Origin of the sequence: Pseudonocardia sp. HH130630-07 (genome assembly GCF_001698125.1) — a bacterium.
Taxonomy (GTDB): domain Bacteria; phylum Actinomycetota; class Actinomycetes; order Mycobacteriales; family Pseudonocardiaceae; genus Pseudonocardia.
Genome location: NZ_CP013854.1, coordinates 3,752,922 through 4,214,294, shown reverse-complemented (window position 1 = coordinate 4,214,294; position 461,373 = coordinate 3,752,922). Strand labels below are relative to the sequence as shown.

General features: G+C 73.9%; 400 protein-coding genes, 7 tRNA genes, 3 rRNA genes and 8 pseudogenes (2 of these 418 running past the window's edge). 205 read left to right on the top strand and 213 right to left on the bottom strand.

Going from position 1 to position 461,373, the window contains the following annotated elements; translation table 11 throughout:
* Positions 1 to 382, top strand: partial view of an IS5 family transposase gene (locus AFB00_RS36340; RefSeq protein ID WP_414706231.1) — the 3' portion only. 140 nt of this gene lie to the left of the window's left edge; 382 of the gene's 522 nt are visible here — the last part of the coding sequence; the start codon falls outside the window, past its left edge; the stop codon is at positions 380 to 382.
* Here the strand turns inward: AFB00_RS36340 and AFB00_RS19905 are convergent.
* The 4 genes from AFB00_RS19905 to AFB00_RS19890 form a co-directional block, all read right to left on the bottom strand.
* Positions 379 to 1,128 carry a DivIVA domain-containing protein gene (locus AFB00_RS19905; protein WP_068798474.1) on the bottom strand — a complete coding sequence of 250 codons (750 nt, stop codon included), beginning with the start codon at positions 1,126 to 1,128 and terminating at the stop codon, positions 379 to 381. The genes AFB00_RS36340 and AFB00_RS19905 overlap by 4 nt on opposite strands.
* A 211-nt stretch (positions 1,129 to 1,339) precedes the next feature.
* Positions 1,340 to 1,825 (bottom strand): pantetheine-phosphate adenylyltransferase, encoded by a 486-nt coding sequence (coaD, locus tag AFB00_RS19900; RefSeq protein WP_083275681.1) that lies wholly within the window; start codon positions 1,823 to 1,825, stop codon positions 1,340 to 1,342.
* A gap of 32 nt (positions 1,826 to 1,857) precedes the next feature.
* A complete protein-coding gene (gene rsmD / locus AFB00_RS19895) occupies positions 1,858 to 2,412 on the bottom strand; it encodes a 16S rRNA (guanine(966)-N(2))-methyltransferase RsmD (RefSeq protein WP_156819650.1) in 555 nt (184 codons plus the stop codon).
* A 41-nt stretch (positions 2,413 to 2,453) separates the two neighbouring features.
* Entirely contained in the window at positions 2,454 to 5,834 is a 3,381-nt protein-coding gene (locus AFB00_RS19890; RefSeq protein ID WP_068798473.1) for a pyruvate carboxylase, read from the bottom strand.
* Positions 5,835 to 6,013: 179 nt separating this feature from the next.
* Here AFB00_RS19890 and AFB00_RS19885 point away from each other — a divergent pair, with 179 nt between their 5' ends.
* Positions 6,014 to 6,742 (top strand): hypothetical protein, encoded by a 729-nt coding sequence (locus AFB00_RS19885; RefSeq protein ID WP_068798472.1) that lies wholly within the window; start codon positions 6,014 to 6,016, stop codon positions 6,740 to 6,742.
* A 7-nt stretch (positions 6,743 to 6,749) separates the two neighbouring features.
* Here the strand turns inward: AFB00_RS19885 and AFB00_RS19880 are convergent, their stop codons facing one another.
* Positions 6,750 to 8,915 (bottom strand): ATP-dependent DNA helicase RecG, encoded by a 2,166-nt coding sequence (locus AFB00_RS19880; RefSeq protein WP_068798471.1) that lies wholly within the window; start codon positions 8,913 to 8,915, stop codon positions 6,750 to 6,752.
* A complete protein-coding gene (locus tag AFB00_RS19875; protein WP_068798470.1) occupies positions 8,916 to 10,508 on the bottom strand; it encodes a DAK2 domain-containing protein in 1,593 nt (530 codons plus the stop codon).
* A 125-nt stretch (positions 10,509 to 10,633) separates the two neighbouring features.
* Between AFB00_RS19875 and rpmB the strand changes: the two genes are divergently transcribed.
* Entirely contained in the window at positions 10,634 to 10,825 is a 192-nt protein-coding gene (gene rpmB, locus AFB00_RS19870) for a 50S ribosomal protein L28 (protein WP_068800482.1), read from the top strand.
* A 79-nt stretch (positions 10,826 to 10,904) separates the two neighbouring features.
* Here the strand turns inward: rpmB and AFB00_RS19865 are convergent, their stop codons facing one another.
* The 17 genes and pseudogenes from AFB00_RS19865 to AFB00_RS32130 form a co-directional block, all read right to left on the bottom strand.
* A complete protein-coding gene (locus AFB00_RS19865) occupies positions 10,905 to 11,492 on the bottom strand; it encodes a DUF1707 SHOCT-like domain-containing protein (protein ID WP_231973994.1) in 588 nt (195 codons plus the stop codon).
* 45 nt (positions 11,493 to 11,537) lie between these two features.
* Positions 11,538 to 12,218 (bottom strand): uracil-DNA glycosylase, encoded by a 681-nt coding sequence (locus AFB00_RS19860; RefSeq protein ID WP_068798469.1) that lies wholly within the window; start codon positions 12,216 to 12,218, stop codon positions 11,538 to 11,540.
* Entirely contained in the window at positions 12,218 to 12,742 is a 525-nt protein-coding gene (locus AFB00_RS19855) for a gamma carbonic anhydrase family protein (protein ID WP_068798468.1), read from the bottom strand. Before AFB00_RS19855 ends, AFB00_RS19860 begins: the two co-directional genes overlap by 1 nt.
* A 30-nt stretch (positions 12,743 to 12,772) precedes the next feature.
* Positions 12,773 to 13,171, bottom strand: a complete 399-nt coding sequence (gene mnhG, locus AFB00_RS19850; protein WP_068800480.1) for a monovalent cation/H(+) antiporter subunit G — start codon at positions 13,169 to 13,171, stop codon at positions 12,773 to 12,775.
* Positions 13,171 to 13,437, bottom strand: a complete 267-nt coding sequence (locus tag AFB00_RS19845; RefSeq protein WP_068798467.1) for a monovalent cation/H+ antiporter complex subunit F — start codon at positions 13,435 to 13,437, stop codon at positions 13,171 to 13,173. Before AFB00_RS19845 ends, mnhG begins: the two co-directional genes overlap by 1 nt.
* Positions 13,434 to 14,255, bottom strand: coding sequence for a Na+/H+ antiporter subunit E (locus AFB00_RS19840; protein ID WP_068798466.1), 822 nt, complete (start codon positions 14,253 to 14,255; stop codon positions 13,434 to 13,436). Before AFB00_RS19840 ends, AFB00_RS19845 begins: the two co-directional genes overlap by 4 nt.
* 1 nt (position 14,256) lies before the next feature.
* Complete coding sequence (locus AFB00_RS19835; protein ID WP_231974462.1) at positions 14,257 to 15,816, bottom strand: Na+/H+ antiporter subunit D; 1,560 nt, start codon at positions 15,814 to 15,816, stop codon at positions 14,257 to 14,259.
* Between the two features lie 41 nt (positions 15,817 to 15,857).
* Positions 15,858 to 16,307: a Na(+)/H(+) antiporter subunit C gene (locus tag AFB00_RS19830; protein ID WP_068800479.1), complete on the bottom strand. Its 450-nt coding sequence runs from the start codon at positions 16,305 to 16,307 to the stop codon at positions 15,858 to 15,860.
* A gap of 11 nt (positions 16,308 to 16,318) precedes the next feature.
* Entirely contained in the window at positions 16,319 to 16,921 is a 603-nt protein-coding gene (locus AFB00_RS19825; protein ID WP_083275679.1) for an MnhB domain-containing protein, read from the bottom strand.
* Complete coding sequence (gene mbhE, locus AFB00_RS19820; RefSeq protein ID WP_156819649.1) at positions 16,918 to 19,296, bottom strand: hydrogen gas-evolving membrane-bound hydrogenase subunit E; 2,379 nt, start codon at positions 19,294 to 19,296, stop codon at positions 16,918 to 16,920. Before mbhE ends, AFB00_RS19825 begins: the two co-directional genes overlap by 4 nt.
* Positions 19,297 to 19,505: 209 nt before the next feature.
* Positions 19,506 to 19,991 (bottom strand): GNAT family N-acetyltransferase, encoded by a 486-nt coding sequence (locus AFB00_RS19815; protein WP_068798464.1) that lies wholly within the window; start codon positions 19,989 to 19,991, stop codon positions 19,506 to 19,508.
* Between the two features lie 4 nt (positions 19,992 to 19,995).
* Positions 19,996 to 21,207, bottom strand: coding sequence for a cytochrome P450 (locus tag AFB00_RS19810; protein ID WP_068798463.1), 1,212 nt, complete (start codon positions 21,205 to 21,207; stop codon positions 19,996 to 19,998).
* A gap of 31 nt (positions 21,208 to 21,238) precedes the next feature.
* Positions 21,239 to 21,592 (bottom strand): hypothetical protein, encoded by a 354-nt coding sequence (locus AFB00_RS33425; RefSeq protein ID WP_156819648.1) that lies wholly within the window; start codon positions 21,590 to 21,592, stop codon positions 21,239 to 21,241.
* A gap of 62 nt (positions 21,593 to 21,654) precedes the next feature.
* The gene (locus AFB00_RS19805; RefSeq protein WP_156819647.1) at positions 21,655 to 22,266 is read right to left on the bottom strand and encodes a hypothetical protein; all 612 of its coding nucleotides are present in this window, start codon (positions 22,264 to 22,266) and stop codon (positions 21,655 to 21,657) included.
* 232 nt (positions 22,267 to 22,498) lie between these two features.
* A complete protein-coding gene (locus tag AFB00_RS19800; RefSeq protein WP_197519596.1) occupies positions 22,499 to 23,674 on the bottom strand; it encodes a transposase in 1,176 nt (391 codons plus the stop codon).
* Between the two features lie 238 nt (positions 23,675 to 23,912).
* Complete coding sequence (locus AFB00_RS34165) at positions 23,913 to 24,350, bottom strand: hypothetical protein (RefSeq protein ID WP_068798460.1); 438 nt, start codon at positions 24,348 to 24,350, stop codon at positions 23,913 to 23,915.
* A gap of 5 nt (positions 24,351 to 24,355) precedes the next feature.
* Positions 24,356 to 25,253 (bottom strand): annotated as a pseudogene (locus AFB00_RS32130) (IS5 family transposase).
* A gap of 139 nt (positions 25,254 to 25,392) precedes the next feature.
* Between AFB00_RS32130 and AFB00_RS19780 the strand changes: the two are divergent.
* Positions 25,393 to 26,502, top strand: coding sequence for an IS630 family transposase (locus tag AFB00_RS19780; RefSeq protein WP_083276088.1), 1,110 nt, complete (start codon positions 25,393 to 25,395; stop codon positions 26,500 to 26,502).
* Here AFB00_RS19780 and AFB00_RS19775 read toward each other — a convergent pair.
* Together AFB00_RS19775 and AFB00_RS19770 are read right to left on the bottom strand one after the other, a co-directional pair.
* On the bottom strand, positions 26,481 to 28,073 hold the full coding sequence (locus tag AFB00_RS19775; protein WP_068798458.1) for an ATP-binding protein: 1,593 nt from the start codon (positions 28,071 to 28,073) through the stop codon (positions 26,481 to 26,483). The genes AFB00_RS19780 and AFB00_RS19775 overlap by 22 nt on opposite strands.
* 675 nt (positions 28,074 to 28,748) lie before the next feature.
* Positions 28,749 to 30,887: a malate synthase G gene (locus AFB00_RS19770; protein ID WP_068798457.1), complete on the bottom strand. Its 2,139-nt coding sequence runs from the start codon at positions 30,885 to 30,887 to the stop codon at positions 28,749 to 28,751.
* A 183-nt stretch (positions 30,888 to 31,070) separates the two neighbouring features.
* Between AFB00_RS19770 and AFB00_RS19765 the strand changes: the two genes are divergently transcribed.
* The 4 genes from AFB00_RS19765 (at position 31,071) to AFB00_RS19750 (ending at position 35,558) form a co-directional block, all read left to right on the top strand.
* Complete coding sequence (locus AFB00_RS19765) at positions 31,071 to 32,525, top strand: FAD-linked oxidase C-terminal domain-containing protein (protein ID WP_068798456.1); 1,455 nt, start codon at positions 31,071 to 31,073, stop codon at positions 32,523 to 32,525.
* A 22-nt stretch (positions 32,526 to 32,547) separates the two neighbouring features.
* Entirely contained in the window at positions 32,548 to 33,666 is a 1,119-nt protein-coding gene (locus AFB00_RS19760; protein ID WP_068798455.1) for an FAD-binding oxidoreductase, read from the top strand.
* A 61-nt stretch (positions 33,667 to 33,727) separates the two neighbouring features.
* Positions 33,728 to 35,068 carry a (Fe-S)-binding protein gene (locus tag AFB00_RS19755; protein ID WP_068800475.1) on the top strand — a complete coding sequence of 447 codons (1,341 nt, stop codon included), beginning with the start codon at positions 33,728 to 33,730 and terminating at the stop codon, positions 35,066 to 35,068.
* A 247-nt stretch (positions 35,069 to 35,315) separates the two neighbouring features.
* Positions 35,316 to 35,558 (top strand): hypothetical protein, encoded by a 243-nt coding sequence (locus AFB00_RS19750; RefSeq protein WP_068798454.1) that lies wholly within the window; start codon positions 35,316 to 35,318, stop codon positions 35,556 to 35,558.
* 27 nt (positions 35,559 to 35,585) lie between these two features.
* Here AFB00_RS19750 and AFB00_RS19745 read toward each other — a convergent pair whose 3' ends face one another.
* Complete coding sequence (locus AFB00_RS19745; protein ID WP_068798453.1) at positions 35,586 to 36,017, bottom strand: hypothetical protein; 432 nt, start codon at positions 36,015 to 36,017, stop codon at positions 35,586 to 35,588.
* A 383-nt stretch (positions 36,018 to 36,400) separates the two neighbouring features.
* Between AFB00_RS19745 and AFB00_RS33420 the strand changes: the two genes are divergently transcribed.
* Positions 36,401 to 36,544 carry a hypothetical protein gene (locus tag AFB00_RS33420; RefSeq protein WP_156819645.1) on the top strand — a complete coding sequence of 48 codons (144 nt, stop codon included), beginning with the start codon at positions 36,401 to 36,403 and terminating at the stop codon, positions 36,542 to 36,544.
* A gap of 38 nt (positions 36,545 to 36,582) precedes the next feature.
* On the opposite strand, the gene AFB00_RS19735 is transcribed toward AFB00_RS33420, so the two are convergent.
* Positions 36,583 to 37,506, bottom strand: a complete 924-nt coding sequence (locus AFB00_RS19735; protein WP_068800474.1) for a thiamine-phosphate kinase — start codon at positions 37,504 to 37,506, stop codon at positions 36,583 to 36,585.
* A 161-nt stretch (positions 37,507 to 37,667) separates the two neighbouring features.
* On the opposite strand from AFB00_RS19735, the gene AFB00_RS19730 reads away from it, so the two are divergent.
* Both AFB00_RS19730 and AFB00_RS19725 read left to right on the top strand, forming a co-directional pair.
* Entirely contained in the window at positions 37,668 to 37,904 is a 237-nt protein-coding gene (locus AFB00_RS19730) for an Lrp/AsnC family transcriptional regulator (RefSeq protein ID WP_068798451.1), read from the top strand.
* 31 nt (positions 37,905 to 37,935) lie between these two features.
* Positions 37,936 to 38,445 (top strand): DUF3515 domain-containing protein, encoded by a 510-nt coding sequence (locus AFB00_RS19725; protein ID WP_068798450.1) that lies wholly within the window; start codon positions 37,936 to 37,938, stop codon positions 38,443 to 38,445.
* A gap of 6 nt (positions 38,446 to 38,451) precedes the next feature.
* Here AFB00_RS19725 and AFB00_RS19720 read toward each other — a convergent pair whose 3' ends face one another.
* The gene (locus AFB00_RS19720; protein WP_068798449.1) at positions 38,452 to 39,531 is read right to left on the bottom strand and encodes a D-alanine--D-alanine ligase family protein; all 1,080 of its coding nucleotides are present in this window, start codon (positions 39,529 to 39,531) and stop codon (positions 38,452 to 38,454) included.
* Between the two features lie 28 nt (positions 39,532 to 39,559).
* Complete coding sequence (locus tag AFB00_RS19715; RefSeq protein ID WP_068798448.1) at positions 39,560 to 40,897, bottom strand: aminotransferase-like domain-containing protein; 1,338 nt, start codon at positions 40,895 to 40,897, stop codon at positions 39,560 to 39,562.
* A gap of 65 nt (positions 40,898 to 40,962) precedes the next feature.
* Between AFB00_RS19715 and AFB00_RS19710 the strand changes: the two genes are divergently transcribed.
* From AFB00_RS19710 to AFB00_RS19690, 5 genes are all read left to right on the top strand, one after another.
* A complete protein-coding gene (locus AFB00_RS19710) occupies positions 40,963 to 41,616 on the top strand; it encodes a pyridoxamine 5'-phosphate oxidase family protein (RefSeq protein ID WP_068798447.1) in 654 nt (217 codons plus the stop codon).
* A 15-nt stretch (positions 41,617 to 41,631) separates the two neighbouring features.
* Positions 41,632 to 42,651, top strand: coding sequence for a mechanosensitive ion channel family protein (locus AFB00_RS19705; RefSeq protein WP_156819644.1), 1,020 nt, complete (start codon positions 41,632 to 41,634; stop codon positions 42,649 to 42,651).
* Positions 42,652 to 42,664: 13 nt separating this feature from the next.
* On the top strand, positions 42,665 to 43,048 hold the full coding sequence (locus AFB00_RS19700) for a globin (RefSeq protein ID WP_068800472.1): 384 nt from the start codon (positions 42,665 to 42,667) through the stop codon (positions 43,046 to 43,048).
* 196 nt (positions 43,049 to 43,244) lie between these two features.
* Entirely contained in the window at positions 43,245 to 44,561 is a 1,317-nt protein-coding gene (locus AFB00_RS19695) for a hypothetical protein (RefSeq protein WP_068798446.1), read from the top strand.
* A 36-nt stretch (positions 44,562 to 44,597) separates the two neighbouring features.
* Positions 44,598 to 48,062 (top strand): YncE family protein, encoded by a 3,465-nt coding sequence (locus AFB00_RS19690; RefSeq protein WP_068798445.1) that lies wholly within the window; start codon positions 44,598 to 44,600, stop codon positions 48,060 to 48,062.
* A 6-nt stretch (positions 48,063 to 48,068) separates the two neighbouring features.
* Here the strand turns inward: AFB00_RS19690 and AFB00_RS19685 are convergent, their stop codons facing one another.
* The 6 genes from AFB00_RS19685 to AFB00_RS34990 form a co-directional block, all read right to left on the bottom strand.
* Complete coding sequence (locus AFB00_RS19685; RefSeq protein WP_068798444.1) at positions 48,069 to 48,722, bottom strand: hypothetical protein; 654 nt, start codon at positions 48,720 to 48,722, stop codon at positions 48,069 to 48,071.
* Complete coding sequence (locus AFB00_RS19680; protein WP_068798443.1) at positions 48,719 to 49,144, bottom strand: acyl-CoA thioesterase; 426 nt, start codon at positions 49,142 to 49,144, stop codon at positions 48,719 to 48,721. Before AFB00_RS19680 ends, AFB00_RS19685 begins: the two co-directional genes overlap by 4 nt.
* A 10-nt stretch (positions 49,145 to 49,154) precedes the next feature.
* Entirely contained in the window at positions 49,155 to 53,960 is a 4,806-nt protein-coding gene (locus AFB00_RS19675; RefSeq protein ID WP_083275675.1) for an NAD-glutamate dehydrogenase, read from the bottom strand.
* A gap of 109 nt (positions 53,961 to 54,069) precedes the next feature.
* Positions 54,070 to 57,942: a hypothetical protein gene (locus tag AFB00_RS19670; RefSeq protein ID WP_068798442.1), complete on the bottom strand. Its 3,873-nt coding sequence runs from the start codon at positions 57,940 to 57,942 to the stop codon at positions 54,070 to 54,072.
* A 98-nt stretch (positions 57,943 to 58,040) separates the two neighbouring features.
* Positions 58,041 to 59,717, bottom strand: coding sequence for an energy-dependent translational throttle protein EttA (gene ettA, locus AFB00_RS19665; protein ID WP_068798441.1), 1,677 nt, complete (start codon positions 59,715 to 59,717; stop codon positions 58,041 to 58,043).
* 25 nt (positions 59,718 to 59,742) lie between these two features.
* Positions 59,743 to 60,597, bottom strand: coding sequence for a single-stranded DNA-binding protein (locus AFB00_RS34990; RefSeq protein WP_156819642.1), 855 nt, complete (start codon positions 60,595 to 60,597; stop codon positions 59,743 to 59,745).
* Between AFB00_RS34990 and AFB00_RS36335 the strand changes: the two genes are divergently transcribed.
* From AFB00_RS36335 to AFB00_RS19640, 3 genes and pseudogenes are all read left to right on the top strand, one after another.
* The gene (locus tag AFB00_RS36335) at positions 60,530 to 60,928 is read left to right on the top strand and encodes a transposase (protein ID WP_442965816.1); all 399 of its coding nucleotides are present in this window, start codon (positions 60,530 to 60,532) and stop codon (positions 60,926 to 60,928) included. The two genes, AFB00_RS34990 and AFB00_RS36335, sit on opposite strands and share 68 nt — an antisense overlap.
* On the top strand, positions 60,852 to 61,373 hold the full coding sequence (locus tag AFB00_RS36330) for an IS5 family transposase (protein WP_442965860.1): 522 nt from the start codon (positions 60,852 to 60,854) through the stop codon (positions 61,371 to 61,373). Before AFB00_RS36335 ends, AFB00_RS36330 begins: the two co-directional genes overlap by 77 nt.
* Positions 61,374 to 61,427: 54 nt before the next feature.
* Positions 61,428 to 62,557 (top strand): annotated as a pseudogene (locus AFB00_RS19640) (IS3 family transposase); the annotation flags it as partial.
* Positions 62,558 to 62,586: 29 nt separating this feature from the next.
* Here AFB00_RS19640 and AFB00_RS19635 read toward each other — a convergent pair.
* Both AFB00_RS19635 and AFB00_RS19630 read right to left on the bottom strand, forming a co-directional pair.
* The gene (locus tag AFB00_RS19635) at positions 62,587 to 63,495 is read right to left on the bottom strand and encodes an IS3 family transposase (RefSeq protein WP_060710839.1); all 909 of its coding nucleotides are present in this window, start codon (positions 63,493 to 63,495) and stop codon (positions 62,587 to 62,589) included.
* Positions 63,492 to 63,782: a transposase gene (locus AFB00_RS19630; RefSeq protein ID WP_060710840.1), complete on the bottom strand. Its 291-nt coding sequence runs from the start codon at positions 63,780 to 63,782 to the stop codon at positions 63,492 to 63,494. The genes AFB00_RS19635 and AFB00_RS19630 overlap by 4 nt, the downstream gene beginning before the upstream one ends.
* Here AFB00_RS19630 and AFB00_RS36325 point away from each other — a divergent pair.
* A pseudogene (locus AFB00_RS36325) lies at positions 63,719 to 63,988 on the top strand (integrase core domain-containing protein); the annotation flags it as partial. The gene AFB00_RS19630 and the pseudogene AFB00_RS36325 overlap by 64 nt on opposite strands.
* A 130-nt stretch (positions 63,989 to 64,118) precedes the next feature.
* On the opposite strand, the pseudogene AFB00_RS19625 reads toward AFB00_RS36325, so the two are convergent.
* The 6 genes and pseudogenes from AFB00_RS19625 to AFB00_RS19595 all read right to left on the bottom strand — a co-directional run bounded on the left by AFB00_RS19625 (position 64,119) and on the right by AFB00_RS19595 (position 72,685).
* Positions 64,119 to 65,326, bottom strand: a pseudogene (locus AFB00_RS19625) (IS256 family transposase).
* A 192-nt stretch (positions 65,327 to 65,518) separates the two neighbouring features.
* A pseudogene (locus AFB00_RS19620) lies at positions 65,519 to 66,004 on the bottom strand (transposase); the annotation flags it as partial.
* A gap of 43 nt (positions 66,005 to 66,047) precedes the next feature.
* Positions 66,048 to 67,345 (bottom strand): IS3 family transposase gene (locus AFB00_RS19615; protein WP_145981319.1). Its coding sequence is split into 2 segments (ribosomal slippage): positions 66,048 to 67,072 and positions 67,072 to 67,345, totalling 1,299 coding nucleotides; the frame shifts between segments, so codons are not numbered across the junction.
* A gap of 174 nt (positions 67,346 to 67,519) precedes the next feature.
* A 5S ribosomal RNA gene (gene rrf, locus AFB00_RS19605) occupies positions 67,520 to 67,636 on the bottom strand.
* A 124-nt stretch (positions 67,637 to 67,760) separates the two neighbouring features.
* Positions 67,761 to 70,864 (bottom strand): 23S ribosomal RNA (locus AFB00_RS19600).
* A gap of 303 nt (positions 70,865 to 71,167) precedes the next feature.
* Positions 71,168 to 72,685, bottom strand: a 16S ribosomal RNA gene (locus AFB00_RS19595).
* Together the 16S, 23S and 5S rRNA genes form the textbook arrangement of a ribosomal RNA operon.
* 736 nt (positions 72,686 to 73,421) lie before the next feature.
* On the opposite strand from AFB00_RS19595, the gene AFB00_RS19590 reads away from it, so the two are divergent.
* Positions 73,422 to 74,048 (top strand): methyltransferase domain-containing protein, encoded by a 627-nt coding sequence (locus AFB00_RS19590; protein ID WP_068798438.1) that lies wholly within the window; start codon positions 73,422 to 73,424, stop codon positions 74,046 to 74,048.
* Between the two features lie 9 nt (positions 74,049 to 74,057).
* Here AFB00_RS19590 and AFB00_RS19585 read toward each other — a convergent pair whose 3' ends face one another.
* Positions 74,058 to 74,852 (bottom strand): PP2C family protein-serine/threonine phosphatase, encoded by a 795-nt coding sequence (locus AFB00_RS19585; protein WP_197519594.1) that lies wholly within the window; start codon positions 74,850 to 74,852, stop codon positions 74,058 to 74,060.
* Between the two features lie 185 nt (positions 74,853 to 75,037).
* On the opposite strand from AFB00_RS19585, the gene AFB00_RS19580 reads away from it, so the two are divergent.
* The 6 genes from AFB00_RS19580 (at position 75,038) to AFB00_RS19555 (ending at position 79,607) form a co-directional block, all read left to right on the top strand.
* Positions 75,038 to 75,111 (top strand) — tRNA-Arg (locus AFB00_RS19580).
* Positions 75,112 to 75,243: 132 nt separating this feature from the next.
* The gene (locus tag AFB00_RS19575; protein WP_068798436.1) at positions 75,244 to 75,915 is read left to right on the top strand and encodes a response regulator transcription factor; all 672 of its coding nucleotides are present in this window, start codon (positions 75,244 to 75,246) and stop codon (positions 75,913 to 75,915) included.
* Entirely contained in the window at positions 75,912 to 77,069 is a 1,158-nt protein-coding gene (locus AFB00_RS19570) for a sensor histidine kinase (protein WP_269466015.1), read from the top strand. The genes AFB00_RS19575 and AFB00_RS19570 overlap by 4 nt, the downstream gene beginning before the upstream one ends.
* Positions 77,066 to 77,710, top strand: a complete 645-nt coding sequence (locus tag AFB00_RS34155; RefSeq protein ID WP_197519593.1) for a hypothetical protein — start codon at positions 77,066 to 77,068, stop codon at positions 77,708 to 77,710. Before AFB00_RS19570 ends, AFB00_RS34155 begins: the two co-directional genes overlap by 4 nt.
* Positions 77,707 to 78,978, top strand: a complete 1,272-nt coding sequence (locus tag AFB00_RS19560; protein ID WP_068798434.1) for an acyltransferase family protein — start codon at positions 77,707 to 77,709, stop codon at positions 78,976 to 78,978. The genes AFB00_RS34155 and AFB00_RS19560 overlap by 4 nt, the downstream gene beginning before the upstream one ends.
* Complete coding sequence (locus AFB00_RS19555) at positions 78,975 to 79,607, top strand: hypothetical protein (protein WP_068798433.1); 633 nt, start codon at positions 78,975 to 78,977, stop codon at positions 79,605 to 79,607. The genes AFB00_RS19560 and AFB00_RS19555 overlap by 4 nt, the downstream gene beginning before the upstream one ends.
* Before the next feature lie 16 nt (positions 79,608 to 79,623).
* Here AFB00_RS19555 and AFB00_RS19550 read toward each other — a convergent pair whose 3' ends face one another.
* The 17 genes from AFB00_RS19550 to AFB00_RS19470 all read right to left on the bottom strand — a co-directional run bounded on the left by AFB00_RS19550 (position 79,624) and on the right by AFB00_RS19470 (position 111,399).
* Positions 79,624 to 86,028 (bottom strand): non-ribosomal peptide synthetase, encoded by a 6,405-nt coding sequence (locus AFB00_RS19550; protein WP_083275670.1) that lies wholly within the window; start codon positions 86,026 to 86,028, stop codon positions 79,624 to 79,626.
* Positions 86,025 to 87,599, bottom strand: coding sequence for a (2,3-dihydroxybenzoyl)adenylate synthase (locus tag AFB00_RS19545; RefSeq protein ID WP_068798432.1), 1,575 nt, complete (start codon positions 87,597 to 87,599; stop codon positions 86,025 to 86,027). The genes AFB00_RS19550 and AFB00_RS19545 overlap by 4 nt, the downstream gene beginning before the upstream one ends.
* Positions 87,596 to 88,816 (bottom strand): cytochrome P450 family protein, encoded by a 1,221-nt coding sequence (locus AFB00_RS19540; RefSeq protein ID WP_068798431.1) that lies wholly within the window; start codon positions 88,814 to 88,816, stop codon positions 87,596 to 87,598. The genes AFB00_RS19545 and AFB00_RS19540 overlap by 4 nt, the downstream gene beginning before the upstream one ends.
* A 21-nt stretch (positions 88,817 to 88,837) precedes the next feature.
* Positions 88,838 to 90,679, bottom strand: a complete 1,842-nt coding sequence (gene asnB / locus AFB00_RS19535) for an asparagine synthase (glutamine-hydrolyzing) (RefSeq protein ID WP_068798430.1) — start codon at positions 90,677 to 90,679, stop codon at positions 88,838 to 88,840.
* Positions 90,680 to 90,722: 43 nt separating this feature from the next.
* On the bottom strand, positions 90,723 to 92,942 hold the full coding sequence (locus AFB00_RS19530; protein WP_068798429.1) for a methyltransferase: 2,220 nt from the start codon (positions 92,940 to 92,942) through the stop codon (positions 90,723 to 90,725).
* The gene (locus tag AFB00_RS19525) at positions 92,939 to 93,943 is read right to left on the bottom strand and encodes a hypothetical protein (RefSeq protein WP_068798428.1); all 1,005 of its coding nucleotides are present in this window, start codon (positions 93,941 to 93,943) and stop codon (positions 92,939 to 92,941) included. Before AFB00_RS19525 ends, AFB00_RS19530 begins: the two co-directional genes overlap by 4 nt.
* Entirely contained in the window at positions 93,940 to 95,682 is a 1,743-nt protein-coding gene (locus tag AFB00_RS19520) for an ABC transporter ATP-binding protein (RefSeq protein ID WP_068798427.1), read from the bottom strand. Before AFB00_RS19520 ends, AFB00_RS19525 begins: the two co-directional genes overlap by 4 nt.
* On the bottom strand, positions 95,679 to 97,478 hold the full coding sequence (locus AFB00_RS19515; protein WP_083275669.1) for an ABC transporter ATP-binding protein: 1,800 nt from the start codon (positions 97,476 to 97,478) through the stop codon (positions 95,679 to 95,681). Before AFB00_RS19515 ends, AFB00_RS19520 begins: the two co-directional genes overlap by 4 nt.
* On the bottom strand, positions 97,475 to 102,652 hold the full coding sequence (locus tag AFB00_RS19510) for a non-ribosomal peptide synthetase (protein ID WP_068798426.1): 5,178 nt from the start codon (positions 102,650 to 102,652) through the stop codon (positions 97,475 to 97,477). The genes AFB00_RS19515 and AFB00_RS19510 overlap by 4 nt, the downstream gene beginning before the upstream one ends.
* Positions 102,649 to 104,178 carry an ABC transporter ATP-binding protein gene (locus AFB00_RS19505; RefSeq protein WP_068798425.1) on the bottom strand — a complete coding sequence of 510 codons (1,530 nt, stop codon included), beginning with the start codon at positions 104,176 to 104,178 and terminating at the stop codon, positions 102,649 to 102,651. The genes AFB00_RS19510 and AFB00_RS19505 overlap by 4 nt, the downstream gene beginning before the upstream one ends.
* Positions 104,175 to 104,975: an ABC transporter permease gene (locus AFB00_RS19500; RefSeq protein WP_068798424.1), complete on the bottom strand. Its 801-nt coding sequence runs from the start codon at positions 104,973 to 104,975 to the stop codon at positions 104,175 to 104,177. The genes AFB00_RS19505 and AFB00_RS19500 overlap by 4 nt, the downstream gene beginning before the upstream one ends.
* The gene (locus AFB00_RS19495; protein WP_068798423.1) at positions 104,972 to 105,922 is read right to left on the bottom strand and encodes an ABC transporter permease; all 951 of its coding nucleotides are present in this window, start codon (positions 105,920 to 105,922) and stop codon (positions 104,972 to 104,974) included. Before AFB00_RS19495 ends, AFB00_RS19500 begins: the two co-directional genes overlap by 4 nt.
* On the bottom strand, positions 105,919 to 107,466 hold the full coding sequence (locus AFB00_RS19490; protein WP_068798422.1) for an ABC transporter substrate-binding protein: 1,548 nt from the start codon (positions 107,464 to 107,466) through the stop codon (positions 105,919 to 105,921). The genes AFB00_RS19495 and AFB00_RS19490 overlap by 4 nt, the downstream gene beginning before the upstream one ends.
* A 66-nt stretch (positions 107,467 to 107,532) precedes the next feature.
* The gene (locus AFB00_RS19485) at positions 107,533 to 108,180 is read right to left on the bottom strand and encodes a VOC family protein (RefSeq protein ID WP_068798421.1); all 648 of its coding nucleotides are present in this window, start codon (positions 108,178 to 108,180) and stop codon (positions 107,533 to 107,535) included.
* Positions 108,177 to 109,247, bottom strand: coding sequence for a Gfo/Idh/MocA family oxidoreductase (locus AFB00_RS19480; protein WP_068798420.1), 1,071 nt, complete (start codon positions 109,245 to 109,247; stop codon positions 108,177 to 108,179). Before AFB00_RS19480 ends, AFB00_RS19485 begins: the two co-directional genes overlap by 4 nt.
* Positions 109,244 to 110,650: a salicylate synthase gene (locus tag AFB00_RS19475; protein ID WP_068798419.1), complete on the bottom strand. Its 1,407-nt coding sequence runs from the start codon at positions 110,648 to 110,650 to the stop codon at positions 109,244 to 109,246. Before AFB00_RS19475 ends, AFB00_RS19480 begins: the two co-directional genes overlap by 4 nt.
* 2 nt (positions 110,651 to 110,652) lie before the next feature.
* On the bottom strand, positions 110,653 to 111,399 hold the full coding sequence (locus AFB00_RS19470; protein ID WP_231973992.1) for a thioesterase II family protein: 747 nt from the start codon (positions 111,397 to 111,399) through the stop codon (positions 110,653 to 110,655).
* A gap of 430 nt (positions 111,400 to 111,829) precedes the next feature.
* Between AFB00_RS19470 and AFB00_RS19465 the strand changes: the two genes are divergently transcribed.
* A complete protein-coding gene (locus AFB00_RS19465) occupies positions 111,830 to 112,582 on the top strand; it encodes a phosphotransferase (protein WP_083275668.1) in 753 nt (250 codons plus the stop codon).
* A 48-nt stretch (positions 112,583 to 112,630) separates the two neighbouring features.
* Here the strand turns inward: AFB00_RS19465 and AFB00_RS19460 are convergent, their stop codons facing one another.
* The 4 genes from AFB00_RS19460 to AFB00_RS19445 form a co-directional block, all read right to left on the bottom strand.
* Complete coding sequence (locus AFB00_RS19460) at positions 112,631 to 114,025, bottom strand: MFS transporter (RefSeq protein ID WP_068798418.1); 1,395 nt, start codon at positions 114,023 to 114,025, stop codon at positions 112,631 to 112,633.
* Between the two features lie 72 nt (positions 114,026 to 114,097).
* Positions 114,098 to 116,053 carry a S9 family peptidase gene (locus AFB00_RS19455; protein WP_068798417.1) on the bottom strand — a complete coding sequence of 652 codons (1,956 nt, stop codon included), beginning with the start codon at positions 116,051 to 116,053 and terminating at the stop codon, positions 114,098 to 114,100.
* A 66-nt stretch (positions 116,054 to 116,119) separates the two neighbouring features.
* Positions 116,120 to 117,658 (bottom strand): FAD-dependent oxidoreductase, encoded by a 1,539-nt coding sequence (locus AFB00_RS19450; protein WP_068798416.1) that lies wholly within the window; start codon positions 117,656 to 117,658, stop codon positions 116,120 to 116,122.
* A gap of 13 nt (positions 117,659 to 117,671) precedes the next feature.
* Positions 117,672 to 118,586 (bottom strand): AurF N-oxygenase family protein, encoded by a 915-nt coding sequence (locus tag AFB00_RS19445; RefSeq protein ID WP_068800465.1) that lies wholly within the window; start codon positions 118,584 to 118,586, stop codon positions 117,672 to 117,674.
* Between the two features lie 151 nt (positions 118,587 to 118,737).
* Here AFB00_RS19445 and AFB00_RS19440 point away from each other — a divergent pair, with 151 nt between their 5' ends.
* Entirely contained in the window at positions 118,738 to 119,544 is an 807-nt protein-coding gene (locus AFB00_RS19440) for an MSCRAMM family protein (RefSeq protein WP_068798415.1), read from the top strand.
* The gene (locus AFB00_RS19435; RefSeq protein WP_068798414.1) at positions 119,541 to 120,344 is read left to right on the top strand and encodes a YceI family protein; all 804 of its coding nucleotides are present in this window, start codon (positions 119,541 to 119,543) and stop codon (positions 120,342 to 120,344) included. The genes AFB00_RS19440 and AFB00_RS19435 overlap by 4 nt, the downstream gene beginning before the upstream one ends.
* A gap of 18 nt (positions 120,345 to 120,362) precedes the next feature.
* Here AFB00_RS19435 and AFB00_RS19430 read toward each other — a convergent pair whose 3' ends face one another.
* Positions 120,363 to 121,649, bottom strand: a complete 1,287-nt coding sequence (locus tag AFB00_RS19430; protein ID WP_068798413.1) for a YeeE/YedE family protein — start codon at positions 121,647 to 121,649, stop codon at positions 120,363 to 120,365.
* Positions 121,650 to 121,902: 253 nt separating this feature from the next.
* Between AFB00_RS19430 and AFB00_RS19425 the strand changes: the two genes are divergently transcribed.
* The gene (locus AFB00_RS19425; protein WP_197519592.1) at positions 121,903 to 123,234 is read left to right on the top strand and encodes an MFS transporter; all 1,332 of its coding nucleotides are present in this window, start codon (positions 121,903 to 121,905) and stop codon (positions 123,232 to 123,234) included.
* A 10-nt stretch (positions 123,235 to 123,244) separates the two neighbouring features.
* Here AFB00_RS19425 and AFB00_RS19420 read toward each other — a convergent pair whose 3' ends face one another.
* Positions 123,245 to 124,705, bottom strand: a complete 1,461-nt coding sequence (locus tag AFB00_RS19420; protein WP_068798412.1) for a DHA2 family efflux MFS transporter permease subunit — start codon at positions 124,703 to 124,705, stop codon at positions 123,245 to 123,247.
* A 174-nt stretch (positions 124,706 to 124,879) separates the two neighbouring features.
* Between AFB00_RS19420 and idi the strand changes: the two genes are divergently transcribed.
* The 3 genes from idi to AFB00_RS19405 all read left to right on the top strand — a co-directional run bounded on the left by idi (position 124,880) and on the right by AFB00_RS19405 (position 127,264).
* On the top strand, positions 124,880 to 125,407 hold the full coding sequence (idi, locus tag AFB00_RS19415; RefSeq protein WP_068798411.1) for an isopentenyl-diphosphate Delta-isomerase: 528 nt from the start codon (positions 124,880 to 124,882) through the stop codon (positions 125,405 to 125,407).
* Positions 125,408 to 125,494: 87 nt separating this feature from the next.
* Positions 125,495 to 126,556, top strand: coding sequence for a small ribosomal subunit Rsm22 family protein (locus AFB00_RS19410; protein ID WP_068798410.1), 1,062 nt, complete (start codon positions 125,495 to 125,497; stop codon positions 126,554 to 126,556).
* Between the two features lie 207 nt (positions 126,557 to 126,763).
* Positions 126,764 to 127,264 carry a hypothetical protein gene (locus AFB00_RS19405; RefSeq protein ID WP_156819639.1) on the top strand — a complete coding sequence of 167 codons (501 nt, stop codon included), beginning with the start codon at positions 126,764 to 126,766 and terminating at the stop codon, positions 127,262 to 127,264.
* 27 nt (positions 127,265 to 127,291) lie between these two features.
* On the opposite strand, the gene AFB00_RS19400 is transcribed toward AFB00_RS19405, so the two are convergent.
* A complete protein-coding gene (locus tag AFB00_RS19400) occupies positions 127,292 to 128,302 on the bottom strand; it encodes a CobW family GTP-binding protein (RefSeq protein WP_068798408.1) in 1,011 nt (336 codons plus the stop codon).
* 108 nt (positions 128,303 to 128,410) lie between these two features.
* Between AFB00_RS19400 and AFB00_RS19395 the strand changes: the two genes are divergently transcribed.
* Entirely contained in the window at positions 128,411 to 129,400 is a 990-nt protein-coding gene (locus AFB00_RS19395; RefSeq protein WP_068798407.1) for a carbohydrate kinase family protein, read from the top strand.
* Positions 129,401 to 129,418: 18 nt separating this feature from the next.
* Here AFB00_RS19395 and AFB00_RS19390 read toward each other — a convergent pair whose 3' ends face one another.
* The 8 genes from AFB00_RS19390 to AFB00_RS19355 all read right to left on the bottom strand — a co-directional run bounded on the left by AFB00_RS19390 (position 129,419) and on the right by AFB00_RS19355 (position 138,755).
* A complete protein-coding gene (locus AFB00_RS19390) occupies positions 129,419 to 130,450 on the bottom strand; it encodes a glycoside hydrolase family 16 protein (RefSeq protein ID WP_156819638.1) in 1,032 nt (343 codons plus the stop codon).
* Between the two features lie 462 nt (positions 130,451 to 130,912).
* The gene (locus tag AFB00_RS19385) at positions 130,913 to 132,007 is read right to left on the bottom strand and encodes a PHP domain-containing protein (protein ID WP_442965815.1); all 1,095 of its coding nucleotides are present in this window, start codon (positions 132,005 to 132,007) and stop codon (positions 130,913 to 130,915) included.
* Positions 131,971 to 133,635 (bottom strand): CYTH and CHAD domain-containing protein, encoded by a 1,665-nt coding sequence (locus AFB00_RS19380; protein ID WP_083275667.1) that lies wholly within the window; start codon positions 133,633 to 133,635, stop codon positions 131,971 to 131,973. The genes AFB00_RS19385 and AFB00_RS19380 overlap by 37 nt, the downstream gene beginning before the upstream one ends.
* Positions 133,636 to 133,679: 44 nt before the next feature.
* Positions 133,680 to 135,185 (bottom strand): FAD-binding oxidoreductase, encoded by a 1,506-nt coding sequence (locus tag AFB00_RS19375; RefSeq protein WP_083275666.1) that lies wholly within the window; start codon positions 135,183 to 135,185, stop codon positions 133,680 to 133,682.
* 84 nt (positions 135,186 to 135,269) lie between these two features.
* Positions 135,270 to 136,322, bottom strand: coding sequence for a pyridoxal-phosphate dependent enzyme (locus tag AFB00_RS19370; RefSeq protein ID WP_068800461.1), 1,053 nt, complete (start codon positions 136,320 to 136,322; stop codon positions 135,270 to 135,272).
* 8 nt (positions 136,323 to 136,330) lie between these two features.
* Positions 136,331 to 137,245 carry a GHMP family kinase ATP-binding protein gene (locus tag AFB00_RS19365; RefSeq protein WP_068798404.1) on the bottom strand — a complete coding sequence of 305 codons (915 nt, stop codon included), beginning with the start codon at positions 137,243 to 137,245 and terminating at the stop codon, positions 136,331 to 136,333.
* Positions 137,242 to 138,051 (bottom strand): Rossmann-like domain-containing protein, encoded by an 810-nt coding sequence (locus AFB00_RS19360; RefSeq protein WP_068798403.1) that lies wholly within the window; start codon positions 138,049 to 138,051, stop codon positions 137,242 to 137,244. The genes AFB00_RS19365 and AFB00_RS19360 overlap by 4 nt, the downstream gene beginning before the upstream one ends.
* Positions 138,048 to 138,755: a methyltransferase gene (locus AFB00_RS19355; protein ID WP_231973991.1), complete on the bottom strand. Its 708-nt coding sequence runs from the start codon at positions 138,753 to 138,755 to the stop codon at positions 138,048 to 138,050. The genes AFB00_RS19360 and AFB00_RS19355 overlap by 4 nt, the downstream gene beginning before the upstream one ends.
* A 132-nt stretch (positions 138,756 to 138,887) precedes the next feature.
* Between AFB00_RS19355 and AFB00_RS19350 the strand changes: the two genes are divergently transcribed.
* The 4 genes from AFB00_RS19350 to AFB00_RS19335 are packed head-to-tail and all read left to right on the top strand — an operon-like array spanning position 138,888 to position 142,928.
* The gene (locus AFB00_RS19350; protein ID WP_083275665.1) at positions 138,888 to 139,919 is read left to right on the top strand and encodes a FecCD family ABC transporter permease; all 1,032 of its coding nucleotides are present in this window, start codon (positions 138,888 to 138,890) and stop codon (positions 139,917 to 139,919) included.
* Positions 139,920 to 140,711 carry an ABC transporter ATP-binding protein gene (locus AFB00_RS19345; RefSeq protein WP_068798400.1) on the top strand — a complete coding sequence of 264 codons (792 nt, stop codon included), beginning with the start codon at positions 139,920 to 139,922 and terminating at the stop codon, positions 140,709 to 140,711.
* Positions 140,712 to 140,733: 22 nt separating this feature from the next.
* The gene (locus tag AFB00_RS19340; RefSeq protein ID WP_068798399.1) at positions 140,734 to 141,714 is read left to right on the top strand and encodes an ABC transporter substrate-binding protein; all 981 of its coding nucleotides are present in this window, start codon (positions 140,734 to 140,736) and stop codon (positions 141,712 to 141,714) included.
* The gene (locus tag AFB00_RS19335) at positions 141,711 to 142,928 is read left to right on the top strand and encodes an MFS transporter (protein WP_068798398.1); all 1,218 of its coding nucleotides are present in this window, start codon (positions 141,711 to 141,713) and stop codon (positions 142,926 to 142,928) included. Before AFB00_RS19340 ends, AFB00_RS19335 begins: the two co-directional genes overlap by 4 nt.
* 55 nt (positions 142,929 to 142,983) lie before the next feature.
* Here AFB00_RS19335 and AFB00_RS19330 read toward each other — a convergent pair whose 3' ends face one another.
* A complete protein-coding gene (locus AFB00_RS19330; protein ID WP_197519591.1) occupies positions 142,984 to 143,949 on the bottom strand; it encodes an NAD(P)/FAD-dependent oxidoreductase in 966 nt (321 codons plus the stop codon).
* Positions 143,946 to 144,596 carry a GntR family transcriptional regulator gene (locus AFB00_RS19325; protein WP_068798397.1) on the bottom strand — a complete coding sequence of 217 codons (651 nt, stop codon included), beginning with the start codon at positions 144,594 to 144,596 and terminating at the stop codon, positions 143,946 to 143,948. The genes AFB00_RS19330 and AFB00_RS19325 overlap by 4 nt, the downstream gene beginning before the upstream one ends.
* A 139-nt stretch (positions 144,597 to 144,735) precedes the next feature.
* Between AFB00_RS19325 and AFB00_RS19320 the strand changes: the two genes are divergently transcribed.
* Genes AFB00_RS19320 through AFB00_RS19300 form a run of 5 tightly spaced genes read left to right on the top strand, consistent with a single transcriptional unit; the run spans position 144,736 to position 150,056 of the window.
* On the top strand, positions 144,736 to 146,004 hold the full coding sequence (locus tag AFB00_RS19320) for a CaiB/BaiF CoA transferase family protein (RefSeq protein WP_083275664.1): 1,269 nt from the start codon (positions 144,736 to 144,738) through the stop codon (positions 146,002 to 146,004).
* Positions 146,005 to 146,040: 36 nt separating this feature from the next.
* Complete coding sequence (locus AFB00_RS19315; protein WP_068796711.1) at positions 146,041 to 146,910, top strand: IS5 family transposase; 870 nt, start codon at positions 146,041 to 146,043, stop codon at positions 146,908 to 146,910.
* A 21-nt stretch (positions 146,911 to 146,931) separates the two neighbouring features.
* A complete protein-coding gene (locus AFB00_RS19310) occupies positions 146,932 to 147,837 on the top strand; it encodes a hydroxymethylglutaryl-CoA lyase (RefSeq protein ID WP_068798395.1) in 906 nt (301 codons plus the stop codon).
* A 45-nt stretch (positions 147,838 to 147,882) separates the two neighbouring features.
* On the top strand, positions 147,883 to 149,403 hold the full coding sequence (locus tag AFB00_RS19305) for a GntP family permease (protein WP_231973990.1): 1,521 nt from the start codon (positions 147,883 to 147,885) through the stop codon (positions 149,401 to 149,403).
* A 41-nt stretch (positions 149,404 to 149,444) separates the two neighbouring features.
* Positions 149,445 to 150,056, top strand: a complete 612-nt coding sequence (locus AFB00_RS19300) for an MSMEG_1061 family FMN-dependent PPOX-type flavoprotein (RefSeq protein WP_068798393.1) — start codon at positions 149,445 to 149,447, stop codon at positions 150,054 to 150,056.
* On the opposite strand, the gene AFB00_RS19295 is transcribed toward AFB00_RS19300, so the two are convergent.
* Both AFB00_RS19295 and AFB00_RS19290 read right to left on the bottom strand, forming a co-directional pair.
* On the bottom strand, positions 150,050 to 150,979 hold the full coding sequence (locus AFB00_RS19295) for an o-succinylbenzoate synthase (protein WP_068800459.1): 930 nt from the start codon (positions 150,977 to 150,979) through the stop codon (positions 150,050 to 150,052). The two genes, AFB00_RS19300 and AFB00_RS19295, sit on opposite strands and share 7 nt — an antisense overlap.
* Before the next feature lie 55 nt (positions 150,980 to 151,034).
* Positions 151,035 to 152,489 carry a flavin-containing monooxygenase gene (locus AFB00_RS19290; protein ID WP_068800458.1) on the bottom strand — a complete coding sequence of 485 codons (1,455 nt, stop codon included), beginning with the start codon at positions 152,487 to 152,489 and terminating at the stop codon, positions 151,035 to 151,037.
* Between the two features lie 77 nt (positions 152,490 to 152,566).
* Here AFB00_RS19290 and AFB00_RS19285 point away from each other — a divergent pair, with 77 nt between their 5' ends.
* From AFB00_RS19285 to AFB00_RS19270, 4 genes are all read left to right on the top strand, one after another.
* A complete protein-coding gene (locus AFB00_RS19285) occupies positions 152,567 to 153,172 on the top strand; it encodes a TetR/AcrR family transcriptional regulator (protein ID WP_068798392.1) in 606 nt (201 codons plus the stop codon).
* 27 nt (positions 153,173 to 153,199) lie between these two features.
* Entirely contained in the window at positions 153,200 to 153,961 is a 762-nt protein-coding gene (locus AFB00_RS19280; RefSeq protein WP_068798391.1) for a siderophore-interacting protein, read from the top strand.
* A gap of 67 nt (positions 153,962 to 154,028) precedes the next feature.
* A complete protein-coding gene (locus AFB00_RS19275; protein WP_068798390.1) occupies positions 154,029 to 154,766 on the top strand; it encodes a response regulator transcription factor in 738 nt (245 codons plus the stop codon).
* Between the two features lie 5 nt (positions 154,767 to 154,771).
* On the top strand, positions 154,772 to 156,313 hold the full coding sequence (locus AFB00_RS19270; protein ID WP_068798389.1) for a sensor histidine kinase: 1,542 nt from the start codon (positions 154,772 to 154,774) through the stop codon (positions 156,311 to 156,313).
* Positions 156,314 to 156,325: 12 nt separating this feature from the next.
* Here the strand turns inward: AFB00_RS19270 and AFB00_RS19265 are convergent, their stop codons facing one another.
* Both AFB00_RS19265 and speG read right to left on the bottom strand, forming a co-directional pair.
* On the bottom strand, positions 156,326 to 157,102 hold the full coding sequence (locus tag AFB00_RS19265; protein ID WP_068798388.1) for a MerR family transcriptional regulator: 777 nt from the start codon (positions 157,100 to 157,102) through the stop codon (positions 156,326 to 156,328).
* A 400-nt stretch (positions 157,103 to 157,502) separates the two neighbouring features.
* Entirely contained in the window at positions 157,503 to 158,045 is a 543-nt protein-coding gene (gene speG, locus AFB00_RS19260; RefSeq protein WP_068800457.1) for a spermidine N1-acetyltransferase, read from the bottom strand.
* 71 nt (positions 158,046 to 158,116) lie between these two features.
* Here speG and AFB00_RS19255 point away from each other — a divergent pair, with 71 nt between their 5' ends.
* Together AFB00_RS19255 and AFB00_RS19250 are read left to right on the top strand one after the other, a co-directional pair.
* Positions 158,117 to 159,841, top strand: coding sequence for an AMP-binding protein (locus AFB00_RS19255; RefSeq protein WP_231973989.1), 1,725 nt, complete (start codon positions 158,117 to 158,119; stop codon positions 159,839 to 159,841).
* A gap of 54 nt (positions 159,842 to 159,895) precedes the next feature.
* The gene (locus AFB00_RS19250; RefSeq protein ID WP_068798387.1) at positions 159,896 to 160,819 is read left to right on the top strand and encodes a sucrase ferredoxin; all 924 of its coding nucleotides are present in this window, start codon (positions 159,896 to 159,898) and stop codon (positions 160,817 to 160,819) included.
* Here AFB00_RS19250 and AFB00_RS19245 read toward each other — a convergent pair.
* Positions 160,816 to 161,595 (bottom strand): HAD family hydrolase, encoded by a 780-nt coding sequence (locus AFB00_RS19245; protein ID WP_068798386.1) that lies wholly within the window; start codon positions 161,593 to 161,595, stop codon positions 160,816 to 160,818. The two genes, AFB00_RS19250 and AFB00_RS19245, sit on opposite strands and share 4 nt — an antisense overlap.
* 70 nt (positions 161,596 to 161,665) lie before the next feature.
* Between AFB00_RS19245 and AFB00_RS19240 the strand changes: the two genes are divergently transcribed.
* Positions 161,666 to 162,805, top strand: coding sequence for an acyl-CoA dehydrogenase family protein (locus AFB00_RS19240; protein ID WP_068798385.1), 1,140 nt, complete (start codon positions 161,666 to 161,668; stop codon positions 162,803 to 162,805).
* A gap of 13 nt (positions 162,806 to 162,818) precedes the next feature.
* Here the strand turns inward: AFB00_RS19240 and AFB00_RS19235 are convergent, their stop codons facing one another.
* From AFB00_RS19235 to AFB00_RS19215, 5 genes are all read right to left on the bottom strand, one after another.
* Positions 162,819 to 164,252, bottom strand: a complete 1,434-nt coding sequence (locus AFB00_RS19235) for an aminobutyraldehyde dehydrogenase (RefSeq protein ID WP_068798384.1) — start codon at positions 164,250 to 164,252, stop codon at positions 162,819 to 162,821.
* Between the two features lie 78 nt (positions 164,253 to 164,330).
* Positions 164,331 to 165,377, bottom strand: coding sequence for an LLM class flavin-dependent oxidoreductase (locus AFB00_RS19230; protein WP_068798383.1), 1,047 nt, complete (start codon positions 165,375 to 165,377; stop codon positions 164,331 to 164,333).
* Complete coding sequence (locus AFB00_RS19225) at positions 165,374 to 165,676, bottom strand: hypothetical protein (RefSeq protein ID WP_068798382.1); 303 nt, start codon at positions 165,674 to 165,676, stop codon at positions 165,374 to 165,376. Before AFB00_RS19225 ends, AFB00_RS19230 begins: the two co-directional genes overlap by 4 nt.
* The gene (locus AFB00_RS19220; RefSeq protein WP_068800455.1) at positions 165,673 to 167,226 is read right to left on the bottom strand and encodes an FAD-binding oxidoreductase; all 1,554 of its coding nucleotides are present in this window, start codon (positions 167,224 to 167,226) and stop codon (positions 165,673 to 165,675) included. Before AFB00_RS19220 ends, AFB00_RS19225 begins: the two co-directional genes overlap by 4 nt.
* A complete protein-coding gene (locus AFB00_RS19215) occupies positions 167,223 to 168,641 on the bottom strand; it encodes a (Fe-S)-binding protein (protein WP_197519590.1) in 1,419 nt (472 codons plus the stop codon). Before AFB00_RS19215 ends, AFB00_RS19220 begins: the two co-directional genes overlap by 4 nt.
* Positions 168,642 to 168,792: 151 nt before the next feature.
* Here AFB00_RS19215 and AFB00_RS19210 point away from each other — a divergent pair, with 151 nt between their 5' ends.
* The 7 genes from AFB00_RS19210 to AFB00_RS19185 all read left to right on the top strand — a co-directional run bounded on the left by AFB00_RS19210 (position 168,793) and on the right by AFB00_RS19185 (position 176,343).
* Positions 168,793 to 169,590, top strand: coding sequence for a FadR/GntR family transcriptional regulator (locus AFB00_RS19210; protein WP_335726537.1), 798 nt, complete (start codon positions 168,793 to 168,795; stop codon positions 169,588 to 169,590).
* A 23-nt stretch (positions 169,591 to 169,613) separates the two neighbouring features.
* Positions 169,614 to 170,345: a cache domain-containing protein gene (locus AFB00_RS19205; RefSeq protein ID WP_068798381.1), complete on the top strand. Its 732-nt coding sequence runs from the start codon at positions 169,614 to 169,616 to the stop codon at positions 170,343 to 170,345.
* 63 nt (positions 170,346 to 170,408) lie between these two features.
* Positions 170,409 to 171,692, top strand: coding sequence for a bifunctional glycosyltransferase family 2/GtrA family protein (locus AFB00_RS19200; protein WP_083275659.1), 1,284 nt, complete (start codon positions 170,409 to 170,411; stop codon positions 171,690 to 171,692).
* On the top strand, positions 171,689 to 173,485 hold the full coding sequence (locus tag AFB00_RS19195; RefSeq protein WP_231973988.1) for a glycosyltransferase family 39 protein: 1,797 nt from the start codon (positions 171,689 to 171,691) through the stop codon (positions 173,483 to 173,485). The genes AFB00_RS19200 and AFB00_RS19195 overlap by 4 nt, the downstream gene beginning before the upstream one ends.
* Positions 173,419 to 173,742, top strand: coding sequence for a hypothetical protein (locus AFB00_RS34985; protein ID WP_442965874.1), 324 nt, complete (start codon positions 173,419 to 173,421; stop codon positions 173,740 to 173,742). The genes AFB00_RS19195 and AFB00_RS34985 overlap by 67 nt, the downstream gene beginning before the upstream one ends.
* A 157-nt stretch (positions 173,743 to 173,899) precedes the next feature.
* Positions 173,900 to 174,436, top strand: a complete 537-nt coding sequence (locus tag AFB00_RS19190) for a PH domain-containing protein (RefSeq protein ID WP_068800452.1) — start codon at positions 173,900 to 173,902, stop codon at positions 174,434 to 174,436.
* Positions 174,433 to 176,343, top strand: coding sequence for a PH domain-containing protein (locus tag AFB00_RS19185; protein WP_068798380.1), 1,911 nt, complete (start codon positions 174,433 to 174,435; stop codon positions 176,341 to 176,343). Before AFB00_RS19190 ends, AFB00_RS19185 begins: the two co-directional genes overlap by 4 nt.
* 14 nt (positions 176,344 to 176,357) lie before the next feature.
* On the opposite strand, the gene AFB00_RS19180 is transcribed toward AFB00_RS19185, so the two are convergent.
* A complete protein-coding gene (locus tag AFB00_RS19180; protein WP_068798379.1) occupies positions 176,358 to 177,953 on the bottom strand; it encodes a helicase HerA-like domain-containing protein in 1,596 nt (531 codons plus the stop codon).
* Between the two features lie 72 nt (positions 177,954 to 178,025).
* Here AFB00_RS19180 and orn point away from each other — a divergent pair, with 72 nt between their 5' ends.
* The 4 genes from orn to AFB00_RS19160 all read left to right on the top strand — a co-directional run bounded on the left by orn (position 178,026) and on the right by AFB00_RS19160 (position 179,067).
* On the top strand, positions 178,026 to 178,667 hold the full coding sequence (orn, locus tag AFB00_RS19175; protein WP_068798378.1) for an oligoribonuclease: 642 nt from the start codon (positions 178,026 to 178,028) through the stop codon (positions 178,665 to 178,667).
* Positions 178,668 to 178,747: 80 nt separating this feature from the next.
* Positions 178,748 to 178,820: transfer RNA gene (locus tag AFB00_RS19170), tRNA-His, on the top strand.
* An 81-nt stretch (positions 178,821 to 178,901) separates the two neighbouring features.
* Positions 178,902 to 178,974 (top strand) — tRNA-Lys (locus tag AFB00_RS19165).
* Positions 178,975 to 178,994: 20 nt separating this feature from the next.
* Positions 178,995 to 179,067, top strand: a tRNA-Lys gene (locus tag AFB00_RS19160).
* A 57-nt stretch (positions 179,068 to 179,124) separates the two neighbouring features.
* Here the strand turns inward: AFB00_RS19160 and AFB00_RS19155 are convergent.
* From AFB00_RS19155 to AFB00_RS19140, 4 genes are read right to left on the bottom strand one after another with little or no spacing between them, the layout of a single operon-like run.
* Positions 179,125 to 179,715, bottom strand: coding sequence for a DUF5753 domain-containing protein (locus tag AFB00_RS19155; RefSeq protein ID WP_068798377.1), 591 nt, complete (start codon positions 179,713 to 179,715; stop codon positions 179,125 to 179,127).
* A 21-nt stretch (positions 179,716 to 179,736) separates the two neighbouring features.
* Positions 179,737 to 180,597, bottom strand: coding sequence for a helix-turn-helix domain-containing protein (locus tag AFB00_RS19150; protein ID WP_068798376.1), 861 nt, complete (start codon positions 180,595 to 180,597; stop codon positions 179,737 to 179,739).
* On the bottom strand, positions 180,597 to 181,157 hold the full coding sequence (locus tag AFB00_RS34150; RefSeq protein WP_068798375.1) for a DUF6879 family protein: 561 nt from the start codon (positions 181,155 to 181,157) through the stop codon (positions 180,597 to 180,599). The genes AFB00_RS19150 and AFB00_RS34150 overlap by 1 nt, the downstream gene beginning before the upstream one ends.
* A complete protein-coding gene (locus tag AFB00_RS19140; protein WP_068798374.1) occupies positions 181,154 to 181,366 on the bottom strand; it encodes a hypothetical protein in 213 nt (70 codons plus the stop codon). The genes AFB00_RS34150 and AFB00_RS19140 overlap by 4 nt, the downstream gene beginning before the upstream one ends.
* A gap of 137 nt (positions 181,367 to 181,503) precedes the next feature.
* Here AFB00_RS19140 and AFB00_RS19135 point away from each other — a divergent pair, with 137 nt between their 5' ends.
* From AFB00_RS19135 to AFB00_RS19085, 11 genes are all read left to right on the top strand, one after another.
* Positions 181,504 to 181,782, top strand: coding sequence for a hypothetical protein (locus AFB00_RS19135; protein WP_068798373.1), 279 nt, complete (start codon positions 181,504 to 181,506; stop codon positions 181,780 to 181,782).
* Positions 181,783 to 181,833: 51 nt separating this feature from the next.
* A complete protein-coding gene (locus AFB00_RS19130) occupies positions 181,834 to 182,466 on the top strand; it encodes a class I SAM-dependent methyltransferase (protein WP_083275656.1) in 633 nt (210 codons plus the stop codon).
* Positions 182,467 to 182,475: 9 nt separating this feature from the next.
* A complete protein-coding gene (locus AFB00_RS19125; RefSeq protein WP_083275655.1) occupies positions 182,476 to 183,738 on the top strand; it encodes an FAD-dependent oxidoreductase in 1,263 nt (420 codons plus the stop codon).
* Positions 183,739 to 183,970: 232 nt separating this feature from the next.
* On the top strand, positions 183,971 to 185,239 hold the full coding sequence (locus AFB00_RS19120) for a hypothetical protein (protein ID WP_197519589.1): 1,269 nt from the start codon (positions 183,971 to 183,973) through the stop codon (positions 185,237 to 185,239).
* A 28-nt stretch (positions 185,240 to 185,267) separates the two neighbouring features.
* Positions 185,268 to 185,996, top strand: coding sequence for a YggS family pyridoxal phosphate-dependent enzyme (locus tag AFB00_RS19115; RefSeq protein WP_068798371.1), 729 nt, complete (start codon positions 185,268 to 185,270; stop codon positions 185,994 to 185,996).
* The gene (locus AFB00_RS19110; RefSeq protein ID WP_068798370.1) at positions 185,993 to 187,609 is read left to right on the top strand and encodes an oxidoreductase; all 1,617 of its coding nucleotides are present in this window, start codon (positions 185,993 to 185,995) and stop codon (positions 187,607 to 187,609) included. Before AFB00_RS19115 ends, AFB00_RS19110 begins: the two co-directional genes overlap by 4 nt.
* Before the next feature lie 195 nt (positions 187,610 to 187,804).
* Entirely contained in the window at positions 187,805 to 188,275 is a 471-nt protein-coding gene (locus AFB00_RS19105; protein WP_156819635.1) for a hypothetical protein, read from the top strand.
* Between the two features lie 2 nt (positions 188,276 to 188,277).
* Positions 188,278 to 189,093 carry an indole-3-glycerol phosphate synthase TrpC gene (locus tag AFB00_RS19100; RefSeq protein WP_068798368.1) on the top strand — a complete coding sequence of 272 codons (816 nt, stop codon included), beginning with the start codon at positions 188,278 to 188,280 and terminating at the stop codon, positions 189,091 to 189,093.
* A gap of 173 nt (positions 189,094 to 189,266) precedes the next feature.
* Positions 189,267 to 189,887 carry a LysE family translocator gene (locus AFB00_RS19095; protein ID WP_068798367.1) on the top strand — a complete coding sequence of 207 codons (621 nt, stop codon included), beginning with the start codon at positions 189,267 to 189,269 and terminating at the stop codon, positions 189,885 to 189,887.
* Between the two features lie 40 nt (positions 189,888 to 189,927).
* Positions 189,928 to 190,629: a B3/B4 domain-containing protein gene (locus AFB00_RS19090; RefSeq protein WP_068798366.1), complete on the top strand. Its 702-nt coding sequence runs from the start codon at positions 189,928 to 189,930 to the stop codon at positions 190,627 to 190,629.
* Between the two features lie 56 nt (positions 190,630 to 190,685).
* Complete coding sequence (locus tag AFB00_RS19085) at positions 190,686 to 191,642, top strand: asparaginase (RefSeq protein WP_068798365.1); 957 nt, start codon at positions 190,686 to 190,688, stop codon at positions 191,640 to 191,642.
* 13 nt (positions 191,643 to 191,655) lie between these two features.
* Here AFB00_RS19085 and AFB00_RS19080 read toward each other — a convergent pair whose 3' ends face one another.
* The gene (locus tag AFB00_RS19080) at positions 191,656 to 192,639 is read right to left on the bottom strand and encodes a helix-turn-helix transcriptional regulator (protein ID WP_068798364.1); all 984 of its coding nucleotides are present in this window, start codon (positions 192,637 to 192,639) and stop codon (positions 191,656 to 191,658) included.
* Positions 192,640 to 192,728: 89 nt separating this feature from the next.
* Between AFB00_RS19080 and AFB00_RS19075 the strand changes: the two genes are divergently transcribed.
* Positions 192,729 to 193,046 carry a putative quinol monooxygenase gene (locus AFB00_RS19075; RefSeq protein WP_068798363.1) on the top strand — a complete coding sequence of 106 codons (318 nt, stop codon included), beginning with the start codon at positions 192,729 to 192,731 and terminating at the stop codon, positions 193,044 to 193,046.
* Positions 193,047 to 193,091: 45 nt separating this feature from the next.
* Here AFB00_RS19075 and AFB00_RS19070 read toward each other — a convergent pair whose 3' ends face one another.
* From AFB00_RS19070 to AFB00_RS19060, 3 genes are all read right to left on the bottom strand, one after another.
* On the bottom strand, positions 193,092 to 194,093 hold the full coding sequence (locus AFB00_RS19070) for a TerC/Alx family metal homeostasis membrane protein (RefSeq protein ID WP_068798362.1): 1,002 nt from the start codon (positions 194,091 to 194,093) through the stop codon (positions 193,092 to 193,094).
* Between the two features lie 178 nt (positions 194,094 to 194,271).
* Positions 194,272 to 195,192, bottom strand: coding sequence for an SCO6745 family protein (locus AFB00_RS19065; RefSeq protein ID WP_068798361.1), 921 nt, complete (start codon positions 195,190 to 195,192; stop codon positions 194,272 to 194,274).
* 53 nt (positions 195,193 to 195,245) lie between these two features.
* A complete protein-coding gene (locus AFB00_RS19060; protein WP_068798360.1) occupies positions 195,246 to 196,589 on the bottom strand; it encodes an SLC13 family permease in 1,344 nt (447 codons plus the stop codon).
* 225 nt (positions 196,590 to 196,814) lie between these two features.
* Between AFB00_RS19060 and AFB00_RS19055 the strand changes: the two genes are divergently transcribed.
* Positions 196,815 to 198,098: an MFS transporter gene (locus AFB00_RS19055; protein ID WP_068798359.1), complete on the top strand. Its 1,284-nt coding sequence runs from the start codon at positions 196,815 to 196,817 to the stop codon at positions 198,096 to 198,098.
* 74 nt (positions 198,099 to 198,172) lie between these two features.
* Entirely contained in the window at positions 198,173 to 198,943 is a 771-nt protein-coding gene (locus tag AFB00_RS19050) for a MarR family winged helix-turn-helix transcriptional regulator (protein ID WP_068798358.1), read from the top strand.
* 18 nt (positions 198,944 to 198,961) lie between these two features.
* Here the strand turns inward: AFB00_RS19050 and glpK (AFB00_RS19045) are convergent, their stop codons facing one another.
* Both glpK (AFB00_RS19045) and AFB00_RS19040 read right to left on the bottom strand, forming a co-directional pair.
* On the bottom strand, positions 198,962 to 200,467 hold the full coding sequence (gene glpK, locus AFB00_RS19045; protein WP_068798357.1) for a glycerol kinase GlpK: 1,506 nt from the start codon (positions 200,465 to 200,467) through the stop codon (positions 198,962 to 198,964).
* Positions 200,464 to 201,225 carry an IclR family transcriptional regulator gene (locus AFB00_RS19040; protein ID WP_068798356.1) on the bottom strand — a complete coding sequence of 254 codons (762 nt, stop codon included), beginning with the start codon at positions 201,223 to 201,225 and terminating at the stop codon, positions 200,464 to 200,466. Before AFB00_RS19040 ends, glpK (AFB00_RS19045) begins: the two co-directional genes overlap by 4 nt.
* Positions 201,226 to 201,390: 165 nt before the next feature.
* Between AFB00_RS19040 and AFB00_RS19035 the strand changes: the two genes are divergently transcribed.
* The 8 genes from AFB00_RS19035 (at position 201,391) to AFB00_RS19000 (ending at position 209,362) form a co-directional block, all read left to right on the top strand.
* Positions 201,391 to 202,215: an MIP/aquaporin family protein gene (locus AFB00_RS19035; protein ID WP_068798355.1), complete on the top strand. Its 825-nt coding sequence runs from the start codon at positions 201,391 to 201,393 to the stop codon at positions 202,213 to 202,215.
* Between the two features lie 43 nt (positions 202,216 to 202,258).
* Complete coding sequence (glpK, locus tag AFB00_RS19030) at positions 202,259 to 203,776, top strand: glycerol kinase GlpK (RefSeq protein WP_068798354.1); 1,518 nt, start codon at positions 202,259 to 202,261, stop codon at positions 203,774 to 203,776.
* A gap of 119 nt (positions 203,777 to 203,895) precedes the next feature.
* Positions 203,896 to 205,608, top strand: a complete 1,713-nt coding sequence (locus tag AFB00_RS19025) for a glycerol-3-phosphate dehydrogenase/oxidase (RefSeq protein WP_068798353.1) — start codon at positions 203,896 to 203,898, stop codon at positions 205,606 to 205,608.
* A 98-nt stretch (positions 205,609 to 205,706) separates the two neighbouring features.
* Positions 205,707 to 205,916, top strand: a complete 210-nt coding sequence (locus tag AFB00_RS19020) for a hypothetical protein (protein ID WP_231973986.1) — start codon at positions 205,707 to 205,709, stop codon at positions 205,914 to 205,916.
* A gap of 101 nt (positions 205,917 to 206,017) precedes the next feature.
* The gene (locus AFB00_RS19015) at positions 206,018 to 206,572 is read left to right on the top strand and encodes a DinB family protein (protein ID WP_068798352.1); all 555 of its coding nucleotides are present in this window, start codon (positions 206,018 to 206,020) and stop codon (positions 206,570 to 206,572) included.
* A 10-nt stretch (positions 206,573 to 206,582) separates the two neighbouring features.
* Positions 206,583 to 207,140 carry a DinB family protein gene (locus tag AFB00_RS19010; protein ID WP_335726536.1) on the top strand — a complete coding sequence of 186 codons (558 nt, stop codon included), beginning with the start codon at positions 206,583 to 206,585 and terminating at the stop codon, positions 207,138 to 207,140.
* A 44-nt stretch (positions 207,141 to 207,184) separates the two neighbouring features.
* Entirely contained in the window at positions 207,185 to 208,156 is a 972-nt protein-coding gene (locus AFB00_RS19005) for a pyridoxal-phosphate dependent enzyme (protein WP_231973985.1), read from the top strand.
* 42 nt (positions 208,157 to 208,198) lie between these two features.
* Positions 208,199 to 209,362, top strand: coding sequence for an FAD-dependent oxidoreductase (locus AFB00_RS19000; protein WP_083275653.1), 1,164 nt, complete (start codon positions 208,199 to 208,201; stop codon positions 209,360 to 209,362).
* Here AFB00_RS19000 and AFB00_RS18995 read toward each other — a convergent pair.
* The 4 genes from AFB00_RS18995 to AFB00_RS18985 all read right to left on the bottom strand — a co-directional run bounded on the left by AFB00_RS18995 (position 209,298) and on the right by AFB00_RS18985 (position 212,455).
* The gene (locus AFB00_RS18995; RefSeq protein ID WP_231973984.1) at positions 209,298 to 209,684 is read right to left on the bottom strand and encodes a DUF2127 domain-containing protein; all 387 of its coding nucleotides are present in this window, start codon (positions 209,682 to 209,684) and stop codon (positions 209,298 to 209,300) included. The two genes, AFB00_RS19000 and AFB00_RS18995, sit on opposite strands and share 65 nt — an antisense overlap.
* A gap of 150 nt (positions 209,685 to 209,834) precedes the next feature.
* Positions 209,835 to 209,966, bottom strand: coding sequence for a hypothetical protein (locus AFB00_RS35520; RefSeq protein ID WP_257785238.1), 132 nt, complete (start codon positions 209,964 to 209,966; stop codon positions 209,835 to 209,837).
* A 66-nt stretch (positions 209,967 to 210,032) separates the two neighbouring features.
* Positions 210,033 to 211,469 (bottom strand): NADP-dependent phosphogluconate dehydrogenase, encoded by a 1,437-nt coding sequence (gndA, locus tag AFB00_RS18990; RefSeq protein ID WP_068798350.1) that lies wholly within the window; start codon positions 211,467 to 211,469, stop codon positions 210,033 to 210,035.
* 125 nt (positions 211,470 to 211,594) lie between these two features.
* Positions 211,595 to 212,455 (bottom strand): alpha/beta fold hydrolase, encoded by an 861-nt coding sequence (locus AFB00_RS18985; protein ID WP_068798349.1) that lies wholly within the window; start codon positions 212,453 to 212,455, stop codon positions 211,595 to 211,597.
* 93 nt (positions 212,456 to 212,548) lie between these two features.
* Here AFB00_RS18985 and AFB00_RS18980 point away from each other — a divergent pair, with 93 nt between their 5' ends.
* Complete coding sequence (locus AFB00_RS18980; protein ID WP_231973983.1) at positions 212,549 to 214,855, top strand: helicase; 2,307 nt, start codon at positions 212,549 to 212,551, stop codon at positions 214,853 to 214,855.
* Positions 214,856 to 214,871: 16 nt separating this feature from the next.
* Here AFB00_RS18980 and AFB00_RS18975 read toward each other — a convergent pair whose 3' ends face one another.
* From AFB00_RS18975 to AFB00_RS18960, 4 genes are all read right to left on the bottom strand, one after another.
* Positions 214,872 to 215,747 carry an SCO1664 family protein gene (locus AFB00_RS18975; protein ID WP_231973982.1) on the bottom strand — a complete coding sequence of 292 codons (876 nt, stop codon included), beginning with the start codon at positions 215,745 to 215,747 and terminating at the stop codon, positions 214,872 to 214,874.
* On the bottom strand, positions 215,744 to 216,334 hold the full coding sequence (locus tag AFB00_RS18970; protein WP_068798348.1) for a DUF3090 domain-containing protein: 591 nt from the start codon (positions 216,332 to 216,334) through the stop codon (positions 215,744 to 215,746). Before AFB00_RS18970 ends, AFB00_RS18975 begins: the two co-directional genes overlap by 4 nt.
* 105 nt (positions 216,335 to 216,439) lie before the next feature.
* Positions 216,440 to 217,138: a histidine phosphatase family protein gene (locus AFB00_RS18965; protein ID WP_068798347.1), complete on the bottom strand. Its 699-nt coding sequence runs from the start codon at positions 217,136 to 217,138 to the stop codon at positions 216,440 to 216,442.
* A 35-nt stretch (positions 217,139 to 217,173) separates the two neighbouring features.
* Positions 217,174 to 217,995: an undecaprenyl-diphosphate phosphatase gene (locus AFB00_RS18960; RefSeq protein ID WP_068800444.1), complete on the bottom strand. Its 822-nt coding sequence runs from the start codon at positions 217,993 to 217,995 to the stop codon at positions 217,174 to 217,176.
* 135 nt (positions 217,996 to 218,130) lie between these two features.
* On the opposite strand from AFB00_RS18960, the gene AFB00_RS18955 reads away from it, so the two are divergent.
* Positions 218,131 to 219,078, top strand: coding sequence for an aldo/keto reductase (locus AFB00_RS18955; protein ID WP_156819634.1), 948 nt, complete (start codon positions 218,131 to 218,133; stop codon positions 219,076 to 219,078).
* Positions 219,079 to 219,186: 108 nt separating this feature from the next.
* Positions 219,187 to 219,465, top strand: coding sequence for a DUF5703 family protein (locus AFB00_RS18950; protein ID WP_068798346.1), 279 nt, complete (start codon positions 219,187 to 219,189; stop codon positions 219,463 to 219,465).
* A gap of 4 nt (positions 219,466 to 219,469) precedes the next feature.
* Here the strand turns inward: AFB00_RS18950 and AFB00_RS18945 are convergent, their stop codons facing one another.
* Positions 219,470 to 220,255 (bottom strand): SDR family oxidoreductase, encoded by a 786-nt coding sequence (locus AFB00_RS18945; RefSeq protein WP_068800442.1) that lies wholly within the window; start codon positions 220,253 to 220,255, stop codon positions 219,470 to 219,472.
* A 581-nt stretch (positions 220,256 to 220,836) separates the two neighbouring features.
* Positions 220,837 to 222,297: an amino acid permease gene (locus tag AFB00_RS18940; protein ID WP_068798345.1), complete on the bottom strand. Its 1,461-nt coding sequence runs from the start codon at positions 222,295 to 222,297 to the stop codon at positions 220,837 to 220,839.
* A gap of 285 nt (positions 222,298 to 222,582) precedes the next feature.
* Between AFB00_RS18940 and AFB00_RS18935 the strand changes: the two genes are divergently transcribed.
* Positions 222,583 to 224,154, top strand: a complete 1,572-nt coding sequence (locus AFB00_RS18935) for a PucR family transcriptional regulator (RefSeq protein ID WP_068798344.1) — start codon at positions 222,583 to 222,585, stop codon at positions 224,152 to 224,154.
* Between the two features lie 78 nt (positions 224,155 to 224,232).
* On the opposite strand, the gene AFB00_RS18930 is transcribed toward AFB00_RS18935, so the two are convergent.
* Complete coding sequence (locus tag AFB00_RS18930) at positions 224,233 to 225,564, bottom strand: M20/M25/M40 family metallo-hydrolase (RefSeq protein WP_068798343.1); 1,332 nt, start codon at positions 225,562 to 225,564, stop codon at positions 224,233 to 224,235.
* Between the two features lie 98 nt (positions 225,565 to 225,662).
* Here AFB00_RS18930 and AFB00_RS18925 point away from each other — a divergent pair.
* Positions 225,663 to 225,747: transfer RNA gene (locus AFB00_RS18925), tRNA-Leu, on the top strand.
* Positions 225,748 to 225,840: 93 nt separating this feature from the next.
* On the top strand, positions 225,841 to 227,232 hold the full coding sequence (locus AFB00_RS18920; RefSeq protein WP_083275648.1) for a regulator: 1,392 nt from the start codon (positions 225,841 to 225,843) through the stop codon (positions 227,230 to 227,232).
* 3 nt (positions 227,233 to 227,235) lie between these two features.
* On the opposite strand, the gene AFB00_RS18915 is transcribed toward AFB00_RS18920, so the two are convergent.
* The 3 genes from AFB00_RS18915 to AFB00_RS18905 form a co-directional block, all read right to left on the bottom strand.
* A complete protein-coding gene (locus AFB00_RS18915; RefSeq protein ID WP_083275647.1) occupies positions 227,236 to 227,949 on the bottom strand; it encodes a phosphotransferase family protein in 714 nt (237 codons plus the stop codon).
* The gene (locus AFB00_RS18910; RefSeq protein ID WP_060714430.1) at positions 227,946 to 228,719 is read right to left on the bottom strand and encodes an HARBI1 family protein; all 774 of its coding nucleotides are present in this window, start codon (positions 228,717 to 228,719) and stop codon (positions 227,946 to 227,948) included. Before AFB00_RS18910 ends, AFB00_RS18915 begins: the two co-directional genes overlap by 4 nt.
* A gap of 184 nt (positions 228,720 to 228,903) precedes the next feature.
* On the bottom strand, positions 228,904 to 229,110 hold the full coding sequence (locus tag AFB00_RS18905; RefSeq protein WP_068798342.1) for a hypothetical protein: 207 nt from the start codon (positions 229,108 to 229,110) through the stop codon (positions 228,904 to 228,906).
* Positions 229,111 to 229,483: 373 nt separating this feature from the next.
* Here AFB00_RS18905 and AFB00_RS36320 point away from each other — a divergent pair, with 373 nt between their 5' ends.
* From AFB00_RS36320 to AFB00_RS18875, 9 genes are all read left to right on the top strand, one after another.
* Complete coding sequence (locus AFB00_RS36320; protein WP_442965814.1) at positions 229,484 to 229,936, top strand: IS5 family transposase; 453 nt, start codon at positions 229,484 to 229,486, stop codon at positions 229,934 to 229,936.
* Positions 229,860 to 230,381, top strand: coding sequence for an IS5 family transposase (locus tag AFB00_RS36315; RefSeq protein ID WP_068798483.1), 522 nt, complete (start codon positions 229,860 to 229,862; stop codon positions 230,379 to 230,381). The genes AFB00_RS36320 and AFB00_RS36315 overlap by 77 nt, the downstream gene beginning before the upstream one ends.
* Before the next feature lie 157 nt (positions 230,382 to 230,538).
* On the top strand, positions 230,539 to 231,336 hold the full coding sequence (locus tag AFB00_RS18890; RefSeq protein ID WP_068796246.1) for a transposase family protein: 798 nt from the start codon (positions 230,539 to 230,541) through the stop codon (positions 231,334 to 231,336).
* 119 nt (positions 231,337 to 231,455) lie between these two features.
* Positions 231,456 to 231,881: a hypothetical protein gene (locus AFB00_RS36310; protein WP_442965873.1), complete on the top strand. Its 426-nt coding sequence runs from the start codon at positions 231,456 to 231,458 to the stop codon at positions 231,879 to 231,881.
* Positions 231,878 to 232,627 carry a hypothetical protein gene (locus AFB00_RS18885; protein WP_068798340.1) on the top strand — a complete coding sequence of 250 codons (750 nt, stop codon included), beginning with the start codon at positions 231,878 to 231,880 and terminating at the stop codon, positions 232,625 to 232,627. The genes AFB00_RS36310 and AFB00_RS18885 overlap by 4 nt, the downstream gene beginning before the upstream one ends.
* 531 nt (positions 232,628 to 233,158) lie before the next feature.
* Positions 233,159 to 234,553, top strand: a complete 1,395-nt coding sequence (locus AFB00_RS32110; RefSeq protein WP_197519587.1) for a DUF6119 family protein — start codon at positions 233,159 to 233,161, stop codon at positions 234,551 to 234,553.
* Positions 234,450 to 234,890, top strand: coding sequence for a DUF6119 family protein (locus tag AFB00_RS36305; RefSeq protein WP_083275646.1), 441 nt, complete (start codon positions 234,450 to 234,452; stop codon positions 234,888 to 234,890). The genes AFB00_RS32110 and AFB00_RS36305 overlap by 104 nt, the downstream gene beginning before the upstream one ends.
* A 639-nt stretch (positions 234,891 to 235,529) precedes the next feature.
* Positions 235,530 to 236,963, top strand: coding sequence for an IS1380 family transposase (locus AFB00_RS18880; RefSeq protein ID WP_068796312.1), 1,434 nt, complete (start codon positions 235,530 to 235,532; stop codon positions 236,961 to 236,963).
* Between the two features lie 255 nt (positions 236,964 to 237,218).
* A complete protein-coding gene (locus AFB00_RS18875; protein ID WP_068797110.1) occupies positions 237,219 to 238,643 on the top strand; it encodes an IS1380 family transposase in 1,425 nt (474 codons plus the stop codon).
* A gap of 225 nt (positions 238,644 to 238,868) precedes the next feature.
* On the opposite strand, the gene AFB00_RS32100 is transcribed toward AFB00_RS18875, so the two are convergent.
* The 3 genes from AFB00_RS32100 to AFB00_RS18860 form a co-directional block, all read right to left on the bottom strand.
* A complete protein-coding gene (locus AFB00_RS32100) occupies positions 238,869 to 239,675 on the bottom strand; it encodes a flavin-containing monooxygenase (protein ID WP_083275645.1) in 807 nt (268 codons plus the stop codon).
* Positions 239,676 to 239,752: 77 nt separating this feature from the next.
* Positions 239,753 to 240,343 carry a hypothetical protein gene (locus AFB00_RS18865; protein WP_156819631.1) on the bottom strand — a complete coding sequence of 197 codons (591 nt, stop codon included), beginning with the start codon at positions 240,341 to 240,343 and terminating at the stop codon, positions 239,753 to 239,755.
* 20 nt (positions 240,344 to 240,363) lie between these two features.
* Complete coding sequence (locus AFB00_RS18860) at positions 240,364 to 241,863, bottom strand: alpha/beta hydrolase (RefSeq protein WP_197519585.1); 1,500 nt, start codon at positions 241,861 to 241,863, stop codon at positions 240,364 to 240,366.
* 244 nt (positions 241,864 to 242,107) lie between these two features.
* Between AFB00_RS18860 and AFB00_RS18855 the strand changes: the two genes are divergently transcribed.
* The gene (locus AFB00_RS18855; RefSeq protein ID WP_068798337.1) at positions 242,108 to 242,740 is read left to right on the top strand and encodes a TetR/AcrR family transcriptional regulator; all 633 of its coding nucleotides are present in this window, start codon (positions 242,108 to 242,110) and stop codon (positions 242,738 to 242,740) included.
* Positions 242,741 to 242,805: 65 nt separating this feature from the next.
* Here AFB00_RS18855 and AFB00_RS18850 read toward each other — a convergent pair whose 3' ends face one another.
* From AFB00_RS18850 to AFB00_RS18840, 3 genes are all read right to left on the bottom strand, one after another.
* Positions 242,806 to 242,994 carry a hypothetical protein gene (locus tag AFB00_RS18850; RefSeq protein ID WP_068798336.1) on the bottom strand — a complete coding sequence of 63 codons (189 nt, stop codon included), beginning with the start codon at positions 242,992 to 242,994 and terminating at the stop codon, positions 242,806 to 242,808.
* A 619-nt stretch (positions 242,995 to 243,613) separates the two neighbouring features.
* Positions 243,614 to 243,838, bottom strand: coding sequence for a helix-turn-helix domain-containing protein (locus AFB00_RS18845; RefSeq protein WP_068798335.1), 225 nt, complete (start codon positions 243,836 to 243,838; stop codon positions 243,614 to 243,616).
* Between the two features lie 150 nt (positions 243,839 to 243,988).
* The gene (locus AFB00_RS18840; RefSeq protein WP_083275643.1) at positions 243,989 to 244,777 is read right to left on the bottom strand and encodes a GlxA family transcriptional regulator; all 789 of its coding nucleotides are present in this window, start codon (positions 244,775 to 244,777) and stop codon (positions 243,989 to 243,991) included.
* Positions 244,778 to 244,916: 139 nt separating this feature from the next.
* Between AFB00_RS18840 and AFB00_RS18835 the strand changes: the two genes are divergently transcribed.
* The 6 genes from AFB00_RS18835 (at position 244,917) to AFB00_RS18810 (ending at position 249,583) form a co-directional block, all read left to right on the top strand.
* The gene (locus tag AFB00_RS18835; RefSeq protein ID WP_197519966.1) at positions 244,917 to 245,864 is read left to right on the top strand and encodes an NADP-dependent oxidoreductase; all 948 of its coding nucleotides are present in this window, start codon (positions 244,917 to 244,919) and stop codon (positions 245,862 to 245,864) included.
* Positions 245,861 to 246,712, top strand: a complete 852-nt coding sequence (locus tag AFB00_RS18830; protein ID WP_068798333.1) for a poly(ethylene terephthalate) hydrolase family protein — start codon at positions 245,861 to 245,863, stop codon at positions 246,710 to 246,712. The genes AFB00_RS18835 and AFB00_RS18830 overlap by 4 nt, the downstream gene beginning before the upstream one ends.
* Positions 246,713 to 246,726: 14 nt before the next feature.
* Positions 246,727 to 247,002 carry a hypothetical protein gene (locus AFB00_RS18825; RefSeq protein ID WP_068798332.1) on the top strand — a complete coding sequence of 92 codons (276 nt, stop codon included), beginning with the start codon at positions 246,727 to 246,729 and terminating at the stop codon, positions 247,000 to 247,002.
* A 149-nt stretch (positions 247,003 to 247,151) separates the two neighbouring features.
* The gene (locus AFB00_RS18820) at positions 247,152 to 248,108 is read left to right on the top strand and encodes a sensor domain-containing diguanylate cyclase (protein WP_197519584.1); all 957 of its coding nucleotides are present in this window, start codon (positions 247,152 to 247,154) and stop codon (positions 248,106 to 248,108) included.
* 94 nt (positions 248,109 to 248,202) lie between these two features.
* The gene (locus AFB00_RS18815) at positions 248,203 to 249,024 is read left to right on the top strand and encodes an alpha/beta fold hydrolase (RefSeq protein WP_068798330.1); all 822 of its coding nucleotides are present in this window, start codon (positions 248,203 to 248,205) and stop codon (positions 249,022 to 249,024) included.
* Complete coding sequence (locus AFB00_RS18810; RefSeq protein ID WP_083275641.1) at positions 249,017 to 249,583, top strand: TetR/AcrR family transcriptional regulator; 567 nt, start codon at positions 249,017 to 249,019, stop codon at positions 249,581 to 249,583. The genes AFB00_RS18815 and AFB00_RS18810 overlap by 8 nt, the downstream gene beginning before the upstream one ends.
* Positions 249,584 to 249,603: 20 nt before the next feature.
* Here the strand turns inward: AFB00_RS18810 and AFB00_RS18805 are convergent, their stop codons facing one another.
* On the bottom strand, positions 249,604 to 250,689 hold the full coding sequence (locus AFB00_RS18805; RefSeq protein WP_083275640.1) for a medium chain dehydrogenase/reductase family protein: 1,086 nt from the start codon (positions 250,687 to 250,689) through the stop codon (positions 249,604 to 249,606).
* Positions 250,690 to 250,767: 78 nt separating this feature from the next.
* Between AFB00_RS18805 and AFB00_RS18800 the strand changes: the two genes are divergently transcribed.
* The gene (locus tag AFB00_RS18800) at positions 250,768 to 251,484 is read left to right on the top strand and encodes a TetR/AcrR family transcriptional regulator (protein WP_068798328.1); all 717 of its coding nucleotides are present in this window, start codon (positions 250,768 to 250,770) and stop codon (positions 251,482 to 251,484) included.
* Here AFB00_RS18800 and AFB00_RS18795 read toward each other — a convergent pair.
* On the bottom strand, positions 251,439 to 252,107 hold the full coding sequence (locus AFB00_RS18795) for a TetR/AcrR family transcriptional regulator (protein ID WP_068798327.1): 669 nt from the start codon (positions 252,105 to 252,107) through the stop codon (positions 251,439 to 251,441). The genes AFB00_RS18800 and AFB00_RS18795 overlap by 46 nt on opposite strands.
* A 99-nt stretch (positions 252,108 to 252,206) precedes the next feature.
* On the opposite strand from AFB00_RS18795, the gene AFB00_RS36300 reads away from it, so the two are divergent.
* The 4 genes from AFB00_RS36300 (at position 252,207) to AFB00_RS18775 (ending at position 254,876) form a co-directional block, all read left to right on the top strand.
* Entirely contained in the window at positions 252,207 to 252,659 is a 453-nt protein-coding gene (locus AFB00_RS36300; protein ID WP_083276061.1) for an IS5 family transposase, read from the top strand.
* Positions 252,583 to 253,104, top strand: coding sequence for an IS5 family transposase (locus AFB00_RS36295; RefSeq protein WP_442965863.1), 522 nt, complete (start codon positions 252,583 to 252,585; stop codon positions 253,102 to 253,104). Before AFB00_RS36300 ends, AFB00_RS36295 begins: the two co-directional genes overlap by 77 nt.
* Positions 253,105 to 253,166: 62 nt before the next feature.
* Positions 253,167 to 253,925, top strand: a complete 759-nt coding sequence (locus tag AFB00_RS18780) for an SDR family oxidoreductase (protein WP_068798326.1) — start codon at positions 253,167 to 253,169, stop codon at positions 253,923 to 253,925.
* Positions 253,926 to 253,961: 36 nt separating this feature from the next.
* The gene (locus AFB00_RS18775; RefSeq protein WP_231973981.1) at positions 253,962 to 254,876 is read left to right on the top strand and encodes an SDR family oxidoreductase; all 915 of its coding nucleotides are present in this window, start codon (positions 253,962 to 253,964) and stop codon (positions 254,874 to 254,876) included.
* Here AFB00_RS18775 and AFB00_RS18770 read toward each other — a convergent pair.
* Positions 254,863 to 255,504, bottom strand: coding sequence for a TetR/AcrR family transcriptional regulator (locus tag AFB00_RS18770; protein ID WP_068798325.1), 642 nt, complete (start codon positions 255,502 to 255,504; stop codon positions 254,863 to 254,865). The two genes, AFB00_RS18775 and AFB00_RS18770, sit on opposite strands and share 14 nt — an antisense overlap.
* 116 nt (positions 255,505 to 255,620) lie before the next feature.
* Here AFB00_RS18770 and AFB00_RS18765 point away from each other — a divergent pair, with 116 nt between their 5' ends.
* Positions 255,621 to 256,031 (top strand): cupin domain-containing protein, encoded by a 411-nt coding sequence (locus AFB00_RS18765; RefSeq protein WP_068800438.1) that lies wholly within the window; start codon positions 255,621 to 255,623, stop codon positions 256,029 to 256,031.
* 16 nt (positions 256,032 to 256,047) lie between these two features.
* Here AFB00_RS18765 and AFB00_RS18760 read toward each other — a convergent pair whose 3' ends face one another.
* Together AFB00_RS18760 and AFB00_RS32090 are read right to left on the bottom strand one after the other, a co-directional pair.
* Entirely contained in the window at positions 256,048 to 258,774 is a 2,727-nt protein-coding gene (locus AFB00_RS18760) for a helix-turn-helix transcriptional regulator (RefSeq protein WP_068798324.1), read from the bottom strand.
* Positions 258,775 to 259,174: 400 nt separating this feature from the next.
* A pseudogene (locus AFB00_RS32090) lies at positions 259,175 to 260,072 on the bottom strand (IS5 family transposase).
* A gap of 352 nt (positions 260,073 to 260,424) precedes the next feature.
* Here AFB00_RS32090 and AFB00_RS18745 point away from each other — a divergent pair.
* Entirely contained in the window at positions 260,425 to 261,489 is a 1,065-nt protein-coding gene (locus AFB00_RS18745) for a lytic polysaccharide monooxygenase (protein ID WP_068798323.1), read from the top strand.
* Positions 261,490 to 261,587: 98 nt separating this feature from the next.
* Here AFB00_RS18745 and AFB00_RS18740 read toward each other — a convergent pair whose 3' ends face one another.
* Complete coding sequence (locus AFB00_RS18740; protein WP_068798322.1) at positions 261,588 to 261,884, bottom strand: hypothetical protein; 297 nt, start codon at positions 261,882 to 261,884, stop codon at positions 261,588 to 261,590.
* A 337-nt stretch (positions 261,885 to 262,221) separates the two neighbouring features.
* Between AFB00_RS18740 and AFB00_RS18735 the strand changes: the two genes are divergently transcribed.
* The gene (locus tag AFB00_RS18735) at positions 262,222 to 263,265 is read left to right on the top strand and encodes a 3-oxoacyl-ACP synthase III (protein WP_068798321.1); all 1,044 of its coding nucleotides are present in this window, start codon (positions 262,222 to 262,224) and stop codon (positions 263,263 to 263,265) included.
* 106 nt (positions 263,266 to 263,371) lie between these two features.
* On the top strand, positions 263,372 to 264,052 hold the full coding sequence (locus tag AFB00_RS18730) for a class I SAM-dependent DNA methyltransferase (RefSeq protein ID WP_231973980.1): 681 nt from the start codon (positions 263,372 to 263,374) through the stop codon (positions 264,050 to 264,052).
* A gap of 10 nt (positions 264,053 to 264,062) precedes the next feature.
* Here the strand turns inward: AFB00_RS18730 and AFB00_RS18725 are convergent, their stop codons facing one another.
* The gene (locus AFB00_RS18725) at positions 264,063 to 264,923 is read right to left on the bottom strand and encodes a CPBP family intramembrane glutamic endopeptidase (protein ID WP_197519583.1); all 861 of its coding nucleotides are present in this window, start codon (positions 264,921 to 264,923) and stop codon (positions 264,063 to 264,065) included.
* A gap of 476 nt (positions 264,924 to 265,399) precedes the next feature.
* On the opposite strand from AFB00_RS18725, the gene AFB00_RS18720 reads away from it, so the two are divergent.
* Positions 265,400 to 266,890, top strand: a complete 1,491-nt coding sequence (locus tag AFB00_RS18720; RefSeq protein WP_068798319.1) for a SulP family inorganic anion transporter — start codon at positions 265,400 to 265,402, stop codon at positions 266,888 to 266,890.
* Here the strand turns inward: AFB00_RS18720 and AFB00_RS18715 are convergent.
* Positions 266,887 to 267,825, bottom strand: coding sequence for a DMT family transporter (locus AFB00_RS18715; RefSeq protein WP_231973979.1), 939 nt, complete (start codon positions 267,823 to 267,825; stop codon positions 266,887 to 266,889). The genes AFB00_RS18720 and AFB00_RS18715 overlap by 4 nt on opposite strands.
* A 28-nt stretch (positions 267,826 to 267,853) precedes the next feature.
* On the opposite strand from AFB00_RS18715, the gene AFB00_RS18710 reads away from it, so the two are divergent.
* A complete protein-coding gene (locus AFB00_RS18710; RefSeq protein WP_068798318.1) occupies positions 267,854 to 269,263 on the top strand; it encodes an aminotransferase-like domain-containing protein in 1,410 nt (469 codons plus the stop codon).
* A gap of 213 nt (positions 269,264 to 269,476) precedes the next feature.
* On the opposite strand, the gene AFB00_RS18705 is transcribed toward AFB00_RS18710, so the two are convergent.
* Positions 269,477 to 270,592 (bottom strand): IS110 family transposase, encoded by a 1,116-nt coding sequence (locus AFB00_RS18705; protein ID WP_083275376.1) that lies wholly within the window; start codon positions 270,590 to 270,592, stop codon positions 269,477 to 269,479.
* A 280-nt stretch (positions 270,593 to 270,872) separates the two neighbouring features.
* On the opposite strand from AFB00_RS18705, the gene AFB00_RS18700 reads away from it, so the two are divergent.
* The gene (locus AFB00_RS18700) at positions 270,873 to 271,580 is read left to right on the top strand and encodes a GntR family transcriptional regulator (protein WP_231973978.1); all 708 of its coding nucleotides are present in this window, start codon (positions 270,873 to 270,875) and stop codon (positions 271,578 to 271,580) included.
* A 12-nt stretch (positions 271,581 to 271,592) separates the two neighbouring features.
* On the opposite strand, the gene AFB00_RS35665 is transcribed toward AFB00_RS18700, so the two are convergent.
* The 8 genes from AFB00_RS35665 to AFB00_RS35515 form a co-directional block, all read right to left on the bottom strand.
* Positions 271,593 to 272,273 carry a TetR/AcrR family transcriptional regulator gene (locus AFB00_RS35665; RefSeq protein ID WP_068798317.1) on the bottom strand — a complete coding sequence of 227 codons (681 nt, stop codon included), beginning with the start codon at positions 272,271 to 272,273 and terminating at the stop codon, positions 271,593 to 271,595.
* A gap of 33 nt (positions 272,274 to 272,306) precedes the next feature.
* Entirely contained in the window at positions 272,307 to 273,323 is a 1,017-nt protein-coding gene (locus AFB00_RS18690) for an extracellular catalytic domain type 1 short-chain-length polyhydroxyalkanoate depolymerase (RefSeq protein WP_156819629.1), read from the bottom strand.
* 108 nt (positions 273,324 to 273,431) lie between these two features.
* Positions 273,432 to 274,400 carry an ROK family protein gene (locus tag AFB00_RS18685; protein WP_068798315.1) on the bottom strand — a complete coding sequence of 323 codons (969 nt, stop codon included), beginning with the start codon at positions 274,398 to 274,400 and terminating at the stop codon, positions 273,432 to 273,434.
* A gap of 111 nt (positions 274,401 to 274,511) precedes the next feature.
* The gene (locus AFB00_RS18680) at positions 274,512 to 275,360 is read right to left on the bottom strand and encodes a class II fructose-bisphosphate aldolase (protein WP_068798314.1); all 849 of its coding nucleotides are present in this window, start codon (positions 275,358 to 275,360) and stop codon (positions 274,512 to 274,514) included.
* Positions 275,357 to 276,301: a 1-phosphofructokinase family hexose kinase gene (locus tag AFB00_RS18675; RefSeq protein ID WP_068798313.1), complete on the bottom strand. Its 945-nt coding sequence runs from the start codon at positions 276,299 to 276,301 to the stop codon at positions 275,357 to 275,359. Before AFB00_RS18675 ends, AFB00_RS18680 begins: the two co-directional genes overlap by 4 nt.
* Positions 276,298 to 277,239 (bottom strand): ROK family protein, encoded by a 942-nt coding sequence (locus AFB00_RS18670; protein WP_068798312.1) that lies wholly within the window; start codon positions 277,237 to 277,239, stop codon positions 276,298 to 276,300. Before AFB00_RS18670 ends, AFB00_RS18675 begins: the two co-directional genes overlap by 4 nt.
* Positions 277,236 to 278,114, bottom strand: coding sequence for an SIS domain-containing protein (locus AFB00_RS18665; RefSeq protein ID WP_068798311.1), 879 nt, complete (start codon positions 278,112 to 278,114; stop codon positions 277,236 to 277,238). The genes AFB00_RS18670 and AFB00_RS18665 overlap by 4 nt, the downstream gene beginning before the upstream one ends.
* Positions 278,115 to 278,251: 137 nt before the next feature.
* On the bottom strand, positions 278,252 to 278,380 hold the full coding sequence (locus AFB00_RS35515) for a hypothetical protein (protein WP_257785237.1): 129 nt from the start codon (positions 278,378 to 278,380) through the stop codon (positions 278,252 to 278,254).
* Positions 278,381 to 278,885: 505 nt separating this feature from the next.
* Here AFB00_RS35515 and AFB00_RS34145 point away from each other — a divergent pair.
* The gene (locus AFB00_RS34145) at positions 278,886 to 279,479 is read left to right on the top strand and encodes a DUF485 domain-containing protein (RefSeq protein WP_231973977.1); all 594 of its coding nucleotides are present in this window, start codon (positions 278,886 to 278,888) and stop codon (positions 279,477 to 279,479) included.
* Positions 279,476 to 281,050: a solute symporter family protein gene (locus AFB00_RS18655; RefSeq protein ID WP_068798310.1), complete on the top strand. Its 1,575-nt coding sequence runs from the start codon at positions 279,476 to 279,478 to the stop codon at positions 281,048 to 281,050. The genes AFB00_RS34145 and AFB00_RS18655 overlap by 4 nt, the downstream gene beginning before the upstream one ends.
* A gap of 198 nt (positions 281,051 to 281,248) precedes the next feature.
* On the opposite strand, the gene AFB00_RS18650 is transcribed toward AFB00_RS18655, so the two are convergent.
* The 3 genes from AFB00_RS18650 to AFB00_RS18640 all read right to left on the bottom strand — a co-directional run bounded on the left by AFB00_RS18650 (position 281,249) and on the right by AFB00_RS18640 (position 284,735).
* The gene (locus AFB00_RS18650; protein WP_068798309.1) at positions 281,249 to 282,823 is read right to left on the bottom strand and encodes a lipopolysaccharide biosynthesis protein; all 1,575 of its coding nucleotides are present in this window, start codon (positions 282,821 to 282,823) and stop codon (positions 281,249 to 281,251) included.
* Complete coding sequence (locus AFB00_RS33400) at positions 282,820 to 284,028, bottom strand: hypothetical protein (protein ID WP_068798308.1); 1,209 nt, start codon at positions 284,026 to 284,028, stop codon at positions 282,820 to 282,822. Before AFB00_RS33400 ends, AFB00_RS18650 begins: the two co-directional genes overlap by 4 nt.
* Before the next feature lie 104 nt (positions 284,029 to 284,132).
* A complete protein-coding gene (locus AFB00_RS18640) occupies positions 284,133 to 284,735 on the bottom strand; it encodes a hypothetical protein (protein WP_068798307.1) in 603 nt (200 codons plus the stop codon).
* Positions 284,736 to 284,876: 141 nt separating this feature from the next.
* On the opposite strand from AFB00_RS18640, the gene AFB00_RS18635 reads away from it, so the two are divergent.
* From AFB00_RS18635 to AFB00_RS18600, 8 genes and pseudogenes are all read left to right on the top strand, one after another.
* Positions 284,877 to 285,803: an SAM-dependent methyltransferase gene (locus tag AFB00_RS18635; RefSeq protein ID WP_197519581.1), complete on the top strand. Its 927-nt coding sequence runs from the start codon at positions 284,877 to 284,879 to the stop codon at positions 285,801 to 285,803.
* 116 nt (positions 285,804 to 285,919) lie between these two features.
* Positions 285,920 to 287,669: pseudogene (locus AFB00_RS18630) on the top strand (gamma-glutamyltransferase family protein).
* A gap of 65 nt (positions 287,670 to 287,734) precedes the next feature.
* The gene (locus tag AFB00_RS18625) at positions 287,735 to 288,925 is read left to right on the top strand and encodes an aminotransferase (protein WP_068798305.1); all 1,191 of its coding nucleotides are present in this window, start codon (positions 287,735 to 287,737) and stop codon (positions 288,923 to 288,925) included.
* Positions 288,926 to 289,003: 78 nt separating this feature from the next.
* Positions 289,004 to 289,234 carry a hypothetical protein gene (locus AFB00_RS18620; RefSeq protein ID WP_068798304.1) on the top strand — a complete coding sequence of 77 codons (231 nt, stop codon included), beginning with the start codon at positions 289,004 to 289,006 and terminating at the stop codon, positions 289,232 to 289,234.
* Entirely contained in the window at positions 289,231 to 289,773 is a 543-nt protein-coding gene (locus AFB00_RS18615; protein ID WP_068798303.1) for a DUF6879 family protein, read from the top strand. Before AFB00_RS18620 ends, AFB00_RS18615 begins: the two co-directional genes overlap by 4 nt.
* 49 nt (positions 289,774 to 289,822) lie before the next feature.
* Positions 289,823 to 290,623 (top strand): DUF5753 domain-containing protein, encoded by an 801-nt coding sequence (locus AFB00_RS18610; RefSeq protein WP_083275635.1) that lies wholly within the window; start codon positions 289,823 to 289,825, stop codon positions 290,621 to 290,623.
* A gap of 154 nt (positions 290,624 to 290,777) precedes the next feature.
* Positions 290,778 to 291,062, top strand: coding sequence for a hypothetical protein (locus tag AFB00_RS18605; protein ID WP_068798301.1), 285 nt, complete (start codon positions 290,778 to 290,780; stop codon positions 291,060 to 291,062).
* Between the two features lie 421 nt (positions 291,063 to 291,483).
* Entirely contained in the window at positions 291,484 to 291,807 is a 324-nt protein-coding gene (locus tag AFB00_RS18600; RefSeq protein WP_083275634.1) for a DMT family transporter, read from the top strand.
* A 37-nt stretch (positions 291,808 to 291,844) separates the two neighbouring features.
* Here AFB00_RS18600 and AFB00_RS18595 read toward each other — a convergent pair whose 3' ends face one another.
* The gene (locus AFB00_RS18595; RefSeq protein ID WP_197519580.1) at positions 291,845 to 293,782 is read right to left on the bottom strand and encodes a serine hydrolase domain-containing protein; all 1,938 of its coding nucleotides are present in this window, start codon (positions 293,780 to 293,782) and stop codon (positions 291,845 to 291,847) included.
* Between the two features lie 238 nt (positions 293,783 to 294,020).
* On the opposite strand from AFB00_RS18595, the gene AFB00_RS18590 reads away from it, so the two are divergent.
* Positions 294,021 to 295,160, top strand: a complete 1,140-nt coding sequence (locus AFB00_RS18590) for a sensor domain-containing diguanylate cyclase (protein WP_068798299.1) — start codon at positions 294,021 to 294,023, stop codon at positions 295,158 to 295,160.
* Positions 295,161 to 295,174: 14 nt separating this feature from the next.
* On the opposite strand, the gene AFB00_RS18585 is transcribed toward AFB00_RS18590, so the two are convergent.
* Positions 295,175 to 296,824, bottom strand: a complete 1,650-nt coding sequence (locus AFB00_RS18585) for an FAD-dependent oxidoreductase (protein WP_068798298.1) — start codon at positions 296,822 to 296,824, stop codon at positions 295,175 to 295,177.
* 203 nt (positions 296,825 to 297,027) lie between these two features.
* Between AFB00_RS18585 and AFB00_RS18580 the strand changes: the two genes are divergently transcribed.
* The 6 genes from AFB00_RS18580 (at position 297,028) to AFB00_RS18555 (ending at position 303,609) form a co-directional block, all read left to right on the top strand.
* The gene (locus AFB00_RS18580) at positions 297,028 to 298,158 is read left to right on the top strand and encodes a DegT/DnrJ/EryC1/StrS family aminotransferase (protein ID WP_068798297.1); all 1,131 of its coding nucleotides are present in this window, start codon (positions 297,028 to 297,030) and stop codon (positions 298,156 to 298,158) included.
* 88 nt (positions 298,159 to 298,246) lie between these two features.
* On the top strand, positions 298,247 to 299,449 hold the full coding sequence (locus AFB00_RS18575) for a kynureninase (RefSeq protein ID WP_068798296.1): 1,203 nt from the start codon (positions 298,247 to 298,249) through the stop codon (positions 299,447 to 299,449).
* 199 nt (positions 299,450 to 299,648) lie between these two features.
* Positions 299,649 to 300,221: a sigma-70 family RNA polymerase sigma factor gene (locus AFB00_RS18570; RefSeq protein WP_068800433.1), complete on the top strand. Its 573-nt coding sequence runs from the start codon at positions 299,649 to 299,651 to the stop codon at positions 300,219 to 300,221.
* A 126-nt stretch (positions 300,222 to 300,347) separates the two neighbouring features.
* Entirely contained in the window at positions 300,348 to 301,265 is a 918-nt protein-coding gene (locus AFB00_RS18565) for a DUF5134 domain-containing protein (RefSeq protein ID WP_068798295.1), read from the top strand.
* A complete protein-coding gene (locus AFB00_RS18560) occupies positions 301,262 to 302,635 on the top strand; it encodes a PepSY-associated TM helix domain-containing protein (protein ID WP_068798294.1) in 1,374 nt (457 codons plus the stop codon). Before AFB00_RS18565 ends, AFB00_RS18560 begins: the two co-directional genes overlap by 4 nt.
* Before the next feature lie 80 nt (positions 302,636 to 302,715).
* The gene (locus AFB00_RS18555) at positions 302,716 to 303,609 is read left to right on the top strand and encodes an oxidoreductase (RefSeq protein ID WP_068798293.1); all 894 of its coding nucleotides are present in this window, start codon (positions 302,716 to 302,718) and stop codon (positions 303,607 to 303,609) included.
* Here AFB00_RS18555 and mftD read toward each other — a convergent pair.
* Entirely contained in the window at positions 303,593 to 304,816 is a 1,224-nt protein-coding gene (mftD, locus tag AFB00_RS18550) for a pre-mycofactocin synthase MftD (RefSeq protein WP_068798292.1), read from the bottom strand. The genes AFB00_RS18555 and mftD overlap by 17 nt on opposite strands.
* 456 nt (positions 304,817 to 305,272) lie before the next feature.
* Here mftD and AFB00_RS18545 point away from each other — a divergent pair, with 456 nt between their 5' ends.
* From AFB00_RS18545 to AFB00_RS35830, 7 genes are all read left to right on the top strand, one after another.
* A complete protein-coding gene (locus AFB00_RS18545) occupies positions 305,273 to 306,166 on the top strand; it encodes a LytR/AlgR family response regulator transcription factor (RefSeq protein ID WP_068800432.1) in 894 nt (297 codons plus the stop codon).
* Positions 306,167 to 306,242: 76 nt separating this feature from the next.
* The gene (locus tag AFB00_RS18540) at positions 306,243 to 307,253 is read left to right on the top strand and encodes a hypothetical protein (protein ID WP_197519579.1); all 1,011 of its coding nucleotides are present in this window, start codon (positions 306,243 to 306,245) and stop codon (positions 307,251 to 307,253) included.
* 180 nt (positions 307,254 to 307,433) lie between these two features.
* Positions 307,434 to 310,457 carry an LCP family protein gene (locus AFB00_RS18535; RefSeq protein ID WP_068798290.1) on the top strand — a complete coding sequence of 1,008 codons (3,024 nt, stop codon included), beginning with the start codon at positions 307,434 to 307,436 and terminating at the stop codon, positions 310,455 to 310,457.
* A gap of 320 nt (positions 310,458 to 310,777) precedes the next feature.
* Complete coding sequence (locus AFB00_RS18530) at positions 310,778 to 311,785, top strand: iron-siderophore ABC transporter substrate-binding protein (RefSeq protein ID WP_231973975.1); 1,008 nt, start codon at positions 310,778 to 310,780, stop codon at positions 311,783 to 311,785.
* Complete coding sequence (locus AFB00_RS18525; RefSeq protein WP_156819626.1) at positions 311,782 to 312,834, top strand: FecCD family ABC transporter permease; 1,053 nt, start codon at positions 311,782 to 311,784, stop codon at positions 312,832 to 312,834. Before AFB00_RS18530 ends, AFB00_RS18525 begins: the two co-directional genes overlap by 4 nt.
* Positions 312,831 to 313,931: a FecCD family ABC transporter permease gene (locus AFB00_RS18520; RefSeq protein WP_231973974.1), complete on the top strand. Its 1,101-nt coding sequence runs from the start codon at positions 312,831 to 312,833 to the stop codon at positions 313,929 to 313,931. The genes AFB00_RS18525 and AFB00_RS18520 overlap by 4 nt, the downstream gene beginning before the upstream one ends.
* Positions 313,928 to 315,409, top strand: coding sequence for an ATP-binding cassette domain-containing protein (locus tag AFB00_RS35830; protein WP_068798288.1), 1,482 nt, complete (start codon positions 313,928 to 313,930; stop codon positions 315,407 to 315,409). Before AFB00_RS18520 ends, AFB00_RS35830 begins: the two co-directional genes overlap by 4 nt.
* Here AFB00_RS35830 and AFB00_RS34965 read toward each other — a convergent pair.
* Genes AFB00_RS34965 through asnB (AFB00_RS18500) form a run of 3 tightly spaced genes read right to left on the bottom strand, consistent with a single transcriptional unit; the run spans position 315,369 to position 318,083 of the window.
* Positions 315,369 to 315,839 carry a deaminase gene (locus AFB00_RS34965; RefSeq protein ID WP_068798287.1) on the bottom strand — a complete coding sequence of 157 codons (471 nt, stop codon included), beginning with the start codon at positions 315,837 to 315,839 and terminating at the stop codon, positions 315,369 to 315,371. The genes AFB00_RS35830 and AFB00_RS34965 overlap by 41 nt on opposite strands.
* Positions 315,832 to 316,518 (bottom strand): RibD family protein, encoded by a 687-nt coding sequence (locus AFB00_RS34960; RefSeq protein ID WP_068798286.1) that lies wholly within the window; start codon positions 316,516 to 316,518, stop codon positions 315,832 to 315,834. Before AFB00_RS34960 ends, AFB00_RS34965 begins: the two co-directional genes overlap by 8 nt.
* Positions 316,515 to 318,083: an asparagine synthase (glutamine-hydrolyzing) gene (asnB, locus tag AFB00_RS18500; RefSeq protein WP_335726535.1), complete on the bottom strand. Its 1,569-nt coding sequence runs from the start codon at positions 318,081 to 318,083 to the stop codon at positions 316,515 to 316,517. Before asnB (AFB00_RS18500) ends, AFB00_RS34960 begins: the two co-directional genes overlap by 4 nt.
* Positions 318,084 to 318,381: 298 nt before the next feature.
* Between asnB (AFB00_RS18500) and AFB00_RS18495 the strand changes: the two genes are divergently transcribed.
* The 3 genes from AFB00_RS18495 to AFB00_RS18485 all read left to right on the top strand — a co-directional run bounded on the left by AFB00_RS18495 (position 318,382) and on the right by AFB00_RS18485 (position 321,437).
* A complete protein-coding gene (locus AFB00_RS18495; protein ID WP_068798285.1) occupies positions 318,382 to 319,827 on the top strand; it encodes an NAD(P)/FAD-dependent oxidoreductase in 1,446 nt (481 codons plus the stop codon).
* 228 nt (positions 319,828 to 320,055) lie between these two features.
* Positions 320,056 to 320,367 (top strand): integration host factor, actinobacterial type, encoded by a 312-nt coding sequence (gene mihF / locus AFB00_RS18490; RefSeq protein ID WP_068798284.1) that lies wholly within the window; start codon positions 320,056 to 320,058, stop codon positions 320,365 to 320,367.
* Positions 320,368 to 320,474: 107 nt separating this feature from the next.
* On the top strand, positions 320,475 to 321,437 hold the full coding sequence (locus AFB00_RS18485) for an alpha/beta fold hydrolase (RefSeq protein ID WP_068798283.1): 963 nt from the start codon (positions 320,475 to 320,477) through the stop codon (positions 321,435 to 321,437).
* On the opposite strand, the gene AFB00_RS18480 is transcribed toward AFB00_RS18485, so the two are convergent.
* Both AFB00_RS18480 and AFB00_RS18475 read right to left on the bottom strand, forming a co-directional pair.
* A complete protein-coding gene (locus AFB00_RS18480; protein WP_068798282.1) occupies positions 321,419 to 322,114 on the bottom strand; it encodes a response regulator in 696 nt (231 codons plus the stop codon). The two genes, AFB00_RS18485 and AFB00_RS18480, sit on opposite strands and share 19 nt — an antisense overlap.
* A complete protein-coding gene (locus AFB00_RS18475) occupies positions 322,111 to 323,745 on the bottom strand; it encodes a sensor histidine kinase (RefSeq protein ID WP_068798281.1) in 1,635 nt (544 codons plus the stop codon). Before AFB00_RS18475 ends, AFB00_RS18480 begins: the two co-directional genes overlap by 4 nt.
* A gap of 108 nt (positions 323,746 to 323,853) precedes the next feature.
* On the opposite strand from AFB00_RS18475, the gene AFB00_RS18470 reads away from it, so the two are divergent.
* Together AFB00_RS18470 and sfnG are read left to right on the top strand one after the other, a co-directional pair.
* Entirely contained in the window at positions 323,854 to 324,894 is a 1,041-nt protein-coding gene (locus AFB00_RS18470) for a Bug family tripartite tricarboxylate transporter substrate binding protein (RefSeq protein WP_068800428.1), read from the top strand.
* 214 nt (positions 324,895 to 325,108) lie between these two features.
* Positions 325,109 to 326,218: a dimethylsulfone monooxygenase SfnG gene (gene sfnG / locus AFB00_RS18465; RefSeq protein ID WP_068798280.1), complete on the top strand. Its 1,110-nt coding sequence runs from the start codon at positions 325,109 to 325,111 to the stop codon at positions 326,216 to 326,218.
* Positions 326,219 to 326,232: 14 nt separating this feature from the next.
* Here sfnG and AFB00_RS18460 read toward each other — a convergent pair whose 3' ends face one another.
* Positions 326,233 to 327,075, bottom strand: a complete 843-nt coding sequence (locus tag AFB00_RS18460; RefSeq protein WP_068798279.1) for an SDR family oxidoreductase — start codon at positions 327,073 to 327,075, stop codon at positions 326,233 to 326,235.
* 149 nt (positions 327,076 to 327,224) lie between these two features.
* Positions 327,225 to 327,989, bottom strand: coding sequence for a TMEM165/GDT1 family protein (locus AFB00_RS18455; RefSeq protein WP_083276075.1), 765 nt, complete (start codon positions 327,987 to 327,989; stop codon positions 327,225 to 327,227).
* Between the two features lie 504 nt (positions 327,990 to 328,493).
* Here AFB00_RS18455 and AFB00_RS18450 point away from each other — a divergent pair.
* Together AFB00_RS18450 and AFB00_RS18445 are read left to right on the top strand one after the other, a co-directional pair.
* Positions 328,494 to 329,849 (top strand): S1C family serine protease, encoded by a 1,356-nt coding sequence (locus tag AFB00_RS18450; protein WP_068798278.1) that lies wholly within the window; start codon positions 328,494 to 328,496, stop codon positions 329,847 to 329,849.
* A gap of 155 nt (positions 329,850 to 330,004) precedes the next feature.
* On the top strand, positions 330,005 to 331,402 hold the full coding sequence (locus tag AFB00_RS18445) for a sugar porter family MFS transporter (RefSeq protein WP_068798277.1): 1,398 nt from the start codon (positions 330,005 to 330,007) through the stop codon (positions 331,400 to 331,402).
* A 6-nt stretch (positions 331,403 to 331,408) separates the two neighbouring features.
* On the opposite strand, the gene AFB00_RS18440 is transcribed toward AFB00_RS18445, so the two are convergent.
* The 4 genes from AFB00_RS18440 to AFB00_RS18425 are packed head-to-tail and all read right to left on the bottom strand — an operon-like array spanning position 331,409 to position 334,549.
* Entirely contained in the window at positions 331,409 to 332,047 is a 639-nt protein-coding gene (locus AFB00_RS18440; RefSeq protein WP_156819625.1) for a DedA family protein, read from the bottom strand.
* Positions 332,044 to 332,859, bottom strand: a complete 816-nt coding sequence (locus tag AFB00_RS18435; RefSeq protein WP_068798276.1) for an MBL fold metallo-hydrolase — start codon at positions 332,857 to 332,859, stop codon at positions 332,044 to 332,046. The genes AFB00_RS18440 and AFB00_RS18435 overlap by 4 nt, the downstream gene beginning before the upstream one ends.
* A gap of 16 nt (positions 332,860 to 332,875) precedes the next feature.
* Positions 332,876 to 333,286, bottom strand: coding sequence for a TIGR03618 family F420-dependent PPOX class oxidoreductase (locus tag AFB00_RS18430; protein WP_068798275.1), 411 nt, complete (start codon positions 333,284 to 333,286; stop codon positions 332,876 to 332,878).
* A 24-nt stretch (positions 333,287 to 333,310) separates the two neighbouring features.
* Complete coding sequence (locus AFB00_RS18425; RefSeq protein WP_231973973.1) at positions 333,311 to 334,549, bottom strand: citrate/2-methylcitrate synthase; 1,239 nt, start codon at positions 334,547 to 334,549, stop codon at positions 333,311 to 333,313.
* Between the two features lie 70 nt (positions 334,550 to 334,619).
* Between AFB00_RS18425 and AFB00_RS18420 the strand changes: the two genes are divergently transcribed.
* The 5 genes from AFB00_RS18420 (at position 334,620) to AFB00_RS18400 (ending at position 346,199) form a co-directional block, all read left to right on the top strand.
* Positions 334,620 to 335,807, top strand: a complete 1,188-nt coding sequence (locus tag AFB00_RS18420) for a citrate/2-methylcitrate synthase (protein WP_068798274.1) — start codon at positions 334,620 to 334,622, stop codon at positions 335,805 to 335,807.
* 185 nt (positions 335,808 to 335,992) lie between these two features.
* On the top strand, positions 335,993 to 337,369 hold the full coding sequence (locus tag AFB00_RS18415; RefSeq protein WP_231973972.1) for an MFS transporter: 1,377 nt from the start codon (positions 335,993 to 335,995) through the stop codon (positions 337,367 to 337,369).
* A gap of 373 nt (positions 337,370 to 337,742) precedes the next feature.
* Positions 337,743 to 339,698: a 3-oxoacyl-[acyl-carrier-protein] synthase III C-terminal domain-containing protein gene (locus AFB00_RS18410; RefSeq protein ID WP_068798272.1), complete on the top strand. Its 1,956-nt coding sequence runs from the start codon at positions 337,743 to 337,745 to the stop codon at positions 339,696 to 339,698.
* Between the two features lie 109 nt (positions 339,699 to 339,807).
* Positions 339,808 to 345,435 carry an ATP-binding protein gene (locus AFB00_RS18405; RefSeq protein ID WP_068798271.1) on the top strand — a complete coding sequence of 1,876 codons (5,628 nt, stop codon included), beginning with the start codon at positions 339,808 to 339,810 and terminating at the stop codon, positions 345,433 to 345,435.
* Positions 345,432 to 346,199 carry a beta-ketoacyl-ACP reductase gene (locus AFB00_RS18400; protein WP_068798270.1) on the top strand — a complete coding sequence of 256 codons (768 nt, stop codon included), beginning with the start codon at positions 345,432 to 345,434 and terminating at the stop codon, positions 346,197 to 346,199. The genes AFB00_RS18405 and AFB00_RS18400 overlap by 4 nt, the downstream gene beginning before the upstream one ends.
* Before the next feature lie 106 nt (positions 346,200 to 346,305).
* Here AFB00_RS18400 and AFB00_RS18395 read toward each other — a convergent pair whose 3' ends face one another.
* Both AFB00_RS18395 and AFB00_RS18390 read right to left on the bottom strand, forming a co-directional pair.
* A complete protein-coding gene (locus AFB00_RS18395) occupies positions 346,306 to 347,514 on the bottom strand; it encodes a glycoside hydrolase family 3 N-terminal domain-containing protein (protein WP_068800425.1) in 1,209 nt (402 codons plus the stop codon).
* 233 nt (positions 347,515 to 347,747) lie between these two features.
* Positions 347,748 to 348,737 (bottom strand): glutathione S-transferase family protein, encoded by a 990-nt coding sequence (locus AFB00_RS18390; RefSeq protein WP_068798269.1) that lies wholly within the window; start codon positions 348,735 to 348,737, stop codon positions 347,748 to 347,750.
* 463 nt (positions 348,738 to 349,200) lie between these two features.
* Here AFB00_RS18390 and AFB00_RS36290 point away from each other — a divergent pair, with 463 nt between their 5' ends.
* Entirely contained in the window at positions 349,201 to 350,070 is an 870-nt protein-coding gene (locus tag AFB00_RS36290) for a glycine/sarcosine N-methyltransferase (protein WP_156819624.1), read from the top strand.
* On the top strand, positions 350,067 to 350,906 hold the full coding sequence (locus AFB00_RS36285) for a methyltransferase domain-containing protein (RefSeq protein ID WP_156819623.1): 840 nt from the start codon (positions 350,067 to 350,069) through the stop codon (positions 350,904 to 350,906). Before AFB00_RS36290 ends, AFB00_RS36285 begins: the two co-directional genes overlap by 4 nt.
* A gap of 45 nt (positions 350,907 to 350,951) precedes the next feature.
* On the opposite strand, the gene AFB00_RS18380 is transcribed toward AFB00_RS36285, so the two are convergent.
* The 5 genes from AFB00_RS18380 to pcaH form a co-directional block, all read right to left on the bottom strand.
* Complete coding sequence (locus tag AFB00_RS18380; RefSeq protein WP_083275631.1) at positions 350,952 to 351,224, bottom strand: hypothetical protein; 273 nt, start codon at positions 351,222 to 351,224, stop codon at positions 350,952 to 350,954.
* A 29-nt stretch (positions 351,225 to 351,253) separates the two neighbouring features.
* On the bottom strand, positions 351,254 to 352,153 hold the full coding sequence (locus tag AFB00_RS18375) for an alpha/beta fold hydrolase (RefSeq protein ID WP_068798268.1): 900 nt from the start codon (positions 352,151 to 352,153) through the stop codon (positions 351,254 to 351,256).
* Positions 352,123 to 352,611 carry a GtrA family protein gene (locus tag AFB00_RS18370; RefSeq protein WP_068798267.1) on the bottom strand — a complete coding sequence of 163 codons (489 nt, stop codon included), beginning with the start codon at positions 352,609 to 352,611 and terminating at the stop codon, positions 352,123 to 352,125. Before AFB00_RS18370 ends, AFB00_RS18375 begins: the two co-directional genes overlap by 31 nt.
* Positions 352,612 to 352,724: 113 nt before the next feature.
* The gene (gene pcaG, locus AFB00_RS18365; protein WP_068798266.1) at positions 352,725 to 353,297 is read right to left on the bottom strand and encodes a protocatechuate 3,4-dioxygenase subunit alpha; all 573 of its coding nucleotides are present in this window, start codon (positions 353,295 to 353,297) and stop codon (positions 352,725 to 352,727) included.
* Positions 353,294 to 354,016: a protocatechuate 3,4-dioxygenase subunit beta gene (gene pcaH / locus AFB00_RS18360; protein WP_068798265.1), complete on the bottom strand. Its 723-nt coding sequence runs from the start codon at positions 354,014 to 354,016 to the stop codon at positions 353,294 to 353,296. The genes pcaG and pcaH overlap by 4 nt, the downstream gene beginning before the upstream one ends.
* A 104-nt stretch (positions 354,017 to 354,120) precedes the next feature.
* Here pcaH and AFB00_RS18355 point away from each other — a divergent pair, with 104 nt between their 5' ends.
* The 5 genes from AFB00_RS18355 to AFB00_RS18335 all read left to right on the top strand — a co-directional run bounded on the left by AFB00_RS18355 (position 354,121) and on the right by AFB00_RS18335 (position 357,930).
* Positions 354,121 to 354,882 (top strand): IclR family transcriptional regulator, encoded by a 762-nt coding sequence (locus tag AFB00_RS18355; protein ID WP_068798264.1) that lies wholly within the window; start codon positions 354,121 to 354,123, stop codon positions 354,880 to 354,882.
* A gap of 78 nt (positions 354,883 to 354,960) precedes the next feature.
* Positions 354,961 to 356,106 (top strand): epoxide hydrolase family protein, encoded by a 1,146-nt coding sequence (locus AFB00_RS18350; RefSeq protein ID WP_068798263.1) that lies wholly within the window; start codon positions 354,961 to 354,963, stop codon positions 356,104 to 356,106.
* Entirely contained in the window at positions 356,103 to 356,582 is a 480-nt protein-coding gene (locus AFB00_RS18345; RefSeq protein WP_068798262.1) for a GNAT family N-acetyltransferase, read from the top strand. The genes AFB00_RS18350 and AFB00_RS18345 overlap by 4 nt, the downstream gene beginning before the upstream one ends.
* A gap of 41 nt (positions 356,583 to 356,623) precedes the next feature.
* Entirely contained in the window at positions 356,624 to 357,184 is a 561-nt protein-coding gene (locus tag AFB00_RS18340; protein ID WP_068798261.1) for a DUF1697 domain-containing protein, read from the top strand.
* Between the two features lie 146 nt (positions 357,185 to 357,330).
* The gene (locus tag AFB00_RS18335; RefSeq protein WP_068798260.1) at positions 357,331 to 357,930 is read left to right on the top strand and encodes a superoxide dismutase; all 600 of its coding nucleotides are present in this window, start codon (positions 357,331 to 357,333) and stop codon (positions 357,928 to 357,930) included.
* An 86-nt stretch (positions 357,931 to 358,016) separates the two neighbouring features.
* Here the strand turns inward: AFB00_RS18335 and AFB00_RS18330 are convergent, their stop codons facing one another.
* Positions 358,017 to 359,288 (bottom strand): competence/damage-inducible protein A, encoded by a 1,272-nt coding sequence (locus AFB00_RS18330; RefSeq protein ID WP_068798259.1) that lies wholly within the window; start codon positions 359,286 to 359,288, stop codon positions 358,017 to 358,019.
* Positions 359,289 to 359,706: 418 nt separating this feature from the next.
* On the opposite strand from AFB00_RS18330, the gene AFB00_RS18325 reads away from it, so the two are divergent.
* Complete coding sequence (locus tag AFB00_RS18325) at positions 359,707 to 361,047, top strand: glycosyltransferase family 2 protein (protein WP_083275629.1); 1,341 nt, start codon at positions 359,707 to 359,709, stop codon at positions 361,045 to 361,047.
* Positions 361,048 to 361,062: 15 nt separating this feature from the next.
* Here the strand turns inward: AFB00_RS18325 and AFB00_RS18320 are convergent, their stop codons facing one another.
* Positions 361,063 to 361,527 carry an acyl-CoA thioesterase gene (locus AFB00_RS18320; protein ID WP_068798257.1) on the bottom strand — a complete coding sequence of 155 codons (465 nt, stop codon included), beginning with the start codon at positions 361,525 to 361,527 and terminating at the stop codon, positions 361,063 to 361,065.
* A gap of 222 nt (positions 361,528 to 361,749) precedes the next feature.
* Here AFB00_RS18320 and AFB00_RS18315 point away from each other — a divergent pair, with 222 nt between their 5' ends.
* From AFB00_RS18315 to AFB00_RS18310, 3 genes are all read left to right on the top strand, one after another.
* The gene (locus AFB00_RS18315; RefSeq protein WP_068798256.1) at positions 361,750 to 362,142 is read left to right on the top strand and encodes an STAS domain-containing protein; all 393 of its coding nucleotides are present in this window, start codon (positions 361,750 to 361,752) and stop codon (positions 362,140 to 362,142) included.
* Positions 362,143 to 362,151: 9 nt separating this feature from the next.
* Positions 362,152 to 362,246, top strand: a tRNA-Sec gene (locus AFB00_RS33385).
* A 14-nt stretch (positions 362,247 to 362,260) separates the two neighbouring features.
* Positions 362,261 to 363,514 carry a hypothetical protein gene (locus AFB00_RS18310; protein WP_156819622.1) on the top strand — a complete coding sequence of 418 codons (1,254 nt, stop codon included), beginning with the start codon at positions 362,261 to 362,263 and terminating at the stop codon, positions 363,512 to 363,514.
* An 11-nt stretch (positions 363,515 to 363,525) separates the two neighbouring features.
* Here the strand turns inward: AFB00_RS18310 and AFB00_RS18305 are convergent, their stop codons facing one another.
* The 3 genes from AFB00_RS18305 to AFB00_RS18290 all read right to left on the bottom strand — a co-directional run bounded on the left by AFB00_RS18305 (position 363,526) and on the right by AFB00_RS18290 (position 366,731).
* A complete protein-coding gene (locus AFB00_RS18305; RefSeq protein WP_156819848.1) occupies positions 363,526 to 364,572 on the bottom strand; it encodes a PLP-dependent cysteine synthase family protein in 1,047 nt (348 codons plus the stop codon).
* Between the two features lie 64 nt (positions 364,573 to 364,636).
* On the bottom strand, positions 364,637 to 365,665 hold the full coding sequence (gene selD, locus AFB00_RS18300) for a selenide, water dikinase SelD (protein ID WP_068798253.1): 1,029 nt from the start codon (positions 365,663 to 365,665) through the stop codon (positions 364,637 to 364,639).
* Between the two features lie 292 nt (positions 365,666 to 365,957).
* Complete coding sequence (locus AFB00_RS18290; RefSeq protein ID WP_060714430.1) at positions 365,958 to 366,731, bottom strand: HARBI1 family protein; 774 nt, start codon at positions 366,729 to 366,731, stop codon at positions 365,958 to 365,960.
* Between the two features lie 217 nt (positions 366,732 to 366,948).
* Here AFB00_RS18290 and AFB00_RS18285 point away from each other — a divergent pair, with 217 nt between their 5' ends.
* The 5 genes from AFB00_RS18285 (at position 366,949) to AFB00_RS18265 (ending at position 371,960) form a co-directional block, all read left to right on the top strand.
* Positions 366,949 to 367,812 (top strand): hypothetical protein, encoded by an 864-nt coding sequence (locus AFB00_RS18285; RefSeq protein WP_156819621.1) that lies wholly within the window; start codon positions 366,949 to 366,951, stop codon positions 367,810 to 367,812.
* A gap of 16 nt (positions 367,813 to 367,828) precedes the next feature.
* On the top strand, positions 367,829 to 369,154 hold the full coding sequence (selA, locus tag AFB00_RS18280) for an L-seryl-tRNA(Sec) selenium transferase (RefSeq protein WP_068798250.1): 1,326 nt from the start codon (positions 367,829 to 367,831) through the stop codon (positions 369,152 to 369,154).
* Positions 369,154 to 370,962 carry a selenocysteine-specific translation elongation factor gene (gene selB / locus AFB00_RS18275; RefSeq protein WP_068798249.1) on the top strand — a complete coding sequence of 603 codons (1,809 nt, stop codon included), beginning with the start codon at positions 369,154 to 369,156 and terminating at the stop codon, positions 370,960 to 370,962. Before selA ends, selB begins: the two co-directional genes overlap by 1 nt.
* Positions 370,963 to 371,032: 70 nt before the next feature.
* Entirely contained in the window at positions 371,033 to 371,461 is a 429-nt protein-coding gene (locus AFB00_RS18270; RefSeq protein ID WP_083275627.1) for an anti-sigma factor antagonist, read from the top strand.
* Between the two features lie 187 nt (positions 371,462 to 371,648).
* Positions 371,649 to 371,960, top strand: coding sequence for a WhiB family transcriptional regulator (locus AFB00_RS18265; RefSeq protein ID WP_068798248.1), 312 nt, complete (start codon positions 371,649 to 371,651; stop codon positions 371,958 to 371,960).
* A gap of 33 nt (positions 371,961 to 371,993) precedes the next feature.
* On the opposite strand, the gene AFB00_RS18260 is transcribed toward AFB00_RS18265, so the two are convergent.
* Both AFB00_RS18260 and AFB00_RS18255 read right to left on the bottom strand, forming a co-directional pair.
* Entirely contained in the window at positions 371,994 to 372,536 is a 543-nt protein-coding gene (locus AFB00_RS18260; RefSeq protein WP_156819620.1) for a hypothetical protein, read from the bottom strand.
* Between the two features lie 323 nt (positions 372,537 to 372,859).
* Positions 372,860 to 375,121 carry a SpoIIE family protein phosphatase gene (locus AFB00_RS18255; RefSeq protein WP_083275625.1) on the bottom strand — a complete coding sequence of 754 codons (2,262 nt, stop codon included), beginning with the start codon at positions 375,119 to 375,121 and terminating at the stop codon, positions 372,860 to 372,862.
* Positions 375,122 to 375,411: 290 nt separating this feature from the next.
* Here AFB00_RS18255 and AFB00_RS34130 point away from each other — a divergent pair, with 290 nt between their 5' ends.
* The 4 genes from AFB00_RS34130 (at position 375,412) to AFB00_RS18235 (ending at position 378,397) form a co-directional block, all read left to right on the top strand.
* Positions 375,412 to 375,750 carry an STAS domain-containing protein gene (locus AFB00_RS34130; protein WP_068800421.1) on the top strand — a complete coding sequence of 113 codons (339 nt, stop codon included), beginning with the start codon at positions 375,412 to 375,414 and terminating at the stop codon, positions 375,748 to 375,750.
* A gap of 109 nt (positions 375,751 to 375,859) precedes the next feature.
* Positions 375,860 to 376,261, top strand: a complete 402-nt coding sequence (locus tag AFB00_RS18245; protein ID WP_068798246.1) for an ATP-binding protein — start codon at positions 375,860 to 375,862, stop codon at positions 376,259 to 376,261.
* The gene (locus AFB00_RS18240) at positions 376,258 to 377,034 is read left to right on the top strand and encodes a SigB/SigF/SigG family RNA polymerase sigma factor (protein WP_068798245.1); all 777 of its coding nucleotides are present in this window, start codon (positions 376,258 to 376,260) and stop codon (positions 377,032 to 377,034) included. Before AFB00_RS18245 ends, AFB00_RS18240 begins: the two co-directional genes overlap by 4 nt.
* Before the next feature lie 91 nt (positions 377,035 to 377,125).
* Positions 377,126 to 378,397 carry an NAD(P)/FAD-dependent oxidoreductase gene (locus tag AFB00_RS18235; protein ID WP_231973971.1) on the top strand — a complete coding sequence of 424 codons (1,272 nt, stop codon included), beginning with the start codon at positions 377,126 to 377,128 and terminating at the stop codon, positions 378,395 to 378,397.
* Here the strand turns inward: AFB00_RS18235 and AFB00_RS18230 are convergent.
* Positions 378,330 to 378,551 carry a DUF3618 domain-containing protein gene (locus AFB00_RS18230; RefSeq protein ID WP_068798244.1) on the bottom strand — a complete coding sequence of 74 codons (222 nt, stop codon included), beginning with the start codon at positions 378,549 to 378,551 and terminating at the stop codon, positions 378,330 to 378,332. The two genes, AFB00_RS18235 and AFB00_RS18230, sit on opposite strands and share 68 nt — an antisense overlap.
* Before the next feature lie 268 nt (positions 378,552 to 378,819).
* Here AFB00_RS18230 and bcp point away from each other — a divergent pair, with 268 nt between their 5' ends.
* The 3 genes from bcp to AFB00_RS18215 all read left to right on the top strand — a co-directional run bounded on the left by bcp (position 378,820) and on the right by AFB00_RS18215 (position 380,034).
* The gene (gene bcp / locus AFB00_RS18225; RefSeq protein WP_068798243.1) at positions 378,820 to 379,287 is read left to right on the top strand and encodes a thioredoxin-dependent thiol peroxidase; all 468 of its coding nucleotides are present in this window, start codon (positions 378,820 to 378,822) and stop codon (positions 379,285 to 379,287) included.
* Between the two features lie 33 nt (positions 379,288 to 379,320).
* Positions 379,321 to 379,971: a hypothetical protein gene (locus tag AFB00_RS18220; RefSeq protein ID WP_083275623.1), complete on the top strand. Its 651-nt coding sequence runs from the start codon at positions 379,321 to 379,323 to the stop codon at positions 379,969 to 379,971.
* A tRNA-Leu gene (locus AFB00_RS18215) sits at positions 379,962 to 380,034 on the top strand. Before AFB00_RS18220 ends, AFB00_RS18215 begins: the two co-directional genes overlap by 10 nt.
* Before the next feature lie 45 nt (positions 380,035 to 380,079).
* On the opposite strand, the gene AFB00_RS18210 is transcribed toward AFB00_RS18215, so the two are convergent.
* Entirely contained in the window at positions 380,080 to 380,745 is a 666-nt protein-coding gene (locus tag AFB00_RS18210; RefSeq protein ID WP_083275622.1) for a TVP38/TMEM64 family protein, read from the bottom strand.
* A 76-nt stretch (positions 380,746 to 380,821) separates the two neighbouring features.
* Here AFB00_RS18210 and AFB00_RS18205 point away from each other — a divergent pair, with 76 nt between their 5' ends.
* Entirely contained in the window at positions 380,822 to 381,223 is a 402-nt protein-coding gene (locus AFB00_RS18205; RefSeq protein ID WP_068798241.1) for a carboxymuconolactone decarboxylase family protein, read from the top strand.
* Between the two features lie 17 nt (positions 381,224 to 381,240).
* On the opposite strand, the gene AFB00_RS18200 is transcribed toward AFB00_RS18205, so the two are convergent.
* The 10 genes from AFB00_RS18200 to AFB00_RS18155 form a co-directional block, all read right to left on the bottom strand.
* A complete protein-coding gene (locus tag AFB00_RS18200; RefSeq protein ID WP_068798240.1) occupies positions 381,241 to 381,912 on the bottom strand; it encodes a non-canonical purine NTP pyrophosphatase in 672 nt (223 codons plus the stop codon).
* Positions 381,909 to 382,694 carry a ribonuclease PH gene (rph, locus tag AFB00_RS18195; protein ID WP_068798239.1) on the bottom strand — a complete coding sequence of 262 codons (786 nt, stop codon included), beginning with the start codon at positions 382,692 to 382,694 and terminating at the stop codon, positions 381,909 to 381,911. The genes AFB00_RS18200 and rph overlap by 4 nt, the downstream gene beginning before the upstream one ends.
* A 17-nt stretch (positions 382,695 to 382,711) precedes the next feature.
* Positions 382,712 to 383,497: an MBL fold metallo-hydrolase gene (locus AFB00_RS18190; RefSeq protein WP_068800418.1), complete on the bottom strand. Its 786-nt coding sequence runs from the start codon at positions 383,495 to 383,497 to the stop codon at positions 382,712 to 382,714.
* Positions 383,498 to 383,505: 8 nt separating this feature from the next.
* On the bottom strand, positions 383,506 to 383,910 hold the full coding sequence (locus AFB00_RS18185; RefSeq protein WP_068798238.1) for a hypothetical protein: 405 nt from the start codon (positions 383,908 to 383,910) through the stop codon (positions 383,506 to 383,508).
* The gene (locus tag AFB00_RS18180; RefSeq protein WP_068800419.1) at positions 383,903 to 384,268 is read right to left on the bottom strand and encodes a hypothetical protein; all 366 of its coding nucleotides are present in this window, start codon (positions 384,266 to 384,268) and stop codon (positions 383,903 to 383,905) included. Before AFB00_RS18180 ends, AFB00_RS18185 begins: the two co-directional genes overlap by 8 nt.
* 215 nt (positions 384,269 to 384,483) lie before the next feature.
* Entirely contained in the window at positions 384,484 to 385,311 is an 828-nt protein-coding gene (gene murI / locus AFB00_RS18175) for a glutamate racemase (protein WP_156819618.1), read from the bottom strand.
* Positions 385,308 to 385,922, bottom strand: a complete 615-nt coding sequence (locus tag AFB00_RS18170; protein WP_068798237.1) for a rhomboid family intramembrane serine protease — start codon at positions 385,920 to 385,922, stop codon at positions 385,308 to 385,310. The genes murI and AFB00_RS18170 overlap by 4 nt, the downstream gene beginning before the upstream one ends.
* Before the next feature lie 51 nt (positions 385,923 to 385,973).
* Complete coding sequence (locus AFB00_RS18165; protein ID WP_068798236.1) at positions 385,974 to 386,921, bottom strand: PLP-dependent cysteine synthase family protein; 948 nt, start codon at positions 386,919 to 386,921, stop codon at positions 385,974 to 385,976.
* A 57-nt stretch (positions 386,922 to 386,978) separates the two neighbouring features.
* Positions 386,979 to 387,254 carry a MoaD/ThiS family protein gene (locus AFB00_RS18160; protein WP_068798235.1) on the bottom strand — a complete coding sequence of 92 codons (276 nt, stop codon included), beginning with the start codon at positions 387,252 to 387,254 and terminating at the stop codon, positions 386,979 to 386,981.
* Positions 387,255 to 387,377: 123 nt separating this feature from the next.
* A complete protein-coding gene (locus AFB00_RS18155) occupies positions 387,378 to 387,872 on the bottom strand; it encodes a Mov34/MPN/PAD-1 family protein (protein WP_068798234.1) in 495 nt (164 codons plus the stop codon).
* A 133-nt stretch (positions 387,873 to 388,005) separates the two neighbouring features.
* Here AFB00_RS18155 and AFB00_RS18150 point away from each other — a divergent pair, with 133 nt between their 5' ends.
* Positions 388,006 to 389,694, top strand: a complete 1,689-nt coding sequence (locus AFB00_RS18150; protein ID WP_083275620.1) for a bifunctional metallophosphatase/5'-nucleotidase — start codon at positions 388,006 to 388,008, stop codon at positions 389,692 to 389,694.
* A gap of 7 nt (positions 389,695 to 389,701) precedes the next feature.
* Here AFB00_RS18150 and AFB00_RS18145 read toward each other — a convergent pair whose 3' ends face one another.
* The gene (locus AFB00_RS18145) at positions 389,702 to 390,250 is read right to left on the bottom strand and encodes a DUF2017 domain-containing protein (protein ID WP_068798233.1); all 549 of its coding nucleotides are present in this window, start codon (positions 390,248 to 390,250) and stop codon (positions 389,702 to 389,704) included.
* Positions 390,247 to 390,543 carry an ATP-dependent Clp protease adapter ClpS gene (gene clpS / locus AFB00_RS18140; RefSeq protein WP_068800415.1) on the bottom strand — a complete coding sequence of 99 codons (297 nt, stop codon included), beginning with the start codon at positions 390,541 to 390,543 and terminating at the stop codon, positions 390,247 to 390,249. Before clpS ends, AFB00_RS18145 begins: the two co-directional genes overlap by 4 nt.
* A 38-nt stretch (positions 390,544 to 390,581) precedes the next feature.
* Here clpS and AFB00_RS18135 point away from each other — a divergent pair, with 38 nt between their 5' ends.
* Together AFB00_RS18135 and AFB00_RS18130 are read left to right on the top strand one after the other, a co-directional pair.
* On the top strand, positions 390,582 to 391,916 hold the full coding sequence (locus AFB00_RS18135; RefSeq protein WP_068798232.1) for a nicotinate phosphoribosyltransferase: 1,335 nt from the start codon (positions 390,582 to 390,584) through the stop codon (positions 391,914 to 391,916).
* A 1-nt stretch (position 391,917) separates the two neighbouring features.
* A complete protein-coding gene (locus AFB00_RS18130; RefSeq protein WP_068798231.1) occupies positions 391,918 to 392,493 on the top strand; it encodes an isochorismatase family protein in 576 nt (191 codons plus the stop codon).
* 33 nt (positions 392,494 to 392,526) lie between these two features.
* Here AFB00_RS18130 and AFB00_RS18125 read toward each other — a convergent pair whose 3' ends face one another.
* On the bottom strand, positions 392,527 to 394,332 hold the full coding sequence (locus AFB00_RS18125) for a BCCT family transporter (protein ID WP_083275618.1): 1,806 nt from the start codon (positions 394,330 to 394,332) through the stop codon (positions 392,527 to 392,529).
* 396 nt (positions 394,333 to 394,728) lie between these two features.
* Between AFB00_RS18125 and AFB00_RS18120 the strand changes: the two genes are divergently transcribed.
* Complete coding sequence (locus tag AFB00_RS18120) at positions 394,729 to 395,874, top strand: aromatic ring-hydroxylating oxygenase subunit alpha (RefSeq protein WP_068798229.1); 1,146 nt, start codon at positions 394,729 to 394,731, stop codon at positions 395,872 to 395,874.
* 177 nt (positions 395,875 to 396,051) lie between these two features.
* Here the strand turns inward: AFB00_RS18120 and purU are convergent, their stop codons facing one another.
* Positions 396,052 to 396,909 (bottom strand): formyltetrahydrofolate deformylase, encoded by an 858-nt coding sequence (purU, locus tag AFB00_RS18115; RefSeq protein ID WP_068798228.1) that lies wholly within the window; start codon positions 396,907 to 396,909, stop codon positions 396,052 to 396,054.
* A 146-nt stretch (positions 396,910 to 397,055) separates the two neighbouring features.
* Here purU and AFB00_RS18110 point away from each other — a divergent pair, with 146 nt between their 5' ends.
* A complete protein-coding gene (locus tag AFB00_RS18110; protein ID WP_231973970.1) occupies positions 397,056 to 397,721 on the top strand; it encodes a GntR family transcriptional regulator in 666 nt (221 codons plus the stop codon).
* Here AFB00_RS18110 and AFB00_RS18105 read toward each other — a convergent pair.
* The 10 genes from AFB00_RS18105 to AFB00_RS18060 form a co-directional block, all read right to left on the bottom strand.
* Positions 397,718 to 398,602, bottom strand: a complete 885-nt coding sequence (locus tag AFB00_RS18105) for a bifunctional 5,10-methylenetetrahydrofolate dehydrogenase/5,10-methenyltetrahydrofolate cyclohydrolase (protein WP_068798226.1) — start codon at positions 398,600 to 398,602, stop codon at positions 397,718 to 397,720. The two genes, AFB00_RS18110 and AFB00_RS18105, sit on opposite strands and share 4 nt — an antisense overlap.
* Entirely contained in the window at positions 398,599 to 399,219 is a 621-nt protein-coding gene (locus tag AFB00_RS18100; RefSeq protein ID WP_068798225.1) for a cyclodeaminase/cyclohydrolase family protein, read from the bottom strand. Before AFB00_RS18100 ends, AFB00_RS18105 begins: the two co-directional genes overlap by 4 nt.
* 38 nt (positions 399,220 to 399,257) lie before the next feature.
* Complete coding sequence (locus AFB00_RS18095; protein WP_068798224.1) at positions 399,258 to 401,741, bottom strand: GcvT family protein; 2,484 nt, start codon at positions 401,739 to 401,741, stop codon at positions 399,258 to 399,260.
* Between the two features lie 16 nt (positions 401,742 to 401,757).
* Positions 401,758 to 402,375: a sarcosine oxidase subunit gamma gene (locus AFB00_RS18090; protein WP_068798223.1), complete on the bottom strand. Its 618-nt coding sequence runs from the start codon at positions 402,373 to 402,375 to the stop codon at positions 401,758 to 401,760.
* Entirely contained in the window at positions 402,368 to 405,127 is a 2,760-nt protein-coding gene (locus AFB00_RS18085) for a 2Fe-2S iron-sulfur cluster-binding protein (RefSeq protein WP_068798222.1), read from the bottom strand. The genes AFB00_RS18090 and AFB00_RS18085 overlap by 8 nt, the downstream gene beginning before the upstream one ends.
* A complete protein-coding gene (locus AFB00_RS18080; protein ID WP_068798221.1) occupies positions 405,124 to 405,414 on the bottom strand; it encodes a sarcosine oxidase subunit delta in 291 nt (96 codons plus the stop codon). The genes AFB00_RS18085 and AFB00_RS18080 overlap by 4 nt, the downstream gene beginning before the upstream one ends.
* Positions 405,415 to 405,440: 26 nt before the next feature.
* Positions 405,441 to 406,697: a sarcosine oxidase subunit beta family protein gene (locus AFB00_RS18075; RefSeq protein WP_068798220.1), complete on the bottom strand. Its 1,257-nt coding sequence runs from the start codon at positions 406,695 to 406,697 to the stop codon at positions 405,441 to 405,443.
* Positions 406,694 to 407,989, bottom strand: coding sequence for a serine hydroxymethyltransferase (gene glyA, locus AFB00_RS18070; RefSeq protein ID WP_068800414.1), 1,296 nt, complete (start codon positions 407,987 to 407,989; stop codon positions 406,694 to 406,696). Before glyA ends, AFB00_RS18075 begins: the two co-directional genes overlap by 4 nt.
* Positions 407,990 to 408,168: 179 nt before the next feature.
* A complete protein-coding gene (locus AFB00_RS18065) occupies positions 408,169 to 409,341 on the bottom strand; it encodes an NAD(P)/FAD-dependent oxidoreductase (RefSeq protein ID WP_068798219.1) in 1,173 nt (390 codons plus the stop codon).
* A complete protein-coding gene (locus AFB00_RS18060; protein ID WP_068798218.1) occupies positions 409,341 to 409,691 on the bottom strand; it encodes a bifunctional 3-phenylpropionate/cinnamic acid dioxygenase ferredoxin subunit in 351 nt (116 codons plus the stop codon). Before AFB00_RS18060 ends, AFB00_RS18065 begins: the two co-directional genes overlap by 1 nt.
* Before the next feature lie 330 nt (positions 409,692 to 410,021).
* Between AFB00_RS18060 and AFB00_RS18055 the strand changes: the two genes are divergently transcribed.
* The 5 genes from AFB00_RS18055 (at position 410,022) to AFB00_RS18035 (ending at position 417,715) form a co-directional block, all read left to right on the top strand.
* On the top strand, positions 410,022 to 411,467 hold the full coding sequence (locus AFB00_RS18055; protein ID WP_068800413.1) for an MFS transporter: 1,446 nt from the start codon (positions 410,022 to 410,024) through the stop codon (positions 411,465 to 411,467).
* Positions 411,468 to 411,564: 97 nt separating this feature from the next.
* On the top strand, positions 411,565 to 412,938 hold the full coding sequence (locus AFB00_RS18050) for an L-serine ammonia-lyase (RefSeq protein ID WP_068798217.1): 1,374 nt from the start codon (positions 411,565 to 411,567) through the stop codon (positions 412,936 to 412,938).
* Between the two features lie 34 nt (positions 412,939 to 412,972).
* Positions 412,973 to 413,656, top strand: a complete 684-nt coding sequence (locus AFB00_RS18045) for a GntR family transcriptional regulator (protein WP_068798216.1) — start codon at positions 412,973 to 412,975, stop codon at positions 413,654 to 413,656.
* A 74-nt stretch (positions 413,657 to 413,730) separates the two neighbouring features.
* Positions 413,731 to 414,819: an S-(hydroxymethyl)mycothiol dehydrogenase gene (locus tag AFB00_RS18040; RefSeq protein WP_068798215.1), complete on the top strand. Its 1,089-nt coding sequence runs from the start codon at positions 413,731 to 413,733 to the stop codon at positions 414,817 to 414,819.
* A gap of 553 nt (positions 414,820 to 415,372) precedes the next feature.
* Positions 415,373 to 417,715, top strand: coding sequence for an FdhF/YdeP family oxidoreductase (locus AFB00_RS18035; RefSeq protein ID WP_083275617.1), 2,343 nt, complete (start codon positions 415,373 to 415,375; stop codon positions 417,713 to 417,715).
* 60 nt (positions 417,716 to 417,775) lie between these two features.
* Here the strand turns inward: AFB00_RS18035 and AFB00_RS18030 are convergent, their stop codons facing one another.
* On the bottom strand, positions 417,776 to 418,672 hold the full coding sequence (locus AFB00_RS18030) for a thioesterase family protein (protein ID WP_156819617.1): 897 nt from the start codon (positions 418,670 to 418,672) through the stop codon (positions 417,776 to 417,778).
* Between the two features lie 142 nt (positions 418,673 to 418,814).
* On the opposite strand from AFB00_RS18030, the gene AFB00_RS18025 reads away from it, so the two are divergent.
* Both AFB00_RS18025 and AFB00_RS18020 read left to right on the top strand, forming a co-directional pair.
* Positions 418,815 to 420,923 carry an ATP-dependent DNA helicase gene (locus AFB00_RS18025; RefSeq protein WP_068798213.1) on the top strand — a complete coding sequence of 703 codons (2,109 nt, stop codon included), beginning with the start codon at positions 418,815 to 418,817 and terminating at the stop codon, positions 420,921 to 420,923.
* An 80-nt stretch (positions 420,924 to 421,003) separates the two neighbouring features.
* Positions 421,004 to 421,426 (top strand): organic hydroperoxide resistance protein, encoded by a 423-nt coding sequence (locus AFB00_RS18020; protein WP_068798212.1) that lies wholly within the window; start codon positions 421,004 to 421,006, stop codon positions 421,424 to 421,426.
* Between the two features lie 118 nt (positions 421,427 to 421,544).
* On the opposite strand, the gene AFB00_RS18015 is transcribed toward AFB00_RS18020, so the two are convergent.
* From AFB00_RS18015 to ctaD, 6 genes are all read right to left on the bottom strand, one after another.
* Positions 421,545 to 422,003, bottom strand: coding sequence for a hypothetical protein (locus AFB00_RS18015; RefSeq protein ID WP_068798211.1), 459 nt, complete (start codon positions 422,001 to 422,003; stop codon positions 421,545 to 421,547).
* 108 nt (positions 422,004 to 422,111) lie between these two features.
* Positions 422,112 to 424,817 carry an AAA family ATPase gene (locus tag AFB00_RS18010; RefSeq protein ID WP_068798210.1) on the bottom strand — a complete coding sequence of 902 codons (2,706 nt, stop codon included), beginning with the start codon at positions 424,815 to 424,817 and terminating at the stop codon, positions 422,112 to 422,114.
* An 8-nt stretch (positions 424,818 to 424,825) separates the two neighbouring features.
* On the bottom strand, positions 424,826 to 425,572 hold the full coding sequence (locus AFB00_RS18005; protein ID WP_068800411.1) for a peptidyl-tRNA hydrolase: 747 nt from the start codon (positions 425,570 to 425,572) through the stop codon (positions 424,826 to 424,828).
* Positions 425,573 to 425,642: 70 nt separating this feature from the next.
* Entirely contained in the window at positions 425,643 to 426,335 is a 693-nt protein-coding gene (locus tag AFB00_RS18000) for a hypothetical protein (RefSeq protein ID WP_156819615.1), read from the bottom strand.
* 43 nt (positions 426,336 to 426,378) lie between these two features.
* On the bottom strand, positions 426,379 to 427,641 hold the full coding sequence (serB, locus tag AFB00_RS17995) for a phosphoserine phosphatase SerB (RefSeq protein WP_442965813.1): 1,263 nt from the start codon (positions 427,639 to 427,641) through the stop codon (positions 426,379 to 426,381).
* Between the two features lies 1 nt (position 427,642).
* Positions 427,643 to 429,397 (bottom strand): aa3-type cytochrome oxidase subunit I, encoded by a 1,755-nt coding sequence (ctaD, locus tag AFB00_RS17990; protein WP_068800409.1) that lies wholly within the window; start codon positions 429,395 to 429,397, stop codon positions 427,643 to 427,645.
* A 261-nt stretch (positions 429,398 to 429,658) separates the two neighbouring features.
* Here ctaD and AFB00_RS17985 point away from each other — a divergent pair, with 261 nt between their 5' ends.
* A complete protein-coding gene (locus AFB00_RS17985) occupies positions 429,659 to 430,789 on the top strand; it encodes an acyltransferase family protein (protein ID WP_083275616.1) in 1,131 nt (376 codons plus the stop codon).
* Positions 430,790 to 430,814: 25 nt separating this feature from the next.
* On the opposite strand, the gene AFB00_RS17980 is transcribed toward AFB00_RS17985, so the two are convergent.
* Positions 430,815 to 431,621: a PIG-L family deacetylase gene (locus AFB00_RS17980; protein ID WP_068798208.1), complete on the bottom strand. Its 807-nt coding sequence runs from the start codon at positions 431,619 to 431,621 to the stop codon at positions 430,815 to 430,817.
* Positions 431,622 to 431,747: 126 nt separating this feature from the next.
* Between AFB00_RS17980 and AFB00_RS17975 the strand changes: the two genes are divergently transcribed.
* Positions 431,748 to 433,340, top strand: a complete 1,593-nt coding sequence (locus AFB00_RS17975) for a benzoate-CoA ligase family protein (protein WP_068798207.1) — start codon at positions 431,748 to 431,750, stop codon at positions 433,338 to 433,340.
* Positions 433,341 to 433,346: 6 nt separating this feature from the next.
* Here the strand turns inward: AFB00_RS17975 and AFB00_RS17970 are convergent, their stop codons facing one another.
* On the bottom strand, positions 433,347 to 433,856 hold the full coding sequence (locus AFB00_RS17970; protein WP_068798206.1) for a DUF3558 family protein: 510 nt from the start codon (positions 433,854 to 433,856) through the stop codon (positions 433,347 to 433,349).
* Between the two features lie 143 nt (positions 433,857 to 433,999).
* Here AFB00_RS17970 and boxC point away from each other — a divergent pair, with 143 nt between their 5' ends.
* Entirely contained in the window at positions 434,000 to 435,715 is a 1,716-nt protein-coding gene (gene boxC, locus AFB00_RS17965) for a 2,3-epoxybenzoyl-CoA dihydrolase (protein WP_068798205.1), read from the top strand.
* Between the two features lie 5 nt (positions 435,716 to 435,720).
* Positions 435,721 to 437,151 carry a benzoyl-CoA 2,3-epoxidase subunit BoxB gene (gene boxB / locus AFB00_RS17960; protein WP_156819614.1) on the top strand — a complete coding sequence of 477 codons (1,431 nt, stop codon included), beginning with the start codon at positions 435,721 to 435,723 and terminating at the stop codon, positions 437,149 to 437,151.
* A 4-nt stretch (positions 437,152 to 437,155) separates the two neighbouring features.
* Here the strand turns inward: boxB and AFB00_RS17955 are convergent, their stop codons facing one another.
* From AFB00_RS17955 to AFB00_RS17940, 4 genes are read right to left on the bottom strand one after another with little or no spacing between them, the layout of a single operon-like run.
* Positions 437,156 to 437,986, bottom strand: a complete 831-nt coding sequence (locus AFB00_RS17955) for a carbohydrate ABC transporter permease (RefSeq protein ID WP_068798204.1) — start codon at positions 437,984 to 437,986, stop codon at positions 437,156 to 437,158.
* Positions 437,987 to 438,000: 14 nt separating this feature from the next.
* Positions 438,001 to 438,945 carry a carbohydrate ABC transporter permease gene (locus AFB00_RS17950; RefSeq protein ID WP_068798203.1) on the bottom strand — a complete coding sequence of 315 codons (945 nt, stop codon included), beginning with the start codon at positions 438,943 to 438,945 and terminating at the stop codon, positions 438,001 to 438,003.
* The gene (locus tag AFB00_RS17945; RefSeq protein ID WP_068798202.1) at positions 438,938 to 440,272 is read right to left on the bottom strand and encodes an ABC transporter substrate-binding protein; all 1,335 of its coding nucleotides are present in this window, start codon (positions 440,270 to 440,272) and stop codon (positions 438,938 to 438,940) included. Before AFB00_RS17945 ends, AFB00_RS17950 begins: the two co-directional genes overlap by 8 nt.
* Positions 440,269 to 441,468 carry a Gfo/Idh/MocA family protein gene (locus AFB00_RS17940; protein WP_068798201.1) on the bottom strand — a complete coding sequence of 400 codons (1,200 nt, stop codon included), beginning with the start codon at positions 441,466 to 441,468 and terminating at the stop codon, positions 440,269 to 440,271. The genes AFB00_RS17945 and AFB00_RS17940 overlap by 4 nt, the downstream gene beginning before the upstream one ends.
* Before the next feature lie 157 nt (positions 441,469 to 441,625).
* On the opposite strand from AFB00_RS17940, the gene AFB00_RS17935 reads away from it, so the two are divergent.
* Complete coding sequence (locus AFB00_RS17935) at positions 441,626 to 442,366, top strand: TRADD-N-associated membrane domain-containing protein (protein WP_068798200.1); 741 nt, start codon at positions 441,626 to 441,628, stop codon at positions 442,364 to 442,366.
* Positions 442,367 to 442,369: 3 nt separating this feature from the next.
* On the opposite strand, the gene AFB00_RS17930 is transcribed toward AFB00_RS17935, so the two are convergent.
* From AFB00_RS17930 to AFB00_RS17920, 3 genes are all read right to left on the bottom strand, one after another.
* A complete protein-coding gene (locus tag AFB00_RS17930) occupies positions 442,370 to 444,400 on the bottom strand; it encodes a tetratricopeptide repeat protein (protein WP_068798199.1) in 2,031 nt (676 codons plus the stop codon).
* Positions 444,401 to 444,419: 19 nt separating this feature from the next.
* Positions 444,420 to 445,928, bottom strand: coding sequence for an alpha/beta hydrolase (locus AFB00_RS17925; protein ID WP_231973969.1), 1,509 nt, complete (start codon positions 445,926 to 445,928; stop codon positions 444,420 to 444,422).
* A 106-nt stretch (positions 445,929 to 446,034) separates the two neighbouring features.
* The gene (locus tag AFB00_RS17920) at positions 446,035 to 447,240 is read right to left on the bottom strand and encodes a macrolide family glycosyltransferase (RefSeq protein WP_068798197.1); all 1,206 of its coding nucleotides are present in this window, start codon (positions 447,238 to 447,240) and stop codon (positions 446,035 to 446,037) included.
* A gap of 87 nt (positions 447,241 to 447,327) precedes the next feature.
* Between AFB00_RS17920 and AFB00_RS17915 the strand changes: the two genes are divergently transcribed.
* Positions 447,328 to 448,107 carry an alpha/beta hydrolase gene (locus AFB00_RS17915; protein ID WP_068798196.1) on the top strand — a complete coding sequence of 260 codons (780 nt, stop codon included), beginning with the start codon at positions 447,328 to 447,330 and terminating at the stop codon, positions 448,105 to 448,107.
* A 7-nt stretch (positions 448,108 to 448,114) separates the two neighbouring features.
* On the opposite strand, the gene AFB00_RS17910 is transcribed toward AFB00_RS17915, so the two are convergent.
* Positions 448,115 to 448,525, bottom strand: a complete 411-nt coding sequence (locus AFB00_RS17910; RefSeq protein WP_068798195.1) for an META domain-containing protein — start codon at positions 448,523 to 448,525, stop codon at positions 448,115 to 448,117.
* On the bottom strand, positions 448,525 to 449,544 hold the full coding sequence (locus tag AFB00_RS33375; RefSeq protein ID WP_197519578.1) for a LacI family DNA-binding transcriptional regulator: 1,020 nt from the start codon (positions 449,542 to 449,544) through the stop codon (positions 448,525 to 448,527). Before AFB00_RS33375 ends, AFB00_RS17910 begins: the two co-directional genes overlap by 1 nt.
* A 57-nt stretch (positions 449,545 to 449,601) precedes the next feature.
* Here AFB00_RS33375 and AFB00_RS17900 point away from each other — a divergent pair, with 57 nt between their 5' ends.
* Complete coding sequence (locus AFB00_RS17900; RefSeq protein WP_068798194.1) at positions 449,602 to 451,260, top strand: glycoside hydrolase family 13 protein; 1,659 nt, start codon at positions 449,602 to 449,604, stop codon at positions 451,258 to 451,260.
* 301 nt (positions 451,261 to 451,561) lie between these two features.
* Here AFB00_RS17900 and AFB00_RS17895 read toward each other — a convergent pair whose 3' ends face one another.
* Positions 451,562 to 452,071 carry a DIP1984 family protein gene (locus AFB00_RS17895; RefSeq protein ID WP_231973968.1) on the bottom strand — a complete coding sequence of 170 codons (510 nt, stop codon included), beginning with the start codon at positions 452,069 to 452,071 and terminating at the stop codon, positions 451,562 to 451,564.
* Between the two features lie 50 nt (positions 452,072 to 452,121).
* On the bottom strand, positions 452,122 to 453,033 hold the full coding sequence (locus tag AFB00_RS17890; RefSeq protein ID WP_068798193.1) for an SDR family NAD(P)-dependent oxidoreductase: 912 nt from the start codon (positions 453,031 to 453,033) through the stop codon (positions 452,122 to 452,124).
* Between the two features lie 179 nt (positions 453,034 to 453,212).
* On the opposite strand from AFB00_RS17890, the gene AFB00_RS17885 reads away from it, so the two are divergent.
* The 8 genes and pseudogenes from AFB00_RS17885 to AFB00_RS17850 form a co-directional block, all read left to right on the top strand.
* A complete protein-coding gene (locus AFB00_RS17885; RefSeq protein WP_068798192.1) occupies positions 453,213 to 453,791 on the top strand; it encodes a TetR/AcrR family transcriptional regulator in 579 nt (192 codons plus the stop codon).
* A 99-nt stretch (positions 453,792 to 453,890) separates the two neighbouring features.
* Complete coding sequence (locus AFB00_RS17880; protein ID WP_068798191.1) at positions 453,891 to 454,400, top strand: MarR family winged helix-turn-helix transcriptional regulator; 510 nt, start codon at positions 453,891 to 453,893, stop codon at positions 454,398 to 454,400.
* A gap of 166 nt (positions 454,401 to 454,566) precedes the next feature.
* Entirely contained in the window at positions 454,567 to 455,835 is a 1,269-nt protein-coding gene (locus tag AFB00_RS17875; protein ID WP_068798190.1) for an FAD-dependent monooxygenase, read from the top strand.
* 24 nt (positions 455,836 to 455,859) lie between these two features.
* On the top strand, positions 455,860 to 457,257 hold the full coding sequence (locus AFB00_RS17870; protein WP_068798189.1) for an MFS transporter: 1,398 nt from the start codon (positions 455,860 to 455,862) through the stop codon (positions 457,255 to 457,257).
* Positions 457,254 to 458,048 carry an FAD binding domain-containing protein gene (locus AFB00_RS17865; RefSeq protein ID WP_068798188.1) on the top strand — a complete coding sequence of 265 codons (795 nt, stop codon included), beginning with the start codon at positions 457,254 to 457,256 and terminating at the stop codon, positions 458,046 to 458,048. Before AFB00_RS17870 ends, AFB00_RS17865 begins: the two co-directional genes overlap by 4 nt.
* Positions 458,041 to 460,407 (top strand): annotated as a pseudogene (locus AFB00_RS17860) (xanthine dehydrogenase family protein molybdopterin-binding subunit). The gene AFB00_RS17865 and the pseudogene AFB00_RS17860 overlap by 8 nt, the downstream one beginning before the upstream one ends.
* Positions 460,404 to 460,907: a (2Fe-2S)-binding protein gene (locus tag AFB00_RS17855; protein WP_068798187.1), complete on the top strand. Its 504-nt coding sequence runs from the start codon at positions 460,404 to 460,406 to the stop codon at positions 460,905 to 460,907. Before AFB00_RS17860 ends, AFB00_RS17855 begins: the two are co-directional and overlap by 4 nt.
* Positions 460,904 to 461,373: the 5' portion of an isochorismatase family protein gene (locus tag AFB00_RS17850; protein WP_068798186.1), read on the top strand. The gene runs 175 nt beyond the window's last position; only the first 470 of its 645 coding nucleotides appear in the window; the start codon lies at positions 460,904 to 460,906; its stop codon lies beyond the right edge, outside the window. Before AFB00_RS17855 ends, AFB00_RS17850 begins: the two co-directional genes overlap by 4 nt.

The window sequence follows — 461,373 nt, the reverse complement described above, 5'->3', positions numbered from 1 at the left end:
TCCGCACCTGATGGCGCACCTGAGCATCGCCCGACCGGGCCCGGGACGACCCCGGACCCGGCCCGAACGCGTGCGCGCGGACAAGGCCTACTCCTCACGCGCGATCCGCCGGCACCTGCGCGAGCGCCGGATCATCGCTGTCATTCCGGAGCCCTCTGACCAGCAGGGACACCGCAAACGACGCGGCTCACGCGGCGGCCGACCGCCCGCATTCGATCCGGTCGACTACCGAAACCGCAACGTCGTCGAGCGCGGGTTCTGCCACGTCAAGCAGTGGCGCGGGCTGGCCACCCGTTACGACAAGCTCGCCCTGACCTTCCGCGGCGGCGCCGTCCTGAAGGCAATCGTCACCTGGCTCCGCGCATTGGGAGACACACCCTAGTCGATCAGGTCCATGCCGGTGCCGGAACGGCCGTTCTGCGCGTAGCCCGGGTCGTAGTTCTGCTCGTACTGCCCGCGCCACAGCTGGCTGCGGCCGCGCCCGACGACGCCGAGCGCGTCGTTCAGCGTCGTCTCCAGCTCGCCCAGGGTGGTGTCGACGTAGTCGTCGCACTCGCGGCGGAGCCGGTCGGACTCGGCGTGCGCGGCGTCGACGATCCGGCCGGCCTCCGCGTGCGAGGCCCGGACGACCTCGGCCTGCGAGACCAGCCGGGTCTGCTCGTTCTGCCCGTCGGCGACCAGACGGTCGTGCGCGGCCCGGCCGGCGTGGCTCATCCGCTCGGCCTCGTCGCGGGAACGGTCGGTCAGCTCCGCGTACTGCCTGCGGCCCTCGGCGACGGCGCGCTCGGCCTCGTGCCGTGCCTCGGCGAGGGTGCGGGCGGCCTCCTCCTGGGCCTCGGCGACGAGCCGCTCGGCCTCGGTACGCGCGTTCTGCAGCGTCTCCTCGGCCTCCGAGTTGGCCGCCGTGCGCGTCTCCTCGGCCTCGGTCTCGGCCTCGGAGACCACCGCGTCCCGGCGGTCCAGGACGTCCTGCGCGTCGTCCATCTCGCCCGGGATCGCCTCACGGACGTCGTCGAGCAGCTCCAGCACGTCGCCACGCGGGACCACGCAGTTGGACGTCATGGGGACGCTGCGCGCCTCCTCGACGATCGTCACCAGCGCGTCCAGTGACTCGAAGACCCGGTACACACCGGGATCATCGCACCGGGGAGCACCAGGACCCGTTATTACCGGCCGCTCCAGCGTGTCAAGTTCCGTACGGGTGACCCCCACACGGTGTTGATCACGCTCCCGCCCCCCGTGGTCCCACTCATGGAGCTTCGGCCTCGCCACACCGGGCCGAAGCTCCATGAGTACGACAAGGGGGCGGGGTGCGTGAACCCGGGAGCGGGGTGCGGGGTCAGTCGCGGAGGCGCGTCAGCAGGCGCTCGTGCACGCTCGGCGGCAGGAACGCCGTCACGTCGCCGCCGCCCCTGGCGACCTCCTTGACCAGCGAGCTGGAGACGTAGACCTGGCCCGGCGCACCCGGGAGGAACATGGTCTCGACGCCGGTGAGGTGCCGGTTCATGTGCGCCATCGGCAGCTCGTAGTCGTAGTCGGTCGCCCCGCGCAGGCCCTTGACCAGCGCCTGGGCCCCACGCTCGCGGCAGTAGTCCACGACGAGGCCGGAGAACGACTCCACCCGGACCCCCGGCAGGTCACCGGTGATCTCCCGGAGCATCGCGACCCGCTCCCCGACCTCGAACAGGCCCTGCTTGCGGGGGTTGACCAGGATCGCGACGAACACCTCGTCGAACAACGCCGCGGTCCGGGCGATGACGTCGAGATGACCGACCGTCGGCGGGTCGTAGGAACCGGGGCACACCGCGCGGCGCACGTCGGACATGTCCGGAACCTACCCCGGACGGCGGGGCCGGGTCAGTGCCCGTACCGCGCGTGGTGCAGGACGGTGTCGCCGTAGCGCCGGGAGCGGCCGGGGACGAACCCGGCGGGCCAGGCGAAGTCCCCGGACGAGCGCGGGCGCTCCACGACGATCTCGGCGACGGCGGCGACCCACCCGCCCCCGGACGCGGCGGTGAGCCACTGCGCGATCTCGGCGTCCGCGACCGCGTAGGGCGGGTCGACGAGCACGACGTCGAAGGCGGCCGGTGCCGGTTCGGCGAGCACCGTCCCGGCCCGGCCGGTGAGCACCCGGCCGCCGAGGCCGACCGCCGTCACGTTGCGCCGCAGCACCCCGGCGGCGCGCTTGTCCGACTCGACGAACACCGCCTCGGACGCACCCCGCGACAGCGCCTCCAGGCCCAGCGCGCCGGAGCCCGCGCACACGTCGAGCACCCGGGCGCCGTCGAGACCCGGGTCGTGGTCCAGCGCGGAGAACAACGCCTCCCGCACCCGGTCCGACGTCGGCCGGGTGCCGGACGGCGGCACGTCCAGCCGCCGCCCCCCGGCAACCCCTGCGATCAGCCTCGTCACCCGCCCATGATCCCGTGCCCCGGGCGGGCGACGTGCCCGGCCTACTCCAGCTCGAGCAGCAGGTCGCCGCCCTCGACCTGCTGCACCTCACCGATCGCGAGGCGCTTGACGGTGCCGCCGGCGTGCACGGTGATCGAGGCCTCCATCTTCATGGCCTCGATCGTCGCCACGGTCTGCCCGGCCTCGACGGCGTCGCCCTCGGCCACCTGCACGGTGACCACCCCGGCGAACGGGGCGGCGACGTGCGCGTCGTTCGACCGGTCGGCCTTCTCCGCGGCCTTGACGTCGGTGGCGACCGACTCGTCGCGGACCGACACCGGCCGCAGCTGGCCGTTCAGCGTGGTGAGCAGGGTGCGGATGCCACGCTCGTCGGGCTCGGACACCGCCTCCAGCTCGATCAGCAGGGTGACCCCGGGCTCCAGCTCGACGGTGTGCTCCAGGTCCTCCTCCAGGCCGTAGAAGAAGTCCTTCGACGACAGCACCGAGGTGTTGCCGTAGTGCTCGCGGTGGGAGTCGAAGTCCTTCGTCGGGCCGGGGAACAGCAACCGGTTCAGCGTGCGGCGCCGGTCGTCCCGCAGCCCCTGCTGGTCCTCCCCGGACAGCTCCGCCCGCTCGGCCTCGGGGCTGCGGCCCTCCAGCGCGCGGGTGCGGAACGGCTCCGGCCAGCCCGCGGGCGGCGAGCCGAGCTCACCGCGCAGGAACCCGATCACCGAGTCCGGGATGTCGAAGCCCGCCGGGTCCTTCTCGAAGTCCGCGGGCTCCACCCCGGCCCCGACCAGGTGCAGCGCGAGATCGCCGACGACCTTCGACGACGGCGTCACCTTCACCAGCCGGCCCAGCATCCGGTCCGCCGCGGCGTAGCAGTCCTCGATCAGCTCGAACCGGTCGCCCAGCCCGAGCGCGATCGCCTGCTGGCGCAGGTTGGACAGCTGCCCGCCGGGGATCTCGTGGTGGTAGACCCGCCCGGTCGGCGACGCGAGCCCGGACTCGAACGGCGCGTAGACCTTGCGCACCGCCTCCCAGTACGGCTCCATGTCGCCCACCGCGGCCAGCGACAGCCCGGTCGCCCGCTCGGTGTGGTCGGTCGCGGCGACCAGCGCCGACAACGACGGCTGGCTGGTCGTCCCCGCCATCGAGGCGACCGCGCCGTCGACGGCGTCCACCCCGGCGTCGATCGCCGCGACCAGCGTCGCCAGCTGACCGCCCGCGGTGTCGTGGGTGTGCAGGTGCACCGGCAGGTCGAATCGCTCGCGCAGGGCCGTGACCAGCGTGCGGGCCGCCGGCGGGCGCAGCAGGCCGGCCATGTCCTTGATCGCCAGGACGTGCGCGCCGGCGTCGACGATCTGCTCGGCCAGGCGCAGGTAGTAGTCCAGGGTGTAGAGCTGCTCGGCCGGGTCGGACAGGTCGGCGGTGTAGCAGAGCGCCACCTCGGCCAGCGCCGTGCCGGTGCCGCGGACCGCCTCGATCGCCGGCCGCATCTGCGACACGTCGTTGAGCGCGTCGAAGATCCGGAAGATGTCCATCCCGGTGTCGGCCGCCTCCTGCACGAAGGCGTCGGTCACCTCGGTCGGGTACGGCGTGTAGCCGACGGTGTTGCGCCCGCGCAGCAACATCTGGGTGCAGATGTTCGGTGCCGCCGCCTTGATCGCGGCGAGGCGGTCCCACGGGTCCTCGGCCAGGAACCGCAGCGCCACGTCGTAGGTGGCGCCGCCCCAGCACTCCAGGGACAGCAGCTCCGGCATGGTGCGCGCCACGTACGGCGCGACCGCGGTCAGGTCCCGGGTCCGGATCCGGGTCGCGAGCAACGACTGGTGCGCGTCGCGGAACGTGGTGTCGGTGACCGCCACCGCGGTCTGCGCCCGCAGCCGGGCCGCGAACCCCTCCGGGCCGAGCTCGCGCAGCAGCTGCGCGGACCCGCCGACGACCGGAGCGTCGAGGTCCACCTCGGCCGGGAGCTTGTCCACCGGTTCGACGACGACCGGCCGCGCCCCGTTCGGCCGGTTCACCGTGGTCTCGCCGAGGAACTGCAGGATCCGAGAGCCACGGTCGGCCGACGGCCGCGCCGAGAGCAGGTGCGGACGCTCCTCGATGAAGCTGGTGGTGACCCGGCCCTCCTTGAAGTCGTCGTCCTCCAGCACCGCCGCGAGGAACGGCAGGTTCGTCGCGACCCCGCGGATCCGGAACTCGGCCAGCGCCCGCCGCGCCCGGCGGGCGGCGTTGGCGAAGTCGTGACCGTGGCAGGTCAGCTTCACCAGCATCGAGTCGAAGTGGGCGCTGACCTCGGCGCCGACGTGCACGGTGCCGCCGTCGAGGCGCACGCCGGGACCGCCCGGGGACCGGTACACCGACAGCGTCCCGACGTCGGGCCGGAACTCGTTCGACGGGTCCTCGGTGGTGATGCGGGTCTGCATCGCCGCGCCGGTCAGCGTGATCTCGTCCTGGGTCAGGGCCAGCTCGGGCAGCGTCATGCCGGAGGCGATCCGCAGCTGGGCGATCACCAGGTCGCGGTCGGTGACCTGCTCGGTGACCGTGTGCTCGACCTGGATCCGCGGGTTCATCTCGATGAAGTGGTGCTTGCCGCGCTCGTCGAGCAGGAACTCCACGGTGCCCGCGTTGACGTAGCCGATCTGGCGGGCGAAGTTCACCGCGTCGGCGCAGATCCGGTCCCGCAGCTCCGGGTCCAGGTTCGGCGCCGGGGCGATCTCGACGACCTTCTGGTGCCGGCGCTGCACCGAGCAGTCCCGCTCGAACAGGTGGACGACGTTGCCGTCGCCGTCGGCGAGGATCTGCACCTCGATGTGCCGCGGGTTGACGACGGCCTGCTCCAGGAACACGGTGCCGTCGCCGAAGGCCGACTCCGCCTCCCGGCTGGCCGCCTCGATCGCGTCCCGCAGGTCACCGGGCTCGGCGACCCGGCGCATGCCGCGCCCGCCACCCCCGGCGACCGCCTTGACGAAGATCGGGTAGTCGATGCTCTCGGACGCGGCGAGCAGCTCGTCGACGTCCGACGAGGGCTCCGAGGACTCCAGGACCGGGACGCCGGCCTCGCGGGCCGCGGCCACGGCGCGGAACTTGTTCCCGGTCAGGTGCAGCACCTCGGTGGGCGGCCCGACGAAGGTGATGCCCTCGTCGGCGCAGGCCCGCGCCAGGTCCGGGTTCTCCGACATGAACCCGTAGCCCGGGTAGACGGCGTCGGCACCGGCCTTTTTCGCGGCCCGGATGACCTCGTCCACCGACAGGTACGCGCGGACCGGGTGACCGACCTCACCGATCTGGTAGGACTCGTCCGCCTTGGCCCGGTGCAGCGAGTTGCGGTCCTCGTGCGGGAAGACGGCGACCGTGGACACGCCCAGCTCGAACGCCGCCCGGAACGCCCGGATGGCGATCTCCCCACGGTTGGCCACCAGCACCTTGCGGAACATCGCCTCTCCTCGTCCAGTTCGGCGTCGACACCCGGAAACGGGGGTGCCCGCGGCGGCGGGCGGACGATCCTGACACGCGGGACTCCGCCACCACCACCGGACGACCACGTGGCGGGACGGCCCGGGGACCACCCGTCCGGACCGCACCGCCGCCACCGGTGTTCCGGTAGCAAGGAGGGATGAGACACAGCGTCCGGCGCCGGGCCGGGCACCCGGCGGCACGGCTCGTGCTCGGGTCCGCGGCGGTCGTGCTGGCCGGAACGGCGGTGGTCGTGGTCGTGGGTGCCTTCGTGCAGGTGCTGCTGGTCGTGCTCGTGGCCCTGCTCGTGGTCGGGGCCTGGAAGGCGGTGCGGCGCCCGGACCGGCACCAGGTCTCCGGTACCCCGCCGGCCGTGGCACCCACCCGGGTGACCGCCGAGCAGCAGTGGCGCCGGGCCCGGGCGGAGCACCAGCGGGTGCGGGCCGAGTTCGCCGCCCACGAGACCGACCCGATGGCGGTCCTGCGCCGTCCGGCGCTGTCGGACGTGGCCGTCCCGAGCACCGCCCGCTTCGTCGACGCCTTCGCGGCCGCGCAGGCCCTCGACACCGACGGGTACCCGGGTGAGCCGTACGGCGCGTCGTACGCGCGGGCGGTCGAGCACGCCCGGCGGGCGTGGCGGGCGGCGGTCGAGGCCGCCGACCGGATCCGGCTGGCGGGGCTGACCCCCGACGAGCGGCGCGCCGTGGAGCGGGTCGTCAAGCTGCTCACCACCGCCCGGGACTCCGACTCCGAGCCGGAACGGCTGGCCGCCTACGCGCGGGCCCGCACCGAGCTGGACCGGCTCGACCGCGCGGGGACGGTGCACCTGCCCCGCCCGGCCCGCGCCCACCTGGACGCCAGGGCCCGCGGCGAGCTGCCCGGCGGCTGACGCCCCGTCACGCCTTGTCCAGGTAGGCGGCCCGCTCGGTGTCCCCCAGCGTCTCCCCCACCAGGTCCCGCAACCGCGGGTGCCCGCTCAGCTGCGGGTCGTGCCCCACCAGGTCCCGCGCGTAGACCTGGGCCTTCGCGATCACCTCGCCGTGGCGCAGCAGCGAGAGCAGCTTCAACCCGGACCGGGACCCGGACTGGCTGGCGCCCAGCACGTCGCCCTCCCGGCGCAGTTCCAGGTCGAGCCGAGCCAGCTCGAACCCGTCGGTGGTGCCCGCGACCGCGTCGAGCCGCTCGCGGGCGGTGGTCGCGGCGGGCATCTCGGTGACGAGCAGGCAGAGCCCGGCGGCGCTGCCCCGGCCGACCCGGCCGCGCAGCTGGTGCAGCTGGGACAGGCCGAACCGGTCCGCGTCGAGCAGCACGATGCCGGTCGCGTTCGGCACGTCCACCCCGACCTCGATCACCGTGGTCGCGACCAGCACGTCCAGCTCGGCGCGCTCGAAGGCGCGCATCGTCGCGTCCTTCTCCTCGGGCGGGAGCTTCCCGTGCAGGATCCCGACCCGCAGCCCGGCGAGCTTCTCGGTGATCATCGGGGCGATGTCGAGCACCGCCAGCGGGGCGCGCCGCTCGGACCCGCCCTCCTCCGGTGGGGGCTCCTGCAGCTCGGCGTCGCCCGCCTCGGTGTCGCCGACCCGCGGGCACACCACGTAGCACTGGTGGCCGCGCTCGACCTCCTCCCGGATCCGCTGCCAGATCCGCTCGATCCAGCCCGGGTGCTCGGCCAGCGGGACGACCGTGGTGGTGATCGGCGAGCGGCCGCGCGGCAGGCCCTTCAGCTCCGAGACCGCGAGATCGCCGTAGACGCTCATCGCGACCGTGCGCGGGATCGGCGTCGCCGTCATCACCAGCATGTGCGGGGCCCGCTCACCGCGCGAGCGCAGCGCGTCGCGCTGCTCCACGCCGAAGCGGTGCTGCTCGTCGACCACGACCAGCCCCAGCTCGGCGAAGCCGACCGTGTCCTGGATCAGGGCGTGCGTGCCCACCACGATCCCGGCCGCGCCGGACTGCGCGTCCAGCAGCGCCCGGCGCCGGGCCTTGGCCCCCATCGACCCGGTGAGCAGGGTGATCGACGTGGCGTCGTCGGCCGCGTCGAGCTCACCGGCCCGGCCCAGCGCGCCGAGCATGGCCCGCAGCGACCGGGCGTGCTGCGCGGCGAGCACCTCGGTGGGGGCGAGCATCGCGGCCTGCGCCCCCGCGTCGACGACCTGCAGCATCGCCCGCAGCGCGACGATCGTCTTGCCGGCGCCGACGTCGCCCTGCACCAGCCGGTTCATCGGGTGCCCGGCCGCCAGGTCCGCGGCGATCTCCTCGCCGACGGCCTGCTGCCCGTCGGTCAGCGGGAACGGCAGGTCCGCGTCGAACGCCGCCAGCAGGCCGGTGCCGGTGCGCGGGCAGGCCGGGGCGGGCCGGGCCGTCGCGTCGGCCCGGCGCAGCGCCAGCGCCAGCTGGACGCCGAGCGCCTCGTCCCAGACCAGGCGGTGCCGGGCGGCATGGATGTCGGCCTCGGCCTCCGGCACGTGGATCCGGCGCAGCGCCCGGCCCAGGCCGGGCAGCTTCTCCCGCTCCCGCAGCGACTCCGGCAACGGGTCGGTCGGGTCGTCGACCTGGTCGAGGAGCTGGCGGACCGACCGGGCGACGGCCTGCGAGGTCACCTTGGCGTTGGCCGGGTAGACCGACAGGAACGGGCGCAGCGAGTCGTTCTCGTCGATCTCCTCGAACTGCGGGTGGGTGAGCTGCAGCCGCTGGTTGAACACCCCGACCTTGCCGGAGAAGACGCCGACCACCCCCGGCTTGACGAAGCCCTGCAGCTTCCAGCCGTTGAAGAAGGTGCAGTCGAGCTCGCCGCCCTTCTCGTCCCGGATGACGGCCTTGAGCATCTTCCCGCGCCGGGCTCGCATCTCCCGCAGCTCGGCCCGCGCGACCTGCGCGACCACGGTCGCGTGCTCCCCGGCGACCAGCCCGGCGATGTCGGTCAGCCGCCCCCGGTCCACGTAGCGGCGGGGGTAGTGCCGCAGCAGGTCGCCGGCCGTCTCCAGGCCCAGCGGGGCCAGCGCGTCGGCCGCCTTCTTGCCGAGCGGGCCGTCCAGCCTGCTGTCGAGGTCGAACCCGTCCACCTACTCCACCCCCAGCACCAGCGGGTAGTCGCCCTGCTCCCCGCGGTGCAGCACCACGTCGACCTCCGGGTGCCTGCGCCGCAGGTCCTCGGCGAACCGCTCACCCAGCGCATCCTCGGCGGCCGCACCGAGCAGCACCGTCACCAGCTCCCCTCCCGGCGTCAGCATGCGGTGAGCCAACCACAGCGCACCGACGGCGAGATCGGGGGCGATCAGCACGACCTCGCCGTCGGAGAGGCCGAGCACCTCGCCCGGGCGGCACGGCCCCGCCCAGGTGAGCGCCTCGGCCTCGGCGACCTGCAGTCCGCCGGTCCGGGTGGCGGCCGCGGCCTCGGCCATCGCGACGACGTCGTCCGACGCCCGCCGGTCCGGGTCGTGCACGGCCAGCGCCGCGAGCCCCTGGGGCACCGAGGACGTCGGGACGACCACCACGTCGGTCCCGCCGTCGCCGGCGGTCGCGCGGACCTGCCCGGCCGCCGTCTCGGCCAGTGTCCGGCGGTGCGCCGCGCACGGCAGCACCGCGACGTGCGCCGCTCCGGTCGCCCGGATCGCGGCCCGCACCTCGTCGACCGTCGGGTCCGGGTCGGCGACCAGCACGTCCCCGCCCGCGGCCCTGGCCAGCGCGCCCGCACCGCTGCTCTCGATCATCAGCAGCACCGCGCGGGCCCGGGTCGGCACCGCGGCCGGCAACGCCTCCACCCGGATCGCCGCGGGCCGCCCCGCCGACAGTCCCGCCTCGACCGCGGGCCCGGCCTCGGTGGTGTGCACGTGCACGCCGACCGTGCCGGCGCCGTCGCCCGCCACCACGACCGAGTCGCCCAGCCCGCCCAGCCGGGCACGCAGCACGGCGAGCGCCGCGGCCCCCGGATCGGCCAGCCGGTAGGTGACCTCGTAGACCGGCTGCGGCACCGGGGCACCGGCGGCCGGCAGGTGCTCCGGGGGCGGCCCGCACCACGGCGAGGGGGCCGGGCCGGGGTCCCCGCCGAGCGCCTCGACGAGCGCGTCGAGCACCGCGACGACCCCCAGCCCGCCCGCGTCGACCACGCCCGCACGGACCAGCTCCACCGGCCGTTCCGCGGCCCGGGCCAGTGCCTCGCGCGCCGCCCGGGCGGCGATCCCCGCCGCGCCGGGCAGGGTCCCCGCGCCGCCGCGGTGGGTGGTCGCGTGCGCGAGCGCCGTCGCCGCGGCGTCGAGGACGGTCAGCGCCGTCCCCGTCCGCGGCGCCGACAGCGCGCGGGACGCCAGGTCGGCGGCGCGGCGCAGGGCCCCGGCGAGCAGCGCCGACGCCCCGGCCGCGGTGCCCGACGCCAGCTCCTCGGCCACCCCGCGGAACAGCTGGGACACGATGAGCCCGGAGTTGCCCCTGGCTCCGCGGACCGCCGCCGCGGCCAGTGCGGCCGCAGCCCGCGCCGGGCCGCCGTCCAGCGGCGCCGATCCGGCGGCCCGTACCGTGAGCAGCAGGTTCGACCCGGTGTCGTGGTCGGCGACCGGGAAGACGTTCACCCGGTCGATCTCGGCCCGGGCCGCGGTGAGGCGCTCGGCGGCCGCGTCGATCCAGCGGCGCAGCAACGCGGTGTCGAACGGCGGGGCCACGGCTCCACCCTAGGCGCGCCGGGCCCCCGCGGAGACCGCGGTACACCGATCGCTAGACTCGTCCTTCGAGCCCAGGCACGCCCGGGCTTGGTGAACTGTTCGTCAAACCCTGAGGAGTGTCCGACGTGGCTGCCGTCTGCGACGTCTGTGGCAAGGGTCCGGGCTTCGGCATGTCCGTCTCGCACTCGCACCGCCGCACCCACCGTCGCTGGAACCCGAACATCCAGACCGTGCGTACCGCGCTGAACGGCGGGAACCGCCGGCGGATCAACGCCTGCACCTCCTGCCTGAAGGCGGGCAAGGTGGCCCGCGTCTGAGACGCGGAACAGCATCACGGCGAAGGCCCGGCTCCTCCACGGAGCCGGGCCTTCCTCGCGTCCGGGGCCAGGACCGGGTTCAGCCCATCATCTGCTTCCACCAGCCGGTGCGGGCACCGCGCACGGTCAGCGATCCCATCCCGACCTTGCCGTGCACCGTCAGGTGCGGGCCGGGGCCCGCGGTGCCCGGCACCTTCGTCCGGATCTCGCCCCAGGACCCGGCGACACCGTTGACGTCGGCGGTGCCCCCGGCCGGTAGCACGATGACGATCTCCCCCATGCCGGTGGCGATCTCGACGTCGATCCGCTGCGGGAGGTCGCGCACCTCGGACAGGTCGAGGTGGATGGTGCCCATGCCGGTGGTCAGGCGCAGCGCGGCGGGCACGTGCCAGTCACCGGCCCGGCGCAGCGTCCCGGCCCCGGTGCGCAGGCTCAGCGGGGTGCCGTCACCGACCGGACGGGCCGGACCCGCGGCGACCGGTGACGCGCCGGGCAGGTCGGCCAGCGGCGGGCGCAGCTCCCCGGCCGTGCGGGCGGCGTAGACCACGCCGAGGCGCTCCTCCAGCTCCACCAGGGTGATCCGGCCCTCGCCGAGCGCCGCGTGCAGGCGCTGCGCCGCGGCCTCCCGGTCGGCGTCCGATATGCGTATCTCCTCCGGGTCGGTCACGGGGACGACAATAGCCGCCGGGACCCGGCCGGGCCGCGGACCCGCTCAGGGCAGCTTCCAGTCGACGGGGTCCCCGCCGATCTCCTCCAGCAGGTCGTTGGCCCGGCTGAACGGCCGCGAGCCGAAGAAACCGCGGTCCGCCGACATCGGCGAGGGGTGGGCCGACTCGATGCACGGGACGTCGGTCAGCAGCGGGACCAGGTTGCGGGCGTCACGGCCCCAGAGGATCGCGACCATCGGGTCGGCGTCCCGGTCGACCAGGGTCCGGATCGCCTGCTCGGTGATCTCCTCCCAGCCCTTGTTCCGGTGCGAACCCGGCTCGCCGGGGGCCACGGTGAGGCACCTGTTGAGCAGCAGCACCCCCTGCTCGGTCCACGGCGTCAGATCGCCGGAGGACGGCGCGGGGTGCCCGAGGTCCTCGGTGTACTCGCGGAAGATGTTCTGCAGCGAGCGCGGCAGCGGGCGGGTCTCCGCCGCCACCGAGAACGACAGCCCGACCGCGTGCCCGGGCGTCGGGTACGGGTCCTGGCCCACGATCAGCACCCGGACGGACTCGAACGGCTGCTGGAACGCGCGCAGCACGTTCGCGCCCGCGGGCAGGTAGCGGCGACCGGCGGCGATCTCCGCCCGCAGGAACTCCCCCATCGACGTGACGGTCTCGGCGACCGGGGCGAGCGCCTCGGCCCACCCGGCCTCGACGACCTCGTGCAACGGCTTCGCGGCCATCAGCCCTCCAGCTTCCGCAGCTGCGCGCGGAACCGGCGGCCGCGCTCGACATAGGACTCCACGGATCGCCGCCAGCGGTCGGCGGGCACCTCGTGGCCCTCCCGCACCCGGGCCGGTACCCCGAGTGCCATCCGGTGGGCGGGTATCTCGGCGCCCGGCGACACGACGGCGCCCGCGGCGACGACCGCGCCCTCGCCGATCTCCGCGCCGTTCAGCACGACCGAGCCGGACGAGATCAGCGCCCGGTCCGCGATCGTCGCGGCCTCGATGTGCACGTTGTGCCCGACGGTGACCTCGTCGCCGATGACCGTGGCCCGGCGCAGCGTGGTGTGGATGATCGAGCCGTCCTGGATGCTGGTGCGGGCCCCGACCTCGATCCGGCCGTCGTCACCACGGAGCACCGCGGTCGGCCAGACCGTCGACTCCGCCCCGAGGGTCACGTTCCCGATCACGACGGCGTCCGGGTGGACGTAGGCGGTCGGGTGGATGTCCGGTTCGGCGTCACCGAGCGCGTACAGAGGCACACCCGCAGGGTACGAGTGGGGCCGGAACGGTCAGTGCGGACCCCCGGGCCCGTTGCGCTCCGGGCCCGCGGCCCGCGCGTCGGCGTCCATCCGCTCGGCCAGGTCGTCGACGACCAGCGCGTCGCGGTCGATCGCCCCGCTGCGGTACGCCGACCGGCCGACCACCTGGGAGATCACCGGCGCGGTCAGCACCTGGAACAGCACGACGAGCAGCAGCGTCGAGGAGTTCTCGAACTCCAGCCGCACCGCGACGCCGAGCAGGATCAGCAGCAGCCCGAGGGTCTGCGGCTTCGTGGTGGCCTGCAGGCGCGCCGGCAGGTCCGGCAGCCGGACCAGGCCCAGTGCGCCCATCAGGCAGGACAGGCCGCCGGCGAGCATCAGCACGGCCGAGAGCACCGTGGTCACCGTGTTCAGGTCGGGGAGCGCCATCAGCGGTGCCGCTCCCATCGCTCGACGAGCCGGGCCGCCGTCGCCGACCCGACCAGCGCGATCAGCGCGACCGCGGCCAGCAGCGGGATGTTCGACCCGTCGGAGTAGATCGCGGCGTACACCGCGGCCGCGGCCACGATGAGCACCACGACGACGTCGAGCGCCGCGATCCGGTCGAGCGTGGTCGGTCCGCGCAGCAGCCGCCACATGGTGAGCGCGCCCGCCGCGGTCAGCATGGCCAGCACGATCATGTAGACGATGGTCACCGCGGCCGCCCTCCCGTCTCGTGGCCGGTGTCCTGGCCGGTGTCCCGCCCCTGGGCGACGGCGGCGACCGCCTCCCGGCACCGGCGGACGTCCTCCGGGCTGCCCAGCGCGTCGATCACGCGCAGCTGCAGGTTCATCATGTCCCGGCGCAGCCGCTCGACGGCGTCGGCGCGGTGCAGGCCGAGCGCGTAGACGTACCAGCGCCCGCGCCGCCGGTCGATCTGCAGCGTGAAGCTGCCCGGGGACAGCGCGCAGGTGGCGACGATCATCGTCACCGTGCGGTCCGCCGTCGCGCAAAGGGGGAGGCCGACGATCCCGGAGCGGGCCTTCCGGCCGTGCACCAGGGTGATCATGCTGACCCGCACACCGGACACGACGAGGTCCACGATCAGGAACCCGACCAGCCGCACCAGCTTCAGCGGGCGGACCGGGAGCCGCTCGGGCAGCAACGGCAGCGGGAACAGCACCGTCACCAGCAGCCCGATCAGCAGGCCGCCGATGATCGCCACCGGCTTCAGGCTGCCCCACAGCAACACCCACACCAGCGCGAGCGCGAGCACCTGCGGGACCCGGCGGGGCCAGCTCCGGATCCGGATGTTGTCGCCGGGCTGCTCGTCCAGGCCGGCCGGCCGCTGCTGCGGGACCTGCGCCGCCGCCCGTTCCTCCTCGGCCTCGACGTCGGCACCGGTCTCCGCGGCGCCCATCCCGGCGTCGCGCTCGCCCTCGGGGGACTGCACCTCGTCGGGATCGACGGCGTCCGCGGGATCCACGGCCGCCGGGTCTGCGGCCCCGTCGGGGCCCGCCCTGTTCTCGCTCATCTCACCGGCCCCCGTCCGTGCCGTCGGCGGTGCCGGGATCCTCCGACGCGATCGCCGTGCCGGGCGCCCCGGGCGCGCCCGGATCGAGCACCGCGGTGAGGTAGGTGTCCCGGGTCTGCAGATCGACCCCGGCCCGGGAGGCGATCGCGGACAGCGGCCCGGCGAACACCGCGATCACGATGCTGACGACGACCAGCGACGCGGCCCCGACGTACATCCCGCGCGCACTGCGCGCGGTGCCGACGACCAGCTCGTCGTTCGGGTCGTCGTCGACCAGCGGTTCCTTCGGCGTGCCCCAGAACACCCGGACCCAGACCCTGGCCACCGCGTAGAGGGTCAGCAGGCTGGCCAGCACGACGAACCCGGCCACGATCCGCGGCCCGAGCCCGGCTCCCGCACCGGCCTGCAGCAACGCGAGCTTCGCGACGAAACCCGAGGTCGGCGGCAGCCCTGCCAGGGTGATCGCGGGGAGTGCGAAGAGCACGGCCAGGTGCGGGGCGGTCTGCGCGAGCCCGCCCATCTGGGAGATCGACACCGTGCCCGTCCGGCGCGTGATGAGCCCGCTGACCAGGAACAACGTCGCCTGCACCGTGATGTGGTGCACCACGTAGAGCGCGGTGCCCGCGATCCCGGTCGGGGTGTACACGGCCAGCCCGAACAGCATGAACCCGATGTGGCTGACCAGCAGGAACGACAGCAGCCGGTTCAGGTCGTCCTGCGCGACGGCGCCGAGCGCGCCGACCACCATCGTCACCGCGGCGATCACCAGCAGCAGCGTCGACGGGTGGTCCTGCGGGAACACCAGGGTCTGGGTGCGCAGCAGCGCGTAGATGCCGACCTTGGTGAGCAGCCCGGCGAACAGCGCGGTCACCGGCGCGGGGGCGTTCGGGTAGCTGTCGGGCAGCCAGAAGTGCAGCGGCACCATGGCCGCCTTGATGCCGAACACCACGACCAGCAGCAGTGCCAGCACCGTCTTCAGGCCCTCGGGCAGCAGGGCCACCCGGTTGGCGAGCTCGGCGAGGTTGACGGTGCCGGTCGCCGCGTAGACCAGGGCCACCGCGGTGAGGAACAGCAGCGACGACATCAGCGAGACGATCACGTACGTCATCCCGGACCGGATCCGCGACGCGGAGGTACGACGGGTGATCAGCACGTAGCTGGCCGCCAGCATGATCTCGAACGCGACGAACAGCGTGAACAGGTCGCCGGTGAGGTAGGCCAGCGAGACGCCGGTCGAGAGCAGCAGGAAGATCGGGTGGAAGGTGGTGCTGGCCGTCTCCCGGCCGTAGTCGGAGATCCGCTGGTCGATCGCGTAGACCAGGACCGCGAGGGTCACCAGCGTCGAGATCAGCAGCAGCAGCGCCGACATCCGGTCGGCGACCAGCACGATGCCCATCGGGGCCGGCCAGCCACCGAGCTCGGCGACGATCGGGCCGCCGGCGTCCGCCCCGAGCAGCAGCACCGCGGCGACCACGCAGACGAACGCCAGCGTCACCACGCCGATGATCCGCTGCATCGACGCCCGCCGGCTGACGATCACGCTGGCCGCGGCGCCGAGCATCGGGAGCAGGACGGGCAGGGTCACGAAGACCTCGAGCAGGGTCACTTGCGGCCCTCCTCGAGCTCGTGCGAGTCGGCGGTGTCCTCCGGGGCGGCCTCGGTCTCCTCGGCGGTGCCCTCTGCCATCGCGCCGTCCGGCCGCTGCGCGGCGATCCGGCGGTCCTCGACGTCGTCCTGCACCTCGTCGTGGCCGACCAGCACCCAGGACCGGTAGCCGAGCGCGAGCAGGTACGTGGTCAGCGCGAAGGTGATGACGATCGCCGTCAGCGCGAGTGCCTGCGGCAACGGGTCCGTGATCTCCTCGGGCAGCACGGTGTCCAGGATCGGGGCCCGGCCGGGCGGCCCGCCGGCGAGCTGCAGCAGCAGGTTCGCGCCGTGCCCGAGCACCACGATGCCGATCAGGATCCGCATCAACGAGCGCTGCATGAGCAGGTAGAAGCCGACCGAGTACAGCACCGCGAGCACGATCGCCATGCTCAGGTTGATGGTCATGCCGGGATCGGTCACCGGTCGCCACCCCCCGGCGGGCCGTCCTCGCCCGCCCGCGCGGCGTCCCGGGCGATGCCCGAGCCGAGCGAGCGCAGCAGGTCCAGCACCACGCCGATGATCAGCAGGTAGACGCCGACGTCGAGCAGCAGGCTGGTGACGAGGTCGACGTAGCCCAGCTCGCCGAGGTCGAGCCGCCACTTCGCGGACTCGAACACCGACCCGCCCCACAGCACCGGGGCGAGCCCGGTCAGCACCGAGATGATCAACCCCGTCCCGACGACGGCCGGTGGCCGGATCCGCATCGTCGAGCCGGGATCGTCGGCGCCGCCGGCGATGTGCCGCAGCACGAACGCCAGCCCGGCGACGAGACCGCCGGAGAAGCCGCCGCCCGGGCCGTAGTGCCCCTCGAACAGCAGGAACACCGAGAAGACCAGGACGGTCGGGAACAGCAGCCGGGCCGCCGCCTCCAGGACCAGCGTGCGTTCCCGCGGCTCCGGGCAGGCCCCGGGCAGCATCCAGCGCCCGCTCGGCTGGTCCCACGCCGACCAGTGGGTCTCCTCTGGGGCCGGGGCCGGGCCACCGGGCCGGGTGTCGTCGTACTGCCGGGAGGTCGTCATCCGAGCACCTCCTGCTCGTGCTTCGGGGACCCGGAACCGCTGTCGACGACCGTGCCACCCTTCTTCTTGTCGTACCGGGTGGCGAGCACCAGGCTCGCCGTGCCCGCGGCGCAGATCAGCAGGATCGTGATCTCGCCGATGGTGTCCAGCGCGCGGAAGTCGACCAGGATCGCGCTGATCAGGTTCGTGGCCCCGGCCTGCGGCGCACCGGCGACGAAGGCGTCGGTGGTGGCGGGCGGGAGCACCCGGGCGCCGGAGAGGACGACCGCCGTCCCGGCGACGAGCAGCCCGCCGACCGCCGCCACCGCGGCCTTCGGCAGGCGGACCCGGCGCTCGGTCTCCGGCTCGTCGAAGTGCGCGGGCAGCCGGCGCAGGACGAACACGAACGCGACCAGGGTCAGCGTCTCCACCAGGAACTGGGCCAGCGCGAGGTCCGGTGCGCCGTCGATGACGAACAGCCCGCCGATCCCGTAGCCGACCGCACCGACCAGCAGCACCGCGGTGAACCGGCGGCGGGCCCTGGTCAGCGCCAGGGCGGCGACGATCACCATGAGCCCGACCGGGACCTGCATGATCGAGTGATAGGGCTCCTGGGACTCGGGCAGCGCGCCGGTCAGGGCGAGTACCGGGCCGGGCAGCACGATCAGCGTGATGAGGATGCACGCCAGGTAGACGGGCAGCGAGCCGATCTGCAGCCGCCCGGTGAGCGCGATCGCGAAGCGCTCCAGCCCGGTGACCACGGCCTCGTACCCGCGCTGGGCGGAGATGCCCGGGATCTTGGCCTGCCCGGTCAGGGCGGAGCCGTAGCGGTGCAGCAGCAGGCCGCCGACGACCGCGACCAGCGTGAACCCCAGCGCGAGACCGATCCCGTGCCACAGCGCCAGCCCGTACTGCGCGGCGTAGGGGTCACCGAGCGGGGGCAGCGGCCGGGCGTAGGCGGCGGCGATCTCCTGCACCAGCGGCGCGGCGAACCCGGCGGCCAGCCCGGTCAGCGCACACAGCCAGGCCGGCAGCGACAGGCCCAGCGGCACCGGGTCGCCCCCGGTCGGGCGGGTGCCCTTGGTCGCGAACGCGCCCCAGAGGAAACGGGCGGTGTAGGCGACCGTGAGCAGCGAGCCGGTCAGCAGCCCGAGCGCGACGATCCAGCCCCGCACGCCGCCCTCCAGTAGGAACGCCTCGTACGCGGCCTCCTTGCCGACGAACCCGAGCATCGGCGGCAGCCCGGCCATCGACAGCCCGGCGAGGGTGCCGAGCACCGCGAGGCCACGGCGCCGCCGGCCGAGACCGCACAGCTCGCGCAGGTCACGGGTGCCGCACGCCTTGTCGATCGCGCCGACCACCATGAACAGCGGCGCCTTGAACAGCCCGTGCGCGAGCAGCATCGCGATCCCGGCCAGCGCGGCGACCCGGGACCCGGCGCCGAACAGCACCATCAGGAACCCGAGCTGGGACACGGTGCCGAACGCCAGCAGCCGCTTGAGGTCGGTCTGGCGCAGCGCGCGCCAGCCTCCGAGCAGCATCGTCGCCAGCCCGAGGCCGACCACCGGGACCCACCACACGGCGTGCACCGCGAACGCCGGGCCGAGCCGGGCGACGAGCACGACGCCCGCCTTCACCATCGAGGCGGCGTGCAGGTAGGCCGAGATCGGCGTCGGCGCGGCCATCGCGTAGGGCAGCCACGGGTGGAACGGCAGCTGCGCGGACTTCGTCAGCGCGCCCATCAGGATCAGCACCAGGGACACGGCCAGCAGCACCGGCTCGTCCGGGGCCAGCGTCCCGGCGGTGGACGCCGCGGTGATCTCCGGGATCGAGTACGTACCGGCCAGCTGCCCGAGCAGCACGATGCCCAGCAGCATCGACAACCCGCCGAACACGGTGACCAGCAGCGCCTGCACGGCGGCCCGCCGGTTCTCCCGGTACTGCCCGCCCTGCCCGACGAGCAGGAACGACGTCAGCGACGTCAGCTCCCAGAAGACGTAGAGGGTGAGCAGGTCGTCGGCCAGCACCAGGCCGAGCATCATCCCGGCGAAGGTGACCAGCAGGGCGGCGGAGCGGGCGGCGTCCCGCGAGCGGGGACCGAAGTACCAGGCCGCGTAGACCATGATCAGCGCCCCGACCCCGGACACGAGGACGATCATGGCCAGGGCCAGCGCGTCGAGCCGCAGGCTGAGCCGCAGACCGAGCTCCGGCGCCCACTCCAGGCTGTCGGTCACCCCGGGCCCGAGCGCCGCCGGCGCCTGCACCACGGCCCAGACCAGCGTGCCCGCCAGCAGCACGGCACCGGCGCCGAAGGCCAGTCGTCGGTGGTACCGGGCGAGGCCGGGAAGGCACAGCGCCAGGACGAGATGGGCGGCCACGACGGCGAGCACCGGCACCTCCTGGTTCGCGGGATCGTACGGGCGGGCTGGTCACTCGCTGCACGATCGGACCGGGGGGCGGTGCGGGCGTGTCACGAGACGGGCGCCGGACGGGGACGCGGCACCGGCGCCGAGCGGCGGCGCCGGCAGCAGTACCGACACCAACGCTGACGCCGACGTCATCCTATCGGCGCAACCGGACGTTTCGCCCGACACCGTACCGGGACTCACGTCCGGACGGGCTTGGCGAAACACCGGGAGCGATGATCGTCCCGATACACCCCGAACCTCCCGATCGACCGGTATCCGCACGCGCGATACAGGGCGATCGCCTCGGGCTGCGCGGTACCCGTCTCCAGGATCATCCGGAGCCGGCCGGCCGCGGCAGCAGTCCGTTCCAGCTCCGCGAGCAGTACCCGCGCGTGACCCTTCCCACGCTCGGCGGGGACCACGTACATCCGTTTGATCTCGGCGTCGCCGTCGCGGCGGACCGGGTCGCCGGTGTCGGCGTCGACCGCCCGCCACGCCCCGGTGGCGACCGGGACCCCCGCGGCGTAGCCGATCAGGAAGCGGCCGTGCGGCGGGACGAAGTCGGCGACGGCCACCGGGGTGACGTCGTTCTCCCCGTACACCCGCCGGTAGTAGGACTGGACCTGGTCGTCGAGGAGCAGCGCGTCCGGGTGGTCGCTGGGGCGCAGGAGCAGTTCGAGCACCCCGTCATCCTGCGTCCCAGGTCACCGGGACCGCGCGCAGGCCGCCGGTGAGCACGTCCGAGCGCAGGGTCAGCTCGCTGCGCGGCACCGCGAGCCGCAGGCCCGGGAAGCGCGCGGGCAGGGCCCGGAACACCTCGGTCAGCTCCACCCTGGCCAGGGTCGCACCGACGCAGAAGTAGGGGCCGTGCCCGAACGCGAGACGTCCCGGGCCCCGGGCCGGGTCGAAGTCCTGGGGATCGTCGAACGTGCGGGGATCGCGGTTGGCGGCGCCCGGGGCGAGCAGGATCGCGTCGCCGGCCGGGATGTGCACCCCGGCGACGTCGATGTCGGCTTGCGCATAGCGCGGGATGCCGGTGGACCCGGGTGCGGCGAGCCGCAGGATCTCCTCGACCGCGCCGGGCGCCCGGTCCGGGTCCGCGGCCAGCGCGCCCCACTCCCCCGGCCGCTCCAGCAGCAGGACGGTGCCGAGATCGATCCGGCCGACGGTCGTCTCGTGCCCGGCGAACAGCAGCGCCGCGCCGAGACCGGCGAGCCGGTCGCGCTGCCCGCCGTCGCCACCGGCGATCGCGGCGAAGTCCGACAGCACGTCCTCGCCGGGATCGGCGGCCTTGCGGTCGAGCAGGGCACGCACGTAGCCGAACAGCTGCTCCGCGCTGGCCTCGGCGTGCGCCCGGTCGTCGAGCCGGCCGAGCCCCTCGGACCAGGCGCCGAACCGGGCGCGGTCGTCGAACGGGACCCCCAGCAGCTCGCAGATGACCAGCACGGGGAGCGGGAAGGACACGATCTCGTGCAGGTCGGCACCCGGCCCGGCGGCCTCGAGGGCGTCGAGCCGCCCGGCGACCAGGTCGGCCACGTGCCCGGACAGCGACCGCATCCGGCGGGCCGAGAACGCCGGCGCGAGCAGCCTGCGCATCGCGGAGTGGTTCTCCCGCTCCGCCTCCGGTGACTCGCCGCTGGGCCCGCCGAAGACCATCGAGCCGGAGATCCGGGCGGCCCGGTCCGGGTCGGGATGACTACGGCCGAGCCGGTCGTCGGCGAACAGGGCGCGGGCCTCGGCGTAGCCGGTGACCAGCCAGGCGACGTCACCGGCCGGGGTGCGGACCGGGGTGACCGGGGACCGTTCGCGCAGGGCGTCGAACAGTGGCGGGAGCGCCAGGACGTCCTCGCGCGGGAACGGGAGTCGGGGCAGGTCCGTGCCGGTGCCGGGCGTGGTCATCGCCCGACGATACGACGGGTAGGAGGCCAGGTCACAAACGCGCGGCAGGACGGGGCTGAAGCAACTGGTCTACGAGGACCACGGCTGCCCGATGCCAGTCCTCGATCTCGGCCACGGTCGGTGTGAGCTCGTGATCGTGGTGATGGCCCGCTTTGCTCAGGTCGTTCCACAGCACGGTTGCGGCTCGCCGGGTCTGCGGATCCACCACCTTCGCCAGAGCCAGGAGTTGATTGCGCATTCCTCGCACTCTGCTGCCCGGATACTTCCGCCCCCAAGCCGTTCGGACTGCCCTTTCGACCGCCATCCGGGTCAGCCATACCGCACCGCGCAACCACACGTCCCGAGCATCCGGGCGATCCAGCAGGCGCCGGGCCTCTACCAGCACAGCACGAACCTCCTCGTCGCCGTAGCCGTCACCACGATGGCTCCCGGGCACCCGCCACTTCGTCACCTGAGCTGGCCGATCAGTTCCTCGGCGCGCTCGACGAACGTCAACAGGGACGCACGATCGGTGGGCCCGTCACCTCCGTGACCACCTCTCATGCACGCTCGGAGCACTTCGCGCACCCAGGGCCGAGCCCGGAAGTGTCCCTCGACGTCGTTGCGACGATCGGCCTCGCCGAAGAGGGCCACGGCGATCCGGTCGCGCGTCGCGCCATGCTTGTTCAGCAGCGCCTCGACCTCGGCATGCGTTGCGCCCGTACCGAGCTTCGTCGTCTGCACCGAGCGGACCGCGAGTGCATCGAAGGCGTTGCGACAGAGGGTCACAACCAGATCACGTCGCACCGTGTCGGTCAATTCCTCCTCATGCGCGACCGAGCGTGCGTCGTCGAGGTACACATCGACCGGATCGGCGATCTGCCGGACGGTCACCGCCGACTGTCGCATACGGGTGACCTGGAGGATCGTCGCGTCGATCTCCATACGGCGGACCGCAGAGGCGAGCCGGTCGTCGTGACTGAACACGACGACCTGCCGATCACGCGAATGGTCGGCGAGGGTTCTGGCAAGCCCGTCGACCTTGGCGGGATCCATGGCCTGGACCGGGTCGTCGACCACCAGAAATCGGAAAGGGCTCCCGGGAGCGGTGGCACGCGGGAGGAAGAGCGAGAGCGCCAACGCGTGCATCTCCCCCTGGCTCAGACTCGAATCCGCGAGTAGGCTATGAGCTGATCTTGGTCGGCCAAAGTTGATGTTGCTTGGGTCGGGAGTGGGGTGGTGGGCAAGCGGGCGGCCCGAGTGTCGCCTCGGGTGGCGGGTTCCTGTGCTGGTCGGGGCCGGTGCGGCCGGGTCAGGACGGAGCGGGCAGGGCGCGGACGCGGGCGAGGACCTCGGCGAGTAGGTGCTCGCCGGGTGGTAGGCGCAGGGTGAGGCCGCGGGCGTGGCGCACGAGGCGGGCGGGGATGGTGATCAGCCGCCGGCGCAGGGTGGCGATCATGGCCTGGCCGCCGCGGACGCCGTGCCCGACCAGGCGCCCGTCGCGGGTGCGGGCGGTGAGGTGGTGCAGCCACCCGCTGGTGGTGGCGGCCAGGAGTGCGCCCCACATCCAGGCTCGGTTCACCGCGAGGTGTCCGGAGGGGAGGTGGCGCAGCGCGGCGCCGTGCTTGGTGTCGCGGAACAGGTTCTCCACCTTCGTGCGGTGGCGGTACCAGTACTCGGCCTGCGCGGCTGCGGCAGGTGTGGAGACGTCGAGGTTGGTCACGATGAACGAGTAGGCGAACACCCCGTCGACCTTGGCCACCGTAGCGAGGTCGTCGAGCGGGAGCGCCCGCTGGGCGGGGTGCAGGGTGCGTCGGCGCCGCGCTCGCGGGTCACCGGAGACCTGGCCGTGGTCCAGGTCGAGCCGGACCCGACGGATCAGCAGCTGGGTCGCTGCGGGCCACCAGTTCGGGCAATAGTCGGCCACCGCGACCTGCGCGCCGGTCATGTCGATCGCGTCGGTCCACCCGTCGGCCGCGACGCCGTCGAGGATGCGCCACAGCGGCGCGATGCGTCGGGCGCCGATGGCGAACTCCACGCCGACGAACAGGGCTGCGCGGGCGAGCTGCCCGGCGAAGTAGCCCGCGTCCGCACGCACGCGGACTCGCCCCGCCCGCGCCTGCGCGGGGAGCGCGGCCAGCGCCCGGTGGAACAGCTCGGCGCTGGTGGCGCGGGGGTCATCCCGGCCCGAACCGAGGTCAGCGGCCAGCACCACCGCGGTGTCGGCCCAGGTCGCGACGTGCGGGCGGGCGACCCGCTGGCCTTGGTGGTTGAACGCCACGCCCTGCTTGAGCCGGCCGTAAACCTCGACATCGGTGGTGTCCAGATCGATCGTCACGTCCGCCGTCAGCTGCTCGGCCCGGTCCGGGTCGACCTGGGCGAGCAGGTCCAGCGCGGTGGTGTGCACGTCACCGAGCCCGGTCTCCACCGCCGCCCACTGCCCCTCGATGAACTTGCGCGCGAGCCCGGCGGCGGTCGTGGACGCCAACCCCGGCACCGGCGTGAGTGCCTGCCCGGCGGTGTCGGCGCGGTGTCGGCGTGGTGCCGGTCCAGCCCGACCAGGAAGTCCTCCCCGCACAGCTGCGCCGCCGACATGCCGACCAGCATCTGCCCGGCGCTGCACCCGCGGTCGCGGTCCTTGATGGGCCCGACCGCGGCGTCGAGCTTGTCGATGATCCCGAGCCGGTCGATCAGCTCGGTCACCGCGGCCAGCCCGGAGAACCTGGTCAGCGCCGCGTCCGGCGCGCCGAGACGCACCCGCGCACACCGCGGGCGTCGCTTGCGTACTGTTCGCACCTGATAGGTGTCCTCTCAACCCGCAATGTCGTGTCGTCGCAAACACGATCATCGCAGGTCAGCGGGCACCTATCGCCATCTCCCCAGTCCGGCCACCAGCGCAACTCGCGGATTCGGGTCAGAACACCGAGAGCCCTGGCCTCGGTCCCGTTGACGTCGACGGCCAGCTCCACCCGACCGGATTTGACGGACCCGCTCAGCCGAATGCCGCGCAGCGCTACGTCGCTCTGCTGCCGCAGCGACTCCCACACGGCGAGGGAACGCTCCGCGATCGGCGCGAACCGCTCGTCGCGCAGTTCACCGGATTGTTCCTTCAGCCACCTCTCGGCCCGCCGCAGATCCGTGAGAACACCGCGCTCCCCATGCACCTCCGCTAGGGTGTGTCTCCCAATGCGCGGAGCCAGGTGACGATCGCCTTCAGGACGGCGCCGCCGCGGAAGGTCAGGGCGAGCTTGTCGTAACGGGTGGCCAGCCCGCGCCACTGCTTGACGTGGCAGAACCCGCGCTCGACGACGTTGCGGTTTCGGTAGTCGACCGGATCGAATGCGGGCGGTCGGCCGCCGCGTGAGCCGCGTCGTTTGCGGTGTCCCTGCTGGTCAGAGGGCTCCGGAATGACAGCGATGATCCGGCGCTCGCGCAGGTGCCGGCGGATCGCGCGTGAGGAGTAGGCCTTGTCCGCGCGCACGCGTTCGGGCCGGGTCCGGGGTCGTCCCGGGCCCGGTCGGGCGATGCTCAGGTGCGCCATCAGGTGCGGAAACATTGGCGAGTCGCCGCCCTGGCCGGGGCCGAGGAGGACCACCAGCGGGCGGCCGTGCCCGTCAACGAGCTGGTGGATCTTCGTCGACAGCCCTCCGCGGGACCGTCCCAGCGCGTGATCTGCTGGTTCGGCGAGCAGATTCGTGTAGTTCGATCCGGCCCCCTGTGTCGCGCTTGAGGGTCGCGGCGTGCTGGTGGGCACGGATGATCGTGGAGTCCACGCTGACCGCCCACCCGAGCACCTCGGCGGCGTCGGCCTCGACCAGAAGAGCAGCCAGGATGTGGTCCCAGGTGCCGTCGCCGCTGTAGCGGCGGTGCCGCTTCCACAACGTCTGCCACGGCCCGAACTCGGCTGGGACGTCGCGCCAGGGAAGCCCGCACCGATACCGGTAGATGATCCCCTCGAGCACCCGGCGGTCATCGCGGAACGGGCACCCGCGACGACCCTCGGAGGAGGGCAACAGCGGCGCCAGACGGGCCCACTGGGCATCAGTCAGGACAGCGGTACGCGGCACCGATCAAGCATCGCGCACCCCGGTCCGCCTATCTGGGAGACACGCCCTAGTGCCGCGTCCGGGAACGTTGGGGACGTAATCGTGTCGGCTTGATCCGTCCCGGTCTGGCGCAGGAGGCTGTGCGCCGGAGGTGATGGCCGTGGCGCGACAGCCGGAGGTGTTCGTCCGGGGACTGACCCCGGACGAGGCCCAGCGATTGGTCAGGATCACGCGCACGGCGCGGGACCGGGTCCGGTTGCGGCGGGCGGGGATCGTGCTGGCCTCGGTGCAGGGCCGGACCGCGACCGAGGCCGCGATGATGTTCGCGGCGAAGCCGCAGTACGCGCGGGAGGTGATCCACGCGTTCAACCAGCAGGGCTTCGCCGCTTTGGACCCAAAATGGAGCGGGGGGGCGGGCCGACCCCGTAGGTTCGGTCCCCACGTCCGTGAGCTGATCTGCCGGGTCGCTCGCACCCCGCCCCAGCAGGTCGGGTTGCCGTTCACCACCTGGAGCCTGGCCAAGCTGGTCGAACACCTCGCCGCCGCACACCGGGTCGTGATCAGCGTCGAGACCGTCCGCCAGGTCCTGCGTGACGCCGGGGTCCGCTGGCAGGCCACGAAGACCTGGAAGGCCAGCCGGGACCCGCGGTTCGTGGAGAAGATGAACCGGATCCTCGACCTCTACGACCGCGCCGCCGACGGTCGCCTCGAACCGGGTGCGCGGGTGATCTGTGTCGATGAGTTCGGGCCGCTGAACCTGCTGCCCCGCCCCGGTCGGGGCTGGTTCCCGATCCGGCGCCCGGCCCGGCTACGGGCCACCTATAGCCGTCACAGCGGGGTCCGGCACATGTTCGCCGGTCTGGACCTGGCCTCCGGGCAGCTGTTCTACCGGCTCCGTGACCGCAAACGCGGCCGCGAGTTCCTCGACTTCCTCCGCCAGCTGCGCCGCCGTTTCCCCACCGGCGGTCTGCACGTGGTCTGCGACAACTTCTCCCCGCACCTGCGCACCGATGTCGCGCACTGGTGCCACGACCACGACGTCGAGCTGGTGCTCACCCCCACGAACGCGTCCTGGCTGAACTGGATCGAGTCGGAGTTCACCGCGCTGCGCTACTTCACCCTCGACGGCAGCGACTACCCCTCCCACACCGCCCAGGAAGCCGCGATCGCCGGCTACATCCGCTGGGCCAACCGCCACGCCCGACCCAAGAAACACTTCGCGCCCGAGTCCAAGATCCGCAGGCCGGATTACCTACCCAACATTGCCTGACGAGGCACTAGCTGCAGCCGGAGCTCAGCGAGCCGACGTGCCAACGGTGCCCACCGATCGTCCACGCGTTCCAGCTCGGCCTCGGCCCGGGTCTGGGCAGCCGCGAGTTCGGTGGCGAGCGGGCCGTACAGGCGGCGAACCGCTTCGGCGAGCGCGGCCGGGTCGTCGAGCCGCGACGCCGCAGACCAGTCCGTCCACAGACGAAGGAGATCGGCCGTCTCGATGTGCCCGACAGCGGAATGCAGGGCCGTCGGGACCGGTGTGGTCAGCGCGCGCACATGTCTCATCGACTCACCCAGTAGCCGGGCCGTTCGGTCGAACGCAGCGGCAGACCGACGCACCTGCGCGAGTCCGGATTCCGCTTCGAGGCGCCATCCGGCATCCAGCACGCCGGTGCGGCACACAGGGCACAGCCCGTCGCCGTGCTGCCGGTGATGCGTGAGCGCCCGTTCAAGCAGGCCCGCTACCGACGAACTGGCAGCTGCCTGGCTGTGTCGCTGCGAGTCCATCTCCGCCGCGGACCGGGGGAGATCGGCCAGAGCATCGTCGATCCGTTCCGCGCTCGGGAGTTCCAGATTGCGTACGCCCCGCCAGGCGATGATCGCCGGGTCACCGCTTGTCACCCGGTCGTCCAGCACTGCTGCCAAGGCCTCCATGTCCGGTAAGCCCTGGACGACCGTCAGCGCATCGTGCGCTCTGCGGGCACGCTCGTCATCGGCTACCGCCGCGGCGGTGAGTGCCTTCTTCACCGCCTCGACCGCGTCCGGCGCTGCTTTCTCCTTCTGCTCCCGCTCCAGTCTGGCGCGACCGAGCAGATCCCGAGCGTCGTCGATCGAACCGAGCCCGAGCAGACGATGCATCTGCCGGTACTGCTCGGTGGGCTTGCGGTCCAGTACGTTGCCCAGTTCGTCGTAGGAGAGAAACGGGCGGTAGCTCTCAAGGCCGGCGGACCAGGCGAACGCGTCGAACTGCTCCCGGCGCCCTGGGTGGTGTTGCATCGTCCGCTGCATACTCTCGAACCGACCGCCCCTGTCCCAGTCGACGCGGATCGTCGATCCTCTAGGACGACCGGCGATCACCAGGTCGACCTCGATCGATCTGGGTCCCGGGCCGTGGTGGTTGCGCCAACCGCTCCGGCGGTCCTTGACCACAGTGGTCGCCTCGCCGCCCCGGTCGTCCCATCGCAGGTTCCGGCCGGTGAAAGCCAGCTCCACGGCCTCGGCGAAGCTGGACTTTCCCGAGCCGTTACGACCGGTCACCACGGTCAGGCCCGGCCCGGGCGTCAGGTCGAGAACAGCAGGGCCACCTATGCCACGGAACCCGCTGACGGTGATCCGCCGGAGATACGTCTCGGGTAGCGGAGCGTCCGCCGGGCGGTGATCCGGTGCGAGGGACGGCTCCGCGCCCGCCAGCGTCGCCGCGAGACACTCGTCGCTCTCGAACGCCGCAAGCACCAGATTCCGCGCTCGGTCCGTGAGCGTGCGGTCGCCGGTCACCCGGTCGAACAACAGCTCGTAGAGCCCTGCTGCCGAGTCTCGTGTCGCCGCCCCGGTCTGTATGCGATCGGTCACCCGGAGATCCTGACACCGCGTCGCCGCGTCCCGGGGCCGAATCGGATTTCTGTCCGACCCACTCCAGCAAGAGGTTCACCCGATGCCCGCTGCCGCCAGCGGGTCAGCGTCCGTTCAGTGCAGTCGCTCGGGTCCGCCGCTCGCTGAACACCAGCTTCAGCGCTCCCCGGAAGGGCTCGCTGCCTTGGAGATCCGGGACGTGCGAGCCGGTGCCAGCCGGCGTATCCACCGCGACGGCGGGGCTGGCCCCCTTCGCTGACGCCCTACTGCGCCGGGAGGGGTCGACACCGTCCGGCGGTCTGTTCCGGGGCGTTCTCAGCCGAGGCCGCCGCCGTCGTTCACGTCGCAGCGACAGCCGCTCACAGTGCTGCCGACCGGCGTGCCCGCCTCGCCGCCACCGGTGCCGTCGCAGACCGGGGCGTCGCTACCGTCCTGAGAGAGCTGGCGCATCCTGGTGCGACGGCCGCGGTCGCGAGCGCCCCGAGAGTTCGGAGGTCGTAGGTTCCCGTGGCCAACGCCGCCGGAAACGGGTCGCCCCGGCCGATCTGCGCTCTGCCCCGGGATCGCGGGCGAGGTCCACGACCGATCCACTGTCCGACCACCGTCCGTCCCCCACGAGAGAGTCTCAGGTTCCACGGTCACTCCGAGCGGATGACCGTGGAACCGGGACCGCGCTCAGGCGTTCGCCTTCGCCCGCTGCCGCCAGCGGGTCAGCGTGCGCTCGGTGTAGCCGTTCGGCTCCTCGGCGCCGGTGAACACCAGCTCCAGCGCCGCCTGGAACGACTCGCTGCCGTCGAGGTCGGGAGCCATCGCCGGGTAGCCGGACTCACCGGCGTTCTGCTCGTCCACGACCGCGGCCATCCGGGCGAAGGTGTCCCGCACGACCTGCTCGTCGACGATCCCGTGCGCCAGCCAGTTGGCGACGAGCTGGGCGGAGATCCGCAGCGTCGCGCGGTCCTCCATCAGCCCGACCCCGTCGAGGTCGGGGACGGTCGAGCAGCCGATGCCCATGCCGACCCAGCGCACGACGTAGCCGAGGATCGACTGCGCGTTCGTCTCCAGCTCGTGGGTGACGGCGTCCGCCGCGAGGGCCGACGGGGCGGCGAGCGGCAGCTCCAGGAGCCGGCGCCGGTCGGCGGTGCCGCGCGACGCGAGCCGGGACTGCACGTCGTGCACGTCGACCCGCAGGTAGTGCAGCGCGTGCAGGGTCGCCGCGGTCGGCGAGGGCACCCAGGCGCAGTTGGCGCCGGCCTTCGGGTGACCGATCTTCTGCTCGATCATCTCCGCCATCGCGGCCGGCTTGGCCCACATGCCCTTGCCCACCTGGGCGGCGTGGCTGAACCCGGCGGCGAGCGCGACGTCGACGTTGCGGTCCTCGTAGGTCTTCAGCCAGGTCGTGGACTTCATGTCGCCCTTGGGCAGCACCGGCCCGGCCCGGAAGCAGGTGTGGATCTCGTCGCCGGTCCGGTCGAGGAAACCGGTGTTCACGAAGATCACCCGGTTCGCCGCCTCGGCGATGCAGGCCGAGAGGTTGACGGTGGTCCGCTTCTCCTCGTCCATGATCCCGATCTTGAGCGTGTTCGGCGCCATGCCGAGCGCCTCCTCGATCGCGCCGAACAGCTCGACGGTGAGCGCGACCTCGGCCGGGCCGTGCTGCTTGGGCTTGACGATGTAGACGCTGCCCACCCGGGAGTTGGTGTGCGGGCCCTTGTGCTGCAGGTCGTAGAGCCCGGCGACGGCGGAGACGAGCGCGTCGAGCACGCCCTCGGCGATCTCCGCACCGTCCGCGGTGCGCACCGCGTTCGTCGTCATGTGGTGACCGCAGTTGCGGATCAGCATCAGCGAGCGGCCCGGCAGCGTCAGCGCGGACCCGTCCGGCGCGGTGTACTCGCGGTCCGGATTCACCCGCCGGACGACCGTCTTACCGCCCTTGCTGAACTCGCTGGTCAGGTCGCCGGTAAGCAGGCCGAGCCAGGTGCGGTAGGCGGTGGACTTGTCCTCGCCGTCGACCGTGGCGACCGAGTCCTCCAGGTCGACGATGGTGGACACCGCCGACTCCAGCACGACGTCGGCGACCCCCGCGTGGTGCTGGCGCCCGACCTGGGTGGTCGGGTCGATCGTCAGCTCCAGGTGCAGCCCGTTGCGGGTCAGCAGGAGGGCGCCGCGGCCGTCGGCGTCGAGCGGGCGGAACCCGGCGAACTGCGCGGGATCGGCGAGGCCGGTGCCGCCGTCGGTCACCAGGCCGTCGGTACCGGCCCGGTAGCCACCGGCGTCGGCGTGGCTGCCCTGTGCCAGCGGGAACAGCTCGTCGAGCAGCTCGTCGGCGGCGGTGATGACCTGGGCGCCGCGCCGCTCGTCGTAACCGGGGGCGAGCTCGGAGTCCTGGGGCAGCGCGTCGGTGCCGTAGAGGGCGTCGAACAGCGAGCCCCAGCGGGCGTTCGCCGCGTTCAGCGCGTACCGCGGCACCGTGGAGGGCACAACGAGCTGCGCACCCGCGATCTCGGCGATCTCCGGGTCGACCCGGTCGACGGAGATCGCCGGGGACGCCTCCGGCTCCAGGTAGCCGAGGTCGGTCAGGAACCGCTCGTACTCCTCGACCGTGCCGGCGCCGTGCTCGGCGTGCCAGGCGTCGATCGCGGCCTGGATCTCGTCCCGGCGGGCCAGTGCCCCGGCGATCCGGGGCGCGAACCGCTCCTGCAGGTTCGCCAGCGTCGCCCAGAAGTCGGCCGCGGTGAGCTTCACGTCGGCCAGGAGCTCGTCCTCGACGAACGAGCCCAGGTGCTCGTCGACCTGCAGCCCGGAGCGCTCGGCCATGGGGACCACCCTCTCTGCGTTCTCTGCACTACTGGCGACTTTTCTACCAGTGGACTATCTTTTCCGCATCATGGAAGCACAAGGACGATAGCGACCGGCCTCAGCGCAGGCGTGGCCGCCCACCACGGACGTACCCTCGCGTGAGCCCCGCCACGCCCGACGCCGCAACGAGGGAGTGCAACGATGCCCCTGGACGTCCCGGTCCGCGACGAGTTCGTCGCCCTCCTCGGCGCGGGCGACGTGATCGACGACCCGGTCCGCACCCGCGCGTACGAGTGCGACGGGCTGACCGGCAGCCGGGTCGTCCCGGAGCTGGTGCTGCTCCCGCGCACCGCCGAGGACGTGGCCGGGTGCGTGCGGATCTGCGCCGCGCACCGGATCCCGTTCGTCGCCCGGGGGGCCGGGACCGGGCTGTCCGGCGGCGCGCTGCCGGTCGCCGACGGCGTCGTCATCGGGCTGAACCGCCTGGACCGGGTACTGGAGGTGGACCCGGAGAACCGCCGGGCGGTCCTGGAGCCCGGGGTCACCAACCTGGGCATCACCGCCGCCGCGGCGCCCTACGGCCTGTACTACGCGCCCGACCCGTCCAGCCAGCAGGTCTGCACGATCGGCGGGAACGTGGCCGAGAACTCCGGCGGCGCGCACTGCCTCAAGTACGGCTTCACCACCAACCACGTGCTCTCGATCGAGGTCGTGCTGCCCGACGGCTCGCTGGTCACCCTCGGCTCGGACTCCGCCGAGCAGTCCGGTCCCGACCTGCGCGGGGTGTTCCTGGGCTCGGAGGGGACCCTCGGCATCGTCACGAAGGTGACCGTCCGGCTGCTGCGCACCCCGGAGGTCATGCGGACGCTGCTGGCCGACTTCGGATCCGTGGCCGACGGCGGGCGGGTCGTCTCCGACATCGTCGCGGCCGGGATCGTCCCGGCGGCGGTCGAGATGATGGACGCGCTGGCGATCGAGGCCGCCGAGGGCGCCACCGGCGCCGGGTACTCCCTCGACACCCCGGCCGCGCTGGTCGTCGAGCTCGACGGGACCGTCGAGGAGTGCGACGAGCAGTTCGCGCTGGTCAAGGAGATCTGCGACCGGCACGGCTGCACCCGGCTGCACGTCGCCGGGTCACCGGAGGAGCGGGCGAACATCTGGCGCGGCCGCAAGGCCGCGTTCGCCGCGGTCGGCCGGATCTCACCGGACTACATCGTGCAGGACGGCGTCGTCCCGCGGACCCGGCTGGCCGAGGTGCTCGACCGGATCTCCGCGATGGGCGACGAGGCCGGGCTGCGGGTCGCGAACGTCTTCCACGCCGGGGACGGCAACCTGCACCCGCTGGTGCTGTTCTCCGCCGCCGACGGCGAGACCGAACGCGCCGAGGAGCTGTCCGCCGGGATCGCCGAGCTGTGCGTGGAGATGGGCGGATCGCTGTCCGGCGAGCACGGCATCGGCACCGACAAGGCCTGCTCGATGCCGACGATGTTCGGCACCGACGATCTCGCCGTGATGGACCGGGTCCGGGCCGGTTTCGACCCGGACCGGATCTGCAATCCCGGCAAGCTGCTCCCGACCCCGCGGCTGTGCGGCGAGAAGCCGGGTCGCTACCGGCCGCACCCGCTGGAGGAAGCCGGACTGATCGACCGTCTCTAGACCGGGAGGGCTTGACCGAACCATGACCCGCGCTGCACCCACCACGCTGCGCCCGACGACCGCGAAGGACGTCCGGGACGCCGTCGCCGACACCCCTGGCCGGATCGCGATCACCGGGGCGGGCACCGCCCGGCACTGGGCCGGGCGCCCGCAGGAGACCGACGCGACCCTCGACCTGTCCGGGCTGACGGGCGTGATCGCCCACAACCCGGGCGACATGACCGTGTCGGTGCACGCCGGCACCCCGCTGCGCGACCTCGCCGGGGAGCTGGCCGGGCACGGGCAGCGGCTCGCGCTCGACGCGGCCCGGACCGCCGCCGGCGCCACCGTCGGCGGGCTGCTCGCCACCGCCGACGCCGGGCCGTCGGCCCTGGTCTACGGCGGGATGCGGGACCTGGTGATCGGGACGACGTCGGTGCTCGCCGACGGCACCATGGTCCGCAGCGGCGGGCACGTCATCAAGAACGTGGCCGGCTACGACATGGCGAAGCTGCTGCACGGCTCCTACGGCGTGTTCGGCCCGGTCGTCGAGGTCGTGCTGCGGCTGCACCCGGTGCCGAAGGCGACCGCCTGCGTCGCCGTCGACGGGCCGGTCGACGACGCCGCCGCCAAGGTCCGCACCCTCATGGCGAGCCCGCTGGAACCGGTCGCCGTCGAGTGGGTCTCCGGGGACCCCGGCCGCCTGCTGGTCCGGCTGGAGGGCGGCGCGAACACGCTGCCCGGCCGGGTCGGACGGGTGTGCGAGCTGCTCGGCGACGGGGCCGCGGAGGTGGGCGACGAGGCCTGGTCCCGGCACGCCGCGCTCACCGGCGGACCGGCGGACGGGACGGGCGCCGTCGTCCGGATCGGGTGTGCACCGGCCCGGCTCGCCGGGCTGCTGTCCGAGCTGCCCGCCACCGCCGTCACCGCGGGGCTCGCGACCGGGGTGGCGACCGTGACCGTGCCGGGAGCCGCCGTCGGGCAGGTGCACGAGTCGGTGGCCGCCGCGTCCGGGACCTCGGTCCTGCGCGACCGGCCCGCGGATCTCGACGCCCCGGCCTGGGGGCCGGCCCCGTCCGCGCTGCCGCTGCTCAAGGCGGTCCGGACGCAGCTCGACCCCGACGCCCGGTTCGCCCCCGGACGCTTCGACCCCTGGATGTGAGGCACCCGTGACGAGCAGCCACCCGACCGACGGCACCCCGACCGGCTCGGTCGGGGCGAAGATGGCCCAGCAGGGCCCGAGCGCGTTCGACGAGATCCATCCCCCGCAGCGGGAACTGCTCGACGACTGCGTGCACTGCGGGTTCTGCCTGCCCACCTGCCCCACCTACGTGCTGTGGGGCGAGGAGATGGACTCCCCGCGGGGCCGGATCCTGCTCATGGACCTGGCGCAGAAGGGCGACATCTCCCTGGACGGCCCGTTCACCGAGCACATCGACAACTGCCTGGGCTGCATGGCCTGCGTGACGGCGTGCCCGTCCGGGGTGCAGTACGACAAGCTGCTCGAGTCGGTCCGGCCGCAGATCGAGCGCAACGTCCCCCGCAGCCGTGCCGACCGGCTGTTCCGGGAGGCGATCTTCGCGCTGTTCCCCTACAAGCGGCGGCTGCGGCTCGCCGCGCTGCCCGGCGCCCTCTACCAGAAGCTGCGCACCGTCCCGGCGATCCGCCGGCTCGCCGCGACGCTGCCCGGGCGCCTCGCGGCGCTGGAGTCGCTGCTGCCGCCGGTGTCGGTGCGCGAGGCGTTCGCGACGCTGCCGGTGCACACCCCCGCCGTCGGGCCCCGCCGCGCCCGGGTCGCCCTGCTCACCGGCTGCGTGCAGGACGTGTTCTTCCACCGGGTCAACGAAGCCACCGTCCGGGTGCTCGCCGCCGAGGGCTGCGACGTGCTCGTGCCGCGTGACCAGCAGTGCTGCGGCGCACTGGAGGTGCACGCCGGGCGCGAGGAGTCCGCGCTGGACCGGGCCCGGCGCACCATCGCCCGGTTCGGCACCCTCGACGTCGACGCGATCGTCACCAACGTCGCGGGCTGCGGCTCCTCGATGAAGGACTACGGCCACCTGCTCGCCGACGACCCCGTCTGGGCCGGGCGGGCGGCCGCGTTCTCCGCCCGGTGCCGCGACGTCCACGAGGTGCTCGCCGAGCTCTACGCCCGGCCGGAGTCCGACGACGGCGGCCCCCGCGCCCCGCGCACCCCGGTGCCCGGCCGCGTCGCCTACCACGACGCGTGCCACCTCGGGCACGCCCAGGGCGTGCGCAACCAGCCGCGGGAGGTGCTGCGCACCATCCCGGACCTGGAGCTGGTCGACGTCGCCGACGCGGCGCTGTGCTGCGGGTCGGCCGGGATCTACAACATGATCATGCCCGACGCCGCGGGCGACCTCGGCGAGCGCAAGGCGGGCCGGATCCGGGAGGCCGAACCCGACGTCGTCGTCACGGCGAACCCGGGGTGCCTGCTGCAGATCGGCAAGTACCTGCCCACCGACGGGTTCGCCGACGTCCCGCTGCTGCACCCGGTACAGCTGCTCGACGCGAGCATCCGCGGGGCGGCCGTACCCCGCCGCTGACCGGGGCCGGATTGACGGCTCGCCCTGACGTCGAGCAACTGGCACCGCTGCCGCGACCACGGGGCCACCGGTGGACCGGTACCGGGGTCACCGGCTGTGAGACACGCGGTGGGTCACCGGCCGGAGGACGGCCCGCGCGGGCAGATCACCTGTCGCCGGAGGCGGACACGTCGCGCAGCGCTCCGGCGACCGACGGTCCCGGGCTAGCGTCGGCCCGCTCCATCACCCGACGTCCGTGGAGGGACGAATGACCGTGCGCCACAAGAACACGATCCGCATCGCCACCGTCGCCGTCGCGTTCGGCCTGAGCGCAGCCGTCGCCGGTGCCACCGGCATCGCATCGGCCTCGACCCCCGCGGTCGCTGCCGCTCCGGCCGCGATCGCCGTCGCGAAGGCCGATCCCATGTGCTACGCGCAGACGGCCGACGGCCCCGACGAGGAGTGCCGCAACTCCAAGGGAGACCTCATGAGGGAGTACCTCGGCGGCTGAGGAACCACGACCCGTCGCCGGGGCGGTTCAGTACGGGCGGCGACGCGGTCGGGGGCGCCGCCCGTGGGACCGACGCCACGCCGTGGGTCCGGTGAACCGGGGAGCGGTCCGGGACTCCGGCTCCGCACCGGGATCGGACGCCGGGTCCACCGCGGATCCGGCCGCCACGCCGGGCTCGGCCGTCGGATCCGGGCTGCCGCCGCCGGATGCCCCGGGCCCGGCCGGACAGCTCCCGTGCAGGACGTCCGGCCCGCGCCCGCCCCCGGCGTCCTCGTCGCCGGAACCGGTCACCGCCCGGCGCAGGGACCGCAGTTCCGCGCGCAGCGCGACGAGATCCCACTTCCACGCGCTGTGCGCCCGTTCGAGGCGTTCGATCCGCCGGTGCGCGATGACCAGCAGCGCACCGGCGGCGACGCACCCCGCCAGTGCGACCCAGGCCACGACCGCCAGCCCCGACACACCCCGCTCCTCCGCACCGGTCCGATTACTGTCCCGACGACCGTAACCGGATTCCGGCTCTGCGCCGGGGTGACGGGTGAGGGAGCGCACACGCCGCGGCCCGGACACGGGACCTACTACCCTGCTTCGTGCGGCATCGTCGTCGCGCACCACGCCCGCCGCGCGTGGGCAGCCGACCTCGTGGTGCGCTGCCGTCACCCGCCGGGCCCGATCGACACCGGACGCCCGCGACGCGCGGGCCGGAAGAGGAGGACGGAGTGCAGCCGGACCCCCGTAACGGCGCGACCACCGGGAGCGATGGGTCGTCCGTGGAGGAGAAGTACGGGCCCTCGCGCCCGCCGTCGACCGGTTCGTCGCGACACTTCCCGCAGACGCTCGTCGCCATGGACCCGCCGACCCTCCCGGCGGCGAACAGCACCACGCCGCCCCCGGAGTTCCGGCGGTTCCCGACCCCGCAGCGGTCGGTGCCCGGTCACCCGAGGATGCGCGAGCGGCTGCGGCGGGTCGTGTTCTTCTGGCGGCGCTGATCCCGCGCTGACGCAGCCGGCGTCGGGCCGGACCCGGCTCACCCGGCGAAGTGCGACCAGCCCGCATCACCGTCGTAGGGCCTGCCGTCCACCGTGACGGCGGGCCCTCCGTCGTCCGGTGCCTCGACGACGCCGACCTCGGTCCATCCCCCGGGCGGCCCGGTCTCCGCCGGGAACGTCGCGACCAGCGCGTGGTCCTCGCCGCCGGTGAGGATCCAGCGCAGCGGGTCCAGGCCCAGCGCCGAGCCGATCTCGGCCAGCCGCGGCGCGACGGTGAACGCCCGCGACCGCAGCCGCACCGTCACCGTCGAGGCCCGCGCCACGTGCCCGAGGTCGGCCAGCAGCCCGTCCGAGACGTCGATCATGGCGGTGGCACCGGCCAGCGCGGCGGCCGGGCCCTCGGCGTACGGCGGCTCCGGCAGCCGGTGCGCGTTGACCAGCGCCGCCGGCGAGCGGAACCCGCGGCCGAGCACCGCGAGACCGGCCGCCGACCAGCCCAGCCGCCCGCACACCGCGACCCGGTCCCCCGGCCGGGCCCCCGAGCGCAGCACCGGCTCCCGGCCCTGCAGCGACCCGAGCGCGGTCACCGACACCACCAGCACCGGCCCCGACGTCAGGTCGCCCCCGACCAGCCCGGCGCCCACCGCCGAGGCCTCGGCCCACAGCCCGTCGGCGATCTGCTCCAGCGCCGCGGCCGGCGTCGCCGACGGGCAGGCCAGTCCCACCAGCAGCGACGTCGGCACCGCCCCCATCGCGGCGACGTCGGCGAGGTTCGCCGCGGCGGCCTTGCGGCCGATCTGCTCGGGGGTGGACCAGTCCAGCCGGAAGTGCACCCCCTCGACCAGGACGTCGGTGCAGGCCACGACCCGCCCGTCGGCGGCCGCGACGATCGCGGAGTCGTCACCGGGACCCAGCACGGTCGTGTCCGGCTGGGCACGGTCCGTGGTGATCCGGCCGATCATCCCGAACTCCCCCACCTCCCGGAGTGAGACGCTCGCCTCTGAACCGCCCTCGGGTGTGCTCGCGGATGGGGTCACGGGGTCGACCTCCGGTAAGTTCTGCGTCCGACATTCCTGCCGCCAACGATCCACCCGAGGCGGCATCCAGTTGAAAGGGGCTCGCCGTGGTGCAGGCTTACATCCTCGTCCAGGCCGAGGTCGGCAAGGCCGCCGCCGTCGCCTCCGAGATCGGCGGGCTGCCGGGGGTCCTCTCGGCCGAGGACGTCACCGGTCCGTACGACGTCATCGTCCGCGCCGAGGCCGACGACGTCGACGAGCTCGGCCGGCTGGTCGTCGCCCGGGTGCAGAACGTCAACGGGATCACCCGGACGCTGACCTGCCCCGTCGTCAAGCTGAGCTGAGCCGGTGCCCGGGTCACGACCGTCGCCCCCGGTGCTGGTGGCGATCGCGCTGCCGCTGGTACTGGCGGTCGTCGTGGCCGGGTTCGGGCTGTTCGCCCGGATCACGAGCGGGCCGGACACCGGCCCGCTCGCACTGCTCGACCGCCCCGCCCCGCAGGCGTCCGGGGCGGAGTGCGCGGCCGTCCTCGCCGCGCTGCCCGCGGAGCTCCCGGCCGATCCGGCCCCGCTGGAACCGCGGGAACTCGACCCGGCCGTCGCCGGGGCGCGGGCCTGGGTCGCCGAACCGGAGCCGGTCGTGCTGCGCTGCGGCACCGGGCGGCCCGCCGAGCTGGGCCCGGCGTCGCCGCTGGTCGTGGTCAACGGGGTGAACTGGCTGCCGCTCGCCTCGCCCCCGGACGCGCTCGCGACGACCTACGCCGTCGTCGACCGCGGGGTGTACCTGGAGCTGACCGCACCGGTCGAGACCGGGTCCGCCCCGCTGCAGGCCGTCGCCGACGCCGTCAGCGCCGCGCTCGGCCCGCAGCCGGTGCGGGTCCGCTGAGCGCGATCAGCGCAGGCCCGTTCCGCGGGCGATCGCCGTCTCCACCATCGTGGTGAGCAGCTCGCCGTAGTCCAGGCCGGTGACCGCCCACATCTTCGGGAACGCCGAGCTGGGGGTGAACCCGGGCATCGTGTTGACCTCGTTGACGGTGATCCGGCCGTCGTCGGCCACGAAGAAGTCGACCCGGGCGAGCCCCTGCACGTCCAGCGCGCGGAACGCGGTGACCGCCTTCCAGCGCAGCGAGTCGATGACCTCGTCGTCGAGCTTGGCCGGGATGTCCAGCTCCGACACGTCGAGGTACTTGGACTCGAAGTCGTAGAACTCCCCGTTGTAGCGCAGCTCCGCGGGCAGGCTGGCGCGGACGCTGCCGTCCGGGAACTCCAGCACCGCGCACTCCACCTCGCGGCCCGGGACGGCCGCCTCGACCAGCACCTTCGGGTCGTGCTCGCGGGCGGCGGCGATCGCGGCGTCGAGACCGGAGGGATCGGTCACCCGGGTCACGCCCATCGAGGACCCGGCCCGCGCCGGCTTCACGAACAGCGGCAGCCCGAGCCGGTCCCGGTCGGCGAACCCGATGTCGGTGCCCGGGCGCAGCACGACACCGTCGGCGACGTCGAGGCCCTCGGCCCGCAGCAGCTTCTTCGCGAACTCCTTGTCCATCCCGACCGCCGACGCCAGCACCCCGGCGCCGACGTAGGGCACGCCCGCCATCTCCAGCAGACCCTGGATCGTGCCGTCCTCGCCGAACGCACCGTGCAGCAGCGGGAAGACGACGTCCACCCCCGACAGCACCTCCCCCGGACGGTCGGCGGGCAGCCGCAGCAGGCCCCGGCCCGGCTCGGCCGGGAGCACCACCGGCTCCGCGGCGCCGTCGATCTCCGGCAGCCGCCGGTCGGTGATCGCCAGCTGCTGCGGGTCCGACGGGCCCACCACCCAGCTGCCGTCCCGGGCGACGCCGACCGGGACCACCTCGAACCGCTCGGCGTCCAGGTGCGCCAGCACGCTGCCCGCCGAGACGCACGAGATCGCGTGCTCGGAACTGCGGCCACCGAAGACGACGGCGACCCTGACCCGGTCGGAGCTCATGGGTCCCGAGGGTAGGCCCGGGCGCGGATCACCCGACGAGCCGGTCCAGGGCCCCGGCCAGCTCCGCACGCGTGCCGGCCGCGTACCCGAGTACCAGGCCGGACGTCCGCGGCGCCCCCTCGTGGTAGCCGGCGAGCCCGCGGACGTCGAGCCCGCGCCGCGCCGCCGCGGCGACCGCTGCGGTCTCGTCGGGCACCTCCAGCACGAGGTGGGCCCCGGCCGGGTCCCCGCGCACCGTCCAGCCGGCCCGGCCCGCCGCCGCGAGCACCAGCTCCCGGCGTTCGCGCAACTCACGACGCAGTCGGCGCAGGTGCCGGGTCAGGTCCCCGTGCGCGGCCAGCGCCGCGAACACCCGCTGCCCGGCGGGCGACGGCCGGGTCCCGGTACGCGAGCGCAGGTCGCGCCAGGCCGCGAGCAGCGGTGCCGGCCCGACCGCCCAGCCGACGCCCAGGGTCGGGCTGAGGATCTTGCTGGCGGTGCCGAGGTGGACGACGTGCTCCGGGGCCAGCGCGGCGAGCAGCGGCAGCGGGGCGACGTCGTAGCGCAGCTCGCCGTCGTAGTCGTCCTCGATCACCAGGAAGCCCTCGTCCCGGGCCCGCTCGACCAGCGCCACCCGGCGGGCGGCCGCGGTGCGCACCGCGGTCGGGAACTGGTGCGCCGGTGTCGTGTAGACGGCCGCGCAGCCGATCGGGAGCTCCGTCACGACCAGGCCGTCCGCGTCGACCGGGACGGGGGCGATCCGCAGTCCCGCCGCACGCAGCGCGCTCACCGCCCGCCGGTACCCGGGCTCCTCGACCGCGACGGTCGACCCGGGCGGCAGCAGCCGGGCCAGCTCGGCCACCGCGGCCGACGTCCCGGCCGTGCTGAGCATGTCGGCCGGGGCCAGGCCGCGGTGGCGCAACAGGTGCTCGGTGACCGCGGAGTGGAATGCGGCGAGCCCGTCCGGACGGGGCCGGTCCTCCGGCTCCGGCTCCGCGGCGGCCCGCCAGGCCCGGCGCCACATCGCGCGGTCCAGCGCCGCCACGCACGGCCGCCCCGGATCGAGCGGGTACCCGGTGCCGGGTGCAGTCCCGGCCGCCCGGCCGGGCACCGGTCCGCCCGCTGCGGTCCCGGCGCCCGGCGGGACCGCGGTCACGTAGGTGCCCGCCCCGACCCGGCCCTGCACCCAGCCCTCGGCCAGCAGCTGGTCGTAGGCGGCCGCCGTCACCGTGCGGCTGACGCCGAGCGTCGCGCCGAGCCCGCGGGTCGAGGGCAGCCGGTCACTCGGGCGCAGTATCCCGGCGGCCGCCGCCCCGCGCAGCCCGTCGGCCAGCTGGACCGCGAGCGGGACGCCCGACGCGCGGTCGATCGGCAGCGGCAGCTCCATCGGCACTCTCGATTCGGTAGCGATTGGCCGTTCCAGGATGCCATTCTCCCGGCCAGTCTGGGGTCGTGACGCTCTCCCCCACCACCCGCAGCACTCTCGGCCGCAAGTCCGACCGGGCCGCGACCGACCGCGCCGACCTGCACGCGGTCCTCGACGCGGGCCTGGCCTGCCACGTCGGCTTCGTCCGCGACGGCGCACCGGTCGTACTGCCGACCGCCTACGGGCGCGACGGCGAGCAGCTCTACCTGCACGGCTCCACCGGCGCCCGGTGGCTCGCCGGCGCCGAGCTGCCGGTCTGCGTGACGGTCACGCACCTCGACGGCATCGTGCACGCCCGCTCGGTCATGCACTTCTCGATGAACTACCGCAGCGCGGTCGTGCACGGGACCGCCCGCCGGGTCACCGACGCCGGGGAGCGCCTGCACGCGCTGCGCACGATCGTCGAGCACCTCACGCCGGGCGCCTGGGACCACGCCCGCCGGCCGGACCGCAGGGAGCTGGCGGCCACGGCGGTGCTGGCCCTCGACCTGACCGAGGCCAGCGTGAAGAGCCGGTCCGGCCCGCCGTCCGACGACGACGCCGACGTCGCCGCCGATCTCGCCTGGGCCGGGGTGGTGCCGGTCGCCACCGTCCTCGGGGAACCGGAACCGGGCCCCGACCTGCCGGAACACCACACGGTGCCGGATCACCTGGTGTCCCGCGTTCACCGGGAAGGGTGACGTAATCTCGGGCCGGTGACGCCCATCCCCCCGGCACCGTTCGAGGTCCCGGTCCTGATGCCCGACTGCGTTCAGGACCCCGGATCCTGGTGCGCCACGCTGTACCGCTGGACCAGCAACGACTTCCTGGCCCAGCACGCGGACACCGTCGTCTCGAAGACGATCGCGATCACCGGCATCGTGCTGATCGCCGTCCTCGTGCGCTGGCTGGCGCACCGGGCGATCCTGCGGATGGTGGAGGGCGCCACCCACCACCGGTTCTCGGCGCTGCTCGGCCGGGCCCGCCGGCTGCGCCGCACCGACGCCGTCCGCCCCGGGGACGCGCCGGGCGCCCAGCGACGGGTGCAACGCGCCCGCACCATCGGATCGGTGCTCCGCTCGTTCGTCTCCGCGGTGGTGCTCCTGGTCGCGGTGATGATGGTGATGAACGAGCTGGGCTACCCGCTCGGCCCGCTGCTCGCCGGCGCCGGGGTGCTCGGCCTCGCCATCGGGTTCGGCGCGCAGAACCTGGTGCGCGACTTCCTGTCCGGCATGTTCATGCTGCTCGAGGACCAGTACGGCGTCGGCGACATCGTCGATCTCGGCGAGGCCAACGGCACCGTCGAGGCGGTGGGACTGCGGATCACCACGGTCCGCGACATCCAGGGCACCGTCTGGTACGTCCGCAACGGCGAGATCCTGCGGGTCGGCAACAAGAGCCAGGGCTACGCGGTGGCCGTCGTCGATCTCCCGGTCGCGCACAGCGCCGACGTCGAGGAGGCGACCGAGCTCGCCGGGACGACCGCGGGCGAGCGGGTCGCCCAGGACGACATCGCCGACGACGTCCTGGAGGCTCCCGAGGTGCTGGGCGTGGAGCGGATCGGCCCGGAGGGCGTCACCCTGCGGATCACCGTGCGGGTCAACCCCGGGCGGCAGTGGGCGGTCCAGCGGGCGCTCAACGGCGCCATCACCGACGCGTTCGACGACCACGGCGTCCCCCGGCCGATGCTGTTCCCCGGCGCACACCTGGACGCGCGGGCGAAGACCCAGGGCTGACACCATGGGGCGGGTGAGTGCACCGCAGAACTTCTACGCCGAGGTGGGCGGCGCTCCGGTCTTCCACCGGATCGTCCACCGGTTCTACGAGGAAGTGGCGCAGGACGACGTGCTGCGCCCGCTGTACCCCGAGGAGGACCTCGGCCCGGCCGAGGACCGGCTCCGGATGTTCCTCGAGCAGTACTGGGGCGGCCCCCGCACCTACTCCGAGCAGCGCGGGCACCCCCGGCTGCGGATGCGGCACGTCCCGTTCCGGATCGGCCCGATCGAACGCGACGCGTGGCTGCGCTGCATGCAGATCGCCGTCGACTCGGAGAACCTCTCCCCCGAGCACCGCGAGCAACTGTGGAACTACATGCAGTACGCGGCGCTCAGCATGCAGAACGCCGAATTATGAACCTCCGGTGTTGCACCGGCGACGCTCCGTGTGTGTACTGTGTGCCATTCGGCGGCCGAACGGGTGGTATTCGGCCTCAATCGGAGGTCGCTCCGCCGTGATCGTGACCGAACGCGTCCGGACTCGTTGAACGCATCGTCGCCCCGGTAGGTCGGGCGGCCTGTAGTCACCCGTCTGGGGGTTCACCGTGAGCGCAATGCCGTCGCCGACCGGCCCGTCCGGGCTGCCCGGTCTGTCCGGCGCACCGCGTCCCGAGCCGACGTACGCGTCGACCCGGCACTCGCACCGCGCCGCCGAGCAGGAGGCCGCGGAGCAGGGCGGTCAGGGCGGCCCGGGGGACGGCGCCTGGTTCGCCGTCGTGCTGCGCGGCTACGACCGCGGTCAGGTCGACGCGCGGCTGGCCGATCTCGACCACCGCATCCACGACGAGATCCGCCGGGCCGACGCCGCCGAGCAGGCGCTCGGCGCGGCCCGGGCCCAGGCCCGCCGGTTGCAGGAGCAGGTCGAGGCCGGCGCCGCCGCGGCCGAGCGGCGCGTCGACGAGGCCGGCTTCGGCCGCCGGGTCGAGCGTGTCCTGCAGGCCGCTGAGACCGAGGCCGCCGAACTGGTGGAGCGGGCCACGGCCGACGCCGACGACATCATGGCGCGGGCCAGGGACGAGGCCGAGGAGCGGCGGTCCCGTACCGAGGAGGCGCTGCTCGGCCGGGCGGCCACCCTCGACCGGGAGTTCACCTCGCGCAGCGCCTCCCTCGACGAGCGCGAGGAGGCCGCCGAGGCCCGCGAGCGCGCGCTCGCCGACCGCGAGCGGATCGTGGAGGAGCGGATCGGCTCCGCCCGCGGCGAGGCCGACGGCATCCTCGATGCCGCCCGCGTGGAGGCCGTCGCGATCATCGCCGGCGCCCGGGACGAGGCCGCGGACGCCGTGCGGGACGCGGAGCGCGACGCCGGCGAGGCGCGCGCCGAGGTCGCCAGGGACGTGCAGCGCCTCGCGGCCCTGCGCGACGAGGTCCGCGGGGAGCTGGGCCGGGTCCAGGAGACCCTCTCGGCCGAGCTGGACCGCGAGCCGGTCTCCGCGACGCTCGACGACGCACTCTTCGGCGCCCCGCTGCCGGACGGGCCCGAACTGCTCCCCGGCTCCGCCGGATCCTCCGACGACGTCGGCCCGTCCGAGGACCCGGAGGCCGGCGCGGCCCCCGAGGACGACGATCACCGGGCCACGGCCGACGAGTCCCCGTCCGGCGACTCCCCCGCCGACGACGATCCGGACACCACGACCGGGACGCTGCTCCTCGGCCCGGGCCGCCGCCCGACCACGGTGCGTGACGACGACCTCGACAGCACCACGATCGGGCAGATCCCGCCGATCTCCCTCACCTCGATCGGGGTCCTCCCGTTCGGCGATCTCGGTTCGGGCCGCGACAGCACCCGGACCAGGACGGACGGCGCAGGTGGGACCTCTCGGGCGCACCGGGGACCGACCCGGGGTCCGGGGCCCGGGCGCCGCTCGCGATAATCAGATCGTTATGTGCACCCGACTGTCACAGAACGCATGACGTCGGCACCCGGTCAGCCGGGGCGCGACGACGCAGCGGAACCGGCTCCGGACGGCCTCGGCGAGGCGATCCGGACCGGCCGTGTCCCCGTGGTCCCCGGGTCGCTGGTCGACCTGGTGATGCAGTCGGGGTCCGGTTCCGGTCCGGCCACGGCGGCGGACCCCGCCACGGAACGGGACCCGGGCGACCGGACCCCCGCTCCCGAGCCCCCGGCCGCGGAGCCGCCCGCCGCCGCGCCGCGCCGGCCCGCACCGCGCACCGGGCGGGTCACCCCCGGTCCCGGTCCGGAGCCGGGTCGTACCGGGTTCACCGATCTCGTGACCCGTGGCGGCCCCGGTGCACGTCCGGCGCCCGCGGCCGAGGAGGCGCCGGAGGAGTCCGGCACCCCCGCCGCCACCGGCGAGCCGGCGACGAGCGGCTTCGGCCCCGGCGACGGGTCCTACGCCGACCTCGGTGACCTGGGCGACGACCCGCTCGGGGTCGGGCCGCTACCGGACGAGGATCCGCTGCACATGCCCGCGGACCGGTTCGCCCCGCCGCCGTCGTTCGCGCCGGATCCGTCGGATCCCCCGGCTCCGGCGGCGTCCGTGCGTGCAGGCGACCCCGACGGACCGCAGCCGGTGGCCGATCAGCCGCCGGCCACCCCGGCCGGTGGGCGCCCGCGGATGGGCGGAGTTCGCACCGGCACCGACGGCGTCCCGGTGACGGCACCGGCGCCGACCGTGGTGCCGCCGATCTCCCCGACGCCCCGGCCGCTCGACGAGGCGACCGCCGCGACGCCCGCGGTGCCCGCGACCGACACCGCCGCGCCGGCCACGGCGACGCAGCCGGCCTCGGCGACCCGGTCCAAGCAGTGGCCGCCGCGCAGCAGCCGTCCCGCCCCGGACGGCCCGGAGACCGACATCCTCCCGCCGGGTGCGCTCATCGGGCACTACCCGAGCGCCCCGTCCGAGTCGTCCCGGCCGGCCGACCCGGCACCCGGCCCGGCCACCGGGCCGCGGCCGACGATGCCGGGCCGCCGGTCCGGCCCGTCCGGTGCGGACCGCTCCGTAGCCGACCGCACCGGGACCGACCGCACCGACCGCCCGGCCGCCGAGGACGCCGTGTCCCCGGGACCGGCGATGACCGCGATGTCCGGGAACGACCTGTTCGCGACCCAGGGCGGGGAGATCGCCGGCGGTGGTTTCGGCCGGCTGCCCGGCCGGGACTCCGACGAGCCCGTCCGCGGCGTGGCACGGACCCCGCAGGACGACGCCACCCCGGCCGAGACCACGCGGGAGGAGCGCTACCCGTCCCTCGACGGGCCCCGGCCCGGACCCGGCTCGGCCCCGGCACCGAACGGCCGCACCTCCTCCGCACCGCACACCGGTGCGCTGCCGGTCCACGGTGACGGCCCCGCAGGGCGCACCGGATCCCGGGCGGACCGCAACGGGGGCCGGACCGCCCCCGACCGTGACGCGCCGGGGTCCGGCCCGCACGCCGCCCCGGACGCCGACGACCACGGCACCGGCAGGTTCGTGGCCCGGGACACCCGCACCGGCACGTTCGCCGCGACCGACGGGCGCACCACCACCGGACCGCAGACCGGCACGTTCGCGGCGCGCGACGGCCGCACCGCAACCGGGCCGCAGACGGGTGCGTTCCCGGCGCCCGACGGCCGCACCGGGTCACGGACCGGTGCGTTCCCGGCCGGTGACGGCCGGACGGGCGCGGTCCCTCCTCGCGACGGACGGGGCGCGGCCGGGCAGCACACCGGTGCCCTCCCGGCGTACGACGCCGGCACCGGCCCGGAGTCGCGGACCGCGGCCGTCCCGGCCCGCGACGGGCGGACCGGATCCACACCGCTCCCGGGCGCGGACGTCCCGGCCGACCGGCGCGCCGACCCGGGGACCGACCGCCCGTCGCGCGGACCGGCCGACCACCGGGCCGACGGCGGTCCGGAGGGCACGCAGCACGCCCCGGCGCCCCGGCAGGCGCCGCGCCGCGCCGCGCCCGGCGGTGCGGCCTCCGCGGCCGGATCGACCGAGACGATGCCGGCCCTCGACGCCGACGGCCGTCCCCGCTCGCCGCAGCAACCGGGCCCGGGGCCGACGGTCGGCCGGGACCGGACCGCCGAGACCGCGGCGCTCCGCCCGACCGGGGAGCACCCGGTACCCGGCGCGGCAGCCGGTCGGGCCGGCGGGCCGGACCAGGCCGACGCCGATGCTGCGGTCCCCCAGGCCGCGGCCGCGGCGTCGCTGGGCGCGGTCTCGGTCGCGGCGAAGCGTGCCGCCACTGGCAAGGACGGCACGGTCTCCGAGACCGGCCCCCAGCCGGTGACCCCGGAGTCGAAGCCGATCTCCCCGCGACGCGAGGCGATCATGTCCGCGGCGCCCCGCAACGGCAGGCGCGGGGTGTCCCCGGCCGGTCTGGCGATCGGTCTGGCGATCCTGCTGCTCGGCGGCCTGACGCTGTGGGCGATGCTGTCGCCCACCCCGCAGAACGGCGGTGCGGAGCCCGCACCCGCCGCGGTCGGTGCCGCGGAGCCCGGTCTCGGACCGCGCGCGGCGGCGCTGCCCGTCGGCGCGAGTGACCCCCGGCCCCAGGTCCGGGGGACGATCCCGGCCGGTGCCGCCCCGGTCGCCGTCGCGGCGACCCCCGGCGGCTCGGCGCTGGTGGCGGTGCAGGACGCGAACCGGCTGCTGGTCCTCGACCCGGCCGGTGACGCCGTCACCGGCGAGATCCCGCTCCCGGCCGCCCCGCAGACGGTGACCACGTCGCCGGACGGCGCCCGCGCGTTCGTCGGCATGGCCGGGCCCGAGGGCGGGCAGATCGCCGTGGTCGACGTGCCCGGCGGGACCGTGCTGAACACCGTGCCGGTCGCCGCCGACCCCGCCGGCGCCGTGCCGTCGGCCGACGGCCGGTTCCTCTACGTGCCTTCGCGCGCCGACGGCGCCGTGGCGGAGGTCGATCCCTACGCGGGCGTCGTGACCCGGTCGGCACCGGTCTCCGGCACCCCGGACGCGATCGTCGCGGACGACGCCGCGGACCGGCTGTTCCTCGCCGTCGGCGGGTCGAACGAGCTGACCGTGCTGGATCCGAACAGCCTCACCGTGCTGGGCACCTTCCCGATCGGCGGCGAGGCGGGGGCGGTCGCGACGACGCGGGCGTCCGCACCCGAGCCGCTGGTCGCGGTCGGCGGCCCGGAGTCGGACACCGTCACCGTGCTGAACCCGGTCGACGGCCGCGAGATCAGCCGGTTCGACGCCGCGGGCGGCCCCACCGGGCTGGCGTTCGCCGGCGACGGCCGGCACCTCTACGTCGTGTCCGACCAGGGGCTGCAGGTAGTCGACACCGGCACCTGGCGGGAGACCGGGACGGCCGACGTCGCCGTCGACCCGACCGCCGTCACCGTGTCCGCCGACGGCCGCACCGGCTGGATCACCGGCAACGGCGAGGTCAGCGTCCTCGACCTCGCCTGAGGCCGGTCAGCCGGAGACCGTCAACGGCAACGACAGCACCCGGCGGCGCACGACCGCGCCGTACCGGGCGTCGAGCCGGGTCCAGGAACCGGACGCGGACACCCGCACCCGGGGTGCGTCACGGTCCGTGCCGCCGGTCGGGCCCGAGCCGAGGAACCCCATCCCGGACATCGCGAACAGCACCCGCATCGGCACCGGGACCGGGCGCCCGGCCTCCGGCGGGGAGACCGTCAGCACCGTCTGGTCGAGCAGGGACGCCGGAGGGCCCATCGGGCCGGCGTGCTCCCGGGCGAGCACCAGCCCGCGCTCGGCGAGCCCGTCCAGCTCGCCGGCGGGTACCTCGTCCACCCGGGTCCAGCCCTCCGACGGCGGCAGCTCGTCGAGCCACGGTGCCGGTGGGCCGGTGTCGACCGCCGCGGAGCGCTCCACGGCCAGCGCGGTCAGCAACGACGACGCCTGCGCGGTCACCGACGTCGCACCGTCCAGGGTGCCGGCCACGGAACGGGTGGCGAGCACGTCGAACGGGGTGCGGGCCCACGCCGTCACCCGTCCACCGCCGGCGGTGAGGTGGATCGCCGCCGACTGGTCGAGCCGCACGACCCGGGCGGTGAACGCGCCCAGGTCGTCCCGCTCGGTCGGGTCGGCCAGCCGCAGGGTCACGACACCGGCTCCAGGTGCCGCTTCAGGAAGTCACGCTCTCCGTCGGTGAGTCGTCGCACGCGTTGCCCCTCGAGGTCGTAGAGGGCCATTCTCGTCCATGCGGTCACCGCCACCGGGGCCGCGGCGTCCGGACCGTCGTGCAGGCGGTAGTCCAGGGTGAACGACGCCGCCCGCAGCTCCCGCACGGTGATCGACACCCGCAGCGGCTCCGGGCGCCACCGGAGCTGCCGCAGGTAGTCGACGTGCAGGCCGACGACGAGCAGACCGGACGCGAACCCGCCCAGCCCCTCCGCCCCCGCAGCGGTGAACGCCAGCGCGACGCGCGCCTCCTCGATCAGGGTGACGATGCGCGCGTGGTTGACGTGGCGGTAGGCGTCCTGGTCGGTCCACCGCAGCGGGACGGGGGTGACGAAGGCGGGCACGGGTCCTCCGCTAGCGGGCGAGCCCGCGCAGCTGGCGCGAGATCACCGACAGGGTGGCGAGGTCCAGCGCCGCCGAACCCCCGATCTCCTCCAGCGAGGCCCTGGCCCGGGCCAGCTTCGAGGAGTTCGCCTGCTCCCAGGCCGTGATCGCGTCGTTCACGCCGGTCCCGGGCGGGGTCTCGCGGAGCGCGTCGAGGGTGATCGACCGCAGCGACCCGTACATGTCGTCGCGCAGGGCGAGGCGGGCCAGCGCGTGCCAGCGGTCACCCCGGTCCAGCCGGCTCACCGCGGTGAGCGCCTCGTCGACACCGAGGTGCTCGGACAGCGCGTAGTACAGCTGCGCCACCTCGGCCGCCGGCCGCGGCTCCTTCTCCCGGTCGGACAGTTCCACGAGCTCGACGACGTCGAGCAGGCCGAACGTGTAGAGCGAGCGGGCGACCATGTCGACCAGGTCCTCGGGGACCCCGGAGGACCGCAGGTCGTCCGCACGCTCCTGGACGGCGGTGAGCTCGCGGCCCTGCAGCAGCTCCGGCAGCCGGTCCCGCAGCTCCGCGATCGGAGCCGCGAACCGGTTGATCTCGGCGCCGACGGCGAGGGGCTGGGGCCGGTTGGTCAGGAACCACCGCGACACGCGGTCGAGCAGCCGGCGCGACTCCAGCACGACGGAGTCGGCGACGGCGACCGGGATGTCCGCGGCCCGCACCGCAGCCCACAGCGCGGGCAGGTCGAACACCCGGGTGGTGACCGCGTAGGCGCGCACCACGTCGTCCGGAGCGGCGGCGTTCTCCTCGGCGAGCCGGAACGCGTAGCTCAGGCCCGCGCCGTCGACCATCTCGTTGACCAGCTTGGTCCCGATGATCTCCCGGCGCAGCGGGTGGTTGCGGATCGCGCGGTCGAAGCGCTCGCGCAGCGGCACCGGGAAGTACTCCGGCAGCGTCGGCGCGAACGCCGGGCGCTCGGTCAGGTCGGTCTGCAGCAGGCGGTGGGTCAGGTCGAGCTTGGTGTGCGCGAGCAGCGTCGCCAGCTCGGGCCCGGTGAGCCCCTGCCCGGACGCGGCCAGCTCCTCGAACCCGCTGCGGCTCGGCAGGACCTCCAGGTGACGGTCCAGACCGGTCCGCCCGGCCAGATCGGCCACCATCCGGCCATGCACGGCGACCATCGCCCCGGCGTGTGCCCTGGCGACACCGAGCACGTCGTTCTGGACGACGTTGTGGGCGAGCACGAGGCCCGCGACGTCGTCGGTCATCGACGCCAGCAGCTCGTTGCGCTCCGGCCGGTCCAGCGCGCCCTCCGCGACGATGCGGTCGAGCAGGATCTTGATGTTGACCTCGTGGTCGGAGCAGTCGACACCGGCCGAGTTGTCGATGGCGTCGGTGTTGACCCGGCCGGGCTCGCCGTCCCGGCCGCCGGAGCGGGCGAACTCGATCCGGCCGCGCTGGGTGAGGCCGAGGTTGCCGCCCTCACCGACCACCCGGACCCGCAGGTCCCGGCCGTCGACCCGGATCGCGTCGTTCGCCTTGTCGCCGACGTCGAGGTGGGTCTCGGTGGAGGCCTTGACGTAGGTGCCGATGCCGCCGTTCCACAGCAGGTCGGCCGGCGCGAGCAGGATCGCGTGGATCAGCTCCGGCGGGGACATCGCGGTGACGTCGTCGGCCAGGCCGAGCGCGGCGCGGATCTCCGGGCCGATCGGCACCGACTTCGCCGTCCGCGGCCACACCCCACCACCGGCGCTGATCAGCGAGGTGTCGTAGCTCTCCCAGGTCGAGCGGGGCAGCTCGAACAGGCGCCGCCGCTCGGCGAACGAGGTCGCGGCGTCCGGTGCCGGGTCGACGAACACGTGCCGGTGGTCGAACGCGGCGACCAGCCGGATGTGCTCGGACAGGAGCATCCCGTTGCCGAACACGTCACCGGACATGTCGCCGACACCGACGACGGTGAACTCCTGGCTCTGCGTGTCGAGGTCGAGCTCGCGGAAGTGCCGTTTCACCGACTCCCAGGCACCGCGGGCGGTGATGCCCATCGCCTTGTGGTCGTAGCCGACGGAGCCGCCGGAGGCGAACGCGTCGCCCAGCCAGAACCCGTACTCGCCGGCGACGGAGTTCGCGAGGTCGGAGAACGTCGCGGTGCCCTTGTCCGCGGCGACGACGAGGTAGGAGTCGTCCCCGTCGTGCCGGACGACGTCCGGCGGCGGGAGCGTCTCGGTGCTGCCGTCCGGGTGGGTCAGCAGGTTGTCGGTGACGTCGAGCAGGCCCGAGATGAAGGTCCGGTAGCACTCCCGGACGTGCTCGGCGCCGGGCGCGGAGCGACGCACGATGAACCCGCCCTTCGCACCGACCGGCACGATGACGGCGTTCTTCACCGCCTGCGCCTTCACCAGCCCGAGGATCTCGGTGCGGTAGTCCTGCTGCCGGTCGGAGAACCGCAGACCGCCACGGGCGACCGGGCCGAACCGCAGGTGCACGCCCTCGACCCGCGGGGAGTAGACGTAGATCTCGAACCGGGGCCGCGGGGCCGGCATGTCCGGCACCGCCGCCGGGTCGAGCTTGAACGAGAAGAACGGCCGGTCCCGGAACCAGTTCGTGCGCAGCGTCGCCTCGATCACGGCGAGCAGCCGGCGCAGGATCCGGTCCGCGTCCAGCCCGTTCACCTGGTCGATGAGGGCGGTCACGTTGTCCAGCGCACGCTGGTGCGCGGCCTCGCGCTCGGTGGCGTCCGCGGTCGACGGGTCGAACCGCGCCCGGAAGAGCGTGACCAGCGCCTGCGCGACCTGCGGGTGCGCGACCAGGACGTTCGCCGTGTACTGGTGGGTGAACAACCCGCCCAGCTGACGGGTGTAGCGGCTGTAGGCGCGCAGGATCGCCGCCTCGCGCCAGTGCAGTCCGGCACGCAGCACGAGCGCGGAGAACCGGTCGGACTCGGCGTCGCCCCGCCAGGCCGCGGCGAACGCCGCCTCGAAGCGGGCCCCCGCGTCCTCCACCGTGACGGTGGGCACCGCGGGCGCACCGGCCGGCTTGGGGGCGCAGACGCCGAAGTCGTAGAGCCAGCAGCGGCGGCCGTCGGGCCGGACGAACTCGTAGGGACGCTCGTCGACGACGTCGACGTCGAGCTGCTGCAGCAGCGGCAGCACGTCGGTCAGGGTGACCGGCGAGTCGTCCAGGTAGAGCGCGAACCGGATGTCGTCCGCGGCGCTGCGGTAGAGCCGCAGGTCGAACGGGTGCTCGGCGTCGAGCGCCAGCAGCCGGCGCAGGTCCTCGACGGCGCGGTGCGGTTCGACGCCCGCCTTGTAGGACTCCGGGACCCCGTCGAGCAGCGGCCGGGCGGACGGCCCGGTGGCACCGAGCGCGGCGACGAGCAGGTCGTTCCAGGAACGGGTGGCCCTGGCCACCTCGTCCTGCAGCGCGGGCAGGTCGTAGGAGACGGGCTCCGCGGCCGGGTCGGTGGCGATGGTCAGGTGCAGCATCGCCAGCTCGGCGTCACCGACCTGGGCGGTGTAGGTGGTGTCGGTGCCGTCGAGCCGCGACCGCAGGATCTCGGTGACGCGCAGCCGGGTGTCGGTCGTGTAGCGGTCCCGCGGCAGGTAGACCAGGCAGGACAGGAACCGCCGGTACGGGTCCGGGTGCACGAACAGGCGCACCGCCCGGCGCCCGCTCGCCTCCAGGACGCCGACGCCGGTCTCCTGCAGGCGCCGCTCGGAGGAGGCGAACAGCTCCGCCCGCGGCAGCACCGAGAAGACCTCGAGCATCTGCTGGCCGGAGTAGGAGTCCGCCGGGAAACCGGCCCCGCGGATCGCGCCGCGGATCCGGCGGGACACGACCGGGATGTCGAGGACCGACTCGTGCCGGGCGGGCACGGTCAGCATGCCCAGGAAGCGGTGCTCCCCGGTGACGGTGCCGTCGGCGTCGCGGGTGCGGACACCCACGTAGTACGGGTGCACGGCGCGCAGCACCCGGCTGCGCTCGCTGGCCCGGGTGATCAGCAGCGGCCCGGACGGCTCCGCGGCGCCGGGATCGTCCTCGCCGGGCAGGAACAGGCCCGCTCCGGCGTCGTCCGGCCGGAGCACGCCGAGACCGGTCGCGGTGTCGGGCTGCAGCCGGCCGTCGCGGCGGGCGTAGTGCCGGTAGCCGACGAAGACGAAGTGCTCGTCGACGAGCCAGCGGAGCAGGTCGGCGACCTCGCTCGGGAGGATCTCGTCGTCCTCGGGGGAGGTCGCGGCCGCGGCCCCGCCGAGGTCGTCGGCCAGCGCGCGGGCGCGCAGGGTCATCGCGGCCGAGTCGTCGACGACCTGCCGCACGTCGGCGAGCGTGCGTTCCAGCTCGGCGCGCAGGGCCTCCGGGTCCGACTGGCCGGCGACGTCGAGGTGCATCCAGGACTCGGCCTGGGCCTCCCCCGGCGCGCTCGGATCGGCCGCCGGGTCGACCCCGAGCAGCGACCCGTCCTCGCTGCGCCGGACGACGACGATCGGGTGCACGACCCGGCGGACCGTGCCACCGGCCCGGCCGACCCCGGCCAGTACCGATTCGACGAGGTAGCGCATGTCGTCGGTGACGATGTCCACCGACGCCGATCCGCCCGCTCCCGGCACCACGGCGACGGCCGCACGACCGGGGTCACGCTGCGCCGCCAGCGCGAGATGCGCATCGACCACCGACGCCGGGCCGGGCAACGCGGGACCGCCGTTGCTCTCGGCCTGTGGCGTGTTGCGCGTGTAGAGACGGACGAGCTCCGCCGCTTCCGTGCCGCCGGGCCGTGGACCACCTCCCGCCGGTGACTCGATCTCGGTGTTCGTACCCGTCGTGCCACCTGTACCGCTGTCCACGCCCCACCTCGGCCTGCGTCTGTGCTGACGTAGCCCACCCTATCCCGCGGCACCGACATCCCGGACCGTCATCGGGGCAGCATCGAGGGGCCGTTCGTGCAGGCCGGGGTCAGATCTCGCGGTACGCGGCCAGCGCACCGGCCAGGAGATCGGCGATTCCCATGTCCGCCGGGATGGCCGCCGGATCGGTGGGCGTGCGCTGTGCGTCGTCGGACGGCGGTGCCGGATTCGGCCGGTCGTCTTCTGAATGGTTTCCGTTCGCGGCGCGACGGTCGCCGGAACCGGTTCCCGCCGGCCCGCCGCGCCGATCCGCGTCGGCTGCGGCCGCTCCGGAACCCTCGGCGCCCGCCGCGGTCGTGCCCTCGCGGCCCGGCGAGCCGGTACCGCCGGGCGCGGCCCGGTCCGTCGCCGGCTCCCCCGGTGGACGGCGCCGTGCGGCGTCGTCCACCGGCGGAGCACCGGTGCGGGGTGCGTCGTCCACCGGGTCCGGCACGTCGCGGGACGCCCGGACCGTCCAGAGGTCGCGGACCGATCCCACGGCGGCACCGTCGCCGGGCCCGGCGGGACCGGTACGCCCGCCGCGGCCGTTGCGCTTGGGCAGCTCGGCGGGGCCGGCCGTCTCGTCGACCGTCGACCACGCAACGGGTTGCCCGCGCCGGGCCGCGGCATCGGAGTCGGCCCAGGTCCCGGCGTCGGGCAGGTCCAGGTGGGCGCGCACGGCGTCCGCCAGCTGCCGGTCCGTACCGCCGTCCTGCGGCCGGTCGGCGGCGTCGGACCGGCGGCGCCCCCCGCTTCCGGGCCGGATGCTCAGCCCGCCCGCCAGCAGCGGCGCAGCCGCACCCTCCGCGGCGCGCCGCCGCCCCGGCCGGACGTCGTCGAGTGCGGTGACCGGGACCCCCGACGACATCGCCGGCCCCGCGGCCCGCACCGCCTCGCCGGTCGCGGTCCCGTCCTCCTCGTCGGCATCGTCGTCCGGGTGCCTGTCGTCTGCGTGCCGGTCGTCCGCGTGCCGGTCGTCCGCGTACCGGTCGTCCGCGTACCGGTCGTCCGCGTACCGATCGTTCCCGTTCCGGTCGCGGGCCTCGTCGCCGCGGGGCGGCTCGTCGGCCGCGTGCACGGTCGGGCCGGCGTCGTCCGGACGGCTTCGCTCGCCGGTTCCGTTCGCGTCCCCCGGGTGACCGGACGTGCCACGCCCGGCCCCGGCCGCAGTACCGGCCGGGCTCGGCGTGGCCGACACGGCCGGTGTCGCCGGTGCGACCACGTCCGGGCCGGTCAGCGGCCTGAGGATCTCCTCGCCCTCCGGACCGGCCGGGCCGGTGGTGCGCAGCCGCAGTACGACGTCGGCCGCGAGCCCACCACGCCGGACCCGCTCGGCCAGGTGCGCGGCGAGCGACCGCGACCAGAGCAGGACGGTGACCCGGTCCGCGTCGGAGAGGGTGATCCGCACCGTGCCGCCGTCGACGACCGTGGTGCCCGACGGCGGCACGAGCCGCCGGGAGCGCTCGGCGATCTCCTCGAGCACCCCTGCGACATCGGCCCCCGCTTCCCCGGACGCGTCCACGACGTCGACGACGATCGCGCGCTCCGCGGAGTCGTCGGCGGAGGCCGTCCGGTCGGTGGACGAGTCGACCGGCCGGAGCACCGGACGGTCGCCGGCCGCATCGCGACGACGCCGGGGGGTGTCGGCCCCGCTCCGGAGGACGCGGAACCCACCCGTACCGCCGGCGGGGTCGAGGTCGGCATCGCCGACCCGGTCGGTCCGGTCAGCCCGGTCGATCCGGGCGGCGTTGCCGGTTCGGTCGGCGCTGCCAGTCCGGTCGGCTCCCGGCACCCGATCCGGCTCACCGGCCCGGTCGGCCGCCCCCGACGCGTCTGCCCGGACATCGTCACGGGTACCCGGCGCGGCGCGGTCCTCGGCACCGTGCCGACGATCCCCGGCGCGTCCCGGTTCGGTCGCACCGTTGCGGCCCCGGTGATCGTGTGCGGCAGCGGCACCGTTGCGGCCGTGCCGGGAGCCGGACGACCGGGGAGCACGCAGCTCGGCCAGCAGCGCGTCCCAGACCGGGGAGTCCCCGTCCGCAGGCAGCGTTGTCCGGCCCGCCGTCCCGGCGTGGGACGCCGACGCTTCCTCGTCCGCCGCAGACAGGCCGGAGACCCCCAGCGGATCCGCCGGGTCGATGAGGCCGGCCGCGCCACCGGACGCCGATGATCCGGCCGCGGCGCGATCGATGGACGTGGAGCCGTCCGACGCCTCTCCGCCGCGCCCGGCGGAGGGACGACCGGAAACGCCGTCCCGGTCCGATGCGGCGGCGTCCCGGCCCGGGCGACCCGGCGTCCACCGGTCGAGGAGACCCCGCGCCCCGGCGCCGGTGCCCTCCGCCCGCGCGGTCACCGCCGCCTCCTCGGTCACGCCGTTCACCGGCGCAGCCGCACCCGGCTCCGACGCAGCCCTGCTCGACCCGTGCGCGGCGGTACCCGACGCCGCCGCGGCCGTACCCTCCGCCCGTGTGGTCGTGCCGGACTCCGGTTCGGCCGTACGGGGCTCCGGCTCGGCAGGAAATCGCTCCGGAAGTCCGTTGGTTGCGTCAACGTCGGCCACACCGGTTCCGGGGTCCTCCGGGCCGGCCACGGAAGCGGAACGTCCGGCCGTGCCGGTCGACCGGTCGACGGCACTCCGTTCGACCGGCGGCGCACGGTGTCCGTCGGTCCCGGCAGCGCCGGTTCTCCTGTCGGCCCCGGCGGCTCGATCGGCCGCGGCGGCACGATCGGCCGGGCCGGCCTCGATCCGGCCGGAGCCGGTCACGGTCCGCCCGATGTGTGGATCGTCGGCGCCGTCCACGACGGTCGACCCGTTCCGCCCGCCGAGCAACCGCGGACGGGCTCCGTTCCCGGCCACGAGCGCCGGGAGGATCGCCGCGACTGCGTGCCGGAAGCGTCGTCCGCGGGCACGGTCGAGCTGGTCGGCGGTGGTGGCTGCGCGCATCGCCTGTAGTGCCTCGCGATACCGGCCGGCGGCCTCGTGCAGCTCGGACTGCGCGGTCCGGCACGCCGCGACCAGCGCCGGTACGCCCGCGTTGTCGGCTCCGGCTGCGGCCTCGGTCAGTGCGCGGGCGGCATGCTCCGCGGTCCCCGCTCCGGCGCGGGCGAGGGTGAGGCGGAGCAGCACACCCTGACGGCCCGCATCGGTGAACTCCTCCTGGACCGACGCCGACCGGACCGCCTCGGTCGCCGATCGCCCGCCGTCGAGCAGCGCGGTGATCCACTGGCTGAGCAGAGCCGCAGCGAGATGTGCAGCCAGTGGACGGGCTTCCGGACGCTCCGGTGTCCACCCGAGCCGGGCGAGCCCGCGCAGCGCGCTCTCGACGGCGAGTTCGTGGTCGCGCCGGGCCCGGTGCACGGATCCCACCACGAGGTCAGCCAGCGCCGAGGCCTCGCCACCGAAACCCGAGCCGCATTCCTCGATCTCGACCCGCAGCCGCTCGAGATCGCCGCCGTTCGCGTCGGCGAGCGCACAGCGGACCTCGACGGCGAGCCGGTCGAGACGCAGGAGCCCCGGTTCCTCACCGGGACCATCGTCCGGCAGCCCCGAGACGAGCGCCCGGGCCGTCTCGACCTCACCGTCCGCCTGGGCGACCGCGGCGAGTTCGACGCGCAGCCGGGCCGCCGCCGGGCTCAGGAGCAGCACCGCACCGGGCGACCGCCCGGGTACCGCGGGAAAGCCGCCGTCCGCACGCTCGGCCCCGGTGACCCCGCCGAGGATCGTCGCAGCGACGTCACGCGCGTCGCCACCGGCCGCGTGCCCGTCGACGAGCCACCCGGCGGCCTGGCCCCAGAGAAGATCGTCACCGTCGGCGGCGGCGCGGGCACAGGCGTGCCCGGCCAACTCGGAGACCAGCGGCGGGCGCTGCCACCGCAGCGCCGCCGCCGTCCGCAGTTCGGCCGTCGTCGCACTCCCGGCACGATGATCCAGGTCGGACGTCACATCGCCTCCCGTGGCACCACCGGCCGGTCGCCCGTGCCTCGTCGTCGCGTCCGCGCTCTCAGATCGGACCGGCTGGGGACGGCCCGGCGGAGTGGTGCTCAGTCGCGGGTGAGCTTACGGTGCGTGACCCGGTGGGGTCGCGCCGCCTCCGCGCCGAGCCGCTCGACCTTGTTCTTCTCGTACGCCTCGAAGTTGCCCTCGAACCAGAACCAGGCGGCGGGGTTCTCGTCGGTCCCCTCCCACGCCAGGATGTGGGTGCACGTCCGGTCCAGGAACCAGCGGTCGTGGGAGATGACCACGGCGCAGCCCGGGAACTGCTCGAGCGCGTTCTCCAGCGACCCGAGCGTCTCGACGTCCAGGTCGTTCGTCGGCTCGTCGAGCAGCAACAGGTTGCCACCCAGCTTCAACGTCAACGCGAGGTTCAGCCGGTTGCGCTCGCCACCGGACAGCACACCCGCCGGCTTCTGCTGGTCGGGCCCCTTGAAACCGAACGCCGCGACGTAGGCACGCGACGGCATCTCGACGTTGCCGACCTGGATGAAGTCCAGCCCGTCGGAGACGACCTCGAAGACGGTCTTCGACGGGTCGATCCCACCCCGGTTCTGGTCGACGTAGGAGAGCTTGACCGTCTCCCCGACCTTGACCTCGCCCGAGTCCGCCTGCTCCAGCCCGACGATCGTCTTGAAGAGGGTGGTCTTACCGACGCCGTTCGGCCCGATCACGCCGACGATCCCGTTACGCGGCAACGTGAAGGACAGGTCCTTGATCAGCTGGCGGCCGTCGAACCCCTTGTCGAGGTGCGAGACCTCCACGACCTGGTTGCCCATACGCGGGCCCGGCGGGATCTGGATCTCCTCGAAGTCGAGCTTGCGGTGCCGCTCTGCCTCGGCCGCCATCTCGTCGTAGCGGTCCAGCCGGGACCGGCTCTTCGCCTGGCGGGCCTTCGGGTTGGAGCGGACCCAGGCCAGCTCCTCCTTGAGGCGCTTCTGGAGCTTCGCGTCCTTCTTGCCCTGGACGGCGAGCCGCCCGGCCTTCTTCTCCAGGTAGGTGGAGTAGTTGCCCTCGTAGGGGAAGGTCCGGCCCCGGTCCAGCTCGAGGATCCAACCGGCGACGTTGTCGAGGAAGTACCGGTCGTGAGTGACGGCGAGGACGGCGCCGGGGTACTTGGCGAGGAACTGCTCGAGCCACAACACGCTCTCGGCGTCGAGGTGGTTCGTCGGCTCGTCGAGCAGCAACAGGTCCGGCTGGGACAGCAGCAGCTTGCACAACGCCACCCGGCGGCGCTCACCACCGGACAGGTTGGTGACCTCGGCGTCCCCGGGCGGGCAACGGAGCGCGTCCATCGCCTGCTCCAGCTGGGAGTCGAGCTCCCACGCGTCAGCGTGGTCCAACTCCTCCTGGAGCTTGCCCATCTCCTCCATCAGCTCGTCGGTGTAGTTCGTGGCCATCTCCTCGGCGATGGCGTTGTACCGATCGAGCTTGACCTTGACGTCGCCCAGGCCCTCCTCGACGTTCCCGAGGACCGTCTTCTCCTCGTTGAGGGGAGGCTCCTGCTGGAGGATGCCGACCGTCGCCCCGGGCTTGAGGAACGCGTCACCGTTGTTCGCGTTCTCCAGCCCGGCCATGATCTTCAGGACGGTCGACTTCCCGGCCCCGTTCGGGCCGACGACGCCGATCTTCGCCCCCGGCAGGAAGCTGATCGACGCGTTCTCCAGGATGACCTTGTCGCCGTGCGCCTTGCGCACGTTCCGCATCGTGTAAATCAGGTCCGCCACGACGACGATGGTAGTTCGGCGTCGGTCAGCCATCGGAAGCCGGTGCGATCGCGCCGTCCCGCGGAGCACTGCCGGCCATCGCAACGTCCGGCTCCGGCGGCTCCTCCGCGCCCTCCGGCGGCTCCGCCGGGACCTCCCAGTCGTGCACCCGCTGCGAGATCACGTCGACCTCGCGGTCGGTGCCGTTCGACGGCCGGGGCGGAATCAGCACCGCCGAGTACCGCAGGTCCGGCCCGACGCTGATCGGATCGATCCTCGGCGTCTTGCGCATCACGCCGTCGCGATCGACCCACTCCTCGACGAACATGCGGCCGACGACGATCACCGGATGCCCCTTGTCCAAGGTCTGCGCAGCGTGCTCGGCCAGCTTCCGCCAGCACGTCACGGTGTAGTAGGTCTTGGCGACGTCGTGCCACTCGCCGCTGTTCTCGTCGCGCCGCCGATAGTTCTCGGCGACCGTCAGGTCGACCACGGCCCGACCACCCGGGGTGTGGCGGAGCTGCGGCCTGCGGGTCAGGTTGCCGACGACGGTGATCTGGTTGGTGCTCACGGGACCCTCCGGGGCATGGACGCGATGTCGGTCCCTTCGAGCATCCCGTTGCCACGGTCGGAGTGCCGACCTTTCCGAGACCCTGTGGACAAGTCCGGTACTTGTGGACAACGGCCACTCGACCACGCCCAGCCGGCGCGACCAGACGGTCCCCTCTGCTAGGGCGTGTCTCCCAGATAGGCGGACCGGGGTGCGCGATGCTTGATCGGTGCCGCGTACCGCTGTCCTGACTGATGTCCAGTGGGCCCGTCTGGCGCCGCTGTTGCCCTCCTCCGAGGGTCGTCGCGGGCGCCCGTTCCGCGATGACCGCCGGGTGCTCGAGGGGATCATCTACCGGTATCGGTGCGGGCTTCCCTGGCGCGACGTCCCAGCCGAGTTCGGGCCGTGGCAGACGTTGTGGAAGCGGCACCGCCGCTACAGCGGCGACGGCACCTGGGACCACATCCTGGCTGCTCTTCTGGTCGAGGCCGACGCCGCCGAGGTGCTCGGGTGGGCGGTCAGCGTGGACTCCACGATCATCCGTGCCCACCAGCACGCCGCGACCCTCAAGCGCGACACAGGGGGCCGGATCGAACTACACGAATCTGCTCGCCGAACCAGCAGATCACGCGCTGGGACGGTCCCGCGGAGGGCTGTCGACGAAGATCCACCAGCTCGTTGACGGGCACGGCCGCCCGCTGGTGGTCCTCCTCGGCCCCGGCCAGGGCGGCGACTCGCCAATGTTTCCGCACCTGATGGCGCACCTGAGCATCGCCCGACCGGGCCCGGGACGACCCCGGACCCGGCCCGAACGCGTGCGCGCGGACAAGGCCTACTCCTCACGCGCGATCCGCCGGCACCTGCGCGAGCGCCGGATCATCGCTGTCATTCCGGAGCCCTCTGACCAGCAGGGACACCGCAAACGACGGGGCTCACGCGGTGGCCGACCGCCCGCATTCGATCCGGTCGACTACCGAAACCGCAACGTCGTCGAGTGCGGGTTCTGCCACGTCAAGCAGTGGCGCGGGCTGGCCACCCGTTACGACAAGCTCGCCCTGACCTTCCGCGGCGGCGCCGTCCTGAAGGCAATCGTCACCTGGCTCCGCGCATTGGGAGACACACCCTGAACCGTCCCGGCTTCTCTGCCGCTCCGTTGTGAGCAGGCTGAGAGGATGGGTGTCGTGCCCAAGAAGATCGACCCAGCGGTTCGGAGCCAGGCTGTGCGTCTGGTGACCGAGCATCGTTCGGCGTACTCGACCGAGCGTGCCGTGCATGTCCAGGTCGCTGAGTCACTCGGGGTGTCGCGTGAGTCCGTGCGTCGCTGGGTGTCCCAGCACGACGTCGACACCGGCGTCGTAGCGGGCGTGACCAGCGATGACCGCGAGGAGCTGCGGCGGTTGCGGGCGGAGAACAAGCGCCTGCGCGAGGTCAACGAGGTCCTCAAGTCGGCGACGATTTTCTTCGTGGGGGAGCTCGACCCCCGAAACCGCTGATCGTCGCGTTCGTCGATCAGATGCGGGCTGCTGGTCATGCCGTCGAGTCGATCCTTGCTGCCCTCAACACCCTGGGGCTCACGATCGCGGCACGAACCTTGCGGGCCTGGTGCGCTCGGACCGGCACCAGGAACGGCGCCGCCGGCCGGGTCGCGGCCCGGACCGTCACCGACGCCCTGGTCGAAGACGCCGTCCGTGCGGCGGCGTTCACCACCAACCGCGCCGGCGAACCGGTGCTGGCCCCAGAGGGACTTTATGGGCGTCGCAAGATGCTGGCCCTGATCCGTCGAACGGTGCTGCCCGAGGCTGGGTTCGGAGCGGTCGACCGGGCGATGCGCTCGGTGGGGCTGGCCGGAGTGGTCCGCGGGAAACGGCCGCGCACGACCATCCCGGACTCGACCGCCCAGCGGGCCGCTGATCTGCTCGACCGCAACTTCACCGCCTCAGCACCCGACAGCAAGTGGGTCACCGACTTCACCTACGTGCGCACGTATCAGTCGTTCACCTACGTGGCGTTCATCGTGGACTGCTTCTCGCAGAAGATCGTGGGCTGGCACGCCGCGCTCACTCGTGACGTCGAGCTGGTGGACGTGCCGTTACGGATGGCGCTGTGGCGACGTGCCCACGAGGGCAAAGCCGTGGCCCGGGACCAGCTGATCTGCCATTCCGATGCCGGGTCGCAATATACGAGTCTGCGGTTCACCGAGCACCTGCACCTCGAGGGCATACAGCCCTCGGTCGGCAGCGTCGGCGACGCCTACGACAACGCCCTGATGGAGACCATCAACGGCCTCTACAAGGCCGAATGCATCCGCACCTGCGGTTCCCCCGAGATCGTGGAGGGTTCTTATGCCGCGTCTCGGGTGAGGGCGGCGTTCTCGTAGTTGATCGGTGAGAGCCCGGCGGCGGCACTGTGTCGCCGCCGGTGGTTGTAGAAGCCGTAACACCAGTCGATGACCGCCGCCCGCGCCCTACTGATGGTGTCGAAGTCGTTGCGGGACAGCACTTCCCACTCCAGGCTGGAGAAGAACGCCTCCGCCGCGGCATTGTCGAAACACGACCCGACCCGGCCCATCGACTGACGGATGTCGAGCCGCCGACACAGAGCGGTGAACGCGCCCGCGGTGTAGGTCGACCCGCGGTCGGTGTGGAAGATCACCCCGGCGATTCGGTCCGCCCCGCCGCGGGCCGCCACCGCCATCCGGATCGCCGCACACGCCAGCTCGGCGTTCGGGTGCAGCCCCGTGGCCGCGCCGAGCAGCCGCCGCGAGTACAGGTCGATCACCGTGGCCAGATACAACTTCCCGGCCGCGGTGGGGATCTCGGTCATGTCCCCGACCCATCTGCGGTTCGGCTCGGCCGCAGTGAAACCCCGACGAAGCAGGTCCGGGAACTTCGGCGCCGTGCGGTCCTGGCGGGTCAGCCCGTTGTGCCGCTTGATCCGGCGGGCGACCAGGCCCTGGCGGCGCATCGAGTCCGCCACGGTCTTCTCCGACACCCGCCATCCGGCCTCACACAGGTCGGCGTGCAGACGGGGTGAGCCGTGTAGCCGCTGGGCGTCGTCGAACGCCACGGCCACGGCGGCGTCCAACGCGCAGCGGCGCTTCTCGGTCGCGGTGGCACCACCGTCGGAACGCGCGGCGCGGTCGAGCCACTTGTACAACCAGGAGATCGACACCCCCAACAGGGCGCAGGCCAGCGTGTGCGGCACCCGGTGGAAGGTCCTCTGGTCGGCGATGAAACGGGCCACGCTCACTTCGTCGCCTCCTTGACCCACAGGACCACGGATCGCTTGAGGACATCACGCTCCATCCGCAGCTCGGCGTTCTCCGCGCGCAGCCGCTTGAGCTCCTCGACGCCGCCGCGAGACAGGCCCTCGGTGTCCTCGCGGGCCTCTCGTGCACGGGCCACCCAGTTGCCCAGCGTGCCCTCGTTGACCCCCAGGTCACGGGCGACCTGGGCGATCGGCTTGCCCGTCTCCTCCACGACCCGGACCGCTCCGTCACGGAACTCCCGGTCGTAGCGCTTCCGTACCTCTGGCATCGCTACCCCTTATAGCTGATGCCTCCCCGATCATGGGGGAACCGCACACCCGAGTCTTCCACGACGGCCCCTACCGCACGATCGCCGACGTCGAGTACGCCACCGCCAGCTGGGTCGAGTGGTACAACAACCGCCGACTGCACTCAAGTCTGGGCATGATCAGCCCCACCGAGTTCGAGGCAGCCCACTACGCTGACACAGAACCATCGGACACGGCCCCACACATGGGCCCACAGACACCCGCCCCGGACACAGCCGGCCACACCAGCCCGGTGACACACCATGAACCGTCCCGGCTTGGGTCTGTAACAGGAACGGTGGTTCCGGCGTTGTTGGTCAGTAGTGCTCGGCGGACGGCCAGCGGTCACCGAACGTGATCGCGAAGGCGTTGATCACCGGCTTCCATCGGATCGTCCACCGTGCGCGGCCTCGCCCGGTCGGGTCGAGGCTGCGGGTCACAAGGTACAGGCATTTCAACGCGGCCGCCTCGCTGGGGAAATGCCCTCGCGCCCGTACCGCTCGGCGGTAGCGGGCGTTGAGTGATTCGCGTTCGTCGAACACAACACGGCACGGATCTCGGCATCGTAGTCGAGGAACGGAACGAACTCGGTCCAGGCGTTGCGCCACAACCGGATCATCGCCGGATAAGTGCGACCCCATTTTTCGTCGAGGTCATCGAGAGCAGCGAGAGCGGCGTCGGCGGTGGGGGCCGTGTAGATCGCCCGAATCCCTCGCTTGATCGCATCGGTGTCACGCCGCGACGTCAACCGGAACGAGATCCTGATCAAGTGCACGATGCATGTCTGCACGATGGTCTGTGGCCACACGTTCTCCACCACCTCGGGCAGGCCTTTCAACCCGTCGCAGACCAGGAAGAACACGTCCCGCATGCCGCGGTTACGCAGGTCGGTCAGCACCCCCAGCCAGAACTTCGCGCCCTCACCACCGGAGCCGGCCCACAGGCCCAGCACGTCCTTGCGGCCGTCGACGGTGACCCCGATCGCCGCGTAGACGGGCCGGTTGGCGACCTGCCCGTCGCGGACCTTCACCATGATCGCGTCCACGAAGACCGCGACGTACACCGCATCGAGTGGCCGCGACACCCATTCCTGCATCTCGGCGATCACCGAGTCGGTGATCCGTGAGACGGTCTCCTTCGACACCGACGCCCCGTAGATCTCCGAGAAATGCGCCGAGATCTCCCCGGTCGTCAAACCCTTCGCGTACAGCGACAACACGATCTCATCGACATCCCCCAACCGCCGTTGCCGTTTCCGAACGATCTGGGGTTCGAACGTCGAGTCGCGGTCTCTCGGCACCTCGATCTCGACCTCCCCGACAGCATCGGAGATCACCGTCTTCGACCGGTGACCGTTCCGGTTGTTCGTCGATTCCCGGTCCGGGTCGGCCCGGTTCTTTGCATGCCCGAGGTGCTCGGTCATCTCCTCCCCGAGCGCAGTCTCCAGAACGTTCTTGGTGAACAGCTTCAACAGCCCATCCGGGCCGGTCAGCTCCAGGCCGCGTGCTCGCGCGTCGGCCACCATCGCCGCCGCGGCGGCCTGCTCGGGCGAGAGCTGACGCCCTGAACCCGTCTCATCCTTGGCTGAACCCACAAGGTCCGATGTCATCACTCACAGTGCCCATCCCACCGGACCCGAGCCCGGCGTGTCGGGCCGGAACCACCGTTCCTTGCACAGGCCCCCCGGCTTTACTGCCGGTGGTTTGGTGGCCAGTGATCATCTGGCCGATGGTTCTGTGTCAGCGTAGTGGGCTGCCTCGAACTCGGTGGGGCTGATCATGCCCAGACTTGAGTGCAGTCGGCGGTTGTTGTACCACTCGACCCAGCTGGCGGTGGCGTACTCGACGTCGGCGATCGTGCGGTAGGGGCCGTCGTGGAAGACTCGGGTGCGGATGCATTCGGCCTTGTAGAGGCCGTTGATGGTCTCCATCAGGGCGTTGTCGTAGGCGTCGCCGACGCTGCCGACCGAGGGCTGTATGCCCTCGAGGTGCAGGTGCTCGGTGAACCGCAGACTCGTATATTGCGACCCGGCATCGGAATGGCAGATCAGCTGGTCCCGGGCCACGGCTTTGCCCTCGTGGGCACGTCGCCACAGCGCCATCCGTAACGGCACGTCCACCAGCTCGACGTCACGAGTGAGCGCGGCGTGCCAGCCCACGATCTTCTGCGAGAAGCAGTCCACGATGAACGCCACGTAGGTGAATGAACCGTCCCGGCTTTACTGCCGGTGGTTTGGTGGCCAGTGATCATCTGGCCGATGGTTCTGTGTCAGCGTAGTGGGCTGCCTCGAACTCGGTGGGGCTGATCATGCCCAGACTTGAGTGCAGTCGGCGGTTGTTGTACCACTCGACCCAGCTGGCGGTGGCGTACTCGACGTCGGCGATCGTGCGGTAGGGGCCGTCGTGGAAGACTCGGGTGCGGATGCATTCGGCCTTGTAGAGGCCGTTGATGGTCTCCATCAGGGCGTTGTCGTAGGCGTCGCCGACGCTGCCGACCGAGGGCTGTATGCCCTCGAGGTGCAGGTGCTCGGTGAACCGCAGACTCGTATATTGCGACCCGGCATCGGAATGGCAGATCAGCTGGTCCCGGGCCACGGCTTTGCCCTCGTGGGCACGTCGCCACAGCGCCATCCGTAACGGCACGTCCACCAGCTCGACGTCACGAGTGAGCGCGGCGTGCCAGCCCACGATCTTCTGCGAGAAGCAGTCCACGATGAACGCCACGTAGGTGAACGACTGATACGTGCGCACGTAGGTGAAGTCGGTGACCCACTTGCTGTCGGGTGCTGAGGCGGTGAAGTTGCGGTCGAGCAGATCAGCGGCCCGCTGGGCGGTCGAGTCCGGGATGGTCGTGCGCGGCCGTTTCCCGCGGACCACTCCGGCCAGCCCCACCGAGCGCATCGCCCGGTCGACCGCTCCGAACCCAGCCTCGGGCAGCACCGTTCGACGGATCAGGGCCAGCATCTTGCGACGCCCATAAAGTCCCTCTGGGGCCAGCACCGGTTCGCCGGCGCGGTTGGTGGTGAACGCCGCCGCACGGACGGCGTCTTCGACCAGGGCGTCGGTGACGGTCCGGGCCGCGACCCGGCCGGCGGCGCCGTTCCTGGTGCCGGTCCGAGCGCACCAGGCCCGCAAGGTTCGTGCCGCGATCGTGAGCCCCAGGGTGTTGAGGGCAGCAAGGATCGACTCGACGGCATGACCAGCAGCCCGCATCTGATCGACGAACGCGACGATCAGCGGTTTCGGGGGTCGAGCTCCCCCACGAAGAAAATCGTCGCCGACTTGAGGACCTCGTTGACCTCGCGCAGGCGCTTGTTCTCCGCCCGCAACCGCCGCAGCTCCTCGCGGTCATCGCTGGTCACGCCCGCTACGACGCCGGTGTCGACGTCGTGCTGGGACACCCAGCGACGCACGGACTCACGCGACACCCCGAGTGACTCAGCGACCTGGACATGCACGGCACGCTCGGTCGAGTACGCCGAACGATGCTCGGTCACCAGACGCACAGCCTGGCTCCGAACCGCTGGGTCGATCTTCTTGGGCACGACACCCATCCTCTCAGCCTGCTCACAACGGAGCGGCAGAGAAGCCGGGACGGTTCACCACCACCGACCGGCCCTCGCGACACCAGCCACGAAACACCCAGAAACAAAAACTGGGGGATGCCCCCAGAACCCTGTTTCAGGTTCCGGGAACATCCCCCAGCATCACACGTTGAATGTCGGCGACGACCTACTCTCCCACACCCTGACGAGTGCAGTACCATCGGCGCAGGAAGGCTTAGCTACCGGGTTCGGAATGGGACCGGGCGTTCCCCTACCGCCATAACCACCGACAACACTATCAACTTATCCCCCACCACCCCCGACACGCGCACAGCGCGAACAAGGGTGTGGGAGCCGTGAACACACAAACAATGGTTGTGGACTCAGGGTCACACAGTGGATGCGAACAACATGTTGTGGCAAGCCCTCGGCCTATTAGTACCGGTCAACTCCACCCCTCACAAGGCTTCCATCTCCGGCCTATCAACCCAGTCATCTACTGGGAGCCTTACCCACTCAAGGTGGTGGGAGACCTCATCTTGGAACAGGCTTCCCGCTTAGATGCCTTCAGCGGTTATCCCTCCCGAACATAGCCAACCAGCCGTGCCCCTGGCGGGACAACTGGCACACCAGAGGTTCGTCCGTCCCGGTCCTCTCGTACTAGGGACAGCCTTCCTCAAGTCTCCAACGCGCGCGGCGGATAGGGACCGAACTGTCTCACGACGTTCTAAACCCAGCTCGCGTACCGCTTTAATGGGCGAACAGCCCAACCCTTGGGACCTACTCCAGCCCCAGGATGCGACGAGCCGACATCGAGGTGCCAAACCATGCCGTCGATATGGACTCTTGGGCAAGATCAGCCTGTTATCCCCGGGGTACCTTTTATCCGTTGAGCGACACCCCTTCCACCAGGAGGTGCCGGATCACTAGTCCCGACTTTCGTCCCTGCTCGACCCGTCAGTCTCACAGTCAAGCTCCCTTGTGCACTTACACTCAACACCTGATTGCCAACCAGGCTGAGGGAACCTTTGGGCGCCTCCGTTACTCTTTAGGAGGCAACCGCCCCAGTTAAACTACCCACCAGGCACTGTCCCTGAACCAGATCATGGCCCGAGGTTAAGACACCCAATTCGACCAGAGTGGTATTTCAACAACGACTCCACACCCACTAGCGTGAACGCTTCACAGTCTCCCACCTATCCTACACAAGCCGAACCGAGCACCAATACCAAGCTATAGTAAAGGTCCCGGGGTCTTTCCGTCCTGCCGCGCGTAACGAGCATCTTTACTCGTAATGCAATTTCGCCGAGTCTGTGGTCGAGACAGCGCCCAAGTCGTTACGCCATTCGTGCAGGTCGGAACTTACCCGACAAGGAATTTCGCTACCTTAGGATGGTTATAGTTACCACCGCCGTTTACTGGCGCTTAAATTCTCCGCTTCGCCCCCGAAGGGACTAACAGGTCCTCTTAACGTTCCAGCACCGGGCAGGCGTCAGTCCGTATACATCGTCTTGCGACTTCGCACGGACCTGTGTTTTTAGTAAACAGTCGCTTGGGCCTGGTCTCTGCGACCACCCACCGCTCCACCAGCACATGGCTTCACGACAGATGGCCCCCCTTCTCCCGAAGTTACGGGGGCATTTTGCCGAATTCCTTAACCACAGTTCGCTCGATCGCCTCGGTATTCTCTACCTGACCACCTGTGTCGGTTTGGGGTACGGGCCGCAACAGCACTCGCTAGAGGCTTTTCTCGACAGCATGGGATCACTCACTTCGCCTCAATCGGCTACGCGTCACCTCTCACCCTTCACGATCCTCCGGATTTACCTAGAAGACCAGGCTACAGGCTTACACCACGACAACCACCGCGTGGCGGAGCTACCCTCCTGCGTCACCCCATCACTTGCCTACTACCGGATCGGATCCCACGCTCCCCCACAAACACAGCTCCCGAAGGAACCGAGGTAGGTTCGGATGGTTAGCATCACCGGCCTCAGCATGGACGCACTATCACGAGCACGGGAATATCAACCCGTTGTCCATCGACTACGCCTGACGGCCTCGCCTTAGGTCCCGGCTCACCCTGGGCGGAACAACCTGGCCCAGGAACCCTTGGTCATCCGGCGGAAGAGATTCTCACTCTTCATTCGCTACTCATGCCTGCATTCTCACTCCCACACCCTCCACCCGTAAATCACTCCCGGGCTTCACCAGATGCAGGACGCTCCCCTACCCAACAACACACTCAAGTGTCATTGCCACGGCTTCGGCGGTGCGCTTGAGCCCCGCTACATTGTCGGCGCAGGACCACTTGACCAGTGAGCTATTACGCACTCTTTCAAGGGTGGCTGCTTCTAAGCCAACCTCCTGGTTGTCTCTGCGATCCCACATCCTTTCCCACTTAGCGCACACTTAGGGGCCTTAGCCGGTGATCTGGGCTGTTTCCCTCTCGACCACGAAGCTTATCCCCCGCAGTCTCACTGCCGCGCTCTCACTCACCGGCATTCGGAGTTTGGCTGACTTCAGTAAGCTTGTAGGCCCCCTAGGCCATCCAGTGCTCTACCTCCGGCGAGAAACACACGACGCTGCACCTAAATGCATTTCGGGGAGAACCAGCTATCACGAAGTTTGATTGGCCTTTCACCCCTACCCACAGCTCATCCCCCAGGTTTTCAACCCTGGTGGGTTCGGGCCTCCACGACGTCTTACCGACGCTTCACCCTGGCCATGGGTAGATCACTCCGCTTCGGGTCTACACCCCGCGACTCCACCGCCCTATTCGGACTCGCTTTCGCTACGGCTACCCCACAACGGGTTAACCTCGCCACGAAGCATAACTCGCAGGCTCATTCTTCAAAAGGCACGCCATCACCCTGCAGTACAAGACCACTTCAGGCTCTGACGGCTTGTAAGCACACGGTTTCAAGTACTATTTCACTCCCCTCCCGGGGTACTTTTCACCTTTCCCTCACGGTACTAGTCCGCTATCGGTCATCAGGTAGTATTTAGGCTTGACGGGTGGTCCCGCCAGATTCACAGCAAATTCCACGAGCTCGCTGCTACTCGAGAACAATGCCCACAACCACAACTGCATTTTCGCGTACGGGGCTCTCACCCACTACGGCCGACCATCCCAGAATCGTTCCGCTAACACAGTCATCAATTGTCCCACCCTCGGCAGAAGATGAACGACACGCCTCACAACCCCGCACCCGCAACACCTGCCGGCTTGACACGGACACGGTTTAGCCTCTTCCGCTTTCGCTCGCCACTACTCACGGAATCACTATTGTTTTCTCTTCCTGTGGGTACTGAGATGTTTCACTTCCCCACGTTCCCTCCACGCACCCTATGAATTCAGGTACGGGTAACACCCCATGACGGGTGCTGGGTTTCCCCATTCGGACACCCTCGGATCACAGTTCGGTTGACAACTCCCCGAGGACTATCGCGGTCTCCCACGTCCTTCATCGGCTCCTGATGCCTAGGTATCCACCATGTGCTCTTAACAACTTGACCACAACAAGATGCTCGCATCCACTATGCAACACTCAACCCACAACCACACAAGACCAGAAGCAACCACCACCCCCACCAAGGAAGGCGTTAGGACAACCCCCGACCAACGCGGCCAGAGAACACCCGCCAACAGCGGTGTCTTCTCAGGACCCAACAGTGTGTCGAACCACAAGCCTGACGCCCATTGCGTTCCACCCAGTCACACCCGACCCACATCCGGGGCCGACAGCATGATTTCAGTTAAGGAACCAACACATCTCAGAAGAAACAGTTGGCGCCCCACCACATGGTGGGACTCCTTAGAAAGGAGGTGATCCAGCCGCACCTTCCGGTACGGCTACCTTGTTACGACTTCGTCCCAATCGCCAGTCCCACCTTAGACGACTCCCTCCACAAGGGTTGGGCCGCCGGCTTCGGGTGTTACCAACTTTCGTGACGTGACGGGCGGTGTGTACAAGGCCCGGGAACGTATTCACCGCAGCATTGCTGATCTGCGATTACTAGCGACTCCAACTTCACGGGGTCGAGTTGCAGACCCCGATCCGAACTGAGACTCACTTTAAGGGATTCGCTCCACCTCACGGTCTCGCAGCCCTCTGTATGAGCCATTGTAGCATGTGTGAAGCCCTGGACATAAGGGGCATGATGACTTGACGTCATCCCCACCTTCCTCCGAGTTGACCCCGGCAGTCTCCCATGAGTCCCCACCATTACGTGCTGGCAACATGGAACAAGGGTTGCGCTCGTTGCGGGACTTAACCCAACATCTCACGACACGAGCTGACGACAGCCATGCACCACCTGCACACAGGCCACAAGGGAAACGACATCTCTGCCGCGGTCCTGTGCATGTCAAACCCAGGTAAGGTTCTTCGCGTTGCATCGAATTAATCCACATGCTCCGCCGCTTGTGCGGGCCCCCGTCAATTCCTTTGAGTTTTAGCCTTGCGGCCGTACTCCCCAGGCGGGGCGCTTAATGCGTTAGCTGCGGCACAGAAACCGTGGAATGGTCCCCACACCTAGCGCCCAACGTTTACGGCGTGGACTACCAGGGTATCTAATCCTGTTCGCTCCCCACGCTTTCGCTCCTCAGCGTCAGTATCGGCCCAGAGACCCGCCTTCGCCACCGGTGTTCCTCCTGATATCTGCGCATTTCACCGCTACACCAGGAATTCCAGTCTCCCCTGCCGAACTCAAGTGATGCCCGTATCGACCGCACGCTCAGAGTTAAGCCCCAAGTTTTCACGGCCGACGCGACACACCGCCTACGAGCTCTTTACGCCCAATAATTCCGGACAACGCTCGCACCCTACGTGTTACCGCGGCTGCTGGCACGTAGTTGGCCGGTGCTTCTTCTCCAGGTACCGTCACCGAAGCTTCGTCCCTGGCGAAAGAGGTTTACAACCCGAAGGCCGTCATCCCCCACGCGGCGTCGCTGCGTCAGGCTTCCGCCCATTGCGCAATATTCCCCACTGCTGCCTCCCGTAGGAGTCTGGGCCGTGTCTCAGTCCCAGTGTGGCCGGTCGCCCTCTCAGGCCGGCTACCCGTCACCGCCTTGGTAGGCCATCACCCCACCAACAAGCTGATAGGCCGCGGGCCCATCCCCCACCGAAAAAACTTTCCACCACCCAACATGCGTTGAGAGGTCCTATCCGGTATTAGACCCAGTTTCCCGGGCTTATCCCAGAGTGGAGGGCAGGTCACCCACGTGTTACTCACCCGTTCGCCGCTCGTGTACCCCGAAGGGCCTTACCGCTCGACTTGCATGTGTTAAGCACGCCGCCAGCGTTCGTCCTGAGCCAGGATCAAACTCTCCAACAAAAACCCTGACTTGCAAACAACCGGCAAACCCGGCACGACGGGATCGCACCGAATTCAACCAAACAAACAATCTGGCACAAAAACGCCAAACCATAATATAGCTCGACACACTGTTGAGTTCTCAAAAGACACCCGCACCACCATCACCACACCCCCGACAAGGGGCAGGATCCAGAAGACGGATCGCCTTGACCCCACAACCGTAAACCCTCAAGAAACTCTCGGGCCGACCGGGGGGTCGTAGTGGCCAGCGGGCCTGTTGACCGGACTCTGAGGCCCGTTCTGTCCGGCTCACTCGCTGACAGGAAGAAAGTTACGGCACCGGGTCGGGACACGTCAAACCGGGGTCCCGAAACCGGTCTGACCTGCGCAGACGGTCCCGGGAGGCACTCGGCGCCGCAGCGGGGAGCTTCCCCGCCGTGCGACGAACGGTCACCTCTCGTCGGCCTCCCTGGATCCTGCGTGACCAGCGAAGATCGCGCAAGGGGAAGTCGGCTCCGGGACGCCTGATCGGCAAGCGGGGCGCCGTTCGTCCCGACGCCACCTGGGCGTCGAGAAATTTCAAGATTTTTTTCGACCGCCCGTCGTGGATCTTGCTCGCGACGAGCGGTAGCTGCTGGAGCAGCGCGACGGCGGCGCAGCGGAACCCGGCGGGCACCGACGGTCACCGGCGGAGCTCGGCCGTTCGTCGTGGGCCAGCTCCCGCAGTGCACGGCTGCTGCGCGAGACTCGGCCCGTGTCCCCCGACGGCGACGTCCTCGACGCGGTGTTGCACCGGCTCCGCGCCACCGATGGCCCGACCGCGGCCCTGTGGTGCCGGACCCCTGGTGCCGGGAGCAGGGTCCGGGCGACCGTGACCACCACCGGCGTCGCGCTGGAGACCGGCGACGGCGCGTTCGCCCGGCTGGCGTCCTCACCACTCGCGCTGCCGCTCGGACCGCGCACGGTGGATCGGGTGGTGCTCCCGCTCGTCCTCCCCCGGCTGCCCGACATGAACGGACTGTTCGCCGAGGCCCGCCGGGTACTGGCCCCGCATGGCCTGCTGTCGGTCCTGCTCCCCGCGCCGGCGTTCGGCTGGCGGTCGCGGGCACTCGCCCGACAGGTGCGGACCGCCTGGCGGCACCGCGCGGCCGTCGAGCACCCGGAGTGGCTCGCGTCGTCGGCGGACTTCGCGGTACTGGCCGACGACCGGCTCGACTTCACGCTCGTCGGTGGGGACGGGGATCCCGGCCAGGACGTCTCCGAGCTGTGCACCGCGGGGGTCTATCCGCCGGACCTCCCGGAGCCGGTACGCCGGGAGATCGCACGGCACCGCACCGCCGCCCGGACGGTGCGGCTGCGGCGGCTCGTGGCCCGCCGCTGACCGGACGGTTCAGCCGGAGGCGGCGATCCCGTCCGCGGCACCGGCCGTGCGCATCGGCTGTGCCTGCGGCTCGGCATCGTCGACGACGTCCGCCACGATCGCGGTGATGTTGTCCGGTCCGCCGCCCGCGTTGGCGAGGTCGACCAGCCGTTCCACGACGGTGTCCGGTGTCCCGGACGCGAGCTCGTCGGCGATGACCGTGTCGTCGAGGACGGCCGTCACCCCGTCCGAGCACAGCAGGAACCGGTCACCCTCGAGAAGGTCGATCCGGTCGAGGTCGGGATCCGGCGAGTGGTCGGTGCTCAGCGCCCGCATCAGCACCGAACGACGCGGGTGGTGGGCGGCCTCCTCCAGGGTGATCTGCCCCTGGTCGACCAGCTGCTGGACCATCGTGTGGTCGTGGGTCAGCTGCAGGAACTCGCCGTCGCGGAGCCGGTAGATCCGCGAGTCGCCGATGTGGGCCATCGCGAACTGGTCGCCGGTGAGCACGAGGGACACCACGGTCGTCCCCATGCCCCGGGTCTCCGGGTCCTCCCCGGCGCGCCGGGACAACCGCTCCGTCGCGTCCTCCAGCGCGGAGAACAGTTCCGCGGCCAGGTCGATGTCGGCGAGGTCCTCGGGCAGCCGGGCCTCCATCTCGGTGAACGCGGACACCGTCGTCGCACTCGCGATCTCGCCGTGGGCGTGCCCGCCCATGCCGTCGGCCACGATCAACAGACGGCTCGTCGTCGCCCCGGAGTCCTGGTTCGACGTCCGGCGACGACCCACATCCGACTTGATCGCGGATCGCAGTCCCAGAACCATGCGCACAGTATGGACGTCACGGTCCGTCAGCGTTGCAGGCGAGCCCCGTCGTGTCGCCGCTTCAGCCGTACGGATGGCCCACCCACGTGCGTGACGCGCTCGTCCTCGCGGTCACGAGCGGTGTCGGATGGCCCTCGCCCACGGCGGGTCGCTACCGTGTCCGGTGTCCGGGAACGCCCGGTCACGCCCTCGTAGCTCAGCTGGACAGAGCAAGAGCCTTCTAATCTCTAGGTCGCAGGTTCGAGTCCTGCCGGGGGCACGCCACGGACGGCGACGCTCGTCGCTTCCCCACTTCGGGGACCGTTCTCACGGCCGGTGGTCCCGTCGGCCGTGCTGCTCGGCACGTCGACGCCGGGGGCGTCGGCGGTTCGGTGCCGGGGACAATGCCGGGATGCGGGTACTCGTGGTCGAGGACGAACCGGATCTCGCCGAGGCGATCGCGCTCTTCCTGCGGCGGGCGTCGATCGCGGCCGACACCGCGGGCGACGGTGACCGCGCGCTGTACCTGCTGTCGGTGAACGACTACGACGCCGTGGTGCTGGACCGGGACGTCCCCGGGCCGTCCGGCGACGACGTCGCGCGCCGGCTCGTCGCCTCCGGGGCGCCGGTGCGCATCCTGATGCTGACCGCGGCGGCCCGGCTCGACGACAAGGCCTCCGGGTTCGAGATCGGCGCCGACGACTACCTGACCAAGCCGTTCGACCTGCCGGAGCTGGTGTTGCGGCTGCGGGCGCTGGCCCGGCGACCGGCCCGGGCGAACCCGCCGACGCACGAGATCGGCGGCGTCCGGGTCGACACGTTCCGCCGGGAGGCGCACCGCGACGGGGCCCGGGTACCGCTGACCCGCAAGCAGTTCGCCGTCCTGGAGGTGCTCGCCGCCGCCGGTGGCGGCGTCGTGAGCCCGGAGGACCTGCTGGCCAGGGCGTGGGACGAGAACGCGGACCCGTTCACCAACGCCGTCCGGATCACCATCTCGGGGCTGCGCAAGCGGCTCGGCGAGCCGTGGGTGATCGAGACCGTCCCCGGGGTGGGGTACCGGATGGTGACCGGGGACGGGGCGTGACCCGGCCGCGGGGCCCCGACGCCGCGCTGAGCGTCCGGGCGAAGCTGACCCTGAGCTACGCCGCGTACTTCCTGGTGATGTCGGTGGTCCTGCTCGCCGTGGTCGCCGTGTTCCTGCTCCGCTACGTGCCGGAGGGCCGCATCGAGATCGTCTCCGGCGCCGACGCGGGCCGGTACGTCCCGGACCGCGGCGACCTGATCGAGGCGTTCCTGCCCCGGGCCCTCGTCGCGCTGGTGGGCCTGGGCGTCGTCGGTCTGGCCGGCGGATGGGTGCTGGCCGGCCGGGTCCTGCGCCCGCTGCAGGCGCTCACCGGCGCGGCCCGGCTCGCCGCCGACGGGTCGCTGTCGCACCGGATCCACGCCCGGGGACCCCGCGACGAGTTCGGCGAGCTCGCCGACGTGTTCGACACGATGCTCGCCCGGCTGGAGCGCCAGTTCGACGAGCAGCGCCGGTTCGCCGCCAACGCCTCGCACCAGCTGCGCACCCCGCTGGCGGTCACCCGGGCCCTCATCGAGGTCGCGCAGTCCGACCCGGACCACGACGTCGGAGCCCTGCTCGACCGGCTGCTGCGCAGCAACCGGCGGATGGCCGGGACGGTCGAGGCGCTGCTGCTGCTGTCCCGGATCGACCCCACGACGTCGCCGCCGGGTGAGCTGGACCTCTCGCTGCTCGCCGAGGAGGCCGTCGAGACGCTCTACGAGACGATGACCCGGCGGGGGCTGGCGGTGACCCTCGACGCGCAGCCGGCGCCGGCCCGCGGCTCGGCGGCGCTGGTGCAGGAGCTCGCGACGAACCTCGTGCACAACGCCGTCGTGCACAACCTGGAGGCGGGCGGCGAGCTGCGGATCCACACCGGCGTCACCGCCGGGGGGTCCGCGGTCCTCGTCGTCGCCAACACCGGACCGGTCCTCGACCCGGCCACGGTGGGCACGCTCGTCGAGCCCTTCGCCCGGGGCGCGGGGCGGGCCCGCGACGGGGACGCGGCCGGGGTCGGGCTCGGGCTGTCGGTCGTCGACTCGGTCGTGCGGGCGCACCGGGGCACCCTGACCCTGGTGCCCCGGCCCGGTGGCGGTCTCACGGTCACCGTGACCCTCCCCCCGGGACCGGAACGCATACGTTCCGGCAACATCGGCCCGCCGACGCTGGAGGCATGAAGCTCTCCAGTTCGAGTGTGCTGGCCGTGGTCGCGGCGGTGCTCGTCGGGGCGACCGCCGTGACGGCGCTCGTCGTCTCCGCCCGTGGCGCCGACCGGCAGGAAGCGTCCGCGGCACCCGCGGGGCGGGCCGCCCCGGTGACCGGGACGACCGTCGACGGCTCGGACGTGCTCGTGTTCGGCGACTCGGTCGCGCGCGCCGCGAAGCCGGTGCTGCAGCAGCGGTTCCGCGACGTCGAGGTCGACGCCGACGTCGGGCGACAGCTGCGCGACCTCGACGCCGAGCTCGGCGCACGCGCCGCGGCCGGGAACCTGCGGCCGGTCGTCGTGGTCGTGCTCGGCACCAACGGGACCACCGACGGCTCGGTCGTCGACCGGGCACTCGACGCCGTCGGGAACGGGCACCGGCTGGTGCTGGTCCTGCCGCACGGCGACCGGGACTGGACCCCGGACGTGCAGGAGCAGCTGCGCGCGGCCGCCGCGCGGAACCCGGACGCCGTCCGGCTGGCGGACTGGGACGCCGCGGCCGGCCGGGTGACCGGCTTCGCCCCGGACGGCGTCCACCCCGGGGAGCAGGGCTCCGGCGTGCTCGCCGACGTGCTCGCGCCGGTCGTCGCCGAGGCCAGGACGTCGCTGCCGTGACCACGACCGCCGCGCCCGGCGTCACCGTCCGGCGCGTCCCCGAGCTGGACGGCCTGCGCGGGATCGCGATCGCGCTGGTCCTCGTCTACCACCTGTGGCCGGGGGTGCTCCCGGGCGGGAACATCGGCGTCGACCTGTTCTTCGTGCTCAGCGGTTTCCTCGTCACGTCCTGGTTCACCGGGCGGTTCGCCGCGACCGGGCGGCCGTCGATCACGGCCTTCTGGGTGCGCCGGGGCCGGCGGCTGGTGCCCGCGCTGCTGTGCGTCCTCCTCGTCGGCACCGCGCTGGCCCTGCCCACCGGCGAGCCGCTGCCGGCCCGGCTCGGCCCCCAGCTGCTCGCCGCCCTGACCTGGACGGGCAACTGGTACCTGGTCGCGGGCGACACCGGTTACTTCGCCTCGTTCGACCCGCTGTGGTGGCAGCACCTGTGGTCGCTCGGCATCGAGGCGCAGTTCTACCTGGTCTGGCCGCTGATCCTGCTGGGCCTGTGGCGGGTGACGGCGGGCCGGCCGATCGGGGCCCGGCTGCGGGCCTGCTCGGTCGCCGCGGCGGTGCTCGCCGCGGCCTCGGCGGCCGGGCTGGTCGTGGGAACCGTGGCCGGAGCGGACTTCTCGCGGCTGTACCTGGGTACCGGCACCCACCTGTTCGGGCTGCTGGCCGGGGCCGCGGTGGCGTTGTGGCCGCGGCGCCCCGGCGCCGGCACCTCGCCGGGCCGGCCGGGCGCCGGGTACCCGGCGGCCGCGGTCCTGCTGACCGGGCTCGTCGTCGTCGCGGTGTCCGCGCGTGACGACGACCCGCTCGCCCAGGCGGCCGGGCTGCCGGTCGCGGCGCTGCTCGGTGCGGCGGTGATCGCCACGGTGATCCGCTCCCCCGCGGGCACCGCGCCGGGGATCCTGCGCTGCGGCGCGCTGCGCCGGCTCGGGATCCGGTCCTACGGCGTGTACCTGTGGCACTGGCCGCTGCTGCTGACCGCGCGCCGGCTGGTCCCCGAGCCCGGCCCGGTGCCGGCGGCGCTGCTGGGCCTCGGCGTCCTCGTGCTGACCCTCGCCGCCGCGGAGCTGTCCTGGCGCCACGTCGAGAACCCGGTGCTGCGGGACGGCTGGACCGGAGCGTTCCGGGCGGCCCGGACCGCAGGGCGGGATCTCCTGTCCCGGCCGCTGCCGCTGTTCGCGGTGCTCACGGGCACGATCCTGCTCGCCGGGGCCGCGGTGGCCGCGGTGCTGCTCTCGCCGGGGCTGAGCCCGCTCGAACATCGGCTCGGCCGGTGACCCGCCTCGCCGACCGGCCGACCGTGCCGCTCCGGGCCGGTACCCGCACCGGCGCCGCGCTCGGCGTGGCCGGGGTCGCCGGTCTCTGCGCCGGCGTGGCCGGTGGGGCGGCGGCCGAGCACGAGACGCTGCGCGTGCTCGGCCACCTCGTCAGTCCGTACGTGCTGCTGGTCGCGCTGCTCGTCGCCGGGACCGGGGCCCGGGCCGCCGCCGGGCGGGGTGTGGTGGCGCTCGCCGGGGCGGTCGCCGCGTTCTACCTCACCCGGGCGGTCGTCGGCGCGAGTGGGCTGCGTGTCGGGCAGCTGGGGCTGTGGCTGGTGCTCGCGGTGCTGGCCGGGATCGTGCTGGGGCTGCTGCTGCGGTGGGTCGGACGGCACGGCCCGGCCTCGGTGGCGGCCACCGCCGGAGTGGTCGCGCTGGTGCTCGGCGACGTGCTCCGGGAGGAACGCCGGTTCGGGCTCGACCCGGCGCTGCTCACGTTCGCGGCCCTCGCGATCGTGGCGATCCTGTTGCGCAGCCGGCTCACCGGGCGGGGGCTGCTCGTGCTCCTGCTGGTGCTCGTTCCGATCACCGGGATCGCGCACGCACTGATCGGCGTGCCCGACCAGATCGAACGCATCCTGTTCTGAGCGCCCCCACTCCGCCTCACACGGCGCCCTCCTCCAGGTCGACGGCGGAGATCGCCTCGGCCAGCGCCCGGACGGTGGGCGCGGCGTAGAGGTTCCGCAGCGGCACCGTGACGCCGAACCGCTGCCGCAGCGCCTCGACCAGCCGGGTGGCCCGCAGGCTGTCACCGCCGAGGGCGAAGAAGCTCTGCTCGCGCCCGACCCGGTCGGTCTGCAGCAGGTCGGCCCAGACCGCGGCGATCTCGATCTCCCGCTGCCCGGCGGGCTCGTCGGTGACCGGGCCCCGCGGCGCCGCCAGGGCGGCCACCGCGGCGCGGTCGACCTTGCCGTTGGCGCTCAGCGGCAGGGCGTCGCACACCGCGACGCTCTCGGGCACCATGTGCGCCGGCAGCAACGTCGCGGCGTGCGAGACGGCGCCGGCCGGGTCCACCCCGGACCGCCCGGACGACACCACCGCGGCGACCAGCCGACGGTCGTCCGTGACCGTCGCGACGGCGTGCGTGACACCGGGTACGGACAGCAGCGCGGCCTCGACCTCCCCCAGCTCGACCCGATGGCCACGCAGCTTGATCTGCTGGTCGTTGCGGCCGAGGAACTCCAGCGTTCCGTCCGGCCGGTACCGGCCCACGTCCCCGGTGCGGTACCAGCGGTCCAGGGACGTGCCGACGAACCTCTCCGCGGTCAGCTCGGGAGCACCCCGGTAGCCGCGGGCCACACCCGCGCCCCCGATCCACAGCTCCCCCGGCACCCAGTCCGGGCAGTCACGCCCGGCGCCGTCCACCACGCGGTAGCGCTGGTTGCGCAACGGCGTTCCGTACGGGACGGAGCGCCATGCCGGATCGACGGTGCCGACCTCGAGGTGGTTCGACCAGATCGAGGCCTCGGTCGCGCCGCCCATCGCGACGAACCGGCTCGCCGGGGCGACCGTCCGCAGCCGTCCGGGCAGGTCGGCGCCCACCCAGTCCCCGGAGACCAGCACGACCCGCAGCGGCAGCGGGCCCGCCACGACCAGGAGCATGTCCAGCAGCGCGGGAACGCTGTTCCACACCGTCACCCCGTGCTCCACCACGAGTTCGTGCCAGCGGTAGGCGTCCCGGCGGTCGGCGTCGGAGATCGTGACGATGCTCCCGCCGGCCGAGAGCGGGCCGAAGATGTCGTAGACCGACAGGTCGAAGTCGAGCGCGGACACGGCGAGCAGCCGGTCGTCCTCGCCCACCCCGAAGCGGGCCGACACGTCGGTGACGGTGTTGACGGCGGCGCGGTGGGTGATCTCGACGCCCTTCGGCGCGCCGGTCGAACCGGACGTGAAGATCACGTAGGCCAGGTCGGCCGGCGGCCGGCACCCGGGCAGGAGCTCGGCCCCCGCCGAGCACCCGGCCACCTCGGTGATCACGTGCCGGGCGCCCGCGGAGGCCACGATGCGGTCCCGCCTGGCCGGCGGCTGATCCACGCCGACCGGCACGTACGTGCAGCCCGCGGCGAGCACCGCCAGGACGGCGACGACCTGGTCGGCCCCCTTCGGCAGCGAGATCGCGACGGTGTCCGCGGCGCGGACACCCTGCGCCTCCAGCCCGGCCGCCAGCCGCAGCGCCCGCTCGGCGAGCGCGCCGTAGGTCAGCTCGACGTCCCCGCGGATCGCGATGCGGCCCGGCTCCGCGGCCGCACGCCGGAAGAAGGCCGCGTGCAGCGCCTCGTCCGGCGACGGGCGCCCGGTGGCGTTGACGGCGGCGCGGACGGCGCGCTGGGCCGGCGGCAGCAGATCGGGGACCGGGGTGTCCCACTCCACGGTCGCCAGCCGGTCGATCAGGAGCCGGTAGGCCTCGAACATGGTGTCCAGCAGCCCGGCCGGGAAGAGTTCCTCGACCGCGTCCCAGTTGACCACGATGCCGCCGTCCGCCTCGGTGACCTGGTGGTCCAGCCACACCTGCGGGGTCTGTGACACCCCCCAGACCTGGTCGGCGAACAGGGTGCTGCCCGCGGGCGGGTCGGCCGAGGTGCCCAGCGCGCTGGTGAACACGACCGGCATGGTGGTCTGCGGGTCCCCGGTGGCACGGGCGAGCTCGCGGAGCACCCACACCGCGGAGACGCCGGAGTTGTCCAGCGCCTCCCAGAGCCGGCGCTGCACCTCCCGGACCCGGTCGAGCCAGGTCCCCCGCGGTTCGTAGGAGACCAGCAGCAGCGAGGTGAAGTCCCCGAGCACGTTGCCGATGTCGGGGTGGACGTCCCGGCGGTCGAACAACGTCGTGGTCACCGTCAGGTCCGGGGCGGCGCTCCAGCGGCTCAGCACCTCGGCGAACGCCGTCAGCAGCACCGCCGACGGGGTCAGCCCGTGCTGCCGCGTCCGGTCCAGGATCACCTGCCACCGGGCGGCCTCGACACCGGCCCAGCGGCGCTCGAAGCGGGGCACGGCCACCTCCGCCGGATCCTTCGCCAGCGGCAGGCGCGGGGCCGGCGGCATCGTGGCGATCCGGGCGCGCCAGTGCTCCTCGGCCCGTTCCAGGTCCTCGGGCTCGACGCCGAGGACGTAGTCGCGGAAGGACACCCCGACCGGGGGCAGAGCGGCGCCGGGATCGTCGTAGAGGGCGGCGAGCTCGGCGTAGAAGATCAGGATGCTCAGGGCGTCGAGGACCAGGTTGTCCATGCCGACCGCCACCCTGGTCGTGGTTCCCGACCGGGCCGCGCGGACGGTGAACAGCGGCCAGACCGCCGGATCGAAGACGGTGTGCGAGGTGGTAGCGCGCAGGTCGTCGAACCCGCCCTCGTGCACCGGGACGTGCAACCACGGCACCTCGGGCAGTATCCGCTGGTCACCCCGGGCGTCGAAGACGGCCCGCAACATCTCGTGGCGCGCCACGAGCTGGTTGAGGGCCCGTTCCAACCGGCCCAGGTCGAGGTCCTCGACGTCGTACTCACGGTAGAAGTGGCACCCGATGCCGCCGAGGGTGAAGCCGTCGTCGCGGCCCAGCCAGTACGCGCGCTGGGTCGCGGTCGGCGGGAACGGTTCGTGCCGGTGCGCCGGGTCGGCGGTCACCGTGGCCGCGTGGGACCCGCCGGTGGAGCGGGTGAGTTGCGCGGCGAACTCCGCCAGGACGGGGTGGGCGAACAGCGAGGTGAGGGTCACGCCGGACAGGCCGTCGGCCCGGAGCCGGCCGATGAGCCGGGTCGCGAGCAGGGAGTCGCCACCCTGGGCGAAGAAGTCGTCCTCGCGGCCCACCTCCGCCACGCCGAGCAGGTCGGTCCAGGCCGCCGCGACCAGCGTCTCGATCTCCCCGGCGGGGGCGGACACCACGCGCGGGCCGGCCGGCCGGTGTTCCAGGACCCGGGCCAGGGCCGCACGGTCGATCTTGCCGTTCGCGGTGAGCGGCAGCGCGGGCAGCACGACGACGGTGTCCGGCAGCATCACCGACGGCAGGCGGGCGGCCAGGAGTTCGTCCAGTTCCGACGGCTCGACGACGGCGGGGCCGTCCACAGCCGATGGTTCGGCGGGGCCGTCCACGGCCGACGGGCCGGCGGGGCCGTCCACAGCAGGCGGGCCGGCGGGGCCGTCGGTCGCCGGGACCACCGCGGCGGCGAGCCTGCCTCCCGCGACGACCGCCACCGCCGACCGCACACCCGGGTGGGCGGCCAGTGCCGCCTCGACCTCGCCGAGCTCGATGCGGTGCCCGCGCAGCTTGACCTGGTGGTCGTCGCGCCCCAGGAACTCGAGCCGCCCGTCCGGCCGGTAGCGGGCCCGGTCGCCCGTCCGGTACCAGCGCTCGCCCCCGTGTTCGACGAACCGGGCCGCGGTGCGCTCCGGGTCCCCGCGGTATCCGCGCGCGACCCCGGCACCGCCGATCCACAGCTCGCCCGCCACCTCGTCCGGGCGGTCCCGGCCGAGGGGGTCGACGACCCGGCAGACCACGTTGTCCAGCGGCGTGCCGTACGGCACGCAGGTCCAGCCCGGTTCGACCGTGGTCACCTCGCACACGGTCGAGTGGACGGCGGTCTCGGTGGTGCCACCGAGACCGACGAACCGGCAGGCCGGGGCGACCGCGGCCAGCCTGGCGGGGAGATCGACGGTCACCCGGTCACCGCCGAGCAGGACGACCCGCAGCGGGATCGGGCCGTCGGCGACGGTCAGGATCATGTCCAGCAGCGCGGGGACGCAGTTCAGCACGGTGACGCGGTACCGGCGCAGGAGATCGACCCACGCCTGGGCGTCGCGGCGGCCCGGGTCCTGCGGGTACACGACGGCTCCGCCGACCGACAGCGGGCCGAACACGTCGTAGACCGACAGGTCGAACTCCGGGGCGGAGACCGCGAGCGTGCGGTCCTGGGGCCCCAGCGCGTAGCGACGGTCGAGGTCCTCGACGGTGTTGACGGCCGCGGAGTGGGTGATCTCGACGCCCTTGGGCTCCCCGGTCGACCCGGACGTGTAGATGACGTAGGCCAGGTCCGAGGCGGCACCGCCGCGCGGGGCCGGGAGGGGTTCGGCCGGTTCCGGGAGCGCGTCCAGCACGGCGCTCACCCCGGCTCCGGCCACGATCCGTGCGGAGCGGGCGGCCGGTTGGTCCGCACCGAGCGGCAGGTACGCGCCCCCGGCCGCGAGGACCCCCAGTACCGCGACGACCTGGTCCGGTCCCTTGGGGAGCGACACTGCGACCAGGTCGCCGGCGACGGTGCCCGACGCCGCGAGGTGACCCGCGACCTCGAGGGCCCTGGCGGCGAGCTCGCCGTAGGTGAGGGCACCGCCGTCCCACAGCAGCGCGGGTGCCTCGGGGGCACGTCGCGCGCGGGCGAAGAACGCGTCGTGCAGGCGCCCGGACGACCGTCCGACGGCGGTGCGGTTGACCTCGGCACGGACCGCCAGCTGGGCCGCGGGGACGAGCGCGGGCCGGGTGTCCCACGTCCGTTCCCCGGCCAGCAGGCGGTCGAGCAGGCCGCAGTAGGCACCGAACATCGCCTCCCCGACACCCGGCACCAGGACGTCCTCGCGTACGTCCCAGTTGACCAGCAGCCCACCGTCGAGCTCGGTGACCTGGGCGTCGAGCCAGACCTGCGGGCCCTGGGAGATGATCCACGCGGCCCGGCCGAAGACGTCGGTCACCTCCGGCGAGAACAGCTCGCCCAGGCCCAGCGCGCTGGTGTAGACGACGGGCGCGAGTACCTGCTCGCCGTGCAGGCGGGACAGGTCGCGCAGCACCTCGACCCCGGAGTAGCCGGTGTGCGCCACGTCGCTGTGGAACCGCCGCTGCAGCCGCAGCGCGCGGTCGGCGAACGACCCCGGCCCGGTGCCGTCCCACTCCAGCAGTACCGACGAGGTGAAGTCCCCCACCAGCGAGTCGACGTCCGGGTGCAGGGGCTCGCGGTCGAACAGGGGGAGGTTGAGCAGGAAGCGGGGCTCGGTGCTCCACGCGGTGAGCGTCTCGGCGAACACCGCCGCCAGCGCCATCGCCGTGGTCAGCCCGCGGCGTCGCGCGGACCGTTCCAGGGTGCGGACCTCGCCGGGGGACAGCACGCGGTGGTGGCGCACGACGGCCGGTTCGCCGGTGCTCTCCACGACCGGCAGCTGCGGCGCACCGGGCAGCCCGGGGAGCCGGTCCCGCCAGTAGGCGCGGGCCGCCGGTGGGCTCTCGCTCCCCCGCTCGGCGAGGTAGCGGGGGTAGTTGTAGGCCAGCGGGGGGAGCGTCGCACCGGCGTAGAGCCGGGCCAGGTCGGCGAGCAGCACCCGCAGGCTCAGCGCGTCGGCCGCGATCATGTCGAGGTTGACGTGCATCCGGGTCCGGCCGTCGGGGAGCATCGAGAGGGCGACGTCGAAGACCTCGCCCGCGCCGACGTCGAGCCGCCGGTGGGAGAGCACCCGCCGCCGCTCCCCGAGTGCGGACGGATCGGTGTGCACCCGGAGACCGGGCCACGGCGACTCGGGCAGCACCTGCTGGGTGCCGTCGTCGAGCACCTGTGTCCGCAGCATCGGGTGCCGCGCGAACAGCGCACGGACGGCACGCTCGAGCCGGTCCGGGTCCACGCCCGCGCCGTCGAACTCGTGGTAGAAGTGCGCGCCGACGCCCCCGAGGCGCTGGCCGTGGTCCCGCCCGACCCAGTACGCGTGTTGCATCAGCGCCAGTGGGAACGGGGCCGACTCGTCGACGTCGGCGATCGGCCCGGCCGGGGTGGCGTCACCGGTCCCGCCGGCGAGGAGCGCACGCCACGACGCGAGGGTCGGCCGGGCCACGAGATCGGCGAACGTGACCGGCGTGCCGTTCTTCCGCCAGGCACCCGCCAGCCGCATCATCGTGATCGAGTCCAGGCCGAGCTCGATCAGGCTCTCGTCCGGCTCGATCGTGCCGGGCGGCACGTCGAGCAGGTCCGCGAGCACCAGCGGGAGGTCGTCGTGCGACACGGTGTGGTCCTTTCTCACCGGGTGGGGGTCCGGGTGCGTGGTCATCGACCGGCCTCGCCGGCGGCCAGCGCCTTCCGGTCGACCTTGCCCAGGCCGGTACGGGGGAACGACCCGACCACGCGCACGCGGTCGGGCAGGGTGAAGGCGGCGACGCCGCACGCCGTCAGGTGCGCGACGAGATCGCGTCGCGTCGGCGGGGTGCCGCGGGCGACGACGTAGGCGCAGCTGCGCTCGCCCATGACCTCGTCGGGGATGCCGACGACCGCGACGTCGTGCACCGCGGGGTGGCTCAGCAGGAGGTTCTCGACCTCCTCGACCGGGATCTTGTCGCCGCCCCGGTTGATGACGTCCTTCGCCCGGCCCTCGACGACCAGCTCACCGGTGGGCAGCCGGCGGACGAGGTCACCGCTGCGGTAGTAGCCGTCGGGGGTGAACGCGGTGGTGTCGTGCTCGGGTGCGCGGTAGTAGCCGCGGATCGTGTACGGGCCGCGCACCTGCAGCTCGCCGATCTCCCCCGGCCGGACGGGGGCGCCGTCGGCACCGACGATCCGGAGCTCGTCGTCCTCGGCCAGCGGCCGGCCCTGGGTGCCGGTCACGATCTCCGGGGGATCGCCGATCCGCGTGTAGTTCAGCAGGCCCTCGGCCATGCCGTAGACCTGCTGGAGCGCGCAGCCCAGCACCGGGCCGACCCGCACGGCCGCCCCGGTCTTGAGCCGGGCCCCGCCGGCCTGCACGAGCTGCAGGCTGGTGAGGTCGGCCCCGGACTCCTCCGCCGCGTCCAGCCAGACCAGTACCAGCGGTGGCACGAGTGCCGTCGCGGTGATCCGCTCCGCCTCGATCAGGCCGAACGCCGTACCGGCGTCGGCACCGGCGCACACCACGACCGTGCCGCCCGCCCACAGCGTGCCGAGCACCCCGGGGCAGGCCAGCGGGAAGTTGTGCGCCATCGGCAGCGCGGCCAGGTAGCGGGTGTCCCCGTCGAAGCCGCAGACCTCGGCGCTCGCCCGGAGGTTGTAGTGGTAGTCGTCGTGGGTGCGGGGGATCAGCTTGGGCAGGCCGGTGGTCCCGCCGGACAGCAGCAGCACGGCCACGTCACCGGGGTCCGGCCCGGGACCGGGGTCGCCGTCGGCGGTCACGTCGTCGAGCGGCGTGTACCCGCCCGGCTCGCCGACGACGAACACGTGCCCGATCCCCGGCAGCGCGGCGGCGAGGTGGCGCAGGTGGCCCGCCACGACGTAGGCCACCGGGGTGGCGAGCCGGGCGAGGTGCGCGACCTCGGTCTCCCGGTGCGGGGGCAGGGCCAGCACCGGGACCGCACCGATGCGGAACAGGGCGAAGGACAGCGACAGGAACTCGGCCACGTTGGGCAGGTGCACGAGCACCCGGTCGCCGCGCCCGATCCCGCGTTCCCGCAGCCCGGCCGCGAGCCGGTTCGCCCGCGTGTGCAGTTCCCGGTAGGTCCACCGGCGGTCGCCGTCGACCACGGCCTCCCGCTCCGGCCACCGCCGGGCGCCGTCGGTGAGGAGACCGTCGAGCGTCCGGCCGCTCCAGTAGCCCCGCTCCCGGTAGCGGGCCGCGAACTCCGCGGGCCAGCCGACCACGCCGTCGATGCTCATCGCAGCCTCACCACCAGCGACTCCAGACCGTGCATCGCGGTGCTGTCGCGCCAGCGCAGGTCGTCGGCGGCGGACACCACCTCGATCTCGGCGAACCGGTCCAGGAGCCCGCCGAAGGCGATCTCGCCCTCCAGCCGGGCCAGCGGCGCACCGAGGCAGAAGTGCACCCCGTGGCCGAAGGCCAGATGCCCGCCCCTGGGCCGGGTGATGTCGAGCCGGTCCGGATCCGCGAACCGGGCCGGGTCCCGGTTCGCGGCGAGCCAGGACACCATCACGAAGTCGTCCTTCGGGATCTCCACGCCCGCGATCTCCACCCGCTCGGTGGCGTAGCGCGGCGACGAGAGGATGTTGGGCGTCTCGTAACGCAGGAACTCCTCGATCGCCGTCGGCATCAGGCTGCGGTCGGCGCGCAGCAGCGCGAGCTGGTCGGGATGCCCGGCGAGGCTCAGCACGCCGCCGCTGATGAGATTGACCGTCGTCTCGAAACCACCGACGAGCAGCACGACCGCTGTGGCGATCAGCTCGGGCGTGGTGAGCCGGTCCCCGTCCTCCGACGCGTGCACCAGCCGCGACAGCAGGTCACCCGGCGGGGTCGCCCCGTCGGGGACGTCGCGCTTGGCCTCGATCAGTCCGTGCAGGTAGCCGGCCATGCTCATGGTGGCCGCACCCGCCGCCTCGGTGGCCCCGCCGTCGACCATGGTCTCGGACCACTCGGTGAACTGCTCGCGGTCCTCGAACGGGACACCGAGCAGCTCGGTGATCACCCTGATCGGCAGCGGGTAGGCGTACGCGCTCAGCAGGTCCACCGTGTCGTGTCCGGTCATCTCGTCGAGCAGCTCGTCGGCGATCTGCTGGATCCGCGGCCGCAACGGCGCGACCGACCGGCCGGTGAACGTCGCGGCGATCAGCCGGCGCAGCCGGGTGTGGTCCGGCGGGTCGAGGTTGAGCAGGTTGCTGGCGAAGTCCGGGGAGAACGGGCTCTCCTCGTCCTCCCCCAGCGCCATCCGGTGCATCCGGTCGTAGACGTGGTCACTGCTGAACCGCGGATCGGCCGCCACGGCCCTGGCCGCCTCGTAGCCCGTGACGAGCCACACCGGCATGCCGCTCGGCAGCACGACGTGGCGGACGGGCGTGGCGTCGCGCACCGCCGCGGCGACGGTGTGGGCGTCCTGGACGAAGTCGTCGCCCAGGACCAGTGGTCCGGAGGTCGGGGACATCGTGATCTCCTCGGGGTGGTCTCAGTCGAGGCGGAGGTCGGGGCGGTACAGATCGAGCCAGTGGTGCATGTCCAGCACGCGTTCCAGGCCGGTGCGCAGCCGCCCGGTGACCGCGGCCGGGTCCATCGCCACCGCCGACCGGACCCAGCCGGCGTCGAAGACCTCGAACACGCCGGTCTCCGGCGCCGCCAGCACGCCGGACGCCTGGTGCTGCAGTGCCACCGCGTACCCGACGTCCTGTGTGGACGGGTACGGGCTCTTGACCCGCTCGACGACCGACCGCGGCAGCAGGCCGGCGACGGCGTCGCGCAGGAGGCTCTTCTCCCGGCCGCCGGCCGCCTTCATCGACCACGGGACGTTGTAGACGTACTCGATCAGCCGGTGGTCGGCGAACGGCACGCGCACCTCCAGCCCGACGGCCATGGACATGCGGTCCTTGCGGTCGAGCATCGCCCGGACCAGGCGGGTGACGTGCAGGTGGGTGCTGGTCCGCATCCGGCGTTCCAGCGTGTCGTCGGACTCGAGGTGGTCGACGGCGGCGACCGCCGTGGCGTACTCGTCGGCCACGTAGGCACCGATGTCGAGCCGGTCCCGCAGACCGGGACGCAACATCTCCGTCCGGTCGCCGGTGTAGGCGTTGGAGAAGGCCAGCCACGGGAACGTGTCCGCGTTCCGTGCGGCCTCGTGGTGGAACCAGGCGTAGCCACCGAACAGCTCGTCGGCGAACTCCCCGGACAGCGCGACCGAGCACTCCCCCCGGATGGCCCGGAACAGCAGGTACATCGACGAGTCGATGTCGCCGAGACCGATCGGCATGTCCCGCGCCGCGACCACGGCGCGGCGCAGCGCCGGGTCGGCCAGCGCCCGCGAGTCCAGCACGATGTCGCGGTGCACCGAGCCGACGTGCTCGGCCACGTCCCGGACGAACGGCGAGTCCGGCGTCTCCCACAGCTCGTCGGGGGTGAAGTTCTCCTCGTAGCCGAGGAAGTCCACCGAGAACGTCCGGGCCTTCTCCCCGCGGCCCGCCAGCTCGGCCGCCGCCACGGCGGTGACGGCGCTCGAGTCCAGACCGCCGGACAGCAGCACGCTCTGCGGCACGTCGGAGACGGTCTGGCCACGCACCGCGGCGCCGAACAGCTCGCCGACGCGTCCGGTGGTCGTGGCGAGGTCGTCGGTGTGCGGCGCGGTCCGCAGCGTCCAGTAGGTCCGGCGCCGCACGCCCGAGCGGTCGACCGTCACGACGGTGCCGGGTTCGACCTCGCTCATCCCGCGCCACAGCGACCAGCCGGGCGCCTTGGTGAACCCCACCAGCTCGCGCAGGCAGTCCACGTCGACCACCCGCGGGAACAGCGGGTTCGCCAGGATCGCCTTGGGCTCGGAGCCGAACAGGACGCCGTCGGACGTCCGGTGGACGTAGAGCGGCTTCACGCCGACCCGGTCGCGGACCAGCACCAGGGTGCCGGTCCGGTCGTCCCACAGGGCGAAGGCGTACATGCCGGTGAGCCGGTCCGCGACCCGCTCGCCCCACTCCAGGTAGCCGCGCAGCACCACCTCGGTGTCGCTGCGTGTCCGGAAGCGGTGCCCGCGGCGCTCCAGCTCGGTGCGCAGCTCCCGGAAGTTGTAGACCTCACCGGAGAAGGTGAGCGCGACCGCACCGTGCCCGGTGTCGGCCTCCATCGGCTGTACCCCACCGGGCAGGTCGATCACGGCGAGGCGGCGGTGCCCCAGCGCCACGTGCCGGCGCAGCCAGGTGCCCGACGCGTCGGGGCCGCGATCGCTCATGGCCGCCGTCATCGCCTCGACGACGGGTCGTTGCTGGGTGAGGTCGCTGTCGAAGGCGACCCAGCCCGTGATTCCGCACACGGAGTCTCTCCTGGTCGATCGGGAAGGGATGGCGCTCGCGAGGTCAGGGCCGGGTACGGGCGACGAACACCCGGTGGCCGAGGCGGTGCAGGGGGTGCCCCTCGTCCGGCAGGCCGAGCACCCGGTCCAGCCCGGCGGAGTCGAGGACCCCGTCCCACTGCTCCCGGGTCAGGAACGTCGATCCGGTGCTTGCCCGGCCGTCGGCGGCCTCGGCCAGCAGGAACGCCTGCGAGGTGAGGATCCAGAACTCCTCGACGGTGGGTTCGGTGAGCACGAGCCAGCCGCCGGCGGCCAGCAGCCGGGTCAGGCGCCGTACCGAGGCGTCGGTGTCCCTGGCCGCGTTGAGCACCCCGCCACCGATGACGACGTCGAAGGAGCCGTCGGCCCACACCGGCCCGTCGGTGCCGGGGTCGGCGTCGGGATCGGCGTCGATGTCGTACCGTCCGAACCGGACCCACGGGTGGTCGCGCCACCGGTCCGCGCCCTGTTCCAGGAAGTACGCCGACACGTCGGTGAACAGGTAGTCGACCGCGGCCCCGGACCCGGCCAGCGCGGGGAGGACCCGCTCGGTCGTGGCACCGGTGCCCGCCCCGATCTCGAGGACGCGCAGGACCCGCCCGCCGGGCCACCGGCCGGCGATCCCGCCGAGCAGCGCGCTCACCGCCCGGTGCTGGTAGCGCCCGGTCACGTTCTCCCGGTAGAGCGCGGCGGCGAGGTCGGTACGGCCCTCGGGGAACAGCAGCTGGACGGGGTCGCACGTCCCGTCGAGCAGTTCCTGGAGCCGTTCGGCGTTGCGGCGGGCGTACTCCACGGTGCCCGCCGAGCCGACCGTCCGGTGCCACGCGTCGGCCGCCGCGGTCCACGCCCGGTCGAGCGCCGCGTCGGAGAACCCGGCCGGATCGATCGTCGGCCGGTCCCCGTCCAGCAGCCCCTCCCGGTTCAGCACCGCCCGCCAGCGGCGGACCAGTGCGGGGAAGGCGGTGCGGCGACCGCCGCGGCGCTGCAGGGCGTTGAGCATCGACAGCAGCGCGGTGCGGCCGAAGTCGTCGACCGCGGCGACCGCGGCGCCGAGATCGATCCCGGCCAGCTCCTCGTCCGCCCGGCGCGCGGCGTCGGTGAGCAGGTCGGTCACGTCGCCGAGGTCGGTGTCGTCGCGCACCAGCTCGACGCCGAGGGTGTCGCGCACGTATCGGGGGATCCCGCCACCGTGGTAGCGGATCCGCTGCAACGCCGACAGGTCGGCCAGCGCGAAGGACGGCTCGTCCACCAGCGCGCACACGACCGTGGCGGGCAGCTCGACCTCGGTGACCCGCGACCGCTCCAGGTGGGTCAGCACCTTCGCCGCGGGCCAGTCCGCGACGATCCCGAGCGCGGTCCCGACGAACAGCGCCTGCCCGTGGACCGACGGCCCCTCCCGCACGGCGAACCCCGCTCCGGCCAGCGCCGCCCGCCAGCCCGCCGCGTCCAGGAACGGTGACCGCACCCGGTTCTCCGGTCCGGACAGGAGGAACTGCATCGACGTCAGGGTGGCCGGGTGGTCGCGCACGGCCTCGGTGAACACCAGCCGCCCGCCGGGCGCGAGCACCCGGCGGATGCGGCGCAGCGACCGGTCGATCTCCGCGGCGTTGTGCAGCACGTTGGCGGCCAGCACGACGTCCGCGCTGCCGTCGGCGCACCCCTGCGCCGTGAAGTCGGTGTCCAGGTCGAGCAGCCGCCCGGAGAACCGTGGGTCGTCGCCGAAACGCTCGGCCGCGGCCCGCAGGAACAGCGGCGAGACGTCGGTGAAGGTGTAGGTGTACTCCGTCGCGTCCCGTTCCCGCAGCGCGGTCAGCACCGCGGCCGTGGCCAGACCCGCGCCCCCGCCCAGTTCGAGCACGCGGGGGCCGCCCGCCAGTACCTCCCCGGCCGCCGCGGCGTTGAGCCGGTGGGTCAGGTCGTTGTCCTGGTAGGCGGCGAGCGCGGTGAGCACGTCGGTGCCGGAGAACAGCAGCTCCCCGACGTCGACCTCGTCGCGCAGCAGCTCGGGCAGCCGGGCCAGCGCCGTCCGGTGGAACCGGGCCATCGCGGGTGGGAAGCCCAGCTCCGCGTAGGCGTCCTCGAACTCCGTGGCCGGCTCGGTGTACCCCCCCGGGTCACGGCCGTCCAGCGCCGCCCGCCACCGGTCGGCCAGCCAGCGGTGCCGGGGCGCGACGCCGTCGAACGGCGCCAGCGCGGCCATGGCCCGCAGGCAGACGTCGTCGAGCACCTCCAGCGGGCCCGTCACAACGCACCGTCCTCGACCGGGGCGTCGCCGTCGAGCACCTGCACCGACGCGATCCCGAGCCCGGTCAGCCGGGCGATCGCCGGTTCCGGATCCAGCACCGCGGCCGCGGTGTGCACCCCGGGTGCCACCTCGCCGCGGTCGACGGCGAGCGCGGCGAGCGCGGTGACGGCGCCGGTCAGCTCCCCGTTGCCGCGGCCGCGCAGCAGCGCGGTCCGGCAGACGGGCCGGCCGGCCGCGGCACCGTCGAGCCGCACGGCCGAGACCACGTAGGGCTCGCGCCCGGCCAGGTCGAGCGCGCTCGCCCGGACCAGGGCCGTGACGGCGTCGGCCGGCTCGGCCGAGCGGGCCCGGTCGAAGGCCGCGCCCACGTGTTCGCCGTCGACCGCCGAGTACCAGTCGCCCCGCTCCAGCCCCGGCGCCTGCGCCAGCCGGATCTCCTCGCGTCCCAGGTGGGGCAGCAGGGACACCGCACCGGGCAGGAACGGCACCGTCACCCCGGTCCGCCGGGTGAGGGCTCCCGGGACCCGGCCCGCGCGCCACGCGGCGAGCGGTTCACCGTCGCGGGAGTGCAGGTAGTCCTCCGCGGCGGTCGCGGTGAACCGATCGAGCACCGCCAGGTGGGCCACCAGCCCGTGCACGGTGTCGAACTCGCGTCCGGCCAGCCAGCGCGGGAGCAGCCCGGTCAGCCCGGGCCGCAGCCCGGCACCGACCACGGCGGACCACGCCGCCGGAGCGGTACCCACGCCGTCGACGTCGGACGCGTCCACGTAGCCCGCGCCGGCCCGCACGGCCGCGCGGGCGACCCGGTCGCCGATCAGGTGGGCCGGACCCGCACAGTTGACGAGGACGCGGCACCCGGCGGCGAACCCGTCCAGCGACGCCGCGTCCCGGTGGTCCACGTCCGCGCTGCCGCCGAGCCGCAGCGGCCCGGCGTCCAGCTCCCGCAGTACCCGTACCGCGTGCGAGCCGACCTCACCGGTGGCCCCGACGACGCCGATCACCGGGACCCTCCGGCCGTCAGGCGCCAGCCACGGGCACGGCGCCGTTCGGTCCAGAAGTCGGTGTACCGCCCGCCCGCCGCCAGGAGCTCCTCGTGGGTGCCGGTCTCGGCGATGCGGCCGCCGTCGAGGACCACGATCCGGTCCGCGGCGACGACGGTCGACAGCTTGTGCGCGATCACCAGGAGGGTGGAGCGGTCCATCAGGCTCCGCAGCGCGTCCTGCACGTAGCGCTCGTTCTCCGGGTCCAGCGCGGCCGTCGCCTCGTCCAGCAGCACGATCGGTGCGTCCTTGAGCACGGCCCTGGCGACGGAGACCCGCTGACGCTCGCCGCCGGACAGCGACGCTCCGCCCTCGCCGACCGTGGCGGACCACCCGCCGGGCAGCCGGTCCACGATCTCGTCCACACCCGCGATCCGGGCCGCCTCGCGGACCTCCTGCTCGGTCGCCGAGGGTCTCCCGACCCGGATGTTGGCCTCCAGGGTGTCGTCGAACAGGTAGACGTCCTGCATCACGACCGAGAGCTGGGCCATGAGGTCCTCCGTGGTCTGTTCACGGACGTCCACGCCCCCCACCCGGACGGCTCCGGAGCCGACGTCGAACAGCCGCATGATCAGCCGGACGATCGTGCTCTTGCCCGAGCCGGACGGGCCGACGACGGCCGTCATGGTCCGCGGGGGGATCCGCAGCGAGACGTCGTCCAGCACCGGGGAGCCCGTCTCGTAGCCGAAGCCGACACCGGCCAGCTCGATCTCGCCCGGCCGGGTCACCGGCTGCGTGACCTCCGGTACGGCGAGCGGCTTCTCGTCGAAGATCGCGGCGAGCCGGCTCAGGTCGTTGGCCGCCATCCGGATCATGCTGCTGCTCCCGGCGATCTCGGCCAGCGGCCCGACGAAGCGGGCGGTCAGGCCGATCAGCGCGATCATCGCCGCGGGGGCGATCGCGTCGCCGAGCACCAGCACCAGCCCGACGGCGATGACCACGGCGAACGCGAGCTGCACGGCGAGCCCGCCGGCCAGCAGGCGGGGCGCGGCCGCACGGAGCAGGGCGTTGCCCGCGACCCGCTGCCGCTCGATGGCCTCCTCCAGCGGCCGGTAGCCCTCGGTGGTGCGCCCGAACGCGCGCAGGACCTGCTGGTTGCGGGCGAACTCGATGACACGGTCACCCGCCTCGGTGGCCGCGGCGTCGGTCAGGTGCTCGCCCCGCCCGACGGAGGCGACCGCCGACCGGTGGACCAGCCACAACACCGGGGCGCAGAGCAGGGTGGTGAGACCGATCCGCCAGTCCAGGAACAGCATGGCGACGGCGACGGTGGCCGGCGCGAGGATCCCGCTGACCAGCGGGGTGAGCATGTGGGCGAAGACGTTGGTGACCATCAGCGTGCCGTTGGTGGCGCTGCGCGAGAGCCGTCCGGTCCGCTCGCCGGAGAACCAGCCCAGCGGCAGCGACGCGACGTGGTCGCCGAGCCGGCGGTGCAGCGTCGTCAGGGTCACGATGGCGAGGGCGAAGCCCTGCATCGCCTGCTGGTAGCGGGCCACGCAGGTGGCGACCACGAGCACGGCGACCACGAGCAGCCGGCGCCACGCGGTGCCGGGGTCACCGGCCAGCAGGGCCGTCAGCACCGGGTAGAGCGCCACCATGGCCAGGCCCTGCAGCACCGAGTAGGCCACCAGCCAGGCCAGGTAGGTCCGGACGGCCCGGTCGTGGGCCGGCCCGAGGATCGTCATCAGGTCACGGATCATCGGATGCCCCCTTCGGCATCGGTGTAGGCGTCCCACATGCGGGCGTACCGGCCGCCCGCGGCCAGCAGCTCCTCCTGCGTGCCGCGTTCGGCGACGCGGCCGCCGTCGAGCACGACGATCTGGTCGACGCCGGCGATCGTGGCGAGCCGGTGCGCGATCACCAGGACGGTGCGGTCGCGGGCGAGGACGGACAGTGCGTCCTGGATCTGTGCCTCGGACTCCGGGTCGGCGTACGCGGTGGCCTCGTCGAGCACCAGGACCGGGGTGTCGGCCAGCAGCGCCCTGGCGATGGAGACGCGCTGCGCCTCCCCGCCGGAGAAGATCGCGTCCTCACCGAGGACCGAGTCGTAGCCGCGGGGCAGAGCCAGGATCCGGTCGTGGATCCGGGCCGCGGTGGCCGCGGCGACGATCTCGTCCCCGGTGGCCTGCGGGCGGCCGAGGCGGAGGTTCTCGGCCACGGTCCCGTGCAGCAGCCGGACGTCCTGGAGCACGAACCCGACCGTGCGGTAGAGCACGTCGGGGGCGATCCGCCGGACGTCCACCCCGCCGACCCGGACCGCGCCGGAACCGACGTCGTAGAACCGGGGGACGAGCTTCGCCAGCGTCGACTTGCCCGCCCCCGAGCTGCCCACCAGCGCGGTGACCGTGCCGGGCCGGCAGCGCAGGCTCACCCCGGAGAGCACGGTGTCCGTGCCGTCGTAGGCGAACGAGACGTCGTCGAACTCGACCTCGTGGCCGGCGGGCTGCTGCGGCTCGTCCGGGACGGGCAGCGGCGTGGTCCCGAGCAGCGCCACGATGCGCCCGGCCGCCGCCGTCGCCTTGCGCTGCGCGGTCATCCCCTGGTTCAGGACCAGCAGCGTCGACGGGACGACCATCGCCACCAGCACCTCGGCGAGCACCTCGACCGGTGTCACCCAGCCCGCGGTGACGAACCAGATCCCGCCCGCCAGGCTGGTGACCGCGACGACCGGCGCGGCGAGCGCCATCGACGTCCAGGCCTCCAGTCTCAGCATCGGCCGCACCCAGCCGGCGTACTTCTCGCCGAACTCGCCGACCGCGCTGTCGTAGGTCCGGTGCGCCCGGTTGACCTGGCCGAACACCTTCACGACCGTGATGCCGTGGACGAACTCCACGATTGCGGCGGACACCCGGGCGAACCCGGCGTCCAGCTCGGCCATCTTCTGCACGAAACCGCGCATCATCGAGCCGTAGGCGACCAGGTAGACCGGCAGCGTCACGATCGCCAGCAGCGCCAGCCGCCAGTCCAGCCACACCAGGTAGGCGATGCCGCCCAGGGGCAGCACGATCGCGCCGGTCATCTCCACGTCGTGGTGGGCGATGAGATGGTGCAGGTCGTCGATGTCGTCCTGGGCCGCCTTGCGCACCAGCCCGGAGTTGGTCTCGGAGTACCACCCGAGGGGCACCCGGCCGAGCCGGTGCACGATCCGCCGGCGCAGCAGGGCCTGCAGCTTCGAGTCGGCGACGTGGGTCACCGAGATCCCGGCACCGTTGCAGGCCCAGCCGAGGACCAGCGCGACACCGACGACGACCGCGATACCGACGACCACGTCGTCGTCGACCGGCTGCGGGCCCAGCAGCACCCGCCCGAGCTCGGCGATGCCGACGAACGGGACGAGGGTGCTCAGCGCCCCGACGGCGGTCAGCGCCACGCCGAGCCGGGTCAGCCACGCGACCGGGCGGCGCAGGTCCTTCAACGCGGCGTCGGCCGTGCGGGGTGCCGGCCCGGCGGACCGCTCCCCGACGGTGCGGACGTCGCCCTCGACCGTGGCGGTCATGCGGTCACCCCCGCGCGGACCGCCGCTGCGATGTGCCCGGCCACCACCTCCAGGTGTGGTGGCTCGATCACGCTGAAGTGGTTGCCCGGCACGTCGATCACGGTGAACTCACCGAGACACGTCCGCTCCCAGAACGGCGCCGCCAGGTGCCCGACGCCCGCGGTGATGCCGAAGGACTGCTGCTCGGTCGCCCGCAGGAACGTGATGTCCCCGGCGTACGGCTCGGGGTCGAACCGCGCCGCCCGCATGCTGTGCCGGGTCACCCGGAACAGGCCCGGCACGAGTTCCGGCCCCACCGGGACACCCGCCCGGTCCGCAGCCGCGGCCGCGTAACCGGCGAGCCGCTCGTCCTGCGTACGACCGTGTGCCCGCCGTACGGCCGCCGCGACGGACTCGAGGCCGGGGTCGCCGCTCAGCGCGCCCATCGCGCCCGCCGGGACCACCCGGTCGTTCTCGGTCATCAGCAGGTCGATCGCCCGGTACACGTCCGCGCCGTCGACGTCGGGCCCGAAGACCGCCTCGACCGGGTCGAGATCGAGGTTGGGGACGAAGATGGCCTCGAAGGCCAGCTCCTCGTCGGTCTCGATGAACATCGGGATGCTGTCGACGAGCGTCAGGTCCAGCACCTCGCCGCCCCGCTCCCACAGCCGCCGTGCCACCTCGGTGGCGAGCAGGCCGCCGAGGCAGTAGCCGATCAGCTGGAAGCGGGTGTGTCCCTCGGCCAGCAACCGGTCGGTGTAGTCGTCGGCCACCCGGGCGATCAGGTCCTTCGGGTCGATCTCGCAGTAGGCGTCGGCGTCGGCGACCGCCAGCCCGACGACCGGGCCGAGATCCTGCGCCACCAGCGCGTTCGCCAGCGAGTGGAAGTAGTCCATGGTGCCCAGCGCCGCGTGGAACAGCACCCGGACCGGCCCGTCGCCACCGCCGCCGAACGGGACGAGCAGCGAGTTCCCGGTGCCGGACCGGCCGGCGACCGGGGTGGCCGGTGCGGGCGCCGCCGAGCTGCGCAACGCCCGGGCGAGTGCCTCCACCGTGGGCTCGTTCAGCATCTGGCGCAGCAGGGTGTCGTAGGCGAGTCCGGCGGCCTCGGGCACCTCCTCGCGGAGCCGGCCGGTGACCCGGGCGAGGATGAGGGAGTCCGCACCGCGGTCGAAGAAGCTCTCCGTGCGGCCGATCGCCGGGATGTTCAGCGCCGCGGCCCAGCGGGCGCAGAGGCGGGCCTCCAGCTCGTCCGGTGGCGTGGTGTCGGGATCGGGGGCCGCGCCGAGGGTGGCCGGCCGCCATCCGGCGAGGGTCCTGCGGTCCACCTTGCCGTTCGCGGTGAGGGGCAGCCGGTCCACGACCTGCAGGTGCGCGGGCACCATGTGCGCGGGCAGCCGGCGGGCCAGGAACGCGGCCAGGTCCGTGGGCAGCACCGGCGCCCGGTCGGACTTCGGCCGGGCGGCGAACAACGCGATCCCCTGCCCGGCCTGGGGATGGCCGGGCTCGGGCAGGCACAGCTCCGTTCCCCCGACGAGGCCGAGCCACTGCTCCCGGGACCGCAGCGACGGCCCGTCCATCATGAACCCCTGGGTCAGCATGATGTGCGGGTGTTCCTCGGTCGGTTCGGTGAACACCAGCCAGCCGCCCGGCGCCACCAGGTCGAGCACCGCCTCGGGACGCCGGGTGCTGCTGAGCACGCCGGCGCAGAGCACGACGTCGAACGAGTTGGGTGCGAGTCCCTGGGCCCGGTGGTCCTCGTCCACGTCGAACAGGGCGAACCGCACCCGGTCCCCGTCGGCGAACCGCTCCCGCGCCTCGGCGAGGAAGAACGGCGAGATGTCGGTGAACAGGTAGTCGACGTCGTGCCCGGCCAGCAGCGGCAGGACGGCCTCGGTGGTCGCCCCGGTGCCCGCGCCGATCTCCAGCACCCGCAGCGGGCCCCGGTCGTGTGCCGCGGCGATCCGGTTGAGCAGTGCGGCGGCCGCGTGGTTGAGGTAGCGGAAGATCGCCGTGTCGCGGTAGATCGCCTGCGCCCGGTCCGTCCGGCCCTGCGGGAACAGCAGCTCGAACGGGTTCTGCGTGCCGTCGAGCAGCTCGTGGACCCGCTCGACGTGCGTCCGGTAGAACTCCAGGGCCTCCGGCGTGATCAGGTCGTCCCCGGCCAGGCGTGCCCACGCCCGGTCCGCGGTGATCTCCGGCAGCCGGTCGGGGAGCAGCGCCCGCCAGCGGTTCACCAGCCACTGGTGCCGCTCGGCGACGGCGCCCCGCCCGGCCAGCGCGTCACGCATCGAGATCAGCGCCGCCTCGTGGAGCAGCCGGACGTGCTCGGCGACGCGGCCGGCCTCGACGCCCCGGACCTGGCGGTCGGCGAAGCGGCTCACCGCGGCGAGATCCGGGCCGGGTGGCGGTTGGGCGCCGTAGGCGGGTTCGACGAAGGCGAGCAGCGCGCGGGCGCCGTGCCGGTCCCCCTCCACGACGGCGGCCGCGGCGCCCACCGCGTCGTGCGCGAGCAGCGCGGACTCGACCTCCCCCAGCTCGATCCGGTGACCACGGATCTTGACCTGGTCGTCCTCCCGGCCGAGGAACTCGATCTCACCGCCGGGCAGGTACCGGCCGAGGTCCCCGGTGCGGTAGAGCCGCTCGCCGTCGGGGTGGGTGACGAACCGGGCCGCGGTCAGCGCGGCGTCGCCGAAGTACCCGGCGGCCAGACCGGCACCGGCGATGTGCAGCTCGCCGGGGACCCACACCGGGCGGTCGCGCCGGGCCCCGTCCAGCACGCGGAACCCCTGGTTCGCCAGCGGCAGGCCGTAGGGCACCGACGCCCACGCCGGGTCGACCTTCTCGATCGGGTGGTGGATGGACCAGATGGCGGCCTCGGTGGCCCCGCCGAGGCCGATCATCCGCAGGCCCGGTGCGAACGCGCGGACCTGGGCCGGCAGCGTCACCGGGATCCAGTCACCGGACAGCAGCGCGAGCCGCAGCGTGGGCAGCGGGCGCGGGTCGGACTCGAGGTAGTGCGCCAGCATCTGCAGCTGCGCGGGCACCGAGTTCCAGAGGGTCACCCCGTACTCCGCCACCAGTGCGGCCCAGTGCGACGGGTCCGCCGGCCGGGCCGGGTCCGGCAGCACCACCGAGCCGCCGGCGGACAGCAGGCCGACGATGTCGTAGACGGACAGGTCGAATCCCAGCTGCGCCAGTCCGAGGACCCGGTCGCGGGCCGTCACGCCGAACCGCCGGTTGACGTCCTGCACGGTGTTGAGCGCGGCCCGGTGGCTGACCATGACGCCCTTGGGGTCGCCGGTCGAGCCGGACGTGTAGATGACGTAGGCCAGGCCGTCCGGGTCGCCGTGCGGGACGTCCGGGATCGCGTCCACCGGCGGGACGTCCCCGACCGTGGTCAGCACGTGCCGCACGCCGGCGAGCAGCTTCTCCCTGCGCAGCGGTGGCTGGGTGGTGTCGACGGGCAGGTAGGCACCACCGGCCAGCAGCACGCCGAGGACCGCGACGATCTGGTCCGGGCCCTTGTCCACGACGATCGCGACGCGCTCGCCCGGCTCGCAGCCCGCCGCCCGCAGCGACGCGGCGACACCACCCGCGCGACAGGCCAGCTCGCGGTAGGTCAGCGTGCCGGCCGGGCCGGTCACCGCGACGTCGTCCGGGGTCCGGTGTGCCTGGGCGATCACGCCGGCGTGCAGCAGCGACGCGGGCAGCGGTGCGGCGGTGTCGTTGGCCCGGCGGCGCTGTTCGACCTGCCAGTCGGGCAGCGCGACCGGGCCGGCACCGGTCCAGGTGCCGGCGTCGTCCGCCAGCGCGACGAGCAGGCCCTCGAACGCCGCCGCCATGTCCTCGACCAGGCCGTCGGGATAGCTCCCCTGCCGGACGTCCCAGTTGACCTGGAGACCGTCGGCGTCGTCGGTGACCTGGCAGTCCAGCAGGACCTGCGGTGTCTGGGTGAGGCCGTGGCCGGTGCGCCCGCCGACACCGACGGCGCTGGTGAACACCACCGGCATCCGCGCGGCCTCCCGGCCACGGCGGCGGGCGATCTCCCGGCCGACCTCGACACCGGAGTAGAGCCGGTGGTCCAGGTCGGCGAACAGCTGCTCGCCGACGCCGCGCGCGTGCTCGTGGAACGGGATCTCCGTCCCGTCCTCGACGGCCAGCAGGGTGACCGAGGTGAAGTCGCCGACCACCCGGTCGACCTGCGGGTGCAGCGGCCGGCGGTCGAGCAGGGTGAGGTTCAGGGCGAACCGCGGCAGGCGTGCCCAGCGCTGCAGGACCGTGGCGAACGCGGTGAGCACGGCGGTGGACGGCGTCACACCGTGCCGTCCGGCGTGCGCGCGCAGGGACTCCCAGCGCGGCGCGGACAGGCGCATGCCGTGCCTGCGGAACCGCACCGGGCCGGTGGTCTCGCCGGCCCGGGCCGGCAGGTCCGGCGCAGCGGGCAGCTCGTCGACCCTGGACAGCCAGTAGTCACGGTCGCGCAGGTAGCGGGCGGTACCGCGCTGGGCCCGCTCGGCGAGCAGGTAGTCGCGGAACGTGAGCTCCAACGGGGGCAGCTCCGCGTCCGGGTCGGCGAGGAGGACGTCCAGCTCGTCCAGCAGGACGCCCGCGCTCGCCCAGTCGGCGATCAACGAGTCCATCGAGACGTGCAGGACGCCGGGGGTCACCCGCAGCTCGAACAACGGCCACACGTCGGTGGCGTACATCCGGTGCCCGAGCTCGGAGCGGACCGCGTCCCGCGAGGCCTCCCACCGGACCGGGCACCGGGGCACCTCGGGGAGCACGTGCTGGTAGCCGTCGGCCTCGACGACGGCACGCAGCATGTCGTGCCGCGCGATCAGCCGGTTCCACGCGTCCTCGACCCGGACCGGGTCCAGCTCCGGGTACTCGATCTCCAGGTAGCCGTGGCAGGCCACGCCGCCGTAGCCGAACGACTCCTGCCGGCCGAGCAGGTAGGCGGTCTGGACCTCGGTCAGCGGGAAGGGCTCGGTGCGCGCGGCAGGATCGGCCGTGACCCTCGGCCCGGTGTCGCCCGCGAGCAGGCCGACGATCTCGTCCCGGTGCGCGCGCAGCAGGTCACGGTGCTCGTCGGTGAGTACACCGCGGGGTGCCCGGAAGCGGATCCGGCCGGCTTCCTCCCAGAGTTCCACCCCCAGTGAGCGCAGCTCGTCGATGATCTCCGGTGCCTTCATGCCTGCACAGCTCCTTCGGGGTACGTGGGGACGAGCAATCGGGTCAGGTGCACGTCCGGGTCGGCGCCGGGTGGCAACAGGTCGGCCGTCGGCCCGGTCACCCGGACCCGGCCGCCGGCGAGCACCAGCAGGCGGTCCGACGCGGCCGTCGCCAGCCACGGGTCGTGCGTGATCAGCAGGACGGCGACGCCCGTCGCGGCGCGCAGCCCGGTCAGCAGGTCCAGCACCTCGGCCCGGGTCGCGCTGTCGAGCGCCGAGGTCACCTCGTCGCAGATCAGCACGTCCGGCCGGGCGGCGAGGGCCCTCGCCAGCGCCACCCGCTGTCGCTGTCCACCGGACAGCTCGCCCGGCCGGCGGTCCGCCGTCGACGGCGGGAGCCCGACCGCGCCGAGCAGCCGGGTCACCTCGGTGTCCCCTGCGGCGCGCGACCGGACGCCGCGCAGCCGGCGCAGCGGGCGGACCAGCGCGGTCCGGACGTCCTGGTACGGGTGCAGCGCCTCGGCCGGGTTCTGCGCGACGAGGCCGATCGCGGCCCGGTCGGCGCCGCTGCGCCGGCGGACGTCCGGCGCGAGCGCGGTGCCGTGCAGCAGGACCGTCCCGGCGCTGGGCCGGTGCAACCCGGCCAGGCACCGCGCGAGCGTGCTCTTCCCGGCGCCGGAGGCACCCAGCACGGCGAGGCACTCGCCGCGGTGGAGGTCGAGCGTGACGTCGCTGAGCACCTCGGCCCCGCGGTGCCCCGCACCGAGCGCGCGCCCACTCAGGACGACCGCGTCGCCGGGCCGCACCCGGGTGTCCGCGGGCCGCCCGGTCGCGATCAGCGTCCGTGCCGCCGGTGACTCCGGCGCGGCGAGCACGTCGTGCACCGGCCGGTCCTCGACCACCCGTCCGTCGTCGAGCACCGCCACCCGGTCGACGAGCGACCGCACGGTGCCGAGGTCGTGGCTGACCCACAGCAGCGCGACACCGGCCTCGCGCAGCCGCCGGATCTCGTGCAGCACCTCGGCCTTGGCGACCAGGTCGAGCGCGGTCGTCGGTTCGTCCAGCACCAGGAGGCGGGGGTCGCGGGCCAGCGCCGCCGCCAGACCGACACGCTGCTGCTGGCCGCCGGAGAGCTGGTGCGGGTAGCGACGGGCGAGGTCCGGCGGGAGCCCGACCCGTTCCAGCAGCTCCCCCGCCACGACCTCGCGCCCGCCGCCCGCGGCGGTCCGCAGCGTGGACGACACCCGCGCGTACGGGTTGAGTGCCGCTCCCGGGTCCTGGCCCAGGTAGCCGAGCACGCAGCCCCGGACCCCCGGTGCCGGCGCGGGCAGCATGTCCCGGCCCTGCACCCGGATCCGGCCGCCGTCGTGCCGGACGCCCGCGCGGAGGTGCCCGAGCACGGCGAGCGCGAGTGTCGTCTTGCCCGAACCCGACGCGCCGACGAGCCCGACCGCCTCACCGGCGTCCAGCGCCAGGTCGACGCCGTCCAGGAGCGCCCGGTCCCCGGCCCGCAGCCGCAGGCCGTCCAGTTCGACCAGCCGGTTCATCCGACACGCCCCCTCGACCGCCGGAGCGGGCCGTCGGATCCGAGGTTCGCGGCCACGGCGAGCAGCGCGATGCCGAGCACCGGGGTGAGCAGGGCCCACGGCTGCAACGCGGCGCCCGGCAGCGCCTCCACGATCAGCAGTCCCCAGTCCGACGCCGACGTGCCCAGACCGAGGAACCCGGCCGCCGCGACCAGGTACACGGCCGTCACGAAGCGGATCCCGACGTCGGCCAGCACGGTGCCCGCGACGAGCGGGAGCACCTCGCGCCCGAGCAGCCAGCCCCAGCTCTCGCCACGGGCGACGGCGACCTCGACGTGGGCCCGTCCCACGACCTGCTCCGCGGCGGCCCGGGTGATCCGGGCCGAGAGCGGGACGCCGGACAGCACGACCGCGAGCACCAGGCCGCCACGGCCGGGCAGCGCCGTGAGCACGAGCAGCAGGACCAGGATCGGCGGGAGCGCCGCCAGCATGTCCAGCGGCCGCACCACGACGGTCTCGACCCACCGCCTCCCCGGCGCGGCCAGCGCGGTCGTCACACCGGCCAGCACGCCGAGGCCGGAGCCGGCGAGTGCCGCCAGCACGCTGGTCAGCAGCATCGGCCGGCCGCCGTGCAGCACCCGGGACGCGACGTCACGACCGAGGTGGTCGGTGCCGAGCAGGCCACCCGCGCCCGGCGGCGTGTACGGCGGCCCGACGGGCGCGGTGGCGGTGTGCGGGGCGAGCTCGGGGCCCGCGAGGATCACCAGCAACAGCACCGGGAACAGCACCGCGAACGCGACCCGGGCGGCGCGCCTCACCGGGCACCCGCCGTGCGCAGCCGTGGGGTCAGTGCCACCACGGCGAGATCGGCGAGCACCAGCACGGCCAGCATCGCCCCGCCCAGCAGCAGCACGATCGCCTGGACCACCGGGAGGTCACCGGACTGCACGGACGTGACCAGCAGTTCCCCGATCCCCGGGTAGCTGAACACCTTCTCCACCAGGACCGCGCCCCCGGCGAAGGAGACACCGGTGACCAGCCAGACCTGCACCGCGACCGGCAGCACGGCGGGGACGACCGCGCGCCGCAGGACGACCGCGGGCGACACCCCGGACAACCGCAGGAACTCCACGTGCGGGCCGGCCAGCGTGGCCGCGGCCGACGCCCGGATCACCCGCACCGCGTAGGCCAGGCCCACGAGCAGCAGGCTGGTCACGGGCAGCACCAGCACCTCGGGGCGGGACAACGGGCTCTCCCCGGCCGCCAGCAGGGAGACGGCGGGCAGCACCCGCAGCGTCCCGGCGAACACCACCACCAGCGCCCCGGCCACGACGAACTCCGGCACCGACACCAGCAGCAGTGCACCGGCGGACACGACCCGGTCCGCCGTCCGGCCGCCGTGCCACGCCGCCCACAGCCCGAGCCCGAGCGAGAGCGGGACCAGCAGCAGCAACGCCGCGACGGCCAGCACGGCGGAGTTGGCCGGGCGGTCGGACAGCATGTCCGCCACCGGCCGGCCGGAGGCGGAGGTGCCGAGGTCACCGTGGGCCAGCCCGGCGAGCCACTCGCCGTACCGGGCGAGCACCGGCCGGTCCAGGCCGAGGTCGTGCCGCAGCTCGGCGATCCGGTCCGGTGCCGTCCCGGGCCCGACCCTGCTGGTCACCGGGTCGCCGGGCAGCAGGTCCACTCCCACGAAGACGACCAGGGACAGCGTCGCCAGCAGGGCCGCACCGGTCAGCAGCCTGCGGGGCAGGGATCGGGTCACGCCAGGCCCGCCCGACCGAGGTACGGGTACTCGGCCTGGTCGCGGACCTCGACCCCGGCGACCGTCGCCCGCGCCAGGGACAGCACGTCCGCCTGGCCCCACACGACGGTGTTGCCGCGGTCGGCCATCACGTCCTGGACCCGTGCCCAGGCGGTTGCGCGCCCGTCCTCGTCGGTGCTGCCGACCGCCGTCGCGAACGCCGCGTCGAACTGCTCGTCGGCCAGGGCCAGGGGCGGGTAGGCGCTCAGCCGGCCGTACATCACGGCGAGCGGGATCGGGCCGCTGGAGAACGCGACGCCGTGTGCCGCCGCCACCGGCTCGAAGAACTCGGCCGGTCCGACGACCTCCGCGCGGACGTCCAGGCCGATCCCGGCGAGCTGCTCGACGAGGAGCTGGGTGGAGGCGTTGTAGCCGGTCTCCCACTCCGACGTGCGGATCACGATCTCCGCGGCCCCGGCACCGGACTCCTCGACCAGCCGCCGGGCCTCGTCGACGTCCCGGGCGACCGGCGGGCGGGAGTCGGCGTGGGCGGCCCCGGCACACAGCAGGTCGTTGCCGGGCACGCCGTAGCCGAGCAGCACCGCGTCCACCAGGGCCTGCCGGTCGACGGCGAGCCGGACCGCGCGGCGGGCGCGCGGGTCGTCGAACGGGGCCCGGGTGGTGTTGAGCACCCAGCCGAACGCCGTCCGGTTGCGCTCCCCCGCCGTCCGCACCTCCAGGCCGGCGGCGGGTGCCCCGATCCGCGCCGTGGCGAACGGGATGTCGGCCGCGAGATCGGCCTGGTCCCCCAGCACGGCGTTCACCCGTGCCTGCGGGTCGGACAGGCTCAGCAGGTGCAGTTCATCGGCGGGCGGCGCACCGCCCCAGTGGTCGTCGAAGCGGGTCAGCCGCGTCTCCCGGCCCGCCTCGAACGCGGTGAGCCGGAACGCGCCGGTGCCGATCGCGGTACCGCCGTCGAACGACGCGCCGTCCTGCACCATCTTGGCCGGGAAGGCGGCCAGGAACAGGGCCGGGTCACCGATCGGCCAGCGGGCCGGGACCACCAGCGTGAGCTCGTCCCGCAGCTGCACGGCCTCCAGGTCGAAGTACGTCCCGAGCTCGCTCGGGTACGCCCGGTCCGCGGAACCCATGTAGCGGAAGCTGTAGGCCACGTCCCGCGCGGTGAACGGTGCTCCGTCGTGCCACCGCACCCCGGCGCGCAGGGTCAGCACGAACGAGGTCGCCCCCGGCCCGACCGTCACCCCCGTCGCGAGCGCCGGCACGACCTCGCCGGCCCGCAGGGTGAACAGCGAGTCGAACACGACGTCGCTGCGGACGAGGTCGACCGGCGAACCGCTGCCGAACGGGTCCAGGCTCTCCGCCGCGCCGGCCCCGGTGAAGGCCGCCCGCAGCACGCCACCCCGGCCGGCGGGCCCGGGGCCGTTGCCCGGCACCGGCGCCGGCGCGGGTGCCGGCGCGCCGCAACCGGCCAGGAACGCACCGGCCCCGGCCAGGCCGAGCGCCGTTCCCGCCGTGCGGAACAGGTCGCGACGAGTGATCGACATGGGAGGTCCTCTGTCTGTGCGGGGTGTCTGTGCGGGTGTCTGTCTGTGCGGGAGGGGGAGCCGGGATCAGGCGGCGAGCACGACGGCGCCGTGCAGCAGCCCCCGGTCGAGCTCGCGGGTCAGCCCGGCGAGCTCGATCGCGCGCACCCCGGTGCTCGCGGCGCTGTGGACGACGATGTCGTCGCCGGCGGCCACGAGGTCGTCGAACGCCGCCCGGTCGGCGGGAGCGACGTCGAGGTGCACCCTGCTCAGCGCCGTGGCGCCGTTGGGGTGTGTGATCGTGGCGGGATGCTGCGGCGGGTCGTACGGGGTGACCAGGAACGGGACGCGGTCGTGCCGGGGGTAGGCGAAGGAGAACCGGGTCGTGGCCCCGCCGGCCGTCGTCCGGGTCCAGTCGACCCGCCGGCCCACGCCGGGGCGATCGAGGTCCTCGGCGAGCAGCGCGACGTCGCAGAACCCCTCACCGGAGCGTGCCCACCGGATCATCCGTGCCCCGGAGCCCCGGCCGAACGCCAGGTCGAGCGGCCGGCGCAGGAACCGCCCGCCCGGCGGCGTGGTCAGGATCTCGATGATCGGCCCGGACTCGAACCAGACGTGTGCGTGCCGGGCCCTGCGCTCCGCGGTCGCGTAGTGGACGACGAACCCCAGGTCCCGGAAGTCGCGGACCGCCCGGTGCAGGTCTTCGACCTTCACCAGCACGTGACTGCACCTCATGCGACGTCCTCCACGGTGAGCAGCTCGGCGAGCGGGATCGGTTCCGGTTCTCCCGGCCGCACCAGCTCGGGCAGCCCGAGCCGGGCGGTGAGGTCGCTCCACGTCCTGGACACGCCGAGCGCCCACTGGCCCGCCCGCATCCGCCCGGCCGGGTCCGCCACGGCCCGGCGCAGCTCGCGCAACGCGGTGGCCACGGCGTCGGGCCACAGGTCGGCGAACACCTCGTGGTAGGTGCCGGGGGGTTCCTCGCCGAGCACGACCGTGCTGGGTACGGCGAGGCGTTCGGTACCCGGTCCGGACATCACCAGCCGCCCGGTGGCGTCACGCGGTGCGTGCAGGCGCGGGTTCCACAGGACCGGGCCGTGCGTGTCGGCGAGGGTGAGGACCCCGCCCTCGCAGCCGACCGCGATCCGGTGCAGCAGGAAGGAGTGGTTGTCCGCGTCGTCGGGGTGCACCTGGTTCTGCACCCGCAGCGTCACCGGCACACCACCGAGGAGCGCGTGCAGGGTCCGGAACGGCTGGCCCGGTGCGCCGTGCGCCTCGCCGAACTCCCAGGGCCGCAGCCCGCCCGCGGCACGGCCCAGCACGTCGAGCAACGGGTAGGCCACCTGGCTGTTGCAGGCGGCGTCGATGAACTCGATCCGCTGCCGGTTCCGCAGGACCTCGGCCGCGGCCAGGAACCGGCGCACCGGCCGCAGGCCCGGGTAGAGCGTGTGCACCGCATAGGCCGTGCCGGACGCGCGCGCCGCGCGCAGGCACACCGCGATCTCGTCGGCGTGCACCGGGTGTTCCTGCAGCACCGGGATCCCCCGGGCGAGGAACGACAGGGCCAGCTCGGTGCCCGGTCCGCCGAGTGCCCCGGACCGGACGACCACGCAGGCGGCGTCGACGTCACCGGGCACCTCGTCGACGGAGGTGAACACGGGCACGCCGTACCGCGCGGCGACGGCCCGGGACCCGTCGCCCCCGCGGGACAGGATCCCGGCGAGGGTGAACTCCGGGTCACCCGCGACGGCGTCGAGGTAGATCCGTCCGAAGGCCGTGCCCGCGACCACGACCCGGGTCACGACGCCGCCGCCGGGACACGCGGCGCGGCCGATCCGTTGGCCACGGTGGACCCCGCGGCTCCGGCGGCTCCGGCGGACACGGTGGACCCGGCGGGCACCAGGAAGCGGGAGACACTGCGCAGCTTCTCGACCGTCTCCTCGAGCTCCCGCTCCGGCGTCGACTGCGCGACGACGCCGGCCCCGGCCCGCAGCCAAGTCCGGCCGTCCCGGCGGAAGACGGTGCGCAGCACCAGGGCCGCGTCCATCGTCCCGTCCGGGCCGACGCTCAGCACGGCCCCGCTGTAGAGCCCCCGCGGCTCGCCCTCCGCGTCGCGGATCCTCCGGCAGGCCTCGGACTTCGGGATGCCCGACGCGGTGACCGCGGGGAACAGCGTGGCGAACGCGTCCCACGGGGTGTGCTCCGCGTCGAGCCTGCCCGTGACGTCCGAGGCGAGATGCTGCACGCTCCCGCGCTCCTTGACCGACATGAAGTCGTCGATGCGCACCGTGTCCGGGGCGCAGACCCCGGCGAGCTCGTCCGCGGCCAGCCGGACCGAGATCGCGTGCTCGAACACCTCCTTAGCGTCGCGGTACAGCTCGCCGCGCCGGGCGCCGTCGACGGACGGGTCGTTCTCGAACGCCCGGGTCCCGGCGAGCGGCTGTGTCCGCACCGCCCCCCCGGCGTCCACCCCGACGACGATCTCCGGGCTGAACCCGGCGGCCTCCCAGCCACCGAGCCGGAACAGGAACGACCGCGCGGGGTCGTTGCCCCGCCGCCCGGCCAGGTAGGTCGCGGGGAGATCGATGTCCCCCGGCACCTCCACGACACGCGAGAGGATCACCTTGTCCAGCAGGCCGGCGCGGATGTCGGCGACCGCCGACCCGACCGCCGCCAGGTAGCCCGGGGCGTCCGCACGCAGGTCGACCTCGATCCGGCCGGCGGCCGGGGCGTCGTGCTCGGCGGCGTAGCCGGCGGCGTCGAGCAGCCGCCGGTGCAGCAGGTCCAGATCCGGCTCGGTGGCGGCGCGCAGTACGGCGTCCCGTCCGTCCAGCAGGATCTCCCGGCTCGGGACGGCGAGGTAGGCCAGCGGGCCGTGCCGCGCGGGCGGCTCCTGGCCGTGCAGCAGGTGGCTCAGCTCGAAGCCCGCCCACCCGTGGAGCCGGCGGACCGGTGCGGTGACCGCCCCCATCGCCGCGGTCACCGAGCCGAGCGGGCGGCCGTCCGCCGGGAACAGGCGCTGCCGGCCCCCCTCGGTGAGCAGGCTGCCCGCGGCGTCCACGCTGATCGTCGCGTGCTCCCCCTCCGCCCAGGTCACGGCACCGTGGTTCTCGTACACGACGTGCGGCTCGGTGGACGCGGACGCCAGTGCGGCGGCGACGGCCACGGGATCGTGCTCGAACGGGAGCCTGCGTTCGACGGTCACGGTCAACCTCTCTTCGGAACGGACGGGCTGGCGAACAGGTCGAAGACGGCAGCGGCGTGATCGAGCAGGTAGAAGTGCCCGCCCGGGAAGGTGCGCAGCGCGAAGCCACCGCTGGTGTGGGCGGCCCAGAGCGCGGCCTGGCCGGCGTCGACCTCGGTGTCCTCGGTCCCGATCACCGCGGTGACCGGGCAGTCCAGCTCGACGCCCGGGACGTGCCGGTAGGTCTCGGCGAGGCGGAAGTCCGCACGGATCGCCGGGAGGAACACCTCGCGCGCTCCCGGGATGTCCAGCAGCTCGCCGGTCGTGCCGCCGAGCCGGACGAGCTCCTCCACCACGGCGTCGTCGGGCATCAGGTGGACGCCCCCGCCCGGTGGGTCCGACGGCGCACGGCGACCCGACACCACGACGCCGTCGAGGGGCCTGCCGAGCCGGTGCCCCAGCACCCGGGCCACCTCGTACGCGACGACGGCACCGAGGCTGTGTCCGAACAGGATGGTCGGACGGTCGTCCAGGGTGGACAGCGCCGCGGCGATCCGGGACGCGAGCTGCGCCATCCCCTCGGCGAAGGGCTCGCTCAGGCGGTCCTCGCGACCCGGGTACTGGACCGCGACCACCTCGACGCCGGCTGGGGCGGCCGAGCCCCACGAGTTGTAGAAGCTCGCCGACCCGCCGGCATGGGCCAGGCACACCACCCGGGTGCCGGCCGACGGTTTCGGCGTGCGGCAGCGCAGCCACGAGCTCGCGTGCACGGGAATCCCCCTCGGTGCTTGGTCACGTCCGGTGATCGGGCGACCACTCGGTTGTACATGCAATGACAATCAATATCGATAGAAAGCGACAGTCCACCCCGGAACGTCCGCCCCGGACTCGGACACGGTCGAGTGGCCGGACCCCCACCGGCGGCCGCTCGATCCGTCGCCCCAGCGGCCCCGGCAGACACTACGGGATTAGCGTAGCCTTACCTAAGTTGCGCTCGCCTCACCCGAACGGCGCAGTGTTCGTCACCAGCTGTCACGGCGTGGTGGCCGTGGTGCGACATCGCGGGCCGTGCGGCCGGATATCGGATCGCCGTGCGGGCGGGCCGTCCGCCACCCTGTGGGAGTGACGGGTCCCGGAGCGCCGAGGGAGATCGGAGCACACGCGGAGGCCTCCGCGGAGGTTCCGCTCGCCGGGGGCAACATGACTGTCGGTGTGGTCCGGGCCGGGGACACCGTCCGCCGGCCCGCCGGTCCGCACACGCCGGCGGTGCACGCCCTGCTGGACCATCTCCGCGGGGCAGGGCTGCAGGGGGTTCCCCGGGTGTTCGGCACGGACCGGCGCGGGCGCGAGATCCTCTCGTTCGCCCCGGGGGCGGTGGTGCACCCGGACCACAACGGGCTCGTGGCCCCGGACCGGGCCCTGTCCGACGTGGCCGGCTGGATCCGGGATTTCCACTCCGCCTCTGCGGAGTTCGTGTCCCCGCCCGACGCCCGCTGGCAGAACCTGTTCGGCGACGTGGGCCAGGGGGTGATCGCGCACAACGATCTCGGCCGGTGGAACCTGGTGCGCGACGACGGTGGCGGATGGACGTTCATCGACTGGGACGCCGCCGCGCCCGCGGACCCGCTGTGGGATCTCGCGTACGCGGCACACGGTCTCGTCCCGCTCTCGCCCACCGCGCCCCGGGGACTGGAACACGTGGACCGTGACCGGCGGCTGCGCCTCCTCGCCTCGGTCTACGGTCTCGACGAGGCGGCGCGGCGCCGGCTCCCCGGGCTCGTCACGGCACGGGCCGACGCCCAGCGCCGGCTCGTCGTCGACGGTGCGGCCGCGGGTCGGGAACAGTGGCGGGCCCAGCTCCGCGACGGGCACCACCACGTCTGGGCCCGGGCGGCCGCGTTCGCCCGGGCGGGCGAAGCGCGCTGGCGACGGGTGCTCCTCGCGGGTGACTGAGCGGCGGGGGCATCGCCCTGCGGCACCCCCGTGCGGGTCCGGACGCCGTCACGCCCTGCGGAGCCGGGCCGTCGCGGCGAGACCCGCCAGCAGTACCGGGACCAGCAGCAGGAGGGCGTCGGCGTAGTCCGCGCCGGGGCCGTCGTGCAGCGGGTTCCACGACCCCGGCGTACCCGCCCGGCCGGCGAGCACGACCGTCCCCGTCGTGGCACCGACGGCACCGGCCAGGAAGTACGCGGTCTGGTAGAGCCCCATCCCGGCCCCGGCGACGGCCGGGTCCAGTGCGAGCCCCGCGGCGTTCTGTGCGGCCACGGTGACGATCGCGAACCCCGCCCCGGCGACCGCCATCCCGGCCGCGACGACGGCCGGGTGCCCGCCCGCGCCCGAGGACAGGAGTACCGCCGCGCCGAGCAGCGCACCCGTCCCGGTCGCCGCCACGACCCGGTTCCCCCGCCGGTCGGCGATCCGGCCGGCCGGCGTCGACACCAGCACGGTCAGCACCGCACCGGGCAGCAGGACCCAGCCGATGGCGCCGGTCCCGAGCCCGTTGAGCGCGGCGACCTGCAGCGGGACCAGCACCTCGGCCGCGAGGTAGGTGCCGAGGGCCACCGCGGCGACGACGCAGGCCGCGAGGTAGCCGGGCCGGCGCAGCAGGGCGACCGGGACGAACGGGTGCCGGGCCGTCGCCGAGCGGAGCACCAGCCCGGCCGCCGCGAGCACCGCGACCGGTACCAGCACCCCCGTGCCGGGCCCGCCGCGCAGACCGGTCGCGGCGAGCGCCGCAGCCACCGCGGTCCCCAGCAGCGCCGCGCCGAGCAGGTCGACCCCGCCCGCCGGCTCCGTCGAGCGACGCTGCGGCAGCACCCGCACCACCGCCACCAGCAACGGCACCGCGAGGACGCCGGCGAGGACGAACATCGCCCGCCACCCGGCGAGCTCGGCGAGCACGCCCCCGACCGCGGGCCCGCCGGCCTGGGCGGCGCCGTTGCCGGTCGCGATCACGCCGAACGCCGCGCCCCGCCGGTGCCGCGGCACGGTGCTGACGACGACCAGCCCGGCCAGCGCGGGCACCGCACCGGCACCGAGCCCCTGCACCACCCGGGCGGCGAGCAGCACCTCGATCGCCGGGGCGAGCGCCGCCGTCACCGAGCCGATCGCGAACAGGCCGACGCCGGTCGCGAACAGCCACCGGACCCCGGACCGGGCGCCGAGCACCCCGTACACCGGCGCGGTCACCGCGAGTGCGAGCAGCGGCCCGGTCGCCGTCCAGCTCAGCGCGACCGGGCCCACGCCGAGGTCCCGGCCGACCTCGGGGAGCACGACGGTCATCACGGTGTTCGTCCCGGCCGTCAGCACCGTGGCGGCGACCAGGACGGCGAGCACGGCCCGCGGTCCCGGTGGCGCGGGCCCGATGCCGGGGTCGGCCGGTCCGCCGCCGCTCACGCGTCGGTGCTGTGGCGGCGGACCATGGCGGGACGCTATCGCGATCCCGGGGACCGCGACGGCGCCCGCCGGTCAGGCCCCGTCCCCGGCGGCGCTGCGGCCGCCGAGGTGCGTGGCCAGGTGCCGCTCGATCGCGCGATGCAGCAGCACCTGGTTCTCCGGGTTCTCGAACCCGTGCCCCTCGTCGGAGGCGACGAGGTACTCCACCGGCACCCCGCGCTCCCGCAGCGGCGCGACGATGTTGTCCGACTCGGCCTGGACCACCCGCACGTCGTTGGCCCCCTGGGCGACCAGCAGCGGCGTCGTGATGCGGTCGACCATCGTGATCGGGGACCGGGCGCTCATGTCGGCCAGCTGCTCCGGGTCGTCCGGGTCCCCGACGTAGCGGACCCAGTTGTTCGTCATGTTCGCCCGGACGAACGGCGGCAGGGTCGCCATGAAGTTCGCCAGGTCGGAGATGCCGACGTAGTCCACGGCCGCCGCGAAGCGGTCCGGGGTCACGGTCACCCCGACGAGTGCGGCGTACCCGCCGTAGGACCCGCCGACGATGCCGATCCGGGCCGGGTCGGCGTAGCCCTGCGCGACCGCCCAGTCGACGGCGTCGATCAGGTCGTCGTGCATCGCGCCGGCGAACTCGCCGATCGCCGAGACGAGGTGCCGGCGGCCGTAGCCGGTCGAGCCGCGGAAGTTGACCTGCAGCACCGCGTAGCCGCGGTTCGCCAGGAACTGCACGGTCCGGTTGTGCCCCCAGGTGTCGTGCATCCACGGGCCGCCGTGCACGAGCAGGACCAGCGGCAGCGCCTCCGGTGCCACGCCCACCGGCAGCGTGAGGAACCCGTGCAGCGGCAGGCCGTCGCGGGCCGGGAACCCGACCGGGATCATCGGCGCGCGCTCCGCCGGGGCCGGGTCCTGCGGCGCCGGGCCGGTGCTCCCGCCGTGCAGCAACCGGCTCTGCCCGGTGGCGTGGTCGTAGAGCCAGGTCGCGCCCGGCCCCCGGTCCTCGATGAAGGTCACGACCCAGCGCTGCTCGCTCAGGTCCGAGCCGACCGTGTCCAGCACGCCGTCGGACAGCTTCTCCAGCTCGGCCTGGACCTCGGCGAAGTGCGGGTCCAGCGGCACGATCGTGGGCCGGTCGCCGACGAAGCGGGCCGCGATGACCTCACCGGTGCGCCGGCTGACGAACACGCTGGGCGGCAGGTGCTCCGAGGCCGCGCTGAGCGTGTCCAGGCTGTGCCCGGGCAGCGCGGCGACCGGCGTCCGCTCGCCGGTGGCCCGGTCCAGCCGGACGAGGTGCAGGTCGTCGCCGTCGCCGTAGTCGCCGAGCAGCGCGCCGCTCCCGTCCGGGGTGGGCAGCAGGAACAGGCCCATCGGGTGCTCCGGCCCGTCGAGGCGGAGCAGCAGCCGCCGCCGGCCGGTCTCCGGGTCGGCCGCGGAGATCTCGTGGGCACCGTCGGTGTCCTGGGACACGAACCAGGACGCCCGCCCGGTCCGGTCGATGACGAACGTCTCCGCCGGGTCGGTGCGCTCCACCAGCGGGGTGCGCCCGCCGGTGGCGACGTCGATCCGGAACACGTCGACGTAGAGCGGGCGCGGGTTCATCCAGGCGATCACGGTGCCGGGGACCGTGGTCTCCGCGTCGATCGCGAACACCCGGGAGCCGGGTTCCATCGGGGTGAGGTCGGCCGCGGGTTCCTCCCGGCCGGCGAACGCCGCGTCCAGGTCGACCCGGTGCAGGTGCCAGTCCTCGTTGCCGTCGGTGTCCTGCAGGTAGAGCAGCCAGCGCGAGTCGTCGGTCCAGTAGTAGCTGGAGATCCCGCGCCGGGTGTCCCGGGTGACGGCGACGGCGTCGTCGTGCCCCTGGTCGATGCCGCGGACCCACACCTTGCGCCGGCCGCCGTGCGGCGCCAGGTAGGCGATCCGGCTGCCGTCCGGGGAGATCGACGGGTGCGCGAAGTCCGGATCGGCGAAGAGCGCCTCGACGTCGAGCAGCGCGGGGCGCTGCCCGGCCGGTCCTCCGGTGCTGGTCATGGTGCGGTGTCCCCTCGTCGCGAGTTCGACCACCACTGGACACCATGCCGCCGGGGCACACTCAAGTCACCGGATCGGGGGCGCCCCTCGATGCCGGAGCCCACGGACGAGCGCGCGCAGCGACCCACCGCGCGCGCGGGCCGGGAGCCGCCCGGCCACCGCGTCGTCGAGCAGCGACCCGACGGTCTCCGCGGCACAGGTCCGGTTGGTGCCGATGCCGCCGGAGGGCCCGCGCTTGATCCAGCCGACGACGTAGTGCCCCAGTGCGCCCGCGACCCGGCCCGCGTCGTGCGGGACGACGCCGAGATCGTCGTCGAACGGCAGTCCCGGCACCGGACGGCCCCGGTGGCCCGCGGCCCGCACCACCAGCCCGGCCGCGAGGTCGGTGCCGTCGGCGAGGTGGACCCCCTGCACCCGGCCGGTGCCGGTGATCCGGTCCGGCGTCGCGTGGAAGCGGAACACCACCCGGGGCCGGTCCGCGGGCAGCGAGTGGTCGACCTTCTCCCGGCGGGCGCGCTGGAGCAGCCGGTGCGCCTCGGAGCGCGCCGGGCCGTCGAGCGACTCGCCGATCCGCGGGTCGTGCTCGTCGATCACGACCTCCACCGGTGTCCGGTCGAGCAGCTCGCGCAGCTCCGGCGCGGTCGCGGCGACCGTCTCCGGGCCACGGCGGCCGAGTACGACGACCTCGCGGACGGCGCCCGCACCGAGCGCGTCGAGGGCGTGGCGGTCGATCGGGGTGTCCCGCAGGTCCGACGGGCGGGCGGTCAGGATCCGGGCGACGTCCACCGAGACGTTGCCGGTGCCGACCACGACGACCCGCCCGTCCCCGAGATCGGCCCCGAGTTCGGCACTGCCCACGGCGTCGCGCGGCACGTCCGGGTGGCCGTTGTACCAGCCGACGACCGTGTCGGCCGGCAGGCTCCCGGGCAGGTCCTCGCCCTCGATGCCGAGGGTGCGGGACTCCGGCGCGCCGACCGCCCAGATCACGGCGTCGTGCTGCGCGAGCAGTTCCGCGGCGGTCACGTCCCGCCCGACCTCGGTGCCGAGCCGCATCCGCACCCGCGGGTGGGTGTGGAACCGGGCGAAGGACTCCCCGATCCGCTTGGTCGACGGGTGGTCGGGGGCCACGCCGTAGCGGACCAGCCCGCCCGGGGTGCGCAACCGGTCCACCAGGGTCACCCGGGACGAGGTGTGCAGCAGCAGGTCCTGCGCCGCGTACATGCCGGCCGGACCGGTCCCGACGACGGCGACGTCCAGCGGCGCCATGTCCGCGGGCAGGCTGCGGGTGAACCGCAGCGGGTACCAGTCGTGGAACAGCGGCGAGTCCTCGCGCAGTGCCCCGGCTACCGGCTTGCCGTCGTAGTGGGCGGCGTTGACCTCCGCGTACCCGGCCAGCGACGCGGACAGCCGCTCGACCGGGAAGATCGCGTCGACCGGGCACGCGTCGGCGCACGCGCCGCAGTCGATGCACGCCCGCGGGTCGACGTAGAGCATGTCCGTCGTCGCGAAGTCCGGCTCGTCCGGTGTGGGATGGATGCAGTTCACCGGGCACGCGGCGACGCAGGACGCGTCCGTGCAGCAGGTCTGGGTGATCGCGAAGGCCACGACGCGTCCCCGCTCAGATCAGGTTCGCGCGGCGGTAGAACCACAGGGCGGGCCGGGTGAGCAGCCCGCACGAGGACAGGAACTCCATCAGCCCCGCGCACGAGCACCGCAGCTGGGACTTGTGGTGCTCGTTGGCCCGCGCCTCGCGCAGCGCCCGCTGCGTGTCCAGCCCGGCGTTGGCGTAGATCTGCTCGTTCCACATGCTCGTGACGATGAAGTAGGCGGCCGCCGCGACCGTGAGCGCCTGGTACTGCCGGCGCAGCCGCCCGGCACCCTTCAGCCGCTCGCGGGTCTCCTCGCGGGCGAACTTCATGTGCCGCGACTCTTCGACCACGTGGATGTTGTTGATCGTCCGGACGAACGGGACGACACGCTCGTCGCGCATCCAGTCCCGCTGCATCACGTCGAGGACCTCCTCGGCGACCAGGATCGACGCGTACGCGGCCTCACCGGAGTAGGTCATGGCGCACAGCCGCCCGAGCGTGACGACGCTGCGCTTCGGGATGTAGGCCGGGGCGCCCAGCTTCTCCGACCCGCGGGCGAACATGATCGAGTGCCGGCACTCGTCGGCGATCTCGGTGAGCGCCCACTGGAAGGCCGGGTCGGTCGGGTCCTTCGCGTAGAAGTCCCGCAGCACGAGCTGCTGCAGGATCATCTCGAACCAGATCCCGGTGGAGGCGACCGACGCCGACTCCTGCCGGGTCAGCTCGCGGCGCTCGTCCTCGGTCAGCTCGTCCCAGTAGGCGGTGCCGTAGAGGCTGCTCCACTCCGGGCTCATGCCGTGGTAGCTGCGGTCCAGCGGGGTCTCCCAGTCGACCTGGGTGGCCGGGTCGAACGACAGTTCCTCCGAGGACCGCAGCAGGCGCTCCGCGGTGTCGTGACGGTCCTCGGCCTGGTTCAGGCCGGGCTCCGGAACGGTGGCGGTCATGCCGACTCCCTCGCAGACGACGACGTCCATGCTGTAACCGCCGGTAACGTTACCACCGGTTACACGAGACGCAAGTCCACATCGGGGCGACGCCCACGGCGTCCTTCGTCCGGGATATCGTTGCGTCTGACAACGAACGGAGGCTGCCCAGGTGACATCCGGACCCTCGATCACCGGGACCGTGCGGCGACGCGGCGGCGCCCCGGTACCCGCCGCCACCGTGACCGTCACCGACCTGGACGGGCGCCAGCACGGCCGGGCCGTGACCGACGGCGGGGGCGGCTACGCGGTCGTCCTGCGGACCGGCGGGACGTACCTGGTCGTCGTGCGCGCGGACGGCGCCGGCCCGGACGCCGGGCTGGTCGCGGTGCGCGACGACGAGACCCGGCACGACGTCGTGACCGCCGGCGGCGGAGTCCTGCACGGCGTGCTGACCGACCACGGCGGCGTGCCGGTGCCCGGCGCGGCGATCACCCTCATCGACCAGACGGGCACCGTGGTCGCGCACGCACCCACCGGTCCGGACGGCCGGTTCCACCTGGGGACCCCCGGCACCGGGCCGCACGTCCTCACCGGCACCGCCCCGGGCCACCAGCCGGTCGCGCGCACCGTCGCCGTCGAGCCGGACGGGCCACCCGGGGCGCCACTGGAGATCCGGCTGCCGGCCCGGGCCGTGCTGACCGGCACCGCGCGGACCGCGGGCGGCCTCCCGGTCCCCGGCGCCCGGATGGTGCTGACCGACCCGGACGGCCGGACCGTCGCCACCACCACGACCGGGCCCGACGGCCGCTACGAGCTGCTCGACCTCCCGGCGGGCCGGCACTCGCTCACCGCGAGCGGGCACCCGCCGGTCGTCGCCGCGGTCCAGATCGACCGGGGTGCGACGACCCCGGTCGAGGTGCACTTCCCCGATCCGCGCGAGCGGGCCGGGTCGGGAGAACGGAGCGTCGGCGCATGAGTGAGCTGCACGGCCGGCTGAGCACCACCGACGGCTGGCCGGTCGCCGGCGGGACGGTCACCGTCATGGACGCCACCGGCGTCCAGCGCGGCCGGGCCGTCAGCCGGGCCGACGGCGGGTTCACGATCGACGGTCTGGGCACGGGGGCGCACACGCTCGTCGTCGCCACGCCGGGGCACGAGCCGTCGGCGCGGTCGGTGCTGGTGAACGGGTCCGGCGTCGACCTGGGGCGCCTGGAGCTGACCCGGGCCGGCGGCGCCGTGCTGCCCGCACCCGGCACCTGGCGGATCGACGCCCAGCACTCCAGCATCCGGGCGACCGCCCTGCACCTGGGGATCAGCCGGATCCACGGCCGGCTGCGCCGGTTCTCCGGCCGGGTCGAGGTGATCGACCCGTTCGAGGCGAGCCGGGTGGAGGTCGCGATCGACGCGGGATCGGTGGACTCCGACGAGCCCGACCGGGACGCCCACCTGCGGACCGCGGACTTCCTCGACGTCGGCGCGTTCCCCTCGATCGGCTACGCCGGCACCGGGCTGACCCGGCACGACGTCACGCACTGGACGGTGCACGGGACGCTGTCGCTCAAGGGCGTGTCGGCCCCGGTCGACCTGGCCGTGACCTACGGCGGCAGCGGCCCGGACCCCTGGGGCGGTACCCGCGCGGCGTTCACCGCGACCACCGAGATCTCCCGCGACGAGTTCGCGATCGACTGGAACCAGTCGGTGCTGGCCGGGGTGCTCGCCGTCGGCCGGACCCTGCGGATCGACATCGACGTCCAGGCGGTGCTGGACGAGGGCTGAGCCCGGCGGCCCGCCGGTTCAGCAGAGCGAGTCGGCGGGCTTCGGGTTCGCCAGGCCGAACAGCGGGCGCAGGCGCAGCCCGACCCAGGTGCCGCCGAGCGCCACGACCGCCCAGATCCAGCCGTGCAGGCTGAACGAGGCGATCCCGGAGAAGTAGGCGCCGATGTTGCAACCGCCGGCCAGCCGGGCGCCGTAGCCCATCGCGATCCCGCCGAGCACCGCACCGAGCGCGAGCCGGCCCGGGATCCGCCGGTGCAGCACGAACGCGCCGCCGACGGCGGACGCCAGCAGCGCGCCGATCATGATCCCGACGTCGAGGTTGGAGATCCGGTCGGCCAGCACCGGCGAGGCCAGCGCCGTCGCGTTCGCCGGGACCTGCCAGTAGGCGAACCCGGCCATTTCGACGCCGAGGAACTGCAGGACCTTCGAGCCCCACAGCGCGAACGCCGACGTGACGCCCCACGGCGCCGCCGAGACGACCAGCACGGCGGCGTTCAGCGCCGCGAGCACCAGCGCGCCGGCCCACATCGGCCAGGAGCCGCGCAGCACCCTGGCGATCCCGCGGGCCGACGGCGGCCGCTCCACCGGCGGCGGACGGCGGCGCCGGGCCACCACCCAGGTGCCGGCGGTGATCGCGGCCAGCGCGAGCAGCGTGACCCCGAGCGCGCCCGGGTACCCCAGCAGCGCCGCGAGGTCCACGCTCGGGCCCCGCGGCACCGTCTCGGTCCAGAACGTGTGGGTGAACACCGCGAACATGGACCCGGCGACGAAGCCGAACAGGGTCAGCACGATCGCGCTCTGCCCGCTGCCGACGGCGAACAGCGTCCCGGACGCGCACGACCCGCCGACCTGCATCCCGATGCCGAACAGGAACGCACCGACGACCAGCCCGATCCCCACCGGCGACACCGACGCGCGGGGTTCCCCGGCCAGTGCGAACCCCGAGGAGAGGATCACCGCGAACAGCACCGACGCGGCGCCGAGCATCACCATGTGCGCCCGGATCGCGGCGCCCTGCCCGACCGCGACGAGCTGGCGCCAGCCGGAGGTGAACCCGAACCGGGAGTGGAACAGGGTGAAGCCCAGCGCCAGCCCGAGCGCGGCGGTGCCGACCATCGTCGCCGGGGCGACACTGCCCACCCCGAGCAGGAAGAGCACGGCCAGGACGAGGCCGACGGCCACCACCGCCCACTGCGGGGGCCCGGCCGTGCGGTCGGCCGGGCCGAACGCGGCGCGCTCGGTCTCCGGCAGCGTGCGCAACGCCAGCGCCAGCGCGTTCGGTCGGCGTTCGCCGGCGACGGACATCGCATCTCCTCGGACGGGGGCCGACGGCGGCCCGGGGATCGGTCGGACCGGGGATCGCGGCCACGTGGCACGCCGGTCGTCCGGCCGCCGACGTTACCCGCGGTACACGGGAGCCACCCACCGGCCGGGGCCGCCCGGCGAGCGCCCGTGACGTCGGTCACCAGGCCGTCGCAATACGTGACGATTCGTGCGGTATGCGTTGATATGGTGCGTTGTCCAGGTGTCCGGTTCGACCGTGTCTCGAGGTTCCGCCGTGTCCACTCCGTCGTCCCCCGCGGCACCGACCGTGCCGCCCCGGTTCTCCGTCACCCAGCGACGGCGGGCGGTGCTGTCGAGCTACCTCGGCAGCGTCATCGAGTTCTACGACTTCATGCTGTACGCGACGGCCGCGGCGGTCGTGTTCAACCAGGTGTTCTTCTCCGACCTGGACCCGGTCGTCGGCACGGTCGCCGCATTCGGGACGCTCGCCACCGGGTACCTGGCCCGGCCGCTCGGCGCCGTGGTGTTCGGGCACTTCGGCGACCGGCTGGGGCGGCGCCGGATGCTCGTCACCAGCATGGTGCTGATGGGCGTGAGCAGCACGCTGATCGGCCTGCTGCCCACCTCCGAACAGGTCGGTTCACTGGCGGCGGTGCTGCTGGTCACGCTGCGGGTGCTGCAGGGCGTCGCGATCGGCGGCGAGTGGGGCGGGGCGGCACTGATGTCCGCCGAGCACACCGCCACCCGGCGCGGGCTGTGGGCGAGCTTCACCAACGCCGGCGCCCCGACCGGTGTCGTGCTGTCGACCCTGGTGCTGGGGGCGTCGGCGACGCTGGTCGGCGAGCAGGCGTTCGTCGAGTGGGCCTGGCGGATCCCGTTCCTGCTGAGCATCGTGCTGCTCGCACTGGGGCTGTTCGTCCGGCTGCGGGTCGAGGAGACCCCGGTGTTCACCTCGGCGGACGCCGCGGAGCCGGTGGCCGCGAGGCGCCCGCCGCTGGTCGAGGTGCTGCGCCGGCACCCGCGCAACCTGCTCCTGGCGGTCGGCATCGGCTTCGGCTCGTTCGTCGCCCAGGGCACGTTCACCACGTTCCTGGTCTCCTACGCGGTGCAGGCCGGGTTCCCGCGGGCGGTGGCACTGAACGCGCTGACGCTGTCCTCGGTGGCCGCGATCGGGGCGATCATCGGGTTCTCGGCCCTGTCGGACCGGGTCGGCAGGCGGCCGGTGGTGCTCGGCGGCATCCTCGCCACCGGCGCCTGGTGCGTCGCGATCTTCCCGCTGGTCGACAGCGGTTCGACGGTCGCGCTGACCACCGCCGTCGTCGTCGCGCACGTGCTGTACGCGGCCTGGATGGGCCCGTCGGCGGCGCTGTACCCGGAGCTGTTCGGCACCTCGTCGCGCTACACCGGGGCGTCGCTGGCCTACCAGCTGTCCGGGCTCGGTGCGGGGCTCGCGCCGGTCACGTTCGCCGCGCTGCTCGCGACCGGCGCCGGGACCACCGCCATCGTCGTGACGATCGTGGTGGTGACCCTGGTGTCCGCCGCCTCGGTGCTCGCACTGCGCGAGACGGCGCGGACCGGGCTCGCCGAACCGGCCCGGCCGGAGTGACCCGGGGCGCTCAGCCGTTCCCGGCCGGGGCCGGGCCGACCGTGGCGTCCTCGGCCGGGCGGCCGCCGGTCAGGAAGGACAGCGCCACCACCAGCAGCGACACCACCGCGGCGACGAGGAACGCGGCGTGCACCCCGGCGGCGTTCACCCCGGCCCCGCCGGAGGCCAGCGTCATCACGGTGATGAACAGTGCGGTGCCGGCCGCCCCGGCGACCTGCTGCAGCGTGGTGACGATCGCGCTGCCGTGCGAGTAGAGGTGGCTGGGCAGCGCGCCCAGCGCATCGGTCATGAGCGGGGTGAACATCAGGGCCAGCGCCGCGGACAGCCCGGCGTAGAGCACCGCGACCAGCCAGATCGGTGAGGCGGCGCCGAGCGTGGTGAAGCCCCACATGACCGCCGCCAGCAGCAACGCCCCGGGCACCACGAGCGGACGGACCCCGAGCCGGTCGTAGGCCCGGCCGACCACCGGCCCCATCAGACCCATCACCAGGCCGCCGGGCAGCACCACCAGACCCGCGACGAACGCGCTGTCGCCGAGCACGTTCTGGACGTAGAGCGGCAGCATGATGATCGCCCCGAACAGGGACATGAACCCGGTCGCCACCAGCACCAGCGCCAGTGTGTAGCGGCGCAGCGTGAACGGCCGCAGGTCGAGCAACGGGGACCCGGTCCGCTGCAGCCGGATCTGCCGGTGCACGAACACCGCGAGCGCCACGACGCCGAGCCCCAGCGGTACCCACGCCGGGACGCCGCCGTGCGGGCCGGCCACCGCGGACTCGCCGACCGCGGACAGGCCGTAGACGATGCCGGAGAACGCGACCATCGAGATCAGCACGGACAGCACGTCCAGCGGGGCCTTCGACGTCTCGGCGCTCACCCGCAGCCAGGTGGCGCCGGCGGCCAGCGCCAGCAACGCGATCGGCAGCACGATCCAGAACATCCAGCGCCAGCCCAGCGCCGACAGGATGGCCCCGGACAGCGTCGGGCCGAGCGCCGGCGCGACCGCGATGACGATCGAGATGGTGCCCATCGTCTGCCCGCGCTTCGTGGCCGGGACCAGGCGCAGGATCGTGGTCATGAGCAGGGGCACCATCACCGCGGTCCCGCAGGCCTGCACCACCCGGCCGACGAGCAGCATCCCGAACGCCGGTGCCAGCGCCGAGACCAGCGTGCCCGCGCTGAACAGGCTCATCGACGCCAGGTAGACCGAGCGGGGCCGGAACCGCTGCAGCAGGAACCCGGTGATCGGGATGACCACGGCCATCGTCAGCAGGAAGCCGCTGGTCAGCCACTGGGCGGTGGCCGCGGTGATGTGCAGGTCGGCGATCAGGGCCGGCAGCGCGACGCTCATGATCGTCTCGTTGAGGATCATCACGAAGGCGGACCCGACGAGCAGCGCGATGATCAGCGGAGCGCCGTCCGGCAGGGGTTCCGCCCGGGAGGCGGGGCCGGTGGTGGGCTCGGTCGTCACAGCGCGTCTCCTTCGTGGTCGGCCGCCGGCACCGGCCGGATCGGGGCGTGCGGGACCGCGGCCGGTGTCGTGGGGGTACATCGAGTGAACACGACCCGGTGTTGCACGGCGATCGGATTCGCGGCGGGCCCCACCGGTACGGCGGGGCCGTCGTGGCGGTAGTAGACAGGTCGGATGGAACAGGTCGTGCTCCTCGACGATGACGGCAACCCGGTCGGCGTGGCCGACAAGGCGACGGTGCACGGCGCCCGTACCCCGCGGCACCTGGCGTTCTCCTGCTACGGCGTCGGCGCCGACGGCCGGCTGCTGGTCACCCGGCGCGCGGCGGGAAAGACCGCGTTCCCGCTGGTGTGGACGAACACCTGCTGCGGGCACCCCGCGCCGGGTGAGGACATGGCCGGCGCCGTGCACCGCAGGCTCGCCGACGAGCTCGGCGTCCGGGCCACCGAGCTGCGGCTGGTGCTGCCGGAGTTCAGTTACCGGGCCACGCAGGACGGGATCGAGGAGAACGAGCTCTGCCCGGTCTTCGTCGCCCGGCTCGACGGGGAGCCCGACCCGCACCCGGACGAGGTCGACGAGGTGCGGTGGTGGAGCTGGGCGGAGTTCCGGGCCGCCGCGGGCGACCCGGGATCGGGCCTGTCCCCGTGGGCCCGGCTGCAGGTCCCGCTGCTGGACGCGCTGGACGACCCGCTGCTGCGGTGAGGCGACGCGCGGCGGCCGGGCCGGTCGCCGGGACGCGGGACCGACCGGACCGCGGGCGGGCACCGGCACGGGTGGTGGGATGGCCGGGTGGACCACCCCGCACCTGACACCGATACCGACACCGGGACCGGCCACGGGCCGGAGCTCGGCACCGCGCTCGGTGCCGCGCTGGACTCGGTGCTCGACGCGGTCCCGACCGCGCGGCTCGCCCCGGTCGTCGAGCGGCTGATCGGGGCCTACCGCAGCGGATCGGTCCCCACCGCCCCGATCCTGCGTTCCGACGACGACGCCGCCGCCTACGCGGCGTACCGGATGCCGGCCACCCACGCCGCCGTCCTGGACGTGCTGGGCCGGGCCGCGGGCCGGGTCCCCGCCCCGGCGACGCACGTGGACCTCGGCGGCGGCACCGGCGCCGCGGTCTGGGCGGCCGCGCAGGTCTGGCCGTCGGTGCGCCGCACGACGGTCCTGGAGGCCGCCGCCCCGGCCCGCGCCATGGGCCGCAGGCTGGCCGCGCTCGCCCCGGCCGCGGTGGTGCGCTCCGCCCGCTGGGAGGACGTCCTGCTCGGGACCGGCACCGAGCTCCCGGACGCAGACCTGCTCACCGCCTGCTACCTGCTGGGTGAGCTCCCGGACCCGGTCCGCGCCGCGGTGCCGGCCGCGATGGCCCGCTCAGCCCGGATCGTGGCCGTGGTCGAGCCGGGGACGCCGGCCGGCTACGCCCACGTGCTCGCCGCGCGCTCCCGCCTGCTGGACGCGGGCCTGCGGATCGTGGCCCCGTGCCCGCACGACGACACCTGCCCGGTCACCGGCGCCGACTGGTGCCACTTCGCGGCCCGGGTGAACCGCAGCTCCCGGCACCGGGCGCTCAAGGCGGGCTCGCTCGGGCACGAGGACGAGAAGTTCTCCTACGTCGTCGCCGTCCGCCCGGACGGTGCGCAGCCGCCGCCGCGGGCCGCCGGACGGGTGCTGCGGCACCCGCGCAGCCGCAAGGGACTGGTCACCCTGAGTGTCTGCGGCGCGGACGGCGAGCTTCGCGACACCCCCGTTCCGCGCAGTCGCGGGGCGCTGTACCGGGCCGCCCGCGACGCGGCGTGGGGGGACCCGTGGCCGCCGGAGTACGACGGCCCCGGAACGCGCAACCGGGGGTGATCAACGCCACTGGGACGACCTGCCGGGAACTCGTTGTGAATCTGTAACACCGGCAGGCATCGTGTGCGACTGACCGGGCGCGACGGCCATCCGGTGGGCCGCGAGCAGCAGGCTTCTCACAGATCGAGCACGACCATGAACGACTTCACCACCGGTGCTCCCACCGATCGGCTTCCGACCCTCATCCGTACCCGCCGCGGTTACCGCGTGCACGATCCCGCCCTGCTGCAGGACACCTCCTACGTCATCGACGACGCGGGGGACCTCGTCTACACGCGGCTCCCCGCCGGGGCGCTGACCGCCACCGCGGTCCTGACCTCCGTCGTCGCCGCGGTGACCGTGGGTGCGCAGAGCTGGGCCTGGCTCGTGCTGGTCCTCGCGGTCGCGCTCCCGGTCACGTTCGCCGGTGCCGTCGGCGTGCTGTCGATGATCCACGCGGTGACCGACCCGGTGCGCCGCTACCGCGCCCGGTTCGGCCACGGCCGGTTCGCCGTCGAGGTGACCGACCGCGAATCGGTCGAGTGGCGGCTGTGCGCCCGCGCCGAGCGGGTCGCGGCGAGCCCGTCCTGGCAGGCCGGGCGGATCGATCCGACCCGCACCCTGGGCGGTCTGCTGTGGACCGCCGTCGGTGCGCAGGAGATCTGGGCGATCGACGCGCTCGCGGTGCTCGACGAGCCCGCGACCGGTCCCGATCTCACCGCCGTCTGACCGCCGTCCGGCGGCGGCCCCGGCCGGTCACACCGCGTAGCGGGCGACCGGGAGCAGTGCGTCGGTGTCGCGGCGGTCGTCGGCCCCCGCGACACAGGCGCGCAGCGCGCGGTGCAGTGCGGCCTCGTCCAGCCCGGTCCCGATCATGACCAGGGTGGTGCGGCGGGGTTCGCCGCTGTCCCACCGGGCCCGGCGGAACCGCACGTAGCGGCCGACCGTGTGCAGGTCCCAGCGCTCGGCGGCCGGCGCGGCGGCGAACCGCACCGAGCCCTTGATCCGGTAGAGGCCGGACGGACGGGCGTCGAGCAGGTCCTGCAGCCGGCCGGCGTCGAGCGGCTCGTCGCAGCGGAAGGTGACGCTCTGGTAGCCGGCGTGCAGGTGTGCGGCGTGCTCCTCGCCGGCCTCGCGCACCTGCTCGCCGAGCATCAGCTGCCGGCCCGGCACGATCTCGATGTCGAACAGCAGCGCCGGGTCGATCGCGCCATCGCGGACCGGGACGATCGGCGCCCGCGGGTTCGCCTCCCGGCACAGTCGCCGGGCCCGCCACAGGGTGCCCGGGTCGACCCGGTCGATCTTGTTGAGGACGACGAGATCGGCCAGCCCGATGTGCCGGTCCAGCTGCGGGTGCCGCAACCGGGTGGCGGCCAGCTCGGCCGCGTCGACGACCTCGACCAGCCCTCCGAAACCGAGGTCCCGGCCGAGCGCGTCGAGGACCAGCTGGACCAGCGTGCCGGGCTCGGCGATCCCGCTGGCCTCGATCACGATGACGTCGATCTCGTCACGCCGACGAGTGAGGCTCTCCAGCACGCCCGCGACGCCGCCCTCGCCGATCTCGCAGCACAGGCACCCGTTCCCGAGCCCGACGACCTCACCGGCCTGCCCGGCGATCCGCATCGCGTCGATCCCGACCGAGCCGAAGTCGTTGACGACGACACCGATGCGCGCGTCCCCGGCGGTCGCGAGGAGGTGGTTCAGCAGGGTCGTCTTGCCGGCTCCGAGGAAACCGGCCAGCACCACGACCGGGATCTTCCGGGGCACCCGTCATGCCTACCACGTGCCACGGACCGTGTACTGCGGGTGGGTGGCGGTACGGGTCACCCACCTCGGGTGGGGAGGACCCCGCCGGGCGGTGGATACAGTGCGCCCATGCCCGAAACTGCTGCCGCACGCCGGCCGCGCGGAGTCGTCGCCGTCGCCGGCGAGGCACTCGTCGACATCGTCCCCGCCCCCGCTGCGGGGTACTGGGAGTTCGCCCCCGGCGGGAGCCCGGCGAACGTGGCGGTCGGGCTGTCCCGGCTCGACGTGCGGGCCCGGATGCTCGCCCGGCTCGCCGACGACCTGCTCGGGCGCAAGCTGCGTGACCACCTGGCGGACAACGGCGTCGACCTCTCGCACGCGGTCGAGGCCGCGGAGCCGTCGTCGCTGGCGATCGTGGAGCTGGCGGCGGACGGCCAGGCGTCCTACGACTTCCGGATCTCCGGCACCGCGGACTGGCAGTGGACGGCCGAGGAGCTGTCCGGCGCGCTGGACCCCGAGGGTGACGAGCCCGTCGTCGCCGTCCACTCCGGGTCGCTGGCGCTGACCACCGCGCCGGGGCACGAGGCGTTGCGGGAGCTGCTGGCCTCCGCCGTGGACACCGCGACCGTCAGCTACGACCCGAACATCCGGCCGCTGCTGATGGGCACCCCGGAGGACGTGCTGCCCGGTGTGCACGAGCTGCTCGGGCTGGCCGACGTGGTCAAGGTCAGCGAGGAGGACCTCGAGTGGCTGCAGCCCGGCCGCGAGCCGGGTGACGTCGTCGGCGAGTGGCTGGAGCTGGGGCCCGCGGTCGTCGTGGTGACGCTGGGTGCGAACGGCGTGCTCGCCGGGACCGCGTCCGGCCTGCACAGCGTGCTACCCGGGAAGGAGATCGAGGTCGTCGACACCGTCGGTGCCGGGGACAACTTCTCCGCGGCCCTGCTGGCCGGGCTGCACCGGCGCGGGCTGCTCGGGGCCGCGGCCCGCGACGACCTGTACCGGATGGACCGCGAGACCCTCGACGGCGTGCTGTCCGAGGCCGTCACGGCCGCCGCGATCACCTGCTCGCGACACGGTGCCAACCCCCCGACCCGCGCCGAGCTCGACGCCGCGGGCTGAGCCACCGGGCGCACCGGGTCAGCCGGTGGGCAGCGCGTCCTGCGCCTGCTGCTCCTCCGGGGTCAGCTCGCGCGGCGCGCGCTCCGGGTGGTCCTTCGGCTGCCCGGTCGCCGCGGCACCCGACGGCAGGCTCAGCGTCGCCGGCTCGCTCTGCGGCAGCGCCCACTGCCGGGCCCAGTCCAGGTGCATGGCGGTCGGGCCACCGGCGTCGCCGAAGTAGTCGAGCTGCATGGTCATGTTCATCGGGCCCGGCGGGAACTGCTCGGTGTTCGTGGTGGAGTACCACTGCTCGCCGTTCACGTACGCGGTGATCTTCTCCGGGGTCCACTCCAGCGCGTAGGCCGACCACTGCGTCGAGTCGTGCCGCACCGAGCCGTAGTCCTGGTCGTTGTCCTCCCCGTAGTGCAGGAAGAACGACGTCTCCTGGCGGCTGTCGTCGGTGATCTCCATCCAGTCGATCTCGCCGCCGACCGGGAAGTCCTCGGCGACCGGCCAGAGCAGCAGCAGCGCGTTGAGCCCGCCGGACGCCTCCTCCGACCGCACGCACGCCTCCCAGCGGCCGTAGCGCTGGCCGGGGTGCCAGCTCGCCGCGCCGGTGGTGCCGTCGGCCTCGGCGGCGATCGTCATCGCGCCGTCGGCGACGGAGACCTGGTCCGGGGTGCGGGTGCCCTGCTTGTCGTGACCGGGCTCGGGCCCGTAGGGGTGCCAGTCCGGTGGGACGGCCGTGCCGTCGAACTCCGAGCGCCGGGTGGGTTCGCCCCAGCCGAGGGTGTCGGCGGCGGTCGTGGTGCACGTCGGACCCGGTGCCGGGGCGCCCGGTGCTGCGGTGCCCGGTCCTGCCGCGCCCGGTACTGCGGTGCCCGGTACTGCGGTGCCCGGTGCCGCGGCCGGTCCTGCGGTGCCCGGTACTGCGGCGGCCGGTCCTGTCGCGGGCGGTCCCGCGGCGGCCGGTCCCGTGATGTCGGTGGCCGCCGTCGGTCCCGTGGCCGCGGTCGCCGCGGTCGTCGTGGGACCAGCGGCCAGCGCGGTGACCGTGAGCAGCGGCAGCACGGAGAGTGCGATCGGTAGCCGGAACCTCGCGTTCACACGCACCGTGGACCCCTCTCGTCACTCCGTCACCGACAGCCCCATCAGACGAGCAGATCGTGACCGACGCCAGTCGAACCACCCTTCCGGGTCACCGCCGACCGACAGGGAGTCACCGATACCCCGGAGGTCTCACCCTCCGTGCACCGCACAGACGGCTCCGAGGCGCCGAACCTGCACCCGGCAGGCCACCCCGGCCCACGCGCTCACCGGACCTGTTCCCGCGCACCCGATTCCGTGAGCGTCTGCGGGATGCGCGAGCGTCCACGGCGCAGACCCGCAGCGCGACGGGGCGGGGCGAGGCCGCGTCCGGGAGCGGGTGCGGCGGTGGCCTCCGAGCGCGGCTTGCCCGGGACGGACCCGAAGCCCGGTCGCCGCCCCGTGGTCGAGCCGGGCGCACGTGCGCCGGGCCCCGGGCGGTGGGGGTCAGGCCCGGGTGGTGCCGAGCAGGCCGGCGACGTCGCGGGTGTTGCGGATCCGGTCCGGCTCCACCCCGCAGGCGACGGCGCGGGCGCAGCCGTTGTCGAGCCAGTCGAGCTGGCCGGGGGCATGCGCGTCGGTGTCGATCGTGAACTCGCAGCCCGCCTCGACGGCCAGGCGCAGCAGGCGTTTCGGCGGGTCGAGCCGCTCCGGCCGGGAGTTGATCTCGACGGCGACGCCGTACCCGGCGCAGGCCTCGAACACGGCGTTCGCGTCGAACTCCGACTCCGGGCGCGCGCGACGCCCGGTCACCATCCGGCCGGTGCAGTGCCCGAGCACGTCGACGTGCGGGTTCGCCACCGCCGTCAGCATCCGTTCGGTCATCTCCGCCCGCGGCATCCGCAGCTTCGAGTGCACGCTCGCGACGACCAGGTCCAGCTCGGCGAGCAGGTCCTCGGACTGGTCGAGCGCCCCGTCGTCGAGGATGTCGACCTCGATGCCGGTGAGCACCCGGAACCCGGACCCGGTCGCGGCGATCCGGTCGTTCAGCTCCGCGACGTCGGCGAGCTGGCGCCGCAGCCGGTCCGCCGACAGGCCGTTCGCGACGGTGAGCCGCGGCGAGTGGTCGGTGACCACCAGGTACTCGTGGCCCAGTGCGATCGCCGTCTCGGCCATCTCGGCCAGCGGGGAACCGCCGTCGGAGGCGTCGGTGTGGCTGTGGCAGTCCCCGCGCAGCGCGTCGCGCAACCGCACGGCCGCCTCGGCGAGCGGGATGCCGGTGGCGTCGGCGCGGGCCACCGCGTCCTCCAGCCGGCGCAGGTAGACCGGTTCCTCGCCGGTCAGCGACTCGCCGACGCAGCGGGCCGTGACCTCGCCGACCCCGCGCAGGTCGGTGAGCGTCCCGGCGGCGTGCCGCCGGGCCAGCTCCTCGGCGTCGCGCCCGCGCAGTGCGGCCGCCGCGGCCCGGAACGCCCGGACCCGGTACGTCGACTCGTGCGCCCGCTCCAGGAGGAACGCGATCCGGCGCAGGTCGGCGACGGCGTCCCGGGCGCCCGCCGGGCCGGTCACCCCTGCATCCAGCGCCTGGCCTTCGTCGTCCACGCGTGCTCCCAGATCTCCGGCAACCGGTCCTCCAGCCCGGCCATCGTCGCGCTGTCACGGCCGTGCAGCACGCCGAGGGTGAAGGCGCCGGTGGACCCGTCCGCGAGCCCGCGGAGCAGTTCCCGGGAGACGACGGCGTCCTGATGGTCCCCGAGGACGGTCTGCACCGCCTTCATCCGCTTCGCGAACACCGTCGCCGGCTTCCCGACGGCCGGCCGGGCCACCTCGGTGGCGTACCGGAGCTGCTTGCCGGACTTGCGGGCGTCGTGCAGCGAGACCGGTGCGACCCGCCCGTCGGCGAGATCGGCCAGCGCGATGCGCATCCGGCGGTCCAGCCTGCGCGCGGTACGGCCGACCAGCCGCGGCAGCACCTCGGCGGCCGGCCGGGCCGCGCGCTCGCTCAGTGGCGGGTCGGCGAGCATCCGGCGCAGCGCGCCGTGCAGTGCGGCGTACCGCTCGCCGTCGACGGTCGCACCGACCACGGCCGACGTCGTGGCCCTGGTCCGGGCGAAGTGCCGGGCGACGTCGGCCCGGACCGTGCCGAGCACCAGGTCGGGGTCCAGGGCGGCCAGTCGTTCCTCCAGCCGGGCCTGCTGGACCTCGGCGTCGCGCTCGCCGGCCAGCTCCCGGCCGAGCCAGCGCAGCTCGGCGACCAGGTGCGCGGTCCGCGGCCCGGGCAGGAGCCTCCGGTAGGTGCGCAGCGCGCTGCGGGCACGGCGGGCCGCGACCCGCATCTGGTGCACCGCGTCCGGCCGGTCCGCGCGCAGGTCCGCCTCCCGCTCGGTGAGCGCGTCGACCTGCCGGGCCAGGTAGTCGAGCACCACCTGTCCCGCACTGTCCGGATCGCCCCGGTGCCGCGGCGGGTCGGCCGGGCCGGCCGCGGCCAGCAGCGCGGCGAGCCGGCGGCGCGCCCCGCCCGGCCCGGCCGTCAGACCGGTCTCGCGCAGGGCGTCCTCGATCCCGGCCAGGACGGCGCTCCCGCCGGCCCCCGGCCGCAGGACGGCCTCGCTCCACGCCTGCACCGACGTCGACTCCCCCAGCGTCGTCGCGGTGATCTCGTCGCGCCACAGCGTCGCCAGCTCGCGGTCCGCGTCGTCGTGCACCCGCACCGTCGTCCGCACCAGGCGCACCCGCCCGACCGGCCGCAACGGCGCACCGGCGTGCAACGGCGCCAGGACGGCCTCGAACGGCGGCGGCACCTCCCCGGGGCCACCCGCGTCGGCGTCGGGCACCGGGGACCGCAGCTCCGCGGCCGGGTCCCCGTCGGGCAGCCGCAGCACCCACGTCGCGGCCGGGCCGGCCGGCGAGGCGCGGTCCGGCACGACGCGTTCGCGCGCCAGCTCCACCCCGGCGGCGAGCAGGCGCAGGTCGGCGGTGTCGACCCGCTCGTACTCCCGGACCTCCGCGTCGGTCACCGTCGTGGACCCCGCCACCCCGCCGACTCCGGACAGCCGGGGCGCCCCGGCGTGCGCCGGGCCGTGGAACGGGCGGTCCCCGGGCGGCACGTCCACGACCGACGGCCGGGCCGTGGGCGCTGCGGACGGGCCGGGCCCGGCCGGTACGGACGGGGCGGGCTCGGTCGGCACGGTCGCGTCGGCGGGGCTCATCCAGGAGGATTCCCGCCGCACGCGCGGGTGATACGGGGCCGTCCGGGCGATCCTCCGCGTGCGGTCTAGACGGCCTTGCCCGGGTTGAGGATGCCGTCCGGGTCGAGTGCGGACTTCACCGCGCGCTGCATGGCCAGCACCTCCGGCCCCAGCTCCCGTTCCATGCCGTCGCGCTTGAGCAGGCCGACGCCGTGCTCACCGGTCACCGTCCCCCCGAGTTCGACGGCGGTGCCGATGATCTCGTCGAACGCGGCCCGGGTCCGTTCCCGCGCGCCGGGATCGTCGTGCGGGGTCAGCATCAGCGGGTGCAGGTTGCCGTCCCCGGCGTGCGCGACGGTCGCGATCCGCACCCGGTGCCGGGCGGCGATCTCCTCGATCCGGGCCAGCATGGCCGCCATCCGGGGCCGGGGGACGCAGACGTCCTCGGTCAGCATGCCCATCCCGAGCTGTTCCAGCGCCGGGTAGGCCATCCGCCGCGCGGCGAACAACGCCTCGGCCTCGGTCTCGTCGGTCGAGGCCATCGCCTCGGTCGCCCCGTGCGCGGTGAACGCGGCGAGGATCGCCTCCGCCTCCGCCTCGGCCGCCGGTTCGGGCAGGTCGGTCTGGGCGAGCAGCAACGCGGCGGCGTCCTCCGGGAGACCGGCGTTGCGCCAGCTGTTCACCGCGGCCAGGCACTCGCGGTCGACCAGCTCGAACACCGCGGGCTGCAGCCCCTGCTCGGTGACGGCGGCGACCGCGGCCCCGCAGTCGGCGAGCGAGTCGAAGAACCCGACGACGGTGCGCGGCGCAGCCGGCCGGGCCGGGCGCAGCTTCACGGTGATCTCGGTGATCACGCCGAGGGTGCCCTCGGAGCCGACCATCAGCCCGGTCAGGTCGTAGCCGACGACCCCCTTCGCGGTGCGCCGGCCGACCCGCACGGTCTCGCCGCGCGCCGTCACCACCTCGAGCGCGAGGACGTAGTCGCGGGTGACGCCGTACTTCACGCAGCACAGGCCACCGGCGTTGGTGGCGACGTTGCCGCCGATCGTCGACCACGGCGCGGACGCCGGGTCCGGCGGGTACCAGAGCCCCTGCTCCGCGCAGGCCGCGCGCAGGTCGTCGTTGACCACCCCCGGTTCGACGACGGCGAGCCGCTCCCCCGGCGAGATCTCCCGGATCGCGGTCATCCGCTCGCACGACAGCAGCACGCAGCCCTCGACCGCGTTCGCGCCGCCGGACAGACCGGTGCCCGCCCCGCGCGCGACGACCGGTGTCCGGTGCCGGGCGCAGACCCGCACCGTCGCGGCGACGTCCGCGGTGCTGCGTGCCCGCACCACGCACAGCGGCGTGCCGTAGCCGGCCCACTCGGCCTCGTCGTGCACGTAGGGGCGGACGGTGTCCGGGTCGGTCAGGATCCGGTCGGCGTCCAGTACGGCCGCGAGGTCGGCGAGCACCGCCCGCCCGGTCGCGTCCGGCACCGACCGGCCCAGCTCGGCCGGCGCGGTCGACCCACCGAACGGCCGCCCCTCCGGTTCGACGACGACCGGCTCGCCCTCGATCAGCTCTCCGCCGGTGGATGCACGCTCGACCATGACCGCGACGGTAAGCCGCCACGGGCCGCCCGGCCAGTGCCGCCGGCACCCGGTCGCCCGCGGGGACGGTCGCCCGGTGGGACGTCAGCCCGCCCGGGGCCGGGGCTCCGGCACCGCGCCGGCCCGCGCGCCCGGTGGCCCGGCCGCCCCGGCCCACGCCATCCGTGACCACGGCAGCGCCAGCTCCGCGGTGGACCGGACCAGGTGCGGGGCGAGCGAGTCGAGGGGGACGGCCTCGGCGTGCCGGGCGTAGACGCCGCCGACGTAGCGGTGCCCGGTGTCCGCGGCGATCGTCAGCACCGTGCGGTCCGGGTCGGCGTCGCGCTCCCAGCGGGCCGCCAGGTAGGCCGCGCCGGCGGACAGCCCGGCGAACACCGCGTGCTCGCGCAGCAGGGCCACTGCCCCGGACAGCGCCGCGGTGAACCCGGTCCAGTGGACCACGTCGTAGGCCGGGTGCTCGACGTTGCCGAAGGGGATCGAGCTGCCGATCCCGGCGATGATGATGTCGGGGTCGGCGACGTGCTCGCTGCCGAAGGTGACGCTGCCGAACGGCTGCACGCCGACCAGGCGGGTCGGGGTGCCGGGTGGGTCCGCGGCACGCAGGTAGCGGGCGAGCCCGCCGGTGGACGCGCCCGACCCGACTCCGCCGACGACGGTCAGCGGCACCGGGCCGAGTGCCTCGCGCAGCCGGTGCGCGACCGTGCGGTAGCCGAGGTAGTGCACGTCGTCGTGGTACTGGCGCATCCAGTGCAGCCGCGGATCGGCGGCGAGCAGCTCGCGGATCCGGGCGACCCGGCGGCTCTGGTCGAGTTTGAGGTCGGCACTCGGCGGCATTCGTTCGAGGGTCGCGCCGAGCAGCTCCAGCTGCAGCCGGGCGGCGTCGTCGACCGTGGTGGAGCCGACGATGTGACAGCGCAGCCCGTGCCGGTGGCAGGCCAGGGCCAGCGCGTAGGCGTAGATCCCGCTGGAGCTGTCCACCACGGCGTCCCCGGGCACGACCCGGCCGGTGTCGAGCAGCCTGCGCACCGCGGCGTCGGCGCTGAGGACCTTCATCGTCTCGAACCGCAGGCACAGCACCCGCTCACCGAGCCGGACGAGGTCCGGCCGCCCGACGGCGTCGGCGACGTGGTCGTCGATGGTGAGGGTCACCGGGTTCCCCCCGCGGCGGCGGCCGGCCGGGGCTCGCCGGTGCCGGCGGTGAACCGGCCGGTCGGGACGAACCCGGCGGCACGCAGCGCAGCCTCGGCCCGGTCGGCGGCGACTCCGTCACCGGGGGCCAGCAGCACCCCGGCCACGTTGCCGCTGTGTGCGATCTGCACCCCGAGCGCCCCGGCCGGGTGCACGGCGGCCAGCAACCGGTCCACCTCGCCGTCGGTCCGGTGCAGCCGCGCGCTGCGGGTGGCGATGCGGGCGGTCGCGGCGGCGTCGCCGGTGGCGAACGCGGTGCGCAACCCGGCCCGCAGGGCCTCGTAGGTGTCGACGACCGCGGCCGGCGGCTCCGGCGGGCGGACGGCCGGGGTCGGCACCGGGCGGCCGCCGTCGAGCAGGCAACCGAGGACCAGCAGCGGCGGGATCCGGCCCGGCAGGACCTCCAGGACGTTCCCGTCGCGCTGGGCGAACAACCGTGGCCGGGTGTCGTCGAACATCAGCGGGTCGCTCGCCGCCTCGGCCGCCACCGCCAGCCGGGCCAGGGTGTGCGGCCCGATCCGCGCTCCGGCCGCGTCCGCGACCGCCCGGACGGCGGCGACCACGTCCGCGGTCGACGAGCCGAGGCCCAGACCGGGCCGGACCGATCCGGTCAGGGTCAGCACCCCGCCGGGCGTCCCCGGCCCGCCGACGGCGTCGAGTGCCAGTCGTGCGGCCCGCGCCGCCTTGGTCCGGCCGGGCGGGTGCACCGTCACCCCGGACCCCACCGTCGCGGGGATGAAGTCCGCGCGCACGCCGGGTTCCGGCGACGGCAGCGTGACCAGGCCCGGTCGCGGCACGCCGGAGCCGTCCCGGAAGAAGCCCTGCAGCAGCTCACCGTGGTGGCACGGCGCGTGTCCCCGGCCGGCCCTCACCGGTGCGCCCGGTACCGGTACAGAGCCGTGGGATCCGCGCTGAACTGGGAGAACGGGAACGGCTCCGCGGACAACGCGGTCACGCCGTCGCCGAGGAACGCCCGCGCCACCGCGGCGCCGGTCTGCGCGTAGACGGTCAGCCCGATCCCGCGGTCCCGGCAGCGGGCCGCGATCGCGTCGAACGTGCCGTTGGCCAGTGTCATCCCGGTCGCGACGACGGTGTCCGCGGCGTCGATCACCTCCTCGGCCGAGTCGGACACGACGTCGCCCCACTGGGTCGTGCGCAGGTCCAGATCGCACGGCAGACACTCCGCTCCCCGCTCCCGGATCGCCGCGACCAGGGGGTTCACCACACCGATCAGCGCGACGCGCGCACCCGCCGGCACGTCGAGCAGCCCCGCGACGGCGGCGTCGCGGGCGAGTGCCCGCTGCTCCGGCGTGCCGGCGGGCAGCTCCACCCGCTCGGCCGCGGGATCGTCGCGGAACGGGCGGACGCCGGCCAGGTAGGCGTCCAGTGCCGCGGTCCGTAGCGGGGCCGGGGCGCCGGCGGCGAGCAGCGTGTCCAGACCGCTGCCGGACAGGTCCTGGCAGGCCACGGGGTCCAGCTCACCGGCCCGGACCGACGCGGCACCGAACGCGGCACCGCAGCGGACGAGGACGTAGTGGTTGCGGTAGGTCACCGGTCCCCCGGCCAGCCGGGTGCCGTGACCGGCCCAGAACACGCTGGTCGCGGTGAGCCCGGCCGGGTCGGGGCCGTGCCCGCCGTCGAGCACCTCGGCGACGAGTCCGTCGACGGTCCGGCTCATCGGGCACCGCCGCTGCGGGTGAAGCGGAACAGGTGGGTGAGCACACCGTCGCCCCAGTCGTGGCGCAGCACCAGCCCGGCGTCGAACCCGTGCCCGGCCGCGCTCCGCACGATGGCGGGCAGGTCGGCGGTGTTCGATGCGATCACGAGGACCTCCCCGCCCGGGGCGAGGACGTCGCGGCCCGCGAGCTGGGCGAAGAACCGGTCCAGCAGCGGTGCCCCCTCGCAGACGTTGCGCACGACGTCCGGGTCCTCGGCCACCCGCACGCTCACCGCCGGCGGGTTGAACGTGACGACGTCGACGACGGTTCCGTCCGGGACGCCGTCGAGCAGGTCGGCGACGATCCCGGTGCAGCCGCCCGGGCCGGCCAGCCGGTCGTGGTGGCGCACGGCGGTCTCGACGCTCGCCGGGTGCACGTCCACCGCGTAGACGTGCCCGGCACCGCGGATCCCTGCGGCGACGACCTCCAGCCCGAGACCGCACCCCATGGCGAGGTAGCGGCGGCCCCGGGTCTCGATCTCCCCCGAGAGCACCCGGTCGGCGATCATCTCGCTGGTCAGGCCGGGCCGGAAGACGCCGGGCGGCACGTCGAGGTCCCAGCCGTTCCAGCTGCGGGTGCGGGTGGTGTGGAGGGTGCCGTCCGGCCGGTTGAGCGCCGTCACGGTCGCCGCGGGCAACGGGGGCGGCAACTCCTGCGCCGTCACGGGAACACTCTGCGTCATAATGGAAACCGATACCATTTTATGTCGAGCCGGACAACCGGGACGGGGCGCCCATCACGACTCGACCCGGACGCTGGCGCTCCGACCGTCCGGGTGTTATCACCTACGACAATCATGTTCATCAAATCAACGGCCGGGCTCGCCGTGGCGCTGGTGGTCTCCGTCGTCCTGGCGATCGGGCTCGGACCGGCCTCCGTCCATCCCGCCGACACGCTGCGCTACCTCGGGGCCGCCCTCACCGGGGGCACGATCCGGCTCGACGAGGTCGCGACCTACGAGATCGTCTGGCAGCTGCGCACGCCGCGGGTGCTGCTCGCCGCCGTCGTCGGCGCCGGGCTGTCCGCGGTCGGGGCCGGGGTGCAGGCCCTGGTCCGCAACCCGCTCGCCGACCCGTTCGTCCTGGGGATCTCCTCCGGCGCCGCGGTCGGCGCGGTGACCGTGCTGGTGACCGGGGCGCTGGCCGTCGCCGGGATCTACGCGCTGTCGGTGGGGGCGTTCGCCGGTGCGCTCGGCGCCGCGGTCCTGGTCTACCTGGCCGCGCGGCGCCGGGGACCGGGCGCGACGAGCCCGCTGCGACTGGTCCTGACCGGGGTGGCGATGGCGTACGCGTTCCAGGCCGCGATGGCGTTGCTGATCTACCTGGTGCCGCAGGGCGAGGCGACCGCCACCGTCCTCTACTGGACCCTCGGCGGGTTCGGCGCCGCCACCTGGGGCTCGCTGCCGCTGGTCGTCGTGGTGGTGCTCGCCGGCATCGTGGCGCTGCGGCTGCGGGCCCGCGACATGGACGTGCTCTCCCTGGGCGACGAGACCGCCGCGAGCTCCGGTGTGGACACCGCACGGCTGCGCCGGGAGCTCTTCGTGCTGACCTCGGTGATGACCGGCGCGATGGTCGCGGTCAGCGGGGCGATCGGGTTCGTCGGGCTGATCGTGCCGCACCTCGTGCGGATGGTCACCGGCGCCGCGCACGCCCGGGTGCTGGTGCTGGCCCCGCTGGTCGGCGCGGTGCTGGCGGTGTGGGTCGATCTGCTGTCGCGCACCGTCGTCGCCCCGCGGGAGCTGCCGCTCGGGGTGGTGACGGCGCTCGTCGGCGTGCCGGTGTTCGTGCTCCTGCTGCGCCGGCGCGGCTACGTCTTCGGGGGTGTGTAGATGACCGATCTCGCCCTCGCCGGGATCACCGTCGCCGCCGGCGGCCGGGAGATCGTGCGCGAGCTGTCCCTCGACGTCGCGTCCGGGTCGGTGGTCGGCCTGGTCGGTCCGAACGGCAGCGGCAAGTCCACCGCGCTGCGCTGCGTCTACCGGACGTTGCGCCCGCTGCGCGGCACCGTGCTGCTCGACGGCGACGACCTCACCGCGGCCCCGCTGCGCGAGGGCGCCCGGCGGGTCGCGGCGATGACCCAGGACCACTCCTCGGACCTGGACTTCACCGTCGCCGAGCTGGTCGCCCTCGGCCGGGCCCCGCACCTGTCCGGGCACCGCGGACCGGGGCCGGAGGACCTGCGCATCTGCAGGGAGGCGATGGACCGGGTCGGCGTGGGACCGCTCGCCGACCGCGGGGTGCTGACCCTGTCGGGCGGGGAGCGCCAGCGGGTGCTCGCGGCCCGCGCACTCGCCCAGACCCCCGAGGTGCTGGTGCTCGACGAGCCGACCAACCACCTCGACATCGCCCACCAGCTGGGGCTGCTCGCGCTGCTGCGCGAGATCGGTACGACGGTGCTGGTCGTCCTGCACGACCTGAACCTCGCGGCCGCCGTCTGCGACCGGATCGGGGTACTGCACGACGGCCGGCTGGTCGCGGCGGGCACCCCGGCCGAGGTCCTCACGACCGCGCTGGTCGCCGACGTGTTCGGCGTGCACGCCGATGTCGTCACCCATCCCGTGACCGGCGGGACCCGGCTGCTCTACACGCTGCCGGGGACCCCCGGCAGCGCCGACGACTGACCCGAGAACCGAGGAGTCCCCCGTGCGCACCACCCGCGCCGTGCCGTTGCTGCTCGCCACCCTGTTCGCCGTCACCGCCTGCGGTGCGCAGGTCGAGCGGTCCACGGCCGAGACCGTCACCGTGCCCCGCTGCGGGCAGCCGGTGCAGTACCGGGCGCCCGAGCGCGCCGTCGCCTACGAGGCGGGCAGCGCCGACAAGCTGTTCGCACTGGGTCTCACCGACCGGGTGCGCGGCTGGGTGATGCCACCGGCGAACCCGCCGGTCGAGGAGTCGCCGTGGGCGGCGGACTACGCCCGCACCGAGAAGCTGTCGACCGATCTGCTCAACCGCGAACTGGTCGTGGACGCCGGCGCCGATCTCGTCGTCGCGGGATGGCGGTCCGGGTTCTCCGACGAGCGCGGCATCACCCCCGAACTGCTGGACCGGCTCGGCGTCCAGAGCTTCATGCACACCGAGACCTGCTGGAACTACCCCGGCCACCCGCAGCGCGTCACACCGCTGGAGGGCCTGTACGAGGACATGCGCCGGCTCGGTGCGATCTTCCGGGTGCCCGAGCGCGCCGACCAGGTCGTCGCCGGTATGCAGACCAGGGTGGCCGCGGTGACCGAGGCCGCCCCGCGGCTGGATCCGCCGCCGTCGGTGTTCCTCTACGACTCCGGCACCGACCGCCCGAACACCGCGGGCAACCAGGTCCCGCCGAACGACATCATCTCCCTCGCCGGTGGCCGCAACGTGCTCGGCGACCTCGACGCCCGGTGGACCGACGTCGGCTGGGAGACCGTCGTGCAGCGCCGGCCGGAGATCATCATGATCCTCGACTACGGCGACCAGAGCGCACAGGAGAAGATCGACTACCTGACCTCGCTGCCGCAGCTGCGCAGCGTCCCCGCGATCGCGAACCGGGCGTTCTTCGTGCTCGACTACAACGAGGGCATCAGCGGCCCGCGCAACATCGACGGCCTGGAGCGCTTCGGCGCCTACCTGAAGGAGTTCCGCCGGTGACGCACGCACGGACGGTCCTGCGCGAGCCGGCGTTCCTGCGGCTCTGGATCGGGACGACCGCGTCCGGCATCGCCACCTGGGCGCTGCCGTTCGTGCTGGGCCTCGGCGTCGTCGAGGGGGCGCTGTCCGGCGTGGATCTCGGACTGGCCCTCGGGGTGCGCACCGCCGGGTTCCTCGCCGCGATGCCCGCCGGTGGCGTGCTCGCCGACCGCTACTCCCGCCGGACGACGGTGGCCTGGTCCGGCGCGCTGGCCGCGGCCGGATCGGGGGGCACCGCGCTGGCCCTCACCGGCGCCGGGGGGCTCGCGCTGCTACTCGCCGGGTGCGCGTTGGCCGGAGTCGGCCAGGGCGCCTGCCGGCCGGCGTTCCAGGCGCTGGTCGCCGAGATCGTCGCCGCCGAGCAGCGCCAGGAGGCGAACGCGGCGATGACGTTCGCGGTGCGCGGCACCACGCTGGTCGCACCGGCGCTGACCGCGCTGGCCGCTACCGTCGTCCCGGTCGCCGGCGTCACGCTCGGCATCACCGTGCTGTGGGTGCTCGCGGCCGTCGTGCCGGGGGCCGGTACGCACCGGGCGGTGCCCACCGGGCCCCGCCCGGGATTCGTCGCCGAGTTCGCCGAGGGCCTCACCGAGGCCCGCCGGCACCCCTGGTTCCTCGCCGGGCTGGGCGCGCTGACCGCGGTGATCTCCACCGGTTACTCCGCGACCGGGGTGGCGTTGCCGCTGGTCAGCAGCGAGACCTACGGCGGGGCGACGGTGCTGGCCGCCGCACTCACCGGCTACACCGCCGGGGCGCTGGTCGGCGCCGTGATCGTCGCGCGGTGGCGGCCCGAGGCCCGCGGCCGGGTCGCGCTCGCCGGTCTCGCGCTGTACGCCCTCGCGCCGCTGGCACTGCTGACGCCGCTGCCGATCTGGGTCGTGGTGGCCGCCTACGTGGTGTGCGGGGTGGGGATCGAGCTGTTCAACGTCCCGTGGTTCACCGCGGTGCAGCGCGAGGTCGACCCGGCGAAGCTGGCCAGGGTGTCGTCCCTGGACTTCCTGCTGTCCTACGGGCTGGCGCCGCTCGGGCTGGCGCTGATCGCCCCGGCGATCGAGACCTTCGGGCTGCGCCCGGTGCTGCTGGTGTGCGCCGCGCTGTGCCTGCTCGGGCCGGGCCTGGCGATGCTGGCCCCCGGCGCGCGCCGGTTCTCCCGGGTGCCGGCCTCGGCGGGGTGACCCGGCGCGACGTCGCACCCCGGGGCCGCGGACACACCCGCCGCCCGGGACGCACTCAGTGACCGAGTCGCCCGGCCAGCTCCCGGCCCAGGCGGTCCCCGGAGAGCCAGGCCGTCTCCACCCGGGACCGGCCCCAGCCGTCCCCGGCGAGCGCGATCCCGTCCGTCCCCAGGTGGAAGGGCTCGTCCCGCGAGCCGGCGGGGGCGGCGAAGCGCCAGCGGTGCACGTGCGTCCACTCCGGATCCGAGTCGATCCCGAGCAGCCGGTGCACCGCCGCGGTCATCGGACCGGCCGCGGCCGCCGGATCGGCGTCGAACCGGCGGGCGAGATCGCCCGTGGAGTGCGCGACCAGGACCGGGGCGCCGTCGCCGCGGCGGTCGCCGTCGTCGGCGACCAGCGACAGCTCCGGGTGGTCGTTGACGAACGCGGCGCGCAGCGGCGCCCACGCGTGGCGGGGGTGGCCGAGGGTCAGTGCCAGCACCGGGTTCCAGGCCCGCCCGGTGACCGCGGCCCCGGCCGGGGTCGCCGGGTCCAGCAGCCGTGCGGCCTGCGGGTCCGGCATCGCGAGGACCACCGCGTCGCACGGTTCGCCGTCCACCAGCGGACGGCCACCCGGCCCGGGCCGCACCGAACGGACCGGGTGCCCGGTACGCACGGTCAGTTCCGCGGCGGCGTCGGCGACCAGGCCACGCAGCCCACCGGGCGCCGCCCAGCGCATCGGGCCCCGGCTGTCCGGGGCCCGGTCGACCCCGGAGAACACGCCGAGCGTGTCGGTCCACTCCCGGGCCAGGCCGGCGGCCTGCCAGCGCCGGACCTGCCCAGCGAAGTCCGCGCCGGACACCGTGAAGTAGGCGGCACCGATGTCCGCCGGGCGCCCGGCGTGCCGGTGCGTCGCCAGCCGCCCACCGGCACCGCGCGCCCGGTCGAGCACCGTCACCGCGACGCCACGGCCGGCCAGGACGGCGGCGCAGGTCACGCCGGCGATCCCGGCCCCGACCACGGTCACCCGCGGCGGGCTCACCCGTCCGCCGCGGGCAGGTCGGCGAGCACCTCGGCGGCGGTGAGCAGGTGGGTGGTCATCGCCGCCCTGGCCAGCTCGGGGCTGCGCCGGCGGACGGCGACGACGATGTCGTGGTGCTGGCGCTGGCTGCGGGCCAGCGCGGCGGCCGGGTAACGGCCGAAGTTGCGGGCGATGGCGTTGACGCTGACCAGCTGCTGCAGCAGCCGGGGCAGCCGGGGGCTGTGCGCCGCGTCGGCGATCCCCGAGTGCAGCTCGGCGTTGAGCACGCTGCGGCGCTCGATCGCGTCGGCGTCGGACCGCTCCCCCAGCTCATCCATCGCGGCCAGCGCGGCCTCGATCCGGTCGAGCTGCTCGGGCGTGCGCAGCTCCGCCGCCCGGGCCGCCGCGTGCCCCTCCAGCACCGCGCGCAGCGCGAACACCTCGCGCAGGTCCTCGGCGTCCCACCGGATCACCCGGGCACCGCGGTTGGCCTCGATCTCGACCAGCCCGTCCCGCCCCAGGCGGCGCAGCGCCTCCCGGACCGGTGTCCGGCTCAGCTCCAGCCGCTGGGCCAGCGACTCCTCGTTGAGCTTGTCCCCCGGCCGGTACTCGCCCGCCACGATCGCGGACCGCACCACCTCGTAGGCCCGTTCGGCCCCCGTCGCCATGCCCGCACTCTAGGCCGTCGGCCCGATACCCGATCTTGTACACAATCTAGCTCTTTGCTCGGCATTTCTCCTGCAGCTGTCGACCCTTGTCGGGAATCATGTACACAATGCAGGCTGCCGTGGCGCACACCACCCGAGGATGAGGGAGCCGGCGAGCACCATGACGACGACGACACCCGGTGCACCGGGGAGCGGCCCGGACACCGCGACCGCATCCGGCGGCCCGCTCGCCGGGCTGCGGGTGCTGGAGACCGGCTCGCTGATCGCCGGCCCGTTCTGCGCCCAGCTGCTCGGCGACTTCGGCGCCGAGGTGATCAAGCTGGAGGATCCGGGCGCCGGCGACCCGATGCGGGAGTGGGGGCACCGCCACCCGTCGGGACACTCGCTGTCCTGGCCGGTCATCGCGCGCAACAAGAAGTCGGTGACCTGCAACCTGCGCCGCCGGGAGGGCCAGGAGATCCTGCGCGGCCTGGCGGAGCACGCGGACGTCCTGGTGGAGAACTTCCGGCCCGGCACCATGGAGCGCTGGGGCTGCGGCTACGCGGACCTGAGCCGGGTCAACCCGGGACTGATCATGACCCGGGTGACCGGCTACGGGCAGACCGGTCCCTACGCCGGGCGCGCCGGGTTCGGCGCGATCGGCGAGGCGATGGGCGGCATCCGCTACCTCACCGGCGAGCCGGGCCGCCCGACCAGCCGGATCGGGGTCTCCCTCGGTGACTCGCTGGCCGGGACGTTCGCCGCGCTCGGCACGGTCATGGCGGTGGTCAACCGGCAGCGGACCGGGGTCGGGCAGGTCGTCGACTCGGCGATCTACGAGGCCGTCCTCGCGCTGATGGAGGCGTCGCTGCCGGAGTGGGAGCTGGCCGGGTTCCAGCGCGAGCGCAGCGGCAGCACGCTGCCGGGCGTCGCGCCCAGCAACGTCTACCCGTCGCGGGACGGCGCCGAGGTCCTCATCGCGGGCAACCGCGACACCGTCTTCCGCCGGCTGGCCGAGGCGCTCGGCCGCACCGACTGGCTCGACGACGAGCGGTTCGCCACGCACACCGCCCGCGGCGCGCACGGCGCCGAGCTGGACGGGCAGATCGCCGCGATCACCGCGACCCGGGACAGCGAGGAGCTGCTCGACGCCCTGCACGAGGCGGGTGTCCCGGCCGGACTGGCCTACCGCTCCGAGGACATGCTGCGCGACCCGCACTTCGCGGCGCGGCAGGCGATCGTCCGGCTCACCCACCCCGCGCTCGGCCCGTTCCCGATGCAGAACGTCGTCCCCCGGCTGTCCGGCACGCCCGGCCGGGTCGCCGCACTCGGCCCCGAGCTGGGCGAGCACACCGACGAGGTGCTCTCGGCGGTGCTCGGCACGGCGCCGGAGCGCCTGCACGAGCTGCGCGCGCAGGGGATCGTCTGAGAGCGTGTTTGAGAAGGGTCGGCGTGTCTGCGCTGGATGCGTCCGGGTGTGGTCCATCGTGGAGGAGTGGCTCGGCGTAGGCGGCGGTACCCCTCGGACACCAGCGATGAGCAGTGGGCGTTGATCGAGCCGCTGCTGCCAGCGGCGGGGGCGGGAGGCCGGCCGGAGAAGCACGCGCGCCGTGATGTGGTGGATGCGATCCTCTACGTCGTGCGCGCCGGGTGCGCGTGGCGGGCTCTACCAGTGGATTTCCCGCCGTGGCAGACGGTGTACTGGTACTTCAACCGGTGGGAGCAGCAGAGGGTCACCGAGCAGATCCTCCCGATCGTGCGCCGTCAGCTACGCGCTGATGAGGGCCGCGACCCCGAACCCAGCGCGGGGATCATCGACTCGCAGTCGGTGAGGGGCGCTGACACGGTCGGGCGGGACACCCGCGGCTACGACGCCGGGAAGAAGATCAACGGTCGGAAGCGGTTCATCGTGACCGACACCCTCGGCCTGCTGCTGACCACGATGGTGTGCTCGGCGTCGGTGCAGGACCGCGATGGCGCCAAGTCGATCCTGCTCGACCTCTACCTGCGCACGAGGGTGCGGTTCGTCTACGCCGACGCCGGGTTCGCCGGGCGCCTGCTGGACTGGGCGACCACGATCCTGCACACCAGCGTCGAGATCGTGCGCAAACCGCCTGAGCAGCGCGGATTCGCCGTCCTCCCGCGGCGGTGGGTGGTCGAGCGGACCCTGGCCTGGGTCACCGCACACCGCCGCCTGGCCCGCGACTACGAACGCCACCCCGCAGTGTCCGAGGCCATGATCCGCTGGGCGGCGATCAACACCATCACCCGCCGCATCGCCCGTGGCGAACCCGCCCGACGCCAGCAGAAGTACGTAGTCACACCCTCAACATGATCTTCTCAAACACTCTCTGAGATGCCCGCGCCGGGGATCACGCTGGTCGAGGTCGCGCCGCGGGACGGGTTGCAGAACGAGGCGGTGCACCTCGACGTCGGGCAGAAGCTCGAGCTCGTGCGCCGGCCCGTCGCCGCCGGTGCCCGGCGGATCGAGGCGGTGAGCTTCGCGAACCCGGCGCGGGTACTCGCGATGGCCGGGGCCGAGGAGCTGATGGCGCTCGTCCCGCGGGAGCCGGGCGTGCGCTACGCGGGCCTGGTGATGAACGAGCGCGGCCTGGACCGGGCGCTGGCGTGCGGGGTCGACGAGATCGACGTCGTCGCCGTCGTCACCGACACGTTCAGCCGGCGCAACCAGAACACCGACACCGCGGGCGCGCTGGACCTGGTGGCCCGGCTGGTCCCGCGGGCCCGCGCCGCGGGGGTCACCGTGACGGTGACCCTCGGCGCGTCGTTCGGCTGCCCGTTCGAGGGCGAGGTGCCGGTGCAGCGGCTGCGTGACTGCCTGGACACGGTGGCCGCCGCCGGGCCGGACGAGATCGCGCTCGCCGACACGATCGGCGTCGCCGTCCCGCGGGACGTGCACGAGCGGTTCGCCCTCGCGGGCGCCGCCGCCCCCGGCACGCCGCTGCGGGTGCACCTGCACGACACCCGCAACACCGCCGTCGCGAACGCGCTGGCCGCGGTCGAGGCGGGGGTGACGGCGCTCGACAGCAGCATCGGCGTCGCCGGTGGCTGCCCGTTCGCGCCCGCGGCGACCGGGAACGTCGCCACCGAGGACCTCGTCTACGCGCTGCGCCGCAGCGGCGTCGCGGTGCCGCACGACCTGCGGCGGCTGTGCGACGGCGCGCGCTGGCTCGGCTCCGTGCTGGGCCGCACCCTGCCCTCGGCGCTGCTCGCGGCCGGCGACTTCCCCGGCCCCGGCTGACCCCGGCCCGCCCGGGCCGGTCCCACAGAGAAAGCGAGGACACCCGTGATCGGATCAATGGCGATCCTGCACATAGGGATCGCGCTGGCCGGCGTCGTCGGCGTCATCGTCGCGCTCCGGGTCGAGCCGGTGATCGCGCTCGTGTTGGGCGCGGCCTACCTCGGGCTCGCCACCGGGCAGGGCGCCGCGGGGACCAGCACGGCCGTCGCCGAGGGCTTCGGCTCGGTCATGGGCGAGATCGGGCTGCTGATCGCGTTCGGTGTGCTGCTCGGCTCGCTCGTGCAGGCGCTCGGCGTGCCGCAACGGATCGCCGAGTCGATGCTGCGGACGTTCGGCCGCCGCGGCGTGCCCTACGCCTACGGGCTGTCGCTGGGCGTGGTGCTCGCCTCGGTGTTCGCCGACGTCCTGATCGTGCTGGCCGGGCCGCTGACCCGGCACGCGTCGTCACGGCTCGGGCGCGACGGGCACGGTCTGCTGTCCGGGGCCGCGATCGTGGGCATCACCGCGGGCCTGACGTTCGTCGTGCCCGGGACGGCGCTGATGGCCGTCGTCGGGGTGCTCGGGATCCCGGTCGGGCAGGCGCTGCTCTACGCGCTGCCGGTCGGGGTGCTCACCATCGTCGTCACGGTCGCGGTGTACTCGCTGCTGGTGCGGTACGGGCTGTGGAACCCCGCGCGGGACGAGCTCGCCCCGGCCGCGGTCCCGGCGACGGCTCCCGTCGCGGACCCCGCCGCGCCGGGCGGGTCCGCAGGTGCCGCCGGGCCCGGGGACGGGCCGGACCCCGGCGCGGTGCCCGGCCCGGCCGGCCACACCGGCTCCGGCCCCACCGAGCCGTCCGGCTCCGGCTCCGGCTCCGGGAGCACGGTCGGTCCCGCGGGAGCCGCGACACCGGGCACCGGCGGTTCCGCCGGACCGGGCGGGCCGCTGTGGCTCTACGCCGCCCCGCTCGTGGTGACCGTGGTGATGATCCTGCTCGGGGCCGGCCTGACCACGGCCGGTGTGCAGGGGACGGTCGTCGACGTCGTCGGTGACGTCAGCACCGCGCTGTTCGCCGGGGTGTGCGTGGCCTACGTGATCGCCCGCCGGGTGCTGGGCGCGGCGGAGCTCGACGAGGCCGTCCGCCGCGGGATGCGCACCAGCGGGTCCATCCTCGTCCTCACCGGGGTCGGCGGGAGCTTCGCGGCGCTCGTCGGCGGCACCGACGCGGGCGACTACCTCTCCGGTCTGTTCGACGCCGGGTTCGGCTCGCCCATCGTGCTGACCTGGATCATCGCCGCCGTGCTGCACGCGGCCGTCGGGTCCATCACGCTGGGCGCGCTGACCGCGATCGGCATCGTCGCCCCGGTCGCCGAGGCTGCGGGCGGTGGGCAGGCGGTGCTGATCGGGCTGGCCGCGCTGTCCGGCGCCCTGTTCGGCGGGCTGCCCAACGCGAACGGGTTCTGGCTGTTCAAGTCGGTGTTCGAGCTGTCGGTCCGCGGGGCGCTCAAGACCTACACCCTGGGCCCGTCGATCGCCTCGGTCGTCTCGTTCCTGCTGCTGCTCGCCGCATCGGTGGTGGTCCTCTGACCAGCACGGAGTTAGGGTGACCTAACCGAGACGGAGGCGAGATGGACGAGATCACGGACGAGGCGCGGCTGCGCGAGGTCATCGGCGAGACCAGCGCCGCCATCCGGGACAAGGCCCGCGACCACGTGGACCCGGTGACGGCGGAGTTCCTGGCCGCCTCGCCGTTCTTCCTGCTCGCGACGACCGGCCCGGACGGCGTGGACGTCTCCCCGCGGAGCGATCCCGCCGGCTGCGTGCTGGTGCTCGACGAGCGCACGGTCGCGTTCGCCGACCGCAAGGGCAACCGCAAGCTGGACTCGCTGCGCAACATCCTGCACGACCCCCGGGTCGGGATGATCTTCGTGGTGCCCGGGTCGAACGACACGGTGCGGGTCAACGGCCGCGCCCGGATCGTGCACCGGCCGGACTTCGCCGACCGGCTCACGGTGCAGGGATCGACCCCGGAGGTGGCGATCGTCGTCGAGGTCGAGGAGCTGTTCCTGCACTGCGCCAAGGCGTTCCTGCGGTCCTCGCTGTGGGACGCCTCGACCTGGCCGGCGAAGGGCGAGGTGCCCAGCGCCGGCAAGCTCGTCAAGGGCCAGTACCGGGTCCCGGGCCCGGCCCGGGTGATCGACGCGGCGATGCGCCGGGAGGCCAAGGCCAACCGCTACTGAACCGGGGCTTCCAGGAGCGCGGCGACCCGGTCGTGCCGGGCCCGCCACCGGGCCGCGCGCTCCGGGTCCGCCTCGACGCCGTCGCGCCGCACCGGTTCCGGGGCGCGGCGCGGCACCGGCAGGAACCCGCCGTCCGGGACGAACGGCCGGTCGACGACGTCGGCGGCCAGCAGCGACGCCGTCCCCAGCCCGCAGGCGTGGTGCAGCTCGGGCAGCGCACCGGCCAGCGCCAGCCCGGCCGCCAGCCCGACCCCCGACTCCACCGCCGAGGACACCACGACCGGCAGGCCGCACTGCTCGGCGATCCGCAGTGCCCGGCGCACCCCCCCGAGCGGCGAGACCTTCAGGACGACGACGTCGGCCGCCCCGGCCCGCACCACCCGCATCGGGTCCTCGGCCCGGCGGATCGACTCGTCGGCGGCCACCGGGACGTCCACCGCACGGCGCACCGCGGCGAGGTCCTCCACCGACGCGCAGGGCTGCTCGGCGTACTCCAGCCCGCCGGCCGCCCGGTCCAGCCGGGTGATGGCGGCGACCGCCTCGTCCCGGCCCCACGCGGCGTTCGCGTCCACCCGCACGAGACCCGACGGGCCGAGCGCGTCGCGGACCGCGGCGACCCGCTCCTCGTCCTCGGCGAGCGACCCGCCAGGGTCCGCGACCTTCACCTTCGCGGTGCGGCACCCGGAGTCGCGGACGATCCGCTGCGCGTGCTCCGGGCCGACCGCCGGGACCGTGGCGTTGACCGGGACCCGGTCGCGGACCGGCTCGGGCCAGCCGTCGTCCGCCGCCTCACGGGCCGCGGCCAGCCAGGCCACGGCCTCGGCGTCGTCGTACTCGGTGAACGGGCAGAACTCGCCCCACCCGGCGGGACCGGGCAGCAGCAGCCCCTCCCGCACGGTGATCCCGCGGAAACGCGTGGTCATCGGCAGCGCGTAGGCCCAGGCGGATTCGTCCACGCCGCCCGACGCTAGTACCCCGTCAGGCCACGAGTTCGTGCGCGGCCGGATCCACCCGGCGGGTGCGGCGCCGGAAGTCGAACGTGTACCCGGGCCACAGCGTCCGGTTCCGGCCGTGGGCGTCCAGGTACCAGGACGCGCAGCCCCCGGAACCCCAGACCGCCGCACCGAGCCGGGCCTGCAGATCGGCGTTGTGCGCGTCCTGCACGTCGCGGCGGGTGTCGACGGCGACCGCCCGGTGCCGGTCCACCAGGTCCATCGCGCCGAGGACGTAGTTCAGCTGGGACTCGATCATCAGCACCATCGAGCTGTGCCCCAGCCCGGTGTTCGGCCCGACGACGGAGAAGAGATTGGGGAACCCGGCGACCGTGGTGCCGTACAGCGCCTGCGGGCCGTCCTGCCAGGCGTCGGCGAGCTTCACCCCGTCCCGGCCGGTGATCGTCATGCGGCTCATGCCGTCGCCGACCCGGAAGCCGGTGCCGAACACGATGACGTCGCACGGGTGCTCGGCCCCGTCCGTGGTGACGACGCCACGCTCGGTGATCCGGGCGATGCCCGTGGTCTCGACGGTGACGTCGGCGCGCCGCAGGGCCGGGTAGTAGTCGTTGCTCATCAGCACCCGCTTGCAGCCCATCGTGAAGTCCGGCGTCACGGCCCGGCGCAGCGCGTCGTCCCCGGCGAACGCGCGGCGCAGGTACAGCCGGGCGACCCGCTCGGCGATCCGCATGACCCGCGGGTGCAGGAACCCGACGACCATCGCCTCGTGCCGCCAGTACAGCGCCGCCCGGTAGGCGCGGCGCAGGCCGGGCACCCGCCGGAAGGCCCGCCGGGTGCGCTCGGGGATCGGCTTGTCCGGCTTCGGCAGCACCCACGGTGCGGTGCGCTGGAACAGCGTGAGGTGCCCGGCCTCCGGCGCGATCGCCGGGACGAACTGGATCGCCGACGCCCCGGTCCCGATCACCGCGACCCGCTTGCCGCGCAGGTCGACCGACGGGTCCCACTGCGCCGAGTGGAACGCGGCACCGGCGAACCCGGAGAGCCCCTCGATCTCCGGGACCGCCGGTTCGTGCAGCGCGCCGGTGCCGAACACGACGTAGCGGGCCCGCAGCACGTCGCCGTCGGCGAGCGTGACGTCCCAGTGCGTGCCGTCCCACTCCGCCCCGGTGACGTGCGCGCCGAACCGGACGCGGTCGCGGAGCCGGTAGTGGTCGGCGACGTCCTCCAGGTAGGACCGGATCTCGGCCTGCCGGGCGAAGGTGCGGGTCCAGCCGTCGTGCGGGAAGAACGAGAACGAGTACAGGTGCGACTCCACGTCGCAGGCACAACCCGGGTAGACGTTGTCGCGCCAGGTGCCGCCGAGGGTGCCGGCCTTCTCCAGCAGCACCCAGTCCCGGCGGCCGGCGCCGTCCAGCCGGATCGCCGCGCCGAGGCCGGCGAACCCGCTCCCGACGATGACCGTGTCGACCTGCTCGGGCATGCGCTCCCCCACGGCTGCGTCACTGTTACCGGCGGTAACCTACCACGGGTAAGTTACCGCGGGTAGGGTCCCGGCCCATGACCACGCAGACCGTTCCCGGCCCCCGGCGGCGCGTGCCCCGGGCCGAACGGGAGCGGCAGATCGTGGACGCCGCCGTCGCCGTGTTCGGCGAGCACGGGTACTCCGGGGCCTCGATGGACACCGTCGCCGAGCGGGTCGGCGTCACCAAGCCGGTCCTCTACGCCCACTTCCGGTCCAAGGAGGCCCTGCTGCTCGCCGCGATCACGCGGGCCCGTGCCGAGCTGCTGGAGGTCACCGCGCGGGCGGCGGGCGAGGCCGACGATCCCGAGTCGATGCTGCGCGGCGGCACCCTGGCGTTCTTCACCTACCTGGACCGGCGGGCACCGGCCTGGCAGCTGTTCTGCTCCGAGGCCGGGGTCACCGGCGAGGCGCTCGAGGAGATCCGCGCCCAGCAGACCGACTTCATCGCCGGCCTGCTCGCCGCCCAGGTGCCCGGTACCGAGCCGGACCGGCTCACCGGCTGGGCGCAGGTGATCGTCGGGGCCGCCGAGCGGCTCGCGGTGTGGCGCGGCCAGGACGAGCGGATCACCGCCGCACAGGCGACGGACTACCTCATGGAGGTCGCCTGGACCGGCCTCGCGGGGCTCCCCCGCGCCCGCTGACCGAGTGGTCCGGGAGACTCCTCGGTCATGAGCACGACCGCACCCCGCCTGCTGCAGGTGACCCGCGTGCACCGGGTCACCCCCGGGATGATCCGGGTGACGCTGACCGGCGAGGAGCTCGCCGGGTTCCCCGGCCACGGCCCGGACCGCCGGATCAAGATGTTCTTCCCGGTCGAGGGCCAGGAGCGGCCCGCCGTGCCACGGGCGTCCACCGGGGGGCCGGTGTGGCCCGCCGGGCAGGCCCGCCCGGCGATCCGGACCTACACCGTCCGCCGGTTCGCCCCGGGTACCGGCGAGCACGGCGAGCTGGACGTCGACTTCGTCGTGCACGCCGGGCACGGCCCGGCCGCGGCCTGGGCGGTGGCCGCCCGGCCCGGTGACTGGGTCGGGGTGTCCGAACCGGGCGGACGGTGGAACCCGGACCCGGCCGCCGGGCACCATCTCGTCATCGGCGACGAGTCGGCGCTGCCGGCGATCGCGACGGTGCTGGAGACCCTCGCCGCGGACCATCCCGGGGTGCCCGTGCGGGCGGTCGTCGAGGTGGCCGGCCCCGGCGAGGAGCAGGACCTGCCCGGCGGCGCCCGGGTGGACTGGGTGCACCGCGGGTCCGAGCCGGCCGGTGCGCCGCTGGTCGCGGCCGTGCGGGCGGCGGAGCTGCCGGAGGGTCCCGGCCAGGCCTGGCTGGCCGGGGAGTCCGCGGCCGTCCGGGACCTGCGCGGGCACCTGCTGACCGACCGCGGATTCGACCGGCGCGCCGTCTACGCGACGGGCTACTGGCGCGCCCGCTGAGCCGGGCGACAGCATCCGGACAGGTGCCGCACAGCCGTCACACAGGTTCACCGGGTGTGCTGGCACCATGACCGAGGTGAGCGACCGGGAGGGCGACGGCCTGCGCCGGGCCGACGGCGGACCGGTCCGGGTGCTGGTCGTCGACGACGAGGCGACCCTCACCGAACTGCTCTCGATGGCGCTGCGCTACGAGGGCTGGGAGGTCCGGACCGCCGGGGACGGGTCGACCGCCGTCCGGGCGGCCCGGGAGTTCCGGCCGGACGCGATCGTCCTCGACGTCATGCTGCCCGACGTCGGCGGGGTCGAGGTGCTGCGCCGGGTCCGGGCCGACACCCCGGAGGTGCCGGTGCTGTTCCTGACCGCGCGCGACGCCGTGGAGGACCGGGTCGCCGGGCTCACCGCCGGTGGCGACGACTACGTCACCAAGCCGTTCTCGCTGGAGGAGCTCGTCGCCCGGCTGCGCGGGCTGCTGCGCCGGGCCGGGATGACGGCGGCGCGGCGGACGGCCCGGCTCGTCGTCGGCGACCTGGTGCTCGACGAGGACGCGCACGAGGTCCACCGCGGCGACCGCCCGGTCGAGCTCACCGCCACCGAGTTCGAGCTGCTGCGCTTCCTCATGCGCAACCCGCGCCGGGTGCTGTCCAAGGCCCAGATCCTGGACCGGGTGTGGCACTACGACTTCGGGGGCCAGTCCAACGTGGTCGAGCTGTACGTGTCCTACCTGCGCAAGAAGATCGACGCCGGGTTCCCGCCGATGATCCACACGGTGCGGGGGGCGGGCTACGTGCTGCGCCCCGCCGGGTAGCCGCGGTGGCGCCCGGCCGGCTGCCCGGCCGGGCCCGTTCGCTGCGGGCCCGGCTGGTCGGCACGGTGCTGCTGGTGTTCGCGGTGGCGTGCGCGGCGATCGGGATCGTGACGACGCTGTCGCTGGACCACTTCCTGTCCGGCCGGCAGGACCGGGAGCTGGTGCTCACCCTCGACGCCGTCGCCGGACGCGTGCTGGGCCTGGCGCCGGGGACGGTGGCCGGTGCCGGTGCGGGCCTGCCGGAGGGGCCCGGCGGGCGCCCGCCCCCCGCCGACGGTGCCGACGGCGCCGACAGGGCCGACAGCACCGACAGGGCCGATGGCGACCTGCTGCTGGGCCCGGGGCAGGGTCCCGGCGCGGCGGTCGCGGTGTTCGACGGCGACCGGCCGGTCCGCGCCGAACGGGCCGGTCCGGACGGGACCCGCGCGGCGCTGTCCGAGCCGGACGTCGCCGCGCTGGGCGGGGTCGCGCGCGACGCCGTGCCGCACCCGGTCGCCCTGCAGGCCGGCTCCTACCAGGCCGCCGCGTACGCGGCCGGGGACCGGACCGTCGTCGTGGCCCGCCCGGACGGCGCCGGGGAGACCGTGGACCGGCTGCTGCTCATCGAGCTCGTCGTGCTCGGCGGCGCCGTCCTGCTCGCCGGGCTGGCCGCGGCGGTGCTCGTGCGCCGGGAGCTGCGCCCGCTGGAGCGGGTCGCCGGGGTCGCCGCGCGGGTGGGCGAGCTGCCGCTGGACCGGGGCGAGGTGCAGCTCGCCGCGCGGGTCCCCGAGCCGGACCCGCGCACCGAGGTCGGCCAGGTCGGGACCGCGCTGAACCGGATGCTCGACAACGTCGAGGGCGCGCTCGCCGCCCGCCAGGACTCCGAGACCCGGCTGCGCCGGTTCGTCGCCGACGCGAGCCACGAGCTGCGCACCCCGCTCGCCGCGATCCGCGGCTACGCCGAGCTCTCCGGGCGGGAGAGCGCCCCGGTGCCGCCGGGCACCGCGCACGCGCTGCGGCGGATCACCTCGCAGGCCGAGCGGATGAGCGCGCTGGTCGAGGACCTGCTGCTGCTGGCCCGGCTGGACGCCGGCCGCCCGCTGGCCCGGTCGGAGGTGGACCTGACCCGGCTGGTGCTCGACGGGATCGGCGACGCGCACGTCGCCGGGCCGGGGCACCGCTGGGTCCCGGAGCTGCCCGGCGAGCCGGTCACCGTGACCGGGGACCCGGACCGGCTCGCCCAGGTCCTCGCGAACCTGCTGGCGAACGCGCGCACCCACACCCCGGACGGCACCACGGTGCGGGTCCGGCTGGACCGCCCGGACCCGGGCCGGGTGCGGCTGAGCGTCACCGACGACGGCCCTGGCATCGATCCCGCCGTCCTCGGCCGCGTCTTCGAGCGCTTCACCCGCGCCGCCGAGGGCCGGGCCAGGGCCGGGAACGACACCCCCGGCACCGGCCTGGGGCTGGCGATCGTCGCCGCCGTCGTGACGGCGCACGAGGGCACGGTCGGAGCCGACAGCCGGGCCGGGCACACCACGTTCACGGTGCAGCTGCCCACTGCATGACGGCCCGGAGCACTACCCGCGCGGCGCCGGGTGTTCCCGGTCGTCCGGGGCCAGGTCGGTGGACAGCCCCCGGATGAAGTCCTCCATCGCCTCCAGCATCGTCTGCCGGAACGCGCCGAGCAGCGACCGGGTCGCGACCGGCTGCAGCGCCTCGACCGCGGTCCGCAGGTCGGCGACGCCGTCACGGGGCATCCCGGCGGCGACGTGCGCCTGCCACACCTCGTCGTGGAACAGCTCGACGAACAGGTCGGCGATCGCCCTGGTCCGCGCCCGCAGCGCCACCCCGACCTCGACGACCGACTCCGGGGACAGCCCGAGCGCGATCGCGTGCGCACCGGCCCGCACCAGCGACGGGTTCAGGATCCGCAGCCGGCCGGGTGCCGGGTGCTCCAGCAGGCCGGACGCGGCGAGCCGGGACACGGCGTCCGCGGGCAGCTCGGCGCCCGCCCAGGCGGCGAACCCGTCCGCGTCGATCTCGACCGGGTCCTCCGGCTGCCACGGCGCGAGCATCCCGCGGTAGAGGCGCAGCGCCTCCTCGGCGCTGTCCGACGGCGTCTGGTTGATCAGGACGCCGATCGCCGCCAGCGAGAAGCCGCGGCGCTGCAGCCCCGCGATCAGTTCGAGCCGGGCCAGGTGCTCGGGCCCGTACCAGGCCGTGCGCCCGCGCATCCGCCCGGCCGGGAGCAGGCCGCGCGACAGGTGCGCCCGCACGTTGCGCACGGTCATCCCGGCCCGGGCGGCGAGCTGGTCGATGGGGTAGTCGTCCCCGGCGGACGGCGATCCGGACATCGGGGGGCAGCCTACCTCGAACCGCCCCCGCCCACCGGTTCCGAACACGCTGGGCGGCGCGCCCCCGCCGACGGTGACACACGGTGTCCCCCGGCGACGGCGACATTGCACGGAGCCCTCCCCGACCGCCCGCCGCGCTGCTCACAGCGCTGTCCGACGCCGACGTTGACACGAGTGCCGGGCGGAGTTGTACCGTTCGGCGGTGTCGACGTCAGCACGGACGCCCGCGGCCGGGTTCGCCCGGCCCACCGGCCCGTCCGGGGCGGCGACAAGGGTCCGGCCGGCCGCATGCCCGCGGTCGGCGACCACCGGGCCGGCCGACGGGCCCCCCTCCCTGCCGGCCGGCCCGGCACCCACTCCCCCGGTCCGCCGGGCGGTTCACCGCCCGGTGCCGCCCGCGTCAGGAACGCCCGAGATGGTCGCGCTGCAGGATCGCCATCCGGTAGGCGTCGCGGTAGCGCCCGCTGGCGAAGAACTCCTCGCGCAGCTCGCCCTCCACGGTGAACCCGGTCCGCTCGTAGGCCCGCACCGCGCGGGTGTTCTCCACGTCGACGACCAGGTAGACCTTGTGCAGGTTGAGCACGCCGAACGCGTAGTCCAGCGCGGCGGCGGTCGCCCGGGCGGCGAGACCGCGCCCCTGGAACGCGGGGTGCACGATGATCTGGAACTCGGCCTTGCGGTGGATGTAGTCGATCTCCACCAGCTCGACCAGCCCGGCCCGGTCCGCGGGGTCCCCGGCCGGGCCGCCGAGCTGGAGCACGAACCGGCGCTCCCGGTTGTCGTGGACGTGCCGGTCGTAGATGTCCTGCAGCTCCACGAGCGCCTCGTAGGGCTCCTCGAACCAGTAGGACATGATCCCGGAGTCGTTGGAGAGCTCGTGCACGAACGCGAGATCGTCGCGCTCCAGGGCACGCAGTCGCAGGTCCGGGACGGTGGGACACACGCTGGCCTCCGGGAGTTCGATCGGATCGCCCCGCAACCTACGCCCCCCACCCCCGACGACGGACGTGAGCAGTGAGTTCTGAGACGACCCCCGACCGGACCGCCACCGGCCCGGCCGGACCCGCAGCCGCACCGCGGCGGGCGACCGGTTCGCCGTTGCTGGAGAACCTGACCGGGACCGCCCGCACGGCCTACGAGCTGGGTAGCGGCACCGCACGGGCGGCGGTCGCGCTGGCCCGCTCCGGCGTGGTCCGCCCGCTCGGCCCGGCCCGGCTCTACGGCATGGGCCGGGCGCTGCTGCGCTACGGCAACAGCGTCACCACCGGCTTCGTCGCCGGCGCCGTGCGGCACCCGTACCGGCTCGCCGTGGTCGACGACGACGGCGTCACCACCTACGCCGAGCTGGACGAGCGCACCGACCGCCTCGCGCTCGCGCTGCTCGACTCCGGGGCCGGTCCGGGCGCCCCGGTCGGGGTGCTCTGCCGCAACGCCCGCGCCCCGATCGAGGCGATCGTCGCCGCGGGCAAGGCCGGCGCCGACGTCGTCCTGGTCAACACCGGGCTGTCCGCCGAGCAGCTGCGCGGGGTGCACGACCAGCAGCAGCTGCACACGGTCGTCGTCGATCCGGAGTTCCTCGACGTCGTCCCGGCGGGGCCCCGGGTGGTGCTCACCGCGACCCCGGAGGGGCCGCGCCCGGCCGGCGACCGGGTGCTCGACGACCTGGACGCGATGGTCGGCCGGGGCGGGCCCGGCGAGCTGCCGTTCCGGCCGGAGCCGTCCAAGCAGATCGTGCTGACCTCCGGCACGACCGGGACGCCGAAGGGGGCGAAGCGGCCGCACCCGTCGACGCTTGCCCCGGCGGCCTCGATCCTCTCGGCGATCCCGCTGCGGGCGGCCGAGCCGGTGCACATCGCGGCGCCGCTGTTCCACACCTGGGGCAACGCCGGCCTGCTGCTGGCCGCGCTGCACGGGGCCACGGTCGTGCTGCGGCGGAGGTTCGGACCCGAGGAGATGCTCGCCGCGGTCGCGCAGCACCGGGTCACCACGGTGTTCGCCGTCCCGGTGATGCTGCAGCGGGTCCTGGAGTCCGGGGCACCGGGCTGGGGGGCCGGGCGCGCGCCGCGGATCGTCGCCGTCTCCGGGTCGGCGCTGCCCGGTGGCCAGGCCCGGGACTTCATGGACCGCTTCGGCGACTGCCTCTACAACCTCTACGGGTCCACCGAGGTGTCCTGGGTGTCCATCGCCGGCCCGCAGGACCTGCGCGACGCACCCGGCACCGCCGGACGGGCCCCGGCCGGCACCACCCTGGTGATCCTCGACGAGCAGGACCGGCGGGCCGATCCCGGTGTGGAGGGGCGGGTGTTCGTCGGCAACGACCTGCCGTTCGACGGCTACACCGGCGGCGAGGAGGGGCTGGAGGAGCGCGACGGGCTGCTCGGCACCGGCGACGTCGGCCATCTCGACGACGAGGGCAGGCTGTTCCTCACCGGCCGGGCCGACGACATGATCGTCTCCGGCGGGGAGAACGTGCACCCGGGACCGGTCGAGGACCTGATCACCGGCCTGGACGGGGTCCGGGAGGCCTGCGTGCTCGGTGTGGACGACGACGACTACGGCCAGCGGCTGGCGGCCTGGGTGGTGCTCGAACCGGGGTCGCAGGTGACCGCGGACAGCATCCGGGACCGGGTGAAGCGCGACCTGGCGCGGTTCGCCGTGCCGCGCGACGTGCACGTCCTGGACGAGTTGCCGCGCAACCAGACCGGGAAGGTGCTGCGGGCCGAGCTGCCCGGACGATGACCCGTACGTGCGTCTGCAGTTGCAGTTAGGACAACCTTCCCTACACTGGGGGCGATGACGGTCACCGCTGCGCACCACGGCCCCGCGGCCGCGGTGGCACCCGTGCGCCTCGGCTGTGCCGCGCGCAGCGAGGAGATCGGTGAGCCGCTGGCCGGCACGGCGCCCGCCGTGCGCCGCCTGGTCGCCGTCGAGCACGTCGGGGCGTGGCCGCGCACGGTCGCCGCACACACCGATCCCGACGTCGCGGCGCTGTCCTCCCGGCTGCGCGCCGACGGGGTGGTGCTGCTGCTGATCCGGCGCACCGGGCGCGCGGGCCGGGACTGCGACGGTGTCCGCACCGTCTACGTCGCCGATCTGGAACCCGGGGCGTCACGGGTGGTGTCGCGCACCGTGCGCAGCACCGACGACCTGGCCGGGATCACCTCCGGCATCGACGGCGGCTCCGACCCCGGCACACCGGTCACCGATCCGGTCATGCTGGTGTGCGCGCACGGCCGCCGGGACGTGTGCTGCGCCGTCCGCGGCCGCGCGCTCGCCGCCGACCTGGCCGCCGAGGGTGCCGACGTCTGGGAGTGCACCCATCTCGGCGGGCACCGGTTCGCACCGACCGCGCTGGTCCTGCCGACCGGCTACGCCTACGGGCGGCTGGACACCGGCAGCGGGCTGGCCGCGCTGAAGGCGGCGGCCGGCGGCGTCGTCGATCCGTGGTCGTGCCGCGGCCACGCCGGGCTGGAGCCGGCCCAGCAGGTCGCCGAGCTGGCGGTCCGCGAGCACACCGGGATCACCGACGCCGGCGCGCTGCGGATCGGCCCGCGCACCGCGCCGGGACCGGTCACGGTGTCCTGCTCCGACGGGCGGGCGTGGACCGTGGACGTCCGGCCGGACGGCGGGCTGCCGCCGCGGCCGCCGTCCTGCGGGGCGGTGCTCGAACCGGCGAGCGTGCTGGTGGCGGGCACCCCGGTGGAGATCGCCCGCTAGAAGAACCGGTGCAGCGCGGCGGCGAGCCCGTCGTCGGTGACCGCGCCGGTGCTGGAGTCGGCGTCGGCGTGCACCTCGGGCGGGGCCTGGCCCATCGCGACGCCGTGCCCGGCCCAGCGCAGCATCGCGCGGTCGTTGTCGCCGTCGCCGACGGCGAGCACCTCGGTCCGGTCGACGCCGAGCCGGGCCGCGACCCGCGCCAGCCCGGACGCCTTCGACACCCCGGCCGGGACCAGCGACACCCAGGGCAGCTCGTGGTCGAGGTTCACGGTGGCGCCGTCCACGACGAGCCCGGCGGCCCGCTCCGCCGTCTCGGCGGGGGTCCGGCCGGTCCAGTACATGACCAGCTTCGGGGTCGGTTCGGCGCAGAGATCGTCCGGGCCGACCTCGGTCAGGGTGCCGGCCAGCAGCCCGTCCGGGAACGGGCCGCTCACCCGGGCCCCGATCCCGACCTGTTCCGCGGCGAACACCGCACCGGGGAACCGCTCGCGCAGCCGGGCCAGTCCCGCGGCGGCGTCGAACCGGGCCACCGAGCGCACGGTGAGCGTCGCGGTGTCCAGCTCGACGGCGCCGTTCGAGGTCAGGGTGACCCCGCTGCGCAGCCCGAGCTGCACCAGCGCCGGCCGGACGCCGACGACGGTGCGCCCGGTGCACAGCATCACCGGGGTGTGCGCGGCGACCGCGGTCACCGCGCCGAGCACGGCCGGGCTCGGCGGGCGCCTGCCGTCCACGATCGTGCCGTCGATGTCCAGGGCGACCAGGCGGGGGCGGATCACTCCTGCGAGCCTATGTGACCTCGGGTGGGCGACCGGGCGTCGCCTGTCGGGCCCGTGCGACGGTGCGGGGGTGAGCACGCCCACCGGCACCGACCCGTTCCCCGCGCCGTCCGCACTCGCCGCACACCCGGCCGTCGTCGCCGCCGGGCAGGTCGCGGAGACCGTCCTGGGACCACGGGCGGAGGCGGCCGACGACCCCCGCCGCGGGGTGTCCCGGCAGACGTGTGCCGAGGTGGCGGCCGCGGGTCTGCTCTCGGTCGTCGTCCCGGTCGCGGACGGCGGGTTCGGCGGCGACGCGCGGGTGGACGCCGAGACCGTGGAGCTGCTGGCCGGGGCGTGCGGGGCGACCTGGTTCGTCGGCACCCAGCACCGGACCCCGCAGCAGCTCGCGGTGAGCGGCGCGGCCGGGCTGCCGGAGGGAGCGCTGCGCACCGGGCCCGCCGCCGCGCGGTACCGCGCGGACCTGGCGTCGGGGGCCCGGCGCAGCGGCATCGCGGTGGCACACCTGCGCCGCCCCGGGCCGCCCGCGGTCACCGCGGAGCCGGCGGGACCGGGCTGGCGGCTGCGCGGCCGGTCCGACTGGTGCACCGGCTGGGGGCTCACCGACCTGGTGATGATCGGCGCGGCCGCACCGGGCGACCGGTACCTGTTCGTCCTCGTCCCGGCCCGGGAGTCGGCCGGGTTGCGGGCCGGTGCGCCGCTCCCGCTGACCGTGATGGGCGGGACCCGGACGGTCGCCGTGGAGTTCGACGACCTCGTCGTCGGGGGTGACGCGGTGCTCGCCGACGTCGACGGCCCCGTCTTCCGGGCCCTCGACGCCGCCCGGACCGCGAACGCGACACCGGCCTCGATGGGGCTGTTGCGCCGGATCCTGGGCGACCTCGACCGGCTCGGCCGCGACCGGGACCGCCCGGAGGCGTGCGAGCTCGCCGGCACCCTGGGCGCGGTCGCCGCCCGGCACCGGTCGGAGGTGTACGCCCTGCTCACCGGGGTGCCCGTGCAGGAACGGATCCCCGAGCGCACGACGCTGCGCGGCGAGCTGGCCGCACTGACCGTGCGCGCGGCGCAGGGGCTGGTGGCGGCCCGGGCCGGTTCGGCGCTGCTGGCGTCGAGCCCGGAGCAGCGCCTGGCCCGGGAGGCGACGTTCTACCTGGTCCAGGCGCAGACCGCGGCGGTGCGGGCGGCGCAGCTGGCGGCGCTGGCCGGATGAGGTCGCGGCCCGGTCAGCCGCGGGTCATGACGTGCTTGATCCGGGTGTACTCCTCCACCGAGTAGGAACTGAGGTCCTTGCCGTAGCCGGACTGCCCGAACCCGCCGTGCGGCATCTCCGCCACCAGCGGGATGTGGCAGTTGACCCAGACGCACCCGAAGTCCAGGGCCCGGCTCAGCCGCTGGACACGGCCGTGGTCGGCGGTCCACACGCTGGAGGCCAGCCCGTACCCGGTGTCGTTGGCGAGCCGGACCGCCTCCGCCTCGTCGGCGACGGCCTGCACCGTGATCACCGGGCCGAAGATCTCCTCGCGGACCAGCTCGTCGTCCTGACGCAGGCCGGACACCACGGTGGCCGGGTAGAAGAACCCGGGGCCGTCCGCCGGTGTCCCCCCGGTGTGCACCGTCGCGTGCGCCGGCACCCGCTCCAGCAGGCCGGTGACCCTGGCGTGCGCCTCGGCGTTGTTCAGCGGCGGGATGAACAGGTCCTCGGAGCCGGGTTCCTCGTCCGAGGAGAACCGGACCGCGCGTGCCTGCTCGGTGAGCGCCCCGGCGAGCTGCTCGGCGACCGGCGCGTGGGCCAGCACCCGGGTGGCGGCGGTGCAGTCCTGACCGGCGTTGAAGAACCCGGCCACCGCGATGTCCGCGGCCGCGGCGGTGACGTCGGCGTCGTCGAACACCAGCACCGGCGCGTTCCCGCCCAGCTCCAGGTGCACCCGGGTGACGTTCTCCGCCGCCGCCGCGGCGACCGCCCGGCCGGCCCGGGTGGACCCGGTGATCGCGACCAGCGCCGGGGTGCGGTGCGCGGCCAGCAGCGCGCCGGTCCCCCGGTCCCCGCAGACGACGTTGAACACCCCCGGCGGCAGGAACTCGGCGAACAGCTCGCCGAGACGCACCGTGCTGGCCGGGGTGGTGTCCGACGGCTTGAGCACCATGGTGTTGCCGGCCGCGAGCGCCGGGCCGATCTTCCAGGTCGCCATCATCATCGGGTAGTTCCACGGCGTGATCGAGCCGACCACGCCGAGCGGCTCGCGCCGGACCCAGGAGGTGTGCCCGGCCATGTACTCCGCGCTCGCCCGGCCCTCCAGGGTGCGCGCGGCCCCGGCGAAGAACCGGAACTGGTCGACCATCATCGCGATCTCCTCGGAGTGCGTGAGGGCCCTCGGCTTGCCGGTGTCGCGGCGTTCCAGCTCGACGAGCTCGTCCGCGTGCGTCTCGACGGCGTCGGCGATCCGCAGCAGCGCCGCCTGCCGCTCGCCGGGGGTCACGTCGGCCCAGCCGTCGTCGAAGGCGCGCCGCGCGCTCGCGTAGGCGGCGTCGACGTCCGCGGGGCCCGAGAGCGGCGCGGTCGCGTAGACCTCGCCGGTGCACGGGTCGGTCACGTCCATGGTCGCGCCGTCGGCCGCCGGGACACCGCGGCCGTCGACGATGTTGTGGAAGGTCTGCATCGGTGCTCCTGCGTGGGGCCGCGGACGGCGCCGCACCCGGGGGAAGGGCCGGCGCCGCCCGCGGCGGTGGGGAACGGGTCAGGCGAACCGGGGCATGATCTGCCCGGCGATCAACCGCAGCTGCTCGTCGACGGTGGCGATGCCCGGGATGTCGCGGCCCATGAACGTCTTCACCAGGGTGGCGTCGGTGATCGCGCAGATCATGTGGTTGGCGCCGCCCGCCTTCATCTCCTCGATCCGGGCGATGCACTCCTGCGGGGTGCCCGCGACCGACAGCTTCTCGGCGAGCGCGTCCGGCGTCGCGTCGATCGACCCGGCCAGGTCACCGGCGACGAACTTGTCCAGGATCGGCTTCATCTCCGCCGGGGAGACGCCGTTGCGCTCCAGCAGCGAGTCCGGCATGGCCGAGGCGTAGAGCCCGACCATCGACTTCGCGGCCTCCTTCGCCGTCGCCGAGTCCTCGCCGACCGCGAACACGCACCAGGCGCCGAGGTCGAGCGCGTCGACGTCGCGCCCGGCCCGCTCGGCCCCGATCCGCATGTTGTCGTACATGTAGCGGTAGGCCTGCTCGGTGTAGCCCAGCGCGTGGTGACAGCCGTCGGCGATCTCCCCGGCCACCCGGAACGACCGCGGCCCGGCCATGGCGCCCATCTTGACCGGCACCCGCTGCTGCACCGGGCGGGCGAAGGTGAACAGGCCGTTGTAGGTGAAGAACTCGCCGTCGTGGGTGATCGTGCCCTCGTCGAGCAGGGTGCGGATGACCCCGACCCCCTCCTTCACCCGCGACAGCGGCTTCTGCGTGCTCCAGTCCATCCCGTACTGGGCGAGCAGCCCGAAGTTGCCCGAGGACAGCACCACCTCGGCCCGGCCGCCGGTCAGCTCGTCGAGGGTCGCGGTGGCCTGGGCGATCAGCGACGGCTCGCGCAGGACGACCGCGGAGACGCTCGGCCCCATCCGGATCGACGACGTCCGCTCCGCGGCGGCGGCGAACAGCAGCCAGAGATCCTTGTGCCAGGTCTCGTCGGCCGCGTACACGGCGTGGAAGCCGAGCTCGTCGGCCAGCTGGATCGACGCCAGCGACTCGGTCAGCGGGTAGTCGGGCAGCATGACGTAGCTGAACTTCACGGTGCGCTCCTGTGTGGTGGTGGGACGGACTCGTGTTCGGCGGCCTCGGCCTCGACCTCGGCGATCAGCTCGGACCCGGTGACCGTGCGGGCCGCGAAGTGCGCGTGCATCCAGTCCAGGTGGTCGTGCCGGGCGTTCATGATCCGCAACGTGTCCCAGTTCGGGAACCGCTGTTGCAGGACCCAGCGCTCCATCAGCCGGGGATCGACCTCGAACACGTGCGGGTGCGTGGTCACCGCGACCTCGGACGCCGGCTCGGGCGGGGGCGGTGTGTGCTCGTCGGAGTAGCGGTAGCTCACGGCAGCAGTCCCCTCAGGTCGGCCAGCCGGTCGGTCGCGTCGGGTTCGTAGGCCAGGTCGAGCAGGTACTTGCCCGGGTTCATGATGTTGTTCGGGTCGAGCAGCCGCTTGATCCCGAGCATCACCTCGTACCCGCCGCCGAGCTCGCTCGGCACCAGGTCGACCTCGCCCTCCCGGCAGGATCCGTGGCAGGCGCTGATCGATCCGCCGTGGGCCAGCGCGGCCGCCGCGATGTCCCGCTTGGCGGCGACCCACATCGCCCAGGCGTCGTCGTCGAGGCGTTGCTCCCAGATCCCGACGTCGATCTCGGTGAGGTAGTCGACGCCGGTGTCGGCCGAGGTGTAGGCGAACATCCCCCAGTCGTCGAACACGTCGGTGCGCCGGCGCAGGTCGGCGACGATCCCGTGCCAGGCCCGCATCACCGCGGGCAGCCGGGTGTAGTTCACCGCGGCGTCCTCGCAGTGCCAGCTCATCGGCACGACCTGGCCGGTCCGGGTCCGCCCGTGCAGCGGGGTGGCGTAGCGGTCGTGCCGGGCCGCCCAGTCGCCCTCGGAGATCTCGTCGCCCAGGTAGCGGGCGCCGTGCTCACGGGCGATCCGGAACAGCCGCTTCCCGCCGGCGCGGACCTCGTCCTCCCAGCCGTAGAGCACCGCGCAGGTCAGCGCCCGGACGTCGGCGGGCTGCGGGATGTAGGCCTCGTCGTCGCGGCGCAGGTAGGCGACCTTCCACTCGTCGAACAGCACCGCGCCGGAGAACGTCGCGACCCCGGCGCGGGCCAGCGCGCCGGTGAACCGGTAGGCGTCGTCGTAGTCGTCGAAGGCCCAGAACGGGCTCAGCTCGGCCTCCGGCTTCGGGTACAGCTTCAGGGTCGCCCGGGTGGCGATCCCGAGCGTGCCCTGGTGGCCCATGAACAGGTGCTTGAGCTGGTAGCCGCTGGAGGACTTGGAGATCTTTCCGCCGGCGCCGTCCCCGACGTGCACGACGTCCCCGGTCGGCAGCACCACGTCGAAGCTCAGCACCAGGTCGCGGGTGTGGCCGTAGCGGGACCCGATCAGCGACCAGCCCGACGTCCCGATCCGGCCGCCGACCAGCGAACACGGGTAGGACGCCGGGTCGTCCGGGTAGATCAGGCCGTGCGCGGCGAGCTGCTCGTTGAGCTTGAGCATGCTGATCCCGGTCCCGACGGTGACCGTGCGGTTGTCCAGGTCCAGCTCGTGCACCTGGTTCATCCGCTTCACGTCGACGACGATCCCGCCGCGCAGCGGGACGGCCCCGTCGGTCAGCCCGGTGCCGCCGTCGCGGGGCACCACCGGCATCCGCAGCTCGTTCGCGATCCGCACGACCGCGGCGACCTCCTCGGTGGTCTCCGGCAGCACGGCGAGGTCCGGCAGGCGCTCGGCCCAGCGGTGCACCGGGAACGGTGCGGGCACCCGGGCCCGGTTGAGGCGGTCGGTGCGCCCGGTGAGGATCTGGTCCGGGCGCAGCACCTCGTGCAGCCGCTCGACGACCCGGGCGACGAGCTCGGCGGGGCGTTCGGAGACGGTGGTCACGAGCACCCACCCCCGCCGCAGCCGCCACCGCCACAGCCGCCACCGGCGGACCGCCGGTCACCGACCTCGCCGCGGCTGCCGCCGACGGTGATGCCCAGGGACTCGGCGAGGATCTCGTGGATGTCGACGACGTCGATCCCCTGCGCCTCCCCCGCCGCCGACAGCGGGCGCTCCGACCAGGGGCAGGCGCTCACCAGGGTGTCCACCCCCAGCTCGGCGGCGTGTCCCAGGCGCTTCTCGCTGATCGCCGCGGTCAGCTCCGGCTTCTCCACCGGCAGGCCGCCACCGCCGCCGGAGCAGTAGGACCACTGGGTGACCCGGTCGACGTCGTGGAAGGTGAGCCCGGGGATCGACCGCAGCACCTCGCGCGGCTCCTGCCAGACGCCCTTGCGCTTGTTGAGCCGGCAGGGGTCGTGGTAGGTGATCGTCCGCTGCACCGGGACGGTCGGGACCAGCCTGCCCTCGCGCAGCAGCTCGGCGAGCACCTCCACGACCAGCACGACCTCGATGTCGAACTCGTCGCCGAAGTAGGCCGGGTAGTCCTCGGTGAAGCTGATGTAGTCGTGCGGGTCCAGGACGAGCACCCGGCGGGTCCCGGTGGAGCGCCAGTCGTCGAGGTTGTGCCGGGCGAACCGCTTCGCCTGGTCGACGTAGCCCATCTCGGCGGCCGGGCCGCCGCAGCACCACTGCTCGCCCATCAGCCCGAACTCGTAGCCCGCCGACTGCAGGATCTGCGCGACGGCCCGCGGCACGGCGGTCCGGTAGAACGCGGCCTCGCAGTCGACGAACAGCACGGTCTCGCCGCCGACCGGGATGCCGAGCCCCTCGGCCCAGTCCCGGACGTGCTCCTGGGAGACGGGGGTCTCGCCGAGCACCGGTTCGTGGGTGCGCTCGTCGGTCCGCGCGTTCCAGGAACGCCACTGCTCCTGGTGCACCCCGGACTCCACGGCGAGCGCCCGCACCGCCTTCACGACGTCCACCGTCCGGGTGCGGAAGCGGTAGAAGTCGCCGGTGAACAGCGTGTTCGGGCAGCGCAGCTCGCAGGCACCGCACTGGGTGCAGTTGACGTAGTCGGCGGCGACGTCGGCGACCTCCAGCTCGCCGCGCTCCATCGCGACGACGTTCGCGTGGAACGCGGTGGGGGTCCACGACTCGTTGCGGGTCACCTGCATGACCGGGCAGACCTCGCGGCAGAACTTGTGCCCCGAGGAGAAGCAGTTGTAGGAGGCGTTGCGCCAGGTCTCGACGAACTCCGCGGTGCGCCGGTCGGTCAGCTCGACCGGCACCGGACCGCTGATCGTCTCGGGGTAGGTCCCGAGCTGCGGGTCGTTCGACGGCGCACCGGGCGTGAACGGCCGGGCCAGCGCGTCCGGCGGTGCCGGGTCGGTGTCGCGACGGGGATCGAGCTGGGTCACGAGCAGTCTCCGTGGTGTGGTGGGAGTCACTCCGGAACAAAACCTATGAAATCAGATCTCATAGGTCGTGCCTAGTCCCGCCGACGTTCGTGACGCGGGCGTAGCCTCCGGGTGACGGACCGGCACCGGTCCGGCGGAGGGGGTGGGCACCGTGCGGCTCCCCGCCGGCGACGCCAAGCACGCGGTGTTCGCCCCGCTGGACGACGGCGCCATGCGCAGCGCCGCGGTGGTGCGCAGGCTCGGCAGCGCGATCGCGCTCGGCATCCTGGTCGACGGCGAGCAGCTGCCCGCCGAGGCGCAGCTCGCCGCGTCGTTCAACGTCTCGACCGTCACCCTGCGCGACGCCCTGTCCGATCTCCGGTCCCGGGGCCTGGTGCGGACCCGGCGCGGCCGCGGCGGCGGGAGCTTCGTGCGCGCCGCGCAGGACGCGCTCACCGAGCTGTCCCGCGGCCGGTTGCGCGAGATCTCCAGCACCGACCTGCGGGAGCTGGGCGACCTGCGGGGCGCGGTCAGCGGCACGGCGGCCCGGCTCGCCGCCGAGCGGGCCACCGGGGCCGAGATCGGCCGCCTCGGCGAGACGCTGGACCGCCTCGCCCGCGCCGAGGGCGGCACCGCGCGGCGCCGGATCGAGAGCCGCTACCTGATCGACGTCGCGGCCGCCGCCCAGTCGGTGCGCCTGACGATGCAGGAGATCGAGGTGCAGTTCGAGCTCGGCCAGGTCCTGTGGGGCGCCGGCCCGGCCGAGGCCGATCCGGCGGCGACGGTGCAGGGCCACCGGCGGGTGGTCGAGGCGATCGCCCGGCGGGACGGCGGTCTCGCCCGCGCGCTGACCGAGGAGCACGTCGCCGTGGTCACCGCCCGCCTGGTCGACGCGCACGTCCGGCTGACCCGGCGCCCGGCGGTGACCGGCGGGCACGACGACGGCTACCCCGAGGCGGCCGGCTCGTGAGCGGGCCCCGCGACGATCCCGGGGTGGCCGACGGGAACCGCCTGGCCGACGAGGCCGTCGCCGTGATCACCGGCGTGGTCGAGCAGGTCTTCGGCTCGGTGCTGGGAGTGCGTGACGAGGTCGTCGCCGCCTACCGCGCGGCGGTGCGGCGCTCCGGGCGGATGCACGAGCGTGACCTCCCGGCGCTGCGCGGGCCGGTGCTGGAGCACCTGACCGGCGAGCACCAGACCGCGGTCGGGATGGGCGTCGTGCTCGCCCCCGGCGTGCTCGCCGACCGGGAGCTGCACCTGGAGTGGTGGCAGTACGACGGCGGCGCCGACCGCGGCACCCCGGCGTCACCCACGGCGCTGGACGTCGACCTGAACCCGGCGAGCGTCGGCTTCTACGACTACGCGGCCGCGGACTGGTTCGTCGGCCCGCGGCGGACCGGTCGGCGGCACGTCGTCGGCCCGTACGTCGACGTCCACGGCACCGACCGCTACCTGCTCACGCTGACGGCGCCGGTCGTCGCGGACGGCGAGTTCGTCGGGATCACCGGGGCCGACCTGCCGGTGGCCCGGTTCGAGGCGCTGGTGCTGCGGGCGCTCGGCACGCTCCCCGCCGACGTCGTGGTCGTGACGCCGGAGGACCGGGTCGCCCTGTCGACCTCGGCGCGCTGGTTCACCGGGTGCCGGTCGCCGTTCACCGGGGCCGACGCGACCCGGGTCCTGGACGATCCGCCGTGGCGGGTCGTGGTGCTGCCGCACCGGTCCTGACCCACAGCCGGCGCACAGGTCGTTCACACGGCGGCGACAGCGCCGCGGACGACCGTCGTCGGCGTGACCATCACGACCGCCGCCGGGCCCGTACCGTCCCCGGCCCCTCCCTGCCCCGTCCGGCCGGTGCTGGACATCGTCGTCCCCGTGCACGACGAGGAGACCGACCTGGAGCCGTCGGTGCGCCGGCTGCACGCCTTCCTGCGCACCGGCTTCCCCTACCCGTTCCGGATCACCGTCGCCGACAACGCCAGCACCGACGCGACCCCGCGGATCGCGACCCGGCTGGCCGGCGAGCTCGCCGAGGTCCAGGTGGTCCGGCTGGCCGGGAAGGGACGCGGGCGGGCGCTGCGCCACGTCTGGTCCCGGTCCGACGCGACCGTGCTCGCCTACTGCGACGTCGACCTCTCCACCGATCTCGGCGCCGTCCTGCCGCTGGTGGCGCCGGTCCTGTCCGGACACTCCGACCTGGCGATCGGCACCCGGCTCGGCCGCGGCTCGCGGGTGGTGCGCGGCGCGAAACGGGAGCTGCTCTCCCGTGGCTACAACCTCGTCCTGCGCGGTGCGCTCGCCGCCCGGTTCTCCGACGCGCAGTGCGGGTTCAAGGCGATCCGCGCCGACGTCGCGCACCGGCTGCTCCCGCTGGTCGAGGACCCCGGCTGGTTCTTCGACACCGAGCTGCTGGTGCTGGCCGAGCGCGCCGGGCTGCGCATCCACGAGGTGCCGGTGGACTGGGTGGACGACCCGGACTCGCGCGTCGACATCGCGGCCACGGTCCTGGCCGACCTGAGGGGGATCCGCCGGCTCGGGCGGGCGCTGGCGACCGGCGCGCTGCCGCTGGCCGACATCCGCGCCCGGCTCGGCCGGGCACCGCTGCAGCCGGCCCCGGTGCCGGGGGACGCGCAGGCGGTGCCGGGTCAGCTCGCCCGGTTCGCCGCGGTCGGCATCGTCTCGACGGCGGCGAACCTGCTGCTGTTCCTCGCCCTGCGCGACCCGCTCGGCACGATCGCGGCGAACGTCGTCGCGACCGGGATCTGCGCGGTCGCCAACACCGCCGCGAACCGGCGGTTCACCTTCGGGGTGCGCGGGCGCGGACACATGATCACCCACCAGTTCCGCGGGCTGCTCGTGTTCGGGCTGGGGCTGGCGCTGACCACCGGGGCGCTCGGCCTGCTCGCGACGCTGGCACCGGACGCCGGCCCGATGGTCGAGCTCGGGGTGATCGTGGCCGCGAACCTGGTCGCGACGGCGTTGCGCTTCGTCGCGTTCCGGTCCTGGATCCTGCGGCCGGGCGCCGCGCCGGCCGCCCCGTCCGTCCCGGCTCGTGGAGAGGCCGCCGCACGATGACGACCACGACGACCACCACGACCACCACGACCACGGCCACCCCGCCCACCACGACCGGCCCCGCCACCGGGCCGCCCGGCGCGCGACCGGCGCGGTCCCCGGCCGGGCGCGCCGTCGCGGTCGCCGCCCTGCTGGTCGCGACCGGGGTGCTGTACCTGTGGGACCTGGGTGCCTCCGGCTGGGCGAACCCGTTCTACGCCGCAGCCGTCGCCGCCGGGGCGAACGACTGGACCGCCTTCTTCTTCGGCTCGCTGGACCCGGCGAACGCGATCACCGTCGACAAGCCGCCCGCAGCGCTGTGGCCGATGGCGCTCGCGGCCCGGGTGTTCGGGTTCGGCCCGTGGAGCCTGCTCGTCCCGCAGGCGCTGATGGGCGTCGCCGCGGTCGGCGTGCTGTACGCCGCGGTCCGCCGGGTCTCCGGGCACGGCGCCGGGTTGCTGGCGGGCGCGGCGCTCGCCCTGACCCCGGTCGCGGCGCTGATGTTCCGGTTCGACAACCCCGACGCGCTGCTGACCCTGCTGCTGGTGCTCGCCTCGTACCTGGTGGTGCGCGGGCTGACCGGTGACGGGCGGACCCGGTGGATCCTCGCGGCCGGTGTGGTCGTGGGGTTCGCCTTCCTCACCAAGTCGCTGCAGGCGTTCCTGGTGCTGCCCGGCCTGGGCCTCGCCTGGCTGTGGGCGGCGCCCGGACGCCCGTGGCGCCGGGTGGTGCAGCTGGCGGCCGGCGTGGCCGGGATCGTCGCCGGTGCGGGCTGGTGGCTGCTGGCGGTGGCGCTGTGGCCGGCGGACTCCCGCCCCTACATCGGCGGTTCCGGCGACGACACCCCGCTCGGGCTGGCCCTCGGCTACAACGGCCTCGGCCGCATCCTGGGCGGAGCGGGCAACGGCGGCGGGGCCGGTGGCCCCGGTGGCGGAACGGCGTTCGGCGGGGACACCGGCGTGCTGCGGATGTTCGGCACCGCGTTCGGCACCCAGGTCTCGTGGCTGCTGCCGGCGGCGCTGCTGCTGCTCGTCGCCGGGCTCGTGCTGCGCGGACGGGCCCCGCGGACCGACCCGGTCCGGGCGTCGCTGCTGGTCTGGGGCGGCACGACGCTGGTGACCGCGCTGGTCTTCTCCTTCATGGCGGGGACGATCCACCCGTACTACGCGGTGGCGCTGGCGCCGGGCATCGCGGCGCTGGTCGCGGCCGGGGGCCGGGAGGTGCTCGCGCACCGCGCCCGGCCGGGGGCCCGGGTGGTGCTCGCCGTCGCCTCGTCGGGGACAGCGGTGTGGGCGTTCGTGCTGCTCGGGACCACGCCGGACGTCCCGTCCTGGCTGCGCTGGACGATCGCGGCCGCCGGGATCCTCGCCGGGGCGGCGCTGCTGGTGCCCTGCACCCGGCGCCGGTGGCTCGCGGTGGTGCTGGGCGCAGCGGTACTCGCCGGTGTGGCGGCCCCGGCCGTCTTCGCGGTGCAGACCGCGGCGACCACGCACTCCGGGTCCATCCCGACCGCGGGCCCCGCGGTGGCGGGCGCCTCCGGAGACGCTCCCGGGGCGGGCCCGCACCCGGCGGCGCTCCGGGCGACGGTGCTCCGGGCGACGGCACCCCGGGCGACGGCACACCGGCCGGTGGCGCTCCCGGTACCGGTGGACCCGGCTCCGGGGCGCCCGGCGGTGGCCCGGGCCCGGGGGCTCCCGGCGGGGCCGGTCCCGGCGGCGGGCAGACGAGCGCCGAGCTCGCCGCGCTCCTGCGCGACGCGGGCGACGCCCGGTGGGCCGCGGCCACGGTCGGCTCCCAGGGAGCGGCGTCAATGATGCTGGCCGCCGGTGGCGACACCGCCGTCATGGCGATCGGCGGCTGGTCCGGCAGCGACGCGTCCCCGACCCTCGCGGAGTTCCGCGACCACGTCGCCCGGGGCGACGTCCGGTACCTGGTCGCCGGCGGGGACCGCGGCGGTCCCGGCGGCGGGAACGGCACCGGTACCGAGATCACGGACTGGGTGGCAGCGCACTACACCGCCACGACGGTGGGCACCGCGACGGTCTACGACCTCACCGCGCCCACCGGCTGACGGCCCGGCCGGCCGCGGCGGTGCCACGCCGCCACCCGCCGTCCGGGACCGTTCCGGGCGGCGGGTGCGGCGGCCCGGGCCCACTTTCGGCCACAGCCGGGGCCGGTGACGGCGCGGCCGACTGACCACGGCCGCCCCGTTCGGCAGAGTGGGCACCATGACCGCCACCGGCTCCCGCACCACCTCCGGCGATCCCGCGTTGCCGCTGCCCCTGCGCCCGCCCGCACACCGGGTGGACCGGCGCGCGATCTGGTGGTGGCGGATACGCGGGATCCCGGGCCCGGTCCTGCTGCTCGTCGCCCAGGGGGCCGGCTGGGCGTTCCTGCCCGCGACGCCGTGGCACGGGCTGCTGGTCGCGACGATCGTGCTCACCGTCCTCTGGCTGGTCGTCGCGGTCACGGTCGTTCCCACGCTGCGTTACCGGCTGCACCGGTGGGAGGTGACCGACGAGGCCGTCTACACCCGGTCCGGCTGGCTGGTCCGGGAGTGGCGGATCGCCCCCATCCCCCGGGTGCAGACCGTCGACACCGAGCACGGGCCGCTGCAGCAGGCACTGCGTCTGGGGACGGTCACGGTGACGACGGCATCGGCCCGCGGGCCGGTCCGGATCGCCGGCCTCGACGCGGAGCAGGCCCGCGAGCTCGCCCGGCGGCTCACCGAGACCACCGGCCGGCACGCCGGGGACGCGACGTGAGCACCGGCGACCGCACCCCCGATCCCGCCCCGCCCGCCCGGCACCGTCCCGGCCCGGCCGGCACCGACGGCACCACCGGCACCACCGGTGCGGACAGCGCCGGCGGCGTTGCCGGCGCTGCCGAGGGCCCGCCGAGCACCGGGACCGGCGCGGCGGGCGCCGCCGGGGCCGACGACGGGACCGGTGCCGCGGGCGTGGAGCGCCCCGCGAGCGGGATCCATCGCACCACCGGCACGGCGGACCGGCCGCACCGGCGGACCGGAGGTGTCCCCCCGCCCTGGTCGCGCGGCACCGCGGCGTGGTCCGACGGCCCGGCGGACGCGGACCCGGTACCCGGTGACCCGGACGCCGGGCCGGCCACGGAGCCCGGCGACGGCGACCCCGCACCGGACCCCGGCGCGGAGGTCCCGTGGCGGCGGCTGCCCGCGCTCATGCTGCTCGTCGGACCCGCGACCGCGCTGCTCCGGCTGGCCCCCGCCCTGATCGCCCTGCTGCTGTTCGGCGCGAACCGCGGAGGCGGTGTCCAGCTGTGGATCGCGGCCGGGATCGCGGTGCTCGCCGTCGGCGCCGGGGTGATCCGGTGGCGCACCACCCGGTACCGGATCACGCCCGAGCGCGTCGAGCTGCACAGCGGGCTGCTGAACCGGCAGCGCCGCTCCGTCCCGCGGGACCGGATCCGCACCGTCGACCTCACCGCTCCGCTGCTGCACCGGCTGGTCGGGGTCAGCGTGGTGAAGGTCGGGTCGGGTCAGAGCGCGGGCAAGGAGTCCGGGCTCGATCTCGACGCCGTCACCACCGCCGAGGCCGAGCGGTTGCGTCGCGAGCTGCTCGCCCGCCCCGCGACCGCACCCGGGACCGGTCCTGCGACCGGTCCCGCGACCGACGCCCCCGCCGCGGAGGAATCGGGCGAGGAGCTGGACCGGATCGACTGGTCCTCGCTGCGGTACGCGCCGCTGACCGTCAGCTCGCTGGCCGCGATCGGCGCCCTCGGCGGTGCCGGCTGGAACCTGCTCAACGAGCTGGGGGTGGACGTCCGGACGCTGCCCGGCGCCGACGCCGTCGCCGGGGAGGTCGGGGCCGCCCCGATCTGGGCGTCGGTGCTGGTCGGCGTGCTGATCCTGCTGTTCGTGATGGTCGCCGGGTCGATCGTGCTGTTCGTCGAACGCTGGTGGGGGTTCCGGCTGACCCGGGAGACCGACGGCACGCTGCGGGTCCGCCGCGGCGCGCTGACCCGCCGTTCGCTGTCGGTGTCCGAGCAGCGGCTGCGCGGGGTCACCGTGACCGAGCCGTTGCTGGTCCGGGCCGTCGGCCGGGGTGCGCAGGCGGGGGCACTCACCGTCGGGCTGGCCGGGGCCCAGGGCGAGCAGAGCCACGCCGGCGCGCTCGGCCCGCCGGTGCCGCGGGCGCACGCGCACCGGATCGCGGCGATCGCCGCCCGGTCCGCCGTGGCCGTCACCGACGGCCCGCTGGTCGCGCACCCGGCGCGGGCCCGCACCCGGCGGCTGACCCGGGCGATCGGGCCGGCGCTGCTGCTCCCGGTCGCGGCCGGGGTGTGGCTCCGGTTCGGCGGGCCGGCCTGGCCGATGGTGCTCGCCGTGCTGCTCGTGCTGGCCGCCGTGCCGCTCGGGCTGGACCGCTACCGCGCGCTCGGCCACCGGATCGACGAGCAGTACCTCGTCGCCCGCGGCGGCTCGCTGGTCCGGACGACGTCGGCACTGCGCCGCGACGGCGTCATCGGCTGGCGGGTCCGGCAGAGCCTGCTGCAGCGCCGCGCGGGCGTCGTCACCCTGGAGGCGACGACGGCCGCCGGCGGCGGCGCGGTCCAGGTGCTCGACCTGTCCCCCGCCGACGCCGCCGACCTCATGGCGGCGATCACCCCGGACGCCGTCACCGGATTCCGGGGCTGAGCCCCGGCACCGCCTCAGCGCCGGCGGCGGGTCCCGAACAGGCTCCGGGTGATCTCCCGGGTGACCGTGTTCGTGATCTGCCGCCCGGTCGGGGACTGCAGGAACTCGCCGACCCTGGACAACCAGCCCGGCCCGCCGGAGTCCTCCTGCTGCGGGGCGGGAGCATCCTGCGGGGCCGGGTCCTGCGGCGGGGCCGGAGCCTCGACCGGGGTGGCGTCGCCGCCGGGCCCGGAGGCGATCCGGCCGGTCAGCCGCTCGTAGGCGGAGTCGCGGTCGACCATCTCGCCGTACTTCTCCTGCAGCGGCGACGCCGCGGACTCCTGCCGGACGTCGTCCGCGGTCAGCGCGGCCATCAGCGAGCGCGGCGCCCGCAGCCGGGTCCACGCCACCGGGGTGGGCGCGCCCCGCTCGGACAGCACCGTCACGATCGCCTCGCCGGTGCCCAGCGAGGTCAGCGCGGACTCGAGGTCGTAGACGTCGGAACGCGGGTAGGTCTTCACCGTCCGGTTCAGGGCCTTCTGGTCCTCCGGCGTGAACGCCCGCAGCGCGTGCTGCACCCGGGCGCCGAGCTGGGACAGCACCTCGTTCGGGATGTCGGTCGGCAGCTGGGTGCAGAAGAACACCCCGACGCCCTTGGAGCGGATGAGCTTCACCGTCTGCTCGATGCGGTCCAGGAAGGCCTTCGACGCGTCGGCGAACAGCAGGTGCGCCTCGTCGAAGAAGAACACCAGCTTCGGCTTGTCCAGGTCACCGGCCTCGGGCAGCTCCTCGTACAGCTCGGCGAGCAGCCACATCAGGAACGTGGAGAACAGCGTCGGGTTCGCCGAGCGCTCGGCCAGCTCCAGGAGGGTGACGACGCCCTTGCCCTCGATCTCGCGCATCAGGTCCGCCGGGTCGAACTCGGGCTCCCCGAAGAACGTGTCCCCGCCCTGGGCCTCCAGGTTCACCAGCGCGCGCAGGATCACCCCGGCCGTCGCCGAGGACACCCCGCCGATCCCCTTGAGGTCGGCCTTGCCCTCGTCGGAGGTCAGGTGCGCGATGACGGCGCGCAGGTCCTTGGTGTCGAGCAGCGGCAGCCCGCGCTGGTCGGCCCAGTGGAAGATCAGCCCGAGGGTGGACTCCTGGGTGGCGTTCAGGCCGAGCACCTTCGCCAGCAGGATCGGCCCGAACTGGGTGATCGTCGCCCGCACCGGGACGGCGACGCCGCCGTCGCCGAGCGACAGGAACTGCACCGGGTAGGCGGTCGGGGTCCAGTCGTCGCCGGTGTCGCGCACCCGCTCGTCGAGCTTCGGGTTCGGCTCACCGGCGCGGGCCATGCCCGACAGGTCGCCCTTGACGTCGGCCAGCAGCACCGGGACGCCGGCGTCGGAGAGCTGCCCGGCCAGCGCCTGCAGCGTCCGGGTCTTGCCGGTGCCGGTGGCACCCGCGACGAGACCGTGCCGGTTCAGCGTCGCGAGCGGGATCCGGACCCGCGCCTGCGGGTCGCAGGCACCGTCGACGAGCACCGTGCCGAGTTCCAGCGCGGCGCCGTCGGTGGCGTACCCCTCGGCGATGCCGCGGGCAGCGGTCCGGTCTGCCTGATCTGCGCTCTGGTCTGCGGTGTCGGCCACGGATCGGGAGCGTAGGGCACCCGGGCCGCCGGGGCGCGCGCCGCGCGCAGGTCCGTCACATAGTCTGCAGCGATGACCGACCGGCTGGTGTGGATCGACTGTGAGATGACCGGGCTCGACCTCGGTTCCGATGCGCTCATCGAGATCGCGGCCCTGGTCACCGACGGTGATCTCAACGTGCTGGGCGAGGGCGTCGACGTCGTCATCGCCTGCGACGACGCGGCGCTCGACGCGATGCCCGACGTCGTGCGGGACATGCACGCCCGCTCCGGGCTGGCCGAGGAGGTCCGCGCCGCGACGGTGACCGTCGCCGAGGCCGAGCAGATGGTGCTGGCCTACATCCGCGCCCACGTCCCGGACGCCCGGACGGCTCCGCTGGCCGGCAACTCGATCGCGACCGACCGCGGTTTCCTCGCCCGCGACATGACCGAACTCGACGCCTACCTGCACTACCGGATGATCGACGTCAGCTCGGTGAAGGAACTCGCCCGGCGCTGGTTCCCCCGGGTGTTCTACGCGAAGCCGGAGAAGGGACTGGCGCACCGCGCGCTGTCCGACATCCGGGAGTCGATCCGCGAACTGGCGTACTACCGCAAGGCGTTGTTCGTCGCCCCGCCCGGACCGAGCACCGAACAGGCGCAGGCGGCCGCGGCCGCCGTCGCCGACGTGGCCGGGCCGGCGACGGCGCAGGTCGACGGCCCTGCGGGAGGCTGATCCGGCCCCGCGCGCAGGCCGCCGAAAGCCGGGAGCTATGCTGTTCCAGCGCTTCCGGCCACGGCCGGAGAGGTCGCATGGTGGGTGTAGCTCAGTTGGTAGAGCACCTGGTTGTGGTCCAGGGGGCCGCGGGTTCAAGTCCCGTCACTCACCCGGTCGCCAGCCTCGGCGGTCGATCCTGGTAGTTTTCCACGGGTCGATACCGCCTGGGTGAGCGACAGAAAAAAAGAATATGCGCCGTTAGCTCAATTGGCAGAGCAGCTGGCTCTTAACCAGCGGGTTCGGGGTTCGACTCCCTGACGGCGCACGCACCACACAACTACACAGGCGCCGTTAGCTCAATTGGCAGAGCAGCTGGCTCTTAACCAGCGGGTTCGGGGTTCGAGTCCCTGACGGCGCACAGACGGCGAAGGCCCACGGACGTGTCCGTGGGCCTTCGTCGTGAGGTCGGGTGGTGTCACCGGTATCGCGCCCCGATCTCGTCGATGACGGCGTGGGCCTCGCTGCCGAACACCGCGAGGCGTTCGACCTTGCCCAGCAGCTCGGCGTGCCGGTCGACGTCCTCGGATCCTCCGAGGACCGCGGTTCCCGCGAGGGTTCCGACGACGACCTCGCTCGTGCCGTCCCGGCGCCGGTACAGGTCCATGTTGTGCATCGGGAAGACGTCGACCGGCCGGCCGATCGGTACGACGCCGAGCCGCAGCCCCGGCAGCCGGGAAGCGACAGCGAGATGGGCAAGCTGCTCCCGCATCACCGCCGCGCTCCCCGCGCACCAGAGGAGCGCGCCGGGCAGCACCAGCTGGACGAACTCACGGCCGGTCTCGGTGAGGACGCGCTGGCGCCAGAGCCGGTTGGCGACCCATTCCTCCAGCCGCTCACCGACGACCTTCCCGCCCGCCTCGACGACGGCCCGCAGGTAGCTCTCCGTCTGCAGGAGACCGGGGACGATCGTCGCCCCCAGGGTCGTGATGTGGACCGACGCCCGCTCCCGCTCACCGAAACTCCGCTGACGGGTGGCCGCGTCGTCCGGGCCCTCGTTCTCGGACATGACCAACCCGACCTCCTGGATCTAGCCGGGTCGCAGACCGTCCGCGACCCGCCGGACAAGATCACGCAGTTCGTCACCGGTGACCGCACTCGCCATCCCGGCCTCGAACGCAGCGGTGAACGACGCGATGTCCGCCGGAGCGGTCAGCGTCTGCTCACCCGCCAGGCTCTCCACGATCGCAGCCCGGTCGTCGATGATCGAGAACCCGGACACCGGGATCAGCGGGTGCGGTCGCTCGAACGGCAGGACCCCCATCTCGACGGAGGCCACCCCGGACAGCGCCAGCAGCCGATCCCACTGCCCCGCCATCACCTCCCCGTCGCCGAACCGCGTGTGCAGTGCGGCCTCACCCAGCAGGACGCGAATCCGCTTGTCCCGGTCGTAGAGCAGTTCCTGACGACGGACCCGCTCGACGACCAGCCCTTCGACGTCGCGCTCACTCCCTGAGAAGAGAGCTGCGCCTCCCGGCGACGCCAGGAGTGCGCGGGCGTAGGCCGGCGTCTGCACCAGTCCGGGCAACATGGCCGGCTGGTACTCGCAGATCATCGATGCACGTTTCTCCTCGGCGGCGATGCCACGTTGGACGTCGACGATCCCTGCGGGCGTCCGCCAGGCGTCGCCCCACGCGCGATAGGACGCCCGGGCGTCGGCGAGCAGCGCTGCCAGCGCGTCCCGGTCCGCGACGTCACCGGATGTCGCGGCGACCCAGACGTCCAGATCGGCCTCGGTCGGGAGCTGGGCCCCGCGTTCGAGCTTCGACAGCTTCGGCTGTCCCCACCCGAGCCGCCGGGCCAGCGCGGAGCCCGACGGATAGTGCCGCAGACGGAGGTCGCGGAGCTCGGCTCCGAGCCGAACCCGTTCTGCCGTGATCTCTCCGACCATCAGTCGCGCAGGACCCGCGAAGCCAGGTCCGGTCGCTGCCGCACGAAATCCGACAGCGACACGGCCGAGGACAACGCCCGCGCCCGAACCGCCGTCGCGTCGTCCAGTGCCGACGACTCCCTGTTCGGCGAGACTCCGCGCCAGGTCCCGTCGGGCTCGTAGTGGGCGTCGAGCACCTGGTCGTCGAGGATCCAGAAGTCGCGCCGCGGGACTCCCGGCGGCCATCCGTCCGAACCGTCCGCGATGCGGATGTCCTCGCCGGCCCTGGCGTTCGGCGGATAGGCCCAGGCCAGTTCGAACCGCATGTAGTCGGTCAGGGGCTCCACGACCACGTGCACCCGCTGGACGGTGACGCCCGCTGCAGTCATGGACCGCAGCATGCTCTCCCATCCGTCCTGTGCCGGATCAGGGGGTGGCCTGTCGGCACCGCCCAGGAAGGCGCCGATCCACTCGTCCTCGCCGGAGCCCCGGTAGACCTGCAGTGTCTCCAGACGGAACACCAGCCGCCTGCACCCCCGGATGGCCGACTCGACGTCGGCGCCGTCGAGCAGTTCCGTCATTCCCGGCGGTGCCGCGCTACCGCAGCCGCGAGCACGGAGGGAGCTATCCGGACCCCGGTCTCGCCGGGGAGGAGATTGACCAGGGCTTCACGGGTTCTGGTCTCGACCTCCGGTCCCTGGACGACGGCCCAGCCATCGTCGTCGATGTAGACCGACGGGCACCCCGCCCGGCCCGAGTTCTCGTCCTTCGCCAGTAAGCGCAGGTTCACGGCAGCTCCTCTCGATGGGTGACGACGAGCACTGTGACACACCATCGCTAATCAGTCTAGTAATTCTCTATCTAGTCTTGTTCTATTCTCATCGTCGTGATCCACTGCTTCTCCAGTCCACGATCCGAGGAGAGGCCGTGCCCGATACCGCGCCACCGTCAGCCATCACCACGCACTGCGGCGCGGGGATCAGCTGGTGCGAGTTCTGCGGAGCGGTCGGCGTGCCGCTGTCGACCTCGCTCCGCCCCACCGACGACCACGGCGACGTCTGCCTGACCGAGTGCGCCCGGTGCGCGGCCAACCCACAGGTGTACCGCCGGCGCAGTGCCGCGTCGTTCGCCGCCGAGCACCGCGGGCACCTGACACGGGCGGACGGCACCCGCCGGACGGGGCCACCGGACCCTGCGGGCCCGTGACCCAATTCCCCCGGACATGACCGGGCGCCCGCGAACCGCCACGATGTCCTCATGGCGCGCCCCGACCACGCGGTCTTCCTCAAGCGGTCCTTCTCCCGCATGGACCAGCTCGCGACCCCGTTCCTCACCGGCAGACGGCTCTGCCGGCAGCTCGCCGGCGTCGTGCCGATGGGCACGAACGGCGTCGTCGTCGAGCTCGGTGCCGGGCCCGGCGTGCTCGCCGAGCCGATCCGCGACCGGCTCGGGCCGGACGCGCGGTACCTCGCCGTCGAGATCGACCCGGAGCTGGTCGCCCACCTGCGCCGGCACAAGCCGTGGCTGGAGGTCGTGCAGGGCGACGTCGCCGACCTGGACCGGATCCTCGACGAGGCCGGCATCGGCGCGGTCGACGCGTTCGTCTCCACCCTGCCGTGGGCGGTCTTCCCGCAGACCCTGCGCCTGAAGGTGATGGGCGTCATCGCCCGGCGGCTGACCCCGCAGGGCGTGCTCAGCATGATCATCACCTGGATGGCGCTGCCGAACCGGGTCCGGGACCTGCGCGACCTGCTCGACACGCACTTCGACGAGGTCGTGGAGACCGCGACCGAGTGGCGCAACCCGCCGCCGGCCCGCACGTTCCTGTGCCGGCGACCGCTCCCGCAGTTCAACTCTCTCGACGAGCGAGACACTCGCTCAGCGAGCTAACATCGGGGGGTGGACACCCCTGGACGCACGGTCGTCGTCGGCGGCGGACCCGGCGGCATGCTGCTGGCCTACCTGCTGGCCAGGGCCGGACTGCCGGTCACCCTGCTGGAGCGCCACCAGGACTTCGACCGGGACTTCCGCGGCGACTCGCTGCACCCGTGGACCCTGGAGCTGCTCGACCGGCTCGGGCTCGCCGCGGCCCTGCTGGACCTTCCGCACGTGCGGGCGCGCCAGTTCCGGTTCCGCACGCCGCGCGGGACCGTCACCACGTCCGACTACGGCCTGCTCGACACCCCGTACGACTACGTCGCGCTGATGCCGCAGGCCCGGTTCCTCGACTTCCTCGCCGGACGGGCGGCGGAGCTGCCGTCGTTCACGCTGCGCACCGGCGCCGCGGTGAACGGGCTGCTCGGCTCCGGCACGGCCGGGGACCCCGTCCGCGGCGTCCGGCTGCGGGACGGCACCGAGATCGCGGCCGATCTCGTCGTCGGTACCGACGGACGGTTCTCCCGGGTCCGCACGCTCGCCGGGATGACCGCGCGGTCCCAGGGCGCCACCACGGACCTGCTGTGGTGCGCGCTGCCCCACCGCGACGGCGACCCGGCGGACGCCGACGTCGACCTCTACTTCGGCGAGCGGCACTACGTCGGCCTGATCGGCGGGCCGGGCCGCTGGCAGGTCGGGCTGTCACTGCCCAAGGGCGGCTACCCGGCGCTGCGCGAGGCCGGCATCGGCCCCGTGCGCCGGGAGATCGCACAGCGGGTGCCCTGGCTGGCCGACCGGGTGGACCTGATCACCGGCTTCGACGCGACGACCCTGCTGTCGGTCGACATCTCCCGGGTGCCGGTCTGGCACCGTCCCGGCCTGCTGCTGCTCGGCGACGCCGCGCACGTCATCTCCCCGGTCGGCGGCAACGGAATCCTGATGGCCGCCCAGGACGCGCTCGCCGCGGCCGGCCACCTCGTCCCCGCACTGCGCACGGGGGCGCCCGGCGACCACGTCCTCGCCGCGGTGCAGGCCGAGCGGGAGCCGGCGATCGTCACCGTCCAGGACCAGCAGGTACGGGTGGAACGCACCGTCGCACGGGCCCGGGAGCGGGGACGGCCGATGACGCCGCCCGGGTTCCTGCAGCTGCTGACCCGGCTGCCCGCGGTCCGGCGCCGCTCCGCCCGGCGCAACGCCTACGGCCCGGTGCCGGTGCACCCCACGCCGGAGCTGGCCAGGGCGCTCGGAATGGGTCCGGCGCCCGGGACGGGGACCCGCCGGACCTGATCCCGGTACCGCGCCGGGGCGGCTCCGCCCGGTACGGGCCCCGCCCGCGCGCCCCCGTCACCGCGCTCCCGCCGGCGTATGCGACATACGAGTGCACTGCGGCTCGCCGCATTGCCTCTTGCGCCGGAAAGTACTTATCGTCCTCACCCGCAGCGGGGCGAACCGAACTCGATGTTCGGGCTCTCCATTCGACGAGCGGCCCGCCCCGATCCTTCGGAAGATGCGAGTGCTCATGGACACTGCACCGGCCGTCTATTCGCCGAACTACGAGACGTCATGGGTGTCGAACTGCGATCTCTCGTCGATAGCACGAGCCGTCGGCACGCCGACCTTCGTCTACAGCGAGGAACGGCTACGACGCAATGTCGACCGGATCACCGGAGCGGCGCGGGACGCCGGTCTGGGTGACCGGGTGAAGCTCTACGTGCCGTTGTTCCCGAACTCCAATCCGCACGTGCTGGCCCCGTTCCGCGATCTGGCTGTCGGGCTGCTCCTGCAACTGCCCAACGAACACGAACTCGCACTCCGGCACGGCTTCGACGACTTCATCGTCTCGCCGGGACACGTCGGCGACGACGAGCTGGCCTACTGGAGCCGGGCCGGCCATCCGACGTTCCTGTCGAGCCTGAACGAGGTGGAGACCGCCCTGCGTCTCGGATCACCCTCGATCAGTGCCCGGATCGACAGCCTCGGCAGCGGGAAACCGGGGATCAAGTACGGCGAGCTCGACGAACTCGCCCGGCTGCTGGAGCGGCACGGCCGACGGCTGGAGTGTTTCGAGGTCTACACCGGCAGCGGCAACACCCGCGACGAGATGATCAATATCATCGAGACGCTGTTCGGCATCATGCAGGCGAACTTCCCGCGCGTGGACTCCGTCAACTTCGCCGGTGGACACGGATTCGTGTACGAGGCGTGGGAGGACGAGGACAAGCACTTCGACTGGAACGAGTACTTCCGGGCGCTGCGCCGGATCTCCGACCGGTACCGGGTTCCCGAGCACGTCCGGTTCCTGTTCGAGCCGGCCCGCGACGTCCTCGCCGACATCGGTGCACTGCTCCTCAAGATCGAGCGCCCGGTCCTGTCGAGCCCCGTGTCCGACATCGTCGTCACCGACGGCTCCCGCATGCTGATGCCGTCGGCGCAGTTGCGCGAGCGACGCCACAACGTCATGTTCCTGGACGCGGGGTTCCGCCCGCTCCGGTGCGACGCGCACGACCTGCTGGACCGCAGGCCCGCCAGCATCCGGGGACGGACGATCCTGCGCAACGACTACGTGCTGCCCGGCGAGTACCCCGTGCCGGACGGGGTGGACGGGACCTGTCACCTCGCGATCCTCGATGTCGGGGCGTACTGCGCCACCCAGCACATGGAGTTCCTCAACGTGCCCCCCGCGCCCGAGGTCCTCGTCGGGCGGGACGGAGTGATCCGGCAGGTCTCGGCGGCGGGCGACCCGATGGACAAGTGGCGCAACCTGCTACCCGAACCGCGGCCGCTGTGAGCCCCGGCCGGACCGGGTCCCGGTCGCGATGACCCACGACACGGACACCGAGGCGCTGGCGGCCCTGGACCGGAGGTACGCGCGGGTGCTCGCCGCGATCGACGCCGCCTGTGCACGAGCCGGCCGGTCGCCCGACGAGGTCACCCTGGTCGCGGCGTCGAAGACGGTCGCCCCGGAGGTCCTCGGTCATCTCGTCGCCCGAGGACACCGGGTGTTCGGCGAGAACCGGGTGCAGGAGGCGGCCGCCAAGTGGCCCCGGGTCCGTCCCGCCCTGCCGCGTGAGCTCAGGCTCATCGGCCCGCTGCAGACGAACAAGGTGCGCGACGCCGTTCGGTCCTTCGACGTGATCGAGTCCGTGGACCGCGAGAAGCTGGTCGCGGCGCTCGGCCGGGAACAGGACGCTCAGGGGCGAGCGGTACGGATGCTCGTCCAGGTCAACATCGGGGGTGAACAGCAGAAGAGCGGGTGCCCGGTCGAGCGGGCCGACGCCCTGATCGAGCGTGCCCGCGGGCACTACGGTCTCGCGGTCGACGGGATCATGGGCATCCCGCCGCACGGCACCGACCCCCGTCCCCACTTCCGGTCGCTGGCCGCGATCGCCCGGCGGAACGGCCTCGGCGTCGTCTCCATGGGGATGAGCGGCGACTTCGACGTGGCCATCGCCGAGGGCGCCACGCACGTCCGGGTCGGGTCGGCGGTCTTCGGGCCGCGCGTGCCGCCGTCGGACCGGCCGGCCGCAACGGGCGCGCACCGATGAGACCACCCGAACTGGACTGCCTGTTCGAGCCCCTGGACATCGGGCCGGTCCGGACCAGGAACCGCTTCTACCAGGTTCCGCACTGCAACGGCATGGGCCGCGCGTTCCCCAGCGCGATGGCCGGCATGCGCGAGGTGAAGGCGGAGGGCGGGTGGGGCGTCGTGTCGACCGAGCAGTGCGACATCCACCATTCGAGTGCCCATCGCAGGGAGCTGCGCCTGTGGGACCGGCAGGACGTCCCCTACCTGGCCAACGCCGTCACCGGGATCCACCGCCACGGCGCTCTCGCGGCGATCGAGCTGGCGCACAACGGATTCCACGTCGCGAACCTGGAGAGCAGGGTGGTGCCGCTGGCGCCGACCGGCCGGCCGACCCGCGGGGTGTTCCCGGTGCACGCCCGGACGATGACCCGCCGCGACATCGTCGACCTGCGCCGGTGGTACCGACGTGCCGCGGAGAACGCCGTGACGGCCGGCTTCGACATCGTCTACGTCTACGCCGGCCACGACATGACCACGCCCGGCTTCTTCCTCTCCCGGGAACACAACCGCCGCACCGACGAGTACGGCGGCTCGCTGCAGAACCGGGTCCGCCTGCTCCGCGAGATCATCGAGGAGACCAAGGACGTCGCCGGGGACCGGGCCGCGGTGGCCCTGCGGTTCGGGGTGGACGCGCTCCCGGCCCCCGAGGGGCCCGACCGCGAGGAGCCACGCGCGGTGGTCGAGATGCTCGCCGAGCTGCCCGACCTGTGGGACGTCAATCTGCAGTCGTTCGCCGAGGACGGCCAGACCTCACGCTTCGGCCCGTCGGGGGCCCAGGAGGACGCCGTCCGGTTCGTCAAGAGCGTCACGTCGAAGCCGGTGGTGGGGGTCGGGCGCTTCACCTCGCCGGACATGATGGCCCGGATGATCCGGCACGGCGTGCTCGACCTCGTCGGAGCAGCCCGCCCCTCCATCGCCGATCCGTTCCTGCCGGCGAAGACGGAGGCGGGCCGTCTCGACGAGATCCGCGAGTGCATCGGCTGCAACATCTGTGTCGCCGGGGACAAGGCCGGGGTCCCCATGCGGTGCACCCAGAACCCGACGATGGGCGAGGAGTGGCGCCGTGGCTGGCATCCCGAGTTCGTCCCGTCCCGCAGCACCGGCGACTCGTTCCTCGTCGTCGGTGCCGGGCCCGCCGGGCTGGAGGCCGCACGCACCCTCGGGCAGCGGGGTTACGACGTCCTGCTCGTCGATGCGGACACGGAGCTGGGCGGGCGCAGCCGGCGGGAGTGCCGCCTGCCCGGTCTCGGCGAGTGGGCCCGGGTGCACGAGTGGCGCCTGGGCCGGATCCGGGCGATGCGCAACGTCGTCCCGGCACCCGCGAACCGGATCACGGCCGACGACGCACTCGCGGCCGACGTCACGTCGATCGTGCTGGCCACCGGCGCGCGATGGCGGGCCGACGGGATCGGGCGGTACCGCTCGACCCCGATCACCGGGCCGGCCGACCCGGCCGCCGGGCCACGGATCTGCACACCCGACGACCTCATGGACGGCGACGTACCGGACGGCGACGTCCTGCTGTTCGACGACGACCACTACTACATGGGCAGTGAGCCTTTTTCAACCTGACCAGCGAGCTTCTGCGTCAGGAGATCGCGAAGGTTGCAGCGCAACTGCTCTGACCACAGCTGCACAGGTCACCGGCTCGCCAGCTCGGCGTCTGCACCCACACAACCAGGCCCCTGAGCTGCCGGAACGGCAGGTTGAAAAAGGCTCAGTGTGCTGGTCGAGGTGCTCCGGCGCCGGGGAGCGCGGGTCCGGTTCGTGACGCCGGAACCGGTCTCGGCGGGCTACACCCGGCTGACCGGCGAGCACTCCCGGATCCACCGGCGGCTGCTGGAGACCTGCACGGCCGTACACCTCTCCACCGTGCTCACCGGGACCGACGGGCAGGGCGCCGTCCTCTCGTGCGTCTACACCGGACGCACCTGGCACGTTCCGGCCGACGCCGTGCTCCTGGTGACCGGCGCGGTCCCGGACGACGACCTGGCCCACGAGCTCGAGCGGCGTACCGCTGGCGGCGGCCCGGCGGTGCACCGCATCGGTGACTGTCTCGCCTACGGCACCATCGCCGCGGCCGTGCACAGCGGTCACCTGTTCGGACGTGAGCTGTCCGTCGACCTGCCGGACCGGACCCCGTACGCGCGGGACGCGACGTCGTTCGAACCCACCGGACCGGTTCTCCGGGGAGCCCCCTCCCCTCCGTCCTCGACCCTGCGGAGGGCCGGCACGTGAACATGATCGAGCGGGTGCACGCCTACAAGCACGAGGAGATCGCCGAGCTGCAGCGTAGGGAGCCCGAGTCCGCGTTGCGTGCCGCGATCGACTCGGCGGACGCGCCTCGCGGGTTCCGGGCGCGGCTGGAGCACGACAGCCACGGGTCCGGGCTCGCGCTGGTCGCCGAGATCAAGAAGTCGAGCCCGTCGGCCGGGCGCATCCGGGACGTGTTCGATCCGGCGCAGATCGCCCGGGACTTCCGGGCGCGAGGAGCGTCGTGCCTGTCGGTGCTGACCGATCGGCGCAGTTTCGAGGGGGACATCGACCACGTCCGCGCGGTCCGGCGCGCCGTCGATCTCCCCGTGCTGGCCAAGGACTTCTACCTCGACGAGCACCAGGTCCTCCGGGCACGGGCCGGTGGCGCCGACTGCGTCATCGTGATCCTGGCCCTGGTCGACGACGAGACCGCGCACCGGATCGAACGGACCGCCCTGGGGCTCGGCATGGACGTGCTCGTCGAGGTGCACGACGCCGCCGAGCTGGCCAGGGCCCTGAGGATGCGGAGCCGTCTGCTCGGGATCAACAATCGGAACCTCACCACGTTGCGGACATCGCTGCGGACGGCCGAGGAACTCGCCACCGGGATACCCGCCGGGTACACCCTGCTGGGCGAGAGCGGGCTCGCACGGCGCGCGGATCTCGACCGCCTCGCCGAGGTGGGCGTCCGATCCTTCCTCGTCGGCGAGAGTCTGCTGCGCAGCACGGACATACGTCTCGCGACCGAGCGTCTACTGACACCCGGTCCTGTCACGTCCGGTGATCCGGTGCACGAATAGGCATCCGATCGGGATACCCGGACCTGATGCACGAACACCGTCCGCGCATGACGTCCGGCGCCATCCCGGAATCGGACGAACAGCACACCGAGCCGTACGACGAGTCGGGTGTGATCTCCATCCGGACGATCTGGCTACACTGCGCGTACTGACCCCTACTCCGAGGACGGGCGATGTCCGTAGCATTCTGGATCACATCGATCGTCGTGGTCGCCACACCCGGCACCGGTGTCGTTTACACGATCATGGCCGGGCTGACCCGGGGTTTCCGGGCGAGTACCGTCGCCGCCGTCGGCTGCACGCTCGGAATCGTTCCGCACATGGCACTCGCCATCAGTGGAGTGGCGGCGCTGCTGCACACGAGTCCGTGGGCGTACACCGTTCTCAAGTGGGCGGGTGTGGCCTATCTGGTGTTCATGGCATGGGCCACGCTGCGCGAATCGGGCGCGGTCGGACTCGACCCCGGCCAGGGCGAGGAGGTCCGGAGTCCGCTGCGGGTCGTCATCGGCGGGATACTCGCCAATCTGCTGAATCCCAAGCTGACGGTCTTCTTCCTCGCCTTCCTGCCCCAGTTCGTGAATCCGGCCGAGCCCGCCGTCACCTGGCACATGATCGAACTGAGCCTGGTGTTCATGCTGCTGACCCTGATCGTCTTCGTCGTCTACGGGCGATTCGCCGCGGCCATGCGCGATCAGGTCATCAGCCGTCCGCGGGTGATGACCTGGATCCGGCGGACCTTCGCGGGCACCTTCCTCGGCCTCGGTGCCACCCTCGCCCTGACCAGCAACGCCTGACGCCGGCCGGGCGACCGGATCGTCGGAGACGGAGACTCCCGTGCAGTTCACCCACGACGGCACCATCTGGGACCGGTTCCCCGAGCTGGCCGCGGCCGTGCTCGCGATCGACGGCGTCGACGGGATGACCGGCGACCCGTCCGTGTCCGCCGCCCTCGTCGAGACCGGTCTCGGCCGGCTCGCGGGCGGCGCTCCGAGCGAGCTGCCGGAGATCTCCGCATGGCGCCGGGCGTTCCAGCGCATGGGTCTGAAGCCCACGCAGTACCGCTGCGCGTCCGAGGCCCTGCTGCGGCGGGTGTCCAAGGAGCGCGCGCTGCCGCACATCCACCCGCTGGTGGATCTCTGCAACGCGGTGTCGGTGGCGCGCGCCGTCCCGGTCGCCGCGTTCGACCTCGACCAGGTCCAGGGCGACCTGGGGGTCCGGCCGGCGCACGGCACCGAGCGGTACGAGACGTTCGGCGGTGAGGTGGAGACCCCGCCGGCGGGCGAGGTCGTCTTCGTCGACGACGGCGGGCGGGCACACGCGCGACGGTGGACCAACCGGCAGGCCGCCACGTCCGCGGTGCGGCCGGCCACCCGGCGGGCGCTGATCGTGATCGAGGCCCTGCACGCCACGGCGGCGCAGGACGTCCTGGCGGCGGCCCGCGACATCGAGGGCGCGGTAGGGCCCGGGGTGCGGATCCTGCTCCCGCCGCAGCCGCTGACCCGCGGCGAGCCGGTCGCGGCCGTCCCCTCCCCCTGACCGCGGGCCACCCGCCCGGTCCCGGCGTCCGGGCGAGCTGACGTACCGTCCGCGCCGTGACCGCAGCGAACACCCCGCCCGTCCTGACCGCCGCCGTACCGCTGGCGTACGTGGACCGGGAGGGCACGGTCGAGTCGGTGCACCTGGGCACGGTCGCCGTGCTCGACGCCGACGGCCGGATCACCGGCCGCGGCGACCCCGGCGTCCGGTTCCTGCCCCGCTCGGCGCTCAAGCCGGTGCAGGCCGTCGCGCTGCTGCGGGCGGGCCTCGACCTGGACGGCGAGCTGCTGGCGCTGGCCTGCGCGTCGCACTCCGGGGAGGCCGGGCACGTCGAGGGCGTCCGGCGCATCCTGGGCGGGGCCGGACTCACCGAGGACGACCTGGACAACACCCCGGACCTGCCGCTGTCCGCCGACGCCGCGGCCGGTGCCGTGCCCGCGCCGATCCTGCAGAACTGCTCGGGCAAGCACGCCGCGATGCTGGCCGCGTGCGTCGCCGCCGGCTGGCCGACGACCGGCTACCGGGACCCGGAGCACCCGTTGCAGCGCCTGGTCCGCGACACCGTCGCCGACCTCACCGGGGTCGCCCCGGCGATCACCACGGTGGACGGCTGCGGCGCGCCGCTGTTCGACTCCACCCCGGCCGGGCTGGCGACGGCGTTCGCCCGGATCGCCGTCGCCGATCCCGCGACGCCGGAGGGCCGGGTCGGCGCGGCGGTGCGGGCGCACCCGTGGTGGGTCGGCGGGACCGGGCGCCCGGTCACCGGGATCGCCGAGGCGGTTCCCGGACTGATCGCGAAGGACGGCGCCGAGGGCGTGCTCGCCGCGGCGCTGCCGGACGGCCGGGCCCTCGCGGTCACCGTGCTGGACGGCTCGCCGCGACCGCTGCCGGTGATCGCGGCCGACGTCCTGACCGGATGGGGCGCCGGCTCCGCGGAGCTCGACGCCGCGGGCCGGGCCGACGTGCTGGGCCACGGCCGGCCGGTCGGCGCGGTGCGGCTCGCGCCCCGCTGAACCGGGAACCGGATCACCGGTCCCCGCCGCCGGGCACCCGGGACGCGGCGGCGGCGCGGGCGTACCGGGCGGCCGCGGCGTCCAGGTGCTCCACCAGCTCCGGGGGCTCCAGGACCCGGAAGTCGACGCCGAAGAACCCGATCCACACCGCCAGCGTCTCCAGGCTGTGCGCCCCGGTTGCGAGCTCGCAGCGGCCGTCGCCCAGGTCGGTGACGGTGCCCGAGGCCGGGGTCACCCACTCCGCGACCTGCTCGGCCGACGCCTGCAGGACGATCCGGGCCCGGTAGGGGTAGGCGCCGGAGGAGATCCCGCGCTGGGCGTGTGCCGCGACCCCGCCCTCGGGCGGGTCCCGCGGCGCGAACCGCGGCCCGGCCGGCAGCTTCAGCCGCATCCGGTCCACCCGGAAGGTCCGCCAGTCGTCCCGGGCGGTGTCCCAGGCGACCAGGTACCAGCGGCGCCCGGTGTGCACGATCCCCTCCGGCTCGACGACCCGGCGGGTCTCGGTGCCGTCGTTCCCGGTGTAGTCGAACCGGACCCGCTCGTGGTCGCGGCAGGCGGCGGCGAGTGCGGAGAGGTCGTCGGCGTCGACGGTCGGTCCGCGGCCGACGAGCGTCGCGGTCGCCGTGCCGAGCGCGGCCACCCGGCGGCGCAGCCGGTGCGGGAGCACCTGTTCCAGCTTGGCCAGTGCGTGCACCGAGGTCTCCTCGATGCCGGTGACCGTCCCGCCGGCCGCGGTCCGCAGGCCGACCGCGACGGCGACGGCCTCGTCGTCGTCGAGCAGCAGCGGCGGCAGGGCGGCGCCGGCACCGAGCCGGTAGCCGCCGGTCGTCCCGGGTGTGGAGTGCACCGGGTAGCCGAGGCCACGGAGCTTGTCGACGTCGCGGCGCACGGTGCGGACGTCCACCTCGAGGCGTTCGGCCAGCGCCGGGCCGGTCCAGTCGCGCGGCACCTGCAGCAGCCCGAGCAGGCGCAGCAGCCGCGCCGATGTCCCCATCACGGGGCCCAGTGTGCCCGCTGATGCGGACAGCTCCGGTCCGCGACGGCGCGGGCGCCGGATCGTCGGGGTGGGGCGCTACGGTCGCGACCGTGGAGACGAACGAGCGGGTCGGCCGGTACGTCCGGATGGTGGCCGTCGAGGGACAGGGTCCGGAACTGGCGAAGGCCCTGCTCCGGGTCGCGGACGGGATGGCGGCGCAGCCCGGGTGTCTCGCCTACGTCGTGAACGTGGCGCCGGACGAGCCGGACGCCGTCTGGGTGACCGAGATGTGGTCGGACGCCGCGTCGTCGGAGGCGGCGCTGGGCCGGGACCTGGGCGAGGTCGGCCTGGGCGCCGTGCTGGAGCTGCTCGCCTCCCCGCCGGACTACATCGAGGTCACGCCGATCGGTGGCCCCGGCTTCGCCTGAGCCGCCCGTGGGCGCGCCGGTCCCGGCGCGCCCACGGAGTCCTGCTCAGTTCTGCTCGCTGCGTTCCTTCCGGGCCTTCAACGAGCCCGGCTTCGCGGTGACCGACGGGTCGCCCTTGGTCTTGATCAGGCTGGCGACGGTGACGATCGCGAGGATGCCGAGGATCACGACCAGGCTGAGCATGGTCGGGATCTCCGGGACGGCCGGCGAGATGTCGACGTGGGCCCAGTGCAGGACCAGCTTGATCCCGATGAACCCGAGGATGATCGCGAGCCCGGTTGACAGGTAGACCAGCCGGTCGAGCAGGCCCTTGACCAGGAAGAACAGCGCCCGGAGCCCGAGCAGCGCGAACGCGTTGGCCGCGAACACGATGTAGGCCTCCTGGGTCACGCCGAACACCGCGGGGATCGAGTCGAGCGCGAAGAGCAGGTCGATCCCGCCGATCGCGACGAGCACGATGAACATCGGCGTGGCGACCCGGCGGCCGTTCTCCCGGCTGAAGAGCTTGCCGCCGTCGTACTCCTCGGTGACCGGGAAGAGCTTGCGAGCGCCCTTCACGACCATGTTGTCCTCGACGTCGGGTTCCTCGTCCTTGTGCCGGTAGAGCTGGACCGCCGTCCAGAGCAGCAGCAGGCCGAACAGCAGGAACATGAACGAGAACAGGTTCAGCAGCGTCGCCCCGACCGCGATGAAGATCGCGCGCATGATGAGGGCGAGCACGATCCCGAACGTCAGCACCTTGTGCTGGTGCTCCTCCGGGACCGCGAACGTCGTCATGATGATGACGAAGACGAACAGGTTGTCGACCGAGAGGCTCTTCTCGACGATGTAGCCGGTGAAGTACTGGGTGCCGAAGTCCCAGCCGTGCACCATCGCGAAGACCACGCCGAACGCGATCGCGACGAGGACGTAGAACACCGACCAGGCCGTCGCCTCGCCGAACCCGACCTTGTGCGGCTTGAGCCACGCCAGGATGAGGTCGAGCGCCAGCAGCGCGACGACCACCCCGATCATGATGGCCCATTCGAGCCCGCTGATCTCGAGCACCGGGCCTCCCTCCCGTTCGCGAGCACCCGCTCCGGCCCGGCCGGGCCGGTCACGCCCGCACCATATCGGGCACGCGGGACGTTCCGCCTTCCCTACACACCCCCGGGACCCGCGACGCCCCGTCCGGTCGCACCGATGCGCCCGGACGGGTGCCGCGGGAGGGCGCGGCCGGTGGGACTCAGCGGGCCGGACGCGCCGCGAACACGCCGTCGGACGGGAAGGCCCCGTTCGCGAGCGCCGTCCGGGCGAAGGCGCCGCCGATCTCCCCGAGCCGGGTCGCGCCGTCGGCGCCGAGGGCGCCCCACGGTGCGGCGCCGAGGCGGTGGGTGTGGTCCTCGATCCGCTTGCGCAGCGCGGCGCCGGCCTCGGTGAGGACCGGTACCACCGTCTCGTCGGACGGTGCCGCGTGTTCCAGCAGGCCCCGCTCCCCCAGCCGGGCCACGCCGTCGTTCCACTCCTGCACCGTCCAGCCCCGGCTGGCCCGGGCGAACTCCGGGGTGAAGCCGGTCCCGGTCGCGGTCGCGGTGAGCAGGGCCTCCAGGCCGGACAGACCGGCCGCGACGAGCAGCGCGATGTGCCCGTCCCCGCGGTGCTCGCGCAGGATCGACAGGGCGTGCCAGAACACGACGTGCGGGGCGGTCGGCCACTCGACGTCCAGGTGTCCCGCGGCCAGCGGGCGGCCGTCCGGCGAGACGGCCGCGGCGGCGGTGCGCGCGAGCGTGGCCGCCTCCGCCATCTCCGGCGAGTCGACGGCGTCGCCCAGCAGCCGGCGCAGGGACGCGTCGGCGACCTCGAACCGGGCGGCGACGAGATCGGCCGGCGAGGCGAGCGTCCAGGCCCGCGGCAGCGAGCGGGCGACGAGGGAGGGGGCGAAGTTGTAGAACGCCGCGGTCACGACGGACGGTCCGACGGCGCCCATCGGTGCGGCGCGCGGCGCGACGTAGGTCATCCGGCCCTCGTCGAGCCCGGCCGCGGTGTAGCGGGGATCGCCCTCGGGGGCGAAGTAGATCTGGGCGTGCAGGGGTTCGAGCCCGCGGGCGAGCCGCCCGGCGGCCACGGCCTGCTCGGGGACGGCCGGCTCGGCTGTGTCGGTGGTCATGTCCGGACGTTAACCGCCGGCGACCCGGCCGGCAGGGTCGCCGGCGGGGTTCGTCACAGACTTCCCGGCAGGACGAGCAGGGCCCAGGCGAGCAGCGGCCCGACGGCCACGACGACCCCGGCGTAGACCATCATCTGCCGGTAGAAGGCGTCCCGGTCGACGTCGGCGGGTGCGTTTGCCAGGATCAGCGCCCCGTTGGTCGAGAACGGGCTGACGTCGACGACGGTCGCGGCGACCGCGAGCGCGGCGACCATCGCGACCGCCGGGACCGCGCCCTGCTGCAGGAACGGGACCGCCAGCGGGATCGCGACGCCGAGGATCGCGACCGACAACGCGAACGCCGAGAGCACGCCGCCCAGGTAGCACAGCAGCAGCGCCGCGAGCAGCGGAGCGCCGATCGCCGTGATGCCCGACGACACGAAGTCGATCGTCCCGGCCGCGGTGAGCACGCCGACGTAGGTGATGACACCGCAGATCAGCAGCACCGTGGACCAGGATACCTTCCCGACGACGTCCGGGCGGCCCGGGTTGATCAGGCGCAGCACGATCGCGACCGCCAGCGCGACGACGCCGACGTCCCAGCCGAAGGCCGCGGCCCCGACCGCCATCAGCACGATCCCGGCGAGCGTCACCCCGCGTTCGATCCGGACCCGGGTGTCCACCGCGACGGCGGTCCCCGTGGCCGCTGCCCCGCTCGCGGCCGCACCACTCCCGCCGGCACCGCCCTCGTCCGCGCCGGGTGCCGACTCCGCCGGATCCACCCAGCGCCCGATCAGGGAGCGCCCGCCGAGCAGCAGGTAGATCACGACCGCGATGACGACGTTGACCACCAGCGGGGTCACGAACAGCACGACCGGATCGCTGGGGAGCCCGACCCGTTCCATCGTGGAGTTGACGAACGCGCCGTAGACCGTGATCGGGGAGAACGCGCCACCGAGCGCGCCGTGCACCACCATCATGCCCATGAGCAGCAGGTTCACCCCGTAGCGACGGGCGAACGGCAGGGCCAGCGGCGCCACGATCGCCACGGCGAACAGCGCACCGAGCGCGGACAGGCCGAACGAGATCGCGAAGAACACGAACGGGGCGAACGCCAGGCCCCCGCCCACCAGCCGCATCGCGCCGTGCACCAGCAGGTCGACCGTGCCGTTCGCGGTGGCCAGTGCGAACAGGTACGTCAGCCCGACCAGCAGCAGGAACAGGTCGCCGGGGAAACCGCCGGCGATCTCGTCACCGTCGGGGACACCGAGGATCACCTCCTCGATGCTCAGCCCGAGCATCCCCGACCCGACCGCGACGGCCGCGACCAGACCGAGCGCCCCCATGTTCACCGGCATCGTCGTGGCGATCACGAACATGACCATCAGCACGACGATCGAGACGATCTCGGGCCCCATCGGCGCGGCTCCTCCTCCTCGGCCGGCCCGGACGGCACTGACCGGGCGACGGTCCGTCATGCTGGCAAGAACTCACATCGTGAGCAAGTGCCCACGCCGCATCCGGGCCGTTGACAGGATCGCGCACGGCGGTCGAGAGTGCTCCGGCTGAACCACGGCTGCAGTGCGGCGAACGGAGGAACGGTGAGCCCGTCCGGGTCGAGGAGTGACCGGCCGTCGCCGGCGATGTCCCCCCGTCGGATCGCGACGGCCAGCTTCATCGGCACGGCCATCGAGTTCTACGACTTCTACATCTACGGGACCGCGGCCGCGCTGGTGTTCGGGACGCTGTTCTTCCCCGACCTCGACCGGCTCGCGGGGACGCTGGCCGCGCTCGCGACGTTCGGCGCCGGGTTCGTCGCCCGGCCGGTCGGCGCCGTCGCGTTCGGCCACTTCGGTGACCGGATCGGCCGCAAGGCGACGCTGGTCGTCTCGCTGCTGACGATGGGGGTGGGCACCGTCGCGATCGGCGTGCTCCCGACCTACGACACGATCGGGATCGCGGCGCCGCTCCTGCTCGTCCTGTGCCGGTTCCTGCAGGGCTTCGGCCTCGGCGGCGAGTGGGGCGGCGCGGTGCTGATGGCGACCGAGCACGCCCCGCCCGGCCGGCGCGGCCTGTACTCCAGCTTCCCGCAGCTCGGGCCGGCCGTCGGGTTCGTCGTGGCGAGCGGCGCGTTCCTGCTGTTGTCCGCCGCGCTGACCGACGAGCAGTTCGCCTCGTGGGGCTGGCGGGTGCCGTTCCTGGCCAGCGCGGTCCTGGTCGTCGTCGGGCTCTACATCCGGGTCCGGATCGCCGAGACGCCGGTCTTCGAGAAGGCCATGCGCGAGCAGGAGCAGACCCGCGCACCGATCGTCGACGTCGTGCGCCGGCAGCCCCGATCGCTCCTGCTCGCGACCGGCGGAATGATCATCACGTACGCGATCTTCTACTCGGTGACGACGTTCAGCCTGGCCTACGGCACCGCGGACCTGGGCCTGTCCCGGACGATGCTGCTGGTCGCCGCGATGGTCGCGGCCACCGTGATGGGTGTGGCGACCCCGGTGCTGGCGGTGCTGTCGGACCGCGTGGGACGCCGCCGGGTCTGCCTCTGGTCCTGCGCGCTGGCGGTGGTGTGGGCGTTCCCGCTGTTCGCACTGCTCGGCACCGGGGACGGGCTGCTGATCACCCTCGGCTTCTCGGTCGCGATGATCGCCTTCGCCGGCGTCTTCGCCCCGATGGGGGCCTTCCTGCCCGAGCTGTTCGCGACCCGCTACCGCTACACGGGCGCGTCGATCGGCTACAACGCGGCGAGCATCGTCGGCGGCGGGATCGCCCCGCTGGTGGCGACCGGCCTGACCGCGGCCGCCGGTGCGTCCTGGCCGGTGTCGTTGCTGGTGGCGTTCCTGGCGATCCTCTCGGGCCTGAGCATCTGGGCGTTGCCGGAGACCCGCAGCACCGACCTGTCCGACGCGACCGCCTTCACCCGCTGACCCGCCCACGGTCCCGGGTGCCGGATCCGGTCGGATCGACGCGCCCGGCCGGACCGGCCTGCTATCCCGGCTGTATGACCTCGCATCCAGCGGACAACGACCGTCCCGACCCGTCGAATCGCTTACCGGGTCAGCGATTCGACGACCACCACCACTCGGCTCCGCGCGCGGCGGCCACCGGAGACCCCCGGCTCGGGAACGGAGCCCATCGTCCCGCGTCGAATCGCTTACCTGGTCAGCGGAATCGCTTACCGGGTGAGCGACATGCCGGATCACCTTCCGTCACGTGCGCCGCCGAACGGGAGAACGCCCTGCGGGACGCGTCGGAGGAACTGCGGCGGATCCTCCCGCGGCGCGACGTCCTCGCGCTGTACCGCCTGCGTACGCTCGCCGAACGGCATCTGCTGACGCTCAACGAGGTCGTCGTCCTCATCGAGCTGCTCGTCCGGCGGCACCCGCTCGACGGCGCGGCGCTGGCCGAGACCGTCGGCCTCGGGACCGGGGGCATCACCCGGTTGCTGGCCCGGCTGGAGGAACGCGATCTGGTGGTGCGCGATCCCGACCCGGAGGACGGGCGCCGGCTGCTGGCGAGCGTGTCGGACGAGGGCCGGGAACTTCTCTCCGACGACCTGCTCGGCACCGACGCCACCGAGCTGTTCGCCGTGGTCGCGACCGAGCGGATCGGGTGGGTGACCTCGTTCCTGGGGCGGCTCACCGATCTCGAGATCCGCCGGTCCCGGATGGAACAGGACCGGAGGGCACGACGGCGGCAGGGACGGAGACGGCAGCGGGCGTACCGGGACCGGCCGGCGCACCGGAGCGGATGGCCGCACCGCAACGGTTAGGCGCAGGGGCAGGTTCGCTCAGCGGGCCCAGCCGGTGCTGCGCTGCACCGCGCGGCGCCAGTTGTCGTGCTCGCGGCGTCGCACTCCCGGGTCCATCGCCGGCTCCCAGGCCGCGGCGCGGTGCCAGTTCCGGCGCAGCACCTCCTGGTCGGGCCAGTACCCGACGGCGAGCCCCGCCGCGTACGCCGCACCCAGCGAGACCGCCTCGGAGCCGAGCGGGCGTTCGACGGTCAGGTCGAGCACGTCGGCGATGGTCTGCATGAGCAGGTGGTTGGCCGTCATGCCGCCGTCGGCGCGCAGGCTCGTGGCCGGGACGCCCGAGTCGGCGTTCATCGCGTCCAGCACGTCCCGGGTCTGCCAGGCCGTCGCCTCCAGCACCGCCCGGGCCAGGTGGCCGCGGTGGATGTAGGAGGTCAGGCCGACGATCACGCCGCGCGCGTCCGGGTACCAGTGCGGGGCGTACAGCCCGGAGAAGGCCGGCACGACGTAGCAGCCGCCGTTGTCCGGGACCGTGCGCGCGAGCGTCTCGATCCGGGCCGCGGTCGCGATCATCCCGAGCGCGTCGCGGAACCACTGGACCAGCGAGCCGGTCATCGCGATCGACCCCTCGATCGCGTAGACCGGCTCGTCGCCGATGAGGTAGCCGACCGTCGGGATCAGGCCGGTCTCCGAGCCGGGGATCCGGGACCCGGTGTTCTTCAGCAGGAACGCCCCGGTGCCGTAGGTGCACTTGGCCTCGCCGGGCGCGAAGCAGGTCTGGCCCACCAGCGCCGCCTGCTGGTCCCCCAGCGCCCCGGCCACCGGGACGCCGGGCAGCAGCCCGGTGCAGGTGCCGTAGACCTGCGCGTTCGGCACGATCCGGGGCAGCATCGCCGGCGGCACCCGCAGCGCGCTGCACAGGCGCGGGGACCACTCCAGGGTGCGCAGGTCCATCAGCATCGTGCGGCTGGCGTTCGTCACGTCCGTGACGTGCACGCCACCCGCCGGGCCCCCGGTGAGCTGCCAGATCAGCCAGGTCTCCATCGTCCCGAACAGCACGTCGCCCCGCTCGGCGCCCTCCCGCGCGCCCGCCACGCGATCGAGCAGCCACTGCAGCCGCGGGCCCGCGAAGTACGTCGCCGGGACCAGCCCGGAGACCCGGGCGTACATCCCGGCGTCCGGGGCGAGCCCGGCGACGATGCCGTCGGTCCGGGTGTCCTGCCAGGTGATGGCCCTGGCCAGCGGGACGCCGGTGTGCCGGTTCCAGACCACCGTCGTCTCGCGCTGGTTCGCGATGCCCAGCGCCGCGACGTTCTCCGGCCCGAGCCCGGCCCGGCGCAGTGCCGAGGGCACCACCCGGGTCACCGCGCGCCAGATCTCCGCGGCGTCGTGCTCGGCGCGCCCCGGGCTCGGGAAGTGCTGACGGTGCTCGCGCTGGGCGACCGCGACCATCCGCCCGGACCGGGTGAACAGCAGGCACCGGGTCGACGTCGTCCCCTGGTCGATCGCGGCGACCACCCGTTCCGACGCCGGCACGCTGCTCATGCGAGCCCCTCCAGTCCGGCGGCGATCTCGGCGGCCGCCGCGGTCAGCTCGGTCAGCGGGTCCGGCCGGGCCCGGCCGTCCGCGGTGAACAGGCGCTCGGCCGGTGCCCCGATCCCCAGGGCCGCGACGGTCAGGCCACCGCCGCTGCGGACCGGGACCGCCAGCCCACCGGCGTCCGGCTCCCACCCGCCCCGGTCGGCGGCCCAGCCCCGGCGCCGGGCCCCGGTCAGCTCGCGGGCCAGCTCCGCCGGGTCGCACACGGTGCGCCGGGTGTAGCGCTCCAGCGGCTCCGGGGCCCGCACCGACGCCGGCGCGAACGCCAGCAGGTACAGGCCCCAGGCCGTCGCGTGCAACGGCTGCACGGTGTTGGTGCGCAGCGTCTGCGGGGTGTTGTCCGGCCGGAACACGTGGTGCACCAGGTCGACCCCGGCACCGTCGACGGCCGGGACCCCGAGGTAGACCGCGCAGCCGGTGCCGGCGGCCAGCGCGTCCGCCCAGTTCATCGCCCTGGCCCGCAGGTCGTGCCGGTCCCATGGCGCACCCAGCCGGTCCAGTCCCTCGCCGAGCAGGTAGCGCCCGGACCGCGGGTCCTGCGCGACCAGGCCCTCCTCGCGCAGCGTCCGGAGGATGCCGTGCGCGGTCGGGCGGGGCAGGTCCAGTGCCGCCGCCAGCTCGGCGAGCGCGAGCGGGCGCCCGGCGCTCCCGAGCAGCCGCAGCAGGGCGGCCGCCCGCTCCACGGACTGGATCTGCCGGGCCACGGTCCCGCATCCTAGGCGCTCCGAACCCGATCATGACCCGATCGACCCGCAACGTTCGACATCGTCGAACGCCTCGCGTTGCCGCCGCCCGCGCCTGCTCCTAGCGTCTGCGCGCACGGCGGGGCCGCCCGGTCCCGCCACCGGCACTCCATGAGGAGGGGTTCGATGACGAGCTCCGAGAAGACCGAGGCGGCGCCCACGGCGAGGGCACCGTCCCTGCTCGGTGAGCTGAGCGCCGAGTTCGCCGGGACGATGATCCTCATCCTCTTCGGCGTCGGCGTCGTCGCGCAGGTCACCACCACACCCGACGGCGGCAACGGCCAGTACGACTCGGTCGCCTGGTCCTGGGGCATCGGCGTCATGCTCGGTGTCTACGTGGCCGGCCGGATCTCCGGCGCCCACCTCAACCCGGCCGTCACCCTCGCGTTCGCGCTCTACGACGGCTTCCCGTGGCGCAAGGTCGCGCCGTTCGTGCTGGCCCAGACCCTCGGCGCCTTCGTGGCGGCGCTCATCGTGCGGGTCACCTACGCCGACTTCATCCGCTCGGTGGACCCGAACCTGACCGACACCCAGGGCATCTTCTCGACCCTGCCCGGTGACCCGGTCTCGATCCCCACCGCGTTCCTCGACCAGGTCGTCGGCACCGCGATCCTGGTGTTCGTGATCTTCGCGCTGGTGCACCCGCGCAACAAGGGCCCGCTGTCGAACATGGCGCCGTTCATGATCGGCATCCTGGTGGTGGGCATCGGCATGGCCTGGGGCGCGAACGCCGGCTACGCCATCAACCCGGCGCGCGACTTCGGGCCGCGGCTGGCGTCCTGGATCTCCGGCTACGACACCGCGTGGGTCACCCCGGACGGCACCCCCTACTGGTGGCTGCCGATCGTCGCGCCGCTGGTGGGCGCCGTCGTCGGCGGTGGGCTGTTCAAGCTGCTGATCGACCGCTACATCCCGGCCGAGGAGGCCCCGCAGGAGGTCGGACGGGTCTGACCCGCTCCGACCAGCCCGATCCACGACCGAGAAGGAGGACTCAATGGCCGAGTTCGTCGGCGCCATCGACCAGGGAACCACGTCCAGCCGGTTCATGATCTTCGATCACTCCGGCAACGAGGTGGGCCGCCACCAGCTGGAGCACGAGCAGATCCTGCCGCAGGCCGGCTGGGTCGAGCACAACCCGGTGGAGATCATCGAGCGGACCAACGCGTGCCTGCAGTCCGCGTTGAACTCCACCCGCCTGTCCGCGTCCGACCTGGTCGCGCTCGGGGTCACCAACCAGCGCGAGACCACCGTCGTGTGGAACCGGCGCACCGGACGTCCCTACTACAACGCGATCGTCTGGCAGGACACCCGCACCGACCGCATCGCCTCGGCCCTGGAGCGCGAGGGCAAGGGCGACGTGATCCGGCGCAAGGCCGGGCTCCCGCCGGCCACCTACTTCTCCGGCGGCAAGATCCAGTGGATCCTGGAGAACGTCGACGGGGTCCGCGCGGCGGCCGAGGCCGGGGACGCGGTGTTCGGCAACACCGACACCTGGGTCATCTGGAACCTCACCGGCGGCCCGAACGGCGGGCTGCACGTCACCGACGTGACCAACGCCAGCCGCACCATGCTGATGGACCTCGAGACCCTGGACTGGGACGACGAGCTGCTCGGCTTCTTCGGCATCCCGCGGCAGATGCTGCCCGAGATCAAGCCGTCGTCGTCGATCGACGGGTTCGGCTCCACGCTGGCGGGCGGTGCGCTCGGTGGCGAGGTCCGGATCACCGGCGACCTCGGCGACCAGCAGGCCGCGACCGTCGGGCAGGTGTGCTTCGCGCCCGGCGAGGCCAAGAACACCTACGGCACCGGCAACTTCATGCTGCTCAACACCGGCAACGAGCTGGTCCGCTCGGAGTCCGGCCTGCTGTCCACGGTCTGCTACAAGTTCGGCGACGAGCCGGTCGTCTACGCGCTCGAGGGCTCCATCGCCGTCACCGGGTCGGCCGTGCAGTGGCTGCGCGACCAGCTCGGCATCATCTCCGGTGCGTCGCAGTCCGAGTCGCTGGCCCGTCAGGTCGACGACAACGGCGGGGTCTACTTCGTGCCCGCCTTCTCCGGGCTGTTCGCCCCGTACTGGCGCTCCGACGCCCGTGGCGCGATCGTCGGCCTGTCCCGGTTCAACACCAACGCGCACCTGGCCCGGGCGACGCTGGAGGCGATCTGCTACCAGTCCCGCGACGTCGCCGAGGCGATGAGCAAGGACTCCGGCGTCGCACTGGACGTGCTCAAGGTCGACGGCGGCGTCACGCTCAACGAGCTGTGCATGCAGATCCAGGCCGACGTGCTCGGCGTCTCGGTGTCCCGGCCGGTCGTGGCCGAGACGACTGCGCTCGGCGCCGCCTACGCGGCCGGGCTCGCCGTGGGCTTCTGGTCCTCCACCGACGAGCTGCGGGCGAACTGGAACGAGGCCCGGCGCTGGGAGCCCGAGTGGGACGCCGCCCAGCGCGACGAGGGGTACGCCAAGTGGAAGAAGGCCGTGGAGCGGACGCTCGACTGGGTCGACGTCGAGTGACGGCCGGCTGAGCACCGGGTGCCCGGGGTCGCCCCGATCAGGGCGATCTCGGGCACATCGGTGCACCTGCGGCTGTTGAGCGGGTAGTCCCTGCAGGTAGACGACTGGAAGGTCTGATCATGAAATCGGTGGCGCTCTCCCCGGAGGCCCGTACCGCGGCGCTGCAGGCGATGGGCGACCGCGAACTCGACGTACTCGTCGTCGGCGGCGGTGTCGTCGGCGCCGGCTCCGCGCTCGACGCCGCCACGCGCGGCCTGTCGGTCGGTCTCGTCGAGGCCCGCGACTTCGCCTCGGGCACGTCCAGCCGCTCGTCCAAGCTCGTCCACGGTGGCCTGCGCTACCTGGAGATGCTGGACTTCCGCCTGGTCGCCGAGGCACTCGCCGAGCGCGGCCTGCTCATCCAGCAGCTGGCCCCGCACCTGGTCCGCCCGGTCCCGTTCCTCTACCCGCTGCAGCACCGGGGCTGGGAACGGCTCTACGCCGGCGCCGGCGTCGCCCTCTACGACACGCTCGGGTTCCTGTCCGGGCGCTCGCGGGGCGTCCCGCACCACCGCCACCTCACCCGGCGCGGTGCCCGGCGGGTCGTCCCGTCCCTGCGCAAGGACGCGCTGGTGGGCGCCCTGCAATACTACGACGCCCAGGTCGACGACGCGCGGCACACCATGTTCATCGCGCGCACCGCCGCCGCCTACGGCGCGCACGTGGCGACCCGGGCCCGCGTCGTCGGGCTGCTCAAGGAGGCCGGCCGGGTGGTCGGCGCCACCGTGCAGGACCTCGAGTCCGGCGAGCAGGTCGACGTCCGTGCCAAGCAGGTCATCAACGCCACCGGCGTGTGGACCGACGACACCCAGGGCCTGGCCGGCGAGCGCGGCCTGTTCAAGGTGCGGGCTTCGAAGGGCATCCACCTCGTGGTGCCCCGGGACCGGATCCGCGGCGAGTCCGGGCTGATCCTGCGCACCGAGAAGTCGGTACTGTTCGTCATCCCGTGGGGCCGGCACTGGATCATCGGCACCACCGACACCGGCTGGGACCTGGACAAGGCGCACCCGGCGGCCAGCGCGGCGGACATCGACTACCTGTTGCAGCACGTCAACACGGTCCTGGAGCAGCCGCTGACGCACGACGACGTCGAGGGCGTCTACGCGGGCCTGCGGCCGCTGCTGTCCGGGGAGTCGGAGTCGACGTCGAAGCTGTCCCGCGAGCACGCCGTCGCGACACCGGTGCCGGGCCTCGTCGTCGTCGCCGGTGGGAAGTACACGACCTACCGGGTCATGGCGAAGGACGCGGTGGACGCCGCCGTGCACGGCCTGGACGCGAAGGTCCCCGCCTCGTGCACCGCGGAGGTCCCGCTGCTCGGTGCCGAGGGCTACCACGCACTGACCAACGCGACCGCGAACCTGGCCCGTTCGTCGGGGCTGCACCCGGCGCGGATCGAGCACCTGCTCGGCCGCTACGGGTCGCTGATCCAGGAGGTGCTCGACCTCGCCGCCGCCGACCCGACGCTCACCGAGCCGCTCGCGGGCGCGCCGGACTACCTGCGCGCCGAGGTCGTCTACGCGGCGTCGCACGAGAGCGCCCGGCACCTGGAGGACATCCTGGCCCGGCGGACCCGGATCTCGATCGAGACCTTCGACCGCGGGGTCGAGGCGACCCAGGAGGCGGCCCGGCTCGTCGCGCCCGTACTGGGCTGGAACGACGAGCAGGTCGAGCGCGAGGTCGACCACTACCGCAAGCGGGTGGAGGCCGAGCGGGAGAGCCAGCGGATGCCCGACGACGCGACCGCCGACGCCGCCCGGCTCGGCGCGCCGGACGTCGTACCGGTCAGCGGCTGACCCCGGGTGGACACCCCGCCGGAACGGACCCGGACGGCCGCTACATCGTCGTCCGGGGCCGGCGCTGGCGGGCCGCGGACCCCGAGCTGCCCGAGGACGTGCGGGCCGAGCTGCAACGCCATCTCGGCACCGCGCGGGCCGAGGTCGGCGCGGGCCGCCGCACCGGCGACGACGACCGCGTCCGTACCGCGCGGACCAGGGTGAACGCCGCCAAGCACGGTCTCGGCGAGCGCGGCACCCCGTGGTGGGACCTGGATCTCGGCGACCGCCGGGAGCGCTGGGAACGGGCCCTGCACGAACTGTCCTGAACTCCGTCACCATCGAGGACCGAACCTGTCCGCATACGGTTCTATCGTCGTTCCTGACGGACCGGGAGTGACCCGGTCCCCGCGGACGAGAGGCGGCCGGCGTGAACGCCAGCACCGATTCCCAGACCATCACCGGCGAGCGGGCCGAGCTGATCGCGACCCTCGACCGGCACCGCGGCTTCCTGCTGCGCACGGCCGAGGGGCTCACCGAGGAGCAGGCCCGGACCCGGAGCACGGTGAGCGAGCTGACGATCGCGTCGCTGCTCAAGCACGTCGCGGACACCGAGGAGGGGTGGTTCCGCTTCGCGCTGGAGGGCGCGGAGGCGTTCAACGACGTCTACAACTCCGACGTCGACTGGGACGCGGTCGAGCAGAACGCCGGCGACTGGGAGGACACCCGGTTCGTGCTGGCCGAGCACGAGACCCTGGAGTACCTGCGCGCACGGATCGACCAGGTCGCGGCCCGCTCCGAGGAGATCCTGCGCACCGCGGACCTCGACACCGCGCACGAGCTGCCGGTGGCCCCCTGGTTCGAGCCCGGCGTGTCCTGGTCGGTGCGCCGGATCGCGATCCACATGCTCGCCGAGATCAGCCAGCACGCCGGGCACGCGGACATCATCCGCGAGGCCGTCGACGGCGCGAAGACGATGGGCTGAGGGGGCCGCCGTGAACACCGCCGACCGTATGGCCGATCTGCTCACCGACACCGACACCGCCGTGGACGGCGAGCGCGCGACCATCCTGGAGACCCTCGCCAAGCACCGGATGCTGCTGCGGTACACCGTCGCCGAACTGTCCGATGCCGACGCCCGGCGGCGCCCCACCGCGAGCGCGCTGACCCTGGCCGGGATCCTCAAGCACGTCGAGGGCGTCGAGCGCGGCTGGGTGGACTTCGTCCTGACCGGGGTGGTCGAGGGCGCCGAGGAGTGGGACGCGGCCCCCGCGGACCCGGACGCCGAGCGGGACGACTTCGCCGTCGGGCCCGACGACACCCTGGACGCGCTGCTGGAGCGCTACACCACCACCGCGGCCCGCACCGACGAGCTCGTGCGCACGGTCGACCTCGGGCTGGCGCACCCGCTCCCGCCCGCGCCGTGGTTCCCCGAGAACGCCTCGTGGAGCGCCCGGCAGGTGTTCGCCCACATCATCGGCGAGACCGCCCAGCACAGCGGGCACGCCGACATCATCCGGGAGACCGTCGACGGCCGGAAGTCGATGGGCTGAGCGCACCCGGGCCGTTCCCCGGGCGGCCCACGACCGTCGCGGTCATGGGCGAACTGGTGACCCTCGACGACATCGAGACGGCGGCCGAGCGCATCGCGGGCGGGGTGGTGCGCACCCCCACGGTGGCGTCCCCCGGCCTCGGCGCGCTGCTCGGCGCCCCGGTGCTGCTGAAGCTGGAGCACCTGCAGCGGGCCGGGTCGTTCAAGCCGCGCGGGGTGCTGGCGAAGCTCGCGACGCTGACCGACGCCGAGCGCGCGGCCGGTCTGGTCGCCGTCTCCGGCGGCAACCACGGGCTGGCCGTGGCCGAGGTGGCGGGTGCGGCGGGGGTGACGGCCGTCGTCGTCATGCCGGAGAACGCGCCGCGCCGGTCGGTGGCCGCGGCCCGGGCGGCGGGTGCCGACGTCCGGCTCACCCCGGACATCCCTGCCGCGTTCGCGCTGGCCGGTGAGCTGCAGGCGGCGGGGATGACCCTGGTGCACCCGTTCGACGACCCGGTGGTGCTCGCCGCGCAGGGCACCGTCGGGCTGGAGCTGGCCCGGGACGCGACCGCGCTCGGGGAGCCGCCGACCGACGTCCTCGTCTCCGTCGGCGGGGGTGCGCTGCTGTCCGGAGTGGCCGCGGCGGTGCGGGCCCTGCTGCCCGGTACCCGGGTCTGGGGCGTGGAGACCGCCGGTGCCGAGGCGATGTCCGCGGCGCAGGCCGCCGGCGGCCCGGTGCCGGTCACGATCACCTCGGCGATCACGACGCTGTCCGCACCGGCGGTGTCGCAGCTGACCTACGACCACGTCCGCGAGTTCGTGCACGAGATGCTCGTCGTGCCCGACGACGCGGCGTTCCGGGGCAGCGTCGAGCTCGCCGAGCACGCCGGGATCTGGGCCGAGCCCGCCGCCGGGTGCCTGGTCGCGGGTGCCCGCACGGTCGTCGGACGGCATCCCGGCGCCCGGCTCGCGCTGGTCGTGTGCGGGGCGAACGCCGACGTCGCCGACGTCCTGGGAGCGCTGCGCCACACCGGGTGAGGACGCGGGACTCCGCCGCCGGTGTCCGGCGTTGGAACGACCGTGCAGCAGTGGAGCGACGTCGTGGTGGTGGGGGCCGGGCAGGCGGGCCTGTCCGCAGCCGCCGGGTTGCGCCGCGGCGGCCTGGAACCCGGCCGCGGCTTCGTCGTCCTCGACGGTGAGGACGGCCCGGGCGGCGCGTGGCGGCACCGCTGGCCGAGCCTGCGCATGCGCACCGTCAACGGCATCCACGACGTCGCGGGCGTCGCGTCCGGGTTCGACGACCCCGGCGCCGACCCGGACCGGCGGGCACGTGACGCGGTCCCCGGCTACTTCGCCGACATCGAGCGGACCTGGGACCTGCAGGTCCGCCGCCCGGTACGGGTACGAGCGGTCCGTGACGCCGCCCCCGGGCCCGGCGCCGCCGGGCCCGGCGCCGCGGGGCCGCTCGCCGTGGAGACCGACCAGGGCACCTGGAGCACCGCGCACCTGATCAACGCGACCGGCACCTGGACCCGGCCGTTCGTCCCCGCCTACCCGGGGCTCGCGTCGTTCCGGGGCCGGAGCCTGCACGCCCGTGACTACCCGGGCCCGGGGGCGATGGCGGGGCGGCGGGTGGTCGTCGTCGGCGGTGGCATCACCGCGGTGCAGCTGCTGCTGGAGATCGCCCCGTACGCGGCGGCGACGACCTGGGTCACCCGGCGCGAACCGGTCTGGCAGGAGGGCCCGTTCGACGCCGAGCGGGGCCGGGCCGCGGTCGCGCTCGTCGAGGAGCGGGTGCGGGCCGGGCTGCCGCCGCGCAGCGTCGTCGGGGTCACCGGGCTCGGCCTGACCCCGGAGGTGCGGGCCGGCATCGCGAGCGGCGTGCTGCGCCGGCGGCCGATGTTCAGCCGGGTCACCCCGGACGGCGTGGCCTGGGACGGGGACGGCGCCGGACCCGCCACCGAGGCCGCGGACGTGCTGCTCTGGGCGACGGGCTGGCGTCCGGCGCTGGGCCACCTCGCCCCGCTGGGCCTGCGCGGGCCGGGCGGCGGCATCGTGCTGGGCCCGCCGCAGGACACCGGCGTCGTCGCCGACCCGCGGGTGCACCTGGTGGGCTACGGGCCCTCGGCGAGCACGATCGGCGCGGACCGGGCCGGACGCGCGGCCGCCCGCGCCGTGCTCACGGCGCTCGACCGTCCCGGCGTGCCCGCAGCAGCCGGTACTCCCGCAGCACGAACACGATGATCGCCACGTCCAGCAGCGCCAGCACCGGGAGCAGCAGCGACCCGGTGTGCCAGGCGTGCACCAGCTCGTAGCCGACGAACAGCACCAGCACCACCACGGCCGGCGGGTACGCGGGCAACCACCGGCGGAGCAGCGCCGCGACCAGCACCAGCTTGATCGCCCCGTGCACCGCGAGGTAGACGACGGCGAAGGTCCGGCCGTCGCCGGAGACCGCGTCGGTACCGGCGACGAAATGCCGGGCCAGGGTCCCGTCCGGCGGGCCGACCAGGTCCCGGGCCAGGATCCGGGCCACGACGTGGTGCAGCCAGTGAGCCTTTTTCAACCTGCCGTTCCGGCAGCTCAGGGGCCTGGTTGTGTGGGTGCAGACGCCGAGCTGGCGAGCCGGTGACCTGTGCAGCTGTGGTCAGAGCAGTTGCGCTGCAACCTTCGCGATCTCCTGACGCAGAAGCTCGCTGGTCAGGTTGAAAAAGGCTCAGTCACCGGGGACCAGCAGCAGCGCGGCCGCGCCCAGCACCTCGGCCGCGCCGTCCACGCCCTTGACCAGCAGGGCGATCCGGAACAGGCGCTCGGTCCACCGGGCCCGCCCCACCGTGGGTGGCGTCATGGGACGGACCCTAGTGAGACCGGGCGGCCCCGCCCGCCGGGAGACCACGGCGGGCGGGGCGGCGCCTCAGTCGGTGCGCACCTCGCTGCCGTCCTGGCTCCACCGGGTGTGGAAGGTGCCGTCGCCGTCGATCCGCCGGTAGGTGTGCGCGCCGAAGTAGTCGCGCAGGCCCTGGATCAGGTTCGCCGGGCCGCGCTCGCGGCGGTAGCCGTCGTAGTAGGACAGGCTGGAGGAGAACGCCGGGATCGCGACGCCGTTCTCGGTCGCGGTGACGACGACCCGCCGCCACGCGTCCTGCGCCGCGCCGACCGCCTCGGTGAAGTACGGGACCATCAGCAGGTTGTCGAGGTCGGGGTGGGACTCGTAGGCCTCGGTGATCCGGTTGAGGAACTGGGCCCGGATGATGCAGCCGCCGCGCCAGATCCGGGCCATCGCGCCCAGGTCGAGATCCCAGTCGTTGGCCTGCGACGCCGCCCGCATCTGCGCGAACCCCTGCGCGTAGGCGACGACCTTCGACGCGTAGAGCGCCTGCCGGACGTCCTCGACGAGCTGGTCCACGTCGCCGGTGCGCTGCTGCGCGGGCCCGGCCAGGGTCGTCGACGCGGCCTTCCGCTCGTCGCGCAGCGCGGACAGCGTACGCGCGAACACGGCCTCGGTGATCCCGGTGAGCGGGACGCCGAGGTCGAGGGCGTCGATCGCCGTCCAGCGGCCGGTGCCCTTCTGCTCGGCCTGGTCGGTGATGACGTCGACCAGCGGCGCCTGCGTCCGCTCGTCGGTCTTGGCGAGCACGATGCCGGTGATCTCGATGAGGAACGACTCGAGATCACCGGTGTTCCACTGCTCGAAGATCGTCCCGATCTCCGGGGCCGAGAGCCCGCCGACGTGGCTGAGCAGGTCGTAGGCCTCGGCGATGAGCTGGATGTCGGCGTACTCGATGCCGTTGTGCACCATCTTCACGTAGTGCCCGGCGCCGCCCGGCCCGACGTGCGTGCAGCACGGGGTGCCGTCGACGTCCGCGGCGATCGCGGTGAGGATGTCGGCGACCTCGCCGTAGGCCTCCTGCGGGCCGCCGGGCATGATGCTCGGCCCGTTCAGCGCGCCCTCCTCGCCACCGGACACCCCGATCCCCATGAACCGCAGGCCGCGTTCCGCGCAGTAGGCGGCCCGGCGGTCGGTGTCCGGGAAGTGCGAGTTGCCGGCGTCGATGATGATGTCGCCGTCGTCGAGCAGCGGGGCGAGCTCGTCGATCACGGCGTCGACCGGCTTGCCCGCCTTGACCATGACGACGATCTTGCGCGGCGTCTCCAGCGCGTCCACGAACTCCTGGAGCGACTCGGCACCGGTGAAGGTGCCCTCGTGCCCGTAGTCCTTCATGAACTCGGTGGTCTTCGCGGTGGTGCGGTTGTGCACCGCCACCGGAAAACCGCGGCGGGCCATGTTGCGGGCGAGGTTCGCCCCCATCACCGCCAGCCCGGTGACGCCGATCCGGCTCTTCTCCGCCATCGTGCTCCTCCGTATCGCCTGTACCGGCGCGTCTGCGCGCCGCAGTGGAACGGACCCCATCCTCACCCCTCGGGTGATACTTGCGGGGTCGATATTCGTCGGCCGGCATCGCCCGGCCCGCGGGTTCAGCCCAGGAAGTCGACGAGCAGCTCCGTCGCCCGCTCCGGCGCCTCCTGCGGGATCCAGTGCCCGCAGCCCGGCACCGCCACGAACCGGAAGTCCTCGGCGAACTCCGAGGACCGCCGCATCTGCCCCTCGGTGAGCGCGCCGTCCGCGTCGCCCCACACCCCGAGCACCGGCACCCGGATCGCCGGGACCTGCGGGATCTCGGTGGCCACGAACGACGCCGGGTCGACGTTGGCCCGGTACCAGTTGAGCGAGGCGGTCAGCGCGCCCGGCCGGGAGAGGTCGGCGATGTGCTGCGCGGGCAGCGGGTGCCCCTCCGGGAACGACGCGTGCAGCCACGCCCGCATGAACTGCCAGTCGTGGGCCGGGACGACCTGCTCGGCGACCCCGGGGAACTGGAACCACAGCATGTACCAGGACTTCGCCTTCTGCGTGAAGCCCGCGGTGGCGAACGCGGCCGGGTGCCCGACGGAGAACGCGGCGTAGCGGGTGACCCGGTCCGAGGCCAGGGTCAGCGACCAGCCGAGCGCGGACCCCCAGTCGTGGCCGGCGAGGGCGAAGCGGTCGATGCCGAGCGCGTCGGCGACGCCGAGCACGTCGGCCCGCAGGGCGCGCATCCGGTAGTGCTCCGGCTCCTCCGGCCGGTCGGACTCACCGAAACCGCGCAGGTCCGGGACGACGACCCGGTGCCCGGCCGCGGCGAGTGCCGCCGCCTGGTGGGGCCACAGCGTCGCCCGGTCGGGCCAGCCGTGCAGCAGGACCACCGCCGGGCCGGTGCCGCCGGTGTCGTGCACCGAGAGCGTGGTCTCGGGACGGGTGGTGCCGGGGACGGTGATCCGTTGCGGGGCCGGGAGCGCCATGCGGTCCACGCTAGAGGGTGCCCATGACATCGACGACCCGTGGCACGTGCACGGCGGACGTCGGGCGCGCTACGCTGTGGGGTGCCCGATGACATGGCGAACACAGGTACGCAAAATAATCATAACACACCAGGCAAGCCCACCAAGCCCACCTCCGGTACCGGCATCGAGCAGGACCGCCGGGCGGAGACCACGCACCTGCGCGCGCTGCACGCGCTGCTCGCGGCCGAGATCGACGAGGCGCAGGACCGGGTCCGCGGCAGCCGGTCCGGCCCCACCGGCGCGGAGCTCAACGCCCGCTGGGAGCGTGACGTCGCCGTGCACCGCTGGTCCGACCGGGTCGCGGCGCTGAAGGCCGCGCGGTCCGGCCTGGCCTTCGGGCGGCTGGACCACCCCGACGCGACCACGACCTACGTCGGCCGGATCGGCCTGACCGACCCGATCGACGGCGAGAGCGCGCTCGTCGACTGGCGGGCGCCCGCGGCCCGGCCGTTCTACTGCGCCACGCCGGTCACCCCGCTCGGGGTGCGCCGCCGCCGGCACCTCCGGATCGCCGGGCGGGCGCCCGAGGAGTGGGTCGAGTCGTTCCACGACGACCTGCTCGACGACGACGCCGTCGCCACCGTCGACCCGGACGCGGCGTCCGACCCGGCGCTGCTGGCCGCGCTGAGCGCACCGCGCGGCACCCGGATGCGCGACATCGTGACGACCATCCAGGCCGAGCAGGACGACATCATCCGGCTCCCGCTCTCCGGGGCGGCGGTGATCTCCGGCGGCCCGGGGACCGGCAAGACCGCGGTGGCGCTGCACCGGGTCGCCTACCTGCTCTACGCCCACCGCGAACGCCTCGCCGGCAGCGGGGTGCTCGTCGTCGGGCCGAGCGAGGGGTTCGTGCGCTACGTCGGCGGCGTGCTGCCCGCGCTGGGCGAGTCCGCCGTCGTGTTCACCACGCCGGGGCGGCTGCGCCACGGCGTGGTGGCCGACGCCGCCGACCGCCCGGGGACCGCACGGGTGAAGGGGGACCTCGCGATGCTCGACGTCCTCCGCCGGGCCGTCGCCGACCGCCAGGAACTCCCCGGGGCACCGGTCCGGATCGAGCTGGAGGACGTCACCCTCACGATCGACGACGGACTGGCCGCCGAGGCCCGCGACCGGGCCCGGGCGACGGGGCGGCCGCACAACCCGGCCCGCGCGACGTTCCGGGACGCGCTCGGCGGGCTGCTCGTCGACCAGGGTCTCGACCTGCTGGGCGCCGAGCTCGCCGACCCGCCGGAGATCGCCGAGCTGCTCGCGGGCCTGGGTGGCCTCCCGGAGATCGAGCCCGAGGGGGCGTCGGAGGTGACCGCCGAGCTGCGGCACGGCCTGCGCGACGAGCTGCGCTCCTGCACCGCCTTCCACGCCGCCGTGCAGCGGCTGTGGCCGGAGCTGACCCCGGAGCGCGCACTCTCCGACCTGCTGTCCGACGCCGACCGGCTCGCCGCGGCGGCACCGGGGACCGATCCGGCGCTGCTGCTGCGACCGGCCGGGTCCCCGTGGACGGTCGCGGACGCGCCGCTGCTCGACGAGCTGGCCGAGCTGCTGGGCCGGACCGGCACCCGTGCGGACGAGCCGGACACCGAGCCCGACCGGCAGTACGCCCACGACGTGCTCGCCATCCTCGACACGGCCGACCGCGCGCTCTCCGGTCAGGACGCCAAGGACGTCCGCGCCACCGACTTCGTCACCGCCGAGCTGCTCGCGGACCGGCAGCGCACCGGCCCGTCGGGCACCGTCGCCGAGCGGGCCGCAGCCGACCGGGACTGGCGGTTCGGGCACCTCGTGGTCGACGAGGCCCAGGAGCTGTCCCCGATGGACTGGCACGTGCTGCTGCGGCGCTGCCCGGCCCGGTCGATCACCGCGGTCGGCGATCTCGCGCAGCGCAGCGCCCCGGCCGGGGCCCGCGACTGGGACGACGTCCTCGGCCCGCACCTGGCCGAGCGCTGGACGCACCGCACGCTGACCGTCAACTACCGCACCCCGGCCGAGATCATGACCGCGGCCGCCGAGGTGCTGGCCGGGTACGCGCCGGACGCGGCGGTGCCCACCTCGGTCCGCAGCACCGGCGACGAGCCGTGGCACCGGACGGCGCCCGCCGCCGGGCTCACCGACGCGGTCCGGGAGATCGTGGCGGCGGAGTCGGAGCTGCTCGGGGGCGGGACCGACGCCGTCCTCACCACCGACCCGGCGGCGCTCGCCGGGACCGGGGCCGAGGTGCACACCCCGGTCTCGGCGAAGGGCCTGGAGTTCGACTCCGTGGTGATCGTCGACCCGGAGCGGATCCGGGCCGGGCTCCCGGCCGATCTCTACGTGTCGATGACCCGGGCCACCCGCCGGCTGGGGCTGCTGCACGTGCGGGGCTGACGCCCCGGCTGCCGGGTCAGAACGCGGGCCAGGGGATCGCCGGGCCGAACCCGTCCGGGCCCGGGAACCGCGGCTCGGCGAGGAGGTGGTCGATCCGCGAGCGCAGCGCGGCGACCTCGCGGCGGGTCACGTGCTCGCCGAGGACGTCGGCGAAGTCGCCGGCCAGCCGGGCCCGCAGCTCCTTGAGCTGCGCGGTCCGGTCCTCGCCCAGCTCGTCACCGACCCAGCCCCACAGCACGGTGCGCAGCTTCGGCTCGGTGTGCAGGGTCAGGCCGTGGTCGACGCCGTAGACGTCACCGTCGCCGGCCAGGATCACGTGCCCGCCCTTGCGGTCGGCGTTGTTGACGACGACGTCGAAGACCGCCATCGCCCGCAGCTGCGGATGGTCGGCGTGCACCAGGACGACCGGGTCCCCGGCACCGTCGCGGGCCCGCAGCACCGGCAGCCAGCCGTCCGGGATCTCGTGCGGCTCGCACAGCTCGACCAGCGACTCGGTGGCGAGCTGGATCGTCTCCTCGTCGAGGTCGCCGGCGGGCACGTCACCGGCGGACTCCGCCTCGGTCAGCGCGCTCTCGTCGCCGGAGGACACCCAGGCCTGCACCATGCCCGGCCCGAACGGGGCCTGTTCGCGCAGCACCGTCGGCGGGACGACGTGCAGCCCGGACACCTCCGACACCAGGTAGGCACCGACCTCGCGGCCGGCCAGCGTCCCGTCCGGGAAGTCCCACAGCGGCCGCTCGCCGCGCACCGGCTTGTAGACGCAGCGCAGCTCGACGCCGTCGAGGGAGACCGTGCCGAACAGGGTGGCGTTGGACGCGTCGACCATCCGGCCGGTGATCTCCATCCGGCCACCGGCCAGGACGTCGAGGACGGCCGGATCGCCGAGCTTCACTCGGCCTCGGCCTCCGCGACGGGGTTGCGGTCGTGGTACCCGTTCAACCGCACGCACACGTGGCCCTCGGGGTCCAGCGGCTCGGCGCACAGCGGGCAGGGCGCCCGGCCGGCCGAGACGACCTTCTCCGCCCGGTCGGCGAACGCCTTCGCCGCGTTCGGGGACAGGAACACCCGCAGCGCGTCCGGGCCCTCCTCGGTGTCGTCGAGGACGACCGACTCGTCGATCTCCTCCTCGGTGACCGCGAGCAGTTCGACGACGATCGAGCTGGAGTCGGAGTCCCAGCCCAGGCCCATCGTGCCGACCCGGAACTCCTCCTCCAGGGGCACCGCCAGCGGATCGGTGTCCGATCCCGGGCCGTCGCCGGTGGACTCGGCCAGGTTCTCCTCGCCGAAGCGCTTCGACACCTCGCCCAGCAACGCCGTGATCCGCTCGGCCAGCACCGAGACCTGCTGTTTCTCGAGCAGGACGCTGATCGTGCGCGAACTCTCGATCGCCTGGAGGTAGAAGGCGCGATCGCCGGGCTCGCCGACGGTCCCGGCCACGAAGCGGTCCGGGCGGCGGAAGACGTGGATGACGCGTGCCATGACCGGACCAGACTAGGCGAGACCGGGAACCGGGGCATCCCCGCCGTCCCACGGGTCCCGGTCACCGGCCGGAATGCGAGGTGGATCACCCCGCACCGGGCCGGATCAGGCGTTCGTGGAGCCTCCGACGACGGCGTCGGACGACCCGGCCGCCTCGCCCTCCTCGGGCGGCTTCGGGATGAGCCCCGCGACGTCACCGGACTGCTCGTTCATCCGCGCCACGAACGGCCGCAGCTCGGTGTAGCTGACGACGCTGACCGAACAGGTGTCGACGACGATCCGCTGGAAGTTGTCGAGGTGGCTGGCGAGCGCGTCGGCCAGGATCGCCTTGATCACGTCACCGTGGCTGCAGGCGAGCAGGATCGCCTGCGGGCCGTGCTCGTCGCGCACCCGGGCGACGTGCCTGCGGACCGCGGCGACCGCACGGGCCTGCATGCCGGCCAGCGACTCCCCCTCCGGGAACGCCGCAGCCGACGGGTGGCCCTGCACGACCCGCCAGAGGTCCTCCTTCGCCAGGTCCGCGATCGCACGGCCGGTCCAGGCGCCGTAGTCGACCTCGGCCAGGTCGTCCTCCACCACCGGGTCCAGCCCGCGGGCCGACGCCAGCGGCGCGACGGTCTGGCGGCACCGCTGCATCGGCGAGGTGACCACCGACGCGATCGGCAGGTCGGCCAGCCGCTCGACGACCTTCGCCGCCTGCTCGCGGCCACGCTCGTCGAGCTCGACGCCCGGGGTGCGCCCGGCCAGGACACCCGCGGTGTTCGCCGTCGAGCGCCCGTGCCGCAGCAGGATCAAGGTCGTCACGCGGGCGAGGCTACGTGACGTGCTCCCCGCCCGGCTCAGGTCGCCGAGATCGCACCGATCGACAGCGCGGCCAGCAACGCCGTGCCCAGCGCGATCCGGTAGGCGACGAACACGTACACCGTGTTGTTCTGCACGAACCGCAGCAGCCAGGCGATCACCGCGTAACCGACGACGAACGCGATCACCACGGCGACGATCATCTGGATGCCGCTGGGCCCGTCCCCGGCGAGCACGTCGGGCAGCGTGAACAGACCGGCACCGAACACCGAGGGGATCGCCAGCAGGAACGAGTAGCGCGCGATCGCCGGGCGGTTGATGCCCAGGAACAGGCCCGCCGTGATCGTCCCGCCGGACCGGGAGACGCCGGGGATGAGCGCCATGGCCTGGGCGAACCCGAGCACGACGCCGTCCCGCCAGGTGATCTTCTCCATCGGCTTGTGCTGGGTGCCGAACCGTTCGGCGAGGCCGAGCAGGATGCCGAACACGATCAGCATCACCGCGACCAGCCACAGGTTCCGGGCGACCGTCTCGATCCGGTCCTTGAACAGCACGCCGAGCACCGCGATCGGGATCGATCCGACGACGACCATCCACGCCAGCCGGTAGTCGTCGGTCCTGCGGACCGCGGCGTCGGTGAACCCGCGCAGCCAGGTGCGGAACAGGTGCCAGATGTCGCGGGCGAAGTAGACGATCACCGCCGCCTCCGTCCCGATCTGGGTCACGGCAGTGAACGCGGCCCCGGGGTCGCTGCCGAAGAGCACCTCCGAGGCGATCCGCAGGTGGCCGGAGGAGGAGACGGGCAGGAACTCGGTGAGGCCCTGGATGAGGCCGAGGACGATCACCTCGAGCCAGCTCATCGGCACCCCCGGACGTGCGGCAGCGGTCGCAGTGCGGCCAGATCGGTCACGGGCCGTGACCGTACCCGCGGAGACGGGGGTCACAGCGCGCGCCCTCGGCTGTCCGCGGGCCGGTTGGCCATAGGCTCGTCCACCGTGCTGAGCAGACCGGTGGGCGACAGCGGCCTGGAGGTGTCCAGGATCGGCCTGGGCACGATGACGTGGGGCGAGGACACCGGGCCCGCCGCGGCCGCCGAGCAGCTGCGGGCGTTCGTCGACACCGGCGGGACGCTCGTGGAGACGGCCGACGACTACGGCGGCGGCGGCGCGCAGCAGGTGCTGGGCGGGTTGCTGCGGGGTGCCTTCTCCCGCGACGACGTCGTGCTCGCCGCCCGGGGTACCGCGGCGCCCGGCGACGGGCCCCGGGCCTCGCGCGGGGCGCTGCTCCGATCGCTGGACACCACGCTGCGCCGCCTCGGCGTCGAGCACCTCGACCTGTGGCAGTTCCCCGGCTGGGACCCGCGGGTCCCGCAGGACGAGCTGCTCTCGGCCGTGCAGGTCGCCGTCTACTCCGGGCGGGTCCGCTACGCCGGGCTGGTCGCGCCGCGCGGCTGGCAGCTCGCGACGGTCGCCGGCAGCGCCGCCGCCGGGCCGGACCCCGCGGTGTGCCGGCCGGTGTCGGCGCAGGTGGAGTACTCGCTGCTGGCCCGGGAGCCGGAGGCGGAGCTGCTCCCCGCGGCCCGGCACCACGGAATGGGGGTGCTGGCCTGGGCCCCGCTCGGGCGGGGCGTGCTGACCGGGAAGTACACCGACGGCACCCCGGCGGACTCGCGCGGGGCGAGCGCGATGCTGGCGTCCTACGTGGCCGCCCGCCGGACCGGGCACTCGGCGCGGATCGTGCAGTCCGTGCTGACCGCGGCCGACGGCCTCGGGACCTCACCGCTCGCGGTCGCCCTGACCTGGGTTCGGGACCGGACCGGGGTGGCGAGCGCGGTCGTCGGTGCCCGGGACGCCGCACAGCTGCGCGCCTCGCTCGCCGCGGAGGACCTGACGCTGCCCGCCGAGATCCGGACCGCGCTCGACGACGTCAGCGACCCGGTCTGAGCCACCGGATCCGGTGGCTCGCTGTCGGTACCCGCGCCTATCGTGGGACACGCCGGCAGCACCCCCCGTTCACGGCGGGTGTCGCGACCGCACGACCGGGAGGCACGCATGGCAGTGGGGGCATCGGAGGACACCGAGGCCGCAGGGAATCGGTACGCCGGGACCCGCGACGGCGAGGGCTGGGTCGACGACCGCTACGAGTACCGCCCCGTCCGGATCGACGCCGACGTCTCCCGGCTCACCGCGTCGGTCCGGCTCGCGATCCAGGCCGAGTTCTCCGGCTGGGAGCTGTCGCGGCTGCGCCTCTACCCCGGCGGGGTGCGCAAGATCGTCCTGCGCCGCCGGCTCGGTCACTCCCAGGGGCTGCTGCCCGAGCCCACGTTCTGACCGGTCAGCGGGTCCGCGGTGAACCGTCCGGCCAGCCGATCTCCGGTGGGAGGCCCGCCCCGCGCGGGGCGGGGACCCCGCGGAAGGCGTACGGCGCGGGTTCGCGGCCCGGCTGGACGAACCAGCACTCCCCCGGCTCGCCGTGGTCGAGGATCGACTCGATCGCCGCGGCCACGTCGTCCGCGGTGAGCAGCGGGAACTCACCGAAGTCCGCGCGCACCGGGGCGATCAGCGCGGTGTCGGCGAAGCCGGGGCACACCGCGTTCACCCGGATCCCCTCCGGGGCCAGGGTCGGGGCGGCCGAGCGGACGTAGCCGACGGCGGCGTGCTTGGTCGCCGTGTACAGCGCGTCCCCCGGCATGCCGACCAGCCCGGCCAGCGAGGACGTCACCACCACGCGCCCGCCGCCGGCCCGGCGCAGTGCCGGGACGGCCGCGGTCAGCCCGAACACGACGTGGTCGAGGTTCACCCCGACCACCCGGCGGTAGTCCTCGAGGTCCAGGTCGTCGACGCCGGACCGGCGGGCGGTGACCCCCGCGTTGAGCAGGACGACGTCGAGCCGCCCGAACCGGTCCTCGGCTGCGGCGACCGCGGCGGTGACCGCGCCGTGGTCGGTGACGTCCGCGCCGATGGCGAGCCCGCCCGACCGGTCGGCGACCGCGGCCGCCGCACCGGCGTCGACGTCCACCACGACCACCTGTGCACCCGCGGCCGTCAGCCGGTCCACGGCGGCCGCGCCGATACCCGATCCGCCGCCGGTGACCAGGGCGACCCTGCCCGAGAGATCCATGCGGGTCACCCTGCCATCCCCGAGAGGCACTTCGCTCCGCCGATCCGGCTACATCGCCGGATCCGCTTCGTATTCAGCGAGGACCACCCGTCAAGAATCGCACGACATGAATACCAGCTTCATCAGCGATCAGCCGGTGACAGCCGCGAGGCAGGCAGCAACGGCGGATGAAACAGCAGCTCTGGCGCCACCGCGTGCAGCGGCGACACCGCCCGCCGCGATACCAGCGGTCCGGTAGCAGTCCATCTCGTGCTCGTTGAAGGGTGTCGCACCGCCACCACTGCATGAAGCCGGCCCACCCTTGGCCGATGCTGTCACACAGCCCTGATCGTCCTGGGCGAATCCTGTCCCGGGCGCTGCGACCGCGGCTCCGGCGAAAGACAACAGAACCGCACTCAGGACCACGACCACCCGACCACGAACGGAATTCATCCGAAGCGACCTCCTCATTGATTGACTTATCCGTAAGTCGCGAGGCTAACCGACACCATGGCGACCCGCAACACGTCGATTGGAATGCGATAGCCATAGTGCGAGCTACGGTGATACGTAGACCGACGCCCACCCACCGATCGGCACGATCAGTTCGTGCGGGCCTCGTCCTGTTCCGGTCCCGGCTCCGATCGCGCGGCGAGCTTGGAATGCCGGCGACCGTAGAACAGCCAGAAGACCCCGCCGATGGCGAACCACCCGAGGAACCTCAGCCAGGTCTCGGAGCCGAGGTACCAGATCAGCACCACCGAGAACACGACACCGATGATCGGCACGAACGGCATGCCGGGGCAGCGGAAGGTCCGGGGCAGGTCCGGGCTGCGGTAGCGCAGCACGACCACGGCGATGCAGACCACGATGAACGCCAGCAGGATGCCGATGTTGGTCAGCTTGGCCACGTCGTTGATCGGGATGAACCCGGCGAAGAGCGCCGAGGAGATCCCCAGCACCCAGGTGATCCGGTTCGGCGCGCCGGTCTTCTTGCTGGTCCGGCCGAACCACGAGGGCAGCAGACCGTCCCGGCTCATGGAGTAGCCGACCCGCGATGCGCCCATCAGGAAGGTGAACAGCACCGTGGTGATACCCAGGACGGCACCGGCGGCGATGATCGCACCGAGCACCGGCAGGCCGACGTCGGCGAACGCGGCGGAGAAGGCGGCCTCGCCGTCGATCTCCCGGTAGTCGATCATCCCGGTCAGGACGAGGCACGCGAGCACGTAGAGGACCATCGAGATCGCCAGCGAGTAGACGATGGCCTTCGGCATGTGCTTCTGCGAGTCCTGCGACTCCTCGGCAGCCGTACTCATCGCGTCGTAGCCGAACACCGCGAAGAACACCGTCGCCGCGCCGGTGACGGCTCCGGTCAGACCGAACGGGGCGAACGGGTTGTAGTTGCCGGTGTCGATGTGGAACAGACCGACCACCACGACGAGCAGGACGATCCCGACCTTGAGATAGACCAGGACCGACTCGAACCGCGCTGCACTCTTCATTCCCATGTTCAGCACGGCCGTGATGAGCAGGCAGAACAGGATCGCGAACAGGTTGACGACGTAGGTCCCCGGTTCCGTGCCCGCGCTCTCCGTGCCCGGCGCGCCGAGCGACCAGGCGGGTAGCTCCAGGCCGATGAACCCGAGGAGGTCGTTGAGGTAGCCGGAGATCCCGATCGCCACGACCGCGACGATCGCGCTGTACTCCAGCAGCAGGTCCCAACCGATGAACCAGGCGGCGAACTCGCCCAGCACGACGTAGCCGTAGGTGTAGGCCGAACCGGCCCGCGGGATGAGCCCGGCGAACTCGGCGTAGGAGAACGCCGCGGCCGCGCTGGCGATGCCGGCGATGAGGAACGAGATCACGACGGCCGGGCCGGCCGTCTCGTTCGCGACCGCACCGGCGAGGGAGAAGATCCCGGCGCCGATGATGCCGCCGACCCCGATCGCGGTGAGCTGGCGCAGTGTCAGCGTCCGGCTGAGCCCGCCCGACGACTCCGGTTCGATGTCGTCGATCGGTTTACGACGCACCAATGCGCCGTAACGGGTGTGCAGAGCCACGGATCAGCCTCTCGTGAGCAGGGTTCTGGCGGGGAGCGGGACAGCGGTGGACCGGTCGCGCGTGCTCCAGCGGTCCGGCCGGTGCCCGCCCGGCGTCACCCGGGTGACGCCGGGCTCGTGGCGATGCGGGCGCGGCCGGTCCCCGTCCGGTGGCGGGATCGTTCCCGGCTGCGTTGCGTTCCGCATCACAAACGTGAGCATGGCCGCGAACCGTAGCGGCGTGAAACCCTTTCGAGGGTTGTCCCCTGCGCCAACGCTTGCGCTGCGTCGTCGTAGGATCCGCCAATGGTGACTCCGCTGGCCCGCGTGCTCGTCGCACTGGGCGAGCCTGTTGCCCACCTGGTCGTTGCGCCGTCGGGGCTGGACGTGCCTCTGTCCGGTGTCGCGATCGTCGATCCGGACGACGACCCGACCGATCTCGCCGGTTCACTCGTCCTCGTCGTCGGTGCCCGCGGGCGCGACGCGCTCCGCCCGGTCCGTACCGCGGCCCGGCACGGGGCGGCCGCGGTGGCGGTCAAGGAGCCCGCCCCGGCGGTGCGCTCGGCCGCGCTCGACTCCGGCGTCGCACTGCTGGCCGTCCGGCCCGACATCCGGTGGGACCGCCTCGAACAACTGGTGCTCGCCGTCCTGGAGACCGGGGAGGACACCGAGCCCGGTGGTCTGGACGCGCTCGCCCAGACCGTCGGACGGCTCTCCGGCGGCCTGGTCAGCATCGAGGACACCGCCAGCCGGGTGCTGGCCTACTCCCGTACCGACGGGTCGTCACCGGACGAGCTGCGCCGGCTGTCCATCCTGGGCCGGCAGGGCCCGCCGGACTATCTGGCGACGCTGCGCTCCTGGGGTGTCTTCGACCGGCTGCGGGCCAGCGAGGAGATCGTGCACCTCGACGAACGTCCCGACCTGGGCATCCGGCGCCGGATCGCGGCCGGCATCCACGCCGGGGCGCACCCGCTGGGCACGATCTGGATCCAGGAGGGCGACGAGCCGCTGTCCGAGCGGGCCGACACCGTGCTGCTGGGCGCCGTCCGGGTGGCGGCGGCACATCTCGTGCGGCGCCGCTCCGAGCCCGCACCCGGCACCCAGCTCAGCCGCGACGTCGTCGCCGGCCTGCTCGACGGCCGGGTGGCGGCGGACCTGGTCGCGGCCGCGTTCGGCATCGGGACGACGGTGCCGGTCGTCGTCGTCGCGTTCCTGACCGACAGCCGCGACCCGGCGGCCCGGATGCTGGCCGCGAGCGAGCTCGCCGGGCTGGTGGCGGTGCACGCCGCGGCGTTCCGCCGGGACGCGCTCGTCACCGTGGTGGACGACCGGGTCTACACGCTGCTGCCCGGTGTCACCGCCCGGGCCGGTGGCGGGGTGCCCGCCCCGGTGCGGGCCCTGTGCCGGGAGGTCACCTCCGCGGCGGCGTCACGCACCGGGACCCGGGTGCGGGCCGGGATCGGCGCGGTGGTCCCCGGCCCCGAGGACGCGCCCGCGAGCCGCACCGACGCCGACCGGGTGCTCGCCGCGCTGCCGCCCGACGTCGACGTCGCCGCGATCACCGACCTGCGCGCCCAGATCCAGCTGGACATGGTGCTGTCCCGGCTCGACGACCTCGACGACCCGGTCGCCGCCGCGCTCATCGCGCACGACGACGCGCACGGCTCCGCGCTCGCCGAGTCGGTGTCGGCGCTGCTGGACCACCTGGGCGACGTCGCCGCGGCGGCCGCCGCCCTGACCGTGCACCCCAACACGCTGCGCCATCGGCTGCGCCGGGCCGGGACGGTCGCCGGGCTGGACCTCACCGACCCGGCGGCGCGATTGATCACCCAGCTGCACCTGTCCCGGGTCCGGCGCAACCGGACGGCACCGTCCTGAGCCCCGCCGCCCTGGGCCCTGTCGCGTGCGGCGGGCCGGGCTGGCCCCGCCCTCCCGGCCCCCGCCGCCGGTGTCCGATCAGACCGTGCGCAGGAAGCGGTCGAGGACCCGGGTGCCGAAGCGCAGCGCGTCGACCGGGACCCGCTCGTCGATGCCGTGGAACAGCGCGGCGAAGTCGAGGTCCGGCGGCAGCTTCAGCGGGGCGAAGCCGTAGCACCGCATACCCAGCTCCGAGAACGCCTTGGCGTCGGTCCCGCCGGACAGCATGTACGGGACGATCTCCGCGGTCGGGTCCTCGGTCCGCAACGCCGCCTGCATCGCATCCGTCAGCGCGCCGTCGAACGGCGTCTCGACCGCGGGCAGGTTGGTGACCCACTCCCGCTCGACGTCCGGCCCGAGCAGCTCGTCGACCTCGCGCAGGAACGCCTCCTCCCGGCCCGGCAGCACCCGGCAGTCGACGACCGCCTCCGCCGTCGACGGGATGACGTTGGCCTTGTAGCCCGCGTTCAGCATCGTCGGGTTGGCGGTGTCGCGCACCGTGGCACCGACGATCCGGGAGATCGGTCCGAGCTTGGCCAGCGAGCCCTCCAGGTCGTCCTCCGGGTACTCGACGCCGGTCAGCTCGGTCATCCGGTCCAGGAACGCCTGCACGGTGTCGGTGACGACGATCGGGAACGTGTGGTTGCCGAGCCGCGCGACGGCCTCGGCCAGCGTGGTCACCGCGTTGTCGTCGTGCAGGAAGGAGCCGTGGCCCGGGCGGCCCTTCGCCCGCAGCCGCATCCAGGCGATGCCCTTCTCCGCCGCCTCGACCAGGTAAGCGCGCCGGTCCTCGTCGAAGGTCAGCGAGAACCCGCCGACCTCGCCGACCGCCTCGGTGCAGCCCTCGAACAGGTCCGGACGGTGCTCCACCAGCCACTGCGAGCCGAACTTCCCACCGGCCTCCTCGTCGGCCACGAACGCCCACACGATGTCCCGCGGCGGGACGACGCCCTCGCGCTTGAAGCGGCGGGCGACCGCCAGCATCATCGCGTCCATGTCCTTCATGTCGACGGCGCCGCGGCCCCAGACGTAGCCGTCCTGCACCGCGCCCGAGAACGGGTGCACCGACCACTCGCTCGCGTCCGCCGGGACGACGTCGAGGTGGCCGTGCATCAGCAACGCACCCCGCGAGCGGTCCGCGCCCTCCAGCCGGGCGAAGACGTTCATCCGCTTCGGGGCGCCGGACTCGACCAGCTCGACCTCGTACCCGACCTCGCGCAGCTTGGCCGCGACGTAGTCGGCCGCCTCGGCCTCGCCAGCGAGGGTCTCCGGGTCGGCGGTGTTGGTCGTGTCGATCCGGATCAGCTCCGAACACAGCTCGACGACCTCGGCCTCGGCGCTGGTGGGGGTCCCGTCCGTGTCTCCGGTCATGGGCGTCTTCCTACCACCGGGGACCGACGGGGACCCGGCGGCGGGCGGGGTCGGGGGCTCGGCTATGCTTCGTCCAGACGCGATCGAGAGATCGCGACGTCCGAGTGGCGGAATGGCAGACGCGCTAGCTTGAGGTGCTAGTCCCCGTATTAGGGGGTGGGGGTTCAAGTCCCCCCTCGGACACCGAAGATTTCCGGAAGCGGGTCGTCGATATGACGGCCCGCTTTTCTGCATCCTGGCACACTGCGACGACAACGGTCGAAGGAGCCGTCACCCGTGCCGAGCAACGAGCGCCTTGCCGCCCTGGTGACCGAGGCCGGGTTCCTCGACCGTAGCGGCGCCATCGGCTGGAAGAGATTCACCCGCGCCGTCAACGAGACCCACGCCGCCCGCACCGCGGGCCGCAGCTACACCCACACCTACGTCAGCCGATGGCTGAACAGCGTGACCCCGCGCGACGACGCCACCCGCGAGGCCATCAGGGAAGCACTCGGCACACGCCTCGGCCGGACCGTCTCCCCCGACGAACTCGGCTTCCGCATCACGCTCACCATCTCCCCCGACGTCGGCCTGTCCTACCCGGCCAACCCCGAGGACGGCGTCACCGCAGTAGCGCAACTGCTCGAAGGCGACCTGTCCGGCACCAGCCAGCTCGTCGACGCCGGGGAGAACGTGGCGGCCTGGAACGACGCCTCACTCGCCTGGCTCGTCGGCAGCCAACGCGCCCTCACCGGCTCCGACGGCGCCATCCGTATCGGGGCATCCGATGTGGACCGGCTCCGCGCGATGCGCCACACGTTCGACCGCCTGGACAGCATGTTCGGCGGAGTCCACGCCCGTGCGGCACTCGTGCAGTACCTGCGCACCGACCTCCCCCGGCTACTGCGCTCCGAGGGCCGAGCGCCGATCCGGGAGAGGCTGTTCTCCGCGGCCGGCGAGCTGACGCAGCTCGCCGCCTGGATGTCCTACGACGCCGGGCTGCACGGGCTCGCACAGCGCTACTTCATCCAGGCCCTCGGGTTCGCCGACGCCGGCCGGGACCGGCTCCTCTCGGCCAGCATCCTCGACGCGATGAGCCACCAGGCCAGCTTCCTCGGCCGGTACCGCGAGGCGGCGAACATGGCACGGGCGGCCCGGCTCGGGACTCAGGACAGCGCCGCCCCGATCCTCACGGCGCACTTCCACATCATGGAAGCGCGCGCGCTCGCCCGGACCGGCGACGCGGCGTCCTGCGATCGCGCGATGGATGCCGCCGTCGAGCACTTCGGACAGCACACGCCCGGTGAGGGTCCGGAGTGGATCGGCTACTTCGACGACGCCGAACTCGCCGCGGAACTCGGGCACTGCCATCGCGATCTCGGCCGACCGGCGCAGGCGATCGAGCATGCGGCGCGGGCGCTCGACTCCGCGTCCGGCGACTACGCCCGGAGTGACTTCTTCGTCGCGATGGTCCTGGCGGATGCACACCTCGACGACGGCGACATCGAGGAAGGCTGCCGGATCGCGGAGCAGGCGATCACCGTCGGCGAGAGCCTGGACTCGGTGCGCTGCCACACCTACGTCAGCGAGTTCCGCGAGCGGCTGGCCCCGCACCGCACGAGCAGCGTCGCTCGCGAGTTCGCCGGTCGCATCCGAACCTCCAGGCTGTGGACACCGGCCGGGACCTGAACCTCAGTACGGTCCCCAGTCCTTCCGGCTCGCACCGGTGCGGATGGCGGTGATGCGCTTCTCCGCTTCCGCGGCGGTCGCCGCCGACTCGCCAGCCTTGCGCCCGAGCCAGGTGGTCATGGCGATCTCGCGCATGTCCGCCAGCTCCGGGTACCTCGCCCAGTCGGTCAGGTCGTAGCCGTAGACACGGACGAACTCCCGATACTCGTCGGCTGTGTGCCATCCGAGCCGGTCGAAGAACAACGCGGTCTGGATCAGGTCCCACTCACGCGGCCCGACGGCGAAACTGTCGAGGTCGATCAGAACCGGACGACCGTCGTCGCCACGCAGAACGTTGCCGACGTTCGCGTCCCCATGAACGACACCGTCCGGGAGCACGAACGGGAGTTCCGGGAACGCGGCACGCGCCCACTCGATCCGCTCGTGCAGGAAATCACGGTTGGTCGACGAGAGGTGCCGTAGATCGGGAAGCTCGTCACCCACGACTCCGAAGGGTCGCAGTTCCGGGAAGGAGATATCGTCCGGTGCTTCGAGTTCGTGCAGTTCCCGAATCAGCCGGGCCACGTCACCGGTCGGCGCATAGTCCTCACCCCGGCATGCGGACTTCCACAGCGTCACGACCCGCCCCGCGCCGTCGATGGGCTGATCGACCGACAGCGCGCGGGTCGCCGGATAGTCGACACACTGAGCCTTTCCCAGTAGGTGCTGGTTGATCATGTGGTTCGGTCGTGCTCGACGTGGAGGAGAACGAGCGCGGCGGCGGTGATCGCGCCGATCCGCCAGGGGCAGAAGCTGACCCGACGCAGCGCCTTGAAGGTGGTCTTGAGCAGGGAGTTCCCGCGTTCGGCCACAGCCCTGACGGCGGAGTGCAGCGTGTTGACGGTGCGCTTGTCCACCGACAGCCCACCGCCGGTGGGGGTCTTGAACGGGCAGGTCAGGCGGGTGTTCTCACCGTCGTAGCCGAGGTCGGCGAGCACGACGTGGGTGTCGTCGGTCCAGTCCTCGATCGCGTCGAGCAGGCCGGGGTGGCCGCGGGCGCAGGTGGTGTCGTGCTCGCGGCCCGGGCGCACCGGGGATGTCCACAACGGCCACCCGTCAGGCGCGGTGAGGACCTGAACGTTCCCGCCGTGGACGTGGTGCTTGCCCGACCACCACAGATCCACTCCCGGGGTCGGTCCGGGAGTGCGGGAGCGGTCAGTGTGGATCACGGTGCCGTCGAGGTGAACGTGGGTGTGCCCGGCGGTGCGGGCCGCGAGCAGCGCGCCGGGCAGTCCAGGCGCGGCGGCGGCCAGAACGTCGATGCCTTCGTGCAGGTAGCGGTAGGTACTCGACAGGCTCAGCTGGTTGTCGGCGGCGAGCTGGGCGACCCGGGTGGCGTCGAGGAACCAGCGCAGCACCAGCACCGCGTGGCGGTCACAGTCCAGCGCGCGGCGCCCGCGCCGGGTCCCGCGCCGGAGGCGTTCCTCGGCCAACAGTCGCGACAACATGGACGCGGTGGGCTCCCCGATCGGGAGCACGGCGGTGTAGGTGACAGGATCGGGCACGCGGGACCTCGGTGGTGAGTCGATCTTTGAGCGGACCGACCTCTTCTACCGGGGTCCCGCACCCTCGTTGAGCACCTCCACGCCCCCGGCGTGTCGCCGCCAGCCGCTCCCCACTACTGGGAAAGGCTCACTCCAACCATCGCGCCACCTGGATCTGACGCTCGGCGTTGTCCCACCCTTGCAAATCGGGAGCTACACGTCCGATGACATTGGAATCGACCCGGAACACCGCATTGGAGCCGATCCGGATCAAGTCGGCCGATCCGATGCCAATCCCCGCCTCCTCACACGCGGCGCTCAGCGACGTACGGGCGTCAGCCTCGGTGAAGGGCACCCCTCACCCTAACTTTCAGCCGCCAGGCCTCGCCCGTCCGCGGATCGACCTCCGCGATCTACAGTTCGAGTCGATCAAGACAGTCGCGCCATCCACGCCAGACGGCGCCGGACCAGCCGATCCGGCCGCCATGATGGGCCCGTGTCGGAGCTCGTACACACGTCGGAGGCCGCGAGCTGCTCGGCATCAGCGCCCGGAGCATCGATCGGTGGGCGGCCGACGGCCGGATCAAGCCGGACCTCGTGACGCCGGGCGGGCACATGCGGTGGGACGTCCAGAACCTCCGCCATCAGCTCAACGAGATCCGTCGTAACGAGTAGCACTTAGGGCGTGTCTCCCAGATAGGCGGAGCGGGGTGCGCGATGCTTGATCGGTGCCGCGTACCGCTGTCCTGACTGATGCCCAGTGGGCCCGTCTGGCGCCGCTGTTGCCCTCCTCCGAGGGTCGTCGCGGGCGCCCGTTCCGCGATGACCGCCGGGTGATCGAGGGGATCATCTACCGGTATCGGTGCGGGCTTCCCTGGCGCGACGCCCCAGCCGAGTTCGGGCCGTGGCAGACGTTGTGGAAGCGGCACCGCCGCTACAGCGGCGACGGCACCTGGGACCACATCCTGGCTGCTCTTCTGGTCGAGGCCGACGCCGCCGAGGTGCTCGGGTGGGCGGTCAGCGTGGACTCCACGATCATCCGTGCCCACCAGCACGCCGCGACCCTCAAGCGCGACACAGGGGGCCGGATCGAACTACACGAATCTGCTCGCCGAACCAGCAGATCACGCGCTGGGACGGTCCCGCGGAGGGCTGTCGACGAAGATCCACCAGCTCGTTGACGGGCACGGCCGCCCGCTGGTGGTCCTCCTCGGCCCCGGCCAGGGCGGCGACTCGCCAATGTTTCCGCACCTGATGGCGCACCTGAGCATCGCCCGACCGGGCCCGGGACGACCCCGGACCCGGCCTGAACGCGTGCGCGCGGACAAGGCCTACTCCTCACGCGCGATCCGCCGGCACCTGCGCGAGCGCCGGATCATCGCTGTCATTCCGGAGCCCTCTGACCAGCAGGGACACCGCAAACGACGGGGCTCACGCGGCGGCCGACCGCCCGCATTCGATCCGGTCGACTACCGAAACCGCAACGTCGTCGAGCGCGGGTTCTGCCACGTCAAGCAGTGGCGCGGGCTGGCCACCCGTTACGACAAGCTCGCCCTGACCTTCCGCGGCGGCGCCGTCCTGAAGGTAATCGTCACCTGGCTCCGCGCATTGGGAGACACACCCTAGCTGAGCTGTTTCCCCTGCCACGCGGACCAGTGAGCCTTTGCCAACCTGGTGTTGGGGCTGGTCAGAGCCTGTGCGGCGTGGCGTGCCCTCGGATGGGTGAAGCTCCTGGTAGACGGGCGATTGCTGAGATCGAAACCGTCCGACCAGGAGCTTCAAGGTGCTGTCCTACCCGTCCGGGATGACCGTGTCCAGCCGTGCCCTGCACGTACTCTCTGACGCGCTACGGGCGCACCGCAACCAGCGGGCGACCCGGTGGCGGAAGCTGACGTGCGGCCGCCAGGCCCTGCTCGTGGTCGCCCACCTGCGCAAGGGCGAGACCTACACCGACCTCGCCTGCGGTTTCCGGGTCGGGACCTCGACGGTCTACCGCTACCTGCGCGAGGCGATCGAGCTGCTCGCGGCGATGGCCCCGACCCTGGAGCAGGCGATCGACGTCGCCATCGGGAAAGCGTTCGTCATCCTCGACGGCACCCTGCTGCGCATCGACCGCGTCGGGATGGCCTCGGGCTATGACCGCGGGTTCTACTCCGGCAAGCACAAGTGCCACGGACTCAACGTCCAGGTCATCGCCGACCCCGCCGGCCGGCTGGTGTGGATCTCCCCGCCGCTTCCCGGAGCCCGCCACGACATAGGCGCCGCCCGCGAGCACGGCATCATCGACGCCCTGACCGAGCACCGGATCCGGGCGGCTGCCGACACCGCATATCAGGGCGCCGGCCCGACGGTCGCGGTCCCGCACCGGCGGCGACGCAAGGACCCCGACACCGGCCGGTTCCGCCCGCTGTCGCACAACCAGCGCGAGGTCAACGCCGCTCACTCACGCCGCCGCGGACCCGGTGAGCGGGTCAACGCCGAGCTGAAGAACTGGAAGATCCTGCGCAAGATCCGCTCCAGCCCGAACCGGGCCGGACAGCTCATCGCCGCAGTTCAGACCCTCATGATCGTCAACACCTGACCAGGTTGGCAAAGGCTCAGTGTCCGAGTGTGCCCCCTACTGTGCCCTGCCGCCAGTAGCGGTCCTCGCCCAAGAATCGTCCCTCACGGGCGGGTCAGCATCTTGGCTGCACAGCTGATATAACTACTGGACCGCTCGTCCAGTCAAGAAGATGTCAGCGACGAGGGCGATCCGATCATATGTATGTTCGCAGAACGTGCTACGGATGCGCGGCCACGGTAGATGTTCCTGTGCCGTCTCCTACTTCACCGATCTGCACACGCAGAAGGTGCCGGCTGCGTTTGAACCGTGAACTTCTGGTCGTATCCGCACTCCGACGGCATGGCGGCTGGGCAAGTTCCGCACAGATCGCGCAGAGAACGTCTTTGACACCAGCGAGAGTCCGACGCGTGCTGGCACGCCTGGTACGCCGCGAGCGAGTCCAATCGCGCACAGCCAAAAACTCTCCACGCTTGACAGATCGCCGTCTTTACCGTCCCACCGATGCTGGCACGTCTGATGCACCAAGAACTTCTGCCCGAACCACAGCGGCGGCACAGCGATGAGCGACCACACGAGCACCGGGGCGCTCCAGGCCATTCGCGCCGAAGCTTGGCGCGTCCACGCCGAACGCATGGCCGCAGAACTTGTGTCGGCCGGATGCATCCGAGACCGGCGGTGGTACGAGGCGTTCGCGAACACGCCTCGCCATCTCCTGCTGCCCGGCATCGACGCGCGCGGGGTGGACGGCGACGACGTACCCGAACAGTGGTTGACCGCCGTCTACTCTGCCGCTCCACCGACGGGCGCGGACGACGAGTCGCCTCCGTGGCCGGTCGTCCCGCCATCGGAGCCCACGCCGGCGGAACTCGCGGCCCTGCTGGATCTGCTGCACCCAGCCGACGCCGAGATCGAGCTACCCCGCGTACTGGAGGTCGGGGCCGGATGCGGGTACGTGACCGCGCTGCTCTGCCATCGCTTCGGTGCCGAGCAGGTGACCGCCACCGATCCACACAGTGCGGACTACACGCGCGCCCTGCTCGCCGGACTCGATCTCTTCCCGTGTCTTGTCACCGCCCGCGACCCGCGCGGCGCGGCCGCGTACGGGCCGTTCGACGCGATCCTGTGCACGACGGGAGACCCTTCGACACCTCCGCCGACTTGGCTTCCGCAGCTCGGGGACAGCGGACGGATGATCGCAGTCGTACGTGGAGCGGATAGCCAGTTGGCAGCCGAGGCATACCAGCGACTACAGGCAGGACCGGTACATAGCCGAATTCTTTACCTCGGAACAAGACCACCGCTCTCCTAACGCGAACCGGACTCGCCCGCGGCCTACGCGTCCATCTCGGGACCCACGGCCACTAGCCCACCCACTTTCACGCCGTGTCAGTCGGTGTTTGGGCAGTCCCGGCCCGCATGCACCCCAGATGCGTCCCGCTGCAAGTCAAAATCGGCTGCGTTGAGATTCGTCGTAGAGGTAGCACCACCGCATGGGGGTTTGTTGCGCCGTCGTTCGCGACGCCGCCAGAATCGCCGAAGTCCATGTCCGATCCTGGCAGGAGGGCTGCCGCAGCCAGCTCCCCGACGAGGTGCTCAGCTCCCTCGACCCGAGCCAGCGTGTCCCTCGGTAGACAGAAGAGCTCCAGGACACGGGGTGGCCCATACGCGGCACGCTGGGAGGGCGCCGAGATGGTGCGAGCCACCGTCACCCACGAGGGCCGCCGCTCTCGTCCATCTCGGAGGCCTGCCCGGCGGGCGAGGGCTTCGCCGGAGAGTAGCTGGACTGTAACGCGCTGCCAGCCCGGGGCGAGCTCTGCGAGAGACCAACATGAGGAGCACCGTGGCACGCACACCGTCGAGGGCGAGCAAGACATCGCTGTATCGGATCAGCCTCGAACCCGAAGCCCCGTTTCTTACCGCCGCCAAGTCTGAGTACACGGATCGCGAAGAATTTTTCATTGAGAATGTCACAGTTGGCAGTCGGTCCGCACTACTGGTCTATGGACAGATACCAAACGCTAGCCCTGACTGGCTAGATCATGCGCAGTCCCTTACGTCTTTTCGTCCTCCGTGCATCAATAACACGTCGGCGAGTCTTCTACTGCTTCGACTTGACGACGAGGCTGACCACGCCTACGGACTAACCTGGGGAATGGGACACCTTCTCATCTCCAGTAATGTGATGGACGACGGGTTCGGTCTCAGATTCGCTTTACGTCGAGCAGATGCAGAACAGGTCAGTGCCCTCACGACCCACGCACTCGACACTCTCCCTCGCACGGCTCGCTTGTCAGTATTCGGCGGCACCACAATCAATTCCTTTGGGATGGAGGAAATCGGGGAGGTTGTCAGCAGGCTCGTCGGAAAAATCCCGGCAGACGGCTTTTCGAGCGACAAGCCCGGAACGCCCACATTTATCACAGTGAAGGGCGCTGACGCTCTTAGTGTACCACTCGGAAAGACGGCCAAGGACGCGCTTTCAGATCTTCACCTGATCGACTCTGTCATACGAAATGAGGTACCGGCCGAAGGTCTCGAACATCTCGAAAACACTCGACCTCTCCGACCAGGAAACCCCAAGATAGAGCTACTCGAAAAGCGATTCAATGAAGTCGTCGCGGACCTCAAGCCGGGGCGCCTCGCACTAAGCTGGCCGGCAGAGTGGAACGAAGACGCCGGCGAGCCAGCAAAGTACCGAATAACCGGCACCACCACGGGAACAGTAGAGACACCTGACCTGCAACTCGAAGCGCTAAGAACTCCACTGGCAGAGAACCCGGATCCCGCAAAGCTAGAACGCCTTCGCAAAATACACATCCAGGGCCTAAATGAGGATGGAGGCGTCATGTCGCGAAAGATATCGGGCGACAAATGGATATCCTTCGAATGCGACCTTGACGACGAGCGCTTCGTAATGCAGCGTGGACGCTGGTACAACGTAGGTGGCGCGTACATAGAGATGCTGGACAGGAGAGTAGATCGGATCCTCGAAAGGGAGGCGACAGTGGCACTACCCCCCTGGCCAATGGAATGGAAGAAGAAGCGGGATAGCAACAAATACAAGCTTGGTCGTGCCAAAGAGTTTAGCTATAACAACTGGGCCGCTGATTCGAATCCGGACCTACTTTTGCATGGATCACCAGATGATCCTGACCGAGCTACATCCCAGAGGTTTCGAGGCTTGCGATCTCCTTCACCGCGATGGCACACTAATTCACGTAAAGCACCTCGATGATTCAGTGTCCGCGAGCCACCTGTTCAATCAAGTGATTGTCGCGGCCGAGTCATTGCGACGACAATTAGACGCGGTAAAATCCTTCACGGTGAGAGTTGACAAGTTGAGCGAAGGTAGCTTCTCGATCGCGACAGACTATGAGCCAAGGCGAGTAATCCTGGCGTTCAGCGGTGGCGGGTCCGTCCAGGAATCGATCTTTACATTCTCCAAGATCACGCTCGCACGGTGCGCGCAACGCCTCGGAGACCTCGGAGTCTCACTTGAGATTGCGCGACTGACGGAATCAAACGATATCATTGGCGAAATACCCAACGAGACAGAGGTAGCTTGCCCCTGAGTGGGAACCGATCGGAGGCTTCAGCCCCGCCCAGGGGCGCCGAAGGCACCTTGACCTTGGACGGAGACTCTAGGCACACCGCGAGTCACGAGCACGACCCTACGATACCGCTGCAACGGCGACGGCCATACGGACCGACCTATGCGACCGTAGATTGCGTGGGCGCGAGCGTGGCCCGTGTGGATAGCGCACATATCCCCCCTCGGACACAAACCATAACCCCAACCGTTGGATTGGATGTTGATCTTAGCCCGGACGATCCGTTCGGCGAGTCGGTAGATCAGGCGTAGCCCTAGCCCGGACTCTTCACGGGCTGTGCCGGTGATCTCCGACCCCAACTGAAGAAAGTGCCTCGTGACCAGGTAAGACAGCGGGTGTCGAAGCCCTGTCCGCCATGGTCGAGGAGGCACTGAGCCTTTTTCAACCTGACCAGCGAGCTTCTGCGTCAGGAGATCGCGAAGGTTGCAGCGCAACTGCTCTGACCCGAATCCGCGAGTTGCGCTGGTGGCCGGACTGGGGAGATGGCGATAGGTGCCCGCTGACCTGCGATGATCGTGTTTGCGACGACACGACATTGCGGGTTGAGAGGACACCTATCAGGTGCGAACAGTACGCAAGCGACGCCCGCGGTGTGCGCGGGTGCGTCTCGGCGCGCCGGACGCGGCGCTGACCAGGTTCTCCGGGCTGGCCGCGGTGACCGAGCTGATCGACCGGCTCGGGATCATCGACAAGCTCGACGCCGCGGTCGGGCCCATCAAGGACCGCGACCGCGGGTGCAGCGCCGGGCAGATGCTGGTCGGCATGTCGGCGGCGCAGCTGTGCGGGGAGGACTTCCTGGTCGGGCTGGACCGGCACCGCGCCGACACCGCCGGGCAGGCACTCACGCCGGTGCCGGGGTTGGCGTCCACGACCGCCGCCGGGCTCGCGCGCAAGTTCATCGAGGGGCAGTGGGCGGCGGTGGAGACCGGGCTCGGTGACGTGCACACCACCGCGCTGGACCTGCTCGCCCAGGTCGACCCGGACCGGGCCGAGCAGCTGACGGCGGACGTGACGATCGATCTGGACACCACCGATGTCGAGGTTTACGGCCGGCTCAAGCAGGGCGTGGCGTTCAACCACCAAGGCCAGCGGGTCGCCCGCCCGCACGTCGCGACCTGGGCCGACACCGCGGTGGTGCTGGCCGCTGACCTCGGTTCGGGCCGGGATGACCCCCGCGCCACCAGCGCCGAGCTGTTCCACCGGGCGCTGGCCGCGCTCCCCGCGCAGGCGCGGGCGGGGCGAGTCCGCGTGCGTGCGGACGCGGGCTACTTCGCCGGGCAGCTCGCCCGCGCAGCCCTGTTCGTCGGCGTGGAGTTCGCCATCGGCGCCCGACGCATCGCGCCGCTGTGGCGCATCCTCGACGGCGTCGCGGCCGACGGGTGGACCGACGCGATCGACATGACCGGCGCGCAGGTCGCGGTGGCCGACTATTGCCCGAACTGGTGGCCCGCAGCGACCCAGCTGCTGATCCGTCGGGTCCGGCTCGACCTGGACCACGGCCAGGTCTCCGGTGACCCGCGAGCGCGGCGCCGACGCACCCTGCACCCCGCCCAGCGGGCGCTCCCGCTCGACGACCTCGCTACGGTGGCCAAGGTCGACGGGGTGTTCGCCTACTCGTTCATCGTGACCAACCTCGACGTCTCCACACCTGCCGCAGCCGCGCAGGCCGAGTACTGGTACCGCCACCGCACGAAGGTGGAGAACCTGTTCCGCGACACCAAGCACGGCGCCGCGCTGCGCCACCTCCCCTCCGGACACCTCGCGGTGAACCGAGCCTGGATGTGGGGCGCACTCCTGGCCGCCACCACCAGCGGGTGGCTGCACCACCTCACCGCCCGCACCCGCGACGGGCGCCTGGTCGGGCACGGCGTCCGCGGCGGCCAGGCCATGATCGCCACCCTGCGCCGGCGGCTGATCACCATCCCCGCCCGCCTCGTGCGCCACGCCCGCGGCCTCACCCTGCGCCTACCACCCGGCGAGCACCTACTCGCCGAGGTCCTCGCCCGCGTCCGCGCCCTGCCCGCTCCGTCCTGACCCGGCCGCACCGGCCCCGACCAGCACAGGAACCCGCCACCCGAGGCGACACTCGGGCCGCCCGCTTGCCCACCACCCAACTCCCGACCCAAGCAACATCAACTTTGGCCGACCAAGATCAGCTCATAGCCTACTCGCGGATTCGAGTCTGACCACAGCTGCACAGGTCACCGGCTCGCCAGCTCGGCGTCTGCACCCACACAACCAGGCCCCTGAGCTGCCGGAACGGCAGGTTGAAAAGGGCTCACTTTCCGAGTGCAGACTACAAGCACGCGCCCACCGGTCATCGTGACCGCCGACGGCGCTGGGGTGGTGTCGCACGTCGGGTCGCGTCTGCTGGCCGATGTCGCCGACCGGACCACGTTGGCCAGTGAACTCTCGACCGCGCTCGCACCGCTGCGACGAGCTCGGGCGCGTCATGATCCGGGGCGGGTGCTGGTCGATCTGGCCGTCGCGGTCGCCGACGGGGCCACGAGGATCTGCGAGATCGCGGTCCTGGCCGATCAGGGCGCGGTGTTCGGGTCGGTGGCATCGGACTCGACCTGCTGGCGACTGCTCGACAAGCTCGACGAGCGCCGGTTGTCCTCGATCGCGGCGGGGCGGGCGCGGGCCCGGGAGGTGGTCTGGGCCCAGCACGCCGACGTCGATGGTCGCGCGTTTCCCGCGGCTCGGGTCGCCGGCCGCGACCTGCGCCGGCACGGCCGGGACGTGCTGGTGATCGATCTCGACGCCACGATCGTCATCGCCCACAGCGAGAAGGAACAGGCCACGCCCACGTTCAAGAAGACGTTCGGGTATCACCCGATGCTGGCGTTCTGCGACAACACCGGCGAGTTCCTCGCCGCCCGCTTGCGCCGCGGGAACGCCGGTGCGAACACCGCCGCGGATCACATCAGCGTGCTCGACGACGCGCTCGCCCAGATCCCTGACGCGTTCCGTCACGGGCACCCGATCCTGGTCCGCACCGACACCGCGGGCGCCACGAAAGCCTTCCTCGCCCACATCCGAGCGCAACAAGACACAGCGGTGAGCTGTGAGTTCTCCGTCGGCTGGGCCGTCACCGACCGCGAACGCACCGTGATCAGCCTGGTCCCGAAGACGGTGTGGGCCGAGGCGGTCGACGCTGACGGCGGGCACCGTGACGGCGCCGGGCTGGCCGAGATCACCGGCTTGCTCCCCGCCTCCGCGTTGGTCGACTACCCGGCCGGGACCCGCGTTGTCGTCCGTCGCGAACGGCCGCATCCCGGCGCGCAGCTCGATGCGTTCGAGGAGCGTGACGGCTGGCGCTACACCGCGTTCGCCACCGACACCCGCGTCGGGCAGCTCGCCTTCCTCGACGCCCGCCACCGCGCCCACGCCCGGGTCGAGGACCGGATCCGCTGCGGCAAGGACACCGGCCTCAACCACTTCCCGTCCCGGTCCTTCGCCGTCAACGCGGCGTGGTTGACCGTGGTCATGCTCGCGGTCGACCTGATCACCTGGACCCAGCGCCTGCTTCTCGACGGCGACCTGGCGAAGGTCGAGCCGAAGGCGTTGCGCTACCGGTTGTTGCACACCGCCGCGCGGATCACCCGCGGGCAACGCCGAGTCTGGGTCCGCATCCAACGGTCCTGGCCCTGGGCGGTCGATCTCGCCCGCGCGTTCGCGCGGCTGTGCGCGTTGCCTGTTCCTGCTGGTTGATCTCCGAAGCCCGACACGACGAGCGGCGGGAGCTCCCGGCAGAACGCGCAGGCCGGCCCCTTCGCCATGCCCACCCATCGAACGAACCGGACCGGATCCGCCGCCAGCCGATCACGCGGTCAATCCGCAGCTCCGTGAATCACCAGGGCTAGACGGCCGTAGACCTTGGCTTGTCCTCGGGCTCTGCAGCATCGATGACGTCTCGGACCGAAGTCATCGCGTTGATCATGTCGCGGATCTCATCTCGGTCATGCGCTCCGGACTGGGTTGACGCAAGGTCGCCGCACTCAGCTCCGCACGACGGGCCTGCGTTTCAGCCATCCAGGTCGCTACCACCGACGGTTCTGCTCCGGCTTCGAGCGCCGTCCGGTAACTCGCTAGTGCCTCGTCAGGCAACGTTGGGTAGGTAATCCGGCCTGCGGATCTTGGACTCGGGCGCGAAGTGTTTCTTGGGTCGGGCGTGGCGGTTGGCCCAGGGTGCACCACCGGGCCCTCGAAGTGCCGGCGGCCCGGCCAGTGCGGGGTGTGCGGGGCGTCGTGGTCGTAGTAGCCCTGACACATCCACAGGAATCCGGCGGTGATCTGCAGGTGCTCGCCGGTGTCGGAACGGGTGACCCGGGCCGTCCACCGTTCGTCGCCCGACGACCACTCCAGCGCCGTGACCCGGTGGTGGTAATGGATGTGCGGGGCCAGGTCGTCCTCGGCGAGGACCTCGTCGAGGTAGTCGAGGATCGCGTCGCCGCTCGCGATGGCCGGTCCCCGCCACGGCTTGTGCCGGTAGCCGTAGGTGAACAGGTCGCTGTCCGACCGGACCCCGGGGAAGCGGTGCGTCCACCACGTGCCGCCCCGGTCGTCCTGGGCCTCGAGGACGACGAACCCGAGATCCGGGAACTCCGTCCGCAGCCGGTGCGCGGCGCCGATGCCCGAGATCCCCGCACCGATCACCAGGACGTCGGTGTGGCTCCCGTGCAGGGTCGGGCGGGCGTCGCCGGACGGGGTGCCGGTGTCGTGACGTGCGGTACCGGTGACCATGGGTCGTCTCCTCGGGTGGTGGTCGGTTCCGGGTGTGCGATGGCCGGCGACAGGGGCGCCGACCTGGCGAGGGAGCTCTAGAGTGCGGTCCAGATGGTCTCCGCGTCGACGACGCGGTTGTGCCGCCAGGTGACCGCCCGTTCCACGGCGGCGACGACACCGGACGCCGTGAGCGTCCAGCCCAGCCAGCCGGGCAGGTCGACCGGTGAGGTGAACGTCCCGAACCGCTCCGCCACCTGCGGGGCCGAGGTGAGCAGCTCGAGCCCCTCGGGTACCGCGAGTACCAGGTTGACCAGCAGGATCACCACCGCGGTGACGGCGATCCCCCGGCTGACACGCGGGTGGTCCCGGGTCAGGACCGCGCGCCGGTACTCCAGGGTCCCCGGCGCCGGGGCCAGCCGGCGTTCCCGCCCGTCGGGGGTGACGAGATGGACCCGGGTGACGCCGTAGAACCCGGCGTCGACCTCGATGCGTCCACCGGGGACCGTGAAGGTCGCGGGCATCTCGGCCGTACCGGTGCGCTGCCCGTCCCGGTACAGGCGGGCCTCGTGGTCCTCGGTCGTCCGGGTCTCGACGGCCCAGACGGCGGCGCCGCCGGCGGGATCGGGCACCGTGATCGTGTGGACGGTGCGGGTCAGCACCTGGTGGAGTCCTACGGGTCGCAGCATCGTCGTCACCTCGTCCGTCCTCAGAGGCTGCATCGGGCATCGGCGGGCGGGGTCTCGAGGTCGAGGAGGTAGGCCTCGACGACGTCGTCGACGCAGGTGCTGCCGCCGAGGAGGTAGGCGCCGTGCTGCTTGCCGTCGACGGTGAGCAGGCTCGCGCCGAGGGTGCGTGCCATGGCGACGCCACCCGGATACGGCGTCGCGGGATCGCCGGTCATCGACACGACGAGCGTCTCGGGGACCTCCCCGAGGTCGGCGGGGAGCCACGGCTCGTCGCGGGTCGGTGCTGCGGGCCAGGCCTCGCACTCGCTGTGGAAGTTCCCGGCCGTCAGCGCGTCGACGTCGAACATCGGTGCGACGTCCGCGACCTCGCGCGCGTGCGCGGTCTGCTCCTCCGGCGTCAGGCGGGGCCAGTCCATGCAGCGCACGGCGATGTTCGTGTCGATGTCCGTGGTGTAGACACCGTCGGCGGTGCGGCTGTAGAAGCCGTCGCGCAGGGCGAGGATCTCGTCGGCGCGGCCCGCGTCGAGCGCGGTCAGGGCGGAGACGAGGTCGGGCCAGTGCGTCTCGGCGGCCAGGGCGGCCGTGATCCCGAGGTAGGCGTCCCAGACGCTCACGTCCCGCCCGTCGGCGGTGGGCGCCGGTGTCGCGACGAGCGGTGCGACGATCTCGTGCAGGCGATCGTTCGCCGCTGCGGGGTCGGGCCCGAGGACGCAGTCGGGCGACCCGGCACAGAGTGCCGCGACCTCGTCGAACCGGGCCTGGGAGGCCGCGAACTGGGCGAGGCGGAGCTCGCTCGGCGTCCAGTCGGGTCCGACGGCGCTGTCGAGCACGACCGCACGGACCTTGTCGGGATGGGCCGCGACGTACATGGCGCCGATCTCGGAGCCGTAGCTGTAGCCGAGGAAGGTCAGCCGGTCGTCGCCGAGGACCTCCCGGATGACGTCCATGTCCTGCACGACGTTCGCCGATCCGGCGTTGGCGAGGTTCTCGACGCCGCCGGAGCCGTCGATGCAGCGCTTCGCGAGGTCCGCCGCCTGCTCGGCAGTCGTGATGTCGTACACGGCGCCGAACCGGGGAACATCCCCGGCGTCGTACTCCTCGTCGGTGTGGCAGTCGAGCGCAGGTGTCGACGCCCCGATCCCGCGCGGGTCGAAACCGACGATGTCGAAGCGCTCGGCGACGGGGCCGGCCTGGAACCGGGGCAGGAAGGACGCGACGAAACTCGTTCCGGATCCTCCGGGGCCGCCCGGGTTGATCAACAGGGACCCCTCGGCCTCACCCCGGGCGGGCAGGCGGGTCAGCGCGATCCGTGCCCGCTCCCCCGTCGGCTCGGCGTAGTCGAGCGGGACCTCGACCGACGTGCACTCGAGCGCGGGGTTCGCGAACAGCTCGGCGTCCGCCGCGTTGGTCGCGGTGTCCGTGCACCCGCCCCAGTCGAGCTCCTGCGTGAGGTAGGCACCGAGGTCCGCATCCGCACCGGGTTCCGGCGGAGGGGGCGTCGACGTGCATCCGGTCAGCACGAGCAGGGCCGTGGCCGCTGTCGCCGCGGCGAGCCTGGACCGGCGCGATCGGTGTGGGTGTCGGCGATACGGGGACATGGTTCTCCTGGTTCGGGCCGTGAGGCGTGCGACGGCCGTGGCGGGTCTCCCCGGGTCGGCGACCGGGGGACGAGACCTACCGGCGGGGGCGACCGCCGGAGGTATCTAGCATCATCATGCTAGAAACCGTAGCACAAGCATGCCACTACGTCGGTATGCTGCAACCATGCCCAGACGCGTGGACCCGGATGCCCGTCGCGCCCAGGTCGCCGACGCCGTGATCGACGAGATCGCCGCACACGGGCTCCGATCGGTGACCCTCGCGCGGATCTCCGCACGCTCCGGCCTGGCCATCGGGAGCATCCGGCACTATTTCGGCGACAACCTGCGGCAGGTCATGTCGTTCACGCTGGGCGTCCTCGTCCAACGCGCCCAGCACCGCAACCCGGGGCTCTCCGGCGACCCGGCGACCCGGCTCACCGAGGTGATCGTCTTCACCGCGCCGACCAGCGAGCAGGAGCACAAGGAGAACGTCGCGCTCGTCGAGTACCGCGTCATGGCGCGCACCGACCCGGAGTTCGCAGCCGACGTCGCCGCGACCTCGCTCGCGAGCGTGGAGGCGATCCGCTCGCTCCTGGGCGACGCACTGGCCGACCGCACGATCGAGGACGGAGCGCTGCACCGCGAGGCACTGCTGCTGTTCACGCTGGTCGAGGGCTTCTCACTGGGTCCGGCCCTGACCTCCGCCCCCCTGCACGAGGAGGACGTCCGCGCCGTCGTGACGAACTCGTTGCAGCGCATCCGCGACGCGTACCCGCCCCGCCGGCCGGCGTCGACCGCCGACCCCACCCACGAGTGACCGCGCCGCGGTCCCGCCGCGGACGAGGGAGACCCCGACAACGCCGAGCGCGACGCGAGAGGCGCCTATCCGCCCGAGGCGGTGCCGGCGCCCCCGCACTCGACCCGGCACAGGTCGTCCGGCCAGTGCCAGGAACCCTTCGCCGGCTCGTCGGGAACCCAGCGGACGAGGACCTGACCGTGGTCGGGACCCAGCCCGTGCGGGGAGTAGACCTCGCGGGCGTAGTCCAGGTCGTCGTCGCCGGGTTCGCTCACGACCCCGACCCGATCGACCTTCGAACAGAGGTCCCGGACACGGTCGGCGACCCGCAGCAGTGTGACCCGCCGAGCAACTGAACCTGTCACAGCGCAGCAACATAGCAGCTGTAAAGCCGATCGAAACAATTTGGTTGCGCACATCTGAAATTGCGCGTGTGATCGATTGATCCGTAAGAGTGCACTCGGCAACGTCATTGTGCCGAGGCGGGCGGAGGATTGCTACTCTGCCGCTCGTCGGCCCCGAGGGGGGCGCCGTCGACGTTCCGTGGGCACCCGTCATCCGGTCCTCGGGTGCCCACGGAGCGTGGTGGACCGGTCGTCGCCCCCGTCGCCGGTGCTGGTCGCCGTCCCATCACCGCACCAGTGGCGGACACCCTGCGTGGCCATCGGCGGCACATCGGCACCTCATCGAGTTTCCCGGAAATGCCCCGACCGCCCGTATCCGAACCGTCGGTGACGGGCGTTCCCGAAAGGTCACCCAGGAATCCGGCGGACCGCCGCGCCACGAGGGAGGATCCGGTAGGTCGACGTGCCGAGAAATGGTGGCGCCGGGCCCGGTCGTGTCCGCCTCCGGCGGTGACCGGATGCCTTCCGGCGAGCCGGGAGGAGATCGTCGTCAGGACGGCGGGCGGCTGTCCGTGCGTGCCGACTCCGGGGCCCGGTGCGCACGGCGGTAGGCCAGGGGCGACAGGCCGAGGTGGACGTGGAAGTGCTTGCGCAGGGCCACCGGGGTTCCGAAGCCGCAGGCCGTGGCGATCCGTGCGACGGTCAGGTCGCTGGACTCCAGCATGCCGCGGGCCTCGGCCAGCCGGTTGTGCAGCAGCCACTGAGCCTTTTTCAACCTGACCAGCGAGCTTCTGCGTCAGGAGATCGCGAAGGTTGCAGCGCAACTGCTCTGACCACAGCTGCACAGGTCACCGGCTCGCCAGCTCGGCGTCTGCACCCACACAACCAGGCCCCTGAGCTGCCGGAACGGCAGGTTGAAAAAGGCTCACTGGAGGGGGCTCGCGCTCACCTCGGCGCGGAACCGCCGGGTGAAGGTGCGCTCGCTCATGTGGGCGTGGCGGGCCATGTCCTGCAGCGTGAGCGGCTCGGCCAGCCGGCCCAGCGCCCAGTGCCGGGTGGCCGAGGTGGAACGGTCGACGTCGTCGGGCACCGGGTGCTCGATGAACTGTGCCTGACCGCCCTCGCGCCAGGGGGCCACCACGCACCGCCGCGCGGCGTCGGCGGCCACGGCCGCGCCGTGGTCGCTGCGCACCAGGTGGACGAAGAGGTCGATGCCCGCCGCTCCCCCGGCGGCGGTCAGGACGCGGCCGTTGTCGACGAACAGGACGTCCGGGTCGACGTCGACGCCGGGGTACAGCTCGCCGAACCGTTCGCACAACGACCAGTGGGTGGTGGCCCGCAGCCCGTCGAGGAGGCCGGCCGCCGCGAGCAGGAACGCGGAGGTGCAGAGGCTGACCAGACGGGTGCCGGGCCCGATGCGGGCGAGGGCCGCGGCCAGCCCGGCGGGTAGCTCACCGGTCGTCAGCATCTGCTCGTCGGGCTCCTGGGTGGCGATCACGACGGTGTCCACCTCGGCCAGGAGGGACTCGTCGTCGTCGACGACGATGCGGAAGCCCTCGTTCGTGCGGACCGGACGCCCGTCGAGGGAGCAGGTCGTGACCGAGTACAGCCGCGCCCCGGCCGGGTCGTACGCCTCGTTGAGCACCCGTGCAGCGATCCCGAGGTCCATCGGGACGACCCTGTCCAGAGCGAGTACGGCGACCCGGTGCGGCATGGCCGGAATCGTACGACAGGTGGCCCCCCGGCCACTCACGCCGTGTCACGGCGCCCACGATGCTGGGGCGCGCCCGGGGCTGTGTCCGGAGCGACGTCGGAGAGCCGTAGACGAGAGAGACACGATGAACGAACAGACGATGCGCGCCGTCATCATCGAGGAGTTCGGTGGACCCGAGGTCCTGACCGGACGCCGGGTGGCGCGTCCCGAGCCGGGGCCGACCGAGGTGCTGGTCCGGGTGCACGCCGCCGGGGTCAACCCGGTGGACTGGAAGACCCGTGCGGGCGAGGGTGTGGCGGGGTTGCAGACGCTGCCGCTGATCCTCGGCTGGGACGTCTCCGGCGTCGTCGAGGAGATCGGCTACGGCGTCACCACGCTCGCCCCCGGCGACGAGGTGTACGCCATGCCGTGGTTCCCGCGACCGGCCGGCGGGTACGCCGAGTTCGTCACGGCGCCGTCGCGCCAGTTCGTCCGCAAGCCGATCTCGCTCTCCCACGTCGAGGCGGCCGCCCTGCCACTCGCCGCGCTCACGGCGTGGCAGGCGCTCACGGACACCGCGCACGTCACCGGCGGACAGCGCGTGCTGGTGCACGCCGCGGCCGGCGGGGTCGGGCACCTGGCGGTGCAGCTCGCCACCCATCTCGGGGCCGAGGTCGTCGCGACCGCGCGCGAGTCCCGGCACACCTGGCTCCGGGACCTCGGCGCGACCGAGACGATCGACTACGGCCGTCAGCGGTTCGAGGACGTCACCGGGGACGTCGACGTCGTCATCGACCTGGTCGGCGCACGCGACGACACCGACGTGCGCTCGGTGGCGGTGACCCGGCCGGGCGGCCTCGTCGTCTCCGTCCCGGGTGGCGTCTCCGACCGGCTGGCCGCCGCGGCCGGACGGGCGGGTGTGCGCACCAGCCCGCTGCTCGTCGAACCGGACGCCGCCGCGCTGGACACCATCGCCGGCATCGTGGACTTCGGGAGCCTGCGGGTCGAGGTCGAACGCAGCCTCCCCCTGGAGCGGGCGGCCGAGGCCCACCGGCTCGGCGAGACCGACCGCACCCGCGGCAAGCTCGTGCTGGAGGTCGCGCCGTGACGGCACTGCGCCTCCTCCTCGTCCTCGCCGTGTGCGCCCTGCCGGCCCTGGGTGCGGCACCGGCCGCCGGCGCCGCGGGGAGCAGCAGCGCAGCGGAGAGCACCCGGCTCGCCGGGACGGCACGGCCCCCGGGCGCCCCGTGGTCCGGGCCGGGGCCCGACGACGTGGTCGTGGAGCCCGGCGCGCTGCACACCGTCTATCGACCGGCCGACCTCGGCGCACCGGGGACCCGTCATCCGGTGATCGTCTGGGGCAACGGCACGGGCGCCGTCCCGCGGGTGTACGACGGCCTGCTCCGGCACCTGGCCTCGCACGGGTTCATCGTCTCGGCCGCGAACACCACGCAGGCGAACGACGGCGTCGCCATGCTGGCCGGGGCGCGGGAGCTCGTCGCCGCCGACCGCGACCCGGCGAGCCCCTACCGGCAGCGGGTGGACACCGCGGCGATCGGCGCAGCCGGTCACTCGCAGGGCGGCGCCGGCGCGATCACCGCCGGTTCCGACCCGCTCGTCCGGACCACCGTCGCCGTCCAGCCGGGCCCCGTGGCCCTGCCCGAACGGCTGCGGGGACCGGTGCTGTACCTGGCGGGCGGCGCCGACGTCGTGGTCGTCCCGGAGCTCGTCGTGCGGCCCTTCTACGAACGCACGCGACGGGTGGAGGCGGCCTACGCCGAGCTGCGCGGCGCGGGGCACCTGGAACCGGTGCCCGACGGAGGGGGGTTCCGCGGCCTGATCACCGCGTGGTTCCGCTACCAGCTCGCCGGTGACGCGACGGCTGCGCGGCTGTTCGCCGGCGACGCCTGCGGTGCGTGTACCGACGACGCGCTCGACTACCGGCACCACGACTGATCCCGGAGCGAACGATGACGGGACACCGCCCACCGGAGAACGCCTGGTTCGACGACGCCGACCGGGCCGGCCGCCCCGATCCGGTACCCGGGGACGGCCCGTTGCCCGGGAGCGCCGCGGCCGTCGGCATCGGGTGCCGCTGCTCGGTGCTCGGCAACGCCGCCTACCGGGTCGGCGCCGCCGAGACGCCGTTGCACGACCCGGCCTGTCCCGTGCACCACGCACCGGGTGACGCTCCTCCCCCGCGGCGGCCGGACGGGACGTCCCGGGGCCGGCGGCCGGCCCGATGACGCCCGCCCCGGGGTCGCCGTGGCGATCCGGCACGACCGTGGCACGACTCCGCTCCCGCACGGGCCGGGCGCCCGGCACCCGCGGCCGCCGGGTGCCGGTCCCGCCGGGCGGGGTCACCCTCGGCGCCGTGTGCACAGGATCGGCGATCGTGGCCGCTCTGGCCGCCGGAGCCGGCCTCGTGACCCTCGTCGCCGCCCGGCGGCGCCCGGAGCCACCGGCCTGCGACCTCGACCGGCTGATCGTCCGGTACGGCTACCAGTTCGCCTGCACGATCGATCCGCACGGGGTGATCCTCGCGGTCGCCCCCTCCCGCGGTGCCGAGGTCGTCCGCCGGGGATGGCGGGAGTTCGCCCTCCCGGCCGAGACACGGCGCATCGACCGGGCGCTCGAGGTGGGGCGCACCGGGCTGCGGGGCACCACGTACTCGGGCTGGATCGCCACCGCCGATGGCTCGCTGCGCTGGGTGGACGTGCACATCTGGCTCGACCGGGGACGGTCGGCCGCCGGCCCCGTCGTCGTCGCCGCCGGGCGGGACGTCACCGAGGAGCGTCTGCGCGGGATCGAGCGCGTCCTGCGGCTCACCCGGGAGCTCGAGCTCGCCGCGACGACGGACCCGCTGACCGGCCTCCTCAACCGCCGGGGCCTGGCGCAGGCCCAGGTCCGGACGTGGGCGGCGACGGCTGCGACCGGCCGGGCCCTGTCCATGCTCGTCGTCGACATCGACCACTTCAAGGACTTCAACGACGCCCTCGGCCATGCGAGCGGGGATCGGGTGCTCGTCGCGATCGCGGCGGCGATCCGCTCGGGGCCGTGCCGCGAGATCGGCGTCCCCGCCCGCTACGGCGGCGAGGAGTTCGTGGTCCTGCTGCCGGGGATCGGAGCGGACGACGCGCGGGCCGTCGCGGAGCAGCTCGTGCGGCGCGTCCGCCGGCTGGACATCGGCCACCCCGGCCGTCGCGGTGGGAGCGTGACGGTCACCGTCGGCGTCGCCACGGTGTACCCCCGGACCGGTACGCCCGACGACGGGCAGCTGTTCTGCGCCGCCGACTCCGCGCTGTTCGTGGCGAAGCGTCGCGGACGCGACCGCGTCGGCGTCCACACCTGAGCGGGTGCAGCACGGCGGCGGGCCACGTGGCGTCGACAGACTCGGCTAACTCTGTTAGCTTTTAGCTAATCCAGTTAGCTTCGAAGGAGTTCCCATGTATCTCGACGTCGACGGCGGCAGGCTCGCCTACGAGGTCACCGGCTCGGGTCCGCTGGTCGTGCTCGCGCACGGCATCGGCGACAGCCGGGCGGCGTACCGCTTCGTCGCCCCGGCGCTGGCCGAGGCCGGGTACCGGGTCGCGGCGGTCGACCTGCGCGGCACCGGGGAGTCGAGCGCGACCTGGCCCGAGTACTCCCGCACGGCCATCGCGGGCGACCTGCTCGCCCTCGTCCGCCATCTCGGTGGGCCCGCGGTGCTCGTCGGGCACTCGATCTCCGGTGGCGCCGTGACCATCGCGGCCGCCACCGAGCCCGGGCTCGTGACCGCACTCGTGCAGGTCGCGCCGTTCACCCGGGCCCAGTCCTTCCGGTTCGCCGACCTGTTCCACGGGCCGTACCGGCGCGGGGTGTGGAACCTGGCCGGGGCCATGCTCGGCAGGCTCTCCGCGTGGCGGCGCTACCTCGAGCACGCCTACCCCGGCCCCCGGCCCGCGGACTGGTCGTCGCGGCTCGACCGGATCGAGGCGATGCTGCGCGAGCCGGGCCGGACCGCCGCGCTGCAGCAGATGCTGCGCACCAGCCCGGCCGACGCCGGGGAGCACCTGGCCGGTGTGCGCTGCCCGGTCCTGGTGATCGAGGGCTCGCTGGACCCGGACTGGGTCGATCCGGGCGCCGAGGGCGCGGCGATCGTGGCCGCCCTGCCGGACGGGCTCGGCCGGGTCGAGATCATCGAGGGCGCCGGGCACTACCCGCACGTCCAGTTCCCCGAGCAGGTCGTCGCGGCCGTCCGCACCCACCTGGCGGCCATCGGTGGCTAGGGCGGGTCTGGACGCGGCCGTCGTCGTGGCGGCGGGGGCCGCGCTGGCCGACGAGATCGGGGCCGACGCGATGACGATGGGGCAGCTGGCCCAGCGGCTCGGCGTCCGCACCCCGTCGCTGTACAAGCACGTCGCGGGCCAGCAGGAACTGCGCAGGGAGATCGCCGTGCTGGTCTCGAACGAGGTCGCCGACCTGGTGGGTACGGCGATCCGGGGGCGCTCCGGCCGGGACGCCCTCGCCGCGGGGATGCGCTCCTACCGCGACTACGTGGTCGCCCACTCCGGGCGCTGGGCCACCACCACCGCGGTGCGCCTGCAGGGCCCCGACGATCCGATGGCCGCGGCGGTCACCCGGCAGCTGGACTCGTTCGCGGCCCTGCTGAGCGGTTACGCCGTCCCGGAGGACCAGATGGTGCACGCGATGCGCACCGTGCGCAGCCTGTTCCACGGCTTCGCCTCGATCCAGGCCGCCCACGGCTTCCAGCTGGACGTCGACGTCGACGAGAGCTTCGAGTGGCTGATCGAGATCACCGACCGTGGACTGCGCGCGATGACGTGAGCGGCGCGACGCCACCGCCGTCAGCCCGGGAGCAGGACGACCTTGCCGGCGACGGTCCGGCTCTCCGCGAGCGCGAGCGCCCGCCCCGCCTCGCTGAGCGGGAGCCGGGCCGCGACCTGCGGCTGCAGCACGCCGTCGGCGACCAGGGCCATGACCTGCGCGAACGCCTCCTGCAGGCGGGCGCGGAAGCGGTCGATGTCGCGACGACCGGCCCAGAAGGAGTAGAAGCCGGCGCGGCGGCCGTTCGGCAGGACGTTCCACAGGCCCAGCCGCGCGAACAGCCGCAGGACGGGGAGCCGGGAGTTCTCCACGACGTCCTTCGTCGCGGCCGTGCCGTAGGAGACCAGCGCGCCGCCCCGGCGCACCAGGTTCCACGACCGCCGGATGCCGTCCCCGCCGACGTGGTCGAACACCGCGTCGACCCAGGCGGGGGCGAGCTGCCGGAGCCGGTCGTACGGGGCGGGGTCGCCCGAGTCGACCGGCTCGGCGCCCAGCCGGCGCAGCAGGTCGTGGTGCCGGGGCGCCGCGGTGCCGATGACCCGCAGCCCCTCGTGCCGGGCGAGCTGCACCAGCAGCGAACCGACGCCGCCGTTGGCCCCGAGGACGACGACCGTCCCGCCCGCCGGTACCGCCGCCCGCTCGTGCAGCAGCTGCCAGGCGGTGATGCCGTTGACCAGCACGGCCTCCGCGGCTGCGGCGTCGACGCCGTCGGGAACGGGCAGCACGTCACCGGCGTCGACGGTGACGTGACTCGCCCACGCACCGGTCTTGCACACCGTGGCGACCCGTCGGCCCAGCAACTCCGCCGGAGTGTCCGCCCCGAGCGCGACGACGGTGCCGACCAGGTCGTAGCCCGGCACGAACGGGAAGGCCGGCTGGTCGTAGTACTTCCCGCGGCGCATCTGCTGCTCGGCGAAGCTCACCCCGGCGGCGTCGAGCCGGACGACGACCCGCCCGGCGGCGGGCGCGGCCAGCGGCGCGGTCCGCACCACCAGGCCGCCGGGCTCGACGGGCCCCGGCAGGACGACCTCGGTGCGGGTGGGCGGAAGGGCCCCGTCCTGCCCGGACGACGCCGCGGACACGGCCGGCTCCGACGATGAAGGCATGCTCGACTCCTGGGTTCACAGTTGGATGCTTACAGCTGTAACCATACATAGAAGGTAACCACGTGTAAAGTCTCGTCGGTGCCCCCGCGACGAGCGACGACGTCACCCCGGACCCGCAACCCGCGGGGCGAGGGATCGCGGCTGCGGGAGGAGATCGTCGCGGCCGCGGCCGACCTGCTGGAACACGGCACGGCGACCGCGGTGACGCTGCGGGCCGTGGCGCGCGCGGCGGGCATCACGGCACCGTCGATCTACCGGCACTTCGCCGACGTCGAGGCGATCCTGCGCGGCGTCGCCGACGACGCCTTCGCGGAGCTCCGGGAGGACCTTCGCCGGGCGCAGGACCGGGCCGGGGAACGACCCGTCCACCGGCTGCTCGAGATCTGCCGTTGCCATCTCGACTTCGCCCGGTCCCGGCCGGAGCGCTACCGGCTGATGTTCGGCGGCGCCCGGAACGCCGCCGACGGGCACGGGCCGGCCGGGCGAGCGCCCGCCGGCCGGGACGCGTTCGTGGTGCTCGTCGACGCCGTGTCGGCGTGCATCGCCGCGCGGGAGTCGACCAGCACGGACGCCCACGCCGACGCCACCGCGCTGTGGGTGGGCCTGCACGGCCTGGCCGGCCTGCGCGAGGCCACTCCCCCGTTCCCCTGGCCGCCCGGGCTCGAGGACCGGCTGGTCCGCACCCTGGCCCGCATCACCCGGACCCGGCCCTCACCGGCACCCGGCCGGCCGGTCCGGCGACCGGGCGGTCATCCGGCCACCGGCCCCCCGGCCCCGTCCCACCTCGGACCGTGATCGCCGGGACCGGGCCGCAGGCCCGTCATCAGCTGCGCGACCAGGGTCGTCGCGAACTCCTCGTCCACGGGGCGATCGGGGATGAGCAGCCGGTGGTAGCAGGCGCCCCACAGCTGGTCGACCACCGCCTCGGCGTCGACGTCCGCACGGAGCCGGCCCCGGCCGCGTGCGCGCTCCAGTGCCTCCACCGCCAGGGCGCGCCGGGGGCCGGAGTAGCGCTCGCGGTAGGCGGTCGCGAGATCGGGATCGGACTGCATGGCGCCGATGATCTCCACGAGCACCCGACCGGCCGGTCCGCCGGTCATCAGCCGCACGAAGGCCCGCAGCTGCTCGGTCAGGTCGGCCCCGATGTCGCCAGAGTCGGGGAAGGCCAGTGTGTCGCGCACCGTGTCGAAGTAGGCCTCCAGGGCGAGCGCCCCGCGCGAGGGCCACCACTTGTGCAGCGTCGTCCGGCTCGCCCCGGACCGGGCGGCGACACGTTCGAACGTGAACGCGGCCATCCCGTGCTCCAGCAGCAACTCCGCGGCCGCGGTGAGCACCTCCCCGCGAACCTGCGCCGCCGGTCGCCTGCCCCGCCGCCGGGCCGGTACGGCTGCCGGCTCGTCCGCTGCTGCCTGATCCACCCCTACATAAGAACATCGTGTGCATATGTCGGGCCAGTCACCCCGCCGACTAGGGCGTGTCTCCCAGATAGGCGGACCGGGGTGCGCGATGCTTGATCGGTGCCGCGTACCGCTGTCCTGACTGATGTCCAGTGGGCCCGTCTGGCGCCGCTGTTGCCCTCTTCCGAGGGTCGTCGCGGGTGCCCGTTCCGCGATGACCGCCGGGTGCTCGAGGGGATCATCTACCGGTATCGGTGCGGGCTTCCCTGGCGCGACGTCCCAGCCGAGTTCGGGCCGTGGCAGACGTTGTGGAAGCGGCACCGCCGCTACAGCGGCGACGGCACCTGGGACCACATCCTGGCTGCTCTTCTGGTCGAGGCCGACGCCGCCGAGGTGCTCGGGTGGGCGGTCAGCGTGGACTCCACGATCATCCGTGCCCACCAGCACGCCGCGACCCTCAAGCGCGACACAGGGGGCCGGATCGAACTACACGAATCTGCTCGCCGAACCAGCAGATCACGCGCTGGGACGGTCCCGCGGAGGGCTGTCGACGAAGATCCACCAGCTCGTTGACGGGCACGGCCGCCCGCTGGTGGTCCTCCTCGGCCCCGGCCAGGGCGGCGACTCGCCAATGTTTCCGCACCTGATGGCGCGCCTGAGCATCGCCCGACCGGGCCCGGGACGACCCCGGACCCGGCCTGAACGCGTGCGCGCGGACAAGGCCTACTCCTCACGCGCGATCCGCCGGCACCTGCGCGAGCGCCGGATCATCGCTGTCATTCCGGAGCCCTCTGACCAGCAGGGACACCGCAAACGACGGGGCTCACGCGGTGGCCGACCGCCCGCATTCGATCCGGTCGACTACCGAAACCGCAACGTCGTCGAGTGCGGGTTCTGCCACGTCAAGCAGTGGCGCGGGCTGGCCACCCGTTACGACAAGCTCGCCCTGACCTTCCGCGGCGGCGCCGTCCTGAAGGCAATCGTCACCTGGCTCCGCGCATTGGGAGACACACCCTAGTGGACACATCGTCCACATCCTGTTTATATGGACAGCACGTTCACATCGACGAGGAGGGTTCCATGGACAGCACGAGCACCGAGCAGACCACCCGGGAGACCGGCGGACCGCGCGTCGCCCTCGTCACGGGCGGCTCGGGCGGCATCGGCCGGGCGGTCGCCCGGCGCCTCGCCGCCGACGGAACGGCCGTGGCCGTGCACTACGCCGGGAGCCGGTCCCGCGCCGAGGAGACCGTCGCCGCCATCACCTCCGCGGGCGGGCGCGCGATCGCCGTCGGCGGGGACGTCGCCGATCCCGGCGACATGACCGCCGCGTTCGACGCGACCGAGGCGGCGTTCGGCGGCGTGGACGTGGTGGTCAACACCGCCGGCGTCATGATCCTCGCGCCCGTGGCCGAGCTCGACCTCGACGACCTGGACCGCATGCACCGCACCAACATCCGCGGGACGGTGGTGGTCAGCCAGCTCGCCGCCCGCCGGGTGCGTCCCGGCGGCGCCATCGTCAACTTCTCCACCACCGTCACCCGCACCCAGCTCCCGGGCTACGGCGCCAGCAAGGCCGCCGTGGAGGGGCTGACCCTCATCCTGGCGAAGGAGATGCGCGGCCGTGACGTCACCGTCAACGCCGTCGCGCCCGGCCCGACCGCCACACCGCTGTTCCTCGACGGCAAGGACGACGCCACGATCGAACGGCTCGCCGCCATGACCCCGATGGAGCGTCTGGGCCGGCCCGACGACATCGCCGAGGTCGTCGCCTTCCTCGCCGGTCCGGGCCGCTGGGTCCACGGCCAGACCCTGTTCGCCAACGGCGGCATGGCCTGAGGACCGTCGCCCGTCGCACCCACCAGGAGGACCGCCGTGAACCAGAACGGCCGCAGCACCGTCGTCATCACCGGAGCGTCGTCGGGGTTCGGCGCCATGAGCGCCCGCGCACTCGCCGACGCCGGCCACACCGTCTACGCCGGGATCCGGGACACGGGCGGACGTAACGCACCCGCGGTCGCCGCCGCCGCCGGCTACGCCGCCGAGCACGGCGTCGACCTGCGCACCGTCGAGCTCGACGTCACCGACGACGCGTCCGTCACCGCCGGGATCGCCCGGGTCGTCGATCGGGCCGGGCGGCTCGACGTCGTCGTCCACAACGCCGGCCGGATGGTGCTCGGCCCCACCGAGGCCTTCCACCCCGAGCAGCTCGCCGCGGTCTACGACACCAACGTGCTCTCCACACAGCGCGTCAACCGGGCCGCCCTGCCCCACCTGCGCGCGCAGGGCCACGGCCTCGTGCTGTGGATCGGTTCGTCCAGCACGCGCGGCGGCACCCCGCCCTACCTCGCGCCCTACTTCGCCGCCAAGGCCGCGATGGACGCTCTCGCCGTCAGCTACGCCGCGGAGCTCGCCCGCTTCGGCGTCGACACGTCGATCGTCGTCCCCGGGTCCTTCACCAGCGGCACGAACCACTTCACCCACGCCGGTCATCCCGGCGACGCAGCCGTCGTCGAGGCCTACGACGAGCACTACGCGGGGCTGATGGACCAGGTCGGTGACCGCCTGGCCGAGCTCTCCCCGCCGGACGCCGACCCGGAGCAGGTGGCCCGCGCCGTCGTCCGCCTGGTCGCCACCCCGGCGGGCGAACGCCCGTTCCGGGTCCACATCGATCCCGCCGACGACGGCGCCGAGGTCGTCAACGCCGTCGGCGACCGCGTCCGCGCCGAGTTCTACCGCCGGATCGGTCTCGAGGACCTGCTCCGGCCCGCCGGGCTCAGCCCCGCGTGAGCCGGGCCGCGGAGGTCACGATCCGCTCGAGGACGTCGGCCGGCCACGGGAAGCTGACGGTCACCAGGCGCTGATGGGCCAGCCCGTGCAGGCCCAGCCACAGGACCACCGCGTCGGCGTCCGGGTCGGTCGTGGCCGAGATGCCCGCGGCCGCGCAACCGGAGACGGCCTCGGCCAGCAGCTCCAGGCTCGCCCGGCCCAGTGAGTGCAGGTCGGTCTCGGTGACCGACGAGGCCTCCAGGTCCGGCATCCACACGCCGCCGAACATCGTCCGGTAGCGACCGGGATGGGTGCGCGCGAACTCCACGTAGGCCGCGCAGAGGGCGGTCAGCCGTGCCCGCGGCTCGTCGGGCGCCGCGGCGTGGGCGTCGCGCAGCACCGCGACCAGCTCCTCGAACGCCTCCCGGACCACGGCCAGCATGATCGCGGCCGGATCGGCGAAGTGGCGGTAGATCGACGGCGGGGTGATCCCGACCCGGCGGGCGACGGCGCGCAGGGTCACCGACGCCTCGTCGCCGGTCTCCTCCAGCAGATCGACCGCTCCGGCGACGATGTCCTCCCGCAGCCGGGCCCCCTCACCACGACGATTGCGGCGGCGGCTGGGGGTGGAGCCCGACTTCTCCGGCACGTCGTCACCCTACGACGGGGCCCGGGGGCCACAGCCGCCGCACGAGGCCGTGCGCACGGTCCGGAGCGCCGTGCACCTACGTCGTGCACGCGGGCTCCGGTGCCATGATCGGGATCATGACCCGGCCACCGCTCGCGACCGCACTGGACCTCGGACCGCACCCCGAGGGCGGGTGGTACCGCGAGACGTGGGTCTCGCCGGTCACGGTGCGGACCCCGTACGGCGAGCGGCCGACCGCCACCGCCATCCTCTACCTGCTCGACGTCCCCGGCCGCTGGCACCGGGTGCGCTCGACCGAGCTGTGGCTGTGGCACTCCGGCTCGACGGCCGACCTCCTCCTCGCGGGTGCCGGCGACGCGCCGGGTCCCGGACTGCCGGCGCGGCTCGGACCGGCACCCGGGGCCGCACCCCAGCTGGAGGTGCCGGCCGGTACCTGGCAGCGGGCCGTCCCGCACGGTCCGGAGCCGGTCCTGGTGAGCTGCATCGTCTCCCCCGGCTTCGACTTCGCCGACTTCGAGATGATCTGACGCACGCCGGTGGGTGTCAGGCGTCGGTCACCTGGAGTGCCAGCCGGGACAGCAGCTGCACCCGCGAGGTGACGCCGAGCTTGCGGTAGATCCGGGTGAGGTGCTGTTCGACGGTGCTGGTGGTGAGGTAGAGGCTGCCGGCGATCTCCCGGTTGGTCAGCCCCTTCCCGGCGAAGGTGGCGACCCGGCGCTCGGCGTCGCTGAGGGCGAGCAGATCGACCGTGTTCCCGGGTGCGGCGGCCGGTGGGACGGACGCGTCGGCGCGAGCCGCCCGTCGGAGGTGGTTGGCCCTGCGGGCCACCGATCGGGCCCTGCCGGTGTCGCCGAGCCGGGTGTAGATGTCGCGCAGCGCGGTGAGCGCGGCAGCCAGCTCGTAGGTGTCCCCGCTGCGGCGCAGGACGTCCACGGCGGTGCGGAGCACGGGTGGGCGCCGGCGGGGTTCGCGGGTCGCGGCGAGCAGGCGCAGGGTGCGTCCGCGGATCCGCAGGTGGCCGTCGGTGCCGAGGTGGTGCAGCTGTTCACCGGCGTAGCGGGCGGCGGTGTCGAGATCGCCGAGGTGCAGGTGGGCGGCGGCCATCTCGGTGCGCCACGGCAGGAGGTCGGCGTCGCCGATGCCCCACCGGTCGCTCAGGTCGGCGACGGCCCGGAAGTCGTCGAGGGCGACCTGGGGCAGGCCGCGTCCGACGTAGTGCCGGCCGCGGGCGAGCAGGTAGGACAGCCCGAACGGGGTCTGGAACGTCGCGTCGGGCACCTGCCGGGCGAGGGTGCGGGCGGCGTCGTCGTGCCTGCCCTGCAGGGTCTGCGCGGTGAGCAGGGTGGACAGCGGGTCCGCGGCCAGTACGCCCCAGCCGGTGAGCGGGACGAGGTCGAGCGCGGCGCCCGCGCGGGAGGCGGCCACGTCGAGCGAACCCCGGTGCAGGGCGATCTGCGCGGCGATCGCGCAGAACACCGCCCGCCAGGTGGGTGCCTTCAGCTCCAGGCAGGTCTGCATCAGTACCCGGCACCGCTGCTCGGCCTCGTCGAGGCGTTCGGCGCGCACCAGCGTGCGCAGCGCGAGCACGAGCGGGAGCAGGGTGATCTCGGTCAGCGGCTGTTGCCAGAGCGCCTCGTCGCCCCGGCCCCCCGGCTCCGCGGCCCGCTGCGCGGTCCGGAAGTGTTCGAGCAGGCGGTAGCTGATCGCGCTCTGCGGGACGATCGGCGGGCCGGCCGGGTTCTCGCCGGCGTCGCCCCGGATGACGCCCGGATACATCTGGGCCAGCCACGTCCGGACCATCTCCAGCTCCCAGGGAGGCCGCGAGCCCGGCGGCAGGTCGTCCACCAGCCGGGCCAGCGCCGAGGACGCCTCCTCGACCCGTCCCTGGACCAGCAGCATGACGACGGGCATCGTCGCGTGCCGGCCCCGGAGCGTGCCGGCACGCATCGCCTCGGTCAGCTCGGACAGGTGCCCGACCGAGGCGCGGAGGTCCTCGCGCCAGCTCGCCCGCAGCAGCAGCGCCAGGATCTCCGTCCGGTACCGGCCGTCGGCGTCGAGCTGGTAGCCCAGTCTCAGCAGCTCCGCGGCCCGCCCGGACCGGTTCTCCGCCAGCGCCTGCTGTGCCCCCTCCAGGATGCTCGGCACCGCCGACGGGTCCTCGACCCGGCCGGCGGCGACGAAGTGCTCGGCGATCGTGACGGGGTCCGCGCCACCGGCCTTGAGCAGGTCCGCGGCGCGGCGGCTCAGCTCGGACCGCTCGGCGGCCGGGAAGGTGTCGAGCACCGCGGCGGCCATGATCGGGTGCCGCATCCGGCCGGCCTCCAGCAGACCGATCCGGGCCAGCCGGGCCACCGCGGCGGCGACCCGCTGCGGTGTGGCGCCGACGAGCCGGTCGAGGACCGCGAACCGGGACCGCTCACCGAGCACCGCGATCGCGCCCGCGACCCGCAACGTGACCTGGTCGCACCGACCCAGGACCAGGTGGACCGCCCGCGTGAACTCCACCCCCGTGACCAGCTCGGCCGGTGGGCCGTCGCCGCCGCTCGCGGCCCGGCTGTCGGCCAGCAGCGCCTGCAGCAACGACAGGTTGCCGCCGGTGAGCTGATGCGCCCGCGCGGCCAGGTCGCCCGGTACCGGCCCGGACCAGCGTGCGGCCAGCACCTGCGCGACACCGGCCGCCGACAGCGGAGCCAGCACCCGCCGCCGCAGGTAGGGCTGCCGGTGGAACTCCGCGCACAGCAGCTGCGAGTTCCCCGGGCAGGTCTCGGCGTCGTCGTCACGCCAGCCGAGGACGACGAGCAGGCGGGCGCGCCCGGCCCGGCGGATCAGATAGATCAGCCAGTCCTGGGAGAACGCATCGAGGTACTGGGTGTCGTCGATCGCGATCACCACCGGGCCCTGCCCGGTCCACTCCAGCACCGCCGTGCTCAACCCGTCCAGCACCCGGGAACGGCTCACCCCGTCGTGCTCGGCACGGGCGAGCACCTCGTGGTCGAGCAGCTCCCGTACGACCGCGGTGCCGTCCCGGGCGACCCCCGCGCCCGTGAGCAGCTGGCGCACGATCCCCCAGGACAACGACGACTCCGACGGCGCCCCGCTCGCCTGCAGCACCCGCGCACCCGCTCCACCGGCCCGCGCACCGAACTCCCCGAGCAACGCCGACCTGCCCGTCCCGGTCACCCCCTGGAGCGCGACGACACGCACCCCGCCGGACGCGGCCTCCGCGAGGGCCGCAGCCAACTCCGCCAGCTCGGGCTCCCGCTCGATCACACGACCCCCTGCATCCCGTGCAGCGACCACCGACGATCGCGCTCCTGCCGATGACACGTCCATGACGCCGTCCGGCGCCGGCACCGCTGCCGGGCACCGGTGGCGGCCGCAGATCCCGACCGCCACGAACCGTCACGACGAGACGGTCCGCTCCAGCGCCCGCCGAACAGTGGAATGTGCGTCCGCCGGGCGGAGCGGGCCGACGGGAACCGTCGACCGGATCGATCTGGTCGTCATTTCAGCCTCTCCAGCGCTCTTTCGGCTCCGGCGACTGGCGATCAGGATGCCGATGACTTACCGTCCCACCGACAACAGATCCCGACGCTCGTGCGAATCCCACAACCGGGAATGTCCGTCTGCTTCTCCCGCAGACTGCGAACGCCGCTGTTCTCCCTGCAGGCTAGGGTGTGTCTCCCAATGCGCGGAGCCAGGTGACGATTGCCTTCAGGACGGCGCCGCCGCGGAAGGTCAGGGCGAGCTTGTCGTAACGGGTGGCCAGCCCGCGCCACTGCTTGACGTGGCAGAACCCGCACTCGACGACGTTGCGGTTTCGGTAGTCGACCGGATCGAATGCGGGCGGTCGGCCACCGCGTGAGCCCCGTCGTTTGCGGTGTCCCTGCTGGTCAGAGGGCTCCGGAATGACAGCGATGATCCGGCGCTCGCGCAGGTGCCGGCGGATCGCGCGTGAGGAGTAGGCCTTGTCCGCGCGCACGCGTTCAGGCCGGGTCCGGGGTCGTCCCGGGCCCGGTCGGGCGATGCTCAGGCGCGCCATCAGGTGCGGAAACATTGGCGAGTCGCCGCCCTGGCCGGGGCCGAGGAGGACCACCAGCGGGCGGCCGTGCCCGTCAACGAGCTGGTGGATCTTCGTCGACAGCCCTCCGCGGGACCGTCCCAGCGCGTGATCTGCTGGTTCGGCGAGCAGATTCGTGTAGTTCGATCCGGCCCCCTATGTCGCGCTTGAGGGTCGCGGCGTGCTGGTGGGCACGGATGATCGTGGAGTCCACGCTGACCGCCCACCCGAGCACCTCGGCGGCGTCGGCCTCGACCAGAAGAGCAGCCAGGATGTGGTCCCAGGTGCCGTCGCCGCTGTAGCGGCGGTGCCGCTTCCACAACGTCTGCCACGGCCCGAACTCGGCTGGGACGTCGCGCCAGGGAAGCCCGCACCGATACCGGTAGATGATCCCCTCGAGCACCCGGCGGTCATCGCGGAACGGGCACCCGCGACGACCCTCGGAAGAGGGCAACAGCGGCGCCAGACGGGCCCACTGGACATCAGTCAGGACAGCGGTACGCGGCACCGATCAAGCATCGCGCACCCCGCTCCGCCTATCTGGGAGACACGCCCTAGGGCAGACCGGGGCGAGAGTCCCGTGCAGGACAACTGAACTGCAGAGATGGAGCTGCAGTCCCCACGCGGATCTGCCGCGACCGGGCCGTAACCGGCCGTCGCGGAGTCCGGAAAAGGCAGCACCTCTGCCCGTCGTGCTCCTTGACGACGATTCTTCGAAGCATCACGCTCGCCCTGCGAGATCTCCATCCACAAGTGCAGCGCCAGCCAACGCAGCTGTCGGCGCGCCGCCACCGAGTCGCCCGCTTCCGATTCGCCCGATACGGGTGGAACGGAAAGGCGGTTCCGTCCTGAGGAAGACGATGCGTCGAAGAATCCACACAGCGGCTGCAGTTGCGTTCACCGCGCTCAGCGTCACTCTCCTGTCCGTCCAAGGTGCACTCCCGGCGTTCGCGCACGGTTACACCGACGGCCCCGTCAGCCGGGCCGGCGCGTGCGCCAGTGGCCAGAACCAGAACTGCGGCTCGATCCAGTACGAGCCGCAGAGCCTCGAAGCACCGAAGGGGTTCCCGGAGTCGGGCCCCGCGGACGGCAAGCTCGCGTCCGCAGGCGGCCTCTTCGAGGGGACGCTGGACGAGCAGTCACCGGACCGCTGGTACAAGAACCCGATCAGCACCGGCCCGCTGAGCATCAACTGGAAGTACACCGCCCCGCACAGCACGTCGGGGTGGCACTACTACATGACCAAGCCGGGCTGGTCCGGTGACAAGCCGCTGACCCGGGGCGACCTGGAGCTGCTCACGACCGTCGAGCACGACGGCTCGCCGGCCAACACCGGCGGGGCGCACACGGTGGACATCCCCGCCGACCGCTCCGGGTACCACGTCATCTACGCGGTGTGGGACGTCGCCGACACCCCGAACGCGTTCTACAACGTGATCGACGTCCAGGTCGGCGGCGGCGGGGGCGACTCCGGCAGCGGCGACTCCGGCAGCACCGCGTCGGAGCCGGCGAAGACGCAGCCGGAGAAGAAGACCGAGCCGAAGAAGAGCGAGCCGACCGAGTCGGACGCCTCGAAGCCGGCCGCCACGAAGCCCGAGGAGTCCGGGTCGGACCACTCCGACCACTCGGACCACTCCAGCCACTCCGACAGCTCGCAGTCGACGGCGCCGGAGACCGGCACCTACGCGGCCGACGGGGCGTCGGGGCAGCACGATCACCACGCGCACGGCTCGGTCCCGGCCGGCGACGGCCCGGGCGTGCCCGCCACCGGCGGGACGTCCACCGCGTGGAGCCCGACCGCGTCCTACCAGGCCGGGGACCAGGTGCAGCACGACGGGAAGACCTACCGGGCCCTCCAGGCCTACACCGGCTACGGGGACCCGAACTGGATCCTAGCCCCCTCGCTGTGGCAGCAGGTGGGCTGACCCACACCCACCGGCCCTCCCGGAGCGGCCCGTCGCGACAGCGACGGGCCGCTCCGGCCCGGGCGGGTACGCGAGCTCAGCTCGTCGCGGGTGTCCGGTCAGCCGTGCCAGCGCGAGTCGCACCGCTGCGGCAACCGGACGCAGGCCTGGGCCTTCAACGCCTTCAGGCTGCCCACATAGGACTTGTCGAACCGGACGGTCGAGCCGGACGGACGGCGCGCCGTGGTCTCGGCGCTGTAGGTGTGGGTCTGGTCGTATCCCGGTGCCATGTGCTCGACGATCCGGATCCGGAACGCCGCGTGCCGGTCGTCCGCCGCGGTGTCCTTGACCCAGCCGTGGACGCGGTACTCACCGTGGCCGATGCAGAGCGTCCCCTTGATGGACGCCCCCGTCATCGTGGACTGAACCGGTACACACTGTTTCCAGCGGCTGTCCGCCTGTGCCGGAACCGCCACCAGGACCAGGCAGGACAACGCCGAGAAGATGGCGGCCGGCCCGAGGGCCCATCGCTTCCGCATGGTTCGGACTCCTTGTCGGAACGGATACCACAGCGACGATAGGACCCGGAGCGGGATCGGTGTTTGGCCGTTCTGCGAAGAATCACGGGTGCCGGTGCGCCGGGTCACACCCGGTTGCGCTTGACCGTGCCGCGACGGCCGGGTGTTGCCTCGAGTAACAGTCGACCGACCCCGCGCCGACCGACCGGCGTCGCCGCAACCGCACGGAGGAACCGTGGCCACGACGACCACCCGCACGCCCGGCAACGCCACCCTGCGCTTCACCGGGACCGCCGTCCTGGCCACGGCGGGACTCGACGCGCCGCACGTCGTCACCTCGGCCGAGCTCGACGACCGGCTGGCCGCGACCTACGAACGGTTGCGGCTGCGGCCCGGGATGCTGGAGCGCATCGCCGGGGTCCGCGAGCGCCGGTGGTGGCCCGAGGACGTGAGCTTCACCGACGCCGCGGCGACGGCCGGGGCCAAGGCGCTGGCCGAGGCCGGCGTGGACCCGGGGGCGGTCGGCCTGCTCGTCGACACCTCGGTCAGCCGGGCCCGGCTCGAACCGTCCTCCGCGGTGTCCGTGCACCACGCGCTCGACCTGCCGACCAGCTGCCTGAACTTCGACCTGGGCAACGCCTGCCTCGGTTTCCTCAACGCGATCCAGCTCGCCGCCACGATGATCGACGCCGGGCACGTCCGGTACGCGCTCGTCGTCGACGGCGAGTGCGCCCGGCGGACCCAGCTCCGCACCATCGACCGGCTGCGCCGGCCGACCGCCACCCGCGAGGACGTGTTCTCCCAGTTCGCGACCCTGACCCTCGGCTCGGGCGCCGCGGCGATGGTCCTCGGCCCGCGGGAGCGGCACCCCGAGGGCCACCCGGTGCTGGTGTCCGCGAGCCGGGCGCACACCGAGCACCACGGGCTCTGCGTCGGCGATCTCGAGGCCATGCACACCGACGCCAAGGGACTGCTGGACGCCGGTGCCGAGATCGCCACGGCGGTCTGGGCGGAGAGTGCCGCGGAGTTCGGCTGGTCGGACATGGACCGCTACATCTCCCACCAGGTGTCGACGGCGCACACCCGGGCGATGTGCGCGGCCGTCGGCATCGACCCGGCACGCGTCCCGCTGACGTTCCCGACCCACGGCAACATGGGCCCCGCGACCATCCCGTTCACGCTGGCGCAGCACTCCGCCGACCTGGGCCGGGGCGACCGGGTCCTGCTGATGGGGGCCGGATCCGGGCTCAACGCGGCCTGCGTCGAACTGGCCTGGTGACGCCCGGCCCACCGGCCGGGCGGCACGGCGTGCACGTGGTCGCCGCCGGCGGGTACGCCGGTCGTCGTTCGCCGACACTGTCGGGGCCGGCTGGTAGGCCTCACCCGTGAACACCGACCCCACGCCATCGGCCGAACGCGTGCGCCCCGCCCGGCCCGCCGATCTGGACACCGTGCGCGAGTCCTACGACCGCGTCGCCGACAACTACGCCGAGATGGTCGCCTCCATCGGCCTCGGCGACGTCCGCCGGCACCCGTGGCTCCGGGCCGCGATGGACGTCTTCGCCGACGCGGTGCGCGACCTGGGTCCGGTGCTCGACGTGGGGTGCGGGCCGGGCACCGTCACCGGCTACCTCGCCGGGCGCGGCGTCGACGTGTCCGGCGTCGACCTCTCGCCCCGGATGATCGACAACGCCCGCCGGCTGCACCCGGAGTGCACGTTCCGCGTCGGGTCCTCGACCGAGCTCGACCTGGGCGAGGCCGCCTGGGGCGGCCTGCTGGGCTGGTGGTCGCTGTTCAACCTGCCCCGTGACGTCCTGCCGCAGGTACTGGCGTCCTTCGCCAGGGCACTCGTGCCGGGCGGCCAGCTCATCATCGGCACGCACGTCGGGACCGGCGACGTCGAGCGCACCGAGGCCTACGGCGGCGTCCCGGTGCGGTGGACGACCCACCTGTGGCAGCCCGAGCAGCTCGTCGCGCTGATCGAGGAGGCCGGCCTGCAGCCGACGGCCGAGCTCCGCCTGCCCGGCGAGATCGGCCCCGGGGTGGTGATCGTCGCCCGGGCCTGACCGGCGGGGTTCACCCGGCCGCACGCCTCTTGCGCTCGTACATCCAGGTCAGGGCGATCATCGCGAGGTTGACGGCGACGAGGATCAACAGGGACGGGTCACCGGTGTCGGTGGAACGGTCGATCGCGACCTCACCGCCGCCGGACATCACGTTGCCGATGACACCGGCCAGGACGTTGTTGACGACGTGGAAGGCGATCGGCGCCTCCATTCCGCCGCTCACGATCGCCATCAGCCCGGTACTGACGCCGATCACCACGAAGTACCCGGCGAGCCACGGGTCGGTCCAACCGTGGACCGCGGCGAAGCCCAGCCCGGAGACGGCGAGCCCGACGATCATGGCCGGGCGGACCGCGCGCACCCAGCTCGCGGCCGCGGGCAACATCACGCAGCGGTACATCAGCTCCTCGCCGATCGCCTGGATCGGGGTGGTGAACAGGGTGACCGCCAGCAGTGCGACGGTCGTGCCGGTGATCGCGAAAGTGGTCCAGGTCGTGGACTCGGGGGCGACGACGCCGACGGTTCCCAGCCCGGCCCCCACCAGCACCACCGCTCCGAGCGAGTAGTGGACCAGGCGTCGCCCGTCGAATGCCCGCCGCGTGGTGAACAGCGAGCGCACGGGCACCCGGGTCATCCACACCAGCAGCAGGATCGCCACCACACCCGTGGCGCCGATGGACAGGTTGACGGCCAGTGCCTTCAACGGGGTGAGGCCCGCGGCCAGCGGGTCGTCGGCACCCTCGATGATCCCGACGAGCTGGTAGGCCGCGATCTGCAGGACCACGAGGACCAGCGGCAACGCCAGCACGAGCACGAGTGGTTTCCACCAGCTCATCCGCAGGTGGGTACCGAACGGCCGGGACTCGTCCACGGCCGGGTGGGACGTGGTCCGGGGGCGGACACCCGGCGCACCGGCGGCGATCGGTCCGGGGCGGGTGATCGATTCCCGCGCAGTGTCTTCCGTCGGTCCTGTCACTGTCGGTTCCTTTTGCTTCTGGTGATCGGAGGAAAGCCACGAACGGCCGGATTCGGGCATCCGTGTCCTTCACGACCAGCAGACACCGTGCCCTCGGGGCACGGTCAATCGCGCTCATCCTGACGGGTGACCGCCGCTGCGAACGAGATCCCGGCGGCACCCGGCGGACCGCACCTGTCGCCCCCCCCGGCGCCTTTCATGCCGGCGGCGGTGGGCACGGTCTGGTGGAACGAACGGAGTCGGATACCGAGGTGACCGTGTGAGGCCACCGACACCGGCGGACGCCACCCTCACACGGGAGTAGGGTTCCCGGCGTCGCCGGGCCCGTCATCGGGCCCTGCGCTCCCCCCTACCCTCCGCTGTGAGTAGTGATGCCTGCCTTCGCCCTGCCCGGCCTCCCGGCCGGCCGCCCGTCCTGGCCGTCACCGCGGGTGCTGCGGACCGAGGTCCTCTCCGGCCTGGTCGTGGCGCTCGCGCTGATCCCGGAGGCGATCTCGTTCTCCATCATCGCCGGCGTCGATCCGCGGGTCGGGCTGTTCGCCTCGTTCACCATGGCGGTGACGATCTCGATCGTCGGCGGCCGGCGGGCGATGATCTCCGCGGCGACCGGGGCGATCGCGCTGGTCGTGGCCCCGCTGACCCGCGAGCACGGCCTGGAATACCTGGTCGCCGCCGTCCTGCTCGGCGGGGCGCTGCAGGTGGCGCTCGGCCTGGCCGGGGTCGCCCGGCTGATGCGGTTCCTGCCGCGGATGGTGATGGTCGGCTTCGTCAACGCGCTGGCCGTCCTCATCTTCACCGCGCAGCTGCCGTACCTGTTCGACGTGCCGTGGCCGGTGTACCCGCTGTGTGTCGCCGGGCTCGTCGTGCTGGTCGGCCTGCCCCGGCTGACGACGGTCGTCCCGGCACCGCTGGTCGCGATCGTGCTGCTCACCGGGTTCACCGTCGTCGCGGGCGTGGCGGTGCCGACCGTCGGCGACCAGGGCGCGCTGCCCGACAGCCTGCCGGTACTCGGACTGCCCGCGGTGCCCGCGACCTGGGAGACCCTGCAGATCATCGGCCCGCCGGCCATCGCGATCGCGCTGGTCGGGCTGATCGAGTCGCTGATGACCGCGAAGCTCGTCGACGACATCACCGAGACGCACTCGGACAAGACCCGCGAGTCCTGGGGCCAGGGCGTCGCCAACATCGTCACCGGTCTGTTCGGCGGCATGGGCGGCTGCGCCATGATCGGCCAGACGATGATCAACGTCCGGGTCGGGGCGCGCACCCGGCTGTCCACCTTCCTCGCCGGGGCGTTCCTGCTCGTGCTCGTCGTCGCGGCCGGGCCGGTCGTCGCCCAGATCCCGATGGCCGCGCTGGTCGGCGTCATGATCATGGTGGCGGTCGGGACGTTCGACTGGCACTCCGTCCGGCCGGCGACGCTGCGCCGCCTGCCGAAGAGCGAGAACCTGGTCATGCTGGCGACGGTGGCGGTCACCGTCGCCACCCACAACCTCGCCTACGGCGTCGGAGTCGGCGTCCTGGTCGCGATGGTGCTGTTCGCCCGGCGCGTCGCACACCTGGTCGAGGTCAGCGGGGAGCTGAGCCCGGACGGCGGGACCCGCACCTACCGCGTCACCGGCCAGCTGTTCTTCGCCTCGTCCAACGACCTGGTCTTCCGGTTCGACTACGCCGGGGACCCGCACCGCGTCGTCGTCGACCTGACCGCGGCGCACGTCTGGGACGCCTCCACGGTCGCCGCACTGGACGCGATCGTCACCCGGTACGCCGCGCACGGGACCACCGTGGAGATCGTCGGGATGAACGAGAACAGCCGGCAGCGGCATGCCGCCCTGGCCGGCCACCTCGGCGGGTCGCACTAACCCCGGCGGGATCGGCGACGGGCCTCCGGTGTCCGGCCGGACTCGTCCGGATCCCCGGCGGGCCGGCTCGCCGTGCCCCGGCGGGTCCGGACCGCGACCCCGCCGACGACGGTCGGCCAGGTCAGATCCTCACCGAGCAGCACCGCGGCCCACCCGATGCCCAGCACCGGCTGCACCAGCTGCACCTGGCTGACCCGGGCGATCGGCCCGATCGCCAGGCCCCGGTACCAGGCGAAGAACCCGAGGTACATGCTGACCACGGCCAGGTAGGCGAACGCCGCCCAGCCGGCGACGCCTGCCCGCGGCGGCTGGTCCAGGCCCGCGACGACCGTCAGCACGGTCATCAACGGGGCTGCGAGGACCAGCGCCCAGGACACCGTCTGCCACGCCCCGAGCTCGCGGGCGAGCAGGCCACCCTCCGCGTACCCGAACGCCGCCGCGGCCACGGCGGCGAGCAGCAGTACGTCCGCGGTGTGCACGCGTCCGAACCCGCCGCCCTGGACGCCGGCGAAGACCACGGCGCACGCACAGCCGGCGACGGCGGCGACCCAGAACCCGGCGGCCGGTCGCTCCCCGGTGCGCAGGACCGCCACGACCGCCGTCGCCGCGGGGAGCAACGCGATCACGACGGCCCCGTGCGCCGCCGGCGCGGTCGTCATCGCGTAGGAGGTCAGTAGCGGGAACCCGACCGCGATCCCGCCGGCGACCACCGCCAGCCGTAGCCACTGCCGGGCGGCAGGGCACCGCTGCCGGGTCGCGAGCAGGGCCACCGCGGCGAGCACGGCGGCGATCGCGGACCGGCCGGCCCCGACGAACAGCGGCGACAGCCCCTCGACGGCGATGCGGGTGACGGGGAGCGTCAGCGAGAACGCCGCGACACCGAGGAAACCCCAGCCGAGACCGGCCGCCGCGACGGGCGGTAGCGGGGACGACAACGGAGGAGTAGCGCTACTGTCCAGCCTCATGTTCGACGATAGCGCAGGTCGCATCGCCGCAGACCTCCGCCGGTGGATCGACGGCGCGCCCCCGGGTGCCCGCCTACCGTCGAGCCGGGCGCTCGTGACCCGGTTCGGCGCGAGCCCGGTGACCGTGCAGCGAGCCGTCCGGGAGCTGGTCGGGCTCGGGCTCGTCGAGTCCCGCCCCGGTGTGGGCACGTTCGTCCGCACCGCGCCGGTCACCCACGTGACGGACCACAGCTGGCAGACCGCCGCGCTGCGGGCGCCCTACCGGCAGCTCCCCGCGCCGCCGTCACCGTTGCGGGGCGGTGGCCCGGACACCGTCGCCCTCGGCTCCGGGTACCCGGCACCCGATCTGCTCCCGGAACGCCTGCTCCGCACGGCCTTCGCCCGGGCCGGGCGCACCTCCGCCGTTCTGCGGCCCCCGCAGCCCGAGGGGCTGCCGGCGCTGCGGGCCTGGTTCGCCCGGCAGATCGAGGAGTCGACCCCGACCCGGGTGGTCCCGCCGTCGTCGCGGGACGTACTGATCGTTCCCGGCAGCCAGAGCGCGCTGAGCTCGATCTTCCGCTCGCTGATCGGGCCAGGGGGCTACCTCGTCCTGGAGTCCCCGACGTACTGGGGCGCGATCGTCGCGGCGGCCCAGGCCGGGGTGCGGACGGTCCCGGTCGCCGCGACCCCGGCCGGACCGGATCCCGACGAGCTGTCCCGGCTGTTCGCGACGACCGGGGCGCGGGTGTTCTACGCCCAGCCGACGTTCGCCAACCCGACCGGGTACAGCTGGAGCGCGGAACGGCGCACGGCGGTGCTGGAGATCGCGCGGACCCACGGCGCCTTCGTGGTGGAGGACGACTGGGCCCACGACTTCGGCATCACCGCCGGGTCCCGGCCGCTGGTGGCCGACGACGGCGACGGCCACGTCGTATACCTGCGGTCGCTGACGAAGAGCGTCTCCCCCGCCGTGCGGGTGGCGGCACTGATCGCCCGCGGCCCGGCACGCGACCGGATCGCCGCGGACCAGGCTGCCGGATCGATGTACGTGAGCGACGTCCTGCAGGAGGTGGCGCTGGACGTGGTCACCCAGCCCGGCCAGGCCGGCCGGCTGCGGGCGCTGCGCCGCCGGCTGCGCACCCGCCGGGACCACCTGCTCGGCCAGGTGCGCGAACACGTCGACGGGGCGAGGGTGGACTCGGTCCCCGACGGCGGCCTGCACCTGTGGGTCCAGCTCCCCGACGACATCGACCTCGACCGGCTGGCCGCCGACTGCGAGGTCCGGGGGGTCCTGCTCGCCCCCGGGGACGGCTGGTTCCCCGCCGAGGCACCGGGCCGGTTCCTGCGACTGTGCTTCGCCGCCGCGGACCCCGGCCGATTCGCCGACGCCACGCAGGTGATCGCCGAGGCCGTCCGGTCACAGCGCTGAGTGTCCGCGGAATACCGGGTGGGGTGACGGCCGGGTACCGGCACAGCGGGCGGCAACGTGAATTCGACCGGAACCACACACCCGTCCCCCGGGAATCCGGGCACTATCCGGCCGAACCCGTCCGACCGCTCTGAGCAGCGACGACACCGGTCCGGAGAATGTCCGGTACCGGAAAAGGAACAGCGCTACACTCGACGATCCGAAGCTCTCTTGTCAAGCAGCAGCTGCGGAGCTGGTCGGTGTGGTCGCCGTGGAGCGTCTTGCGTCGGTCCACATGTGTCTGATGATGATGTTCGCGAGCTGCCGCTTGTGGCTTCGCCGAGCCTCACGTTTTGTCTTGTTGTCGGTGACCCGTTTCGCCATGTACTCTTTCGCCGGCGGGTGGCATCGGACTTGCGTGACGTGCACGATGTGCAGAACAGAGTTGACAGCTCGATTGCCGCCGAGGTCGAGTCGGTGCCGACGGGCCGGCCCGTGACCTTCACCCGACGAGAGGGCGACGGGCGCGATTCCGCACCAGCGTGCAAACTGGGCCTCGGTCGTGAACCGGCACGGATCGCCGATCTCGACCAGAAGATCCATGGCTGTGACCACGCCGACACCGCGGACCTCTGTGAGGGTGCAGCCAAGGTCGCTGAGGAGGGCGGGAATCTGTCGGTCGAGTTCCTTGATCCGCGCCGTCAGGGTGATGATGTCGTTCAGGCTGGCCGCGAGCCGGTCGAGCTTGAGCCGCTCGGCTGGGCTGAGCAGATCGGGGTTCGCGACGCCGTCGACCAGGGACTGGAGCTGCGGGAGAACGCGGCTGGTCGAGGGCAACGTGGCGCGGATGGCGACGGGGAGCGTGACGAGTACTGCTTCGGACTCGGTGAGCAGCCGAACACGCTGCAGGACAAGAGATTCACGCCAGTCGCGGATCACCGTGAGCGTCTGCCATGTCGGGCTGGGCGCGGTGTGCTTCCCGGCCGGAGGCAGCTCGGGGTCGCTGAGGGCCTCTCGGGCGATGGCCTCCGCGTCCTCGGCGTCGGTCTTGGCCCGACGACGACGCTTACGCCGCTCCGCGGTGCGGTTGGCTTGGACTTCGCGCACGTCGTAACCCGCGGCCGCGAGCGCGAGGACCAGCGGCTGGCCGAGAAATCCCGATCCTTCGATGCCGATCCGGTCGATCGTCAGCTCGACACCGAGCAGGAACGTCAGCAGCTCATCGATACCGCCCTTGGTGATGGAGAAGGACTTGTTGTCGACCACGCCGCCTCGATGATCGAGGACTGCGATGGTAGCCGTATTCTTGTGAGGATCGATCCCCGCGACACCGTGTTCGTGCGTCAACACTTGTTCCCGTCTGCGTGGCCTATCGTGGACAGCGCAGGCCCGCGGTGTCGGCAGATCTGGGTTGAGTCAGGCAGGCTCTCTTCAAGCCAGGCACCGCGGGCCTGCGCTCACGCGGCCAGCCCGACACTTCGAATCGAAGACAGCCTCACGGCGTCAATAGCGTTCAGAGTCAGGGCTGGCCGCCTCGAGCATCGGCCGGGGAAGCAACGCCCTGACCGACTCCTTGATCTAAACACCCAGAATGCGTTCGTACGGCCGAGTGCGAAAGGACACGCACCGCGTGGACGAGGTTCCCGGGCCGGTGCCGCCGACCCTGATGGAGAAGGCCTATCTCCGGGTCAAGCGGGACATCATCGAACTCCGCCTCCCGCCCGGTCACATGATCAGCGAGAAACAGGTCGTGTCGGCGTCCGGCGGGTCCAGCAAGACGCCGATCCGGGAGGCGCTGGCCCGGCTGCACCGCGACGGGCTCGTCACCCCGGTCCGGCGGCGCGGCTACCTCGTGTCCGAGGTGACCTTCTCCGGTGTCGTCGACCTGTGCGACATGCACACGCTGCTGCAGGGCGAGGCGGCCGGGCGGACCGCGGCGTACGGCCTGCCGGCCGACGTGCTCGCCCGGTTGCGCGACCTGGGGTCCGACGAGTGGTCCGGGAGCCTGGACGGCCCGCGGTCCGCCGAGCAGCTGCGCCGGGCCGTCGAGTTCGAGGCGATCATCGCCGGCGGTGCCCGCAACCGGCGGCTGGCCGGCACCGCCGTCCGGGTCCTCGACGAGATCGAGCGGGTGCTGCGGATGACCGTCCCGCTGGCCCTGACCGGCCTCGACCGCCTGCACACGTGCCGGGCGATCGTCGAGGCGATCGAGACCGGTGACGCCGAGCGGAGCCGGGCCGCGATGCGCAGCCGCTGCGAGGCGGCCGCCCGCGGGATGCTGGCCGCGCTGGCACTCCGTCCGGCGGTGCGCGCCGGGACGCCCGCGCCCGGAGGATGAGGCCGGGCCGGGTCAGGACCGTCCGGGTCGGGCCGCATCGCCGGGCCCCGGCAGCGCCAGGCCCGCGGTGATGAAGTCGCAGTAGTAGCCGACCACCGTCGCCCGCGGAACCTCCGGGTTCTGCAGCCACCACCGGCCGAGCTGCTCCCCCACCCCGCTCACGGCGTGGGCGAAGGCGAGATTGCGCTGCTCGTCGAACCCGGTGAGCCGGGCCGTCATCTCGGCGATCCGGCCGATGGTGCGGCTGCGCACCTGCGCGAGCTCCGCGGCGAGCGTGCCGGACAGGGCGACGCTGGGGTTGAACAGCACCATCCAGCGGCGCGGATCGCGTTCCAGCATCGAGAAGAAGATCTCGCCGGCCCGCGTGATGACCGCGCGTGCCCCGGCCCCCGCGGCCACCAGGATCTCCGGCTCGCGGACCGCGTCCTCCAGCTCGGCGCGGGCCCGGCGCACGCAGGCCAGGAAGATCTCGTCCTTCGTGGCGTGGTGGGCGTAGACCGCGGGCCGGGTCACCCCGGCGGCCCGCGCGATGTCCTCCATCGAGGTGCCCTCGAACCCGCGCTCGGCGAACAGCGTCTCGGCGACGTCGAGCAGCTGGGCGGCACGGGCCTCGCGGGAGAGCCGGGTCCGGCGGGGCCGGGACCCGTCGGCACCCGGCACCGGGTTCGCGGGGGTCGGCGCCGGATCGCTCATGCCGGTGACCCTACGGACAGCGGTCACGGCCGGTCACGGTCCGACGGCACCCAGCGGCCGCGTGGACGCGAACCGCCAGACGATCTCCGACAGGTCCGGCCCCTCCCGGTCGGCGAACAGACCACCGGCCTCCGGCCCGGACCACGCGTGCCCCTGCCCCTCGATGAGGTAGGAGTCGATCGCCGTCGCCCCGCGGCGGAAGCTCGAGCGCGTGTAGGGATGGCCGGCGGCCGGCTCGACCCGCTCGACGTCGTCGGCCGCCGGATCGACCTCGGTCCCGCCGGTCGTGATGAGCTCGCCGAGCACCAGCCACTGCTGCACCAGCCGCTGCGCCATCACCGGGGGCACCACCTCGTCCTGGTCGCCCTGGACGACGAGCAACGGGACCTGCCGGGCCCGCGGCCCCATCGCGGCCAGCGCGAGCCGGGCCGTGTCGGCCGGGCTCACCGTGTCGAGGCGGTCCTGGGCCGTGTGGAACCCGTACTCCCCGCCGGCGACCGAGGTGACGGTCGCGACGAGGTCCGGATAGGTGGCGCCGAGGATCACCGCCGCTCCGGCACCGGAGGAGGCACCGGCCACGTGCACCCGCGCCGGGTCCGCGCCGAACTCGTCGACGACCTGGCGGATCGTCCCGGCGAGCAGCTCGGGCTCGCCACGCCCCCGGTCCTGGTGCTCGGGCGACAGGGAGTTCCAGCACAGCTTCAGGTTCCGCAGCAGCGACTGCGTCGGGTAGACGACGACGAACCCCTCCCGGTCGGCGAGGTCGTCGAACCGGGTCAGGGACTTCATCGAGTTCAGCCCGTACCCGGTCATCCCGCAGCCGTGCACCGCCATCACCACCGGCATCGGCCGGTCGGGGCGCCAGGAGGCCGGGAGATGGACCTGGTAGTCGACCGTCCCCTGCGAGCTGGAGTAGCTGCCGCGCACGTCCCGGCCGGCCGCGGGCTCCGGCTCCGGGGCCGCCGCGGCGGGTACGGCGGCGAGTACGAGCGGAGCGAGCGCCGCCGCGAACCAGGCGGTCAGTCGGCCGATGCTGCGGCGGTCGGGCATGACGACGGCACTCCGTTCTCCGATGCGCGCCGGAACGGCGGCCGTCGTGCGCGGCCGGACCACTCCTGCTTTACACGTCGTCACTTTAACTAGACACCGCGTAAGTTGCTACTCCGGACCGGGCCCGGCCACTCCGGACACCCAGCGGGCGGGATCCACCGCGACGTCGCACCGTTCCACCGCGAGCACCGCGGCGCCGGTGCGCGCCGCGTGCGGACCGAGTACCCCGCGCCGGACCTGCGGTCGCCGGTGCCAGCCCAGGCGCGCCGCGAGCGCCCGCTGCAACGGGTCGACCAGGGCGGTCCCGGCCGCCGCCACGCCTCCGGCGAGCACGATCTCGCCCGGGTCGAGCAGCATCGACACCGAGGCGAGCCCGAGAGCGAGCGCGTCGACCGCCTCGCCCCAGACCGCCCGCGCCACGGGATCGCGGCCGAGGGCACCGACGACGTCCGGCACCCCGCCCAGCAGGCCACCGCGGGCCCGGTAGCGCCGCAGGATCCCCGACGCCGAGCAGTAGACCTCGAGACAGCCGCGCAGCCCGCAGGGGCAGTCCTCCCCGTCCGGGTGGACGGGCATGTGCCCGAACTCCCCCGCCGCTCCGGACACCCCGGCCAGCGGCAGCCCGTCGCGTACCAGCGCCACGGCGATCCCGGTGCCGATCGGGACCAGCACGAAGTCGGCGCTCCGGCCGCCGAGCAGGTACTCGGCCCGGCCCGCCGCCCGGGAGTCGTGGCCGGTCGCGACCGGTACGCCCAGCGCGTCGCGCAGGGTCCGGGCGAGCGGGACGTCCCGCCAGCCGAGGTTCGCCGCGTAGCTGACCACGCCCGCGTGCTCGTCGACCGTGCCCGGTGTGACGACGCCGGCCGCCAGCACCGTCCGGCCCCCGTCCGACGCCGTGGCCCGCAGCCGGCGGGTGACGGCGACCAGGGATCCCATCGCTCCGCCCGCGGTGCCGACGCCGGTCGGCACCGTGAGCTCGTGCAGGCAGGCCCCGCTCCCGGCGTCGAGCAGGGCCGCCTTGACGGTCGTCCCGCCGACGTCGACCGCGATCAGGCAGCGATCGTCGGCCCTCGTCATGCCGGGCCGGACGGCACTCGTCGTGCGTCCGCACACGCTCCGTAGGAGATCATGACACCGAAACTACACTCGTCGATGCCTGCCGTTCGACTATCGGTCAGATGAGTTCGTTCATCGACTTTTCTCGGTCGAGAGCAGCGCCAGCAACCGGGTCACCTCGGTCGCCAGCGCGTCCCGGGCCGGGGCCAGGTAGCGCCGGGGGTCGGTCAGTCCGGGGTCCCGGTCGAGCACCTCGCGCAGCGCGCCGGTGAACACCCCGTTGAGATGGGTCGCCAGATTGATCTTCGACAGGCCGGCGTGCGCCGCCCGCAGCAGGTCCTCGTCCGGCACCCCCGACGAGCCGTGCAGCACCAGCGGCACCGGCACCGCCGCCCGGAGCCGCCCGACGAGCTCCAGATCGAGCCGGGCCGTGCGGGTGCGCATGGCGTGCGAGGAGCCGACGGCCACCGCGAGCGCGTCCACCCCGGTCCCGGCGACGAAGCGCACCGCCTCACCGGGATCGGTCCGCGCGCCGGGGGCGTGCACGCCGTCCTTGCCGCCGATCTCACCGAGCTCGGCCTCGACCCGTGCCCCGTACGCGCGGCACTGCCGGACGACCTCGCGGGTGCGGGCCACGTTCTCCTCGTGCGGCAGCGTCGAGGCGTCGAACATCAGCGACCGGACCCCGGCCTCCAGGCCCGCCGTCACCAGCGACCCGGACTCGACGTGGTCCAGGTGCACGACGACGGGCACGGTCGCCGCCCGCGCCATCGCGAGCAGCGCGGCGATCATCGGGCCGGGCGCACCGTGGTAGCGCACGCAGTTCTCGCTGAGCTGGAGGATGACGGGCAGTCCCGCCGTCTCCGCCCCCGCGACCATCGCCTCGGCGTGCTCCACACCGATCACGTTGAAGGCGCCGACCGCGGTGCCGCGGTCCCGGGCGGAGGCGAGCATCTCGACGCTGGTGGTCGTGCTGGTCATGAGTCCGTTCCTGTGGGTTCGGGTGCGGGCGGCCGGCCCAGAGCCGACTCGGTCCTACGCACCGTGTGCGGATCGAGCTCGCCCGCGCGGGGCTCGGCCACGGCGGCGACCGACCAGGCGACGGCGCGGTACAGCAGGACGGCCCGGCCGGCGCCCTCGGCGAGCGCGCAGGCGGCGGCCGCGACGGCCGCGTCCCCGGCGCCGGTCGGATTGCGCACCGTGCTGCCCGCGGGCGGACGGCAGGTCAGCGGCTCGCCGGTGGGGCCGTCGACGAGGACCATCCCGTCCGGCCCCAGGCTGGCGAGCACGCCGGCGGCGCCGCGGGCCACCAGCTGCCGGGCGGCGCTGACGACGTCGTCGTCACCGGTCGCCTCACGCAGCTCGCGGGCGTTCGGTTTCACCAGGTCCGGGCCGGCGGCGATCCCGGCGAGGAGCGCGGGCCCCGCGGCGTCGAGCACCACCGGCACCCCGGCCGCGCGACCGGCCGCGACCAGCGGCGCCCAGGCGTCGTCGGGGAGGCCGGGGGGCAGCGATCCGGAGAGCACGAGCGCGGCCGCGGCCGGCAACGCCGTCCGGACGACGGCGGTGACCCGGGCCCAGCCGGCGGCCGGGAGCGGTGTGCCGCGCTCGTTCAGCGCGGTCGCCGCTCCGGCGTCGTCGACGATCGTGACGGTCCGGCGGACCGCCCCGGGCACCGGGACGAGCCGGTGCTCCAGGCCGCGCGCGGTGAGATCGGCCGCCAGCACCGCGCCCTCGGGACCGCCGTACGGCGCGACGACGACCGGGTCCCGGCCCATCGTGTGCAGCGCGGCGGCCACGTTCACCGCCTTGCCCCCGGCCCGGACGACCGGGGCGGGCACCCGGTGCTCGGAACCGGTCGTCAGCGCGGGGACCCGGTAGGTGACGTCGAGCGCCGGGTTGGCGCAGACCGTGAGGATCACCGGGGCGCTCCGGCCGGGACGCCCGCGAGATCGGCGGCCGCGAGGAACGCACCGGCCAGCGCCGCGCCGTCCCCGAGCCGGGCCGTCTCGACGGCCGGGACCCCGGGCAGCCCCAGTCCCTGCTCCAGCGCCCGCCGCACCGGGACGACGAGCCGGTCCCCGGCCAGCGAGACGCCGCCGCCGAGCACGACCAGCGCCGGATCGACCAGGACGGAGTAGAGGATCAGCGCCTCGGCCAGTGCCGCGCACCCGCGGTCCCAGACCGCCACCGCGTCCGGATCACCGGCGGCGGCCCGATCGGCGACCTCGAGCGCGCCGTGCACCGCCGTCCCGGTGCGCCGCGCGTAGGCCTGCGCCAGCGCCGATCCGGAGGCGACGCGTTCGAGGCAGCCGGACCGCCCGCACCCGCAGCGCACGTCGGACCCGCCGACCGGGACGTGCCCGATCTCCCCGGGCCGGTGGTGCGCACCGGCGACCGGCCGCCCGTCGAGCACGGTCGAGCCGCCGATGCCGGTCCCGATCGCGACGAACAACACCGGCGCCGGGCCGGGCTCCCGCAGTGCGGCCTCGGCGGTCGCGGCCGCGGCGATGTCGTGCACCAGCACGGCCGGGACGCCGGTGCGCTCCCGCACCAGCGCGGCCAGCGGGACGTCGGACCAGCCGGTCGCGGCGGACAGCACCGCGGTCCCGGTGCCCGGGTCGACCAGGCCGAGGCAGGCCACGCCCACCGCGGCGGGACGACGCCCGTGCGCGCGTCCGGCCAGGTCGACGAGTTCGGCGGCGGCGTCGAGCACGGCCGCCACGACCGCCTCCGGGCCGCGGTCGCGGGGAGTCGGCCGGCGGAGGTGCCCGCGGGGACCGTCACCCGTGTCGACGGCGCCCTTGATCGTCGTACCGCCGACGTCGAGGGCGACGAGCGGGGGACGGCCCGCCGTCACGACAGGATGACCGATCGGGTCAGGTTCCGGGGCAGGTCCGGGTCGAGACCGTCCCGGGCGGCGACCGCGAGCGCGAGCCGGTGCACCCGCACCAGCGTCACCAGCGGGTCCTCGTCCGGGTGCTCGACGAACGTCGCCCCGGTCGCGGCCACGTCGTCCGCCAGGCCGGGCACCGACGGCCCGAGGTTCCAGACGACCCGGCCCGGCTGGGCGATGCTGATCGGGCCGTGCCGGTACTCCATCGCCGGGTACGCCTCGGTCCAGGCCAGGCAGGACTCGCGCAGCTTCAGCGCGGCCTCGTTCGCCAGGCCGACCGACCATCCCGTGCCCAGGAAGGTCCACTGGGCGGCCGGCACCAGGGCGTCGGGCAGCGGTCCGGCGAGCGCGGCACGGGCGGCGGCGGCCACCGCCGTCACGTCCCACCCCAGGCTGCCCCGCAGGACCGAGAACGCGGTGGTCGCGAACAGCGTCTGCACGACCGAGGTCTCGTCGGCGAACGGCAGCGCCACGACATGGTCGGCCACGTCGGCGACGGGGGTGGCGGCGTCGGCGGTCAGGGCGAGGGTCGGCACGGTGCCCCGCAGGCGGCGGAGCTGGTCGAGCACCTCGGTGGTGGTTCCGGAACGGGTGATGGCGACGACCCGGTCGTAGCCGCGGTCCGGCAGCTCGGTGGCGGTGACGGCGTCGGTCCAGCCCCGCCCGGCGCTCTCGCGCAGCCCGGCGTAGGCCTGGGCGACGAACCACGACGTGCCGCAACCGAGCACGGCGATGCGCTCGCCGTCGCGGGGCAGGACACCGGCCGCGGACGCGACGACCTCCGGCGTCCGCAGCCAGGCGTCGGGTTGCTGGTGGATCTCCCGCTCGGTCGCGGACAACCGCAGCTCCTCTCGTCGCGCCGGACCGCAGCTCCCGCCGCCTCGGCCCCGAGAGCGGGTCCCGATCGGTCCGGCGACTCTCGATGGTCGCCTCATTCTGCATGTTCGTGGCAGAAAATGAAACATAGTGAGCAGATTCATGCAGCTTCGAGCGGCTGACCTGCACCCCGGACGGCGGTGGCCGGCCGGTCACCCTCGGCCTGCCCGTACAGCGCGGCGACGCCGGCCGCGAACCCGGAGCGCGCAACGAGACGCACGGTCCGCATCGCGAGGTCCCCACGGAAAGACACGGCAGACAGGCGCCGCACCGGGCGCGAGAGGCGCGATCGTGGCGGATGTGACGGCCGTGACCACTGTGACCCCGACCGGGCGGGCACGGATTCTTCCCCTCGATGCCGAGTCGCGATCCGCACCCCGGCGGATCGGTGCGCCGGAGAGGGCGTGATGTGCCGTGATGCAACACGGTTAGTCACCGGGAGAACACTGTCGGATTGCGATATGCAGACGACAACCACTATTATTGAGCCGTGACTCACATTGCGACTGTCAGACCCGGACAGAAGGTGATATCTCTTCCCATTCGGGTGACACGAGGCGTCACGTCGATTCCCGGCGATCAGGCCGTGGAATTGCACCATGCATCGGTTTGCTAGCGTCGCGAACGAACGCTGTGATCACTGCCACCTGCGAAACGCGGTCCGGGCGGCCGCCGGGCTCCCCACCGGCGCCGGCCCCCGGAGAACCGATCTTGAGGAGCGAGGTGCGAAGCACGTGACCGGAGACCCCACCGGCCGTGAGGCGACCGCCGGACCGCGGCGCCGGCCGTCCGGGCCGCCCGGACACCCGCGCGGAGGCCCGGCGCCCGGGATCCCCGCGGCCGCTCCCGGGCGTACGGGCTGGGCCGACGACGAGACCCGTCCGATCGGCAGCCTGCCGTTCCACCCACCTCCCGGGTTCGACGACACACACTTCAAGACGACCGGTCCGCCCGGCCCCGGCCCGGCCCACGATCCGACGACCCCGACCGTCGAGGCCGTGCGGCGCGACCCCCGGTTCGGCGAGCTACGGTCCCGCACCCGCCGGTTCGTGTTCCTCGGGACGGTCGGCTTCCTCGGGTGGTACGCGGTCTTCGTGGTGCTCGCGGCGTTCGCCCCGGACCTGATGCGGATCCCGGTCATCGGATCGGTCAACCTCGGCCTGCTCCTGGGGCTGGCCCAGTTCGTGACGACGCTGCTGATCGTGTGGCTCTACGGGCGGTACTCCCGCCGGCAGATCGACCCGCTGGTGGACGGCCTGCGCGAGAGCCACACCGTCCGGCCCGCCCGGTCCGCTCCCACGCGTGACGAGATGTGGAGGTCCGAATGAGCACGGTCGGCAGCCCGATCCTGAACATGGCCGTGTTCGGTCTGTTCGTGATCCTCACTCTCGGTATCGTCTACCGGGTCAGCCACCGCAACGCGACACCGGACGACTACTACGCCGCCGGCGGTGGATTCACCGGGGCCCAGAACGGCATCGCGATGTCCGGCGACTTCCTGTCCGCCGCGTCGTTCCTCGGGATCTCCGGCGCGATCGCCGTCTACGGATTCGACGGCTTCGTCTACTCGGTCAGCTGGGTGGTGGCCTGGCTGGTCGCGCTGCTGCTCGTCGGTGAGGGACTGCGCAACACCGGCCGGTTCACGATGGGCGACGTCATGGCCTTCCGGCTGCAGCAGAGCCCGGTACGGGCCGCCGCAGCCACGTCGACGCTGGTGATCTCGCTGGTCTACATGGTCGCGCAGATGGCCGGGGCGGGTGGGCTCGTCGCCCTGCTGCTCGGCATCCACGGCGGGGCCGGGCAGTCCCTGCTCATCATCGGCGTGGGCGTCGTGATGATGCTCTACGTGCTCGTCGGCGGCATGCGCGGCACCACCTGGGTGCAGATCATCAAGGCCGTCGGGCTGCTGATCTGCGTGGCCCTGCTGGCCATGTTCGTGCTCGGGCGGTTCGGGCTGAGCATGTCCGCGCTGCTCGACAAGGCGGCCGAGACGAGCCCGATGGGATCAGCGGTGCTGGAGCCCGGCGGCTGGTACAGCGGGGGCTTCTCGTCCCGGCTGGACTTCGTCTCGCTCGGGCTCGCGCTCGTGCTCGGGATCTCCAGCCTGCCGCACGTGCTGATGCGCTTCTTCACCGTCCCGAACGCCAAGGAGGCCCGGCGCTCGGTGACCTGGTGCTCCTGGCTGATGGTCGGGTTCTACCTGTGCATCCTGGTCGTCGGGTTCGGGGCGGCCGCGGTCGTCGGGCCGGAGGAGATCATGGCCGCGCCGGGCGCGGCGAACTCCGCGGCGCCGCTGCTGGCCTACCGGATCGGCGGGACCCCGATCCTCGGCCTGGTGTCGGCGGTGGCGTTCGCGACGATCCTCGCGGTCGTCGCCGGGCTGACGCTGACGGCGTCGGCGTCCTTCGCGCACGACGTCTACGCCTCGATCATCCGGCGCGGCAAGGCCGAGCCGCGCAGCGAGATCCGGGTGGCGCGCACGACCGCCGTCGTCATCGGTGCGTTGTCCATCGCGGGCGGGGTGCTCGCCAGGGACGTCAACGTGGCGTTCCTCGTGTCGCTGGCCCTCGCGATCGCCGCGTCGGCGAACCTGCCGACGATCGTGTTCGCGCTGTTCTGGCCCCGCTTCTCCACCCGCGGCGCGCTGTGGAGCATCTACACCGGCCTCATCGGCAGCATCGTGCTCATCTGCTCCTCGACCACCGTGTCCGGGACGCCCAGCTCGCTGCTCCCGGACGTCGACATGGCCTGGTTCCCGCTGACGAACCCGGCGATCGTCACCGTGCCGCTGTCGTTCCTCGCGGCCATCCTCGGCACGCTGCTCGGCAAGCCCGCCGATCCCGGGCTGGCCCGGGCGATGGAGGTCCGCGCACTCACCGGGATCGACGCCCGGGGCTGATCCCGGCGTCACCGGCCCGGGGTCGGTCCGGGCCGCCACCGGCTCCGGGCCGGCGCCGCCGGCGGTCGAGCACGTCCGGGCGCAGTCCGGCCCCGCACCCCGGCGGGTGTGCCGCACCCTCCCCGCGCGCCACGCCCCACACGGCGGGTGCGGCACGCCTGGGCGGCGTGCGATCGGCAGGCAGGTGCGCGGTCGGGGTCAGCGGGTGGGTGCGGGGGCGCGCTTGCGTCCACCACCGCGCAGGGTGGCGACCACCGCGAGCTCCTCGCGGAACCGCGAGCGCTGCACGAACAGCGCACCCAGCGCCACGGCGCCACCGGCGGCCGCGGCGGCGAGCAGCGTGACGACGTCGATCCCCAGCGGCCGGACCAGCGTGGCCACCCCCCAGGCGACGGCGAGCGTGCCCACCAGGGCCGGGACGTGCTTCAGGTACATCGCCAGCACCCGGCCCATGAGGCCCGGCGAGACCCGGGCCGAGAACTGCAGCATCACCAGGAAGTGGATGACGATCGCGGCCGACGCCCCGATCGCGACGCCCAGGATCCCGCCGAGCGCGGCACCGGCGGCGCAGAACGCGACGACGTAGCCCGCGTAGAGCCACTGCCGCCACGCCGCCCGGTACACCGCACCGGTCGCCCTGGTCAGCGACGTACTGATCTTGTAGGACGTCCGCGGGAGCAGGACCAGCGCGAACAGCTGCACGAGCGGTACGACCTCGCCCCACTGCGAGCCCAGCAGCAGGTTCACGATCTCCGGAGCGAGCACCCCGAGCAGCACCGACGCGGGCACCGTGACCAGCGCGATCAGGCTGGCACTGCGCACGTAGGCGCTGCGCAGCCGCTCGCCGTCGTCGCGGACCCGGGCCATCGCCGGGAACAGGGCCTTGTCCGCGGCGCCGCCGATCACGTTCGCCGGCTCGGCGAGCAGGTTGTAGGCCCGGGTGTAGACACCGAGCGGCCCGGGGCCGAGCAGGTTCGCGATGAGCAGCTTGTCGGCGTTCAGGGCGAACCAGTTGCCCAGCTGCAGGATCGAGATGCCCGCGCCGTAGCCGAGCAGCGGGACCAGCCGGCGCCACGTCGCGGCCGGGCCCTCCGGGCGCAGCCGGGGGCGAACCAGGGCCAGGTACCCGACGAACTTCACCGCGGCCGCCGCGATCTCGCCGAACGCCAGCGCGGCCGCGCCGAATCCGGCGAGCGCGAACACCACGCTGACCCCGATCAGTGCGGGCCCGGCCGCGAGCAGGTCCACCGTCGCCGTCTGCCGGAAGCGCAGGTCGCGCTGCAGCAGCGACAGCGGCACCGCGGTGGCCCCCGCGAGCAACAGGGCGATCGAGAGCAACGGCAGCAGGTTCGAGTCCGCCGGCAGCCCCACCAGGCCGCTGAGCACCGGTGCGGCCGTCGCGAGCGTGACGGCGAAGACGGCGGCGGTCAGCGTGGAGAACCAGAACGCCGCGGTCACGTCGCGGTCGCCCAGGTCGTGCCGGTGCACCAGGGCCGCCCCGACACCGAGCTGGGTGACCAGCTGGGTCAGCCCGATGATCAGCAGCGCCGCCGCGGCCGAGCCGAACTGCTCCGGCGTCAGCAGGCGGGCGAGCGCGACCGTCGCGCCGAGCTGCAGCACGGCCTGGCCGACGGTGCCGGTGAACGCCCAGGCGAAGCCGCGGGCGGTGCGCCCGGTCAGTGAGCCGGACCCGGGACCGGAGCCGGGGGCCGGCTCGCCGGTGACCACCCGGATGGGGCGGGTCGGGTCGTCGTCGGGGTCGGGACCGGTCACGGACGCCCTCTCAGTGCGGGATGCAAGCGGCCCACCGTACCGAGCGCGGAGAACCACACGAGCTGGGTGACGGTGCGCCGGACCTCCTCCCAGCGGTCGGTGTCACCGAGCAGCCGGCGGCGGGTCAGACCGGAGACCGCCGGGTGGAACACCGAGTTGCCGACGCCGCGGGTGAACAGCAGGTCCGGCAGCCCGTCGGAGGCGGCCCGGTAGGACGCCGGCACCCCGCGCAGGCTCCAGCAGTCCTCCCAGGAGGGCTGCACCGGGTAGTCGAGCACGAACTCCAGGTCCAGCACCTTCAACCCGGCGTGCGGGTCCCAGGTGAGGTTGTGCGGGGAGAGGTCCATCACGAAGCGGCCGCGGTCGTGCAGGTCCCGGCAGAACCGCAGCAACGTCCGCACGACGTCCGGGTCCAGCTGGGCCAGCTCGTCCGGCAGCTGCCGGACGACGTGCTGCCCGGTGTCGCCGTAGAACGGGGCGAGCATCCAGTTCGGGCCGTGGTCGAGCAGCTTCGGGACCTCGGGCAGGTCACCCAGGTCGCGGCGGGCGCGCAGCTCGCGCTCGAACGCCGCGACCGCGCCCGGCCGGAAGATCTTGCAGACCGTCCGCCCGTGCTCGGGATGGTCGACGAGCGCGACCTGGGCCCGGAACCCGGGCGAGGTCCCGCCGAGGACCGAGACCACCGGGAACGGCATCGCGCAGGTGCTGCCGAGCGCGGCGAGACGCAGGCGCAGACGCTCGGCCAGGTCCTCGTCGGCCAGGGCGGCGAGGAACTCCCACGCCTGGTCCGGTCCGCGGGAGACCTGCACCGCGGTGAACCACTCGTTCACCGGGACGGTGCGCAGGACCCGGCGCCAGGTGTAGTCGAGGACGTCGGCGACCCGGCGCTCGGTCGGCCGGGCCCCGATGGCCGGGTCGGCCGCGAAGACGTCGACGGCGATGACGAACGCGTACGGCTCGCCCGCCGGGACGCCCTCCAGCGCGGCCGGCGGGAGCACCGCCGCGGCCCGGGCCCGCTGGGCGGTGTCGAGGACGACGACCTCGAGCACCTCGAGCCCACGGGCGACCCCGGCGATCGCCTGGTCGAGCAGCGGCGCCGCGGCGCTGCGGACGGCGAACACCGACAGGCCGCGCCAGCTGGCGGGCAGCACCCCGGACTGCACGTCACGGTCGATCGGTGCGGGGGCGGTCTCGTCGAAGCTCATGCCTGCTGGCTCCCTACGTCGTACGGAGCAGCATAGAAGGCGGTTGAACGCAGGATTAACCTGGATGGTCCTCGACGTGGCGCCCGGGTCACCCGGACGCGGCGCTACCCGTTCCGGACGGTGGCCCCGAACGCCCGGACCGTGCGCTCCCGGCGGTACTGCACGGCCAGGCTGCCCAGCGCGACCAGGGTGAACGCGACCACGGCGGGCGCCTGGAACCAGAGGATCTCCGGCGGCTCGGCGCGGCCGAGGAGATCGGTCACCAGTGTCCACACCAGCGCCAGCGGTACCGACGACAGCATCAGGCCGCGGCGCTGCCGGGCGACCCACGCCCGGGCGTAGGCCCGGTGCCCGGCCGGCACCGGACGCCCGCGGCGCAGGGCGGCCGCCACCGCCCGGCGGTCGCGCACGTCCAGCTCGCGGGTGAGCAGCAGCATCGTGCGGGCGTGCGGGTACGGACGGGCGGCGGTCACCCACCCGGCCGCCGCCGTCGGCACGACCCCCACCAGCCCCGCCGCCACGGACAGGTGGGGCAGGACACCGGCCCAGGCCGGCACCGGGCCACCGAACAGCCACGGGGACCGGAGCACGACCAGTGCGACCGCGCCCACCAGCAGCAGCCGGACCAGCCACACCCACGCCGGGGCGGGCACCGTGTCCGGCAGCGTCCGCGGCGCCACGGCGGATCCCGGCTCTCCGGTCGGCATCGCGCACCTCCGTCCGCACCGGGCTCCGGCGAGCCGCCGACCCTACCGGCCACGAGTCCCTGTAGCGAGCCCCTGTCGCGATCCGTGGGCGGCCCGGCGAGGGGGCGGCGGGCGGCCCACCCCGATGTCATGATCGAGATCATGACCGAGCACCGGGATCCCGCGACCGTGCCGACCTCCCACCCCGGGACGGTGCCACCGGCGTCCCGCACCGTCCCGGTGCCCGCGGGCGTCGGGGCGACCGCGCTGTTCATCGCCGCGCTGCGCGCCGAGGAGTCGGCCCGGCCGGACTCGCTGTTCGGCCGGGACCCGCTCGCCGAACTGGTGGCCGCGGGCATCGACGGGGACGCGCTGCGGCTCTGGCGCGACGACGACGGCGCGCCGTCACCGCTCGGCCGGGCCCTGGCCGGCTACGTCGCGATGCGGACCCGCTACTTCGACGACTACCTCGCCGGTGCCGTCGGCGCGGGCGTCCGGCAGGTCGTCGTGCTCGGCGCCGGGGTCGACGGACGGGCCTACCGGCTCGCCCTGCCCGGGGCCACCCTGTTCGAGATCGACACCGCCGACGTCACCGGCTACCGCTGCGACCTCGTCGCGGCCGGCGGGCTCACCCCGACGACCCCGGCCCGTCCGGTCGTCGCCGATCTCGCCGACGACGGCTGGCCGGAGGCGCTCCTCGGCGCCGGTTTCGACCCGGCCGCACCGACCGCGTGGCTGGCCGAGGGGCTGCTCCTCTACCTGCCGGGCGAGGCGTGCGCGGCGCTGCTCGACACCGTGGGGCGGCTCAGTGCCGCCGGGAGCGAGCTCGCCACCGAGTACCCGCAGGGCGACCTGGCGGCCGTCATCGCCGGCATCGACTCCGGTCCGGCGGTGACCTCGCTGATCCGCGGCTTCCTGGCCGCCGGGCCGCAACTGCCCCCGGAGCAGTGGCTCGGCCGGGCCGGATGGTCGGTCGACGCCACCGGGATCGCGGCCTGGGCGACCGGGCTGGACCGGACGCCGCCGTCCTGGAGCCTCGTGCCGGACTTCACCTGGTGGCTGACCCGTGCCGCCACCGGCCGCCGATAATTGCATCCAATCAGTCGTCCTTGCATACTCCGGGCGTGCCTCCGACGACGCCCGCACCCGGGTTCACCCCGCCACCGGCCGACACCACACGTCCGACGCTGTCCGGGTCGTTCGGCATGGCGGCGTCGACGCACTGGCTGGCCAGCGGCACCGCGCAGTCGGTGCTGGAACGGGGCGGGAACGCGTTCGACGCCGCCGTCGCCGCCGCGTTCGTCCTGCACCTGGCCGAACCGCACCTCAACGGGCCCGGCGGGGACCTCGTCGCGATCCTCGCCCCGGCGGGTGCGCCGACCCGGGTGCTCAACGGCCAGGGCGCCGCGCCCGCCGGGGCCACCCCGGAGCACTTCCGCCGGGAGGGACTCTCCGAGGTCCCGGGCTCCGGTGCGCTCGCCGCGGCCGTCCCGGGCGCGGTGCTGTCCTGGCTGGACGTGCTCGCCGCACACGGGACCTGGGAGCTCGCCGACGTGCTGGAGCCGGCGATCCACTACGCCGGGCACGGGGTCCCGGCGAGCCCGCAGCTGTGCGCCGTCCTCGCTGCGGTCACCGGCCACTTCACCGAGCATTGGCCGGCCTCGGCCGAGCAGTGGCTGCCCGGCGGGCGGGTGCCGGAACCGGGCGACGCGGTCACGAACCCCGCCTACGCCCGGACGCTGCACCGCCTCGCCGAGACGGCCCGGGACGGCGGCGGCACCCGGGAGGAGCGCATCGGGGCCGCGGTGCGGGCCTGGGGCTCCGGGTTCGTCGCCGAGGAGCTGGCCCGGTCCGCCGCCCGGCCGCACCGGCACGCGACCGGCGGTGACCACGCCGGCGTGCTCACCGTCGCCGACATGGCCGCCTTCCGCCCGGAGTACGAGACCCCGGCCGAGCTGGCGTTCCGCGGGGTGACCGTGCAGAAGCCCGGGCTCTGGTCCCAGGGCCCGGTGCTGCTGCAGACCCTCGCCATCCTCGACGCCGTGGACCGTGCGCACGGGTCCGACGGATCCCGGCTGGACCCGTCGACCGCGCTCGGCGCGCACACCGTGCTGGAGGCCCTGAAGCTCGCGCTGGCCGACCGGGACTGCTTCTACGGCGAGAACCCCGAGGATCCCGGGCCGGACCGGCTGGCGGCGCTGCTCTCGCCGTCCTACGCGCGGGAGCGGGCCGCCGCGATCACCGGCACCGCGTCGCTGGAGTACCGGCCCGGCAGCCCGCCCGGCCTGGTGGGGCACCTGCCGCCGCTGCGGGAGAGCGACGACCGGCCGCGGATCGCCGGGGCCGGGGAGCCCACCGTCGCCCGGACCGGGGTGACCCGCGGCGACACCTGCCACGTCGACGTCGTCGACCGCTGGGGCAACCTCGTGTCCGCGACGCCGTCCGGCGGCTGGCTGCAGTCCTCGCCGGCCGTGCCCGGGCTGGGCTTCTGCCTCGGCACCCGGCTGCAGATGACCTGGCTGGACGCGGACAGCCCGTCCGGGCTGCGGGCCGGGCGCCACGCTCAGCCCAACCGTGCTCGTCGACGGCGGCGAGCCGGTCGCCGCGCTCGGCACACCCGGCGGCGACCAGCAGGACCAGTGGCAGCTGCTCTACCTGCTGCGCACGATCGTCGGCGGGTACCGGCCGCAGGAGGCGATCGACGCGCCCGCGTTCCACACGACGGCCGCGGTGAGCAGCTTCTGGCCGCGGATCTGGACGCCCGGCGGTGCGGTCGTCGAACGCAGGCTCGGCGCCGAGGTGATCGACGAGCTCGTCCGGCGCGGCCACCGGGTGTCGGTGTCGGACGGCTGGACGCTCGGCCGGCTGTCCACCGTCACCCGCGACCCCGCGACCGGCCGCCTCGAGGCGGCCGCCAATCCCCGTGGCGCCCAGGGGTACGCGACCGGCCGCTGATCCCGCGCTCCCCCTCTAGACTGGCGCCCGGCCCGATCCCGGCACCGGAAGGACGGCGCGCAGCGGTGCGACTCGACCCCACGACGGCGGCGGGGAGCGACTCCCCCATCGGCGCGGCGCTCGCCCTCGCCGGTGAACGCGACCCGGCCCGCGACGCCGGGCACCCGTTCCTCGACCTCTCCCAGGCCGCACCGGCCTACCCGCCGGCGCCGGAGGTCGTCGACCGGGTCGTGGCGACCGCCCGCGACCCCCGGGTCCTCGGGTACGCACCGGTCCCCGGCCTGCCCGACCTGCGCCGCGCGATCGCCGACGACATCGGGGCCGACTACGGCGGGACCGTGACGCCGGAGGACGTCGTCGTCACCAGCGGGTGCAACCAGGCGTTCGCGACGGTCGCCGACGCGCTCGCCGGGCCCGGCGACGAGATGATCCTGCCGCTGCCCTACTACTTCAACCACCACATGTGGCTGACCATGCGCGGGGTCGCGCCGGTGCTCCTGGAGCCCGGTGCGGACCTCGTCCCGCGGGCCGCCGACGCCGAGGCGCTGATCGGTCCCCGGACGCGGGCGATCGTGCTGGTCACGCCGGGCAACCCGAGCGGGGTCACGATCCCGCCCGCGGAGATCCGGGCGTTCGCCGAGCTGGCCCGGCGGCACGACGTCGCCCTGGTCGTCGACGAGACCTACCGGTCGTTCCGCGACGCCGCGCACGAGCCGGCCCACACCCTGTTCGACGACGCGCAGTGGCGCTCGACGGTCGTCAGCCTGCACTCCTACTCCAAGGACCTGGCGCTGCCCGGGTACCGGGTCGGATCGGTCGTCGCCGGTCCGGCGCTGACCCGGCAGGTGCTCAAGCTCCTGGACTGCGTCGCGATCTGCGCGCCCCGGGTCGGGCAGGAGGCGGCGCTGGCCGGGCTGACCGGGGCCGGGACGTGGCGGGCCGAGCGGGTCGCGGAGACCGCCCGGCGGCGGGACCTGCTCGGCGCCGCCCTGCAGGACCGGCCGGGAGGCTTCGAGATCGTGGCCCTGGGGGCGTTCTTCGCCTGGGTGCGGCACCCGTTCGCGGGGACGCCGACGCTCGACGTCGTCCGGGAGCTGGTGCTGGCCCACGACACGCTCACCATTCCCGGCACCGCGTTCCTCCCCGACGACCGCCGGATGCTGCGCCTGAGCGTGGGGCGGATCGACGAGACCACCGCGGCGACGCTCGCGACCCGGCTCGCCGAGGCCGGACGCACGGTGCCCGCCGGGGCGTGAGGCGTGTCCGCCCGTTGACGCGGACGGTGACCTACATCACCCTGGAGTGGAATAGTCTCGAATATTCCAGGAGATGAGATGCGAGCACAGTTCCTCGGCAAGGATCCCGCGTCCAACGTCGGAGACTCGCCCACCCTGTTCGCCACGGACCGTACGGATCGCCGCACCTACATCGCCCAGGGCTGGGCCGTGACGGACCCGGAGGTCCTCGCCGACGTGGGTCCCGTCCCCGAGGGCGAGGCCATCGTCGAGATCCCCGAGGACGTCTTACGCCTCTACACCCGCCACCCGGGGGAGGGAGCACCCTGAGCCGGTTCGTCGAGCCCGGTCCCGAGTTCGCGGAGCTGTTCTCCTCGTTCCGGCACACCGCGTTCCGGCTGGAGGTCCGGGCCCGTTACGCACCGGGGTACGAACGGGAGGCCTACGAGAACTTCCTGGCCGGTGCACCGTACGAGCTGTCCTGGATGCAGGAGTGGCTCGCCATGGTCCGCGACGCGACCACCGCGGGACGGAGGTTCCGCCGGGTCCGGGCGGTCGCCCTGCCCATGCCGGACTACCCCAGGTGGAGCCACACCCTCGCCGTCCACAACATCGCGGCGGGCGAGGACATCCGGTACGTGACCCGGGCCGACGCGGATGCGGCCGGCCTTCCCGACCACGACTACTGGCTGTTCGACTCGGCGGCCCTGCTGTGCATGCGGTTCGACGACGCCGACCGGTTCGTCGGCGGGGAACTGGTCGAGGACCCGGCCGAGATCGTCCGGCACAACTACTGGCGTGACGCCGCCTGGCACCACGCCGTGAGGCGAGACGAATTTGGCACCGAGGAACGGCGCGGGCACGCCTGAACTCCACGAGGCACGCCGTGCGCTGGGACGGCGGCTCCGCGAGTTGCGCATGCAGGCCGGGTTGACCGGCCGGCAACTCGCGGAGTCGCTGTCCTGGCCACAGTCGAAGGTGTCCAAACTGGAGACGGCACGGCAGGCGCCCGGCGCGGCCGACATCCGGGCATGGACCCGGGTCACCGACAGCGAGTCGCACACCGGTGACCTGCTCGCGGCACTCGAGGACCTCGACGCACGCCACGCGCAGTGGCAGCGTGTGCTCCGGCCGGGCCTGCGTCCGCACCAGGCCGGGCTGTCCGACCTCGATGCGAGGACACGCCGTTTCCGGGTCTTCGAGGCGACGGTGGTCCCCGGCCTGCTGCAGACGGCCGGGTACGCGCGGGCCCGGTTGGCGCAGGGGGTGGCGCTGCACGGCGCCACCGACGATGTCGATCTCGCCGTGCACACCCGGATGGCCAGGCAGGAGCTGCTCTACGACCCCGGGAAGCGGTTCCACTTCGTCGTCACCGAAGCCGCACTGCGACTCCGGCTGGCCGCACCACAGGTCATGCTCGCCCAGCTGGATCGCCTCATGACGCTCTCGACGCTGCCGAACGTGCGCCTCGGGGTCATCGGCTCGCAGGCCCCCTACCTCGTCGGCCCGTGGCACGGGTTCTGGCTGCGCGACGACGACCGGGTACTCGTCGAGACCTTCTCCGCCGAGCTCTGCCTGACCCACAGCCGCGAGATCGAGCTCTACGGTGCGCTCTTCGGGAGGTTCGCGGCTCTCGCCGGATACGGCCGGGCGGCACGGGAGATCCTCTTCGCCGTCGCGGAGGACGTGGCCACCGAGGTCCCGCGTACCGAGGACTGATTCTTCACCAAAGAATCTCGGGATCGATTCCCGAACAACACTGAATCATTCTTCACTATCCAGGGCTGCGTTTCCTACCCTCGTCGAATGCACCCGCTCCCGGCGGTGACCGTCGGGAGATCAGGTGTCGATCGGAGCGAGAGGAGCGACGTCGATGCAGAACGGGTCCGCCCCGGAGCGCGAGCACCTCAGGTTCGTGGCGATGACACGGTCGCTGACCGCCACCGTGGAGAAGGGTGAGTTCGGGGACCGCGTACTCGCCGAACACCTGCTCCGGGTGCTCGGTGCCGCGGCGACGGTGCTCGCCGAGCACCCGGTGGACGACCGGGCGTGCTGCCGGACCTGCCGACGACGCTCCTGGTGGCCGCGTGCCCGGGTGCCGTGCCGGGTGCACGACACGTTCGCCCATCACGTCACCGGGCGCAGCCGGATCCGCTGACCGTGGCCGCCGCCGCACCGCGACCCGGCTCGCCGAGGCCGGACCCACGGTGCCCGCCGGGGCCTGAGCCACTCTCGATCACGTTCTGTGGAACGAGACCGCCCCAGCACGTCGATCCCGTTCCAGAGAACGTGATCACCGACGTGCGCATCCACACCGCGCCCACCTCGCGTCGGCCACCGGGCTCGCGCCGGTTCCCCGCCCCCGCACGGGACCGGGCCCCGTGCGGGGCCAGGCTTCTCGTGCGGGACCAGGCTTCTCGTGCGGGACCGGTTTCCTGCAGGGCGGTCGTCCCCGAGGCGACGGCGGTCCCGGCGCGGCCGGGGATGGCCGGGGTCACACGCCGTTCGCCTGGAGGCCGACGCGACGTCGGGGTGTGCACTCGGGGCTCCACATCCCGCCGACCCCGGAGTGCCGACCCGTGCCCTACATCCTGCTCGCCGCCGCGATCGTCCTCGAGGTCATGGCCACCATCAGCCTGCGCCTGTCCGAGGGGTTCACCCGGATCGTCCCGTCGGTCCTGGTGGTGATCGGCTACCTCGGCGCCTTCGTCCTGCTCTCCCAGGTGCTCAAGGCCGGGGTGCCGGTCGGCGTGGCCTACGGGATCTGGGCCGCCGCCGGGGTCGCGCTGGTGGCGGTGATCGGCGCGGTGTTCCTCGGCGACGGCCTCACCCCCGTGCAGATCGGCGGTATCGGCCTGGTCATCGCCGGGGTGCTGGCGCTCGAGCTCGGTGCCCGGCACTGAGCCACCGGGCCCCGGCGGCGCCACCGACCAGGGCCCGTCAGTAGCTCAGGCTCGACGACAGCAGCCCGAACGCGACGGCGATCCAGCCGGTACCGGCCAGCGCGACGAGCTGGACGACCCGACCGGCCACCCGGCCGCGCCCGGCGCCCGCCCGCACCGCGGACCCGACGCCCAGCAGCGCCGGGACCACGCCCAGCAGCGCCGCCCACTGCGCCACCTGCAGCACCTGCAGGACGGCGAACGGGACCTCGCCGAGCGAGGCGATCGTCGCGATCGACGCGGCCCACCCCGCGAGCGCGACCAGCGCCGCGACGACGGCACCGCGGGTCAGCCCGTGCAGGATGCGGTCGGTCCGGCCGAGTGGCGCCGGTGCCGCGGCCCGGTACCGGCGGCGCGCCACGGCACCGAGCGGCCACGCGAGCAGGCTCGCCACGAGCAGCAGCACCGAGCCGACGAGTACCGGCACCGCGGTCCCGGCGTCCCGGGCGGAACCGATGCGCAGCAGCGTGAACGCCGACTCGTAGCCGATCGCCTCCACCCGGCCGTCGGCGGTCCGGGTGCTGAGCGTGCGCTGGCCGCCGATCTCCCGCCAGACCCCCGGCCGGACCTGTTCGTACGCGGCCGGGTGCACGCTCGCCGGGCCGGGTGAGATCACCACCGTCCCGTCGGGGCGCGGCGTGACCGTCGTCTGGCCGGTCAGGCTCAGCGCCGAGGTGAAGGTGCTGAACGGCGCACGGGCCGCCTCGTAGGTCCCGGCGAGCGCGGCCGCCCCGTCCGGTGCGGCGGCGGCCGCGGCGGCCGGCGGGGACGCGGCCGGGAAGTAGCGGTCGGCGAAGCCCTCCAGGACGGCGTTGCGCAGGTCGAGCGTGTCGCTGCCGCCGGTCCCGCTGCTGTTCAGCGACACGAAGACCGCGGTGCGGCTGTCCGGGTAGAGCTGCAGGTGCGAGTGGAAGAAGTCGGTGTCGCCGCCGTGCCCGAGGATGCGCGTGCCGTTGCGGGACTCGTCGAACAGCCCGAGCGCCATCCGGGGGCCCTGCGCGAGCTCCCCCAGTGCGGACGCGTCGAGTCCCGGCCGCTGCATGAGCGCGCCGGTGGCCGGGTCGAGCAACCGGCCGTCGAGCAGTGCGGTCGCGAACCGGGCCATGTCGGTCGCCGAGGCGGCGAGCGAGCCGGCCGGGGCCGGCGAGATCGTCTCGAACGGCATCGGCGGGCCGTCGGAGCCGGTGAAGGCGTCCGAGAGCCGCTCGCGCAGCCCGCCGGGCAGCGGCTGGGCGAAGCTCGCCGAGTCCATACCGGCCCGGTCGATCACGTTGCGCTGCACGTAGTCCTCGAACGGGATCCCGGCGACCCGCTCGACGACGTACCCGGCGAGGCCGTAGCCGTAGTTGGAGTACGCGGGCGTGCTGCCGGGCGCGAACACCTGTTCCGGCGGGTCGGTCGCGAGTGCCGTGCGGAGGTCCGCCGGGCGGTCGTCGAACGCGATGAGCCCGCGGATGCGCCCCTCGAACCCGGCGGTGTGGGTGAGCAGGTGCCGCATCGTGATCGGGGTGTCGAACCGCTGCGGCAGGTCGAAGTCGAGGTAGCGGCGCACGTCGGCGTCGAGGTCGATGCGACCCTGCCCGGCCAGCTGCAGCACCGCGGTCGCGGTCAGCACCTTCGACACCGATCCCACCCGGAACAGGGTGCGGTCCGGGTCGACCGGCGCCCGGTCGGGGCCCAGGCGCGCGTCGCCGTAACCGCGGGCGGTCAGCACCCGGCCGTCCTGCACCACGCTCACCACACCGCCGGCGATCCCGGCCCGGTCCATGGCCGCCGGGACCAGGCCGTCCAGCCAGGCGTCCACGTCTGCCCGGCCCAGCTCGGCCCGGGCCGGGGCGGGCACCGGGGGCGCCGGCTGCGGCCCGCCCGCCGTCGCGGCCGCACATCCCCCGGCCGCGGCGAGCACCGCCACCGCGGCGAGGAGCGCGGCCGGCACGCGTCCGGCCCGTCTCCTCCGGTCACCGTTCTCCATCGCGTGGACACCCCCGTCGCTCGGTCGGAACTGGTGATCACCAGCGTCGGCTACGGCCGGGCCGCGGACATCGCGCACAGGGATGCACGTGCCGGGTTGCACCTTTCGATGGAGCCGGGAAAAGCGCACCCCGATAGATGCAGAGTCAACTACCTTGTGTATATCTAGGCGCCAAGCGTTACTGCAAACGTGTGAGGTGACCATGCTCGACGTCGTCCCGACGCCCGTCTCCGACGACGGCGGGGAGGCGGTGGGCCGGCCCACCCGCACCGTCACGAAACCGCTGCTGGTCACGCTGTCGCACGCGGTCGAGGACTTCGCGCTCGCGCCGTCGCGGGACCGGCCGATGGCCGTGATCGGGATGTTCCAGCGGTTCGAGTACCTGGAACCGCAGCTGGACACCTGGGCCCGGATCGCCGAGCGGTGCGACGGCGGCGCCGTGGTCGCACTCGCCGGGGAGCCACCGGCGCTGCTCCCGCCCGGTCTGGGCTGCGTCCTGCTCGACGACGGCGAACCGGCGGCCCGCGAGTGGAGCGTCACCGTGCTCACGCCACGGTCCGGGGCCGGCGTGGTCGCGACCGACCTGGAGTCGGTCGACGGCGGGGCCCGCTCGCTGGAGCGCGGCCGGATGTTCGGCGCGAGCTGGTCGTTCCGCCACTCCGACGCCCACGCCGAGCTGCTGCGCCTGCGCCGGCTGCTCGGGCCCCGGCTCGGCGGGCGGCGCACCGGTGCCCTCGACGAGGTGCTGTCGCGGGTCGTGGCGATCCCCGGCACCGCCACCGACCGGCGCTACGACGCCGCCGCGGACCGGCTGGCCCGCAGCCTGTCCGACGAGCGGCGCCGGGCCGACGCCGCGCAGAGCCTGGTGGAGACCTACGAGCCGGGGGCCGAGCGGGACCCGCGCAGCGGGCTGCCCACCCGGGCCTTCCTCGACCGCTGGATGCACGGCTCGGCGCGGGGCACCCTGCCGCTCGGCCTGGTCCTGCTCCGGGTGCGCGGGCTCGGCGGGGTCGGCCACCGGCACGGGTTCCGGGCCGAGGCCTCGGTGCTGCGCAGCATCGCCGGGCTCCTGCACGGCCCCACCGGGGCCACCGGGCGGCCGGTCCGGATCGGGCGCGAGGAGTTCCTGCTGGTCCTGCCCGGGCTCGACGTCCCGGCCCTGGACGGGGTGGCCCGCCGGCTCTGCGAGTCGATCGGCGGGCTCGCCTCGTCCTACCCGTTCGTGCCGACGCCGACGCACGGCGCCGTCGTCCGGACCCGGCGGCGCCCCCTGCCGCTGGACGCCCTGTGGGCCGCCCTCGACGACAGCGCGGGCACCGGCGTGGTCCGGCTGCCGGGCTGAACCTCCGGTACCCGTCAGTGCTCGCGGGCGATCACGTCCGCCGTGCGGCAGGCCAGCGCGACCAGGGCCAGTGTCGGCCCGACCGCACCCGCCGACGGGAACACCGCGCTGGACGCGACGTGCACGTTCGGCGTGTCGTGCACCCGGCACTCCGGGTCGACGACGCCGTGCCGCGGCGACGAGGACATCCGCAGCAGGCCCATCTGGTGGGTGCCGTCGGTCATGTCCATGTCGTGCACCCGCTCCACGTCGGACAGGTCGACGTGGGCCAGCCCGGTCCGCTCCAGCTCCTTGCCGATCAGCGACAGCGAGGTCGCGATCGAGTCCCGGTCGGCGGAGGAGACCCGGTAGTCGACCCGCAGCCGGTGCTGGCCCAGCGCGTCGCGCTCCCGGTCCAGGGTGACCCGGTTCTCCGGGTCCGGGGTCTGCTCGGCGTCGAAGCGCAGCCGGCAGTGACCGGAGTCCAGCGGCATGAACGACGGCACCCGCCGCTCGCCGGTGACCCGCGGCCGGGCCCATCCGCGGGCGAACCGGGCGACCCGCAGGGGGTCGGCCGCGACGTTGCGGACGTGCCGGCCGATGCCGCTGGTCCGGACGTACTGGGCGTGCGTCCCGGCGGCCTTGAACCCGGTGCGGAGCTTGCCCATGCCCCAGTAGGTCAGCGCGAACGTCGACAGCAGGGCGTCGCCGTGGTCGGGGTCCTTGGGGTCGGCGAACCACAGCGCCGCCTTGAGGTTCCCGAGCCGCTGCTCGGTCTGGGTGCGCTCGGTCAGCGAGAGCATCCGGCGGGCGTAGACGCCGTCGTCAGTCGGGAGGTAGCCCAGGCCCATCTCGCGCCCGGTCCTGGTGAGCCTCAGCCGGCCGACCTCGCCGACCGGGTGCGCCATGTAGTTGCGGCCGACCTGGTCGTACCCGTCGCCGATGCCGGTGCCCATGCCGGTGCCGCCGTAGCCGTCGGACGCCAGCAGGATCCGGGCCGACTCCAGCCCGCCCGCGGCGACGACGAAGTGCTTCGCCCGCACCCGGACCTCCAGGCCCGGCTGTGGCACGACGACCGCCTCGGTCGCCGCCCCGGACACCTCGTCGCGGTCCAGGCGGGTCACGGTCGCGTGCAGGAACAGCCGGATCCGCCCGGCCCGCGCCATCGCCTCGACCCGCGGGGCGAACGACGTCGGCGGGCTCCACCGCCACAGGTCGTCCCAGCGCAGCGTCTCCGACGACACCCCGGACGGGGTGAGCGGGAACCCCGACCCGGCCGCCGAGTACTCGCAGGCACCGGCGTCGAGGTGCCGCTGCGCCACCGGGTACCAGCCGCGCAGCTCGTCGTGGGTGATCGGCCAGCTGGTGCCGGGCAGCCAGTCCCGCTCGGCGAAGTCGATGTCGTCGAGCGGGGCGCACCGCCCGCCCCAGACCAGTGACGTGCCGCCGAGGCGCTTCTGGCGGACGGCGTCCACCGGGTCGTGCGCGCCGCTGCCCGTCACGCCGCGGTAGGTGTCCCGCGCGGTCCTGCCGACACCGGGCCCACCGCCCTCCAGGACGACCACGCGCAGGCCCCGGTCGGCGAGCTCGGCGGCGACCGCCGCACCGGCAGGTCCGCTCCCGATGACGCAGACCTCCGTCTCGAACCAGGACCCGGGTAGCGCCCGCCGGGTGTCGATGAGCATGCGCTCGGATCCTTCCGGTCGTGTCCCCCGGGACGGGGGTACGGACGTGCTCGGTACCGTCGTCTCCGGTCCCGCCGCGGTGTGCGGGACCCGAGCACGGTGTCGTTTCGGTGTCGTACGACCGGTTCCCCCCGTTATCGGGAGAACCCCGGTCCAGGAGGACGATTATGGGACTTGCCGCCGCGGCGACGACCGCAAGGGGTATGGCTGCCACCGTCCGGGTGCTCGGCCGCGGGGAGCTCGGCCGGTTCACCGGCGGGGATCGCTCCGAGGTCGGCCGCTTCGAGCAGGAGCTCGCGGCGCACCTCGGGACCCGGCACGCGCTGGCCGTGAACAGCGGGACCAGCGCGCTGGTGGCCGCGCTCGTCGGGGCCGGGATCGGGCCCGGCGACGAGGTGCTCGTCCCCGCCTACACCTGGGTGTCGACGGCGGCCGCCGCGCTCGCCGTCGGTGCGGTGCCGGTGCTGGTCGAGATCGACGAGTCGCTGACGATGGACCCGGTCGACCTCAAGGACCGGATCACCCCCCGCAGCAGGGCCGTCCTGCCGGTGCACATGGGCAACCACGTCGCCGACATGGACGCGATCATGGAGGTCGCGGCCGCGCACGACCTCGTCGTGATCGAGGACGCCTGCCAGGCCATCGGCGTCACCTACCGCGGCCGCAAGGTCGGCTCGATCGGGCACGCCGGCTGCTTCAGCTTCAACCAGCACAAGAACATCCGCGCCGGTGAGGGCGGGGCGCTGGTGACGAACGACTCGGCGCTGTTCGAGCGCGCGTCGATGTACCACGACGTCGGCAGCTACGAGCGCCCCGGATTCGCCGGGAACGACGCCGACCTCATCGTGGGCGTCAACCTGCGGATGCCCGAGCTGTCCGCGGCCGTCCTGCGCCCGCAGCTGAAGGCGCTCGACGCGCAGATCGCCCGGCGCGCCCGGCACCGGCAGATCGTGCTGGAGGCGCTGGCGCCGCTCGGCGGGCGCGGGCCCGTCCCGATCCCGCACCACGACCCGGCCGGGGCCGCGGGGCTGGCGGTCGAGTTCGCGCACACCTCCGACCCGGTCGCGGCGGCGACGGCGTTCGGCCGCAACCGCGGGGTGCACCGGCTGATCGACACCGGCCGGCACGTCTACACCAACTGGCGGTCGCTGCAGGCCCGCAACCCGCTGCACCCGGCGCTGGACCCGTACGCGGCGGTCGGAGTGGAGATCGACCACGGCCCGACGGCGTGCCCGCGGACCCTGGAGATCCTGGCCCGCACCTGCGCGGTGGACCTCGCACCCGAGCTGCCGACGCCGGCGTTCCGGCTGCTCGCCCGGCGGCTCGCCGGCTGAGGGGTCCGCGAGGGGTATCCCCCCACCGCGGGTTCCCCTGTCGCACAGGGGGCGCGCACCGGGAGGAGCTCCGCGGCAGACTGCCGGCATGACCGACCCGCTCGATCCCGCGCCCCGCGACGCCGGCGACCCGCTCGCCGGTTTCCGGGACCGGTTCAGCCCGGCCCCGGACGTGGTCGCCTACCTCGACGGGAACTCCCTGGGCCGCCCGCCGGCCGCGACCGCGGACCGGCTGGCGGCCTTCGTCCGCGACGAGTGGGGCACCCGGCTGATCCGGGGCTGGGACGAGGGCTGGTGGCAGCTCCCGGAGGAGCTGGGCGCGCTGGTGCTCGGCGCCGCCGCGGGGCAGACCGTCGTCGCCGACTCGACGACGGTGCTGCTGCACAAGCTCGTCCGGGCCGCGGTCGCGCTGCGGCCGGGCCGCGACGGGATCGTCACCGACGCCGGGGACTTCCCCACCGACCGCGACGTCGTCGGCGGGGTCGCCGCCGAGCGCGGGCTGCGGGTGCACGCGGTCGGGACCGACCCGGCGGGCGGGATCACCCCGGACCAGGTCGCCGCGGCCGTGTCGGAGCGGACGGCGCTGGTCTGCCTGAGCCACGTCGGCTACCGCTCGGGCCGGATCGCCGACGCGGCCGCGATCACCCGGATCGCGCACGACGCGGGCGCGCTCGTCCTGTGGGACCTGTCGCACTCGGCCGGCGCGATCCCGGTCGAGCTGGACGCGTGGGGCGCCGATCTCGCGGTGGGCTGCGGCTACAAGTACCTGAACGGCGGGCCGGGGGCACCGGCGTTCGGCTACGTGCGGTCCGGCCTGCAGCCCGGGATCGAGAACCCGCTGCCCGGCTGGGTCGGCCGGGCCGAGCCGTTCGCGATGGAACGCGACTTCACCCCCGCCACCGGGATCCGGCGGCTGCTCTCGGGCACCCCGCCGGTGCTCGCGGCCGTCGGGCTGCAGGTGTCGCTGGAGATGATCGCCGAGGCCGGGATCGACGCGGTGCGGGCGAAGTCGCTCGCCCTGACCGGCTACGTGCTGGAGATCGCCGACGCCTGGCTCGCCCCGCACGGGGTCACCGTCGCCTCGCCGCGCGAGCCGTCCGTCCGGGGCGGGCACGTGATGCTCACCCGCCCCGGGTTCCGGGACCTGCTCGCCCCGCTGCACGCGGCGGGGGTCCTGCCCGACTTCCGGGACCCGGACGGGCTGCGGATCGGCCCGGCGGCGCTGTCGACGTCGTTCGCCGAGGTGCACGCCGGGCTGGGGGTGCTCCGTGACCTGCTCGACCGCACCTGACCACACACCCCGGCGCACGGGCGTCCGCCGTACCGGCGGCCCGCACCGGCTCCCCGGCCGCGCACGGGGCCCGGCCCCGTGCGGCGGCGCCCACCCCGTGCACGGACCGCGTGACCGTGCGTCCGCGCGGTGCTCGCCCGTGGCCCGACGCCACCAGGTCGGCGGTTCCGGACGGGTTCCGGCGTACTACCGTGATCTCGTGCCCGAACGCCCCGACGACGCCACGGTGACGGCGTGGGCACTGGCCGCGGGTGCCGGTGACCGGGCCGCGCTGGCCTCGTTCGTGCGGGCGACCCAGGCCGACGTCCACCGGTTCCTGGTGCACCTCGGCCGGGCCGGGGACGCCGAGGACCTCGCCCAGGAGACCTACCTGCGCGCGCTGCGGACGCTGCCGACGTTCGCCGCCCGGTCCAGCGCCCGCACCTGGCTGCTGTCGGTGGCCCGGCGGGTCGCGGTGGACTCGGTCCGGGCCGCGGTCCGGCGACCGCGCAACCTCGATCTCGGCGAGGACCCGCGCGAGGTGCTCGACCGGATCCACCCGCGCAGCGGGGCCCAGGAGGCGGTGCTGATCCGGGCGCTGGTCGACGACCTCCCCCCGGACCGGCGCGAGGCGTTCGTCCTCACCCAGCTGCTCGACCTGGGTTACGCCGAGGCCGCGCAGGTCTGCGGCTGCCCGATCGGCACCATCCGGTCCCGGGTCGCCCGCGCCCGGGAGGACCTGGTCCGGGCGCTCCGCGCCGACACCGGGGTGCCGCGCTCCGCACAGCGCTGATCCCCGCCCGGGCGTGACGGTCGTCGCACCCCGGGAACCGCACGCCCGATGACGACGACCACTGCTGACGACCGCTGCTCCGATGCCCCGCCACCGGGGTGCATCCGTCCCTCCTGAGGAGGACCCGTGATCTCGTCCGTGCCCCTCGCGTGGGCGCTCACCGCGCTCTTCGCCCTCACCGGTGGCTACGCGCTCCGCCGCTGGTCGGAGGTGGTGTCCGCGCAGGGGGAGGCGGTCCGGCGGACCGCCGAGCTCGCGCACGTCGTGATGAGCGTCGCGATGGTCGTCATGACCTGGTCCTGGGCCGGAACCGCCGGCGTCGCGGTGCAGATCGCGCTGTTCGGCGTGTTCACGGTGTTCTTCGCGGTCACCGCCGCCCGCGGGGTGCGCTGCGGGGCGGCGGGCCCGGCCACCGGCGTCGCGCACGCCCTGATGGCCGCGGCGATGGTGTGGATGCTCGCCGCGATGCCGGTCATCATGCCGATGGCCGTCGCCCCGAGCGGCGGGGGCGGTGGGCACGCCGGTCACGGCGGGGGTTCCGGTGCGGAGCACGCGGAACACGCGGCGCACGGCGGGCAGGCCGGCTGGGCGGTGGCGGCGACCGTCGTGATCGGGCTCGCGCTGCTGGTCGTGGCCGGGTTCTGGGTCGCGCGGGCGGTGCGCCGGGACGCGGTGCCCGGCAGCTCCGGGACCGGGGACGGCAGTGGTGCCCCCGACCCCGGCGGAGCACCGGCCGCCCGGGTCCTGACCGGCGCGCGGCCCGGCGGCGATCCGACCGGCGACACGCTGCGCGCAGGCGCTCCCGCCCCGGCAGCGACAGGCACCCTCGATCCCGGCCCCGCCGCCGGCGCGGGCCCGGTTCCCGGCGATCCCGGGACCGGGGACACCGCCGGTCCCGGTGGCGCGGCGGGCCCCGGCGGGGACACCGCGGCCGGCGACCGGACCGCGCCGGGGCCGTTCGGGCCGCGCTCGGACGCCCTGTGCCACGCCACGATGAGCCTCGGCATGGTCGTCATGCTCGCCGCGATGGTGGTGGGCTGGTGAGCGCCGGGCTGCAGACCCGCCCCGGCTCCCCCGCGCCACCGCCGGAGGGCCGCCCGCTGCTGTACGGGCTGCGGCCGCTCGTCGCCCGCATCCACTTCTACGCCGGGTTGTTCGTCGGACCCTTCCTGCTCGTCGCGGCCGTCACCGGGCTGCTGTACACGGCGGCGCCGCAGATCGAGCGGTGGGCGCACGCCGACGCGCTGGCCGTGCCGGTCAGCGGGCCGGAGCGTCCGGTCTCCGACCAGGTCGGTGCGGCGGTCGCGACCCAGCCGGGGCTGCCGGTCCTCGAGGTCCGCCCGGCCCGCGAACCCGGGACGACGACCCGGGTCTCGTTCGAGGCCGACGGGCTGCCCGAGGGCTACCAGCGCACCGTCTTCGTCGACCCGCACACCGCCGGGGTGGTGTCGACGCTGGACACCTTCGGCGAGTGGCTGCCGGTCCGCGGGACCATCGACAACCTGCACCGGTCGCTGCTGCTCGGCCCGCCGGGCCAGGTCTACAGCGAGCTCGCCGCGTCCTGGCTGGCCGTGCTGACGCTGTCCGGGCTCGTCGTCGCGTTCACCCGGCGGGTCCGGTCCCGCCGCGACCGGTTCCTCCCGCGCACCGGCGGCTCACCGCGGGCCCGGGTGCGCTCCTGGCACGGGGCCGTCGGGGTCTGGGCGTCGGTCGGGTTCCTGTTCCTGTCCGCGACCGGCCTGACCTGGTCGCTGTTCGCCGGGTCGAACGTCACCGAGCTGCGCCGGGCACTGGACTGGACGACACCGTCGGTCAGCAGCACGCTGCCCGGCGGCGCCCCGGCCGCGGCGGCCCCCGGCGACGGTCCGGGCCCCGATGTCGCCGCAACGGTCCAGCGGGTGCTCGACGCCGCCCGGGCCGACGGCCTCGGCGGGCCGGTGGAGGTCGTCCCGGGCGACCCGGGAGCGGCCTGGCGGGTGCAGCAGGTCGTCCGCAGCTGGCCCGAGCAGCAGGACGCGGTGGCCGTCGACCCGGGCTCCGGCACGGTGACCGACCGGCTGGCCTTCGCCGACTGGCCGACGGCCGCGAAGCTGGCCCGCTGGGGCGTCGACGCCCACATGGGGCTGCTCTTCGGGGTGGTCAACCAGCTGGCGCTGGCGGCGCTCGCCTCGGCGCTGATCGTGCTCGTCGTCTGGGGCTACCGGATGTGGTGGCTGCGCCGGCCCACCCGCAGCACGGCGGCGCCGCCCGGCGGCCGGGAACGGCCGTCCCCGGCGGCGGTCGCACTCGTCGGGGGCGTGGCCGTCGTGGCGGGGCTGGTGCTGCCGGTGCTGGGGGTGTCGCTGATCGCGTTCCTGCTGCTCGACGCGGCCCTGTCGGGCCGGCGCGGGCGCCGGGCCACCCCGGTGGGGTGACGCCCGCGGGCGGCCCGGCAGGCACCGCCGGGCCCGAGCGGGTAGACCGGGTGGCCCGCACCCGCCGTCGAGGAGGCCCCGTGTTCCGCAACGCACCAGCACCCTGGACGACCGCCGACATCCCGCCCCAGCAGGGCCGCACGGTCGTCGTCACCGGGGCGAGCGGCGGTCTCGGCCTGGCGATGGCCCGGGCACTGGTGCAGGCCGGCGCCCGCGTCGTGCTCGCGGTGCGCGACACCGACCGGGGCGACGCCGTCGCCGCCGAGCTCGGCGGGGCGGCGACCGTGCGGCGGCTCGATCTCGCCGACCTCACCTCGGTCCGGGAGTTCGCCGCGGCGACGACGGACCCGGTCGACGTCCTGGTCAACAACGCCGGGCTGATGGCGGTCCCGCACTCGCGCACCGCCGACGGCTTCGAGACCCAGTTCGGGGTGAACTTCCTCGGGCACTTCGCCCTCACCGGGCTGCTCGCCGACCGCATCACCGACCGGGTGGTGACGCTGTCCAGCGTGATGCACCGGCTCGGCCGGATCGATCTCGACGACCTGAACCAGGAGCACCGCCGCTACGACCGCTGGCGGGCCTACTGCCAGTCCAAGCTGGCCTGCCTGATGTTCGCCTACGAGCTGGAGCACCGGTTCGTCGCCGCGGGGTCGCCGCTGCGCTCCACCGCCGCGCACCCCGGGTACTCCGCGACCGGCCTGCACACCCGCACCGAGTCCGTCCGGGACGCCGTGATGGGCGTGGCGAGCACGGTGTTCGGCCAGTCCGCCGCGGCCGGTGCGCTCCCGGCGCTGTTCGCCGCGACCGTCACCGACCTGCCCGGTGGTGCCTACATCGGACCGGACGGGCCCGGCGAGACCCGCGGCAACCCCCGCCCGGTCGGCTCCAGCGCGGCCTCGCACGACCGCCGGGTGCAGCGGGCGCTGTGGGAACGCGCCGAGGAGCTGACCGCGGTCAGCGGCCCGCTGTAGCGGTGCGGGTGAAACCCTCCGGGATGATCAGGTCGTCGCGGGACAGCTCGTGCACCGACGACCTGCCGAGCCCCAGCAGCGCCTCGTCGATCCCCTGGTAGAGGATCGACAGCACGTTGGTGACACCGCGCTCGCCCTGGGCCGCCATCCCCCACAGGTAGGCCCGGCCGATCAGGCAGGCCCTGGCGCCGAGCGCGAGCGCCTTGGCGACGTCGGCACCGCGGCGGATCCCGCCGTCCTGCAGCACCTCGATCTGCTCGCCCACCGCGTCCACCACCGCCGGCAGCGCCCGGATCGAGGCGGGGGTGCCGTCGAGGTTGTTGCCGCCGTGGTTGGACACCGAGACCGCGGTGGCGCCCGCGTCGACGGCCCGCCGGGCGTCGTCCGGGTGCATGATCCCCTTGACCATGAACGGGCCGCCCCACTGTTCGCGCAGCCAGGCGATGTCGTCCCAGGTCGGCAGCTGCGAGACCCACCACTGGCCGTAGGCGCCGAAGAACGTGGGCGCCTCGCCGCCGCCGGGCGGGGCCATGTTCGGGGTCGTCAGGTCGGGCAGCGTCCCCGAGCGCAGCCACCCGGCCAGGTAGCGCGGGCGGGTGAGGACCTCGGGCGCGAACTGCAGCATCGCCCGCAGGTCCATCTTCTCCGGGATCGGCGGGCTGCCCCAGTCCCGGCGGGTGGCGAAGGTCCAGTCCAGGGTGACGATCAGCGCCTTCGCACCGGCCTCCTTCGCCCGCATCGCCCTGGCCAGGATCTCGTCGCGGGACCCGGCCCAGTAGACCTGGAAGAGGACCTTGTCGTTGACCGCGCAGACGTCCTCGACCGAGCGCGAGGCGAACGAGGACAGGCCCATCGCCGTCGACACCGTCTGCTCCGGGTCGAGCGGGTTCTGGATGTTCGAGCTCGCCGCCGCGCGGGCCACCGCGACCTCGCCCTCGGGGTCGACGGCCTGCACCCCGGTCGGCGAGATCACGACCGGGAAGTCGATCTCCTGGCCGAGCACGGTGGTCTTCTGCTCGCGGTGCCGCGGCAGGTCGGCGATGTGCGGGCGGAAGCCCAGCTCGTCGAACGCGGCGACGTTGTCGGCCAGCGTGATGCCCTGCTCGGCCCCCGCGACCAGCGCGTAGTACACCGATCTCGGCAGCCGCCGGCGCGCGCGGCGCTGCGCCTCCGCGACGGTCTCGAACCAGTCCCTGGTGCTCGCCATGCCTGCCCCTTCGCAGCGCGTCGTGCTCCGACGCACGAACGATAGCGTTTCGGCACCGAGTGCCACAATCACGTCGGTGCCCGCCCCCTCCGGTCGGCGAGGGGCGTCGCCGGGCCCGCTGACCCTCCGCCACCGGACCCACCGGAACGGCCCACACCGGATCGTGGCGGCGCGCAGGGAGGACCGGCCGTCGGTGACGCTGCGCAGCCTCGCTACGGTGTGCTCGCAGTCACCGGTCAGCGGGCGAGGTGCCCGCGGCGAGGAGGAACCGTGTACAGCCACTCGCGGGGTGGGCACGTTTCCGGTGCGACGCCGGTCGTCCCCGGTTCGACGGGTTACGGCGCGCCGCCCGGGTACGGGGCGAGCAACCACCGGCCGATCGGCCTGCCCGGGCCGGGCCGCCGCCCCGAACCGCCGCAGCCGCCCCAGCCGCCGCCCGCTCCGGGCGGGACCGCGCTGACCGTCCTCGCGGTGGACGACGAGGAGCCCGCCCTCCTCGAGCTCGCCCACCTGCTCGGGGACGACCCGCGGGTCGAGACCGTGCTCACCGCGCCGAACGCGACCGAGGCGCTGCGCATCCTGCACGGCTCGCAGGCCGACGCCTCGACCCCGTCGGTCGACGTCGTGTTCCTCGACATCCGGATGCCCGGTCTCGACGGCCTGGAGCTGGCCAGGGTGCTCAACGCGATGGCCGACCCGCCGCCGGTGGTGTTCGTGACCGCGCACGACGACCGGGCCGTCGACGCCTACGAGGTCGGGGCCGTCGACTACCTGCTCAAGCCGCTGCGCGGTGACCGGCTCTCGGGCTCGCTGGACCGGACCATCGCGTTGCGCGCCGCCCGCCGGGCCGAGACCGGCGGCGCGCCGCCCGCTCCGCCCCAGGGGCCCCCGCAGGCCGGCAACGGCCCGGCGCCCGCCCCGGGCGCGCGCCGGGGCGGCCCGCCCGCCGGATCCGACGACGAGGTGGTCCCGGTCGAGCTGGCCGGCACCACCAAGCTGGTCCCCCGGTCCTCGATCCGGTACGTCGAGGCCCAGGGCGACTACGCCCGGCTGCACACCGGCGACGGCAGCCATCTCGTGCGGATCCCGGTCTCGGTGCTGGAGGACCGGTGGAGCGACGCCGGGTTCGTCCGCATCCACCGGGCCTACCTGGTGGCGCTCCCGCTGATCACCGAACTGCGGATGTCCGGTTCCGGGTACGTCGTGCGCCTCGGCAACGGGCCGGGCGCCGTCGAGCTGCCGGTCAGCCGCCGGCACACCGCCGGCCTGAAGCGGATCCTGCGCGGGCGCCCGCCGCGGTCGGCCCGTGGTCCGGACGACGGCCCGGACGGCCCGGTCCTCCCCCGGTAGCACCGCGGGCGGGGCACGTCACCCACCGCGAACTCCGGGCTGCCGATCATGGTCCGGTCACCTATCCTGGTGAGCGGTGACTCTCCCGCGTGCGTCGACGTCGTCCCTGCTGGTCCCTCCGTCCGCCCGTCGGCGGCCCCGTCCCGGGCGCCCCGCCGCGGTGCTCGGTGTCGTGCTGACGGTGTGCGCGCTGCTCGCCGGCTGTTCCGGCGAGCCACCCGCGGACGCCGCGCCGCCACCACCGGCACCACCGCCGCCCCCGGCGACGTCGGCCGCACCCGCGGTGCCCGAGCTCCCCGGCGGCGGCACCGAGGTGTTCCCGGGCCGCCGGATGGTCGCGTTGTACGGGCATCCGGGCACCCCGTCGATGGGCGTGCTCGGCGAGCAGGACATCGGCCGGTCGATCGCCCGGGCGAAGGACCTCGCCGCGGACTACCAGCCACTCGTCGACGAGCCGGTGGTCCCCACGTTCGAGATCATCACCACCGTCGCGGACAGCGCGGCGGGTGCGGACGGTGACCACTCCGCGGAGATGAGCGTCGACGACCTGCGCCCGTGGGTGGACGAGGCGGAGAAGGCCGGCGTGTACGTCGTCCTGGACCTGCAGCCCGGGCAGGCGGACTTCCGCAGCCAGGCCGAGCGCTACACCGAGCTGCTGCGCCGGCCGCACGTCGGCCTCGCGCTCGACCCGGAGTGGCGGCTCGAGCCCGGGCAGCGCCACGGCGAGCAGGTCGGTTCGGTGGACGCGGCCGAGGTGAACGAGACGAGCGCGTGGCTCGCCGGGATCGTCCGGGAGGAGAACCTGCCGCAGAAGGTGTTCCTGCTGCACCAGTTCCGGGTCCCGATGATCACCGAGCGGGAGACCGTGGTGACCTCGCACCCCGAGCTCGCCACCGTGCTGCACGCGGACGGCTTCGGGACCCCGCAGGAGAAGACCGAGACGTGGAACGCGTTGCACGCCGCACCGCGCCCGGACGGCCTGTGGTGGGGCTGGAAGAACTTCATCGACGAGGACCGGCCGACCTTCACCCCGCGCCAGACCTACGACGTCCGCCCCGAGTCCCCGGTGTTCGTCTCCTACCAGTGACGCCGCGGCCGTCCACCCGGCCGGGTGGGCGGCCACCCCGGGCACGGCCACGGCAAGTACTGTTGGGTTTCCCGAGCGCCGGAGCGGTGTGGCGCCCGCACGCGCCGTGCCCGCTCCGACGAGCGACACGGGGCACCCGGCGGTGCCGGTCCGTGAGCCGATCTGTGGAGGGGGTGCCCGGTGGACGACCGACCGCACGACGGCCCCCCACCGGGTCGTGAACCCCGGCGCGGCGCCCGTCGGCGCGACGACCGGCCGCAGCTGCGTGACGACCCTCCGGCCCGCCCCGGCGAAGCCCGCCGTGCCGCCGACGACCGGCAGCCCCGTGCCGGCCGGTCCCGCGGCGCCGACGAGGGCCGGGCACCGTCGCCGCCGTCCGGGCGGGCGCCGGGCGACCGCCGCCGGGCGGCGCACCCCCCGCCCGGGTCCGGGCCCGAGCGGCGACCGGTTCCACCGCCGTCCGGGCCCGGTGGTCCGGCCCCCGCCGGCCGGCCGGGCAGTGCCCCCGGGCCCGACGGCCCGGGTCCCGAGTCCGCGGACGAGCCCTGGCTGCGCCGGCGTGAACGCGACGCCGCGGCGGAGGCCGAGCGGGCCGCGGCCTGGTCGGCGTCGCGCGGGGCGCACGCCCCGCTCGGTGCCGGCCGCGGCGGGCACACCGACAGCCGCCCCACCGACATCCGCTCGCTCGGTGCCGCCCGGGGCATCGGGGAGACGGTGCGCACGACGGGCCGTCCGGACACCGCGGCCGAACGCCGCAGGCACCGCGCCGCCGAGCCCGGCGCACCACCCGAGGAACGCGGCCGCGCCGCCCGGCTGAGCGGCGAGCTGCCGGTCGTCCCGCGCCGCTCGGCCGGCACCGCCGCACCGGCGACCGGTGGTCCGGGCGCACCGCCGGACCGGCGGGGTGGCCCGGGCCGTGCGCCCGCCCCCGCCGACGGGCTGGCCGCCCGCCCGGGCCGGTCCGCGCTCCCGGACGTACCGTCCGGCCGCCCCGGGCCCGGCGCCCCCGCCGACCGCCCGGCCCGCCCGGGCGCACCCGCGGACGTGCCGAGCCGCCCCGGGCCCGCCGACGGCCCCGCCCGGCCCAATTCCGGCACACCCGCCGACGGCCCGGCCCGGCCCGGTTCCGGCGCGCCGTCGTCCGGGCGGCCCGGCCGTCCGTCCGGCGGCCGTCCGGCGCGGTCCGGTGCCGACGACCCGGCCCGGCCCGGTGCCGCCGGCCCGCCGGATCCGCGGTCCCCGTGGACGGCGGCACCGGTCGCCCCGGGCGACACCCCGCCGCCCCGGCCCGCCGGCGCACCGCAGGACCAGCCCCCGGGACCCGGCGGACGGTCCCGGTCCGGCCGTCCCGACGCGGCGCCCGGGCGCCCGGACCGGCCCGGCCGCGGTGACGGCCGTCCCGACGCCGCGCGGCGCGGCCCCGGGCCGGCCGGTCCGGCCCGCCCCGGTGGCCGCCCGCCCGCCCGGCCGCCCCGTGACACCCCGGTGGCGGCCGCCGCGGCCGCGGCGACGACGGTGTCCCCGGCCGGCGACGGCCCCGCCGCGGACGGGCGGAAGAAGCCGGGGCCCCCCCAGTCCGCCCGCAGGCGGGTGACCGACACCGCACGCGCCACCCTCGGCGCGGCGCTCGGTCTCACCGCGGCCTCCACCGTGCTCCCCGGCAGCGGGCACCTGGCCCTGCGCCGGCGGCGCACCGGCGGGCTGATCCTCGGCACCCTGGTCGCGATCGTCGTCGCGGTCGCGGTGCTGGCCCTGGTCGTACGCCGGTCGACGCTGCTGCAGAACCTCCTGTCCACGACCACGCTGACGGTGCTCGCCGGCGCGCTGGTCGTGGGCGGCATCGGCTGGATCGCGCAGGTCGCCCGCACCTACGCACTCGCCAGGCCACGCGGCCTGCCGCTGGGCCAGAAGATCGTCGGCACCGGGACGGCGGCATTGCTGTGCCTGGCGGTCGCCGTGCCGTTCGGGTACGGCGTCGAGCTGCTCAACTCCCAGCGCGGCCTGCTGAACTCGCTGTTCCAGGGCGGCGGCGGGACCTCGGCGGCGGACGCGCTCGGCAAGCCGCGGCTGAACGTGCTGCTGCTGGGCAGCGACGCCGGCGAGGACCGCTCCGGCACCCGGACCGACACCATGATGCTCGCCAGTATCGACACCCGGTCCGGGCGGACCACCCTGTTCAGCCTGCCGCGCAACATCCAGCGCGCGGAGTTCCCGCCCGGTACCCCGGCCGCCGAGGAGTTCCCGGACGGCTTCCACGACTCGTCCCAGCCGCTGTCCGGGGACTACCTGCTCAACGGCGTCTTCGCCTACGGCGAGCAGCATCCGGACATCGCCCCGTCCACCCCGACGCAGGAACCGGGCCTGAACCTGCTGCAGTCCACGATCTCGTACATGACCGGCCTGCCGATCGACTACTACCTCGAGGTCAACATGGCCGGGTTCTCGTCGATGATCGACGCGGTCGGCGGGGTCACGGTCAACGTCGGCGCCGACCCGATCCCGGTCGGCGGTGTCACCGCGTTCGGCAGGCACACGACCCCGGACCGCTACATCCAGCCCGGGGTCCAGACCCTGAACGGCGAGGACGCGCTGTGGTTCGCCCGGTCCCGCCGGGACGGCACCGACTACCAGCGGATGGGCCGGCAGCGCTGCCTGATCCAGGCCGTCGTCTCCGAGACCAGCGCGACCGAGCTGGTCGGGCGGTTCCAGAGCATCGCCGCGGTGGCCAGGGAGAACGTCGCGACGGACATGCCGCAGCAGGTGCTGCCTGCGCTCGCCGTGCTCGCCGACGAGGGCTTCCGGCTGGAGAGCGTCGCGTTCGACCCGTCGCTGCCGGACCCGAACTCCGACACCGGCTTCTTCGTCACCGCCGACCCGGACGCCGAGTACATGCGCGAGGTCGTCCAGGACGCCATCGCCGACCCGCCGCCCGCGCCGGACCCCGCGCTCGCGGCCCCGGCGCCCCCGACCTCGCAGGCCCCGCCGTCGTCGGAGACCCCGGAGTCGGCCACCCCGTCGGCGACCGCGGCCCCGGAGCCCGCCTCGGCGGCACCGCAGTCGGTCGCCGAGTCCTGCGCCGAGACCGGCGCCGCGGACGTCCCGTCGCCGGAGGAGCAGGGCGCCGCGGAGGGTGCGGCCGGGACCGGCGGGACGACGAACAACGGCCTCGGCCCGGCCGAGGGCCTGCGCCCCGACGAGTACTGACACCCGCCGGTGCCGGAGCACCGGGATCCGGGCGCCTGCCGGCGCCCCGCGCCGGGCACCACCGCCAGGTCGCCGCACCGGCACCCCGGCGCAGGGGCCGGTCTCCCCAGCCGCACCGGCACCCCGGCGCAGGGGCCGGTCTCCCCACCGGATGCCGGCCGCGCGCAGGGCCCGCCCTGGCGCGGCTCCGTCGTGACGGTGCGGGGCCCGGCCCGGCATTCCGCACGATCCGGACGGAGGCGAGCGCCACCTCCCCTTCCGTACGGGCGTCCCGTTTTGGTTAGGTGAGCGAAACCTGATCACCGGAAAGGCTGAACTCCGTGCCTCGTCGGACGCTGCCCCTGCTCGCCGCCCTCGCCGCGGCGCTCGCCCTCGTCGCCGGATGCGGCACGGCCGCCGGTCCCGCCCCCGGTGACGCCGGTGCGGCCCCCGCCGCGGACGGTGCCTTCCCGGTGACGATCCCGACCGCGTTCGGCGACGTCACCGTCCCGGAACAGCCGCAGCGGGTCGTCGCGCTGGGCTGGAGCGACGCCGAGACCGCGCTCGCGCTCGGCGTCGAGCCGGTCGGCGCGGCGGACTGGCTGGCGGTCGGCGGCGACGGGCTGGGCCCGTGGGTGCCGCAGACCTACCGCACCCCGCCGACGATCCTCGGCACCCTGGAGGTCGATCTGGAGGCGGTCGCCGCGCTGGAGCCCGATCTCGTCCTCGACACCCGGGCCAGCGGTGACCGGGACCGCTACGACCGGCTCGCCCAGCTCGGGGTGCCGGTCGTGGGCATCCCGGCCGGCGGGGAGAACTACCTGACCGACTGGCGCGACCAGCTCCGCTCGGTCGGGGCGGCGCTCGGCCGCGGCGCCGAGGCGGCCCGGCTGCAGTCCGAGCTGGAGCAGCGCTTCGCCGGTGCCCGGGAGGCCAACCCGCAGCTGCAGGGTGCGACCGTCGTCTCGGGGGCCCGCAACACGCTCGGCGAGTACGCGGCCTACGCCGACGGCTCCGGCCGGATGGAGTTCCTGACCGAGCTGGGGATGACCCTGAGCCCCACGGTCGCCGCGCTGCCCGCCGAAGGCTTCTCGACGCCGATCTCGCGGGAGCGGATGAACCTGTTCGACGCCGACGTCACCGTCATGCAGCCGATCGGCAAGGACGCGACCGAGATCGAGAACGACCCGCTGTGGAAGGCGGTCCCGTCGGTGGCCGACGGCCGCGGGGTGCTGCTGTCGGACCGGGACGTCTCGCAGGCGTTCTCCGCGGCATCGGTGCAGGGCTGGACGTTCGCGCTGGAGCGGACCGTCCCGCGGCTCGCGGACGCGGCGGCGAAGGCCCCGTGACGAGCGCGCCCGCACCGGTGACGGCCCCGGACGCGCCGCCCGCGGCCGCCCGCCGGTCGCGGGTGCGGCGGACCGCGCTCGTACTGGTGGCGCTGCTCGCCGGTGCGGTCGCGGCGAGCCTGTTCGTCGGCGCCGGGATGCTCGCGCCGGCCACGGTGCTCGACGCCCTGTCCGGCACCGGCCCGGTGACCCCGGAGAGCCTCGTGGTCACCGACGTGCGGCTGCCCCGCACGGTGGTCGCGCTGCTCGCCGGCGCCGCGCTCGGGGTCGCCGGGGTGCTCGCCCAGGGCATGACCCGCAACCCGGTCGCCGAGCCGGGGCTGCTCGGGCTGAACACCGGCGCGGCGCTGGCCGTCGTGCTCGGCATCGGGATCTTCGGGGTCTCGACGCTGACCGGCTACGTCTGGTTCGGGTTCCTCGGTGCGGCGCTGGCCGCGCTGGTCGTCGGCGGGGTCGCCGGGATCGGGCGCAGCGGGACCGTGTCCCCCGCGGCGCTGGCACTGGCCGGGGCCGCGGTCACCGCGGGGCTCGGCTCGGTCATCACGGTGTTCCTGCTGACCAGCCCGGACCTGTTCGACGACTACCGGTTCTGGCAGGTCGGCTCGGTCGCCGGCCGGGACCTGTCGATCGCCGCCCAGGCCGCCCCGTTCGTCGCGGCCGGGCTGGTGCTGGCGCTGTCCTGCGGTCCCCGGCTGAACGCGCTGGCGCTGGGCGACGACGTCGCGCGCGCCTTCGGCCGCCGCCCCGGCGTCGACCGGCTGGTCTGCGGGACCGCGCTGGTGCTGCTCGCCGGCGCGGCGACGGCGGCGGCCGGCCCGATCGCGTTCCTCGGGCTCGCCGTCCCGCACGTGCTGCGCGCCCTGACCGGGCCCGACCACCGCACGCTGCTCCCGCTGGCCGTGCTGGCCGGGCCGGTGCTGCTGGTGCTGGCCGACGTCGTCGGCCGGATCGTCCTGCCGCCCGCCGAGGTGCAGGCCGGGGTGGTCACGGCCGTGCTCGGCGCCCCGTTGTTCGTAGCGCTGGTGCGCCGGCGGAGGTTCGTCCGGTGAGCGTGCAGCAGGGCGCCCCGGCGCATCCCGGCGGCGACAGCACCGCCGACACCGCCGGCACCGCCGGCTCCGACGGCAGCGCCGTGCTCGGCGTGCTGCGGGCCCGGCACCGCAGGCGGCTGCTGTTCTCCGGGGCGGGGATCGGCGTCGCGGCGCTGGCCGCGTTCGTCCTCACCCTCTCGGTCGGGGCGCAGGCGGTCCCGCCGACGGACGTCCTCGCCGCGCTCACCGGGTTCGGCTCGCCGCGCACCGAGCTGGTCGTGCTGCGGCTGCGGCTGCCGCGCGCCCTCACCGCCGCGCTCGTCGGTGCCGCGCTCGGGCTGGCCGGCGCGCTGTTCCAGCGGATGCTGCGCAACCGGCTCGCGAGCCCGGACATCATCGGCATCAGTGCGGGAGCCAGCGCCGCCGCCGTCGCCGGGACGGTGCTGCTGGGCCTGTCCGCGACCGGGGTGTCGGTCGCGGCGGTGCTCGGCGCGGTGGCGACGACGGCCGCGATCCTGCTCCTGACCCGGCGCGACGGGCTGCACGGCGTGCGGTTCGTGCTGGTCGGTCTCGGGATCGGGACCGGGCTGATCGCGCTGGTGTCGTTCCTGATGATCCGCGCGTCGCTGACCAGCGCGCAGGAGAACCTGGTCTGGCTGACCGGCAGCGTCAACCAGGCCGACTGGTCGCGCACAGTGCCGCTGACGATCGCCTGCGCGGTGCTCGTCCCGCTGGCACTGGTACTGGCCAGGGCGCTGCCCCGGCTGGAGCTGGGCGACGACGCGGCCACCGCGCTCGGCCTGCCGGTCACCCGGACCCGGCTAGCGCTGATCGCCGTCGGCGTCCTGCTGGTGGCGACGGCCGTCGCCGCCGCGGGCCCGGTGTCGTTCGTGGCCCTGGTGTGCGGGCCGCTCGCGACCCGCGCCGCCGGGCCCGGCCCGGGCTCGCTCCCGCACGCCGCCGGGATCGGTGCGCTGCTGGTGCTGCTCTCCGACCTCGTCGCCCGCTACCTGGTCGCCGACGTCGCGCTCCCGGTCGGCGTCATCACCGGGGCGGTCGGCGCGCCCTACCTGCTCTGGCTGCTGGCCAGGGCCCGGACGAGGGGAACGACATGAACCTGGGCGCCGAGGACCTCGTCCTGCGCTACGACGACCGGGTGGTCGTCGACGGCCTGACCGTGCGGCTCCCGCCCGGCCGGATCACCGCGATCGTCGGGCCGAACGCCTGCGGCAAGTCCACCCTGCTGCGCGGTCTCGGCCGGATCATCGCCCCGGCCGGTGGGCACGTCGAGCTCGACGGCACCGACCTGCGCGAGTTCGGCGGGCGGGAGCTGGCGAAGCGGCTCGGGCTGCTGCCGCAGTCCCCGGTCGCGCCGGACGGGATCACCGTGGCCGATCTCGTCGAGCGCGGCCGGTCGCCGCACCAGGGCTGGTTCGGCGGCAGCGACGGCGCCGACGACGCGGCCGTCGCCGCCGCGATGCGGGCGACCGGGGTGCTGGACCTCGCCGACCGCCCGGTGGACGAGCTGTCCGGCGGGCAGCGTCAGCGGGTGTGGATCGCCATGGTGCTCGCCCAGGACACCGGGGTGCTGCTGCTCGACGAGCCGACGACGTTCCTGGACACGACGCACGCCGTCGAGGTGCTGGACCTGCTCGTCGACCGCAACCGGGCGGACCGGACGACGGTCGCGGTCGTCCTGCACGACCTCAACCTGGCCTGCCGCTACGCCGACCACCTCATCGCGATGCGCGACGGCGCGATCGTCGCGCAGGGCCCGCCGTCGGAGACGATGACCGAGGACCTGGTGTCGCGGGTGTTCCGGCTCGCCTCGCGGGTGGTCCCCGACCCGGTCTCGGGCACCCCGATGGTCGTCCCCGCCGGACGGCACCACCCGGTACCGCCGCGCAGTGGGTCCCCGGCCGGGGAACCGCCCGTGGAGCTGCCCGGGGAGCTGCCCGGGGAGCTGCACAGCGAGGACGACCTGCGCGAGGTCGTGGCCGAGCCGCACCCGCTGGTCGCCGGCAAGTCCACCGACCGGATCGACGAGACCGCCGCCCGGTTCGTCGCCGCGGCCCCGCTGGTGTTCCTCGGGACCACCGGCGCCGACGGGTCGGTGACCGTGACCCCGCGCGGGGACGTCCCCGGCGCCGTCCGGGTGCTCGACGGCGGCCGCCGGCTCGCCGTCGCGGAGCGGCCCGGGAACCGGCGTGTCGACAGCATGCGCAACCTGCTGCAGCGCGACGGCATCGGTCTCACCTTCTGCGTGCCGCGCTCGACGCACGTCCTGCGGGTGCACGGCCGGGCCCGGATCACCCGGGACCCGGAGGTGCTGGCCCTGTGGGCCGGTGACCCGGCGGACGACGACCCGATGGCGCACCGGCCGCCGCCGCTGGCGATCCTCGTCGACGTCGAGGACTGCTACGTGCACTGCGGACGGGCGCTGAAGGCGTCCGGGGTGTGGGCGCCGGAGACCTGGACCGCGGGCGACGACGTGCCCGGCCTCAAGGAGCTCGCCGACGCCGCCCGCGCGGACCGGGCCGGGGCGGCCCCGCTCAGCGCGGCGGCTCCCCCATCCCCGGGAGGTGGGAGTTGACGGCGCGCGCCGCCGCGGCCAGGTCCGGTACCTCGATCACCTCGCGCCCGGCGGCCCGCAGCGTCCCGGCCCCGTCGCCGTCGACGAACAGCGCCGGTTCCCGCCAGGCGAACACGATCCGGGGAATGCCGGCGTCGAGGATGTGCCGGGTGCAGGTCACCGGCCGCGACGCCCGGGCGCTGCAGGGCTCCAGCGAGGTGTAGATCGTCGCCCCGGCCAGCCGGGGGTCGCCGCGGTCGATCCCGGCGAGCGCCGCCTCCTCGGCGTGGTCGCTCGGGTCGTCGCGGCGGGAGTACCCCTCGGCCAGCACGGTGTCCCCCGCGACGACCAGCGCGCCGACCGAGAACGCCGTCGCCGACGGCGGGCAGCACGCCGCCAGCGCGATCGCCCGGCGCAGGTGCACGCGGTCGGCCGCGGTCGGTTCAGGCATCCGGTCCTGCCGGGAGGTAGCGCAGCAGCACGCAGTCACCGACCGGCCGGGCCTCGGCGAGCGTCATCCGGTGCCCCGGGCCCTGCGGGAACGCGGCCGGGCCGGCGAACCGGGTGGCGCCGGCCGTGCCGAGCAGGAACGGCGCGTAGACCAGGTGCAGCTCGTCGACCACACCGGCGGCGAGGAACCGGGTGTGCACGGCGCCGCCGCCCTCCACCATCAGCCGCCCGATCCCGCGGGCGGCCAGGTCGGCGAGCACGCCGTGCAGGTCCACCGGGTCCCCGGCCCCGACGACGGTGGCCACGGTCCCGAGCGAGTCCCGTACCCGCCCGGCCGCGGACCCGGTCGTGTAGACGATCTTCTCGACGTCGCCGGTGGTGAAGAACCGCGACGCCGGGTCGAGCCGCCCGTCGCTGGAGAGCACGACCTTGCGCGGCGTCGGGGGCAGTCCCCGTGCGGTCCGCTCCCGTCGCCGGTCGGCGGACCGCACGAGCAGCCGGGGATCGTCGGAGCGGACCGTGTTCGCCCCGACCAGGATCGCGTCGACCCCGGCCCGCACCCCGTCCACCCGGTCGAGGTCGTCCGCGCCGGAGAGCACCAGCCGCTGCGGGCCGGTGTCGTCGATGTAGCCGTCCAGCGACGCGGCGACCGACGCCAGGACGTGCGGACGGTCGCTCATGCGGTCGCGAACGCCCCCAGCACCCGGTCCGGGCGGACGCCGGCGAAGTGCGAGCGCCAGATCTCGTAGTAGAGGAACTCCTCCTCGCTGCGCAGCGCCCACGAGTGCTCCGGGTGCTCGGGCACCGAGCGGGTCCCGCCGGTCTCCCGGGCCTCGGCCGCCTTGCGCCCGGCCAGCTCGGCCAGCACGGTGCCGGCCCCGGAGCCGTCGCCGAACTGCTCCTTGCCGCGCCACAGCAGGTCCTCGGGCAGCCAGCCCTCGAACGCCTCGCGCAGGATCGCCTTCTCCGGGCGGTCACCGGTGCGCTGCTTCCACTCCGGCGGCAGCGCGAGTGCGGTGCGCACCAGGCCCGAGTCCAGGAACGGCTCGCGGGCCTCCAGCCCGAAGTACATCGTGGTGCGGTCGCAGCGCTGCAGGTTCAGGTGGTGCAGCTGCTCGAGGGACCGGACCAGCTCGGCCTGCAGCGTGTCCGGGTCGGCGTAGTCCTCGGTGTGGGTGTAGGAGTACCCGGCGAACAGCTCGTCGGCGCCCTCGCCGGTGAGCACGACCTTGACCTTCTTCGCCGCCTCGCGGGCGAGGATGAGGTTCGGCACCGCGCTGCGCACCAGCGCCGGGTCGTAGTGCTCGATGACCTCGACGGCGTGGTCGAGCGCCTCCCCGATGTCCTCGGGCGTCACCAGGATCTCGTGGTGGTCGGACCCGATGTGCGCGGCGACCTTGCGGGCCGCGATCAGGTCGCCGGACTCGGCGGTGCCGACCGCGAACGTCGGCAGCTGCTCGCCGCGGGCCCTGGCCTCCTGCGCCGCGATCGCGGCGACGAGTGCCGAGTCCAGCCCGCCGGAGAGGAAGACCCCGACGCCGACGTCGGACATCATCCGGCGGCGCACCGCGGAGATGACGGCCTCGCGCACCCGGGACAGGTCGGCCTCGTCCCAGCCGGGGCGGATCGCCCGCCGCGCCGGCCGGACCTCGACCGGCACCGACTCGGCGAAGCGCACCAGTCCCGACGACGGGCTCCACAGGCACCCGGGCGGGAACGACTCGACGTGCGGCCGGTCCTCCGGGTCGAAGGCCCGCAGCTCGCTGGCGAACAGGACGGTCGCGCCCGGGTCCGGTGCGGTGTAGGGGACGTCGGTGCCCCCGACGTCGGCCGGCGGCACCCAGTAGAGCGGCTTCACCCCGAACGGGTCCCGCGCCACCAGCCCGGACCCGTCCTCGCGGCCCATCGCGACGGCGAACATGCCGTTCAGCGAGGCCACCGCGACCTGCCCGTCCCACATGACGGCGTGCAGCGCGGCCTCGGTGTCGGACCCGGTGCGGACGGTGCCGTCCGGGAACGCCTTGCTGATCCGCTCGTGGTTGTAGATCTCGCCGTTGCCGACGATCCAGGCCGTCTCGTCCGCGTCGGACATGGGCTGGTGCCCGCCGCTCACGTCCATGATCGACAGGCGCTGGTGGCCCAGCCAGGTGTTCCCCACGACCTGCACGCCGGTGTCGTCCGGCCCGCGGTGTGCCACCCTGGCGAGCATCCGCTCGTACTTGTCGGTGTCCTTCGGTGTTCCCACCGCTGTCCCGCCGAAAGCGGCGACGATCCCGCACATGGTTCCCATGTTTACACGTCCGTGTGGAGGCGCACCCCGCTTGCGTCCGGACAGCCTGTGAGTTCGGACTCTGAAAGGCGTTTCCCGGGGCATCAGGTTTGCCCCTGCGTCACGCGGTCAATACCGTCGTCGGTACCGGCCGGAACGGCCGTCGTCGACCGTCCACTCACCCGTAGGCGTACCTGTAGGCGTCGAGGACATCCCGGCCGATGCAGCGACGCGGCGACCCCGCGCCAGACCGACCGATGAGGGGCGGACTCAGGTGAGCACGGCAGGGCACGACGAGCGGACACAGCGGCACAAGGTCGTGATCGTCGGTGGCGGCTTCGGCGGCGTCCAGGCCGCCAAGGCGCTGAAGGGCGCCGACGTCGACGTCACGATCGTCGACCGCACCAACCACCACCTCTTCCAGCCGCTGCTCTACCAGGTCGCGACCGGCATCCTGTCCCCCGGCCTGATCGCCCCGGCGCTGCGCCGGGTGCTGAAGAGCCAGCGCAACGTGCGCACGCTGCTCGCCGAGGTCGGCGAGATCGACCTCGACGCCAAGACCGTGCACGCCGCCGCACCGGACGGCCAGCACATCGAGCTGCCCTACGACACCCTGGTCGTCGCCGCCGGCGCCACGCACGCCTACTTCGGGCACCCGGAGTGGGCCGAGCACGCGCCCGGCATGAAGTCGATCGAGGACGCGCGGCTGCTCCGCTCCCGGATCCTGGGCGCCTACGAGCTCGCCGAGGTCGCCCCGACGCCCGAGGAGGAGCAGGCCTGGACGACGTTCGTCGTCGTCGGGGCCGGTCCGACCGGTGTCGAGCTGGCCGGGCAGCTCTCCGAGCTGGCCCAGCACGTGCTGCCGCGGGAGTACCGGGCGATCGACACCCGCAAGGCGCGGATCATCCTGCTCGACGCCGCGCCCGCCGTGCTGCCGCCGTTCGCGAAGAAGCTGCAGAACTACACACGCAGGACCCTGGAGCGCAAGGGTGTCGAGGTCCGCCTCAACACCATGGCGACCGACATCGACGCCGACTCCATCACGGTCAAGGGCCCGAACGGCACCGACCGGATCGTCGCCCGCACCAAGGTGTGGGCGGCCGGTGTGCAGGCGTCGCCGCTGGCCGAGATGCTGGCGAAGGCCTCCGGCGGCGAGATCGACCGGGCCGGGCGGCTCTCGGTGGACCCGGACTGCAGCCTGCCGGGCCGCTCCGACGTCTTCGCCGTCGGCGACATGGTCTCCACCATCGACCGGCTCCCCGGCGTCGCGCAGGTCGCGATCCAGCAGGGCACCTACGTCGGCAAGCTGATCAAGGCCAGGGCGAAGGGCGACGACACGACGCCCGCCCCGTTCCGGTACTTCGACAAGGGCTCGATGGCGACCATCGGTGCCCGCGAGGCCGTCGCGGACGTCCGCGGGGTCAAGTTCACCGGCTGGCTCGGCTACCTGATGTGGTGCTACGTCCACGTCATGTTCCTGATCGGCTGGGGCAACCGGTTCGGCACCCTCTACAACTGGGTCCGGTCGCTGCGCTACGCCCGCTTCCGCGGCCACCGCCTGATCAGCGTCACCGCCTCCTACGACAAGACCGTGCGGGGCGGCGGGACCGCCGACCCGGACTTCGACACGGCGGCGGCCGAGCACCGCGACGAGATCGACCCGCGGACCGCGCCCGGTACCCCGCAACCACCCGAGGAACGGCCCGCGGCGTCGGCCTGATCCCGGCGCACCCGGTCTGACCTGCACCGATTCCGCCGAGCCGCTGGTGCGGCGGGTGGTCGTCCGGCTGCGACGAACAGTCCGGCCGGACCCGGTGCGCGGGTCCGACACGCCCCGGAGAGGGGGGTTCCCGCAGGTCGCACGGGTGGCTCTGCCAGTCTGTACCGCGATCCGCGACAGTCATCACCCCCGGCACGGGGTGCTGGGACCCGAGAGGAGGCGTCAGAGATGGCTCTGCCCACCCTGACTCCGGAACAGCGCGCCGAGGCGCTCAAGAAGGCCGCCGCAGCGCGGACGGCCCGCAAGGAGCTCCGCGACAAGATCGCGAACGGCGAGGAGACGATCCCCGCGGTCCTCGGGCGCGCCAAGACCGACCAGATCGTCGGCAAGACCAAGGTCGCCGACCTGCTCAAGAGCGTCCCCGGCTGGGGCCCGGCCCGGGTCACCAAGGTCATGGAGAAGGCCGGCATCGACGCGTCGCGCCGTGCCGCAGGCCTCGGGGACCGTCAGCGCCAGGCCCTGATCGACGAGGTCGGCTGACCCACCAGGTACCACCCGACGGCCCGGTCCGCCCCGCGCGGACCGGGCCGTCGCGCGTCCGGGACCGGTTGCGGGGCCCCCGGGCGTCGTTTGGCAGATTCACCGGTGTGGAACACGAGGTCGAGGTCGAACCGGGCGTCGTCGTGTGGGTCGAGGACCTCCCGGCGCACGGACCGACCCCCGCGCTGCCCGTCCTGCTGGTGATGGGGGCGAACTGGTCCGGGCTGGTCTGGCCGGACCCGCTCGTCGAGGCGCTGCGGGCCCGGCACCGGGTCGTGCGCTACGACCACCGCGACACCGGGCGGTCCACGCACGCCTTCGAGGACCGGCCCTACGGCCTCACCGATCTCGCGACCGACGCGCTCACCGTGCTGGACGCGTGCGGCGTCACGCGGGCGCACGTCGTCGGGATGTCGATGGGCGGGCTGCTCGTCCAGCTGCTGTGCCTGGACGCGCCGCACCGGCTGGCGAGCGCGACGCTGCTCTGCACCGCCGCGCTGGACGCCCACCGGGTGGACCTGCCCGGGCCGTCCCGCGGGGTGCTGCGGATGTGGCAGGAGCTACAGGACCCGCGGGACGAGCCGAGCGAGCTCGCCTGGCGGGTGGAGCACTGGCGGCGTCTCGCCGGGGACGGCGTGCCGTTCGACCCCGACGAGTTCGCGGACCTCGAACGGCGCGTCATGGCCCACTCCGGCCGGGTGGAGACCCCGTTCGCGCACTCCCAGGCCGGGGTCGACGGCCTCGACCGGGCGGACGAGCTGGGCGCGGTCACCGTCCCGACACTCGTCGTCGAGGCACCGGCGGACCCGGTGCACCCGCCGCCGCACGCGGCCTACCTGACCATGCGGATCGCCGGCGGGCGGGACGCGCCACCGGTCCGCATCGTGACCGTCGACGGGATGGGGCACGCGCTGCCCGCCGCCGTGCTGGAGCCGCTGGCGGCGGAGCTGCTGGAGCACGCCGCCGAGGCCGAGGACGCGCTCGCGGCCGGGGACCCCGCGCCCGCGCCGGATCCGCAGGTCCCGCCCGGCCCGGAGCCGGGGCCGGGGTCTCAGCCGACCCAGCGGTAGCGGCGCTCCGGGCGGCCGGTGCCGCCGTAGCGCAACCGCACGGTGACCGTGCCGGTCGCGACGAAGTGCTCCAGGTAGCGCCGCGCGCTCACCCGGGACAGCGCCGTGGCCTGTGCGCACTCGGTGGCCGACAGGTCGGCGTCCGCACCGGCGGTGTGGTCGCGCAGCGTGCGCGCGACCAGGTCGGCGGTCGGCGTCGTCAGGCCCTTGGGCATGCGCTCGGGGCCGCCGGCCGGCCCGGCCGGCACGCCGCCGGAGCCGCCGAACAGCCGGTCGATGTCGGTCTGGCCGCGGACCCGCTCCAGGTCCCGGCGCAGCCGCTGCGCGCGGTGCACCTGGGCGGCCAGTGCCGTCGAGTCGAACGGCTTGACGAGGTAGTGCAGGGCGCCCCCGTGCAGCGCCGCGGCGACCGTGTCGGCGTCGTCCGCCGCGGTGACGACGAGGACGGACGGATCGTCGGCGGCGCCGGTCCGCAACCCGCGCAGCACCTCGACCCCGGACATGTCGGGCAGGTAGACGTCGAGCAGGACCAGGTCCGGGCGCAGCGCGGCCGCCAGCTCGAGGGCGTGCGCCCCGTCGTGCGCGACACCGACGACGGTGCACCCCTCGATCCGCTCCACGTAGCCGGAATGGACCTTGGCGACCATGAAGTCGTCGTCGACCACCAGTACCTTCATGTCCGTACTCCCGATACTCCCGATGTCCGCACTCCCGCCGGCGGCAGCGTCGCCTCGAAGACGGCGCCGGATCCGCTGCCGGGCCGCACCGCGATCGTCCCACCCCGGCGCAGGCAGGCCTGACGGGCCAGTGCCAGGCCGAGGCCGCGGCCGCCGAGGGTCGCCGCCTTCGTGCTGAACCCGGCGCGGAACACCTCCTGCGCCAGCTCCGAGGCGATCCCCGGCCCGGAGTCGCTGACCTCCACCCACACCTCGTCGCCCCCGCCGCCGGCGAGTGCGATCTCGATCCGGCGCGGACCGGTCCGGCCCGCGGGGACGTCGATCGCGTCGATCGCGTTGTCGACGAGGTTGCCCAGCACCGTCACCAGGTCACCGGACAGGTCCGGGTCCTCGGCCGGGTCGGTGGGATCGAGCCGGGAGTCCGGGTGCAGCGCCAGCTCGACACCGCGCTCGGCGGCCTGGCTGTTCTTGGCCACGAGCAGCGCCGCGGTGGCCGCGTCCCCGACGCAGGACGTCACCTGGCGGCGCCAGTCCTCGGAGGCGGCGACGACACCGGAGACGAACCGGCGCACCTCGTCGTGCTCGCCCAGCTCGGTCAGCCCGGCGATGGTGTGCAGCCGGTTGGAGAACTCGTGGGCCTGGGCCCGCAGCGTGTCGGTGACGGTGTGCGAGGTGTCCAGCCGGTGCTGCAGCGTGGCCAGCTCGGTCCGGTCCCGCAGCGTGACGACGGCACCGACGTCGCGCCCGTCGAGCCGGACCGGGCGGCGGTTCAGCACCAGTGCCCTGGTGTCGCGCAGGACCAGCTGGTCCTCGCCCTCCGCGGCGCCGGTGAGCACCTCGCGGAGCCGGTCGTCGAGGTCCAGGGCGGACACCGGGTCGCCGGCCCGGGCGTCGGGCAGCTCCAGCAGCTCGCGCGCGACCGGGTTCAGCAGGGTGATCCGGTCGGCGGTGTCGAGCCCGACGACGCCCTCCTTGATCCCGAGCAGCATCGCCTCCCGGCGCTGCACCAGCTCGACGATCTCGTCGGGCTCCAGGCCCAGCGTCTGCCGGCGCACCCGCCGGGCCAGCAGCAGCGACCCGCCGACACCGACACCGAGCCCGAGGCCGAGCAGCGCGATCGACTCGGTGCGGGCCGCGGCGAGCGACTCCCACAGCGTCGGCGCCCGGATCCCGGCCGAGACCAGCCCGATCACCGCGCCCCGGTCCCCGATCACCGGCACCTGGGCCACGACGGCGCGCCCGTCCGGGTTGCCCACCCAGGCGCGGCCGCCCGGGGCGGTGCTGGCGCCCGGTTCGAAACGCTGGCGGAGCCGGGACGGGTCCGGCGAGGTCCGGACGAGCAGTCCGGCGTCCACGATCTCGATCTCGTCGGCGCCGGAGAGGTTCTCCGCGGACCGCGCGAACGACGGCAGGAGGTCGTACTGCCCGCGCTGCAGCGCCTCGCGGACCGTCGGGACCGACGCGACGTCCTCGGCGACCGACAGCATCCGCCGGCCCTCGGTCTCCCGGAAGGACTCGGCCGACTGCACCGCGGCGAGCGCCGCGACGGCGCCGAGCAGCACGACGACCACCACCAGCTGCCACACCAGGAACTGGTGCGCCAGCGGCCCGCCGGACCCGCGTCGCTGCACGGGACCAGCCTAGATCCCGCGACCGGCGGGTGACCTGGGCGACACCTCACCGGCGGGCCGCCGGTGCTGCTGGCGCGGGCCCCCGGTCCGGCGCAGACTGCGGTGGTCATGGACCGCACCGCGCCCGTCGATCGCCCCGCCACCGGCGACGGTGTCCGCCGTTCCCGCCGTGCCCGCCGTCCGACGCTGCTCATCGTCCTGACGACGGTGCTCGCGGTGCTCGCCGCCGGCACGGTGTGGGCGGTCACCGCCGAGGGCCCCGCCCTGCGCGGGCTGCGGATACTGGTGCCGAACGCCTCCGGCGGCGGCTACGACGCCACCGCCCGCGCGGCGGCGAAGGCCATGGAGGACTCGGGCGTCACCGGCCGGGTCGAGGTCTTCGGGCTGCCCGGGGCGGGCGGCGTCGTCGGGCTCGGCCGGGTCGTCAGCGAGCACGGCAACGACCGGCTGGTGCTGAGCATGGGGCTGGGCCTGGTCGGCGCCGCCCGGTCGCAGGGCACGCCGGAGCTGCTGTCCCGGACCACCCCGATCGCCCGGCTGACCCGGGAGAGCGAGGTCGTCGTGGTCCCGGCCGACTCGCCGTTCCGGGACCTCGGCCGGCTGCTCGACGCCTGGCGCTCGGATCCCGCGGGCAACGCCGTGGGCGGCGGGTCGACGCCCGGCGGGCCGGACCATCTCGCGACCATGCTCATGGCCGAGCGCGCCGGGATCGCCCCGCCCGAGGTCGACTACGTCCAGCACGACGGCGGCGGCGAACTGCTGGCCGCACTGGTCTCCGACGAGGTCGCGTTCGCCGTGTCCGGGCTCGGCGAGCTCGCCGACCAGGTGGACAACGGCGCGCTGCGGGTGCTCGCCGTGACCGGCGGGGAGCGGGTGCCGGGGATCGACGCGCCGACCCTGCGCGAGACCGGGATCGACCTGGAGTTCACCAACTGGCGCGGGATCCTCGCCCCGCCGGGCCTCACCCCGGCCCAGCGCGGCGAGCTGGAGACCGCCTGGGGCGCGCTCGTCCGCACCCCGGAGTGGCGGGAGGTCCTGCGGCGCAACAACTGGCAGGACGCCTACCAGCCGGGCCCCGAGTTCGGCGCCTTCCTGGCCGACGAGGAGCGCCGGGTCGCCGGGGTGCTCGCGGAGCTCGGGCTGCGCTGACGCCCGGGTCCGGCAGTGATCCCTCCGGCCCCCGGTTGACAACGCCCGGGCATCCGGGTTCGGTGAGGACGTGATCGCCTTCCTGCTGACGCGTCGCCGTCACGTCGATCACCTGGTCATCGTGAGCCAGGCCTGTCGCTGAGGTCGCAGGCCCTCCCCCTCACCTGCCGGGCACCGCCGCCGTGTGCCCGGACGACCTCTGGAGCGATCCCCCGTGTCCGACCTCTCCCGCACCGAGCCGCTGAAGTTCGCCTACTGGGTCCCGAACGTCTCCGGTGGGCTGGTCACCAGCACCATCGAGCAGCGCACCGACTGGGGCTACGACTACAACGTCCGGCTGGCCCGCACGGCCGAGGACAACGGCTTCGACTACGCGCTCTCCCAGATCCGCTACATGGCGAGCTACGGCGCCGACCACCAGCACGAGGCGACCGGCTTCTCGCTCGCGCTGGGGCTGGCGACCGAGCGGCTGAAGGTCATCGCCGCGGTGCACCCCGGCCTGTGGCAGCCCGCGGTGCTCGCGAAGTGGGTGGCCACCGCCGACCACCTGACGAAGGGCCGGATCGCGGTCAACGTCGTCTCGGGCTGGCTCAAGGACGAGTTCACCGCGATGGGCGAGCCCTGGCTGGAGCACGACGAGCGGTACCGCCGCACCGCGGAGTTCATCCGGGTGCTGCGGGAGATCTGGACGGCGGGCGAGGGCGGCGCCGAGTTCACCGGCGACTTCTACCGGGTGCACGGCTTCGACCTGAAGCCCCGGCCGGTCGACGTCCCGGGGCGGCCGCACCCGGAGATCTTCCAGGGCGGGAACTCGACGGCGGCCCGCCGCAACGGCGGCACCGTGTCGGACTGGTACTTCTCCAACGGGAAGGACTACGACGGCTTCACCGAGCAGGTCGAGGAGGTCCGTGCACACGCCCGGACGGCGGACCGGCCGCAGCCGGTCCGGTTCGGGCTCAACGGCTTCATGATCGCCCGGGACAGCGAGTCCGAGGCCCGCGAGACGTTGCGGGAGATCGTCGCGAAGGCGAACCGGCCGGCCGTCGAGGGCTTCCGCGCCGCCGTGCAGCAGGCCGGCAACTCGACCGGGGACGGGCGCGGCATGTGGGCGGACTCCTCGTTCGAGGACCTGGTCCAGTACAACGACGGCTTCCGGACCCAGCTGATCGGCACCCCGGAGCAGATCGCCGACCGCGCGATCGAGTACAAGCGCCGCGGCGCCGACCTGCTGCTGCTCGGCTTCCTGCACTTCCAGGAGGAGGTCGAGTACTTCGGCGCGAAGGTCCTCCCGCTGATCCGCGAGAAGGAGGCCGCCCTCGCCTGATCCCGGCGCGCCGGTCACCGGGTGGCGGAGGCTCCCGCGGTGAGCTCGGCCCGCAGGCGCTGCGCGTGGGTGCGGGCCCAGGTCCCGACGGAGGTCGCGGGCCGGCCGGTGAGGTCCTGGACCGTCGTGTTCGGGGCGGGGTCCATCTCGCGCAGCATCCCCAGGATGGTGTGGACGAACATCTCCGCCTGCTCCGGGCCGACGGCCGGCTCCAGCGCCGCGACCGCCTCGTCCGGGCCGACCTCCTCGAACCGGACCGGGACGCCGGTCGCCTCCGCCAGCGCGGCGACCGCGGCCCGCCTGGTGACCGGTTCCGGCCCGGTCAGGGGCAGTGCCCGGCCCTGGTGGCCCGGCGTGGTCAGCGCGACGGCCGCGACCTCGGCGATGTCGGTCATCGCGGTCGGGGTGCTCGCCAGCTCCGGCCACGGCTCGCGCACCACCCCGGTGGCCCGGATCTGCGGCAGCCACATCTCGTAGTTCTCCACGAAGTCGGCCGGCCACAGGTGGGTCCACGCCGGGCCGGCCGACTCGACGGCCGCCGTCACCGACCCCCACCAACTCTCCCGCTCCCCGGTCAGGGCCACGACGTGCTCGACCCCGGCCGCCGCCGCCCGGGCCAGCACCTCGGACGCAGTCGGCTCGTAGGGGGCCAGGTACATCGCCCGGACACCGTCGAACACCCCGTCCAGGCCGGCCGGGCGGTGGACCGACCCCCGCACCGCCTCGGCCCCCTCCGGCAGCGCGGCCCGGGCCGGGTCCACGGTCAGCGCCCGCACCGGCTCCCCGGTCCGGGCCAGCAGGTGGTCGACGACCATGCGGCCGATGTTGCCGGTCGCCCCGGTCACCAGGATCGTCATCGCTTCTCCCCTCGACGCCCGCCCGGCGGGACCGGACGACTCCGTACACCGTACCGCAGTTTCCGTACGGCGTACCGAGATATTCGGCCCGGACACGCGCCGGCGCCCGCCCCGGGGTCCGGGACGGGCGCCGACGGGCCGGAGCGGGGTCAGCCGACCCGGGTCTGGTCCTCCCCGGCCGGTGCGGTCCCGGCCACCGCGGCGCGGCGCCGGGCACGGCGCCGGAACCAGAACGCGCACGCCGTCACCAGCAGGCCGACCGCCACGACCAGACCACCGGTGCCCCACGGGCCCAGCGCGCCGAAGAACCAGGCCCACGCGTCCTCGCCGAAGACCTGCGGGACCGCCTCGACGAACAGCCAGGCGCCGAACACGAAGAACATGACCGCCGCACCGATCGAGATGACCCGCTCGGGCAGCTTCTGCCCCAGCTTGCGACCGACGACGATCGCCAGCGCGTCGGCCGCGACCATGCCGAGCGTCGACCCGAGCCAGACGCCGAACCAGCCGTACTGGGTGGCCAGGGTGATCGTCGCCAGCATCGTCTTGTCGCCCAGCTCGGCGAGGAAGAACGCCATCGACGCCGCGACGACCGCGGACCCGCCGGCCCGCTTGGCCTTGCGCTCCTCGTCGTCGGTCAGCGAGTCCCCGCGCAGGGTCCAGGCGCCGAACACCAGGAACGCCACCGAGGCGACCAGGGAGATCCAGCCGGTGGGGATCGACGCGCCCAGGCCGTAGCCGACGGCGACCGACACCAGGTGGGTCACCGAGGTGGCGATGGTGATGCCGATCAGCACCGGGATCGCCTTGAAGCGCGTCGCGAACGTCAGGGCCATGAGCTGCGACTTGTCGCCCAGCTCGGCCACGAAGATGACACCGAAACTGACCGCGAACGCGACCAGGAAACCGTCCATGACCATCCCTCGATCTCGCACCGGATCGAGGGGTACGAACGACCTCGATCCGGTTCGACCGGATCGAAGGTCTCGCTCGCCCGGTGGTGGTCAGGCCGCCACGCCCGGGCCGGCCCCGCGCACGGGGCGGGCCAGTATGTCGAGCGCAGCGTTGGGAGCTACTCCCCTTCGCGTACGGATCGGACGGTACCTCATCGATCCAGCGGCGCTCGACCCCCGGCGGGGCAGGTGTGACGGTCTTCTCAGCGAGCGCCGTGCCGTGCCGTGCCGTGCCGGAGTTGCACACCGAACGCCCGAGGGATTCCCAGCGCGGTCACAGGATCGTCTCAGGGTGGCGGCGCACAGTACTGCCATGACCGAGTACGGGCCGGGATCCGGCGAGCGAGCCGACGGAGCAGCACCCTCCACCGCGGGCGGCGCCACGGACCCCACCCGGCCCGATCCGCGTGCGCCGGGCACCCGCCCCCGCACGCCGACGGCAGCAGCCCCCGGGAGGCGAACCCGATGACCGACACCGACCAGCGCCCGCAGCACGACCAGGCTCCGCCCCCGTGGGCCTCGGCGAGCAACCCGGGGATCCCGGCGCACGGCGCGGGCAGCCCGCCCACCTCGGTGTACCCGCCGTTCCCGGCCCAGGCCCCGGCGCCGAAGCCGCCGCGCCGGTTCGGCACCGGGCTCGTCGCGGTGGCCGTCGCGGCCGGCCTGATCGGCGGCGGGGTCGGGTTCGGCGGCGCCTACGCGGTGCTCGGGGACTCCCCGGCCGGCACCGCCGCGCTGAGCAGCTCCGCCGATCCGGGCACGCCGGCACAGGCCGCCGACGGCTCGATCGCCGGGGCCGCGGCCGCGATCACCCCGAGCACGGTGGACATCCAGGTGCGCACCGCCCAGGGCGGCGGCGAGGGCTCGGGCGTCATCCTCACCGCCGACGGCGAGGTGCTCACCAACAACCACGTCGTCACCGGGGCCGGCCCCGGCGGCCAGATCACCGTGTCGACCTCCGACGGCACCCAGTACCGCGCGACCGTCGTCGGCACCGCGCCCGGCTACGACCTGGCCGTCCTGCGGCTGGAGGGGGCGTCGAACCTCAAGGCCGCCACGCTCGGCGAGTCCGGGGGCGTGCAGGTCGGCGAGCAGGTCGTCGCGACCGGGTCGCCGCAGGGCCTGTCCGGCACCGTCACCGCGGGCATCGTCTCCGCGCTGAACCGGACCGTGGCCGCCGGCGGCGAGGGCGAGGAGCCGGTCGTCTACAACGGCCTGCAGACCGACGCCCCGATCAACCAGGGCAACTCCGGCGGACCGCTGGTGAACCTGGCCGGCCAGGTCGTCGGGATCAACTCCGCGATCGCCACCAGCGGCGGCAGCCCCGGCTCGATCGGGCTCGGCTTCGCGATCCCGGTGGACACCGCGAAGCGGGTCGCCCAGGAGATCATGTCCGACGGCGTCGCCACCCGGCCGCAGCTCGGCGTGCTGGGCTCGATCCAGCAGTCGTCCCCGGCCGCGGCGGGTTCCGGCGGGGCGCAGCTCTCCGAGGTCCAGCCGAACTCGCCGGCCGCAACCGCCGGGCTGCGGGCCGGCGACGTCGTCACCAAGGTCGACGACTACCCGGTCTCCAGCTTCGCCGACCTGATGGCCCGGGTCGGGAACTTCGCCCCCGGCCAGCAGATCACGCTGACCGTCGGCAGCGGGTCCGGCGCCCGCCAGGTCCCGGTCACCCTCGGCAGCGCCGAGGACACCGCCGCGGCGAACTCCCGCAACGGGTCGCTGCCCAGCCCGCAGGAGCCCGGCCAGGGCGGGTCCGACCCGTTCGGCGGGTCCAGCCCGTTCGGCGGCTCCAGCCCGTTCGGGGGCGGCGGCAACTGACCCGCACCTCCCCCACCGACCGCCGGCCGGGCACGACGCACCCCCTCCCGTCGTGCCCGGCCGGTTCCGTGTCTGCACGACGACAGCCGGTTACGTAGCCTCGACCCCCACCGTTTCGCGACGCAGCGTGCGCGTACCGACGGAAGGGGCGGTCGATGACGACACACGATGACGACGGGGCCACCGACGACGGGGCCACCGCGCTCCGTCCCCGGCGCGAGCGCGGGATCGGGCTCGCCACCACCGTCGCCGCCGCCGGCGGCCTGCTGTTCGGCTACGACACCGGCGTCATCAGCGGGGCGCTGCTCCACATCGCGCCGGAGTTCGGGCTCGGCGACGCCGGGCAGCAGCTGATCGTGGCCGGCCTGCTGGCCGGTGCCCTCGTCGGCGCCCTGGCCGGGGGCGCGGTGACCGACGCGCTCGGCCGGCGGCGGACGCTGATCGGCGTCGCCTGGGTCTTCCTCGCCGGTGCGGTCCTCTCCGGGATCGCCCCGGGGACCGGCGTGCTGCTCGCCGCCCGGGTCGTGCTCGGGCTGGCGATCGGGGTGTCCTCGGTCTGCGTGCCGCTCTACATCGCCGAGATCGCGCCGAAGGCCTCGCGCGGACGGCTGGTCTCGATGAACCAGTTCCTCATCACCGTCGGGATCCTGCTGTCCTACCTGGTCAACTCCCAGTTCGCCGAGGCGGGCAGCTGGCGGTGGCCGCTCGCGCTCGCCGGGATCCCGGCGCTGGCGATGATCGTGGGGCTGCTCGGCGCGCAGGAGTCGCCGCGCTGGCTGGTGCTGCGCGGCCGGGTCGACGAGGCCCGCGCCGCACTGGCCGGGCGCACCCCCGAGCAGGCCGAGGCCGAGATCGCCGAGATCCGTGCCGCCGCCCGGGACGAGGCCCGCTGGAGCTGGGCCGACCTGCGCCGGCCGCAGCTGCGCCCGGCGCTGACCCTCGGGATCGGGGTCGCCGCGGTGAACCAGCTCGTCGGGGTGAACGCGGTGCTCTACTACGCCCCCACGATCCTCGAGGGCGTCTTCGGCTCCGACACCGGCGCACTGCTCGCGACCGTCGGGATCGGGCTGGTCAACACCGTCGTCACCGGGATCGCGCTGGCCCGGATCGACTCCTGGGGTCGGCGGCCGCTGCTGCTCGGCGGGCTCGCGGTCGTCGTCGCGGCGCTGGTCGCGCTGGTCGTGCTGTTCCTGCTCCCGTCCCAGGACGGCGTGGTCGGGATCCTCATCGTCGTCGCCCTGTGCGTCTACATCGCGGCGTTCGCGGCCAGCCTGGGCATCGCGATCTGGCTGGTGAACTCCGAGGTGTTCCCGACGGCCGTGCGCGGCAAGGCGTCCGGCCTCGGTGCCACCACGCACTGGGGCCTGGACCTGGTGATCGCCTCGACCACGCTGACGCTGATCACCACGCTCGGCGAGGCCGGGCTGTTCGCCGTGTTCGCCGTGGTCGGTGCCGCCGGGTTCGTGTTCCTCCACCGGCTGATGCCCGAGACCAAGGGGCGAAGCCTGGAGGAGATCGACGCCGCGCTGCAGGCCAGGGCCGGGCGCACCTGAACGCGGTCACCGCCCGGGGCGCCGCCGGTGACGCAGCCGCTGCACCAGTGCGGTCGCCGCGCCGACGAGTGCGGCGACGCCGACGGCCAGCGCCGCCGCCACCAGCGGCGAGTCCGTGAGGTTGCCGGTGAGCACCCCGAGGACCCCGTACAGCAGGGTCCACAGCGCCGCGCCGCCGGTGACCGCGGGCACCAGCCGGCCCCAGCTCATCCCGGCCGCGGCCGCGGCGATGATCGTCGGCACCCGGCCCGCGGGCGCCACCCGCCCGACGAGCACGAGCAGCCAGCCGCGCTCGGCGTAGGCGGCGCGCAGCCGGCGCACCCGCTCCCCCGTGCGGTCCCCGCCGAACCGGCCGCCCGCCACCGCGGCGAGCACCGAGGCACTGCCCCACCGGGCGACGGCGAACGTCACCAGGTCACCGGCCAGCGCGGCGGCCAGCGCCAGCACGAGCACCACCGGCAGGGACAGCGCGTCCGACGTCATGGCCGTCGCCGCCGCGGCACCGACGATCGCCCCGGTCGGGACGACCGGCAGGATCGAGCCGAACAGCACCCCGCCGCCGACGACCAGGTAGGCGATCCGGCCGGTGTCCGGCCCGAGGTCGGCGGAGAACCAGTCCGCGGCGGCCGCGACCGGTGTGGTCATGCCGGCACCCCGAGCGAGGCCCCCGGCGGCACGACGACCGGCCGGGTCCGCAGGCCCGCCGCCACGACCGCGGCGGCGAAGTCCTGCGGCGGGCGGACGAGCAGCTCGCGCATCCGGCCACCGGTGCGGCCGGGCACCGAGCACAGCCCGGCGACGGCGAGGGTGCCCCACTGCACCGGCAGCGTCACCCGCGGCGCGAGCCGCCGGACGGCCTCGGCCGCACCGGCCGGGTCGAGGTGCCCGGGCCCGAGGCTCGGCCCCCAGCCCCACACCGGCAGCGCGGCCAGGTCGATCGGCCCCTGCGCCGCGATGTCGGCCAGGCCGGGGAACAGGCCGGTGTCACCGGCCAGGTAGACGCGGGCACCGTCGGCCTCCAGCAGGTGCCCCATCGCGACGGCCTGCGGGCCGTGCGTGAGCCGCGGTCCCCAGCGGTGCCCGGAGTGCTCCGCCGCGGTGCCGGTCACCCGGAGCCCGGAGAACGTCCTGGCCTGCCCGACGGCCAGCTCTGACACCCGGCGCACGCCGCGCCGACGCAGCCAGCCGGCCGCTCCGGCGGGGACCACGACCTCGGTGCCGACCGGCAGCAGCCGCAGCGACCCGAGGTGCAGGTGGTCGGCGTGCAGGTGCGAGATCAGCACCAGGTCGACGTCGGCGAGCCCGGCCGGGTCGACGGCGGGTGCCATCCGGCGCAGCGGCCCGACCGTCGCGGTGAGCACGGGATCGGTGAGCACGGGATCGGTGAGCACGGTGCGCCCGCCCAGGCGCAGCCGCACCGTGCTGTGCCCGAGGAAGGTCGTCTCCGGCAGGTCCACGGACCGAGTATCCCGCTCAGGCGTTGCCGAGCACGCGGTCGACGGCGACGCGGAGCACCACCCGCTGCGGGTTCTCCCGCGGCTCCTTGTACTCGCGGGCGTAGCGGTGCTCGGCGTCGCGCACGGCGCCGGGATCGTCGTCGACGACGGCGACGCCCTCGAGGGTCGACCAGGTCCGGCCCTCGACCAGCGTCAGCGAGACGCGGGCACCGGCCCGGCCCGCGGCGGCGACGTTGACCGCCTTCTGCGAACCGCCGCTGCAGATGACCCGCGCCACCCGCTCGGTGAGGTCCAGGGTGACCCCGACCGGTACCGCGTGCGGGGTGCCGTCCCGGCGCGGGGTGACGAGGATGCAGGGGCGGCGCTGCGACCAGAGCTCTCGGAAGCGGTCGGAGACGCCGTCGGCGAGGGAACGTCGACGGGGCATGGCCCCATCCTCGCGCTCGGCCGGTCACCCCGCCGCAGCAGGTCCGTCCCCGTCGCCGGCGCCGGGTCGCGGTCCGGTGTAGACGCCGACCGGGCGGAACCGCAGCCCGGGCTCGGCGTACTCCTCCATGGCGTGCGCGACCCAGCCGATCGTGCGGGCCGTGGCGAACAGCAGCTCGCCCGCGTCCGGGCGCAGGTCGTGGGCGTGCAGCAGGGCCGCGAGCGCGATGTCGATGTTCGGCGCGGGGCCCTCGCCGCCCCGGTGCAGCCCGTCGGCCAGAGCCGTCACGACGCCGGCCGCCGGTGCCGCCACCGGGTCCGCGCGCAGCCGGTCGAGCAGCACCACGGCCCGCGGATCGGGACCCCGGTAGACGGCGTGCCCGAACCCGGGCACCCGCTCGCCGGACCGCAGCCGCTCGGCCAGCGCGGCCCGCGGGTCGGTGGCCGCACCGGCGAGGAAGCGGTACGCCAGCCCGCTGGCCAGGCCGTGCCGCGGGCCGTCCAGCGCACCGAGCCCGGCGGAGACGACCGCGTGCACGTCGGCGAGCGTGCTCGCGGCGACCCGGGTGGCGACCGTGGAGGCCGCGAGCCCGTGGTCGGCGAGCAGTACCAGTGCGGCCCGCACGTGGCCGATCCCCGCCCCGGGATCCGCCGACGGGTCCCGGGCGAGCGCCGGCCACAGCCGCGCGGCCAGACCGGCCTGCTCCACCGGGGGTGGCGGGTCCGCCACGGTGGTGGTCAGGGCGTCGACCACGGTGCCGAGCAGCCGCGAGGCCGTCCGCACGACCGCGCCGGGCGAGACGTCGGCCCGCAGCGGGTCGGCCGCGGCCAGCGCCCCGACCGCCACCCGGAAGCGGTCGGTGGCCCGGGCACCGGCCGGCAGTGCGCGGAGCACGGCGGTGGCGACCGGGAGCAGGTCGGGATCGGCCGCGAGCGGCACCGGCCCGCCGGTCTCCCAGAGCAGCCCGGCGACCTCCTCCGGGGTCGCGGTGCGGGCGAGCTCCCCGGCCGCGACCCCCCGGAACCACGGCCCGCCGTCGGCCACCAGGGTGATCCCGGTCCTGATCCGCTCGACCGCCCCGGACGGCGCCCCGGCCTCGCGGCCGCGCGCGGCGAGTGCCTCCACCTCCGGCCGGGCGAACCGGCTCCCCCGCCGCTGCGCGCCGCGCACGCTGGTCAGCAGGCCGCGGCTGGCGTAGGCGTACACGGTCTCGCGCTTCACGCCGAGCCGTTCCGCGGTCTCGGCGACGGTCAGGTACTCCACGACATGGACCGTATCAACATTGATCGAATCAATATTGACGACGCGACGGGGACGGCGGAACGTCTGTCCCATGACGACCGTCCCCACTGCCGTACCCGAGGTCCCACCGGGCCTGCGCGGCGTCGCCGTCACCACCACGACGATCGGTGACGTCCGCGGCGACGAGGGCTTCTACCACTACCGCCAGTACTCCGCGGTCGAGCTGGCCCGGGTCAGGACCTTCACCTGCGCCTGGTTCCTCGCCGCCCACGGCCACCTGCCCACCGAGCCGGAGCGGACCGCGTTCGCCGGGCGGATCGCCGCCCACCGGGAGCTCCCGGACGAGCTGCGCGCCCTGCTCCCCGCGATCGCCGGCGCGTGCGGCGACGACCTGCTCGCCGGCCTGCGCACCGCCCTGTCGGTCCTCGGCCCGCTGCGCGGGATGCGCCCGGTCTGGGACGCCGGACCGGAGCGGGGCGCGCGGGACGCACTCGCCGTCTGCGCCGCGACGCCGACCGTGCTGGCCGCACTGCACCGGCTGCGCTCCGGCCGGGACCCGGTCGCGCCGCGGGCCGACCTGGAGCCCGCCGCGAACTGGCTGTGGATGCTCACCGGGTCCGAACCCGTCGCCGAGCACGCCCGCGCCGTCGACGCCTACCTCGTCAGCACGCTGGACCACGGCTTCAACGCCTCCACGTTCACCGCCCGGGTCGTCGCCTCCACCGGGGCGGACGTCGCCTCGGCGGTCACGGCGGCGATCGGTGCCTTCTCCGGCCCGCTGCACGGCGGCGCCCCGGACCGCGCGCTGGAGAGCCTGGACGCGATCGACCGCGAGGCCGGCGGCGACCCCGGGCGCTGGGTCGCCGACCGGCTCGCCGCCGGGGAACGGATCATGGGGTTCGGGCACGCCGTGTACCGCGGCCCCGATCCGCGCACGGCGCTGCTGCGCGAGGTCGCCGAGCGGCTCGGCGGCCCGCTCCCGGCCCGGGCCGCCGAGGTCGAGCGGCAGGTCGGCGCGGCGCTCGCGCAGCTGCGCCCGGACCGGCCGTTGCACGCGAACGTCGAGTTCTACGCGGGTGTGGTGATGGCGGGCTGCGGTGTCCCGCGGTCGATGTTCACGCCGACGTTCGCCACCAGCCGGGTCGTCGGCTGGTGCGCGCACGTGCTGGAGCAGGCGGCACAGCGGCGGCTGATCCGCCCGTCGGCCACCTACGCGGGTCCGCAGCCGCCGGTGCCGGTGCCGCCGCGGGAGCGCCCGGCGGCTCCGGCAGCCGGGTGAGAATCGCGTCGAAGATGCCATTGCAAAGTTTCTCGCTTGCCGCGGGACCACGAACCGTGCTCACCTGATCGGGTAGCAACGACAACAACCTGATCATCAGAGGTCGTGTGTTCCGGGCCCGTCGAGCCGCCGAGACCACCCCCGGGACACCCACCAGACCGCACCGGCCAGGCGTCGCGATCACCGTGCTCGCGGCGTCCGGCCTGCTCGTCTCGCTGGTGCAGACGATGGTGGTCCCGCTCCTGCCCCGGTTCCCCGAGCTGCTGTCGGTGAGCCCCTCGACGGCGTCCTGGCTGGTCACCGCGAACCTGGTGGCCGGGGCCGTGTCGGCGCCGGTGCTGGGCCGGCTCGGCGACATGTACGGCAAGCGCCGGATGCTGCTGGTCGCGCTCGGCCTGGTCGGGGTGGGCTCGCTGCTCGGCGCCGTGGCCCCCGGGATCGGGCTGCTGCTCGTCGCCCGGGTGCTGCAGGGCGCGGCGTTCGGGGTGATCGCGCTCGGCATGAGCCTGATGCGCGACGTCCTCCCGCCGGAGCGGATCGGGTCGGGGGTCGGCCTGATGTCGTCCTCGCTCGGGTTCGGCGGCGCGATCGGCCTGCCGATCACCGGCGTCGTCGCCCAGCTCGGGAGCTGGCGCTGGCTGTTCGCCGGGGCCGCGGTGATCGCGGTGGTCCAGATCCTGCTGGTGCGCCGGCTCGTGCCGGAGTCCCGGCTGCGCAGCGGGGGCCGGTTCGACGCCGTGGGCGCGGTCGGGGTCGGCCTCGCGCTGGTCTGCCTGCTGCTGGCGATCTCCAAGGGCGACGCCTGGGGCTGGGCGTCGCCGACCGTGCTCGGGCTGCTCGGCGCCACCGTCGTGCTGACGCTGGTGACCGGCCGCTACGAGCTGCGGGTCCGGCGCCCGCTGATCGACCTGCGGGTCTCCGCCCGGCCCGCGGTGCTGCTGACCAACCTGGCCTCGGTACTCACCGGGTTCGCGATGTTCGCGGGCTTCATCCTCACCATCCAGATCCTGCAGGCACCGGTCGGGACCGGGTACGGCTTCGGGCTGCCGCTGGTGATCGCCGGGCTGGTGCTGCTCCCGATGGGCGGGGCGATGGTGGCGCTGTCCTCGGTGTCGGCGCGGTTGTCGCGACTGCGCGGGCCGCGCACCACGCTGGTCGCCGGGACGGTCGTCCTGGCGGTGGGCAACGTGGGCCTGGCCCTGCTGCCGGGCTCGGTCTGGCTGCTGATGCTGGCCTCGACGGTCGCGGCGATCGGGGCGGCACTCGCCTACTCGGCGATCCCGCTGGCGATCATGCGCGCGGTCCCGGAGTCGGAGACGGCCGCGGCGAACAGCCTCAACACCCTGGCCCGGCAGCTGGGCACCAGCTCGTGCGCGGCCGTCGTCGCGGCGGTCACCTCGGCCTTCGTGCTCGACGGCGGCGCCTTCCCGCAGGGCGCCGCCTACACGATCGCGTTCGCCGCCGCCGGTGCCGCCGCGCTGGTCGCGACGGTGCTCGTCGCACTGACCCCGGAGCCGCTGACCGTCGGGCCGACCGCGGAGCCGGTCGCCGGCCGCGTCTGACCGGCACCGGCGCGACCTGCACCACTCCGCCGGTGCCGGGCGTGCACGCACCGGGGCCGCACCGGCACCCGCCGTATGCGTTCCACTATGGACCCGATGGTGGCGCCGACCTGCGGGTACGGCACGCCCGTGCAGCGGACCGGTCGGTAGAACTTCTCGGTAACATTCCGGCCGGCCACCGTCGCACGTACCCGACAATGGGTGAGCGCACCCACTCGGGGGCCGGATCACATTCCGATCGAGTCTCTGCACCGATACCGTCTGTGACACCGCAACCGCACCGACCATCCGGCCCGCATTCGCGTTGACCCTGGTGACGACGAATGAAGGCAGACCCGCAGCCCTGGCCGTCGTCGCACCTGGAGGTCGTCCCATGAAGCCGTTCGTGGTCAACAACCACGACCGTCTGGTCTTTCCCGCGAATTTCCTCGGAGAACTCGATTTCTCCGTGATCGACGATCTCGAACAGTTCGCCGCAATCGTCGGGCGCGATTTCGAGGCGAAGGCGCCGACCGGGACCGACATCCTGGAACGGGTGGCCTCGGGGGCGTACGAGAGCCGGTTCGGCCTGCTGCGCGACATGAGCCAGAACCTGTTCTGGGTCAACCGGTACACGCTGACGATGTTCGAGAAGCGCCCGACCCGCTGGCGCGACCTGCCGCGCCACCGCCCCGACGTCTTCCTCCCGACGCTGACCCCGTGGCGCGACGGCGAGCGGAAGATCCGCGCGGTGCGCGAGGCGTTCGACGCGCTGCCGACCACCTGGGACACCGGCGTCGAGGAGCGGATCTTCGACCTGCTCTTCGACGTCTACGGCAACCGCCGCCACCACGCGACCGAGCTGCCCGCCGTGAAGCCGACCGTCGAGCAGTTCCTGACGACCCCCGGCGCGCGCACCTTCGTCGTACCGCACCACGACCCGGACTACCCGGTCTTCGCCTGGAACGAGATCCTCGACGCGCACGCCGAGCGGCCCGAGCTCGAGGCGCTCACCCGGTGGGCGATGGTGCTGCACAACCAGTACCCGTGGGACCGCGCCGCGACCGAGCTGCGTACCGCGGACGAGATCGGCGACGACGACCACGTCATCGCCTTCCACCCGCGCAACCGCGACGTGGCGGACTTCCTGGACCGCGCCACCGGCGCCCGCCCGGCCCGCCGCGGCCGGGTCGCGACGCAGGCCGAGCCGGTCTCCCCGGCGCGCCCGCTGCCGCCGGTCCGGGTCCGCGAGGCGTTCGCGGTGCAGCCGAAGGTGGAGGCGCTCGCGGTCGTCCGCGGCGAGCACGTCTGCTCCAACGACGACGTCGTGCGCAACTCGGCGTTCTCCTGGTCGCCGATGAGCGCCGCGGAGATCTCCACCAAGACCGGGATCGACCAGCGCTGCTACACCTCGCACGACATCGAGGACCTGGCCTGGTCGGCCGCGGTCCGGGCGCTGGAGCACTCCGGCCGCGACCGGTCCGAGATCGGCGCGGTCATCGTCGCGACCTGCACCAGCGAGCGGCTCATCCCGTCGCTGTCGACCTGGCTGTCCGGCCAGCTCGGGCTGCTCCAGACGCACTGCTCGGCCGACATCGTCGCCGCCTGCGCGGGGCTCCCGTACGGGCTGGCCGAGGCCGTCCGCCAGCTGCAGGAGGTCCGCCGGCCGGTGCTCCTGGTCTGCGTCGAGAAGTTCTCGGACAAGATCGGCAACGTCCGCACCTCGCGGATGATCTTCGGCGACGGCGCCGCGGCGATGGTCGTCGCACCGGCCCCCGACGGCGAGCCCGGCGACGTCGACCTGCTCCAGACCTACGCGTCCGGCCCGGTCTCCGAGGTCAACTCGATCATCTGGCCGAACCCGGAGTTCGACAACGACATCACCGTCTACGGGCCCGAGGTGAAGTCCCTGGTCGCGCGCTACCTGGCGCAGATGATCGGTGAGCTCACCGAGCAGGCCGGGCCGGACGGCACCGGCAGCATGCTCGACGCGGTGGACCTCATCGTCCCGCACCAGGCGAACAAGACGATGATCCTGCAGCTCGCGGAGAAGGCCGGGCTCGCGGCGGAGCAGCTGTACTTCAACATCGGCACGATGGGCAACGTGTCCGCCGCGTCCATCCCGATCGCGCTGTTCGACGCCTGCGCCGACGGCGTCGTGACCGGCCCGACCCGGGTGTTCGCCCCGGGCTTCGGCGCCGGTGCGGTCGGGGGCTACGCCGTGCTCGAGGTCGACCCGGCCGTGATGGCCCCCGAGGTGTTCCTCGATCCCGCGGCGGCCGGGGCACCGCAGACCGTCCCGCCCGCCGCGCCGACGACCGACGACGTCCGCATCGCGTTCGGCGAGTGACAGGCTTGGGCCTTCACCGGTAGGACGGGGCGAGCACTCCTCGCCCCGTCCGACCGGTGGGGTACCCGTGCCAGACCCGCCGTCGCAGCCACCAGGAGCAGTGAAACCCGTGTTCTCGCGCATCGCCATCGTCAACCGCGGTGAACCCGCCATGCGGTTGATCAACGCCGTCCGGGAGTGGAACGCCGAGAACGGCCCCGACCGCCGGCTGCGCACCATCGCGCTGTACACCGCCGTCGACCGGCGTGCGATGTACGTCCGGGAGGCCGACGAGGCCGTCCTCATCGGACCCGACGACCCGGACCACATGGGCGCGAGCCCGTACCTCGACCACGCCGAGCTGGAGCGGGCGCTGCGGGTCTGCGCCGCCGACGCGGTGTGGCCGGGCTGGGGCTTCGTCTCGGAGAAGGCCGACTTCGCCGAGCTGTGCGCCCGGCTGGGGATCGTCTTCGTCGGGCCGTCGGCCGAGGTCATGCGGCGGCTCGGGGACAAGATCGCGTCCAAGCAGCTCGCCGAGTCGGTCGGCGTGCCGATGGCGCCGTGGTCCGGCGGCCCGGTGGCCGACCTGGCGGCGGCCCGGGCCGCGGCCGACACGGTCGGCTACCCGCTGATGGTCAAGGCGACCGCGGGCGGCGGCGGGCGCGGGATCCGGTTCGTCGCCGGGCCGGAGCAGCTCGACGAGGCGTTCGAGCGCGCGGCGTCGGAGGCGGGCCGCACGGTCGGCGACGCGACGGTCTTCCTGGAGCGGGCGGTCTCCGGCGGGCGCCACGTCGAGGTCCAGGTCGTCGCGGACGCCCACGGCGACGTGTGGACGCTCGGGGTGCGGGACTGTTCGGTGCAGCGGCGCAACCAGAAGGTGATCGAGGAGTCGGCGTCCACCGCGCTGGACCCCGAACAGGAGCGGCTGCTCCGCGACTCGGCCGCCGACCTGGCCCGGGCCGCGGGCTACGTCAACGCGGGCACCGTCGAGTTCCTCTACCAGCCCGAGGAGAAGCTGCTCTCCTTCCTGGAGGTCAACACCCGGCTGCAGGTCGAGCACCCGGTCACCGAGGCGTGCACCGGCGTCGACATCGTCAAGCTGCAGCTGCACGTGGCGGCGGGCGGCGCGCTCACCGACGTCGCGCCGGTCGCCCCGGCCGGCTCGGGCTGGGCGATCGAGGCCCGGCTGACGGCCGAGGACCCGGAGCGCGAGTTCGCCCCGGCCCCGGGCCGGATCGAGCACCTCGCGCTGCCCAGCGGCCCGGGCGTCCGGGTCGACACCGGTGTCGCCGCGGGGGACGTCATCCCGCCGCAGTTCGACTCCATGATCGCCAAGGTGATCGCCTGGGGCCGGGACCGCGACGAGGCCCGCGCCCGGCTGTCGCGTGCGCTGCGCCAGACCGCGGCCGTGATCGACGGCGGCTCGACGAACAAGGCGTTCCTGCTCGATCTGCTCGACCGCGACGAGCTGCGCTCCGGTGACCTGCAGACCACCTGGCTCGACTCGATGATGGCCGACGGCTACGCCCCGCCGCGCCGGATCGACGTCGCGCTGCTCGCGACCGCGATCCAGTCCCACGAGGGCCACGTCGCCCGCCAGCAGGACCGGCTGTTCCGGTCCGCCGAGGCCGGGCGCCCCGAGGTCGGCTACGAGACCTGGCACCAGACCGACGTCACCGCCGCCGGGCAGTCCTACACGCTGCGGGTCGCCCGCACCCGGTCCGGGCGCTACCGGGTCGAGCTGGACGGCGTCGGGGTGGACGTCGACGTCGAGCGCAACGGCGCCTACGAGCGCCGGCTCACCGTCGGCCCGCAGAGCTGGACCGTGCTGTCGGTGGCCCAGGAGTCGGACTTCCTGGTCGAGGTCGACGGCGCCGTGCACCGGATCTCCGGCGGCGAGGCCGGCATCGTGCGCGCGCCGGCGCCGGCGATGGTCGTCGCCCTGCCGGTGGCCCCCGGCGACGTGGTGGCCGAGGGCGACACCGTCGCGATCGTCGAGTCGATGAAGCTGGAGACCTCGCTGCGCGCGCCGTTCGACGGCACCGTGGCCGAGCTGCTGGTCCCGGCCAACTCCCAGGTCGACGGCGGCACCAAGCTGCTGCGCCTGGAGCCGTCGGCCGACGCCGACGAGAGCGCCGCCCCGGCCACCGACCGGATCGGCTTCGCCGCGTTCGCCACCGCCGGTCCGGGCCCGGACGGCGCACCGGCCGCGACCGCGGCCGACGCGCTGTCGGCGCTGCGCTTCGGGGTCCTCGGCTTCGACGTCGACGAGACCCAGACCCGCCCGCAGCTCGCCCGCCTCGCCGGTGCCCGGGACGCCCTGCCCGGCGACGACCCGGCCGTGCTCGCCGGCGAGACCGCCGTCCTGCAGATCTTCGCCGACCTCTGCGCCCTGTCGCGCAACCGGTCCGAGACCGACGACGAGACCGGCGAGACCGAGCGCAACCCGCAGGAGTACCTCTACGCCTACCTGCGCAGCCGGGACCCGGAGGACGAGGGCCTGCCCGAGTCCTTCCAGGCCAAGCTGCGCACGGCGCTGGCGCACTACGGCGTCACCGACGTGACCGACGACCCGGACCTCGGCCCGTCGCTGTACCGGATGTTCCTCGCCCACCGGCGGGCGGCGCAGCAGGTCCCGGTCGTGCTGGACCTGCTCAACGGGCGGCTGCGCCACCCCCGCACGCTGGGCGGGCTGCCCGCGGCGGCCCGCGAGGACTACCTGCGCGCGCTGGACGCACTCGTCGTCGCGACGCAGCTGCGGCACCCGGTCGTCGGGGACACCGCCCGGCTCCTGCGCTACCGGGCGTACGACGCCCCGGTGGTCGCCGCCGAGCGGGCCCGGGCGCTGGAGGGCGTGCGGGAGAGCCTGGACGTGCTGGCCGCCGAGCGGGAGGGCACCGCGACCGTCCCGGACCGGGCCGCCCGGATCGACTCGCTGGTCACCTCGTCGGAGTCGATCCTCGGGGTCTTCGGGGAGCGGCACGACGCCGTCCTGCTGGAGGTCATGACCCGGCGCTACTACCGGGTCCGGCCGCTCGGCGAGCCGGAGCTGGGTGAGTTCGCGGGCCGGCCACTGCTGACGGCGCGCTACCGGCACCTGGACAACGACCGCACGCTGTTCGCGTCGGTGATCGACAACAACGACCCGCAGAACGCGCTGGAGATCGCCGAGGAGCTGCGCCGCCGGGTCGCCGAGCTCGGTGGGCAGCCGGGGAACCGGACCGCGCTGGTCGACCTCTACGTCACCTCGACCAAGGCCGGCGACGGCGGTGACCCCGACGCCAGGGCCGAGCGTGTCCGGGCGGCGCTGGGCAAGGTGCCCGCCGCGCTGCACCGGGTCGCGGTCGCGGTCCGGCCCAACCCGCGGGCCGAGCACGCCGACGACGAGGCCGAGGCCCCGACCTGGTTCACCTTCCGGCCGGACGCGACCGGCGAGCTGGTCGAGGACCGGACGCTGCGCGGGATGCACCCGCTGGTCGCGGACCGGCTGCGGCTGTGGCGCTTCGGCAACTTCGAGCTGACCCGGCTGCCCGCGGCCCCCGACGTCCACGTGTTCCGGGCCGTCGGCCGCGAGGTCCGTGGCGACGACCGCCTGGTCGCGATGGCCGACGTGCGCGAGCTGACCGTGCTGCGCGACGACGAGACCGGCCGGATCCGGGCGCTGCCGCAGTTCGAGCGGGCCCTGGACGCCTGCATCAACTCGCTGCGCGCGGCCCGCGCCGGGGACCGGACGCTGGCCAGGACGTCGTGGAACCGGATCGCGCTGTACGTGTGGCCGGAGGTCGACGTCCCGCTGGCCGAGCTGCACGCCGTGGTCCGGCGGCTCGCGCCGCGTACCGCGAACCTCGGGCTGGAGCAGGTGCTCGTCGAGTTCCGCAGCGCCGATCCGTCGGTGGCCGGGGACCGGGGCGGGTCGCGGTCGATGCTGCTGCGGATGTCGCGCCCGCCCGGCGCCGGGGTGACGCTGCGCCTCGACGAGCCGCCGACCGAGCCGATGCGCGAGCTCGACGACTACGACCAGAAGGTGCTCAAGGCCCGGCGCCGCGGGGCCGTCTACCCGTACGAGATCCTCCCGCTGCTCACCGCGGGGGTCGACGCCGGACCGGGCACCTGGCAGGAGTACGACCTCGACGACGACGGCGTGCCGCACCCGGTGGACCGGGCCCCCGGCGGGAACCGGGCCAACCTGGTGCTCGGCGTGGTGTCCGTGCCGACCCGGCGCTACCCGGAGGGCATGCGGCGGGTGGTGCTGCTCGGCGACCCGACCCGGGCGCTCGGCGCCATCGCCGAGCCGGAGTGCCGCCGGGTGCTCGCCGCGATCGACCTGGCCCGTGAGCTGGACGCCCCGGTCGAGTGGTTCGCGGTCTCGGCCGGCGCGAAGATCGCGATGGACTCCGGCACCGAGAACATGGACTGGATCTCCCGGGTGCTGCGCGGGATCATCGAGTTCACCCAGGGCGGCGGCGAGATGAACGTCGTCGTCACCGGGATCAACGTCGGCGCCCAGCCGTACTGGAACGCCGAGGCCACGATGCTCATGCACACCAGGGGCATCCTGGTGATGACGCCGGACTCGGCGATGGTGCTCACCGGCAAGCAGTCGCTGGACTACTCCGGCGGGGTGTCGGCCGAGGACAACTTCGGCATCGGCGGCTACGACCGGATCATGGGCCCGAACGGCCAGGCCCAGTACTGGGCACCGGACCTGTCCGGCGCCGTGCAGGTGCTGATGCGGCACTACGCACACACCTGGACGCTGCCCGGCGAGCGGTTCCCGCGGCCGGCGCCGACCACCGACCCGGTCTCCCGCGACGTGACCACGGCGCCGCACTCCGGGCCGAACACCGAGTTCCGCACGCTCGGCGAGATCTGGGCGCCGGAGACCAACGGCGAGCGCAAGAAGCCGTTCGACATCCGCTCGGTGCTGGACGGTGTCGCCGACGCCGACCACCCGACGTCGGAGCGGTGGGCCGACATGCACGACGCCCAGTCGGTCGTCGCGCTGGACGCGCACCTCGGCGGGCAGCCGATCGCCATGATCGGCATCGAGTCGCGGCCGGTCCCGCGCCGCGGCCCGCGCCCGGTGGACGGCCCGTCGCAGTTCACCGCCGGGACGCTGTTCCCGCGCTCGTCGCGCAAGTGCGCGCGGGCGATCAACGCGGCGTCCGGCAACCGGCCGCTGGTGGTGCTGGCGAACCTGTCCGGGTTCGACGGCTCGCCGGAGTCGCTGCGCGGGCTGCAGCTGGAGAACGGCGCCGAGATCGGCCGGGCCATCGTCAACTTCGACGGCCCGATCGTGTTCTGTGTCGTGTCCCGCTACCACGGCGGTGCGTTCGTCGTGTTCTCCGGGACGCTGAACGACAACATGGAGGTCGCCGCGGTCACCGGCTCGTACGCCTCCGTGCTGGGCGGGGCGCCGGCCGCGGCCGTCGTCTTCGCCGGCGAGGTCAACCACCGCACCGCCGCCGACGAGCGGGTCACCGGTCTGGAGGCCCGGATCACCGAGGCCGCCGAGGCCGGGGACGAGGCCACCGCGGCCCGGCTGCGCGGCGAGCTCGCCACCCTCCGGCCGGACGTCCGCTCGGAGAAGCTCGGCCAGGTCGCCGACGAGTTCGACACGAAGCACTCGATCGAGCGGGCGCAGAGCGTCGGGTCGGTGCACCGGATCGTCTCGCCGGAGGAGCTGCGGCCGTACCTGGCCGACGCCGTCGCACGTGGAATGAAGCGCACTCTCGACTCCCTTGGAGGAACGGAATGACCGCACCCACCGACATCAACCCGGAGCAGCGCGTCGCGATCGTGACCGGAGGTGCGCGAGGCATCGGGGCGGCGATCACCACGACGCTGGCCCGCCAGGGCGTGCACGTCGCGGCCGGCTACTCGTCGAACTCCGAGGCGGCCGAGGACCTGCGCGGCAAGCTGGGCGCCGAAGGTGCGTCGGTGTCGGTGCACCAGGGCAACGTCGGGTCCCCCGACGACTGCGCCCGGGTCGTGGCCGAGGTCCTGGAGCAGCGCGGCCGGGTCGACTACCTGATCAACAACGCCGGTATCACCGTCGACAAGACCGTCCGGAAGCTGACCGTCGACGACTGGCACGCGGTGCTGCGGATCAACCTGTCCGGCGCGTTCTACATGACCAAGGCCGTGCTGGAGCACATGACCGGCAACGAGTTCGGCCGGATCGTCAACATCTCGTCGGTGATCGGGCAGACCGGGTCGATCGGGCAGGCGAACTACGCCTCGTCCAAGGCCGGGCTGATCGGGTTCTCGAAGTCGCTGGCGCAGGAGGTGGCCCGCAAGGGCGTCACCGTCAACTGCGTGGCGCCGGGCTTCATCGAGACCGAGATGGTCGCCGCGGTGCCGGAGAAGGCGATGGAGAAGATCCTGGCGAAGATCCCGGTCGGCCGGCTCGGGCAGGCCGACGAGATCGCCCGCGCCGTGGCCTTCCTGGTCGACGACCGCGCCGGCTACGTCACCGGCTCGGTGATCAGCGTCAACGGTGGCCTGGACATGGGTTCCTGACCCACCCGTCCCACCCGCCTCTCGCGCCCCGCCCCCTCGTCGTACTCATGGAGCTTCGGCCTCGTCACACCGGGCCGAAGCTCCATGAGTGGGAACGGGGGCGGGGTCAGGCGCGGGTGCAGCGGGCCTTGGACTCCAGGATGCGGGCGACGGCGGCGTCGTTCGCCTCCGCGGAGATCCGGCCGTCGGCGAGGGCCTGCTCGGCGGCGTCCAGCAACGGCCCGGCCGGGGTGACGTTGGAGAACAGGGCGATGTCCGCCCCGGCCGCCAGCGCCCGGGTGGTGGCCTCGGCCAGCCCGAACCGGTCGGTGATCGCCTTCATCGCGCCCAGGTCGTCGGTCATCACGACGCCGTCGAACCGGTAGGTCTCCCGCAGCAGCCGGTAGGCGGCCGGGTCGATGCTGGCCGGGTCCTCGGTCAGCCCGGGGACGTCGAGGTGCCCGAGCATGACGCCGACCCGGCCGTCCAGCGGCATGCCCGGCCCGACCAGCGCCGCGTACGGCAGCAGGTCGCGCCGCTCCAGCTCGGCCAGCGGCGGGACGCTCACCGAGCCCTCGTGCGAGTCGCCGGAGCTCGCCCCGTGGCCGGGGAAGTGCTTCAGCACGCCGTACACGCCGCCGGCCTGCTGGCCCTGCGCCCAGGCCAGCGCGTAGCGGGTGGCGGTGTCCGGGTCGTCGGAGAACGACCGGTCCCCGATGACGTCGGTGCGCGGCTGGTCGGAGACGTCGACCGACGGGGCGAGGTTCCAGGTGACCCCGCGGGCCCTCAGCTGCTCGGCCCGCTGCCGGGCCAGCTCGGTGACCTGCTCCGGGGTCCGCGACGCCGCCATCTCCCTGGCGCTCGGGATGTCGCCGTCGAGCTCGTCGATGCGCTGGACCCGGCCGCCCTCCTCGTCGACCGCGACCGCGAGCGGGGTCCGCGACGCGTCCTGCAGCGCCTGCATCCGGTCCTGCTGCAGCAGCTCGGTCGCGTTGCCGCCGAGGAACACCCCACCGACCTGCGACTCGCGCACGCTCCGGGCGGCGCCCTCCGGGTCGGACGCGTCCACCCCGACCATCAGGCGCTGGGCCAGCCGGTCGCGGACCGAGAGTTCGGCGACCATCGGCACGCAGGTGTCCACGGGTTCCTCCGGGGCGGCGGGTGCGGCGGCGGGCGGGCCGGCCGCTGCGGCGGACCCGTCGTGGGCGGTCAGCACCGGCGTGGTGACGGCCACGGTGCCGGCCGCCAGCGCCGCCCCGGCGACGGCGGCGGTCAGCAGCAGTCCGGCTCCGCGACGGCGGTGGTGCCCGGTGACCGGGTGGTGTCGTGCTCGCATCACCGCCCATCGTGACGCATCCGGGCCGCGCCCGTCCGCCGACGCGCACCCCGGCCGCCCACCGGCCGCCGGAACGACGGCCCGCGACGACGGACGGCACCCTCGACCGGCACCGGGCCGCCGGATCCGCCCCACCGGCCGGCTCGGCGGTCGGCACCGACCAGCTCCGCGACGGCGCGGCAGCCGGGTCGCGCTCGGCACGGCGGTCAGCCGGGCCGCGCTCGGCGCAGCGGTCAGCCGGGGACCCGCTCCCCCTCCGGCGGCGGCCCGGGCGGCGTGCCGTCGCCGAACGGCCGCCCGCCCAGCTCCGCCCGGTCGTGCGGGGTCGTCCAGCCGGACCCGTCCGGGCCCACCGGCACCACGCCGGTCGGGTTCACCGAGGCGTGCACCCCGTAGTAGTGCTGCTTGATCTGTTCCATGTCGATCGTGTCGCCGAAGCCGGGCGTCTGGAACAGGTCCCGCGCGTAGGCCCACAGCACCGGCAGCTCGGTCAGCTTGTGCCGGTTGCACTTGAAGTGGCCGTGGTAGACGGCGTCGAACCGGACCAGGGTCACCCACAGCCGGATGTCGGCCTGGGTGATCGTGTCCCCGACCAGGTAACGCCGGGTGCCCAGGTGTTCCGACAGCGCGTCGAGGCGGTCCCACAGGGCCGCGTACGCCCGCTCGTAGGCGGCCTGGCCGGAGGCGAACCCGCACTTGTAGACGCCGTTGTTCACGTCGTGGAAGATCCCGTCGCCGAGCGCGTCCATCTCCTCGCGGTGTGCGGCCGGCCAGAGGTCGGGGGCACCGTCACGGTGCAGCCGGCGCCACTGCTGCGACAGGTCGTACTCGAGGTCGGCGTAGGCGTTGGTGGCGACCTTCCCGGACGCGACGTCGACCATCGCCGGGACGGTGACGCCCGCGTCGTACCCGGGGATCGCCCGCTCGTAGGCCGCGCGCAGGTACTCGATGCCGAGCACCGGGTCGACGTCGCCGGGGTCGAGGTGGAAGCGCCAGCCGCGCTCGTCGTGCAGCGGGCCGGCGAGACCGAGCGAGATCGCGCCCTCCAGGCCCAGCAGCCGCCGGGTGATGATCACCCGGTTCGCCCACGGGCAGGCCCGCGCGCCGACGAGCCGGTACCGCCCGGCCTCGACCGGCCACGGCGTCGACCCGTCGGCCGTGATGCGCCCGGCCACCCCGAGCGGCTCCCGCACGAACTCCCCGCTGTCCCGATCGGTGCCCATCCGCGCAGGCTAGCGCCTCGCCGGGCAGCGGCGGTGCGGCGACGGCCGGGCCGGTGGGGAGGGGCCCACCGCGCTCCGGGCGCGCCCGGTTGGCGCGAACGAGTGAAATCCGATCCGCGCGGTGACCGGTATCACATGAGCCGCCCCGGCGCGCGCTCCGCACGCCCGGCGCACGGCGCGGTGCGCTTCCTCACCGCTCCGTCCGGCCCGAGCGGACCCGTGACGACACCATGGAGGAGTGGCGAAGAGCACTGGTCGGACCGCCTGTGCCTCCACTACCGGAGCTCGCCGAAATCTCCCCGTAATGTGAGCAAGCGCACGCTCATTCGGGTGGTTGGTTGCGTATAACACAACATCTTCGGGCAATCCAGACCGCCGCCTCGGGCCCGGCCGGACCGGCGTCCCCCGATCTACCGTCGGGTCGACCCGCTGCATCCGAAACCCTGTCGAGGAGACGCGGTACATGACGGCCGACCATCGCACCGACAGCGAGCTGCCCGAGCTCGGCCGGACCATCCAGCAGTTCGGCGACACGCCGACCGAGGTCCGGGAGTCCACCCACTACAAGCACGAGTACGTGCAGACGTTCGTCGACAAGTGGGACGAGCTGATCGACTGGCGAGCGCGCTACGCGAGCGAGGGGAAGTTCTTCGTCGAACAGCTCCGCGACCGGGGGGTGCGCAGCGTCCTCGACGTCGCGACGGGCACCGGGTTCCACTCGGTCCGGCTGCTCGAGGAGGGCTTCGAGACCGTCGTGTCCGCCGACGGCAGCGCCGAGATGCTGGCGAAGGCGTTCGACAACGGCATGAAGTTCGGCGGGCACATCCTGCGCGTCGTGCAGGCGGACTGGCGGTGGCTGAACCGCGACGTCCACGGCGAGTACGACGCCATCATCTGCCTCGGGAACTCCTTCACCCACCTGTTCTCCGAGCGGGACCGGCGCAAGGCGCTCGCCGAGTTCTACGCGATGCTCTCCCACGACGGCGTGCTCGTCCTGGACCAGCGCAACTACGACTCGATCCTGGACAACGGGTTCTCCTCGAAGCACCAGTACTACTACTGCGGCGACGGCGTGGTGGCCGAGCCGGAGTACGTCGACGACGGGCTGGCCCGGTTCCGGTACGAGTTCTCCGACGGCTCGGAGTACCACCTGAACATGTTCCCGCTGCGCAAGGACTACACCCGCCGGCTCATGCACGAGGTCGGCTTCCAGAAGGTCGAGACCTACGGCGACTTCCAGTCGACCTACTCCGACGACGAGCCGGACTTCTTCGTCCACATCGCGGAGAAGGCCTACCTGGAGGAGTCCCTCGCACCGGAGGTGACCGGATGACCGGGGCCCGGCAGGCCGCGACCGCGGAGCACACCGCGCGCAGCTACTACGACTCGGCCGACGCGGACACCTTCTACTCCCGGGTCTGGGGCGGCGAGGACATCCACGTCGGCCTCTACGAGCGCCCGGACGAGGAGATCGCCGCGGCGAGCCGGCGGACGGTCGCGCGGATGGCCGAGATCGCCGGGGTCACCGCCGGGACCCGGGTGCTCGACCTGGGCGCCGGCTACGGGGGCGCCGCCCGGCAGCTGGCCCGCGGGCTCGGGGCGTCGGTGCACTGCCTCAACCTGTCGCCGGTGGAGAACGAGCGCAACGAGCGGCTCACCGGCGAGCAGGGGCTCTCCGGTCTCGTCACCGTCGCGACCGGGTCGTTCGAGCAGGTCCCGGTGGACGACGGATCGGTCGACGTCGTCTGGTCCCAGGACGCGTTCCTGCACTCCGGGCACCGGGACCGGGTGCTCGACGAGATCGCCAGGGTGCTGACGCCGGGCGGGCGCGCGGTGTTCACCGACCCGATGGCCGTCGACGGGCTCGACCAGTCCTCGATCCAGCCGATCCTCGACCGGATCGCGCTGTCGACGATGGCGACCCCGGGCTTCTACACCGGAGGGCTGGAGCGGCGTGGCTTCACCGGCGTGCGGTTCCACGACCACGCCGGCCAGCTGCCGACGCACTACCGGCGGGTCCGCGAGGAGCTCGTGGCGCACGAGCACGAGCTCGTGCCGGCGATCTCCGGCGGCTACCTCACGGCCATGAAGGCCGGTCTGCAGCACTGGGTGGACGGCGGGAACGCCGGCAAGCTCACCTGGGGCGTCGTGCACGCCGTGCGCGCCTGAGCCCGGCCCGCGGCCCGGCGCCGGAGTGCGCCGGGCCGCGACCGGTCAGCCCTCGTCCTCGTCGTCGCCCTGGTCGCCGCCGCCCTGCTGGTCGTCGCCGCCCTGGTCGTCCTGCTGGTCGTCGCCGCCCTGCTGGTCGTCCCCGTCGTCCTGGCCGCCCTGCTGGTCGTCGTCCTGGTCGCCCTGCTGCTGTTGCTGCTGCTCGGGAGCCGGGGCCGGGGCGACGTCGGTGCCGCCGCAACCGCCGGCCGTGGTGAACACCAGTGCGAGGGCGGCGAGGGTGCCGAGCAGTGCCCGGGAGAGCGTTGTACGTCGCATAGGTACGAGTGTTCCAGAATGTCCGGAACTCAGGACGTGAGGAAGTCCCGGATCCCGGACCCGACGTCGCCGGGACGTTCGTCCACCAGGAAGTGCCCGGCGCCGGGGACCGCGCGGCCGCTGACCAGATCCGGGCCGACGGCCCAGCGCCGCCAGACCGTGACCGGGTCCTCGGCGTTGGCGCCGACGACGCCGTGCTCGCCCCACAGCACCAGCGTCGGCACCGCGATCCGCTGCCCGACCGCGGCGGAGGCCTCGTCGTGCACGAGGTCGATGCTCGCCCCGGCCCGGTAGTCCTCCATCATCGCGTGCCGCGCGGCCGGATCGGCGAACGCGCGTTCGTAGGACGCCAGCGCCTCGGCCCGGTGCACACCCGGCCCGGACCCCCAGCCGCCGAGCAGGGTGTGCAGGTAGCCGATCGGGTCCCCGGCGATCAGCCGCTCCGGCAGCTCGTCGGGCTGGATGAACAGGAACCAGTGGTAGTACGCGGTGGCCAGGGCCCGGTCCACGTGGCCGTAGACGTAGGCCGTCGGCAGGATGTCGAGCAGCGCGGCGCGGGTGACCGTACCCGGGTGGTCCAGCAGCATCCGGTGCGCGACCCGGGCGCCCCGGTCGTGCCCGACGACGGCGAAGGTGTCGAACCCCAGCTCCGCCATCACCGCGACCTGGTCGGCCGCCATCGCGCGGAACGAGTACCCGAGGTGCCCCGCACCCGACTCCGGCCGGTCGGACCCGCCGTACCCGCGCAGGTCGGTGCAGACGACGGTGTGGTCGCGGGCCAGGTCGGCCGCGACCGGCTCCCACATCGCGTGGGTCTGCGGGAAGCCGTGCAGGAGCAGGACCGGTGGGCCGTCCCCGCCGCGGGTCCCGTGGATCCGCACGCGGTCGGCACCGACCGTCAGGTCGACGGGGGTGAACTCGCCGGACACGGGGCACCTCCCGGGGACGGGGGCCCCACCGGCACCGGGGCCGGGACGGGGCGCAGGTCGAACACCCAGAACCGCAGGACGACGAACCGGATGATCCCGCCGGCCACGCTGGCCAGCGCGACGGCGGCCGCCTCCTGGCCGGGTGTCGGCGCGTCCACCGCCCACGCCAGCAGCACGAGCACGGTCGAGGCGTAGCCGGCGTAGAAGGCCACCGTGCCGATGTCCTGCACCCACTCGCGGAGCCGGTGGGCGCGGGCACCACCGAAGGCGAACCGGCGGTTGAGCTCGGTGGACACCGCCGTGGTGAGGACGAGCGCGACGAGGTTGGCCGGCACGGCGTCCAGCCACGGGCGGAAGAGCAGGAACAGCGCGGCGTTCAGCCCGGTGACCGCGCCGCCGACCGCGGCGTACCGGGCGAGCTGCATCCACAGCACCGCACGGCGCCGCGGAGCGGCCACGCCACCACCCACCGCTGTGCCCACCGCGCCTCCCAGGCCGACCCTTACCGGGATCTTCGCAGGGAGTACCCGTCCTGGACGAGGTGAACCGGCCCGGGTCGCCCGATCGCCGGTCAGATCCGCAGGAACACCGTCTCCCCCGGGCCCTGCAGCCGGATGTCGAACCGGTAGCGGCCCGCGCCGTCGGCGCGGGCCAGCAGGGTGTCCCGGCGCGCGGCCGGCACCTCGGCCAGCAGCGGGTCGACCGCGTTCGCCGCGGTGAACTGCGGGAAGTAGATCCGGGTCACCACGCGGTCGAGCAGCCCGCGGGCGAAGACCGAGACGTCGATGTGCGGCGCCTCGTCCCGGCCCTCGCCCAGTGCCGGGACCGCACCCGGGAGCAGGGTGCGGACGGCCCAGTGCCCGTCGCCGTCGGTCGGGACGCGACCGAAACCGCGGAACCCGGCGACGGCGGGCGGCACCGCGCCGCGCGGGTCGTCCGGGTGGTCGAAACGACCGTCCGGATCGGCCTGCCAGGTCTCGATCAGCGCGTCCGGGACCGGGGCCCCGGCACCGTCGAACACGGTGCCGCCGACGGTGACCGCACCCGGCGTCCCCTCCGCCACGACGTCCGGGCCGTCCGCCCAGGGCAGGCCGAGCGAGAGGTAGGGACCGACGGTCTGGGACGGGGTGAGCCCGGCGCTCATGCGTGCGCCTCCTCGAACGGCGTCTGCTCCCGGCCGCGCAGCACGATGTCGAACCGGTACGCGAGCGCCCACTCCGGCCGGGTCGCCGCCAGGTCGAACGCCGAGACGAGCCGCTCGCGGGCCTGCTCGGGCACCGAGTTGTAGATCGGGTCCTGGGCGAACAGCGGGTCGTCGGGGAAGTACATCTGGGTCACCAGGCGCTGGGTGAAGGCCCGGCCGAACAGCGAGAAGTGGATGTGCGCCGGCCGCCACGCGTTGTGGTGGTTGCCCCACGGGTAGGCGCCGGGCCGGATCGTGGTGAAGGTGTAGTCGCCGTGCGCGTCGGTCAGGACGCGCCCGCCGCCGGTGAAGTTCGGGTCGAGCGGGGCCGGCCAGGTGTCCCAGGAGTGCGCGTACCGCCCGGCCGCGTTGGCCTGCCAGACCTCGACCAGGGTGTCCGGGACGGGCCGGCCGTCGGAGTCGCGCACCCGGCCGGTGACCACGATCCGCTGGCCCTGCGCCTCGCCGTGCTCGCCGATCGTCAGGTCGTCGTCGCCGGGGCGGAGCGGGCCGGTCAGCAGCGGTCCGGTGACCTCGGTGAGCCGGTGCGGGAGGATCACCGGCTGCTCGGCGGGGGCCCGCACGGTGGTGCTCCGGTACCCGGGTGACAGCAGCGGGGGGTGCGTCGCCGCGGCGACCGGGTGATAACCGGACGGCCGGGCGGTGGGCGGGGACGTCATCGTCGGGCCTCTCGTGGTCGCGGGTGCAGCGGTGCCCCCGCACTGTCCCCGAGCCCGGACGGGAGCATCGACGAACCTTCCGCTCTGCGGAAGGATGCCGGGTCATGGGGTCGCGACCGGAGCGCTCGGGGGTGACCGCCCGGGTGCTCGACGTGCTGGGCGCCTTCACCGCGGCGGCACCCGAGCTCGGCCTGACCGCGCTGTCCCGGCGGACCGGCCTGCCGCTGACCACGGTGCACCGGATCGCCGGGGAGCTCGTCGCCGGCGGGGCCCTCGAACGGGGTGCCGACGGCCGCTACCGGATCGGGCTGCGGCTGTGGGAGATCGCCCATCTCGCCCCGGCCAGCCACGGTCTGCGCGAGGCGGCGATGCCGTTCCTGGAGGACCTGCACGAGGTGACCCGGCACAACGTCCAGCTCGCCGTGCTGGACCCGGACGACCCGGCCGAGGTCGTCTACGTCGAGCGGCTGTCCCGGCACGACGCGGTGTCCATCCGCAGCCGGTCCGGGTCCCGGCTGCCCTCGACCGCCACCGGCGTCGGGCTGGTGCTGCTCGCACACGCCGACCCGGCCGACACGGCGTCGGTCCTCGCCCGCCCGCTGCGCCGGTTCACCCCGTTCACCGTGTGCGACCCGGACCGGGTGCGCGCCCTGCTCGCTCAGGTCCGCACGGGTGGTTTCGTCATCTCCGACCGGCAGGTCGAGCAGGTGTCGCTGTCGGTGGCCGCCCCGGTGCGCGGCGCGGACGGGACCGTCGTGGCGGCGCTGTCGGTCGTCGTCCCGGCGGCGGGGACCAACCCGCACACCTGGGTACCGGTGGTCCGGGCCACGGCACGCGGGATCAGCCGCGCGCTCGCGGCCCGGTGAGCACGGCGCGTGCATCGTGATCGTTCCGATGCCGCGGGCGGCGGGACGGCCCGGGCCCGGACGTGCCACCGTGACGGCGTGCGCGACTTCCGCATCGAGATCCCCGAGGCCGAGCTCGACGACCTGCGCGAGCGCCTCGCCCGCACCCGCTGGCCGGACCCGGCGACCGCCGAGGGGTGGACGCAGGGCGTCCCGCTGGACTATGCCCGCGAGCTCTGCGAGTACTGGCGGACCCGCTACGACTGGCGCCGGGTCGAGGCCGAGATCAACGCGTGGCCGCAGTACCGGACCGGGCTCGACGGCGGCGGCGACGACAGCGTCGAGGTGCACGTGCTGCACGCGCGGTCGCGGCACCCGGGGGCGATGCCGCTGCTGCTCACGCACGGCTGGCCGGGCTCGATCGTCGAGTTCCTCGACGTCCTGCCGCTGCTGACCGACCCGCCGGACCCGGCGGACGCGTTCCACGTGGTGCTGCCGACGCTGCCCGGCTTCGGCTTCTCCGGCAAACCCACCGCGCCCGGCTGGGGCGTGGAGCGGATCGCGGTCGCCTGGGCCCAGCTGATGGACCGGCTCGGGTACCGGCGCTTCGCCGCGCAGGGTGGCGACTGGGGATCGATGGTCACCTCCGCCCTCGGCACCGCGGCCCCGGAGCTGCTCTACGGCATCCACCTGACGATGGCGCTCGCCCCGCGCCCGGAGGAGGACCAGCAGCCGCTGACCGCGCAGGAGAAGGAGGACCTGCGCTTCGCGAAGGCGTTCGACCGCTACGGCGGCGGCTACGCGGCCGAGCAGTCCACCCGCCCGCAGACGCTCGGCTACGGCCTCGCCGACTCCCCCGCCGGGCAGTGCACCTGGATCGTCGAGAAGTTCTGGGACTGGACCGACTGCGCCGGTCACCCCGAGAACGTCGTCAGCCGGGACCGCCTGCTGGACAACGTCATGCAGTACTGGCTGGGCGACGCCGGGGCGTCCTCGGCGCGCATCTACTGGGAGAGCTGGTCGCGGCGGCGGATGGACGACGTCGACGTCCCGACCGGGGTGGCCCAGTTCCCGCACGAGATGACGAAGCTGCCCCGGCACTGGCTGGAACGGCGCTTCACCGACCTGCGCCGGTTCTCCCGGCCCGACGTCGGCGGCCACTTCGCCTCCCTGGAGCAGCCGGAGACCTTCGCCGACGAGCTGCGGGCGTTCTTCCGGGAGCTGCGGCCGCACGGCACGCCGTGACCGCACGGGTGCTGCGGCGCGCCACCACGGGCGACGTCGCCGACCTGGTCCGGCTGCGCGCCGAGATGTTCCGGGCGATGGGGAGCCCGGACCACGACGCCCCCGGCTGGCGGGCCGCGGCGGCCCGGTGGTTCACCGACCGGCTCGACGACCCCCGGGTCCGCATCGTCGTCGTCGAGGTCGGCGGGAGGGTGGTCGCGACGGCGATGGGCGCGGTCCGGGACTCCGCGCCGGCGCCGTCGGCACCGGGCGGCGGGGACGTGCTGATCAGCAACGTGTGCACCGACCCGGGCTTCCGCCGCCGGGGGCACGCCCGGGCCGCGTTCACGGCGGTCGTCGAGTGGTCCGCCACGACCGGGGCCGGGCGGGCGGAGCTGATGGCGACGGCGGAGGGCCACTCGCTGTACGACGCCGCGGGGTTCCGCACCGTCACGTTCCCGGCGATGCGCGCGCCGCTGCCGCCGGGCGGGGCCTGAACCGGCTACCGGGCGGACGCGCCGTCGGGCACCATCACGTCGTGCGCACCCACGTCGCGCTGCTGCGCGGGATCAACGTCGGCGGGACGAGCAGCGTCGCCATGGCCGAGCTGCGCCGGGTGCTCGGCGACCGCGGGTTCACCGACGTCGTCACCTACATCCAGTCCGGCAACGTGGCCCTGACCAGCTCCGAGCCCGACCCGGACCGGGTGGGGGTCACCGTCGCCGAAGCCCTGCGCGAGGACCTCGGGGTGCCGCGCCCGGTGGTCGCGTTCGACCGGGCCGAGTACGCGGCCGCGGTCGCGGCGAACCCGTTCGGTGAGGTCACCGACCCGAAGCAGCTGCACGCGGTGTTCCGTGCCGCGCCGCCGGACGAGGCCGAACTGGCCCGGCTGGCGGCCGCGCTGGAGGCGGAGCGCCGGCGGGGCGGGCCGGGGGCGGCGGTCGTCGTCGGGCGGGTCGTCTACCTGCACCTGCCCGACGGGATCGGCCGCAGCGAACTGGGCTCCCGGCTCTCCGCCCGGACCGCGGCGGCGGCGGACGGCGGCGGTACCGCGCGGAACTGGCGCACCGTCCGGCGGATGCTCGACCTGCTCGGATGACCGGACCGCCCGGTGGCGGTGGCCTGTGTCGCGTCCACGCATGGCGCGGCTCCGTCGCGGGTACGGAGCCGTTGCGAGATAGTGCACGTGTTCGTGCGTGGCCGACCGCCACGCTGTGAAATGACCGAGGAGGTCGGAGACAACCGATGGCCCAGTACACGCTCCCGGATCTGCCCTACGACTACAACGCGCTCGCCCCGCACATCGCGCCGGAGATCATGGAGCTGCACCACTCCAAGCACCACAACACCTACGTCCAGGGCCTCAACGGCACCCTGGACAAGCTGGCCGAGGCCCGCGAGAAGAACGACTTCGGCGCGATCGTCGGCCTGGAGAAGACCCTCGCGTTCAACCTCGGCGGCCACGTCAACCACACCGCCTTCTGGAAGAACCTCTCCCCGGACGGCGGCGACAAGCCCACCGGTGACCTGGCCGCCGCGATCGACGCCGACTTCGGCTCCTTCGACGCGTTCCAGGCCCACTTCACCGCCGCAGCCACCACCATCCAGGGCTCCGGCTGGGCCATCCTGGGCTACGACCAGCTCGGGCAGAAGCTGCTGATCCACCAGCTCTACGACCAGCAGTCCCAGCTCCCGGCCGGGCAGACCCCGATCGTCCTGCTCGACATGTGGGAGCACGCCTTCTACCTGCAGTACAAGAACGTGAAGCCGGACTACGTCAAGGCCTGGTGGAACGTCGTCAACTGGGCCGACGCGGCCGAGCGCCTCGCCGCGGCGAAGGCCTGACCCACCCCCGCGCCCGCGCACCCCGCGGCGTTCTCACTCATGGAGCAGAAGCCCGGCCGGACCGGGCTTTTGCTCCATGAGTGCATTCAGGGGGTTGCGGCGCGCAGCAGCAGGTGCATCGCCAGGTCCACGGAACGCTCCCGGACGTCGGTGCGGCCGCCGGACAGTCGCGGGGCGCGGGCGAGCACCTGCCCGTCGGACGTCGTGACGCAGAAGCAGACGTAGCCGACCGGTTTGGCCTCGGTCCCGCCCCCGGGCCCGGCGACCCCGGTGATCCCGACGCCGACGTCGGCGCCGAAGCGCGCGCGGGCCCCGTCGGCGAGCGCCCTGGCCACCTCGGGTGACACCGCGCCGTGTTCGGCGATCAGCGCGGCGGGCACGTCCAGCAGCGCGGTCTTCGCCGCGTCGGAGTACGCCACGACCCCGCCGGCCACGTAGGCCGAGGACCCGGCCCGGTCCACGAGCCGCCCGGCCAGCAGCCCGCCGGTGCACGACTCCCCGGTCGCCACCGTCCATCCGCGGCCGGTCAGCGCCTCCGCGAGCAGCTCGTCGGTGCTGCGGCCGTCGGCGCTGAGCAGTGCCCGGCGGTGCCGCCCGACGATCCGCTCCGCCAGGTCCGCGGCGACCCGCTCCGCGCCGGGCAGCGGCCGCAGGTCGACCTCCAGCTCGGACCGGCGCAGGCAGGTCGTGACCTCGACCCGGGACAGGTCCAGCTCGGCGCCGATCCCGCGCAGGGTCTCGGCGATCTCCGACTCGGGCAGCCCGGCGAACCGCAGCAGGACCGGTTCGGCCTGCGGGACCCGGGCAAGCAGCTCGGCGACGGGCCCGGACGCCAGCGCGGCCGGCCACATCCCGGTCAGCTCGCGCGGCGGCCCCGGGAGGACGACGACCAGCGGCCCGCCCGCCCGGCCCACCACGAGTCCCGGCGCGGTCCCGACCGGTTCCAGCACGCTCGCCCCGTGCGGCACCCGGGCCTGCTTCGCCGTGGCGGCGTCGAGCGCGGGGCCGTCCCAGCCCGCCCGCGACGCCCATCCGGCCACCCGGGCGTGGATCCGCTCCTGCAGCGCGGCGTCGGGCTCCATCGGGGCCCCGGCGAACTCGGCGACGACCTCGGCGGTCAGGTCGTCCGCGGTCGGCCCGAGACCACCGGAGGTGACGACGAGATCGTCGTCGGCGACGTGCTCCAGGGCCGCACGCAGGTCGTCCGGCCGGTCACCGACGAGCAGCACCCGGCGGACCGCGAACCCCAGGTCGGTGAGCGAACGGGCCGTGAACGGGCCGTTCGCGTCGGCGACGTGGCCGGTCAGCAGCTCGCTGCCGGTGACCAGGACGGACGCGGTGGGACGGCGCTCGCTCATGATCCGAACCTACCCGCGCGCCGCGATCCCGGCGTGCCGCCGCGGGACCCCGGCACCGGCCGGTCCGTCACCCCCCGGGGTGAAGCGTGACCACTCCCGCACCGGGTCGGGGCCCCGCGCGACCGCACCGCCCGCACCTTGTCACCCGATCGTGGCCGCCGGCCGCACCGGACACGCCGACCATCGACCGGGACACGGCGTGTCCCCGCCGCTGCGCACGCGTTCGTCGAGTCGACGAGTGACCGCCGATCGGGCGTCGGGTGCCGATCGCACGCCGTCGCGGGCCTCCCACCTGGGCCGGAGGGCAGGCCCGGCACCGGAGCGGTGAACCGTTCGTCGCTGTTGACGCTGCGTCACCAGGCTGTGACGTAAGAGCACTCTCAGTGTGATCTCAGGGCGCGTGGACGACACTGTCCTCATGTCACAGCAGTGTGCGATGGCCGACGTCGCGACCTGGGTGGGCGAGCTCGACCGGCTCGCACCGACCCGTGACCTGCGCGTCGCGCCCGGCTACGGGGCGGCCCGGCTGCTGGTGACCGTCGGCGGCACCCCGCAGGGCCAGATCACCGTCGCGCTGACCGACGGACGGGCGACCGCGGCCGAGCTGGACGCCGCCATGATCACGCTCGGGCCTCCGGAGCTGGTGCAGCGGGCGCCGGTCGCGTCGGACCCGGTCACCGTCGTCATCGCGACCCGTAACCGGCCCGACTCGCTCGCCCGCTGCCTGCGCGCCGTCCTCGCCTCCGACCACCCCGACCTGTCGGTCATCGTCGTCGACAACGACCCCGACGACGAACGCACCCAGCACGCGGTCACCGCCACCGCATCACCCCGCGTGCGCTACGTCCGCGAACCCCGCCGCGGCGCCAGCGTCGGACGCAACCGCGGACTCGCCGAAGCCCGCACCGACCTCGTCGCCTTCACCGACGACGACACCGAGGTCGACCCCGCCTGGGCCTCCCGCATCGCCGGAGCCTTCGCCACCGACCCCGAACTCGCCTGCCTGTCCGGCCCCGTCCTCGCCGCCCGCCTCGGCAGCGGCGAAGAACGCGCCGCCGACATCGCACTCGCCTGGAACAAGGGCTTCACCACCCGCCGCTTCTCCATGGCCAACCCCCCCACCGACTCCCCGATCTTCCCCTTCGCCCCCGGCCTGCTCGGCATCGGCGCCAACCTCGCCGTCCGCGCCACCGCCGCCCGCTCCGTCGGCGGCTTCGACGAAGCCATGGGCCCCGGCACCCCCACCCACGGCGGCGAGGACGGCGAGTTCCTCGTCCGGCTCATCCTCGCCGGACACACCCTCGGCTACGCCCCCGGCGCCTACCTCTGGCACCACCACCGCCCCGACGCCGCCGCCCTGCGCACCCAGCTCGAGGGCTACGCCGTCGGCCTCGGCAGCTTCCTCGCCAAGGTCGCCCTCTCCCCCCAGGGCCGCACCGTCGCCCTGCGCCGCCTGCCCGCCGCCGTCGCCCGCCTGCGCCACATCTCCGCCCGCGAGGCCGGCGCCGGCGACGCCATGCCGGCCGACGCCGACCAGGCCCGGGCCCGTGGCCTGCTGAACGGCCCGCGGGCCTACCTGCAGTCCCGGCGCGCGGTGCGCCGGGCCGGGGGCGCGGTACCGCCGCTGGTCGGCATCGAGCCGGCCTCCACCGTGCCGGGTCACCCGCGGACGACCGGCACCGGATCGTTCGCCGTCACCGAGCCGGCCCGGCCGGCGGGCGAGACCTCCGAGACCGGGAGCCCGCAGCTCCGGACCTGATCGTCGCGCCACCGGTCAGCCGGGGGCCGGCCCCAGCAGCCGCGCGTCGGCCGCCACCGAGGCGAGCCGGCGGCGCGGGTCGGCCACCAGGCGCCGGGTCGCGACGTCCAGGACGCCCATCAGGCACTCGGCCTCGGCGGCCACGACCTCGGCGGGAGCGCCCGAGGAGTCGGCCACCCGGACGATCCGGTGACGCATGGTGAACGGCTTGCGATCGGTGAAGCTGATCGCGGAGTCGATCTCCACCTGCTCGCCGACCCGCAGTTCGGCGCGGAAGTGGACGGTCGTGGAGAGCAGGACGACCGTCAGACCGGCGTCGTCGAGCACCGGCTGGGACAGTCCGGCCGCACGCAGGTGCTCCATTCGGGCGTGCTCCGCGTACTGGTGGTAGACGGCGTGGTTGACGTGCCCGTTCACGTCGGCCTCGTAGCTCCGGACACCGATCCGGACCGCGAACTCCCCCGGCTGTTCTGCGCACATGGCGGTTACCCTGTCATCCGGTATCGGTCGTGCACGACCGATGCTGGCGACGTTGTGCGAGCCGTGACCGCGGTCGTAGGGTGGAGGACCCTCCTGACTAGGCTGGGGCCGGGGACAGCACATGTGGTTCGTCAAGCAACGGCGGCCGGTTGTCACTCACGGTGATGTTCCGCCCGGTGCGGGACGGCGCCGCCGACGACATGTCGAGGGAGCACGAGGAACATGAGCAGTGAGACGCCCACCGGGGTGGGGGGCGACCAGGGCCCCGACGTCGGCGAGGTCGTCCGCTTCGACGTGACCGAGCACCCGGGCGACGCGGTCGTCGTCGGAGTGCTCGGCGAGATCGACACGATGACCGCGCCCGTCGTGCGCGAGCGGATCGCCGGCCGGATCCCGTCGGCGCGCCTGCTGGTGATCGACCTGACCCGGGTGACGTTCCTCGGGTCGGCCGGTCTCGCCGCGCTCGTCGAGGCCAAGGAGAAGGCGGAGGCGGCGGGGATCACGCTGCGCCTCGTCTGCGGGTCGCACGCGGTGACCCGCGCCCTGCAGGCGACCAGCCTCCTGTCGTTGTTCGACGTGGCCGACGGCGTGCCGGAGGCACTCCGCACGGCCTGACCCAGACCTGGAGGCGTATGGGTGCCTGGTGGCCCCCGCGGTCTTCAACACCGACGTGGCCGAGCACCTCGGCCAGGCGGGTTCGATTCCCGTCCGCCTCCGCAGAACGGCACCTCCGATGACGAGCACCGCCAGCACCGCCGGCACGACCGGCACGTTCCCCGCGCCCGCCCCGGCCGGGGCGGCGGTGACCGCGGGCGAGATCCGGGCCGGCCGGTGCACCGCGACCGAGGTCGTGGACGCGCTGCTGGAGCGGGCCGGGCGTACCCCCGGGCTCGTCGCCGTGGACGCCGGGCAGGTGCGCGCGGCCGCGACGGCGCTGGACCGGCGCACCGACCGGTTCGCGCTGCCGCTGGCCGGCGTGCCCGTCGCGGTCGAGGAGGGCATCTCGGTGACCGGCCGCGGCGACGAGCCGGTCCGCCGCCTGCGGGCGGCCGGTGCGGTCGTCGCCGGGCGGGCCCGCACCGCCGAGTTCGGCATCGGGCCCGACGACTCGCCCGGCGGCCGGGCCACGGCCGCCGCGGTCGCCGCGGGGCTGGCCGGGCTCGGCGTCGGTGTCGACGGCGACGGGGCGCTGCGGGCCGCGGCCGCACACCACGGGCTCGCCGCGCTCAAACCCGGCCGCAGGCTGTTCCCGCTGCCGGTCGCCGCCGAACGGCGCTGGGCGGGCCTGGCCGAGACGACGATCGTCGCCGCCGGCGCAGCGGACCTGCTGGTCGCGCTGGACGTCCTGGCCGCCCCCGCCCGCCGGGTACCCGCGGCGACCGGGCTGGTTCCCGGCGGGCTCGACGCCGGTCCGCCACCCCCGGCCGCCGCCGGTGGACCGGTCGCGTCGCTCGCCTGCTCGCTGCGCACCGGCCGGACCCGGATGGCCGACCCGGCCGCCGCCGGTGCGGTGCACGCGGCGATCCGGCTACTCGGACCGGCCGGGATCCGGTTGCTCGCCGCCGACCCGCCCTACCGGGCCGTGCTGCCGGTGCACGGTGCCCGGCGCCGGCACGCCGGGCTCGCCCGCCGGGTGGCGGACCTCGACCTCGATCCGGCGGCGCTCCCCCGCGCCGCCCGCAGCGCGCTGCGCCGCGGGCGCCGGGTCCGGCGCCTCGGTGGCCTGCGCCCGGCCACACCGGCGTCCTGGCGCCAGCGTCTGGTCTGCTGGCTCGACGAGGCCGGTGCCGAGGCCGGGCTGCTGCCCGCCACCGCCGGGCCCGCCGGGGCGGGCTCGACCGGGCTGGCGGCGTGGAACCTGGCCGGGCTGCCGTCGCTGGTGTGCCCGGTGCCGGCCGGCGACGGGACCACCGGGGTGCAGCTGGTGGGCCGCCCCGGCTCGGAGCGGCGGCTGCTCGCCACCGCGGAGCTGCTCGCGGGCGGCTGAGGGCCCCGTGCTCAGGCCGGCGGGGCCTCCCAGCGGCCGGTCCCGACGAAGGTCTGCAGCGTCTCGGTGTACGGCCGCAGGTCGAGGCCCTGATCGGTGACCCAGTCGTCGTCGTAGTAGCTGTGCCGGTACCGCTCGCCGCCGTCGCAGATCAAGGTGACCACGCTGCCGGTCCGCCCGGTCCGCAGCATCTCGGCGACGAGCTGGTAGACGCCCCACAGGTTGGTGCCGGTGGACCCGCCGGTCCACCGCCCGGTCCGGTCCCGCAGGTGCCGGGCCGCCGCGACGCTGGCGGCGTCCGGCACCCCGATCATGCGGTCGATGACCGACGGCACGAAGCTCGGCTCCATCCGGGGCCGCCCGATCCCCTCGATCCGTGACGCCCGCCCGGTCTCGTGGGCCGGGTCCCCGGACCGCCAGCCGGGCAGGAACGCCGACCCCTCGGGATCGACCACGGCCAGCCGGGTCGGCAACCGCCGGTAGCGCAGGTAGCGGCCGATGGTGGCCGACGTCCCGCCGGTCCCGGCACCGACGACGATCCACTCCGGTACCGGGTGCGGCTCGTGCGAGAGCTGGGCGAGGATCGATTCGGCGATGTTGTTGTTGCCCCGCCAGTCGGTGGCCCGCTCGGCGTAGGTGAACTGGTCCAGGTAGTGCCCGCCGCTCTCGGCGGCCAACCGCTCGGCCTCGGCGTAGACCTCCCCGCCGTGGGTCACGAAGTGGCACCGGCCGCCCTCGCGCTCGATCAGCGCGATCTTCTCCGGGCTGGTCGAGCGGGGCATCACCGCGACGAACGGCAACCCGAGCAGCCGCGCGAAGTAGGCCTCGGAGACCGCCGTCGACCCGGAGCTGGCCTCGACGACCGTCGTCGACTCGGTGATCCAGCCCGAGGCCAGCGCGTAGAGGAACAACGACCGCGCGAGCCGGTGCTTGAGGCTGCCGGTCGGGTGCACCGACTCGTCCTTGAGGTAGACCTGCACGCCCCACTGCGCGGGCAGGTCGAGCACGTGCAGGTGGGTGTCGGCGGAGCGGTTCGCGTCGGCCTGGACGCGGCGCATCGCCTCGTCGGTCCACGCTCGGGTCCGGGCACAGCTGCGGTCGTCGGGCTCCACGGGGGCGACCCTAGACGTGCACCATCCCCGATCCCGCCGTGACCGAGCCGATCACCGCGGCCGGGTGACCCTGGGCGCGCAGCCGGGCGACGGCCGCGTCCGCGGCCTCCGGTGCGGCGCCGAAGAGCAGGCCGCCGGAGGTCTGGGCGTCCGACAGCAGCACGAGCTCGTCGTCGGAGGCCCCGGCGCGCACGATCCGGTCCTCGATCCACTGCCGGTTGCGCAGGGTGCCGCCGGGCACCACGCCGTCCGCGACGAGCCCGGCCACCCCGTCGAGCAGCGGCACCGCGGCGGCGTCGAGCCGGGCGTCGACGCCGGAGGCCACCGTCATCTTCGTCAGGTGGCCGAGCAGCCCGTACCCGGTGACGTCGGTGCACCCGGTCGCCCCGGCGGCCAGCGCGGCGGCGGCCGCGTCGGCGTTCGGGGTGGTCATCGCCGCGACGGCGGCGTCCACCGCGGCCGGGACCCCGCGCTTGACCGCGGTGGTGACGACGCCGATGCCGATCGGCTTGGTCAGCACGAGCGCGTCACCGGGGCGCAGGCCCGCGTTCGTCAGCACCCGGTCCGGGTGCACCTCCCCCACCACGGCGAGGCCGTACTTCGGCTCCGGGTCGTCGACGGTGTGCCCGCCCACGACCGCGAACCCGCAGGCCCGCCCGACGTCGGAGCCACCGGAGAGGACCTCGGCCAGCACGTCGGGGCCGAGTTCGGAGGACGGCCAGCACACCAGGTTCAGCGCGAACAGCGGGGTGCCGCCCATCGCGTAGACGTCGGACACCGCATTGGTCGCGGCGATCGCGCCCCAGGTCCGCGGGTCGTCGACGATCGGGGTGAAGAAGTCGGTCGTCGCGACGAGCGCGCGCTCCGCCGACAGCCGCCAGACGGCCGCGTCGTCCCCGGTGTCGGTCCCCACCAGAAGGTCAGGGTGCGACGGCGGCGTGACACCGGCCAGTACCTCGGTCAGCTGGGCCGGGCCGAGCTTGCAGCCGCAGCCGGCGCCGTGGCTGTACTCGGTGAGCCGGCGGGCGGTGGCGGTCATGCGCTCCTCCTGAAGATCGCGGGGACGACCGGGCCCGACCTGCGGCCGGTCACGTCCCCGGGTGACGACCTCGTCACCGTCGGACGCTACCCGTCGCCGGCCGGCGGTACCGTGGCGATGGCACCGCCGCTCACCGAACGGGCCCGTCCGTCGAACGGGTTGCGTCCGACCACGGCCGGTGCACGGCATTGACCGATCGGGTGGACGGTGCGAGCGTCCCGGACCGGCGCCGCACCCGCGGCGGGACGGTGCAGGGCAGCGCAGTGAGCCTTTCCCAGTAGGTGCTGGTTGATCATGTGGTTCGGTCGTGCTCGACGTGGAGGAGAACGAGCGCGGCGGCGGTGATCGCGCCGATCCGCCAGGGGCAGAAGCTGACCCGACGCAGCGCCTTGAAGGTGGTCTTGAGCAGGGAGTTCCCGCGTTCGGCCACAGCCCTGACGGCGGAGTGCAGCGTGTTGACGGTGCGCTTGTCCACCGACAGCCCACCGCCGGTGGGGGTCTTGAACGGGCAGGTCAGGCGGGTGTTCTCACCGTCGTAGCCGAGGTCGGCGAGCACGACGTGGGTGTCGTCGGTCCAGTCCTCGATCGCGTCGAGCAGGCCGGGGTGGCCGCGGGCGCAGGTGGTGTCGTGCTCGCGGCCCGGGCGCACCGGGGATGTCCACAACGGCCACCCGTCAGGCGCGGTGAGGACCTGAACGTTCCCGCCGTGGACGTGGTGCTTGCCCGACCACCACAGATCCACTCCCGGGGTCGGTCCGGGAGTGCGGGAGCGGTCAGTGTGGATCACGGTGCCGTCGAGGTGAACGTGGGTGTGCCCGGCGGTGCGGGCCGCGAGCAGCGCGCCGGGCAGTCCAGGCGCGGCGGCGGCCAGAACGTCGATGCCTTCGTGCAGGTAGCGGTAGGTACTCGACAGGCTCAGCTGGTTGTCGGCGGCGAGCTGGGCGACCCGGGTGGCGTCGAGGAACCAGCGCAGCACCAGCACCGCGTGGCGGTCACAGTCCAGCGCGCGGCGCCCGCGCCGGGTCCCGCGCCGGAGGCGTTCCTCGGCCAACAGTCGCGACAACATGGACGCGGTGGGCTCCCCGATCGGGAGCACGGCGGTGTAGGTGACAGGATCGGGCACGCGGGACCTCGGTGGTGAGTCGATCTTTGAGCGGACCGACCTCTTCTACCGGGGTCCCGCACCCTCGTTGAGCACCTCCACGCCCCCGGCGTGTCGCCGCCAGCCGCTCCCCACTACTGGGAAAGGCTCAGTGACGGAGCGGAGGACGGGCGGCGACGTGGTGGACGACGACGAGCCGGTCGAGGACGTACGGGACGACGAGCTCACCCGCAGCGGCGATCCCGGATGGGACCCGGGCACCGCGGCCGGCGCGGACGCCGCGCCGGAACCCGACGCCGTGGACGTCCCGGCGCTGCGGGCCCGGCTCGCGGCCGCCGAGCAGGCCCGGGACGAGGCGCTGCGCCGTACCGACGCGCTGACCGAGGCGCTCGCCGACGTCCGCTCCCGCCCGGTGGAGACGTTCGGGATGCGCGCCGACAAGATCGTCCGGATGGCCCAGCACGAGGCCGACCAGCGCCGCCGGGCGGTCGAGCAGGAGGCGGCCGAGGTGCACGCCCGTGCCCACGCAGAGGCCGCCCGGATCACCGCGGACGCCGTCGCCGACGCCGAGCGGATCCGTGCCGAGGCCCGGGCCGACGCCGAGCGGGCCGCCGCGGACGCCGCCCGCGAGGTCGAGCAGGTGCGCTCGATGGGGACGGTGGCCCGCCGCGAGTCCGAGCGGGTCGCCGACACCGCGGCCTCGATGCACGCCCACGTCGCCGACCTGCGCCGGGGCGTCCGCGAGGAGGTCGCCCGGCTGCACGCACTGCTCGGTGCCGAGCTGGGCCGGCTCGACCGGCCCGCCCGCCCGCCCGGCGGTGGCGCCCACCAGCTGCGCGAACCGGGCGGCCGTCCGGTGCCGGCCGAGCTCCCGCCGGTCACGCTGCCCGAGCAGCGGGCCGCCGGACCGCGACCGTCGCCGGGCCCGGCCGCCGCGTCGCCGGCGTCCCCGGCCGGCCCGGCACCCGAGCCGGAGACCGCGGCGCTGCGGCACACCGTGCGTCCCGATCCGGCCCGGGCGTCCGGGGGCCCCGTCCCCGGCTGAGCGCTACCGTGCGCCGATGACCACCGCGCGCCCCTCCCCCACGGACCCGCGCCGGCGGATCCCGCGCACCGACGCGCTGCTCGCCGAGCCCGAGCTCGTCGCGGCCGTGGCGCGGCTCGGCCGGGACCGGGTCAAGCGGGCGGTCGCCGCCGCGCAGCAACGGGCCCGCGACGGCGTCATCGCGCCGGAGGCCGTCGCCGCGGACGCGGTCACCGGCCTCCCCGCCACCGCGACCGGGATCCGGCCGGTGCTCAACGCCAGCGGCGTCCTGCTGCACACGAACCTGGGCCGGGCCCCGCTGTCGGCCGCCGCGGTCACCGCGCTCGGTGCCGCCGCCGGGACCTGCGACGTCGAGCTGGACCTGGCCACCGGGCAGCGCGGGACCCGCGGTGCCGGGGCGGTCGCGGCGCTGCGCGACGCCGTGCCCGGGGCCGGCGCCGCCTGGATCGCGAACAACGGTGCCGCCGCGCTCGCGCTGGTCTGCGCCGCGCTCGCCGGGTCCGGGCGGGAGATCGTGATCTCCCGTGGCCAGCTCGTCGAGATCGGTGACGGCTTCCGCATCCCGGAACTGATCGAGTCGACCGGCGCCCGGCTGCGCCCGGTCGGGACGACGAACCGCACCCACCTGCGGGACTACGCCGCGGCGGTCGGTCCCGACACGGCGTTCGTCCTCGTGGCGCACCCGTCGAACTTCGTGGTGAGCGGTTTCGTCGCCGAGGTCGGCATCGCCGAGCTCGCCGGGCTGGGCCCGCCGGTGGTCGCCGACATCGGCTCCGGCCTGCTCACCGCGCACCCGCTGCTGCCCGACGAGCCGGACGCCGCCGGGGCCATCGCCGCCGGGGCCGACCTGGTCACCGCGTCCGGGGACAAGCTGCTCGGCGGGCCGCAGGCCGGGCTGCTGCTCGGTGGCGGCGAGCGCGGGACCGCTCTCGTGGACCGGGTCCGCCGGTTCCCGCTGGCCCGCGCGATGCGGGTGGACAAGCTGACCCTGGCCGCGCTCGAGGCGTCGGTCGCCGGGCCGCCCACCCCCGTCCGCACGTTCCTCGACGCCGATCCCGCCGCGCTGCGCGCCCGCGCCGGCACGATCGCCGAGCGGCTCGCCGGCGACGGGATCGACGCCGTCGCGGTGGACAGCGTCGCGGGGGTCGGCGGCGGCGGGGCACCGGGGGTGGACCTGGCCAGCGCCGCGGTGGCGCTGCCCGAGCGCTACGCCGTCGCGCTGCGCGCCGGCGACCCGCCGGTGCTGGGCCGGGTGGCCGACGGGCACTGCCTGCTCGACCTGCGGGCGCTGGCCCCCGCCGACGACGACGTGCTGGTCCGCGCGGTACGGGCGGTGGCCTAGTGCACGTGCTCTGCACGGCGGGTCACGTCGACCACGGCAAGTCGACCCTGGTGCGGGCCCTGACCGGGATGGAGCCCGACCGCTGGGCCGAGGAGCGGCGCCGCGGGATGACGATCGACCTGGGCTTCGCCTGGACCGAGCTACCGGGTGCGGGGACCGTCGCGTTCGTCGACGTCCCCGGGCACGAGCGGTTCGTCGGCACCATGCTCGCCGGGGCCGGGCCGGTACCGGCGGCGGTGTTCGTCGTCGCCGCCGACGAGGGCTGGATGCCACAGTCCGGCGAGCACGCCGACGCGCTCGCCGCCGCGGGCGTCACCCGGGGCCTGCTCGTGCTCACCCGGACCGACCTGCTGGAACCCGACCTGGCTCGGCTGGACGCGACGGCGGCGCTGGCGGAGCGCGGTCTGCACGGATGGCCGTCGGTCGCGGTCTCGGCCGCGACCGGGGCCGGGCTCGACGAGCTGCGCACCGCGCTCGCCGCGCTCACCGCGTCCCTGCCGGACCCCGATCCGGACGCCGACCTGCGGCTCTGGGTGGACCGGTCGTTCACCGTGCGCGGCGCGGGCACGGTCGTCACCGGGACGCTGGGCAGCGGCACCGTCCGGGCCGGGGACGAGCTGGAGCTCGACGGTCCGGGCGGCCGGATCCCGGTGACCGTGCGCGGGGTGCAGGAACTCGGCGCCGCGGTGCCCTCGGCGGGGGCGGTGGCCCGGGTCGCGCTGAACCTGCGCGGGATCGCCCGGGACCGGGTCCGGCGCGGCGACGCGCTCCTCACCCGGGCCGCCTGGCCGGCGCCGGTGGAGCTCGACGTGCGGCTGCACGGGATCGGCGGGCCGGCGCCGGAGATCGGGTCACCGACCGGGCTCACCCTGCACGCCGGATCGGCCGCCGTACCGGTGCGGGTCCGGCCGCTCGGCGACGACGTCGTCCGGCTCCGCCCCGAACGCCCGCTCCCGCTGCGGATCGGGGACCGCGCGGTGCTGCGCGACCCGGGCGCACACCGGGTGGTGGCCGGGGTGACCGTGCTGGACCCGGCCCCGCCGCGGCTGCGCCGCCGGGGCGCGGCGCGGCGCCGGGCCGACGAGCTCGCCACGGTGACCGGGGTTCCCGACGCGGCCGCCGAACTGGCCCGGCGCGGCAGCGTCCCGGCCGCGGACCTCACGCGCTGGGGTGTCCCGCGCCCGCAGGTGACGGCGCTGCGGGACCGGGTCCCGCACGCCGGGGAATGGCTGCTGGACCCGGCCGTCGCGACGGCGGCCGTGTCCGCCCTGACCCGGGCGGTGACCGCGCACGACGCCGCGGACCCGCTCGATCCGGGGCTCCCGCTCGCCACCGCGCGACGGGCGGCCGGCCTGCCCGGGACCGGGCTCGTGGAGGCGGCCCTGCACGCCGTCGACCCGGACGGCCGCGAGCTCGTCGTGCGCGACGGGCGGGTCCGCCCGGCCGCCGGGGCGGGCCCGCCGGAGCGGTTGCTGTCCGCGGCCGCCGCACTGCGCACCGAGCTCACCGCGCAGCCGTTCACCGCACCCGAGGCGGACCGGCTGGCCGGGCTCGGGCTCGGGCAGCGGGAGCTGGCCGCGCTGGAGCGGGCCGGGGAACTGCTCCGGCTCACCCCGGACGTGGTGCTGCTCCCGGACGCCCCGGACCGGGCGGTCGAGGTGCTCCGCGGGCTCGGCCCGGAGTTCACCGTCAGTGCCGCGCGGCAGGCGCTGGGCAGCAGCCGGCGGGTCGTCGTCCCGTTGCTGGAGTTGTTGGGCCGCACGGGCCGGACGATCCGGACACCGGACGGCGGGCACCGGTTGCGCTGAGTGCCCGCCCGGCCCGCCGGACCGTCGCTCCGAGTGGCGGGGGCGCACCGTCGTGCCTACCGTCGTGCCAATGACCGATCCCCGCCCCCCCGCTCCCGGCCTCGCCGACGGCCGCCCCGGGGGACCGGCGGGAACCGGGACGACCGAGATCACCGACACGGTGGACGGTCTGCGGCTGGCCGTCACGACCGGGGACGACGACGTGGTGGTCATCGCCGTGGACGGGGAGCTGGACATCCTCACGGCACCCGAGCTGCGCGCCGCGGTGACCGACCGCATCCCGAGCGCCGCACTGATCGTGCTGGCCCTGGACGGCGTCCTGTTCCTCGGGACGTCCGGCCTCGCCGCGCTGATCGAGATCCGGGAGCAGGCCCACCGCGCCGGGGTGGAGCTGCGGCTGGCCTGCACCGAGCGGCGGGTGCTGCGCCCGCTCGGCATCGCCGGCCTGCACCACCTGTTCGACATCCACGACGACGTGGAGGCCGCACTGAACTCCTGACCAGGTGTGGCGCAGCTCACATAACACACGTACGGACCAGTCGGCGCGGCTGTGACGTGCGGGGACGTCGACGCCCGGCACCGGTCACGGGGCCGGATGCCGTCCCGTGACGTTTGCCGGTCGGGCGGCTCGGGAAACGCACCGGCACCAGCCCGGTGCGCCGGATCCCGATCGACGAGGTGACCACGTGAGCGACGTTTCCCGGCTTCCCGGCCCGATGGACGACGTGTGGCAGTGGCAACGCCTCGGCGCGTGCCGGGGGATGGACAGCGGCGTGTTCTTCCACCCCGACGGTGAGCGCAACCCGTCCCGGTCGCGCCGGACCGAGCAGGCCAAGCAGGTCTGCCGCGGCTGCCCCGTGATCAGCGAGTGCCGCCGGTTCGCGCTCGCGAGCCGGGAACCCTTCGGTGTCTGGGGCGGGCTGGGCGAGTCCGAGCGCCGCACCATCCTGGAGCGCCGGGACGCCGTCACGATGCCGGGCCTCGTCGCCGTCAGCTAGCACTGCCGCGGCGGCCCCGGCCGGGGCCGCCGGTCAGGCTCCGGCGGCCCAGCCGGACGGCTCGGCCCCGAAGCCGCCGTCCGCGAGCGGGCGGTAGGGCAGCACCGGCAGTCCGTAGACCCGGGCCACCCGCCGCACCGCCCGTTGCACGACCTCGATCTCCGGGTCGGCCGGTGCACCGGACCCGGCGGGTGCGGCGCAGTAGGTACCGCCGTCCGGGTCGAAACCGATCAACTCGGACAGAGCAGCGACGAGGTCCTGCTCGTCCGCGTCCTGCACGATCCAGCGCAGCCCCAGCCGGTGCACGCGGACCGGCGCCGGGTCGTCGAACAGCTCCGTGACCGCCGGGGCGGCCGGGTCGACGACGACCGTCGCCGGCTCCTCGCCCGGATAGTCCTCGGCGTCCTCGGGGCCGGCGAGCCGCAGCGCACCGGCCACGTCGGTGCGGACGACCAGCACGTCGGTCTCCGCGGCGCGGCCGGACAGCTCGGCCAGCGGGCCACCGGCCCGCGCCGACTCCGACTCGGTCAGCGCCACCGCGACCAGCCTGCGCGGCCGGGCCACGTCCTGCCCCACGACGATCACGCCTTCCGGTACGGACTGCTCTCTCCGGGGGACAGTGAACTCCTTCTGCGAGTGCACTGCGCGCCGAACCACGCCCCGGACGGACGAGTGGGCCCACACGCTCCGCGAACGGGGCGGGAGCGGCGGACCGGTCCCCACCGGCGCCGCGACACGCGGGGATGCGCCCCCGGGACGGGGCGGCCGGTCGCCGCCGGCGGGCCGACGGTCGAGCGGTCCCGATCATCCGGCCGACGGTCCACGCTCGCCGCACCGCCGATCGTGTCCCGCACGGCAGGCACGCCGGACGGCAGGCACGCCGGACAACACCGATCCGCTCAGGGCGTCCCGTCGAGCCGGATCGCCAGCAGCGCGATGTCGTCGACGATCCGCGCCGGGCGGCACACCTCCAGCAGCTGCTCCACGACGTCCTCCGGCGCGGCGTCGGACGGCAGCTCGGCCAGCGTCCGTTCGAGCAGCTCGGTACGGGCGTCCGCGTCCTCGCCCGCGACGTCGGTGAGCCCGTCGGTGTAGAAGACGACGAGCGAGCCGGGGGCACAGGTCACCGTGGCCTCGTCGCGGCGCGCGCCGGTCGCCCGGCCGAACTCCGGCACCGCCCCCAGCATCGGCGAGTGGTGCTGGTCCAGCCGCACCAGGGCACCGCCGGGCTCGCGGAGCAGGGGCGCCGGATGCCCGGCGTTGGCGTAGGCGAGCCGGCGGCTGCCGTCCGGCTCCGCCGGTCCGAGCCGGGCGTACACCGCCGTCGCCATCTCGGCGATGTCGAGTCCCTGCACGAGCTGGTCACAGCGGTCCAGCACGGTGCCCGGCCGGTCCCCGCCCCAGGCGTAGGAACGCAGCACCCCGCGCAGCTGGCCCATCGCCGCCGCGGCGGACAGGTCGTGCCCGACGACGTCGCCGACCGCGGCACCGACCGACCCGTCGGGCATCGGCAGCACGTCGTACCAGTCGCCGCCGACCTGGTTCCCGTCCGTCCCGACCAGGTAGCGGGCCGCCACCCGCATCCCGGGGACCTCCGGCAGCGCCGGCAGCAGGCTGTGCTGCAGGGTCGCCGCCGCCGCCCGCTCCACCTCGTAGAGCCGGGCGTTGTCGATCGCCAGCCCGGCCCGCCCGGCCAGGTCCACGGCCAGGTGCAGGTCCCGCTGGGTGTACCGCCGGCCGTAGGGCAGCTGCGACGCCAGCGTCGCCAGACCCAGCACCCGGCCGCGGCCGAGCAGCGGGACGAGCAACGCCGACCGCAGCCGCAGCCGCTCGTAGGCCTCCGCGTCCCCCGGCGATCCGGGATGGATCTCCCGGCCGTCCTCGGGGAGCTCGGCGACCAGGCGCGGCGTCCCCGTCCGCACGGCCGCCGCGGCGTGCTCCTCGATCCACGGCGTCCGTAGCGGGCCGGTCCGGCCGAGCCGGTCGGCGTCCTCCGGGTCCCGGGCGGCGACCGCCATCCGTTCCCGGCTCCGGCCGTCCGGCACGTCGAGCAGGTCCACCGTGCACAGGTCGGCCAGTTCCGGGACGACGATCCGGGCGAGCCGGGTACAGGCGTCGGCGACGTCCAGCGCGCCGGTCATCTGGGTGGTGGCCTCCGCCAGCAGCCGCAGCTGGGCCCGCGCCGCCTCGGCGTCGGCCAGCGCGGCGCGCCGCTCCTGCTCGACCACCACGCGCTCGGTGACGTCGCTCTGCACCCCGACGAAGTTCACGATCTCGCCGTCGCCGTCGTGCACCGGCGAGATCGAGATCTGGTTCCAGAACGCGGTGCCGTCCCGCCGGTAGTTGAGCAGCACCTCCGTGATCGAACGCCGGTCCCGGACGGCCTCCCGGATCCGGCGCACCGTCGCGCGGTCGGTGTTCGGCCCCTGCAGGAACCGGCAGTTCCGGCCGACGACCTCGTCCAGCGGATACCCGGTCAGCCGTTCGAACGACGGGTTCACCCAGGCCAGCGGGCCGTCCTCGCGCTGCGGGTCGGAGATCGTGAACGACATCTCGGTGGCCAGCACGGCGCGGTCGCGCAGGAACTCCATCCGGTCCCGGTCACCGCGCTCGGAGTCGGCCAGCGGCAGCAGCACGGCCAGCGCCCGGGCCGGGCGCTCGTCGGACGCGGTGGCGGTGACGTCGGTCAGCGCGAACCCGGTCACCCAGACCAGGGTGCTCGACGCCAGGCCGGCATCGTCGGGCGGCGGCGCGCCGTCCACGGCGACGGCACCGGCACCGTGCAGCGCGACCGGCTCGCCGGGCACCGGCTCCCCGCCGGCGATCCGGGCCAGCGGGGACTCCGCGTCCGGGTGGGCCCGTCCGTCGAGATCGGTCATCCGGACCGCGTCGCTCCACTCCCGCACCCCGACCGGCAGCCGGACGGGGCCGTCGGTGAGCTCCAGTGCGGTGGTGTTGGCGTAGACGATCCGCCGCTCGGCGACGTCGATCATCAGCACGGCCACCCGCGCGTCGCCGCGGACGTGCGGCATCGCGGGAGTGGCCGGGATGTCACCGAGCGTCTCCGCCGACGTGGCGACCGCCTGGTCGACGGCCCTGTCCACGGCGTCACCGGGCGGACCGGCGTGATCGTCCACGGTGGGGTCGGGGTACCGGGTCACCCCCCCGAGCGTAGAGCCGGGCACCGTCCGCGGCGCGCCGGGACCGGCCGGTATCGTCGGTGCAGCGGTTCCGGCCGCCGGCCGGGCGGACCGCTCGCGTCATCCACGGACCCCGTCGAGACCACGGCGGGAGCCCCCGCCCCCGACGACGCCCGACCCGCGTCCCGCTCCCGGAGGTGATCCCCCTGCCCGGATCCGCGCCGCCGTCCCGGGGGGACAGTGTCGATCCGACCGCCGGTCCGACCGCCGATCCCTCCGTCGATCCGTGCGACGGCACGACCGAGCTCGGCGTGTCGTTCTCCTCGCCGCGCGGCGGGCTCACCGTCCTCACCGTGAGCGGCGAGGTGGACACCCTCACCGCGCCCCGGCTCGGCATCGCGCTCGACGAGCTGCTGGACCGCCCCGGTGACGACGCCGGCCGCGACGTCGCCGTCGACCTCGAGGGCGTCACCTTCCTGGCCTCCAGCGGCCTCGGCGTCCTGATCCACACCGCCCGCCGGGCCGCCAGAGACGACCGCAGGCTGTTCGTCGTCGCCACCAACCGGGCGGTGCTGCGGCCGCTCGAGGTGACCGGGTCGGCGCAGCTGTTCACGGTGCTGCACGACCGCGACGGCATACCCGGGCCGTGACCGGGCACCCGTACCGCACGGCCCACCGCCGCACGGGATGATTCCCCCGCGACCGGCGCCGGGCCGTACCGCCGCCGAGTCCGAACCCGCTCCGAAAGGACAAGCCAGCGTGGCCCACGAGGACAGCGCCAGCGTCGAGATCCGCACCGCCGCCAGGGCGTCGCTGATCCCGACCGTCCGTGCGGTCGCGTCCGATCTCGCCGCACGCGCGGACTTCGACCTGGACACCATCTCCGACCTGCGGATGGCCGTGGACGAGGCGTGCGCGACCCTGGTCGGTCTCGCCGCCCCCGGAGCCTCCTTGCGCTGCACGTTCGACGTCGGCGCCGAGCGCATCGACGTCGTCGCCCGGGTCGAGACGGCCGACGCGGCGACCCTGCCGACCGACAGCTTCGGCTGGCGGATCCTGCAGACCCTCGCCGACCGGGTCGACGTCGAGTCCGACAGCGGCGACGGGGAGGGTTCCGCCCTCACCATCCGGCTGCACAAGCTCGCCGGGCCAGGGCTGTGACGGCGGATCCCGAGTACGCCCACCTCGCCCCGGTCCTCGCCGAGTACGCCGCCCTCGACGCCGGCGACCCACGGCGCGAGCCGCTGCGGGACCGGCTGGTCACCGGCTACCTGCCGGTCGCCCAGCACATCGCCCGCCGGTTCAACCACCGCGGGGAACCGCTCGACGACCTGGTCCAGGTCGCGACCGTCGGCCTGATCAACGCCATCGACCGGTTCGATCCCGAGAAGGGCGGCGAGTTCTTCTCCTTCGCCGTCCCCACGATCTCCGGCGAGGTCCGGCGGCATTTCCGGGACCAGAGCTGGTCGATGCGGGTCCCCCGGCGGCTCAAGGACATGCACGTCTCGATCAACGGCGCGGTCTCCGAGCTCTCCCAGCGGCTCGGGAGGGCACCGCGCCCGTCGGAGATCGCCGAGCTGCTCGACCTGCCCGTGCAGGAGGTCCTGGAGGGGCTGGAGGCGGCCGAGGCCTACCGCAGCTCGTCCCTCGACGAGATGCTGTCCTCCGAGGACGGCAGCGCCACCGTGGGATCACTGGTGGGCGACGCCGACGCCGCACTCGACCGGGTCGACTACCGCGAGTCGCTGCGCCCGCTGCTCGCCGAGCTCGCCCCGCGCGAGCGCACCATCGTCATGCTGCGCTTCTTCGGCAACCGCACGCAGACCCAGATCGCCGAGGAGGTCGGGATCTCGCAGATGCACGTCTCCCGGCTGCTGGCGCAGACCCTGAACCGGCTCCGGGACCGGCTCGACTCGGACGACCGGGCACTGTAGACCCGCCCGGCGGCCCCCGGCGGCGCCCGACGAGGATCGGGGCGGGTGGCCGCGGGAACCTGCCGGGTCACGACGATCGGAGGACGACGGGATGAGCGTGCCGGAACACGTGCTGGTGGTCGGGGCGGGCCTGGCCGGCCTGCGCACCGTGCAGAGCCTGCGCCGGGCGGGTTACGAGGGCCGGATCAGCCTGGTCGGCGCCGAGGAGCACCTCCCGTACGACCGGCCCCCGCTGTCCAAGCAGTACCTCGCGGGTGACTGGGACCGGGAGCGGATCGAGCTGGCGTCCCAGGACGATCTCGACGAGCTCGGCGTGCGGGTGCACCTCGGGTGCACCGCCGTCGCGCTGCGCAGCGGCGAGGTGGACCTCGACGACGGCGCCACCGTGCACGCGGACGCCGTCGTGCTCGCCGTCGGCGTGACCTCCCGGGTGCTCGACGACCAGCCGGAGTCCGTGCACGTCCTGCGCGACGTCGACGAGTCCGACGCGCTGCGCACCGCCCTCGCGTCGGCCGGCTCGCTGCTCGTCGTGGGCGCCGGGTTCGTCGGGGCCGAGGTCGCGAGCACCGCCGTCGCCCGCGGCCTCGCCGTGACCGTGGTGGAGACCGCGCCGGTGCCGATGGAGCGGCTGCTCGGGGACCGGGCCGGCGGCCTGGTCGCCCGGCTCATGACCGAGGCCGGGATCGACCTGCGGACCGGGGTCTCGGTGACGTCGCTGCACGACACCGGGGCCGAGCTGTCCGACGGGACGTCGGTGCGCGCGGACGTGACCGTCGTCGGGATCGGCGGCCGGCTCGACCTCGGCTGGCTCGCCGGCACCGGCCCGGACCTGTCCGGCGGGATCCCGTGCGACGAGCACGGCCGCGTGGACGGGCTGCCCGGGGTGTGGGCGGTCGGCGACGCCGCGGCCTGGACCGATCCGGCCGACGGGCGGCGGACCCGGTACGAGCACTGGACCTCGGCGACCGAGCAGGCCGCCGCGGTCGCCGCCGACATCAGCGGCACCGAGCCACCGCGACCGGCCGTGCCGTTCTTCTGGTCCGACCAGTTCGGGCTGAAGATCCAGCTGATCGGCCGCCCGGAGCGGGCCGACGAGCTGCTGGCGCTGCACCGGGGACGGCCTCGGCGGCGGCCCGGTCAAGGGCACCGTGCTGGGCTACCTGCACGGCGACGAGCTCGTGGCCGTCGCCGGGTTCGGCGCGGCCCGCCTGGTGGCCCGCTACCGGGCGTTGCTCACCGGAGGAGCGGACCGGGCCGCGGTGCTGGAGCTGCGCGACTCGCTGGGCTGAGCGGTCTCAGCGCAGGATCGAGCGGACCAGCGCCAGGCCGACCAGAGCCCCGACCGCGATCAGGGTGTACTTGATCTTCGGGTCGGCCAGCTTCTCGGCCAGCTGCTCCTTGCCGCCCTCGATGAGGTTCCGCGGGTTGGCCCGGTCGGCCAGCGCGTCCAGGCTCTCGGCCAGCGCGTCCCTGGTCTGCTCGATCTCGTTCTGGATGTTCTCGGGGGCGCGGGCCACGACATCTCCTCCGGTTCGACCGGTGCGCGCGGCGCGCCCGGGACTCTCCTGCTGCTCGCGCCCACGGCGGGTGGCCCGGTCCACCCCGGACCGCCGCGTGGGCGGCGTGGCACCCACCGTAGCCACCGGGCGGGCGCTCCGCGCAGCATGGCACCCGGGGGCGGCGCGTCGCCGGTGCCCGTCCACAGGTGCGGGCGATCCGGCGGAGTTGTCCACAGGCAGTGGACTCGCCGCGGACCGGACGCCGACGGGTGGCAGGCTGGCCGTCATGAGCACCCGGCTGCAGGCGGGCGATCCCGCCCCCGACTTCACCCTCGACGACGCCGACGGCAAGCCCGTCGCACTGGCCGACCACCGCGGCCGGAAGGTCATCGTGTACTTCTACCCGGCGGCCAGCACCCCGGGGTGCACCACGGAGGCGTGCGACTTCCGGGACAACCTCGCCGAGCTGAACGAGGCCGGGATCGACGTGCTGGGCATCTCCCCCGACGCCCCGGCCAAGCTCGCCGCCTTCCGCGACGCGGAGGGCCTGACCTTCCCGCTGCTCGCCGACCCGGACCGCGAGGTCCTCACCGCCTGGGGCGCCTTCGGCGAGAAGAAGCTCTACGGCAAGACCGTCACCGGGGTCATCCGCTCGACGTTCCTGGTGGCCGAGGACGGCTCGATCGCCGACGCGAAGTACAACGTCAAGGCGACCGGCCACGTGGCCAAGCTGCGGCGGGACTGGGACCTCTGAGGTGAGCCCGGTCCGCGGGCCGGGCGGCGGGTGATGCCCCGCCCCCGGCGGTGGACCGACCGGGAGCTGGTCGAGGCCGTGGCCGCGTCGGGCACCCTCGCCGAGGTCTGCCGGCGGCTGGGGATCCGGCCGGGCCGGTACGACCTGCTGCGCAGACACATCGTCCGGGTGGGGGCCGACGCGGGCCATCTTCCGGGCCCGGTGGAGGGGCGGCGGCGCAACCACTGGACCGACCGGCAGCTCGCGGAGGCGGTGCGGGACTCGGCGAGCGTCTCGGCGGTACTGCAAGCACTCGGATACGCGCCGAGCGGCGGGATGCACCGGATGATCGTCGGGCACATCCGGCGGCTCGGCTTGGACACCTCACACTTCCGGGGCCAGGGCTGGGCCCGCGGGCACTCGTTCCCGGGCCGGGTGGGGCGACCGCTCGACGAGATCCTCGTCCGCGACTCCCCGCACCGCAACACCGGATTCCTCCGGCAACGGCTCGTCGCCGCCGGGCTGAAACCCGCGCACTGCGAGTGCTGCGGGCTGCACCGCTGGCTGGACCATCCGCTTCCGCTGCACCTCGACCACGTCAACGGCGACCACACCGACAACCGGCTGGAGAACCTCCGTATCCTGTGTCCGAACTGCCACGCGCAGACCAGCACCTGGTGCGCGCGTAAGGGTCGGCCGGCGTAGCCCAACGGCAGAGGCACGGTCTTTAGGTGGCCGCCAGTGCGGGTTCGAATCCCGCCGCCGGCACGCACCGGGTGGGCGCCCGGGCCGCTGCGGCCCGGCGTCCCCCGCTCACGCGGCCGGCTCGTCCGGCAGCGTGCGCCGGGCCGCCAGCACCACGCCCGCGATACCGACCACGGCGCAGAGCCCGGAGACCACGAACAGCGCCGGTGGCACCGAACCGGTCGCGGCATCCCCGAGGGTGACGATCGCGACGGTGCTCGGCGTCGACCCGATCACCGTCCCGACCAGGTAGGACCGGAACCGCACGGTCGAGAGCCCGGACACGTAGTTCATCGCGGCGAACGGCACCATCGGGATGAGGCGCAGCGACACGACCGCCAGCGTGCCGTGCTGGTCCAGGCGGCGGCGCATCCACTCCGCCCGCGGATGCTCGACGTAGCGGGCGACCATCCGGCCACCGGTCGCCCGGACCAGCCCGAACGCCACGGCCGCGGCCAGCGCGGTCGCCAGCAGGGTCAGTGCGGTCCCGGACACCGGCCCGAACAGCACCCCGGCGGAGACGGTGAACACGGTCCGCGGGATCGGGGGGACGTTGAGCAGCACCTGGAGCACGACGAACGCCACCGGCCCCCACGGGCCGGCGCCCTCGACCACCCGGCGCACCTCACCCAGCTGCGGGAGCGCCGAGACGCCGTACGCCCGTGCCACGAGGACGACGACGACCGCCACGAGCACCAGCCCCAGGCCGGCCACGACCGGACGCCACCACCGCACTCCGGCCACGGTACTCAGCCGTCCGCAGCGATCTCCGTCACGCCCCGCCCCCGGGCCCGCGTGAGAGGCTGCGCCCATGAGCGCGCACGGACTGGACCCCGCCGACCTGGACCAGGACGGCCTGGCCGTCCGCCGGGAGGTGCTGGGCGCCGACCACGTCGCCGGGTCGCTGGCGCGGGCCGACGCGACGACCGCGGAGTTCCAGCAGCTGATCACCCGCTACGCCTGGAACGAGATCTGGACCCGGCCGGGCCTGGACCGCCGGATGCGCTCGGCGGTGACCCTCACCGCGCTGGTCGCGCACGGGCACTGGAACGAGTTCGAGATGCACGTCCGGGCCGCCCGCCGCAACGGGCTGACCGGCGAGGAGATCGTCGAGATCCTGTTGCAGACGGCGATCTACTGCGGCGTGCCCGCGGCGAACTCGGCCTTCGCGATCGCCCAGCGGGTGCTGGCCGAGCCGGCCCCGGCCGACTGACCGCGGCCGGCGCGCGGTCAGCTCGCGGCGAGCAGCGCCCGCAGGTGCGGCAGCAGCGCCCGCAGGGCCTGGCCGCGGTGCGAGACGGCGTCCTTCTCCCCGGCGCTCAGCTCCGCGGCGGAGCGCCCGGTGCCCTCCGGCTCGAAGATCGGGTCGTAGCCGAACCCGTTCGTCCCCCGCGGCTCGCGGAGCAGGACACCCCGCCACGTCCCGTGCACCACGGTCCGGCCGGGGGTGTCCCCGTCGGCGTCCGGCCGGACGGCGGCCGGGTCGGCCGCGGCCCCGGGGGTGATCAGCGCGGCGGCGCACACGTAGGCCGCGCCACGGCGCTCGTCCGGCACGTCCCGGGTCTGGCCGAGCAGCAGCTGCAGGTTCGCGTCGTCGTCGCCGTGGCGGCCGGACCAGCGCGCCGACAGGATGCCGGGCATCCCGTTCAGCGCGTCGACGGTGATGCCGGAGTCCTCGGCGACCGTGGGCAGCCCGGTCGCGAGCGCGGCGTCGCGGGCCTTCGCCAGCGCGTTCTCGGCGAACGTCGCCCCCGTCTCCGGGGCCTCCGGGAACTCGGGCACGTCGGCCAGGCCGACGATCTCGGCGCCGGTGAGCCCCGCGGCCTCGACGATCCGGCGCAGCTCGGTGAGCTTCTTCGCGTTCCGGCTGGCCAGCAGCAGCCGGTGGGTGGCGGCGCTCATCCGGCGTCGTCCGCGGTCGCGGCCCGCTCGGCGGCCAGCTTCGGGTGCGGGGCCGCCAGCGCCTCGGTCTGCATCCGGGCGAGGTCGGCGATCCCGGCGAGCGCCGAGTCCAGCATCGCGTCGAGGGTCCGGCGGGCGAACGTGGCGCCCTCGCCGGTGCCCTGCACCTCGATCAGCGTGCCCGTCTCGGTGGCGACGACGTTGGTGTCGACCTCGGCCCGCGAGTCCTCGGAGTAGGGCAGGTCGAGCCGCACCCGGCCGTCGACGACGCCGACCGAGACGGCGGCCACCTGGCAGGAGATCGGTTTGGGGTCCGACAGCTTGCCGTGCTCGCCGAGCCAGGTCACGGCGTCGCACAGCGCGACGTAGGCGCCGGTGATCGCGGCCGTGCGGGTGCCGCCGTCGGCCTGCAGGACGTCGCAGTCGATCGCGATGGTGTTCTCGCCGAGCGCCTTCAGGTCGAGGCAGACCCGCAGCGACCGGCCGATGAGCCGGGAGATCTCGTGGGTACGCCCGCCGACCCTGCCCTTGACCGACTCCCGGGAGGACCGGGTGTCGGTCGCCGACGGCAGCATCGCGTACTCCGCGGTGACCCAGCCGAGCCCGGATCCCTTGCGCCAGCGCGGGACCCCCTCGGTCACGCTGGCCGCGCACAGCACCTTCGTGTCGCCGAACTCGACCAGCACCGATCCGGCGGGGTGCTTCTGGTAGCCCCGCGTGATCGTCACCGGACGCAGCTCGTCGTCGGTCCGTCCGTCCGCTCTGCCCTCTGCTCGTGTCACCCGGCCATCGTAGGAACTCACACCTCGAGGACGGCGTCCGGGAAGGCTCGGTCGACCGGGCCGTCGAACGCGGCCTTCGCCTCGGCGGTGAGGGCGTCGGCGTCGTACCAGGCCGGGACGTGGGTGACGACGAGCCTGCGGGCCCCGGCCGCCGCGGCGTGCTCCCCCGCCTCCCGGCCGGACAGGTGCACACCGGGCGGGTTGCCGGCGCCGTGCGGCCAGCTGGCCTCGCAGAGGAACAGGTCGGCGTCGCGCGCGGCGTCGACGAGACCGGGGCAGGGTGCGGTGTCCCCGGAGTAGGCGAGCACCCGCCCGGCGTGCTCGACCCGGAACGCGAACGACGGGCAGGGGTGCACGACCGGGTACGCGGTCACGGTCACGGTGTCGCGGCCGGTGCCCACGGTGAAGCCCGCACCGGGCGCGAGGTCGTGGAAGCGGAAGACGTCGGTGAGGTCGGTGCCCGCGAGATCGTCCTCGGTGGTGGCGTGGGCGCGGGCGAACCGCGCGTGCGCCCCGCTCGGGGCGTGCACCGGCAGCGGCGCGGCTCGGGGGTCGAACGGCGGCCGGGGGTGGTAGCGGCGGTGGACGACGAGCGAGGCGAAGTCGGCGCAGTGATCGGGATGCAGGTGGCTGAACGCGGTCGCGCCCAGCGTCCACGGGTCGGCGTGCCGCTGCAGGGCACCGAGGGTGCCGTTGCCGAGGTCCAGCGTGAGCCGGGTGGCGCCGGCCTCCACGAGGTAGCCGGACGCCGGGGAGCCGGGGCCGGGGCCGCTGCCGGAACACCCGAGCACGATCAGCCGCATGCGCGACACTAACCCCGGCGGGCCGTCCGCCGCAGCCACCAGATCCCTGCGAACGGCAGGACCAGCGGGACGAACCCGTACCCGATGCCGAACAGGGACCAGACCGTCTCCTGCGGGAAGTCGCCGGGCACGATCAGCGTGATCGCGCCGACCACGAGCACGCCGGTCAGCTCGAACACGACCGCGCACCAGGCGAGCCGCCGGTACCCGGGGCCGGTCCCGGCCAGCCCGATCGTGGCGAGGACGTAGACGACACCGGCGACCGCGGACAGGCTGTAGGCCAGCGGGGCCTCGGCGAAGCGGTCCGCGATCTGGACCCCGGCCCGTGCCGTCGCGGCGACGGCGAAGATCCCGTAGACGGCGATCAGGATCCGGCCGGGACCGGTGGCGGTCGCGCGGGCCGGCTCAGGCACCGGGCACCCACAGACCCTGCAGCCGCAGCACCGCGACGAGGGTGCCGATCGCCCCGACGGCGATCACGGTGCCGCCCCAGCGGCTCGGCTCCGCGGTGGCGAACTGGAGCGAGATCGGCGGCACGCAGACGGCGACGGCGAGGTAGATGAGGAACGTCGTCCGTTCCGGGAGCGTCACGCCACCGACGAGCACCTGGTAGGCCGCGATCGCCGCCTGCACGACGATCAGCAGCGTGGCCAGCCCGACGGCGGCCTGGTGCACCCGGGTCGGCGGGCGGTTCAGCACCGTCGTGAGCAGGCCGAACAGGGCGGTCGCCGCCAGGACGACCATGATCACACCGACCATCGAACCGACCACGGCGCGGACGTTACCCGGGCCGACCGGCTCGCCCGGCGACCGGCCCACCCGGCCCGGACCCGCCGCCCGCGCCGTGCGCACCCGGGTGATCAGATCCTTGGCTGCGTCCGGTGCCGCAGGTGGCACCGGACGCAGCCGAACATCCGATCACGTCGGCGAGCAGTCTGGAGCCGCGGCACGTACGCCGAGGTGGCCGCGCGCCGGCGTCGGCGAGGTCAGGCCCCGACCGCACCCAGCCCGGCCCGGCCCACGACCGACCCGATCTCCGGGCCGAGGAAGCGCCGCCCCAGGCGCCGGAACGGCTCCGGGTCCCCGGTCGCGAGGAACCGGTGCGGCGCGGGCGGCGCGGTGTCGTCGCGCAGCAGGTCCTGCGAGTGCAGGGTGCGCACGAGGGTGCGGGCGGTCTCGTCGGCCGAGGACACCAGCGTCACGTCCGGGCCGAGCACGATCTCCAGCACCCCGCTCAGCAGCGGGTAGTGGGTACAGCCCAGCACGACGGTGTCCACCCCGGCCCGCTGCAGCGGCTCGAGGTACCCCTGCGCGACGCCGAGGACCTGCCGGCCGCTGGTCGTGCCGCGCTCGGCGAAGTCGACGAACCGGGGACACGCGACCGAGGTGATGCGGGCGTCGGGGGCGGCGTCGAAGGCGTCGGCGTAGGCACCGGAGGTGATCGTGGCCCGGGTCCCGATGACGCCGATCCGCCCGTTGCGGGTGGTCGCCACCGCCCGCCGCACGGCCGGCCGGACGACCTCGACGACCGGCACCGGGTACCGCTCCCGGAAGTCGGCCAGGCAGGCCGCCGAGGCCGAGTTGCAGGCGATGACCAGTGCCTTCACCCCGGACTCGACGAGCTCGTCGCCGATCGCGAGTGCGAGCCGCCGGATGTCGGCCAGCGAGCGGGGCCCGTACGGGCTGTGCGCGGTGTCGCCGACGTAGACGAGCTGCTCGGCGGGCAGCAGGTCGATCACCGAGCGGGCGACGGTCAGCCCGCCGACCCCGGAGTCGAAGATCCCGATCGGTGCGTCGATCCCCGCGCTGCTCACACCCCCAGGGTAGGTGCGCGCCGCCGGTCGGCCTTCGCCACCCAGGACGCGGCGACCACCCCGCCGACGGCCCCGAACAGGTGCCCCTGCCAGGACACCATCGGGTCGGACGGCAGCACGCCCCACAGCAGCGAGCCCCACACGACGAACAGCGCCACCGCGAGCAGGATCTGCCCGGCGTTGCGCGCGTAGAAGCCGCGGACCAGCAGGAACAGGAACCAGCCGAAGACGATCGTGGAAGCGCCGATCACCGGCGCCGGCGAGATGAGCCAGACGCCCAGTCCGCTGACCACCCAGATGGTCGCGGTCACGGCGAACCACTGCGCGATGCCGCCGGACATCGCGAGGAACCCGAACACCAGGAACGGGACGGTGTTCGCGATCAGGTGCGCCCAGTCGCTGTGGATGAGCGGTGCGGTGAGGATCCCGCTCAGCCCGGAGGTGTCCCGCGGGTAGATCGCTCCGGCCACCGTGACGAGGTCATCGGAGGCCGAGTCGATGATCTCGATCAGGTAGAGCGCGGCGGTGAAGACGAGCATGAGCACCGCGGCCCGGGCCGGGGCGGGCGGCAGCACGCGGGCGGGAGCCCGGCCGGGCAGGGGCGAGGTCATGGCACCGACGGTACCCGCGCCCGTGCCCGTTTCGCCGGGATCCGCGGGCGCTCAGGCCCAGAGGTGACCGTCGATGCCCTGTGCGGCCGAACCGAGGTCGCCCGAGTAGGCGCCGGTCGAGAGGTACTTCCAGCCGCCGTCGCAGATGATCATCACGACGTCGGCGCGCTCCCCGGCGTCGAACGCCTTGTTCGCGACGCCGAGCGCGGCGTGCAGGATCGCCCCCGACGAGATGCCGGCGAAGATCCCCTCGGACTCGACGAGCTGGCGGGTGCGGCGCAGCGCGTCGTAGGAACCGACGGAGAACCGCCCGGTCAGCACGGTCTCGTCGTACAGCTCGGGGACGAAGCCCTCGGACAGGTTGCGCAGGCCGTAGACGAGCTCGCCGTAGCGGGGCTCGGCCGCGACGACCTGCACGCCGGGCTTGTGCTCACGCAGGTAGCGCCCGGCCCCGACCAGGGTGCCGGTGGTCCCGAGCCCGGCCACGAAGTGGGTGATCTGCGGCAGGTCGCGCAGGATCTCCGGGCCGGTGCCGCGGTAGTGCGCGTCGGTGTTCGCCGGGTTGCCGTACTGGTAGAGCATGACCCAGTCGGTGTGCTCGGCGGCGAGCTGTTTCGCGACGGCGACGGCCTGGTTCGAGCCACCGGCCGCCGGCGAGGAGATGATCTGCGCGCCGTACATCGCGAGCAGCTGGCGCCGCTCCTCCGAGGTGTTCTCGGGCATCACGCAGACCAGCTGGTAGCCCTTGAGCCGGGCGGCCATCGCCAGCGAGATCCCGGTGTTGCCCGAGGTGGGCTCCAGGATCGTGCACCCCGGCGTGAGCAGCCCCTGCTTCTCCGCGTCGGTGATCATGGCCAGCGCGGGCCGGTCCTTGATCGAGCCGGTGGGGTTGCGGTCCTCCAGCTTCGCCCACAGTCGGACGTCCTCCGACGGCGACAGCGCGGGCAGCCCGACGAGCGGGGTGTCGCCGACGGCGTCCAGCAGCGAGTCGTAACGCACGGGTCTCCCCTTCGCGCTCCGGGACGGGTCCCGCCCCGGAGCCGGTGGATCGAGCGGTCAGCGTCCGCCGGCGACGGCCGGGAGGATGGTCAGCGTCGAGCTGTCCGACACCGGGGCCTGCAGGCCACCGGCGAAGCGGACGTCCTCGTCGTCGACGTAGATGTTGACGAACCGGTGCAGCTTGCCGTCGGTGATCAGGCGGTCCTTGATGCCGCTGTGGCGCGACTCCAGGTCGTCGATGACGGCGGCGACGGTGTCACCCTTGGCCTCGACGGCCTTCTCGCCGCCGGTGTGGGTGCGCAGGATGGTGGGGACGGAGACGGAGACGGCCATCTGAGCTGATCACTCCTGGTTCGTTGCGGGTGGCTGGGCAGCGGGTACTGCTGCACGCGGCAACGTGGCCGGAGTACGGCGACATTCCCGCGGACCGCCTGCGCGGGATGCGCCGACGGTGGATCAGGTCCGGTCGGGGACGTCGTCGGAGCCGGTGTGGGAGAACATGTAGGACTCGACGACGACCAGGTCGTCCTCGACGATCGCGCCGCCGGCCAGGTGGTAGGACCGCACCTCGGGCTCGCCGTCGGCGGTGGCCAGGCCGACGATCAGCCAGTGCTGGTCGGGGGTCCACTCCATCTGCGCGACGTCCTTGACCGACGGGTACGCCTCGGGCAGCCCGGTGTCGGTCAGCGGCCGGCGCGGGACCCGGGTGTGCGAGTGGACGACGAGCATCCGCCGCTCACCGCGGGCGTCGAGGTCGCGCTCCAGCGCGATGTCCTCGGCCGGGGCGAACGCGAAGTCGCTGGCCACCTCGTCGGCGTTGGTCATCGGGACGTACCGCTCGGCGTGCGCGCCGGTCTCCGGGCCCACGAGCTGCCCGCACGCCTCGACCGGGAAGTCCCGGCGGGCGTGCGCGACGATCTCGTCGACCAGATCGGAGCGGATGGCGAGCACACGGCGAGGATACGGGGCCGCCCGGTGCGGACGCACTCCGTTCGGACCCGGCTCACAACGTTCATCCACCGGCAATGCCCGATTGTGACCTGCACCACGGGACACCCGGGCGATCCGGGCCGATACTGCCGACGTGCCCGCCTCCACCCGCCGTGTCGCGTTCGTCCTGGCCGCCGTGCTCGCCGTGGCCCTGGTGGCCGGGGTCGCCGTGTGGGCGGCCGGGTCCCCGGGCGGGCCCGGCGCGGGTTCCTCGACGGTCCGGCTGATCACGTTCAACGACCTGCACGGCAACCTGGAACCGCCGAGCGGGTCCTCGGCCGAGGTGAGCACCGACGACGGCGCCGAGGTCGAGGCGGGCGGTGCCGCCTACCTCGCGGCGCACGTGAACCGGTTGCGCGGCGAGCAGCCGGACTCGGTGCTGCTCTCGACCGGGGACAACATCGGGGCCTCCCCGCTGGCCTCGGCCCTGTTCCGGGACGAGCCGACGGTCGAGCTGCTCGACCGGATGGGTGTGGCCGCCTCGGTGGCCGGCAACCACGAGTTCGACGAGGGCATCGACGAGCTGCGCCGGATCGTCGATGGTGGCTGCCACCCGGCCGACGGCTGCCGCTTCGACCCCGCCTACGACGGCGCGTCGTTCCCGGTGCTGGCCGCGAACGTCACCGGGGCCGACGGCCGGCCGGCGCTGCCCGCGACGCAGGTCGTCGAGGCCGGTGGGACCCGGATCGGCGTCATCGGCGCGACGCTGAGCGAGCTGGGCGATCTCGTCTCCCCGGACGGGATCCGCGGGCTCACGGCCGGCGACGAGGTCGCGGCGGTCGACGCGGCGTCGCGGGAGCTGACCGCACAGGGCGTCCGGGCCCAGGTCCTGCTGCTGCACCAGGGCGACGAGACGGGCCCGACCTCCGGCGCGGACGCCGGCCCGTCGGCCTGCCCGGTGGAGCCCGGCGGGCCGGGGTCGCGGATCGCCGCGGCCGTCTCCCCGGACGTCGACGCCGTGTTCTCCGCCCACACCCACCAGCAGTACGTCTGTTCCGCCACCGACCCCGCCGGGGCACCGCGGCCGTTCGTGCAGGGTCTGTCGTTCGGGCGGCTGCTGTCGGTGCTCGACCTCGCGATCACCGGGGACGGCGACGTCGACCGCGCCGCCACCACCGCCCGGAACGAGGTCGTGACCCGCGACGTCGCGCCCGACCCGGCCGCGCAGGAGATCGTCGACCGGGCCGTCGCGGAGTCGGCCCCGCTGGCCGGGCGCCCGGTCGGCAGCCTCGCCGGCCCGCTCCCCCGGGCCGCCGCACCGTCCGGGTTGTCCCCGCTCGGCACGGTGATCGCCGACGCCCAGCTCGCCGCGTCCCGCGGGGACGGCGCCCAGCTCGCGCTGACCAACCCCGGCGGCGTCCGCGCCGACCTGATCCCGGGGCCCGGCGGGCAGGTGACCTACGGGCAGGCCTACACCGTGCAGCCGTTCGGCAACGTCCTGCAGACGATGACCCTGACCGGGGCGCAGCTGCGGGCGGTGCTCGACCAGCAGTTCACCGTCGAGGACGGCCCGACGGTGCTGCAGACGTCGTCGAACGTCCGGTACGCGGTGACCGGCGACCGGGTCGGCGGGATCGAGGTCGACGGCACCCCGGTCACCGACGACGGCCGCTACCGGGTCGCCGTCAACAACTTCCTGTCCGCCGGGGGGGACGGCTTCGACGCCTTCGCCGCCGGGACCGAGCTGGTCGGCGGTCCGGTGGACCTGGACGCGTTCGTCGCCTACCTGCAGGCGACGCCGGGACTCACACCGCCGCCGACCGACCGGATCGACCGCGGCTGAACCGGGCTCAGCCCTGCACACGCACCCGGACCAGGGAGTCCTGCACGTAGGTCAGCCAGTGGTAGACGCCGAGGTGCCGGGCCCGCGGATCGTCCTCGGGCAGCTGCTCGGGCATGTCCTCGCTCACGTCGAGGGCCGTGCCCAGCGCCAGCCGGACGTCGTTCAGCGCGGCCAGCCAGGCGTCGGCCTGCTCCGGGGTCAGCTCGAGGCGCCCGCCGGACTCCGGCAGCGTGTCCAGCACGGTCTCGGCCGCCTGGTCCTTGGCCTCGATCAGCGCGGGCTCGTGCAGCGAGCGCAGGCCCCCGGCGAGGTCGGAGTCCTCGCTGGTGAAGTCGGGCAGCAGCCGGGCGAGCACCCGGTCGGTGGGCCGGCTGGTGGGGCCGGTGCGGATGCCGGTCAGGGTGGCCAGCTCGTCCTCCGGGGCCAGCGCGGCCCGGCCGGCGAGCATCTGCCGGACCTCCGTGAACAGCCCGCGCAGCACCGCGGCCTCCTCGCCGGAGAACCCCGAGGTGTAGCGGAGCCGCGCGCCGCGCCCGCTGCGCTTCCAGCCGTTCATGCGCGCTGCATGGTGGCCCAGAGGCCGGCCGCGTGCAGCTGGGCGACGTGCCCCTCGACCGTCTCCTTGTCCCCGGAGGACACGGCGGCCCGGCCCTTGTGGTGCACGTCGAGCATCAGGGCCGTCGCCTTCGCCTCGGGGTAGCTGAAGACCTTCTGCAGCACGTAGGTCACGTACGACATGAGGTTGACCGGGTCGTTCCACACGATCGCCTGCCACGGGGTCTCCGGGGCGGTGTCCTCGTCGGTGTCCGGCGACACCTGCTCGATGGGTGACGGCGACGGGGCGGTCATGGCGACCATGGTGACACAGGCGCCCGTAGGCTCCCGCCATGACCGGTTCGGCCCCGGGGGGCACAGAGACCACCAGTGAGTCCGGCACGGCGCTCCTGACCGACCGCTACGAGCTGACGATGGTGGCGGCCGCGCTCGCCGACGGCACCGCGGACCGGCGGTGCGTCTTCGAGCTGTTCGCCCGCCGGCTGCCGGACGGGCGCCGCTACGGCGTCGTCGCCGGTACCGGGCGGCTGCTGCAGGCGCTGGAGCGGTTCCGGTTCGGCGCCGCGGACCTGGCCGCGCTGGACGGGGTCGTCGACGCGGCCACCCTGGACTGGCTGCGGGACTACCGCTTCACCGGCGACGTCGACGGCTATCCCGAGGGCGAGCTGTACTTCCCCGGCTCCCCGGTGCTGACCGTCACCGGCAGCTTCGCCGACGCCGTCGTCCTGGAGACCCTGGCGCTGTCGATCTTCAACCACGACTGCGCGATCGCCTCGGCCGCGGCCCGGATGGTGACCGCGGCGGCCGGGCGCCCGCTGATCGAGATGGGGTCGCGGCGCACCCACGAGGAGGCCGCCGTCGCCGCCGCGCGCTCGGCCTACCTGGCCGGGTTCACGACGACGTCGAACCTCGCCGCCGGCGCCCGCTTCGGCATCCCGACGGCCGGGACCGCCGCGCACGCCTGGGTGCTGCTGCACGACGACGAGCCGTCCGCGTTCGCGAGCCAGGTCGCCGCCCTGGGGACCGGGACCACGCTGCTCGTCGACACCTACGACATCCGGGCCGGGATCGCGAACGCCGTCGCCGCCGCCGGGACCGGCCTGGGCGCGATCCGGATCGACTCCGGAGACCTCGGCGAGCTGGCCCGCCAGGCCCGCGACCAGCTGGACGCGCTCGGCGCGACCGGGACCCGGATCGTGCTCTCCGGCGATCTCGACGAGTACGCCATCGCCTCGCTGCGCGCCGAGCCGGTCGACTCCTACGGCGTCGGCACCTCGGTCGCGACCGGCTCCGGCGCCCCGACCGCCGGCATGGTCTACAAGCTTGTCGAGGTCGACGGGCGGCCGGTGAGCAAGCGGTCGAGCGCCAAGGAGTCCCGCGGCGGGCGGAAGTCGGCGGTGCGCCGGTTCAAGCCGACCGGGACGGCGGTCGAGGAGGTCGTGCACCCGCACGACGAGGCGCCGCGGCTGGGCCCGCACGACCGGACGCTGCCGGTCCCGCTCGTCCGGGCCGGGTCGGTCGTCGCGGCGCCCGAGCACACCGGCCTGGAGGCCGCCCGGGACCGGCTGCGCACCGCGCTGGTCGCCGTCCCCTGGGAGGGGCTGAAGCTCTCCCGCGGGGAGCCCGCGATCCCGACCACGTTCCGCACCCCCGGATCGGAGAGCTGAGATGGCCAGGGCGCTGATCGTCGTCGACGTGCAGAACGACTTCTGCGAGGGCGGATCGCTCGCCGTCACCGGCGGGGCCGCCGTCGCCGCCGGGATCGGGGCGCTCGCGACCGGTGGCGGGTACGACCACGTCGTCGCCACCCGGGACGTGCACGTCGATCCCGGGCCGCACTTCTCCGGCACCCCGGACTTCGTCGACTCGTGGCCGCCGCACTGCCGGGCCGGGACGCCCGGGGCGTCGTTCCATCCCGCGCTGGACGTCGCGCCGATCGAGTGCGTCTTCGACAAGGGCGCCTACACCAGCGCCTACTCCGGGTTCGAGGGCGCGAGCGACAACGAGTCCGGTACGCCGCTCGCGGACTGGCTGGACGCGCGCGGGGTCACCGCGGTCGACGTCGTCGGGCTCGCGACCGACCACTGCGTGCTGGCCACCGCGCTGGACGCGGCCCGGCTCGGGCTGACGACCGCGGTCCTGCTCGGGCACTGTGCCGGGGTCGCGGCGGGGACGACGGAGCGGGCGCTGGCGGAGCTGCGCGCGGCCGGGGTGCGGATCGACGGGGAGCGCCCCGGCGGGTGAGCCCGCGGTACCCCGGCCGCTGCGTGCGACCGGTCAGTCGCCGCGGTGGGCCGCCCCGGCCCGCTCGCCCGGATCCGGCTCGTCGTCACCGGACCGGTCGCCGGCCCCGTCGCCGGGTCCGGCCCGGCCGCCGTCCGGTGTGCCGGGTGCGGTCCCGTCCGTTCCCGCGGGGGCCGGCGGGTCCCCGTCGTCGCGGCCGAAGGTCCCGACCTTCACGTAGAAGTCGTCGCCGTGGCGGTCGGTGGCCCAGTCCACCGCCTGCTCGATGACCTCGGTCCCCTTGATGCTCCGCAGGATGATCCGGTCGCGGCGCAGGTCCCGGTGCAGGGCCAGGCACAGCAGCACCATGATCACGACGAACGGTGCGGCGACCAGGATGGTCAGGTCCTGGATGCCACCGAGCGCGTCCTCCCCGCCGGTGGCCAGCATCAGCACGGCGACCGCGCCCATCGCGGCGCCCCACACGACCACCACCCAGCGGCTCGGCTCGATGGTGCCGCGCTGGGACAGCGTGCCCATGACGATCGACGCGGCGTCGGCGCCGGAGACGAAGAAGATCGCCACCAGGGCCATGACGAGCAGCCCGGTGAAGGTCGCCCACGGGTAGGCGGCCAGCATCTGGAACAGCTGGACGTCGGAGTCGTCGGAGAACTCGGTGACGCCGTCCTGCACCTGGGTGATCGCGGTCCCGCCGAAGACGCAGAACCACACCAGCGAGACCAGGCTCGGCGCGAGGATGACGCCGCCGACGAACTCCCGGATGGTGCGGCCCCGGGAGATCCGGGCCAGGAACATCCCGACGAACGGCGTCCAGGAGATCCACCAGGCCCAGTAGAAGACCGTCCAGCTCGACAGCCAGTCCAGCATCGGCTCCCCGCCGACCGCCTCGGTGCGCGCCACCATCTCGAAGAACTGGGAGAAATAGGCCCCGATCGTCGTCGGGAGGAGGTCCAGGATCAGCACCGTCGGGCCGACCACGAACACGAACACCGCCAGCGCGGCGGCGAGCACCATGTTGGTGTTGGACAGCCACTGGATGCCGCGGGCGACGCCGGAGACCGCCGAGAGGACGAACGCGGCGGTGAGCACGACGATGACGGCGGCGAGGACGGGGGCGCCGACCTGGCCGTCGACCCAGCCGACGGTCTGCATGCCGCCGCCGATCTGGTAGGCGCCGAAGCCGAGTGAGGCGGCGGAGCCGAACAGGGTGGCGAAGATGGCGAGGATGTCGATGGTCCTGCCGACGCCGCCCTCGGCGGCGCGCCTGCCGATGAGCGGGACGAAGGCCTGGCTGATGAGCTGGCGGCGGCCCTTGCGGAAGGTGGAGTAGGCGATGGCGAGGCCGACGACGGCGTAGATCGCCCACGGGTGCAGGGTCCAGTGGAACAGCGAGGTCGCCATCGACACCTGCAGCGCCTCGGTCGTCCCCGGGGCCGCCGACCCGGGCGGCGGCGAGGTGAAGAAGGTGAGCGGTTCGTTCACGCCGAAGAACATGAGCCCGATGCCCATGCCGGCGGAGAACATCATCGCGATCCAGGAGACCGTGCGGAACTCCGGCTCCTCGTCGTCGGCGCCGAGCCTGATCCGGCCGTACCTGCTGAACGCGAGGAACAGCGCGAACACGACGAAGCCGGTCGCGGCGAGGATGAAGCCCCAGCCCCCGCCGCGCATCAGGCCGCCGATCAGCGTGCTCGCCGCGCCACCGAGGCCCGCCGGGTCGGCGATCCCCCACGCCACGAACAGCAGGGCGAGCCCGATGCCCACCCCGAAGACCGTCCAGTCGGTGCGGAACCTGTGCGCCGGAGGCTCGGTACCCGGCCCGGAATCGACTTCTGCCATGACGTGGCCACCTCTGTTCGGAACTCGTGGTGCGGGCCCGACCTGCTCCTCGTCAGATACTCGATTAATATATCTAGGCACGTTATGGTGTCCACGGAACGCCGGTCAACCCGGTGACCTCGAAGGACCTCCCACCGACACCCGACGACAGCGGAGTCGCCACCGTGTCCGATCCCGTACCGGGCCGGCCGCTACCACGGCACTGCGCGCCGCCGGGATCGCCCCTTGACAGCGACCCCGCCCGCGCGCTCCCATCGTGGTGCGCATGGAGAAATCAGTTGCTGTCGACGCAACGCCGATCCGCTGCGCCACCGGTGCGTCCCGTGACGCACGACCACTCCCCTCCGCCCCGGGCCCGAGCCGAATGCACTCCACTTCTGCACGAGGAGCACTGCCATGACCACCGGTGAGCTGTCCCCCGCCCACGAGGCCCAGACCCTTCCGGAGAGCCTGCGAGAGACCCTCGCCGGGCGCTACTACACCGACCGGGACATCTTCCGGGCCGAGCAGGACGAGATCTTCCACAAGAACTGGTTCTGCTCCGTGCTGGCCGCCGACCTGGAGCGGCCCGGACGGTTCGAGACCGTGCAGATCGGCCGGGAGAGCGTGATCGTCACCCGCGGCCGGGACGGGAAGGTCAACGCGTTCCTCAACGTGTGCCGGCACCGGGGTGCCCGGCTGTGCACCGAGGAGTCCGGCGAGGTCCGGCGCTCGTTCCAGTGTCCGTACCACGCCTGGACCTACGGGCTCGACGGCAAGCTGGTCGCGGCGCCGAACCTGACGGCGATGCCGGACATCGACAAGGTCTCCTACGGGCTGCACCGCGTGCACGTGCGGGAGTGGCTGGGCTACGTCTGGCTGTGCCTGGCCGACCGGCCGCCGTCGTTCGACGAGACCGTGATCGGTGACGTGACCACCCGGCTCGGCTCGCCGGACGCGATCGTCGAGTACGGGGTCGAGAACCTGCGGCTCGGCCGGCGCATCTCCTACGACGTGAAGGCGAACTGGAAGCAGATCGTCGAGAACTTCATGGAGTGCTACCACTGCGCGACGATCCATCCCGAGCTCACCGAGGTGCTCCCGGAGTTCGCCGACGGGCTGGCCGCGCAGTACTTCGTCGGGCACGGCGCGGAGTTCGGCGAGCAGGTGCAGGGCTTCACCGTCGACGGCTCGGCGGGCCTGGCACCGATCCCGGGCGTCACCGCGGACCAGGACCGCCGGTACTACGCGATCACCGTCCGGCCGCAGGTGTTCATCAACCTGGTGCCCGACCACGTCGTCTTCCACCGGATGTTCCCGCTGTCCCCGGAGCGCACCCTGGTGCTGTGCGACTGGCTGTACCTGCCGGAGGTCGTGGACTCGGGGGCCGACATCGACAAGTCGGTGGAGCTGTTCCACCGGGTCAACCAGCAGGACTTCGACGCCTGCGAGCGCTGCCAGCTGGCGATGGACTCGCGCTCGTACGACAGGGGCGGTGTACTCGTGCCGAGCGAGCACCACATCGGCGAGTTCCACGACTGGGTCCGCGAGCGCGTCGGCTGAGACCGCCCGCACACCGAACGCCCCGCCCGTCCCGGGCGGGGCGTTCGCACGTCGTCCCCGGCCGCGCACCCCTCCCCCGGACGTACTCATGGAGCTTCGGCCCGGTGTGACGAGGCTGAAGCTCCATGAGTACGACGAGGGCGGGTCCCCGAGCCGGCGCGGAGTGGGCGGGACGGGTCAGCGGAAGACGACGGTGCTCGACCCGGAGAGCTGGACGCGGCGTTCGCAGTGCCAGCGGACCGCCCGGGACAGGGCCAGCGCCTCGGCGTCCCGGCCGACCATCTGCAGCGCCGCCGGGTCGTAGCCGTGGTCGATCCGGATCACCTCCTGCTCGATGATCGGGCCCTCGTCGAGGTCCGGCGTGACGTAGTGCGCGGTCGCGCCGACCAGCTTCACGCCGCGGTCGTAGGCCTGGTGGTAGGGCCGGGCGCCCTTGAAGCCGGGCAGGAACGAGTGGTGGATGTTGATCGCGCGCCCGTGCAGGGCCTTGCAGGTCTCGTCGGAGAGCACCTGCATGTAGCGGGCCAGCACGACCAGCTCGGCGTCGAACTCGTCGACGGCGCGCAGCAGCGCGGCCTCGGCCTCCGGCTTGGTCTCCGGCGTGACCGGGACGTGCACGAACGGCAGCCCGGCCGCCTCCGCCATCGGGCGCATGTCGGTGTGGTTGGACACCACGGCCACGATGTCCGCGCCGAGGCTGCCCGCCCGCCAGCGGAAGATCAGGTCGTTGAGGCAGTGCCCGAGCCTGGACACCATCACCAGGATCCGGGCGGGGGCACCGTCGGAGAACGTGAAGTCCATGCCGAACTCGGCCGCGACCGGCTCGAAGGCCCGCGCGACGACGTCGAGGTCGATGTCCGGCGCACCCTCGGCGACGGTCACCCGGGTGCGCAGGAGCACCCGGCCCCGGACCGGGTCGTCGAACTGCTGGTACTCGGAGATGTCGCAGCCGTACTCGAACAGGAAGGCACTGACGGCGCGCACGATCCCGGTGCGGTTCGGGCAGTTCAGGGACAGGATGAACGATCGGGTCACGGCGTCTCCTCGGGCTTCCGCGTCCTCCGGGTGTGGCCGTCGGCACGGCCACACCCAGAGATACTGCATTGATATATCAACTGTCGTCAAGAGCTGGCCCGTGGTGCGGGCACTGGTAGGTCGGTATGCCGGGTTACCATGCGGTAGTGAGTGCACTTCCCGACGACGGCGAGCCGGAGTTCGCGTCCCTGGCCGACAAGGCCTACACGGTGATCCGGGACCGGCTGATCATGCTGGACATCCCGCCGATGACCGCGATCGACGACGTGGCGCTCGCGAAGTCGCTGGAGGTCGGCCGTACGCCGGTCCGCGAGGCGCTCAAGCGGCTCGAGATCGACCGGCTGGTCGTCTCCTACCCGCGCCGCGGCACGTTCGCGACCGGCGTCGACATCACCGACCTCGCCTACATCTCCGAGATCCGGGTCCAGCTCGAACCGCTCGCCGCCCGCCGGGCCGCGGACTCCGCCCCGGCCGCGGTGCTGGCCGATCTCGTCGCGCTGGCCGACACGATCGACGACATCGACGTCCGCACGCTGGACCGGGACACCCTGATGCGCTGGGACCTGCACGTGCACCGGGCGGTGTACACCGCGGCGGCCAACCCGCACCTCGAGGACACCCTGATCCGCTACGACAACCTCGCGACCCGGATCTTCTGCCTGTTCCTGGACCGGATGGTGCACTTCGACCAGCACGTCGGCGAGCACTCCGGGCTGCTGCGCGCCATCGGCGAGCGCCGCGCCGACGAGGCCGAGCAGCGCGCCAGGGACCACGTGATCGGCTTCGAGAAGGCGATCCGCGCGGTCGTCTAACGCGGTCCGGGGCTCGCGCGGGCGGACCGCACGGTCTGCTCGAGCAGCAGCGCCGTCGTCACCGGGCCGACGCCGCCGGGCACCGGGCTGATCGCCCCGGCCCGGGACGCGGCGTCCTCGACGTCGACGTCACCGACCAGGCGGCCGTCCGGCGCGGTGTTCGTGCCCACGTCGACCACGATCGCCCCCGGCGCGACGTGCTCGGCCCGGACCAGGCCGATCCGCCCGACCGCCACGACCAGGACGTCGGCGTGCCGGGTGTGCTCGGCGAGGTCCTTGGTGTGCCGGTGGCAGATCGACACCGTCGCGTCCCGGTGCAGCAGCAGCTGCGCGACCGGCTTCCCGACCACCAGCGACCGCCCGACGACGACCGCGCTGCGCCCCGCGAGGGCGATCCCGTGGTGGTCGAGCAGCTCCAGCACCGCGGCGGCGGTCGCCGGCGGATGGGCCGGGAGTCCCGCGGCGAGCCGCCCGGCCGAGAGCGGGTTCGCGCCGTCGACGTCCTTCTCCGGGGCGATCAGCGCGGCCAGCTCCTCGGCCCGTACCCCGTCCGGCAGCGGGGTCTGCAGGACGATCCCGTGCACGGTGTCGTCGGCGCTGAGCCGGGTGAGCGTGCCGGTGAGGGTCGCGGCGTCGGCGTCCGCACCGAGGTCGACCACGTCGCACGCGATGCCGAGCCGCCCGGCCGCGCCGGACAGCGAGCGGACGTACCAGGCGGCGCCGTCGTCGTCGGTGGCGACGACGACGGCGAGCCGTGGCGGCACGCCGCGCCCGGTCAGCTCGGCCGCGCCGGCCGCCGTCCGGTCCCGGATCCGGCGGGCGAGCCCGGTCCCGTCCAGGACGGCGGCCCGCTCCGTGCCGGCGGTGGTCGTGTCGTTCATCGGCGGATCTGCTCCCGGACCTCGGCGGTGATCTTGTCCGCGCGGACCAGCAGGTCGTCGACGCCGTCGACGGCCTCGGACAGCTCCATCCGGGCGAGCGGGTCGGTGATGCCGGCCAGGTTGACCTCGACGTTGAGCCGGGCCGTCCCGGCCGCCGCCCTGGCCGCGTCGGCGGCCGCCCCGACGTCGGTGACCACGTTCGGGTTGCCGACCGGGCGCAGTCGTTCGGCCAGGTCGAGCACCTGCCCGGCGGCCCGGACCACCCGGGCCGGGATCCGGCCCGCCTCCACCAGCGCCTCCCCGACGGCGGCCGAGCGCGCGGCCGCCGCGGCGTCGGTGTCGCGGGGCAGCGCGTAGGCGGCGGTCACCGCGGTGAAGGCCCTGGCGTCGTCCTCGGCCAGGCCCATGCCGACGACGCGGAGCTCGTCGGCGCGGTTGCGGACGGACCCGATGAGGTCCGCGTGCGCGGCGTACCGCTCGCCGTCGCTGTAGCGGGCGACCATGCCGAGCAGGGCGGCGGCCTGCGCGAGGTGCAGTCCGGCGACGGCACCGCCGCCGGGGGCCGGGACCCGGGCGGCCAGGTCCCAGAGGTAGCGGTCGAGCGTGTCGGAGCGCATGGGGTGTCCTTCCGTGCGGCGGTGCGGATCGTCGGGCGTCAGCGCCGGATGCGGCTCATCTCCGGGTCGAACAGCGGCTCGGCCGCCACCGACGCCGGGATCCGGCGGTCGAAGTACTGGATCTCCACCCCGGCCCCGACCGGCAGCCCGGCGGGCAGCCAGGCGTAGGCGACGGGGGTGCCCAGGGTGTAGCCGTACGCGGCGGAGGTGACGTAGCCGGCGGGCTCGCCGTCGACCAGCACGGCCTCGTGACCGAGGACGACGCTGCGGCCGTCGTCGATCGTCAGGCAGGTCAGCCGCCGGGTGAGGGCCTCGGGGTCGAGCCGCTCCACCGCGGCCCGGCCGACGAAGTCGCCCTTGGTCTGCGGGCGCACCGCGAAACCCAGCCCGGCCTCGTACGGGTCGTGCTCGGTGGTCATGTCCGCGCCCCAGGACCGGTAGCCCTTCTCCAGGCGCAGGCTGTTGAACGCGGCCCGGCCCGCGGCGACCACACCGAGCGGCTGCCCGGCCGCGTACAGGACGTCCCACAGCCGCTGCCCGTACTCGGCCCCGGTGTAGATCTCCCAGCCCAGCTCACCGACGTAGGACAGGCGCATCGCGGTCACCGGGATCCCGGCGATGTGCGCGGCGCTCGCCCGGAAGAACTTCAGGCCCTCGTGCGAGAAGTCGTCGTCGGACAGCGGCTGCACGAGGTCGCGGGCCAGCGGGCCCCACACCCCGATGCAGCAGGTGCCGCCGGTGATGTCCCGGACCCGCACGCCGCCGTCGGCCGGGAGCCTGCGGCGCAGGTGGTCGAGGTCGAGGTTGGAGTTCACGCCGACCTGGAACCGCTGCTCGCCGAGCCGGGCCACCGTGACGTCGCTGCGGATGCCACCGGTCCGGTCGAGCAGCAGGGTGTAGGTGACCGAGCCGACCGACTTGTCCATCTTGCCGGTGACCAGGCCGTCCAGGAACGCGCAGGCGCCGGGGCCGGTGACCTCGAGGCGCTTGAGCGCGGTCATGTCGTACATCGCGACGGCGGTGCGGGTCTTCCAGGCCTCGACCGCGACGACCGGCGAGTGGAACATCGCCGACCACGGGTCACGCGCCGGTGGCCGCCAGTCGTGCGGCAGGTCCTTGACGAGGGCGGCGTTCGCCTCGTACCAGTGCGGTCGTTCCCAGGCGTGGGCCTCCAGGAAGTACGCCCCCAGCTCGCGCTGCCGGGCGTGGAACGGGCTGACCCGGACGTTACGGGGGGACAGTTTGGGCTGCAACGGGTGCAGCACGTCGTAGATCTCGACGAAGTTCTGCTGCGCGGTCTCGTCGACGTAGGCGTCGGTCGTCTCGATCTCGTCGAACCGGTGCACGTCGCAGCCGTGCAGGTCCAGCTCGCTGCGCCCGTCGGTGAGCAGCTGCGCCACCGCACGGGCGACCCCGGAGGAGTGCGTCACCCAGACCGCCTCGGCGATCCAGAAGCCGGCGACGTCGGCGGACTCCCCGATCAGCGGGCCGCCGTCGGGGGTGAAGGAGAAGACGCCGTTGAACCCGGTCTCCACCTTCGCCGACCGCAGCGCAGGCAGCAGCTCGCGGCTCTGCTCCCACTGCAGGGCGAAGTCGGACTCGGTGAACGGCAGCATCGAGGGCTGGGCCGACGCGCTCACCTCGTCACCGGTCTCGGGCAGCTCGGCGATCGAGACCGGCATCGGTCGGTGGGCGTAGGAGCCGATCCCGATGCAGTCGTCGTGCTCGCGGTAGTAGAGGTCGGCGTCCTGGTGGCGCAGGATCGGCATCGACGCCTCGGTCCGCTCGTCGTTGCGGCCGACCAGCGCCTCGACCTGCCCGGTGCGGGCGTACTGGTGGGCCAGCGGCAGCAGCGGGACCCGCATCCCGACGAGCTTGCCCAGCTCCCGGCCCCAGAACCCGGCGCAGGACACCACGATGTCGGCCGGGATCGTCTCGCCGGAACCGGTCTCGACGCCGGTCACCCGGCCGTCGGCCCGCGCGATGCCGGTCACCCGGGTGGAGCCGCGGAACACCGCGCCGCGCTCGCGCGCCCGCCGGGCGAGCACGGCGACGGCACGGGTGGCCTTGGCCAGGCCGTCGGTCGGGGTGTGCAGCCCGCCCAGGACCCGGCCGGCGTCGAGCAGCGGGTGCAGCCGGGCGCACTCCTCCGGCCCGACGACGGTGGCCGGCACCCCCCGCGACACCGCCCAGCCCTGCTTGCGGTGCAGGTCGGCCAGTCGCTCCGGGGTGGTCGCGACCTCCAGGCCACCGACCTGGTTGAAGCACCACTCCCCCGGTGCGCCGTCGTCGTTCAGGCCGAGGAGCTTCTGCACGGTGTAGGTCGCGAAGGCGGTCATCGTCTTCGACCCGGTGGTCTGGAAGACCAGGCCGGGCGCGTGCGAGGTGGACCCGCCGGTCAGCGGGAGCGGCCCCTGGTCGACGACGGTGACGTCGGTCCAGCCGCGCTCGGTGAGCTCGTCGGCCAGGTTCGTCCCGACGATCCCGGCTCCGATGATGACGACTCGGGAGTTCGTGGCCATGGTGGATCTCCTGTTCTCAGTGGACGGCCGGGCCGGTGCGGGCTGGGGTGCGGAACTCGGTCGCCGCGTCGAGCAGCCAGTCGGCGAGGTAGCCGGCGAACGAGGACCGGACGTGGACCAGGTAGTCGTCGCCGTGCCCGAGCGCCAGCAGGAGCACCCCGGCCTGGCCGAGCAGGGTCTGCGCCGAGCTGCCGGCCGGGAAGGTCTGCGGGTGCAGGTCGAGCGCGCAGCCCAGCGCCAGCAGCTCGCGGGCGAGCCGGCCGCGGATCCGCAGCGCCACCCGCTGCCCGGTCACGTCCACGGCGGCGCCGCCGTGCTCGACGACCAGTGCCCGCAGCGACTCCTCCCCGGCGTGCGGGCGGGAGTGCCGGCTGGTGACCAGCCACTCGTCCGGGCCGAGCCAGGCGATCTCGCCGTCCTCCGTCGCGGTGAAGCTGTTCGCCCGGGTCGGCAGCGGCGCCCCGAGCACCGTGCCGACGACGTGACGGGCCGGGCCGCCCGGGTCCAGCCGCAGGTCGGTGGCCCGGCCGGTCTCCTCGATCTCGATCGCGAGATCGGGCCCGGACAGCGCGGCGAACGCCGGCTCGAGGGCCTCCAGCGGGTGCGTGGGACGCAGCGGGTGGATCTCAGCCATCACGACGGGCTCCTTCCGGGTCGAACAGGACGGACCCGGTGATCTCGGCCGGGACCAGCGCGCCCCGGCAGGGCACGTGCACGACGTCGCCGATCCGGTCGCGCCCGCCCTTGACGAGCGCCAGCGCGAACGGCCGGTCCAGCGCGACGCTGTCGTAGCTGGAGGTGACGTGGCCGAGCATCGGCACCGGCGGGGGCCCGAGCGTGCCGTCGGCGGCGAACTCGACGATCTGCGAGCCCTCCGGCAGCCGGGTCGACCGGTCCGTCGGCAGCAGCCCGACCAGGTGCTTGCGCAGCGGGTCGGTGTTCTCCGGACGGGCGAAGGACCGCTTCCCGACGAAGTCGTCCTTCTTCTTCGACACCGCCCAGCTCATGCCGAGGTCGTGCGGGGAGACGGTGCCGTCGGTGTCCTGGCCGATGATCGGGTAGCCCTTCTCGGCCCGCAGCACGTGCATCGTCTCGGTGCCGTACGGGGTGATCCCCCACAGCGCCCCGACCGTGACCAGCCGTTCCCAGACCGCCATGGCGTAGCGGGAGTCGGCGTTGACCTCGTAGGCCAGCTCCCCGGAGAACGAGATCCGGGCCAGCCGGACCGGGATCCCGTCGAGCGTGGTGTCGGTCCAGGACATGAACCCGAACGCGTCGTTGGACGCGTCGAGGTCGGCGAACACCTCGGCGACGACCTCGCGGGAGCGCGGCCCGACCACCGGGAAGACCGCCCAGTGCTCGGTGACCGAGGTCAGGCGCACCCGCAGGTGCGGCACCTCGGTCTGCAGCCACTCCTCCAGGTGCTCCAGGACCGGGGCCGCGCCACCGGTCGTGGTGGTGAGCAGGTAGCGGTCCTCGGCGATGCGCAGCACGGTGCCGTCGTGGGTGACCATGCCGTCGTTGCCGCACATGAGGCCGTAGCGGACCCGGCCGACCTTCAGGGTGCTCATCATGTTCGTGTAGACGAGGTCCAGGAACTCGCCGGCGTCCGGGCCCTGGACGTCGATCTTGCCGAGGGTGGACCCGTCCATGATCGCGACGTCCCGCCGGGCGGCGGCGCACTCGCGCAGCACGGCGGTGTCCATGTCCTCCCCCGCGCGCGGGAAGTACCGCGGCCGCTTCCACTGCCCGACGTCCTCGAACACCGCGCCGTGCGCCACGTGCCAGGGGTGCACGGCGGTGGTGCGGACCGGGTCGTAGAGGTCGCCGCGCTCCCGCCCGGCGAGCGCGGCGAACGCGACCGGGGTGTAGGGCGGGCGGAAGGTGGTCGTCCCGATGTCGTTCTCGGGGCGCCCGAGCAGCTCGGCGATGATCCCCGAGGCGATCATGCCGGAGGTCCGGCCCTGGTCGTGGGCGGTGCCGATGGTGGTGTAGCGCTTCACGTGCTCCGCCGAGCGGAGCCCGGCGCCGACCGCCCGCTCGATGTCGGCGACGGTGGCGTCGCGCGCCACGTCGACGAACTGCCGGGCCGGGTCGCCCGGGGTCCGCCACAGCACCAGGCCCGGGGTCCGCGCCGGCTCCGGGACGACGCCCGGCGCGTCCCCGCCCGCGGCCTCGGCCAGCGCGCCGGCCAGGTCCAGGGTCCCGTTCGCGGCGCCGATCACCGCGGTGCCCGCCAGCTCCTCGCCCGGCCGGAACGCACCGAGGGCCGGGTCGTAGGTCAGGCCGCCGCGGACGTGGCTGAACAGGTGCGCGGTCGGCGTCCACCCCCCGGAGACGAGCAGGAGGTCCGCGGCGAGGGAGGGACCGGAGTCCACGATCACCCCCGACACCGCGCCGCCCGGCCCGGCGCCCTCGGTACCGGTGACCAGCACCCCGGTCCGCAGGACGACCCCGGCCTCGGCCGCGGCGGCGGCCCGCTGCACCGGGGCGGTGTCCCGCGCGTCGAGCAGGGTGACCGCGGCACCGGCACCGGCCAGGTCGGTCGCGGCGTCGTAGGCGGCGTCGTCGGTGGTGAACACGACGATCTCGCGCCCGGCGAGCACGCCGTAGCGGTGCAGGAACTCCCGCCCCGCCGACGCGAGCATGATCCCCGGCCGGTCGTTGTCGGCGAAGGCCACCGGGCGCTCGATCGCGCCGGTCGCGACGACCACCCGTCCGGCCCGGATCCGGTGCACCCGCTGCCGGGACGCGGCACCCGGCCCGCGGCGCTCCAGCGCCAGCACGAACCCGTCGTCGTAGTGCCCGAACGCGGTGGTGCGCTGCAGGTGCAGCACCTCGGCGTCCTGCTCCAGCTCGGCGACGACCTCGGCCACGTAGCGGTGCGCGGCGCGGCCGTCGATCCGGTCGGTCGCCACCAGCGACCCACCGGGCTCGGGGCGGTCGTCGAGGAGCACCACCCGGTCCCCGCGGCGGGCCGCGGTGCGGGCGGCGAGCAGGCCGGCCGGACCGGCACCGACGACGAGCGTGTCGCAGTGGGCGTAGCGCCGGTCGTAGCGCGCGGTGTCGGCGACCGTGGCGAGCCGGCCCTGACCGTTCAGCCCCCGTGCGACCAGGCCGTCGTGCAGCTCGACGGCCGCGGCCTGCAGCATCGGCTCCGGGAACGGCTCCTCGATCTGCACCAGGCCGGACGGGTCCTCGGTCCAGGCGGCGCCGATCCCCCGCGGCCGGCCCAGCTTGACGCTGCTGCCGATCGTCCGGACCCCGGCCGCGAGCAGCGCCGAGGCCAGCGTGTCACCGGGGTGACCGGTGTGGGCGACGCCGTCGAAGGTGAAGGACAGGGTCCGGGTGCGGTCGACGCGGCCGTACCCGTCGATGCGGCTCATGCTCCGGCCTCCCGGACGCTCGGGCGGGCCTCGTCGGTCCGGTAGACGGCGAGGAACCGGTAGGTACGGGTGTCACGGACGGCGTTGAACCAGCGCCGGCAGCCGGCGCTGTGCACCCAGCGCTCGGCGAAGGCGCCCTTCGGGTTGTCCCGGAAGAACACGTAGTGGACCCACTGCTCGTCGGTGAGCTCCTGGGGGTCCGCCGGGTACGCGACGTGGGCCTGGCCGCCGTAGTGGAACTCGAGTTCCTCGCGGGGCCCGCACCACGGGCAGCCGATCAGTTGCACGGTGGGCTCCTTCTCCGGTCGGGTGGCTAGTGCGCGACGCCGGCGGCGCCGTGCTCGTCGACGAGCGCACCGGTGACGAAGCGGTCGAGGGCGAACGGGGCGATGTGCGGGTGCAGCTCGCCGGTGGCGATCGTGTCCGCGAGGCACCAGCCGAGCCCGGGCGTCACCTTGAAGCCGCCGGTCCCCCACCCGGAGTTGACCAGCAGGTTCGAGTAGGGCGTCCGGCCGACGATCGGCGAGGCGTCCGGCGTGACGTCGACGATCCCGGCCCAGCTCCGCAGCAGGTGCGCGCGGGCGAAGATCGGGAACAGCTCGACGGCGGCCGCCATCTGCCGCTCGATGACGTGGAAGGCGCCGCGCTGGCCGTAGCCGTTGTAGGAGTCGACGCCGGCGCCCATGACCAGCTCGCCCTTGTGCGCCTGGGACACGTACACGTGCACCGCGTTGGACATGACGATCGTCGGGTGCACCGGCTCCAGCAGCTCCGACACCAGTGCCTGCAGCGGGTGCGACTGCAGCGGCGTGCGGACGCCGAGCCGGTCGAGCAGCGTCGAGGTGTGCCCGGCCGCGCAGAGCACGACCTGGCCACAGGCGATGTCACCGCGGCTGGTGCGGATCCCGGTGACCCGGGCCGTGCCGTCCCCGGTGGAGCCCTCGGTGACGAAGTCCAGCACCTCGCAGTCCTGGATGAGGTCCACGCCCGCGGCGTCGGCGCTGCGGGCGAAGCCCCACGCCACGTAGTCGTGCTTGGCGATGCCGGCCCGGGGCTGGTAGGTGGCGCCGAGGACCGGGTAGCGGATGTCGTGCGAGACGTTGAGGATCGGGCAGATCTTCGCGACGTCGTCCGGGCCGAGGTACTCGGCGTCGATCCCGTTGAGCTTGTTGGCCTCGACCCGGCGCACCGAGTCGCGGACGTCCTGCTCGGTGTGCGCCAGGTTGAGCACGCCGCGCTGGGAGAACAGGATCGGGTAGCCGAGGTCGTCCTCCAGCCCCTCCCACAGCTTCAGGGCGTGCTCGTAGACGAACGCCGACTCGTCCCACAGGTAGTTCGACCGGATCAGGGTGGTGTTGCGGGCCATGTTCCCGCCGGCCAGCCATCCCTTCTCCAGGACGGCGACGTCGGTGATGCCGTGGTTCTTCGCGAGGTAGTGCGCGGTGGCCAGCCCGTGCCCGCCGCCGCCGACGATCACGACGTCGTAGGAGCGCTTCGGCTCCGGGTTGCGCCACAGCGCGTCGGGGTGCTCGGGCAGGTGCGCGCCGGGGGGCGCGGTCTCGGTGCTCACGGCGTCAGCTCCGGGTAGAGGGGGTGGCTGTCGGCGAGGACGGCGACCCGGGCGGCCAGCTCGTCCAGCTCGGCGTCGGTGGCCCCCGGGCGCAGTGCGCGGGCGACGACGTCGGCGACCTCGGTGAAGTCCTCGGCACCGAACCCGCGGGCGGCCAGCGCCGGGGTGCCGATCCGGACCCCGGAGGAGACCATCGGCGGGCGCGGGTCGAACGGCACGGCGTTGCGGTTCACGGTGATCCCGACCCGGTGCAGCCGGTCCTCGGCCTGCTTGCCGTCGAGCTCGGAGTCGCGCAGGTCGACCAGGACGAGGTGCACGTCGGTGCCGCCGGAGACGACGCCGACCCCCGGCTCGCCGAGCAGCCGCTCGGCCAGGATCCGGGCACCGGCGAGCGTCCGTTCCTGGCGCTCACGGAAGGCGGGCTCGGCGGCCAGCTTGAACGCCACCGCCTTGGCCGCGATCACGTGCTCCAGCGGGCCGCCCTGCTGGCCGGGGAAGACGCTGGAGTTGAACTTCTTGGCCAGCTCCGCGCGGGCCAGGATCACGCCGCCGCGCGGGCCGCCGAGGGTCTTGTGCGTGGTGGAGGTGACGACGTCGGCGTGCGGCACCGGCGACGGGTGCAGCCCGGCGGCGACCAGGCCCGCGAAGTGCGCCATGTCGACCATCAGGTGGGCGCCGACCGCGTCGGCGATCCGCCGGAACTCCGCGAAGTCGAGGTGGCGCGGGTAGGCCGACCAGCCGGCGACGATCAGCTTCGGCCGGCGCTCGTGGGCCAGCCGCTCGACCTCGGCCATGTCGACCCGGTGGTCCTCGGCGCGCACGTGGTAGGCGGCGACGTCGTAGAGCCTGCCGGAGAAGTTCAGCCGCATGCCGTGGGTGAGGTGCCCGCCGTGGGCGAGGTCCAGGCCGAGGATCGTGTCGCCCGGGGTCAGCAGCGCGGCCATGGCCGCGGCGTTGGCCTGGGCACCGGAGTGCGGCTGGACGTTCGCGTACTCCGCACCGAACAGGTCGGTGAGGCGGTCGATCGCCAGCTGCTCCACGACGTCGACGTGCTTGCAGCCGCCGTAGTAGCGCCGGCCCGGGTAGCCCTCGGCGTACTTGTTGGTGAGCACCGAGCCCTGGGCCTGCAGCACGGCCAGCGGGGCGAAGTTCTCGCTGGCGATCATCTCGAGGGTCCGGCGCTGGCGCCCCAGCTCGGCGGTGACCGCGGCGTGCACCTGCGGGTCGACCTCGCTCAGGGCACCGTCCAGCACTCCGGCGGCCGGGTTCCCGTCCACGGCTGACGTCGTCATGGACACCTCCACATATCTTCGCGAGAGGACTGATATATCAACTGTCGAAAGACTGGCACGCCGTTTCCGCCGCGGTCAAGGGGCCGGACAGGTGGGCCCCCGCCGATCGCCGGGCGGGCCCGGACGTGCCGACGGCGCAGACCCCCGGGCCGGGGACCTGCGCCGTCGGCGCGACCGGACTACACCCGCTTGGCCAGCTCCCGGCGCCAGCGCCCGAACGGTCGCGGGCGGTCGACACCGAGCACCCCGACCGGCGCGCCCGAGGAGTCCAGGAACAGGGCCAGGAACCCGGCCCCGGCGGACGCCGCCGGATCCCCCTCCTCGACCCGCACCGAGCCCCCGGCCGCACGGTGCCCCGCGAACTGGATCCTGTGCCCGTACTGGTCGGACCAGAAGTAGGGCACCGCGTGGTGCGACGGCAGCGCGTGTTCGGCACCCAGCAACGCCGCCGCGGCGACCGCCGGTTGCTGCAGCGCGTTCGTCCAGTGCTCCAGGCGCAGCCGGTCGCCGGTGTAGTCCCGGTGCGAGTTCGCGCAGTCGCCCACCGCGACGACACCGGGCAGGTTCGTGCACCCGCGGGCGTCGGTCACCACGCCGTCGTCGAGGTCGAGCCCGGAGCCGTCGAGCCACTCCACGTTCGGCGCGGCCCCGATGCCGACCACCACGACGTCGGCCGGCAGCTCGCGGCCGTCGTCGAGCCGGACGCCGGTGACCCGCGGGTCCCCGCTGAGACCGGCGACCCCGACCGCGCGGTGCAGCCGGACGCCGTTCGCCTCGTGCAGGCTCCCGCAGGCCGTCCCCATCTCGGGGCCGAGCGCCCGGCCCAGCGGTACCGCCGCCGCCTCGACGATGTCGACCGCGAGGCCCAGCCCGGCGGCGGTCGAGGCGACCTCGGCCCCGATGAACCCGGCCCCGACGACCACCAGACGCCGCCCCGGGAGGAGGTCGGCCCGCAGCGCGCGTGCGTCGTCGAGGGTGCGCAGGGTGTGGACACCCTGCGGGTTGCCGCCCGGGAGCGTGCGGGCCCTGGCCCCCGTGGCGAGGACGACGGCGTCGGCGGTGAGCCGCTCGCCGTCGTCGAGCGTGACGACCCGGCCCGGGCCGTCGAGTGCGGTCGCGGTCCGGCCGAGCCGCCACTCGACGTCGAGCCCGGCGTCGTCGGGACCGGTGAGGCCGATCTCGTCCTCCGACGCCGTACCGCCGAGGTACTCCTTGGACAGCGGGGGCCGGTCGTAGGGGGCGTGCTTCTCCTCGCCGACCACCACGATCCGGCCCTCGAAGCCCTGATCACGCAGCGCGCGGACGGTCGCGAGACCCGCCAGCGACGCGCCGACGACGACCACGTCGCGCATCAGGACACGAGACCGGACGCGAGACCGGCCGTCACCTCGGTGCCGACCGGCACCGTCTCGTCGACGTAGACGTGGTCGCCGTCGAACACGACGGCATGGGTCCGGACGGGTGTCTTCGCGGGCGGACCGCTCGGCCTGCCGGTGCGGAGGTCGAAGCAGGCCGCGTGCAGCGGGCACTCGACCGCGCAGCCCTCCAGCCAGCCGTCGGACAGTGAGGCGTCCTGATGGGTACAGGTGTCGTCGATCGCGAACAGTTCGCCGTCGACGTTGAAGACGGCGATCGCCACCGACCCCTGGACTCGAACGGACTCTCCGACCGGGATGTCGGACAGCTCGCCCACGAAGATCATGGTTCCTCCAGTGTTGCCTATCGCGAAACTCGCTATCTCATGCGCAACCAGAGGATGAGGTCTCGGAGGGCCGTCGTCAACGAGTGAATTCCCGGCTCCCACCCGCGCCGGGCAGCGGAAACAGCGCGGAAACCCGGCCGGTGTTGCGGCGCAACACCGGCCGTCGGTTCGAGGGACGTGTGAGCCGTGTCTCCGCATCGGTCCAGAGGCCGGACGATCAGAAAACGAAAGATATGTCACTGATGGACCATGGGCCACCATGTCGTCGGGGAGCACCCGGCTGCGACACTGCGGGCCCGGCGCACCGGCCGCGCCGGAGGGGGGACACACATGACCGAAGGGGCACGCAGGCGCCGGCGGGGCGGGCCCGCACCGGCCGTCGAGGAGGAGCGCACGGTGCGGCGGGCCGCCGCCGCGGCGTCGATCGGGAACGTCGCCGAGTGGTACGACTTCGGCCTGTTCTCCTACCTCGCCGCGGTGGTGCTGAACCGGGTCTTCTACCCGGAGGCCGGCGAGTGGTCCAGCGTGCTGATCCTCGGCACCTTCGCCGCGGCGTTCGTGGTGCGCCCGCTCGGCGGGTTCGTGTTCGGCCCGCTCGGCGACCGGATCGGCCGCACCCGGGTCCTCGCGTTCACCGTCCTGCTGATGACGGTGGCGACGCTCGCGCTCGGCCTCGTCCCGAGCCACGGCACGATCGGCGTCGCCGCGCCGCTGCTGGTGCTGCTGATCCGGATGCTGCAGGGCTTCTCCGCCGGCGGGGAGTACACCGGGGCCCTCACCCTGATCGCCGAGTACGCACCGGACCGCCGCCGCGGCTTCTTCGGCAGCTGGCTGGAGTTCGGCACCCTCACCGGCTACACGCTGGGCGCCGGCGCGTGCGGGACGGTGATCGCGCTGCTGCCCGAGGACGACCTGCTGGCCTGGGGCTGGCGGATCCCGTTCCTGCTCGCACTCCCGCTCGGCATCGCCGGGATCTACCTGCGGATGCGGCTCGAGGACACCCCGGCCTTCCGGCAGCTGATGGAGCGCTCCCCCGCGCTGGCGAGCATGCCCTACCGGCGCGCCATGCAGATCCTGCTCACCCGCTACCGCGGTCCGGCCCTGGTCGCCGGCGGCCTGGTGGTGGCCTGGAACGTCACCAACTACGTCCTGACCAACTACATGCCGACGTATCTGACCAGCACGTTGCCGCGCAACGGCGAGGACGGCGCCTCCGGGGCCACCGCCGGGGCGATGCAGGTCGCGGTCATGGCGTTCATGCTGTGCGTGATCCTGGGGATCGGCCGGCTCAGCGACCGGATCGGGCGCAAACCGATCCTGATGACGGCCAGCCTGGCCCTGGTCGTGCTCGGCCTGCCCGCGGTGTGGCTGGTCCGCGGGGGGCTGCCCGGCCAGGTCGTCGGACTGCTGATCATGGGCTCGATCCTGGTGTGCTTCGCCGCGGTGTGCCCGTCCACGCTGCCGGCCCAGTTCCCCACGATGGTCCGCTACGGCGGGCTCGGAGTGGTGTTCAACCTGTTCGTCTCGATCTTCGCCGGGACCGCCCCGACGATCATCGAGACCGCCGTGACCACGACCGGGAACCTGGACTGGCCCGGCTACTACCTGATGGCGGCCGGGGCGGTCGGCGTGGTGAGCGTGTTCTTCCTGCGGGAGACGGCGGGGACCCCGCTGGCCGGCGCCGCGCCGCTGACCTCCAGTGCCGACCTGCCGCCGCCACCGCTGTCACCGGAGGGGGTGCCGCTGGAACAGCCACGGGACGAGCGCCGGCACTGAGATCGGCCGCCCGGCGGGCCACGTGCCACGTCTTGGCACTTTTGATATATCAGTCTAACATCGTAAGTGTGTCCGCCCACCGGCGACGGGAGCTGCCGTGACCATCTCCGTGTTCGACATGTTCAAGATCGGTATCGGTCCGTCCAGCTCGCACACCGTCGGGCCGATGCGGGCCGCGTACCTGTTCGTCTCCCGGCTGGCCGAGCAGGACCTCCTGGAGCGGACGACGGCGGTGCGGGTGGAGCTGTTCGGCTCGCTGGGTGCCACCGGGCACGGGCACGGCAGCGTCGGGGCCGTCGTGCTCGGGCTCGCCGGGCACCAGCCGCACCTGGTCGACCCGGTGCAGGCGGGCCCGCTGGTCGACGCCGTCCGGGAGTCCGGGCGGATCGGGCTCGCCGGACGGCACGAGATCGCGTTCGCGGTCGACGACGACGTCGTCCTGCACCGGAACCGGAGCCTGGACTTCCACGCCAACGGCATGGTGCTGCACGCCCTCGACGCGCACGGCACGCCGCTCGACCGGCGCGAGTACTACTCGGTCGGCGGGGGGTTCGTCCTCGACGCCGACGCGATCGGCGGCCCGGCCCTGGTCGAGGACCGCACACCGGTCGCGCACCCGTTCACCACCGGCGACGAGCTCCTCGGCCTGACCCGCACGCACGGCCGGTCGATCTCGGAGATCATGCTCGCGAACGAGCTCTCCTGGCGGACCGAGGCGCAGGTCCGCGCGGAGCTGCTGCACATCTGGTCGGTCATGCAGGAGTGCGTCGAGCGCGGCACGAGGACCCCGGGCACGCTGCCCGGCGGCCTGCGGGTGCGCCGTCGCGCCGCGACCCTGCGCGCGCACCTGGAGTCCGCGACCGGCGAGCCGGACGCGTTGCACGCCATGGAGTGGGTGACCCTCTACGCGCTGGCGGTGAACGAGGAGAACGCCGCAGGCGGCCGGGTCGTGACCGCCCCGACCAACGGCGCCGCCGGGATCGTGCCGGCCGTGCTGCACTACGCGGCCCGGTTCGTCCCGGCGTTCGACGACGACGCCGTGGTCCGTTTCCTGCTCACCGCCGGCGCGGTCGGGGTGCTGTTCAAGGAGAACGCCTCGATCTCCGGTGCCGAGGTGGGCTGCCAGGGCGAGGTCGGATCGGCCTGCGCGATGGCCGCCGCCGGGCTCGCCGAGGTCATCGGCGCGACCCCGGAGCAGGTCGAGAACGCGGCCGAGATCGGCATCGAGCACAACCTGGGCCTGACCTGCGACCCGGTCGGCGGGCTCGTGCAGATCCCGTGCATCGAGCGCAACGCCGTCGCCTCGGTCAAGGCCATCACCGCGGCCCGGATGGCGCGCCACGGCGACGGGATGCACCACGTCTCGCTGGACAAGGCGATCAAGACGATGCGCGAGACCGGCGCGGACATGAAGGACAAGTACAAGGAGACCGCCCGCGGCGGTCTCGCACTCAACATCGTGGAGTGCTGATGCGCACTCCGCCGCCCCCTCGACAGGACCCGCGATGACCGCACTCACCGACTCCCCCACCGGCACGACCATGGACTTCGACGCCCCGGTCTCGCTCGCCGACCGCGCCTACGTCGCCATCCGCGACGAGCTGATCATGCTGGCGATCCCGCCGCTCGCCCCGATCGACGACGACGCCATCTCCACCCGCACCGGCCTCGGGCGGACACCGGTGCGCGAGGCGCTGAAGCGGCTGGAGACCGAGCGGCTGGTCGTGTCCTACCCGCGCCGGGGCACGTTCGCGACCGCCGTCGACATCTCGGACCTGCGCGACGTCTCCGAGATCCGGACCGCGCTGGAGCCACTGGCCGCGCGGCGGGCCGCGACCAGCGCGGCACCGGCCCGGCGCGCCGAGCTGGCCGCGCTCGCGGACCGGATCGCGGACCTGGAGACCGGCCGGATGACCCGCACCGAGCTGATGCACTGGGACGTCGCGGTGCACCGGTCGATGTACCGGGCGGCCGGCAACCCGTACCTCGCCGACACCCTGACCCGCTACCACAACCTGGCGACCCGGATCCACTGCATGTTCCTGGACCGGATGGCCCAGGTGGGCGGCCACGTCAGCGAGCACTGCACGATGCTGCACGCGATCGCCGACGGGGACGCGGAGCAGGCCGAGCGGATCTGCCGGGAGCACGTGACCGGGTTCGAGCGGGCCGTCCGCGCCGTGCTCTGAGCCCGCTCGCCGGACGGCTCCCCGTGCCCACTCCTGATATATCAATTGTCGTCGATCGAACGGAAGGTGTACCCATGCCGCAGCAGGTTCGCGGGGTCGTCGCCCGCGCCAAGGGCGAGCCGGTGACGGTCGAGACGATCACCGTTCCCGACCCCGGACCCGGCGAGGCCGTGGTCCAGATCCAGGCCTGCGGGGTCTGCCACACCGACCTGCACTACAAACTCGGCGGCATCAACGACGAGTTCCCCTTCCTCCTCGGCCACGAAGCCGCCGGAGTGGTCGAATCCGTCGGCGACGACGTCACCGACCTCGCACCCGGCGACTACGTCGTCCTCAACTGGCGCGCCGTCTGCGGGGTCTGCCGCGCCTGCCGCAAGGGCAAGCCCCACCTGTGCTTCGACACCCACAACGCCACCCAGAAGATGACCCTCACCGACGGCACCGAACTCTCCCCCGCCCTCGGGATCGGCGCCTTCACCGAGAAGACCCTCGTCCACTCCGGACAATGCACCAAGGTCAACCCCGACGCCGACCCCACGGTCGCCGGGCTCCTCGGCTGCGGAGTCATGGCCGGACTCGGCGCCGCGGTCAACACCGGCCGGATCGGACGCGGCGACTCCATCGCCGTCATCGGCTGCGGCGGCGTCGGCGACGCCGCCATCGCCGGCGCCACACTCGCCGGCGCCACCACCATCATCGCCGTCGACACCGACCCCCGGAAACTCGCCTGGGCCCGGGAATTCGGCGCCACCCACACCTGCAACGCCACCGACACCGACCCCGTCGACTACATCCGCTCCGTCACCGACGGCAACGGCGCCGATGTCGTCATCGAAGCCGTCGGACGCCCCGAAACCTACGAACAGGCCTTCTACGCCCGCGACCTCGCCGGCACCGTCGTCCTCGTCGGCGTACCCACCCCCGACCTACAGGCCCCCGACATCCCACTCATCGACTACTTCGGACGCGGCGGCGCCCTCACGTCGAGCTGGTACGGCGACTGCCTGCCCAGCCGCGACTTCCCCACCTACATCGACCTCTACCTGCAAGGCCGCTTCCCCCTCGACAAGTTCGTCACCGAGACCATCGGCATCGACGACATCGAGGCCGCCTTCGACAAGATGCACAACGGCGAGGTCCTCCGCTCGGTGGTGGTCCTCTGACGACCGCCCCGGCCGACCGCGACGTGCTCGTCTCCCGCGGCGATCCGCGCCGAGATGCACGTCAGCGGGCCCGGAAGGCCCACGCACCCCGCTGACGCACATCTCGGCACGCGCACCGCCGGGCGACGCACCCCGGCGACCGCGCCACCGCCGCCACTCGCGCACCGCCACTCGCGCACCGCAGGTCGGGCAACGCCGCTCGCCTGGGGGACGACGGGCTGCCGTGCGTGCCGAGATGCAGCTCAGCGGGGTTTCCCGGTCGCCCCGGCCCTCGGTCGTGCACCTCGGCACGGGCTGCGGTGCAGGGTGGGCGGTCTCCGGCAGCGGCTCCCGGGCGCGGCACCGCTGCCACCCGGCCGATGCGGGTCCGGGGGGCCGGGCCACGCCCGGGACGTACCGGACGAAACGGAGATCAGCGACGCACGTCACGACCACGGGCCCGCACCGGCGTCCGCTCCGTAGGGTCGGCGGACGTGGAGCGACGCTCCCCCGCCCCGGCGCCCACACAGACGTGGCCGGCTCTCCCCCGAGCCCGGCCGGAGAGTGAACCGCGATGAGCACCCAGCCCGCCGACCAGGACCGCGACACGACCGCCCACGGTCAGGTCACCGCACCACTGCGTGTCGAGGACTCCGAACGCGACCTCCGGGTCGGGTCACCCGCCGACCACGCCGCGGGGCTGAAGGCGGTCCGGATCTCCATGACGCGCGCCCTGAGCCAGATGGGCGTGGTGAAGACCGCGAAGAACCTGCTCACCCTGAACCAGGTCGACGGGTTCGACTGCATGTCCTGCGCCTGGCCGGACCCGCAGGGCCACCGGCACACCGCGGAGTTCTGCGAGAACGGGGCGAAGGCGGTGTCCTGGGAGGGGCAGCGCGAGACGGTCGGGCCGGAGTTCTTCGCCGCGCACCCGATCTCCGACCTCGAGCAGCGCACCGAGTACTGGCTGGAGAGCCAGGGCAGGCTGACCCATCCGATGGTGCGCCGCGACGGCGCCGACCACTACGAGCCGATCTCGTGGGACGACGCGTTCGCGCTGGTCGGCAGGCACCTGCGGGAGCTGCCGTCACCGGACGGGGCGGCCTTCTACACCTCCGGCCGGGCATCGAACGAGGCCGCGTTCGTCTACCAGCTGTTCGCCCGTGCCTTCGGCACCAACAACCTGCCGGACTGCTCGAACATGTGCCACGAGTCGACCTCGGTCGGCCTGGGCCGCACCATCGGCGTCGGCAAGGGCTCGGTCTCGCTGCAGGACGTGCAGAACGCCGACCTGATCATCGTCTCCGGGCAGAACCCGGGCACCAACCACCCGCGGATGCTCTCCGCGCTGGAGATCGCCAAGCGGGACGGCGCGACGATCGTCGCGATCAACCCGCTGCGCGAGGCCGGGCTGCTGCGCTTCGACAACCCGCAGAAGCCGGCCGGTCTGCTCGGCAACGGCACCGAGCTCGCCGACCACTACCTGCAGATCCGCTCGAACGGCGACCTCGCGTTCTGGCAGGCGGTCGGGCACCTGCTGCTCGCCGCCGAGGACGAGGCCCCCGGCACCGTGATCGACCGGGACTTCGTCGACGGCCACAGCGTCGGCTACGAGCAGTGGGCCGCGCACGTCCGCGACCTCGACTGGGACGCCGTGCTGGCCGCGACCGGGCTCACCAGGGCCGAGATCGAGCAGGTGGCCCGGCTCATCGCGTCCTCGGAGCGCATCGTGAACTGCTGGGCGATGGGCATCACCCAGCACCGCAACGGCGTCGCGACGGTGCAGGAGATCGTGAACGTCACGCTGGCCCGCGGCATGATCGGCAAGCCGGGCGCCGGTCTGTGCCCGGTGCGCGGCCACTCCAACGTCCAGGGCGACCGGACGATGGGCATCTGGGAGAAGGCGCCCGAGAGGTTCCTGTCCGCGCTCGGTGCCGAGTTCGGCTTCGAGCCGCCCCGCGAGCACGGCCACGACGCCGCGGACGCCGTCCGGGCACTGCGCGACGGTGACGTGCGGGTGTTCGTCGGGCTGGGCGGCAACTTCGCGTCCGCGATGTCGGACACCGAGGTCACCGAGTCCGCGCTGCGCTCGGCCGCGCTGACCGTCCAGATCTCGACCAAGCTCAACCGCAGCCATCTCGCCGCCGGGCGCGACGCGCTGATCCTGCCCACGCTCGGCCGTACCGAGAAGGACATGACCGGCGGGCTGCTGCAGCGGGTCACCGTCGAGGACTCGATGTCCGCGGTGCACGCCTCCCGCGGCCGGGCCACCCCGGCCGGGCCGCTGCTGCGCTCGGAGGTCGACATCCTCTGCGGGGTCGCGCAGGCCACCCTGGGCGACCGCTACGGCATCCCGTGGGCGGAGTTCGCCGGCGACTACGGGCGGATCCGGGAGCGGATCGGCCGGGTCGTGCCCGGGTGCGAGGACTACGAGGAGAAGATCTCCCGGCGCGGCGGGTTCACCATGCCGCACGGCCCGCGCGACTCGCGGACCTTCCCCACCGTGGCGGGCAAGGCCATGTTCACGGTGAACACGCTGGAGGTCGCCGACGTCCCGCAGGGACGGCTGGTCCTGCAGACGATCCGCAGCCACGACCAGTTCAACACCACGATCTACGGCCTCGACGACCGCTACCGCGGCGTGTACTCCGGGCGCCGGGTGCTGTTCGTGAACCCCGAGGACCTGGCGGAGCAGGGCTTCGCCGACGGCGAGCACGTGGACATCGTCTCGGAGTGGGCGGACGGGGTGCAGCGCCGCGCCCAGCGGTTCCGGCTCGTCGGCTACGACACCCCGCGGGGCTGCGTCGCCGGGTACTACCCGGAGACCAACCCGCTGATCCCGCTGGACTCCCAGGCCCTGGAGTCGGGCACGCCGACGTCGAAGTGGGTCGTCGTGCGACTGGTCCCGGCCGCCTGACCCGCCCCGCGGGCAGGGCCGCGTCGTGGAGCCGGTCCGGCTCCACGACGCGGGCCGGGATCAGCCCTTGAAGCGGAACGGGGCGAGGGCCTCGGCCAGGCTGACCGGGTCGCCGTTCTCGCCGGGCGCGTGGTGGAAGCCCTCGGCCTCGGCGAAACCGATGAGCCGGCGCTCGTCGAACAGCCCGCAGACGTAGCGCACGGTGTCCTCGCCGATCTCGGAGACGCCCACCCGCATCTGGTAGATGCCCGGGTAGTGCACCTCGGCGAGGTACTGCACCGACAGCGACGACGGCGACAGCCCGTCCAGCGGGCCGCCCGCCGGGTAGCCGAGGACGTCGGAGTGCAGCTCGGCCAGGCCGTCGAGGTACCACGAGGCCAGCGCCACGTTGTTGACGTGGCGGTTGGTGTCGATGTCGGTGAACCGGGTCCGGACGTCCCAGCGGAACGGGTAGTTCTCCCGGACCGTGCGAGCCGTCCCGCGCTCCGGGCGGACCGGGGCGGGGGCCTGCATCTGCAGCGCGACCAGGGCGTCGCGGACCTCGGCGGTCAGCGGGGCCGGCTTCTCGCCGTCGGTGTGCACGGTCGTCGACCCGCCGGTGGCGACGCACTCGTCGCCGGCGAACACCGCGTAGCGGTAGGAGAACGAGGTCGTCCCGATGTGGCTGACGCCGACGCCGATCCGGTAGGAGCCGGCCACCCGCAGCGGCGCGAGCACGTCGACCGAGACCGCGGCCAGCAGCAGCCGGACCCGGGACTGCAGGCGGGCCACCAGGTCGGCGCCGAAGCTCTCCCGTTCGACGGCGACGCGGGCGTCCTCGAACCAGCGGACGAGGGCATCGCGACCGATCCGGCGGCTCGGGTCGAGGTCGGCGTAGCGCGCCTCGTGCTCGATCAGCACCGGGAACGCGGCCGGCACCGGCGGGGTCGCATCGTGGGCGGTGATAGTGGCTGTCACTCCACCATCGTGACGCTGTGTCGCCGCTCACCGTGACCCGGCCGTCCGTTATCACACCTGGTGATCGGAACCGTGACGCCCCGTGCGCACGGATCCGCCCCGCGCGGCCGGAACCGTCGGGGGTGCTCGGTAGCCTCGCCCCGTGCCCGCTCCCCTGCAGACCCGTGACCTGCCCGGTGTGCACGAGCTGCTGGAGGCGGCCGTGTCCTCGGTCGGCGGGGCCCGTCGCGAGGGGCAGGACCGGATGGCCGACGCGGTGCGCCGCTCGCTGTCGTCCGGGGAGCACCTGGCCGTGCAGGCCGGGACCGGCACCGGCAAGTCGCTGGCCTACCTGGTGCCCGCGATCCGGCACGCGATGGTCCGCGACACCACCGTCGTCGTGTCCACGGCCACGATCGCGCTGCAGCGCCAGCTGGTGGACCGCGACCTGCCGCGGGTCGCGAAGAGCCTGAAGAAGGTGCTCGGCCGGGAGCCCACGTTCGCGATCCTCAAGGGCCGCCGCAACTACCTGTGCCTGAACAAGCTGCACGGCGACATGGAGGATGCGGCCGACGAGGCGGACCAGCTGTTCGACGCGTTCGCGATCTCCGCGCTGGGCCGCAACGTGAAGCGGCTGCACGACTGGGCCTCCGACACCGAGACCGGCGACCGCGACGAGCTGGTACCCGGCGTGCCGGACACCGCGTGGCGGCAGGTCTCGGTCACCGCGCGGGAGTGCCTCGGTGCCAGCCGCTGCCCGGTCGGCGAGGACTGCTTCGCCGAGAAGGCGCGGGCCCAGGCCGGGCGGGCGGACATCGTCGTCACCAACCACGCGTTGCTCGCGATCGACGCGATGGGCGAGGCGCAGGTCCTCCCGGAGCACGACGTGGTGATCGTCGACGAGGCGCACGAGCTGGTCGACCGGGTGACCGGCGCGGCCACGGCCGAGCTGACGGCGGGCGTCGTGGCCACCGCGGCCCGGCGCAGCGGCAGGCTCGTCGACCAGGAGCTGGCCGACCGGCTCGCCGAGGCCGGCGAGGGCCTCGGCGCCGTGCTGGAGGACCTGCCACCGGCCCGCTGGGAGGCGCTGCCCACCGCGGCCGCCGGCGCGCTGAACGCGATCCTGTCCGCCGCCGCGGCCTGCCGGCAGTCGCTCGGTGCGAACCGCCGCTCCGAGGACACCGACCCCGAGGGCGCGGCCGCGAAGAAGCTCGCGCTCGCCGTGCTCGACGAGGTGTCCGAGACCTGCGTCCGGCTGGTGGACACGTTCAAGGAGCCGGATCCGGCGAAGCGGCGCGACGTCGTGTGGCTGGGCGAGCAGGGGCCCGACGGCAGCCGCTACAAGGTGCTCCGGGTGGCTCCGGTGTCGGTCGGCGGGCTGCTGCGCGAGCGCCTGTTCAACGCGCGGACCACGGTGCTGACCTCCGCCACGCTCGCCCTCGGCGGCTCGTTCGACGCGCTGGCCCGCCAGTGGGGGCTGCCCGCGTCACGGCCCGTGGAGTCCGGCCGCACCGAGGCGAACACCGACGCCCCGCAGGAGACCGCGCACTCCGGGTCCGGAGCCGCCGATCCCGGCCACGGCCCGGTGCAGGACCCGGAGGCCCCGCGCTGGACCGGGCTCGACGTCGGGTCGCCGTTCGCGCACGGCACGTCCGGGATCCTCTACCTCGCCCGCCGGCTGCCCTCCCCCGGGCGGGACGGCCTGGCCCCGCAGACGCTCGACGAGATCGAGGGCCTCGTCCGGGCCGCCGGCGGGCGCACGCTGGGCCTGTTCTCCTCCACCCGGGCGGCGAAGCAGGCCACCGAGGCGCTGCGCGGCAAGCTGGACACCCCGTTGCTGTGCCAGGGCGACGACTCGACGATGCTGCTGGTCAAGCGGTTCGCCGAGGACCCGGAGACCTCCCTGTTCGGCACGCTGTCGCTGTGGCAGGGCGTCGACGTTCCCGGGCCGTCGCTGTCGCTGGTCATCATCGACCGGATCCCGTTCCCGCGCCCGGACGACCCGCTGGTCGCGGCCCGGCAGAAGGCGACCGACTCCCGCGGCGGGAACGGTTTCCTCTCCGTGTCGGCGACCCACGCGGCGCTGCTGCTCGCCCAGGGCGCCGGCCGGCTGCTGCGGGCCACCGACGACCGCGGCGTCGTCGCGATCCTCGATCCGCGGATCGCGACCGCCCGCTACGGCGGGTTCCTCCGGGCCAGCCTGCCGCCGTTCTGGGAGACCACCGACGTCGAGAAGGTGCACGGCGCGCTGCGCCGTCTGCGTGGTGCATGAGCTGCGGCACCTCGCACTGCAGCGGCGGCGCCCGTCGCGTTAGGTTGTGCCCTACTGAGAAGTCGATCAGAGGAGCAGACATGGCGGACGCGGTGTACTCGACCGAAGCGGTCTCGTCGGGCGGCGGTCGCACCGGCCGGATCCGTACCGACGACGGCTTCATCGACCAGGATCTGAAGATGCCCCCGGCCCTCGGCGGGCCCGGCGGCGCCACCAACCCCGAGCAGCTGTTCGCCGCGGCCTACGCGAGCTGCTTCCACGGCGCGCTGCGCAAGGTCGCGGGCGCGAAGAAGATCACGGTACCGGAGGAGGCCACGGTCACCGCGACGATCGGCCTCGCGCCGGACGACGTCAGCTTCGTCGTCTCCGCCGTGCTCACCGCGCACCTGCCGGGCCTGGACAAGGCGCAGGCCGACGAGCTCATCGAGGCCGCGCACCAGGTCTGCCCGTACTCCAAGGCCACCCGCGGCAACGTCGACGTGCAGCTCGTGACCACCGTCTGAGACCGTGCGCCGGAGCCGGTGGGCGTAGGGCGTGGCGGCGGCCGGTGCGTCCCTCGCCCCGCCCGTACCCGGCTCCGGATCGTGCAGAGGCGGTCGTCGTCACCCGGCATCATCGCGCTCATCGATCGAGCGCCGCCGGACGGTGGACCGGTGCGCCGGCGGCGCCGGGCCGCCAGGTCAGCCATCCGCGGCACAGGACGAACGCGGCGACCGTCGCGACGACGAGCAGCCCGTCGATCCACGCCGAGCGCACGGCGTAGGGCAGGTCGAGGTTGAGCAGCGCGTGGGCGGTCACGAGGCCCTTCTGCAGCAGGACCAACTCCCACACGCCCCGCTGCCCCCGCGGCCGGAGCGCCAGCATCGCCCAGAGCCCGGCGAAGACGAGATAGGCGGTCGTCCGCCAGAACTCGGTCAACGCGTACTCGTCGGGAGCGGCGAGGATGCGGTTGATCCCGTCGGCGAACGCACCGAGCGTGGCCAGTGCGCACACCGCGAGCAGGAGACGCCCGGTCCGGTCCGCCCACGGCGTGGGGAGATCGACCTCGGTCGGGGACGTGGCGCTGTGGGTCGTCGGCATCGATGGTTCCTCTCGTCGGGTCCGGCTCTCGGACGGGAGCAACGATGCAGCGGGTCCGCGATCGGCCGCGTCGGTAGGAACTGCGTAGATCGCGGTGCGCCGGCGGGCTCAGGGGCCGAATGCGCGGAGCTGGCGACGGGAGGTGATGCCGAGCTTGCGGTAGATGTTGCGCAGGTGGGTGTCGACGGTGCGGGTGCTCAGGAACAGGATCCCGGCGACCTCCCGCGACGTCGCTCCGGAGGCGACCTCGCGCGCGATGAGCCGCTCCTGCGCCGTCAGCGTGTCCAGCGGATCGGCGGACGCGCGCCGGGGCCGTTCCCCGGTGGCCGACAGCTCCCGGGCGGCGCGCTCGGCGAAGGACCGGGCCCCCATGCCGTCGAGCAGCTCGTGCGCGGCGCGCAGCTCGGCGCGGGCCTCGGCGCGCCGTCCCGCACGCCGCAGCCACTCGCCGAAGGTCAGCCTGGCCCGCGCGTACCCGCCGCGCGCGCGGCTGCGCGAGTACCGGTCGATCGCGTCCCGGTGCAGCGCCTCGACGTCGTTCCCGCGCTCGAGCAGCGCCCGGCCGTGCAGCGCCTGGGCCACGGCCCACGGCGTCGGGTTCGCCGCGGCTAGCGCCTCCATCCGATCCATCGCCGCGGACGCCGTCCCGGGGCGGCCGGACCGGGCGGCGGCCTCGACCAGCTCGACGTCGAGCTGCCCGACGACGTAGGAACCCGCCTGTCTGCGCTGCTCCGCGGCCAGCGCGGACCCGAGCGCGGCGTCGTAGCGGCCGAGCCCGTTGTACAGCACCGCGGTGGCGTAGGAGTCGGCCACGACCTCGTCCGGGCCGCCGGTGCGGAGCTCGGCGCGCAGCTCGCGGTGGCGGTCGACGTCGCCGCTCCAGCCGGCGAGGACGAGCTCGGCGCCGACCAGCCCGGTGATACCGCTCGCCTCGTCGATGGCACGGGCTTCGGCGAGACAGGTCGCGGCGTCGGTGAACCTGCCCAGCCCGGTCCGGGCCAGCGCCTGGTAGCGCAGCGCCTGGGAGAGCGCGGCGACCGCACCCCCGCCCCGGGCCAGCTCGACCTGGCGATCGGCGAGCTCCGCCAGGGCGTCCTCGTCGCCGAGGTCCATCGCGAGCTGGCCGGCCACGGACATCCACCAGGCGTCGGACGGATCCCCGACGGTCGCGGCGCGAGCCGTGGTCACCGCGAGCCGCATGGCCGGGACGGCCCCCTCGACGGGCAGCAGGCACTGGTCGAGCAGGGCGTCGAGGAGGAGATCCACCGGGCGGACGGTGCTCCGGCGGGGCGCGCGCTCGCGGATGGAGCGCGCGAGGCCGGTGTGCCGGCCGGGCCCGCCCTCCTGGTACATCGACGCCGCGAACGCCTCCAGGAGGATCTCGCGGGCCTCGTCGTCCGTCGTCCCCTCGGCGGCCCCGACCATCTGCGCGACGGCGCCCACCGTCCGCGCCGCCACCATCCCGATCCGGGCACGGAGCACCCGCGCGGCCCGGCGCCGGTCGGCGCCGTCGTCCGCGGGCACGAGGCGCTCGGCCCGGACGACGAGCGCACGCGCGTCGGCCGGGGCGCCGGCGTCGAGCCGGGCGCGGGCGGCGCGGAGCATGCGGGCGACCCGGTCGCCCGGCTCGGGGGTGAGCTCGGCGGCGCGTTCGAGGTAGGTCGCACAGGCCGCGAGACCGCCCCGCGACCGGGCCCGGTCTGCGGACCGGTCCAGCTCCCGGGCGATCCCGGCGTCGGGCTCGATCGCGGCGTCGGCGCGGTGCCACGCACGCCGGTCGGGATCGGTCCGCCCGTCGGTCGCCTCGGCGAGCGCGGCGTGCACCCGCCGGAACGCGCTGGGCGCCACCACCGCGTGGATCGCCGACCGGACGAGGGGATGGCGGAACGTCAGGCGGGGGCCCAGCGCCACCAGGCCCGCGTCCTCCACCTCCGCGAAGCCCGCCGGGTCGAGGTCGAGCAGGCCGGCCGCCCGGCGGAGCACCGCCATGTCACCGACCGGCTCGGCCGCGGCCAGCTCGACCAGCGACCGCGCCGCCGCGGGTAGCCGCTCGACCCGCCGGACGAACTGGTCCGACAGCTCCGCGGCGAGGCTGTCACGGTCCCGCACGCCGGGGCGGGGCAGCCCGAGCGGTCCGGCGTCGCGGGCGAACTCGACCAGCGCGAGCGGATTGCCGTGCGCCTCCGCCCGGATCCGGTCGAGCACCTCGCCGTCCAGGTCCGGGCGGGCCGTCGACCGCAGCAGGTGCAGCACGTCCTCGTCGCCCAGCCCCGTCACGCCCAGCCGGGGCAGGTCGGCCAGCTCGGGGACCCGGTCCGCGGAACGGGCGGCGAAGATCATCGCGATGCGTTCCGAGGAGAGCCGGCGGGCCACGAACGCCAGCGCCCGGCGGGACTGCTCGTCGATCCAGTGGACGTCGTCCAGCACACAGCAGACCGGGCGCTCGCGGGCGAGCGCGTCGAGGAGACCCAGACCGGCGAGCGCGACGACCAGCGGCTCGTGCGGGGCCTCGGGCCCGAGCCCGAACACCGACTCCAGTGCCCGTCGCTGGGGCTGCGGCAGGTCGGTCAGTCCCCCCAGGGCCGGCGCGCACAACCGGTGCAGGGCGGCGAAGGGCACGTCGTGCTCGAACTCGGATCCGTCCGCGTGCAGGACGGTCCATCCGTCCAGGGCCGCCGTGGACGCCGCCAGCAGGGCCGACTTCCCGATCCCGGCCTCGCCGAGCACCACCACGGCTCCGCCCCGGCCGGACCGCGCCGCGGCCGTCACCGTGCCGAGCACGGCGAGCTCGTGCCGGCGGGCCACGAAGCCCATCGTTCCTCCTACCACCGGCCCGCGTCAGCGGTGGCCAGGCAGGTGACGGTCCCGGGATCCACCTCGGTGAACCCGGCGTCCCGGACGGCGACCGGGTCCGGGCCGCCGAGCGCGTCGCACAGCCGCGCCCAGGTCCCGGCGTCCGGCGTGCGGACGGCGCACCGCGGCACGTCCGCGGGCTCGGCGACCGGCCACCCGTGGGTCGCCCCGAGCAGCATCGTCGCGTGCCCGACCTGCGCGGCGGCCTTCCCGACCGTCATCGTCACGTGCGGGTTCAGCAGCACCAGCGGAGCCCCCGCCGGCGGATCGCCGGGATCGTCGGGCTCCAGCTCGGTGCCCCCGATCTGCAACCGGGACACCTCCCGCGCGACGCCGTCGACCGGCCCGGGCAGCAACGCCCTGGCCTCGGCCCCGTCGATCTCGACAGTGACGCCCGGCAACTCCTGCACGGCCCGCCAGTGCGCTCCCCGCGCCCGGCGGGCGATCTTGCGGATCCGCCGGTCGACCCAGCCGGAGACGGCGTCGTGCCACTCCCCGCCGGGCTGGGACCGCCGATCCACGCACAGCGCCACCGCGGCCGTCGCGGCGGCGGCCAGCAGCGGTGTGCGGCCGGGCAGCGGGTCCCGCTCGATCCGCAGGACGACCGGCATCGCCCGGACGATCCCGTCCTCCGCGGGCGGGACGGGCGTGCTGTCGCGGTAGGCCAGGTAACGCCGGGCCACGCCGTCGAGCACGGGTGCCCGATCCCCATCCATGAACTTCACGATCCCTTCCCGGACGCGCGCAGCGCATGATCAGGTCGACGGCGAGCGTATCCCGGCCGGATCATCGTCCTGCTGTCGCGCCGGGCAGGTCGACCGTCTCCAGCCGCCGGTCACCGCGGACCACGCGGCGGACGGCGTCCGAGCCGAACACCTGGGTCGTCCAGCAGTCGATGTCGTTCGCCACGACGACCGTCCCCTGCTCGTCGCCCAGGACGCTCGGGGTCAGGAGGCCTGGCCCGCCACCGTCGATCACGGGGATCCGGTCACCCGGCCCGACCAGACAGAGATAGTCCCTGGTCTCCGTCCGCCACTGCGGAACCGATGGCCTCCAGCGCCGCAGGTCGGACCAGCCATGCCAGAACGCCGCCACCACGGGCCTGCCCCGTACGTGCGAGGCGAGCAGGTCGGCGAGCACGGCCCGGATCGGCTCCGGGATGCGCCCCTGCTCGGGCGGGAGGATCGTCCGTCCCGCGACCTCGAAGCCGTTCTCGAACGACGAGATCGAACCTCCCCCGACAAGGTCGGGGACCGAGGTCCCGGCCTCGAGTGCGACCCGGCGGAGACCTGCCAGCTCGCTCCATCTGAGCGCGGCGATCGATTGACCGTCGTCGTCGGAGAGGTGGAACGGATGCCGGATCAACACCGAGGGGCCGGCCCCACGGCCCCGGTCGTCGGGGAAGTACCGGACGGCCCGATCCAGCACTGGGGGCCCGGCGATCGTCCAGCCGTCCAGTAGCGAAGGCCCGTGGTCCACGCGGTGACCGTATCGTCGCGGAGCCTGCGCTCGAACCCCGTTTTCAGACGATCGGCACGCGCTGGCGCAGCACACCCTCGGCCGCGTCCGCCTCCTCCACCTCGGAGCGCGTGAGCCCCAGGACGAACAGCACCACGTCCAGGTAGGGCACCGAGACCGAGGTGTCGGCGACGTCGCGCAGCGCCTGCTTGGCGTTGAACGCGACGCCGAGACCGGCGGTGGAGAGCATGTCGATGTCGTTGGCGCCGTCGCCGACCGCGACCGTCTGCTCGACCGGGATGTCGTGGGCCTCGGCGAACCGGCGCAGCGCCACCGCCTTGCCGGCCCGGTCGACGATCTCCCCGACCACCCGGCCGGTGAGCAGTCCGTCGACGATCTCCAACTGGTTCGCGGCGACGAAGTCGAGCCCCAGCTCGTCGGCGAGACCGGCGATGACCTGCGTGAACCCGCCGGACACGACGCCGCACCGGTAGCCGAGGCGCTTCAGGGTCCGGATCGTGGTGCGGGCGCCGGGGGTCAGCTCGATCTCGGCGGCGACCTCGTCGACGACCGACGCGGGCAGCCCGCGCAGCGCGGCGACCCGGCGTTCGAGGGACTCGGCGAAGTCCAGCTGCCCGGCCATCGCCTCCTCGGTGACCCGCCGGACCTCGGTCTCCACGTCCGCCCCGGCGCGGGCCGCGAGCATCTCGATGACCTCGCCCTGGATGAGCGTGGAGTCGACGTCGAAGACGATGAGCCGCTTGCTGCGCCGGGCCAGCCCGGCCCGCGCGACCGCGACGTCCACGCCGGCCTGCCGGGCCACACCGACCAGGCGCTTGCGCAGGGTGCCGGGCGGGTAGGAGTCGGCGTCGTCGTCCGGGACCGGCGAGACGAGCAGTTCCAGGCCGGTCACCGGGTAGTCGGCGACCCGGCGGATGGCGTCGATGTTCGCCCCGACCGCGGCCAGCTCGGCGGCGATCGCACCGAACGCGCGGGCGGTGATCGGGCGGCCCAGCACCGTCACGACGTGCGTCGACGGCGGCCGGGATCCGACGACGCCGTCCCGCTGGATCTCGATGTGCACCGACATCGCGATCGAGTCCATGGCCTCGCCGACGGACTCCTGCAGGTCCTCGGCGTCCCCCTCGGGCACGACCAGCGCGCCGAGGGTGAGCCGGCCGTTCACGACGACCTGTTCCAGGTCGAGCAGTTCGACCCCGGCCGCGGTGAGCGCGGCGAACAGGACGGAGCTGACACCGGGCCGGTCCGGCCCGGTCACCGTGACGAGCACGGTCGGCCGGGCCGGATCGGGGGCGGCCAGCGCCACCTCAGTTGTGCTTGGGGTCGTCGTCCGGCATGGACTCCTTGCCGACCTGGTGGGCGAGGACCTCGGTCGGGTGCGCCCTGCCGCCGACGTGCGCCTCGGCGCGCGCCTTCTCGACGAGGTGCGGGTAGTGCAGGTCGAACGCCGGGCGCTCGGAGCGGATCCGGGGCAGCTCGGTGAAGTTGTGCCGCGGCGGCGGGGACGAGGTCGCCCACTCCAGCGAGTTGCCGAAGCCCCACGGGTCGTCGACGTCGCAGACCCGGCCGAACCGGTAGCTCTTGAACACGTTGTAGAAGAACGGCAGCGTCGAGGCGCCCAGCACGAACGCGCCGATCGACGAGATCATGTTCAGCGTGGTGAAGCCGTCCATCGGCAGGTAGTCGGCGTACCGGCGCGGGTAGCCCTCGTTGCCCAGCCAGTGCTGCACCAGGAACGTCAGGTGGAAGCCGATGAACGTCAGCCAGAAGTGGATCTTGCCGAGCGTCTCGTCGAGGAACCGGCCGGTCATCTTCGGGAACCAGAAGTAGATCCCGCCGAAGGTCGCGAACACGATCGTGCCGTAGAGCACGTAGTGGAAGTGCGCGACCACGAAGTAGGTGTCCGACACGTGGAAGTCCACCGGCGGCATCGCGAGCAGGATGCCGGTCAGGCCGCCGAAGAGGAACGTCACCAGGAAGCCGACCGAGAACAGCATCGGCGTCTCGTAGGTGATCTTGCCCTTCCACAGCGTGCCGATCCAGTTGACGAACTTGACGCCCGTCGGGATCGCGATGAGGAAGGTCGTGAAGGAGAAGAACGCCAGCATGACCGCGCCGGTCGCGTACATGTGGTGCGCCCACACCGCGACGGACAGGGCGGCGATCGCGATGGTCGCGAAGACCAGGCTCTTGTAGCCGAACAGCGGCTTGCGGGCGAACACCGGGAAGATCTCGGAGACGATGCCGAAGAACGGCAGCGCCACGATGTAGACCTCGGGATGGCCGAAGAACCAGAACAGGTGCTGCCAGAGCACCACGCCGCCGTTGGCCGGGTCGAACACGTGGGCACCGAGGTGCCGGTCCGCGGCCAGGCCGAGCAGGGCGGCGGTGAGGATCGGGAACGCGATCAGTACCAGCAGCGCGGTGATGAAGATGTTCCAGGTGAAGATCGACATCCGGAACATCGTCATGCCGGGCGCCCGCATGCAGACGATCGTCGTCACGAAGTTGACGCCACCGAGGATGGTGCCCAGACCCGAGACGACCAGACCCATGATCCACAGGTCACCACCGACACCGGGCGAGCGGATCGCGTCCGACAGCGGGGTGTAGGCGAACCAGCCGAAGTCGGCGGCGCCACCCGGGGTCAGGAAGCCGGAGACGACGATCAGGCCGCCGAACAGGTACAGCCAGTAGGAGAACGAGTTGAGTCGCGGGAACGCCACGTCGGGCGCACCGATCTGCAGCGGCACGATGTAGTTCGCGAACCCGAAGACGATCGGCGTCGCGAACAGCAGCAGCATGATCGTGCCGTGCATCGTGAACAGCTGATTGTACTGCTCGGTCGAGAGGAACTGCAGCTCCGGACGCGCGAGCTCGGCACGGATCAGCAGCGCCATCACACCGCCGACGGCGAAGAAGCCGAACGACGTGATGAGGTACAGGATCGCGATGTCCTTCGGATCCGTCGTCCGCAGCATCCTGAGGAACGTGGATCCCTTGCCCTCCCGGCGCGCCGGATACGGGCGCGTCGAGATCGGCTTGGGCTCGACGGCTGTCACCTGGGCCTCCATGCACTTGCCTGACCTGACCACGTCCTCGCGGACGGGTGGACTGTACTTCCCGGCCGGCGAGGTGCGCCCGGCGGCCGGGGAAGATCCACCGGGGGCTCCCGGCCCGTCCGCAGGACGCGTGACGATTGTGCTCTACGAAGGGTAGAACGACCACCCCCCGACCGCGTAACCAGGGCCTCGTTCCGCGGCGGATCCGAGCGCGGAGGGTGGGTCGGGGCGCCGGGTTCGATCTCTGTCACCGTATCGGGTGTGGTCGTGCGGACGTCTGATCCCGGGCGGACCGGGCCCCGGCGCCGGGAGCCCGGCTGGGACGCGCTGCGTGGCGGCTTCGTGCTGCTGGTCGTGCTCTACCACGGCACCCACCTCGGCCCGGTGCTGCATCCCGAGCTGATCCCCCGCCGGTTGTCCTTCGACCACCAGGTCGGGGCGAGCCTGCTGCTCGTCGTGTCCGCCTACTTCGCCTGCGCCACCCTCGGCCGACACTCGCCGGGGCGGTACTGGTGGAACCGGATGGCGCGGCTGCTGCCCGCGTTCGTCGTGGCGGTCCCGGTGGCCTGGATCGCGCTCCGGTTCGTCTCACCGGAGGACTGGCCGTCGCCGCCGGCCGGGGAGATGCTCACCAACTGGCTGATGCTGGGCAACTGGGACACCGACCGCTTCCCGTGGCTGGACCCCGCGTTCTGGACGCTGCCGCTGCAGCTCATGGCGTTCACCGCCGCCGCGGCGCTGAGTACCACCCGCTGGGGGTCCGGCGTCCGGCTGCGGGTGCTGCTCTGGGCCGCGGTGCTGGTGCCGCTGCTGCTCTGGCCGCTGCGGGCCCGTCCGGGGGACCCGATGGACCCGCCGGCGTGGTTCCGGATCGCCGTCGACGGGCTCGGCTTCCACCGGCTGCACCTGTTCGTCGCCGGGATCGTCGTGTGGCTGTGGTCGACCCGCCGAATGCGGCCGGGGCACGCCGCGGCGCTGCTCGCGCTGTGCGGCGCCGCCCAGTTCGTGCACGGTCTCGCCCCGGGCCCGGACGGCGTCGTCCTGATCGACGGCGACCACGTCGACGCGGTCGCCGCCGCACTGGTCTGCGCCGGGATCGTGCTGGTGGCCGTCGTGTCCCGGCTACCGCGGCCGGGCTCCTGGACACCGGCGCCACTGGCCTCCGAGATGCGCTGGCTGGCCGGCGTCTCCTACGGCGTCTACCTGGTGCACCAGACCGTCGGCTACGTCGTGATGCGGCGGCTGCAGGACGTCGGCGTCGGGCCCACGCTGCAGTCCGCCGCCATGCTGACGGTGGCCGTGTTGCTCGGCTGGCTGCTGACCCGGCTGGTGGAACGCCCGGCGCACGGCGCGCTCATGCAGGTGTGGGACCGCGCGACCGCGGCCCGCTGATCCCGCCCCGATCAGCCCCGCCCGATCAGCGCAGCGGCGCGAAGACGTCGGTCCACACGTCCGGTGCCGACGCCGGGTTCGGCTGCTCCCCGACGATGTAGAACTCGGTGCCCAGGCCCATCGCGAAGACCGGCTCGGGCATGGTCAGCATGAAGTGGTCCGGGCCCATCTGGCTGGCGTGCGCCCGCATCGACGCGCGCTTGGTCTCGGCGTACTCCACCGCCTCGACCCGGTGCGTGATCTCCGACTCGGGCTTGCCGAAGGACGGGTCGTCCGGGATCTCGGGGATCTCCGCCTCCGCGCCCCGCTCCTTGCGGAGCCCGCGCATCCCGCGCAGCATCCAGTCCCGGTTGGTGGTGTTCTGCGCGACCACCGGGACCCCGGCCAGCTCACCGGCCCGGGCACCGACCCGGTGCACCTGGATGTGGTCGGGGTGGCCGTACCCGCCGTTGTCGTCGTAGGTGGTGAGGACGTCGGCCTCCTCCTCCTCGCAGATCAGCGCGAGGCGGCGGGCCGCGTGCTCGACCGGCGCCTGCCAGAAGCAGTACGGCGCGTCGTTGCTCGGCTCGCCCATCATCCCGGAGTCGACGTAGCCGAGGAACTCCACGCGGGCGACGCCGAGGACGCGTGCCGACTCGTGGCACTCCGCGGAGCGGCGCACCGCGAGCTGCTCGCCGTCGGCGAGGACGCCGGGCACCGGCTCGCCCAGCTCGCCACGGGTGGCGAACACGAGCACGACGCGGTGCCCGAGGGCCGCGGCCTTGGCGAGCGTGCCGGCGGTGCCGATCGACTCGTCGTCGGGATGGGCGTGGAAGCTGACGAGGGTCCCCACGGCCGCGAGCCTACCCAGGCCGGGTGGGCCGGGTTCCGGGCGAGGCGTTGATCTACGAACCGTTGACGCGCCGTCGACTGTGTGTAGCATCACAGACTCCCGAAACCGGCACAGGAGCCACCCACCATGGCCGATGTCGTCAGCACGGAGTCCGGGGCCGAGGTCTTCAACGCCGCGGCCCACCTCACCGTCGCCCGGGTCGCCGCGGGCGACGGCGACCGCACCGCGCTGCGGTTCCCGGGCGGCGAGCTCACCTACGCCGGGCTGACCGGGCGCGTCCGGGCGGTCGCGGGGGCCCTGCGCGCCGCGGGGGTCCGCCCCGAGCAGCGCGTCCTCATGGTCATGCCGGACGACGCCGAGCTGGCGACCGCGATCCTCGGCACGCTGTGGGCGGGCGCCGTGGCGGTGCCGGCCTCCACCATGCTCACCGGCCGCGAGCTCGCCGTCCTCGTCCGGGACTCCCGGGCGACGACGGTGCTCGGCGGCGCCGCGTTCGCCGGCGCGGTGACCGAGGCCGTCACCGGGGCGCCGGACGTGGAACGGGTCGTCGTCACCGGCCCGGCCGCGCTCGCCGTCCCGGCCGGGGTCGCGTCGCTGACCTGGGACGAGCTGCTCGCCGGTGCGGAGCCGATGTCGGAACCGGCGCCGACCTGGGCGGAGTCCCAAGCGCTGTGGCTCTACACCTCGGGCACGACCGGACGGCCCAAGGGGGCGATGCACCGGCACGGCGACATCCGGTTCGTCGCCGACACCTACGCGGCCCGGGTGCTCGGGATCCGGCGCGACGACGTCTGCCTCTCGGTGGCGAAGCTGTTCTTCGCCTACGGCATCGGCAACTCGCTGTTCTTCCCGCTGTCGGTCGGCGCCTGCGCGGTGCTGGAGCCGTCCCGGCCGGCCCCGGAGCACTACTCCCGCCTCGTCGCGGAGCACCGGGCGACGCTGCTGTTCGCCGTCCCCAGCTTCTGGGGGCCGCTGATCGCCGCCGAGCCGCCCGCCGAGCGGTTCGCCACCGTCCGGCTCGGCGTCTCGGCGGGCGAGACGCTGCCCGCCCGGATGTTCCACGGCGTCCGCGACCGCTACGGCTTCGAGGTGCTCGACGGCATCGGGTCCACCGAGGCGCTGCACATCTTCGTCTCGAACCGGGCGGGCGAGGTCGTACCGGGCAGCTCCGGCTTCCCGGTCCCCGGCTACGAGGTCGAGCTGCGCCGCCCGGACGGCAGCGTCATCGAGGGCCCCGGCGAGCAGGGCATGCTCTTCGTCGCCGGGGACTCGCTGTGCACCGGCTACTGGTGCCGCACCGAGGTGAACCGGCTGGTCTTCCAGGGGCGCTGGATGCGCACCGGCGACCAGTACGTCCGCGGGGCCGACGGGTCGTGGACCTGCCTGGGCCGGGCCGACGACGTGCTCAAGGTCGGCGGCATCTGGGTCTCCCCCGGCGAGGTGGAGGCGCGGCTGCTGGAACATCCCGCACTGGCCGAGGCGGTCGTCGTCGGCGTACCGGACGACGACGGGCTGGACCGGCCGGTCGCGTTCGTCGTCGGGCGGGACGCCGGGTCGGTCCCGCCGGCGGCGGAGCTGATCGCGTTCTGCCGGGAGGGCCTCGCCGCGTTCAAGCGCCCGCGGCGGGTGGTGGCGGTGGAGACGCTGCCGCGCACCCCGACCGGCAAGATCCAGCGGTTCCGGCTGCGGGAGCTGGCCGCCCGGCTGCCCGCCGGCTGACCGGGATCAGGCGGCGGCACCGGTGGCGACCTCGGCCACCCGCTGCGCGCCCGGGCACCCGTCGGGGCCGATGACCAGCAGTGCGGCCCCGTCCACGTCGACGCTCACCGAGCACACCCCGTCGGCCGCCCCGTTCACGACGGCCGGACGGCCCACGATGTCGATCGCCCGGCCGCCCTCCTGCGCCATCGCCGCGGAGCTCTGGTCGTACACGCCGTCCCCGATCAGCAGCATCAGCTGAGTGGGGGGCATCAGGCTCGTCGGCAGGCCGCCGCCGCCCGAGGACGCCGGTCGCCAGGTACAGCCCTGCAGGCTGCCCGGCCCGCTCGACTCCGGTCCGCCGGCCGGCCGGCCCGGCCCGGCGAGCCCCAGGCCCGCCAGCTCGGTCTCGGGGAGCAGCGAGCACGTGTCGACCGAGGCCCAGTCCGTCCCGGAGGCGGTCGCGCACCCGGCGACGAGCAGGGCGGTCGCGGCGAGGGCGGTGAGGGCGGCGGGGAGGAGACGTCGGTTGTGCACGGGCGAACGGTCCCAGTACCGCCCCGCTCCCGGAGCTGATCTCCACCGGTCCGTAGCGATCGCGAACGATCTACACTCTTCCGTCGCACCGTCCGGAGCTTGTAGAATATGAGGCCGCGACGATGCGAGGAGGCGCCGGCCCCATGACCGCAGCCGAGGACACGGCCGAGGAGACCGTCCCGAGGGTCGACTTCGACCCGGACCCGTCGCAGTACCGGCACTGGCGGCTGGAGATCGACCCGGCGGACCCGGCCGTGGCCTGGGTGCGGCTCGACGTCGACGCCGCCGGCGGCCTGGTCGCCGGCTACGAGCTGAAGATGAACTCCTACGACCTCGGCGTCGACATCGAGCTCCACGACATCACCCAGCGGCTGCGCTTCTGCCATCCCGGTGTCCGGGCCGTCGTCCTGACCAGCGCGAAGGACCGGAACTTCAGCGCCGGGGCGAACATCCGGATGCTCGCGGGCTCCCCGCACCCGTGGAAGGTGAACTTCTGCCGGTTCACCAACGAGACCCGCAACGGCATCGAGGACTCCTCGGCGCACTCGGGCCGGCGCTGGATCGCGGCGCTGAACGGCACCGCCGCGGGTGGCGGGTACGAGATGGCGCTGGCCTGCGACACGATCCTGCTGGTCGACGACAACTCCGCCACCGTGGCACTGCCCGAGGTACCGCTGCTCGGCGTGCTGCCCGGGACCGGTGGCCTGACCCGGGTCACCGACAAGCGCCGGGTCCGCAAGGACCGGGCCGACGTGTTCGCGACCCGGCCGGAGGGCATCGGCGGCCGCCAGGCCGTGGAATGGAGGCTCGTCGACGAGGTGGTCCCCCCGCGGCGCTGGGACGAGACGGTCGCCGAGCGGGCCGCCGAGGCGGCCGCGGCGTCGTCGGGGGCGCCGGCGGGTGACGGCATCGCGCTGCCCCCGCTGGACCGCACCGAGACCGCCGACGGCATCTTCTACCCGCACGTGCGCGCGGAGTTCGACCGCGGCCGCGGCCTGGTCGAGATCACCGTCGACGGCCCGACCGGGGCCGGGCACGTGCCGGAGAGCATCGAGCGGGTGCACGAGCAGGGCGCGGACTTCTGGCCGCTGGCGATGACCCGCCAGCTCGACGACCTGATCCTGCGGCTGCGGGCCAACGAGCTGGAGCTGGGCACCTGGGTGCTGCGCACCCGCGGGGCGGTCGAGGACGCGCTGGCCCTCGAGCGCGTGATCGAGCGGTACTCCGGGCAGGACTGGCTGGTCGACGAGATCCGGCACTACTTCAAGCGCACCCTCAAGCGGCTCGACGTCACCCCGCGGTCGCTGATCGCGCTGATCGAGCCCGGCTCCTGCTTCGCCGGGGCGCTGCTGGAGCTCGCGCTGGCCTGCGACCGCCAGTACATGCTCGACGGGACCCTCGACGACGGAGACGGCGAGCAGGGCGACGAGGCCCAGATCATGCTCTCGCCGTCGAACTTCGGGACGTTCCCGATGCCGAACGGCCTGTCCCGGCTGGCCTCGCGGTTCTGGGGGGACGACGACCACATCGGGAAGCTCGGGCAGGAGACCGGCCGCCGGATCGAGGCGCGCGAGGCCGCGGAGCTGGGCCTGGTCACCGACGCCCCGGACGACATCGACTGGGACGACGAGATCCGGATCATGCTGGAGGAGCGGGCCGCGCTCTCCCCCGACGCGCTGACCGGCATGGAGGCGAACCACCGGTTCGTCGGCCCGGAGACGATGGAGAGCCGCATCTTCGGCCGGCTCACCGCCTGGCAGAACTGGATCTTCGTGCGTCCGAACGCCTCCGGGCCGGACGGCGCACTGCGCAGGTACGGCACGGGCCGCAGGGCCGACTTCGACCGCAGGCGGGTGTGAGAGCAGTGTCCACAGGGTCCACAGGGTCCATCGACTACACCGAGAAGATCCCCAACAACGTCGACCTGGCCGGCGACCGCAGGCTGCAGCGCGCGCTGGAGTCCTGGCAGCCGAACTTCCTGAACTGGTGGACGACGATGGGCCCGGCCGTGCCGACCCACGACGTCTACCTGCGCACCGCCGTCGACGTCGGCCGGGAGGGCTGGGCCCGGTTCGGGCACGTCGCGATGGAGGAGTACCGCTGGGGCGTGTTCCTCGCCGAGCGGGGCGAGGACCGGCGGATCGCGTTCGGCGAGAACCGCGGCGAGCCGGTGTGGCAGCAGGTGCCCGGCGAGTACCGCAGCGAGCTGCAGCGGCTGATCGTCATCCAGGGCGACACCGAGCCGGCGTCGGTGGAGCAGCAGCGCCGCCTCGGGGAGACCGCGCCCAGCCTCTACGACCTGCGCAACCTCTTCCAGGTCAACGTCGAGGAGGGCCGGCACCTCTGGGCGATGGTGTACCTGCTGCACGCGTTCTTCGGCCGGAACGGCCGTACGGAGGCCGAGGCGTTGCTGCACCGCAACTCCGGTGACCTCGACAGCCCGCGGATCCTCGGCGCGTTCAACGAGGAGACCCCGGACTGGCTGAGCTTCTTCATGTTCACCTACTTCACCGACCGCGACGGCAAGTACCAGCTCGGCACGCTGAAGGAGTCGGCGTTCGACCCGCTGTCGCGGACGTGCGAGTTCATGCTCAAGGAGGAGGCCCACCACATGTTCGTGGGCACCACCGGCATCGACCGGGTGATCCAGCGGACCTGCGAGCTGATGCGCGCCCACGACACCGCCGACATCGCCCCGCACGGCGGCATCCCGCTGGCGGTCGTCCAGCGCTACATCAACTTCCACTACTCGGTCTCGCTCGACCTGTTCGGCTCCGAGCGCTCCACGAACGCCGCGAACTACTTCACCGCCGGGCTCAAGGGCCGCTGGCAGGAGGAGCGCCGCGACGACGACCACCTGCTCACCGAGCACGGCTGCGACATGGAGCTGGTGCAGGACGGCGCCATCGTCACCGACCAGGTCCCGGCGCTGCTGGCGCTGAACCTGGACCTGCGCGACGAGTACGTGAAGGACTGCCGGTCGGGGCTCAAGCGCTGGAACCGGATCCTGGAGAAGAACGGCTTCGACGAGCGCGTCTACCTGCCGCACGTCGGCTTCAACCGCGAGGTCGGGCTGTTCGCCGGGCACCACGTGACCCCGCGCGGCGACCTGGTCGGGGCGGACGTCTGGGCCGCCCGGCGGGACGACTGGCTGCCGTCCGACACCGACCGCACCCACGTGCAGAACCTGATGCGCCCGGTCTACGAGCCCGGCCGGATCGCGGGCTGGATCGCACCGCCGTCGAACGGCATCAACGGCAAGCCGTTCGACTACGAGTACGTGCACCTGGCCTGAGCACTCATCTCAGCCCGGAGCTGGCCAGCCCGTCGACCACCCGGCGCTGGAGCAGCACGAACAGGATGATCATCGGGGCGCTGGCCATCACGCTGGCGGCCATGACGACCGGGTAGTCGACCGGTCGTTTCCCGGCGAGCGTCGCCAGGCCGGCCGACAGCGGCATGGCGGAGCTCTCCGGGGAGACCACGAGCGGCCACAGCAGCTCGTTCCAGCTCCACAGCGCCGCGGTGATCGTCAGGACCCCGACGGTCGGCCGGACCAGCGGGAACATCACCCGCCAGAAGATCGTCCAGGTGCTCGCCCCGTCGATCCGCGCGGCCTCCTCCAGCTCGTGGGGCATCGCCAGGAACGCGGTGTACATGAGGAACGTGCCGAACGCGCTGAACAGGCCGGGCAGGACGAGCCCGCCGACGGTGTTGAGCAGCCCGAGGTCCTGGATGATCTGGTACTGCGGGAGCAGGTAGGCCTGGGTGGGCACCATGAGGATCGACAGCACCAGAGCCAGCAGGAGGGCCCGGCCGCGGAACCGCATCCGGGCGAACGCGTAGCCGGCCATCGAGCAGAGGACCACCTGCGAGACCGTCCGCAGCACCGTGATCAGCACGGAGTTCTGCAGCTGGTCGAGGAACGGGATCCGTTCCAGCGCCTCGGCGTAGTTGCCCCACTGCAGCACCTCGGGCCACAGCACCGGGGTGGCGGCGCGCACCTCGGCGTCGGTGGACAGCGAGAGCACCAGCAGCCACAGGAACGGGAAGGCGACGAGCACCGCCCCCGTCCCCAGCACCAGGTGCGCGCCGAGGTTCGACCCCCTGCGGGCCCTGGGTCGTGCCACGGGTCGTGCTGCCGTCACCGGTTCCACCTCCGCTGGAGGGCGAGCTGCAGGTAGGTCAGGACGCCGATCACGACGAAGATCAGCATCGCGATGGCCGCCGCGTAGCCGCGGTCGTCGTAGACGAAGCCGGACTGGTAGAAGAAGAACACCAGCGACATGTTCGGCAGGATCACCGGGCTGTCCGGGCCGACCAGGACGAACAGCAGGTCGAACAGCTGGAACCCGGTGATGACGACGATGACGCCGAGGAACGCGATCGTCGGGACGATCTGCGGCACGGTGATCGACACGAGCTGCCGCCACCGGGACGCCCCGTCGAGCTCGGCCGCCTCGTAGATCTCGACCGGGATGGTGCGCAGCGCGGCCGAGACCACGATCATCGCGAACCCGAGGATCGACCACACGCCGACGATCGCGACCGCGACGATCACCACCGACGGGTCGCTGAGCCAGTACGGCCCGTCGATGCCCACCACCCGCAGCGCACCGTTGAGGATGCCGAAGTCCCCGCCGAGGATCGCCCGCCAGACCACACCGATCGCGGTCGGCATCGCGACGTAGGGCATCAGGAACAGCACCCGGTAGAGCGCGGCGAAACGCAGCCCCGGCCGGTTGAGCAGGCTCGCCAGGTAGACCGCGAGCGGGATGGCGAGCAGGCTCAGCGCGGTGTAGAGCAGCGTGTTGAGCAGGCTGCGGTAGAGCAGCGGATCGGCCAGCAGCCGGGCGTAGTTGTCCAGCCCGGCGAACGTCGCGCCGCCGAACACCCCGAAGTCGGTGAACGAGAACCCGGCGTTCTGCAGGATCGGCCAGAAGTAGAAGACCACGACGCCGGTCACGAGCGGCCCGGCGAACACCAGCGGCCAGACGCCGCTGCCGCGGCGCCGCGGGCGCGGCGGGCCGGTCCCGGCGGACGGGGTGCGGGTCGCCGGGACCGGCGCGGTGGTGGTCGTGTCACTCATCGGCTGCCTCCGCGGCCTGCTCGGCGAGGATCTCGTCGACCCGGCCCGCGAGCTCGGGCAGGACCTCGTCGACGGTGCGGGCGCCGGAGAACACGTCGGGCAGCAGCGCCCGCTCGGCGGCGTCCCACTCGTCGGTCTTGCGCCCCACCGGCAGCGGCCGGGCGTAGGCGAGCGAGTCGACGAACGAGCGCAGGTTCGCCCCCGGCGGCAGGGAGCCGACGAAGCCGTCCTGGGTGCCCGTCCGGGCCGGGATGGCCGCCCCGCTGTCGCCGAGGATCCGTTGCGCCCGGTCGCCGGCGAGGAAGACCTGGAAGGCCTGCGCCGCCTGCTGCTCCGGGCTGGACGCGGCGACGACGTTGCCGAGCCCGTGCACCACGGTCGCGGCGCGCTCGCCGCGGGGCAGCGGCAGGGCGAGCACGTCGTCCGCCTCGTCCGCGGAGAGACCGGCCCGGAACCAGCTCCCACCGATCATCATGCCCAGCCGGCCCCCGAGGAAGCGCTCCTGCGCCGGGGAGTCGACGAGCTGCGGGAAGGTCGGCGACGCACCGCTGGTGATCAGGTCCCGCCAGAACCCGATCCCGGCCCGGCCGGCCGGGGTGTCCAGCCCGGACCGGCCGTCGGCGAAGACCTCGCCGCCGGCCTGGAGGACGGTGTTGTAGTAGCTGCTCTGGCTGTCGCCCAGATCGCTCGCGACGCCGTGCACCCCCTCGGCGCCGAGCGCCGCGGAGATCCGCACACCGAGGTCGCGCACCTGCTCCCAGGTCAGGTCCGGACCGGGCAGCGGGACGCCGGCGCGTTCGAAGATCCGCTTGTTGACCCAGAGCCCGATGGTGTCGAAGTCCTTCGGCACGGCGTACCGGACGTCGTCGTGGGTGTAGAGGTCCACCAGCGGCCGGGGGTAGGCCGCCGGGTCGATGTCCCCGGCCTCGACCGCGCCGGTGATCGGCACGAGCTTGCCGTGCGAGGCGTACAGCTCCAGGTTGCGCGCGTTGAGCCAGAACACGTCGGGCAGGACGCCGCTGGTGGCCTGGGTCTTGAGCTTGGTGAAGTACTGGGCGAACGGTGTGATGTCGACCGTGACCTCGATGCCCGGGTACTCCTCGTGGAACGCCTCGATCGTCTGCTCGATCGCGGGCAGCTGGTTGCGGTCCCACATGGCGTAGCTGATCGAGGCCTGCAGGTCGCGCGGAGCCCGCTCGTACGGAGCGGGGGCGGGATCGACGTAGCCGCCGGCGCACCCGGTGAGCAGCAGCGTGAGCGCGCCGACGAGCGCCGCCGCGATCCGGGGGGCGCGCGGACGTCGCTGTCCGGGCGGAACGGGGATCATCGGACCAGCCCGCCCCCCGCCACCTTCGCGAAGTGGGCGAGCACCCGGTCGCCGGGCGGCGGGACCTCCCGCGGCCGGGAGCCGTCGCGCAGCGACTCCGCGGCGAGCACACCCGCCGCGACCGCGGCCCGGGCCGCGAGCGGGGTGACCGACACCGGGGCCCCGTCCGCCACGTGGGCGACGAACTCGGCCACGGTGAGCAGGTCGGCGTCGTCGTGGCCGGCCTCGACCCCGTCGATCGGGTACTCGATGTCGCCCTCGACCGAGAAGTCCCGGCGCCGGTTCCACACCCGCACGACCCCGCCGCCGGTGTCGCCGACGTTCTCCAGCCGGCCGTGGGTGCCGATCACGGTGTAGTTGCGCCAGTAGTCCGGGGTGAAGTGGCACTGCTGGTAGCTGGCGAGCACCCCGTTGTCCAGGGTCATCATCATCATGGAGACGTCCTCGACGTCGACCACCGGATTGAGCCCGGTCGCCTCGGTCGGCGGCCAGTTGTCGTGGGAGAACCAGTCCGACATCCGCTCCCCGGACCGGTCCCGGCGGTCGGTGACGCCGCCGTAGACCATCAGGTCACCCATGCCGACCACGCGCCGGGAGTCCCCGCCGGCCAGCATGTGGACGACGTCGATGTCGTGGCTGGCCTTCTGCAGCAGCAGGGTCCCGGTGTAGCGGCGGTCGGCGTGCCAGTCCTTGAAGTAGTAGTCACCGCCGTTGCCGACGAAGTGCCGCACCCAGATCGACCTGACCTCGCCGATCTCGCCCCGGTCGACGACGTCCTTCATGATCCGTACGACGGCGGCGTTGCGGTAGTTGTGGCCCACGTAGAGCGGGGTGCCGGTCTCGGCGGCGACCTCCAGCACCCGGTCGGCGTCGTCGATCCGCAGCGCGAGCGGCTTCTCCAGGTAGACCGCGATCCCGGCGCGGAGCAGCTCGACCGCGAGGTCGGCGTGGGTGTGGTCCGGGGTGCCGACGATCGCGGCGTCGATCCCACCGGCCGCGATCAGGCCCGCCAGGTCCGGGTACACCGCAATGTCGCCGAAGCGCACCCGGGCCAGGTCCCGGGCCGCCGGGTCGGGATCGACCGCCGCGACGACCGCGCTGCCCGGCCGCACCGTGGCGACGTGCCGCGCGATCCGGCTCCGTTCACCGGCCCCCACCACGGCGACCCGGAGGGTCCGCGCCGTCCCGTCCGTCATCCGGCCTCTCCTTCGCTCGCCGCCGGTCGATCACACGATCTGATTGATAGTGCTTTTTCTCCGGCCGAAACGAACGTTAGCGCGCAGAACCGAGGTGGTTCAAGACGCGGTTCCCGGACGACGCCCGGCACGCGCCCCCGCGCGCTACCGTCGATCGATGGCAGCCCAGCGGTTCGCGACGCTCGCCCAGGCCGGTGCCGCGGCGGCCGGACCCGTGGTGCCCGCCGTCGTCGCGCTCACGATCCTGGTGGCGGTGTTCGGCGTGGTGTGGGCCGGCCGGGCCCGGCGGCGCGGGTTCCTCGAGGAGGCCGCGCACGCGCGGCAGGTGTTCGCCGCCCTGGACGGTCCGGCGGACCCGCCCGCCGGCCCGACGGTGCGGCTGTCGGCCCGGCGCCGCTCCCGCCCGGACCCGGCCCCGGACACCGTCCGGACCGAGGAGCTGGACGCGGTCACCCGGGTCGCGGCCCGGGAGGCGGAGCTGTACCTGCAGCACCACCGGATGGCGTTGCGCCACCACGCCGCCTACCAGCAGGCGTCGCTGTGGTGCGGGCTGCTCGGGTTCTCCGTCGTTCTCGTCGGGGCGACACTGACCTCGCTCGCCGGGCTCGACGTCGGTGTCGTGACGGCGCTGGCGGGGGCCATCCCGACGGCGGCCGGCGGGCTCCTACTGCGGCAGGCCACCGCCGTCGGCGACCGGGCCGCGGCCAACCTGCACGGCTTGGAGGAGAGCGTGCGGCGCTTCGGCGCGCTGCACGGGGCGCTCGCGGCGGCGGCCGAGATCGAGGACCGGCGGGTCCGGGACCGGATGTACGAGAGCATCGGCATGCGGATGCTCGCCCCGGGCACCGGGCCCGGCACCGGAGGGCACCCGGCGGAACCGGACTCCGACGCCGGCTGAGGCTCACCGCCCCCGCAGGCCGCGCAGACGCTGCTCGGCGATCCGGCGGTTCGGCGCGTCCAGGGCGGGATGGTCGCGCGCGTACTCGAACATCCGCACCGCGTCGGCCCGCCGGCCGCGGTTCTCCAGCACGCCCCCGATGTTCAGCGCCGCCTTCGGGACGACGTCGGGGACGATCCCCAGCGCCTGTCCGCGCAGCGCGTACACCTCGCGGTAGCGGCGCAACGCCTCGTCGACGTCGCGGCGCCCGTGCGCGATGGTGCCCAGCCACAGCAGCGCCTGCGCCCGGAAGTCGACGTTCTCCGAGGCGAGCGCGGCCCGCAGGGCCGGCTCTGCGCCGTCCGGGTCGGCCCGGTCCAGCCAGAGCATCTTGCCGAGGCAGAACCCGGACGCCGCGGCGTGCTCGCTGCCGGGCACGACCTCCATGCAGCGCCGGTACGCCGCGATCGCGCCCTCGACGTCACCGAGCTGCTCGCGGCTCATCCCGAGCAGCGGGTACAGCGCCACCGAGTCGACGGTCTCGCCGCCGTCGAGCACGGCGGAGAACAGACGCTCGGCGTCGGCGTACTCGCCCGCGTCGTAGTGCTGCTGCGCCCGGCGCGTCTGCCGCTCGTAGTGGCGCCGCAGCACCTCGGCGTCGAGCTGCAGGGGTTCGCCCGACGCGTTCGACAGACCGGCCTCCAGCGCGCGGCGGAGCCCGGGGTCGCCTCCGTCGGCCATCGGCTCGCGCCAGGAGCCGGACGCGCGCTCCGGCCGCCGCCTGCGCAGCCACCGGAAGCGGGGCGCGAACCGGGTGCCGGGGACGGCCCCCGTCCGGTCGATGAGCACGTCGAGGTCGTCCCGGATGTCGCCGAGGAAGGACTCGAACGGCTCCACCCAGGTGTGCGCGCTGAAGTTGCCGTGCTCGGTCAGGTGGGCGTAGAGCGCCCGGAACCGGTCGTGGTTGGACGGATGGGTGGACCGGTCCCCGGCCGCGCGGGCCCGGCGGCGGGTCGGGGCGTCCCGGCCGGCGACGGTGACGCCGTGCCTGCCCAGCCGCTCCTCGACCACGTCGAGGAACTCGAAGTACAGCAGCGCCACGCACGGGGCGGCCAGCGAGACGTCCTTCTTCAGCGGCGCGGAGTCGCCGGTGAACAGGTCGTCGAACATCGCCAGGCCCGGTTCGAGGTTCGCACTGCCGCTGAAGGCGCCGATCACCGCGTCCTGCCCCCAGGTGTCGGCCTCGAACTCCATCGCGCGGGACCGTTCCAGCAGCGAGAACCCGGAGCCGGGGCCCGCCGGGTGCAGGTCGTCGGCGTGCCGCAGGACCGCGTGGCCGTACTCGTGGCACAGGACGAACGCGGACATGATCCGGGTCAGCGGCATCGTCAGGAAGCGGACCACCGTCGGGATCCCGACGAGCCCGGCCGGCCGCAGCGGGCCGACCCCGAGGAACTGCAGGGCCGTGTCCACCGCCTGGACCCGCAGTGCCCCGCGGGTCCGCTCGTCGGTGACGAAGGGGGTGCCGGCGCCACCGCCGATCGACCCGGTGCGCAGCAGCGGGAAGACGCTGCGGTTCATCCCGAACAGGTAACCGGCCAGGCCCTGGTGGACGACGATGGCCGGCACCGCGGAGTCCGCGAAGGTGATGCACTCGGCGTTCGGCTCGTAGGTGGGCAGGATCCCGACCGGGATCTTCCGCAGGTCGGCCCGCCACCGCGGCGGGGCGAGCCCGAGGGCGGCGTCCTTCAGGTCGGCGGCGAGGCCGGTGGTGTCGGCACCGAGCCGGGCGAGGCTCCGCCGGGTCCGCGCGGCGTCGGCCCGGCTCGCCCTCCGGAGCCGGTTCTCCCGGTTGCGGGGTGCCGGCGGTGTATCGAACGTCCCCCCGCCCTCGGCGCGGACCACGGTGAACTCGACCCGGCGCACGGTCTCCCCGCAGGTCGGGCAGGAACCGCCGCGCAGCTCGTCGGCGACGGCGAGGAGCGCGGCGGTGTCGACGAGCGGGCCGGCCCAGACGATGTGCCCGCACTCCGCACGCCGGACGAACGCCTGCACCGCCGCCGCCCTCCCGGGATCAGCCCCCGGCGCCCGGGTCCGGCGGCGGCAGCGCGGGACACTGCGCGTCCGACCGGTCCCCCGGCACCCGCTCCGGCAGCGCGCCGGTCAGCAGGTAGTCGGCCACCTTGTCGTCCACGCACGCCACGCCGGACAGCGACGCCGAGTGGGTGTGCCCCTCGACGCCCTCGATCAGCGACGAGCCGGGGAAGGTCCGGCGTGCCTGCAGCGCACCCTCGTACGGGGTGGCGCCGTCGTAGGTCTCCGAGATCAGCAACGGCCCCTGCTCCAGGGTCCCCTCGACCTCGGGCGCCGGGCCCGGCGGCACCGGCCAGTCCAGGCACGGCGCGTTGTACCAGGCGTTGCCCCAGGTCTCGAACGGCGCGACCCGGTCGGTCTCGGTGTTGTCCGCGCGCCAGGTCTCCCAGTCCGCAGGGAACGGTGCGTCCGTGCACTGGGTCGCGAGGTAGATGGCGTAGTTGTTGTCGTCGGTCGGCGATCCGGCCTGGTCGTACGCGGCCACCAGCGCCGCGGCGTCACCCCGGTCGCCGGCCACGAAGGCGTTCACGACGGCCGTGTACTCGGACACGTTGTACCCGGCCCGCAGGAAGATGTCGGTCCACTCCGAGGAGCCGATCTTCCCGCCGGCCGGTGCCGCGCGGAGCTCCTCGGAGATCTCCGAGTAACGCTTCTCGACGGCGTCGCCGGTGGTGCCGAGGTGGTAGACGCCGTCGTACTTGGCGACCCAGTCGAAGAACACCTGGATGTTGCGCTCGAACGCGACGTCCTGGTTCAGGTTCGCCTGGTACCACCAGTACCGGGGATCGGCGACGCCGTCGAGCACCATCCGCCGGACCTGCTCGGGGAACATCGTGGCGTAGACCTGGCCGAGGAACGAGCCGTAGGAGTAGCCGTAGTAGTTGATCTGCTCGGCACCGAGCGCCTGGCGGATCAGGTCCATGTCGCGCACCGTGTCCTCGGTGCGCAGGTGCTCCAGCAGCTCACCGCCCGCCGCGCCGCAGGCCTGCGCGTAGGCCTTCGTCCGGGGCAGCCAGGCCGCCTCGGCGCCGTTCTCCGGGCGGTAGTCCGGCCGGGCGTAGCCGCCGTAGTCGGCGTCGCAGCTCAGCGCGGGCCGGCTCGATCCCACCCCGCGCGGGTCGAAGCCGATCCAGTCGTAGGCGCCGCCCGCACCCTTCGGCACGGCCGCACCGAGCCGGCTCAGCCCCAGGCCGGACCCGCCGGGCCCGCCCGGGTTGACCAGCATGACGCCCTGGTACGCGTCCTCGGGCACGGTGTGGCGGACCCGGGAGACCGCGATCTCGATCTTCTTCCCGGCCGGGTCGGCGTGGTCGAGCGGCACCGGCAGCAACCCGCACTCGGCGCGGGCCGCAGCCAGCGCGGGCGCGGTGCACGGCGCCCACGCGATCGCCGGTGGTGGTGGAGGAGGAGCGGGTGCGGCCACCGCGGGCGTGGCGATGCCGACGGTCACCCCCACCGCTACCAGCAGCGTCACGACCGTTCTGCGCACCGACCCCCACCTTCCCCCGACCGAGGGCGCAGACGTTGCCATTCGCAACACTGGGTCCACAATCGCCACGCCGCCGGTGGACACGATCGGATGAGCGCAGGCAACCTCAGCGTCCGCAGACGCCACCCGGACAGCCCAGGCACCGCGCCGGAGGGAGCAACGACTCGACGACGTCGGCCGCCTGGGCTGCCCCTCCCGCCGCCCGCGCGACGGCCTTCTGCTCGGCGCACCGGCCCGCGACGGCGTCCGACGAGGCGACCCGCAGCACCGCCTCACGCAGCGCCTCCGGCGTGACCTGCTCGGCCGGCAGGTGCTCGCCGACCCCGAGCTCGGCGATCCGCGCCGCGTTGCCGAACTGGTCGACGGCCTGGGGCACGGCGACCATCGGCACGCCGTGCCAGAGCCCCTCGGCGCAGCCGCCCATCCCCGCGTGCGTCACGAACGCCGACGCGTGCGCGAGCACGGCGAGCTGCGGGACCCACTCCGCGACCCGGACGTCGTCCGGGATCTCGCCGAGCTCCGACCGGTCGACGTGCGGGCCCACGGCGAGCACCGTCGTCCAGCCGGTGCCGTGCATCGCGGCGATCGCGTCCCGCCAGAACCCCGGCCGGTCGGTGTAGGCGGAGCCGAGCGAGACCAGCAGCAGCGGGCCGCGCGGTTTCGGCCACAGTCCCTGGTGCGAGCGGTCGCCGATGACCGGCCCGACGAACGTGTGGCGCTCCCGGTCGACCCGGTCGAGGTTCGGCTGCATGGCCTCCGGGATCAGCACCACCGAGCGGTCCGGGCGGCCGAGGAACTCCCGGTTCCCGACGCCGGCGCCGACCTCGTCGAGCCAGGCGTCCAGCTCGGCCCGCCAGGCGAGGCCGTCCGGGGCGTCGAGGAAGGCGAACGCCTCGGCCATCTCCTGCTCGAAGCCCTCCCAGGCGACCATGTGCGGGGCCAGCTCGACCCGCGGGATCCCCCACACCCGCGACAGGGCGTGCCCGGCCCAGCCGCTGCCGTCGTAGCAGACGAGGTCCGGGTGCTCGTACTGCAGCGCGTCGGCGATCTGCGCGTACGCGGAGCGGGCCTCGTCGGAGAACAGCCGCATCGCCGCGACGCCGCCGTCCGGCCACTGCTCCCCGCGCGCCGGATCGGGCAGGTCGGTGCGGATGCGCAGCGGCGCCGCACCGGTCGCGGCGACGGGCTCGGCGAAGCGTTCCGGCACCGGGTAGGTGACCCGGTGCCCGCGTGCGACCAGCTCGGCCACCACCGGCAGGTTGGGGTGGACGTGACCGTGCGCGGCGGTGGTGGACATCAGGATGTGGGCCATGGCGGCACCGATCCTGCCCGGCGCCGCGCCCCGTCCGCATCCGGGCCCGGTTGACCCCGGCGACGCCCGCCCGAGACGATCATCGACGTGGCCCGCCTGCGCTGTGACCTCGTCGCCGACTCGCTCGGGCTGGCGACCTCGGTCACCGTCCTGCTCCCGCAGCCGTCGCGCACCCGGATCGGGGCCGGGGTCCGCGACCCCGGCGCACCGCCACCGGTGCTGTACCTGCTGCACGGGCTCTCCGACGACGACACGGCGTGGTCGCGCTACACCGCGATCGAGCGGTACGCCGACGAGCTGGGCCTGGCCGTCGTCATGCCGCAGGTGCACCGCAGCTTCTACACCGACGAGGCGTACGGCGGCCGGTACCGGACCTGGGTCTGCACCGAGCTGCCCGAGCTCGTCGGGCGGTTCTTCCGGGTGTCCGGCGACCCGGCCGAGACGTTCGTGGCCAGGCTGTCCATGGGTGGTTACGGCGCGCTGCGCTGGGCGCTGGCCGAGCCGGGCCGGTTCGCCGCGGCGGCCTCGCTGTCCGGGGTGCTCGACATCGGCGCGCTGGTGCAGGGCCCACCGCGCGAGGAGGACCCGCGGATCTGGGAGCGGATCTTCGGCGGCGAGCCGGTGACCGGCACCGGCGCCGACCTGTTCGCCCTCGTCGACGCGCTCGCGGAACCGGCGCACACGCCGTCGCTCTACGTCTGTGCCGGTACCGAGGACCCGCTGCACCCGCACACGGTCCGGTTCGCCCGGCACGCCCGCGCCGCCGGTCTCGACGTGACCACCCACTCCGGGGCCGGCGAGCACGCCTGGTCCTACTGGGACGCCCGGATCCGCGACGTCCTGGACTGGCTGCCGCTGGCCCGCTGAGCCGCGCTCAGGGCAGCTCGCGCACCAGCCGGGCGGGACCGTCCGGACCGTGCAGGACGAGCGTGCCGGCGTCGATCTCGACCCGCCGGGCGTCGCCGACCCAGACGGCGATCGGCACGTTCTCGCAAGCGATCTTGGTGCTCGGGCCGTAGCTGCCGGTGAACTCCCCGCCGGCCGCGACCGCCCAGGTGCCGCTCTGGCCGTTGCAGCCGTCGGACCCGGTCCAGTCACCGCCGTCGGCGAACTCGGCGAACGCCCGCCCGCCGGCCGCGCCGTCCGCCGGGTACCAGCGGCCGAGCAGGTCGGCCGCGGCGGCGGGCCGGGGCCCCGGCGGGTCCGCGGGCCCCGCACCGGCGTCGGCGCAGCCGAGCAGGACGAGGACGGCGAGCACCGCGGGGCCGAGCAGGAGTCGTCGCATCACCCCATCCTCTCCCGGACGCCGGGCGGGGGCGCCGTGGTGCCGCGGACCACGAGCCGGGTCGGCAGCTCGGCGTCGGTCGCCGGGGTGCCGGCCAGCGCTCCGAGCAGGGACCGTGCGGCCAGCTCGCCCTGGCGGCGGACCGGCTGGCCGATCGTCGTGAGATCGGTGACGGCGGCCATCTCGTGGTCGTCGAAACCCACCACCGAGACCTGGCCCGGGACGTCCACCCCGGCCCGGCGCAGCGTGCGGACCAGCCCCACCGCCGCCTCGTCGGCCATGGCGAACACCGCGGTCGGCAACCGGGGCAGGGTCAGCAGCTCACCGGCGGCGGCGACGCCCGACCCGACGTCACCCCCGACCTCCAGGACCGGGCCGGCGGTCCGGCCGGACTCGGCGAGCGCGTCGGCCCAGCCGGCGTACCGGGCCCGGGTGGTGCTGCGGCCGCACGCCTCGTCCGGGTCGAAGGACACCAGGGCGATCCCGTCGTGGCCCAGCCCGACCAGGTGCCGGACGGCGGCGCGGGCGCCGGCCCGGTCGTCGATCCCGGTGCGCGGCCAGCCCGACGTCGTGTCCCCGACGACGACGATCGGCACCCCCAGCGCGTCCAGCGCGGCCCGCTCCGCGGCGTCGGCACCGGAGGCGACGACGATCAGCCCGTCCACCCGGCCGCGGACCGGCAGCGTCGCGAAGAAGTGCGCCCGCGCACCCGGGTCGCCGACGTTGTGCAGCTGCATGGTGTGCCCGGCCGCGGACAGCACCGACTCCACCCCGGCGACGGCCTCGGCGAAGAACCAGCGGCCCGGGAACCGCGCGAGCACCGCGACGGTCAGCCGGCGGGACGGCGTGCGGTAACCGAGCGAGGCCGCCGCCCACCGGACCCGCTGGCGGGTCTCGTCGGACACCGGGGTGCCCGCCCGCAGCGCCCGGGAGACGGTCGCCGCGGACACCCCGGCCAGCTCGGCCACCCGCCGGACCCCCACCCGGCGGACGATCTCGTGCACCGGTTCGTCCGTCACCACGACATCGTGCCCGGACCTCGACAGCCTTGCAACACGCGTGCAACAGTGTGAAACATGACCGCCCACGAGCAGGACTGGTGGCGCAACGCCGTCGTCTACCAGGTCTACATCCGCAGCTTCGCCGACGGGATCGGCGACGGGACCGGCGACATCGCGGGCCTGCACGCCAAGCTGGACCATCTCGCCCGGCTGGGCGTCGACGCGATCTGGATCAACCCCTGGTACCCGTCGCCGCTGGCCGACGGCGGCTACGACGTGGCCGACTACCGGGCGATCAACCCGATGTTCGGCGACACCGCCCAGGCCGAGGCGCTGATCGCGGCGGCGCACGAGCGCGACATCCGGGTGCTGCTCGACATCGTCCCGAACCACCACTCGTCGGACCACGCGTGGTTCCGCCGCGCGCTCGCGGCCGCACCGGGATCGCGCGAGCGGGAGCGCTACGTGTTCCGCGACGGCCGCGGGCCCGGCGGCGCGGAGCCCCCGAACAACTGGGAGTCGATGTTCGGCGGGCCGGCCTGGGAGCGGGTGCCGGACGGGCAGTGGTACCTGCACCTGTTCGACGTCACCCAGCCGGACGTCAACTGGGCGGACCCGGAGGTCCGGGAGGACTTCGCGACCACCCTGCGGTTCTGGTTCGACCGCGGGGTCGACGGCTTCCGGATCGACGTCGCCAACTCGATGCTCAAGGACCCGGAGCTGCCGGACCTGGTGCCCGGCGTCAACGACGTGCAGGACGGCGGCCACCCCTACCTCGACCGCGAGGACGTGCACGCGGTCTACCGCTCCTGGCGCGAGATCGCCGAGGACTACGACCCGCCGAAGGTCTACGTGGCCGAGGCGTGGGTGCCGGACCCGGAGCGGCTGGCCCGCTACCTGCGCCCGGACGAGCTGCAGACGGCGTTCAGCTTCAACTTCCTGACCGCCGCCTGGATCGCCGAGGACCTGCGGCGCAACATCGACGACGCGATCGCCGAGAACACCGCGGTGGGTGCGCCGGCGACCTGGGTGCTGTCCAACCACGACGTCTGCCGGCACCCGAGCCGGTTGGCCCGCACCCCGGAGGCCGGTCGCGGCTGGAGCCTCGACGACGTCGTGGACCTGCCCGCCGACCCGGAGCTCGGCCTGCGCCGGGCCAGGGCCGCCGCGCTGCTGATGCTGGCGCTGCCCGGGACCGTGTACCTCTACCAGGGCGAGGAGTTCGGCCTGCCGGAGGTCGAGGACCTCCCGGAGAAGCTGCTCGACGACCCCACCTGGGAGCGGTCCGGGCACACCCGGCGCGGCCGCGACGGCTGCCGGGTACCGCTGCCGTGGGCCGCGGGCGAGCCGTCGTTCGGGTTCAGCCTCGGGCACCCGGACCCGCCGGCGCCGTGGCTGCCGCAGCCCGAGGTCTTCGCCCGGCACGCCGCCGACGCCCAGGAGGCCGACCCGGACTCGGTGCTGCACCTGTACCGGGACGCGCTGACCCTGCGCCGCGCCCATCCCGCGCTCGGCGGCGGCACGCTGACCTGGCAGGACTCGCTGGAGGGGACGCTGGCCCTGTCCCGCACCTCCGACGACGGCGCCGAGGGCGACGCCGGCTTCACCGCCCTGGTGAACGTGTCCTCCGCCCCGGTCTCCCTCCCCGAGGACGCCGAGGTGATGCTGACCAGCGCCCCCCTGACCCACCGCGGCGAGCTCCCCGCCGACACCACGGCCTGGCTCCGCCACTGACGCACCCCTCCCCGGGGTCACTCATGGAGCTTCGGCCTCGTGCGACCGGGCCGAAGCTCCATGAGTGCGGGATCCGGGTGCGCGGTGCGAGGTCCCCTGGCCCGCCCTCGCCGGGTGGGGCCGGCACGTGGTGGTGCTCGGTGCGTGGTGCACCGTCACTCGTGCCCCGTTCCGGGCGTGCCCCGTGTCGTCGGGTGACGCCGCCCGCGGCGCCGAGCAGTGGACCGGAATGACCGCCGGCCCTCGGTGTGTGCCCGCTCCCCGCCCGGCTACCGACTCGCACCGGCACCCGGGTCCGTCCTCAGTCGAGCATGGCGGTCGTCCAGTTCGCCCGCTGGATCCGGGCGTCGAGCTCGCGCAGGTCGCGGGCGACGCCGTCGGCCTGCTCGCGCAGCCGCGGCACCGGCAGCGCCGGGACCTCGCGGAGCTCGGAGTGCAGCTGGCGCCCGGCGTTGTGCCGGACGCCGTGCCCCGTGGCGGCGTCCGCCGCGGCGACCAGCAGCGAGTGCCGCATCCGGAGGACGTCGCGGCGGGCCAGCGCGTCGGTCATCGTCCCGTCCGGGCCCAGGTCGGTGGCCGAGTTGGTCCGGTTGATCCGCCGGATCAGCTCCTCCAGGCCGGTCAGCACGATCCCCGCCTGCTCCAGCAGGGCGGCGGCGTCCTCGGCGGGCGGGTCGCCCTCCTGGTGCCGGGCGTTCGCCGCGATCCGGTTGCGCAACGAGTCCAGCCGGTTGCGCAGTTCCGTACGGCGGGCCAGCGCCTCGGCGAGCGTGCTGCCGGGCGGGATCGCATCCTGGTCCGTCGTCGTCACGACGGCCAGTCTGGTGCCCCGGCCGCCACCGGCGCGACCGGGTTCACCCCTCAGGCGACGACGGGCAGGCCGGAGAACCACACCTCGCGCAGCGTGCTCTCGGTCCAGCGCCAGACCCGGCGGGCCAGCACCGGGTCGACCGCGTGCTCGATCGGCTCGGCCTCGGCGAGATCGGTGAAGTAGCGCCCGCTGATCCCGCCGGTGAGCGGCGACGCCGCCGCCAGGAGCACCGTGGCCGCCAGGTCGGCCGGGTCCCCGCCGGACGCACCGGGGCGCACCGCGTTCACCGCGATGCCGTCACCGGACCAGCGCCGGGCGGCCTCGACGGTGTGCAGCATGGCGGCCGTGCGGGACCGGGTGTGCGCCAGCGCGCCGTCGTAGCGGGTGGAGAAGAAGTGCGGGTCCTCCAGGTCGAACGGGGCCGCGAGGTCCGCGTCGGAGAGGACGTGCACGATCCGGGCGCCGTCGACCGCGGTCAGCGCCCAGTGCAGGCCGGAGCTGAGCGAGGCCGGGCCGAGGTGGTTGACGGCCAGGTGCAGCTCCCACTCGTCGCCGGTGCGGGTGAGCGGCGCGTCGGCCACCGAGGCGGCGTGCACGAGGATGTGCAGCGGGCCGTCCCAGAGCCGCACGAACCGGGCGACCGACCGCTGGTCGGTGAGGTCGAGCTCGCCGACCAACACCTGCTCGTTGCCGGTCTCGGCGACGATCCCGGCGCGGGCGGCCGCGCCGGCCTCGGCGTCCCGGACGGCGAGGGTGACCTCGGCGCCGGCCGCGGCGAGCGCGCGGGCGGTCGCCAGGCCGACCCCGGACGCGGCACCGGTGACGACGGCGCGGCGCCCGGTGAGGTCGGCACCGGCGAGCACGTCGGCCGGGACGGCGGTGGTGGCGGCAGTGGACGTGGTGGTGGTGGTGGTGTGCGTGGTGGTGATCGGGGATCGGGTGGTCGTGGACCGGAGGAACATCGTGCTGATCCCTTCTGTTCACCGGGTGTGCGGCGGTCACGGACCGGGGAGGACCGGCCGCGCTGCACATCCGGGGACGAGAAAACGGAGGACTCTCCGTATGACTCGGAACTCTATCCGGAGTAGCCTCCGGATAGCAAGCCGTATCGTGGTCCGGACCGCGTTCGAGGAGGCACCCCATGGGCACCGGCACCCGTCCCGCACTGCGTGCGGACGCCGCCCGTAACCGCGAGCTGTTGCTCGCGGCGGCGTTCCGGGCGTTCACGGCGGAGAGCACCGGCGGCCCCTCCCCCACGCTGGACGGCATCGCGAAGGACGCCGGGGTCGGCATCGGCACCCTCTACCGGCACTTCCCGAACCGGGACGCGCTGGTCGAGGCCGTCTACCGCAACGAGCTGGACCGGCTGTGCTCCGCGGCCGCGGAACTGGGCGCCGAGCTGCCCGCCGACCAGGCCCTGCGCGCCTGGATGGACCGGTTCGTCGACTACGTGATCACCAAGAAGCACCTCAAGGACTCGCTGCACTCGCTCGTCGCGTGCGGGCGCAACCCGTTCGCCCAGAGCCGGGAGCGGATGCTGGAGGCGGTGCGCGAGCTGCACGTGGCCGGCATCGCCGAGGGCACCCTGCGGTCCGACGTGGACGCGGCCGACGTGCTGGTCGGCACCAGCGGGATCTGCATGGCGCTCGCCGATCCGGAGAACCGGGTCCAGGCCGGGCGACTGCTGGACCTGCTGGTCGACGGCCTGCGCCCGCGCTGATCCCGTCCCGTCCCGGCGGTGCGCCGGTCGTGACCGTCCGGGCACGTAGGATCACCGGCGCGTCCCGGGCACCCGGTCCGGACCGGCCTCGGAGGAACCATGGGCGAGCCGTTGCGGCGGGGTGAGCGCACGCCGGCCGTCACCGCGGCACCACCGGCGGACCTCGTCGCCGCGCCGGGCTACGGCGCCCGCCGGATGTACCAGGCCTACCTCGCGGCCTGGAACCGGCACGTCGACGCGGTGCTCACCGGTCCGCAGTTCGCGGTCCTGTCCGCGGTGCGCGCCTACCCCGACTCCGACCAGGGCTCGCTCGCCGGTGCGGTGGCGCTGGACACCTCGACGATGGCCGACGTCTGCCGCCGCCTGGAACGGCGCGGCCTGATCCGGCGGACCGAGTCACCCCGCGACGCCCGCCGCAAGCTGCTCTCGCTGACCAAGGACGGCGGCGCCGCGCTCGCCGAGGTCACCCGCCGCACCCGGCGCCTGGACCAGGAGCTGCTCACCGCCCTCCCCGAGGACCGCCGCCACGACCTGGCCGCCCTCCTGAACACCCTCGGCACCCACTGGGAGTCGATAGCGGAACGCAACCACCTGACCGACCCCGCGTAACCGCCACTCATGGAGCTTCGGCCCGGTGAGACGAGGCCGAAGCTCCATGAGTGCAACGTGGGGAGGGGCAAACTCTTGCGTATCCGGATAGTACGTGCTCGGATTAGTTCCTGTGGGGGCTGCGTCACACCCGACGCGGCGGGAACGGCATGCGAGGAGGTACGTCGTGGCACCCAGCCAGTCGCTGGAGATCACGGTCGCCGGGGGCGGCCTCGGCGGGCTGACGACGGCGCTCGCCCTGCGCCGGCAGGGCTTCCGGGTGACCGTGCTGGAGACCGCGCCGCAGCTCGGTGAGGTCGGGGCCGGGATCCAGACCGCGCCGAACGCGAGCCGGGTGCTCGTCGGGCTCGGCCTGCGCCCGGCGATGGAGCGGATCCACACCGCGCCGCAGGACCAGGTGCGACGGCGCTGGGCCGACGGCGCGGTCATCGCCCAGCTCCCGCTCGGCCGGTCCGTCGTCGACGCCTACGGCGCGCCCTACTGGCACTACCACCGGGCCGACCTGCACCGGATCCTGCTCGACGCGTGCACCGACCCGGACGGGCCGGGACCGGTCGTCGCCGTGCACACCGGCGCCGAGGTCGTCGGGCTCGACGGCACCGGCACCGACCGGCCGGTCGCGGTCACCGCCCGCGGCGACCGGTTCGCCGGCGACGTCCTGGTCGGTGCCGACGGGATCCGCTCCCGGGTCCGTGACCTCGCCGGGTTCGACGACACCCTGGTGTTCTCCGGGGAGATGGCCTACCGGGCACTGATCCCGGGCGACCTGATCGCCGCCGACCCGGCCACCCGGTTCCTCCTCGACCGCTACCACTCCACGATCTGGTACGGCCCCGGCCGCCATCTCGTGCACTACGTGATCCGCCGCGGGGAGTTCCTCAACGTGGTCGCGATCGTGCCCTGCACGGCCGGGGTGGAACGGGACTGGACGGCCCCGGCACCGGTGTCCGAGCTGGTGGAGGCGTTCGCGGACTGGGACGACCGGGTCCCGGCGATGCTGTCCAAGGCCAAGGAGGACGTGGCCGCGTTCGCCCTGTACCGCCGCCGCCGCGACCCGGTGTGGATCGACGGCCGGGTCGCCCTGCTCGGCGACGCCTGCCACGCGATGCTCCCCTACCAGGCCCAGGGTGCCTCGCAGGCGATGGAGGACGCGGCCGTGCTCGCCGAGGAGCTCGGCGCGGCGGGCCGGGCCGGGATCGACGGCGCGCTGGCCCGCTACGTGCACCGCCGGGCCAAGCACGCCGGGATGGTGCAGGACGCGTCCCGGGCGAACATGGACTTCTACCACCTCCCCGACGGCCCGGAGCAGCGCGAACGCGACGCCAAGCTCCGCCGGTTCGACGGCGAGTCCGACGTCTCCTACGACTGGCTCTGGCGCGGGTCACCGCTGCACGATCGCGGCGACGAGGCCGTCACGTACCAGTTCGTCCGCTGACCCGACCGACCAAGGAGTACCGCCATGCGTACCGGAGACCAGGTCGTCCAGGACCTGCCGTGGCGCTGGGGCGTCCAGGGGAAGATCTTCCTCATCGGCGGCCTCGGCTACATGTTCGACGCCTGGGACGTCGCCCTCAACGGCTTCCTCACCCCGCTGCTCGGGACCGAGTTCGACCTGTCCACCGGGCAGCGGGGCCTGGTCGCGACGGCCAACCTCATCGGCATGGCGGTCGGCGCCGTCGCGTGCGGCACCATCGCCGACCGGATGGGCCGCAAACGCGTCTTCAGCATCACGCTGCTGATCTTCGCGCTGTTCTCGGTGCTCGGGGCGCTGTCGCCGAACTGGGAGGTCTTCCTGCTGCTGCGCTTCCTGGCCGGGATCGGGCTCGGCGGCTGCATCCCGGTGGACTACGCGATCGTCAGCGAGTTCTCCCCGCGCCGGCAACGGGGCCGGGTGCTCGCCGCGATGGACGGCTGGTGGCCGATCGGCACCACGCTGGCCGGGCTGTCCGCGACGCTGCTGGTGCCGGTGGACGGCAACTGGCGCTGGATGCTCGCTCTGATGGTGCTGCCCGCGCTGCTGCTGTTCTGGATCCGGCGTGGTGTCCCGGAGTCGCCGCTGTACCTGGCCCGCACCGGCCGCGAGACCGAGGCCAGGGTCGTCATCGACGACATGGTCCGCCGTACCGGGGCCGCCGCCGAGCCGTACGTGATCACGGCCGCCGCCCCGGAGACCGTCACCTCGCGGCGGCGCGGCCTCGGCGCGCTCACCGAGCAGCTGCGCCTGGTGTGGGCGTTCTCGCCGCGGATCACCGGGGTCGCCTGGGCGTTGTTCGTCTCGGTGATGGTCGTCTACTACGCGGCGCTGTCCTGGATGCCGTCGATCCTGCGGGCCCAGGGCATGGGCGAGGTCGCCGCGTTCGGCTCGACGACGGTGATGAACGCGGTCGGCATCCTCGGCGTGATCACCTCGGTGCTGCTGGTCGAGACGCTCGGCCGCAAGTGGGTGATCGGCATCGCCGGACCGGCCGCGGCACTGTCGCTGGTCGTGTTCGCCCTGGTCATGGAGTCCTCGACGGCGGCCATCGCGATGATCGCGGTGTTCGGGTTCTTCGCCCTCGTCGTCATCCCGGTGATGTACGCCTACGTCTCCGAGCTGTACCCGACGGAGCTGCGGGCCTCCGGGTTCGGCTGGGCGTCGTCGTCGAGCCGGGCGGTCACCGGGTTCGTCCCGCTGGTGTTCGGCAGCCTGCTGTGGCCGGTGCTGGGGCTGCCCCTGACGTTCGCGCTGATGGCCGTGTTCGTCCTCGCCGCCGTGGTGTTCATGGCGCTGGGGGCCCCGGAGACCCGCGGGCGGGAGCTGGACCGGATCACCGGCACCGAGGAGCGGCTGGACGGCCCGGTCGCGGAGCGCACGTGAAGCCGGCCGCGTTCACCTACCACCGGGCGTCGTCGGTGCGCGGCGCCGTCGAGCTGCTCACCGAGCTGGCCGACGACGACCCGAAGATCCTGGCCGGCGGGCAGAGCCTGGTCGCGATGATGAACTACCGGATGGCCCGGCCGGGGCACCTCGTCGACATCGGCCGGATACCCGGGCTGTCCGGCATCCGGCGCGACGGCGACGCCCTGCGGATCGGCGCGCTCACCACGCACCACGCCGTCGAGCGGGCCGACCTGGGGCCGGACTTCCGGGTGCTGTCCGAGGCGATGCGCTGGGTCGGGCACCTGCCGATCCGGACCCGCGGCACGGTCGGCGGCAGCATCGCGCACGCCGACGCCACCGCCGAGTGGTGCCTGCTCGCGGTGCTGCTGGACGCGGTCGTCGTCGCCGAGGGTCCGGGCGGGCGCCGGGAGATCGCGGCCGGGGAGTTCTTCCTCGGCCCGTTCAGCACGGCGCTCGGCGCCGACGAGATCGTCACCGAGGTCGTGTTCGGTCGCCCGGCGCCCCGGGCCGCGCTCGCCGAGTACGCCGACCGGCGCGGCGACTTCGCGATCGTCGCCGCAGGAGTCGATCTCGACACCGGGTCGGTCGCGCTGGGCGGGGTGGGCACCGTCCCGGTGCTCCTGCGCCCCGCGGGCCCCGCCGCCGAGGTCGCCGACGGCCTGACCCTGCGCGACGAGCCCGGCGCCCCGGCGGCGTACCGCCGGGCGCTGGTCCGGACCCTGGTCGAGCGGGCCAGGGCCGAGGCGGGAGGACGGCGGCATGGCTGAGCCGGGGTTCCGCCGGGACGGGACGTGGGTCGGGGCGGACGTGCCGCGCCGCGAGGACCCGCGACTGCTCGCCGGGCGCGGGCGGTTCGTCGATGACGTCACGCTGCCCCGGATGCTGCACGCCGCATTCGTCCGCAGCACCGAGGCGCACGCGCTGGTGACCGATGTGGATCTGTCGCAGGTGCGGGAGACACCGGGCGTCGTCGCCGCGTTCGCCGCCGCCGATCTCGCGCTCGCCGACATCACCGCGCTGCTGGACCGCCCGCCGGAGGAGTTCACGCCGACGGCGATGCCGGTGCTGGCCCGGGACAAGGTCCGCTACGTCGGCGAGCCGCTGGCGGTCGTGCTGGCGACCGACCCGTACACCGCCGAGGACGGGGTCGAGGCCGCCGTCGTCGAGTACGCGCCGCTGGACCCGGTCGTCTCCGAGGCCGCGGCGCTCGCCGCCGCCGGTCCCCCGGTGCACGACGAGGCGCCGGGCAACGTGCTCGTCGACGTCTCGCTGTTCGCCACCAAGGGCATCGACGAGGTCTTCGCCGGCGCGCACACCGTCGTCACCGTCGAGGCCACGACCGGGCGGCAGAACGCGCTGCCGCTGGAGACCCGCGGCGTCGTCGCCGACTGGGACGACCGCGACGACCAGCTGCGCGTGCGTACCTGCACCCAGGTCCCGCACCAGGTCCGCACGGTGCTGGCCCGCTGCGCGGGACTGGACGAGCGGCAGGTCCGGGTCACCGTGCCGGACATGGGCGGCGGGTTCGGGCAGAAGTGCGTGGTGGGCCGCGAGGAGATCGCGGCCGCGGCGGCGGCACTGCGGCTGCGCCGCCCGGTCAAGTGGATCGAGGACCGGCGCGAGGCGCTGACCGCGAGCTTCCTGGCCCGCGAGCAGCACTACACCGCCCGGGCCGCGTTCACCGCCGACGGCGAGATCCTGGCCCTGGACGCCGACGTCGTCTGCGACATGGGCGCCTACTCCTGCTACCCGTTCACCGCGGGCATCGAGCCGCTGATGGCCTCGGCCGAGATGCCCGGCGTCTACCGGGTCCCGGCCTACCGGGTCCGCGGCCGGGCGGTCACCACGAACAAGGCGCCGACCGCGCCGTACCGCGGGGTGAGCCGGCCCCAGTAAGTGATGGTGGCCGAGCGCCTGATGGAGCGGGCCGCCCGCGAGCTGGGGATCGACCCGGTGCAGATCCGGCGGCGCAACCTCATCACCGAGTTCCCGTACCGCGGGGTCAACGGCATCACCTACGACCCGGGGTCCTACCGGGAGTCGCTCGACCTGTGCGAGCGGGTGCTGCGCGAGGAGGGCTGGCCGGGCCACCGCGAACCGGGCCGGATCGTCGGGATCGGCTACTCCTGCTTCTCCGAGCGGACCGGCTACGGCTCCGGTGCCTTCGCCCAGCGGCGGATGCAGGTCGTCCCCGGGTTCGACCTCTCGCAGGTCACGATGGACACCGGCGGGGCGGTCAGCGTCACCACCGGGACGCTGTCGCACGGCCAGAGCCACGAGACGACGTTCGCCCAGATCGTCGCCGACCGGCTCGGCCTGCCCTACGACAAGGTCACGATCGTCCAGGGCGACACCGACCGGATCACCTACGGCTGGGGCTCGTTCGCGTCCCGCTCGGTGACCATCGGCGGTTCGGCCGCCGCCGGGGCCGCGACGAAGCTCGGGGAGACGCTGCGGGCGATCGCCGCGCACCTGTCCGGGACCGATGTGGACTCGGCCGTGCTGGACGGCGCGGGCGGGGTCCGTGCCGGGGACCGGACGTACCCGTTCGCCGAGCTGGCCGAGGTCGCCTACCTGCGCGCGCACCTGCTGCCGAAGGACGTCGGCCCGGGGCTGACCGCGACGGCGAGCTTCGACGTCGCCGGGGACGGCACGTTCTCCAACGCCAGCCACGGCTGCGTGGTCGCGCTCGACCCGGGCACCGGCGGTGTCGAGATCCTGCGCTACGTCTGCGTGGAGGACTGCGGCGTCGCCATCCATCCGCGGGTGGTCGAGGGCCAGGCCCGGGGCGGCATCGCCCAGGGCATCGCGGGCGCCCTGTTCGAGCAGGTCGTCTACGACGAGCTCGGCCAGCCGCTGGCCCCCAGCTTCATGGAGTACAAGGTGCCGACCGCCGCCGAGATCCCGGACGTGCGGATCGAGCACCTCGAGACCCCGTGCGCGTTCACCGCGAACGGCGCCAAGGGAGCCGGGGAGGGCGGGACGATCGGCGCACCGGCCGCCGTCCTCAACGCGGTCAACGACGCGCTGCGGCACACCGGCGTCGAGCTGGACGCCACCCCCATCCCCCGGCACGCGATCCACGCCGCGCTGGCCGCGGCCCCGACCCGAGAGGAGGCACCGTGACCGACGTCGTCCTGGTCGATCTGCACGTCAACGGCGAGCGCCACGACCTCGCGATCCCGCCCCGGCGCACGCTGGCCGACGTGCTGCGCCACGACCTGGGCCTGACCGGCACCCACGTCGGCTGCGAGCACGGGGTCTGCGGGGCCTGCACCGTGCTCGTCGACGGGGCACCGGCGCGCTCCTGCCTGCTGTTCGCAGTGCAGGTGGAGGACGCGGACGTCCGCACCGTGGAGTCGCTGGGGCACGACGGGCAGCTCTCGGACCTGCAGCGGTGCTTCGCCGCCCACCACGGGCTGCAGTGCGGGTTCTGCACGCCCGGCTTCCTGATGCTGGCCGAGGGCTACCTCGCCGCGGAACCGGACCCGAGCCGCGAGCAGATCCGCGAGGTCGTCGCATCGAACCTGTGCCGGTGCACCGGCTACCAGACGATCGTCGACGCGGTACAGGACTGCGCGGCGCAGCGCCGGGCGATCGCGGGCGCCGCCGGGGGCGAGGAGTGAGCGCGGGACCGCACGGCGCCGCCACCGACGCGACGTACGACACCGCCGGGTTCGGTGCCCCGGGCCGGCGCGGCACCCGGCCCGCGGTCGTCGTCGTGGACCTGAGCGCGGGCTTCACCGACCCGGCGTACCCGACGGGGTCCGACCTGTCCGCCGTCGTCACGGCGACCGGCGAGCTGGTGGCCGCGGCCCGGGCGATCGGTGCGCCGGTCGTCTGGACGACGATCGCCTACACCCCCGCCGAGCTCGACACGCTGCCCTGGCTGGTGAAGGCGCCGGGGATGCGCGGGCTCGTCGAGGGCTCCCCCGCCGTCGCGCTCGACGACCGGCTCGACGTCCGCCCGGTCGACCATCTCGTCGTGAAGAAGGGGGCGTCGGCGTTCTTCGACACCGGGCTCGCGACCCTGCTGCGCGCCTCCGGGGTGGACACCGTGCTGCTGTGCGGGGCCACCACCAGCGGCTGCAT

Bases quoted from the DNA above. Each gene is read 5' to 3' on its own strand.
- AFB00_RS17940 (WP_068798201.1), bottom strand. From the start codon at position 441,468: ATGACGGACGGGACGGCGCGGACCCTCCGGGTCGCCGTGGTGGGGGCC.
- AFB00_RS33420 (WP_156819645.1), top strand. From the start codon at position 36,401: ATGGACCCGCCGACCCTCCCGGCGGCGAACAGCACCACGCCGCCCCCG.
- AFB00_RS19860 (WP_068798469.1), bottom strand. From the start codon at position 12,218: ATGGCCGCGAAGCCGTTGCACGAGGTCGTCGAGGCCGGGTGGGCCGAG.
- AFB00_RS19885 (WP_068798472.1), top strand. From the start codon at position 6,014: ATGAGACACAGCGTCCGGCGCCGGGCCGGGCACCCGGCGGCACGGCTC.
- AFB00_RS19315 (WP_068796711.1), top strand. From the start codon at position 146,041: ATGCGTCCGGGTGTGGTCCATCGTGGAGGAGTGGCTCGGCGTAGGCGG.
- AFB00_RS18780 (WP_068798326.1), top strand. From the start codon at position 253,167: ATGGACAGCACGAGCACCGAGCAGACCACCCGGGAGACCGGCGGACCG.
- AFB00_RS18950 (WP_068798346.1), top strand. From the start codon at position 219,187: ATGGCAGTGGGGGCATCGGAGGACACCGAGGCCGCAGGGAATCGGTAC.
- AFB00_RS18315 (WP_068798256.1), top strand. From the start codon at position 361,750: ATGAGCAGTGAGACGCCCACCGGGGTGGGGGGCGACCAGGGCCCCGAC.
- AFB00_RS18355 (WP_068798264.1), top strand. From the start codon at position 354,121: ATGGGGTCGCGACCGGAGCGCTCGGGGGTGACCGCCCGGGTGCTCGAC.
- AFB00_RS19810 (WP_068798463.1), bottom strand. From the start codon at position 21,207: ATGACCACGCCCGGCACCGGCACGGACCTGCCCCGACTCCCGTTCCCG.
- AFB00_RS18440 (WP_156819625.1), bottom strand. From the start codon at position 332,047: ATGACCACACCGGTCGCGGCCGCCGCGGACTGGTTCTCCGCCGACCTC.
- AFB00_RS18010 (WP_068798210.1), bottom strand. From the start codon at position 424,817: ATGGGCTTCGTGGCCCGCCGGCACGAGCTCGCCGTGCTCGGCACGGTG.
- AFB00_RS18575 (WP_068798296.1), top strand. From the start codon at position 298,247: ATGACCGACCCGCTCGATCCCGCGCCCCGCGACGCCGGCGACCCGCTC.
- AFB00_RS18915 (WP_083275647.1), bottom strand. From the start codon at position 227,949: ATGATCAACCAGCACCTACTGGGAAAGGCTCAGTGTGTCGACTATCCG.
- clpS (WP_068800415.1), bottom strand. From the start codon at position 390,543: ATGACCGCCCCGTCGCCGTCACCCATCGAGCAGGTGTCGCCGGACACC.
- AFB00_RS17900 (WP_068798194.1), top strand. From the start codon at position 449,602: ATGACCGCCCACGAGCAGGACTGGTGGCGCAACGCCGTCGTCTACCAG.
- AFB00_RS18290 (WP_060714430.1), bottom strand. From the start codon at position 366,731: ATGTTGTCGCGACTGTTGGCCGAGGAACGCCTCCGGCGCGGGACCCGG.
- AFB00_RS18335 (WP_068798260.1), top strand. From the start codon at position 357,331: ATGGCCCAGTACACGCTCCCGGATCTGCCCTACGACTACAACGCGCTC.
- AFB00_RS19465 (WP_083275668.1), top strand. From the start codon at position 111,830: ATGACTGTCGGTGTGGTCCGGGCCGGGGACACCGTCCGCCGGCCCGCC.
- AFB00_RS18055 (WP_068800413.1), top strand. From the start codon at position 410,022: ATGACCGAAGGGGCACGCAGGCGCCGGCGGGGCGGGCCCGCACCGGCC.
- AFB00_RS19295 (WP_068800459.1), bottom strand. From the start codon at position 150,979: ATGACCACGCGTTTCCGCGGGATCACCGTGCGGGAGGGGCTGCTGCTG.
- AFB00_RS19235 (WP_068798384.1), bottom strand. From the start codon at position 164,252: ATGCAGACCTTCCACAACATCGTCGACGGCCGCGGTGTCCCGGCGGCC.
- AFB00_RS19005 (WP_231973985.1), top strand. From the start codon at position 207,185: ATGGGCGAACTGGTGACCCTCGACGACATCGAGACGGCGGCCGAGCGC.
- AFB00_RS18065 (WP_068798219.1), bottom strand. From the start codon at position 409,341: ATGCGCGACGTGGTCGTCGTCGGCGCGTCGCTGGCGGGTCTCGCGACC.
- AFB00_RS18460 (WP_068798279.1), bottom strand. From the start codon at position 327,075: ATGACGATCCTGGTGACCGGGGCGACCGGCAACATCGGCCGCATGGTC.
- AFB00_RS18160 (WP_068798235.1), bottom strand. From the start codon at position 387,254: ATGGCCGTCTCCGTCTCCGTCCCCACCATCCTGCGCACCCACACCGGC.
- selD (WP_068798253.1), bottom strand. From the start codon at position 365,665: ATGACCGCCACCGCCCGCCGGCTCACCGAGTACAGCCACGGCGCCGGC.
- AFB00_RS19285 (WP_068798392.1), top strand. From the start codon at position 152,567: ATGACCACGCAGACCGTTCCCGGCCCCCGGCGGCGCGTGCCCCGGGCC.
- AFB00_RS18610 (WP_083275635.1), top strand. From the start codon at position 289,823: ATGCAGGCCGGGTTGACCGGCCGGCAACTCGCGGAGTCGCTGTCCTGG.
- AFB00_RS36305 (WP_083275646.1), top strand. From the start codon at position 234,450: ATGGATCACCAGATGATCCTGACCGAGCTACATCCCAGAGGTTTCGAG.
- AFB00_RS19280 (WP_068798391.1), top strand. From the start codon at position 153,200: ATGAGCACGACCGCACCCCGCCTGCTGCAGGTGACCCGCGTGCACCGG.
- AFB00_RS19275 (WP_068798390.1), top strand. From the start codon at position 154,029: ATGACCGAGGTGAGCGACCGGGAGGGCGACGGCCTGCGCCGGGCCGAC.
- AFB00_RS18420 (WP_068798274.1), top strand. From the start codon at position 334,620: ATGACGACCGTCCCCACTGCCGTACCCGAGGTCCCACCGGGCCTGCGC.
- AFB00_RS18580 (WP_068798297.1), top strand. From the start codon at position 297,028: ATGGCTGCCACCGTCCGGGTGCTCGGCCGCGGGGAGCTCGGCCGGTTC.
- AFB00_RS19550 (WP_083275670.1), bottom strand. From the start codon at position 86,028: ATGACCACGCACCCGGACCCCCACCCGGTGAGAAAGGACCACACCGTG.
- AFB00_RS18380 (WP_083275631.1), bottom strand. From the start codon at position 351,224: ATGCGACGTACAACGCTCTCCCGGGCACTGCTCGGCACCCTCGCCGCC.
- AFB00_RS19835 (WP_231974462.1), bottom strand. From the start codon at position 15,816: ATGCTCGGCGCCGCGGCCAGCGTGATCGTCAGCCGGCGGGCGTCGATG.
- AFB00_RS18310 (WP_156819622.1), top strand. From the start codon at position 362,261: ATGACGAGCACCGCCAGCACCGCCGGCACGACCGGCACGTTCCCCGCG.
- AFB00_RS19455 (WP_068798417.1), bottom strand. From the start codon at position 116,053: ATGACCAGCACCGGAGGACCGGCCGGGCAGCGCCCCGCGCTGCTCGAC.
- AFB00_RS19155 (WP_068798377.1), bottom strand. From the start codon at position 179,715: ATGTCCGAGAACGAGGGCCCGGACGACGCGGCCACCCGTCAGCGGAGT.
- AFB00_RS36285 (WP_156819623.1), top strand. From the start codon at position 350,067: ATGACCGGGGCCCGGCAGGCCGCGACCGCGGAGCACACCGCGCGCAGC.
- AFB00_RS19375 (WP_083275666.1), bottom strand. From the start codon at position 135,185: ATGGTCGAGCGTGCATCCACCGGCGGAGAGCTGATCGAGGGCGAGCCG.
- AFB00_RS18005 (WP_068800411.1), bottom strand. From the start codon at position 425,572: ATGGATGGGGATCGGGCACCCGTGCTCGACGGCGTGGCCCGGCGTTAC.
- AFB00_RS18640 (WP_068798307.1), bottom strand. From the start codon at position 284,735: ATGCCGACCGGAGAGCCGGGATCCGCCGTGGCGCCGCGGACGCTGCCG.
- AFB00_RS19265 (WP_068798388.1), bottom strand. From the start codon at position 157,102: ATGTCCGGATCGCCGTCCGCCGGGGACGACTACCCCATCGACCAGCTC.
- AFB00_RS18090 (WP_068798223.1), bottom strand. From the start codon at position 402,375: ATGGCTGAGATCCACCCGCTGCGTCCCACGCACCCGCTGGAGGCCCTC.
- AFB00_RS18935 (WP_068798344.1), top strand. From the start codon at position 222,583: ATGGTGACTCCGCTGGCCCGCGTGCTCGTCGCACTGGGCGAGCCTGTT.
- boxC (WP_068798205.1), top strand. From the start codon at position 434,000: ATGACCGCAGCCGAGGACACGGCCGAGGAGACCGTCCCGAGGGTCGAC.
- AFB00_RS18825 (WP_068798332.1), top strand. From the start codon at position 246,727: ATGACGGGACACCGCCCACCGGAGAACGCCTGGTTCGACGACGCCGAC.
- AFB00_RS18455 (WP_083276075.1), bottom strand. From the start codon at position 327,989: ATGGACGGTTTCCTGGTCGCGTTCGCGGTCAGTTTCGGTGTCATCTTC.
- gndA (WP_068798350.1), bottom strand. From the start codon at position 211,469: ATGGCGGAGAAGAGCCGGATCGGCGTCACCGGGCTGGCGGTGATGGGG.
- AFB00_RS18655 (WP_068798310.1), top strand. From the start codon at position 279,476: ATGAGCACGGTCGGCAGCCCGATCCTGAACATGGCCGTGTTCGGTCTG.
- AFB00_RS19735 (WP_068800474.1), bottom strand. From the start codon at position 37,506: ATGATCGGCCGGATCACCACGGACCGTGCCCAGCCGGACACGACCGTG.
- AFB00_RS18200 (WP_068798240.1), bottom strand. From the start codon at position 381,912: ATGAGCGCCGCCACCCACCGGCTGCTGCTGGCCAGCCGGAACGCGAAG.
- AFB00_RS34965 (WP_068798287.1), bottom strand. From the start codon at position 315,839: ATGCCTGAACCGACCGCGGCCGACCGCGTGCACCTGCGCCGGGCGATC.
- AFB00_RS19060 (WP_068798360.1), bottom strand. From the start codon at position 196,589: ATGGGGCCCGAGATCGTCTCGATCGTCGTGCTGATGGTCATGTTCGTG.
- AFB00_RS18690 (WP_156819629.1), bottom strand. From the start codon at position 273,323: ATGCCCGACCGCCGCAGCATCGGCCGACTGACCGCCTGGTTCGCGGCG.
- AFB00_RS35515 (WP_257785237.1), bottom strand. From the start codon at position 278,380: ATGCGGACCGTGCGTCTCGTTGCGCGCTCCGGGTTCGCGGCCGGCGTC.
- AFB00_RS18235 (WP_231973971.1), top strand. From the start codon at position 377,126: ATGAGCGTGCCGGAACACGTGCTGGTGGTCGGGGCGGGCCTGGCCGGC.
- AFB00_RS19120 (WP_197519589.1), top strand. From the start codon at position 183,971: ATGGACACTGCACCGGCCGTCTATTCGCCGAACTACGAGACGTCATGG.
- AFB00_RS19715 (WP_068798448.1), bottom strand. From the start codon at position 40,897: ATGGAGCTGCCGCTGCCGATCGACCGCGCGTCGGGCGTCCCGCTCGCG.
- AFB00_RS19890 (WP_068798473.1), bottom strand. From the start codon at position 5,834: ATGTTCCGCAAGGTGCTGGTGGCCAACCGTGGGGAGATCGCCATCCGG.
- AFB00_RS18765 (WP_068800438.1), top strand. From the start codon at position 255,621: ATGACCCGGCCACCGCTCGCGACCGCACTGGACCTCGGACCGCACCCC.
- AFB00_RS18985 (WP_068798349.1), bottom strand. From the start codon at position 212,455: ATGGCGCTCCCGGCCCCGCAACGGATCACCGTCCCCGGCACCACCCGT.
- AFB00_RS19520 (WP_068798427.1), bottom strand. From the start codon at position 95,682: ATGATCCGTGACCTGATGACGATCCTCGGGCCGGCCCACGACCGGGCC.
- AFB00_RS18410 (WP_068798272.1), top strand. From the start codon at position 337,743: ATGAAGCCGTTCGTGGTCAACAACCACGACCGTCTGGTCTTTCCCGCG.
- AFB00_RS19485 (WP_068798421.1), bottom strand. From the start codon at position 108,180: ATGAGGTGCAGTCACGTGCTGGTGAAGGTCGAAGACCTGCACCGGGCG.
- AFB00_RS19300 (WP_068798393.1), top strand. From the start codon at position 149,445: ATGGACGAGATCACGGACGAGGCGCGGCTGCGCGAGGTCATCGGCGAG.
- AFB00_RS18945 (WP_068800442.1), bottom strand. From the start codon at position 220,255: ATGGATCTCTCGGGCAGGGTCGCCCTGGTCACCGGCGGCGGATCGGGT.
- AFB00_RS19065 (WP_068798361.1), bottom strand. From the start codon at position 195,192: ATGACCACCGACACAGCCGAGCCGGCCGTCCCCGAGCAGGCCGTGGCC.
- AFB00_RS17890 (WP_068798193.1), bottom strand. From the start codon at position 453,033: ATGTTCCTCCGGTCCACGACCACCCGATCCCCGATCACCACCACGCAC.
- AFB00_RS19345 (WP_068798400.1), top strand. From the start codon at position 139,920: ATGACCGATCTCGCCCTCGCCGGGATCACCGTCGCCGCCGGCGGCCGG.
- AFB00_RS33400 (WP_068798308.1), bottom strand. From the start codon at position 284,028: ATGAGCTTCGACGAGACCGCCCCCGCACCGATCGACCGTGACGTGCAG.
- AFB00_RS35520 (WP_257785238.1), bottom strand. From the start codon at position 209,966: ATGACGCCACCCACGGTGGGGCGGGCCCGGTGGACCGAGCGCCTGTTC.
- mnhG (WP_068800480.1), bottom strand. From the start codon at position 13,171: ATGGCGCTCCCCGACCTGAACACGGTGACCACGGTGCTCTCGGCCGTG.
- AFB00_RS19575 (WP_068798436.1), top strand. From the start codon at position 75,244: ATGCGGGTACTCGTGGTCGAGGACGAACCGGATCTCGCCGAGGCGATC.
- glpK (WP_068798354.1), top strand. From the start codon at position 202,259: ATGGCCGAGTTCGTCGGCGCCATCGACCAGGGAACCACGTCCAGCCGG.
- AFB00_RS18395 (WP_068800425.1), bottom strand. From the start codon at position 347,514: ATGCGAGCACGACACCACCCGGTCACCGGGCACCACCGCCGTCGCGGA.
- AFB00_RS17975 (WP_068798207.1), top strand. From the start codon at position 431,748: ATGGCCGATGTCGTCAGCACGGAGTCCGGGGCCGAGGTCTTCAACGCC.
- AFB00_RS17910 (WP_068798195.1), bottom strand. From the start codon at position 448,525: ATGCGACGACTCCTGCTCGGCCCCGCGGTGCTCGCCGTCCTCGTCCTG.
- AFB00_RS19755 (WP_068800475.1), top strand. From the start codon at position 33,728: ATGGCCCAGCAGGGCCCGAGCGCGTTCGACGAGATCCATCCCCCGCAG.
- AFB00_RS19115 (WP_068798371.1), top strand. From the start codon at position 185,268: ATGACCCACGACACGGACACCGAGGCGCTGGCGGCCCTGGACCGGAGG.
- AFB00_RS19585 (WP_197519594.1), bottom strand. From the start codon at position 74,852: ATGGTTCTGGGACTGCGATCCGCGATCAAGTCGGATGTGGGTCGTCGC.
- AFB00_RS18740 (WP_068798322.1), bottom strand. From the start codon at position 261,884: ATGACGGGGGCGTCCATCAAGGGGACGCTCTGCATCGGCCACGGTGAG.
- AFB00_RS18325 (WP_083275629.1), top strand. From the start codon at position 359,707: ATGTCACAGCAGTGTGCGATGGCCGACGTCGCGACCTGGGTGGGCGAG.
- pcaG (WP_068798266.1), bottom strand. From the start codon at position 353,297: ATGAGCGCCGGGCTCACCCCGTCCCAGACCGTCGGTCCCTACCTCTCG.
- AFB00_RS18840 (WP_083275643.1), bottom strand. From the start codon at position 244,777: ATGCCGCACCGGGTCGCCGTACTCGCTCTGGACAGGGTCGTCCCGATG.
- AFB00_RS18170 (WP_068798237.1), bottom strand. From the start codon at position 385,922: ATGACCTCGCCCCTGCCCGGCCGGGCTCCCGCCCGCGTGCTGCCGCCC.
- coaD (WP_083275681.1), bottom strand. From the start codon at position 1,825: ATGTCCGACGTGCGCCGCGCGGTGTGCCCCGGTTCCTACGACCCGCCG.
- AFB00_RS19100 (WP_068798368.1), top strand. From the start codon at position 188,278: ATGATCGAGCGGGTGCACGCCTACAAGCACGAGGAGATCGCCGAGCTG.
- AFB00_RS18390 (WP_068798269.1), bottom strand. From the start codon at position 348,737: ATGGGCACCGATCGGGACAGCGGGGAGTTCGTGCGGGAGCCGCTCGGG.
- AFB00_RS19025 (WP_068798353.1), top strand. From the start codon at position 203,896: ATGAAATCGGTGGCGCTCTCCCCGGAGGCCCGTACCGCGGCGCTGCAG.
- AFB00_RS19765 (WP_068798456.1), top strand. From the start codon at position 31,071: ATGCCCCTGGACGTCCCGGTCCGCGACGAGTTCGTCGCCCTCCTCGGC.
- selA (WP_068798250.1), top strand. From the start codon at position 367,829: ATGACCACCGCGCGCCCCTCCCCCACGGACCCGCGCCGGCGGATCCCG.
- AFB00_RS19055 (WP_068798359.1), top strand. From the start codon at position 196,815: ATGTCCCCCCGTCGGATCGCGACGGCCAGCTTCATCGGCACGGCCATC.
- AFB00_RS19630 (WP_060710840.1), bottom strand. From the start codon at position 63,782: ATGCCAGAGGTACGGAAGCGCTACGACCGGGAGTTCCGTGACGGAGCG.
- AFB00_RS19110 (WP_068798370.1), top strand. From the start codon at position 185,993: ATGAGACCACCCGAACTGGACTGCCTGTTCGAGCCCCTGGACATCGGG.
- AFB00_RS19760 (WP_068798455.1), top strand. From the start codon at position 32,548: ATGACCCGCGCTGCACCCACCACGCTGCGCCCGACGACCGCGAAGGAC.
- AFB00_RS18620 (WP_068798304.1), top strand. From the start codon at position 289,004: ATGCGAGCACAGTTCCTCGGCAAGGATCCCGCGTCCAACGTCGGAGAC.
- AFB00_RS18145 (WP_068798233.1), bottom strand. From the start codon at position 390,250: ATGAACGGCTGGAAGCGCAGCGGGCGCGGCGCGCGGCTCCGCTACACC.
- AFB00_RS18835 (WP_197519966.1), top strand. From the start codon at position 244,917: ATGCGCGCCGTCATCATCGAGGAGTTCGGTGGACCCGAGGTCCTGACC.
- AFB00_RS18855 (WP_068798337.1), top strand. From the start codon at position 242,108: ATGCCCAGACGCGTGGACCCGGATGCCCGTCGCGCCCAGGTCGCCGAC.
- AFB00_RS19515 (WP_083275669.1), bottom strand. From the start codon at position 97,478: ATGACCGCCACGGTCGAGGGCGACGTCCGCACCGTCGGGGAGCGGTCC.
- AFB00_RS18430 (WP_068798275.1), bottom strand. From the start codon at position 333,286: ATGCCCCGTCGACGTTCCCTCGCCGACGGCGTCTCCGACCGCTTCCGA.
- AFB00_RS19190 (WP_068800452.1), top strand. From the start codon at position 173,900: ATGACCGCCACCGGCTCCCGCACCACCTCCGGCGATCCCGCGTTGCCG.
- AFB00_RS19395 (WP_068798407.1), top strand. From the start codon at position 128,411: ATGCCCGAAACTGCTGCCGCACGCCGGCCGCGCGGAGTCGTCGCCGTC.
- AFB00_RS17950 (WP_068798203.1), bottom strand. From the start codon at position 438,945: ATGAGTGACACGACCACCACCGCGCCGGTCCCGGCGACCCGCACCCCG.
- AFB00_RS32100 (WP_083275645.1), bottom strand. From the start codon at position 239,675: ATGGTCACCGGTACCGCACGTCACGACACCGGCACCCCGTCCGGCGAC.
- AFB00_RS18125 (WP_083275618.1), bottom strand. From the start codon at position 394,332: ATGGCAGAAGTCGATTCCGGGCCGGGTACCGAGCCTCCGGCGCACAGG.
- mihF (WP_068798284.1), top strand. From the start codon at position 320,056: ATGGCTCTGCCCACCCTGACTCCGGAACAGCGCGCCGAGGCGCTCAAG.
- AFB00_RS18930 (WP_068798343.1), bottom strand. From the start codon at position 225,564: ATGACCGGAGACACGGACGGGACCCCCACCAGCGCCGAGGCCGAGGTC.
- AFB00_RS18135 (WP_068798232.1), top strand. From the start codon at position 390,582: ATGACCGGTTCGGCCCCGGGGGGCACAGAGACCACCAGTGAGTCCGGC.
- AFB00_RS18020 (WP_068798212.1), top strand. From the start codon at position 421,004: ATGGCGGACGCGGTGTACTCGACCGAAGCGGTCTCGTCGGGCGGCGGT.
- AFB00_RS18100 (WP_068798225.1), bottom strand. From the start codon at position 399,219: ATGCGCTCCGACACGCTCGACCGCTACCTCTGGGACCTGGCCGCCCGG.
- glpK (WP_068798357.1), bottom strand. From the start codon at position 200,467: ATGAGCAGCGTGCCGGCGTCGGAACGGGTGGTCGCCGCGATCGACCAG.
- AFB00_RS18590 (WP_068798299.1), top strand. From the start codon at position 294,021: ATGCTCGACGTCGTCCCGACGCCCGTCTCCGACGACGGCGGGGAGGCG.
- AFB00_RS18320 (WP_068798257.1), bottom strand. From the start codon at position 361,527: ATGTGCGCAGAACAGCCGGGGGAGTTCGCGGTCCGGATCGGTGTCCGG.
- AFB00_RS19505 (WP_068798425.1), bottom strand. From the start codon at position 104,178: ATGAACCGGCTGGTCGAACTGGACGGCCTGCGGCTGCGGGCCGGGGAC.
- AFB00_RS35830 (WP_068798288.1), top strand. From the start codon at position 313,928: ATGAACCTGGGCGCCGAGGACCTCGTCCTGCGCTACGACGACCGGGTG.
- AFB00_RS19540 (WP_068798431.1), bottom strand. From the start codon at position 88,816: ATGTCCCCGACCTCCGGACCACTGGTCCTGGGCGACGACTTCGTCCAG.
- AFB00_RS18085 (WP_068798222.1), bottom strand. From the start codon at position 405,127: ATGAGCCGCATCGACGGGTACGGCCGCGTCGACCGCACCCGGACCCTG.
- AFB00_RS19360 (WP_068798403.1), bottom strand. From the start codon at position 138,051: ATGAGCCGGACCGTCGACGGACTCGTCGCCGAGGTGCTCGACGGCGGG.
- AFB00_RS18035 (WP_083275617.1), top strand. From the start codon at position 415,373: ATGAGCACCCAGCCCGCCGACCAGGACCGCGACACGACCGCCCACGGT.
- AFB00_RS36290 (WP_156819624.1), top strand. From the start codon at position 349,201: ATGACGGCCGACCATCGCACCGACAGCGAGCTGCCCGAGCTCGGCCGG.
- AFB00_RS18805 (WP_083275640.1), bottom strand. From the start codon at position 250,689: ATGCCTTCATCGTCGGAGCCGGCCGTGTCCGCGGCGTCGTCCGGGCAG.
- AFB00_RS18330 (WP_068798259.1), bottom strand. From the start codon at position 359,288: ATGAGCGAGCGCCGTCCCACCGCGTCCGTCCTGGTCACCGGCAGCGAG.
- AFB00_RS34960 (WP_068798286.1), bottom strand. From the start codon at position 316,518: ATGAGCGACCGTCCGCACGTCCTGGCGTCGGTCGCCGCGTCGCTGGAC.
- AFB00_RS18015 (WP_068798211.1), bottom strand. From the start codon at position 422,003: ATGCCGACGACCCACAGCGCCACGTCCCCGACCGAGGTCGATCTCCCC.
- AFB00_RS18120 (WP_068798229.1), top strand. From the start codon at position 394,729: ATGACCACCGGTGAGCTGTCCCCCGCCCACGAGGCCCAGACCCTTCCG.
- AFB00_RS19750 (WP_068798454.1), top strand. From the start codon at position 35,316: ATGACCGTGCGCCACAAGAACACGATCCGCATCGCCACCGTCGCCGTC.
- AFB00_RS18305 (WP_156819848.1), bottom strand. From the start codon at position 364,572: ATGCGCCGCGTCCAGGCCGACGCGAACCGCTCCGCCGACACCCACCTG.
- AFB00_RS18400 (WP_068798270.1), top strand. From the start codon at position 345,432: ATGACCGCACCCACCGACATCAACCCGGAGCAGCGCGTCGCGATCGTG.
- AFB00_RS19695 (WP_068798446.1), top strand. From the start codon at position 43,245: ATGCCGTCGCCGACCGGCCCGTCCGGGCTGCCCGGTCTGTCCGGCGCA.
- AFB00_RS19435 (WP_068798414.1), top strand. From the start codon at position 119,541: ATGAGTGAGCTGCACGGCCGGCTGAGCACCACCGACGGCTGGCCGGTC.
- AFB00_RS18270 (WP_083275627.1), top strand. From the start codon at position 371,033: ATGACCGATCCCCGCCCCCCCGCTCCCGGCCTCGCCGACGGCCGCCCC.
- AFB00_RS34990 (WP_156819642.1), bottom strand. From the start codon at position 60,597: ATGATCCCCTCGAGCACCCGGCGGTCATCGCGGAACGGGCGCCCGCGA.
- AFB00_RS19050 (WP_068798358.1), top strand. From the start codon at position 198,173: ATGACCTCGCATCCAGCGGACAACGACCGTCCCGACCCGTCGAATCGC.
- AFB00_RS19830 (WP_068800479.1), bottom strand. From the start codon at position 16,307: ATGACCATCAACCTGAGCATGGCGATCGTGCTCGCGGTGCTGTACTCG.
- AFB00_RS19095 (WP_068798367.1), top strand. From the start codon at position 189,267: ATGTCCGTAGCATTCTGGATCACATCGATCGTCGTGGTCGCCACACCC.
- bcp (WP_068798243.1), top strand. From the start codon at position 378,820: ATGAGCACCCGGCTGCAGGCGGGCGATCCCGCCCCCGACTTCACCCTC.
- AFB00_RS18105 (WP_068798226.1), bottom strand. From the start codon at position 398,602: ATGAACGACACGACCACCGCCGGCACGGAGCGGGCCGCCGTCCTGGAC.
- AFB00_RS18680 (WP_068798314.1), bottom strand. From the start codon at position 275,360: ATGACCAGCACGACCACCAGCGTCGAGATGCTCGCCTCCGCCCGGGAC.
- AFB00_RS19310 (WP_068798395.1), top strand. From the start codon at position 146,932: ATGCCCGCGCCGGGGATCACGCTGGTCGAGGTCGCGCCGCGGGACGGG.
- AFB00_RS19545 (WP_068798432.1), bottom strand. From the start codon at position 87,599: ATGAGCATCGACGGCGTGGTCGGCTGGCCCGCGGAGTTCGCGGCCCGC.
- AFB00_RS17885 (WP_068798192.1), top strand. From the start codon at position 453,213: ATGGGCACCGGCACCCGTCCCGCACTGCGTGCGGACGCCGCCCGTAAC.
- AFB00_RS35665 (WP_068798317.1), bottom strand. From the start codon at position 272,273: ATGAGCGATCCGGCGCCGACCCCCGCGAACCCGGTGCCGGGTGCCGAC.
- orn (WP_068798378.1), top strand. From the start codon at position 178,026: ATGACCGACCGGCTGGTGTGGATCGACTGTGAGATGACCGGGCTCGAC.
- AFB00_RS18060 (WP_068798218.1), bottom strand. From the start codon at position 409,691: ATGATCTTCGTGGGCGAGCTGTCCGACATCCCGGTCGGAGAGTCCGTT.
- AFB00_RS19825 (WP_083275679.1), bottom strand. From the start codon at position 16,921: ATGACGACCTCCCGGCAGTACGACGACACCCGGCCCGGTGGCCCGGCC.
- AFB00_RS19690 (WP_068798445.1), top strand. From the start codon at position 44,598: ATGACGTCGGCACCCGGTCAGCCGGGGCGCGACGACGCAGCGGAACCG.
- AFB00_RS19130 (WP_083275656.1), top strand. From the start codon at position 181,834: ATGGCGCGCCCCGACCACGCGGTCTTCCTCAAGCGGTCCTTCTCCCGC.
- AFB00_RS19430 (WP_068798413.1), bottom strand. From the start codon at position 121,649: ATGTCCGTCGCCGGCGAACGCCGACCGAACGCGCTGGCGCTGGCGTTG.
- AFB00_RS19150 (WP_068798376.1), bottom strand. From the start codon at position 180,597: ATGGTCGGAGAGATCACGGCAGAACGGGTTCGGCTCGGAGCCGAGCTC.
- AFB00_RS18745 (WP_068798323.1), top strand. From the start codon at position 260,425: ATGCGTCGAAGAATCCACACAGCGGCTGCAGTTGCGTTCACCGCGCTC.
- AFB00_RS18865 (WP_156819631.1), bottom strand. From the start codon at position 240,343: ATGCTGCGACCCGTAGGACTCCACCAGGTGCTGACCCGCACCGTCCAC.
- AFB00_RS19510 (WP_068798426.1), bottom strand. From the start codon at position 102,652: ATGAAGGCACCGGAGATCATCGACGAGCTGCGCTCACTGGGGGTGGAA.
- AFB00_RS18585 (WP_068798298.1), bottom strand. From the start codon at position 296,824: ATGCTCATCGACACCCGGCGGGCGCTACCCGGGTCCTGGTTCGAGACG.
- AFB00_RS19490 (WP_068798422.1), bottom strand. From the start codon at position 107,466: ATGTCGATCACTCGTCGCGACCTGTTCCGCACGGCGGGAACGGCGCTC.
- AFB00_RS17935 (WP_068798200.1), top strand. From the start codon at position 441,626: ATGGCAGCCCAGCGGTTCGCGACGCTCGCCCAGGCCGGTGCCGCGGCG.
- AFB00_RS18045 (WP_068798216.1), top strand. From the start codon at position 412,973: ATGACCGCACTCACCGACTCCCCCACCGGCACGACCATGGACTTCGAC.
- AFB00_RS18480 (WP_068798282.1), bottom strand. From the start codon at position 322,114: ATGAAGGTACTGGTGGTCGACGACGACTTCATGGTCGCCAAGGTCCAT.
- AFB00_RS18720 (WP_068798319.1), top strand. From the start codon at position 265,400: ATGCCTGCCTTCGCCCTGCCCGGCCTCCCGGCCGGCCGCCCGTCCTGG.
- AFB00_RS18205 (WP_068798241.1), top strand. From the start codon at position 380,822: ATGAGCGCGCACGGACTGGACCCCGCCGACCTGGACCAGGACGGCCTG.
- AFB00_RS18130 (WP_068798231.1), top strand. From the start codon at position 391,918: ATGGCCAGGGCGCTGATCGTCGTCGACGTGCAGAACGACTTCTGCGAG.
- AFB00_RS18470 (WP_068800428.1), top strand. From the start codon at position 323,854: ATGGACCGCACCGCGCCCGTCGATCGCCCCGCCACCGGCGACGGTGTC.
- AFB00_RS19840 (WP_068798466.1), bottom strand. From the start codon at position 14,255: ATGAGCGAGAACAGGGCGGGCCCCGACGGGGCCGCAGACCCGGCGGCC.
- AFB00_RS18970 (WP_068798348.1), bottom strand. From the start codon at position 216,334: ATGGCACGCGTCATCCACGTCTTCCGCCGCCCGGACCGCTTCGTGGCC.
- AFB00_RS17945 (WP_068798202.1), bottom strand. From the start codon at position 440,272: ATGATCCCCGTTCCGCCCGGACAGCGACGTCCGCGCGCCCCCCGGATC.
- glyA (WP_068800414.1), bottom strand. From the start codon at position 407,989: ATGACGACGTCAGCCGTGGACGGGAACCCGGCCGCCGGAGTGCTGGAC.
- AFB00_RS19290 (WP_068800458.1), bottom strand. From the start codon at position 152,489: ATGCCCGAGCAGGTCGACACGGTCATCGTCGGGAGCGGGTTCGCCGGC.
- AFB00_RS18885 (WP_068798340.1), top strand. From the start codon at position 231,878: ATGAGCGACCACACGAGCACCGGGGCGCTCCAGGCCATTCGCGCCGAA.
- mftD (WP_068798292.1), bottom strand. From the start codon at position 304,816: ATGGCGAGCACCAGGGACTGGTTCGAGACCGTCGCGGAGGCGCAGCGC.
- AFB00_RS17880 (WP_068798191.1), top strand. From the start codon at position 453,891: ATGGGCGAGCCGTTGCGGCGGGGTGAGCGCACGCCGGCCGTCACCGCG.
- AFB00_RS18910 (WP_060714430.1), bottom strand. From the start codon at position 228,719: ATGTTGTCGCGACTGTTGGCCGAGGAACGCCTCCGGCGCGGGACCCGG.
- AFB00_RS17870 (WP_068798189.1), top strand. From the start codon at position 455,860: ATGCGTACCGGAGACCAGGTCGTCCAGGACCTGCCGTGGCGCTGGGGC.
- AFB00_RS19195 (WP_231973988.1), top strand. From the start codon at position 171,689: ATGACGACCACGACGACCACCACGACCACCACGACCACGGCCACCCCG.
- AFB00_RS19320 (WP_083275664.1), top strand. From the start codon at position 144,736: ATGAGGGAGCCGGCGAGCACCATGACGACGACGACACCCGGTGCACCG.
- AFB00_RS18980 (WP_231973983.1), top strand. From the start codon at position 212,549: ATGGCGAACACAGGTACGCAAAATAATCATAACACACCAGGCAAGCCC.
- AFB00_RS18445 (WP_068798277.1), top strand. From the start codon at position 330,005: ATGACGACACACGATGACGACGGGGCCACCGACGACGGGGCCACCGCG.
- AFB00_RS19250 (WP_068798387.1), top strand. From the start codon at position 159,896: ATGACGGTCACCGCTGCGCACCACGGCCCCGCGGCCGCGGTGGCACCC.
- pcaH (WP_068798265.1), bottom strand. From the start codon at position 354,016: ATGACGTCCCCGCCCACCGCCCGGCCGTCCGGTTATCACCCGGTCGCC.
- AFB00_RS18635 (WP_197519581.1), top strand. From the start codon at position 284,877: ATGACCGAGCACCGGGATCCCGCGACCGTGCCGACCTCCCACCCCGGG.
- AFB00_RS34155 (WP_197519593.1), top strand. From the start codon at position 77,066: ATGAAGCTCTCCAGTTCGAGTGTGCTGGCCGTGGTCGCGGCGGTGCTC.
- AFB00_RS18710 (WP_068798318.1), top strand. From the start codon at position 267,854: ATGTTCGACGATAGCGCAGGTCGCATCGCCGCAGACCTCCGCCGGTGG.
- AFB00_RS18450 (WP_068798278.1), top strand. From the start codon at position 328,494: ATGACCGACACCGACCAGCGCCCGCAGCACGACCAGGCTCCGCCCCCG.
- AFB00_RS17920 (WP_068798197.1), bottom strand. From the start codon at position 447,240: ATGGCCCACATCCTGATGTCCACCACCGCCGCGCACGGTCACGTCCAC.
- AFB00_RS18190 (WP_068800418.1), bottom strand. From the start codon at position 383,497: ATGCGGCTGATCGTGCTCGGGTGTTCCGGCAGCGGCCCCGGCCCCGGC.
- AFB00_RS18095 (WP_068798224.1), bottom strand. From the start codon at position 401,741: ATGGCCACGAACTCCCGAGTCGTCATCATCGGAGCCGGGATCGTCGGG.
- AFB00_RS18960 (WP_068800444.1), bottom strand. From the start codon at position 217,995: ATGAGCTGGCTCGAGGTGATCGTCCTCGGCCTCATCCAGGGCCTCACC.
- AFB00_RS19445 (WP_068800465.1), bottom strand. From the start codon at position 118,586: ATGACCGCCACCGTTCCGGAGCCCGGCCTGAACCAGGCCGAGGACCGT.
- AFB00_RS34150 (WP_068798375.1), bottom strand. From the start codon at position 181,157: ATGACGGAACTGCTCGACGGCGCCGACGTCGAGTCGGCCATCCGGGGG.
- AFB00_RS19770 (WP_068798457.1), bottom strand. From the start codon at position 30,887: ATGGCCGAGCGCTCCGGGCTGCAGGTCGACGAGCACCTGGGCTCGTTC.
- AFB00_RS18685 (WP_068798315.1), bottom strand. From the start codon at position 274,400: ATGACGAGGGCCGACGATCGCTGCCTGATCGCGGTCGACGTCGGCGGG.
- AFB00_RS18605 (WP_068798301.1), top strand. From the start codon at position 290,778: ATGCAGAACGGGTCCGCCCCGGAGCGCGAGCACCTCAGGTTCGTGGCG.
- AFB00_RS19035 (WP_068798355.1), top strand. From the start codon at position 201,391: ATGACGAGCTCCGAGAAGACCGAGGCGGCGCCCACGGCGAGGGCACCG.
- AFB00_RS19720 (WP_068798449.1), bottom strand. From the start codon at position 39,531: ATGAGCTCCGACCGGGTCAGGGTCGCCGTCGTCTTCGGTGGCCGCAGT.
- AFB00_RS18220 (WP_083275623.1), top strand. From the start codon at position 379,321: ATGCCCCGCCCCCGGCGGTGGACCGACCGGGAGCTGGTCGAGGCCGTG.
- AFB00_RS18815 (WP_068798330.1), top strand. From the start codon at position 248,203: ATGTATCTCGACGTCGACGGCGGCAGGCTCGCCTACGAGGTCACCGGC.
- AFB00_RS19350 (WP_083275665.1), top strand. From the start codon at position 138,888: ATGTTCATCAAATCAACGGCCGGGCTCGCCGTGGCGCTGGTGGTCTCC.
- idi (WP_068798411.1), top strand. From the start codon at position 124,880: ATGGAACAGGTCGTGCTCCTCGACGATGACGGCAACCCGGTCGGCGTG.
- AFB00_RS19325 (WP_068798397.1), bottom strand. From the start codon at position 144,596: ATGGCGACGGGGGCCGAACGGGCCTACGAGGTGGTGCGGTCCGCGATC.
- AFB00_RS18040 (WP_068798215.1), top strand. From the start codon at position 413,731: ATGCCGCAGCAGGTTCGCGGGGTCGTCGCCCGCGCCAAGGGCGAGCCG.